At 74.2% G+C, this 453,832-nt stretch carries 437 protein-coding genes, 4 tRNA genes, 14 pseudogenes and 2 riboswitches (2 of these 457 only partly in view); of the genes and pseudogenes, 203 read left to right on the forward strand and 252 right to left on the reverse strand.

The features are described 5' to 3' along the window. From I4I82_RS03120 to I4I82_RS03135, 4 genes are all read right to left on the reverse strand, one after another. On the reverse strand, window positions 1-732 hold the 5' portion of the coding sequence (locus tag I4I82_RS03120) for a hypothetical protein (protein WP_218595191.1). Its footprint begins 162 nt before the window's first position; only the first 732 of its 894 coding nucleotides appear in the window; it begins with the start codon at window positions 730-732; its stop codon lies beyond the left edge, outside the window. Then, a complete protein-coding gene (locus I4I82_RS03125; protein WP_218595192.1) occupies window positions 729-1,376 on the reverse strand; it encodes a hypothetical protein in 648 nt (215 codons plus the stop codon). Before I4I82_RS03125 ends, I4I82_RS03120 begins: the two co-directional genes overlap by 4 nt. After that, window positions 1,373-2,845: a relaxase/mobilization nuclease domain-containing protein gene (locus tag I4I82_RS03130; RefSeq protein ID WP_218595193.1), complete on the reverse strand. Its 1,473-nt coding sequence runs from the start codon at window positions 2,843-2,845 to the stop codon at window positions 1,373-1,375. The genes I4I82_RS03125 and I4I82_RS03130 overlap by 4 nt, the downstream gene beginning before the upstream one ends. Before the next feature lie 505 nt (window positions 2,846-3,350). Continuing rightward, entirely contained in the window at window positions 3,351-3,569 is a 219-nt protein-coding gene (locus I4I82_RS03135) for a hypothetical protein (RefSeq protein WP_218588781.1), read from the reverse strand. A gap of 622 nt (window positions 3,570-4,191) precedes the next feature. On the opposite strand from I4I82_RS03135, the gene I4I82_RS03140 reads away from it, so the two are divergent. After that, complete coding sequence (locus I4I82_RS03140) at window positions 4,192-4,392, forward strand: helix-turn-helix domain-containing protein (RefSeq protein ID WP_218595194.1); 201 nt, start codon at window positions 4,192-4,194, stop codon at window positions 4,390-4,392. Further along, entirely contained in the window at window positions 4,389-5,615 is a 1,227-nt protein-coding gene (locus I4I82_RS03145) for a tyrosine-type recombinase/integrase (protein ID WP_218595195.1), read from the forward strand. The genes I4I82_RS03140 and I4I82_RS03145 overlap by 4 nt, the downstream gene beginning before the upstream one ends. A gap of 350 nt (window positions 5,616-5,965) precedes the next feature. Here the strand turns inward: I4I82_RS03145 and I4I82_RS03150 are convergent, their stop codons facing one another. The 5 genes from I4I82_RS03150 to I4I82_RS03170 form a co-directional block, all read right to left on the reverse strand. Beyond that, window positions 5,966-7,261: a Shedu immune nuclease family protein gene (locus I4I82_RS03150; protein WP_218595196.1), complete on the reverse strand. Its 1,296-nt coding sequence runs from the start codon at window positions 7,259-7,261 to the stop codon at window positions 5,966-5,968. 428 nt (window positions 7,262-7,689) lie between these two features. Further along, a tRNA-Val gene (locus I4I82_RS03155) sits at window positions 7,690-7,761 on the reverse strand. Window positions 7,762-7,783: 22 nt separating this feature from the next. Further along, window positions 7,784-8,194, reverse strand: coding sequence for a TIGR02611 family protein (locus I4I82_RS03160; RefSeq protein ID WP_218588777.1), 411 nt, complete (start codon window positions 8,192-8,194; stop codon window positions 7,784-7,786). Next, the gene (locus I4I82_RS03165; protein ID WP_218588776.1) at window positions 8,191-9,018 is read right to left on the reverse strand and encodes an anti-sigma factor; all 828 of its coding nucleotides are present in this window, start codon (window positions 9,016-9,018) and stop codon (window positions 8,191-8,193) included. Before I4I82_RS03165 ends, I4I82_RS03160 begins: the two co-directional genes overlap by 4 nt. A gap of 20 nt (window positions 9,019-9,038) precedes the next feature. Continuing rightward, the gene (locus I4I82_RS03170) at window positions 9,039-9,695 is read right to left on the reverse strand and encodes an RNA polymerase sigma factor (protein ID WP_218588775.1); all 657 of its coding nucleotides are present in this window, start codon (window positions 9,693-9,695) and stop codon (window positions 9,039-9,041) included. A 230-nt stretch (window positions 9,696-9,925) separates the two neighbouring features. Between I4I82_RS03170 and I4I82_RS03175 the strand changes: the two genes are divergently transcribed. The 4 genes from I4I82_RS03175 (at window position 9,926) to I4I82_RS03190 (ending at window position 10,741) form a co-directional block, all read left to right on the forward strand. After that, entirely contained in the window at window positions 9,926-10,366 is a 441-nt protein-coding gene (locus tag I4I82_RS03175; RefSeq protein WP_218588774.1) for an SsgA family sporulation/cell division regulator, read from the forward strand. Between the two features lie 105 nt (window positions 10,367-10,471). After that, window positions 10,472-10,543 (forward strand) — tRNA-Gly (locus tag I4I82_RS03180). 50 nt (window positions 10,544-10,593) lie between these two features. Then, window positions 10,594-10,665: transfer RNA gene (locus I4I82_RS03185), tRNA-Cys, on the forward strand. A 1-nt stretch (window position 10,666) separates the two neighbouring features. Continuing rightward, window positions 10,667-10,741, forward strand: a tRNA-Val gene (locus tag I4I82_RS03190). Between the two features lie 12 nt (window positions 10,742-10,753). On the opposite strand, the gene I4I82_RS03195 is transcribed toward I4I82_RS03190, so the two are convergent. The 3 genes and pseudogenes from I4I82_RS03195 to I4I82_RS03205 all read right to left on the reverse strand — a co-directional run. Continuing rightward, window positions 10,754-11,965, reverse strand: a complete 1,212-nt coding sequence (locus I4I82_RS03195; RefSeq protein WP_226369847.1) for a site-specific integrase — start codon at window positions 11,963-11,965, stop codon at window positions 10,754-10,756. 11 nt (window positions 11,966-11,976) lie between these two features. Next, on the reverse strand, window positions 11,977-12,198 hold the full coding sequence (locus I4I82_RS03200; RefSeq protein WP_218595197.1) for a helix-turn-helix domain-containing protein: 222 nt from the start codon (window positions 12,196-12,198) through the stop codon (window positions 11,977-11,979). 142 nt (window positions 12,199-12,340) lie between these two features. Next, window positions 12,341-13,201 (reverse strand): annotated as a pseudogene (locus I4I82_RS03205) (flavin-containing monooxygenase); the annotation flags it as partial. A 392-nt stretch (window positions 13,202-13,593) separates the two neighbouring features. Here I4I82_RS03205 and I4I82_RS03210 point away from each other — a divergent pair. Beyond that, window positions 13,594-14,193 (forward strand): TetR/AcrR family transcriptional regulator, encoded by a 600-nt coding sequence (locus I4I82_RS03210; RefSeq protein ID WP_218595198.1) that lies wholly within the window; start codon window positions 13,594-13,596, stop codon window positions 14,191-14,193. 27 nt (window positions 14,194-14,220) lie between these two features. Here the strand turns inward: I4I82_RS03210 and I4I82_RS03215 are convergent, their stop codons facing one another. Genes I4I82_RS03215 through I4I82_RS03225 form a run of 3 tightly spaced genes read right to left on the reverse strand, consistent with a single transcriptional unit; the run spans window position 14,221 to window position 19,615 of the window. After that, complete coding sequence (locus tag I4I82_RS03215) at window positions 14,221-16,002, reverse strand: acyclic terpene utilization AtuA family protein (RefSeq protein ID WP_218595199.1); 1,782 nt, start codon at window positions 16,000-16,002, stop codon at window positions 14,221-14,223. Further along, window positions 15,999-18,008 carry an ATP-binding protein gene (locus I4I82_RS03220; protein WP_226369848.1) on the reverse strand — a complete coding sequence of 670 codons (2,010 nt, stop codon included), beginning with the start codon at window positions 18,006-18,008 and terminating at the stop codon, window positions 15,999-16,001. Before I4I82_RS03220 ends, I4I82_RS03215 begins: the two co-directional genes overlap by 4 nt. Window positions 18,009-18,016: 8 nt before the next feature. Continuing rightward, on the reverse strand, window positions 18,017-19,615 hold the full coding sequence (locus I4I82_RS03225) for an acyl-CoA carboxylase subunit beta (protein ID WP_218595200.1): 1,599 nt from the start codon (window positions 19,613-19,615) through the stop codon (window positions 18,017-18,019). A gap of 255 nt (window positions 19,616-19,870) precedes the next feature. Here I4I82_RS03225 and I4I82_RS03230 point away from each other — a divergent pair, with 255 nt between their 5' ends. After that, window positions 19,871-20,782, forward strand: coding sequence for an alpha/beta hydrolase (locus I4I82_RS03230; RefSeq protein WP_226369849.1), 912 nt, complete (start codon window positions 19,871-19,873; stop codon window positions 20,780-20,782). A gap of 90 nt (window positions 20,783-20,872) precedes the next feature. Here the strand turns inward: I4I82_RS03230 and I4I82_RS03235 are convergent, their stop codons facing one another. From I4I82_RS03235 to I4I82_RS03275, 9 genes and pseudogenes are all read right to left on the reverse strand, one after another. Beyond that, entirely contained in the window at window positions 20,873-21,283 is a 411-nt protein-coding gene (locus tag I4I82_RS03235) for a nuclear transport factor 2 family protein (protein WP_218595201.1), read from the reverse strand. A gap of 81 nt (window positions 21,284-21,364) precedes the next feature. Continuing rightward, complete coding sequence (locus I4I82_RS03240; RefSeq protein WP_218595202.1) at window positions 21,365-22,951, reverse strand: class I adenylate-forming enzyme family protein; 1,587 nt, start codon at window positions 22,949-22,951, stop codon at window positions 21,365-21,367. A 10-nt stretch (window positions 22,952-22,961) separates the two neighbouring features. Further along, window positions 22,962-24,626 carry a flavin-containing monooxygenase gene (locus tag I4I82_RS03245; RefSeq protein ID WP_218595203.1) on the reverse strand — a complete coding sequence of 555 codons (1,665 nt, stop codon included), beginning with the start codon at window positions 24,624-24,626 and terminating at the stop codon, window positions 22,962-22,964. Between the two features lie 854 nt (window positions 24,627-25,480). Next, on the reverse strand, window positions 25,481-25,738 hold the full coding sequence (locus I4I82_RS03250; protein ID WP_226369850.1) for a site-specific integrase: 258 nt from the start codon (window positions 25,736-25,738) through the stop codon (window positions 25,481-25,483). Window positions 25,739-25,768: 30 nt separating this feature from the next. Then, complete coding sequence (locus I4I82_RS03255; RefSeq protein ID WP_225920496.1) at window positions 25,769-26,164, reverse strand: hypothetical protein; 396 nt, start codon at window positions 26,162-26,164, stop codon at window positions 25,769-25,771. A 136-nt stretch (window positions 26,165-26,300) separates the two neighbouring features. Then, a pseudogene (locus tag I4I82_RS34715) lies at window positions 26,301-26,396 on the reverse strand (hypothetical protein); the annotation flags it as partial. 468 nt (window positions 26,397-26,864) lie between these two features. Then, window positions 26,865-27,707, reverse strand: coding sequence for a GAF and ANTAR domain-containing protein (locus tag I4I82_RS03265; RefSeq protein WP_218588773.1), 843 nt, complete (start codon window positions 27,705-27,707; stop codon window positions 26,865-26,867). A 905-nt stretch (window positions 27,708-28,612) separates the two neighbouring features. Then, window positions 28,613-28,887 (reverse strand): annotated as a pseudogene (locus tag I4I82_RS03270) (transposase); the annotation flags it as partial. 317 nt (window positions 28,888-29,204) lie between these two features. Beyond that, a complete protein-coding gene (locus I4I82_RS03275) occupies window positions 29,205-29,480 on the reverse strand; it encodes an LppU/SCO3897 family protein (RefSeq protein ID WP_218588772.1) in 276 nt (91 codons plus the stop codon). A gap of 735 nt (window positions 29,481-30,215) precedes the next feature. On the opposite strand from I4I82_RS03275, the gene I4I82_RS03280 reads away from it, so the two are divergent. The 6 genes from I4I82_RS03280 to I4I82_RS03305 all read left to right on the forward strand — a co-directional run bounded on the left by I4I82_RS03280 (window position 30,216) and on the right by I4I82_RS03305 (window position 37,049). Next, entirely contained in the window at window positions 30,216-33,044 is a 2,829-nt protein-coding gene (locus I4I82_RS03280; RefSeq protein ID WP_218588771.1) for a SpoIIE family protein phosphatase, read from the forward strand. Next, a complete protein-coding gene (locus I4I82_RS03285; RefSeq protein WP_218588770.1) occupies window positions 33,038-35,185 on the forward strand; it encodes a GAF domain-containing SpoIIE family protein phosphatase in 2,148 nt (715 codons plus the stop codon). The genes I4I82_RS03280 and I4I82_RS03285 overlap by 7 nt, the downstream gene beginning before the upstream one ends. Further along, window positions 35,182-35,508: an STAS domain-containing protein gene (locus tag I4I82_RS03290; protein WP_218588769.1), complete on the forward strand. Its 327-nt coding sequence runs from the start codon at window positions 35,182-35,184 to the stop codon at window positions 35,506-35,508. Before I4I82_RS03285 ends, I4I82_RS03290 begins: the two co-directional genes overlap by 4 nt. Beyond that, window positions 35,508-35,900 carry an ATP-binding protein gene (locus I4I82_RS03295; RefSeq protein ID WP_225920907.1) on the forward strand — a complete coding sequence of 131 codons (393 nt, stop codon included), beginning with the start codon at window positions 35,508-35,510 and terminating at the stop codon, window positions 35,898-35,900. The genes I4I82_RS03290 and I4I82_RS03295 overlap by 1 nt, the downstream gene beginning before the upstream one ends. A gap of 142 nt (window positions 35,901-36,042) precedes the next feature. After that, complete coding sequence (locus tag I4I82_RS03300) at window positions 36,043-36,570, forward strand: hypothetical protein (protein ID WP_218588767.1); 528 nt, start codon at window positions 36,043-36,045, stop codon at window positions 36,568-36,570. Further along, the gene (locus tag I4I82_RS03305) at window positions 36,570-37,049 is read left to right on the forward strand and encodes a DUF421 domain-containing protein (RefSeq protein WP_218588766.1); all 480 of its coding nucleotides are present in this window, start codon (window positions 36,570-36,572) and stop codon (window positions 37,047-37,049) included. Before I4I82_RS03300 ends, I4I82_RS03305 begins: the two co-directional genes overlap by 1 nt. A 49-nt stretch (window positions 37,050-37,098) precedes the next feature. Here the strand turns inward: I4I82_RS03305 and I4I82_RS03310 are convergent, their stop codons facing one another. From I4I82_RS03310 to I4I82_RS03325, 4 genes are read right to left on the reverse strand one after another with little or no spacing between them, the layout of a single operon-like run. Continuing rightward, complete coding sequence (locus tag I4I82_RS03310; protein ID WP_226369851.1) at window positions 37,099-37,836, reverse strand: iron ABC transporter ATP-binding protein; 738 nt, start codon at window positions 37,834-37,836, stop codon at window positions 37,099-37,101. Between the two features lie 14 nt (window positions 37,837-37,850). Beyond that, window positions 37,851-38,888 carry an iron chelate uptake ABC transporter family permease subunit gene (locus I4I82_RS03315; RefSeq protein ID WP_218588764.1) on the reverse strand — a complete coding sequence of 346 codons (1,038 nt, stop codon included), beginning with the start codon at window positions 38,886-38,888 and terminating at the stop codon, window positions 37,851-37,853. Further along, entirely contained in the window at window positions 38,881-39,855 is a 975-nt protein-coding gene (locus I4I82_RS03320) for an ABC transporter permease (protein WP_218588763.1), read from the reverse strand. The genes I4I82_RS03315 and I4I82_RS03320 overlap by 8 nt, the downstream gene beginning before the upstream one ends. Window positions 39,856-39,863: 8 nt before the next feature. Further along, on the reverse strand, window positions 39,864-40,856 hold the full coding sequence (locus tag I4I82_RS03325) for a siderophore ABC transporter substrate-binding protein (RefSeq protein WP_218588762.1): 993 nt from the start codon (window positions 40,854-40,856) through the stop codon (window positions 39,864-39,866). 406 nt (window positions 40,857-41,262) lie between these two features. Here I4I82_RS03325 and I4I82_RS03330 point away from each other — a divergent pair, with 406 nt between their 5' ends. Then, entirely contained in the window at window positions 41,263-41,703 is a 441-nt protein-coding gene (locus I4I82_RS03330; protein WP_218588761.1) for a hypothetical protein, read from the forward strand. 15 nt (window positions 41,704-41,718) lie between these two features. Here the strand turns inward: I4I82_RS03330 and I4I82_RS03335 are convergent, their stop codons facing one another. Further along, entirely contained in the window at window positions 41,719-42,255 is a 537-nt protein-coding gene (locus I4I82_RS03335) for a FadR/GntR family transcriptional regulator (protein ID WP_218595204.1), read from the reverse strand. Window positions 42,256-42,890: 635 nt separating this feature from the next. Here I4I82_RS03335 and I4I82_RS03340 point away from each other — a divergent pair. From I4I82_RS03340 to I4I82_RS03350, 3 genes are all read left to right on the forward strand, one after another. Next, window positions 42,891-43,691, forward strand: coding sequence for an alpha/beta fold hydrolase (locus tag I4I82_RS03340; RefSeq protein ID WP_226369852.1), 801 nt, complete (start codon window positions 42,891-42,893; stop codon window positions 43,689-43,691). Further along, window positions 43,688-44,875, forward strand: a complete 1,188-nt coding sequence (locus I4I82_RS03345; protein ID WP_226369853.1) for a PP2C family protein-serine/threonine phosphatase — start codon at window positions 43,688-43,690, stop codon at window positions 44,873-44,875. Before I4I82_RS03340 ends, I4I82_RS03345 begins: the two co-directional genes overlap by 4 nt. Window positions 44,876-45,211: 336 nt before the next feature. Then, entirely contained in the window at window positions 45,212-46,117 is a 906-nt protein-coding gene (locus tag I4I82_RS03350; RefSeq protein ID WP_218595205.1) for an HTD2 family dehydratase, read from the forward strand. A gap of 294 nt (window positions 46,118-46,411) precedes the next feature. On the opposite strand, the gene I4I82_RS03355 is transcribed toward I4I82_RS03350, so the two are convergent. Then, window positions 46,412-46,843 carry a histone-like nucleoid-structuring protein Lsr2 gene (locus I4I82_RS03355; protein WP_218592297.1) on the reverse strand — a complete coding sequence of 144 codons (432 nt, stop codon included), beginning with the start codon at window positions 46,841-46,843 and terminating at the stop codon, window positions 46,412-46,414. A gap of 213 nt (window positions 46,844-47,056) precedes the next feature. Here I4I82_RS03355 and I4I82_RS03360 point away from each other — a divergent pair, with 213 nt between their 5' ends. From I4I82_RS03360 to I4I82_RS03370, 3 genes are all read left to right on the forward strand, one after another. After that, complete coding sequence (locus I4I82_RS03360) at window positions 47,057-47,929, forward strand: halocarboxylic acid dehydrogenase DehI family protein (RefSeq protein WP_218592296.1); 873 nt, start codon at window positions 47,057-47,059, stop codon at window positions 47,927-47,929. Window positions 47,930-48,246: 317 nt separating this feature from the next. Further along, window positions 48,247-49,791 (forward strand): APC family permease, encoded by a 1,545-nt coding sequence (locus I4I82_RS03365; RefSeq protein WP_218592295.1) that lies wholly within the window; start codon window positions 48,247-48,249, stop codon window positions 49,789-49,791. Between the two features lie 106 nt (window positions 49,792-49,897). Further along, the gene (locus tag I4I82_RS03370; RefSeq protein WP_218592294.1) at window positions 49,898-50,266 is read left to right on the forward strand and encodes an STAS domain-containing protein; all 369 of its coding nucleotides are present in this window, start codon (window positions 49,898-49,900) and stop codon (window positions 50,264-50,266) included. A gap of 17 nt (window positions 50,267-50,283) precedes the next feature. On the opposite strand, the gene I4I82_RS03375 is transcribed toward I4I82_RS03370, so the two are convergent. Continuing rightward, window positions 50,284-50,982: an LLM class flavin-dependent oxidoreductase gene (locus tag I4I82_RS03375; protein WP_226369854.1), complete on the reverse strand. Its 699-nt coding sequence runs from the start codon at window positions 50,980-50,982 to the stop codon at window positions 50,284-50,286. A 31-nt stretch (window positions 50,983-51,013) separates the two neighbouring features. After that, window positions 51,014-51,172, reverse strand: a pseudogene (locus tag I4I82_RS34720) (LLM class flavin-dependent oxidoreductase); the annotation flags it as partial. Between the two features lie 102 nt (window positions 51,173-51,274). Between I4I82_RS34720 and I4I82_RS03385 the strand changes: the two are divergent. The 11 genes from I4I82_RS03385 to I4I82_RS03435 all read left to right on the forward strand — a co-directional run bounded on the left by I4I82_RS03385 (window position 51,275) and on the right by I4I82_RS03435 (window position 61,697). After that, window positions 51,275-52,462, forward strand: a complete 1,188-nt coding sequence (locus I4I82_RS03385; RefSeq protein WP_218592293.1) for an NAD(P)/FAD-dependent oxidoreductase — start codon at window positions 51,275-51,277, stop codon at window positions 52,460-52,462. Between the two features lie 11 nt (window positions 52,463-52,473). Beyond that, entirely contained in the window at window positions 52,474-53,412 is a 939-nt protein-coding gene (gene sigJ, locus I4I82_RS03390; protein ID WP_218592292.1) for an RNA polymerase sigma factor SigJ, read from the forward strand. Beyond that, window positions 53,409-53,747: a hypothetical protein gene (locus I4I82_RS03395; RefSeq protein ID WP_218592291.1), complete on the forward strand. Its 339-nt coding sequence runs from the start codon at window positions 53,409-53,411 to the stop codon at window positions 53,745-53,747. The genes sigJ and I4I82_RS03395 overlap by 4 nt, the downstream gene beginning before the upstream one ends. A gap of 79 nt (window positions 53,748-53,826) precedes the next feature. Next, a complete protein-coding gene (locus tag I4I82_RS03400; RefSeq protein WP_218592290.1) occupies window positions 53,827-53,991 on the forward strand; it encodes a hypothetical protein in 165 nt (54 codons plus the stop codon). Between the two features lie 154 nt (window positions 53,992-54,145). Next, the gene (locus I4I82_RS03405) at window positions 54,146-54,637 is read left to right on the forward strand and encodes a sigma-70 family RNA polymerase sigma factor (protein ID WP_218592289.1); all 492 of its coding nucleotides are present in this window, start codon (window positions 54,146-54,148) and stop codon (window positions 54,635-54,637) included. After that, on the forward strand, window positions 54,621-55,796 hold the full coding sequence (locus I4I82_RS03410) for a hypothetical protein (protein WP_218592288.1): 1,176 nt from the start codon (window positions 54,621-54,623) through the stop codon (window positions 55,794-55,796). The genes I4I82_RS03405 and I4I82_RS03410 overlap by 17 nt, the downstream gene beginning before the upstream one ends. Next, entirely contained in the window at window positions 55,793-56,755 is a 963-nt protein-coding gene (locus I4I82_RS03415; protein WP_218592287.1) for an ABC transporter ATP-binding protein, read from the forward strand. Before I4I82_RS03410 ends, I4I82_RS03415 begins: the two co-directional genes overlap by 4 nt. Then, window positions 56,752-57,609, forward strand: coding sequence for an ABC transporter permease (locus tag I4I82_RS03420; protein ID WP_218595206.1), 858 nt, complete (start codon window positions 56,752-56,754; stop codon window positions 57,607-57,609). Before I4I82_RS03415 ends, I4I82_RS03420 begins: the two co-directional genes overlap by 4 nt. A 40-nt stretch (window positions 57,610-57,649) precedes the next feature. After that, on the forward strand, window positions 57,650-58,309 hold the full coding sequence (locus I4I82_RS03425) for an alpha/beta hydrolase (protein WP_218592285.1): 660 nt from the start codon (window positions 57,650-57,652) through the stop codon (window positions 58,307-58,309). A gap of 584 nt (window positions 58,310-58,893) precedes the next feature. Next, complete coding sequence (locus I4I82_RS03430; protein ID WP_218595207.1) at window positions 58,894-60,792, forward strand: S9 family peptidase; 1,899 nt, start codon at window positions 58,894-58,896, stop codon at window positions 60,790-60,792. Continuing rightward, on the forward strand, window positions 60,789-61,697 hold the full coding sequence (locus I4I82_RS03435) for a CPBP family intramembrane glutamic endopeptidase (RefSeq protein ID WP_218590591.1): 909 nt from the start codon (window positions 60,789-60,791) through the stop codon (window positions 61,695-61,697). The genes I4I82_RS03430 and I4I82_RS03435 overlap by 4 nt, the downstream gene beginning before the upstream one ends. Before the next feature lie 18 nt (window positions 61,698-61,715). Here I4I82_RS03435 and I4I82_RS03440 read toward each other — a convergent pair whose 3' ends face one another. The 3 genes from I4I82_RS03440 to I4I82_RS03450 all read right to left on the reverse strand — a co-directional run bounded on the left by I4I82_RS03440 (window position 61,716) and on the right by I4I82_RS03450 (window position 63,034). After that, window positions 61,716-62,099, reverse strand: a complete 384-nt coding sequence (locus I4I82_RS03440; protein ID WP_218590590.1) for a nuclear transport factor 2 family protein — start codon at window positions 62,097-62,099, stop codon at window positions 61,716-61,718. A 4-nt stretch (window positions 62,100-62,103) separates the two neighbouring features. Then, entirely contained in the window at window positions 62,104-62,346 is a 243-nt protein-coding gene (locus I4I82_RS03445) for an SDR family oxidoreductase (RefSeq protein ID WP_218590589.1), read from the reverse strand. A gap of 88 nt (window positions 62,347-62,434) precedes the next feature. Next, window positions 62,435-63,034: a hypothetical protein gene (locus tag I4I82_RS03450; RefSeq protein ID WP_218590588.1), complete on the reverse strand. Its 600-nt coding sequence runs from the start codon at window positions 63,032-63,034 to the stop codon at window positions 62,435-62,437. Window positions 63,035-63,172: 138 nt separating this feature from the next. On the opposite strand from I4I82_RS03450, the gene I4I82_RS03455 reads away from it, so the two are divergent. Then, complete coding sequence (locus tag I4I82_RS03455; protein WP_218590587.1) at window positions 63,173-64,135, forward strand: LysR family transcriptional regulator; 963 nt, start codon at window positions 63,173-63,175, stop codon at window positions 64,133-64,135. Here the strand turns inward: I4I82_RS03455 and I4I82_RS03460 are convergent. Genes I4I82_RS03460 through I4I82_RS03480 form a run of 5 tightly spaced genes read right to left on the reverse strand, consistent with a single transcriptional unit; the run spans window position 64,089 to window position 69,681 of the window. Then, the gene (locus I4I82_RS03460; RefSeq protein WP_218590586.1) at window positions 64,089-64,823 is read right to left on the reverse strand and encodes a MerR family transcriptional regulator; all 735 of its coding nucleotides are present in this window, start codon (window positions 64,821-64,823) and stop codon (window positions 64,089-64,091) included. The genes I4I82_RS03455 and I4I82_RS03460 overlap by 47 nt on opposite strands. Before the next feature lie 41 nt (window positions 64,824-64,864). Beyond that, window positions 64,865-66,298 carry an ABC transporter ATP-binding protein gene (locus I4I82_RS03465; RefSeq protein WP_218590585.1) on the reverse strand — a complete coding sequence of 478 codons (1,434 nt, stop codon included), beginning with the start codon at window positions 66,296-66,298 and terminating at the stop codon, window positions 64,865-64,867. Continuing rightward, the gene (locus tag I4I82_RS03470; protein ID WP_226369855.1) at window positions 66,295-67,179 is read right to left on the reverse strand and encodes an ABC transporter permease; all 885 of its coding nucleotides are present in this window, start codon (window positions 67,177-67,179) and stop codon (window positions 66,295-66,297) included. Before I4I82_RS03470 ends, I4I82_RS03465 begins: the two co-directional genes overlap by 4 nt. Then, entirely contained in the window at window positions 67,176-68,123 is a 948-nt protein-coding gene (locus I4I82_RS03475) for an ABC transporter permease (protein WP_218590584.1), read from the reverse strand. Before I4I82_RS03475 ends, I4I82_RS03470 begins: the two co-directional genes overlap by 4 nt. Next, window positions 68,110-69,681, reverse strand: coding sequence for an ABC transporter substrate-binding protein (locus tag I4I82_RS03480; RefSeq protein WP_218590583.1), 1,572 nt, complete (start codon window positions 69,679-69,681; stop codon window positions 68,110-68,112). The genes I4I82_RS03475 and I4I82_RS03480 overlap by 14 nt, the downstream gene beginning before the upstream one ends. A 210-nt stretch (window positions 69,682-69,891) precedes the next feature. Between I4I82_RS03480 and I4I82_RS03485 the strand changes: the two genes are divergently transcribed. Continuing rightward, window positions 69,892-70,527 carry a TetR/AcrR family transcriptional regulator gene (locus tag I4I82_RS03485; protein ID WP_218590582.1) on the forward strand — a complete coding sequence of 212 codons (636 nt, stop codon included), beginning with the start codon at window positions 69,892-69,894 and terminating at the stop codon, window positions 70,525-70,527. Beyond that, window positions 70,524-72,173, forward strand: a complete 1,650-nt coding sequence (locus tag I4I82_RS03490) for an acyl-CoA dehydrogenase family protein (protein WP_218590581.1) — start codon at window positions 70,524-70,526, stop codon at window positions 72,171-72,173. Before I4I82_RS03485 ends, I4I82_RS03490 begins: the two co-directional genes overlap by 4 nt. A gap of 14 nt (window positions 72,174-72,187) precedes the next feature. On the opposite strand, the gene I4I82_RS03495 is transcribed toward I4I82_RS03490, so the two are convergent. Continuing rightward, on the reverse strand, window positions 72,188-73,417 hold the full coding sequence (locus I4I82_RS03495) for an MFS transporter (protein WP_218590580.1): 1,230 nt from the start codon (window positions 73,415-73,417) through the stop codon (window positions 72,188-72,190). A 179-nt stretch (window positions 73,418-73,596) separates the two neighbouring features. Between I4I82_RS03495 and I4I82_RS03500 the strand changes: the two genes are divergently transcribed. From I4I82_RS03500 to I4I82_RS03515, 4 genes are read left to right on the forward strand one after another with little or no spacing between them, the layout of a single operon-like run. Further along, the gene (locus I4I82_RS03500; protein ID WP_226369856.1) at window positions 73,597-75,132 is read left to right on the forward strand and encodes an ABC transporter substrate-binding protein; all 1,536 of its coding nucleotides are present in this window, start codon (window positions 73,597-73,599) and stop codon (window positions 75,130-75,132) included. 1 nt (window position 75,133) lies between these two features. Further along, window positions 75,134-76,075 carry an ABC transporter permease gene (locus tag I4I82_RS03505; protein WP_218590578.1) on the forward strand — a complete coding sequence of 314 codons (942 nt, stop codon included), beginning with the start codon at window positions 75,134-75,136 and terminating at the stop codon, window positions 76,073-76,075. Window positions 76,076-76,089: 14 nt separating this feature from the next. Beyond that, window positions 76,090-76,899 carry an ABC transporter permease gene (locus I4I82_RS03510; protein ID WP_218590577.1) on the forward strand — a complete coding sequence of 270 codons (810 nt, stop codon included), beginning with the start codon at window positions 76,090-76,092 and terminating at the stop codon, window positions 76,897-76,899. A 37-nt stretch (window positions 76,900-76,936) separates the two neighbouring features. Then, complete coding sequence (locus I4I82_RS03515; protein ID WP_218590576.1) at window positions 76,937-77,746, forward strand: TauD/TfdA family dioxygenase; 810 nt, start codon at window positions 76,937-76,939, stop codon at window positions 77,744-77,746. Between the two features lie 16 nt (window positions 77,747-77,762). Here I4I82_RS03515 and I4I82_RS03520 read toward each other — a convergent pair whose 3' ends face one another. From I4I82_RS03520 to I4I82_RS03540, 5 genes and pseudogenes are all read right to left on the reverse strand, one after another. Continuing rightward, window positions 77,763-79,067, reverse strand: coding sequence for an acyl-CoA dehydrogenase family protein (locus I4I82_RS03520; protein WP_218590575.1), 1,305 nt, complete (start codon window positions 79,065-79,067; stop codon window positions 77,763-77,765). A 102-nt stretch (window positions 79,068-79,169) separates the two neighbouring features. Next, window positions 79,170-79,616, reverse strand: coding sequence for an RrF2 family transcriptional regulator (locus I4I82_RS03525; protein WP_218590574.1), 447 nt, complete (start codon window positions 79,614-79,616; stop codon window positions 79,170-79,172). Between the two features lie 97 nt (window positions 79,617-79,713). Then, window positions 79,714-81,024 carry an acyl-CoA dehydrogenase family protein gene (locus I4I82_RS03530; protein WP_218590573.1) on the reverse strand — a complete coding sequence of 437 codons (1,311 nt, stop codon included), beginning with the start codon at window positions 81,022-81,024 and terminating at the stop codon, window positions 79,714-79,716. A 205-nt stretch (window positions 81,025-81,229) separates the two neighbouring features. Then, window positions 81,230-81,985: pseudogene (locus I4I82_RS03535) on the reverse strand (aspartate aminotransferase family protein); the annotation flags it as partial. Further along, window positions 81,957-82,190 (reverse strand): annotated as a pseudogene (locus I4I82_RS03540) (MFS transporter); the annotation flags it as partial. The pseudogenes I4I82_RS03540 and I4I82_RS03535, both read right to left, overlap by 29 nt. Window positions 82,191-82,255: 65 nt before the next feature. Between I4I82_RS03540 and I4I82_RS03545 the strand changes: the two are divergent. Further along, entirely contained in the window at window positions 82,256-83,284 is a 1,029-nt protein-coding gene (locus I4I82_RS03545) for an LLM class flavin-dependent oxidoreductase (protein ID WP_218595209.1), read from the forward strand. A 15-nt stretch (window positions 83,285-83,299) separates the two neighbouring features. Here I4I82_RS03545 and I4I82_RS03550 read toward each other — a convergent pair whose 3' ends face one another. Then, on the reverse strand, window positions 83,300-83,791 hold the full coding sequence (locus I4I82_RS03550; RefSeq protein ID WP_218595210.1) for a hypothetical protein: 492 nt from the start codon (window positions 83,789-83,791) through the stop codon (window positions 83,300-83,302). Window positions 83,792-83,854: 63 nt separating this feature from the next. Here I4I82_RS03550 and I4I82_RS03555 point away from each other — a divergent pair, with 63 nt between their 5' ends. From I4I82_RS03555 to I4I82_RS03565, 3 genes and pseudogenes are all read left to right on the forward strand, one after another. Then, window positions 83,855-84,427: a hypothetical protein gene (locus I4I82_RS03555; RefSeq protein ID WP_218595211.1), complete on the forward strand. Its 573-nt coding sequence runs from the start codon at window positions 83,855-83,857 to the stop codon at window positions 84,425-84,427. A gap of 899 nt (window positions 84,428-85,326) precedes the next feature. Beyond that, a pseudogene (locus tag I4I82_RS03560) lies at window positions 85,327-85,904 on the forward strand (sugar transferase); the annotation flags it as partial. A gap of 511 nt (window positions 85,905-86,415) precedes the next feature. Continuing rightward, complete coding sequence (locus I4I82_RS03565; RefSeq protein WP_218592755.1) at window positions 86,416-87,066, forward strand: hypothetical protein; 651 nt, start codon at window positions 86,416-86,418, stop codon at window positions 87,064-87,066. Here I4I82_RS03565 and I4I82_RS03570 read toward each other — a convergent pair. Genes I4I82_RS03570 through I4I82_RS03585 form a run of 4 tightly spaced genes read right to left on the reverse strand, consistent with a single transcriptional unit; the run spans window position 87,063 to window position 90,684 of the window. Continuing rightward, the gene (locus tag I4I82_RS03570; protein WP_218592754.1) at window positions 87,063-87,971 is read right to left on the reverse strand and encodes a cation diffusion facilitator family transporter; all 909 of its coding nucleotides are present in this window, start codon (window positions 87,969-87,971) and stop codon (window positions 87,063-87,065) included. The genes I4I82_RS03565 and I4I82_RS03570 overlap by 4 nt on opposite strands. A 33-nt stretch (window positions 87,972-88,004) precedes the next feature. Then, window positions 88,005-88,769 carry a precorrin-6A synthase (deacetylating) gene (cobF, locus tag I4I82_RS03575; protein ID WP_218592753.1) on the reverse strand — a complete coding sequence of 255 codons (765 nt, stop codon included), beginning with the start codon at window positions 88,767-88,769 and terminating at the stop codon, window positions 88,005-88,007. Next, window positions 88,751-89,506, reverse strand: coding sequence for a cobalt-precorrin-6A reductase (locus I4I82_RS03580; RefSeq protein WP_226369857.1), 756 nt, complete (start codon window positions 89,504-89,506; stop codon window positions 88,751-88,753). The genes cobF and I4I82_RS03580 overlap by 19 nt, the downstream gene beginning before the upstream one ends. Window positions 89,507-89,523: 17 nt before the next feature. After that, on the reverse strand, window positions 89,524-90,684 hold the full coding sequence (locus I4I82_RS03585; protein ID WP_218592752.1) for a TDT family transporter: 1,161 nt from the start codon (window positions 90,682-90,684) through the stop codon (window positions 89,524-89,526). A 95-nt stretch (window positions 90,685-90,779) separates the two neighbouring features. Between I4I82_RS03585 and I4I82_RS03590 the strand changes: the two genes are divergently transcribed. After that, window positions 90,780-91,757: a LysR family transcriptional regulator gene (locus tag I4I82_RS03590; RefSeq protein WP_308112761.1), complete on the forward strand. Its 978-nt coding sequence runs from the start codon at window positions 90,780-90,782 to the stop codon at window positions 91,755-91,757. Here the strand turns inward: I4I82_RS03590 and I4I82_RS03595 are convergent. Next, on the reverse strand, window positions 91,703-92,725 hold the full coding sequence (locus I4I82_RS03595) for a GlxA family transcriptional regulator (RefSeq protein ID WP_218592751.1): 1,023 nt from the start codon (window positions 92,723-92,725) through the stop codon (window positions 91,703-91,705). The genes I4I82_RS03590 and I4I82_RS03595 overlap by 55 nt on opposite strands. Before the next feature lie 44 nt (window positions 92,726-92,769). Between I4I82_RS03595 and I4I82_RS03600 the strand changes: the two genes are divergently transcribed. The 4 genes from I4I82_RS03600 (at window position 92,770) to I4I82_RS03615 (ending at window position 96,932) form a co-directional block, all read left to right on the forward strand. Next, window positions 92,770-93,549 carry an NAD(P)H-dependent oxidoreductase gene (locus tag I4I82_RS03600; RefSeq protein WP_218592750.1) on the forward strand — a complete coding sequence of 260 codons (780 nt, stop codon included), beginning with the start codon at window positions 92,770-92,772 and terminating at the stop codon, window positions 93,547-93,549. 38 nt (window positions 93,550-93,587) lie between these two features. After that, a complete protein-coding gene (locus tag I4I82_RS03605; protein WP_218592749.1) occupies window positions 93,588-94,343 on the forward strand; it encodes a DinB family protein in 756 nt (251 codons plus the stop codon). A gap of 41 nt (window positions 94,344-94,384) precedes the next feature. Next, window positions 94,385-95,401, forward strand: coding sequence for an ABC transporter substrate-binding protein (locus tag I4I82_RS03610; protein ID WP_218592748.1), 1,017 nt, complete (start codon window positions 94,385-94,387; stop codon window positions 95,399-95,401). 73 nt (window positions 95,402-95,474) lie between these two features. Continuing rightward, window positions 95,475-96,932, forward strand: a complete 1,458-nt coding sequence (locus I4I82_RS03615) for a hypothetical protein (RefSeq protein WP_218595212.1) — start codon at window positions 95,475-95,477, stop codon at window positions 96,930-96,932. A gap of 13 nt (window positions 96,933-96,945) precedes the next feature. On the opposite strand, the gene I4I82_RS03620 is transcribed toward I4I82_RS03615, so the two are convergent. Next, on the reverse strand, window positions 96,946-97,446 hold the full coding sequence (locus I4I82_RS03620; protein WP_218595213.1) for a quercetin 2,3-dioxygenase: 501 nt from the start codon (window positions 97,444-97,446) through the stop codon (window positions 96,946-96,948). Further along, window positions 97,443-97,985, reverse strand: a complete 543-nt coding sequence (locus tag I4I82_RS03625; RefSeq protein WP_218593880.1) for an SRPBCC family protein — start codon at window positions 97,983-97,985, stop codon at window positions 97,443-97,445. The genes I4I82_RS03620 and I4I82_RS03625 overlap by 4 nt, the downstream gene beginning before the upstream one ends. Window positions 97,986-98,065: 80 nt before the next feature. Here I4I82_RS03625 and I4I82_RS03630 point away from each other — a divergent pair, with 80 nt between their 5' ends. Continuing rightward, window positions 98,066-98,701, forward strand: a complete 636-nt coding sequence (locus tag I4I82_RS03630; protein WP_218593879.1) for a TetR/AcrR family transcriptional regulator — start codon at window positions 98,066-98,068, stop codon at window positions 98,699-98,701. Here I4I82_RS03630 and I4I82_RS03635 read toward each other — a convergent pair. Beyond that, on the reverse strand, window positions 98,686-99,174 hold the full coding sequence (locus tag I4I82_RS03635; protein ID WP_218593878.1) for a MarR family winged helix-turn-helix transcriptional regulator: 489 nt from the start codon (window positions 99,172-99,174) through the stop codon (window positions 98,686-98,688). The genes I4I82_RS03630 and I4I82_RS03635 overlap by 16 nt on opposite strands. A 99-nt stretch (window positions 99,175-99,273) precedes the next feature. On the opposite strand from I4I82_RS03635, the gene I4I82_RS03640 reads away from it, so the two are divergent. The 6 genes from I4I82_RS03640 to I4I82_RS03665 all read left to right on the forward strand — a co-directional run bounded on the left by I4I82_RS03640 (window position 99,274) and on the right by I4I82_RS03665 (window position 106,842). Then, on the forward strand, window positions 99,274-99,675 hold the full coding sequence (locus I4I82_RS03640; protein ID WP_218593877.1) for a DUF5313 family protein: 402 nt from the start codon (window positions 99,274-99,276) through the stop codon (window positions 99,673-99,675). 53 nt (window positions 99,676-99,728) lie between these two features. Then, the gene (locus I4I82_RS03645) at window positions 99,729-101,210 is read left to right on the forward strand and encodes an amidohydrolase (RefSeq protein WP_226369858.1); all 1,482 of its coding nucleotides are present in this window, start codon (window positions 99,729-99,731) and stop codon (window positions 101,208-101,210) included. A 74-nt stretch (window positions 101,211-101,284) separates the two neighbouring features. Beyond that, complete coding sequence (locus I4I82_RS03650; RefSeq protein ID WP_218595214.1) at window positions 101,285-102,250, forward strand: methionyl-tRNA formyltransferase; 966 nt, start codon at window positions 101,285-101,287, stop codon at window positions 102,248-102,250. Continuing rightward, on the forward strand, window positions 102,247-103,947 hold the full coding sequence (locus I4I82_RS03655) for an ABC transporter transmembrane domain-containing protein (protein ID WP_218596415.1): 1,701 nt from the start codon (window positions 102,247-102,249) through the stop codon (window positions 103,945-103,947). Before I4I82_RS03650 ends, I4I82_RS03655 begins: the two co-directional genes overlap by 4 nt. Further along, on the forward strand, window positions 103,944-105,704 hold the full coding sequence (locus I4I82_RS03660; RefSeq protein ID WP_218594793.1) for an ABC transporter ATP-binding protein: 1,761 nt from the start codon (window positions 103,944-103,946) through the stop codon (window positions 105,702-105,704). The genes I4I82_RS03655 and I4I82_RS03660 overlap by 4 nt, the downstream gene beginning before the upstream one ends. A 64-nt stretch (window positions 105,705-105,768) precedes the next feature. Then, window positions 105,769-106,842, forward strand: coding sequence for an iron-siderophore ABC transporter substrate-binding protein (locus I4I82_RS03665; protein ID WP_218595215.1), 1,074 nt, complete (start codon window positions 105,769-105,771; stop codon window positions 106,840-106,842). A gap of 85 nt (window positions 106,843-106,927) precedes the next feature. On the opposite strand, the gene I4I82_RS03670 is transcribed toward I4I82_RS03665, so the two are convergent. From I4I82_RS03670 to I4I82_RS03700, 7 genes are all read right to left on the reverse strand, one after another. Next, on the reverse strand, window positions 106,928-125,179 hold the full coding sequence (locus I4I82_RS03670; RefSeq protein WP_225920499.1) for a non-ribosomal peptide synthetase: 18,252 nt from the start codon (window positions 125,177-125,179) through the stop codon (window positions 106,928-106,930). 78 nt (window positions 125,180-125,257) lie between these two features. Beyond that, window positions 125,258-125,500 carry an MbtH family protein gene (locus I4I82_RS03675; RefSeq protein WP_218593387.1) on the reverse strand — a complete coding sequence of 81 codons (243 nt, stop codon included), beginning with the start codon at window positions 125,498-125,500 and terminating at the stop codon, window positions 125,258-125,260. 31 nt (window positions 125,501-125,531) lie between these two features. Beyond that, window positions 125,532-126,851, reverse strand: a complete 1,320-nt coding sequence (locus tag I4I82_RS03680; protein WP_218593388.1) for a lysine N(6)-hydroxylase/L-ornithine N(5)-oxygenase family protein — start codon at window positions 126,849-126,851, stop codon at window positions 125,532-125,534. A 252-nt stretch (window positions 126,852-127,103) separates the two neighbouring features. Next, window positions 127,104-127,502, reverse strand: coding sequence for a hypothetical protein (locus I4I82_RS03685; RefSeq protein ID WP_218593389.1), 399 nt, complete (start codon window positions 127,500-127,502; stop codon window positions 127,104-127,106). A 162-nt stretch (window positions 127,503-127,664) separates the two neighbouring features. Next, window positions 127,665-129,050 carry an IS256 family transposase gene (locus tag I4I82_RS03690; RefSeq protein WP_218594897.1) on the reverse strand — a complete coding sequence of 462 codons (1,386 nt, stop codon included), beginning with the start codon at window positions 129,048-129,050 and terminating at the stop codon, window positions 127,665-127,667. A gap of 1,153 nt (window positions 129,051-130,203) precedes the next feature. Then, window positions 130,204-131,469 (reverse strand): IS256 family transposase, encoded by a 1,266-nt coding sequence (locus I4I82_RS03695; protein WP_218592822.1) that lies wholly within the window; start codon window positions 131,467-131,469, stop codon window positions 130,204-130,206. 85 nt (window positions 131,470-131,554) lie between these two features. Continuing rightward, window positions 131,555-132,022 (reverse strand): hypothetical protein, encoded by a 468-nt coding sequence (locus I4I82_RS03700; protein WP_218592821.1) that lies wholly within the window; start codon window positions 132,020-132,022, stop codon window positions 131,555-131,557. A gap of 193 nt (window positions 132,023-132,215) precedes the next feature. Here I4I82_RS03700 and I4I82_RS03705 point away from each other — a divergent pair, with 193 nt between their 5' ends. Continuing rightward, window positions 132,216-132,965 (forward strand): HAD-IIA family hydrolase, encoded by a 750-nt coding sequence (locus tag I4I82_RS03705; protein WP_372451493.1) that lies wholly within the window; start codon window positions 132,216-132,218, stop codon window positions 132,963-132,965. 8 nt (window positions 132,966-132,973) lie between these two features. On the opposite strand, the gene I4I82_RS03710 is transcribed toward I4I82_RS03705, so the two are convergent. Further along, window positions 132,974-133,369: an anti-sigma factor antagonist gene (locus I4I82_RS03710; protein ID WP_218592820.1), complete on the reverse strand. Its 396-nt coding sequence runs from the start codon at window positions 133,367-133,369 to the stop codon at window positions 132,974-132,976. Between the two features lie 132 nt (window positions 133,370-133,501). Then, window positions 133,502-133,720: an MDR/zinc-dependent alcohol dehydrogenase-like family protein gene (locus I4I82_RS03715; RefSeq protein ID WP_218592819.1), complete on the reverse strand. Its 219-nt coding sequence runs from the start codon at window positions 133,718-133,720 to the stop codon at window positions 133,502-133,504. A gap of 56 nt (window positions 133,721-133,776) precedes the next feature. Between I4I82_RS03715 and I4I82_RS03720 the strand changes: the two genes are divergently transcribed. Next, window positions 133,777-134,085, forward strand: coding sequence for a hypothetical protein (locus tag I4I82_RS03720; RefSeq protein WP_218592818.1), 309 nt, complete (start codon window positions 133,777-133,779; stop codon window positions 134,083-134,085). Between the two features lie 99 nt (window positions 134,086-134,184). After that, window positions 134,185-136,026, forward strand: coding sequence for an AAA-type ATPase lid domain-containing protein (locus I4I82_RS03725; RefSeq protein ID WP_218592817.1), 1,842 nt, complete (start codon window positions 134,185-134,187; stop codon window positions 136,024-136,026). A gap of 54 nt (window positions 136,027-136,080) precedes the next feature. On the opposite strand, the gene I4I82_RS03730 is transcribed toward I4I82_RS03725, so the two are convergent. Beyond that, window positions 136,081-137,124: an alcohol dehydrogenase catalytic domain-containing protein gene (locus I4I82_RS03730; protein WP_218592816.1), complete on the reverse strand. Its 1,044-nt coding sequence runs from the start codon at window positions 137,122-137,124 to the stop codon at window positions 136,081-136,083. 176 nt (window positions 137,125-137,300) lie between these two features. On the opposite strand from I4I82_RS03730, the gene I4I82_RS03735 reads away from it, so the two are divergent. From I4I82_RS03735 to I4I82_RS03745, 3 genes are all read left to right on the forward strand, one after another. Further along, window positions 137,301-138,029 carry a (Fe-S)-binding protein gene (locus tag I4I82_RS03735; protein WP_218592815.1) on the forward strand — a complete coding sequence of 243 codons (729 nt, stop codon included), beginning with the start codon at window positions 137,301-137,303 and terminating at the stop codon, window positions 138,027-138,029. Between the two features lie 103 nt (window positions 138,030-138,132). Then, complete coding sequence (locus I4I82_RS03740) at window positions 138,133-139,614, forward strand: lactate utilization protein B (protein ID WP_372451494.1); 1,482 nt, start codon at window positions 138,133-138,135, stop codon at window positions 139,612-139,614. 82 nt (window positions 139,615-139,696) lie between these two features. After that, window positions 139,697-140,311 carry a LutC/YkgG family protein gene (locus I4I82_RS03745; RefSeq protein WP_218594790.1) on the forward strand — a complete coding sequence of 205 codons (615 nt, stop codon included), beginning with the start codon at window positions 139,697-139,699 and terminating at the stop codon, window positions 140,309-140,311. A gap of 3 nt (window positions 140,312-140,314) precedes the next feature. Here I4I82_RS03745 and I4I82_RS03750 read toward each other — a convergent pair whose 3' ends face one another. Then, window positions 140,315-141,742, reverse strand: coding sequence for an MFS transporter (locus I4I82_RS03750; protein WP_267461588.1), 1,428 nt, complete (start codon window positions 141,740-141,742; stop codon window positions 140,315-140,317). A 75-nt stretch (window positions 141,743-141,817) separates the two neighbouring features. On the opposite strand from I4I82_RS03750, the gene I4I82_RS03755 reads away from it, so the two are divergent. Continuing rightward, window positions 141,818-142,291, forward strand: a complete 474-nt coding sequence (locus I4I82_RS03755) for a MarR family winged helix-turn-helix transcriptional regulator (RefSeq protein WP_218595216.1) — start codon at window positions 141,818-141,820, stop codon at window positions 142,289-142,291. A 22-nt stretch (window positions 142,292-142,313) separates the two neighbouring features. Here the strand turns inward: I4I82_RS03755 and bluB are convergent, their stop codons facing one another. From bluB to I4I82_RS03780, 5 genes are read right to left on the reverse strand one after another with little or no spacing between them, the layout of a single operon-like run. Beyond that, the gene (gene bluB, locus I4I82_RS03760; protein ID WP_218593711.1) at window positions 142,314-142,949 is read right to left on the reverse strand and encodes a 5,6-dimethylbenzimidazole synthase; all 636 of its coding nucleotides are present in this window, start codon (window positions 142,947-142,949) and stop codon (window positions 142,314-142,316) included. Between the two features lie 11 nt (window positions 142,950-142,960). Next, entirely contained in the window at window positions 142,961-144,136 is a 1,176-nt protein-coding gene (locus tag I4I82_RS03765) for an MFS transporter (protein ID WP_218593718.1), read from the reverse strand. 20 nt (window positions 144,137-144,156) lie between these two features. Next, window positions 144,157-144,918, reverse strand: coding sequence for a GntR family transcriptional regulator (locus I4I82_RS03770; protein WP_218593712.1), 762 nt, complete (start codon window positions 144,916-144,918; stop codon window positions 144,157-144,159). Next, on the reverse strand, window positions 144,915-145,805 hold the full coding sequence (locus I4I82_RS03775; RefSeq protein WP_218593713.1) for an SMP-30/gluconolactonase/LRE family protein: 891 nt from the start codon (window positions 145,803-145,805) through the stop codon (window positions 144,915-144,917). The genes I4I82_RS03770 and I4I82_RS03775 overlap by 4 nt, the downstream gene beginning before the upstream one ends. Before the next feature lie 10 nt (window positions 145,806-145,815). Next, window positions 145,816-146,220, reverse strand: a complete 405-nt coding sequence (locus tag I4I82_RS03780; RefSeq protein WP_218593714.1) for a hypothetical protein — start codon at window positions 146,218-146,220, stop codon at window positions 145,816-145,818. Window positions 146,221-146,275: 55 nt separating this feature from the next. On the opposite strand from I4I82_RS03780, the gene I4I82_RS03785 reads away from it, so the two are divergent. Beyond that, complete coding sequence (locus I4I82_RS03785) at window positions 146,276-146,527, forward strand: type B 50S ribosomal protein L31 (protein ID WP_218593715.1); 252 nt, start codon at window positions 146,276-146,278, stop codon at window positions 146,525-146,527. A gap of 196 nt (window positions 146,528-146,723) precedes the next feature. Here I4I82_RS03785 and I4I82_RS03790 read toward each other — a convergent pair whose 3' ends face one another. Further along, window positions 146,724-147,617, reverse strand: coding sequence for a metallophosphoesterase family protein (locus I4I82_RS03790; protein WP_218593716.1), 894 nt, complete (start codon window positions 147,615-147,617; stop codon window positions 146,724-146,726). Window positions 147,618-147,710: 93 nt separating this feature from the next. On the opposite strand from I4I82_RS03790, the gene I4I82_RS03795 reads away from it, so the two are divergent. After that, window positions 147,711-149,015, forward strand: coding sequence for a cytochrome P450 (locus I4I82_RS03795; RefSeq protein WP_218593717.1), 1,305 nt, complete (start codon window positions 147,711-147,713; stop codon window positions 149,013-149,015). A 224-nt stretch (window positions 149,016-149,239) separates the two neighbouring features. Here I4I82_RS03795 and I4I82_RS03800 read toward each other — a convergent pair whose 3' ends face one another. Continuing rightward, window positions 149,240-149,680, reverse strand: a complete 441-nt coding sequence (locus I4I82_RS03800; RefSeq protein ID WP_226369861.1) for a MarR family winged helix-turn-helix transcriptional regulator — start codon at window positions 149,678-149,680, stop codon at window positions 149,240-149,242. A 77-nt stretch (window positions 149,681-149,757) separates the two neighbouring features. Between I4I82_RS03800 and I4I82_RS03805 the strand changes: the two genes are divergently transcribed. Beyond that, the gene (locus I4I82_RS03805) at window positions 149,758-150,129 is read left to right on the forward strand and encodes a cupin domain-containing protein (RefSeq protein WP_218595217.1); all 372 of its coding nucleotides are present in this window, start codon (window positions 149,758-149,760) and stop codon (window positions 150,127-150,129) included. 7 nt (window positions 150,130-150,136) lie between these two features. Here I4I82_RS03805 and I4I82_RS03810 read toward each other — a convergent pair whose 3' ends face one another. Then, window positions 150,137-151,168 (reverse strand): phosphotransferase family protein, encoded by a 1,032-nt coding sequence (locus I4I82_RS03810; protein ID WP_218594854.1) that lies wholly within the window; start codon window positions 151,166-151,168, stop codon window positions 150,137-150,139. A 94-nt stretch (window positions 151,169-151,262) separates the two neighbouring features. On the opposite strand from I4I82_RS03810, the gene I4I82_RS03815 reads away from it, so the two are divergent. Further along, the gene (locus tag I4I82_RS03815; RefSeq protein ID WP_218595218.1) at window positions 151,263-151,745 is read left to right on the forward strand and encodes an SRPBCC family protein; all 483 of its coding nucleotides are present in this window, start codon (window positions 151,263-151,265) and stop codon (window positions 151,743-151,745) included. A gap of 435 nt (window positions 151,746-152,180) precedes the next feature. Here the strand turns inward: I4I82_RS03815 and I4I82_RS03820 are convergent, their stop codons facing one another. The 3 genes from I4I82_RS03820 to I4I82_RS03830 form a co-directional block, all read right to left on the reverse strand. Beyond that, the gene (locus tag I4I82_RS03820; RefSeq protein WP_218595219.1) at window positions 152,181-152,585 is read right to left on the reverse strand and encodes a DUF3037 domain-containing protein; all 405 of its coding nucleotides are present in this window, start codon (window positions 152,583-152,585) and stop codon (window positions 152,181-152,183) included. Further along, window positions 152,582-153,415 (reverse strand): HipA family kinase, encoded by an 834-nt coding sequence (locus I4I82_RS03825; protein WP_226369862.1) that lies wholly within the window; start codon window positions 153,413-153,415, stop codon window positions 152,582-152,584. Before I4I82_RS03825 ends, I4I82_RS03820 begins: the two co-directional genes overlap by 4 nt. A gap of 88 nt (window positions 153,416-153,503) precedes the next feature. Continuing rightward, window positions 153,504-154,169: a DoxX family protein gene (locus tag I4I82_RS03830; RefSeq protein ID WP_218595220.1), complete on the reverse strand. Its 666-nt coding sequence runs from the start codon at window positions 154,167-154,169 to the stop codon at window positions 153,504-153,506. Between the two features lie 327 nt (window positions 154,170-154,496). Here I4I82_RS03830 and I4I82_RS03835 point away from each other — a divergent pair, with 327 nt between their 5' ends. After that, the gene (locus tag I4I82_RS03835; protein WP_226369863.1) at window positions 154,497-155,708 is read left to right on the forward strand and encodes a threonine synthase; all 1,212 of its coding nucleotides are present in this window, start codon (window positions 154,497-154,499) and stop codon (window positions 155,706-155,708) included. On the opposite strand, the gene I4I82_RS03840 is transcribed toward I4I82_RS03835, so the two are convergent. Further along, window positions 155,705-156,094, reverse strand: a complete 390-nt coding sequence (locus tag I4I82_RS03840; RefSeq protein ID WP_218594349.1) for a hypothetical protein — start codon at window positions 156,092-156,094, stop codon at window positions 155,705-155,707. The two genes, I4I82_RS03835 and I4I82_RS03840, sit on opposite strands and share 4 nt — an antisense overlap. Before the next feature lie 73 nt (window positions 156,095-156,167). Between I4I82_RS03840 and I4I82_RS03845 the strand changes: the two genes are divergently transcribed. The 3 genes from I4I82_RS03845 to I4I82_RS03855 are packed head-to-tail and all read left to right on the forward strand — an operon-like array spanning window position 156,168 to window position 159,402. Continuing rightward, window positions 156,168-156,959, forward strand: coding sequence for an ROK family protein (locus I4I82_RS03845; RefSeq protein WP_218594350.1), 792 nt, complete (start codon window positions 156,168-156,170; stop codon window positions 156,957-156,959). A gap of 51 nt (window positions 156,960-157,010) precedes the next feature. Continuing rightward, window positions 157,011-158,663 carry a glucose-6-phosphate isomerase gene (gene pgi / locus I4I82_RS03850; RefSeq protein ID WP_218595221.1) on the forward strand — a complete coding sequence of 551 codons (1,653 nt, stop codon included), beginning with the start codon at window positions 157,011-157,013 and terminating at the stop codon, window positions 158,661-158,663. Between the two features lie 13 nt (window positions 158,664-158,676). Next, entirely contained in the window at window positions 158,677-159,402 is a 726-nt protein-coding gene (locus tag I4I82_RS03855; RefSeq protein ID WP_218593303.1) for a phosphatase PAP2 family protein, read from the forward strand. Window positions 159,403-159,406: 4 nt separating this feature from the next. Here I4I82_RS03855 and I4I82_RS03860 read toward each other — a convergent pair whose 3' ends face one another. Next, window positions 159,407-159,931: a TetR/AcrR family transcriptional regulator gene (locus tag I4I82_RS03860; RefSeq protein ID WP_218593304.1), complete on the reverse strand. Its 525-nt coding sequence runs from the start codon at window positions 159,929-159,931 to the stop codon at window positions 159,407-159,409. A 46-nt stretch (window positions 159,932-159,977) separates the two neighbouring features. Between I4I82_RS03860 and I4I82_RS03865 the strand changes: the two genes are divergently transcribed. Continuing rightward, entirely contained in the window at window positions 159,978-160,583 is a 606-nt protein-coding gene (locus I4I82_RS03865; RefSeq protein ID WP_218593305.1) for a pyridoxamine 5'-phosphate oxidase family protein, read from the forward strand. A gap of 4 nt (window positions 160,584-160,587) precedes the next feature. Here I4I82_RS03865 and I4I82_RS03870 read toward each other — a convergent pair whose 3' ends face one another. Continuing rightward, window positions 160,588-161,397, reverse strand: a complete 810-nt coding sequence (locus tag I4I82_RS03870; protein WP_218593306.1) for an Fpg/Nei family DNA glycosylase — start codon at window positions 161,395-161,397, stop codon at window positions 160,588-160,590. A gap of 57 nt (window positions 161,398-161,454) precedes the next feature. On the opposite strand from I4I82_RS03870, the gene I4I82_RS03875 reads away from it, so the two are divergent. Further along, window positions 161,455-163,242, forward strand: a complete 1,788-nt coding sequence (locus I4I82_RS03875; protein WP_218593307.1) for an NHL domain-containing thioredoxin family protein — start codon at window positions 161,455-161,457, stop codon at window positions 163,240-163,242. A 5-nt stretch (window positions 163,243-163,247) separates the two neighbouring features. Here I4I82_RS03875 and I4I82_RS34725 read toward each other — a convergent pair whose 3' ends face one another. From I4I82_RS34725 to I4I82_RS03890, 3 genes are all read right to left on the reverse strand, one after another. After that, on the reverse strand, window positions 163,248-164,450 hold the full coding sequence (locus I4I82_RS34725) for a C40 family peptidase (protein WP_308112762.1): 1,203 nt from the start codon (window positions 164,448-164,450) through the stop codon (window positions 163,248-163,250). Between the two features lie 112 nt (window positions 164,451-164,562). Continuing rightward, on the reverse strand, window positions 164,563-165,204 hold the full coding sequence (locus tag I4I82_RS03885; RefSeq protein ID WP_218593309.1) for a response regulator transcription factor: 642 nt from the start codon (window positions 165,202-165,204) through the stop codon (window positions 164,563-164,565). Next, window positions 165,201-166,445 carry a sensor histidine kinase gene (locus I4I82_RS03890; protein WP_225920500.1) on the reverse strand — a complete coding sequence of 415 codons (1,245 nt, stop codon included), beginning with the start codon at window positions 166,443-166,445 and terminating at the stop codon, window positions 165,201-165,203. The genes I4I82_RS03885 and I4I82_RS03890 overlap by 4 nt, the downstream gene beginning before the upstream one ends. Window positions 166,446-166,586: 141 nt before the next feature. Between I4I82_RS03890 and I4I82_RS03895 the strand changes: the two genes are divergently transcribed. After that, window positions 166,587-166,994, forward strand: a complete 408-nt coding sequence (locus I4I82_RS03895; RefSeq protein WP_218595223.1) for a PASTA domain-containing protein — start codon at window positions 166,587-166,589, stop codon at window positions 166,992-166,994. A 49-nt stretch (window positions 166,995-167,043) separates the two neighbouring features. On the opposite strand, the gene I4I82_RS03900 is transcribed toward I4I82_RS03895, so the two are convergent. Genes I4I82_RS03900 through I4I82_RS03910 form a run of 3 tightly spaced genes read right to left on the reverse strand, consistent with a single transcriptional unit; the run spans window position 167,044 to window position 168,381 of the window. Further along, entirely contained in the window at window positions 167,044-167,481 is a 438-nt protein-coding gene (locus tag I4I82_RS03900) for a type II toxin-antitoxin system VapC family toxin (protein ID WP_218593988.1), read from the reverse strand. Beyond that, complete coding sequence (locus tag I4I82_RS03905) at window positions 167,478-167,768, reverse strand: FitA-like ribbon-helix-helix domain-containing protein (protein WP_218593987.1); 291 nt, start codon at window positions 167,766-167,768, stop codon at window positions 167,478-167,480. Before I4I82_RS03905 ends, I4I82_RS03900 begins: the two co-directional genes overlap by 4 nt. 40 nt (window positions 167,769-167,808) lie before the next feature. Beyond that, window positions 167,809-168,381 (reverse strand): hypothetical protein, encoded by a 573-nt coding sequence (locus I4I82_RS03910; RefSeq protein WP_218593986.1) that lies wholly within the window; start codon window positions 168,379-168,381, stop codon window positions 167,809-167,811. Between the two features lie 125 nt (window positions 168,382-168,506). On the opposite strand from I4I82_RS03910, the gene I4I82_RS03915 reads away from it, so the two are divergent. Next, window positions 168,507-169,736, forward strand: coding sequence for an IS256 family transposase (locus I4I82_RS03915; RefSeq protein ID WP_218595224.1), 1,230 nt, complete (start codon window positions 168,507-168,509; stop codon window positions 169,734-169,736). Window positions 169,737-169,765: 29 nt separating this feature from the next. Here I4I82_RS03915 and I4I82_RS03920 read toward each other — a convergent pair whose 3' ends face one another. The 5 genes from I4I82_RS03920 to I4I82_RS03940 form a co-directional block, all read right to left on the reverse strand. Continuing rightward, window positions 169,766-170,386: a hypothetical protein gene (locus I4I82_RS03920; protein WP_218593984.1), complete on the reverse strand. Its 621-nt coding sequence runs from the start codon at window positions 170,384-170,386 to the stop codon at window positions 169,766-169,768. 47 nt (window positions 170,387-170,433) lie between these two features. Next, window positions 170,434-171,525, reverse strand: coding sequence for a hypothetical protein (locus I4I82_RS03925; protein ID WP_218593983.1), 1,092 nt, complete (start codon window positions 171,523-171,525; stop codon window positions 170,434-170,436). Between the two features lie 24 nt (window positions 171,526-171,549). Further along, window positions 171,550-172,335 (reverse strand): enoyl-CoA hydratase/isomerase family protein, encoded by a 786-nt coding sequence (locus tag I4I82_RS03930; protein WP_218593990.1) that lies wholly within the window; start codon window positions 172,333-172,335, stop codon window positions 171,550-171,552. A 33-nt stretch (window positions 172,336-172,368) separates the two neighbouring features. Next, window positions 172,369-173,262, reverse strand: coding sequence for an IS982 family transposase (locus I4I82_RS03935; RefSeq protein WP_218595225.1), 894 nt, complete (start codon window positions 173,260-173,262; stop codon window positions 172,369-172,371). Between the two features lie 62 nt (window positions 173,263-173,324). Next, window positions 173,325-173,933, reverse strand: coding sequence for a DUF1707 SHOCT-like domain-containing protein (locus I4I82_RS03940; protein WP_218595226.1), 609 nt, complete (start codon window positions 173,931-173,933; stop codon window positions 173,325-173,327). Between the two features lie 109 nt (window positions 173,934-174,042). On the opposite strand from I4I82_RS03940, the gene I4I82_RS03945 reads away from it, so the two are divergent. From I4I82_RS03945 to I4I82_RS03955, 3 genes are all read left to right on the forward strand, one after another. Further along, the gene (locus I4I82_RS03945; RefSeq protein ID WP_218595227.1) at window positions 174,043-174,582 is read left to right on the forward strand and encodes a hypothetical protein; all 540 of its coding nucleotides are present in this window, start codon (window positions 174,043-174,045) and stop codon (window positions 174,580-174,582) included. 9 nt (window positions 174,583-174,591) lie between these two features. Continuing rightward, window positions 174,592-175,758 carry a CaiB/BaiF CoA transferase family protein gene (locus tag I4I82_RS03950; RefSeq protein ID WP_218595228.1) on the forward strand — a complete coding sequence of 389 codons (1,167 nt, stop codon included), beginning with the start codon at window positions 174,592-174,594 and terminating at the stop codon, window positions 175,756-175,758. Window positions 175,759-175,837: 79 nt separating this feature from the next. Beyond that, the gene (locus tag I4I82_RS03955; RefSeq protein WP_218594390.1) at window positions 175,838-176,995 is read left to right on the forward strand and encodes an acyl-CoA dehydrogenase family protein; all 1,158 of its coding nucleotides are present in this window, start codon (window positions 175,838-175,840) and stop codon (window positions 176,993-176,995) included. Here I4I82_RS03955 and I4I82_RS34360 read toward each other — a convergent pair. From I4I82_RS34360 to ctaC, 6 genes and pseudogenes are all read right to left on the reverse strand, one after another. Further along, window positions 176,955-177,350 (reverse strand): PfkB family carbohydrate kinase, encoded by a 396-nt coding sequence (locus I4I82_RS34360; protein ID WP_308112861.1) that lies wholly within the window; start codon window positions 177,348-177,350, stop codon window positions 176,955-176,957. The genes I4I82_RS03955 and I4I82_RS34360 overlap by 41 nt on opposite strands. Before the next feature lie 163 nt (window positions 177,351-177,513). Continuing rightward, a pseudogene (locus I4I82_RS34365) lies at window positions 177,514-177,894 on the reverse strand (PfkB family carbohydrate kinase); the annotation flags it as partial. A 30-nt stretch (window positions 177,895-177,924) separates the two neighbouring features. Continuing rightward, window positions 177,925-178,881 carry an ADP-ribosylglycohydrolase family protein gene (locus I4I82_RS03965; RefSeq protein ID WP_226369864.1) on the reverse strand — a complete coding sequence of 319 codons (957 nt, stop codon included), beginning with the start codon at window positions 178,879-178,881 and terminating at the stop codon, window positions 177,925-177,927. After that, window positions 178,878-179,396, reverse strand: a complete 519-nt coding sequence (locus I4I82_RS03970; RefSeq protein ID WP_226369865.1) for a cysteine hydrolase family protein — start codon at window positions 179,394-179,396, stop codon at window positions 178,878-178,880. The genes I4I82_RS03965 and I4I82_RS03970 overlap by 4 nt, the downstream gene beginning before the upstream one ends. A 539-nt stretch (window positions 179,397-179,935) precedes the next feature. After that, window positions 179,936-180,334 (reverse strand): cytochrome c oxidase subunit 4, encoded by a 399-nt coding sequence (locus tag I4I82_RS03975; protein ID WP_218592742.1) that lies wholly within the window; start codon window positions 180,332-180,334, stop codon window positions 179,936-179,938. Window positions 180,335-180,343: 9 nt separating this feature from the next. Further along, the gene (gene ctaC, locus I4I82_RS03980; protein ID WP_218592741.1) at window positions 180,344-181,300 is read right to left on the reverse strand and encodes an aa3-type cytochrome oxidase subunit II; all 957 of its coding nucleotides are present in this window, start codon (window positions 181,298-181,300) and stop codon (window positions 180,344-180,346) included. A 162-nt stretch (window positions 181,301-181,462) separates the two neighbouring features. Here ctaC and asnB point away from each other — a divergent pair, with 162 nt between their 5' ends. Beyond that, on the forward strand, window positions 181,463-183,382 hold the full coding sequence (gene asnB, locus I4I82_RS03985; protein ID WP_218592740.1) for an asparagine synthase (glutamine-hydrolyzing): 1,920 nt from the start codon (window positions 181,463-181,465) through the stop codon (window positions 183,380-183,382). A 66-nt stretch (window positions 183,383-183,448) separates the two neighbouring features. After that, entirely contained in the window at window positions 183,449-183,991 is a 543-nt protein-coding gene (locus I4I82_RS03990) for a dihydrofolate reductase family protein (protein WP_218592739.1), read from the forward strand. Window positions 183,992-183,994: 3 nt separating this feature from the next. Here I4I82_RS03990 and zwf read toward each other — a convergent pair whose 3' ends face one another. The 4 genes from zwf to I4I82_RS04010 form a co-directional block, all read right to left on the reverse strand. Further along, the gene (zwf, locus tag I4I82_RS03995) at window positions 183,995-185,512 is read right to left on the reverse strand and encodes a glucose-6-phosphate dehydrogenase (protein WP_218592738.1); all 1,518 of its coding nucleotides are present in this window, start codon (window positions 185,510-185,512) and stop codon (window positions 183,995-183,997) included. Window positions 185,513-185,558: 46 nt separating this feature from the next. Next, entirely contained in the window at window positions 185,559-186,485 is a 927-nt protein-coding gene (locus I4I82_RS04000) for a carbohydrate kinase family protein (RefSeq protein ID WP_218592744.1), read from the reverse strand. A gap of 128 nt (window positions 186,486-186,613) precedes the next feature. Then, window positions 186,614-186,976 (reverse strand): HesB/IscA family protein, encoded by a 363-nt coding sequence (locus tag I4I82_RS04005; protein WP_172160404.1) that lies wholly within the window; start codon window positions 186,974-186,976, stop codon window positions 186,614-186,616. Between the two features lie 79 nt (window positions 186,977-187,055). Next, window positions 187,056-188,150, reverse strand: coding sequence for a glycerate kinase family protein (locus I4I82_RS04010; RefSeq protein ID WP_218592737.1), 1,095 nt, complete (start codon window positions 188,148-188,150; stop codon window positions 187,056-187,058). A 33-nt stretch (window positions 188,151-188,183) separates the two neighbouring features. Here I4I82_RS04010 and I4I82_RS04015 point away from each other — a divergent pair, with 33 nt between their 5' ends. Next, entirely contained in the window at window positions 188,184-188,813 is a 630-nt protein-coding gene (locus I4I82_RS04015) for a DUF3043 domain-containing protein (RefSeq protein WP_218592736.1), read from the forward strand. A gap of 4 nt (window positions 188,814-188,817) precedes the next feature. Here I4I82_RS04015 and I4I82_RS04020 read toward each other — a convergent pair whose 3' ends face one another. Further along, window positions 188,818-189,015, reverse strand: a complete 198-nt coding sequence (locus I4I82_RS04020) for a hypothetical protein (RefSeq protein ID WP_172160398.1) — start codon at window positions 189,013-189,015, stop codon at window positions 188,818-188,820. A gap of 17 nt (window positions 189,016-189,032) precedes the next feature. On the opposite strand from I4I82_RS04020, the gene I4I82_RS04025 reads away from it, so the two are divergent. From I4I82_RS04025 to I4I82_RS04035, 3 genes are read left to right on the forward strand one after another with little or no spacing between them, the layout of a single operon-like run. Continuing rightward, a complete protein-coding gene (locus I4I82_RS04025) occupies window positions 189,033-189,554 on the forward strand; it encodes a bifunctional adenosylcobinamide kinase/adenosylcobinamide-phosphate guanylyltransferase (protein WP_308112763.1) in 522 nt (173 codons plus the stop codon). A 54-nt stretch (window positions 189,555-189,608) separates the two neighbouring features. Further along, complete coding sequence (locus tag I4I82_RS04030; protein ID WP_218595230.1) at window positions 189,609-190,622, forward strand: nicotinate-nucleotide--dimethylbenzimidazole phosphoribosyltransferase; 1,014 nt, start codon at window positions 189,609-189,611, stop codon at window positions 190,620-190,622. After that, complete coding sequence (locus I4I82_RS04035; RefSeq protein WP_226369866.1) at window positions 190,619-191,347, forward strand: adenosylcobinamide-GDP ribazoletransferase; 729 nt, start codon at window positions 190,619-190,621, stop codon at window positions 191,345-191,347. Before I4I82_RS04030 ends, I4I82_RS04035 begins: the two co-directional genes overlap by 4 nt. An 88-nt stretch (window positions 191,348-191,435) precedes the next feature. Here the strand turns inward: I4I82_RS04035 and I4I82_RS04040 are convergent, their stop codons facing one another. From I4I82_RS04040 to I4I82_RS04050, 3 genes are read right to left on the reverse strand one after another with little or no spacing between them, the layout of a single operon-like run. After that, a complete protein-coding gene (locus I4I82_RS04040) occupies window positions 191,436-192,533 on the reverse strand; it encodes a branched-chain amino acid aminotransferase (RefSeq protein ID WP_218592178.1) in 1,098 nt (365 codons plus the stop codon). A 20-nt stretch (window positions 192,534-192,553) separates the two neighbouring features. Next, window positions 192,554-193,633, reverse strand: a complete 1,080-nt coding sequence (gcvT, locus tag I4I82_RS04045; protein WP_218592177.1) for a glycine cleavage system aminomethyltransferase GcvT — start codon at window positions 193,631-193,633, stop codon at window positions 192,554-192,556. Window positions 193,634-193,643: 10 nt separating this feature from the next. Continuing rightward, the gene (locus I4I82_RS04050) at window positions 193,644-194,906 is read right to left on the reverse strand and encodes an APC family permease (protein ID WP_226369867.1); all 1,263 of its coding nucleotides are present in this window, start codon (window positions 194,904-194,906) and stop codon (window positions 193,644-193,646) included. A gap of 80 nt (window positions 194,907-194,986) precedes the next feature. On the opposite strand from I4I82_RS04050, the gene I4I82_RS04055 reads away from it, so the two are divergent. Continuing rightward, entirely contained in the window at window positions 194,987-196,492 is a 1,506-nt protein-coding gene (locus tag I4I82_RS04055; protein ID WP_218592176.1) for a leucyl aminopeptidase, read from the forward strand. A 132-nt stretch (window positions 196,493-196,624) separates the two neighbouring features. Here the strand turns inward: I4I82_RS04055 and I4I82_RS04060 are convergent, their stop codons facing one another. Beyond that, entirely contained in the window at window positions 196,625-196,966 is a 342-nt protein-coding gene (locus I4I82_RS04060; protein ID WP_218592175.1) for an oxidoreductase, read from the reverse strand. Window positions 196,967-197,117: 151 nt separating this feature from the next. On the opposite strand from I4I82_RS04060, the gene lpdA reads away from it, so the two are divergent. From lpdA to lipB, 6 genes are all read left to right on the forward strand, one after another. After that, window positions 197,118-198,500, forward strand: a complete 1,383-nt coding sequence (gene lpdA / locus I4I82_RS04065; RefSeq protein ID WP_218592174.1) for a dihydrolipoyl dehydrogenase — start codon at window positions 197,118-197,120, stop codon at window positions 198,498-198,500. Window positions 198,501-198,541: 41 nt separating this feature from the next. Then, window positions 198,542-200,455, forward strand: a complete 1,914-nt coding sequence (gene sucB, locus I4I82_RS04070; RefSeq protein ID WP_218592173.1) for a 2-oxoglutarate dehydrogenase, E2 component, dihydrolipoamide succinyltransferase — start codon at window positions 198,542-198,544, stop codon at window positions 200,453-200,455. 80 nt (window positions 200,456-200,535) lie between these two features. Next, window positions 200,536-201,426: a TIGR01777 family oxidoreductase gene (locus I4I82_RS04075; RefSeq protein WP_218592172.1), complete on the forward strand. Its 891-nt coding sequence runs from the start codon at window positions 200,536-200,538 to the stop codon at window positions 201,424-201,426. After that, the gene (locus I4I82_RS04080; RefSeq protein ID WP_218592171.1) at window positions 201,423-202,649 is read left to right on the forward strand and encodes an NAD(P)/FAD-dependent oxidoreductase; all 1,227 of its coding nucleotides are present in this window, start codon (window positions 201,423-201,425) and stop codon (window positions 202,647-202,649) included. Before I4I82_RS04075 ends, I4I82_RS04080 begins: the two co-directional genes overlap by 4 nt. A gap of 111 nt (window positions 202,650-202,760) precedes the next feature. Next, a complete protein-coding gene (locus tag I4I82_RS04085) occupies window positions 202,761-202,919 on the forward strand; it encodes a hypothetical protein (RefSeq protein WP_218595231.1) in 159 nt (52 codons plus the stop codon). A 9-nt stretch (window positions 202,920-202,928) separates the two neighbouring features. After that, on the forward strand, window positions 202,929-203,672 hold the full coding sequence (gene lipB / locus I4I82_RS04090) for a lipoyl(octanoyl) transferase LipB (protein ID WP_218594615.1): 744 nt from the start codon (window positions 202,929-202,931) through the stop codon (window positions 203,670-203,672). A gap of 133 nt (window positions 203,673-203,805) precedes the next feature. Here lipB and I4I82_RS04095 read toward each other — a convergent pair whose 3' ends face one another. After that, on the reverse strand, window positions 203,806-204,003 hold the full coding sequence (locus I4I82_RS04095; RefSeq protein ID WP_218594614.1) for a hypothetical protein: 198 nt from the start codon (window positions 204,001-204,003) through the stop codon (window positions 203,806-203,808). Then, complete coding sequence (locus tag I4I82_RS04100) at window positions 204,003-204,938, reverse strand: LLM class F420-dependent oxidoreductase (protein WP_218594613.1); 936 nt, start codon at window positions 204,936-204,938, stop codon at window positions 204,003-204,005. Before I4I82_RS04100 ends, I4I82_RS04095 begins: the two co-directional genes overlap by 1 nt. A 30-nt stretch (window positions 204,939-204,968) precedes the next feature. On the opposite strand from I4I82_RS04100, the gene I4I82_RS04105 reads away from it, so the two are divergent. Then, window positions 204,969-205,886 (forward strand): oxidoreductase, encoded by a 918-nt coding sequence (locus I4I82_RS04105; protein WP_218594612.1) that lies wholly within the window; start codon window positions 204,969-204,971, stop codon window positions 205,884-205,886. A gap of 10 nt (window positions 205,887-205,896) precedes the next feature. Continuing rightward, the gene (lipA, locus tag I4I82_RS04110) at window positions 205,897-206,901 is read left to right on the forward strand and encodes a lipoyl synthase (RefSeq protein WP_218595232.1); all 1,005 of its coding nucleotides are present in this window, start codon (window positions 205,897-205,899) and stop codon (window positions 206,899-206,901) included. On the opposite strand, the gene I4I82_RS04115 is transcribed toward lipA, so the two are convergent. The 3 genes from I4I82_RS04115 to I4I82_RS04125 all read right to left on the reverse strand — a co-directional run bounded on the left by I4I82_RS04115 (window position 206,902) and on the right by I4I82_RS04125 (window position 210,464). Then, complete coding sequence (locus I4I82_RS04115) at window positions 206,902-208,047, reverse strand: lyase family protein (protein ID WP_226369869.1); 1,146 nt, start codon at window positions 208,045-208,047, stop codon at window positions 206,902-206,904. Window positions 208,048-208,114: 67 nt separating this feature from the next. Then, complete coding sequence (locus tag I4I82_RS04120) at window positions 208,115-209,329, reverse strand: cytochrome P450 family protein (RefSeq protein WP_218594714.1); 1,215 nt, start codon at window positions 209,327-209,329, stop codon at window positions 208,115-208,117. 25 nt (window positions 209,330-209,354) lie between these two features. After that, the gene (locus I4I82_RS04125) at window positions 209,355-210,464 is read right to left on the reverse strand and encodes an NAD(P)/FAD-dependent oxidoreductase (protein WP_218595233.1); all 1,110 of its coding nucleotides are present in this window, start codon (window positions 210,462-210,464) and stop codon (window positions 209,355-209,357) included. A gap of 202 nt (window positions 210,465-210,666) precedes the next feature. Between I4I82_RS04125 and I4I82_RS04130 the strand changes: the two genes are divergently transcribed. From I4I82_RS04130 to I4I82_RS04140, 3 genes are all read left to right on the forward strand, one after another. After that, the gene (locus I4I82_RS04130) at window positions 210,667-210,825 is read left to right on the forward strand and encodes a hypothetical protein (RefSeq protein WP_218595234.1); all 159 of its coding nucleotides are present in this window, start codon (window positions 210,667-210,669) and stop codon (window positions 210,823-210,825) included. Between the two features lie 110 nt (window positions 210,826-210,935). Continuing rightward, a complete protein-coding gene (locus tag I4I82_RS04135) occupies window positions 210,936-211,601 on the forward strand; it encodes a 4'-phosphopantetheinyl transferase family protein (protein ID WP_226369870.1) in 666 nt (221 codons plus the stop codon). Further along, window positions 211,598-212,920, forward strand: a complete 1,323-nt coding sequence (locus I4I82_RS04140) for a DNA polymerase IV (protein WP_226369871.1) — start codon at window positions 211,598-211,600, stop codon at window positions 212,918-212,920. The genes I4I82_RS04135 and I4I82_RS04140 overlap by 4 nt, the downstream gene beginning before the upstream one ends. A 22-nt stretch (window positions 212,921-212,942) precedes the next feature. On the opposite strand, the gene nhaA is transcribed toward I4I82_RS04140, so the two are convergent. Beyond that, a complete protein-coding gene (gene nhaA, locus I4I82_RS04145) occupies window positions 212,943-214,283 on the reverse strand; it encodes a Na+/H+ antiporter NhaA (protein ID WP_218592898.1) in 1,341 nt (446 codons plus the stop codon). 68 nt (window positions 214,284-214,351) lie between these two features. Between nhaA and I4I82_RS04150 the strand changes: the two genes are divergently transcribed. Then, the gene (locus I4I82_RS04150; RefSeq protein WP_226370415.1) at window positions 214,352-214,846 is read left to right on the forward strand and encodes a DsbA family protein; all 495 of its coding nucleotides are present in this window, start codon (window positions 214,352-214,354) and stop codon (window positions 214,844-214,846) included. Here I4I82_RS04150 and cobT read toward each other — a convergent pair whose 3' ends face one another. The 3 genes from cobT to cobN are packed head-to-tail and all read right to left on the reverse strand — an operon-like array spanning window position 214,847 to window position 220,376. Next, entirely contained in the window at window positions 214,847-215,914 is a 1,068-nt protein-coding gene (gene cobT, locus I4I82_RS04155) for a nicotinate-nucleotide--dimethylbenzimidazole phosphoribosyltransferase (protein ID WP_218592900.1), read from the reverse strand. It lies immediately after the preceding gene. Then, complete coding sequence (gene cobI / locus I4I82_RS04160; protein ID WP_218592901.1) at window positions 215,911-216,660, reverse strand: precorrin-2 C(20)-methyltransferase; 750 nt, start codon at window positions 216,658-216,660, stop codon at window positions 215,911-215,913. The genes cobT and cobI overlap by 4 nt, the downstream gene beginning before the upstream one ends. Further along, on the reverse strand, window positions 216,657-220,376 hold the full coding sequence (gene cobN / locus I4I82_RS04165; RefSeq protein WP_218592902.1) for a cobaltochelatase subunit CobN: 3,720 nt from the start codon (window positions 220,374-220,376) through the stop codon (window positions 216,657-216,659). Before cobN ends, cobI begins: the two co-directional genes overlap by 4 nt. Window positions 220,377-220,413: 37 nt before the next feature. After that, a riboswitch (cobalamin riboswitch) is annotated at window positions 220,414-220,586 on the reverse strand. A 127-nt stretch (window positions 220,587-220,713) separates the two neighbouring features. On the opposite strand from cobN, the gene I4I82_RS04170 reads away from it, so the two are divergent. The 3 genes from I4I82_RS04170 to I4I82_RS04180 are packed head-to-tail and all read left to right on the forward strand — an operon-like array spanning window position 220,714 to window position 224,317. Further along, window positions 220,714-221,340, forward strand: a complete 627-nt coding sequence (locus I4I82_RS04170) for a hypothetical protein (protein ID WP_218592903.1) — start codon at window positions 220,714-220,716, stop codon at window positions 221,338-221,340. Then, window positions 221,337-222,614 (forward strand): hypothetical protein, encoded by a 1,278-nt coding sequence (locus I4I82_RS04175; protein ID WP_218595235.1) that lies wholly within the window; start codon window positions 221,337-221,339, stop codon window positions 222,612-222,614. Before I4I82_RS04170 ends, I4I82_RS04175 begins: the two co-directional genes overlap by 4 nt. A gap of 59 nt (window positions 222,615-222,673) precedes the next feature. Continuing rightward, window positions 222,674-224,317, forward strand: a complete 1,644-nt coding sequence (locus tag I4I82_RS04180) for a serine/threonine-protein kinase (RefSeq protein WP_218595236.1) — start codon at window positions 222,674-222,676, stop codon at window positions 224,315-224,317. Here the strand turns inward: I4I82_RS04180 and cobA are convergent. The 15 genes from cobA to I4I82_RS04255 all read right to left on the reverse strand — a co-directional run bounded on the left by cobA (window position 224,292) and on the right by I4I82_RS04255 (window position 240,027). Then, a complete protein-coding gene (cobA, locus tag I4I82_RS04185) occupies window positions 224,292-225,536 on the reverse strand; it encodes a uroporphyrinogen-III C-methyltransferase (protein ID WP_218593739.1) in 1,245 nt (414 codons plus the stop codon). The two genes, I4I82_RS04180 and cobA, sit on opposite strands and share 26 nt — an antisense overlap. Then, window positions 225,536-226,438 carry a sirohydrochlorin chelatase gene (locus I4I82_RS04190; RefSeq protein WP_218593735.1) on the reverse strand — a complete coding sequence of 301 codons (903 nt, stop codon included), beginning with the start codon at window positions 226,436-226,438 and terminating at the stop codon, window positions 225,536-225,538. The genes cobA and I4I82_RS04190 overlap by 1 nt, the downstream gene beginning before the upstream one ends. Continuing rightward, a complete protein-coding gene (locus tag I4I82_RS04195) occupies window positions 226,435-227,010 on the reverse strand; it encodes a precorrin-8X methylmutase (RefSeq protein ID WP_226369872.1) in 576 nt (191 codons plus the stop codon). The genes I4I82_RS04190 and I4I82_RS04195 overlap by 4 nt, the downstream gene beginning before the upstream one ends. Window positions 227,011-227,070: 60 nt before the next feature. Continuing rightward, a riboswitch (cobalamin riboswitch) is annotated at window positions 227,071-227,130 on the reverse strand. An 86-nt stretch (window positions 227,131-227,216) separates the two neighbouring features. Then, a complete protein-coding gene (locus I4I82_RS04200; protein ID WP_218593733.1) occupies window positions 227,217-227,588 on the reverse strand; it encodes a type II toxin-antitoxin system death-on-curing family toxin in 372 nt (123 codons plus the stop codon). Then, window positions 227,585-227,788 (reverse strand): ribbon-helix-helix protein, CopG family, encoded by a 204-nt coding sequence (locus tag I4I82_RS04205; RefSeq protein WP_218593732.1) that lies wholly within the window; start codon window positions 227,786-227,788, stop codon window positions 227,585-227,587. Before I4I82_RS04205 ends, I4I82_RS04200 begins: the two co-directional genes overlap by 4 nt. A gap of 28 nt (window positions 227,789-227,816) precedes the next feature. Beyond that, the gene (cobJ, locus tag I4I82_RS04210) at window positions 227,817-229,496 is read right to left on the reverse strand and encodes a precorrin-3B C(17)-methyltransferase (protein ID WP_226369873.1); all 1,680 of its coding nucleotides are present in this window, start codon (window positions 229,494-229,496) and stop codon (window positions 227,817-227,819) included. Beyond that, entirely contained in the window at window positions 229,493-230,656 is a 1,164-nt protein-coding gene (gene cbiE, locus I4I82_RS04215) for a precorrin-6y C5,15-methyltransferase (decarboxylating) subunit CbiE (protein ID WP_226369874.1), read from the reverse strand. Before cbiE ends, cobJ begins: the two co-directional genes overlap by 4 nt. Window positions 230,657-230,744: 88 nt before the next feature. Continuing rightward, window positions 230,745-231,545, reverse strand: a complete 801-nt coding sequence (cobM, locus tag I4I82_RS04220) for a precorrin-4 C(11)-methyltransferase (protein WP_226369875.1) — start codon at window positions 231,543-231,545, stop codon at window positions 230,745-230,747. 75 nt (window positions 231,546-231,620) lie between these two features. After that, entirely contained in the window at window positions 231,621-231,926 is a 306-nt protein-coding gene (locus tag I4I82_RS04225; RefSeq protein WP_218593867.1) for a patatin-like phospholipase family protein, read from the reverse strand. Further along, the gene (locus tag I4I82_RS04230) at window positions 231,923-233,299 is read right to left on the reverse strand and encodes a WS/DGAT/MGAT family O-acyltransferase (RefSeq protein ID WP_218593866.1); all 1,377 of its coding nucleotides are present in this window, start codon (window positions 233,297-233,299) and stop codon (window positions 231,923-231,925) included. Before I4I82_RS04230 ends, I4I82_RS04225 begins: the two co-directional genes overlap by 4 nt. A gap of 21 nt (window positions 233,300-233,320) precedes the next feature. Continuing rightward, window positions 233,321-234,673 (reverse strand): cobyrinic acid a,c-diamide synthase CobB, encoded by a 1,353-nt coding sequence (locus tag I4I82_RS04235; protein ID WP_218595238.1) that lies wholly within the window; start codon window positions 234,671-234,673, stop codon window positions 233,321-233,323. A 30-nt stretch (window positions 234,674-234,703) separates the two neighbouring features. Then, window positions 234,704-235,675 carry an aldo/keto reductase gene (locus I4I82_RS04240; protein ID WP_218595240.1) on the reverse strand — a complete coding sequence of 324 codons (972 nt, stop codon included), beginning with the start codon at window positions 235,673-235,675 and terminating at the stop codon, window positions 234,704-234,706. Between the two features lie 14 nt (window positions 235,676-235,689). Further along, window positions 235,690-236,304: a cob(I)yrinic acid a,c-diamide adenosyltransferase gene (gene cobO / locus I4I82_RS04245; protein ID WP_218593863.1), complete on the reverse strand. Its 615-nt coding sequence runs from the start codon at window positions 236,302-236,304 to the stop codon at window positions 235,690-235,692. Window positions 236,305-236,377: 73 nt separating this feature from the next. Beyond that, window positions 236,378-238,525 carry a putative cobaltochelatase gene (locus I4I82_RS04250; RefSeq protein ID WP_218595241.1) on the reverse strand — a complete coding sequence of 716 codons (2,148 nt, stop codon included), beginning with the start codon at window positions 238,523-238,525 and terminating at the stop codon, window positions 236,378-236,380. Continuing rightward, entirely contained in the window at window positions 238,522-240,027 is a 1,506-nt protein-coding gene (locus I4I82_RS04255) for a cobyric acid synthase (RefSeq protein WP_218595242.1), read from the reverse strand. The genes I4I82_RS04250 and I4I82_RS04255 overlap by 4 nt, the downstream gene beginning before the upstream one ends. Before the next feature lie 18 nt (window positions 240,028-240,045). Between I4I82_RS04255 and I4I82_RS04260 the strand changes: the two genes are divergently transcribed. Beyond that, window positions 240,046-240,846: an SURF1 family cytochrome oxidase biogenesis protein gene (locus I4I82_RS04260; protein ID WP_218594538.1), complete on the forward strand. Its 801-nt coding sequence runs from the start codon at window positions 240,046-240,048 to the stop codon at window positions 240,844-240,846. A 27-nt stretch (window positions 240,847-240,873) separates the two neighbouring features. Here I4I82_RS04260 and I4I82_RS04265 read toward each other — a convergent pair whose 3' ends face one another. After that, on the reverse strand, window positions 240,874-241,794 hold the full coding sequence (locus I4I82_RS04265; protein WP_218595243.1) for a cobalamin biosynthesis protein: 921 nt from the start codon (window positions 241,792-241,794) through the stop codon (window positions 240,874-240,876). Between the two features lie 57 nt (window positions 241,795-241,851). Between I4I82_RS04265 and I4I82_RS04270 the strand changes: the two genes are divergently transcribed. Continuing rightward, entirely contained in the window at window positions 241,852-242,490 is a 639-nt protein-coding gene (locus I4I82_RS04270; protein WP_218594636.1) for a flavin reductase family protein, read from the forward strand. Here the strand turns inward: I4I82_RS04270 and I4I82_RS04275 are convergent. After that, on the reverse strand, window positions 242,469-242,693 hold the full coding sequence (locus tag I4I82_RS04275) for a hypothetical protein (RefSeq protein ID WP_218594637.1): 225 nt from the start codon (window positions 242,691-242,693) through the stop codon (window positions 242,469-242,471). The genes I4I82_RS04270 and I4I82_RS04275 overlap by 22 nt on opposite strands. A gap of 125 nt (window positions 242,694-242,818) precedes the next feature. Beyond that, window positions 242,819-244,522 carry an AMP-binding protein gene (locus tag I4I82_RS04280; protein WP_218594638.1) on the reverse strand — a complete coding sequence of 568 codons (1,704 nt, stop codon included), beginning with the start codon at window positions 244,520-244,522 and terminating at the stop codon, window positions 242,819-242,821. Window positions 244,523-244,663: 141 nt separating this feature from the next. On the opposite strand from I4I82_RS04280, the gene I4I82_RS04285 reads away from it, so the two are divergent. Both I4I82_RS04285 and I4I82_RS04290 read left to right on the forward strand, forming a co-directional pair. Further along, window positions 244,664-245,092: a hypothetical protein gene (locus tag I4I82_RS04285; RefSeq protein WP_218595244.1), complete on the forward strand. Its 429-nt coding sequence runs from the start codon at window positions 244,664-244,666 to the stop codon at window positions 245,090-245,092. A gap of 153 nt (window positions 245,093-245,245) precedes the next feature. Continuing rightward, window positions 245,246-245,659 (forward strand): SsgA family sporulation/cell division regulator, encoded by a 414-nt coding sequence (locus tag I4I82_RS04290; protein WP_172160312.1) that lies wholly within the window; start codon window positions 245,246-245,248, stop codon window positions 245,657-245,659. Between the two features lie 28 nt (window positions 245,660-245,687). On the opposite strand, the gene I4I82_RS04295 is transcribed toward I4I82_RS04290, so the two are convergent. Continuing rightward, window positions 245,688-246,074, reverse strand: coding sequence for a DUF5313 family protein (locus I4I82_RS04295; RefSeq protein ID WP_225920503.1), 387 nt, complete (start codon window positions 246,072-246,074; stop codon window positions 245,688-245,690). A gap of 62 nt (window positions 246,075-246,136) precedes the next feature. Next, window positions 246,137-246,673: a DUF5709 domain-containing protein gene (locus I4I82_RS04300; protein ID WP_218595245.1), complete on the reverse strand. Its 537-nt coding sequence runs from the start codon at window positions 246,671-246,673 to the stop codon at window positions 246,137-246,139. A gap of 84 nt (window positions 246,674-246,757) precedes the next feature. Here I4I82_RS04300 and I4I82_RS04305 point away from each other — a divergent pair, with 84 nt between their 5' ends. Beyond that, complete coding sequence (locus tag I4I82_RS04305; RefSeq protein WP_218591498.1) at window positions 246,758-247,324, forward strand: TetR/AcrR family transcriptional regulator; 567 nt, start codon at window positions 246,758-246,760, stop codon at window positions 247,322-247,324. A gap of 60 nt (window positions 247,325-247,384) precedes the next feature. Here I4I82_RS04305 and I4I82_RS04310 read toward each other — a convergent pair whose 3' ends face one another. After that, window positions 247,385-248,167 carry a Rossmann-fold NAD(P)-binding domain-containing protein gene (locus I4I82_RS04310; RefSeq protein WP_308112764.1) on the reverse strand — a complete coding sequence of 261 codons (783 nt, stop codon included), beginning with the start codon at window positions 248,165-248,167 and terminating at the stop codon, window positions 247,385-247,387. A 19-nt stretch (window positions 248,168-248,186) separates the two neighbouring features. Beyond that, on the reverse strand, window positions 248,187-248,843 hold the full coding sequence (locus I4I82_RS04315; RefSeq protein WP_218591499.1) for a DUF1990 family protein: 657 nt from the start codon (window positions 248,841-248,843) through the stop codon (window positions 248,187-248,189). Window positions 248,844-248,847: 4 nt separating this feature from the next. Between I4I82_RS04315 and I4I82_RS04320 the strand changes: the two genes are divergently transcribed. Continuing rightward, window positions 248,848-249,687 carry a DUF1990 family protein gene (locus I4I82_RS04320; RefSeq protein WP_218591500.1) on the forward strand — a complete coding sequence of 280 codons (840 nt, stop codon included), beginning with the start codon at window positions 248,848-248,850 and terminating at the stop codon, window positions 249,685-249,687. Window positions 249,688-249,811: 124 nt separating this feature from the next. On the opposite strand, the gene I4I82_RS04325 is transcribed toward I4I82_RS04320, so the two are convergent. The 4 genes from I4I82_RS04325 to I4I82_RS04340 all read right to left on the reverse strand — a co-directional run bounded on the left by I4I82_RS04325 (window position 249,812) and on the right by I4I82_RS04340 (window position 252,370). Continuing rightward, entirely contained in the window at window positions 249,812-250,117 is a 306-nt protein-coding gene (locus tag I4I82_RS04325) for a hypothetical protein (protein WP_218591501.1), read from the reverse strand. A 47-nt stretch (window positions 250,118-250,164) separates the two neighbouring features. Continuing rightward, complete coding sequence (locus I4I82_RS04330; protein WP_218595246.1) at window positions 250,165-251,142, reverse strand: Lrp/AsnC family transcriptional regulator; 978 nt, start codon at window positions 251,140-251,142, stop codon at window positions 250,165-250,167. Window positions 251,143-251,214: 72 nt separating this feature from the next. After that, window positions 251,215-251,703 (reverse strand): SRPBCC family protein, encoded by a 489-nt coding sequence (locus I4I82_RS04335; protein WP_218591503.1) that lies wholly within the window; start codon window positions 251,701-251,703, stop codon window positions 251,215-251,217. A gap of 16 nt (window positions 251,704-251,719) precedes the next feature. Continuing rightward, window positions 251,720-252,370 (reverse strand): HAD family hydrolase, encoded by a 651-nt coding sequence (locus I4I82_RS04340; protein ID WP_218595247.1) that lies wholly within the window; start codon window positions 252,368-252,370, stop codon window positions 251,720-251,722. A gap of 90 nt (window positions 252,371-252,460) precedes the next feature. Between I4I82_RS04340 and I4I82_RS04345 the strand changes: the two genes are divergently transcribed. Both I4I82_RS04345 and I4I82_RS04350 read left to right on the forward strand, forming a co-directional pair. After that, complete coding sequence (locus I4I82_RS04345) at window positions 252,461-253,066, forward strand: superoxide dismutase (RefSeq protein ID WP_218595248.1); 606 nt, start codon at window positions 252,461-252,463, stop codon at window positions 253,064-253,066. Window positions 253,067-253,120: 54 nt separating this feature from the next. Continuing rightward, window positions 253,121-254,017, forward strand: coding sequence for a ribonuclease Z (locus I4I82_RS04350; protein WP_218591506.1), 897 nt, complete (start codon window positions 253,121-253,123; stop codon window positions 254,015-254,017). 25 nt (window positions 254,018-254,042) lie between these two features. Here I4I82_RS04350 and I4I82_RS04355 read toward each other — a convergent pair whose 3' ends face one another. The 3 genes from I4I82_RS04355 to I4I82_RS04365 form a co-directional block, all read right to left on the reverse strand. Continuing rightward, window positions 254,043-254,885 carry an NAD-dependent epimerase/dehydratase family protein gene (locus I4I82_RS04355; RefSeq protein ID WP_218595249.1) on the reverse strand — a complete coding sequence of 281 codons (843 nt, stop codon included), beginning with the start codon at window positions 254,883-254,885 and terminating at the stop codon, window positions 254,043-254,045. Beyond that, on the reverse strand, window positions 254,879-255,166 hold the full coding sequence (locus I4I82_RS04360; RefSeq protein WP_218591508.1) for a hypothetical protein: 288 nt from the start codon (window positions 255,164-255,166) through the stop codon (window positions 254,879-254,881). Before I4I82_RS04360 ends, I4I82_RS04355 begins: the two co-directional genes overlap by 7 nt. A gap of 81 nt (window positions 255,167-255,247) precedes the next feature. Then, window positions 255,248-255,679, reverse strand: coding sequence for a VOC family protein (locus tag I4I82_RS04365; protein WP_218591509.1), 432 nt, complete (start codon window positions 255,677-255,679; stop codon window positions 255,248-255,250). A gap of 7 nt (window positions 255,680-255,686) precedes the next feature. On the opposite strand from I4I82_RS04365, the gene I4I82_RS04370 reads away from it, so the two are divergent. After that, window positions 255,687-256,730: a pyridoxal-phosphate dependent enzyme gene (locus I4I82_RS04370; protein ID WP_218595250.1), complete on the forward strand. Its 1,044-nt coding sequence runs from the start codon at window positions 255,687-255,689 to the stop codon at window positions 256,728-256,730. Window positions 256,731-256,733: 3 nt separating this feature from the next. Here the strand turns inward: I4I82_RS04370 and I4I82_RS04375 are convergent, their stop codons facing one another. The 3 genes from I4I82_RS04375 to ligD all read right to left on the reverse strand — a co-directional run bounded on the left by I4I82_RS04375 (window position 256,734) and on the right by ligD (window position 261,277). Further along, on the reverse strand, window positions 256,734-257,090 hold the full coding sequence (locus I4I82_RS04375; RefSeq protein WP_218591511.1) for a cupin domain-containing protein: 357 nt from the start codon (window positions 257,088-257,090) through the stop codon (window positions 256,734-256,736). A gap of 88 nt (window positions 257,091-257,178) precedes the next feature. Then, window positions 257,179-260,286 carry an AAA family ATPase gene (locus I4I82_RS04380; RefSeq protein ID WP_218595251.1) on the reverse strand — a complete coding sequence of 1,036 codons (3,108 nt, stop codon included), beginning with the start codon at window positions 260,284-260,286 and terminating at the stop codon, window positions 257,179-257,181. 22 nt (window positions 260,287-260,308) lie between these two features. Next, window positions 260,309-261,277, reverse strand: coding sequence for a non-homologous end-joining DNA ligase (ligD, locus tag I4I82_RS04385; protein ID WP_308112765.1), 969 nt, complete (start codon window positions 261,275-261,277; stop codon window positions 260,309-260,311). A gap of 156 nt (window positions 261,278-261,433) precedes the next feature. On the opposite strand from ligD, the gene I4I82_RS04390 reads away from it, so the two are divergent. Then, a complete protein-coding gene (locus I4I82_RS04390; protein ID WP_218595253.1) occupies window positions 261,434-261,964 on the forward strand; it encodes an ATP-binding protein in 531 nt (176 codons plus the stop codon). Here I4I82_RS04390 and I4I82_RS04395 read toward each other — a convergent pair. Continuing rightward, entirely contained in the window at window positions 261,927-263,105 is a 1,179-nt protein-coding gene (locus I4I82_RS04395; protein ID WP_218595254.1) for an LLM class flavin-dependent oxidoreductase, read from the reverse strand. The two genes, I4I82_RS04390 and I4I82_RS04395, sit on opposite strands and share 38 nt — an antisense overlap. 40 nt (window positions 263,106-263,145) lie before the next feature. Continuing rightward, window positions 263,146-264,636 (reverse strand): aldehyde dehydrogenase, encoded by a 1,491-nt coding sequence (locus I4I82_RS04400; protein WP_218593249.1) that lies wholly within the window; start codon window positions 264,634-264,636, stop codon window positions 263,146-263,148. Between the two features lie 244 nt (window positions 264,637-264,880). Here I4I82_RS04400 and I4I82_RS04405 point away from each other — a divergent pair, with 244 nt between their 5' ends. The 3 genes from I4I82_RS04405 to I4I82_RS04415 all read left to right on the forward strand — a co-directional run bounded on the left by I4I82_RS04405 (window position 264,881) and on the right by I4I82_RS04415 (window position 268,098). Beyond that, window positions 264,881-265,864, forward strand: coding sequence for an AraC-like ligand-binding domain-containing protein (locus I4I82_RS04405; protein ID WP_218593250.1), 984 nt, complete (start codon window positions 264,881-264,883; stop codon window positions 265,862-265,864). 64 nt (window positions 265,865-265,928) lie between these two features. Next, on the forward strand, window positions 265,929-267,146 hold the full coding sequence (locus I4I82_RS04410) for a CaiB/BaiF CoA transferase family protein (RefSeq protein ID WP_226369876.1): 1,218 nt from the start codon (window positions 265,929-265,931) through the stop codon (window positions 267,144-267,146). Between the two features lie 10 nt (window positions 267,147-267,156). Further along, complete coding sequence (locus I4I82_RS04415; protein ID WP_218595255.1) at window positions 267,157-268,098, forward strand: hydroxymethylglutaryl-CoA lyase; 942 nt, start codon at window positions 267,157-267,159, stop codon at window positions 268,096-268,098. Here the strand turns inward: I4I82_RS04415 and I4I82_RS04420 are convergent. Beyond that, entirely contained in the window at window positions 268,095-268,607 is a 513-nt protein-coding gene (locus tag I4I82_RS04420; RefSeq protein ID WP_218595256.1) for a flavin reductase family protein, read from the reverse strand. The genes I4I82_RS04415 and I4I82_RS04420 overlap by 4 nt on opposite strands. Before the next feature lie 189 nt (window positions 268,608-268,796). On the opposite strand from I4I82_RS04420, the gene I4I82_RS04425 reads away from it, so the two are divergent. Beyond that, window positions 268,797-270,059, forward strand: coding sequence for a bifunctional 3,4-dihydroxy-2-butanone-4-phosphate synthase/GTP cyclohydrolase II (locus I4I82_RS04425; RefSeq protein WP_218595257.1), 1,263 nt, complete (start codon window positions 268,797-268,799; stop codon window positions 270,057-270,059). Here I4I82_RS04425 and I4I82_RS04430 read toward each other — a convergent pair. Together I4I82_RS04430 and I4I82_RS04435 are read right to left on the reverse strand one after the other, a co-directional pair. Beyond that, on the reverse strand, window positions 270,052-271,212 hold the full coding sequence (locus I4I82_RS04430; protein WP_218595258.1) for a hypothetical protein: 1,161 nt from the start codon (window positions 271,210-271,212) through the stop codon (window positions 270,052-270,054). The two genes, I4I82_RS04425 and I4I82_RS04430, sit on opposite strands and share 8 nt — an antisense overlap. A 49-nt stretch (window positions 271,213-271,261) precedes the next feature. Then, window positions 271,262-271,753 (reverse strand): VOC family protein, encoded by a 492-nt coding sequence (locus tag I4I82_RS04435; protein WP_218595259.1) that lies wholly within the window; start codon window positions 271,751-271,753, stop codon window positions 271,262-271,264. Window positions 271,754-271,764: 11 nt separating this feature from the next. Between I4I82_RS04435 and I4I82_RS34845 the strand changes: the two genes are divergently transcribed. Then, a complete protein-coding gene (locus I4I82_RS34845) occupies window positions 271,765-272,073 on the forward strand; it encodes a hypothetical protein (RefSeq protein ID WP_218596425.1) in 309 nt (102 codons plus the stop codon). Between the two features lie 148 nt (window positions 272,074-272,221). Here I4I82_RS34845 and I4I82_RS04445 read toward each other — a convergent pair whose 3' ends face one another. From I4I82_RS04445 to I4I82_RS34850, 3 genes and pseudogenes are all read right to left on the reverse strand, one after another. Then, entirely contained in the window at window positions 272,222-273,343 is a 1,122-nt protein-coding gene (locus I4I82_RS04445) for a serine aminopeptidase domain-containing protein (protein WP_218595260.1), read from the reverse strand. After that, window positions 273,313-273,570, reverse strand: a complete 258-nt coding sequence (locus I4I82_RS04450) for a hypothetical protein (RefSeq protein WP_225920505.1) — start codon at window positions 273,568-273,570, stop codon at window positions 273,313-273,315. Before I4I82_RS04450 ends, I4I82_RS04445 begins: the two co-directional genes overlap by 31 nt. A gap of 18 nt (window positions 273,571-273,588) precedes the next feature. Continuing rightward, a pseudogene (locus I4I82_RS34850) lies at window positions 273,589-273,939 on the reverse strand (flavin reductase family protein); the annotation flags it as partial. Between the two features lie 216 nt (window positions 273,940-274,155). Between I4I82_RS34850 and I4I82_RS04460 the strand changes: the two are divergent. From I4I82_RS04460 to I4I82_RS04475, 4 genes and pseudogenes are all read left to right on the forward strand, one after another. Continuing rightward, window positions 274,156-274,773, forward strand: coding sequence for a CGNR zinc finger domain-containing protein (locus tag I4I82_RS04460; protein ID WP_218594254.1), 618 nt, complete (start codon window positions 274,156-274,158; stop codon window positions 274,771-274,773). Between the two features lie 13 nt (window positions 274,774-274,786). Further along, window positions 274,787-275,299 carry a putative immunity protein gene (locus I4I82_RS04465; RefSeq protein ID WP_218595261.1) on the forward strand — a complete coding sequence of 171 codons (513 nt, stop codon included), beginning with the start codon at window positions 274,787-274,789 and terminating at the stop codon, window positions 275,297-275,299. Between the two features lie 554 nt (window positions 275,300-275,853). Next, window positions 275,854-276,672 carry a collagen-like domain-containing protein gene (locus tag I4I82_RS04470; protein WP_218594482.1) on the forward strand — a complete coding sequence of 273 codons (819 nt, stop codon included), beginning with the start codon at window positions 275,854-275,856 and terminating at the stop codon, window positions 276,670-276,672. A 24-nt stretch (window positions 276,673-276,696) separates the two neighbouring features. After that, window positions 276,697-277,447 (forward strand): annotated as a pseudogene (locus I4I82_RS04475) (ZIP family metal transporter). Between the two features lie 10 nt (window positions 277,448-277,457). Here the strand turns inward: I4I82_RS04475 and I4I82_RS04480 are convergent. From I4I82_RS04480 to I4I82_RS04490, 3 genes are all read right to left on the reverse strand, one after another. Further along, entirely contained in the window at window positions 277,458-277,679 is a 222-nt protein-coding gene (locus I4I82_RS04480; RefSeq protein WP_218594481.1) for a three-helix bundle dimerization domain-containing protein, read from the reverse strand. Between the two features lie 87 nt (window positions 277,680-277,766). Next, complete coding sequence (locus I4I82_RS04485) at window positions 277,767-278,543, reverse strand: DUF6319 family protein (protein WP_218595262.1); 777 nt, start codon at window positions 278,541-278,543, stop codon at window positions 277,767-277,769. Between the two features lie 58 nt (window positions 278,544-278,601). Further along, a complete protein-coding gene (locus I4I82_RS04490; protein WP_218594479.1) occupies window positions 278,602-279,048 on the reverse strand; it encodes a hypothetical protein in 447 nt (148 codons plus the stop codon). A gap of 123 nt (window positions 279,049-279,171) precedes the next feature. On the opposite strand from I4I82_RS04490, the gene I4I82_RS04495 reads away from it, so the two are divergent. Further along, window positions 279,172-280,635: a protein adenylyltransferase SelO gene (locus I4I82_RS04495; protein WP_218595263.1), complete on the forward strand. Its 1,464-nt coding sequence runs from the start codon at window positions 279,172-279,174 to the stop codon at window positions 280,633-280,635. 18 nt (window positions 280,636-280,653) lie between these two features. Here the strand turns inward: I4I82_RS04495 and I4I82_RS04500 are convergent, their stop codons facing one another. Then, the gene (locus I4I82_RS04500; RefSeq protein ID WP_218595264.1) at window positions 280,654-281,427 is read right to left on the reverse strand and encodes a hemerythrin domain-containing protein; all 774 of its coding nucleotides are present in this window, start codon (window positions 281,425-281,427) and stop codon (window positions 280,654-280,656) included. An 80-nt stretch (window positions 281,428-281,507) separates the two neighbouring features. Between I4I82_RS04500 and I4I82_RS04505 the strand changes: the two genes are divergently transcribed. Next, entirely contained in the window at window positions 281,508-281,972 is a 465-nt protein-coding gene (locus I4I82_RS04505; RefSeq protein WP_218595266.1) for a hypothetical protein, read from the forward strand. 60 nt (window positions 281,973-282,032) lie between these two features. Here I4I82_RS04505 and I4I82_RS04510 read toward each other — a convergent pair whose 3' ends face one another. The 4 genes from I4I82_RS04510 to I4I82_RS34730 are packed head-to-tail and all read right to left on the reverse strand — an operon-like array spanning window position 282,033 to window position 284,481. Beyond that, window positions 282,033-282,914, reverse strand: coding sequence for a manganese catalase (locus I4I82_RS04510; protein ID WP_218589924.1), 882 nt, complete (start codon window positions 282,912-282,914; stop codon window positions 282,033-282,035). After that, entirely contained in the window at window positions 282,862-283,728 is an 867-nt protein-coding gene (locus tag I4I82_RS04515) for a cytochrome c oxidase assembly protein (protein ID WP_218595267.1), read from the reverse strand. The genes I4I82_RS04510 and I4I82_RS04515 overlap by 53 nt, the downstream gene beginning before the upstream one ends. After that, the gene (locus tag I4I82_RS04520) at window positions 283,725-284,201 is read right to left on the reverse strand and encodes a DUF2243 domain-containing protein (RefSeq protein WP_226369877.1); all 477 of its coding nucleotides are present in this window, start codon (window positions 284,199-284,201) and stop codon (window positions 283,725-283,727) included. The genes I4I82_RS04515 and I4I82_RS04520 overlap by 4 nt, the downstream gene beginning before the upstream one ends. A 43-nt stretch (window positions 284,202-284,244) precedes the next feature. Then, window positions 284,245-284,481, reverse strand: a complete 237-nt coding sequence (locus I4I82_RS34730) for a hypothetical protein (RefSeq protein ID WP_308112766.1) — start codon at window positions 284,479-284,481, stop codon at window positions 284,245-284,247. Between the two features lie 86 nt (window positions 284,482-284,567). Here I4I82_RS34730 and I4I82_RS04530 point away from each other — a divergent pair. Beyond that, window positions 284,568-284,928, forward strand: a pseudogene (locus I4I82_RS04530) (hypothetical protein). A 14-nt stretch (window positions 284,929-284,942) separates the two neighbouring features. Beyond that, the gene (gene serA, locus I4I82_RS04535; RefSeq protein ID WP_218589922.1) at window positions 284,943-286,142 is read left to right on the forward strand and encodes a phosphoglycerate dehydrogenase; all 1,200 of its coding nucleotides are present in this window, start codon (window positions 284,943-284,945) and stop codon (window positions 286,140-286,142) included. Here serA and I4I82_RS04540 read toward each other — a convergent pair. Continuing rightward, window positions 286,043-286,819 carry a hypothetical protein gene (locus I4I82_RS04540; protein WP_218595268.1) on the reverse strand — a complete coding sequence of 259 codons (777 nt, stop codon included), beginning with the start codon at window positions 286,817-286,819 and terminating at the stop codon, window positions 286,043-286,045. The genes serA and I4I82_RS04540 overlap by 100 nt on opposite strands. A gap of 71 nt (window positions 286,820-286,890) precedes the next feature. On the opposite strand from I4I82_RS04540, the gene I4I82_RS04545 reads away from it, so the two are divergent. Then, window positions 286,891-287,097 carry a hypothetical protein gene (locus tag I4I82_RS04545; protein WP_218595269.1) on the forward strand — a complete coding sequence of 69 codons (207 nt, stop codon included), beginning with the start codon at window positions 286,891-286,893 and terminating at the stop codon, window positions 287,095-287,097. A gap of 35 nt (window positions 287,098-287,132) precedes the next feature. Here I4I82_RS04545 and I4I82_RS04550 read toward each other — a convergent pair whose 3' ends face one another. Further along, window positions 287,133-287,468, reverse strand: coding sequence for a hypothetical protein (locus tag I4I82_RS04550; protein ID WP_218589919.1), 336 nt, complete (start codon window positions 287,466-287,468; stop codon window positions 287,133-287,135). A 116-nt stretch (window positions 287,469-287,584) separates the two neighbouring features. Continuing rightward, window positions 287,585-288,208, reverse strand: coding sequence for a TetR/AcrR family transcriptional regulator (locus I4I82_RS04555; protein ID WP_218589918.1), 624 nt, complete (start codon window positions 288,206-288,208; stop codon window positions 287,585-287,587). 53 nt (window positions 288,209-288,261) lie between these two features. On the opposite strand from I4I82_RS04555, the gene I4I82_RS04560 reads away from it, so the two are divergent. The 3 genes from I4I82_RS04560 (at window position 288,262) to I4I82_RS04570 (ending at window position 290,179) form a co-directional block, all read left to right on the forward strand. Then, entirely contained in the window at window positions 288,262-288,747 is a 486-nt protein-coding gene (locus I4I82_RS04560) for a cupin domain-containing protein (protein WP_218589917.1), read from the forward strand. A gap of 107 nt (window positions 288,748-288,854) precedes the next feature. Beyond that, on the forward strand, window positions 288,855-289,256 hold the full coding sequence (locus tag I4I82_RS04565) for an STAS domain-containing protein (protein ID WP_218589916.1): 402 nt from the start codon (window positions 288,855-288,857) through the stop codon (window positions 289,254-289,256). Continuing rightward, a complete protein-coding gene (locus tag I4I82_RS04570; RefSeq protein ID WP_218589915.1) occupies window positions 289,253-290,179 on the forward strand; it encodes a MerR family transcriptional regulator in 927 nt (308 codons plus the stop codon). Before I4I82_RS04565 ends, I4I82_RS04570 begins: the two co-directional genes overlap by 4 nt. Window positions 290,180-290,364: 185 nt before the next feature. Here the strand turns inward: I4I82_RS04570 and I4I82_RS04575 are convergent, their stop codons facing one another. Both I4I82_RS04575 and I4I82_RS04580 read right to left on the reverse strand, forming a co-directional pair. Beyond that, on the reverse strand, window positions 290,365-291,258 hold the full coding sequence (locus I4I82_RS04575; RefSeq protein WP_218595225.1) for an IS982 family transposase: 894 nt from the start codon (window positions 291,256-291,258) through the stop codon (window positions 290,365-290,367). A 62-nt stretch (window positions 291,259-291,320) separates the two neighbouring features. Continuing rightward, window positions 291,321-292,067: an ATP-binding protein gene (locus tag I4I82_RS04580; protein ID WP_218595270.1), complete on the reverse strand. Its 747-nt coding sequence runs from the start codon at window positions 292,065-292,067 to the stop codon at window positions 291,321-291,323. A gap of 164 nt (window positions 292,068-292,231) precedes the next feature. Between I4I82_RS04580 and I4I82_RS04585 the strand changes: the two genes are divergently transcribed. Both I4I82_RS04585 and I4I82_RS04590 read left to right on the forward strand, forming a co-directional pair. Then, complete coding sequence (locus tag I4I82_RS04585) at window positions 292,232-292,969, forward strand: GAF and ANTAR domain-containing protein (protein WP_218595271.1); 738 nt, start codon at window positions 292,232-292,234, stop codon at window positions 292,967-292,969. A gap of 79 nt (window positions 292,970-293,048) precedes the next feature. After that, window positions 293,049-294,530 carry a PP2C family protein-serine/threonine phosphatase gene (locus I4I82_RS04590; protein WP_218595272.1) on the forward strand — a complete coding sequence of 494 codons (1,482 nt, stop codon included), beginning with the start codon at window positions 293,049-293,051 and terminating at the stop codon, window positions 294,528-294,530. 87 nt (window positions 294,531-294,617) lie between these two features. Here the strand turns inward: I4I82_RS04590 and I4I82_RS04595 are convergent, their stop codons facing one another. After that, window positions 294,618-295,280: a FadR/GntR family transcriptional regulator gene (locus tag I4I82_RS04595; RefSeq protein ID WP_218589911.1), complete on the reverse strand. Its 663-nt coding sequence runs from the start codon at window positions 295,278-295,280 to the stop codon at window positions 294,618-294,620. 134 nt (window positions 295,281-295,414) lie between these two features. On the opposite strand from I4I82_RS04595, the gene I4I82_RS04600 reads away from it, so the two are divergent. From I4I82_RS04600 to I4I82_RS04620, 5 genes are read left to right on the forward strand one after another with little or no spacing between them, the layout of a single operon-like run. Next, window positions 295,415-296,323, forward strand: a complete 909-nt coding sequence (locus I4I82_RS04600) for a fumarylacetoacetate hydrolase family protein (protein WP_218589910.1) — start codon at window positions 295,415-295,417, stop codon at window positions 296,321-296,323. Then, on the forward strand, window positions 296,320-297,081 hold the full coding sequence (locus I4I82_RS04605) for an alpha/beta fold hydrolase (RefSeq protein ID WP_218589909.1): 762 nt from the start codon (window positions 296,320-296,322) through the stop codon (window positions 297,079-297,081). The genes I4I82_RS04600 and I4I82_RS04605 overlap by 4 nt, the downstream gene beginning before the upstream one ends. Before the next feature lie 31 nt (window positions 297,082-297,112). Next, a complete protein-coding gene (locus I4I82_RS04610; protein WP_218595273.1) occupies window positions 297,113-298,405 on the forward strand; it encodes a metal-dependent hydrolase family protein in 1,293 nt (430 codons plus the stop codon). 8 nt (window positions 298,406-298,413) lie between these two features. Beyond that, window positions 298,414-298,794, forward strand: a complete 381-nt coding sequence (locus I4I82_RS04615; RefSeq protein WP_218589907.1) for a DUF1636 family protein — start codon at window positions 298,414-298,416, stop codon at window positions 298,792-298,794. After that, window positions 298,791-299,030: a hypothetical protein gene (locus I4I82_RS04620; RefSeq protein WP_218595274.1), complete on the forward strand. Its 240-nt coding sequence runs from the start codon at window positions 298,791-298,793 to the stop codon at window positions 299,028-299,030. The genes I4I82_RS04615 and I4I82_RS04620 overlap by 4 nt, the downstream gene beginning before the upstream one ends. Window positions 299,031-299,051: 21 nt before the next feature. On the opposite strand, the gene I4I82_RS04625 is transcribed toward I4I82_RS04620, so the two are convergent. From I4I82_RS04625 to I4I82_RS04640, 4 genes are read right to left on the reverse strand one after another with little or no spacing between them, the layout of a single operon-like run. Beyond that, a complete protein-coding gene (locus I4I82_RS04625; protein WP_218595275.1) occupies window positions 299,052-299,765 on the reverse strand; it encodes an anti-sigma factor in 714 nt (237 codons plus the stop codon). Continuing rightward, window positions 299,746-300,318, reverse strand: a complete 573-nt coding sequence (locus I4I82_RS04630; RefSeq protein WP_218595276.1) for an RNA polymerase sigma factor — start codon at window positions 300,316-300,318, stop codon at window positions 299,746-299,748. The genes I4I82_RS04625 and I4I82_RS04630 overlap by 20 nt, the downstream gene beginning before the upstream one ends. After that, window positions 300,315-300,911: a class F sortase gene (locus tag I4I82_RS04635; protein ID WP_218589904.1), complete on the reverse strand. Its 597-nt coding sequence runs from the start codon at window positions 300,909-300,911 to the stop codon at window positions 300,315-300,317. The genes I4I82_RS04630 and I4I82_RS04635 overlap by 4 nt, the downstream gene beginning before the upstream one ends. A gap of 20 nt (window positions 300,912-300,931) precedes the next feature. Then, window positions 300,932-301,747 (reverse strand): DUF4397 domain-containing protein, encoded by an 816-nt coding sequence (locus I4I82_RS04640; protein ID WP_218589903.1) that lies wholly within the window; start codon window positions 301,745-301,747, stop codon window positions 300,932-300,934. 197 nt (window positions 301,748-301,944) lie between these two features. On the opposite strand from I4I82_RS04640, the gene I4I82_RS04645 reads away from it, so the two are divergent. The 3 genes from I4I82_RS04645 to I4I82_RS04655 are packed head-to-tail and all read left to right on the forward strand — an operon-like array spanning window position 301,945 to window position 305,554. After that, on the forward strand, window positions 301,945-302,466 hold the full coding sequence (locus I4I82_RS04645) for a (2Fe-2S)-binding protein (protein ID WP_218589902.1): 522 nt from the start codon (window positions 301,945-301,947) through the stop codon (window positions 302,464-302,466). Next, a complete protein-coding gene (locus tag I4I82_RS04650; RefSeq protein ID WP_218595277.1) occupies window positions 302,463-303,464 on the forward strand; it encodes an FAD binding domain-containing protein in 1,002 nt (333 codons plus the stop codon). Before I4I82_RS04645 ends, I4I82_RS04650 begins: the two co-directional genes overlap by 4 nt. Continuing rightward, window positions 303,464-305,554: a xanthine dehydrogenase family protein molybdopterin-binding subunit gene (locus I4I82_RS04655; RefSeq protein WP_218595278.1), complete on the forward strand. Its 2,091-nt coding sequence runs from the start codon at window positions 303,464-303,466 to the stop codon at window positions 305,552-305,554. The genes I4I82_RS04650 and I4I82_RS04655 overlap by 1 nt, the downstream gene beginning before the upstream one ends. Window positions 305,555-305,678: 124 nt before the next feature. Here the strand turns inward: I4I82_RS04655 and nrfD are convergent, their stop codons facing one another. From nrfD to fdh, 3 genes are read right to left on the reverse strand one after another with little or no spacing between them, the layout of a single operon-like run. After that, on the reverse strand, window positions 305,679-306,776 hold the full coding sequence (gene nrfD, locus I4I82_RS04660) for an NrfD/PsrC family molybdoenzyme membrane anchor subunit (protein WP_372451413.1): 1,098 nt from the start codon (window positions 306,774-306,776) through the stop codon (window positions 305,679-305,681). After that, complete coding sequence (locus I4I82_RS04665) at window positions 306,773-307,819, reverse strand: 4Fe-4S dicluster domain-containing protein (RefSeq protein ID WP_218595279.1); 1,047 nt, start codon at window positions 307,817-307,819, stop codon at window positions 306,773-306,775. Before I4I82_RS04665 ends, nrfD begins: the two co-directional genes overlap by 4 nt. Beyond that, on the reverse strand, window positions 307,816-311,112 hold the full coding sequence (gene fdh, locus I4I82_RS04670) for a formate dehydrogenase (RefSeq protein WP_218595280.1): 3,297 nt from the start codon (window positions 311,110-311,112) through the stop codon (window positions 307,816-307,818). The genes I4I82_RS04665 and fdh overlap by 4 nt, the downstream gene beginning before the upstream one ends. 121 nt (window positions 311,113-311,233) lie before the next feature. On the opposite strand from fdh, the gene I4I82_RS04675 reads away from it, so the two are divergent. After that, window positions 311,234-311,407: a hypothetical protein gene (locus tag I4I82_RS04675; RefSeq protein ID WP_218594805.1), complete on the forward strand. Its 174-nt coding sequence runs from the start codon at window positions 311,234-311,236 to the stop codon at window positions 311,405-311,407. Between the two features lie 29 nt (window positions 311,408-311,436). Here I4I82_RS04675 and I4I82_RS04680 read toward each other — a convergent pair whose 3' ends face one another. The 4 genes from I4I82_RS04680 to I4I82_RS04695 form a co-directional block, all read right to left on the reverse strand. Continuing rightward, window positions 311,437-311,868 (reverse strand): hypothetical protein, encoded by a 432-nt coding sequence (locus I4I82_RS04680; protein ID WP_218595281.1) that lies wholly within the window; start codon window positions 311,866-311,868, stop codon window positions 311,437-311,439. A 369-nt stretch (window positions 311,869-312,237) separates the two neighbouring features. Beyond that, entirely contained in the window at window positions 312,238-313,101 is an 864-nt protein-coding gene (locus tag I4I82_RS04685) for an alpha/beta fold hydrolase (protein WP_218595282.1), read from the reverse strand. Further along, the gene (locus tag I4I82_RS04690) at window positions 313,098-313,943 is read right to left on the reverse strand and encodes an SDR family NAD(P)-dependent oxidoreductase (protein ID WP_218590266.1); all 846 of its coding nucleotides are present in this window, start codon (window positions 313,941-313,943) and stop codon (window positions 313,098-313,100) included. The genes I4I82_RS04685 and I4I82_RS04690 overlap by 4 nt, the downstream gene beginning before the upstream one ends. Further along, window positions 313,940-315,469, reverse strand: coding sequence for a flavin-containing monooxygenase (locus tag I4I82_RS04695; protein WP_226369878.1), 1,530 nt, complete (start codon window positions 315,467-315,469; stop codon window positions 313,940-313,942). The genes I4I82_RS04690 and I4I82_RS04695 overlap by 4 nt, the downstream gene beginning before the upstream one ends. A gap of 69 nt (window positions 315,470-315,538) precedes the next feature. Here I4I82_RS04695 and I4I82_RS04700 point away from each other — a divergent pair, with 69 nt between their 5' ends. Next, window positions 315,539-316,549 carry an AraC family transcriptional regulator gene (locus I4I82_RS04700; protein WP_218595284.1) on the forward strand — a complete coding sequence of 337 codons (1,011 nt, stop codon included), beginning with the start codon at window positions 315,539-315,541 and terminating at the stop codon, window positions 316,547-316,549. 20 nt (window positions 316,550-316,569) lie between these two features. Here the strand turns inward: I4I82_RS04700 and paaE are convergent, their stop codons facing one another. From paaE to I4I82_RS04735, 7 genes are all read right to left on the reverse strand, one after another. Continuing rightward, on the reverse strand, window positions 316,570-317,679 hold the full coding sequence (paaE, locus tag I4I82_RS04705; protein ID WP_218590269.1) for a 1,2-phenylacetyl-CoA epoxidase subunit PaaE: 1,110 nt from the start codon (window positions 317,677-317,679) through the stop codon (window positions 316,570-316,572). Continuing rightward, entirely contained in the window at window positions 317,679-318,206 is a 528-nt protein-coding gene (gene paaD / locus I4I82_RS04710) for a 1,2-phenylacetyl-CoA epoxidase subunit PaaD (protein ID WP_267461590.1), read from the reverse strand. The genes paaE and paaD overlap by 1 nt, the downstream gene beginning before the upstream one ends. A 20-nt stretch (window positions 318,207-318,226) precedes the next feature. After that, the gene (paaC, locus tag I4I82_RS04715) at window positions 318,227-319,132 is read right to left on the reverse strand and encodes a 1,2-phenylacetyl-CoA epoxidase subunit PaaC (protein ID WP_218595285.1); all 906 of its coding nucleotides are present in this window, start codon (window positions 319,130-319,132) and stop codon (window positions 318,227-318,229) included. Window positions 319,133-319,164: 32 nt separating this feature from the next. Then, on the reverse strand, window positions 319,165-319,530 hold the full coding sequence (paaB, locus tag I4I82_RS04720) for a 1,2-phenylacetyl-CoA epoxidase subunit PaaB (protein WP_225920507.1): 366 nt from the start codon (window positions 319,528-319,530) through the stop codon (window positions 319,165-319,167). Continuing rightward, window positions 319,527-320,486 carry a 1,2-phenylacetyl-CoA epoxidase subunit PaaA gene (gene paaA / locus I4I82_RS04725; RefSeq protein WP_218595286.1) on the reverse strand — a complete coding sequence of 320 codons (960 nt, stop codon included), beginning with the start codon at window positions 320,484-320,486 and terminating at the stop codon, window positions 319,527-319,529. The genes paaB and paaA overlap by 4 nt, the downstream gene beginning before the upstream one ends. Before the next feature lie 88 nt (window positions 320,487-320,574). Beyond that, window positions 320,575-321,219, reverse strand: coding sequence for a TetR/AcrR family transcriptional regulator (locus I4I82_RS04730; RefSeq protein WP_218590272.1), 645 nt, complete (start codon window positions 321,217-321,219; stop codon window positions 320,575-320,577). Continuing rightward, complete coding sequence (locus I4I82_RS04735) at window positions 321,216-322,043, reverse strand: enoyl-CoA hydratase-related protein (protein WP_218595287.1); 828 nt, start codon at window positions 322,041-322,043, stop codon at window positions 321,216-321,218. The genes I4I82_RS04730 and I4I82_RS04735 overlap by 4 nt, the downstream gene beginning before the upstream one ends. A gap of 58 nt (window positions 322,044-322,101) precedes the next feature. Here I4I82_RS04735 and I4I82_RS04740 point away from each other — a divergent pair, with 58 nt between their 5' ends. The 5 genes and pseudogenes from I4I82_RS04740 (at window position 322,102) to I4I82_RS04760 (ending at window position 328,231) form a co-directional block, all read left to right on the forward strand. Next, window positions 322,102-323,337: a thiolase family protein gene (locus I4I82_RS04740; protein ID WP_218595288.1), complete on the forward strand. Its 1,236-nt coding sequence runs from the start codon at window positions 322,102-322,104 to the stop codon at window positions 323,335-323,337. Between the two features lie 31 nt (window positions 323,338-323,368). Next, a complete protein-coding gene (gene paaZ / locus I4I82_RS04745) occupies window positions 323,369-325,399 on the forward strand; it encodes a phenylacetic acid degradation bifunctional protein PaaZ (protein WP_225920508.1) in 2,031 nt (676 codons plus the stop codon). Next, on the forward strand, window positions 325,396-326,721 hold the full coding sequence (gene paaK / locus I4I82_RS04750; RefSeq protein ID WP_218590275.1) for a phenylacetate--CoA ligase PaaK: 1,326 nt from the start codon (window positions 325,396-325,398) through the stop codon (window positions 326,719-326,721). The genes paaZ and paaK overlap by 4 nt, the downstream gene beginning before the upstream one ends. Window positions 326,722-326,799: 78 nt before the next feature. Next, window positions 326,800-327,555 (forward strand): annotated as a pseudogene (locus I4I82_RS34855) (arginase family protein); the annotation flags it as partial. Window positions 327,556-327,859: 304 nt separating this feature from the next. After that, window positions 327,860-328,231: a Rieske (2Fe-2S) protein gene (locus I4I82_RS04760; RefSeq protein WP_218590276.1), complete on the forward strand. Its 372-nt coding sequence runs from the start codon at window positions 327,860-327,862 to the stop codon at window positions 328,229-328,231. Between the two features lie 75 nt (window positions 328,232-328,306). On the opposite strand, the gene I4I82_RS04765 is transcribed toward I4I82_RS04760, so the two are convergent. The 5 genes from I4I82_RS04765 to I4I82_RS04785 form a co-directional block, all read right to left on the reverse strand. Continuing rightward, window positions 328,307-328,609 (reverse strand): YciI family protein, encoded by a 303-nt coding sequence (locus I4I82_RS04765; protein WP_218595289.1) that lies wholly within the window; start codon window positions 328,607-328,609, stop codon window positions 328,307-328,309. 50 nt (window positions 328,610-328,659) lie between these two features. Continuing rightward, window positions 328,660-330,399, reverse strand: a complete 1,740-nt coding sequence (locus I4I82_RS04770; protein WP_218595290.1) for a PEP-utilizing enzyme — start codon at window positions 330,397-330,399, stop codon at window positions 328,660-328,662. Between the two features lie 215 nt (window positions 330,400-330,614). Continuing rightward, entirely contained in the window at window positions 330,615-331,319 is a 705-nt protein-coding gene (locus I4I82_RS04775) for a TetR/AcrR family transcriptional regulator (RefSeq protein ID WP_226369880.1), read from the reverse strand. 71 nt (window positions 331,320-331,390) lie between these two features. Further along, on the reverse strand, window positions 331,391-332,857 hold the full coding sequence (locus I4I82_RS04780) for an aldehyde dehydrogenase family protein (RefSeq protein WP_218595292.1): 1,467 nt from the start codon (window positions 332,855-332,857) through the stop codon (window positions 331,391-331,393). Beyond that, window positions 332,854-334,104 (reverse strand): cytochrome P450, encoded by a 1,251-nt coding sequence (locus I4I82_RS04785; protein WP_218595293.1) that lies wholly within the window; start codon window positions 334,102-334,104, stop codon window positions 332,854-332,856. Before I4I82_RS04785 ends, I4I82_RS04780 begins: the two co-directional genes overlap by 4 nt. 70 nt (window positions 334,105-334,174) lie before the next feature. Here I4I82_RS04785 and I4I82_RS04790 point away from each other — a divergent pair, with 70 nt between their 5' ends. From I4I82_RS04790 to I4I82_RS04810, 5 genes are all read left to right on the forward strand, one after another. Then, window positions 334,175-334,966 carry an SDR family oxidoreductase gene (locus I4I82_RS04790; protein WP_218595294.1) on the forward strand — a complete coding sequence of 264 codons (792 nt, stop codon included), beginning with the start codon at window positions 334,175-334,177 and terminating at the stop codon, window positions 334,964-334,966. A 69-nt stretch (window positions 334,967-335,035) separates the two neighbouring features. After that, the gene (locus I4I82_RS04795; protein WP_218590282.1) at window positions 335,036-336,571 is read left to right on the forward strand and encodes an AMP-binding protein; all 1,536 of its coding nucleotides are present in this window, start codon (window positions 335,036-335,038) and stop codon (window positions 336,569-336,571) included. Then, complete coding sequence (locus I4I82_RS04800) at window positions 336,571-337,200, forward strand: histidine phosphatase family protein (protein ID WP_218595295.1); 630 nt, start codon at window positions 336,571-336,573, stop codon at window positions 337,198-337,200. Before I4I82_RS04795 ends, I4I82_RS04800 begins: the two co-directional genes overlap by 1 nt. A gap of 23 nt (window positions 337,201-337,223) precedes the next feature. Then, a complete protein-coding gene (locus I4I82_RS04805; protein ID WP_218595296.1) occupies window positions 337,224-337,889 on the forward strand; it encodes a MarR family transcriptional regulator in 666 nt (221 codons plus the stop codon). A 23-nt stretch (window positions 337,890-337,912) separates the two neighbouring features. Then, entirely contained in the window at window positions 337,913-339,496 is a 1,584-nt protein-coding gene (locus I4I82_RS04810) for a PEP/pyruvate-binding domain-containing protein (protein ID WP_218595297.1), read from the forward strand. A 32-nt stretch (window positions 339,497-339,528) separates the two neighbouring features. Here I4I82_RS04810 and I4I82_RS04815 read toward each other — a convergent pair whose 3' ends face one another. The 7 genes from I4I82_RS04815 to I4I82_RS04845 form a co-directional block, all read right to left on the reverse strand. Next, window positions 339,529-340,707 (reverse strand): RNA polymerase sigma factor, encoded by a 1,179-nt coding sequence (locus I4I82_RS04815; RefSeq protein ID WP_218595298.1) that lies wholly within the window; start codon window positions 340,705-340,707, stop codon window positions 339,529-339,531. Continuing rightward, window positions 340,704-341,108: a YciI family protein gene (locus I4I82_RS04820; RefSeq protein ID WP_218590477.1), complete on the reverse strand. Its 405-nt coding sequence runs from the start codon at window positions 341,106-341,108 to the stop codon at window positions 340,704-340,706. Before I4I82_RS04820 ends, I4I82_RS04815 begins: the two co-directional genes overlap by 4 nt. Before the next feature lie 341 nt (window positions 341,109-341,449). Beyond that, a complete protein-coding gene (locus I4I82_RS04825; RefSeq protein ID WP_218590476.1) occupies window positions 341,450-341,743 on the reverse strand; it encodes an MmyB family transcriptional regulator in 294 nt (97 codons plus the stop codon). Between the two features lie 108 nt (window positions 341,744-341,851). After that, entirely contained in the window at window positions 341,852-342,778 is a 927-nt protein-coding gene (locus I4I82_RS04830) for an ornithine cyclodeaminase family protein (protein ID WP_225921022.1), read from the reverse strand. A 10-nt stretch (window positions 342,779-342,788) separates the two neighbouring features. Beyond that, complete coding sequence (locus I4I82_RS04835) at window positions 342,789-343,649, reverse strand: fumarylacetoacetate hydrolase family protein (RefSeq protein ID WP_218590475.1); 861 nt, start codon at window positions 343,647-343,649, stop codon at window positions 342,789-342,791. Beyond that, a complete protein-coding gene (gene dapA, locus I4I82_RS04840; protein ID WP_218590474.1) occupies window positions 343,646-344,587 on the reverse strand; it encodes a 4-hydroxy-tetrahydrodipicolinate synthase in 942 nt (313 codons plus the stop codon). Before dapA ends, I4I82_RS04835 begins: the two co-directional genes overlap by 4 nt. Window positions 344,588-344,612: 25 nt before the next feature. Further along, window positions 344,613-345,749 (reverse strand): cupin domain-containing protein, encoded by a 1,137-nt coding sequence (locus tag I4I82_RS04845; RefSeq protein ID WP_225920510.1) that lies wholly within the window; start codon window positions 345,747-345,749, stop codon window positions 344,613-344,615. A gap of 117 nt (window positions 345,750-345,866) precedes the next feature. Between I4I82_RS04845 and I4I82_RS04850 the strand changes: the two genes are divergently transcribed. Then, window positions 345,867-346,784 (forward strand): LysR family transcriptional regulator, encoded by a 918-nt coding sequence (locus tag I4I82_RS04850; protein WP_218595299.1) that lies wholly within the window; start codon window positions 345,867-345,869, stop codon window positions 346,782-346,784. Between the two features lie 30 nt (window positions 346,785-346,814). Here the strand turns inward: I4I82_RS04850 and I4I82_RS04855 are convergent, their stop codons facing one another. Both I4I82_RS04855 and I4I82_RS04860 read right to left on the reverse strand, forming a co-directional pair. Then, window positions 346,815-347,612 carry a cytochrome P450 gene (locus I4I82_RS04855; protein WP_218595300.1) on the reverse strand — a complete coding sequence of 266 codons (798 nt, stop codon included), beginning with the start codon at window positions 347,610-347,612 and terminating at the stop codon, window positions 346,815-346,817. Window positions 347,613-347,811: 199 nt separating this feature from the next. Beyond that, the gene (locus I4I82_RS04860) at window positions 347,812-348,414 is read right to left on the reverse strand and encodes a TetR/AcrR family transcriptional regulator (RefSeq protein ID WP_218595301.1); all 603 of its coding nucleotides are present in this window, start codon (window positions 348,412-348,414) and stop codon (window positions 347,812-347,814) included. A gap of 85 nt (window positions 348,415-348,499) precedes the next feature. Between I4I82_RS04860 and I4I82_RS04865 the strand changes: the two genes are divergently transcribed. Next, window positions 348,500-349,312 (forward strand): crotonase/enoyl-CoA hydratase family protein, encoded by an 813-nt coding sequence (locus I4I82_RS04865; RefSeq protein WP_218590469.1) that lies wholly within the window; start codon window positions 348,500-348,502, stop codon window positions 349,310-349,312. Window positions 349,313-349,962: 650 nt separating this feature from the next. Here I4I82_RS04865 and I4I82_RS04870 read toward each other — a convergent pair. Continuing rightward, window positions 349,963-350,955 carry an LLM class flavin-dependent oxidoreductase gene (locus tag I4I82_RS04870; RefSeq protein ID WP_218595302.1) on the reverse strand — a complete coding sequence of 331 codons (993 nt, stop codon included), beginning with the start codon at window positions 350,953-350,955 and terminating at the stop codon, window positions 349,963-349,965. Window positions 350,956-351,220: 265 nt separating this feature from the next. Between I4I82_RS04870 and I4I82_RS04875 the strand changes: the two genes are divergently transcribed. Together I4I82_RS04875 and I4I82_RS04880 are read left to right on the forward strand one after the other, a co-directional pair. Next, on the forward strand, window positions 351,221-353,173 hold the full coding sequence (locus tag I4I82_RS04875; protein WP_218595303.1) for an acetoacetate--CoA ligase: 1,953 nt from the start codon (window positions 351,221-351,223) through the stop codon (window positions 353,171-353,173). Continuing rightward, the gene (locus tag I4I82_RS04880) at window positions 353,173-353,916 is read left to right on the forward strand and encodes an LLM class flavin-dependent oxidoreductase (protein WP_218595304.1); all 744 of its coding nucleotides are present in this window, start codon (window positions 353,173-353,175) and stop codon (window positions 353,914-353,916) included. The genes I4I82_RS04875 and I4I82_RS04880 overlap by 1 nt, the downstream gene beginning before the upstream one ends. A gap of 4 nt (window positions 353,917-353,920) precedes the next feature. Here I4I82_RS04880 and I4I82_RS04885 read toward each other — a convergent pair whose 3' ends face one another. The 3 genes from I4I82_RS04885 to I4I82_RS04895 form a co-directional block, all read right to left on the reverse strand. Beyond that, the gene (locus I4I82_RS04885; RefSeq protein WP_218592979.1) at window positions 353,921-354,199 is read right to left on the reverse strand and encodes a hypothetical protein; all 279 of its coding nucleotides are present in this window, start codon (window positions 354,197-354,199) and stop codon (window positions 353,921-353,923) included. A gap of 179 nt (window positions 354,200-354,378) precedes the next feature. Next, complete coding sequence (locus I4I82_RS04890) at window positions 354,379-356,079, reverse strand: sigma-54-dependent Fis family transcriptional regulator (RefSeq protein ID WP_218592980.1); 1,701 nt, start codon at window positions 356,077-356,079, stop codon at window positions 354,379-354,381. Window positions 356,080-356,141: 62 nt separating this feature from the next. Then, window positions 356,142-357,311: an LLM class flavin-dependent oxidoreductase gene (locus tag I4I82_RS04895; protein ID WP_218592981.1), complete on the reverse strand. Its 1,170-nt coding sequence runs from the start codon at window positions 357,309-357,311 to the stop codon at window positions 356,142-356,144. 91 nt (window positions 357,312-357,402) lie between these two features. Here I4I82_RS04895 and I4I82_RS04900 point away from each other — a divergent pair, with 91 nt between their 5' ends. The 5 genes from I4I82_RS04900 to katG all read left to right on the forward strand — a co-directional run bounded on the left by I4I82_RS04900 (window position 357,403) and on the right by katG (window position 364,249). Beyond that, complete coding sequence (locus tag I4I82_RS04900; protein ID WP_218592982.1) at window positions 357,403-357,963, forward strand: NUDIX hydrolase; 561 nt, start codon at window positions 357,403-357,405, stop codon at window positions 357,961-357,963. 43 nt (window positions 357,964-358,006) lie between these two features. Then, window positions 358,007-358,699, forward strand: a complete 693-nt coding sequence (locus I4I82_RS04905) for a DUF4230 domain-containing protein (protein WP_218595305.1) — start codon at window positions 358,007-358,009, stop codon at window positions 358,697-358,699. Window positions 358,700-358,766: 67 nt separating this feature from the next. After that, window positions 358,767-360,620 (forward strand): FAD-dependent oxidoreductase, encoded by a 1,854-nt coding sequence (locus tag I4I82_RS04910; protein ID WP_225920513.1) that lies wholly within the window; start codon window positions 358,767-358,769, stop codon window positions 360,618-360,620. 873 nt (window positions 360,621-361,493) lie between these two features. Further along, a complete protein-coding gene (locus tag I4I82_RS04915; RefSeq protein ID WP_218593850.1) occupies window positions 361,494-361,928 on the forward strand; it encodes a Fur family transcriptional regulator in 435 nt (144 codons plus the stop codon). Window positions 361,929-361,990: 62 nt separating this feature from the next. Continuing rightward, entirely contained in the window at window positions 361,991-364,249 is a 2,259-nt protein-coding gene (gene katG, locus I4I82_RS04920; RefSeq protein ID WP_372451516.1) for a catalase/peroxidase HPI, read from the forward strand. 72 nt (window positions 364,250-364,321) lie between these two features. Here the strand turns inward: katG and I4I82_RS04925 are convergent, their stop codons facing one another. Continuing rightward, a complete protein-coding gene (locus tag I4I82_RS04925; RefSeq protein ID WP_218595306.1) occupies window positions 364,322-364,891 on the reverse strand; it encodes a globin domain-containing protein in 570 nt (189 codons plus the stop codon). Between the two features lie 150 nt (window positions 364,892-365,041). Between I4I82_RS04925 and I4I82_RS04930 the strand changes: the two genes are divergently transcribed. The 4 genes from I4I82_RS04930 to I4I82_RS04945 all read left to right on the forward strand — a co-directional run bounded on the left by I4I82_RS04930 (window position 365,042) and on the right by I4I82_RS04945 (window position 369,088). Then, a complete protein-coding gene (locus I4I82_RS04930) occupies window positions 365,042-365,254 on the forward strand; it encodes a hypothetical protein (RefSeq protein ID WP_218593848.1) in 213 nt (70 codons plus the stop codon). A gap of 36 nt (window positions 365,255-365,290) precedes the next feature. Then, complete coding sequence (locus I4I82_RS04935) at window positions 365,291-367,654, forward strand: glycoside hydrolase family 65 protein (protein ID WP_218595307.1); 2,364 nt, start codon at window positions 365,291-365,293, stop codon at window positions 367,652-367,654. 164 nt (window positions 367,655-367,818) lie between these two features. Then, window positions 367,819-368,658: an ABC transporter substrate-binding protein gene (locus I4I82_RS04940; protein ID WP_218595308.1), complete on the forward strand. Its 840-nt coding sequence runs from the start codon at window positions 367,819-367,821 to the stop codon at window positions 368,656-368,658. A 142-nt stretch (window positions 368,659-368,800) separates the two neighbouring features. Beyond that, on the forward strand, window positions 368,801-369,088 hold the full coding sequence (locus I4I82_RS04945; RefSeq protein WP_218595309.1) for a hypothetical protein: 288 nt from the start codon (window positions 368,801-368,803) through the stop codon (window positions 369,086-369,088). Between the two features lie 278 nt (window positions 369,089-369,366). On the opposite strand, the gene I4I82_RS04950 is transcribed toward I4I82_RS04945, so the two are convergent. Together I4I82_RS04950 and I4I82_RS04955 are read right to left on the reverse strand one after the other, a co-directional pair. Beyond that, the gene (locus tag I4I82_RS04950; protein WP_218593975.1) at window positions 369,367-369,582 is read right to left on the reverse strand and encodes a hypothetical protein; all 216 of its coding nucleotides are present in this window, start codon (window positions 369,580-369,582) and stop codon (window positions 369,367-369,369) included. A gap of 84 nt (window positions 369,583-369,666) precedes the next feature. After that, entirely contained in the window at window positions 369,667-370,035 is a 369-nt protein-coding gene (locus I4I82_RS04955) for a VOC family protein (RefSeq protein WP_218593974.1), read from the reverse strand. Window positions 370,036-370,096: 61 nt separating this feature from the next. On the opposite strand from I4I82_RS04955, the gene I4I82_RS04960 reads away from it, so the two are divergent. Both I4I82_RS04960 and I4I82_RS04965 read left to right on the forward strand, forming a co-directional pair. Beyond that, window positions 370,097-370,579, forward strand: coding sequence for a MarR family winged helix-turn-helix transcriptional regulator (locus I4I82_RS04960; protein WP_218593973.1), 483 nt, complete (start codon window positions 370,097-370,099; stop codon window positions 370,577-370,579). A 41-nt stretch (window positions 370,580-370,620) separates the two neighbouring features. Continuing rightward, window positions 370,621-371,628: an alpha/beta fold hydrolase gene (locus I4I82_RS04965; protein WP_218593972.1), complete on the forward strand. Its 1,008-nt coding sequence runs from the start codon at window positions 370,621-370,623 to the stop codon at window positions 371,626-371,628. Window positions 371,629-371,755: 127 nt separating this feature from the next. Here I4I82_RS04965 and uvsE read toward each other — a convergent pair whose 3' ends face one another. Continuing rightward, on the reverse strand, window positions 371,756-372,652 hold the full coding sequence (uvsE, locus tag I4I82_RS04970) for a UV DNA damage repair endonuclease UvsE (protein WP_218593971.1): 897 nt from the start codon (window positions 372,650-372,652) through the stop codon (window positions 371,756-371,758). Window positions 372,653-372,690: 38 nt separating this feature from the next. On the opposite strand from uvsE, the gene I4I82_RS04975 reads away from it, so the two are divergent. Both I4I82_RS04975 and I4I82_RS04980 read left to right on the forward strand, forming a co-directional pair. Then, window positions 372,691-373,224, forward strand: coding sequence for a 2'-5' RNA ligase family protein (locus tag I4I82_RS04975; RefSeq protein ID WP_218595310.1), 534 nt, complete (start codon window positions 372,691-372,693; stop codon window positions 373,222-373,224). A gap of 45 nt (window positions 373,225-373,269) precedes the next feature. Next, complete coding sequence (locus I4I82_RS04980; RefSeq protein ID WP_218595311.1) at window positions 373,270-374,091, forward strand: alpha/beta fold hydrolase; 822 nt, start codon at window positions 373,270-373,272, stop codon at window positions 374,089-374,091. Between the two features lie 12 nt (window positions 374,092-374,103). On the opposite strand, the gene I4I82_RS04985 is transcribed toward I4I82_RS04980, so the two are convergent. Beyond that, complete coding sequence (locus tag I4I82_RS04985) at window positions 374,104-375,234, reverse strand: epoxide hydrolase family protein (protein WP_218593187.1); 1,131 nt, start codon at window positions 375,232-375,234, stop codon at window positions 374,104-374,106. A gap of 62 nt (window positions 375,235-375,296) precedes the next feature. On the opposite strand from I4I82_RS04985, the gene I4I82_RS04990 reads away from it, so the two are divergent. Beyond that, window positions 375,297-376,310: a helix-turn-helix transcriptional regulator gene (locus I4I82_RS04990; protein ID WP_218595312.1), complete on the forward strand. Its 1,014-nt coding sequence runs from the start codon at window positions 375,297-375,299 to the stop codon at window positions 376,308-376,310. Here the strand turns inward: I4I82_RS04990 and I4I82_RS04995 are convergent. Further along, window positions 376,252-376,638 carry a winged helix-turn-helix transcriptional regulator gene (locus I4I82_RS04995; RefSeq protein WP_218595313.1) on the reverse strand — a complete coding sequence of 129 codons (387 nt, stop codon included), beginning with the start codon at window positions 376,636-376,638 and terminating at the stop codon, window positions 376,252-376,254. The genes I4I82_RS04990 and I4I82_RS04995 overlap by 59 nt on opposite strands. An 87-nt stretch (window positions 376,639-376,725) precedes the next feature. Between I4I82_RS04995 and I4I82_RS05000 the strand changes: the two genes are divergently transcribed. Together I4I82_RS05000 and I4I82_RS05005 are read left to right on the forward strand one after the other, a co-directional pair. Continuing rightward, window positions 376,726-379,023, forward strand: a complete 2,298-nt coding sequence (locus I4I82_RS05000; RefSeq protein WP_218595314.1) for an LLM class flavin-dependent oxidoreductase — start codon at window positions 376,726-376,728, stop codon at window positions 379,021-379,023. Continuing rightward, the gene (locus I4I82_RS05005; RefSeq protein ID WP_218595315.1) at window positions 379,020-379,919 is read left to right on the forward strand and encodes an LLM class flavin-dependent oxidoreductase; all 900 of its coding nucleotides are present in this window, start codon (window positions 379,020-379,022) and stop codon (window positions 379,917-379,919) included. The genes I4I82_RS05000 and I4I82_RS05005 overlap by 4 nt, the downstream gene beginning before the upstream one ends. An 18-nt stretch (window positions 379,920-379,937) precedes the next feature. Here the strand turns inward: I4I82_RS05005 and I4I82_RS05010 are convergent, their stop codons facing one another. After that, complete coding sequence (locus tag I4I82_RS05010) at window positions 379,938-380,855, reverse strand: LysR family transcriptional regulator (protein ID WP_218595316.1); 918 nt, start codon at window positions 380,853-380,855, stop codon at window positions 379,938-379,940. 72 nt (window positions 380,856-380,927) lie between these two features. On the opposite strand from I4I82_RS05010, the gene rarD reads away from it, so the two are divergent. Then, a complete protein-coding gene (gene rarD / locus I4I82_RS05015; RefSeq protein WP_218595317.1) occupies window positions 380,928-381,845 on the forward strand; it encodes an EamA family transporter RarD in 918 nt (305 codons plus the stop codon). A 40-nt stretch (window positions 381,846-381,885) separates the two neighbouring features. Here the strand turns inward: rarD and I4I82_RS05020 are convergent, their stop codons facing one another. Both I4I82_RS05020 and I4I82_RS05025 read right to left on the reverse strand, forming a co-directional pair. After that, entirely contained in the window at window positions 381,886-382,482 is a 597-nt protein-coding gene (locus I4I82_RS05020) for a carboxymuconolactone decarboxylase family protein (protein ID WP_218595318.1), read from the reverse strand. 77 nt (window positions 382,483-382,559) lie between these two features. Then, window positions 382,560-383,039: a hypothetical protein gene (locus I4I82_RS05025; protein WP_218594230.1), complete on the reverse strand. Its 480-nt coding sequence runs from the start codon at window positions 383,037-383,039 to the stop codon at window positions 382,560-382,562. A gap of 134 nt (window positions 383,040-383,173) precedes the next feature. Here I4I82_RS05025 and I4I82_RS05030 point away from each other — a divergent pair, with 134 nt between their 5' ends. Both I4I82_RS05030 and I4I82_RS05035 read left to right on the forward strand, forming a co-directional pair. Then, window positions 383,174-384,031 carry a patatin-like phospholipase family protein gene (locus I4I82_RS05030; protein WP_218594229.1) on the forward strand — a complete coding sequence of 286 codons (858 nt, stop codon included), beginning with the start codon at window positions 383,174-383,176 and terminating at the stop codon, window positions 384,029-384,031. Then, window positions 384,028-385,023 carry a 1-acyl-sn-glycerol-3-phosphate acyltransferase gene (locus tag I4I82_RS05035; protein ID WP_218595319.1) on the forward strand — a complete coding sequence of 332 codons (996 nt, stop codon included), beginning with the start codon at window positions 384,028-384,030 and terminating at the stop codon, window positions 385,021-385,023. Before I4I82_RS05030 ends, I4I82_RS05035 begins: the two co-directional genes overlap by 4 nt. 44 nt (window positions 385,024-385,067) lie before the next feature. Here I4I82_RS05035 and I4I82_RS05040 read toward each other — a convergent pair whose 3' ends face one another. After that, a complete protein-coding gene (locus I4I82_RS05040; RefSeq protein ID WP_218594227.1) occupies window positions 385,068-385,508 on the reverse strand; it encodes an MmpS family transport accessory protein in 441 nt (146 codons plus the stop codon). 905 nt (window positions 385,509-386,413) lie between these two features. On the opposite strand from I4I82_RS05040, the gene I4I82_RS05045 reads away from it, so the two are divergent. The 5 genes from I4I82_RS05045 to I4I82_RS34860 all read left to right on the forward strand — a co-directional run bounded on the left by I4I82_RS05045 (window position 386,414) and on the right by I4I82_RS34860 (window position 390,058). Next, window positions 386,414-386,680 (forward strand): metal-sensitive transcriptional regulator, encoded by a 267-nt coding sequence (locus tag I4I82_RS05045; RefSeq protein ID WP_218595320.1) that lies wholly within the window; start codon window positions 386,414-386,416, stop codon window positions 386,678-386,680. 100 nt (window positions 386,681-386,780) lie between these two features. Beyond that, window positions 386,781-387,089, forward strand: a complete 309-nt coding sequence (locus I4I82_RS05050) for a rhodanese-like domain-containing protein (RefSeq protein ID WP_218595321.1) — start codon at window positions 386,781-386,783, stop codon at window positions 387,087-387,089. Window positions 387,090-387,163: 74 nt separating this feature from the next. Next, the gene (locus tag I4I82_RS05055; protein ID WP_226369881.1) at window positions 387,164-387,565 is read left to right on the forward strand and encodes a DUF302 domain-containing protein; all 402 of its coding nucleotides are present in this window, start codon (window positions 387,164-387,166) and stop codon (window positions 387,563-387,565) included. 130 nt (window positions 387,566-387,695) lie between these two features. Then, entirely contained in the window at window positions 387,696-389,132 is a 1,437-nt protein-coding gene (locus tag I4I82_RS05060) for an MBL fold metallo-hydrolase (protein ID WP_218595322.1), read from the forward strand. Window positions 389,133-389,233: 101 nt separating this feature from the next. After that, window positions 389,234-390,058 (forward strand): TSUP family transporter, encoded by an 825-nt coding sequence (locus I4I82_RS34860; RefSeq protein WP_225921037.1) that lies wholly within the window; start codon window positions 389,234-389,236, stop codon window positions 390,056-390,058. On the opposite strand, the gene I4I82_RS05070 is transcribed toward I4I82_RS34860, so the two are convergent. From I4I82_RS05070 to I4I82_RS05080, 3 genes are read right to left on the reverse strand one after another with little or no spacing between them, the layout of a single operon-like run. After that, a complete protein-coding gene (locus tag I4I82_RS05070; RefSeq protein WP_218595324.1) occupies window positions 390,009-390,860 on the reverse strand; it encodes a sulfite exporter TauE/SafE family protein in 852 nt (283 codons plus the stop codon). The genes I4I82_RS34860 and I4I82_RS05070 overlap by 50 nt on opposite strands. After that, the gene (locus tag I4I82_RS05075) at window positions 390,860-391,201 is read right to left on the reverse strand and encodes a rhodanese-like domain-containing protein (protein ID WP_218596430.1); all 342 of its coding nucleotides are present in this window, start codon (window positions 391,199-391,201) and stop codon (window positions 390,860-390,862) included. The genes I4I82_RS05070 and I4I82_RS05075 overlap by 1 nt, the downstream gene beginning before the upstream one ends. After that, window positions 391,201-391,398, reverse strand: coding sequence for a hypothetical protein (locus I4I82_RS05080; protein ID WP_218590868.1), 198 nt, complete (start codon window positions 391,396-391,398; stop codon window positions 391,201-391,203). The genes I4I82_RS05075 and I4I82_RS05080 overlap by 1 nt, the downstream gene beginning before the upstream one ends. A 530-nt stretch (window positions 391,399-391,928) precedes the next feature. On the opposite strand from I4I82_RS05080, the gene I4I82_RS05090 reads away from it, so the two are divergent. Further along, window positions 391,929-392,105: a hypothetical protein gene (locus I4I82_RS05090; RefSeq protein ID WP_218590856.1), complete on the forward strand. Its 177-nt coding sequence runs from the start codon at window positions 391,929-391,931 to the stop codon at window positions 392,103-392,105. A 28-nt stretch (window positions 392,106-392,133) separates the two neighbouring features. Here I4I82_RS05090 and I4I82_RS05095 read toward each other — a convergent pair whose 3' ends face one another. Continuing rightward, the gene (locus I4I82_RS05095; RefSeq protein WP_218595325.1) at window positions 392,134-393,327 is read right to left on the reverse strand and encodes an NAD(P)/FAD-dependent oxidoreductase; all 1,194 of its coding nucleotides are present in this window, start codon (window positions 393,325-393,327) and stop codon (window positions 392,134-392,136) included. Window positions 393,328-393,524: 197 nt separating this feature from the next. On the opposite strand from I4I82_RS05095, the gene I4I82_RS05100 reads away from it, so the two are divergent. From I4I82_RS05100 to I4I82_RS35180, 11 genes and pseudogenes are all read left to right on the forward strand, one after another. Further along, the gene (locus I4I82_RS05100) at window positions 393,525-394,880 is read left to right on the forward strand and encodes an MBL fold metallo-hydrolase (protein WP_218595326.1); all 1,356 of its coding nucleotides are present in this window, start codon (window positions 393,525-393,527) and stop codon (window positions 394,878-394,880) included. A gap of 253 nt (window positions 394,881-395,133) precedes the next feature. Further along, entirely contained in the window at window positions 395,134-396,462 is a 1,329-nt protein-coding gene (locus tag I4I82_RS05105; protein WP_226369882.1) for a hemolysin family protein, read from the forward strand. Beyond that, on the forward strand, window positions 396,455-397,507 hold the full coding sequence (locus tag I4I82_RS05110; RefSeq protein ID WP_218595327.1) for a hemolysin family protein: 1,053 nt from the start codon (window positions 396,455-396,457) through the stop codon (window positions 397,505-397,507). The genes I4I82_RS05105 and I4I82_RS05110 overlap by 8 nt, the downstream gene beginning before the upstream one ends. A 473-nt stretch (window positions 397,508-397,980) precedes the next feature. Then, entirely contained in the window at window positions 397,981-399,498 is a 1,518-nt protein-coding gene (locus I4I82_RS05115; protein ID WP_226369883.1) for a sensor histidine kinase, read from the forward strand. Beyond that, window positions 399,495-400,160: a response regulator transcription factor gene (locus I4I82_RS05120; protein WP_218595328.1), complete on the forward strand. Its 666-nt coding sequence runs from the start codon at window positions 399,495-399,497 to the stop codon at window positions 400,158-400,160. The genes I4I82_RS05115 and I4I82_RS05120 overlap by 4 nt, the downstream gene beginning before the upstream one ends. Window positions 400,161-400,236: 76 nt before the next feature. Further along, window positions 400,237-400,929 (forward strand): hypothetical protein, encoded by a 693-nt coding sequence (locus I4I82_RS05125; protein WP_218595329.1) that lies wholly within the window; start codon window positions 400,237-400,239, stop codon window positions 400,927-400,929. Between the two features lie 166 nt (window positions 400,930-401,095). Continuing rightward, window positions 401,096-402,346, forward strand: a complete 1,251-nt coding sequence (locus I4I82_RS05130; RefSeq protein ID WP_218595330.1) for a 7TM domain-containing protein — start codon at window positions 401,096-401,098, stop codon at window positions 402,344-402,346. Continuing rightward, the gene (locus tag I4I82_RS05135; RefSeq protein WP_218595331.1) at window positions 402,343-403,269 is read left to right on the forward strand and encodes a sugar-transfer associated ATP-grasp domain-containing protein; all 927 of its coding nucleotides are present in this window, start codon (window positions 402,343-402,345) and stop codon (window positions 403,267-403,269) included. Before I4I82_RS05130 ends, I4I82_RS05135 begins: the two co-directional genes overlap by 4 nt. Then, the gene (locus tag I4I82_RS05140) at window positions 403,266-403,616 is read left to right on the forward strand and encodes a hypothetical protein (RefSeq protein ID WP_218595332.1); all 351 of its coding nucleotides are present in this window, start codon (window positions 403,266-403,268) and stop codon (window positions 403,614-403,616) included. Before I4I82_RS05135 ends, I4I82_RS05140 begins: the two co-directional genes overlap by 4 nt. Further along, window positions 403,594-403,905 (forward strand): annotated as a pseudogene (locus tag I4I82_RS34865) (hypothetical protein); the annotation flags it as partial. The gene I4I82_RS05140 and the pseudogene I4I82_RS34865, both read left to right, overlap by 23 nt. Beyond that, complete coding sequence (locus tag I4I82_RS35180) at window positions 403,806-404,516, forward strand: hypothetical protein (RefSeq protein WP_225921042.1); 711 nt, start codon at window positions 403,806-403,808, stop codon at window positions 404,514-404,516. The pseudogene I4I82_RS34865 and the gene I4I82_RS35180, both read left to right, overlap by 100 nt. 27 nt (window positions 404,517-404,543) lie before the next feature. Here the strand turns inward: I4I82_RS35180 and I4I82_RS05160 are convergent, their stop codons facing one another. Continuing rightward, window positions 404,544-404,759, reverse strand: coding sequence for a hypothetical protein (locus tag I4I82_RS05160; protein WP_218591613.1), 216 nt, complete (start codon window positions 404,757-404,759; stop codon window positions 404,544-404,546). A 141-nt stretch (window positions 404,760-404,900) separates the two neighbouring features. On the opposite strand from I4I82_RS05160, the gene I4I82_RS05165 reads away from it, so the two are divergent. After that, window positions 404,901-406,040, forward strand: a complete 1,140-nt coding sequence (locus I4I82_RS05165) for a 7TM domain-containing protein (protein WP_218591614.1) — start codon at window positions 404,901-404,903, stop codon at window positions 406,038-406,040. A 15-nt stretch (window positions 406,041-406,055) separates the two neighbouring features. Here I4I82_RS05165 and I4I82_RS05170 read toward each other — a convergent pair whose 3' ends face one another. From I4I82_RS05170 to I4I82_RS05285, 24 genes and pseudogenes are all read right to left on the reverse strand, one after another. Then, window positions 406,056-406,445: a response regulator gene (locus tag I4I82_RS05170; RefSeq protein WP_226369884.1), complete on the reverse strand. Its 390-nt coding sequence runs from the start codon at window positions 406,443-406,445 to the stop codon at window positions 406,056-406,058. A gap of 106 nt (window positions 406,446-406,551) precedes the next feature. Then, window positions 406,552-406,851 (reverse strand): annotated as a pseudogene (locus tag I4I82_RS05175) (Fe-S oxidoreductase); the annotation flags it as partial. 66 nt (window positions 406,852-406,917) lie between these two features. Further along, a complete protein-coding gene (locus I4I82_RS05180) occupies window positions 406,918-408,684 on the reverse strand; it encodes a flavin-containing monooxygenase (RefSeq protein WP_218615457.1) in 1,767 nt (588 codons plus the stop codon). A gap of 135 nt (window positions 408,685-408,819) precedes the next feature. Further along, window positions 408,820-410,880, reverse strand: a complete 2,061-nt coding sequence (locus tag I4I82_RS05185) for a hydantoinase/oxoprolinase family protein (protein WP_225920517.1) — start codon at window positions 410,878-410,880, stop codon at window positions 408,820-408,822. Continuing rightward, window positions 410,877-413,069, reverse strand: coding sequence for a hydantoinase B/oxoprolinase family protein (locus I4I82_RS05190; RefSeq protein WP_226369885.1), 2,193 nt, complete (start codon window positions 413,067-413,069; stop codon window positions 410,877-410,879). Before I4I82_RS05190 ends, I4I82_RS05185 begins: the two co-directional genes overlap by 4 nt. Window positions 413,070-413,132: 63 nt before the next feature. Continuing rightward, on the reverse strand, window positions 413,133-413,897 hold the full coding sequence (locus I4I82_RS05195; protein WP_218595336.1) for an SDR family NAD(P)-dependent oxidoreductase: 765 nt from the start codon (window positions 413,895-413,897) through the stop codon (window positions 413,133-413,135). A gap of 202 nt (window positions 413,898-414,099) precedes the next feature. Beyond that, on the reverse strand, window positions 414,100-414,966 hold the full coding sequence (locus I4I82_RS05200) for an SDR family NAD(P)-dependent oxidoreductase (protein ID WP_218595337.1): 867 nt from the start codon (window positions 414,964-414,966) through the stop codon (window positions 414,100-414,102). Between the two features lie 52 nt (window positions 414,967-415,018). Further along, a complete protein-coding gene (locus I4I82_RS05205; RefSeq protein WP_218595338.1) occupies window positions 415,019-415,714 on the reverse strand; it encodes an ABC transporter ATP-binding protein in 696 nt (231 codons plus the stop codon). After that, window positions 415,711-417,525, reverse strand: a complete 1,815-nt coding sequence (locus tag I4I82_RS05210) for a branched-chain amino acid ABC transporter ATP-binding protein/permease (RefSeq protein WP_218595339.1) — start codon at window positions 417,523-417,525, stop codon at window positions 415,711-415,713. The genes I4I82_RS05205 and I4I82_RS05210 overlap by 4 nt, the downstream gene beginning before the upstream one ends. A 2-nt stretch (window positions 417,526-417,527) precedes the next feature. Next, window positions 417,528-418,418 (reverse strand): branched-chain amino acid ABC transporter permease, encoded by an 891-nt coding sequence (locus I4I82_RS05215; RefSeq protein ID WP_218595340.1) that lies wholly within the window; start codon window positions 418,416-418,418, stop codon window positions 417,528-417,530. Then, window positions 418,415-419,626 carry an ABC transporter substrate-binding protein gene (locus tag I4I82_RS05220; RefSeq protein WP_218595341.1) on the reverse strand — a complete coding sequence of 404 codons (1,212 nt, stop codon included), beginning with the start codon at window positions 419,624-419,626 and terminating at the stop codon, window positions 418,415-418,417. The genes I4I82_RS05215 and I4I82_RS05220 overlap by 4 nt, the downstream gene beginning before the upstream one ends. Window positions 419,627-419,915: 289 nt before the next feature. Then, window positions 419,916-420,857, reverse strand: a complete 942-nt coding sequence (locus tag I4I82_RS05225; RefSeq protein WP_308112767.1) for a FadR/GntR family transcriptional regulator — start codon at window positions 420,855-420,857, stop codon at window positions 419,916-419,918. Next, window positions 420,854-422,032, reverse strand: a complete 1,179-nt coding sequence (locus I4I82_RS05230; protein ID WP_218595343.1) for a CaiB/BaiF CoA transferase family protein — start codon at window positions 422,030-422,032, stop codon at window positions 420,854-420,856. The genes I4I82_RS05225 and I4I82_RS05230 overlap by 4 nt, the downstream gene beginning before the upstream one ends. A 1-nt stretch (window position 422,033) precedes the next feature. Further along, window positions 422,034-422,837 carry a phytanoyl-CoA dioxygenase family protein gene (locus I4I82_RS05235; protein WP_218595344.1) on the reverse strand — a complete coding sequence of 268 codons (804 nt, stop codon included), beginning with the start codon at window positions 422,835-422,837 and terminating at the stop codon, window positions 422,034-422,036. Window positions 422,838-422,886: 49 nt separating this feature from the next. Further along, window positions 422,887-424,329, reverse strand: a complete 1,443-nt coding sequence (locus tag I4I82_RS05240; protein ID WP_218595345.1) for a CapA family protein — start codon at window positions 424,327-424,329, stop codon at window positions 422,887-422,889. After that, window positions 424,329-425,129: an enoyl-CoA hydratase-related protein gene (locus I4I82_RS05245; protein ID WP_218595346.1), complete on the reverse strand. Its 801-nt coding sequence runs from the start codon at window positions 425,127-425,129 to the stop codon at window positions 424,329-424,331. The genes I4I82_RS05240 and I4I82_RS05245 overlap by 1 nt, the downstream gene beginning before the upstream one ends. A 5-nt stretch (window positions 425,130-425,134) precedes the next feature. Then, window positions 425,135-425,626, reverse strand: a complete 492-nt coding sequence (locus I4I82_RS05250) for a nuclear transport factor 2 family protein (protein ID WP_218595347.1) — start codon at window positions 425,624-425,626, stop codon at window positions 425,135-425,137. Then, the gene (locus I4I82_RS05255) at window positions 425,623-427,605 is read right to left on the reverse strand and encodes an AMP-binding protein (RefSeq protein WP_218595348.1); all 1,983 of its coding nucleotides are present in this window, start codon (window positions 427,603-427,605) and stop codon (window positions 425,623-425,625) included. The genes I4I82_RS05250 and I4I82_RS05255 overlap by 4 nt, the downstream gene beginning before the upstream one ends. 27 nt (window positions 427,606-427,632) lie before the next feature. Next, window positions 427,633-428,808, reverse strand: coding sequence for an acyl-CoA dehydrogenase family protein (locus tag I4I82_RS05260; RefSeq protein WP_218595349.1), 1,176 nt, complete (start codon window positions 428,806-428,808; stop codon window positions 427,633-427,635). Next, window positions 428,805-429,980, reverse strand: a complete 1,176-nt coding sequence (locus I4I82_RS05265) for an acyl-CoA dehydrogenase family protein (RefSeq protein WP_218595350.1) — start codon at window positions 429,978-429,980, stop codon at window positions 428,805-428,807. The genes I4I82_RS05260 and I4I82_RS05265 overlap by 4 nt, the downstream gene beginning before the upstream one ends. Continuing rightward, the gene (locus I4I82_RS05270; RefSeq protein WP_218595351.1) at window positions 429,977-430,645 is read right to left on the reverse strand and encodes an SDR family NAD(P)-dependent oxidoreductase; all 669 of its coding nucleotides are present in this window, start codon (window positions 430,643-430,645) and stop codon (window positions 429,977-429,979) included. Before I4I82_RS05270 ends, I4I82_RS05265 begins: the two co-directional genes overlap by 4 nt. A gap of 146 nt (window positions 430,646-430,791) precedes the next feature. After that, window positions 430,792-431,571: a FadR/GntR family transcriptional regulator gene (locus I4I82_RS05275; protein WP_218595352.1), complete on the reverse strand. Its 780-nt coding sequence runs from the start codon at window positions 431,569-431,571 to the stop codon at window positions 430,792-430,794. A gap of 99 nt (window positions 431,572-431,670) precedes the next feature. Then, window positions 431,671-432,912, reverse strand: a complete 1,242-nt coding sequence (locus I4I82_RS05280; protein WP_218595353.1) for an FAD binding domain-containing protein — start codon at window positions 432,910-432,912, stop codon at window positions 431,671-431,673. A 28-nt stretch (window positions 432,913-432,940) separates the two neighbouring features. Further along, window positions 432,941-433,594: a cysteine hydrolase family protein gene (locus tag I4I82_RS05285; protein WP_225920519.1), complete on the reverse strand. Its 654-nt coding sequence runs from the start codon at window positions 433,592-433,594 to the stop codon at window positions 432,941-432,943. A 74-nt stretch (window positions 433,595-433,668) separates the two neighbouring features. On the opposite strand from I4I82_RS05285, the gene I4I82_RS05290 reads away from it, so the two are divergent. Next, entirely contained in the window at window positions 433,669-434,421 is a 753-nt protein-coding gene (locus I4I82_RS05290) for a GntR family transcriptional regulator (protein WP_218595355.1), read from the forward strand. 8 nt (window positions 434,422-434,429) lie between these two features. Here the strand turns inward: I4I82_RS05290 and I4I82_RS05295 are convergent, their stop codons facing one another. After that, window positions 434,430-434,906: a 2,4'-dihydroxyacetophenone dioxygenase family protein gene (locus I4I82_RS05295; RefSeq protein ID WP_218595356.1), complete on the reverse strand. Its 477-nt coding sequence runs from the start codon at window positions 434,904-434,906 to the stop codon at window positions 434,430-434,432. A 144-nt stretch (window positions 434,907-435,050) separates the two neighbouring features. On the opposite strand from I4I82_RS05295, the gene I4I82_RS05300 reads away from it, so the two are divergent. Beyond that, window positions 435,051-435,764, forward strand: a complete 714-nt coding sequence (locus tag I4I82_RS05300) for a GntR family transcriptional regulator (RefSeq protein WP_218595357.1) — start codon at window positions 435,051-435,053, stop codon at window positions 435,762-435,764. 13 nt (window positions 435,765-435,777) lie between these two features. Here I4I82_RS05300 and I4I82_RS05305 read toward each other — a convergent pair whose 3' ends face one another. Genes I4I82_RS05305 through I4I82_RS05315 form a run of 3 tightly spaced genes read right to left on the reverse strand, consistent with a single transcriptional unit; the run spans window position 435,778 to window position 439,292 of the window. Continuing rightward, window positions 435,778-436,695, reverse strand: a complete 918-nt coding sequence (locus I4I82_RS05305; protein ID WP_218595358.1) for an HpcH/HpaI aldolase/citrate lyase family protein — start codon at window positions 436,693-436,695, stop codon at window positions 435,778-435,780. Window positions 436,696-436,702: 7 nt separating this feature from the next. Further along, a complete protein-coding gene (locus I4I82_RS05310) occupies window positions 436,703-437,923 on the reverse strand; it encodes a CaiB/BaiF CoA transferase family protein (RefSeq protein WP_218595359.1) in 1,221 nt (406 codons plus the stop codon). Beyond that, complete coding sequence (locus I4I82_RS05315) at window positions 437,916-439,292, reverse strand: LLM class flavin-dependent oxidoreductase (protein ID WP_225920522.1); 1,377 nt, start codon at window positions 439,290-439,292, stop codon at window positions 437,916-437,918. Before I4I82_RS05315 ends, I4I82_RS05310 begins: the two co-directional genes overlap by 8 nt. Window positions 439,293-439,399: 107 nt before the next feature. On the opposite strand from I4I82_RS05315, the gene I4I82_RS05320 reads away from it, so the two are divergent. From I4I82_RS05320 to I4I82_RS05345, 6 genes are all read left to right on the forward strand, one after another. Continuing rightward, the gene (locus I4I82_RS05320) at window positions 439,400-440,155 is read left to right on the forward strand and encodes a GntR family transcriptional regulator (protein ID WP_218595360.1); all 756 of its coding nucleotides are present in this window, start codon (window positions 439,400-439,402) and stop codon (window positions 440,153-440,155) included. Continuing rightward, window positions 440,152-440,913 (forward strand): citryl-CoA lyase, encoded by a 762-nt coding sequence (locus I4I82_RS05325; protein ID WP_218595361.1) that lies wholly within the window; start codon window positions 440,152-440,154, stop codon window positions 440,911-440,913. The genes I4I82_RS05320 and I4I82_RS05325 overlap by 4 nt, the downstream gene beginning before the upstream one ends. Beyond that, window positions 440,910-441,689: a 3-oxoacyl-ACP reductase FabG gene (fabG, locus tag I4I82_RS05330; protein ID WP_226369887.1), complete on the forward strand. Its 780-nt coding sequence runs from the start codon at window positions 440,910-440,912 to the stop codon at window positions 441,687-441,689. Before I4I82_RS05325 ends, fabG begins: the two co-directional genes overlap by 4 nt. A gap of 8 nt (window positions 441,690-441,697) precedes the next feature. Then, window positions 441,698-442,336, forward strand: coding sequence for a 3,4-dihydroxy-2-butanone-4-phosphate synthase (locus I4I82_RS05335; RefSeq protein ID WP_218595362.1), 639 nt, complete (start codon window positions 441,698-441,700; stop codon window positions 442,334-442,336). A 73-nt stretch (window positions 442,337-442,409) separates the two neighbouring features. Then, a complete protein-coding gene (locus I4I82_RS05340) occupies window positions 442,410-442,967 on the forward strand; it encodes a flavin reductase family protein (RefSeq protein ID WP_226369888.1) in 558 nt (185 codons plus the stop codon). Next, window positions 442,964-444,247 (forward strand): CoA transferase, encoded by a 1,284-nt coding sequence (locus I4I82_RS05345; protein ID WP_218591619.1) that lies wholly within the window; start codon window positions 442,964-442,966, stop codon window positions 444,245-444,247. Before I4I82_RS05340 ends, I4I82_RS05345 begins: the two co-directional genes overlap by 4 nt. Window positions 444,248-444,339: 92 nt before the next feature. Here I4I82_RS05345 and I4I82_RS05350 read toward each other — a convergent pair whose 3' ends face one another. Continuing rightward, window positions 444,340-444,846: a hypothetical protein gene (locus I4I82_RS05350; RefSeq protein ID WP_372481143.1), complete on the reverse strand. Its 507-nt coding sequence runs from the start codon at window positions 444,844-444,846 to the stop codon at window positions 444,340-444,342. Window positions 444,847-445,059: 213 nt separating this feature from the next. Between I4I82_RS05350 and I4I82_RS05355 the strand changes: the two genes are divergently transcribed. Genes I4I82_RS05355 through I4I82_RS05375 form a run of 5 tightly spaced genes read left to right on the forward strand, consistent with a single transcriptional unit; the run spans window position 445,060 to window position 448,778 of the window. Further along, window positions 445,060-445,797, forward strand: coding sequence for an SDR family NAD(P)-dependent oxidoreductase (locus tag I4I82_RS05355; RefSeq protein WP_226369889.1), 738 nt, complete (start codon window positions 445,060-445,062; stop codon window positions 445,795-445,797). 50 nt (window positions 445,798-445,847) lie between these two features. Next, window positions 445,848-446,678: a helix-turn-helix transcriptional regulator gene (locus I4I82_RS05360; RefSeq protein WP_218595364.1), complete on the forward strand. Its 831-nt coding sequence runs from the start codon at window positions 445,848-445,850 to the stop codon at window positions 446,676-446,678. A 57-nt stretch (window positions 446,679-446,735) separates the two neighbouring features. After that, a complete protein-coding gene (locus I4I82_RS05365; RefSeq protein WP_218595365.1) occupies window positions 446,736-447,236 on the forward strand; it encodes an aldo/keto reductase in 501 nt (166 codons plus the stop codon). Then, on the forward strand, window positions 447,233-447,625 hold the full coding sequence (locus I4I82_RS05370) for a nuclear transport factor 2 family protein (protein ID WP_218591622.1): 393 nt from the start codon (window positions 447,233-447,235) through the stop codon (window positions 447,623-447,625). The genes I4I82_RS05365 and I4I82_RS05370 overlap by 4 nt, the downstream gene beginning before the upstream one ends. Window positions 447,626-447,650: 25 nt before the next feature. Continuing rightward, a complete protein-coding gene (locus I4I82_RS05375; protein WP_218595366.1) occupies window positions 447,651-448,778 on the forward strand; it encodes a DNA alkylation repair protein in 1,128 nt (375 codons plus the stop codon). Window positions 448,779-448,790: 12 nt separating this feature from the next. Here the strand turns inward: I4I82_RS05375 and I4I82_RS05380 are convergent, their stop codons facing one another. Continuing rightward, window positions 448,791-449,276: an Rrf2 family transcriptional regulator gene (locus I4I82_RS05380; protein WP_218595367.1), complete on the reverse strand. Its 486-nt coding sequence runs from the start codon at window positions 449,274-449,276 to the stop codon at window positions 448,791-448,793. Window positions 449,277-449,404: 128 nt separating this feature from the next. Here I4I82_RS05380 and I4I82_RS05385 point away from each other — a divergent pair, with 128 nt between their 5' ends. Further along, window positions 449,405-450,835 (forward strand): MFS transporter, encoded by a 1,431-nt coding sequence (locus I4I82_RS05385; protein WP_218595368.1) that lies wholly within the window; start codon window positions 449,405-449,407, stop codon window positions 450,833-450,835. Window positions 450,836-451,376: 541 nt separating this feature from the next. Here the strand turns inward: I4I82_RS05385 and I4I82_RS05390 are convergent. Beyond that, a complete protein-coding gene (locus I4I82_RS05390) occupies window positions 451,377-451,607 on the reverse strand; it encodes a type II toxin-antitoxin system Phd/YefM family antitoxin (protein ID WP_225920523.1) in 231 nt (76 codons plus the stop codon). 553 nt (window positions 451,608-452,160) lie between these two features. Beyond that, window positions 452,161-453,832, reverse strand: the 3' portion of a protein-coding gene (locus tag I4I82_RS05395) for a CocE/NonD family hydrolase (protein ID WP_218595370.1). It continues 350 nt past the right edge of the window; the window shows 1,672 of its 2,022 coding nt (coding positions 351-2,022); its start codon lies off the right edge, out of view; the stop codon is at window positions 452,161-452,163.

Here is a 453,832-nt window from a genome sequence, read left to right on the forward strand (position 1 = left end):
TGCGCGGGATGCGGCTCGGAACGGCTGCCGCGTCGCCTCCCCGCCGGGGGCCGGCGAGGACGCGGCCCGTTGGGGCGTTCGTGCCGGGGATGCGGACGCTGCATCGAGGTCGACGTCGGCGAACCTCTCGGCGATCGCCCCGTCGACCTCGCTCAACATATCCCGCAGGTTCCGCGCGACCGCCTGGTGCTGCGCGCGTCGTGGATCGAGGTCGGCTACGGCAGCGGCCTCATCTGCGGTGCCCCACCGGTCCTGGCCCAGTCGAAGCGACCGATCGGTCACGCTCCACCCGACGAGCTCATGGGCAGGCCGAGTGAGGATGTGCTCCCGCAACGCTCCGGCCAGGTCGTGGTTCGCCAGCTCGGCGCCGACGGGACCGAGCCCCGGAACGAACCCGACGACCGCCCAGCTGTCGCGGCCGAGGCTGGACAGCGACACGACCATCGCCTCACGCTCCATCTGCCCAGCCAGCAGCCCACGCGCAGCGCGATAGGTGTCATTGTCGAGCGGACGCGGTAACGGTCCGGCCGCTGCGGATGGATCGCCGGTGGCGTTGGCGAGGGCCGCCCGCCCTGCGTGCACGTCGCGCGCCGCCCGTCGCCGACCCGGGCGGTCCCGCGCCACGGCCGCACGCCGGTGCCGGACCAGCCCGTCAGCGATGAACGTGGCGACGTGCGCGAGCTGGTACAGCTCGTAACCGGGAACCGCGAGCAGCGGGTAGTCGGTGGTCATGGCGCCATCCCCGACGTCGGCGGCCGGAGACGCGACACCGACGCCGGAGCCGGCGGCGGAGCCGCCGCACCGGATGCCTTGGGCCACAGCCGCGACGGCGTCGCCCGCAGATCCCGCTTGACCAGCGCCGGGAAGAAGGCGTCCGACGCGATGTCGACGGCACCGCGCAGTACCCGCTCGGAGCCCGGCGGCACGAAGACGTGCCGAGCGAGGTTGTAGGCATCGCGGAACGCGTTGGTACAGCTGTGGAAGGCGCCATGGTCCCGTACCTCGAACGCGACACGACCGAGCTGGACCCGCAGGTACGAGCGATTCGTCTGCTCCCCCTCTCCGACGATGGTCACGCTGGACGCCGGACGGCCGATGGCGTTGACGACGACACCCGGTTCGGGCATCCCTCGCAAGCCCCGGATGCTCCTGCGGTCGGCGTTGACCGGCAGCGCCTTGGCCGCTTCGTGGCTTTCCAGCCAGACGTTGAGGAAGTGCTCCGCCGTCGTCTCCTGATGCAGATACAGCAGGGTCCGGCCGATCCGCACCGCCACGGCCGCCTCGTCCGTGCCCGGATGCTGCACGGTGACGGCCGTGTCCTGGGCTCCGACCAGCCGCACGATCGCCAGTACGGCCTGGTCACTGCCGCGCGTCACGGCCGCGGGCCTGTTGATCGTCGCGTCATCCTCGCCTCGCTCTCCGGCACCACCTGTGTGGCCGAGCCTGGCTCCCGCGGGAATCCGGCGCGTTCCCTCCCGCTCCCCTGCGCCGCTCTCGAGCCGGAGTGGGGATCGCGCCGCGCCAGGTGGCGGGCCTGCAGGCGGGCGCCCGCGACGTCGGCCGCGGCGGCCTGATGCGCGCGGTCCCGTTCGCGTTGCCAGGCCGCGATCTCGTGCAGGAGCCCGGCCACGGCGATCGCCAGGGCCACCGAGCCGGCCGTGTCCTTCCCGCGGAAGCCGCGGGCGGCGAGCAGTCGCCGTGCGAGCATCCTCAGTTCCGCCCCCACGGGGCCGACGTCGGGAACCCGCCCTCCCGGCGCCCGCGAGGCTCGCTCGTACCGTTCTGCGGCATCCGACCAGCCCTGCTTGTGACCTCGGTCGTTCGCGGCGAGCGCGGTCAGCACGTCGCCGGTGGCGTGGACGATGCCGTCGACACCTTCTTGCGGGTCCGGCGTGCCGACGGCCACACGGGCGCGGACGACGACGTCCTCGGCTTCCGCGGACGACGGCCGTTCAGCCGGACCGGGCCGGTCGGGGTTCTGGGCCCATCGGCGGCGCAGCTGCGGCAACGACAAGTCCGGGGCGAGCTTGCTTCCGCTGAAGAAGACCTGCTGGCCCGCCGCCGTGACGTCACCCGCCCTCCCGATCCGGTAGCCCAGCGCGTCACCCGACGGACCTCGCCGCAGCTCCGCCCGATAGCCCATCGCCCGAAGCTCCGCGACGAACTCCTCCGGCCCGACCGCCCGGATCGCCGCCTCGTGCGCGGCGCGGCGCAGCTCCGGTCTCGCCGGACCGCGCCCCTGCCGTGCCGCCTTCTCCGTCTCGCCCCGACCCGGCCGCCGGGCCGCCGTGTCGTCGGCCACGGCGGTGATGGTCAGGCCGAGACGCTGCTCGATGGCCCGGGCGGTCGCACGCAGCTTCGGGTAGTCGTGATGCGGCCAGAACCGACGGCCGGTGTCCTGGCGCACCAGGACGGCCGCGATGTGGATGTGGTCCTCCGCGTGCCGGATCGCCACCCAACGCGGCCCACCCGGATCGCCGCGCTCGGCGATACCCGCACCATCAAGCAGTTCCCGAGCGATGTCCGCCCACTGCCCGTCATCCAGGGTGCGGTCCGACGCGGCGACCCGGGCCGAGCAATGCCACACGTACCCGCGCTTCGACCCGTTCCGCGGCGCGCGGGTCGGCAAGCCCGCCGCGATCGCCGGCGCGTGCAGCGCATCCACCAGCGGGCCGAGCTGCAGGTCGTACTCGGAGGGTCCCGTCCGCTCCGGCTGCCAGCCCGCGTCGAGGCCGTCCCAGCTCGCGATGACCCTAGGTGAACGATGCACCTCGGACGTGCCCGGACCCAGCAGGTAGGCCAGCAAACCGGCCGGCCGCCAGCCGTGAACGACCTTCGTGATCACCGGCCCTGGCGCCCGCCGCGGGCTCCCGCTCGCCGGCCCCCCGTGCCGGCTGCGAGGGCTGCGGCCGTCGCAGCGTCGACCCGGCCCAGAAGCTCACCAGCCAGGTCCGCGGCACTCGTCCTCTGTGCGCCTGACGTGACCTGCTCGATGACGTCCACGGCCCGGCGGACATCGGCGCGGAACCGGACCAGCTCGGCAACGAGCTCCTGCCACGTCACCGGCACCGGGTCCGCCTGGCCCTGCGCGCGCCCCACCGCGAGCTGCCCGACCCAGGCCCCGACCGACAAACCCTCACGCTGCGCGGCCGCGCCAACCGCATCGGCTTCTGCAGGGCTGAGCCGCACCCGCACCTCGTGCCGCCGGGGAGCGTCTGCCGGCGGGCGACGTCGATGTCGCCCTGGCCGAGAATGACTGCCGCTGCTCACCGGGCCGAGGCTGCTCGCCGAGACGGCCGCGGCCGTGCCCCGCGGTTCCCCTGCGTCGCCCACGGCACCGACGTGCTACCTCACTGCAGCGACAGCCTCCGTCGGCACGGCCTGCACGCCGTGCCGGCCGGATCGTCGAGCAGCGACGTCAACAGCACCAACCGTCCGCAGAGCGCGACAGGCCCGGGTGGATCCTGCCGCGGCGGGAGCTGATCCGCCGGCACCGCATGGAAGAGCCGGTCCCGCGCATCACGCAACCAAGTGATCGAGAGCGGATCGATCTCGTCACCCGTGGGCATCGAACGACACCCGTGCTTGCGACGCATGCCGCGTCGATCCAGTCCGCTCCCCCACTTCTGCCACAAACCCTCATCCTTTCCGATGCGCCTCGAAGCCTCGATTGCAACAAGAGGCGGCCTTCGCGCGGGTCAGAACCGAGGATCTGTGGACAGGTCTGCACTGTCGTGTTCGCTGTGGACAGGAACGTCCGGAACCCCCCGGTTCCGGACGTCACACAGCGCATGAGTAGACCGAAGGTCTACTTAGCGCATATCTTGCTCCGCCCGGGGGAACAGCGTCACGAACGACGAGGTCAGGCACCCGGTTCTCTATTGGCTCAGCTTGCGCATTCCACACCCATCGAGGCTCGGGCGAACAGACACGTGTGGGATCGGCAGCGCCCCACGATCATCCACGGCGGAACCAATGACGTGAAGTTGGTCCACCATCTCTTTCAAGGTTCAGCAGCCTGCGGTGACCTGGGGCATGGTCGTCATGGATGTGCAAATAGCGCACCGATGCATCGGCAGCTAGACCTCTGATCAGCAGGGGGGAACGATGCAGACCGCTATGCCTGCCAACCCTCGGTAGCGCGTAGCGACCGATACCTGAGCCGCTACATCGACGGCACAGGAGTCGGCAATGACAATCCAGACCACCTTGCCCCCGAAGTGGTACACGACCGCACAGGTCGCGGAGATGCTCGGCTTCGGCCTGTACAAGACGAAGTCACTCATCGCCAGCGGTGAACTCCGGTCACTCAAGGACGGCAGATACCGCCGGATCCTCCCCGAGTGGGTGGACGAGTACGTGTCGAGACGAGTTCAGGAGCACGAAGCATGACTGGACGGGCCCGCGCCAACGGCGAGGGATCGATCTTCGCCTATCGCAACGGGTTCGCCGCATACTCCTGGGTTCGGACACCGGCAGGCAGGAGACAGAAGAAGTGGGTCTACGGCAAGACCCGGGAGCACGTACACGACAAGTGGATCGTCCTCCAGCAACGCGCCAAGGCCGGTCCGGTCGCGAACCGCGTTCCTACGCTCGGCGAGCACCTGCACTACTGGCTCGACGAGGTCGTGCGTCCCAACCTCGCGCCGTTGACCTACCAGACCTACGAGACGATCGTCCGGCTGTACATCGAACCTGCGCTAGGGACGAAACGGCTCGACCGCCTGCAGCTGCGCGATGTCCAGACCTGGATCAACGGAACCGCTCGGGCGTGCCAGTGCTGCGTCCAGGGCAAGGACGCCCGTCGCCCTCCTGACAAGCAACGTTGCTGCGCCGTCAGTCGCTGCTGTCAGACGACGATCTCCCCAAGAACCCTCTCCGACATTCGCGGCTGTCTTCGGTCCGCGCTCGGCCAAGCCGTGACCGAGGAACTCATCAGCCGCAACGTCGCCGCCGTGGTCAAGCTGCCCAAGGTTCGCAGCCGATCAAACCGACGTCAGGCTTGGACGAGCGACGAGGCACGGCGATTCCTCGAGTCCGCCCGTGCCGATGACGATCCGCTCTACGCGGCCTACGTCCTCATCCTCGTGCTCGGATTGCGAAAGGGCGAGGTGCTCGGGCTCACCTGGGCCACGGTCGACATCGATCGGTGCGCCGTGAAGATTGCTCTCCAACTCCAGCGGGTTAGCCGGCAGCTCCTCCATCGCGAGACGAAGACTGAGGGATCCGATGCCGCGCTCCCCCTCCCCGATATCTGCGTGGCCGCCCTCCGCCTGCGCTGCGGCGCGCAGCAAGGTGCCCGCGCTGCGGCTGGCTCTGCATGGCGGGGGAACGACCTGATCTTCACGACCCGCTTCGGCACGCCGATAGAGCCGCGCAACTTCAACCGTTCCTGGGATGCACGATGCAGAAAGGCCGATGTCCGCAAGATCACCGTGCACGACGGGCGACGCAGTTGTGGCACCTTACTCGCCGACCTCGACGTCCACCCCCGCGTGGCCATGCAAATCCTCCGGCACGCGCAATTCGCGCTGACCATGGAGATTTACACATTGGCCTCGCCACAGGCGACGAAGGAGGCCCTGAAGCGACTCGGCGCCAGCCTCGACCGATAAGAGAGTCCGCAGCGCCTACAGCGAGCATCGTCAGACACCGACTATCGGATCGCCTCACGAGTGCCTGCGGACGACGCCTTGTCGTGTTAGATGTCGAAGCAGAAATGCTGACAGATCATAGTCTTCGCGCCTTGATAAGCGCGGCAACGGCGGAGGCTCGGCACGTTGCGGGTTGCCTATGGAATATCGTCGACGCTCATGGCTCGAGATAGCAAGATCATCCGTGAGGAGCGCGGTCCAATTTGCATCGAGAACCCTTCAAGATCGTCGCCAACGAGAGCTTGGGCGGACGTCCGCTGGTTCTGGGGCGTTGAGGTAAAGAACGCGTTCGTCCCGGATCCAGGGAGACGTCAGCCGTCCTGCTCCTGCTCCGCGAGGTCGACGCTCCACTCTGCTCTTGCCAGCAACTCGTCGAACGTGATGATCTCGGGTTCATAGAGGTTCCGTCTATACAGCTCGAAGGAGCGATGCTTCGCGCGGTGCACACCGCCGCCGGAACCTCGAAGCTGGTCGAGGTGACCGAGGATGAGGAACGACCTGGGTCGGATGAAGTACGAGCTCTCGCCCGTCTCGGCGCCGTCGTCGTCCAGCTCCGGAAGGGCCTCACCGATCTGCTGCGACGCAAGGGCGATCGTCTGCTGGATTTGCGCTACGCCGCCGGAGCACTGAGCCGACGGGGGCCAGCAGCCAGAACGAAAGTCACCGCTGCCACCCGCGAGAAGGCCTGTCTTGTGGTGCTTGATCTCCGCAAAGACCAACGAACGGATACTTCCCGTCGTCCGCAGCAGGCCGTCCACTCTCTTCCCAGCCCTCCCGACGGAGAAGCCGGCGACGACTTTCTCAAGCTTGTCCCTGTCCCACGACGTCAGAAGCTGCCCGGTCAGCCCGATCCCCAGGATCCACGGGTTCGCCTCCAGGAAGCGCTGCCAGACCGCCTCCGGCTTTCCGCCCCCGCGCTCCGACTCGAAGTAATCCTCGTCCTCCATGAGACTTCGGAACTCGGCAACGACCTCCCGGCGGTGAGCGATCGCGACTACGTCATCGGCATTCGGGTCGTCCACGATGGCGCGCCGGAACTCGCCTGGCGAACGGCGGTAGGCGCTGATGACGTTCTCGGGGTCGGTGAAGAACTCCCGCATGATGTCGTCGTCGAGACGAACCTTGCCCTCGTCGCCCTCGACCGGGACGTACTGGAGGCTCTGGATCACCTGGATCAACCGCGCCGACGACTTTCGGTCCAGCTTGAGCAGGCTGTCCATACGTTCGGCGTCACCGTTCGTCGGGACCTTCTGGATCTCGATCTCCCGGACCTGCCCAGCCTGGCGGGCGATCTGGATCTTGATCTGCTTGCGACCACCGGGCGTCGTCGACACGACGGCCTCCGTCCACTCGATCTCTTCCGCGGTGCCGAGGTCCTCGGGCTCGGGCGCCTCGTCGAAGACCTTGGTCACGAAACGAGCCGGCTCGCCGTAGTCCTGTGAGTTGCGCAGGTCGAGACGGAACGACCTGCTGATATAGGTGCGCTCAGGCAGCCGACCGAGGGCGTAGCCGACCTCCGTCGGCGGGGGCGGCGGCGTGTAGACCCAACTCCCGCGCGGCATCTCTTCCCTGTCAGTTCCGTCAGCGCTGACCGCGATAGTGACCATCGAGCTCGATCAGTACCAATAGTGTCTCGCACGGGGGCCCCACCGAGGCGAGCGGGTCACCGAAGGCGACGAGAGTCGACCGATCGGTGTGTTGACACCAGATCGACGTCAACAGGAGCAGACAAGCCGACGACCTGCAGAGACGTTCTCAGCAAAAACGCGGGAACTAGAGGTCCGCGCTGCTCGTGGGTAGCGGCCTCAGCCCAGGTTGCTTGAGCAGGTCTCCGACCGGGAGAGCTCGGAGCCGACCCTCCGACCGCCCGTCGCCGGACATCCGCTGGCCGACAGCGTGCCGATACCCGGCGACGCCGCGCGGATGAGAATTGACGCGGCAGCCAGCAACTTCCCCTGCTGGCGTAGCTGTACTTCGTAGCTGTACGACGGCGAAGGCCCGGTCCGAAGATCTCGAACCGGGCCTCTGACCTGCGTGGGCGATACTGGGATCGAACCAGTGACCTCTTCGGTGTGAACGAAGCGCTCTCCCCCTGAGCTAATCGCCCGAGCCGTCGCAGACTCTACACGTCAGAAGAACGGGCTCTGCAGCCAGGTCCATCCGCCGAGCCCGACCCAGCCGGCCACGAGGTGCAGCGCGCCGAGCAGGTACAGGGTGGTCAGGACGATCAGTCCGGTGGCCGCCAGTACGGTCGCCCGGACGACGACGGACTGGCGGCCCAGCCACCGTGTCCATGCGTCGTACTTGCCGCGGGCGTAGCGCAGGACGCGCTTGGCCCAGGCGAACTCGCTGGCGAGGATCGCGAGGCCGGCGAACACGATGAGCCAGCCGGGCCCCGGGTACGGGATGGCGATGATCCCGAGCACCAGCACGATCGTGCCGACCACACCCACGCCGATGCGGTAGGTCCGGCGCAGCGCCGGGTTCTCGTCGATCCGCTGGCGGAACCCCGCCGCCCCGGTCTTCTGGACGCTGCTCATACCTCGACCTGCCCGCTCGCCACGACGATCGTCGGCGACGAGGGAGCTTCGCGACCGGGCTCGATCGAGATCGCGTACTGCGCGAAGTCCTCCGTCTCGGGCGCCGAGCCTACCGGGCGCGAGCCCTGGTCGGCGGTGGCGACGTCGAAGGTGCCCAGCGGCACGGGCGCCGTATCGGGCTTGATCCCCCACAGCACGTAGGTGTGGTCGTGCGGGTTGGCCTCGAGCCCGAGTGAGTAGACCTGGCGCTCACCGCTGTCGAGCAGGACCGCCGCGACCATGGTGTTGTCGGCCGACTCCAGCATCGCGTGCTTCGTGCCCGGCTCGTCGAGCCGCGCGATGAGCTCGGAGAGCCCCTGGGCCTGGGCGGACTCGGCGTCGCGCTGCTGCTCGAGCTGCGCGGCGCGCACGGCGAGACCTCCCACGGACAGCACGGCGACGACGGCGAGCGACGCCGCGACGAGCTTGCGGCCGCGGCTGCTGAGCCACGACGGGCGTCGACCGGCGCGGCCCTCCTCGTCGAGGCGGTGGCGACGGCCGTCGCCCGGGTACTGCGGGACCGGCACCGGCGCCGGTTCCGGCTTCTCCTCACGCCGGGCCGGCACCGGGCGCTGCTCGGTCTGGGCGACGGCGGACATCAGGCGGTCGCGCAGCCCCGGCGGGGGCTCCGCGGCCGCGACGGTGCCGCCCATCGCGGACAGGACCGACTCGGCGTCCGCCACGGCCGCACGGCACGACGCGCAGTGCGGCAGGTGCAGCAGCACCGCCATCTCCTCGTCGGGCTCCAGGGCGTGCAGCGCCCACCCGACCGCCTGCTGCGTCAACGGGCATTCCTGGGGTGTCGTCATCGCGCGCCGCCGAAGTCGGTCGCGAACTCGCCGAGCAGCGGGCCGAGCACGCTCCGCAACCGCTGCACGCCGGTGAACATGCGCGACTTCACGGTGCCCAGCGGCACGCCGGTGAGAGCCGCGACCTCACGCTGCGTGTAACCGCCGTAGTAGGCGAGCGCCAGCGCCTGGCGCTGCTCGACCGGCAGCCGGCCCAGCGCGTCGCGCACCTGCCCCGCGACGACCTTGCCCAGTGCGGCCTGGTCGGCGCCCGGTCCGGGAGGGGCCGACCACTCGTCGCCGTCCTCGGCCGCGGGCACGGTGCGGCGGCGGATGGAGCTCTCGCGGCGCACGGCGTCGACGGACTTGTGGTGCACCAGGGTCAACAGCCAGGTGCCGAAGGCGCCGCGCTCGGGGTCGAAGCGGCGCGGGTCGCGCCAGAAGGCGAGGAACACCTCCTGCACGACGTCCTCCGCGATCCCGTCATCAGCGCAGATGCGGCGGGCCAGGGAGTACGCCGGACGGCCGTAGCGGTCGTAGAGCGCACCGAGAGCGGTCTGGTCGCCGTCGACGATCCGGGCGACGAGGACCTCGTCGGCCGGATCGTGGGCGCGCGTCGACGCAGCTCTGGGCCGCCTCCCGGCGGGCCCCGGCGCATCGGCGACTTCAGCCACCAGCGGGATCCTCACGTCATCGTCTTCGCTGCGACGCAGCGGTCGGTTCAGATTAGTCTCCACCACCCCGGTCGGCGCAGGATCACCCTCTGCAGAGCGTGACCATTGCCCCGTCGGAGTGAGGGCGTACCGGCATCCGGGCGGTGTGTGTAGCTCGACCCGTCACATCTTGGCGACACGGTCGTTTTTCTTTCTGACGAGCCACGCAGGACCACGAAAGAGGACGCACGATGCGCGACGAGCACACGGTCATCTGCTCACCGGCGGTGTTCGAGCTGATCACCGATGACGCCCCTGCGGTGCGCGTCAAGGTCGATCTGACGTACCACAGCCGCGACCCCTTCGCCGTGCAGGCGTCCTTCCGCACCGGTCACGGTAGCGCGGTGGACTGGGTCTTCGCCCGGGACCTGCTGCACGACGGTCTCATCGCCCCCTCCGGGAACGGTGACGTCCGGGTGCAGCCCGTGCCCCACGACCCGAACCGGGTGCAGCTGGAGCTGTCCTCCCCGTCCGGCCACGCGGTGTTCACCACGTGCGCACAGACGCTGGGCGAGTTCTTGCATCGCACCTACGACGCGGTCGCACCCGGGCACGAGTACTCCTGGCTCGACTTCGAGAGTGCGCTGTCGGAGCTGCTCCAGGACAAGGACACCGACCGCGCTCGGGACTGATCGAGCAGGTCGGAGGGCCTGAGCCGCCGCACAGGGGGTGGGTGTGGAACCCCCTGGCGGGCTAGGCTAAGGTTCTCCACAACGCGGTGGACACACCGCAAGCAGGCGGACGTAGCGCAGTGGTAGCGCATCACCTTGCCAAGGTGAGGGTCGCGGGTTCGAATCCCGTCGTCCGCTCGGAGGGTCCGCTCGGACCTCCAGGTCTAGATCCCTGAGTCACCGGATCTGGCGGTGTGGCCGAGTGGTTTAGGCAAGGGCCTGCAAAGCCCTGTACGCGGGTTCGATTCCCGCCACCGCCTCGGGCGATTAGCTCAGTGGGAGAGCGCTTCCTTGACACGGAAGAGGTCACAAGTTCAATCCTTGTATCGCCCACCACGTAAGGCCTGGTCAGAGCCCCAGCTGGGGATCCTGCCCAGGCCTTCTTGGCGTTCTGGGCGGGGTTGAGTAACTACGTGAGTAACTATCTCGGCGACGGCCCGGGAAGACGCGGTTCATGGCCGTCGCGCCCTCCTCGATGAACGGCCGGAGCTGCTTGCGGTAGACGGACTCGGTCACCTTTGAGCCGCCGGTGTGACCGATCAGCCGGGCGATCTCCTCGATCGGCACTCCCCCGTCCGACAGGAGCGACACGAAGCTGTGGCGCAGTTCTCGCGGCGACCACCGACGGTCGTCCAGACCTGCCGCCACCGCGACGCGCTGGAAATCACGGCGCACGTTCGCCGCGTCCATCGCCGTCCCGGCCTCGGTCGCGAAGACCAGATCGCGGTCGGTCCACCGTTCTCCCGCCGCTGCGCGCGCGATCCGCTGCCGGTCTCGGTGCTCCTCCAACGCCTCGACGCAACGCTCCGGCAACGCGAGGTTCCGCCGCGAACCCCGTGTCTTCGTGTCACCGCCGGCGCGCACCGAACGCCAGACCCGCACGTTCGGCGGAACCGGCGGGACGCCGTCCGGATCGCCTACCAGGTCGACGTGCTCCCACGTCAGCGCCCGCAGCTCCTCGGTGCGGGCACCGGTCAGCAACGACACGACCACGTAGGCGCCCATCGTGGTCGCCGGCGCGGCCTCGAGCAGCGCCTGCGCCTGGTCGAACGTCATCGCCTGCGACGGCCGCCCGCCCAGCCCGGTCGGGGTGCCGCACAGCAGCATCACGTTGCGCTTCACCTTGTCCCGCGCCTGCGCCCGGGTGATCGACCGGGACAGGATCGACTTGATCCGCGACACCGTGCTCGTGCTCAGCTCGCGCGCCTTCTCCGCCAGCCAGCGGTCGACGTCCTCCGCCGACAGCTCACGCAGCTTCCGTCGGCCCAGCGCCGGGACGACGTGACGCAGCGCGAGGTCGCGCAGGGTCTGCACCGTGCTCGGGTCCCGCCCGCCGAGCCCGTGGTCGGGCCAGTCCTGCACCGCCCGTTGCACGGTGTAGCTCTGCGCGGCGATCAGGACGCCGTCGTCGTGGTCGCGGACGAGCTCCTTGAGCCGGTTGCGCGCCTCGGTCCGGGTGCGTCCGCTGGCCTTGCCGACGATGCGCTTGCCGGAGGGCGTGTGACCCCACGGTGATGGTCGCGACCCATCGCTGTCGTGCCTCGTCGTAGTGCAGGCCACCGTCGCCGCGGCTACGCCGCGCCGTCATCGGCTTGCCGCACCAGCAAAGCGACGTACTCGGCGATCGCGGCGGCGGGGATGAGCCCGGGCCGGCCCTGGGTCACCGAGCGCAGCCGGCCCGAGCGGATCAGCTCGTAGATCACCGAACGGCTCAACGACAGCAGCCGCATCGCCTCGGGAACGCGGTACAGCTGCACCGTCTGGTCGCCGCCCTCGTGCTCCTCGTTCCACATCTCTGCCTCCTTCGACCGATCCACGGGAGGCCCACGGTGACGATCCGCGTGACGCGCTCCGTTGCCGCTGCCAGCCCGGCTTGCTCATGTCGACCCAGTCCTGCGGCGTCTCGCGGTTCCCGCGGTACCCGACGCTCGACGGAGTCCGCTGGAACACGATCACCTGCTTCGCCGTCTTCGCGAGCTCCGGCACGACCTGGACGGCGGTGGCGCCGGTACCGATGATCCCGACGCGCTTGTCGGCCAGGCCCGTCATCGGGCGGTCGAAGGCGCCGCCGGTGTAGGCGTAGTCCCACCTGCTCGTGTGGAAGGTGTGCGGGCGGAAACGGTCGATGCCCGGCAGGTTCGGCAGCTTCGGCAGGCTCTGCCGGCCACAGGCCAGAACGAGGTAGTCCGACGTCAGCTCGTCGCCGCGGTCCGTGCGGACGTGCCACCGACCGTCGGCCTTGTTCCATGCGGCACCTGTGATCGCGGTCTGGAACAGGGCGCGGTCGTACAGGCCGTAGGCCTGACCTATGCGCCGGCTGTGCTCCAGCATCTCCGGGGCGTAGGAGTAGCGCGTCCGGGGTGCGTAGTCGAGCTCCTCCAGCAGGGGGAGGTAGACGTGCGCCTCGATGTCGCACATGGCTCCCGGATAGCGGTTCCAGTACCACGTACCGCCGAAGTCACCACCGACCTCGACGACGCGGACGTCCGACACACCTGCTTCACGCAGCCGCGCGCCCTGGAGGAGTCCGCCGAATCCACCGCCGGCCACGATGACGGTCGTGTACTCGCGAAGAGGCTCCCGCCGAACGTCGGGATCGACACACGGGTCCTTGCGGAAGCGAGCGAACCTTCCGCCGGCGCGGGCGTACCGGCGCCGCCCGTCGACGCGGAGGCGGCGGGCGCGCTCCTCCTCGTACCTGCGCTTGAGCTCAGCTGGATCGAAGTCCAGCGTCCCCTCGATCACGTCAGCAGACACGCGCCGCCCCTCCCTCGAACCACCGTCGGGTACGTGCACTCGGCAGCGCCCCCTGTCTGCAGCCAGTGAACCGAGCGCTCCGCCCTGCGCGAAGGGACAGCGGTCGCGGAGGGGCGAGACAAATGTCGTGGGTGCGCCCGCCTTCGCAGGCCGCGCCGAGGATCGCCCGTCCCGCCGGCAGCGCCGTCGATCGGCGGATCAACTAGTATTCGCTGTGCCAGGCGGTCTGGCGTCCTCACCACGGATTCACGAGCTTCATGGATCGATCCGTGGATCAGGACGAGGGTCGCCTGGGGATGATCGAGGCCGTCAGAGGAGGTCGTATGGCTCGCGATCCGGGCGCTCCCGCCCGACGACGCGGCAGCGCGTCAACACGAGCCGCCGCAGCGAAGAGTCCGCTCGCAGCCGCTGCCAGCAGCAGCCCCGCGACGGTGCGCGGCCGCAAGACGCGTGCCGCCCTGGTCAGCGCGGCGCGTGAGGTGTTCGAGGAGCTCGGGTATCGGGATGCCCGTCTGTCCGACATCGCGGCGCGGGCCGGCACGTCCTACGGGGTCTTCTACCACTACTTCGAGTCGAAGGAGTCGATCCTCGACGAGTTGTTCACCGCCGTCACCGGCGAGATGTACAACGCGTCGCAGGCGGCCACGAGCCACGCCACCGATCCGGTCGACAAGATCCGCGCCGCGAACCGTGAGTACCTCGTGGTCGCGGCGCGCAACGCCCGGTTGATCGCCATGATCGAGGAGCTGGCCTACCGCGACCCGCGGTTCCGCGAGCTCAAGCTGCGCATCCGGGAACCGTTCCTCCGCCGGAACGAGGCCGGCATCCGCAGCCTCCAGAAGCGCGGCCTGGCCGACCCGGCGCTCGACGCGCCCACGGCCGCGTCCCTGCTCGGCGGGATGATCGAGAACTTCACCATGCTGTGGTTCGTGCACGGCATCGAGTACGACGAGGACGTCGCAGTGGAGACGCTGTCGAGGCTGTGGGCCCAGGCCATCGGTCTCCGCGTGCAGCCCGCCATCGAGGACTGAGCAGGTCCATCCTGCGCGATCCGGGGTTCATCCGTCGCGGGCGGGCAGCAGCACCGTCGGGATGTCGACGTGCTTGGCGCGCAGGTACTCGCCCAGACCCTTGCCCTGGGAGTCCAGGTGCGGGTTCGCCGCGACGCCCCGACCGAGCAGACCCACGACCGTGACGCCGCACGCGCGCAGCAGCGGAAGCTCCCACAGGCGCAGCTCGCAGCCTTCGGCCTCAGGGATGAGGGTGCGCAGTCGGTCCTCGCCCCACCACGACCGCAACCACGCGTGCGTCGCGTCGTCGCGGGCCCAGACGCCCAGGGTCGCGTTGCCCGCCTTGTCCCCGGAGCGGGACCCGAGCACGGTGCCGAGCGGAGCGCGGGACGTCGGTCCGGAGGGCACCGGAGCACCGGGCGGCGTCGCGTCCGGGGCCGGGGCCGGGTGCGCCGCCACGCTCGTGGCGGCCGGCGTGGTCTCCCAGCTGTCCACCCCGAGCGTGACCCGCTGCGTGAGGCGTTCGGCGGGCAGCAGCGTCGGCCAGAACACGCTGATCTCGGCGCCGGCGCCGGGAGGTCCGGTGAAGTACAGGCCCGGGTAGGTCGCAAGGCCGAGCTCCACGGCATGCCGGGAGAACGACGCCACCCGAGCGCGGTCCGGTCCGACCACGGTGACGGTCAGCAGCGCGACGGCCTCGGCCATGGTGGCCGGGTCGGGCCGGTCGGCCCGCAGCAGGCGGACGGTGACGTCGTCGAACGACTCCTCGCCGCCGGGCACCGCGGCCCAGAGCGCCGCCCGGGCCAGCTCCGCCTTGGCCTCGATCCCGGTGCCCGTGAGGACGAACGTCGTCTCGTTGCGCCAACCGCCGCTCACCAGTGCTCCGACCTTGACCGTCGGCGGTGCGGGCTCGCCACGGGCCCCGGAGATCCGGACCCGGTCCTCGCCCTCCTGTTCGAGGCGAACGGTGTCGAGCCGGGTGACCACGTCGGGGTTGAGGTAGCGCGGCCCGTCGACCTCGTAGAGCAGCTGGGCCGTGACCGTCTCCACGGTGACGGCGCCGCCCGTACCCGGATGCTTGGTGATCACCGCGGATCCGTCGGAGGCGATCTCCGCGATCGGGAACCCGGCCCGGGCCATGTCGGGGACCTCGTGGAAGAAGGAGAAGTTGCCCCCGGTCGCCTGCGCGCCGCACTCGATGACGTGGCCTGCGGCGACAGCACCGGCCAGTGCGTCCCAGTCGTCGCGGGCCCACCCGAAGTGCCACGCCGCGGGCCCCAGGATGACGGCGGCGTCGGTGACCCGCCCGGTGACCACGACGTCCGCGCCCGCGCCGAGGGCCTCGGTTATCCCCCAGCCGCCCAGGTAGGCGCTGACCACCTCGGGCTCGCGTCCCGTCGTGGCGAACGGTCGGCCGGTGTCGAGGTGCGGGGCGGTCCACCCGGCGGCCCGTTCGCGGGCGAACGCCTCGGTGGCGTCGTCGCCGTCGACGACGGCGACCCGCACGGTGCGGCCGAGGCGCTCGGCGACGGCGGCCACCTCGGCCGCGCAGCCGTGGGGGTTCAGTCCACCCGCGTTGGACACCACCTTGATGCCCCGGTCGAGGCAGTCGCCCAGCACGTCGGCCATCTGGCTCACGAAGGTCCGCGCGTACCCGGCGCCGGGGTCGCGGCGGCGCTGCTTGACCAGCAGGCCCATCGTCAGCTCGGCCAACCAGTCGCCGGTCAGGACGTCGATGGGCCCGCCGTCGACCATCTCCCGCGCAGCGGAGAGCCGGTCTCCGAAGAAGCCGGAGCAGTTGGCGACGCGCAGCGCCCGCGGCCCGGTCATGACAGGGTGCCCTCCACCGGCGCGATGGCGACGAGCAGCGTGCCGGCCTGGACGAACCGGCCCACCTCGACGTGGATCTCGTCGACGACGCCGTCGACGGCGGCGACCGCCGGATGCTCCATCTTCATGGCCTCCACCACGACGAGCGTCTGGCCCGCAGCCACGCGCTCCCCCACCGCAACCTGGACGGCGACGACGGTGCCCGGCATCGCACTGACCGGACCGGTCGCCGCGGCACTCCCGGCGCCGGCCTCGGGCAGGCGCGGCCGTGGGTGCCAGCCGGACTGCGCGCGGGGATCGTTGACCCACACGGAGCCGTCGGGGTGCGCGGCGACCGTGCACGGGACGTCCACGCCCTCGTGCCGGACCCGTACGGCGTCCGGCCCGAGCCGGAGCAGCGTGAACTCGTGCCGCACCCCGTCGGTCACGAGGACCATGTCGGTGTCGCCGTGCCCGCTCCCGAGCCGGTAGCCGACGAGCACGGGCTCGCCGCCCACCGGCGCCCATTCCGCCGTGGTCAGCAGGTCGGCGATCAGCGGCCGGAACCCGGGAGGCGCGTGACCACCGACGAGGTCGTCGGCGCGCCGGCGGGCCACGGACACCGCGATCGCAGCGGCCAGGTGCACCACGGGCGGAGTCGCGGGCGAGGGGTCGAGCAGCTGCGGGTGGAGGTCGAGGAAGTCGGTGCGGGTCTCCCCCGCCAGGAAGTCCCGATCGCGCAGCAGGGCGGCGAGGAACTCGCGGTTGGTCGTGATGCCGTGCACCTGGACGGCGTCGAGCGCCGCGGCGAGCTGCCCGGCGGCCTCCGCGCGGGTGTCGCCGCGAGCGATGATCTTGGCGAGCATCGGGTCGTAGAACGCCGAGACCTCACCCGACGCCGCGACACCGTCCTCGTACCGCAGGCCGGGCCGGGGTTGGTGGGCGTACCGGTGCAGGGTGCCGGGGGTGGGCAGGTAGTCCCGCGCCGGGTCCTCGGCGTAGAGCCGCACCTCGATGGCGTGTCCCCGTGGGACGACGTCCGCCTGCTCGATGCCGATGGCCTCGCCCTGCGCCACCCGCAGCTGCAGCGCGACCAGGTCCACGCCGGTGACCTCCTCGGTCACCGGGTGCTCGACCTGCAGTCGCGTGTTCATCTCCAGGAAGTAGAACTCACCGCTGCGGTCGTCGAGGAGGTACTCGACGGTGCCGGCGCCGAGGTAGCCCAGCTCGCGGACGAGGGACACCGACGTCGTCCCCATGCGCTCCCGCAAGTGGGGGCTCACCACCGGTGACGGCGCCTCCTCGAGCACCTTCTGGTGGCGCCGCTGCACCGAGCACTCCCGCTCACCCAGGTGGATCGCGTTGCCGTGGGTGTCCCCGAAGACCTGGATCTCGACGTGCCGCGCCGCGTCGAGGTAGCGCTCGAGGAAGACCGTCGGGTTGCCGAAGGAGCTCCCGGCCTCGCGACGGGCGCCCGCGACGGCGTCGACGAGCCCGTCGGCGGTGCGGACCAGCCGCATCCCCTTGCCGCCTCCACCGGCGACCGCCTTCACCAGCAGTGGGAACCCGACGCCCTCGGCCTCCGCCAGCCACTCCTGCTGGTCGTCGCCGTCCAGCCGGGCGTCGGGCAGGACCGGGACCCCGGCCTTGCGGGCGATCTCCTTCGCCCTGTCCTTGAGCCCCATGTCGCGCATCGACTCCGGCCCGGGCCCGACGAACAGCACCCCGGCGTGCGCGCACGCCTCCGCGAACCCGGCGTTCTCGGACAGGAACCCGTAGCCGGGGTGCAGCGCGTCCGCACCGCTGCGCCGAGCCGCGTCGAGGATCTTCTCGCCGTCCAGGTAGGACTGCGCGCTCGTCGTACCGCCGATGCCCACCGCCGCATCGGCGTCGAGGACGTGCGGAGAACGGGCATCGGGCTCGGAGTAGACGGCCACCGTGCGGATGCCTATGGCACGGGCCGTGCGGATGACCCGTCGGGCGATCTCGCCGCGGTTGGCCACCAGGAGCGTGCTGATCCGGGTCACGGTCGTCCTCACATCCGGAACGGGGCGAAGTTGTCCGCACCGGCGACGGGCGCCGAGTGCGTCGCCGACAGGGCCAGTCCGAGCACCGTGCGCGTGTGGCGGGGGTCGATCACGCCGTCGTCCCACAGGCGGCCGGTGGCGTAGACCGCACCCGACTGGGCTTCGATCATCTCCTCGGTCTCGCGGCGGACCCGGGCGTCGGTCTCCTCGTCGTAGGGCCTGCCCGCTCGCTCCGCTGCCCGCTGCTGGACGATCGACATCACGCCGGCCAGCTGCGTGCCGCCCATGACCGCGATCCGGTGGCTGGGCCAGGTGAAGACGAACCGCGGATCGTAGGCCCGCCCGGACATGGCGTAGTTCCCCGCGCCGTAGGACGCGCCGACCATCAGCGTCAGGTGCGGCACCGCCGAGTTGGACACGGCGTTGATCAGCTTCGCCCCGTCCTTGATGATGCCGCCGCGCTCGGCGGCGCTGCCGACCATGAAGCCCGTGATGTTCTGGACGAACAGCAACGGGGTGCTGCGGGCGTTGGCGAGCTGGATGAAGTGCGCACCCTTGTTGGACTCCTCCGAGAAGAGGATCCCGTTGTTGGCCAGCACCCCGACCGGGAAGCCGGCGATCGACCCCCACCCGCACACCAGCTGCGTGCCGTAGAGCGGCTTGAACTCCGAGAACCGCGAGCCGTCGAGGACGCGCGCCAGGATCTCCCGGACCTCGACCGCCCGCTTCGGGTCCGACGCCGCGCAGCCCAGCAGCCCGTCCGGGTCGTGCACCGGTGGGTCGGCGGGCAGGGACGGGCCGGGACCGGCGCGGCGCCACCGCAGGTCGGCGATGATCTGACGACCGGTGCGGATCGCGTCGCGCTCGTCCTCGGCGAGGTAGTCGGCCAGGCCGGACACGCGCGCGTGCATCTCCGCGCCACCGAGCGACTCGTCGTCGACGTCCTCGCTGATGGCCATCTTCACCAGCGGCGGCCCTCCGAGGTAGACCGTCGCGGCCTCCTTCACCAGCACCGTGTACTCGCTCAGGCCCGGCAGGTACGCGCCTCCGGCGGTCGAGCTGCCGAAGACCAGCGACACCGTGGGGATCCCGGCAGCCGAGAGACGGGTCAGCTCGTGGAAGGTGCGACCGCCGGGGACGAAGATGTCGGCCTGGCTGGGCAGGTCTGCACCCCCGGACTCCACGAGGGAGATCACCGGGAGCCGGTTGCGGTGGGCGATGTCGAGCGCCCGCAACTGCTTGTCGACCGCCGCAGGGTTCAGCGAACCGCCCTTCACCGTGGACTGGTTCGCGATGACCATGCACTCGGTGCCCGAGACCGCGCCGACGCCCGTGATCAACCGGCCGCCCGGTTGACCGTCCGGCTCGTGGGCACCGGCGTAGCTCGACAGCTCCAGGAAGGGCGCGTCCTCGTCCAGCAACAGGTCCACCCGCTCCCGCGCCAGCAGGCGCCCGCGCGAGTGGTGCCGGTCCACAGCCCGCTCGCCGCCTGCCGCGAGCACCTGCCGGGCGAGCTCGGAGAACGGGCGCAACGACTCCAGCATCGCCTGCCGGTCCCGGGCGAACTGGGCCGACTCAGGGTCCAGGGAGGTTCCCAGCACTGCCATGTGTTCAGCCATCCCATCTCGTCCGGGCCTCGCGGCCGGCGGGGCCACTCCTGATGAAACCAACTTTCGACTCATGAATCAACTCTTGAGCGAGGAGATTTTCGCCCTGTGCCGGGTCTTGCCGGCTGTGCAGCCCTGGCGCAGCCTGTGCAGAGGGAGAGAAAATTGACCGGTGAGTCGAGATGGTGTTGTCTGTTACGGCGCCTCCGCACGAGCCTGATCGAGGCGACCCCACTCGACGTCAAGGAGGACGCAGTGCCCAGCACCGAGTCAGACGCCCTGCGCGCGCATTTCCAGTCGATGAGCGACCGGATGGCTGCCGATCCCGGAATGGATCTCCTCGCCCTCCGGGCGATGATGAACGAGCTCGGCGACCGCGGCGCCGAGCCGGAGGACGTCACCTACTCCGAGGTCGACGCAGACGGCGTCCGCGGCCTGTGGTGCACACCTGCCGGCGCCGCTGCGGACCGCGTCGTCCTCTACACCCACGGCGGCGGGTTCGTGGCCAACAGCATCGCGAGCCACCGGAAGCTGGCTGCCCACCTGGCCAGGGCGACGGGGGCCCGCGCCTTCATGCCCGACTACCGGCTCGCCCCCGAGCACCCGTTCCCCGCTGCACTCGACGATGCGCTCGCGGCGTACCGGTACCTGCGCGGACAGGGCATCGAGGCCGGACGCATCGTCACTGCGGGCGACTCCGCGGGAGGCAACCTCGCGGTGTCCCTGGTGGTCAGGCTGCGCGAGCTCGGCGAACCGCTGCCCGCCGGAATCGTCGCCTTCTCCCCCTGGGTCGACATGGAGCACCTCGGCAAGACCCTCGACACCAACGCCGAGACCGATGCACTGGTCCAGCGGCCCGTCGTCGAGATGATGGGGGCGATGTACCTCGGCGAGAGCGGCTCCCCCACCGATCCGCTGGCCAACCCGCTGCACGCCGACCTCACCGGGTTGCCGCCCCTGTTCGTCGCGGCAGGTGGTGCGGAGTGCCTGCTCGACGACTCGCAGCGCCTGGCCGACCGCGCCCGGGACCACGACGTCGAGGTCGAGTTCTCGATCTCCCCCGGGCAGCAGCACGTCTACCCGTTCATGGTCGGCCGCGCCCAGGAGGCCGACGACACGGTGAGCGCCGCCGGGTCGTGGGCGCGCGCCAAGCTCGGACTCTCCTGACGGACGCAACGACGCCGAGAGGCGGGTCTCCGGTGCGGAGACCCGCCTCTCGGCGTCGTCTGCGGTGCGTGACGGTCCGACGAGCCGTCGCTACTGCGCCTGGACCTGCTCGACGTAGGCCAGCACCTGGAACGGGTCCAGGGCCTCCTTGACGCTGAGCACCTTGCCGTCCTTGATCGTCCACATCATCTGGTAGTTGTTGACGTACTCCGCGGAGCCCGGACCGATCCCGTGGGAGTTCGCCTCCACCGCCACCCGGTCGCCTTCGGCGGTCAGGCTCTTCACGGTGAAGGAGAACTCGTCGAACGGCGTGAGGAAGCCGGTCAGCAGCTTGTAGGTCCCCTCCTTGTCGTTGGGGCCGCCGTACTCGAACCGGTCCTTGCGGTTGGGGAGTTCCCACGTCGCGTCCTCGGCGAGGACGTCCATGAGCGCGTCGAACTCCCTCTTGTCGATGTGCGAGCAGGCGCGCCGGACCAGTTCCTTGTTCGCTTCCGCGGACATGATGACTCCTCTTCGGACGGACGCCGCCTGGTGCGGACGTCGGTGATCGCACTCGAACGGGCTCGCGCCCGGCCGGGGGGCTCAGAGCTGCTGATCGCGCAACGCGACCTTCTTGATCTTCCCCGAGGGGGTGAGCGGCAGTGACTCGACGACGACGATCTCGCCCGGCACCTTGTACTCGGCGAGCTGTCGTCGGCACCGCTCGACGAGCGCGTCCACGTCGACGAGCGCACCGGCGGCCGGGACGACGTAGGCCCTGCCCACCTCGCCGAAGACCGGGTGGGGCACACCGATGACGGCACTCATAGCGATGCGGTGGTCGGCGGCCAGGACGTTCTCGATCTCGGCGGGGTAGACGTTGTACCCCCCGCGCACGTACATCTCCTTCTTCCGGCCGCGCAGTGCGATGCGGCCGTCGGGCCGGAGCACCGCCATGTCGCCGGTGGCGAGCCAGCCCCCCGGGACGAAGGTCGCACTCGTCTCGTCAGGACGTTCCCAGTAGCCGGCGGCGACGCAGGCGCCGCTGATCTGCAGCTCCCCCTCCCCTCCGGGCTCGACCACACCGCCCTCGTCGTCGACCACCCGCGCCGCGAAGGGCCCGATGGGGACACCGATCGTGCTGGTGAGGGTGTCCATGTCGTCGTCGGCGGCCGAGATGACGCAGCCGCCCGACGTCTCGGACAGGCCGTAGAGGTTGGCAAGGCGGGCCCCGGCGAAGACGTCGAGGATCCGCTTGCCCAGCTCCGGTTCGACGTTCGATCCGCCGATGACACAGGTCCGCACCGATGACGTGTCCGCCTCGGCGAACTCCGGCAGTCCCAGCATCATCGCGTACATCGTCGGGACTCCGACGAAGAGCGTGACGCGCCGCTCGACGGTCGTCTGCAGTGCTGTTCGAGGGTGGTAGCCGGCGAGGAGGGCCACGCTCCCTCCGGCGATCATCGCTGCGGCGACCGTGCAGGTCATCCCGCCGACGTGGTTCAGGGGCATGTGCCCGATCGCCACGTCATCGGCACGTTGATCCAGGTGGGCGACCTGCGCCTGCGCCGAGGCGAGGATGCTGCGGTGCGTCAGCACCGCACCCTTCGGGTCGCCGGTGGTGCCGGAGGTGTACAGCAGCACGGCGGGATCGTCCGGCTGCACCGAGGCCGACGCGCGCCGGATCACCCCGACATCGGGCTCCTCGATCAGCAGGTCGCTCCAGCTGACGCCTCCCGCGAGCGTCCGCCGGCCGAGGGTGACGAAGTGCCGCACGGTGGGCAGCCGGTCGCGCAGCCCCTCCAGGAACTCCACGAAGTCGAAGTCCCGGTGCTCGTCGACGCACACCAGCACCGTCGTCGCCGACTGGTTGAGCATGTACTCGAACTCGCGCTCCCGGTACGCCACGTTCAGCGTCACCAGGACCGCCCCGATCTTGGCGGCGGCGAACCAGGTGGCGATCCACTCGGGCGAGTTCGGCGCGGCGACGGCGATCCGGTCGCCGGCGCGCACGCCGGCCGCCAGCAACCCCGCCGCGAACTGGTCGCTGCGGCGATGCACGTCGCCGTAGGTCGCATCGGCGGCACCGTCCTCGCCCAGGAGGAACGGCGCGGTGGAACGGCCCCGGCACGCCGCCGCGAGGGCATCAGCGAGGGTCGACGGGCTGTAGCCGGAAGGCTCTGCGGTCATCGGGCGCCTCTCAACCGACCTGGGCGGGCTCGGCGGAGCTCGACAGCACGAACCCGTCGAAGTCCTTCGCGACCACGCCGTCCAGCCACTGCGCGTAGGCGCCGGCCCCACCGAAGTAGAACAACGGGCTGCGGGGCTTGCCGGGGATGTTCGCCCCGAGGTACCAGCTGCCCACCTTCTCGCCCTGCGGGATGAGCGTCATGTGGAGCACCTCGTCGAGGTGCGCCTTCCACGCCGCGGCGGCCTCCGGCGTCGCCTCGATGCGGTCCAGGCCCTGCTCGCCCATCCGCTCGAGCGCCTGCCCGAGGGTCCACACGACCTTCTCCACGACGACCGGGATGTTGGCGTAGGCGCTCTGCGGCCCGCAGATGAAGAGGAGGTTCGGGAAGCCGGGGTTGGAGATCCCGAGGTAGGTCTGCGGCCCCTCGCGCCACTCGTCGGTCAGCCTGCGACCGTCCACACCCGCGATGTCGATCTTCTCCAGGGCGCCGGTCACGGCGTCGAAGCCGGTGGCGAACACCAGGACGTCCACCTGGTGCTCGGCCCCCGACGCGGTGCGCACCCCGCCGGGGACGATCTCGGCGATCGGGTCGGACAGGACGTCGACGAGCGTGACGTCGTCGCGGTTGTAGGTCTCGTAGTAGCCGTGGCCCGCCGGCGGGCGCTTCGCGACGTAGGGGTAGCCCTTCGGGCACAGCAGCTCGGCCGTGACCGGGTCCTTCACGGTCTCGCGAATCTTGCCGCGGATGAACTCGGACGCGGCGTCGTTGGAGCGCTGGTCGATGAGGATGTCGTCGAAGGTCTCGAACACGTAGTGGAAACCTCCGTCGCGCCAGCCCTGCTCGAAGACCTGCTCGCGCTCCTCGTCGGTGACGTCGTCGTAGACCCGACCGGCCGGGCTCATCGGGAAGCCGAAGACGTGCGACTGCGCCTTCTGCCAGATCGCGGGGTAGTCGGCCTTGATCTGCGCGACCTGCTCCTCGCTCAGCGGGTGGTTCTGCGCGGGGACCACGAAGTTGGGCGTCCGCTGGAAGACGGTCAGGTGCGCCGCCTCCTCGGCGATGACGGGGATCGCCTGCACCGCACTGGCCCCTGCACCGATGACCCCGACCCGCTTCCCGGCGAAGTCCACCGGCTCCTTCGGCCAGTTGCCGGTCACGTACACCTCGCCGGCGAACGAGTCGATGCCCGCGAACTGCGGCTTGTGAGGCACGGACAGGTGGCCCAGCCCGGTGATGAAGTACGTGCACCGGAGCGTGTCACCGGTGTCGGTGCGGACGCTCCAGGTATTCGACCGGGCGTCGTAGGACGCCGACTCGACCCGCGTGCTGAACCGGATGTTCTTGCGGAGGTCGAACTTGTCGGCCACGAACCGCTGGTAGTCGAGCACCTCCTGCTGCTTCGGGTAGCGCTCCTTCCACGTCCACTCCTCGAGGAGTTCCGGGAAGGACGAGAAGCAGTAGGACCAGCTCTCGCTGTCGGTTCGCGCGCCCGGGTACCTGTTCCAGTACCACGTCCCACCGACGTCCGTTCCCGCTTCGACGGCGACGGCGGACAACCCGAGCCTGCGCAGCTCGATGAGCATGCGCAGCCCGGAGAACCCCGCTCCGACCACGACGGCGTCGAAGTCGGTCCCGCTGTCGGTCCTGCCGGTGTCCGTCGTCTGCGTTGACATCGGTCTCCTCCTCGGAGTTCGAGGTCGCCCGGCGGGCGCCGCGAAGAACTGGAACGCGTCCTGACCGCGACTCGCCCGCATCGTGGCGGTACTCGACTCGTGGGTCAATGTTCGTGGGCCGTGAAAGGTGATCGAGCGCGTGTGCACCTCTGAAGCACTGGTGACATGGAACACCGAGTCGACTCGTCAGTCAACTCTTGCCCGGAATCTCGTTCTGCGTCTGCTCGTCGACCACGCCGGAGGCGACCCTCGTCGAGACCATGCGCGATCGCGACTCGATCGGCACGACACCGCGCAGACACGGACCGACCACAGGACCCGACAACACACTCCAGGTCGTGGTCCCGACGTGGTCCCCGGGATTCATGACCATGGCTCGCCGAGCACTCAGGCAGGACCGCCTGCCCGACGCCGCGCCGTCACAGCCACGCGCCGACCACGGTTCGACCACGGCGAGCAAAGGCGCCACAGCGTCTGAAGATCAACATCTGGTTGACCGACTGGGTGACTACGGACCTGGATCCGGACGGATTTCCGGGGATGCCGGGGGACGTCGCGGCGCCCTGACCTGCACATACGCCCTTGAGGTGCACTCACACGACCTTCTTGACACGGAAGAGGTCACAAGTTCAATCCTTGTATCGCCCACCACGTAAGGCCTGGTCAGAACCCCATCTGGGGATCCTGCCCAGGCCTTCTTGGCGTTCTGGGCGGGATTGGGTAACTACGTGAGTCACTATCCCGGCGTCGCCCCGGGAACACGCGGTTCGTGGCCGTCGCACCCTCCTCGATGACCGGCCGCAGCTGCTTGCGGTAGACCGACTCGGTCACCTTCGAGCCGCCCGTGTGCCCGATCAACCGGGCGATCTCCTCGACGGCACTCCCCCGTCCGACAGCAGCGACACGAAGCTGTGGCGCAGCTCCCGCGGTGACCACCGACGGTCGTTCAGGCCGGCAGCGACGGCCACGCGCTGGAAGTCACGGCGCACGTCGGCGGCGGGCATCACCGTCCCCGCCTCGGCCGCGAAGACCAAGTCGCGGTCGGTCCACCGCTCTCCCGCCGCAGCTCGGGTGGCCACCTGCCGGTCGCGGTGCTCCTCCAACGCCTCCACGCAACGCGAGTGTCCGCCGCGAACCCCGTGTCAACGCCAGACCCGCACGTTCGGCGGAACCGGTGGGACGCCGTCCAGATCGCCAACCAGGTCGACGTGCTCCCACGTCAGCGCACGCATCTTGCGTCGGCCCAGCGCCGGGACGACGTGACGCAGCGCGAGGTCGCGCAGGGTCTGCACCGTGCTCGGGTCCCGCCCGCCGAGCCCGTGGTCGGGCCAGTCCTGCACCGCCTGCTGCACGGTGTAGCTCTGCGCGGCGATCAGGACGCCGTCGTCGTGGTCGCGGACGAGCTCCTTGAGCCGGTTGCGCGCCTCGGTCCGGGTGCGTCCGCTGGCCTTGCCGACGATGCGCTTGCCGGAGGGCGTGTGACCCCACGGTGATGGTCGCGACCCATCGCTGTCGTGCCTCGTCGTAGTGCAGGCCACCGTCGCCGCGGCTACGCCGCGCCGTCATCGGCTTGCCGCACCAGCAAAGCGACGTACTCGGCGATCGCGGCGGCGGGGATGAGCCGGGCCGGCCCTGGGTCACCGAGCGCAGCCGGCCCGAGCGGATCAGCTCGTAGATCACCGAACGGCTCAACGACAGCAGCCGCATCGCCTCGGGAACGCGGTACAGCTGCACCGTCTGGTCGCCGCCCTCGTGCTCCTCGTTCCGCATCTCTGCCTCCTTCGACCGATCCACGGGAGGCGTTGCCGCGCCGGCCCCGGTCGTCGAACTCGCCCGGTCCGGCGGCGATCGCCGGGGCGCGCAGCGCCCGGATCATCGGGCCCAGCTCGAGGTCGAACTCACCCGGACCGGTCTGCGCCGGCTGCCACCCCGTGTCCCGTCCGCCCCAGCTCGCGATCATCCGCGGCCACACGTGCTCCTGCGCCCGCCCCGGCCCCATCCGGTAGGGGAGACCAGCCCACCGACTCGCCTCCCGAGCACCACCTTGGTGATCATCGGCGGGCCTCGAACTCCGCTGCCGCCATCTCGATGACGGCCTCCTCGCTCGTGGTCCATCTCGAACCCGAGGAACGCCCCCGTTCCGCACTGACCACGCCCCTGAGCCGGCCGGAAGCATCGCTTCCGGCATATCTCGCTCTGCCTTGCTCTGCCCGCCGAGCGGCATCAGCGACTACCGCGTCAGCCGCCGCCGGGAACCTCGCCGGTGCTGGTGAGGTGGTCGGCGACGTCGCGCAGCTTGGTGTTGGTGGCCTGGCTCGCGCGGATCAGCAGCTGGAACGCCACCTCGCTGCTGATCTTGTAGCGTTCCATCAGGATGCCCTTGGCCTGGCCGATCAGGTCGCGCGACTCGAGGCCGCGGCTCAGCCGTTGGTGCTGTTCGGACCCGACGAGGGCGATCGCGGCGTGGCTGGCCAGGAGCAGGGCGATGTGCTCGGACTCGTCGTCGAAGCCGTGCGGGTCGTGGTTGTAGAGGTTGAGCGCGCCGAGGTTCTCGCCCTCGACGTAGAGCTGTACCGACATCATCGACCCGATGCCCAACTCCAGAGCCCGCCCGGTGAACTGCGGCCACCGGTCCTCCGTGCCCATGTCCGACAGCCGCATGGAGCGCTGGTTGTAGATGGTGCTCATGCACGGGCCCTGCCCGGTCTCGTACTGGGCCCGATCCACCCGCTGGGCCAGCTCGTCGGTGCACGCCGTCGTCTCGATCGTCGTACGCCGGGTCACCCGGCTGATGGCGGCGATCTGCGCCCCGGGCACGTTGTCGACCGCCGCTTGCACGATGCCCGCCAAGGTGTCGTCCAGGGTGGGTTCCTGCTGCAGCTCCCGCGCCAGCTCGCTCAGGTGCACCGCGAGGTCGTCCGGGTGCAGGTGCTTGCCGGTGTCGCTGCTGGACGGGCGGCCGCGACCGTCGCTGCCGGATGAACCCGCCCGGTCGTCGGGGCGCCCGGAAGCACTGCTCACATGATGGGTGGTCGTCGTGCTCACCTTCTTCTCCGTGCGGAACCCCGCCGTTGGACTCATACAGCCCATCACAGGTACCGCTGCGCCGGCGAGGCTGGTAGACAGGCGGTGCTTGGTGCTGGTCTTGATGACCCAGGATTGCGATCAAGCGCGACACAGCGAGGCCGTCGTGCGCCACACCACCGATCCCCGGTACCCCCCGGGAGACCATATGCGCCGCATCAGCGTCCAGATCGCCTTTCCGCGTCCCGCCGTGAGGCTGGTGTGCGTCGCTGGTGAGGTGGACATGGCGACTGCACCGGTCCTGCGCGAGGCGTGCACCCGCGACCTCCGCGGTCGGCCGCCGGTGCGCGATCTGGTGGTCGACCTGAGCCGGGTGGGGTTTCCTGGCCTCCGCCGGGCTCCACGTCCTGCTCGAGTGCCACGCGCAGTTCGCCACCGTCGGCCTGGTCGCGCAGCATCCACCGGTCGCCGTGCCGCTGCGGATCACGGGCCTGGACGGGGTGCTCTCCCTGCACGCCTGCCTCGCCGACGCGCTGCGCGTCCTCGATGAGTGAGCAGCGCCTGGAGGTGAGCGCCTCTGGCCATCTGGCGCGGGTGCGGGCGCACCGGGTCGTGCTGTGCGCCGAACTGGACGCGGTCCGCCGGCGGACGGTGCAGATGCGGGAGGACGACCGAGCGCGCCGACAGCGGATGCGCAGCGCCAGGAGCTGGTACCGGAAGCCCGGCTCGCCACCAGCGATCACGGAGCCCGCCCCGTACCGTCGTCCGGAGGGGTAGACGTCCGCCGCGCGCCGTGCACCCCAGGTCCGGCCGTTGAACACACCTTCGGCCGGACCGCCGGACTGCGACTCGCCCTGCCCGGCTGCTGAGCGGGATCACCCTGGCCGACAGCGACGCAGGATCGGCGGATCACCCGGTCGGCATGGGGATTGCGGGCGGTGGTCCACCCGGGCCTTGCAGTAGAGGGCTTCGACCAGGTCCTCGACCTTGCGAGTGGACACGCCGCGCAGATGGGACTCCATCACCACCGCGAACAGGGCCTGCTCGACCGGCGCGCCGCTCGAGCAGCGACGGGGAGACCGAGCCGGTGCGCAGCTTCGGGATCCGCGACGCCGCATCCCGCCGTCGTGGACAGGATGCGGACGCGGTGCCCGTTGCGCTGGGCGGTGCGTTCCGCGGAACGCTCGTGAGGGCCGGCACCGATCGCGTCGGTGAGCTCGGCCACGATCAACGCCTGGATAGGTACGCCGAACGGGCCGGGAGTTACACCACCAGCGGAGACGTGACCTCGGCCGGATGAGTCGCTCGGTGATCGGGACGCTGCCCGAACGGGCAGCCGCCACCGAGACTGATCCACCGACCTGTCGACTCACGACCTCGACGCACTGCGCGCTGTCCAACACCGTCTCAACCACCGCCCACGCAACACTGACGGGTGGCGAACACCCGCCGAACCGTGGGGGCCTGATGGCGCCATGATCCGGTCATCGCCGCGGCGGTTCCCGAATCCAGCTTGAAACCCGCGGTCCTCGGACGGGTCGCACCTTCACACCCTTAGCTGCTGGAACGCAGGCAGAGATCTTTACCCTCGACGGCATAGCCCTCGGTTCCGTTCGGGCAGTTGTCGATGTCATCGACGGTGCTGACCACAGCTCGTCCGCTGTCGCAATCGACCTCAGTGATCCTGGCCGTCGCGCCGCCCTGGTTCGCGACCGAGACGCAGTCGCCGCGCTCGATCCCGCCACCATCGCTGAACAGCAACGCCGCGAGGGCGCCGCCCGCGACCAGGATGCCGGGCAGGATCAAGCGGCTGGGGGACTTGGGATTCAACGTCGATCTCCTTGCAGTGCTGGGGGCTTGCGTGTACGTCGAGCCGCGGTCGATCTCCGTTACCCGGCCCTCGGCACGAGTCAGCCATACCTCGTCATGACGCGGTCACCTCGTCGATGTCGCCGTCGAAGTCGGGTCACACCGTCACCGAAACGCCGTCGTCACAGCGCGGGCGACGGGCCCGGTTCAGACGACGCTCAGCGCCGCACCGGACATACCTCCCCATGTTGCGATGCGCGTCCCGGCGTCCATTCGCCCGGATCGTCGGCGGCCTCGCGCTGCTGGTCGCGGCGTTGGTGGTCCAGCGCCCACCACGTAGGCCTGGTCAGAGCCCAATCGGAGGATTCGGACCAGGTCTTCTTGGCCTTCTGGGCGGCGCTGAGGGCGGAGTTCGCGCGGTAACCACCGCCGGTCGTCCAGACCTGCTGCGGCGGCCACACGCCGGAAGACCGCCGCCGGTTGCCGCACGGAGCCCGGGCTGCTGCTGCTCGACGTCCTGCGCCGCGTGCACCGGGAGGCCGCCGACCGCAGCTCGACCGGTTCGCGATGCGCGACACGCCGACCGGCGACATACTCGTCCCGCGGCTTCAGCCACGTGGCCGCGAGGAGAGTCATGACCCACCGGCTCCGTCGATGCGCAACGCCCGCCCGCGGTGCGCGATCAGTCGCGCCCACGTCCGATGAGCACGTGTTCCACGCGCCCTCCGGACTCCGCCCGTCGTCCCGGGAAGGCCGATGACGACGGCTCCCGGGGCCGAGGACGCCACGGCGGACGCCGGACACCAGGAACAGGTGGCGGGCACGGGCGACGCCGACCGGCCCGTCCTCCTGCTCGTCGATGACGACCCACAGCGACGCAGCCTCGTCGCGAGCCTGCTCGGCCCGCACTGCACCGTCCTCGTCGGGCACGACAGGGCCGACGCGTTGGAGGCGGTCGGGCGGCACACGATCGACGTCCTGGTGCTCGGCTCCACGAGGTCCGGCCTGCTCACCGAGGTCCGCGCGCGGCCCGCGTCGGCAGCGGTGCCGGCGATCCTGCTGACGTGCCGGGCGGAGGACGACGCCGTGCTGCAGGGGCTGCAGTCAGGCCTGGACGACCTGCTCTCCGTGCCCTCGTCCGCCCACGACGTGCTGACCGGTCTGCGATCCGCCCTCGACGCGGCGCGCTCGGACCACCTCGACCGAGCCTGGCGCAGCGCGGTGCTCGCCGCGAACCAGGAGGGCTGCTGCATCGTGGACGGCGCCGGCGGCGCGATCGTCTCGGCCAACGCGGCCGCGACGGATCTGCTCGGCCTGCGGCCCGAGGACGTCCCGTTCGGTCCACCGCACCCCTTCCTCCCGGCGGCCGAGGAGGACCCGGAGGGGTTCGCCCTGGTCGAGTCGGCGTGGACGCGGGCGTCGACCGAGGAACGCGGGCGCGCCGTCGTGCCGCTGCGGCACGTCACGACCCGGGCCCGCGTCTGGGTGTCCGTCTCCTACAGTGAGCTTCCGGTCGGCAGCCGTGGAGGCCGCTCCTACCTCGCGACGCTGCACGACGTGACCGCCGCCCGGCGCGCCGCCGAGCGCGACGCGCTGCTGGCCCGGGCAGCGGCGCTGCCGACCGAACCGGGTCCGCTCGCCGAGCGGCTGCGACGGTTCCTCCCGATCATCGCTCGCGTACTGGGCGGGCGGGTCGAGGTGGAACTGCGCGGTCCGGACGGGCGCAGCGAACCGGTCGCAGCAGCGCCGGGCGCTCGGCAGGTCGGGAACGGGCACGACGGTGACGACCTCGTCGTTCCCCTGGTCGGCACCGACCGGGTGCTCGGGACGCTGCGCGTCGCCGGGCTCGACCTCGCGACCACCTCCGACACCGGCACAGCCGAGGGATCCAGGGCCGAGGTGGACATGGCCGAGCTGCTCGCGCGACGCATCGCCGCCGCGGTGGACGCCGACCGGGTCGCGGAGCGGGCCACCCGGTTGCACGAGGTCACCACAGCGCTCGCCTCGGCAGGAACCCTGCTCGAGACCGCCCGCGCGCTGGTCGACGGGGTGCGGCGGGCGCTGGCGACGAGCAGCGCCGCGGTCTACGCGGTGGCCCCCGACGGCCTGCACCTGCACCTGGTGCACCGTCACGACGGGGATCCCGGTAGGGCGAGCGGGGAGCCGGTCCTGCGGGTCGACGGCCCGGGTGCGGTGGCGCGCGCCGCGGCCGGCCGCGGACCGGTGTGGCCACCGACCTCGACCGGCCCCATCGCCGCGATCCCGCTCACCGTCGGCGAACGCGTCGTCGGGGTGCTGGCCGTGGAGCGCAGCGGATCCGGTCACCTCCTGCCCGACGAACGCGACTTCGCCGCGACGCTGGCGGGCCAGGCCGCCCAGGCCTTCGAGCGCGCGGCGCTGGCGGACCAGCGGTGGCAGCTCGCCCGGGCCCTGCAGCGCGCCCTGCTGCCCACCTCCCTGCCCGCGTTCGCCCACCTCGCCCTGGCCGCGCACTACGAGCCCGCCCAGCAGGAGTTCGAGGCCGGCGGCGACTGGTACGACGTCTTCGCCCTCGGCCCGGCCCGGGTCGCGCTCGTGGTGGGCGACGTGGTCGGGCAGGGCCCCACCGCGGCGGCGGTCATGGGCCAGCTGCGCAGTGTCGTGTCGGCCTACCTGCACGACGGTCACTCCCCCGCCCAGGCGCTGGAGGGCCTGGACCGCGCCGCCCGACGCATACCCGGCGCTCGGGGAAGTACCGCGCTGTGTCTGACCATCGACACGGACAGCGGCGACGTGGCCTGGTCGGCGGCGGGGCACGTACCGCCCCTGATCGCCGGTCCCGACGGCACCCGCTTCGCGCAGGGCGGGCAGGGCGCGCTGCTCGGAGTGTCCGACCGTGCGCCCTACGGCGAAGGTCGAGAGACCGTCGTCCCGGGCACCACGGTCGCCCTCTACACCGACGGCCTCGTCGAACGTCGCGGCCAGGTCGTCGACGACGGGCTGCAGCGGCTCGCTGCCGTGGCCGAACGAGGCCACCAGCGTCCGCCCGGAGAACTGCTCGACGTGCTCCTCGCCGAGGTCCTCGGCTCCGACACCGGCGACGACGTCGCGCTCGTCCTCGCGCGGCTCGTGCCCCGCCCGCTCGAACGGCGCCTCGACGCCGACCCGTTGCTCCTCCCCGGGCTGCGGCACGACGTGCACGCCTGGGCCGTCGCCGCGGGCATGTCCGAGGACGGCGCCGACGACCTCCAGCTGGCTCTGAGCGAGGCAGCCACCAACTGCGTCGAGCACGCCTATGCCGGGGGCGCCGGCGAGATCCGCTGCCGGGTGCACCGCACCGCGGACGGGGCGGTCGAGGCGAGCGTGCAGGACTTCGGCGCCTGGCGGCCGCCGCCGGCCGACCCCGGCTACCGCGGCCGCGGGCTCGCCGTGATCCACACCCTGGCCGAGCACGTCGAGCTCCACCCCACCCCGCAGGGGACCACGATCGTCTTCCGGATCCCCGCGAGCACAGAACCGCTGGCCCAGCGCGCGCCGGGCGGCAGCGCACCCCAGTGGTGGACGCGCCAGGAGCGTCCCGGTCCCGGTACGGTTCCCGGATGCTGACCGACGTCGTCGACCTCGTCGGTCACCTGCCCTTCCCGATCGGCGTCACCGCCGGCCCGGACCACGTGGTGGAGCTGCTCGACCCGACCGCGTACCGGCTGCTCGGGTCCGGTCTCGTCGTCGGCACCACGGCACGGGCGTCCCTGCCCGTGGGCGATGCCGTCCTCGCCGCGCTGGACCGGGCGTACCGCGAGGGCGAGCCGAGCCTGACCGGGGTGGGTCCGGCCGCGGTGACGGTCGGCTGCGTCCCGATCCGCGACCCCGACGGCAGCGTGGCCGGGGTGCTGCTGCACGTCGTCGGGGAGGGGCACGACGGACTGGAGCTGATCGACGCCGCGCGCGCCCGTCGGCGGTCCTCCGCGCTGCAGCAGCTCGCCACCGAGCTCTCCCGGGCTGCCACACCGTCGGCGATCGGCGCGCTGTGCGTCACCGCCGCCGTCGAGGTGCTGCACGCCGACGCGGCGGGCGCGTACGCCTCGGCCGGGCCCGGCCGCCTCGAGGTGCTGCACTCCGTCGGCTGGCCCGAGGCCACCAGACGGCAGTACGAGCACCTGGTCCTGCAGCACGGCCGCCCCCTGTCCGACGCCGTCCTCGACGGCGAGCCCGTGTGGATCGAGGACGCCGAGCAGTGGCGGCTGCGGTACCCGGAGATGGCTCCGGTCGGCACCTCGGGAGGCTTCCAGGCCACCGCCTGCATCCCCTTCCGGGTCGAGGACCGCGACCTCGGTGCCGCGGTGTTCACCTTCGCCCGGCCCCGCGCCTTCACCACCGGCGAGCGCGGGCACCTGCTGGCCGTGGCGGCGCTGTGCGCGCAGGCCCTCGACCGCGCCCGGCTCCTGGTGGCCGAGCAGGCGGCCCGTGCCGCGGCCGAGCAGCAGCGCGACCGGATGACGTTCCTGGCCCGGGCCGGTCGCCTGATGGAGGCCCCGCTGTCGGTGCAGGAGCGCCTGCGGCAGCTCGCCGACCTGGCCGTCCCGACGATCGCCGACTGGTGCGCCGTGCACCTCGTGCGCGACGACCGCGTCGACCGCATCGCCGTCGCCCACGCCGATCCGGCCAAGGTGCGCTTCGTCGACGAGCTGCAGCACCGGTACCCGCCCGATCCCCACGCGCCCGGTGGCGCGATCCAGGTGGCCCGCACCGGCGTGCCCGTGCACCTGCGCGACATCCCCGACGAGATGCTCGTCGCTGCGGCCGTCGACGAGGCGCACCTGGACATCCTGCGGGGCATCGGCATGCGCTCGGCCGTCGTCGTCCCGCTGGTCGTGCGCGACACCCGTCTCGGCGCCCTCACCCTGGTCCACGCGGAGTCCGGCAACCGCTTCGACGAGACCGACCTGGCCTTCGCCCAGCAGCTGGCCGCGACAGCGGCCCTCGCGCTCGACAACGCACGTCTGTTCGAGCAGCAGCAGGCCATCGCGCGCACCCTGCAGTCGGCGCTGCTGCCGCGGAGCCTGCCCGCGATGACCGGGCTGGAGCTCGCGGCCCGCTACGTTCCGCAGGCCGCCCATCCCGGGGCCGTCCAGGTGGGCGGTGACCTCTACGACGTCGTCCCCGGCCGCGACCGCTGCGCGGTGACCGTCGCCGACGTGTGCGGCAAGGGCACCGAGGCCGCGGCGCTCACGGCGCTGATCCGGCACACCGTCCGCGCCGAGGTCGATCACGGTGTGCAGCCCGCCGAGGTGCTCCGTCGGCTCAACGCCGCGATGCTGCGCGAGCCCGGCACGGACCCCGCGCGGTTCGCCACGGTGGTGCACGCGCAGCTCGTCACCGACGTCGGCGGCGCGTCGGTGCGACTCACCAGCGGCGGGCACGAGCCACCGCTGGTGCTGCGCGCCGGCGGGGTCGAGGTGCTCGACGCGCCCGGTACCCTCCTCGGCGTCTACCCCGAAATCGATCTGGTCGAGGTCGACGTGCGGCTCGCCCCCGGCGAGGTGCTGGTGCTGTACACCGACGGCGTGACGGAGGCTCACGGAGTGGACGGTCTGTACGGCCCGGACCGCCTGGCGGCGGTGGTCGCGGAGTGCGCCGGACGCAGCGCGGAGTCGGTCGCCGAGGCCGTCCTCTCCGACGTCGCGGCCTTCCGACACGGCCCGCCGCGCGACGACGTCGTGCTGCTCGTCGTCCGGGCCGCACCGTGACCCAGCACGACGACGGTGACGTGCGACGGGTCGTGCTGCGCGGAGAGCTCGACATCACCACCGTGGACCGGGCCGACGCCGAGGTCACCGAGGCCGAGGCGAGCACCCCGGCGATGCTGCTCCTGGACCTGTCCGAGCTCACCTTCGTCGACTCGTCGGGCGTCCGGCTCGTGCTGCTGGCCGACGACCGGGCCCGGGCCTGCGGACGCCGCCTCGCCGTGCGCCTCGGCGCCGGTCCGGCGCTGCGCGTCTTCCGGGCACTGGGACTGCTGCCCAAGCTCGAGATCATCCCCGAACCAGCACCCGGCTACGACACATCGTGATGCCGGACCTCGCTGCCGCATTGAGCGCATCGATCGACCTGCCGACACACCCCCGCAGCGTCCCGACCGCGCGACACCTGCTCTCAGAGCTGCTGTTGTCCTGGAACGCCGACCGGTTCCGCGACGACGCGAACCTGCTCGTCAGCGAACTCGTCACCAACGTCGTACGGCACGTCGGCAACCGGAGACCACCGATGGTGCTCGAGGTTCATCTCTCCGGCCCCGGCCTCCGCGTGGCGGTTGTCGACTCGTCCAGCGCCCGGGCCGCACTCGTCGATCAGCCCTCGTCGGACGGCGGCTACGGTCTCGCGCTCGTCGACGCACTGTCCGAGCGGTGGGGCACCGAGCCCTACGGTGACGGCAAACGGGTGTGGTTCGAACTGCGGCGATGACCGGCCGATCCCGCGCGGCAGCGCCAGGCGCGTGCATCCTGCGAAGATCGCCGCTCCCGAGCGTGGGCGGAAGCCGAGCTGCCCACGGCGCGTCCGGCCGTTCCGTCCGGTCAACCCGGGCTGCGGCTGGTAGGAGGACTCCATGACCGAGCCTCCGAAGCTCTCCACACTCGCCGACGTCCGTCCCGCGTCGGCCGGCCCGCGCAGCGTGCGTGGCCGCAGCGCGACGATCGCGCTGCTGCTGGTGATCGTCCTCGCCGGAGCGGGCGGGCTGTTCGGCGTCCGCACGACCACCACCACCGCGACCGCCGGCCCTTTCGAGTTGTCGCTCGAGCACGCCTGGATCGCCCGGGCCGGGCTCGACGTCCCCTGGACCGTGAGCGTCCACCGGACCGGTGGCTTCACGGGTCCGGTCACCCTCGCCGTCACCAGCAGCTACTTCGACATCTACGAGAGCCAGGGCCTCGACCCCGAACCCGCCACCCGGACCGCCGACGCCGAGTTCCTCTACTGGACCTTCGACCCCCCGCCCTCCGGCGAGAACCTGACCGTCGACTTCGACGCCTACATCCAGCCCTCCAGCCAGTGGGGCGCCTCCGGCCGACTCCGCCTGATCGAGGACGGCGCATCCGTCGTCCTCGTCGACTTCACCACTGCGCTGGTGCCCTGATGGAGATCATCGTCCGGGCCGTCGTCCTGTTCGGGTTCCTCTGGCTCATCACGCGCGTCGCGGGCCGCGCCACCCTCGGCGAGCTCAGCACCTTCCAGCTCCTGCTCTACGTGACGATGGGCGACCTCGTCCAACAGTCGATCACGCAGCAGGACTACTCGGTCACGTCCGGCGTCCTCGCCGTCAGCGTCTTCGCCCTGCTCACCATCGCCATCTCCTGGGTGAACGCACGTTCTCCCCGGCTACGGCCCCTCACCCACGGCATCCCGGTCATCATCCTGAGGGCCGGGGAACCGCTGCTGGAGCAGATGCGTCGCGAACGGCTCTCCGTCGACGACCTCATGGCCGCCGCCCGCGAGAAGGGCATCCGCCGCCTCACCCAGGTCGACCTCGCCGTCCTGGAGACCGACGGGAAGATCTCCTTCTTCACCGACGAGTCCGACTCCGCAGGCGCACCCGAACGCCCCTCCGTCGGCTGATCCGCCACCGCGCCTCGAGGTCCCGCCCGCGACCGGCGTCGGTGCCGTCTCAGTAGTACACGGCGAGCCGGGCGCGGGGACCGTCGATCACGTCCACCGGGGTGTCGAAGATGTCGGACAGCACGTCGCTGCGCATGATCTCGTCGGGCGTTCCGACCCGCACCACACAGCCGGCCTTGACCGCGCAGATGCGGTCGGCGTAGTGCCCGGCGAAGTTGATGTCGTGCACCACGATCACGACGGTGCGCCCGAGCTCGGTGGCTGCGCGGCGCAGGTGGCCCATCATCTGCACGGAGTGCTGCATGTCGAGGTTGTTGAGGGGCTCGTCGAGCAGGAGGTAGTCGGTGTCCTGGGCGAGCACCATCGCGACGTAGGCCCGCTGCCGCTGTCCCCCGGACAGCTCGTCGAGGTAGCGGTGCTCGAGCTCGCCCAGGCCGAGGAAGTCGATCGAGCGGCTGACGACCTCCTCGTCGTCGACGGTGAGCCGTCCGCCGGAGTGCGGGAAGCGGCCGAACCCCACGAGCTGGCGGACGGTGAGCCGGGTGATGAAGTGGTTCTCCTGGCGCAGGATCGACACCACCTTGGCCAGGTCGGTGGAGTTCGTGCTCGCCACGTCGTAGCCCGCGATCTCGATGGTCCCGGCATCCATCCCGAGGAGCCTGCCGATCATCGTGAGCAGCGTCGACTTGCCTGCGCCGTTCGGGCCGATCAGCGCCGTCACGCCGCCCCGGGGGATCGTCAGGTCGACCGGCCCGATGGAGACGTCCGACCCGTAGTGCTTGGTCACCTCGTGGAGCGTGATCACAGCCGGCCCTTCCGCAGGAGGTGGACGAGGAAGAACGAGCCGCCGACGACCTCGATGATGACGCCCACGGCACCCTGGGCGTAGAACACGTTGCGCAGCAGGAAGTACGCCCCACCGAGGACGACGACGCCGGTGAGCCAGGCGACCGGGAACAGCAGGCGGTGGTCGAAGGTGTCGGCGAGCTGGTAGGCGATCATGGCGACGAGGAAGCCGAAGAACGTCATCGGCCCGACGAGCGCGGTGGACACGGCCATGAGCACGGACACGAGCAGCAGCACGACGATCGTCTCGCGGCGCTGGTGCAGGCCGAGGTTGACAGCGGTCTCGCGGCCCAGCCCCAGGACGTTCAACCGTGCGGAACGGAGCCAGAGCAGCCCGCCGGCCACCACGGCGAGCGGGACCGCGACCGGGAGGTAGTCGGCCTCCGCGTTCGCCACACTGCCGATCAACCGGGCGGTCAGCACGTCGAACTCCGTCGGGGTCAGCAGCCGCTGCAGGAAGGTCGCCAGCGCGCCGAGGCCGCCGCCGAGGATGATCCCGATCAGCAGCATCACGTGCAGGTTCGCGCGCCGCCCGGTCAGCAGGGCGCCGTAGAGCAGGGCGGCGAACCCGACCATCAGCGCGACCTGTGCCAGGAACTGCCCCACGCCCCGGACCACCGTCACCCCGGCGATCCCGAACGCGAACACCGCGCCGGTCTGCACGAGTCGGTACAGCGACTCGAACCCCATGATCGACGGCGTGAGGATGCGGTTGGCCGTCACCGTCTGGAAGGACACCGTGGCGACCGCCTGGCAGAAGGCCACGACGACGATCACGGCGACGCTCGTCGCGCGCAGCTCGGCGATGCGCCAGAACCCCGTGCTCCCGATCGGCATCGGGTTGTCCCAGGCCAGGAGGCCGAATGCCACGAGCAGGGCGAGCCCGGACAGCACCCCGACGACGAGCCGGTAGCGCCGGGCGGCACGGGCGTCGGGGAGCGCCGTGGAACGCCGCGCAGCCCCCGCCCGGGACAGGATCTCGGGCTCAGGCACGTCGACGCCGCCCGAGCAGGAGCGAGATGAACACGACGGCACCCACGATCGCGAGGATCAGCGCGACGGGGATCTCGAACGGCATGACGATGGTCCGGCCGATGAGGTCGCAGGCGGTGACGACGGCGACACCGAGCACGCACACCCACGGAAGGTTCGAGCGCAGGTCGTCACCGCGGAACAGCGACACCACGTTCGGCACGATCAGGCCCAGGAACGGCAGGTTGCCGACCACGACCGTGACGACGCCGGTGGCCACGGCGATCAGACCGGTGCCGATGAGCACGACCCGCCGGTAGTCGAGGCCGACGTTCGTCGCGATGTCGCGGCCGAGCCCGGCGATCGTGAACCGGTCGGCGGCGACGAACACGGCGACCACGGCGACCGCCGCCAGCCAGAGGGGCTCGTACTGGCCGCGCAGCACGGAGGTGAACGAACCCAGGAACCACACCCCCATGCTCTGCAGCATGCCGGTCGACAGCGCGATGTAGGTCGCGACCGCGCCCACGACCGCCGCGAGCATCATGCCCACGATCGGCACGATGATCGACGACCGCAGGGTCACACCCTGCAGGATCAGGAAGAAGACCATCGTGCCGACGAAGGCGGCGACGACGGCACCGGTCATCTTCACCGTCAGGGGCGCCTCGGGGGCCGCGATCATCACCAGGAGCAGGCCGAGGCCGGCCCACTCGGTCGTGCCGGTCGTCGTCGGCTCCACGAACCGGTTCTGTGTCAGCTGCTGCATGACCAGACCGGACATCGCCATCGCGGCGCCCGCGAGCACCAGCGCGACGGTGCGCGGGATGCGGGTGATCGCGAACATCTCGGCCCCGTCCGGAGCCCCGAACACGTCGTAGACGCCGACGAACAGCGACGTGACCACCAACGCCGCCGTGCCGAGCACGCCGATCAGGAGCGGCCAGGTGAACAGACGCTCCCGGGGAGCCCGGGTTCGCGTGTGCACGGCGCCCGTCAGGTGCGCTCGAGGCGGTCGGCCAGCGACTCGAAGAAGGCGGTGTAGGTCTGGATCCCCTCGTTGACGTAGGTGTACTGGGGCATGTACACGATCCTGTCCTGCTGCACCGCGGGGACGTTGCGCAGCGCCTCGGAGTTGGCGATGAGCTGGTCGGCGGGGACGTACTCGGTCTCCAGGTTCGCGCTGATGGCCGCGTCCCGGTCCATCGCGAGGATCACGTCGGGGTTCGACTGCGCGATGGCCTCGACGGAGATGTCGTCGCCCTGGTGGTCGGTGGAGCCGTCGGCCTGCAGGGCGGGCGTCAGCCCGAGCATGTCGAACACCGGGCCCAGCGTGCGGCCGGTTCCGGGGGCGGCATAGTTGATCTCGCCACCGGAGGTGATGATCGCCATCACCCGGTCCGCCGGGTCGTAGGCCGCCTGCACCCGGGCGACGGCGGCGTCGAAGTCGTCGACGATCCGCTGGGCGTCCTCCTCCCGGCCGAACACCTGGCCGAGCGCCTGCACCTGCCGCTTGAGCTCGTCGGCCAGCGGCTCGGTCTCGCGCGGGTCCAGCTCGATGATCGATGCCTCCGGGGCGAGCGTGCGCAGATCCTCGTAGAAGGACGCGAACCGCTGCCCGTTGATGATCAGGTCCGGCTCCACCGCGACGACCGCCTCGAGATCCGGCTCGTTGTGCGAACCGAGGTCCGTGATGGCCGGGTCGGTCTTGTACGGGCTGTCCCCGGCGATCAGGGGCACCGGGGCCGCAGCGAGCGGGACGTCCCACTCGGCGAGGGTCTGGAACAGCCGGTTGTCCGTGGCGATGACGCGCGCCGGCGGGAGCGCGACGGTCTGCACGCCGTGGTTGTCCTCGATCTGCACGGTGCCCGTCGCCGCCGGCACCTCGGACGAGGGGTTCCCGGGCGAGGAACATGCGGCGAGGCCGACCGTCAGGGCGACCGCGGACAAGGCCAGCGCGGTACCTCGGCTGCGCGACGACGTGGTCAAATCAGGACTCCTTCGAGGGGTGCGGTCCGATCGTGACGGAGCAGCGCGGCTGCTGCGTGGCGGCGCTCCGGGGAGTGAGGTTAGCCATGCCTGCTTCAACACTTCAAGCGACGTTCGTCACGAATCTGACGATTGTTGCGTTCCGCCATCCGTCTCCGGCGGCCTCGACCGGACGAGGCCGACCGGGCAGCCCACCGCCCTGCGCGCCGGGGTGAGGGGTGGCGCCGGCTGCTCGGGGCGGACGATCACGGAACGTCGCGCCCTGCCGGTGCAGCGCCCGGGGTGTGGGCGCGGGCTCGCGGTCGCGAGCACACCGACCACCCAGCTCGAGACGACGGGCCCGGGACGAGGCGGTTCGCCACCGACCGCGCTCCGTCAGGGCGACCGGACGGGCTAGCGTGCGGGGATGAGCCTCCTCGAGACCGTGGCCGAGCGCGACGGCTGGCGGTGCTGGGTGTGCGACGAACCGGTCGACCCCGACATGTCGGTGAACGACCCCCGCGGACCCAGCGTCGACAGCCGGACCGCCGACCGGAAGGCGAAGCTCGCCGAACGCCTCGCGCACCGCGGGTGCAACACCCGCAAGGGCGCGGTGAAGGTGGACATCGCCTGGCCGGACCACCTGTACGTGGTCGAGCCCGCGCCGCTGATCACCGTCGCCGGGAGGCTGGAGCGCAAGGGGGGACGCGAGATGGTGGCGCGCTGCCCGACCGAGCGCGACGCCCGGGAGACCGCGGAGTGGCTGGTGGACCGCTTCTCCCGGCTGGCGCCGGGGCTGGCGGTGACCGCCGAGACCACGGCGGGCGGCGGCCAGTTCCTCGTCACCCTGGTCGCCGGCCGCCGCTGACCGGGAGGCGTGTGGCTAGGACTCCGTGAACCGGGCGTAGACCTCGGCCACCTCGCGGCCCGGGTCGGCCAGGTGCGCGGCCATCCGTCGCTCCGCCAGCTTCGCGTCGCCCTCCGCGATGGCGGCCAGCACGCGGCGGTGGGCCCGCTGGGTCGAGGCGAGGGCGACGTCGAGGTCCAGCCGGTCCAGCGGTTCGACCATCGCGATCCGGGTCGCCTCGATCGCGTGGAGCAGCAGCGGCAGGTCGGCCATCTCCGCGATCAGCAGGTGGAACGCCGGGTCCAGCGCCCGGAACGTCCCGATGTCCGTCGCCGTGCCCAGCCCTTGAACGGCCCGGTCCAGGCAGGTGTAGCCCTCGTCGGAGAGGCGCTCCGCCGCGCGGCGGGCGGCGAGCGGTTCGATGCAGGCCCGGAACTCGAGCAGCCCCTGCAGCTCCGGCCACGGGACGAGCGGGGGCACGCGGCCGTCGACGGTGGGGGGCGCCGTGACGATGGAGCCACCGTTGACGCCCCGGCGCACCTCGATCAGACCCTCGTGGTGGAGGCGTCCCACAGCGACTACGCGCGCTGCGTGGCGCGGGCGGGCGGGCCGGGCTGCTCGAGCTGTACAAAGCCCGGATGGGTGTGGTGCGCGGGCCGCGGACCCGCTCGTCCACAAGGCGACGGGGATCGCGCTGAAGCACACCGGTGCGCGCGGCCCCGGCGGCGGAGGCCTTCCTGGAGCAGCCCGGGCGGTGATGCCCCGGGCCGTCGTGCGGGCGGCGAGGGAGGAGCTCGGCTCGCACACACCTCCCGCAGCTCGCACACACCTCCGGCCCTGTGTGCCAGCACCGCAGCCTGTGTGCGAGCCGCCCGCGTTCCGCGGAACGCGACCCGCGCCGCCGATGAAGCCGCCGCCGTTCGCGTCCACGACCGAGCCGGTGATGTGGCCGGCGCCCGCCGCGAGCCCGGCCGGCTTCCGCAGGCGCGCGACACGTTCGGTCTGCTCTCGCGGTGCACGACCACCTCGTCCCCGCGGTCGTGGAGCGCCTCCAGCGCATCGGTGACCGTCGCCCGTCGACCGCGACGATCCTCGAGTCGGTGAAGGGGAAGGTCTGCGCACGATGAGCGACGTGCGGCCGTGACCACGACGGGGCCCTGACCATGGTGGGCCGCCCGCGATCGCGCCGGTGGTGAGAGGCTGACGGGGTGCACACGCGTCACGCCTTCGACGTCCGGCAGTCCGGCCGGGCCGACGGCCCGCTCCTGCTGCTCGCGCACGGCTTCGGCTGCGACCAGCACATGTGGCGCCTCGTCGCGCCGATCCTCGAACGCACGTGCCGGGTGGTGTCGTTCGACTTCATCGGTGCGGGCGGGTCCGACCCGACCCGTTGGGACCCCGACCGCTACTCCACCCTCGACGGGTACGCCGCCGACGTCGCGGAGATCTGCCGCGAGCTCGACCTGCGCGACGTCGTGCTCGTCGGCCACTCGGTCAGCGCCATGATCGGCGTGCTCACCGCCGCCCTCGTCCCCGACCGCATCGGCCGGCTCGTCCTGGTCGCCCCGTCCCCGCGCTACGTCGACGACGCCGACTACCGGGGCGGCTTCAGCCGCGAGGACATCGACGAGCTGCTCGACTCCCTGGCCAGCAACTACCTGGGGTGGTCGGCCACCATGGCCCCGGCCATCATGGGCAACCCCGACCGCCCCGAGCTCGGCCGGGAGCTGACCGACAGCTTCTGCCGGATGGACCCCGACATCGCCCGCGTCTTCGCCCGCACCACGTTCCTGTCCGACAACCGGGTCGACCTGGCCGGCGTCGCGGTGCCGACCCTCGTCCTGCAGAGCACCCACGACGTGATCGCCGCGCCGGAGGTCGGCGCCTACGTGCACGACCGCATCCCCGGCAGCACGCTCGTCCTCCTCGACGCGATCGGCCACTGCCCGCAGCTGTCGGCGCCCGAGCAGACCGCCGCGGCGGTCCTGGACTTCGTGCACGCCCGGTGAGCTCCGCCGCGCCGGTCGACGGGCCCTCCGACGACGACCCGGCGGACCTGTACGACCGGGCCCCGTGCGGGCTGCTCTCCACCCGCATGGACGGCACGATCACCCGGGTCAACGCGACCCTGCTGGACCTGCTGGGGGGCCGCCGCGACGAGCTGGTGGGGCGCCGGTTCGTCGACCTGCTCGGTGTCGGCGACCGGATCTACCACGAGACCCACTTCGCCCCGCTGCTGAGCATGCAGGGCTCGGTGGGCGGGATCGCGGTGGAGCTGCGGGGCCGCAGCGGTCGCGTGCCGGTGCTGCTGAGCTCCGCGGTCACCCACGACGGGGCCGGTCGGCCGACCGGGATCCGCACCGCGGTCTTCGAGGCCGTCGGCCGCCGGGGGTACGAGCGGGAGCTGCTGCGCGCCCGCGAGGCCGCCGACCGCGAGCGCGACAGCGCCCGGCGGCTCGCGCGCGAGCTGCAGCGCTCCCTGTTGCCGCCGACGCTGCCCGTGGTCCCCGGCCTGGAGCTCGCCGCGCACTACCACCCCGGCTCCGACGACGAGGTCGGCGGCGACTTCTACGACGTGTTCCCGCTCGCCGGCGGGGGCTGGGCGTTCTTCCTCGGCGACGTCTGCGGCAAGGGCGCCGTCGCGGCGGCACTCACCTCGCTGACCCGCTACGCCCTGCGCTCGGCCGCGGTGTACGACCCCGACCCCACCACGGTGTTGAACACCCTCAACACCGTCCTGCGCCAGGAGCGCCGGCCCGGCGTCCACGCGCTGTGCACCGCCGTCTTCGGCCGGGTCACCCCTTCCTCCGACGGCGCCCGCGTCGTCATGGGCACGGCCGGGCACCCCGCTCCGCTGGTGCTGTCCGGCGCCGGCGGCGCGCGGTACCTCGACGTCGCCGGCGGGCAGCTCCTGGGCGCCATCGACTCCCCCGCGGTCGCCGTCACGGAGACCGACCTCGCACCCGGCGACACCCTCCTGCTCCACACCGACGGGCTCACCGAGGCCCGGACCGGCCCCGGCCCCGACGACCGCTACGAGGAGGAGCGTCTGCTCGCCCTGGCCGCCGGGCTCGGCCCGGTCTCCGCCGCGGCCGCGGTCACCACCGTCGCGCGGCTGCTCGCAGACCTCGGTGACGGCGTCGAGGACGACGTCGCGCTCCTCGCGCTGCGCGCCTCCCCGGGCCATCCATGAGGCTGGGCTGATAGAGGTCGGGCCACCACCGTCGGTTTGCCCGAGCGGAGGACGACCGTGAAGTACACAGATGGAGTGCACCGGGACCGTCACGCGCCGGGAACCGACGGACCTGCGCGCGATCCCGAGCGGCGGCGTCGTGCACTACGAGCGCGAGATCGTCGCGGAGGGCATGTGGAACGCCGCGCGCCGAGCGGGGGGCGGACGTCCGCGAGTCGCAGGACTGATCCACGCCCACCGCGTCGCACACACGACGGGCACCCCGAGGTGTGCGCATCGTCATCCCACGGATCACCACCGCTACCGCGATGCTGGACCCTCCCCCGAGGAGGAACCGTGCCCGACACCCCGACCACCGGCACCCCGACCACCGGCACCCTGTCCGACCACCTCGCCCACTGGGCCCCGCCCGTGGTCGAGACCTCGCGCCGGGTCGACCCCTGGTCCTCCGCCGCGTTCGCCGCCCTGATCGACGCCGCACCGCCCGCCCTCGACGCAGGCACCCCGCTGCCTCCGATGTGGCACTGGTTCACCCTGCTCGACCACCCCGCCACCGCCGACATCGGCGAGGACGGACACCCCGCGCACGGGCCGTTCCTGCCCCCGATCCCCGGCCGGCGCCGCATGTTCGCCGGAGGACGCCTGCACCACACCGGGGACATCACCCACGGATCCCTGCTGCACACCCGGTCCTCGGTCACCGCCGTCACCACCAAGACCGGCCGCACCGGGGAGATGGCGTTCGTGACCGTGCGCCACGAACTGTCCGCCGACGGCGCACCCGTCGCCGTCGAGGAACAGGACGTCGTCTACCGCTCCGAACCCGACGACACCCCCCGACGCACCACGCCCCGCCCCGCCGGCGGCGAGCCCGAACCGGCCGGGGACTGGCGCCGCGCCCTGACCACCGGGCCCGTGCTGCTGTCCCGGTTCAGCGCCCTGACCTACAACGGGCACCGCATCCACTACGACACCCCCTACGCCACCGGCGTCGAGGGCTACCCCGACCTCGTCGTCCACGGCCCGCTGCTCGCCCTGCTCGCCCTGGAACTGCCCCGCCTGCACTCCCCCGCCGCCCCCGTCGCCGAGTTCGCCTACCGCCTGGTGCGGCCCGCGTTCAGCCCGGCCACGGTCGTCGCGGCCGGCTCGCCCGCCGGCGACGGCGCCGAGATCGCGGTCGCCGCGCAGGGCGCCCTGCCCTCGCTCACCGCCACCGTGCGGCTCGGGGGCGAGCACACGTGAGGGGTCCCGCGCTGCTGTTCTGCCCCGGGGACCGCCCCGACCGGTAGGCCAAGGCCGCCGCGGCCGCGGACGCGGTGGTCCTCGACCTCGAGGACGCCGTGGCCCCGGACGCAAGGACGCGGCCCGCGACGCCGTGCTGCGCGGCCTCGCCGGACTCGACCACGCCGACCTCGATCCCGCCGCCGTCGTCGTCCGCGTCAAGCCGCCGGCACCCCGTGGCACGCCGCCGACGCCGCCGCCGTCGGCCACGCGGCCACGGCCTGGCAGGTGTACGGCGCGCGGCTGCGACAGCGGTCAGGCGTCGACGGTGGCCTTCCTGCGGGTGCGCCGCTTCGGCTTCTCCTCCGCGACGGGCTCCGCCTCGACGACGGGTTCCGGCTCGACGGGAGCGTTCCCGCGGTTCTCGTAAGCGGTGAGGACCGCCGACGACATGCGGCCGCGCTCGGACACCTCGAGGCCGTTCGCCATCGCCCAGGCGCGGATGGCCGCGTTCTCCTCCTTGGACTTCGTCGACGTGCTCGCACGCTGCGGGGTCCGGCGCGCGGTGCCCCCGCCCGCCCGGCGCGCCGCGCCGACGAAGGGGGCGATGACGTCGCGCAGCTCGGAGGCGTGGGCCGCGTTGAGGTCGATCTCGAACTGCCGGCCGTCGATCGCGAACGACACCGTCTCCTCGGCCTCGCTGCCGTCCAGATCGTCGACGAGTGTCTCCACTACCTGCTTCGCCATAACCGCTTCCGTTCGATTGTTCCTGATGGTTCCAGGACGGAGTATGCCCATTTGCGGGAACTTGTCGAATCGTATCGCGGGAATGTGGCGGATCCCATCCACAATCGTGGTCGGCGGTTTCCCGGAACGCGGCGCGGTTCGCACGGGAACCGACGTCCGGGGGCTCGGCGTGGCGCCCCGGATCCGCGACACGGCCGGTGGCACGATCTTCGGATGAGCGCCGGACCGAAGTTCCCGCAGGTGGAGTACGCCGACTCGACCGGCGCCCTGCGCCGCTGCTACGACGACATGCAGTCGGTGCTGGGGGTGCCGTGGGTGATGTTCGCCGCGCGCAGCCTGGCGGTGTTCGGCGGGTTCGTCCCCGCCGCATGGCAGGCCGCCGCGCCCGTCTTCGCCACCGAGCAGGTCGCCCGGGCCGCCGACGAGCTGCGCGGGCTCGCGGTCCTGCCGGGCGCCGCGCCGCCGGACCCGCGGCCGCGGCTGGCGCAGCTCGGTTTCGGCGACGCCGGGGTCGCCGAGGTCCGCACGGCCCTCGACGCCCTCAACCACGGCAACGCCCGGTACCTGCTGCTGATCACGGCCTGGTGCGAGGGCGTCCAGGGGCGGTCGAGCGGGGGCGGCACATCCGGCGCGGCCCTGGCGCCGGCGCGGCCGGCCGCGCCGGCGGCGGGCATGGCACCGCTGCACCTCGTCGACCCCCGCGACGCCGACGAGCGCGTGACCGGGCTGCTCACGCGCGTCACCGACCTGCACCTGCACCACGGCCCGTCCAGCGACTTCCGGGTGCTCGCCCGCTGGCCGGACTTCCTGGAGGTGGCCCTGGACGACGTGCTGGGCCCGGTGGTGCGCACCGCGCCCTACGAGACCACGGCGCTGGCCCTGCTGGACCGGGCGCGGGCCCACGTCCGGAGCTTCCCCGCACCCGCGGGCCTCTCCCCCGGGCAGGCGCTCGCGGTGTGCACCGAGGCCGAGGTCGCGGCGGTCACCGGGCTGCTGTTCCTCTTCCAGCGGTTCATCCTCGACGTCACGATCGACATGGTGCGGTGCGCGCAGGCCCTCGACGGGCCGTCGTCCCCGCTGCGGTAGGGCCGAGCCGACCTCGCACACCGGGTGCGCACCTCGCACACCACCGACGCTGTGCGAGGTCACCACCCGGTGTGCGAGGTGGGCGGCGGCTGAACGAGAAACGGGCGGCGGCGCGCTCCGTCGAATGAGAAAGACCCCACCGGCTCTTCCCGCACGCCGGGAGCGCCCGTTGACCGGGCCGGGTGCCTGGCGGACGGTCGGCGCTGCTCCGCCCCCGTGCGTCCCCGTAGGAGAGCCCATGACCACGCACTTCCCGCGTCCCGCGGACGTCCCGGTGACGCCGGTCGACACCAGTCCCGCGAAGGAGGGCACCACCGATGGCCACTGACGCCTCGTCCGCCGCGACCGGCAGCAGCACACCCCCCGGCTCCGGGGGTTTCCACCGGACGCTGGGCCTGCCCGACGTCATCGCCCAGGGCCTCTCGGTCATCGCCCCGGCGATGTCGGGCGCCTTCCTCACCTACCTGGCCTCCACGAAGGCGGGCGGCGCGACGCCGCTGGCGTACCTGCTCGGCACGCTCGCGATGCTCGCCGTCGGCGGCACCGTGGCGATGTTCGCGCGCTCGCTGTCGTCGGCCGGGTCGATGTACACCTACATCACCCGCGGCGCGAACCGCGGCCTCGGCTTCCTCGGCGGCTGGTGCTACGCGGCGGCGTTCCTCGTGCTCGGCGGTGCCGTCCTGTGCGGCTTCGGGTTCTTCACGGCGAGCTTCGTCGAGCTGCTGACCGGCGCCGACCCGGACTGGTACTGGTTCTCCCTGGTCGGCCTCGTCGTCATCGCGCTGATGAGCATGTTCGACATCCAGGCCTCCACCCGCACCCAGCTCGTCATCCTCGCGCTGACGATGGCGGCGCTGGTCGTGACGGCCGTGGTCGTCATCGGGATCGGGTCGCCGGCGACGAGCGTCATCGACGGGACCACGCCGGTGGAGTCGGCAGGCCGCAGCTTCGACCTGTCGGCGTTCTGGCCGAGCGCGGCCGGCGTGAGCTGGACGGGTGTGCTGTTCGGCCTGTCCTTCGCGATGCTGTCGTTCACCGGCGCCGAGGCGAGCGCGGTGCTGTCGGAGGAGACCCGCGACCCGCGCCGCGCCGTCCCGCGCGCCGTGATCGGCTCGATCGTCGTGGCCGGCCTGTTCTACCTCGTCATCACGTACGCGACGGCGATCGGCTTCGGCGTGCAGCAGGCGACGACGGACTGGCCCGCCTCGGTCGCCGGGCTCGCCGCCGTCGCGCCGAACGAGGCGTTCGCCGCGGTGGTGCTCGCCAGCGCCGCCCTGGCCAGCCTGTTCTGCTCGCTCGGCGTGCACATCGCGGTGTCCCGGGTGCTGTTCGCGATGGGCCGCGAGCGGGTGCTGCCCGCCCGCCTGGGCACCCTGCACCCGCGCTGGGGCACGCCGTGGCGCGCGATCGGCCTCGTGCTCACCGTGTGGGTCGTGCTGGCCGCGCTGTCGCTGCTGCTGACCAGCCGCGAGGGCCAGGTCGCCCTCGCCGGCGGCGTGGACAGCGGCCAGACCGGCGGGATCTTCCTGTTCACCTTCCTCGCCGGCATCGGCACGCCGCTGGTGATGGGCGTGTACCTGCTGCTCGGGATCGCCGGCGTGATGCAGGGCAGGCGCACCGGCCGTCCGGCGTTCCAGGTGGTCGGCGCGCTCGCCGCCCTGGTCGGGGCACTGGCCGTGTTCGGCGGTCTGTACTACTCGTTCGTCCCGTCGGCGCCCGGCGCCGAGATCCCCGTGCAGTACGCGATGGTGCCGTGGGTCTGCCTGGGCGTCGTGGCCGTCGGTGCCGCCGTGGCGACGTGGACCCGCCGCAGCCGGCAGGCGATCTGGCAGGACATGGGGCGGGTGTTCGACGAGGTGTAGCGCGGTGCTCCCGGCTCGGGCGATCCGTCTCGCCGACTCCACCGGGGTGACCTACTCTCGGCTCTCCACAGGTCGGCGGCGGCCTCGTCCACGAGGAGCGGTCACGGTGACGATCAGCAGATCAGGGCCACCCACCGGGTCGGTCTGCGTCAACGCGGTGCACCGGCCCCGCCCCGGCGTGGTCGTGCTGGACCTCACCGGCGAGCTGGACATCGCGACGACTCCGTCGGTCGCCGCCTGCATCGACGAGGCCGCGGCCGACGGGATCGACCACCTCGTGCTGGACGTGGGCGAGGTGACGTTCATGGCCTCGTCGGGCGTGGGCCTGTTCTTCGGGCTGCTCGGCCGCGACGGGATCGGCGCCGTGCACCTGGTCGGCGCGCATCGCAACGACCAGGTCCGCCGCGTCCTGGACGTGTCCGGGCTGCGCCTGCTGTTCCCCGACCACGGGTCCGTCGACGACGCCCTCGCCTGACGGACCCGCGGGACGGGTCAGCGCATGAGGTCGGCCAGCGCGGCCATCTCCGTCTCGGGGTCGACGACGGGCTGGATGACGATCTCGTCGACGCCCGCCCGCTCCATCCCCGCGATCCGGTCGAGGAGCTCTTCGCGCTTCCCGATCAGGCCCAGCTCGTCGACGAGCGAGGGCAGGATCAGCTCCCGGTCGTCGGGATCGATGCGGCCCAGGTAGTTGCGGTAGAGGTGGTCGTGGCGGTCGGACGAGGTGGCGGTGGTGCCGCGCTTGTCGAGCAGCCGCTGCACCGCGGCGGCCTCCTCGGGCTCGAGGGTCTCCCGGAAGCCGGGGCTGTCGGCGGCGAAGGTCAGCAGCGCCATCGCGATGTGGCCCATGGTGTCGCGCGCAAGGTCACCGTGGCGGTCCTCGCCGTCGTCGAGCACCCGCAGCGACGTCATGACGTAGGAGTCGACCTCCTCGGGCTGCCCCGCCTCGCGCGCGGCCTCGCGCCGGCTGGTGTCGAAGGCGGTCCACGCCCCGGGGTCGAGCAAGCCGAACGAGATCACCCCGGCGCCGCGCCTGCCGGCGATCGCGGCCGCCTTGAGCCCGAAGGCGGCGATGACGAACTCCACCGGTGAGGTCGTGTCGACGTACGGCCCGACGTGCAGGAACTTCACCGAGCGGACCCGCTCGCCCTCGCGGTAGTCGGTGGACCGGCCGGCGGTGAGGTCCTGCACGGCCGCGGCCCAGCTTGATCCGGCTGGTGGCCTGGGCGCACAGCGCCAGGGAGACGAAGGGGTCCCCGTTGACCATCGGCGTGTCGTACACCCAGAAGCTGTGGAACCCCAGCTCCTCGGCGCGGACGGCCATCTGCTCGACCCCGGGACGGGCGGTCATCACGATTCCGGTGCGCACGGGTCTCCTCATCGTCGAGTGTGACCGGCGTCATGGTCGCACGCAGGAGGGCCCACCTGTCATGGATCCGCGCGCCGTCCCGTCATGAGGGGGAACGAGCAGACAGGAGCGAACATGCAGCACCGCATCGTGGTCCTGGGCGCCGGGTACGCCGGGGCCTGCGCCGCCGGGTACCTCGCCCGCCGGCTCCACCCCTCCGAGGTCGAGATCACCGTCGTGAACGCCGAGGCCGAGTTCGTCGAGCGGATGCGCCTGCACCAGCTCGCCGCGGGCGGCGACGGGCGCCGCCATCTGCTGGCGGACCTGTTCGGCGGCACCGGCATCCGGCTGCGCGTGGCGCGGGTGGGCGCCGTCGACACCGACCGGCGCGAGGTCACCGTGACCGACGGCGCCGGCACCGACCGCCTCGGCTACGACACCCTGCTGCACGCGCTCGGCAGCACCGTCGCCGACCGCGGCGTCCCGGGGGTGGCCGCGCACGCGTTCGACGTCGCGGGCCGGCCGTCGGCGCTGCGCCTGTGCCGGCGCCTGGACGAGCTGGGCGGGGACGGGACGGTGCTGGTCGTCGGCGGCGGCCTGACCGCGATCGAGGCCGCCACCGAGATCGCGGAGTCCCGGCCCGGGCTCCGGGTCGTGCTCGCCACCCGCGGGCGGGTGGGCGGCTGGTTCGGCCCGACGGCGCGGCGCCACCTGCTGCGGGCGTTCGACCGGCTCGGCGTCGAGCTCCACGAGCACGCCACCGTCGTGGGCGTCGACGCGACGGGTGTCCGGACCGCCGACGGCACCGTGCTGCGCTCCGACGCGACCGTGTGGGCGGCCGGGTTCGCCGTGCCGCCCCTCGCGGCCGACGCCGGAATCGCCGTCGACGAGGACGGCCGGATCGTCGTCGACCGGCAGATGCGGTCGGTCTCGCACCCGCAGGTCTACGCGGCGGGCGACAGCGCCCGCGCGATCGGCGACAACGGGCGGCCGCTGCCGATGTCGTGCGCCACCGCGGGGCTCACCAGGATGCAGGCGACGGCGTCGATCATCGGTGACCTCACCGGCCGCCGGATCCCCGCCTCCCCGCTGGCGTACACCGGCAACTGCGTCAGCCTCGGCCGGGCGGACGCGCTGTTCCAGGTGGTCGACGGCGAGGGGCGGTCGACGTGGTCGCTGCGCGGGGCGGCGGCCGCGCGGATGAAGGCGGGCGTGCTGCGGGCCACGGCGTGGAACCAGGGCCACCCGACGTTCGGGCTGCCCGTGCGCCGCCGGCGCCTGGCGGACGCGATCGACCGTCCCGTCGGGGCGGTGCGGCCCTAGGGTCCTCGTCCGTGGACACGGCCACCGTGGAGCGCTTCGAGGCCAACCGGACGCGGTTGGCCTCGTTGGCGTACCGCCTCCTCGGGTCGGCGGCCGACGCGGAGGACGCGGTGCAGGACGCCTTCCTGCGCTGGCAGGCCGCCGACCGGGCGAGCATCGAGGTGCCCGAGGCGTGGCTGACGACGGTCGTCACCCGTCTCGCGCTCGACCGGCTCCGCTCGGCGACCGCGCGGCACGAGCGGCCGGCCGGTACCTGGCTGCCCGAACCGCTGCTCGACGGCGACCCGATGCTGGGCCCGGCCGACACCGCCGAGCAGCGCGAGTCGGTGACGCTGGCGGTGCTGCGGCTGCTCGAGCGGCTCACGCCGGTTCAGCGCGCGGTCTACGTCCTGCGCGAGGCGTTCTCCCACAGCCACGCCGAGATCGCCCGGATCCTCGACATCAGCGAGTCGGCGAGCCAGCAGCACGCCCTGCGGGCCCGGCGCCACGTCGCCGCCGCGCGCGGGGCCGCCGAGGTCGACCACGCGTCGGCCCGCCGGATCGTGGAGGCGTTCGTCGACGCCGCGGCGTCGGGGCGCACCGAGCGGCTCGTCGCGCTGCTGTCCCACGACGCCACCGCCGTCGGCGACGGCGCCGGCGGGACGGCCACCACGCCGATCGAGATCTCGGTCCCCGAGCGGATCGCCGCCGCGCTGCGCGCCGGCTTCCGGCCGACGCCCGCGAAGCGCAGGCTGGTCGGCGGCACGCCCGCGGTGCACGCCGGCGTCGTCAACGGCTCCCCCGCGGTGGTCGTCGCCGTCGGGGACCGGGTGGTGGGCGTGCTGGTGCTCGGTGTTCGCGACGACCGTATCGCCACCGTCGACGCCATCGCCTCCCCCGCTCGCCTGGTCCGCCTCACCGCGCGGTGGGGCCGGAGCGAGCACCCCGATCCGGTCATCGCGGAGTGGTGAGCGCGCGCACCGCGGCCCCGGTCGCCGCCGCGCTGGCCGCGGTCGCGGTCGCGGCGCGTCGTCGTGGCGGCGCGGGCCCGACGGTGGTTCTCGGTACGGCCGCACTGCTGCGACCTGCTCGACCGCTGCCGCGCCGTCCCGGTCGTCGGCGAACCGTCCCGACGTGGCAGACCGTGCACCTCCTGTCCCACCGCCCCGGCGGGGCGACCGACGTGCTCGTGGTGGCCGTCGACACCGGCACGATCGGCGGCTGCGCCGTGGGGCCGGACGGGCCGACGCCGCTGCGGACCTGGCGGGTCGGGCCCGTCAGCGACGGGACGCGCCCGTTGACCTGACTGCCCCGGCCCGGCGAGGTGCTGCCCGACGTCGGCGACGACCTCGCGGCGGGGCTCGATCAGCCGGGCCGTCGCGCGGATGGTGGTCACGGCGGGCCCCGGGGCGTCGTGGGGGGCGAGCGTCGCCGGCGGCACCTTCGCCACGCAGCTGCCCGCCGGGGTCGCGCCGGACCCGCGCGGCCTGACCGTGCGGGCGCTGGACGCCGTCGGCCGGGTGCTCCACGAGGGTGCGGGGGCGGACTGATCCGGGGCCCGTGTCACATCCGGGGTCGCCGCGGTGCTCTGAGGATGTGGAGTCCGTACGGCACGATGTGCACCCACCACCCGTCGCCCGACGGGCTGGTCAGCCCGACCGGGGGGACGGCCTGGCGGTGTCGGTCCGACGGCGGCGGGGCGCCGTGCGGACCGATCTCGAGGAGGTCTTCCGCGCCGCCTACCCCCGCGTCGTCGCCGTCGCGGCCCGGGTGCTCGGCTCGCGGTACGAGGCCGAGGACGTGGCGCAGGAGGTCTTCCTGTCCTTCGCCCGCACGGCGGTGCCCGCGGGCGAGGCGGCGGGATGGCTGACGGTGGCCGCGGCGCACACGGCGCTCAACCACCTGCGGACCGGGCGGCGCCGCACCGCCCGGGAGTCGGCCGTCGACGGCGGCCGGGACGTCCAGCCCGACGTCGCCGACGCCGTCGTGACCCTCGACGAGCGCCGGCGCGTGCGGGCGGCGCTGGCCCGGCTGCCCAGACGCCAGGCCGTCGCGCTCGTCCTGCGGCACAGCGGCCTGAGCTACGCCGAGGTCGCCGCCGCCCTCGACCTCTCCCCCGGCAGCGTCGGCACGACCGTGCGGCGCGCCGAGACCGCCCTACGCGAGGAGCTGACCCGCCATGCGCCACCCGACTGACGGCACGCTGCGCCGCCTGCTCGACGAGCCCGCCGGGGTCCCCGACGCCGAGCGCGAGCACGCCGCGGGCTGCCCGGTGTGCCTGGCCGCGCTGCGCGAGGCCCGCGCGGACGCCGACCTCGTCGGCGCGGCGCTCGGCCCGGACCTCGTCGGCGTGGACGCCCTCCCGGCGGTCGACGTCGACGCGGCGTGGGCCCGGATCGCGCCCGCGGTCGCCGCAACGCCCCGCGCGCCGTCGGCCGCCGTCCCGGTGCCCCGGCGACGGGTCGCCCTGCGTCGTTCTGCTCTGCGCCGTTCTGCTCTGCGCCGTTCTGCTCTGCGCCGTTCTGCTCTGCGCCGTTCTGCTCTGCGCCGTCCCGCCGTGGCCGTCGCCGCCGTCGCCGCCCTGCTCACCGGGGCGGGAGTCGCCGCCGCCTCGGACTGGCTGCCGATCTTCCGCACCGACCGGGTCGCCGCCGTCACGGTGACGCAGTCGGACCTGGTGGCGCTGCCCGACCTCGACGCCTACGGCGAGCTCGAGCTCACCGCCGGGGCCGACCTGCGCGACGTCGCGGACGCGGACGCCGCGGAGGAGGTCACCGGGCTCGCGGTCCCCGAGGTGCGCGTACTGCCCCGCGGCGTGACGGGCGGGCCGCAGTTCCAGGCGGGCGAGCAGCTCGCCGCCGAGTTCACGTTCTCCGCGGCCGAGGCGGCGCGGACCGCCGCCGCGGCGGGGGCCACGCTGCCGCCGCCCCCGCCGGGCATGGACGGCGCGCGGTTCCGGCTCGTCGCCGGGCCCGGGTACGCCGCGGTCTGGCCGACGGGCAGTGGCCTGCCGGGCCTGGTCGTGGCCCGCGCCGTCGCCCCCACCGGCTACTCGTCGGGCATCCCGTTCGAGACCGCCCGCGACTACCTGCTCTCCCTGCCCGGCCTGCCCCCGGGCGTCGCGGACCAGCTGCGGGGCTTCTCCGGCGACGGCACGACCCTGCCGCTACCGCTGCCGGCCGGGGAGGTGACGAGCACCGCGGCCGACGTCGGCGGGCGGCCCGCGACGGTACTCACGACCCGGGACGGGGCGCTGGCCTGCGTCGTCTGGGTGCGCGACGGCGTCGTGACCGCGGTCGCCGGGTCGCTCGACGCCGGCGAGGTGCTGGCCGTGGCCCGCGAGCTGGGCCCGTGACGGGGACCGTCCCCTCCCCCGCCGCGGCCGGGCTCGTCGACCTCTCGCCGTCGCCCGCGGTGTGGTGCTCGGGCCTGCGCAAGCGGTACGGCCGCCGGACCGCGGTCGACGGCGTGTCCTTCACCGTCGGGCGCGGCGACGTGGTGGGCCTGATCGGCCCGAACGGCGCCGGCAAGACCAGCACCATCAAGATGCTGCTCGGCCTGGTCCGGCCGGACGCGGGCGACGTGCTGCTGCTCGGGCGGCCGGCGCGGGACCCGCGGGCCCGGGCGCGCGTCGGCTACCTGCCCGAGCTCTTCCGCTACCAGCCCTGGCTCACCGCGGCCGAGGTGCTCGCCCTGCACGTGCGGCTCGCGGGGGCCGACGTGCCGGTCGCCGAGCAGCGCGGGTGCCTGGACCTCGTCGGGCTCGGCGACCGCGCGGGCGACCGGGTCGGCGGCTTCTCCAAGGGCATGCAGCAGCGCCTCGGGCTGGCCGTCGCGCTGGTGGCCCGCCCGGAGCTCGTCGTCCTGGACGAGCCGGCGAGCGCGCTGGACCCGCTCGGCCGCGCCGACGTCCGCGACCTGCTGCTCGCCCTCCGGGAGCGCGGCGTCGCGGTCCTGCTCAACTCCCACCTCATCGGCGACGTGGAGCGCGTGTGCGACCGGGTCGTCGTCCTCGACCACGGCCGCGTCGTCGCCGCCGGCACGCTCCCGGAGCTGCTCGGCGGGCGCGAGGTGCGGCTGCGGCTCACCGGCGTGGGCCCGCAGGCCCACGCCCGGCTGGCCGCCGTGGGCCGGCTGACCCGCAGTGCCGACGCCTTCACCGTCGCCCTGCCGGCCGACCCCGGTCCGGCGGTCGTGCCCGACCTCGTGGCCGACCTGGTCGGCCTCGGGGTGCGCGTCCACACCGTCGAGCCGGGCCGGGTCAGCCTGGAGGAGCGGCTGCTCGGCATCCTCCGCGGCGGGGGGCAGCCGTGAACGTCGTCCTCACGATCGCGGCGCTCACGGTCCGCGAGGCCGTGCGGCGCCGGGTGCTGCGCGCGGTGCTCGGGCTGACGATCGCCCTGCTCGTGATCACGGCGCTCGGGTTCCCCGCCCTGAACGCCGCCGAGGCCGAGAGCGGCGGCCTGACGACGGGCGAGGGTCGGCTGGTGGCCGGGATCGTGCTCAACCTCGTACTGTTCGGGCTCAGCCTGATCGCCGCGCTCGGCACCGCCTTCCTCGCCGGGCCGACGGTGTCGGGCGAGATCGAGTCGGGCACGGCGCTGGCGGTGCTGGCGCGACCGGTGCACCGGTCCGCGGTGCTGCTGGGCAAGTGGCTGGGCCTGGCCGTGTTCGGTTGCGGCTTCGTGGTCGTGGCCGGGTCCGCCCAGCTCCTGGTGGTCCTCGCCACCGTCGGCTACCGGCCGCCGCACGCCGCGGCCGGCCTGGCGCTGCTCGCGGGCCAGACGGCCGTGCTGCTCACGCTGGGGGTGCTGCTGTCCACCGTCACCTCGCCGCTGGCGTCGGGGGTCACGGCGGTCGGCCTCTTCGGGGCCACCTGGATCGCGGGGGTCGTCGGCGGGCTGGGTGTCTCGCTGCGCAGCGACGCCGTCACCGCCGTCGGCACGGTGTCCCGGGTGCTGCTGCCGACCGACGGCCTGTGGCGCGGGGCGATGAACGCGTTCCAGGACCCGGTCGCGCTGGCGCAGTTCGGCGGCCCGGCGATCGAGGGCGGCGTCCCCTTCCTCAGCGAGGCCCCGCTCACCGGCGCCTACCTCGCCTGGGTGACCGTCTGGGTCGTCGTGGTCCTCGCGCTCGCGGTGGTGGCGTTCCAGCGCCGCGACCTCTGACCACAGGAGTGGAACCACCCGCAGCGGGGAACGGAGCGGTGTGGACGCGACGCCCCGCCTGATCACGGTCTCCCACCCCCGCGACGCCGAGGGGCTGGTGCTCGTCCTGCACGGCGGCGCGAGCCGGCCCGGCAGCCCCATGGTCAGCCCGACGCAGCTGTCGGTGCTGCGCATGGTGCCCATCGCCCGCCGGATCGCGTGGGCCGGGCGGCGGAGGCTCGCGGTGTACCGCCTGCTGAACTCGGTGCGCGGGTGGGACAGCCGGCACACCCCCGTCGACGACGCCCGCTGGGCGCTGCGGCAGCTCGCCGACCGCTTCCCCGAGCCGGTGCCCACCGGTCTCGTCGGCCACTCCCTCGGTGGCCGCGCCGCGCTGCTGGCCGGCGACGACCCCGCCGTGCGCAGCGTGGTGGCCCTCAACCCGTGGGTGCGCGCCTCCGACACCGTCGACCTGGCGGGCCGCGAGGTGCTGGTCGTGCACGGCTCCGACGACCGGATCGCCGACCCGCGCGAGTCGGCGTCGATGGCCCGGCGCCTGGCGGGCAGCGCGAACGTCAGTTACGTGCAGGTCCGCGGGGGCAGGCACGCGATGCTGCGCCGGTTCCGAACGTTCGACACCCTCGCGGCCGACTTCACCGCCGAGTCCCTGCTGGGGTCCGGTGCGGTGAGCCCGTCCGGGGACGGCTGGCAGCAGGTCTGACGCCCTCTTCCCCCCGCGTGCCGATCATGCTCCCGCGGGCCGCCGGGGGCGCGCGGGGGCGCGGAACGGGCGCGGGAACCGGGAGGGCGCGCGGGACGGCCAGCGGACGCCCACGCCCACGGAAGCGCACCACGACGCCCCCCACGCGACCCCACGTCACACTCCCGATGATCACCCGGCCACCCGCCGGCCGCGCCGCCCTTCCCGCGCGCCGAACAGGCTCCCGCGAGCCGCCGGGGGCTCGCGGGAGCAGGGAACGCGCGCGGCAACCGGGAACGCGCGCGGGACGGCCGCCGTGCACCACCTCGCGCGGAACCGCACCACCACGCCCCCGCGACGACCCCCGGGCCGCACTCCCGACGATCACCACCGACCGGCCGCAGCCCCAGCCCTTGATCGCCGGGTCCGCACCACCACCGCCCCCCGCACGACCCCACGTCACAGTCCCGACGATCAAACCGGCCCCGCCCCCGCCCCCCGCGTCCCACGGGAACACGCGGAGCACGGAAAGCGCCCGGGGCTTGACCGTGCCGCAACGGCACGGTGTTCGGTGGACCCACCACCCGCCCCGCAACGGAGGACCGATGCCCGCGCCCCTGATCGACGTCGAGGACTTCTTCGCCGATCCGCAGTTCGCCCACCCCACGATCTCGCCCGACGGCACCCGGATCGCCTACCTCGCCCCGCACGACGGACGGTTGCAGGTGTGGGTGCGCGGTCTCGACGACGACCACGCCGACGCCGTGCGCGTCACCCGCGACACCCGCCGCGGGATCAGCATGTACCACTGGACCGACGACCCCCGCGTGCTGCTGTACCTGCAGGACGTCGACGGCAACGAGGACTGGCACCTCTACCGCGTCCACCTCGACGACCCCGACGCGCCGCCGGTCGACCTGACGCCGATGGACCCGGGCTCGCGCGTGGTCGGCGTCGAGCCGTACCCGCCCGTGCCGGGGACCGTGCTGGTCGCGATGAACCGGCGGCCGCTGTTCTTCGACCTGTTCCGCGTCGACGTCGCCACCGGCGAGACCGCCGTGCACCTGGAGCAGGACGACCCCACCGGCAGCGTCCTGTTCGACCGCGACGGCGTCCCGGCCTTCCACACCGCGCTGGCCGAGGACGGCACCGTCGAGTTCTCCGCGGTCGACCCGGACGGCGGGCGGCGGCTGCTGCGCCGCACGGGCGGCGCGGAGCACCCGGTGGGGGTGCACCCGCAGCTGGTCACCGCCGACGGGAAGGGCCTGCTGGTCGGCTCGTTCCAGGACGGCGACGACCTGCGGCTGGTCCGCATCGACCACGCGACGGGCGACGAGACCGTGGTCGCGGCCGTCGACGGTCACGACCTCGACATCACGGGCGCGATGGTGCCCGGCGTGCTCCCGCCCGTCGTCTACACCCACCGGGGCACCGGGGAGGTCCTCGCCGCCCGGTTCACCGGCGACCGCCCGCACGTCGAGGTGGTCGACCCCGACTTCGCCGAGGTGCACGCGGCCCTGGCGCGGCTCTCCGACGGCGTGCTGGGCACCCTGACCTCCGACGAGGCGGGCCGGCGGTGGATCGCCACGTTCGTCCACGACCGCGACCCCGGCGCCACCTGGCTCTACGACCGCGACACCGGCGAGTCCCGGTTCCTGTTCCGGTCCCAGCCCCACCGCGACCCGGCCGCACTGGCCCCGATGACGCCGGTCGCCTTCCCCGCCCGCGACGGCCTGCCGCTGCACGCCCAGCTGACGCTGCCGGTCGGGGTCGAGCCGCGGGCCCTCCCGCTGGTCCTGGCGGTGCACGGCGGCCCGTGGTTCCACGACAGCTGGGGCTACAGCCCCGAAGTGCAGTTCCTGGCCAACCGCGGCTACGCGGTGCTGCAGGTCGACTTCCGCGGCTCGCTGGGCCACGGCCGCCGCCACCTCACCGCCGCCATCGGCGAGTTCGCCCGCGCGATGCACGACGACCTCATCGACGCCGTCGACTGGGCGGTCGCGCAGGGGTACGCCGACCCGGACCGCCTCGGCATCTACGGCGGCTCCTACGGCGGGTACGCCGCGCTCGTGGGGGTCACCGTCACGCCCGACCGGTTCGCCGCCGCCGTCGACTACGTCGGTGTCTCCGACCTGGCGAACTTCCTGCGCACCCTGCCGCCGTTCGTCCGGGCCTACAACGTCAACAGCTGGTTCCGCTACGTCGGCGACCCGGAGATCCCCGAGCAGGAGGCCGACATGCTCACGCGGTCGCCGATCACGATGGTCGAGAAGATCCGCACCCCGCTGCTGGTCGCGCAGGGCGCCAACGACGTCCGCGTGGTGCAGGCCGAGTCCGACAACATCGTCGCCTCGCTGCGGGAGCGCGGCGTGCCCGTCGAGTACCTCCTCGCCGAGGACGAGGGACACGGCTTCGCCAACCCGGAGAACCGGATGCGCCTCTACCGGGCGATCGAGCGGCACTTCGCCGAGCACCTCGGCGGACGACGGGCGCCGGACGCGTGAGCGCGGCGGGGGCGACCGCGTCGCCGGAACCCGCCACGGCGCTCGGCCGCTCCCGCCCGTTCGGCGCCCACCTGCGCATGAGCGGGTGGAAGCCCCTCGTGCTGATCGTCGTGCCGACGCTGGTCATGGTGGTCCTGCAGGTCCTGCTCTACCGGCTGGTCGCCGTGGTCGAGGGCGGCGACGACCCGCTCGCCACGACGCTGACGCCGCTGAAGCTCCTCGCGGTCAACGTCAGCATCGCGGTCTCGGGCCTGCTGGCGGTCGCGCTCCTGGCGCGGACGACCGGCGCGCCGTGGCGGAGCCTGATCAGCTGGCCACGCGCGTTCGACGTCCGCCGCCTGCTGCACCACCTCGTCGACGCGGCGCTGCTGGTGGCTGCCGGGATCGGGGTGGTGGCGCTCGTGGCGCCCGGCTCCCCCGGCTGGACGGCCTTCGGGGTCAGCGGGACGACGGTCGCCCTGCTGGCGGTCACCGTGCTGACCACCCCGGCGCAGGCGGCGGGCGAGGAGCTGATGTTCCGCAGCGTCGCGCTGCCCGCCGCCGCCTCCTGGGTGCGCGCGGTCCGCCCGGCCCTGGTCGTCGGCCTCGTGGTCTCCGGCCTGGCCTTCGCCGCGGTGCACGGCTCGCTCGACCCGTGGCTGTCCGGCTACTACGTCCTGATCGGCGTCAGCACGGGGCTGATGGCGGTCCTCAGCGGCGGCATCGAGGCGCCGGTCGCGTTCCACGTCGCCAACAACGTGCTGCTGACGGTCGTCAACGCGCTGATGGCCGACGGCGGCGCCGTCCCGCTCGACCGCTCCGTCGGCGCGGGCGACGCGTCGGTGCTGGTCCTCGCCGCCGTCAACGCCGCCATGGTCGTGCTCGTGTGGTGGCGCGAGCGACGGGCGGCGCGCGCCCGGGACTGACCCGGCCGGGGCCGCGGGTCAGAACACGCCGTTGTCGTTGGCGGAGGTGGCCGGGACGACCTGCAGCACGTCCCAGTGCTCGACGACCCGGCCGTCGTCGTCGAGGCGGAAGATGTCGATGCCGGCGTAGTCGTCGCTGCCGGGCCAGGTCTGGTGGCAGTGCACGGCGACCAGGTCGCCCTCCGCGAGCGCCCGGACGAACCGCACGTGCTTGCCGGGGTGCTCCCGCGCCATGCGCTCGAAGTAGGCGACGAAGGCCTCCTTGCCGTCGGCGACGTGCACGTTGTGCTGGGTGTAGGTGGCGCCGGCGTAGCGCTCGAGGGCCTCGGCGGGCTCGCACCGGTTGAACATCAGGTCGTAGAAGGCGAGGACGGTGTCCTTGTTGCGCGCGGGGTCGCTCATCGGGTCAGTCAACAGGGTGCGGGATCGTGTACGGCGCCGTCATGCCACCGTCGACGGGCAGGGCGACGCCGGTGACGTAGCGGGCCTCGTCGGAGGCGAGCCAGACCACCGCGTTGCTGATGTCGACCGCGTCGACCCACGGGATGGGCAGGGCGTGCATCGCCTTCATCGCTGCGGCGGCGGTGGCGCGGTCGGCGCCGGGCGCACCGCCGGAGAACGGGGCGTGGATGGCCGGGTTCTGGATCATGTCGGTGTCGACGTTGGTGGGGTGCAGAGTTCACCCGGATCCCGTGCGGGGTTCCCGGCCAGGCGCCCCGTGGTGGGGGCGGAGGCGCTCACGGCAGGACCCGGTCGATCTCGGGCGCGAGCAGCTCGGCGGCGCGCGCGGCGGTGATGACGTCGGCCGGGTCGGGCTCGATGATCTCCCGCGACGCCCCGTCCTCGTACACGTGCTCGCCGATCAGGCGGCAGCGCTCGTCGTAGGGCCAGACGAAGGCCAGGGTGCGGCGCAGCAGGAACATCTCGCCGGGGTCCTCCCCCGCGCGGATGTCGGAGAACGCGCTCTCGCCCAGCATCGGCGCCGGGACGAAGGCGTTGAACACGACCTCGCCCGAGAACCCGTGGTCGTTGACCGCGATGTCCTGCTCGGCCACCCACATGACGATCGCGTTCGCGGCCGTCAGGGACTCGTAGAACGCGACGACCTGGTCCATCCCGTCCAGCACGATCGACCGGCCGCCCTCGTGCAGGCGGTACTGCGGGTGCTCGACGGTCATGTCCGGGGCCAGCAGCTCCCGGTAGCGCCCGGCGACCTCCAGCAGCCCGTGGCGGCGGTAGTTCGTGAGGATCGCGCGATGGCGGGGGTTGTCGACGCCCTCCAGCTGCTTCTCCAGCCCGGCGAACATGGTCGTGAACTCGTGCTCGTAGCGGCTCATGCACCCGAGGTTCGTCGGTGCGTGCCGGTGGCGTCCATGACACAGATCGCCGCTGACGTGAACCATCCGTTCATCTCCGCAGCTCCTGGGCCTGCGCCGGGCATGGCGTGCGACACTGCGGCGACGGAGGGAGTCGTCGTGGACCTCAACCTGCACCTCGTGCGCTACCTCGTGGCCGTCGTCGACGAGGGGCACTTCGGACGTGCCGCGGCCCGGCTCTACGTGAGCGCGCCGGCGCTGAGCAAGCAGGTCCGCACCCTGGAGCGCAAGCTCGGCGTCGTCCTGCTCGACCGCAGCGCGCACCCCGTCGTCCCCACCGAGGTCGGGCGCCGCTTCCTCGCCGAGGCGCGGAAGGCCCTGGCCGCCGCCGACCGGGCGGTCGCCGCGGTCGAGGCCCACCGCCGCGAGGCCGCCGGCGTCCTGCGGCTGGGGTTCATGACCGCCGCCACCGGCACCCACACCCGCCGCATCATCGACCGGGTGCAGCGCGAGGTGCCGTCCGCCTCGGTGCAGCTCGTGCAGCTGCCCTGGCCCGACCAGGCGGAGGCGGTCCGCGCCGGCACCGTCGACGCCTCGCTGGTGCGCCCGCCGGTCGTCGACACCGACGGACTGCGGCTCGAGGTGGTCCGCCACGAGCCGCGGGTCGTCGCGCTCCCGGCCGGTCACCGGCTGGCCGCGCGCACGGACGTCACCCTGGACGACCTCGACGGCGAGCCGCACGTCACCGACGACGAGACCGACGAGCGGTGGGTGCGCTGGTGGGCCTGCGACCCGCGGCCCAGCGGCGTGCCCGTGCGGTACGGGCCCGTGGTGCACACCATGGACGAGCTCCTGGAGGTCGTCGCCACCGGCGCGGCGATCGCGATCACCGGCAGCTCGGTGGTCGACAGCCACCGCCACCCCGAGGTGGTGTTCCTCCCGATCACCGACGCGGAACCGTGCCCGATCTCGCTGTGCACCCGCACCGGTGACCGGACCCCGCTCGTCGCGGCGCTGCGCCGGGCCGTCCGCGCGCTGCGGGCCGATGCCGCAGCCGCGCCCGGAAGGCGGGGGTTCACGCCTCCGGCGCCTGCGCCAGCAGCGCCGCCACCCGCCGCATGACATCGACCTGCGCCGGGTTGTACAGCTCCTCCATGGCGGCCGCCGTGACCTCGCCGACGAACCGCGCACCACGGGGGGCGTCGGTGTCGGGCGCCGTCACCTCCGGGTGCTGCGCCCGGATCCGGCGGACGAAGGGCGCCATGCGCTCGGCCAGGTCCTGGCGCAGCGCCTCGTCGGCGCCGGGGTCCAGGTCGTCGAACTCGCCGCCGGTCGGGTCGCCGGTGTCGCTGCGCAGCAGCGCGCCGTAGGCCTCCAGGCGTCGCGGACCCATCACCCGGGTCATCACCGCCACCAGCGACCGGTCGGCCTGCGACAGGTCCGCGGCACCGGCCGCCGGGGCGAGGCCGACGGGCCAGTCGGTGGGTGCGTGGTGGTGCAGGATCAGGCCGAGCTCGACGCGGACGCGCTGCAGCCGATCGATCGTCTCGGCCAGCTCGGCGTCGAGGACGCGCAGGGCCTCGGCGGGGTGCTGGTCGTCATCGCTCATCTCCGCGATCCGCGACAACGAGAAGCCGAGGTCGACCAGCCGCTTGATGCGCAGCAGCCGCAGCAGGTGGGAGACGCCGTACTGCTTGTAGCCGTTGGACCGGCGTTCGGGCTCGGCCAGCAGCCCCACCTCGTGGTAGTGCCGCACCGCCCGCAGGCTCGTGCCCGCCAGGTCGGCGATCTCACGCGTGCTCCAGGCCATGCGACCAGTCCACACCGTGCCGCTGCGGCACGGTCGAGGGATCACCCGACGAGCCGCCCGTCGCGCATCCGGACCACGCGGTCGGCGTAGCTCGCGAGGCGCCGCTCGTCGTGGCTGACGACGAGCATCGCCGTGCCCGCGTCGGCGATGCCGCGCAGCAGGTCCGTGACCGCGGCGGCGGCGGCGACGTCGAGGCTGGCCGTGGGCTCGTCGGCGACCAGCAGGGCGGGGTCGGCGGCCAGCGCCCGCGCGACGGCGACCCGCTGGGCCTGGCCGACCGACAGACTCCCGGGCAGCCGGTCCGGGTCGACGCCGGACAGCCCGACCCGCTCCAGCGCCGCGGCCGCCAGCGCGCGCCGCCGCGCCCGCCCGTGCCGCTCGCCGCGCGCGGACAGCGGCTCGGTGAGCGTGCGCCACAGCGTCCAGCGCCGGTCGAGGCTCGCCACCGGGTCCTGGAACACCGGCATCACGTAGCCGGGGCGCGTGCCGCCGAGCACGGTCGTGCCCGAGTCGGGCTTCTCCATGCCGCCGAGCAGGCGGACCAGCGTCGACTTCCCCGACCCCGACCGCCCCACGACGCCGACGACCTCCCCGGGCCGCACCGCGAGCGTCACGCCGTCCACCGCGACGACCTCGCCGCCCGCGTGCCGGTAGCGGCGGCTGACGTCCTCGACGCGGGCGACCGGCTCCCCCGCCGCGGCCGCGGACGGGGACGCGCGTCGCGCCACGGGGGCCGACGCCGCCACCAGCCGCCGGGTCTCGGCCACCGCCGGCGCCGTCAGCAGGTCCGCCGCCGGGCCGCGCTCGACGGCCCGGCCGCCGTCGAGCACCAGCACCGAGTCGGCGTGCCGCGCCACCAGCGCCAGGTCGTGGCTGATCAGCAGCAGTGCACCGCACCGGCGGCGCACCAGCGCGAGGACGTCGTCGGCGAGGTCGGCGTCGAGCGCGCTGGTCGGCTCGTCGGCGAGGGTGAGCAGGGGGTCGTGGGCGGTGGCCGCGAGCAGCGTCGCCCGCTGCAGCATGCCGCCCGACCACTGGTGCGGGCGCTGCACGGCCCGGGCCGCGGCGTCCGCGATCCCGACGCCGGTGAGCCCGTCGACGACCGCGCCGGCGGGCGGGGTGCGCCGGTGCGCGGTCCACGCCTCGGCGACGTGGTGGCCGACGGCCCGCAGCGGATCGCACGCCGCGAACGGGTCCTGCGGCACGTACCCGGCGACGAGACCGCGCAGCCCGCGCAGCACCCGCTCGGGCGCCCCGAGCACCTCGGTGCCCCCGACGCGCACGCTGCCGGTCGCGCGCGAGCCCGACGGCAGCAGGCCCAGCACCGCCCGCACCAGCGTCGTCTTGCCGCTGCCGGACCGCCCGACCAGCGCCCAGCGCTCGTGCGCGCCGACCCGCAGGTCGAGCCCGTGCAGCGCCCGGTGCCCGTCCGGGTAGTGCACCGTCAGCCCCTCGACGACCAGCGGCGCGCTCACGTGCGCCGGCTCGGGTCGGCGGCGTCGCGCAGGGCATCGCTGATCAGGGCGGCCGCCGTGACCGACAGGACCAGCCCCAGCCCGGGCCCGACCAGCTGCCAGGGCGCGTAGGCGAACGTCGTGCGACCGGTGGCGAGCATGTTGCCCCACTCCGCGGTCGGCGGCTGCGCGCCCAGGCCGAGGAAGGACAGCCCGCCCAGAGCGAGGACGGTCTCCCCCAGTCCCAGCGTCGCCGCCACTGCCACCTGGGTGGCCGCCGCGGGCAGGACGTGCCCGAGCGCCACCCGCAGCCGGCCGACCCCGGCCATCCGCGCGGCAATGACGTCGGGCCGCAGGTCGCTGCCGCGCGCCACGCTGCGGGCCAGCCGGGCGAGCCACGCCCAGCCCGTCACCGACATCGCGAGCACCAGGTTCGCGAACCCGGGCCCGAGCACGGCGACGACGGCCAGGGTGAGCACCAGGGTCGGCAGCCCGAGCAGCACGTCGGTGACGCGGGTCAGCACCGCGTCGACGACCCCGCCGAACGTGCCGGCCACGGTGCCCACGACCAGCCCGATCACCGCGGCGATCGTCATCACCAGCAGCGCCGCGCCGAGCGAGGTGCGCGCCCCGGCGATGCTGCGGGCAAGCAGGTCGCGGCCGGACTCGTCGGTGCCCAGCCAGTGCTCCGCGCCCGGCGGGGCGAGCTGGTCGGCGTAGTCGGGCAGGGCGGGGTCGGGGACGAACAGCGGGCCGGCCAGCGCGACGAGCGCGAGGACCGCCGCGAGGATCAACCCCGCGCGCGCGGCCGGGCGGGCGAGCAGGGCCCGCCACACCGCGCTCGGCGCCACGGCCGGGACGTCCGCGTCACGGGCGGGGGTGACGATGCCGGCGACGGTCACGGCGCCGCCCGCAGCCGCGGGTCGATCAGCGTGCACACCAGGTCGACGACCAGGCTCGTCACCACGTAGACCACGACCGCGACCAGCGTGAACCCGACGACGACGGGCATGTCCCGCGCGTCGATGGCCTCCACGGTGTAGCGCCCGATCCCCGGCCAGGTGAACACGCTCTCGACGACGGGCGCGCCGCCGAGCAGGGCGGCGCTGCCCAGCCCGACCACGGTGAGGAACGGCGGGGCGGCCTGCGGCGCCTGGTGTACGACGAGCCGGCGCAGCCACCCGGCCCCGCGGGCCGCGCTGACCCGCAGGTGCGTGGCCGACTGCGCTTCGAGCAGGCTGGTGCGCAGCACCCTCGACCACGTCGCCGCGGAGGCCAGGGCGAGGGTCAGGGCCGGCAGGAAGACCGTGGCGGGGGTGCCGTCGGCGATGACCCGGCCGAGCCCCGCCCGCACGACGAGCACGTCGAGCACGACCACCCCCAGCACGAACCCGGGCACCACGAGCATCCCCAGCGCCACCACCCGCGTGACGACGTCGGGCCAGCGCCCGGGGGCCGCGGCGGCGGCCGCGCCGAGCAGCAGCGCGATCACGACGGCGAGCGCCAGGGCCGCGCCGGTGAGCAGCAGCGTGGCCGGCAGGCGGGTCACGAACTCCGCCGAGACCTCCCGGCCGGTCCGCCACGACGTCCCGAGGTCACCGGTGACCGCGCCCGCCGCCCACCGTGCGAAGCGCAGCGGCAGCGGGTCGTCCAGGCGCAGTTCGGCCCGGACCGCGGCGATCGCGGGCGGGCTCGGCTCGGTGACCCCGCGGGCCTCGAGCACCCGTCGGGCGGGGTCGCCGGGGGTCACGGCGAGCATCCCGAAGATCAACAGGCCGGCCCCGGCCAGCGTGAGCAGCGCCTGCCCGAGCCTCCCGAGGACGGCCCGCACGTCAGGCGTCTCCACGCGAGGACGGAGCGGTGGTCGCGTGGACCCACAGGTTCGAGATCGGCACCTCGTAGTCCCGCCACGCCGGTCCGGTGACGACCGCCGGGAGCCGGATGCCCAGGTAGCCGAGGTAGCCGTTGTCGGCCACCCGCTGCTGGACCCGCCGCAGCAGGTCGTCGCGGGCGGCGGTGTCGAGCTCGACGGCGACGGCGTCGATCAGGGCGTCCAGCTCCGGGTCGGCGGTGCCGGTGTGGTTGTTGGTGCCCCCGCTGCGCAGGGTCGTGAGCAGCGGGGTGACGTAGTCGCCGCCGAAGGACAGGAACCCGTTGCCGCGCACGGCGGCCTGCCACCCGTCGGGCTGCTCGACGACCGAGGTGATGTCGGGGACCTGCTGGATCTCCATCCCCACCCCGAGCCCGGCCAGCTGCGCCTGCACGGCCAGGGCGAGGCTGTCGGAGTCGGGCTGCTGCGGGTAGGTGAGCACCGTGAAGGTCAACGCGACGCCGTCACGGGTGCGCGGGCCGTCGCCGGTGCGGGTCCAGGCGGCCCGGTCGAGCAGCGCCCCGGCCGCAGCGGTGTCGGTCGTCTGGGTCTTCTCCGCCCACGGCACCGGGTCGGCGTAGAGCCCGGTGGCGGGCGAGTACCGCCCGTTCATCACCTCGTCCGCGAGCTGGTCGTAGTCCACCGCGGCGTAGAGGGCGCGGCGGACCAGCGGGTCGTCGAAGGGCGCCGTGCGCTGGTTGAACTCCAGCACGAACGTCGGCCCGACCGGCTCGCCGGTCACGAAGAACGCGTCGTCGCGGCCCTCAAGGGTCGGCGCCGAGGCCGTGGGCGGGTACAGCGCGATGTCGGCCTCCCCCGCCTGCACCGCCTGGATCCGCGCGGACACCTCCGGGACGAAGCGCACGGTGAGGTCGTCGAGCGCGGGCGGGCCGGCCCAGTGGCCGGGGTCCGGCGAGAGCTGCATCGCGTCGGCATCGAGGGAGTCCACGACGTAAGGCGCGGTGAACAGACCGGCCCCGACGAGCGCCGCGGCGTCGGCCCCGGACTCGCGGTGCCGCTGGTAGGCGGCGACGTCGTAGACGGGCACCATCGACTCGTCGGCCAGCAGCGAGGGCACGTTCGGCGCCGGGCGGGACGTGGTGAGGACGGCCTCGAGAGGGCCGCTCGCGGTGGCGGTCGCGCCGGGCAGCGCGGCGGCGAAGTCGGGGTTCTCGGCCAGCTGGAAGGTCAGCAGGGCGGCCAGCGCGGCACCGTCGAGCGGTGCCCCGTTCCCGAACGCGACGCCCTCGTTCAGCGTGAGCGTCCAGGTCAGCGGCTCGGGGTTGGCCAGGCCGGCCAGCACCCACGGCGTCGGCGCCCCGTCCCGCTCCGGGCGCATGAGCAGCTCGACGTAGCCGAACTCCGGGCCCCAGAAGCCGTTCTCGAGCGGGTCGAGGTCGTCGATCGCGAACCCGGTGGCCAGCGTCAGCGTCGGCGGCGCGTCACCGGCGGGCGCCGGGCCGCCGGTCGTCGCGCAGCCTCCGAGGAGCGCCAGGGCGACCAGCGCCGCGGGCAGGGGGTAGCGGGGGTTCAACGGACGTCGCCTCCAACGCTCGCGTGACGACCTCGTACGGTCGTGGGCCGATTTCGTCGACCCACGACGGCTGGTCATCTGAACAGTCGTTCAGATATTAGTACGACGCGCGGATGAGATCGACACACCAGTGGTCGCCGCGCGGGCGCCCCCGGTTCCGGCAGGTCTGAGCGTTGACCGCTGCTGTGAACCGTGGTTCAGTCTTGAACCGTGGTTCATCCAAGTCCGCGCATCGCCGCCCGCCAGGCCGACGCCCGGCGCCGCATCCTGGAGGCGGCGCGGCTCGTGGTCGCGGAGCACGGCTTCGCCGCGGCACAGGTCGCCGTGGTCGCCTCGGTGGCCGACGTCGCCACCGGCACGATCTACCGGCACTTCCCGTCCAAGGCCTCGCTGTTCTCGGAGGTGCTGCGGGTCGTCTGCGTGCGCGAGCTCGAGGTCGTGCGCGCCGTCACCGGAGAGGCCGGGCGGAGCGCCACCGACCGGATCGGCGACGCCGTGACCACGTTCGTCGACAGGGCGCTGCGCGGCGACGGACTGGCGTACGCGGTCATCGCCGAGCCCATGGACCCCGACGTGGACCAGGTGCGCCTCGAGGCGCGGGCCGGGCTGGCGCAGGCCTTCGCCGGGCTGATCCGGGAGGGCGTCGAATCCGGCGAGCTCCCGGATCAGGACGCCGGGATCCGCGGTGCGGCGATCGTCGGCGCCTTCCTCGAGGGCCTGGTCGCGCCGCTCGCGGGACGGACCTCACGCGCTCCCGACCGGGACGCGATCAGCGGCGAGATCGCCCGCTTCTGCCGGGCGGCGGTCGCGGGTCCACCCCCACCCAGCGGACAGGAACCGGCATGACCCTCACGGACCCCGACACGGACTTCACGACGCAGCGTGAGATCCCCGACAACCTCGTCCCGGACCTCACGGGCGTCAACGCGTTCACCACGGACGCGGTCGCCGCGAGCGTGGTGCGCGCGCACGCCCCGTGGGCGTGGGGGCGCGCGGAGGCGCTCGGCGCGAAGGTGTGGGACCCGCGGGTGCTCAAGGCCGCGCGCGACGCCCAGCGCTTCACCCCCGAGCTCCGCACGCTCGACCGGCTCGGCCACGAGGTCTACGACGTCGACTTCCACCCCGCCTACCACGAGCTGATGGCGCTGGGGTTCGGCTCGGGCACGCACTCGCTGGCCTGGACCGCGACCGAGCCCGGCGGGCACGCGGCCCGGGCGGTGCTGTCCTACCTGTGGAACCAGGTCGACGGGTCGACCGCCTGCCCGGTCGGCATGGCCTACGCCTCGATCCCGGTGCTGCGCGACCAGCCCGAGCTCGCCGCGTTCGCGCGGGCGGTCGAGGCGGAGGGCTACGACGCCGCGGACGTGCCGGTGGAGCAGAAGTCCGCGGCCACGATCGGCTACTTCATGACCGAGAAGCACGGCGGCTCCGACCTCCGGGCGAACGTGACGGTCGCGCGGCCCGTCGGCAGGCGCGGTCCCGGCGAGCGGTACCTGGTCAACGGCCACAAGTGGTTCGCCTCGGTGCCGATGGCCGACGGCTACCTGACCGTCGCGCACACCGAGGGCGGCGTCTCGTGCCTGTTCGTCCCGCGCCGCCTGCCCGACGGGGACCTGAACCGGATCCGGGTCAACCGCCTCAAGGACAAGCTCGGCAACCGGGCCAACGCGTCGTCGGAGATCGAGTACCACGACGCCGAGGCCCTCCTGGTCGGCGAGGAGGGCAGGGGGATCAGCACGATCCTGTCCTCGGCGGAGTACACGCGCCTGGACTTCGCGGTCGGCTCGGCCGGCCTGATGCGGGCGGCGCTGTCGCAGGCGCTGCACCACAACGACCACCGGTCCGCGTTCGGCGCGCCGCTCTCGCAGCTGCCGATCCAGGCGCCCGTGCTCGCCGACCTCGCCCTGGAGTGGGCCGGCGCCGCGCACCTCGGGTTCCGGGTCGCGCGCGCCGAGGACCACCGGGGCGACGTGTCCGAGCGACTGGTCAGCCGCCTCCTGACGCCCGTGGCGAAGTTCTGGAACTGCCGGCGCGTGGCGGGCGTGACGGAGGAGGTGATGCAGTCGATCGGGGGCAACGCCTACATCGAGGAGCACCCGTGCCCCCGCTACTACCGGGAGGCGCCGCTCAACGCGATCTGGGAGGGCACGTCCAACATGATGGTGATGGACGTGGGACGCGTCCTCGCCCGTGAGCCCAAGGCGATCGAACCGGTCCTCGACGAGATCCGGCCCGCCGCGGCCGGGCACCCGCTCGTCGCCGCCGCGCTCGCCGAGATCGAGGAGCTCGTCCTGGCCCCGGAGCAGACCACGCGCTACCTCGTCACGAGGATCGCGCTGGCCGCGCAGGCCGCGCTGCTGCTCGAGCACGCACCCACGGCCGTGGCCGAGGCGTTCGTCGCGTCGCGGCTCGGGACCGGCTGGGGCCCGGGGTACGGCACCCTGCGCGGCGTCGACTTCGAGGCGGTCATCGACTTCGCCCGCCTGTCCTGACCGCGGGCGGACCCTCAGCCGCCCAGCGCCCCCCGCCGCGCCAGCGCACCGATCACGGCCGCGCTGACGAGCGGCACGGCGGCCAGCACCAGCCAGGCGACGACCGGCGGCGCGACCGAGGCGTCGAGCAGCGCCCCGACCGCGGTGCTGCCGACGAGCACGGCGAGCCCGCCGGCGGAGGCGAGGACCCCGAAGTACGCCCCGAGCCGGCGCTCGGCGGCCAGGACCGGCACCAGCGCCTGGGCGACGGGCCCGGCCAGCATCTGCCCCGCGGTGAGCAGCACGACGAACCCGGCCGCGGGCCACACCCCCGCGGGCGCGGCCGGCAGGGCCAGCGCGACCAGCAGGAACGCCGCCGCCATCAGCCCGAAGCCGAGCACGAGCGGCTGCCCGACCGGACGCCGGCGCGCCCACCGGGTGGTCCGCACCTGCCCGACGATCACCATCACCGCGGCCAGCGCGAACAGCCAGCCCAGCGCCGCCTGTCCGCCGGTGCCGCGCTCCAGCTCCACCGGCAGCGCCAGGTAGAGCTGGTTGTAGCAGAGCAGGTAGCCGGAGTAGCCCGCCGCGAAGACGAGGAACCGCCGGTTGCGCAGCACCTCGGACCAGCCGGCGAGCACCGGCTCGTCGCCGTGCGCGGCGGCGCGGTGCGGGAGCCACCGCAGGTGGGCGAGCCCGATCAGGACGAACGCCCCGGCGGCGACGGCGCACGCCAGGCCGAAGTCGACGAGCAGCAGCGCGGCCCCGACGAGCGGCCCGACGACGGTGCCGACCTGGCCGCTGACGGCGAACATCGCGAAGACGTCGGCGCGCGTCGGACCGCCGGGCGGCAGCTCGCCCGCCTCCCGCGCCAGCGCGGACTCGACGGCCGGGGAGAACAGCGCCGCGGCGAACCCGGTGAGCAGCGCGCCGGCCAGTACGCCGGCCAGCGAGTCGGCCGCACCCAGGAGCACGAACCCCACCACCCGCAGCGCGCACCCGACCAGCACCACCGGCTTCGCGCCCCACCTGTCGGCCAGGGTGCCGCCGACCACGAACAGCCCCTGCTGGCTGAACGTCCGCAGGCCGAGCACGAGCCCGACGAGGCCGCCGGCGAGCGCGAGGTCGGTCGCGAGGTGCACGGCGAGGTAGGGAACCACCATGAAGAAGCCCACGTTGAACGCCAGCTGGGTGCCCACGAGCAGGCGCAGGACGCCCGGCAGCGCCCCGAACGCGGTGCGCGCCGGCCGTCGTCGAGGGTCCATCCGCACATGCTCACCCGTCACAATCGCAATCTTGTAGCAGTTACATGCGCATGCGACAGCATCGGACCGGCTGGTGCAGGAGGTGCGTCACAGGCGTTGACACGCCGTCGGAGGTGATCACAGAATCCGGCGAGCGCTGCCGCACCGACGGCCGCACCCGTGAGAGGCGGACATCCGACGTGCCCCATGCACCGACCCGGACCCGGGCCTGCGCACTGGTCCTGCTGGCCTGCCTGCTGACGGCCTGCGGCACCGCCGCGGCCCCGTCCGGCGGGGCCGTCGTGCCCGACGGCGCGGTCACGATCGGCCTGCAGTTCGCGCCGCGGTCGGGCCTCGCGATCGACACCGACGACGCGTTCCTGCTGACCCAGCTCGGCGCCGTGGAGACGCTGGTGTCGGTCGACGCCGAGCGCCGGGCGCAGCCGGGACTGGCGACGGGATGGACCCGGACCGACCCCACGACGTGGCGGTTCACGCTGCGTCCCGATGTCGTCTTCCACGACGGGGCCCCGCTCACCGCCGACGCGGTGGTGGGCGCGCTGGGCTACGTCACCGGCGTCGCGGCCCCACCCCGGGCGGTCGCGAGCGCGGGGATCACCGCCGAGGCCGACGGTGACGCCGTGCTGGTGCGCACCGCGAGCCCCGACCCGGTCCTGCCGCTGCGCCTGAGCGCGCCGGGCACCGCGATCCTGGCGCCGTCGGCCTACGCCGGCGACGGCCCGCCGTCGGTCGTCGGCACCGGCACCGGGCTGCTCACGATCACGGAGGCCGACCCGGCGCAGGGCATCACGCTGGCGCGCTTCGAGCGGTACTGGGGCGAGCGGGCGCAGGTCGCCTCGGTGTCCGCGCGCTTCCTCCCCGACCCCACGGCCCGGGCGCTCGCCTTCCGCGCCGGGGACGTCGACATCGTCATCGGCCTGGACGAGGCGGCCGTGCTGGAGCTGCAGGCCACCCCGGACGTGCAGGTGCAGACGGTGCCGACCGTGCGCACCGCGAGCCTCTACCTCAACCAGTCGACGGCGCCGTTCTCCGACGTGCGCGTGCGGCGGGCCGTCGCGCTCGCCGTCGACCGCACCGCGCTCGGCGAGCAGGCGCTCGCCGACTCCGCGCTCCCGGCGTCGGAGCTCTTCGGTCCGGCGGTGCCGTGGGGCGCGACGGGTCCGGCCCCGGCCGCCGACCCCGCCGCGGCCGCCGCACTGCTGGCCGAGGCCGGCTACGGCCCGGGCAACCCGCTGACGGTCCGGCTGTGGACCTACCCGAACCGCTCCGAGCTCCCGACGCTGGCCACCGCGGTGCAGGCGATGCTGGCCGGCGCCGGGGTCACCGCCGACATCCGGCTCGGCGAGTACGCGGCGCAGGAGCCCGAGCTGCTCGCCGGGCGCTACGACATGATGCTGCTCTCGCGCAACCTGCTCACCGACCTGCCCGACGCAGCCGGCGTGCTGAGCAGCGACTACGGCTGCGCGGGCACCTACAACATCAACCGGTACTGCTCCCCCGCGTTCGACGCGCTGGTGGCCGGCCTGGTCGACGTGCCCGACCCCGCGGCCCGCCAGGACGTCTTCGCCCGGGCGTCGCAGCTGCTCGAGGCCGACGCGGTCGGGGTCCCGCTCGTGCACACCGTCGTCAGCACGGCGAGCCGGGGCGTCACCGGCTTCGCGCCCGACCCGGCCGACCGGGTGTTCGTGACCCCGGAGCTGGCCAGAACGGGCTGACGTGACGGGCACCCTCTGCCGCCGGCTGCTCCCGCTGCCCCTGGTGCTGCTGGGCGTCTCGGCGCTGGTGTTCCTGCTGCCCCGCGCGTCCGGCCTCGACACCACCCGCACGGTGCTGCGCTCGCGCATCGCCGACTCGGTGCCGGACCCGGACACCGCGGCGCGGGTCTCCCGCGAGCTGGGGCTCGACGGCCCGCTGTGGCAGCAGTACCTGCTCTGGCTCGGCTCCGCGCTGCGCGGTGACCTCGGCCTGTCGTTCTCCACCCGCACCGCAGTGGTGCCACAGCTCGGCGCGGCGCTGGGCGTGTCGGTGCCGGTCACGGCCGGCGCACTGCTGCTGGCGGGGCTCGTCGGCGTCCCCGCGGGCGTCGCGGCGGCGCGGCGGCCCGGCGGTGCCGTCGACCGGGCGGTCACCGGGCTGTCGGTGCTCGGTGCGGCCGTCCCGGAGTTCATCCTCGCCCCGCTGCTGGTGCTGGTCTTCGCGGTCGCGCTGCCCCTGCTGCCGGCCGCGGGCTGGGACGGCCCGGGCGCCGCGGTGCTGCCGGTCGTCACGCTGGCGCTGTTCCCCGCGGCGCTCGCCGCGCAGCTCACCCGCGCCGAGACCGCCGACGTGCTGGGCGCGCTGCACATCCGCGCGGCGCGGGCGAAGGGCCTGTCGGAGCGGCGCGTCCTCTGGGTGCACGCCGCGCGCCGGTCGCTGACGTCGGTCACCGCGCTGTCGGGCGTGTTCTTCGCCGGGCTGCTCGGCGGCTCGGTCGTCGTGGAGGTGGTGTTCGCCGTCCCCGGGCTGGGCCGGCTGCTCTACGACGCCGTGCTCGCCCAGGACCTGCCGGTCGTGCAGGGCGGGCTGCTCGTCCTGGTGGCGGTCGCGGTCCTCGCGACGGCCGCCACGGAGCTCGTGCAACTCGCGGTCGACCCCCTCGCCCGCCGGGCCGCGCGGTGAGGCGCGGTCCGGCCGTGGCGCCGGCTGCGCTCGCGGCGACCCTGCTCGTGACGGCCCTGCTCGTGGCGGCCCTGCTCCCGCTCGACGCGGTGGGCAACGACCTCGCGAACCGCTTCGCCCCGCCGTCGGCGGCCCACCCGCTGGGCACCGACCACCTCGGCCGCGACGTCCTGGCCCGGCTCGCCGCGGGCACCCGCCTGTCGGTCGGGTTCACCGTCGTCGCGGTCGGGCTGTGCGCATCGATCGGCACCGCGCTCGGCCTGCTCGCGGGTTACCGCGGCGGGTTCGCGGCGCAGGCGCTGGACCGCGTCGTCGACGTGCTGGTGGCGGTGCCGTCGATCGTGCTGGCGCTGGTGCTCACCACGCTGCTCTCCCCCGGCACGACGACGCTGCTCGTCGCCGTCGTCGCCACCGGGTGGACGCCGTTCGCGCGGCTCGCTCTGGGACTCACCGTGCGGGAGGCGGGCACCGACTACGTCCGCAGCGCGACCGCCCTGGGCGCCGGACCGGCGCGGATCGTGTTCCGGCACGTCCTGCCCAACGCGATCCGCCCGCTCACCGCGCACGCGTTCCTGCGCTTCGCCGCCACGCTGCTCACCATCGCGGGCCTGTCGTTCCTCGGGCTCGGTCCGCAGCCGCCGACCCCGGAGTGGGGCGCGATGCTCGACGAGGCCCGCCCCTACCTGTTCCTGCGGCCAGGTCTCGTCCTCGCGCCGGCCGCGGCGATCGTGGGCGTCGCGCTCGTGGTCACGCTCGCCGGGCGGGCCCTGGAGCGCCGGTGGGCCGAGCCGGGCGCCTTCCGCTCGGGCATCAGTCACACCTAATGTGCACATGCAGTTCACTGGCAACGAGGGAGGCGTCGTGGCGAGCACCGACGGACAGGGCCGCCGCCGCGGCACCGTGCGGCCCGACCTCAAGGAGCTGCTGGCCCCGCTGGGGGTGGTGCCCACACGGGCCGGCGACGCCGACGCGCGCGCCGTGCTGGAGCGCGACGGGGCCGTGGTCCTGTCCGACCGCGGCGACGACCCGGAGGTCCTGGTCACCGCGGCCGCGCAGCTGCTGGGCGGGCGGCTGCGCGAGCTGTTCGGCATCCGCGGCCAGCACGGCGTCGACTCGCCGGTGCTGTCACTGCACAGCGACGGCGCCACCGTCACCGTCGACGTCCACGGCCGCCCGGCCCGCCTGCGCGACCCGGACGAGGACTACCTGCTCATGCTCTGCACCCGGCCCGCGCCGCGCGGGGGCGACTCGGTGCTCGTCGACGGCTATGGGCTCGTCGAGGCGCTGCGGGAGGCCCGCCCGGAGCTGCACGCGTTCCTCACCACGTGCGACGTCGACTTCTTCGGCGGCTGGACCGCCCGGCCGCACTCCGTCCCGCTCACCCCGCTGGTCCGCGGGCTGGTGGAGCACACCCGGCGCGGGCGGCGGGCGGTCCGGGCGAGCGACTACGCGCTGCCCGTGCCCCGCGAGCCGCGCTGGGACGCCCACCTGGCCCACCTCGAGGAGTACGCCGACGTCCTCGCCACCGCCCAGGAGTGCGCCGCGCGGTTCCGGCTCGAGGCCGGGGAGGTGCTCGTGCTCGACAACTACCGCTTCCTGCACGGGCGCGACGCCTTCGCGGGTGAGCGCCGGATGCACGTCATGACGGTGCGGACGACGGACGCGTTCTGACCGCGGCCCCGGCGCCTCAGCCCTGCTCGGCGATCACCCCGTAGCCCTCCATCGAGCGGGAGAACTCCAGCGGTTCGCCGTCCACGAACGTGTCCGGGGAGAAGGACCGGTCGGCCATCACCCCCCACGTCCGACGACGCTGCATCGCGAGGTTCCCCGCGTCGTAGAGGGAGAAGACCGCCGCCTCCCGGTAGAACCTCGCCATCGGGAACTTCCGGTCGAGGGCGTTGACGCCGACCACGCGCATGCAGTCGGTCACGACGTTCTGCATGAGGTCGCCGCAGAACGTCTTGTTCATCCCGCCGAGCGCGTGCCCCTGCCCGTCGAACCGGTCCATGTAGTGGGCGGACTTCCAGCACAGGTAGCGGCCGGCCTCGATCTTCGCGGCGATCTCGGCGAGCAGGTTGCCGACCGCCTGGTGGTGGATGATCGGCTTCGAGCCACCGCCCGTGTAGGTCTTCGCCCACTTCAACGTGAACTCGTAGGCACCACGGGCCAGCCCGACGGCGGCCATGCTCGCGATGGGCGCAGACCAGGTGAAGTTCCGGTTGACCAGCAGGTCCCCATCGCCGTCGGCCAGCAGGTTGCCCTCCGGGACCCGCGCACCGCGGAAGGTCATCGTCACGTTCTGGCACGTGCGGTGCGCCATCTTGTCGATCACCTCGTACTCGATCCCGGCCGTTCCGCGCTCGACGAGGACGGCGCTCAGGCCTCCCTTGCCGCCACGGGAGCGGTCCGTCCGGACGACGCAGAGGCTGACATCGGCGCCCTGCAGGTCCCACCCGCCGGAGTTGCACGGCCAGTGCTTCTCCCCGTTGAGCACGTACTCACCGCTCGCGCGGTCGTGGTCGGCCGTCAGCTGGATGCCCGCCTGCGGGCTGGGATGGTCGAAGTTCGCCGTTCCGCCCCGTTCGCTGACGGCCCAGCCCGCGAGGAAGTCACCGCGGGTGTCGGCAGCGGCCCGCCCGATCCAGGTCTCCCGCTGCTCCTCCGTGCCGAACCAGAGCAGTGGCATGAGCGCGAGCCCGTTCACGAGCAGCACGGTGGGGAACCCCGGGTCGACCGCGCACAGCTCCTCGATCGCGATCAGGAAGTCGACGTTCGAGGCACCGCCCCCGCCGTACCGCTCCGGCAGGAACATGGTGTGCAGACCCAGCGCCGCGGCCTGGCGGTACACCGGCCGCATCGCCAGGAACGCTTCCTGCGGATCGCTCAGCGCGTCCGCCGCCGCCGCGGCGGGCCGCAGGACCTCGCGGGCGAACTCGCGGCTCGCGCGCTTGAGCTCCTTCTGCTCGGCGGTGAGGTCGAAGTCGACGGGCACGGGTGCACCTCCTGCAGCGGGCGCGGGTGGTGGCGCTCCGCGCGTTCGGACCGGCGCACCGCCGGTCCCCGGGAGGCCACTGCGTCGGGGCCGGTCGATCGGTCAGGTGCCGGCGGTGCCGATCATCCCGAGCGCACCCCGCAGACCGTCGTCGTTGGCCGCGATCTCCTCGAGCGTGGCGTCGTCGAGCACCGCGAAGTAGGCGTCCAGGGCCCGCGCGAAGACGCTCCGCGCGCCGCAGACGCCGGCGATGCGGCAGTAGCGGGACGGCCCGAGGCACTCGACGACGGCGAAGTCGCTCTCCATGGCCCGCATCACCTGGCCGACGGTGATCGTCGCCGGGTCCCGCACCAGCTCGACACCACCGCCGCGTCCGCGGGTGGTGTCGACCAGGCCCGCGCCCGCGAGGCGCTGGACGACCTTCTCCAGGTGGTTGCGCGACACGTGGTGCGCGATCGCGATGTCCCCGACGGAGCCTCGTCGCCCGGGAGCGACCCGCAGGTACATCAGGACGCGGAGGGCGTAGTCGGCGTGGCTCGTGTGCTTCATGACCGGCTCGTCTCGATCGGGACCGCCACGAACCGTACCCGCCGGCAGCCCCCGACCCGACCCCGAGTGCGGGGACGGGCCGGGGGCGGGTGCCGGATCAGCCGGCGATGGTGCCGATCGACTCGTGGTGCTTGCCGAACTCCACGTAGTCGTCCTCCATGATCGCCCGCGGGTTGAACATCGGGTCGGCCAGGATGCCGTGCACCCGTCGGCGCTGCATCCCCATGTTGCCGCCGTCGTAGATCGGCAGGACCGACGCCTCCCGCAGGATCTTGCCGAAGCCGTTCTTCTTCTCCAGGCTGTTCACGCCGACGATCTGCATGCACTTGAAGACGCAGTCGAACATCATCTCGGTGACCTGGATCTTGTTCATCGCGCCGACGAGCTCGGCGTGCTGGTCGTGCTTGTCGAGGTAGTCCGCCGCCCGCCAGGAGAAGTAGCGGCCCATCTCGATCTTCGCCGCCACGTCGCCGAGGACGTAGCCGACGTTCTGGAAGCCGATGATCGGCTTGAGGCCGCCCGCGGTGTTGCCCTTGGCGAAGTCCAGCGCCATCTCGTACGCCGCGCGCGCCATGCCGACCGCGGCGATCGCCGCGACCGGACCAGACCAGGCGAAGTTGCGGTTGATGACGAGGTCGCCGTTGCCGACAGCGCCGGGCATGAGGTTCTCGACCGGGATGCGCGCGTCGTCGAAGGTGATCTCGGCGTTGGAGGCGAGCCGGTGGCCCTCCTTGTCGAGGTGCTTGTAGGTGACACCCGGTGTGCCGCGCTCCAGGATGAGCGCCGACAGGCCCTCGGTCCCACCCTTGTCCGAGTCGGTGCGGACGATGAGCGTCCCGGCGTCGACGCCCTGCTCGTCCCAGCCCGCGGACGAGGGCCAGTACTTGCGCCCGTTCACGACGTAGGCGTCGCCGTCGAGGGTGGCCGTGAGTCCGACGCCCGCCGGGCGCGGCAGGTCGATGTCGAAGTTGGCCGTGCCGGAGGGACTGCCGGGCGGCTCGCTCGCCGTCCACCCGCCCAGGTAGGTACCGGACGGGTCGGAGGTCGCGGCGATGAGGAACCGCTCCTTCTGCTCGTCGCTGCCGTACCAGGCGACCGGCATCAGACCCAGCCCGTTGCACAGCACGGTGCATGCGAAGCCGGGGTCGACGACGCAGATCTCCTCCGCCGCGATGACCAGGTCCACGCACGACACCCCGCCACCCCCGTACTCCTTGGGCAGCATGCACATCGCGATCCCGGCCTTGTACGCCTCGATGTACGCGGGCTTGGTCATCTGGAAGCCGACGAGCGGATCCGGCTCCGCGTCGGCGGCCGCCACGACCGGCTTGAGGACGTTCTCGGAGAAGGCACGGACGTCGTACTGCAGCTTCTTCTGCTCGCCCGACATCGTGAAGTCGATGGTCATGAGTACTCCAGTGGCTCGGCGGATCACTGAGAGAGCACGTGCGGACCGGCGGTCGTTCGCAGGCGTCCGTCGGTCGCCACGAACGGTACTAGAAGTGGTATGATAAATGCGTATTTAACAGGTTGCCGATCTGTTGCCGGATGTTCCGATCCGCTCTCCTCCGGCCGCGACGGGACGTGAGGACTTCCGAGGCGATCCGAGCCGCCTACTCCCCCACCACCGCCCCCGGCAGCACCGGCTGCTGCAGCCGGCCGAAGAACTCGGCGGTGAGCCGCTCGCGCAGGCGCGGTGGGGAGAGGGCGAGCAGCGCGTTCACCGGGGCCATCCGAGTGGGCAGGCCCTTTCCTCCCCCTAGCCCGGCGGCGGCGAGCAGGCCGCCGAACTCCTCGGGGGTGAGGGCGTCGGGATCCAGGGCGGCGACCACCTCCGCGATCCCGTCGGCGATCACCACCGGCCCGGCGGCGCGGGCGGCGTCGACCGCGGCGCGCAGGTCGGACAGCAGGGCGTCCTCCTGCCCCGACAGCGCGGCGGTGACCGTGAGGTGCAGGTTCGCCGGTGAGGGGCCGAAGCCGAACTGCGGCTGCAGGTACCAGCCGCGGGCGAGCATCTCGTCGGCGAGGGTGAACACGTCGAGCCCCTCGTCGGCCGTCGTGAGCGCGAGCAGGGTGCTGTCCGGGGCGACCAGCACCCGCAGCCCGTCGGTCGCGTCGACGCCTCCGGCGAGCGCCAGCGCCGAGCGCCGCGCCGCGCGGGCCAGCTCCGCGTAGCCCGCGCGCCCGATGTGGCGCACCACGGCCCACGCCGAGGCGACGGGGCCGCCCGAGCGCGTGGACTGCATCGTCGCGTTGACCATCGTGTAGCCGGGTCAGGCCGCGCTGGCGAAGTACTGCGGGCGGCGCAGCGCGGCGTCGGCGTGCAGCAGGACCGAGGTGCCCTTCGGGCAGTAGGCGTACTTGTGCCGCGCCGGCGCGGTCGCTGATCCGCCCGGCCACCGGGTTGAGCAGCACGTCCCACGCCTTGGGCAGCAGCACCAGCAGCCCGGCCAGCGCGGCGGGCACGACCAGCGACCCGGTGAGGAACGGGAGCAGCAGCAGCCCCGGGACCGTGCCGAACGCCCCGGTGACCAGCGAGCCGGCCGCGTAGCCCGCCCGCACCCCGCCGGGCAGCCCGCCCCGTCGCCGCCGCGCATCCGGCCGTCCTGCACGGCGGGGCCGCGGCTACTGTCGGCGACGTGCCGCCCGCCTCGGTCCCGCTGCGCACGCTGGGCTTCCTGACCATCGGCTCCTTCGACGAGGCCGACCCCCGCGCCGGCCACGAGACCACGCTGCGGGTCATCGAGCTCGGGGAGCAGCTCGGGTTCGACGGGGCCTGGCTGCGCCACCGGCACCTGCAGCACGGCATCTCCTCGCCGGTCGCCGTGATGGCCGCGGCGAGCCAGCGCACGAGCCGCATCGAGCTGGGCACGGCCGTCACGCCGCTGGGCTGGGAGAACCCGCTGCGCCTGGCCGAGGACCTCGCCACCGTCGACGTCCTGTCCGGCGGCCGCGTCAACCCCGGCGTGTCCGTCGGGCCGCCGATGCGCTTCGACGACGTCCGCGACGCCCTCTACCCCGACACCGCCGACGTCGAGGACTTCACCCACGCCCGCGTGCAGCGGCTCGTCGCGCTGCTGCGCGGCGAGCCCGCCAGCACGTTCCGGGGCACCGTCGGCATCGAGGAGTTCTCCGACCGCGTGCAGCCGCACTCCCCCGGCCTGGCCGACCGGGTCTGGTACGGCGCCGCCGGCCGCGGCTCCGCCCGCTGGGCGGGCGGGCAGGGCCTTTCGCTGCTCACCAGCAGCGTGCTCAAGGCGGCCGGCCCCGACGACACGACCGACTTCGCGACGCAGCAGCAGGCGCAGATCCGGGCGTTCCGCGAGGTGCACCCGGCCGGCGCCGACGCCCGCGTCTCCCAGGGCCTCGTCGTCATCCCCACCGACACCGCCACGGCCGAGCAGCGCGCGAAGTACGCGGCCTACGTCGAAGCGCGCACGCCGCGCACCGCCCGTCCGCAGGGCCCGGCGCACCTGCTGTTCGCCCCCGACGTCCTGGGCACCTCCGACGAGATCGCGCAGGCGCTGTGGTCGCACGCCGGGTTCCGCGAGGTGAGCGAGGTCGTGTTCGCCCTGCCGTTCGGCTTCGAGCACGCCGACTACGTGCAGATCCTCACCGACACCGCCACCCGGCTCGGCCCGGCGCTCGGCTGGTCGCCGCGGAGCTGAGGCGCCGTCCACTCATCAGCCCAGCCGCACGTCGTCGGCGTCCACCTCGACGTGCGCCCCCGCCGCGACGATCTCCTCGGCGTCCTGCTCCGGGAACTCCGGGCCCAGCACGAAGTCCGGACCGTGGGCCACGACCGTCCCGGTGAAGCCCACCCGGTCGCCGGCCTCGACGACGATCGGGCTCTCGCCCGCGGTGCCGATCTGCACCCACACCCGGTCACCGCCGCCGGAAACCCAGAACCCCTCGTCGGCGGGCACGCTCTCGACCTCCGCGTCCTGCGCGGACACCTGGCCGCCCACGATGTCGCGGAGGTCGTCGACGTCGGCGAGCTCGACGGCCTCGCCCGCAGCGGGCGCCGGAGACGGGTCGGCGCCGAGGGTGCCGACGAGGCCGACCAGCACCGCCACCGCCGCCACGACGAGGCTCACGACGAACACCCGGTCCCGCCACAACGCCCGCACCGCACCCTCCCCCGCCCGCGCCTGCCGTCCGGGTCCCCCGGTCACGCCCTCCCCAACCCCGCCACCGGCGGTTGACCCGGCAGGCCGCCCGCGGCCACGCTGGCCCGCATGGCCGTACGGGTCGGGTCGCGCGGAGCCCTGCTGCACCTCGTCCTGGGGCTCCCCCTCGTCCTGGCGCTCGCCCTCGCCCTGACCGCCGGCTGCGGCGCCCCGGCGTCGGCGCCCGCCGGCGAGGACGGGCTGCGGCGCATCGCCCAGCGGTTCCTCGAGCCCGGCGCCGACCCGGTGGCGATCGCGCTCGACCTCCGCCCGGCCGACGCCGACTACACCGCGGTGTTCCGGCCCGAGCGCCTGGTCGACGCGCTGCGGCACTACGCCGGCTTCTGGGAGCACCCGGCGGTCCCCGGCCCGGCGCCCGGGCAGACCGAGGCCACGACCGGGTCGGTGACCACCGAGGAGCTGCAGGCGGGCACCGGGGAGGCGGCGCGGTTCCCCGGCGGCTTCCGCACCGCCGCACCCGCACTGGCGCCCGGCCTGCGGATCCACCAGATCACCTTCCACGCGCCCGGACAGGCCGTCGGCGTCGCCGTGGCCGGGTTCGTGGAGGTCGACGGGCAGTGGCGGCTCGTCCCGGCGCCGTGGGAGGTCCTCCTCGTCGAGCAGCCGGGGCACCAGCACTGACCGGGTGCGCGGGCGTCAGAGGGTGCAGCGCGTGTCCTGCGGCGGGAGCGTCCCGTCCACGAGGTAGGCGGCGGCGACGGCGTTCACGCAGGCGTTCGCGCCCGAGAACAGCGCGGTTGCTGCTCGCCCTCGACGGTGAGCACGCCGCCTCCGAGCGTCCGCGCCAGGCTGGTGCCGGCGTCGTACGGCGTGCTCGGGACGCCGCTGATGGAGATCGCCAGGGTGGGCGCCAGACCCTCGATCCGCTCGGGGAAGGGGTAGGCCGGCTGCGGCCCGACGGGCACGACTCGCAGGAGTCGCGGGCCCCCTCGGTCCCGGTACCCGGGTCGGCGAAGGGCGCGAGCTCGTGGATCCGCGCGCGGAACGCCGCGGCCTGCTCCGGGTCCATCCGCCGCTCGTCCAGGCAGCTGATGGCCAGGTTCGCCTCGACCGTGTTGCCCCAGCCGACGGCGAACTCCTCCCCGGTGCGGCGCAGCCCGTCGCCCCGCCCGGCCCGGACCTCGGAGAGCCCGTCGGTGATCCGCGGCCGGTTCTCGCTGGTGCAGGGGCCGGTGACGACGAACCCGACCGCGTCTCAGCCGCTCGTCCCCGAGCACCGCGCGCAGGACCGGAGCGAACACCGTGCCGCCGCGGCGCCGTCCATCCCCGGACCGGGTGATCCGCAACTCATCCGGGCCCGTCCTGTATCCGAGGTCACGCCCGCCGGGTCTGGAGCGTGCCGCAGCGGCACGGCGTCTCCTGGAGACCCCACCCGCCCGGGACCCGACGAGGAACAGGACGACCGCATGGCGCTGACCGACCACACCGCGGTCGGGGGTCTCGACTGCCCGCAGCGGACCGCACCCGGGCAGCCGTGGGCGGACCCGCCCGGCCGCGCGGCCCGCGGCGTCGCCGGGGCGGTCAAGGCGGTCGTCGACGTCACGGGCGCACTGCTGCTGCTCCTGCTCGTGGCGCCGGTGCTGCTCGTCGTGGCGGTCGCGGTGGCCGCCGACGGCGGGCCGGTGCTCTTCCGCCAGACCCGCGTCGGGCGTGGCGGGCGCGAGTTCCGGATGGTGAAGTTCCGCTCGATGACCGTCGACGCCGAGGCGCGCCGCGCCGCGCTGCTCGCCGCGGACGACGGCGCCGGTCCGCTGTTCAAGATGCGCGACGACCCGCGGACCACGCCGGTCGGGGCGCTGCTGCGGCGCTGGTCGCTCGACGAGCTGCCGCAGCTGCTCAACGTCGTCGCCGGCTCGATGTGGGGCCCCGCCCGCCACTGCCGGCCGAGGTCGCGGTCTACACCCCGCGGGAGTGCCGGCGGCTCGCCGTGCGCCCGGGCATGACCGGCCTGTGACAGGTGAGCGGGCGCAGCGACCTCGACTGGGACGAGTCGGTCCGGCTCGACCTGGAGTACGTCGACGCCTGGACCCCGCGGCTGGAGGCGCGGATCGTCCTGCGCACGGCGCGGGCGGTGCTCGGCGGCCGCGGCGCGTACTGACCGCGGCCGCCCGCACGACGGACCGGGAGGGGGCGGTGGACCGGGGCATCCACCGATGGGTCGATCCACGCAGGGGCCGATGGTCGACGCCCCGGGGCCCCGCGCTTCCTAGCGTCGACGCCATGACCACCGCCGCCCCGTCCGCCGACCCGCCCGCCCCTGCCCGCCTGCACGGCCTGGACGCCCTGCGGGCAGCCGCGCTCGGCCTGGGGATCGTCCTGCGCTCCCTCATCCCGCTCGCGCCGGGCGTATACTGGATGGTCACCGACACGCAGACGTCCGCGGCCGTCGGGATCCCGCTGGTGGTGATCCACCTGCGTCCTGGCCGGGGTGAACGCCGCCGTGCGCGACGTCCCGGTGCCGACCGCCCCGCCCGCGGACGCGCCGCCCCTGCTGCTGCTGTTCAGCCCCGGCCAGCTCTGGTTCCTCCTCGTGCTCATGGAGTGCCCGCTCGTCACCGTGGCGGTCCGGGCGGTGGCGGTGCGCCTGGTCGGGCCCGAGCGCGTCGCGGGTGTCCGAGCGCGCCGGTGCGCTGCTCGCCTCGCCCGCCGGCGGCGCGCTGGCGGCGCTGCCCTGCGTCGCCGGACTGCTCGTGCAGGGCCGCGCGGCCGGCGGGATCACCGAGCCGTTCACGGTGCTGCCCGAGCTCGCCCCGCTGGTCACCTACCTCGGCGCGTTCCTCGTCGGCTGGTGCCTGCACAGCCGCGAGGGCGCGCTGGACCGCCTCGCCGCCACCTGGGTCCGGCACCTGGTCGCCGCCGTGCTGCTCACCGTGGCGGTCCTGCTGCTGCCGACCGCGCTCCTGGGAGTGGCGGCGCTCCTCGTCGGCGGGGCCGGATGGACGTGGACCTACGGCCTGGTCGGGCTGTGCAGCCGCCACCTCGCCCGCGAGCGGCCCGTCGTGCGCTACCTGGCCGGCGCCTCGTACCGGATGTACCTGCTGCACCTGCCGCTGCTGGTCGGCGTCGGGATCGTGCTGGCCGACCTGACGTGGCGGGTTCCGGTGAAGCTGCTGGTCACCTGGGCGGTCACCGCGGCCGTGCTCCTGCTGGGCTACGACCTGCTGGTGCGCGACACCGTCCTGGGCCGGTGGCTGGGCGGCCGCCGCCGGCCCCGCGCGCTGCGGCGGCGCGCGCCGGCCGAGCCCGTGACGCAGGGCTAGTGGCAGTGGTCCTCGTGGTCGACGTGGTCGTCCTGCTCGATCTGCAGGGTGCTGTGGTCGAGGCCGAACCGGGTGCGCAGCATCCCCGCGGCGGCGTCGAGCACCGACGCCTCCCCGCAGCGGACGTGGGTGGCCTCGTCGACCACGAGGTGCGCCGACACCGTCGGGCGCCGGTCGTTGATCGACCAGACGTGCAGCTCGTGGACGTCGCGCACGCCGGGGACGCCCAGCAGCGCGGCCTCGACCTCTCCGGTCTCGATGCCGCGCGGCGCCCCCTCGAGCAGGACGTGCCCGACCTCGCGCAGCAGGCCGACGGTGCGCGGCAGGATCAGCGCGACGATGAACAGCGAGGCCGCGGTGTCGGCGTAGGGCCAGCCGGTGAGCAGCAGCACCGCCGCCGCCGCGAGCACGCCGACCGAGCCGAGGGCGTCGCCGAGCACGTGCAGCATCGCGCCGCGCAGGTTCATGTTGCGGCGGTCACCGCCCGAGAGCACGAACAGCGAGACGAGGTTGCCGACGAGCCCCAGCGCGCCGACGACCAGCAGCGGGAGCCCCGGCACCTCGGCCGGGTCGAGCAGGCGCTGGACGCCCTCCACCGCCACCCACACGACGACGGCCACGAGGGTGATGGCGTTGATGCCGGCCACCAGCACCTCGACCCGCCCGAGCCCGAACGTGCGGTGGGCGTCGGCGGGGCGCTGGGCGAGGATCGAGGCGACGAGGGCGGCGGCGAGCGCGCCGGCGTCGGTCAGCAGGTGCCCGAGGTCGGCGAGCAGCGCGAGCGACCCGGCGACGACGGCCCCGACCGCGCCGACCACGGCCGTGACCAACGTGATCGCGAGCGCGACGGCCAGCCGTCGGCGGTCGGTGTCGGCGGAGTGCCCGTGACCGTGCCCGTGACCCATGCCGCCACCGTACCTATGCGCATTCGTGCATGTCTAGTGGGGGGCGGGGAGGCGGCGGCGCAGCAGGTAGGTGTCCATGATCCACCCCTTGCGCTCCCGGTGCTCCGCGAAGAGCCGGACGATGTCGTCGCGCACGGCGTGCAGGTCCCCGTGCGCGAGCACCTCGTCGGGCGTGCCGAGGTAGGCGCCCCAGTAGATGTCGAGGTCGCGGTCGGGCAGCGCGGCGAAGGCGTTGTGGGCGTCGAGCATGACCACGACGTCGTCGATCCCCGCGGGCATGCCCCCGGCGGCGAGGCGGCGGCCCGTCGTGACCAGGAACGGCGAGCCGACCCGGTTGAGGATCAGCCGGTGGCGGGCCGCGAGCACCTGCACGCTGCTGATGCCCGGCACGGACACGACCTCGACCGGGGTGCGCCCGGCGATGCTCTCCAGGATGCGCAGCGTGCCGTCGTAGAGCGCGGGGTCGCCCCACACCAGGAAGGCGCCGGTGCCGCCGTCGGGCAGCTCGGTCTCGATCATGTCGGCGTAGACGGCCTCGCGGCGGCCCTGCCAGTCGACGACGGCGTCGGCGTAGGCGGCCGCGCGCCGGTCGCGGGGCGGGTCGGGGGCCACCACGACCCGGTGCGGCCGCGTGACGTGGCGGGCCAGGAGCTCCGACCGCAGCCCGGCGAGGTCGGACTTCGCCTCGCCCTTGTCGATCGTGAAGAACACGTCGACCCGGTTCATGGCCGTGATCGCGGCCAGGGTGAGGTGCTCGGGATCGCCCGCCCCGATGCCGATCACGTAGACGGTGCGCACCGCGCGACCGTATCCCGGACCCTCGCCAGCGCCCGCTCCACGGTGTCGACCACCTCCACGCCCGGTGGCACGGGCGGCCGGGCCACCACCAGCACCGGCACCCCCTCCGCCCGCGCGGCCTCCAGCTTGGCCGCCGGGCCGCCGCTGTCCTTGGTGACCAGCACGTCGATCGCGTGCCCGCGCAGCAGCGCGCGCTCGTCGTCGACGGTGAACGGGCCGCGGCCCAGCACCACGTGCATCCGCCGGGGCACCGGCGGCTGCGGCGGGTCGACCGAGCGCACGAGGAACCACAGCTCCGACGCGGCGAACGCGGCGAGCCCGCCCCGCCCGGTGGTGAGGAAGACCCGCTCCCCCAGCTCCGGCAGCCGCTGCGCGGCCTGCGCGAGCGAGTCGACGATCGTCCACGCGTCGCCGGGGCCCGGGGTCCACCCGGGGCGGCGCAGCACGACCAGCGGCACCCCGGCCGCCGCGGTGGCCGCGGCGGCGTGGACGCTCATCCGCTGCGCGAACGGGTGCGTGGCGTCGACGACGGCGACGGCCCCGCGTTCCACCAGCCAGGTCGCCAGCGCGTCGGGGCCGCCGAAGCCGCCGATCCGGACCTCCCCCGGCGGGAGCGCGGGCGCGCGCACCCGCCCGGCCAGCGACGACACGACGTGCACATCCGGCTCGCGCACGAGCGCCTGCGCCAGCCGCCGGGCCTCGCCGGTGCCGCCCAGGACGAGCACGGTGCGCTCCACGCGCCCATCCTCGCCGGTCAGGGCCGCACGGGTGCGGGCGGGAGGAACAGGTGCCCGCGGGCGCTCCCCCGCGCCGTGCGGCCGGCGACCACGACCCAGGCGGACACCAGCCCGGCGTAGAGCACGACCGCGAGCGCGGCCAGCGCGGTGGCGCCGGTGTGCAGGGCGAGCGCGCTGGTGCCCGTGACGACCGTGCCGACGGGGAACGTGAACGACCACCAGGTCAGCGAGAACGGCAGGTGGGAGCGCGCGGTGCGCAGCGTGAGCGCGCCGGCGAGGACGATCCACAGCAGCGCGGCCCCGAGCACCGGGATGCCGTAGACGACGCCGAGCGCGACCAGCGCCGACGCGTACGGCCCGGGCACGGCCAGGTGCGCGACGCCGCCGAGCAGGTTCGCGGCGGTGACCGACTGCCCGAGCCAGCCGAGCACGATCCACAGCGCCGGCACCGTCGCCGCCGGACCCACCCCGTGCCGGACGAGCCGCTGCACGATCAGGGTGGTGACGACGAGCGAGGCGAGCAGCGCCGCCCCGAACATCGCGTAGCAGGCCAGCAGCAGCGTGAGCCGGACCTGCCCCGCCGGGGCGTGGGGCACCAGCAGCGCGCCGGTCGCCGCGGAGACCATGGGGGGCACCACCGGCATCAGCCAGCCGCCGAACACCGCGTCCGGGGCGGTGTCGTGCCGGGTGATCACCAGGTAGGGCACGACCACCGCGCTCGCGAGCCCCGCGACGGTGCCCAGCGTCCAGAGCGTCGCGGAGACCGCCACGGCCAGCGGCTCGCCCAGCAGGTCCTTCCCCGGCAGGAGCGCGCCCGCGCCGACCGTCAGCAGCGCCATCGGCGGCGCGCCGTAGGAGTGGACCATCACCGGGTGCCGGGCGTGCCCGCGCGCGGCGTCGCGGTGCAGGAGCCGGTGCGCCGCCGTCGCGACGCAGAGGGCGACGAGCAGGAGCGCGGCGACGACCCACACCAGCAGCGCGGCGAGGTGCAGCCCCGGCACCCGCAGCGGCAGCGTCACCGCTGCGGTGGCGACGATCCCGGTGCCCATGACCGCGGCGAACCAGTTCGGCCCGAGGTGGGCCACGACCTGGCGCGGGTGCGTGAGGTCGCGCAGCAGCCCCGCCCGGTGCAGGAGGTGGACCGGGGTGTCGCGGCGGGGCAGCGTGCTCGTGCTCATGGCCCCGACCCTGCTCCCGCGAGCGGGGCGCCGGTAGCCGCCGCGGAGCGGGGAGTCCACAAGGCGGCCTTGTGAGCGGGCACTACGGTGACCGGGTGGCCCTGTCCCCCCGCGTCCCCGACCTCGGCTCCCTGGAGCTGCTGCTCGCGGTGTCGCGGACCGGCAGCCTGGGCGCGGCCGGGCGCGAGCTCGGGCTGACCCAGCAGGCGGTGTCGGCGCGGGTGCGGACCGTCGAGAAGCTCGTCGGCGTCCCCGTGCTGCACCGGACCGCGCGCGGCAGCACGCTCACCGACGCCGGCGCGCTGATGGTGCACTGGGCCGTGCCGGTGCTCGCCGCGGCCGAGGAGCTCGACTCCGCGATCGGGGCGCTGCGCGGCGAGCGCGATGCGCACCTCGACGTCGCGGCCAGCTTCACGGTCGCGGAGTACCTGCTGCCGGGCTGGCTGGTGCGGCTGCGCGCCCGGGCGCCGGGCGTCGCGGTCGGGCTGGTGGTGCGCAACAGCGACGACGTGGTCCGGCGGGTGCTGGCCGGGCAGTCGCGGCTCGGGTTCGTCGAGGGGCCGGAGGTGCCGCCCGGGCTGTCGGCCGCGACCGTCGCCGTCGACGAACTGGTGCTCGTCGTGCCGCCCGGGCACCCGTGGACGCGGCGGCGCGGCCCGGTCCCCGCGGCCGAGGTCGCCGGCACGCCGCTGGTGACCCGCGAGCCCGGCTCCGGCACGCGCGCCACCCTCGAGGACGCCCTGCGCGCCGCCGCCCCCGACACGCCGCTCGCCGCCCCGGCCCTGGAGCTCGCGGTCACCACCGCCATCCGGCAGGCCGTCCTCGCCGGGGCGGGCCCGGCGGCGCTCTCCGACCTGGCCGTCTCCGACGACGTCGCCGCCGGGCGGCTGGTGCGCGTGCCGATCGCCGGTCCGGTGCTGCGGCGCGAGCTGCGCGCGGTGTGGGCGAGCGGGCCGGTCCCGGCCGGCCCGGCGCGCGACCTGCTGGCCGTGGCGACGGGCGCGGACCGGTCCGCCGATCAGTCCCCGGACCGGCCCCCGGACGCCGGGCGGGCGCGGAAGGTGCGCCGGTAGGCGGTCGGGGACGTCCCGATCCCGGCCTGCAGGTGCAGCCGCATCGACCCGGCGGTGCCGAACCCGGCCCGCTCCGCGACCTCGTCGACGGTCAGGTCGGTCTCCTCCAGCAGCGCGCACGCCCGCTCCACGCGCTGCCGCGCCAGCCACCGGCCCGGCGACGTGCCCGTCTCGTCGCGGAAGCGGCGGGTGAACGTGCGGGGGCTGACGGACTCGCACGCCGCCAGCTCCCGCAGCGTGACCGGGCGGTGCAGGTGCTCCAGCGCCCACGCGCGCGCCCGCCCGGTGGACGACACCGACGGCTCGGCGACCGGGCGCCGGACGTACTGGGCCTGCCCGCCCTCGCGGTGGGGCGGGACGACGGTGCCGCGCGCGACGTCGTTGGCGACGGCGGCGCCGTGGTCGGCGCGGATCATGTGCAGGCACAGGTCGATGCCGGCGGCCTCGCCCGCGGAGGTCAGCATCCGGCCCGCGGCGGTGTAGAGGACGTCGGGGTCGAGGTGGACCCGCGGGTGCAGCGCCCGGAAGAGGTCGGCCGTCCTCCAGTGCGTGGTGGCCGCCAGCCCGTCGAGCAGCCCGGCCGCGGCGAGCACGAACGAGCCGGTGCAGATCGAGGCGATCCGCGCGTCCGGCCGGATCCGGGCCAGCGCCTCCGCGAGGCCGGCAGGCGGCGGGGACGGCGCGTAGTCGAGGTCGGAGGCCGGCACGACGACGGTGTCGGCGGTGTCCAGCACCTCCGGACCGTGGCGCACCAGCACCTCGACGTCGGCGTCGGTGCGCACGGGCCCCGGAACGAGCGTGCAGGTCACGACGTCGTAGAGGGCCCGGCCGGCGGCGTCGCGGGCCTGCCCGAACAGCCGGTGGACGATCCCGAGCTCCATCGCCAGCACGCCGTCGCGGACGAGGACGGCGAGGCGGTGCGGGGCCGGATCATCGTGCATGGCCCGATCCTCGCACGTGTTGTCCATCGAGCCACTCGTCCGGAGCGCTCCCGCGGCGCAGAGTCGGAGACGTGAACGTCCTGTGGGTCATCTCGCACCCGGAACCCCGCTCCCTGACCGCCTCCCTCGCCGCCGACGGCCGCGCCGCCCTGGAGGAGCAGGGACACGTCGTCCGCGTGTCCGACCTCTACGCGATGGGCTGGAACCCGGTCGTCACCGGCGCGGACTACGGCCAGGCGCCCGACGAGCGGCTGCACGTCGGCGCGGCCTCGCAGCGGGCCTACCGCGCGGGCGGGCTGCCGGCCGACGTCGTCGCGGAGCAGGAGAAGCTCCGCTGGGCCGACGCCCTCGTGCTGCAGTTCCCGCTGTGGTGGTTCGGGATGCCGGCGATCCTCAAGGGCTGGGTCGACCGCGTCTTCGTCGAGGGCTTCGCCTACGGCGTCCGCGGCGACGACGGCCGCACCCGCCGCTACGGCGACGGCGTGCTCACCGGCACCCGCGCGCTCGTGGTGACCAGCGCGGGGGGCCCGCCGCCGGTGTTCGGGCCGCGCGGCATCAACGGCCACGTCGACGACCTGCTGTTCCCGCTGCTGCACGGCACCCTGTTCTACGCCGGGGCGCAGGTGCTGCCCCCGCTGCTGCTCGCCGGGGCCGACCGCTTCACCGACGAGGACGCCGCCCGGGCCCGCGAGGAGCTGCGGGAGCGGCTGGCCGGTCTGGCCACCGACGCCCCGCTCGCCTTCCGCCCGCAGCGCGGCGGGGACTACGACGAGCACCTGGTCCTGCTCCCCCACCTCGCGCCCGGCCGCGGGGGGCTCGCGGTGCACCGCGGGGATCACCTGCCGTCGTAGGGCCGGAGGCTGTCGGGGCGGCGTGCCAGGGTGGCCCCATGACCGAGGGTCCCGCACACCACCACGGACTGACCATCGCCGACGTGGCGCTCATCGACGGGCAGGTGCAGGACGTCGTCGTCACGCGGGGCAACCTCTGGCGCGTGCGGATGCGCGGGGTGTGGATCGGCGAGGTGGAGATCGACGGCGACATCGCCGGCCTGCGGGTCAACGGCGTCGACGTCGGTCCGCTGATCGAGGCCGAGCTCGACCGTCGCCACCCGCAGCGCGCGTTCATGCGCCCGGTCGACGCCGCCGGTTTCCGCACGGCCTGGGACGTCCTGGAGTCGCTGTGGGCCGGCACCGTCGAGCGGGCGCGGGCCCTGCCGCCGGACCTGCTCCACGAGCGGGTCGACGGCGAGTGGTCCTTCGTGCAGACGCTGCGCCACCTGCTCTACGCCACCGACATCTGGGTGCGGCGCCCGATCCTCGGCGAGGCCCTGCCGTGGCACCCGCTGAGCCTGCCCTTCGACGGCCTCGCGCAGGACCCCGCCGTGCCGTGCGACCCCGACGCCCGGCCCGGCCTCGACGAGGTGCTGGCCCTGCGCGCCGACCGCCGGGCCAGCGTGCGGGCGGTGCTCGAGGGCCTCACCGAGGAGTCGCTGGCGGGCAGCACCGAGCCCGTCGAGGGCCCGGGGTTTCCCGGGCCGGGCCGCTTCCCGGTCGCGGAGTGCCTGCGCACGGTCCTCACCGAGGAGTGGCAGCACCGCCTCTACGCCGAGCGCGACCTCGACGTACTCGCCGCACGGCTGTGACCGCCCCGACCGCCGCCAGCGGTTGCCGGGTGAGGTGAGGCTTGCTTGACTTCCGGGCCAACCGACCCCCGGAGGTGCCCGTGCTGCTGCTGTCCCCGCCCCGCTCCGCCCTCGACCGACGCCGCTTCCTCACCGGCGCGGCGGGCCTGGCCGCCGTGCTCGGCGCCACGGCCTGCGGCGGGGGCGAGGACCCCGCGCCGGCGAGCGGCGCGACCCGGACGATCGAGGGGGCCTTCGGGCCGGTGGAGGTGCCGGCCGACCCGCAGCGGGTCGTCAGCACCGACTTCTACACGCCGTGGGCGCTGCTCGACGTCGGGTTCACCGTCGTCGGCACGGTGCAGGCGAGCACGGGCGGAGTGCTGCCGGAGTACCAGGCGGCCTACGAGGCGATGAGCCGGATCGGCACGCCCGCGGAGGTCGACTTCGAGGCGCTGGCCGCGCTGCAGCCCGACCTCGTCCTGGGCACGCTCGTCCCGGACCTGCCCGTTGACCTCAACGACCGGCTCAGCGGCGTCGCGCCGACGCTGCTGTTCGAGGCCGCCCGCGAGCCGGGGACCTGGCAGGAGCGGGCGGTGCGCGCGGCCGACGTGGTCGGCCGCGGCCCGGAGGCCGAGGCCCTGCGCGCGGAGTACGAGCAGCAGGCCGCCGACCTCGGCGTCCGCTACGCCGAGGTGCTGGGCCGCACCCGCTTCGCGCTGGTCCGCGGCGGGCCTCAGGGCAACGCGCTCGTCGACCTCCCGGCCTCGTGGAGCGGGGTGGTGCTGGAGGAGGCCGGGGTCCGGTTCGGCTCCGTCGCGGAGGGCAGGCCCGGGGTGTTCGAGCCGCTGTCGTTCGAGGAGCTCGGGCACCTGGAGGACTGCGACGTCGTGCTGCACCTCGTCGACACGACCGGCGAGGTCGACGACAACACGCAGCGCCTGCTGGACCAGCCGACGTTCCAGACGCTGCCCGCGGCGCGGGAGGGCCGGGTGTTCCCGCTGCCCAACTACTACGTCAGCCACTACCGCCAGGCCCAGGCCGTCCTGGACCGGCTCGACACGGTCCTCGCCGGGCTCTGAGTCCACCGGCGGGCCGATCTCGCACACCCGCTGCGCCTGGACAGGCCGCGGGGGCACCGCGACGATGGCCCGGGTGAGCGATGAGGCGCAGGGCGTCGTGTTCCCGGCCGATGCGGCGGGGCGGCGCAGCACCACCGCGGTGGGCCGCGCGGTCCTCGCCGACGCGCTGCGCCCCGCCGACCCGGCCGGCGCGCGGGCCGCGGAGCAGGAGACGGCCTGGCGCACCCGCTACGTCGGGCACTTCCGGCGCCAGGTCGAGGCCGGTCTCGACAGTTCGCAGGCCTGGCTGGAGATGGCCGCGGCGGGGCTGGATTCGGTGGCCGACCGGATGGTCGTCGCGCGCGACGGGGAGGAGACCGGCGCGCGGACGCTGCTGACCGCGCCGCCCGAGCGGCCGCTGGACACCGCCGAGGTCGTCGGCGTGCGCGACCCCGTCGACCGCCTGGTCCTGCCCTATCGCGGCGCGCGGCTCGAGGGCGACGCGCTGCGCGCCCAGCTCGCGCGCTGGCTGGCCGAGGGGGTGCTGGAGCCGTCGGCGGTGGCGGCGGTCGAGACGGTGATCGACCACCCGGAGTGGCTCGCGTTGCCCGGGCGGACCGTCGCCGTGCTCGGCGCCGCGTCGGAGATGGGCCCCGCGTCGACGCTGCTGCGCTGGGGCGCGACCGTCGCCGCCGTCGACCTCCCCCGCCCGGCGCTGTGGGAGCGGCTGGAGCGCACGGCGCGCGAGGGGGCGGGACGCCTGGTCGTGCCGGTCCGCGACGGCGACGTCCTGGTCCGCGCCGCGGGCGCCGACCTGATCACCGACGTGCCCGCCGTCGCGCAGTGGCTGGGGGCGCGGCCGCAGCCGCTCGTGCTGGCCAACTGCCTCTACGCCGACGGCGGCACGCACGTGCGGCTCTCGGCGGCCGCCGACCTGCTCGCGCAGCGCCTGCAGGCCGCGCGGCCCGGCCTCGCGCTCGCCTTCCTCGCCACGCCGACCGACGTGTTCGCGGTGCCGGCCGAGGCCGTCGAGCACTCGGTGCGCGCCTACACCGGGCGCTCGCGCACCACGAAGGTCCTGGGCCGGCCGCTGCGCTGGGCCAGCCGCGGCCGGCTGCTGCACCGCAACTACCGCCCCGGCGCCGACCCCGGGATCTGCGACGCCCTCGTGCCCGCCCAGGGCCCGAACTACGCGCTGGCCAAGCGGATCCAGCGCTGGCGGGCAGCCGTGGCGCGGGCCGCCGGCACCACCGTGTCCTTCCACGTCGCCCCGTCGAGCCGCACCACCTCGGTCGTCCGCAACCGGGCGCTGGCGGCGGCGTTCGCCGGCGCCCACCGCTTCCAGGTGGAGGTCTTCGACCCGGCGACGTCGAACGCGCTCATGGCCGCCCTGCTCGTCCACGACCTGCACGCCCCGCCCGCCGGGCACGACCACCCGTGGCGGCACGAGGCGCACGGGGCGGTGCACGGCGGGCTGTGGCGCGGCCCGTTCGCCCCGCGCAGCGCGCTGGGCCTGGCCGCGGTCCTCGGTTACACGACCGCACGCCAGTAGGGCCGGGCCGGACTCAGGGGGTCGGGATGCCGGGCGGGCCCAGGATCTCGACCCCGAACCCCGCGGCCAGCGCGGCCAACTCGGCCGGGTCGGGGAGGGCGCCGCCTGCGGGAGGGAGGGTGGGCGCCGTCGCCGGTACGCTCGCCGCGCGCAGGAACCGGTCGAAGCCCCCGGGTGCGGTGCCGAGCAGGAACCGGGCCTCGTCCGACACCACCTCGAAGGTGTGGGGCAGTGCGGGCGGGCCGAAGACGAAGGCGCCGGCGGCGGCCTCGACGAGCGTGCCATCGGCCCAGACCGCGAGCTCGCCCTCGAGGACGTACCACCACTCGGCCTCGTCGCGGTGCAGGTGCAGCGGGGAACCGTGCCCCCTGGGCGCGCGGAACTCCGTGATCGAGACGGCCGAGCCAGTGGACGCGGCCGATGCCTTGACCGACGCCAGCGCGTCGAGGAACCAGAGCGACTCCCCCTCGCCGGGTGCGGTCAGGAACGGGGTGACCGGTGCGACGGTGCTCATCGGACCTCCTCCACCCGCTCGGTCCGCACGTCGGCAGAGCCGTCGGTGGATGCGGCGGCGGACTCGGCCGCGGCCCCCAGGCGGGCCAGGGTGCGGTCCATCGCCCCCTGCAGGTCGCCGAAGCGGTTCAGCGGGACGTCGATGACCCGGAAGCCGACCGGGAGCCAGTGGACGTCGTAGGACTCCGTGACGCGGGTGCCACCGTCGACCGCCTCGAGGCGGAAACGCCACTCGGTCGACTCGCGGCCGCCCTCCTCGGTGACGAAGGCGAACTCCCGGCCCCGATCGGCCGCGAGCACCCGTCCGCGGCGCGACCAGCGGATGACCCCCCGCGGCCCGGTGCGGTTGTGCCCGACGAACGTGGCACCCACCGCCGGGCCGGTGGCGCCGCCGGTCCACTCGACGCGCACGCACTCCGGGCTCCACTCGCCCATCCGCGGGAGGTCCGCGACCAGGTCGTACACCACCTCCGGAGACGCCGCGACCGTGGTCTCCCGACTGTCCCGCGTGAGCCAGAACCGTTCCCTGCGGACCGCCATGGGGTCCCCCTCTCTCGATGACCGAAAGCTATGACCTATAGCTAAAGCTGTCAAGCATCAGTTCTGCTAGGGTCCGTTCCATGAGTGTGGCCAGGGACGAGCGGCAGGCGCCGGACCGGCGCGCCCTGCGTCGGCTCCAGACGATCGAGGAGATCCTCGAGCTCGCCGAGGCGGTGATGACGGAGCACGGGGTGAGCGGACTGAGCCTCTCGGAGGTCGCCCGGCGCCTCGGCGTGCAGCCCCCCTCGCTCTACAAGTACTTCCCGTCGCTCGGGGCCGTGTACGAGGAGCTGTTCCTGCGCGGCCAGCAGCGCCACCTCGCGGCCATGCGGGCGGCGATGCAGGGTCGGACCGGGCTCGACGCGCTGCACCGCGGCCTCGACGCCGGCGGGCGCTGGGCGCTGGAGCACCGCGCGCTGGCGCAGCTGCTGTTCTGGCGGCCGGTGCCGAGCTTCGAGCCGTCGCCGGAGGGGCTCGCCGTCAGCGCCGAGATGATCGCGGTGCAGCGCACTGCCCTGCGCGAGGCGGTGTCGTCGGGCGAGCTCGGTGCCGCGGCCGACTCGGACGAGGCGATCCACCTGCTGTCCACGTTGATCGCGGGAGTGATCGGCCAGGCGATGGCCAACGAACCCGGAGTGCCGTGGGGGGCGGGCCGGTTCAGCCCCGTGTTCCCCCGGCTCATGGCACTGTTCGCCGCCGCCTACCCGCCGGGCTGAGCCGCTCCGCCGGGTGCGCGCGCCGCGGCGATCACGCCCGACAGCACGGCGTGCAGGTGCTCCAGGTCGGCCAGCGGCATGCCGAGCCGCTCCACCACCGCCGGCGGGATCTCCTCGGCCTCCGCGCGCAGCGCCCGCCCCTGCGGGGTGAGGGTGACCGCGAGCGTCCGCTCGTCGCCCCGGACCCGGTCGCGGCGCACGTACCCGGCCGCCTCCAGCCGCTTGAGCAGCGGCGACAGCGTGCCCGGGTCGAGCGCGAGCACCGACGCGAGCTCGGTGACCGAGCGCGGGTCGCGCTCCCACAGCGCCAGCATCACCAGGTACTGCGGGTGCGTGAGCCCCATCGGCTCCAGCAGCGGGCGGTACAGCGCGACGACGCCGCGCGCCGCCACGGACAGCGCGAAGCACACCTGCCGGTCGAGCTGCAGCAGGTCCGCCGGGGCCGTCCGTGTCCCGTCGGGTGCACCGTCCATGTCGCCACCGTAGGCGATGCGCCGGTCACACCGGGACCGCGACGCCGGGTCGGCGCGCTATCGTGGACGAATACTTGGTACCCCAATGATTGGCACACGATGACGACGCCCGAGATCGCCCGGCCCGACCCCGCCCACTGGCTCTGGTACGCCTTCGGCGGCGCGCTGCCCGCCCGCAACCGCGGCTGGGTGCTGCACGACCTCACCGCCCGCACCTGGCCGGTCCGCCAGCTCCTGCGCTCGCTCGTGCAGGTCGTGCCGGTCGCCGTCCTGCTCGTGGCGGTGATCCCCGGGGAGCTGTGGGTCCGGCTCGTGGCCGTGCTGGGCGGCATCCTGGTCGGGATGATCTACGCGGTGGCCTACCTGTACGAGGCGACGGAGCACCGCGCCCTCAAGGCCGGCTACCCGCGCGGAGCGCTGGCCGCCGTGCGCGGGCGGGCGCACAGCGGCGAGCGGGCCGAGGCGGCCCAGCGCTACGCGGAGCGGTACCGGACGGCCTGACCTCCGCGCGGCGGCGGCTCGATCCGCCCCGAGGTCAGGCTAGCCTCACCACCGTGCCACCCTCCCCCACGACGCTGCTGCGCTCGGCCCACCTCGACGGCCGGACCGTCGACGTCCTGCTCCGCCACGGGCTCGTGGCCGCGATCGGCGCGGGCCTGGAGGCGCCGGCCGGGGCCGACGTCGTCGACCTCGACGGCCGCTGGCTGGGCCCGGGCATGTGGGACAACCACGTCCACCTCGACGAGCACGCACTCAACCGGACGCGGCTCGACCTGTCCGGCGCGACCTCGGCCGCCGCGGCGGCCGCGCTCGTCGGGGAGCGCCTACGGGCCGGGGCACCGGCGGAGGGTCTGCCGCTCGTCGGCTCCGGCTTCCGCGACGCCCTGTGGGCCGACGCCCCGGGCCGGGCCCTGCTCGACGGCGTCAGTGGGGAGGTCCCCGTCGTTCTCGTGTCGGCCGACCTGCACTGCTGCTGGGTCAACAGCGCCGCCACCCGCCGCTACGGGCACGCGGGCGACGCCGACGGGATCGTGCGCGAGACCGCGGGGCAGGAGCTGCGGATCGTCATCGGGCGGGTGCCCCGGGAGGCGCTGGACCGGCAGGTCGCGGCCGTCGTCGCCGAGGCGGCCGCGCGCGGCACGGTCGGGGTCGTCGACTTCCAGGAGCCCTGGCAGCTCGCCACCTGGAGGGCCCGGCTGGCCGGCGGCGCGGGCGCGCTGCGGGTCGCGGTCTCGGTGTGGCCCTCGCACCTCGACGACGCCGTGGCGCGCGGCCTGCGCACCGGCGACGAGGTCGCGGGCACCGGCGGGCTGCTCACGATGGGACCGCTGAAGATCCTCACCGACGGCTCGCTCAACACCCGCACCGCCTACTGCCACGAGCCCTACGCGTTCCCGCCGGACGCCGCCCACCCGTGCGGGATGCTGCTGGTGCCGCCCGACGAGCTCGAACCCCTGATGCGCCGGGCCACCGCCGCCGGGATCGACGTGGCCGCGCACGCCATCGGCGACCGCGCCAACGGCCTGGTCCTCGACGCCTTCGCCGCGACCGGCGCCCGCGGCCGGATCGAGCACGCGCAGCTGCTGTCCGACGCCGACGTGGGCCGGTTCGCCGCGCTCGGCGTCGTCGCCAGCGTGCAGCCCGAGCACGCGGTGGACGACCGCGACGTCGCCGACCGGCACTGGGCCGGGCGCACGCACCGCGCCTTCGCCTACCGCAGCCTGCTCGACGCCGGGGCGGGCCTCGCGCTGGGCTCCGACGCCCCGGTGGCCCCGCTGGACCCGTGGATCACCCTGGCCGCGGCCGTGCGGCGCTCCGGCGACGACCGGCCGTCGTGGCACCCGGAGCAGGAGATCCCGGTCGACGTGGCGCTGGCCGCGTCGGCGGGACCGGACGGTCCGGTCACCGTCGGGCGTCGCGCCGACCTCGTCGTCACCGACCTCGACCCCCGCACGGCCGACCCGGCCGCGCTCCGCGCGATGCCCGTGGCCGGCACGCTGCTCGGCGGGCACTGGACGCACAGGGACGGGCTCTGAGCGGCGCGCGCGGCCTAGACCTCGCCCGGCGGTAAGCCTAGGCTCCCCTCATCACCGCCTGTACGAGGAGACTCATGCGCGTCGTCGCGTTCGGATACATGACCTGGGGCCGACGGACGATCGAGGCGCTCCTCGACGCCCGTCACGAGGTCGCGCTGATCGTCACGCACCCCGACAGCGACAACGCCTACGAGAAGATCTTCAACGAGTCGGTGGCCGAGCTCGCGGCCGACCACGGGATCCCGCTGCTGGTCCGCGACCGCGCCGACGACGACGAGGTCCGCACCGCGATCGCCGACGCGCGGGCCGACGTCATGGTCGTGTCGAACTGGCGGACCTGGCTCGCGCCCGAGGTCTTCTCCCTGCCCCGGCTCGGCACGCTCAACGTGCACGACGCCCTGCTGCCCGCCTACGCCGGCTTCGCGCCGCTGAACTGGGCGCTGATCAACGACGAGCCCGAGGTCGGCGTCACCGCGCACATGATGAACGCCGAGTTCGACGCCGGCGACGTGGTGCTGCAGCGCTCCACCCCGATCACCGACGACGACACGATCGTCGACCTGTTCGACCGCACGCTCGCGATGTTCGGGCCGATCACCGTCGACGCGCTGGAGCTCATCGCGCAGGGCCGCACCTCCTGGACCCCGCAGGACCGCCGCGCCGCGTCCTACTTCCACCGGCGCACCGAGGAGGAGAACCGGATCGACTGGACCTGGCCGCCGCGCGACGTGTTCAACCTCGTCCGCGCCCAGGTCGACCCCTACCCCAACGCCTACTGCTACCGCGGCGCCGAGCGCGTGCGGATCACCGCCGCGTCGCTCACGCCGGACGCGATCGGCGGCACGCCGGGCCGCATCGTGATCCGCCGCGGCACCGGCGTGGTGATCGTCGCGGGCGCCGACGCGCGGCGCGGGCGCAACCCCGGCGTGCTCGTCGAGCGGGTCCGCACCGACGACGGCCGCGACCTCGACGCGACCGAGTTCTTCACGACCATGGGTGGCTACCTCACCTCGCATCCGCCCTCCCGCCCGACGTGCTGACGGCACCCGCCCCCGAGACCGTCACCGGGCCGCAGGTCCTGCGCGGGGCCATCTCCTCCCAGCGCCGCGACGTCACCCTCGGGTCGCTGCTCGCCTCGTCGCACCAGGCGGGCGAGGCGCTCGTGCCGGTGATCATCGGCGTCGTCGTCGACACCGCGGTGACGTCGGGCTCGATCACCCTGCTGGTCGCCTGGATCGCGGTGCTCGCCGTGACGTTCGCGGTGCTGTCCTACTCCTTCCGCTTCGGCGCCCGCGCGGCCGAGCGCGCCGCCGAGAACTCCGCGCACGACCTGCGGCTGCGCCTGACCCGCCGCGTCCTGCACCCGGGCGGCGGAGCCGACGCCGGGCGGCTGTCGGGCGAGCTCGTCAACACCGCCACCGAGGACGCCAAGCGGGTGGGCGCGGCCAACCTCGTCCTGCCGTTCGGCCTCGCGGCGGTGGTCGCCGTGCTGGTGGCCGCCGTCGTCCTGCTGACGGTGTCGGTGCCGCTGGGCCTGCTGGTGCTGCTCGGGACGCCGCCGCTGCTGCTGCTCACCCACTACGTGAGCCGGCCGCTGGAGCGGCGCAGCGAGGTCGAGCAGGAGCGCGCGGCGCACGCGTCCGGCGTGGCCGCCGACCTCGTCACCGGCCTGCGCGTGCTCAAGGGACTGGGCGCCGAGCGCGCCGCGGTCGACCGCTACCGCACCACCAGCCAGGCCTCGCTGCTCGCCACCCTGCGCACCGCGCGCGCCTTCGCGACGCAGGGCGGGGTCGTGGAGGCCTCGGCCGGGCTGTTCATCGCGCTCGTCGCGCTGGTCGGGGGACGGCTCGCCGCGGAGGGCGCGATCACCGTCGGCGAGCTCGTCGCGACGGTCGGGCTGGCGCTGTTCCTCATGGCGCCGCTGCAGTCCGCGGGCTGGATGACCGTCGAGTTCGCGCAGGCGCGGGCCTCGGCCACGCGGATCGCCGCTGTGCTCAGCTCGCCGCCCGCCGTGCTCCCCGGCACCCGCGCCCCGGCCGAGCCCGTCCGCGGGCACCTGCGCCTGCGCGGCGTGCGGCACGGCGCGCTGCAGGGCCTCGACCTCGACGTCGAGCCCGGCGAGCTGCTCGGCGTCGTCGCCCCCTCCCCCGCCGTGGCCACCGCCCTGCTGGCCTGCCTGGCCCGCGAGGCCGACCCGCAGGCGGGCACCATCGAGCTCGACGGGGTCGCGCTCACCGCCACCGACCCCGCCGCCACCCGCGCAGCCGTCCTCGTCGCCGCCCACGACGCGGTCCTGTTCGCCGGCACGCTGCTGGAGAACGTGACCGCCGCCGGGAGCCCCGGCGACCCGGCCGCCGCGCTGGCCGCCACCGCGGCCGACGAGGTCGCCGACGCGCTGCCCGGCGGTGTGCACGGCACCGTCGGCGAGCAGGGCAGCTCGCTCTCGGGCGGGCAGCGCCAGCGCGTCGCGCTGGCCCGCGCGCTGGCCGCCGACCGCCCGGTGCTCGTGCTGCACGACCCGACGACGGCGGTCGACACCGTCACCGAGTCCCGGATCGCCGACGCCCTGCGCCGGATCCGCCACGGCCGCACCACGGTCGTGGTGACCACCAGCCCCGCGCTGCTCGCGGCCACCGACCGCGTCGTCGTCCTCGACGCCGGTGGCGGGCAGCGCAGCGGCCGCCACGCCGACCTCGTCGGCTCCGACGCCGGCTACCGGGAAGCGGTGCTCTCGTGACGACGCCCGAGCGCGCGCTCCTGCCCCTGGCCACCGGCGCGCAGACCCGCGCCGCGGTCGGGGTCCTCCTGCGGCCCCACCGGCTGCGCGCGGCCGTCGCGGTCACCGTGCTGCTCGCGGGCAGCGCCGTGGGCCTGCTGGTCGCGCCGCTGCTGGGCCGGATCGTCGACGTCGTCGCCTCCGGGGCGGGGGCCGACGCCGTCACGCTGCCCGCGCTGGCGCTCGCCGCGGTCGCGCTCGTCGCGGCGGTGCTCAGCGCCGTCGGCCTCGCGCTCGTCATCGGGCTGGGCGAGCGGCTGCTGGCCCGGCTGCGCGAGCAGTTCGTGGAGCGGGCGCTCGCGCTGCCGCTCGAGGACGTCGAGCAGGCGGGCGGCGGCGACCTCACCGCCCGGGTCACCCGCGACGTCTCCGCGGTCGGCGAGGCCGTCCGCGAGGCGGTCCCGCAGCTCGTCCGGGCCGGCATGACGATCGGGCTGACGCTGCTGGCGATGGGCGTGCTCGACTGGCGGTTCCTGGCGGTCGCGCTGATCGCCGTGCCGATCCAGCTGCACACGGCCCGCTGGTACGTCCGCACCGCCACGCCCGTCTACGCCGAGCAGCGGGTGGCGGTCGGGGCGCAGCAGCAGCAGCTCCTCGACACCGTCGGCGGGGCGTCGACCGTCCGGGCGTTCCTCGTCGCCGAGGACCACACCGGACGGGTCGCGCGCCGCTCGCGGGCCGCCGTCGACATCACCCTGCACGGGATCACGCTGATCACCCGCTTCTACGCGCGCCTCAACCTCGCCGAGTTCGTCGGCCTGTCGGCCGTGCTGGTGACGGGGTTCCTGCTCGTCGGCAACGGGTCGGTCAGCGTCGGCACGGCCACCGCGGCGGCGCTGTACTTCCACAACCTGTTCGGGCCGATCAACGTCGCGCTGGTGACGGTCGACGACGCGCTGTCCGCCGCCGCGAGCCTGGCCCGCATCGTCGGGGTCGCGGAGCTGCCGCCGACGCGGGAGCCCGAGCACGTCGGGACGCCGCTGGACGGCTCGGTGAAGGTCGCCGACGTCGAGTACTCCTACCGGACCGGCCACCCCGTCCTGCACGGCGTCGACCTCGCGATCGGGGCGGCCGAGCGGGTCGCGCTGGTCGGCGCGAGCGGCGCGGGCAAGACCACGCTGGCCAAGCTCGTGGCGGGGGTGCACCGGCCCGGCGGCGGCTCGATCAGCCTGGGCGGGGTGCCGCTCGACGAGCTCGGACCGGAGCGGACGCGGCGCACGGTCGTGCTGGTGACGCAGGAGGTGCACGTCTTCAGCGGCACCCTCGCCGAGGACCTCCTGCTGGCCCGGCCGCACGCCACCCGCGCCGAGCTGCGGCACGCGCTCGCCACCGTCGGCGCCGACGCGTGGGCCGACGCCCTGCCCGACGGCCTCGACACCGCCGTCGGCGAGGGTGCGCACCAGCTCACCGTCACGCAGGCCCAGCAGCTGGCCCTGGCCCGGCTCGTCCTGGCCGACCCGCCCGTCGCGATCCTCGACGAGGCCACCGCGGAGGCCGGCAGCGCGGGCGCCCGGGTGCTGGAGGGGTCCGCCCGCAGTGCGCTCGACGGGCGTACCGGGCTCGTCGTCGCGCACCGGATGACCCAGGCCGCCGCGGCGGACCGCGTGGTCGTGCTCGACGCCGGGCGCGTCGTCGAGAGCGGCACCCACGACGAGCTCGTCGCCGCCGCTGGGCGCTACGCCGACCTGTGGGCCGCCTGGTCGGCCACCCGGGCTTGACGTGCGCCATTTGGATAGGCAACCCTCACCACGAGATCTCCTCCCCTTCGTCCCTGGAGTCCTGATGTCCCCGCTCTCCGTCCCCCCGCTCCCCCGCACCCGGTCACGGGGACGGCGAGTCGCGACGCTCGTCGCGACGGCGGCCCTGCTCGCCGGCGTGGCCGCCTGCGGCGGTGCCCCCGCCGCCCCCGAGGCGGCCGACCCCGCCGCCCCCGCCGAGGGCGCGTACCCGGTGAGCATCGAGCACAAGTACGGCAGCACCGAGATCGCCGCGGCGCCGGAGCGGATCGTGCTCGTCGGTCTCAACGAGCAGGACGCCCTGCTCGCGCTCGGCACCGTGCCCGTCGGCACCAGCAACTTCCTCGACGCCCCCGGCGGCATCTTCCCCTGGGCCGAGGAGGCGCTGGGCGGCGCTCCGCTGCCCACGCTGCTCGACCAGACCGACGGCATCCCCTACGAGCAGGTCGCCGCGCTGACGCCGGACCTCATCATCGGGCTGTACTCGGGCCTGACCCAGGAGGACTACGACACGCTCTCGGGCATCGCGCCGACCGTCGCGCAGCCCGCGGGCCAGGAGGACTACACCATCTCCTGGCAGGACACCACGACCACGCTCGGGAAGATCCTGGGCAAGGAGGACGAGGCGGCGGCGCTCATCGCCGACACCGAGGCCGTCTTCACGCAGGCGCGCGACGCGCACCCCGAGTTCGCCGGCAAGTCCGCGGTGATGGCCACCCTGTACGAGGGCTACTACTTCTACGGTGCCGACGACGTCCGCGGCCGCACGCTCACCTCGCTCGGGTTCACCGTGCCCGCCGACCTCGATCAGTTCATCGGCGCCGACGGCTTCGGCGGCACGGTCCCCGGTGAGCGGATCTCCCTGCTCGACGTCGACGCGCTGGTCTGGCTGGCCGAGGAGACCACCGAGCCCTCGCTGCGCGCCGACGCGCTCTACAGCAGCCTGGGCGTCGTGTCCGAGGGCCGCGAGGTGTTCGTCGCCGACTCCGAGGACGTCTACGACGCGGTGTCGTTCGTGACGCCGCTGAGCATCCCGTTCGTCGTCGAGAACCTCGTGCCGCGCCTGTCCGCGGCCGTCGACGGCGACCCGGCGACGGTGACGACGGCCCCCGCCGCCTGACCCACCCGCTCGACCCGCGCGACGACCCGCGCAACGACCGAGGGCCCGGCCGGATCACTCCGGCCGGGCCCTCGCCCGTCCCCCTTCAGATCCGGCCGGCGATCGCCTCCAGCGCCCGGAACCAGGTGCTCGCCAGGTCCCGCACGGCCGCCTCGGACAGCACCCCGCCCGGCCACGACCAGGTGGCACTCATCCGCGAGCCGTCCCCGTGGTCGTCGGTGACGACCGAGACCGACAGCGCGTGCCCCTCGGGCATGGCGGGGTCCGGCCCGACCTCGGCGGCGTCACCCTCGTCGGCGTAGGACCAGTCCGTCGCCTCGGGCACCGAGAAGCGCCCCAGGTAGTTGAACTCGATCTCCGGCACCGGCAGCGCGGCGAGGACCCCCGCGGTCGGCGCGTGCAGGCGCCGCAGCAGCCCGTGGCCGATGCCGCCGTCCGGCTGGGCGGCGCGCAGCTCCGCGACCCGGGCCACCACCGCGGCGGTCCCGTCACCGGTCGTCAGCACGTCCGCCGCGTCGGCGGTGCCCAGGTCCAGGCGCAGCGGGTGCACGTCGGTGAACCACCCGACGGTGCGGGAGAGGTCCAGCTCCACCCCGCCCATCCCGTGACCGCCGGCGAGCTCCTCGGCCCGGCCGTGCCCCTCGGTGTCGACGACGAGCGCGCCGCCGGTCCCGTCCCCGTCCCCGTGCCGCGCGCGCCAGTCGGCGACGGCGACGGCGAGCGCCGCGAGCAGCACGTCGTCGACGCCCGCCCCGTACGCGGCCGGCACGGCGCCCAGCAGCGGGGTCGTCCGCTCCGGGGGCAGGGTCAGGGTGATCTCGCGGGTCGTCGCGACGGTGTCGACGTCGGCGCGCAGCGGCCGCTCCAGCGGCAGCGGTGCGACCCCGTCGAACAGCCCGGTCCAGTACGGCAGCTCGCCCTCGCGGGCCGCCGCGGCGTCCGCGAGGAACCGCGACCACGTCCGGAACGAGGTGTCCACGGCGTCGAGGACGGGCGGGCGCCCCTCCCGCACGTCGGCCCAGGCGGCGGCGAGGTCGGGCAGCAGGATCCGCCACGACACGCCGTCGACGACGAGGTGGTGGGCCATCAGCAGCAGCCGCCCCGGCTCGGGGCCGGCGTCGAACCAGACCGCCCGCACCACCGCGCCGGCGTCCGGGTCCAGGCCGTCGCGGGCGGCGAGCGCCGAGGCCCGGACCGCCGTGCGCAGTGCGTCGCCGTCGATCCCTGCGGCGTCGACCCGGGTGATCCACGACGCCGCGTCGACGGCGTCGGCCGCCGGCACGTGCAGCGACCAACCGCCCTCGCGGACGAGGGTCGCGCGGAGCAGGTCGTGGCGCTGCGCGAGCGCGCCGAGCACGGCGGTGAGGCCGGGCAGGTCCAGCTCGGCCGGGGTGCGGACCAGTGCCTGCTGGTGGTAGCCCGCGAACGGGCCGCCCAGCTCGCGCAGCCAGTGCATGACCGGTGTGAACGGCACGTCGCCGGTGCCGTCGTCGGCCGCCCCGATGCGGCCGACCGCGTCGGTCGCCACCTCGGCCAGCTCCGCGACGCCGCGGTGCAGGAACACCTGCCGCGGCGTGATCCGCAGCCCGGCGGCGCGGGCCCGCCCGACCAGGGTCATCGCGAGGATGCTGTCGCCGCCCAGGGCGAAGAAGTCGTCGTCGATGCCGACGCGGGGCAGGCCCAGCACGCCCGCGACCACCTCGGCGAGCACCCGCTCGCGCGGCGTGCGCGGCTCCCGGCCGGGGCCGGCGAGCGCGGCGAAGTCCGGCGCGGCCCAGTCCGCGTTCTCCAGGGCGCGGCGGTCGAGCTTGCCGGTGGACAGCAGCGGCAGCGCGTCGAGGACGACGACCGCGGCGGGCACCATGTGCGCGGGCAGCGACCGGCCGACCGCGCGGCGCAGCTCGGGCCCGTCGAGTTCCCGCCCCGCGTCACCGCTGACCACGTAGGCGACCAGCCGCGTCACGCCGCCGTCGGCGCGGGCCAGCACCGCGGCCCCGCCGACGCCGTCGAGCGCGGTCAGCGCCGCCTCGACCTCCCCCGGCTCCACGCGGAACCCGCGGATCTTGATCTGGTCGTCGGCGCGGCCGAGGTAGGTGAGCCGGCCGTGCGCGTCGAACCGGGCGAGGTCGCCGGTGCGGTAGAGCCGCGACCCGGGCGGGCCGAACGGGTCGGCGACGAACCGCTCGGCGGTGAGCGCCGGGCGTCCGAGGTAGCCGCGGGCGAGCCCGGCGCCGCCCAGGTACAGCTCCCCCGCGACCCCGGCCGGGACGGGGGCGAGCCCGTCGTCGAGGACGTGCGCACGGCTGCCGCGCACCGGGCGTCCGACCTGCGGCGCGGCGCTGTCGGCGACGTGCGCGACGAGCGCGTCGACCGTGGCCTCGGTGGGGCCGTAGAGGTTGACCGCGGCGGTGGCGCGCAGCCCGCGCAGGCGCTCCCACAGCGGCCCCGACACCGCCTCCCCGCCGAACCCGACCAGCGCGAGCGGGCAGTCGGTGCCGTCCTCGCCGAACAGGCCGACGTCGGCCATCCGCGCGAGGTAGGACGGGGTGACCTCCAGGAAGTCGAGGCCCTCGCGCCGCACGGCCGTGGTGAGCAGTTCGGGGTCGCGGCGGGTCTCGTCGTCGAGCACGTGCACGGCGTGGCCGTCGAGCAGCCACAGCTGCGGCTGCCAGGACGCGTCGAAGGCGAACGGCCAGGCGTGGCCGACGCGCAGGTGCTCGCGGCCGGTGGCGGCCACCGTCGGGTGGTGCAGCACCGCGCGGTGGCTCGCGAACAGGTTCGCGAGGCCGCGGTGCGGCACCACGACGCCCTTGGGGCGCCCCGTCGAGCCCGAGGTGTAGATGACGTACGCCGGGTGCTCCGGACGCGGCGCGGGCAGGGCGCCGCCGGGGTCCGGGAGCGCGTCGAGGTCCTCCAGCAGCACGACCGGCACGTCGCCGGCGGGCAGGGCGGCGACCGTCTCCGCCGTGGCCAGCAGCAGCACCGGTGCGGCGTCGGCGAGCGTGCCCGCGGTGTGCTCGGACGGGTTGTCCGGGTCGAGCGGCAGGTAGGCCGCACCGGCGCGGTGCACGGCGAGCACGGCCTCCAGCACGCGCGCCGAGCGCGGCAGCGCCAGCGCGACGAGCCGCTCCGGCCCGGCCCCGTGCGCGGCGAGCAGCCGGGCGAGCCGGGCGGTGCGCGCGTCGAGCTCGGCGAACGTCCACGAGATCCCGGGCGAGACCACCGCGGTGGCCCCGGGCGTGCGCGCCGCCTGCGCGGCGAACAGCGCAGGGACGGTGGTCCCGTCGACCTCCGGTGCGGGGCCGCCGTCGGCCCACGGGCCGAGGATCGTCGCGCGCTCGTCCTCGCCGAGGACGTCGATGCGCCCGACGCGGCGCCCGGGGTCGGCGACGACGGCCGCGAGCACCCGGTGCAGCCGCTCGACCAGCGTGACCGCGGTGGCGTGGTCGAACAGGTCGGCGCTGTACTCGAGCGCGCCGCCGATGCCCGCACCCTCGCCACCCGGGCCGTCCTCGACGAAGTCGAAGGACAGGTCGAACTTCGCCGTGCCGGACCCGATCTCCTCCCCGGTGACGTCCAGGCCGGGCAGCGCCGGGGCGCCGCCGTCACCGGCGAGGTAGACGACCATCGTCTGGAACAGCGGGTGCCGGGCGAGGCTCCGCGCGGGGTTGAGCGCCTCGACGAGGCGCTCGAACGGCACGTCCTGGCGGTCGAACGCGGCGAGGTCGGTCTCGCGCACCCGCGCCAGCAGGTCGGTGAACGACGGGTCGCCGGACACGTCGGTGCGCAGCACGGTCGTCGACAGGAAGAAGCCGACGAGGTCCTCCAGGGCCTCCTCGCCGCGCCCGGCGACCGGGCTGCCGATCGGGATGTCGGTGCCGGCGCCCAGGCGGCTCAGCAGCACCGCGACGGCGGCCTGCACGACCATGAACATCGACGTGCCGGTGCGCCGCGCCAGCCCGCGCAGGCCGTCGGCGAGGTCCGCGGGCACGTCCAGCGGCACCGATCCGCCCCGGAAGCTCGACTCGGCCGGGCGCGGCCGGTCGACGGGCAGCGCCAGCTCCTCGGGCAGCCCGGCCAGCGCCCCGCGCCACCAGGCGACCTGGCGCGCGGCGACGCTGTCCGGGTCGGCCTCGTCGCCCAGCAGCGCGCGCTGCCAGAGCGTGTAGTCGGCGTACTGCACGGGCAGCGGCGCCCAGGCCGGGGCGGTGCCGGTGGTGGTGCGCGCGGCGTAGGCGGTGGCGAGGTCGCGGCCCAGCGGGCCGTCGGACCAGTCGTCGGCCGCGATGTGGTGCAGCAGCAGGAGCACGAGGTGCTCGCGCTCCCCCGTGCGCACCACGGTCACCCGCAGCGGCAGCTCGCGGTCCAGCGCGAAGCCGTGCTCGGCCTCCCGGGCCAGCGCCTCCCGCGCCTGCTCGGCGCCGAGGTCGAGCAGCGCGAACGGCACCTCGGGGTCCTCGACGATCCGCTGGAACGCCTCCTCCCCGTCGGTCCCGATCACGGTGTCGGTCCCGATCACCGTGCGCAGGCTCTCGTGGCGGTCGACGACGTCGCCGAACGCGGCCCGCAGCGCGGCCGTGTCGAGGTCACCGGCGATCCGCCACAGGACCGGGATGTTGTAGGTCGCGCTCGGGCCCTCGACCTGGTGCAGCACCCAGAGCCGGCGCTGCGCGAACGAGAGCGGGAGCCGCACGGCGCGCTCCTGCACGACCAGCGGCGGACGGGCGGTGGCACCACCGGCGGCATCGACCAGGGCGGAGCCGACCAGGGCGGCGTCCACCAGGGCCGCGAGCCCGGCCGCGGTCGGCGCGTCGAACACCGATCGCAGCGTCAGCGACACCCCCAGCTCGGCGCGGATCCGCCCCACCAGGCGCATGACGAGCAGCGAGTGCCCGCCCAGGAGGAAGAAGTCGTCGTCGGCGCCGACCCGCTCCAGGTCGAGCACGCCGGCGAGCAGGGCCGCGACGGCGTGCTCGGTCGGCGTCGCCGGGGCCCGCCCACCGCTCTCCACGGCGTCCGGGGCCGGCAGTGCGGCGCGGTCGAGCTTGCCGCTCACGGCGCGCGGGAGGGCGTCGAGCGCGACGAACGCCGAGGGCACCATCGCCTCGGGCAGGACGCCGGCGAGCGCGGCCCGCAGCCCGGCCGGGTCGGCCCCGTCCACATCCCGGCCCACGACGTAGGCGACGAGCCGGGGCCCGGTGGGCCCGTCGTCGCGCACGACGACGGCGGCCTGGTCCACCCCGGGCAGTGCGGTGAGCGCGGCCTCGACCTCGCCGGGCTCGATCCGCATCCCGCGCAGCTTCACCTGGTCGTCGACGCGGCCGAGGAACTCGACGGTGCCGTCGGCGCGGCGGCGCACGCGGTCGCCGGTGCGGTACATCCGCGCGCCGGCGGGCCCCGCGGGGTCGGCGACGAAGCGGCCCGCGGTGAGGCCGGGCCGGCGCAGGTAGCCGCGCGCCAGTCCGGCGCCGGACAGGTACAGCTCGCCGGGCACGCCGACCGGGGTCGGGCGCAGCGCGCCGTCGAGCACGTGCGCGCGGGTGTTGGCGATCGGGGCGGCGTAGGGCGGCGCGCCGTCGGCGGGGCCGTGCCAGCCGTAGGCGTCCACGGCGAACTCCGTGGGCCCGTAGAGGTCGTGCACGACCGTGCCGGGCAGCGCGGTCAGCCGCTCCCACAGCTCCGGCGGCGTGTGCTCGCCGCCGACCGCGACCACGGCGGGCCGGCGGCGGCCCGGCTCGAGGAAGCCGAGCCGGTCGAGCTCGCGCAGGTAGGTCGGGGTGAGGTCGACGAAGTCGATCGCGTGCTCGTCGAGGTGGGCGAGCAGCGCGGGCGGGTCGAGCGCCACCGCCTCGTCGACGACGTGCAGCTCGTGCCCGGCCAGCAGCCACAGCACCGGCTCCCAGGAACCGTCGAAGCTGAACGAGGCCAGGTGCACCGCGCGCAGGAGGTCGCGGCCCAGGCGGGCGGCGGCCGGGCGGATGAGGTCCTCGTGGTGCGAGCCGAACAGGTTGGCCAGGCCCGCGTGGGTGCCGGTGACGCCCTTGGGCGTGCCGGTCGAGCCCGAGGTGTGGATGACGTAGGCGGCGGAGTCCGGGCGCACGGCGATCGGGGGCGGGCTCGCGGGCGGCAGCGGCCGTCCCACGTCGACCCGCTCGGGGCCCACCTCGGGCAGGCGTGCGCCGTGTCCGGCGGTGGTCAGCACCAGCGCCGGGGCGACGTCGTCGAGCACGAGGGCGATGCGCTCGGCCGGGTGGTTCGCGTCCAGCGGCAGGTACGCCGCCCCCGCGGCGAGCACGCCGAGGACCGCGGGCACGACGTGGGCGCGCGGCAGCGCGAGCGCCACGACGTCACCCGGGCCGATGCCGCGCCCGGCGAGCAGGCCCGCGATCGCCCCCACCCGCTCGGCGAGCCCGCCGAAGGTGAGGCGCTCGGAGCCGGTGACCAGCGCGACCCGCTCGGGATGGCGCCGGGCCGCGGCCGCGAACAGCGCGGGCACGGTGTCGTGCCCGACCGCGCGCGGTCGCTGCAGGGCCTCGGCCCGCTCCAGCGCGGCGAGGTCGGCGTCGTACAGGACGGCGACGTCGCGCAGGGGCCGGTCCGGGTCGGCCGCGACGGCGCCCAGCAGCACCCCGAGCCGGCCGGCCAGTGCCTCCGCGGTGGCGCGGTCGACCAGGTCGTCGGCGTACTCGAGGTGCAGGGTGACCGCGCCGGTGGCGGTGTCGTCGACGAAGGTGAAGTCGAGGTCGAACTTGGCGGTGGTGTCGGGCAGCGGGTGGTGGTGCGCGTCGAGCCCGAGCAGCGCGGCGTCGGTGCCGCTGCGGCTCTGGTAGCCCAGCATCACCTGGAACAGCGGGTTGCGGCCGGCCACCCGCGGCGGGTTGACGGCCTCGACGACGCGCTCGAACGGCACGTCCTGGTGCGAGAACGCGGCGAGGTCGACGTCGCGCACCCGGCCCAGGAGCTCGGTGAAGCTCGGGTCGCCGGACAGGTCGGTGCGCAGCACCAGGGTGTTGACGAAGAACCCGACGAGGTCGTCGAGCGCGGAGTCGGTGCGCCCGGCGATCGGGGCGCCCAGCGGGATGTCGTCCCCCGCGCCCAGGCGGTGCAGCAGGGCCGCGACCCCGGCGTGCAGCAGCATGAACATGCTGGTGCCGGTGGCCGAACCGAGCGCGCGCAGCCCCGCGACGGCGGCCGGGTCCAGTGCGGCCTCGACGATGCCGCCGCGCCCGGTCGGGCGCGCCGGGCGGGGCCGGTCCAGCGGGAGCTCCAGCTCGGCGGGCAGTCCGCGCAGCGCCCCGGCCCAGTAGGCGAGCTGGGTGTCGGCGAGCCCGCCGGCGAGCAGGTCGCGGTGCCAGAGCGTGTAGTCGGCGTACTGCACCGGCAGCGGCGCGAACGCCGGGGCGGCGCCCGCGGCGCGCGCCCGGTAGGCGGCGTCGAGGTCGGCCAGGAACGGCCGGTCCGACCACTCGTCGGTGGTGACGTGGTGCAGCACGAGCGCCACGACGTGGTCCTCGTCGGCCAGGCGCCACACCGCGACCCGCAGCGGGATCTCGGTCGACAGGTCGAACGGGCGCGCGACGAGCTCGGCCAGGTCGGCGTCGACCGACTCCCCGCCGGCGACCGCGAACGGCACCTGCGGGTCGGTCAGCACGTGCTGGTGAGGCTCGCCCTCGTGGTCGACGAAGACGGTGCGCAGCGACTCGTGCCGCGCCACGACGTCGTCGACCGCGGCGCGCAGGGCGTCGACGTCGAACGGGCCGCGCAGGCGGTGCACCAGCGGGAACGTGTACGCCGTGCCCGGCCCGGCGATGCCCTCGACGAGCAGCAGCCGGCGCTGCGCGGGCGAGGCCGGCACCCGCTCCGGACGCGGCTGCGCCACCAGCGGCGGCCGCGCCGGGCCGCCCGCCGACGCGCGGACGGCGAGCTGCTCGGGGCTGGGGGCCTCGAACAGGTCGCGGATCGCGAGCTCCGCGCCGAGCGCGGTGCGGGCCCGGCCGATCAGCCGGGTGGCGAGCAGCGAGTGCCCGCCGAGGTCGAAGAAGTCGTCCTGCACGCCGACCGCGGGCAGCCCGAGCACCTCCGCGAACAGCGCGCACAGCACCTCCTCGGTCTCCGTGGCCGGCGGGCGGCTCACGACGAGGCGGGCGGTCGGGTCCGGGTCGGGCAGCGCGGCGACGTCGAGCTTGCCGTTGGCGGTCAGCGGGAGGTCGGGCACCGGGACCAGCGCCGCGGGCACCATGTAGTCGGGCAGCGCCCGCTTGAGCGCCTCGCGCACCGCCACCACCAGCGCCCCGCCGCCGCGGGCCGCCGTCGGGTCGTTGGCGGCGGGAGCGGCGGCGTCGGGCAGGTAGAGGTCGACGGGCGTGCCGGCGCCGCGCAGCAGCACGGCGTCGACGCACCCGGGCTCGGACCAGGTGAGCTCCACCCGGTAGCCCAGCGCCGCGGCGAGGTCGTGCAGGTCCTCCTGCTCGACGGCCGTCCCGGGCGCCGCGGCGTGCCGCGCCCGCGCCGGGGGCTCGCCCGCGGCCAGCGCCGCCGCGGCGGCCACCTCGCCCGCGACGCGCGCGTCGGGGATGCGGGCCACGCGCAGCACGTCGGGCACCTGCTCGCGCAGGTGCGCGGCGAGCGCGTCGAGGTCGCCGACCTGCAGGCCCCACAGCAGGGCCGGGGCGCCGGCCACCGACACCGGGCGGCGGGGCCCGCGGTGCAGCACGGCGTCGTAGCGGTGGCGGGTGAGCTCGTTGTGCGCGCGCCCGCGGCGGGTGCGGATCGACACCGCCGTGCCCGGGACGCGCTCGGCGAGCCGGGTGAAGAACTCCGGGGCGAGCAGCAGCTCCTTCTCCCAGGCGACGGCCCGCTCCACCGCGCGGGACACCGCGGCGGCGTCGGCGCCCTCGGCCGACGGGCGGCCCAGCTCGACGGCGGTGCGGAACGTCGGGAGCAGGCCCAGGTGGCGGACGTCGCCGACGAACAGCGCGCCCCCGGGCGCGAGCAGCTCCAGGGCGCCGGTCAGCACGCGCTCGAGGTAGCCGGCGCCCGGGAAGTACTGGACCACGGAGTTGACGACGATCGTGTCGAAGCCGCCCGGCAGCCCGGACAGGTCGTGCGCGGGCCGCGCGAGCAGCTCCACGTGCCCGAGCCGGTCGGGGTCGGCCGCGACGTCGGTGCGCAGCTTCGCGATCACCGGCGGGGCCAGGTCGGTGGCCCAGTAGGCCTCGCAGTCGGGCGCCAGCTGCCCCATGAGCAGGCCGGTGCCGACGCCGATCTCCAGCACACGCCGCGGCGCGAGCTCCCGGATCCGGTCGACGGTCGCCGCGCGCCACTCCAGCATCTCCTCCTGCGGGATGGGGGTGCCGTCGTAGCTGGAGTCCCAGCCGGCGAAGTCGTCGCGGGTGACCGCCGTCGGGATCGCGGTGTACTCCTCGGAGTACACCGCCTCCCACTCCGCCACCTGCTCGGCCTCCACCGCGGCGCGCGCGGCGTCGTCGAGCGGGACGGGCACGAGGTAGCCGACCAACTTCTTCATGCCGGGGCCCGCGTTCTCGTCGGGCACGGCGACGACGGCCGAGCGGGCCACGCCGGGCTGCGCGTCGACGGCGGCCGCGACCTCGCCCAGCTCCAGGCGGTGGCCGCGGATCTTGACCTGGTCGTCGGTGCGGCCCAGGAAGTCGATGATGCCTCCCGCGCGGCGGCGCACCAGGTCACCGGTGCGGTACATCCGCCCGCCCGGCACGGTCGGGTCGGCGACGAACCGCTCGGCCGTGAGACCGGAGCGGTCGAGGTAGCCCCGGGCCAGGCCGGCCCCGGCGATGTAGAGCTCGCCCGGGACTCCGTCGGGCACGGGCCGCAGCCACGCGTCGAGGACGTGCGCGCGGGTGGCGCGGATCGGGCGGCCCACCGTGGGCGTGGGGCTGTCGTCGGTGCCGCCGCCGAGGGTGTTGATCGTGTACTCGGTGGGGCCGTAGAGGTTGTAGCCGGTGGTGCCGGGGGTGTCGCGCAGCCGGTTCCACACGGCGTCGGACACGGCCTCGCCGCCGAGGAGCACCAGCGGCGGGCGGTGCGCGCCGTCGAGCAGCCCGGCGTCGAACAGGTGGTGGGCGTAGGTCGGCGTCACGTTGACGACGTCGACGGCGTGCGCGTCGCAGTAGGCCACCAGCGCCTCGGCGTCGCGGCGCAGCTCCTCGTCGCAGACGTGCACCTCGTGGCCCTCGACGAGCCAGAGCAGCTCCTCCCACGACATGTCGAAGGCGAAGGAGACGGTGTGCGCGATCCGCAGCCGCCGCCCGCCCTCCGCGGCGACGACCGGGTCGAAGATCTCCCGGCGGTGGTTGAGCTGCATGTTGGTCAGGCCCCGGTAGGGGGTGACGACGCCCTTGGGCCGGCCCGTCGAGCCGGAGGTGTAGATGACGTAGGCGGGGTGGTCCAGGCGCCGCGGGCGCGACGGGGCGAACGCGCCCAGCTCGGCGTGGGACAGCGGGCCCGCGGGCAGCGCGGCGCGCTCGGTCACGACGGCCGGGTCGTCGAGCAGCACGGTCGGCAGGTGCGCGGCCGTGCCGGCCAGGCGCCCGGCGACGGGCACGGTCGAGAGCACGCACAGCGGCTCGGCGTCGTCGAGGGTCGCGACCAGCCGCTCGGCCGGGTGGTCCAGCTCCAGCGGCAGGTACGCGGCGCCGGTGCGCAGCACGGCGAACAGGGCGACGACGGTCTCGGTCGAGCGGGGCAGCGCCAGCGCGACGACCCGCTCGGGGCCCGCGCCGCGCGCCAGCAGCAGCCGGGCGGTGCGGTTCACCGCGGCGTCCAGCTCGGCGTAGGTCAGGCGGCGCTCGCCCGAGACCAGCGCGACCGCGTCGGGGGTGGCGGCGGCCTGTGCGGCGAGCAGGTCCGCGACGGTCTCGCCGCCGGTCGGTTCGAGCGCGACCCCCTCGGCCGGCCGCTCCCCCGGCAGCACCGTGTCGAGCCGCGCGACGGGCACCGACGGGTCGGCCAGCAGCTGCCCGAGGATGAGGGTGAAGCGGGCGAGGTGGGCGTCGGCGGCCGCGGGGCCCACGACGTCGGGGCGGTGCGACACCAGTACCTCGTAGCGCTCCCCCGGCGTGACGACGAGGTTGAGCGGGTAATGCGTGGCGTCCACGTTGGACAGACCGGTGACGCCGAACCGGGCCAGGGCCTCGCGCTGCGCGGTGTCGGCGCCGCGCATGACGAACAGGGTGTCGAACAGCCGCCGGTGCCCGGACCCGCGCTGGATCGGGCCCAGGCCCATGCTCTCGTGCTCGGCGAGCGCGAGGCGCTCGTCCTGCACCCGCGCCAGCAGGTCGAGCACGGGCTCGTCGGGAAGCAGCCGCATCCGCGCGGGCACGGTGTTGAGGAACAGGCCGATGGTGTCCTCGACGCCGGGCACCTCGGCCGGGCGGCCCGCCACCGCCGTGCCGAACACGACGTCGGTGCGCCCCACCGCCGACGCCAGCGTGAGGCCCCACGCGGTGCTGAACACGGTGTTCGCGGTCAGGCCGTGCTCGTGCGACAGCGCGCGCAGCCGCTCCCCCGTCGCGGCCGGCAGCACCGCCTCCACGACACGGGGCCCGCGCGTGACCGGCGTGCCGGCGGGGTCGACGAGCGTGGGCTCGGCCAGCCCCGCCAGCGCCTCGCGCCAGGCCTGCGCGCCCCGCTCGGGGTCGCGGCCCTCCAGCCAGCCCAGGTAGTCGGCGTAGGAGCCGGGCTCGGGGAGCCCGTCGGCCCCGCCGGCGTAGTGCGCCAGCAGGGAGGTCAGGAACAGCCAGGCCGACCAGCCGTCCCACAGCAGCAGGTGGCGGTTGACCACGATCCGGTCGGTGTCGCCCAGGCGCAGCACCAGGATCCGGAACAGGGGCGGGCGGTCGAGCGCGAAGCGGGTCGCGCGGTCGGCGGCGAGCACCTCCTCGACGCGGGCGGCGCGCTCGGCCGCGGGCAGCGCCGACAGGTCGATCTCGGTGACCGGCGGCTCCAGGTGCTCCGCGACGAACTGCACGGGCCCGGGCAGGCCCTCGCCGGTGAACCCGGCCCGGATGCCGTCGTGGGCGGCCAGGACGGCGGCGCACGCGGCGCGCAGGCGGTCGAGGTCGACGCGGTGGTCGAGGTCGACGGCCTCCTGCACGGTGTAGGCGTCGCCGGTGCCGCCGGAGTCGAAGCCGGCGTGGAAGAACAGGCCGTCCTGCAGCGGCGAGAGCGGCCACACGGCGGCCACCGGCACCGGGCTGACGCGCCGGACCTGGGCGAGATCGGCCTCGGGCACGGCGGGCAGGGCCGGGGCCGGCGCGGCTCCGGGCGCGGGCACGGCGGCGTCGCCGAGCAGCGCCGCGATCCCGGCGGGCGTGCGCCCGGTGAACACCTCGCGCGGCCCGACCGGCAGCCCGGCCCGCCGCGCGCGGCTCGACACCGAGATCGAGGAGATGCTGTCGCCGCCCGCGGCGAAGAAGTCGTCGTCGGCGCCGCACCGGTCGAGGCCGAGCACGTCGGCGAAGACCGCGCAGAGCACCCGCTCGGCGGGCGTGCGGGGCTCGCGGCCCTGCGCGGCCGGGAGGGCGGTGGACGTCAGGGCGGCGGCCGGGGCGGGCAGGGCGGCGCGGTCGAGCTTGCCGCTCGGGGTGAGCGGCAGGTCGTCGAGCGCGACGACGGCGGAGGGCACCATCGCGGCGGGGAGCACGGTCTCCAGGTGGGCGCGCAGTGCGGCGGGGTCGGCGGTGGCCGCCTCTGCCGGCACGACGTAGGCCACCAGCGCGGGCGACGGGCCGTCGTGGCGGACGACGACCGCGGCGCGCGCCACGTCGTCGCGCGCCACCAGGGCCGCCTCGATCTCGCCCAGCTCGATGCGGTTGCCGCGGATCTTGACCTGGAAGTCGGTGCGCCCCAGGTACTCCAGCGCGCCGCCGGGCAGGCGGCGCACGAGGTCGCCGGTGCGGTACATGCGCTCGCCCGGCGCGGCGGGGTCGGCCACGAAGCGGCCGGCGGTGAGGCCGGGGCGGCCGTGGTAGCCGCGGGCCAGCTGGACCCCGGACAGGTACAGCTCCCCCGCGACGCGGTCGGGCACCGGCCGCAGGCAGCCGTCGAGCACCTGCAGCCCGGTGTTCCAGACCGCGCGCCCGATGGGCACCGACGCGCCGTCCTCGCCCGCGCAGGCGTGGTGCGTGACGTCGACGGCCGCCTCGGTGGGCCCGTAGAGGTTGTGCAGCGGCACCCCGGTCGCGGCCGTCCAGCGCCGCGCGTCCCCGGCGGGCAGGGCCTCCCCGCTGCTGAACACGCGGCGCAGGCTCGCCGACCACCCCGGCTCCAGGTCGGGCTCGACGGCCAGGAACGCCGCCAGCATCGACGGCACGAAGTGCATCGTGGTGATCCGCGCGTCGCGGACCAGCCCGGCGAGGTAGGCCGGGTCGCGGTGGCCGTCGGGGCGCGCCAGCACGACCGCCGCGCCCTCGCACAGCGCCCAGAAGAACTCCCACACCGACACGTCGAAGGTGGCGGGGGTCTTCTGCAGGACGCGGTCGTCGGCGCGCAGGCCGTACTCGTGCTGCATCCAGGCGAGGCGGTTGACGATCGCGCGGTGGGTGACGACGACGCCCTTGGGACGGCCCGTCGAACCCGAGGTGAAGATCAGGTAGGCGGCCTGGTCGGGACGCGCGCGGCGCACCGGCGCCGTCGGCCCGTAGCCGTCGACCGCCACGCCGGGCACGCCCGCGACACCCGTGCCGTCGGCGGTGACCACGACGGCCGCACCGGCGTCGGCCAGCATCGCCGCCACCCGCTCGGCCGGCTGCTCCGCGTCGACCGGCAGGTAGGCCGCGCCCGCGCCGAGCACGCCCAGCAGCGCCACGACCAGCTCGTTCGACCGGGGCACGGCCACGGCGACGACGGCGTCGGGCCCGGCTCCGCGGGCGGCGAGGCGCCCGGCCAGCGCGCCCGAGCGCGCGAGGAGCGCCGCGTAGGTCAACTCACCGCGCTCGTCGGCCACCGCGACGGCGTCGGGGGTGCGCGCGGCCTGCGCCTCGATGAGGTCGAGCAGGGTCGCGGGCGGCACCTGCCGCTCGTTCCGGTCGGTGTCGGCGGTGCCGAACGGGAGCGCGGCGACGGACGTGTCGAGGCCCGCTGCCATCGCGGTAAGGATCCGCCCGAGCTGCCCGGCGAGCAGCGCGGCGGCCTGCGCCGACACCCGCGCGGGGTCGTGCTTGACGGTCAGGCCCAGCTCGTCGCCGGCGTCGACGATCAGCGCCACCGGGTAGTGCACGGCGTCGAGGACGTCCACGCCCGTGACCTGCAGCCCGGCGGCGGGCGCCTGCGCGCGCGGGTAGTTCTCGATGACGACGAGGGTGTCGAACAGCTCGGGCAGCCCCGCCGCGCGCTGGAGGTCGCCGAGGCCGACCTGCTGGTGGTCCAGCAGCGCCGTGCCCGCGTCCTGCACGCGCGCGAGGACGTCGCCCAGCGCGTCGGCCGGCGCCCAGCGCAGCCGCACGGGCAGCGTGGTGATGAACAGCCCGACCGCGTCCTCGACGCCGTCGACGGCCGCGTCGCGACCCGACACCGTCGACCCGAACACGACGTCCCGCTCGCCGGTGAGCTGTCCGAGCAGCAGGCCCCAGGCCGCGTGCAGGGCGGTGCCCAGCGTCGTCCCGCGGGCGCGGGCGGCACCGACGAGCGCGGCCGTGGTCGCGGCGTCGATCCGGCTGTGGTGCTGGGCGTGGACGCCGGTCGCGGGAGCAGGGACTCCTGCCGGTGCCGGCAGGGCCGGCACCAGGTGCGTCGGGCCGTCGAGTCCGGCCAGCTCGGCGCGCCAGGCGGCCAGCGCGGCGTCGGTGTCGCGGCCGGCGAGCCAGCGGAACCAGTCGCGGTGCCGGGCCCGGGCGGCGGTGTCGTCGACCGGGGCGGCGCCGCCGGCGACGCGGCGCCCGTAGCGCTCGAGCAGGTCGCGCACCAGCACCACGACCGACCAGCCGTCGACGACGACGTGCTGGAACGTCACGACCAGCCGGGCGGTGCCGTCACCGGGCCGCACGAGCGTGGTGCGCAGCAGCGGGGGCCGGGCGAGGTCGAAGCGCTGCGCGCGGTCGGCGGCGAGCAGGGCGTCGAGGTCGGCCCGGTCGTCGAGGTCGACCTCGGCCCACGGCAGCACGGCGGTGGGCGGGACGACCTGCACGACCCGGCCGTCGTCGAGCTGGTGGAACCCGGCCCGCAGCTGCGGGTGGGCGTCGAGGAGGTCCTGGGCGGCGCCGCGCAGGGCGGCGGCGTCGATGCCGGTGCCGGTGCCCGTCTCCAGGTGCAGCACCTCCTGGATGAGGTAGGCGTCCGGGCCGCCGGCGTCGAGCGCGGCGTGGAAGAAGAACCCCTCCTGCAGCGGCGACACGGGCCAGACCTCGCCGGCGGCGGCGAGCGGGTGCCCCTCGGGCAGCGCGACGAGCGCGCCGGGGTCGGCGCCGGCCTCGCCGGTCGCCTCGACCTCCGGCGCGAGGGCGGCGACGGTGCGGTGGGTGAACACCTGCCGCGGGGTGACGGTCAGCCCGGCGGCGCGGGCGCGCACGACGAGGCGGATGGACAGGATGCTGTCGCCGCCGAAGGCGAAGAAGTCGTCGTCGACGCCGATCCCGGGCACGCCCAGGACCTCGGCGAACAGCGCGGTCAGCAGCTCCTCGCGGGCCGTGCGCGGGCGGTGCCCGGTGACCTGCGCACCGAGGTCGGGCGCGGGCAGCGCCGCGCGGTCGATCTTGCCGCTGGTCAGCACCGGCAGTGCGGGCAGCGCGACGACCGCGGGCACCATGTACTCGGGCAGGCTCGCGACGAGGTGCGCCCGCACGCCGGCGACGAGCACGGACACGTCGCGGAACGGCGCCGGGCGGTTCGTGGACGGCCCGGTGCGCCCGGTCGCGGGGCGGAACGCCGGGCCGGGGTCGACGCCGGGGCGCGACAGCACGGCGTCGAACCGGCCGTCGGGGGCGTCCGCGGTCCAGGTGAGGTCGACGCGGTAGCCCAGCTCCGCGCCGAGGGCGTGCAGCCGCTCGGGGTCGACGCCCGGCTCCGGCGCGGGGCCGCCGTCGACCGCGGCCAGCGCCGCGAGGTCGGCGGTGAGCCGCCCGTTGGGCATCCCGGTGACGCGCAGGACGTCGGGCTCGGCGCTCAGGTCCTCGGCCAGCACGTCGAGGCCGGCCCACGGACGCTCGACGGCGGCGGCGGGCTCGCGGGGCGCGTCGGCGCGCAGGACCACGTCGTAGCGGTAGCGGCTGAGCTCGTCGTGGGCGGTCGCGCGCTTGAGCGCCACCTCCGCCGCCGACAGCCGCGGCTCCGCCTCCGCGAGCTCGGAGAAGAAGGCGGGGTCGCACAGCAGCTCGCCCTCCCAGGCGACGGCCGCGTCGAGCGCGCGGTGGTCGGCGCCCCGGCCGCGCGCGGCGGCCACCCCGGCCCGGAACGCGCGCAGCAGCCCGGCGTGCCGGACGTCGCCGACGAACAGGGCGCCGCCGGGGGCCAGCAGCGCGACCGCGGAGCGCAGGACGCCGGCCAGGTACTCCCCCGACGGGAAGTACTGCAGCACCGAGTTGACGACGACCGTGTCGTAGCCGCCGGGGAGTCCGGCGAGGTCGTGGGCGGGGCGGGCGTGCAGGTCGACGCGCCCGGCCAGCTCGGGGTCCGCGGCGACCCGGCGGGTGAGCGACGCGACGGCCTGCTCGGACAGGTCCAGGCCGGTGTAGCGCTCGCAGTGCGGCGCGACCTCGGTGAGGATCAGGCCGCTGCCCACGCCGATCTCCAGGACGCGGCGCGGCGCGAGGTCCCGGATGCGGCTCACGGTCGCGTCGCGCCAGGCGCGCATGTCCTCGCGCGGGATGGCGGTGCCGTCGTAGGTCGAGTTCCAGCCGGCGAAGTCCTCCTCGTCGGCGGCGTAGAGCAGCTCGTGGACCTCCTTCCAGTCCTCGACGCGCCCGTCGTCCCCGGACCGGTCGTCGCCCCCCTCTCTGCCCCCGCCGTCCAGGCGCGGCACGACGTAGGCCACGAGGCGCCGGTCGCCGGGGCGGTCCTCGCGGACGACGACGGTCGCCTGCGCCACCCCCTCGTGGGCGCGCGCCGCCGACTCGATCTCGCCGGGCTCGATCCGGTAGCCGCGGATCTTGACCTGGTCGTCGACGCGGCCCAGGAAGTGCAGGTTCCCGTCGGCGTCGGTGCGGACGAGGTCGCCGGTGCGGTAGAGCCGCCCGCCGGGCGTCCACGGGTCGGCGACGAACCGCTCGGCGGTGAGGCCGGGCCGGCCGAGGTAGCCGCGGGCGAGCCCGGGCCCGCCGAGGTACAGCTCCCCGGGCTCCTCGCCGGTGACGGGCGCCAGCCGGTCGTCGAGGACATGCACCGCGGTCATCGGGTCGGCCACACCGATCGGCACCGACGGGCCGCGCAGCCGGTCGGGGTGGGCCTCGCCCAGCGTCGAGTTGACGGTCGCCTCGGTCGGGCCGTAGGCGTTGAACATCCGCCGGCCGCGGCCCCAGCGCCCCACGAGCTCGGGCGAGACCCGCTCGGTGCCCGCCAGCAGGGTGGCCGGGGGCAGCGTCAGCTCGGCGGGCATCGCTGCGAGCAGTGCGGGCGGCAGGATCATGAACGTGACGCCGTGCCGGTGGGCGTACTCGGTCAGCTCGGGGCCGGGCACGCGGCGCTCGGACGGCACCACGACCAGCCGCCCGCCCGAGAGCAGGCCCAGGCACAGGTCCCAGAACGCGACGTCGAAGCTGGGCGAGGCGAACTGCAGAACCCGGCTGTGCGGGCCGATGCCGAACCGTTCGACCTGCGTCGCCACCAGCTTCGCGACGCCGGTGTGGGACAGCACCACACCCTTGGGCCGCCCGGTCGAGCCCGAGGTGTAGATGACGTAGGCCGCGCCGAGCACGTCGACGTCGGGCTCCGGGACCGACGTCGGTGCCGCCGCCAGCGCGTCGACGACCGCGGGGTCGTCGAGGAGCAGGTGCGGCACGTCGTCCGGGAGCTCCGCCGCGAGCGCGGTCGTGCTGACGATCACGGCGGGCCGGGCGTCTGCGGCCATGTAGGCGATCCGGACGGCCGGGTAGTCGGGGTCCAGCGGCAGGTACGCGGCGCCGGCCTTGAGGACCGCCACCTCCGCGACGATCATGTCGACCGACCGCGGCAGCGTCAGCGCCACCACCCGCTCCGGCCCCGCCCCGAGCGCGGCGAGCACGTGCGCGAGCCGGGACGCGCGCGCGTCGAGCTCGCCGTAGGTGAGCTCGACGTCCTCGAGCACCAGCGCCACCGCGTCCGGTGCGCGCCGGACCTGCTCGGCGAACAGGGCGGGCCAGGTCGCCGCAGAGGTCGGACGTGGTGCGGACATGCGTGTACTCCCGGTGGGGCGGTGCAGGTGGATCGGGTGCGGATGCGGGTGTCGCGGGCGGAGCGTTGGGCGCGGCGCTCAGTCGGTCTGCTGCGCGCCGACCTGCTCGTCCTGCTCCATGGCGGCGACGAGGCTGCGCGGGCGCAGGTCGGTCCAGTGCGTCTCGATGTGGTCGAGGCACTCCTGGCGCGTGGCCGGGCCGAGCTCGACGCTCCAGCCCTCGGGGACCGGCACGAACACGGGCCACAGCGAGTACTGGCCCTCGTCGTTCACCAGGGCGTGGAAGGTGCCGTCCTCGTCGTCGAACGGGTTGGTGGACATGGTGCTCCCTCGAGGTCGTCGGTGCGGGCGCTCAGGCGCCGGTGGCGGAGTGCGCGAGGCGCGCGGGCGTGGTGCCCGTGGCGGGGCGGGCGGCGATCGACGCGGCGATCTCGCCGCTGCGCACCGCGACGTTGGACAGCAGCGTCGAGGACAGCCCGTGCGTGTGCTCCGTGGCGCCCTGCACGTAGATGCCGGCCTGCACGTCGTCGTCGGTGGCGACGCGGTAGTCGCGCCCGATGTCGAGGCGGCCCAGCCCGTCGCGGTGGCAGTGCGGGGCGAGGGCGCCGAGCAGACCGACCGGGTCCGACGGCCGGTAGCCGGTGGCGTAGACGACGAGGTCGGCCGTGAGAACCTCGCGGCTGCGGTCGACGAGCGACTCCACCGCGAGCTCGACGCCGTCGTCGGTCTCCACCACGTCGGCGACGCGGCTGACGTTGCGGAACCGCAGGCGCTCCCGTCCGCTGACCTTCTCGTGGTAGTGCCGGCGGTAGAGCGACTGGATCAGGTCGAGGTCGACCACGGAGTAGTTCGTGTTGCCGTGGTAGCCCAGGATCAGGTCCTTGACCTCGCTCGGGGCCTGGAAGAAGTCGTCGACGGCGCTCGGGTCGAACACGCGGTTGGCGAACGAGCTGTCGTCGGCGGGGCTGTAGCCGTAGCGCGCGAACACCGCGCAGACCTCGGCGTCGGGGAACGAGCGGTGCAGGTGGTCGGCGGCCTCGGCGGCGCTCTGGCCGGCGCCGACCACGATCACGCGCCGGACGTCGGTGGCCGACGCCGTCGCGGTGATGAGGTCGCGGCTGTGCCAGATCCGGCGGCCGCCCGAGACCCCCTCGGGCAGGAACGGCACCAGCCCGGTGGCCAGGACGACGTTGCGCGTGCGCAGCCGCCCGCCGTCGTCGGTGCGGACGTCGACCAGCCCGGGGTCGCCCGCCACCGGCTGGATGCCGACGACGGTGGAGCCGTAGTCGACGCGGTCGGCGAAGCCGGCCGCGGCCCACTCCAGGTAGTCGTGGAACTCCAGCCGCGTCGGGAACGAGGTCCCGTAGTTGATGAAGTCGACGAGCCGGTCGCGGTCGTGCAGGTAGGACAGGAACCCGAAGCGACTGGTCGGGTTGCGCAGCGTGGCGAGGTCCTTGAGGAACGACACCTGCATCGTCGCGTCCTCGATGAGCATGCCGCGGTGCCAGCCGAACCGCTCCTGCCGCTCGACGAAGCGCGCCGACAGGCCCGCCCCCTGCGCGTTGTGCTCGTCCACGGCGATCGCCAGCGCGAGGTTCGACGGTCCGAACCCGATGCCCACGAGATCGTGCACGGTTCCCCGGTGCGCGTCGACCGATCTCTCCTGCGGCATGGAACTGGCCCCTCTCCTGGTCACACGATGTTGAGCTGTGCCGACCCTTATCGAAGGCATGCCTAACTTCAAGTCTTGACGCAGGTGCGTCGACATGCAGACGGACCGCTCCCCGAGGGGTGACGACCCGCGCTGGAGCAGTAACCGCTGGTCACCGCTCCGCTGCGGGATTTCGACCGGACGGGCGAGACGACTGCACCACATGCGAGTGCCCCCGACCACCGGTCGGGGGCACTCGGACAATCGGGACGATCAGCCCAGGATGGGGGCGACACCGGCCGACGTCTCGTACGGGTTGGCGTACGGCAGAGGCTCGCCGCCGCCATCGGTGACGGTGTCGAACACGCCGTCGAGGTCGGTGTCGTCGAACACGAGGTCGGCCAGTCCGTCGGCGTGCTGGGCCACCGCGACGACGTCCGGGGTGAACAGGCCGTCGGACGGGATGTTGTCGAACTGGGCCACGTCGTCGTAGAAGTCGCCGTCGACGTCGGTGAGCACGGCGTCGATCTGGCCGTCGTCGTTGGAGTCGATCAGGGTGGTCTCGGTGTAGCCGTCCCCGTCCACGTCGACGTACTCGAACGCGGTGTCGGTGCCGGAGTACTCCGGGGCGGCAGGCAGGTCGATCATGTCGGGGGCGTAGAACTCGGACATCGGATCCTCCGTGGTGGTGGGGTACGGGGCGGGTGTTCCGCCCTCTTGTCAGGGAGGACTCCGGGGATCCGGCCGGGGTTACAGCGGTTCCGGACTTCTTTCCGCGCAGCCGGCCCGCCCTCGGGCCTGTCAAGATCTCTGTGTAAGTCGATCTAGAAATTGTCAGGACAGGTAGGGGCTGAGGCGTTCGGGGTAGGTCAGGGCGAGGGCGCCGAGGGCCTGTTTCCAGCCCTGGACGACGGCTCCTTCGACGAGTCGGCCAGACGCTCGGCGGGCGTGGGCGGGCAGCCCCTTCTCCTTCTCCCGTGCCCGGGCTCGCTTGTCCTCGATATCGCGGATGGCGAGCCAGAGCAGCTTGATCGCGGCGTCGTCGTTCGGGAAGTGACCACGGTTCTTGATGATCTTCCGGAGCTGGTAGTTCAGCGACTCGATCGCATTCGTCGTGTAGATGATCCGCCGCAACTCCGGTGGGAACGCCAGGAACGGGATGAACCGCTCCCACGCGTTCGTCCAGGTCATCACCGCCGCCGGGTAGCGGCGCCCGAGGTCGGAGGCGGCGAACGCGTCGAGCTCCACGCGGGCGACCTCGTCGGTCGGGGCGGTGTAGATCGGCTTGAGCGCCGCGGCCACCTTCTTGCGGTCGGAGTAGGACACGAACCGCATCGCCGCCCGCAGCAGGTGCACCGTGCAGGTCTGCACGATCGACTGCGGCCAGGTCGCCTCGATCGCCTCCGGGAACCCGGACAGCCCGTCACAGCACACGATGATCACGTCCCGGACGCCGCGGTTGCGCAGCTCGGCGCACACTCCGGCCCAGAACTTCGCACCCTCGGCGGCCTGGACCCAGATGCCCAGGACGTGCTTGACGCCGTCGAGGTCGACGCCGACGGCGATGTGCGCGGCCCGGTTGCGGACCTGGTGCCCGTCCCGAACCTTGATCATGAGGGCGTCGAGGTAGACGATCGGGTAGATCTCCTCCAGCGGGCGGGACTGCCAGAGCTTGACCTCCTCGAGCACCGAGTCGGTGACCTTGGAGATCGTGTCGTGGGACAGCTCGGTGCCCAGCGTGCGGGCCAGGTGGTGGCTGATGTCGCGCACCGTCATCCCGCCCGCGTAGAGCGAGACGATCATCTCGTCGAGGCCGCCGGTGCGCCGTGACCCCTTCGGGACCAGCCGTGGCTCGAAGGTTCCGGCCCGGTCCCGCGGCACGTCGAGCGCCACGTCGCCGACCTCGGTCGCGAGGGTCTTCGGGGTGGACCCGTTGCGGGAGTTCGGGGTCCCGCGCCCGGCCGGGTCGCCACGCTCGTAGCCCAGGTGAGCGGTCTGCTCGGCGGCCAGGCCACGCTCGAGGACCGCTTTGATCATCTCGGGGAGGAAGCCCCCGTCACCGGTCAGCGCGAGCTCACCGGCATCCACCTTGGACATCAGCCCGTCGAGCAGACCGGCATCGACCATCCGGTTCACGGCGTCACGGGCCGTCTCGGGCTCGGCACCGACCGAGGGGGCGGCTCCGAGCGGATGCACATCCTGATCATCGATCACGGACATCTGTGTACTCCTCAACTCAAGAGGATCTTGTTACACAGACCATCTGACAGGCTCCCGCCCTCTCCCCCGCCGCCGGAGCGGGCCCGCGCACCGGTCGGCTCCCGCGCACCAGCTCGACTCCCGCGCGCGTTCCCGGGTCCCACGCACCAGGCCGGGTCCCGCGCACGAGCCGGGTCCCGCACGCCGGGCCGGGTCCGCGCGCGCGGATTCGGTTCCCGCGCGCCCAACACCTTCCCACGAGCCGCCGGGGGTGCGCGGGAGCCGGGAACGCGCGCGGGAGCAGCCGGACCGCGTTCCGCGGAACGCGGACGCACCACACAGGCAGCCGTCCGGCGATCCGGCACGGCCGCGCACAGCAGACTTGACCACAGCAGATCGACGATCACCAGGACCGCACCACCACGGCCCCACGACGGCCCCACGACGGCCCCACGGGCGCGGTCCCGACGATCACCACCCCGACCGACCGCATCCAGACCCCTTGATCGCCGAGACCGCACCGCCACCGCCCTCCGCGCGACCCCGACGTCACGCTCCCGGCGATCACCGAGCGCCTACAGCCGGGCGGCCGGATCACCGGGCCGTCCGATCACCGGGCCGTCCGACCGACGGGCCGTCCGATCACCGGCGGCGCCGCGCCGGGCAGCGGCCGAGCGGCCCGGCTTCTCGCGCACCCCGCAGCTTCCCGCGCGGCCTTCGGGCTCCCGCGCGCCGAACCTGCTCCCGCGAGCCGCCGGGGGCGCGCGGGAGCAGGAAACGCGCGCGGGAACCGGGAACCGCGCGGGAACCGGTATGTACGCGGGGGGCGGGAGGCGGCCCGCGGAACGCGCTCCGCCGCCCTGGCCTCACACACCCGGCTCGCGTTCCGCGGAACGCATATCGCGGGCCCCGCACCTCCACCGCGGCCGGTCGCACCTGCGCACCGTTCAACCACCTGCGCACGTCCCGCCGTGCAGGGACCGCCGACAGGTGCGCAGTTCAGGAAGGCCGTCGCGTTCCGCGGAACGCGATCCCGACGCACCCACACACGACGCGGCCCCACACGACGCGGCCCCACACGACGCGGCCCCACACACCGACGGCCCCCGACCACAGAGGTCGGGGGCCGTCGGGCGGGGGAGTGTCAGAAGAACGGTGTAACCGGTCGTGATGGCTAGCTTCCGTTGCTGGGAACGATACGTCCGGCGAAGGTGATCGCGAAGGCGTTCAGCGCCGGCTTCCACCGCATCGCCCACCGTGCCCGACCCTTCCCGGTCGGGTCGAGCGAGCGGGTAACCAAGTAGAGGCACTTGAGCGCCGCCTGTTCGGTCGGGAAGTGCCCGCGGGCCTTGACCGCGCGCCGGTAGCGGGCGTTGAGCGACTCGATCGCATTCGTGGAGCAGATGACCTTCCGGATCTCGACGTCGTAGTCCAGGAACGGCACGAACTCCGACCACGCTGAGCGCCACAACGCCACGATCGCCGGATACTGCCCACCCCATGTCGCCGCGAACTCGGCGAAGCGCGCCTCGGCGGCCTGTTCAGTCGGCGCGGTGTAGACCGGGCGCAGATCCTTCGCCAGCTGCTCCCAGTAGCGGCGAGAGGCGTAGCGGAAGGTGTTGCGGATCAGGTGCAGCACACAGGCCTGGACCACGGCTTGGGGCCACACGGTGGTGATCGACTCGGGGAGGCCTTTCAACCCGTCGCAGACCACGATGCACGCGTCGGTCACGCCGCGATTCTTGATCTCGGTCAGGACGTGGAGCCAGTACTTCGCACCTTCCCCGCCGTCGCCGGCCCAGATCCCGAGGATGTCACGGTGCCCGTCCACGGTCACCCCGATGACCACGTAGAACGGGCGGTTGGTGACCTGACCATCCCGGACCTTGATGTGGATAGCGTCCACGAACAACACCGGGTAGACCGCGTCCAGCGGGCGCTGCGCCCATTCGCCCATCTCGTCGAGAACCTTGTCGGTGATCCGCGAGATCGTGTCCTTGGAGACCTTGGCGCCGTAGACCTCGTCGAAATGCGCCGCCACCTCGCCGGTCGTGAGCCCCCGCGCGGTCAGCGACAGCACGATCTCGTCGATGCCGTCCAGGCGGCGTTGGCGCTTGCGCACGATGACCGGGTCGAAGCTGGCGTCCCGATCCCGGGGAACCTCGATCTGCACCGGCCCGATCTCGGTGAGCACCGTCTTGATCCGGGCCCCGTTGCGGGAGTTGCCGCTGTCGCGACCGGTCGGGTCGTGGCGGTCATAGCCCAGGTGCTCGGTCATCTCCGCCTCCAAGGCGGTCTCGAGCACCGTCTTGGTCAACCCGGTCAGCAGACCGCCCGGGCCGACGAGCTCCACCCCCTCGGCCCGGGCCGCTTCCACCAACTGCTGGGCGAGCTGCTGCTGATCAATCCGATCCGGCACAGCCCCGATCGTCTCGGTCATTGCTGGTCCTTTCCCCGAGCTGCGCTCGGCGTGTCGGACCAGTTACACCGTTCGTCGGACAGTCCCTCGGGCGGCGGGGCGGACGTCAGGCCCGCGGGTCGAACGGGGCGTCGGCGATCGGCGTCTCGGTCGGCGCCACACCCGCGGAGGTCTCGTAGGGGTTGGCGTAGGGCAGCGGCTCGTCGTTGCCCGGGGTGACGGTGTCGAAGATGCCGTCGAGGTCGGTGTCGTCGATGACGATGTCGGCCAGGCCGTCGCCGCCCGTGGAGACCGCGACCACGTCGGGCGTGAACTGCCCGTCGCCGGGGGTGTTGTCGAACTGGGCGATGTCGTCGTAGAAGTCGCCGTCGACGTCGGTGAGGACGGCGTCGACCTCGCCGTCGGCGTTGGAGTCGATGACGGTGGTCTCGGCGTAGCCGTCGCCGTCGGTGTCGACGTACTCGTGGGAGGAGCCGGTCTCCGTGAAGTCGTCCTGGTCGGTCGGCTCCGGAGCGTCGGTCTCGGTCAGCTCGGGCATGTCGGGGGTCTCGGGTGCGTAGAACTCGCCGGACATCGGATCCTCCAGGGAACCAGGTGGGGTGGGGCGTTCAACAGGAAGGACGTCGCAGGCACCCGATCGGTTACAGGCGCGTCGGAGAAGTTTCGGGGCAGCGGCCCGCCGCGACAAGACCGTTCGGCGCCAGCGGACCACCGGCCGCGGGCCTAGGCTCGGCGCCGTGCCCGAAACCAAGCCGGTTGAGTGCTGGATGACCGATATGGACGGTGTCCTCGTCCACGAGGGCCGCCTCATCCCCGGTGCCGACGCGTTCATCGGCCGCCTCCGCGAGACCGGGCGGCCGTTCCTCGTCCTCACCAACAACTCGATCTTCACGCCGCGCGACCTGCAGTTCCGGCTGCGCAGCAGCGGCATCGACCTGCCGGTGGAGTCGATCTGGACCTCCGCCCTCGCCACCGCCGCCTTCCTCGACGACCAGCGCCCCGGCGGCAGCGCCTACGTCGTCGGCGAGGCCGGGCTGACGACGGCGCTGCACGAGATCGGCTACGTCCTCACCGACAACGCCCCCGACTACGTCGTCCTCGGCGAGACCCGCACCTACAGCTTCGAGGCCATCACCACGGCGATCCGGCTCATCCTCGGCGGTGCGCGGTTCGTCGCCACCAACCCCGACGCCACCGGCCCCTCCGGCGACGGCGTGCTGCCGGCCACGGGCTCGGTGGCCGCCCTGATGTCCCGGGCCACCGGCGTCGAGCCCTACTACATCGGCAAGCCGAACCCGCTGATGATGCGGGCCGCGCTCAACCGCCTGCAGGCGCACTCCGAGACCACCGTGATGGTCGGCGACCGCATGGACACCGACATCGTCGCCGGGCTGGAGGCGGGGATGCGCACGGTGCTGGTGCTGACCGGGATCGTGCAGGCCGAGGAGATCGACCGCTTCCCCTACCGCCCGCACCGGGTGGTGTCCTCGATCGCCGACCTGGTCGACGACGTCTGAGCGGAGCGCTAGGTCCCGGAGAGCGCGTCGGCCAGGTTCGAGTACAGGCGCAGGTGGTTCTCCAGCCCGCTCACCTGGATCGGGCGCAGCACCGGCCGGGTGTCGTCGACGACGATGCGGAACGGCTGCTGCGATCCCGCCGTCGCCCACACCCCCGACAGCGCCTCCACGAGCACCGCGATGCCGGCGGAGCCGAAGAACTCGACGTGGGCGAGGTCGAGGACGAGGTGCCGGCCGTCGAGGTCGGCCACCGCGCGGTCCATCGCCGCGCGCAGGGCGTCGACGGTGGTGTTGTCGATCTCGCCACCGACGGCGAGCACCAGGGCATCCGGCCGGTCGTCGACGTCCAGCCGCAGCGGAGCGGGATCGTCCTGCCGGAGGGGGTGTGTGTCCGGGTCGTGCACACCGCAGAGATTATCGAGCGCCGGCCCGGTGCGCTGGGCGGACCCCGCTCAGCCCGGGTCCGACAGGTCCAGGACGAAGCGGTAGCGCACGTCGTTGCGTGCGAGCCGCTCGAACGCCGTGACCACCTGCGCCTACGGCAGCACCTCGACGTCGGCGACGATCCCGTGGCGGCCGCAGGAGTCGAGCACCCGCTGCGTGCCCGGGCTCCCGGCGCTGCCGGCCGGGGCGAGGCTGCGGCGACCGACCAGCAGGTCCATCGCCTCGACGGTGACCGGGCCGAGGTGCCCGAGCGCGCAGAGCGTGCCGTCGAGGGCGACCGTGCGCAGGTAGGGCGTCAGGTCGTGGGACACCGGGGCGCAGTCGAGCAGCAGATCGGTCGGCCTGTGCGGCCATCGCCGCGGCGTCGGTGGAGTCGACGACGCGGTGCGCGCCGAGGCGGCGGGCGTCGTCGGCCCTGCCCGCCGACGTCGTGGACTCGGGCCGCTGTTCGGGCACGTCCCCGACCACGCCGCCGAGCTCCTCCTGCGGATCACCGCCGCCCAGGCTCGTCGACGAGGTCGACCCGGCCGACCTGTGGGCCGTGCTCATCGCACCGGCGGGCAGCCGGGCGCAGGGCGCGATCGTGCACACCGCGAGCCACGACGACGACCCGGCCGAGCACGAGCGCCGCCGGGCCGCGCCGGCCGCGCCGGTCCGGCGAGCCTTCTGCCGCTGACCGTCACCTGCCGCTGACGTCCTCTGCCGCTGACCGCACCGGTGACCCCCGTCTCATCGGGAGACGTCCGATGCGCGGACGCGCACCTATCCTCGACCGATGGTGTCGCGGTCGGTCGAGGTGGAGGCGGCTCGCCGCTCGTTCCTGGCCGGGGCGGAGCGGCCGCCGGACCCGGGTGTCGTCGGGCCGGCCGTGCTGGCGTCCTGGCAGCGGTCGCTGCGCCACGACGTCGACCCCGACCGGATCGGCGCGCGCTTCCTGGGCCACCACCGCGACGTCCCGCGCGTCGTGGCCTGCGCCGACGAGGTCCTCGACGCCTTCACCGCCGCCCACCCCGACGCCGGCTGCTCGTTCGTGCTGCTCGACCCCGCCGGCGTGGTCCGGGCCCGGCGCGACGCCGACCGCGCGCTGGCCGGGCTGCTCGACGCCCTGCTGCTGGTGCCCGGCTACGGCTACGGCGAGCGCACCGTCGGCACCACGGCGGCCTCGATCGCGCTGCACGACCAGGCCGACACCGCGATCACCGGCGTCGAGCACTTCCACTCGCAGCTCACCTGCCTGGCCGAGGCGGCGGCCGTCGTCACCGACCCGCACACCGGCGGCACGGCGGGCGCGCTGGTCGTCGTGTGCCACCACGCCGACCGCACCGCGCTGCAGCTGCCGCTGGCCCGCATGCTCGCCGACCGCGTCACCGAGCGGGCGGCGGGCGAGCCGCACCGGGCCACCCGCGCGATCCTCGACCGCTTCGCCGCCGAGAACGCCGGCGGCGGCGCGTGGGTGCTCGCCACCGACGGCGACTACGTCGTCACCAACGGCCCGGCGCGCCGGCTCCCCGCGGGCGACCAGCGCGTCCTGAGCGACCTGCTGCTGGCCAGTCTGGTGCTCGCCGACTTCACCACCAAGCACGTCGACCTGCCCTCGGGCCACTGCGCCGAGGTCGGGGTGCGCCCGGTCCACCTCGACGGGGCGTCGGTCGGCTGCGTCCTCACCGGCGCCCCCGCCGGCGAGGGCACGGGAGGACGGCCGCCGGAGAGCGTGCGCCGCCAGGGCAGCCACGTCGCCCCGACCGCGCGCCGCGACTACGCCCGCGACCTCGTCGTCACCCGCCAGGAGCACGCCCAGGCGCGGATCCGGGCCAACCGCGAGCTGCTCTCGCCGTACCTGCGCGCGCGGCAGGAGGTCGTCGCGAGCGTGCGGCAGGGGCGCAACCACCTGCTCATCGGGGAGCCCGGCGTCGGCAAGCGGACGCTGCTCGTCGAGCAGTTCCGGGCGGCGCACCCGTCGGGGCGGGTCGTGGTGGTCGACGGGGAGCGCGGGGACGTCCCCGACCTCACCGGCGTAGCCGACGGCCGTCCGCACCTGCTGCTGCTGCGCGGGATGAACCTGCTGACGCCGGTCGCGGCGCGACGCCTCGACGAGGTGCTGCGCCCGCTCGTCGCCCTGCCGGTGCCGCCGCTGGTGGTCGGCTGCGTCGACACCCCCGCCGTCGACGCCACCCGCCCCTACGGCCTGCTGCTGCGCCACTTCCACGAGATCACGCGCGTGCCGGCGCTGCGCTACCGCGCCGACGAGATCGGCGACATCGCGCTGGCCGTGCTGCGCAGGCTGTCCGGGCGGCGCTCGCTGCGGCTGAGCCTGCAGGTCGTGCGCGTGCTGGAGGGCTACGCGTGGCCGGGCAACATCAGCGAGCTGGAGGACGTGCTGCGCTACGTCGTGGCGCGCAAGCCCGTCGGGGAGATCCAGGCCCGCGACCTGCCGCAGCTGTGCTTCCAGGGCCGGAGCCGGAAGATGTCGATGCTGGAGGCGGCGCAGTGCGACGCCGTGATCCAGGCGCTCTACGAGTGCGGCGGCAACCGGTACAAGGCCGCGGCGATGCTGGGCATCGCCCGGTCCTCGCTCTACCGCAAGATCGACGCGTTCGGCATCAGCTACATCGCCTGACCGCCGTGCGCGGCGACCGTGGCCAGGGCCACGACCGCCGCGCACGAGGGTGGGTCACGGGGTGATGATGACCTTCAGCGCCGAGTTGGCCGCCGCGTTCTTGAACACGTCGTACGCCTCGTCCATCTGGTCGAAGGTGAACGTGTGCGTGCCCATCTTCTCGGCCGGGATCCGCCCGCTGCCGACCATCTTCAGCAGGGTCGGGATGGAGACCGTGTCGACCAGGCCCATCGTCATCGTGATGTTCTGGATCCACATGTCCTGCATCGGCAGCTCCACCGGGGTGCCGTGGACGCCGATGTTGGCGATCGTGCCGCCGGGGCGCACCAGCGACGCCGCCGTCAGCAGCGTCTCCGGGTAGCCGACCGCCTCGATCGAGACGTCGACGCCGAGCCCGTCGGTGAGCGCGATGACGTCGGCGACCGTGCCCGGCCCGACCTCCACCGCGTCGGTGGCGCCGAACTCGAGCGCCTTCTCCAGGCGGAACTTGTTGGAGTCGACCGCGATCACCTTCGACGCGCCCCACAGGCCCGTCGTGAGGATCGCCGAGAGGCCCACGGCGCCCGCGCCGACGACGGCGACGGTGTCACCGGGCCGCACGCCGCCCGCGAGCACGCCGACCTCGTAGCCGGTGGGCAGCGAGTCGGCGAGGAAGATCGCCTGCTCGTTGGTGACCGCGTCGGGCACCAGGTAGAGCGAGGTGTCGGCGTAGGGCACGCGGACCAGCTCGGCCTGCGTGCCGTCGATGAGGTGGCCGAAGATCCAGCCGATGCCGCCGACGGTCTGGCAGTGCGACGGGATGCCGCGCTGGCAGTACTCGCAGCGCCCGCACTTGGTGATCGCGGGGACCAGCACGCGGTCGCCGACGGAGAAGCCCTTGACCGCGTCGCCGATCGCGGTGACGGTGCCGACGGCCTCGTGGCCGAGGATGCGCCCGTCGGTGACGGCCGCGACGTCGCCCTGCAGGATGTGCAGGTCGGTGCCGCAGATCGTCGTGGTGTCCACCCGGACCACCACGTCGGTGGGGTCCTGGACGACGGCGTCCGGGACGTCCTCCCAGGCCTTGTTGCCCGGACCGTGGTAGACGAGTGCCTTCATGCGAACCTCCATGGGTCGAATACGCTGCGTTCCGACCGTAGGGGCGCCCGCACGGGGGCACTGTCGCGTAATCGGACGATCGCGGGCCCGTCCGGCCGGGCCCGGCGCCCGGGTGTCCCGATCCCGGGACACCGCTCGGGCGGGCGCTCATCGGCGCTCCACGGGAGGATAGCGCCGTGCGCATCGCCCTGTTCGTCACGTGCCTGGCCGACGCCGTGTTCCCCGACGTCGGACGCGCCACCGTCACGCTGCTGGAGCGCCTCGGCCACGAGGTGGTGTTCCCGCCGACGCAGACCTGCTGCGGCCAGATGCACGTCAACACGGGGTACCAGCGCGAGGCCGTGCCGCTGGTGCGCCACCACGTCGAGGCGTTCGAGCCCTACGACGTCGTCGTCGCGCCGTCGGGGTCCTGCGTCGGGTCGGTGCGCCACCAGCACGCGATGGTGGCCCGCGGCGCCGGCGACGAGGCGCTCGCCGGACGCGCGACGGCCGTCGCCGCCCGCACGTACGAGCTGTCCGAGCTGCTCGTCGACGTGCTCGGCGTCGAGGACGTCGGCGCCTGGTTCCCGCACCGCGTCACCTACCACCCGACCTGCCACTCGCTGCGGATGCTGCGCGTCGACGACAAGCCGCTGCGGCTGCTGCGCCACGTCCGCGGGATGACGCTGCTGGAGCTGCCCGACGCCGACCAGTGCTGCGGCTTCGGCGGCACGTTCGCGCTGAAGAACGCCGACACGTCCACGGCGATGCTGGCCGACAAGATGCGCAACGTCGTCGCCTCGGGCGCGGAGGTGGCCACGGCGGGCGACAGCTCCTGCCTGATGCACATCGGCGGCGGCCTCTCCCGGCTGCGCACCGGCACCCGGACCCTGCACCTCGCCGAGATCCTGGCGGCGACGGGATGAGCGGCTCCGCCGCCCGTGAGCGGCGATCGTGGCCGGGACCACGATCGCCACTCACGACCGCGCCTGGGCCCACCGCGCCTGCACCCGACCAGGAGCGACGACCGTGAGCACCTTCCTCGGCCTGCCCGCCGCCCGCAGCGACGTCACCGCCCCCCGCGGGGTCGGGCACCTGCGCGGGGAGCAGTCCTTCCCCGACGCCGCCCGCGGCGCCCTGGCCGACTCCCAGCTGCGGCGCAACCTCGGCCACGCCACCGCGACGATCCGCGGCAAGCGCGCGGCCGTCGTCGCCGAGTGCGACGACTGGGAGGAGCTTCGGCTCGCGGGCGAGGCCCTCAAGTCGTCGACGATGGCGCGCCTGGACCAGCACCTCGTGGAGCTGGAGGAGATGGTCACCGCGCGGGGCGGCGTCGTGCACTGGGCGCGCGACGCCCACGAGGCCAACGCGATCGTCACGCGGCTCGTGCGGGAGACGGGCGAGACCGAGGTCGTCAAGGTCAAGTCGATGGCCACGCAGGAGATCGGCCTCAACGACGCGCTCGCCGAGGCCGGCATCACCGCGCAGGAGACCGACCTCGCCGAGCTCATCGTGCAGCTGGGCGGTGACCTCGGCAGCCACATCCTCGTGCCCGCCATCCACCGCAACCGCGCGGAGATCCGCGAGATCTTCCTGCGCGAGATGCCCGGCGTCGACCCCGAGCTGACGGCCGAGCCGCGCCGCCTCGCCGAGGCCGCGCGCCTGTACCTGCGCGAGCGGTTCCTGCGCGCGAAGGTCGCGATCTCGGGCGCCAACTTCGGCGTCGCGGAGTCCGGGACGCTGCTCGTCGTGGAGTCCGAGGGCAACGGCCGGATGTGCCTGACGCTGCCCGAGACGCTGATCACCGTGATGGGCATCGAGAAGGTCGTGCCGACGTGGCAGGACCTCGAGGTGTTCCTGCAGCTGCTCCCCCGCTCCTCGACGGGCGAGCGGATGAACCCCTACACCTCGGCCTGGACGGGCGTCACCCCCGGCGACGGCCCGCAGGCCTTCCACCTGGTGCTGCTCGACAACGGTCGCACCGCCACGCTGGCCGACGAGGTCGGGCGCGCGGCGCTGCACTGCATCAAGTGCTCGGCGTGCCTCAACGTCTGCCCGGTCTACGAGCGCGCGGGCGGGCACGCCTACGGCTCGGTGTACCCCGGCCCGATCGGCGCGGTGCTCTCGCCGCAGCTGACGGGCGTCGAGGACAACGCGTCGCTGCCCTACGCCTCGTCGCTGTGCGGCGCCTGCTTCGACGCCTGCCCGGTGCGGATCGACATCCCGTCGCTGCTGGTGCGCCTGCGCGCGCAGCACGTCGACGCCAATCGTGGCGGCGTCCCGTCGCCGGAGGCCGCCGCGATGGCCGCGGCGTCGTGGGTCATGTCCGACCCGCGCCGGTTCGCCGCCGCCGAGACCGCCTCGCGCCTGGGCCGCCTGCTCGGCCGCTCCACCGGCCGCATCGGCTCCCTGCCCCCGCCCCTGAGCGCGTGGACGGGCAGCCGCGACCTGCCCCGCCCGCCCGCGGAGTCGTTCCGGCAGTGGTGGGCCCGCGAGCGGGGCCAGTCGTGACCGGGCTCGCACACACCTCCCGGGGCCCGCACACAGGGCCGGACCTCTGTGCGACCCCCGCAACCTGTGTGCGGGCGGCCCGGTGAGCGCCCGCGACGAGGTGCTGGGCCGCATCCGCGCCGCCAACAGCGCCGCCGGGCACCCGCTCGCCCGGCCCGTCCCCCGGGAGTACGCCCGCACCGGCACGCACGCGCCGGGCTCGGCCGCGGTGCTGGAGCTGCTGCGCGACCGGCTCGTCGACTACCGCGCCACCGTCGTCGACGCGGACGGGGACGTGCCCGCGGCGATCGCCGGGGCACTGGCCGGGGTCGACGGCACCGTGCTCGTGCCCGCGGGCCTGCCCGACGGCTGGGTCCCCGGTGGCATCGCCGACACCGGGTTCTCCCCCGCCGAGCTCGACGGGGTCGCCGCCGTCGTCACGGGGGCGGCCGCGGTCTGCGCCGTCACCGGCACGATCGCGCTCGACGCGGGCCCCGACCAGGGCCGGCGCGCGCTCACGCTCGTGCCCGACGTGCACGTGTGCGTGGTGCGGGCCGACCAGGTCGTCGAGACGGTCCCCGAGCTGCTCGCCCGGCTCGACCCCGTCCGCCCGACGACGTTCGTCAGCGGCCCGTCGGCCACCAGCGACATCGAGCTGCACCGCGTCGAGGGCGTGCACGGACCGCGCACGCTCATCGTGGTGCTGGACGCCCCCTGACCCCTACCCGACGGTGACGGGCTCCCGCTCCACCACCCGCGCGGGGATGAGAAACGTGACGGCCAGACCGGCGAGCGAGGCCCCGGCGGAGATCAGCAGCGCCACCTGGATCCCGACGGCCGACGGGAACACCGACCCGCCGACGCCGATCGTGAACCCGGCCAGCACCACCCCGGTGACGGCCGCCGACACCGAGGTGCCGACCGAGCGCATCAGCGAGTTGAGGCCGTTTCCCGCTGCCGACAGCTCGCGCGGCACGGCGCCCATGATCAGCGCGGGCATCGCGGCGTAGGAGATGCCGACGCCGCTGCTGATGATCACCGTGGCGAGCAGGACCGCGGGCACCGAGCCCGTGAGGAACGTCGTCGCCAGGTAGCCCGCGGCGATCACGGCGAGCCCGGTCATGAGCGTGGTGCGCGGCCCGCGCGCGGCGGTGGGCCGGGCCGACAGCGGCGACATCACCATCATCATCAGCCCGCCCGGCGCCATCACCAGGCCGGCCTGCAGCATCGACAGGCCCAGCCCGTAGCCGGTCTCCGGCGGTGCCTGCAGCAGCTGCGGGAACACCAGCGACGTCCCGAACATCGCGAACCCGGCCACGACCGACGCCAGGTTGGTGAACAGTACCGGGCGCCGCGCCGAGACCCGCAGGTCGACGAGCGGGTCGCGCACCCGCAGCTGCAGGACGCCCCACAGCACGAGCACGACCACCGACGTCGTGAACGCGCCGATCGTCAGCGGGCTCCCCCAGCCCCACTGCCCGCCCTTGACGACGCCGAGCAGCAGGCCGACCAGCCCGACCGCCAGCCCGAGCGCGCCGAGCACGGCGAACCGCCCCGTGGCCCGCACCTGCGACTCCGGCACGACGACGGCCACCAGCAGCCCGCACAGCGCGCCGAGCACCGCGGAGAGCCAGAACAGCACCTGCCAGCTCGCGTTCTCCGCGACGATCGCCGACACCGGCAGGCCGATCGCGCCGCCGACGCCCAGGGTCGCGCTCATCAGCGCCATCGCCGAGCCCACCCGCTCGGGCGGCAGGACGTCGCGCATCATCGTGATCCCCAGCGGGATGATGCCCATCGCGGCGCCCTGCAGCCCGCGCCCGATGATCGCGGGAACGAGCGCGCTGCCCGCGGCCACCACCACCGAGCCGACGACGAGCGTCGCGAAGCAGCCCAGCATCACCAGGCGCTTGCCGTAGAGGTCGCCCAGGCGGCCCGTCACCGGCATCATCACGGCCGCGACCAGCAGGGTGATCGTGACGACCCACGACGCGTCGGCCGGCGAGGCGTCGAGCAGCCGCGGCAGGGCCGGGACCAGCGGGATCACCAGCGTCTGCATGAACGACGCGATCAGCCCGCCCGAGCACAGGGCGGCGACGACCAGCCGGGGCGAGGCGGCGACCCGACGTGCGACGGCCGGACGTCGGATCACGGAGGTCCCCCTGGTACTCGGTAGCACGGCTAACCTTGTGTACCGTACACACGCCGCGGCCGGGAGGTGCACGTGACGGAGGACCCGATCGACGCCCTGGCGCGCGAGTTCATGCTCGTCGGACGCCACCACCTCTCCCCCGCCCGCATCCCCGGCGCCCTCGACCGCTCGGCCTACGTCGTGCTCAGCCGCCTCGAGGCCGGCGGCCCGCTCACCGCCCGCGGCATCGCGGACGCGCTGAACCTGGAGATCTCCACCGTCACGCGACAGGTCGGGGCCATGCGCCGCGCCGGGCTGGTGGAGCGCACGCCCGACCCCGACGGCGGCGCGGCCCACCTGCTGCGCCCCACCGCCACCGGGCTGCGCCGCCTCGCCGCCGACCGCGCGGCCTACCGCAGCGGGATCGGCACGGTCCTGGCCGGATGGTCCACCCACGACGTCGACGAGCTCAACCGCCTGCTCCGCCGCCTCAACGAGGACATCGAGCAGCGCCAGTCCGGTGTCTGGCCGCGCCCGCCGGCGCCGGACCGCGCCGCCTCACGCTGACCCCGCCTCACGCTGACCCGCCTCACACCGGCCCCGCCCCGAACCGCTCCCGGTGCACCGCCTCGCCGAGCGGGCGCCGGGCGCGCCAGCGGTGGCGCTCCAGGTCCGGCACCTCCTCCAGGTGACTGACCGGCCCGACGCACAGCCACGCCACGGGCCGCACACCCTCGGGCGCGCCGACCAGCTCGCGCAGGAACGGCTCGCGGTAGAACGAGACCCAGCCGACGCCCAGCCCCTCCGCCGTCGCCGCGAGCCACAGGTTCTGCACGGCCAGGAGGGTCGAGAACAGGACGGTGTCGGGCACGGTCGCGGCACCCAGCACGTGCGGACCGCCGCGGTCGGGGTCGCAGGTCACCACGATCCCCGCGGCCGCCCCGAGGATCCCCTGCACGGTGATCGGCCCGAAGGTCGCGGCGCGCTCGGCGTCCAGGCCCGCTGCGAACTCCCGCCGCTGCTCCTCGACGTGCGCGGCGAACCGGGCGCGCACGGTGCGGTCGCGGACGACGACGAAGTCCCAGGGCTGGGTCAGGCCGACGCTCGGGGCGCGGTGCGCGGCGTCGAGCACCCGCCACAGCACGTCCTCCTCCAGCGGGGCGTCGACGAACTCGGTGCGGACGTCGCGGCGGCGGGCGATCACGTCGTACAGGTCGCGGGACACGGCGGTCGACGCTACCGGCGCGGCACGCTCCCCAGCGCGCACCCCGCGGCCACCAGCGCCACCGCCGCCAGCACGACGAACACCGCCGGGTAGCCGCCGAGCACGTCGGCCAGCGCGGCCCCCGCCCACGGCGCCAGCGCCGTCGCCAGCATCACCGGGGCGGACAGGATCCCGCCCAGGCGCCCGTAGTGCGTGGCGCCCCAGCGGTCGCTCACGGCCGTCGCCTGGAAGAGCGTGAGCACCCCGCGGGCCGTGCCGGCCAGCACCGCGACGGCCACGAGCAGCGCCGTCGGCCCGGGCACCACCGCCATCAGCAGGGTCGTGGCCGCCACCGCCAGCAGGATGACGAGCCCGCGCCCGCGCACCGAGAACGAGCGGACGAGCCAGCCGTAGCCCAGCCGCCCCGCGGTCTGCCCGAGCCCGCCCAGGCCCAGCGCCCATGCGGCCTCGCTCGTGCTCAGGCCCCGCTCGACCAGCAGCGGCACCTGGTTGACGATCACCGCGAACGCCGTGAACGACCCCAGCCCGACGGCGAGCACCGCGAGCACGAACGGGCGGCTGCGGGCGATCGCGCCCGGGTCCGCACCCGCCGACGCCTCCTCCGGGTCGGGGCCGGGCCAGGGCCCGCGCAGCCCGAACAGGTGCGCCGGCACGGTCGTCACGGCGAGCACGACGGCCAGGACGAGGTAGGTCCGCCGCCAGTCCGACGCCTCGACGAGCGCGGCCGTGAGCGGCGCGAAGATCGCGCTGGCGAGCCCCGCCAACAGCGTGACGGCCGTGAGCGCGGTGACCCGGCGCGGCCCCCACCAGCGCGTGAGCGCGGCGAACGCGGGCGGGTAGAGCGTGCCGGCCATCGCCAGCCCGGCCAGCGCCCAGGACGCGAAGAACCAGGGCAGCGTCGGGGCGGTCGCGATCCCGAGCAGTGCGGGCACCCCGAGCAGCGAGCCCGTCGTCATGACGACGCGGGGGCCGTGCCGGTCGAGCACCCGCCCGGCCGGGATCCCCGCCAGCGCCGACACGACCAGCCCCGTCGAGAAGGCGGCGGTGACCGTCGAGAGCGGCCAGCCGGTGTCGGCCGTGATCGACGACGCCAGCACGGGGAAGGCGTAGTAGAGGATCCCCCAGCTCACGACCTCGGTGGCGCACAGCACGACGAGCACCCGGCGCAGAGCGGACGGGGAGAGCACGGTCACGGGGTCGGGCACGCTCAGCGCGCGAGGCCCAGGCGGTAGCCGCCGCGCGTGGAGAAGTCGGCGGTGACGGTGAAGCGGTCGCCCCGCACCAGCGTGTGCCGCCACTCCACGGCGTCGGACCCGACGAGCCCGAGCCGCTCGATCGCGAACGCGGCGACGTCCGGGCCGACGGCGAGCAGGTCGCGCTCGGCCTCGCTGGGCACGACCGCGCGGATGTCCTCGCGCCCCGCGGTGAGCGTGATGCCGCAGGCCCGCGCGAGCTCGGCGTAGAGGGCGGTGTGGGTGAAGTCGACGTCGAGCAGGGGCGCGGCGATCGCGTGCGGCAGCCAGACGCGGTCGACGGCGAGCGGCGCGGTGCCGGCCATGCGCAGCCGCTCCAGGAACACCAGCGGCGTCGACTCCTCCAGCCCCAGCCGCGCGGCGATCACCCCGTCGGCCCGCACCTCCAGGGTCCGCACGACGCTGCGCTGGCTCAGCCCGGCCGCCTCGACCGAGGAGAACAGGCTGTACAGCGCGCCGAGCGGCTGGCGGATCTCGGCCGGCTCGGCCAGGCGGGGCGAGCGCCCGCGCCCGGCGACGACCGTGCCCTCGTCGCGCAGGCGGCGCAGCGCCTCCCGCACGGTGTGCCGGCTGACGCCGTACTCGCCGACGAGCACGAGCTCACCGGGGAAGGCGTCGGCGAACTCGCCGGCGTCCAGGCGGCGGCGCAGGTCGGCGAGGAGCTGCGACCACAGCGGGTCGTGGCGGGCGCGGTCGAGGGAACGCGCTCCGGTCACGCGCCCATCCCACCACGCCCGGCGGGTTCCCAGTACGAGGTCGGCAGCCCGCGCGCCCCCGGCCGGGCGACGTGCAGGCGTCCGGAGTCCGGGTGGGCGGCGAGCTCGTCGTCGGACATGCCCTGGCGCGCGGTCGTGATCACCAGCAGGTCGAGGTCGGGCCCGGCGAAGGCGACGCAGGTCGGGTGCGGGGCGTCGAGCTCGACGTGGCCGGCGACCTCGCCGTCGGGGGTGCGGCACTCGACCCGCCCGCCGTCGTAGAGCGCGATCCACAGCCGGCCGTCGGCGTCGACGCACATCCCGTCGGGCGAGCCCTCGACGGTGCACAGCACGCGCCGCTCCCCCACCGCGCCCGTCTCCGGGTCGTAGTCGCGCTGCCAGATCGTCCCGGGGATCGTGTCGATGCTGTAGAGCCGGTCGCCGGCGGGACTCCAGGCCAGGCCGTTCGACAGGTCGAGGTCGGTGTCGAGCGGCACGACGGCGTCGCCCTCGAGGCGGACGAGGACCTCCTCGCCGGTGCGGTCGTCCTGGGCGAGGCTGCCGACGAGGAACCGGCCACCGGGGTCGACGGCGCCGTCGTTGAGGCGGCTGCGCCGCCCGGCGGGCAGCACGCGCGCGACCTCGGTGCGCCGCCCGTCCGGCTCGACGGAGGTGAGCACCTGGCGCTCCGCGACGAGCAGCCCGCCGTCGGCGCGCAGGGCGACCGCGCCGACCGTCGAGTCGAACGCGTGGCGGCCGGTGACGTGCACGGCGTCGCCGTCGATGCGGCCCTCCAGCACGGCGCCCCCGACGATGTCGACCCAGAGCAGCCGCTCGCGCGGTGCGTCCCAGACGGGGCCCTCACCCAGAGTGCAGACCTCGTCGGAGGCCGGAGTCGCGATGGTCACGCGCCCGAGGCTAGCCCGACACGCCCCGGCGGGCAGCGGCGCGGCGGGCCGCGGCGACGAGCTGATCGGGCAGCAGGTGCGGCGGCAGCAGGTGCGGGTCGAGGTCCCCGGCGCGCAGCCACGCCCCGAGCGCCGCGACGTCGGCGGAGGTGCGCAGCGGGCCGACGGCGACGGCGTGCGCGGTCGGGCGGCGCTCGGCGTCGCAGGGCTGGACGACGACCACGGGCGCCACCGGCCGCTCCGCGCACACCGCCCCGCCGAGCAGGCACCCGGCGCTCACCAGCACCCCCTGCTCGCTGCTGCGCACCACCGCCCGCAGCTCGGCGGCGACGGCGTCGCCGACGGTCGCGGGGTCGCCCGTGCCGCAGCGCCCGGCGATGCAGGACAGGGCCGTGTACCCGGAACAAGTGGCCATGGGGCTACGTTGATGCAATCGACAATCGTTGTCAACTAGTGAGAAGAGGTCCGCCGTGCGACCGAACATCCACCCCGCCTACGGTCCCGTCGTCTACCAGGACCAGTCGACCGGTGACCGCTTCCTCACCCGCTCGACCGCCTCCTCCCGCGAGACGACGGTCTGGACCGACGGGAACACCTACCCGCTCGTGACGATCGACGTCACCGCCTACTCCCACCCGTTCTGGACGGGCGGCGCACGCGTCCTCGACGCCGCGGGGCAGGTCGAGAAGTTCAACCGGCGCTACGGGAAGCGCCGCGCCTGACGGTCCACCCGCCCCGATACTGGGCGGGTGCGCCGGAGCCGGGCGGTGGTCGTCACCGACATGCGGGAGCCGCTGGTCGTCGTCCACCGCCGGCTCATCCGTCGCCGCTCGGCGCTGATGGCGCTGTGGATCGCGGGCTGGGTCGCCACCGGATTCGTCTACGAATCCGGGTGGCTGGCCATCGCGATCCTGGTCGTCACCGGGCCGGTGGCGTGGGTGGCGACGTGGTGGTGGTTCCGGGATCCGGGAGGATCGCGGGTGCCGGCAGGACCTGGCGCGGCAGCGGGTCGTCGTGCCCTCGGCGCTCGGCCCGGGCCCGCCACTCCCGGGGGTAGCCCAGGGACACCTCGCGGAACGAAACGCCGTCCTCGACCGTGACGCGCGGGATGTGCAGGTGCCCGTAGACGACGGCCTGCGCGCGGTAGCGCACGTGCCAGTCGGCGGTGGCGGTCGTGCCGCACCACAGCGCGAACTCGGGGTGGCGCAGCACGCGGGTCGGCAGGCGGGTCAGCGGCCAGTGGTTGACCAGCACCGTCGCCACGGCCGGGTCGAGCGCGTCGAGCCGGCGCCGCGACTCCTCCACCCGCGCCGCGCACCACGCCTCCCGGCTCGGGAACGGGTCGGGATGCAGCAGGTGCTCGTCGGTGCAGACGACCCCGGCGGCGTAGGCGATCGCCAGCCCCTCCGCCGACGTCGTGGCGCCCTCGGGCAGGAACGAGTAGTCGAAGAGCAGGAACAGCGGGGCGACGACGACCGGGCCGCCCGGCCCCGTCCACACCGGGAACGGGTCCTCCGGCGTGTCGACGCCCAGCGCGCGGCACTCCGCGACCAGCCGCTCGTAGCGCGCGACCCCGCGCAGCGGCACCGGGTCCTTCGTCCGCGTCCACAGCTCGTGGTTGCCCGGCACCCACACCACCCGCGCGAAGCGGCGGCGCAGCACCGCGAGGGTGCGCACGACGTCGTCGACCTGCTCGGCGACGTCGCCCGCCACGATCAGCCAGTCGTCGGCGGACTCCGGCCGGATGTCCTCGGCGATCGCCCGGTTGTCCGGGTGGCGCACGTGCAGATCGCTGACCGCCCACAGCTTCACGGTGCACTCCTACCACGGGAGCTGGCCGAACCGGGGTTACCGACGGTAGGTTCGGCTTCAGGTTACCGTCGGTAGGTTTTACGGGAGGTCGGCATGGTGGTCCGTCAGGCGATCCGCTGGGGGCTGCGTCACGGCATGATCCGCCGCGCCGTCGAGCAGCGTGTGAAGGCCGGTGACCCGACGGCCCGGCTGATGGTCGACCCGGCCGTGATCGCCGATCCTTATCGCCACTACGACGAGCTGCGCAGCCGCGGGCCGCTCGTCGACAACGGGATCGTCCTCAACACCGCGCGCCACGACGTCGCCACCGCGATCCTGCGCAGCCCCGACTGCGGGGTCGTCGGCGGGCCGAGCGGGCGCGCGCCGGCCGCACTGCGGGCGCTCGTCCGCGCCGGGGGCCGCGGGCCGCTGGGGCCGGTGACGCCGCCGTCGATGCTGTCGGTCGACGCGCCCGACCACACCCGCTACCGCAAGCTCGTCACGCGCGCGTTCAGCGCGAAGGCCGTCGCCGCGCTGCGCAGCCGCACCGAGGAGATCGCGGCGGGCCTGCTCGACGACATGCACGGCCCGCACGCCGACCTGATCGACGACTACGCCGCGCTGCTGCCCGCCACCGTCATCGCCGAGATGCTCGGGGCGCCGGTGGAGATGCGCCGGCAGTTCCTGGAGTGGGGCGCGGGCGGGGCGCTCTCGCTCGACGCCGGGCTGTCGTGGTCGGAGTTCCGGCGCTCGGAGAGCGACCTCACCGCCCTGTCGGACTGGATGCACGGCCACTTCGAGCACATCCGCCGCCATCCCGGCGACAACATCCTCTCCGCGCTGGTGCACGCCCACAGCGCCGAGGGCCGGCTCACCGACGACGAGCTGACCTCCATCGCGATGCTGCTGCTCGCCGCGGGCTTCGAGACCACCGTCAACCTGATCGGCAACGGCACCGCGCTGCTCACCGGGCACCCCGACCAGCTCGCCCGGCTGCGCGAGGACCCGTCGCTGTGGCCCCGCGCCGTCGACGAGGTGCTGCGCCTGGACTCCCCCGTGCAGCGCACCGGCCGCATCGCCCTGCGCGACACCACCGTCGCCGGGGCGCCGCTGCGCGCCGGGCAGGTCGTCGTGATCATGCTCGGCGGAGCCAACCGCGACCCGGCCGTCTTCGACGACCCCGAGCGCTTCGACGTCGGCCGAGCCAACGCCGGCGACCACATCGCCTTCTCCAGCGGCATCCACTACTGCCTGGGCGCCGGGCTCGCGCGGATGGAGGGCGAGGTGGGGCTGCGGGCGCTGTTCGACCGCTTCCCCGACCTCGCCCCGACCGCACCGCCGCACCGCCGGCCCACCCGCGTGCTGCGCGGGTACGACGCGATGCCGGTCCGCCTGACCCCGGCTACCGTCGACGCATGACCTCCCCGGCGGCGCTGGCGGAACCCCCCGCGAGTCGGGGTGTGGTTGCGACCGAGTCGCGCCCTCCCTCAGCGCGAGTTCGCCGCCCACGGCCGGCGAGTTCGCCGGCCGCCCCGGCGAGTTGTCTGCTCGCGCACGTCCACGACCACCACCTGCCCGTACCGCCGCGCACACTCGCCGGGTAGATCGGCGAACTCGCCGCAGGGGTGGGCGGGGACCGACGCTCAGAGCCCCAGCCACCCCGGCACGTCCACCCGCAGTGGCGCGTCCGCCGTCACCGTCCGCAGGTCCCGCTCCAGGTCGTCCACCCGCCCGGGCTCCAACTCTCCCGCCCACCCCGCCCGCAAGCCCTCGAGGATGCGCGCCGATCGGACGAGGCAGTCCTCCCCCCGCTCCGTCCGCCGGACCGTGCGGGCGCGGGCGTCGCGCGGGTCGGCCTCGCGCCGGACGTAGCCCAGCGCCTCCAGCGTCTCGACGTGCTTGGCCGCCGCCTGCTTCGTGACGCCGAGCCGGCGCCCGACCTCGACGGTCGAGCACCCGTCGCCGACGGCCTGCAGTACGAACCCGTGCACCGGCCGCACGTCGGGGTGCCCCTGCCGCGCCAGTTCCGCGTGCAGCCCGTCGATCAGCACCCGGAACCCCTGCAGCAGCAGCAGCGGAAGCACGCCCGGCTCACTTGACACGATGGACAACCCGGTTCACCATTTCGCCAACCATGTTGTCCATCATAGGGAGACCCACCGTGCCCGTCGTCCGCCACGCCGACGCCCGCCGCACCACCACCCCGAACGCCACGATGACCACCCACGCCTCCCCCACCCAGGGCGGCAGCGCGCAGCTCGCCGTCTGGACCGTCGAGATGACGCCCGGCGCCGCCGGCCCGCCCCACACGTTCGACGTCGAGCAGGTCTGGACCGTCCTCGACGGCCGCGTCCGCGCCGACGTCGACGACGAGCACCACGACCTCGGCCCCGGCGACGTGCTCGTGCTGCCGGCCGGGGCCGTGCGGCGGGTGCACGCCGTCGACGCCTTCCGCGCGGTGGTCGCCGCCCCGGCGGGGGCCCGCGCGACGCCCGTCGACGGCGAGCCGGTGCTGCCGCCGTGGATCGCCTGACGCGCGGTCAGCCGCCCAGCGCGTCGAGCGCGGCCGCGGCCTGCGTGCGGATGGCCTGGAGGCGGACCTCGAGGTCGTCGCGGTGGTCGTCGCCCATGACCCCGCCGGCGTAGCGGCTGTACACCCCGGCGCCGATGCAGGCCGAGCGCCAGCGGGCGAAGGCGACGTAGAGGTCGAGGTCGGAGACGTCCCGGCCGGAGCGCTGCGCGTAGCGGGCGACGAGCTCCTCGCGGTCGGCCCAGCCGTCGACCAGGCTCGGGCCCGAGAGCGTCGCCGGGACGTGGTCGCCCGGCCGCCCCCAGGACGCGATGATCCAGCCGAGGTCGGCGAGCGGATCGCCGAGCGTCGCGAGCTCCCAGTCGAAGACGGCGCGGACCGTGCCGTCGGGGCCGACGGCGAGGTTGCCCAGGCGGAAGTCGCCGTGGGCGATCCGCACGTCCGACGGCGGCAGTGCGGCGGCGCGCTCGGCGAGGCGGGCGTGCACGGCGTCGACGACGTCGAGGTCCGGCACCGCCGACGCGTGCACCTGCCGGTGCCAGCGCCGGAGCTGGCGCTCAAGGTAGCTGCCGGGGCGGCGCAGGTCGGCCAGCCCGACCTCGTCCGGGTCGACGGCGTGCAGGGCAGCGAGGACGTCGATCGCGTCGAGACCCGCCGCGTGCCGGGCGTCGGGGGCGAGGCGGTGGCCGGACTCCTCGTCGCCGAGCACGTCGCCCTCGACGAAGCCCATGACGTAGAACTCCGCGCCGATGACGTCGGCGTCCGTACACAGGGCCACGGGCTCGGCCACCGGCACGGGCGTGTCGGCGAGGGCGGTGATGAAGCGCCACTCGCGACCCATGTCGTGCGCCGTGGCCAGGACCATCCCGGTCGGCGGGCGTCGCAGGGCCCACGCCGAGCCCGCCGCATCGGCGATGCGGTAGGTGAGGTTGGAGTGCCCGCCGGAGATGCGCGTGACCGTCAGCGGGCCGTCGGCGCCCCCCGGTACCGCGGTCCGGAACCACTCGGCGAGCGGGGCGGCGGGCACGGCGTCGATCGTCATCGCCCCATCCAAGTGCACCGCTCCCGTTGACGGCCACCGCGGCGCGTGGCTGGATGCTCCTCGCACCGCACATCACCGTCGATGGAGGACACCCATGAGCCAGGACCGCACCCTGCAGGTCAGCGCCACGATCGACGCCCCGCCGGACAAGGCGTTCGCGCTGCTCGCGGACCCGTCCCGGCACCCGGAGCTCGACGGCGCGGGCATGCTGCGCGGTCTGGAGTCGGGCGGACCGGTCACCGCGGTCGGCGACGAGTTCGTCATGCGGATGAACCAGGACGGCATCGGCGACTACACCATGCGCAGCGAGGTCACCGACTACGAGCCCGGCCGGCGCATCGCGTGGGCGCCCTCGATCCACCCGCCCGGCTCGCTCGCGCACCTGATCGGCGAGGTCGACCCGAGCGGCCACACCTACGGCTGGGAGCTCGAGCCCACCTCCGGTGGCGGCACCCGCGTCACGCACACCTACGACTGGAGCGGCGTGACCGACGAGGGCGCGCTGGGCCTGTACCCGCGGGTGACGGAGGAGCAGATGTCGGCGAGCATCGCGAAGCTGGGCGAGGCGACCCGCTGACCGGCGACGTCAGTCGGGGTGGGTGGGGCGGTGATCGCCGGGGATGCGCCGTCAGGGTCCTCGGAGGGACCGTGGTGACGCGGTTCCGGTGATCACCGCCGTCGTGATCGCGCCCCGTCGCACCTCACGGTTGGAGCGACGACCGTGAGGTGCGACCGGCGGCGATCAAGGCCGGTGGGTGCGACGCCCCGCCCCGCGAGTCGGGGTCTCGTTGCGACCGAGTCGCGGCGGACGGGCTCACCCACCCCGACTCGGACGCAACCAGAGCCCGACTCGCGCGCAATCACACCCCGACTCGCGGAGCACCAGCGGCCCGCTCGCCGAGCGTCGGCGGCGCACTCGCCGGGCCTGATCCGCACACTCGCGCTGCGCCTGTGGCCAACTCGCGGAGCACCGGCGGCAAACTCGCCGGGCGCGAACAGCCAACTCGCGGGCTCAGGGGGTCGGGGGGTGGACCAGGAGGGTCAGGAGGCGGGTGAGGTCGGCCGCCGGGTCCTCCGTCAGCCCCGTGTGCACCGGCCCCGCCTGCACCACCGTGCTCTTCGGCGCGGTCAGGCGCCGGAACCGGCGGCCCCGGTCCTCCTCCCCCGCCGGCCCCGCATACCGGGCCGCCTCCGTGTCGACCTCCGCGCACAGCGCCGCCACCGCGTGGAGCGAGCGGGCGATCGCGTCGGCGTCGGCGGCGGGGTCCAGGGCGGCGAGACGGGCGGGGTCGAGGTGCACGGCGGCGCCGAGGTGGTCGAGCGCCCGGCAGTACAGCAGCACCCCGGCGTTGATCGCCTCCCCGCGCTCCACCCGCGGCACGACCCGCAGCACCGCGTACTCGTAAGGGTGCCTCATGCCCCGCCCCGTCGGCGCGTGAGCCAGGCGGGCGGGTTCGCCGCCCGCGTCACCGGCCGGTCGACGCGCGCCGCCACCGCCTCGCGCACCCCGGGCAGCCACGCGTCCCGGGCCTCCACCCGCGACCGCAGCTGCGCCACGTAGGCCTCGGGTCCCGGCCCGCCCTCCAGCCAGCGCGACGGCACCGCACCGGCCGCCCGCGCCAGCAGCGCGTCGGTGACCAGCGGCGCGAGCTCCGCGTCGGCCGCGTCGACGTCGGGCGCCGCACCCAGCAGCACGTGGTCGGCCGCCGCGTAGGGCCGCCGCACCCACGCCTGCGCGCCCGGCCAGTTGTGGTGGAACGTCAGCGACGCCCCGTGGTCGATCAGGTGGGGCCCGCCGTGCCAGAACAACATGTTCGGGTTGCGCCACGAGCGGTCGACGTTGCCGATCAGCGCGTCGAACCACAGGACCCGCCCGGCGAACGCGGGGTCGAGCGCGAACGCGGCGGGGTCGAGGTCGAGCGCGCCGGGCAGGAAGTCGGTGCCGAGGTTGAGCCCCGGGCTCGCCCGCAGCAGCTCCTGGACCTCCTGGTCGGGCTCCGACGCCCCGAGCGCCGGGTCCAGCTCGACCGTGACGAGCTCCGGGACCGGCAGCCCGAGCCCGCGCGCCAGCTCCCCTGCGACGACCTCGGCCACCAGCACCCGCGGCCCCTGCCCCGCGCCGTGGAACTTCACGACGTAGGTGCCGAGGTCGTCGGCCTCCATCAGCCCCGGGAGCGACCCGCCCTCCCGCAGCGGCGTGACGTAGCGCAGCGCGGTGACGTGCCGCAGGGCCGTCGGGTCGTCCACGCGGAGACCGTACCGGGGGCCGGAACGCCGTCCGGGCCCCGCTCCGAGGGAAGCGGGGCCCGGACGGGCGAGGGGCGGAGGCCGGAGGTCAGCGCCCGGTCGGCGCGTCCGTGGGGGCGGCGTGCAGGCGCGCTCCGCGGCGCGGCAGCGGGGCGCCACCGGTGAGACCACCGGGCGGGGTCCACAGGTCGGCCGGGGCGGGCTCGACGCGGCGGACGGCCGGGACCGGGGCGTAGGCGGGCGCCTGCGGGGCGTACGCCGGGCGCTCCGGCGCGTACTGCGGCTCCGGGACCGCCCGGGAGGACTGCGCCCGGGCCAGAGCCTCGCGGTCGGCGCGCTGGCGGTTGGCGATCAGGTGGTCGACGCTGAACCGGCCCGGGCCGCACGCGGCCAGCATGAGGAACCCGGCACCGATGACGCCGACCAGCTCCCAGCCGCCGTCGGCGACGAAGATGCCGTTCTTGGCGTGCACGAAGAACGCGGCGCCGCCCATGATCACGACGTTGCAGGCGCTGACGAACGGGGTGAGCGCGCCCAGGATCAGCAGGGCGCTCCCGGCGAACTCGACCATCGTCACGAACGACGCCGACATGATCGCGAGCGGGATGCTCAGGCTCTCGAAGCCCTCGGTGGTGCGGCCGATGCCATTGATAATCATCTTCTGGTAGCCGTGGGCGAACATCACGACACCCAGGAGGATGCGGGCCACCAGCAGCGCGACGTCGCGGTACGGCGCGGGAAGGGGACGGTTCATAGGGGGAGCCTCCGGAACCCTCGGTGATCAGATTGTCTCGTTCGGTGAGGGACGCTAACCCGATGGAGGTTCCCGGACACAGCCGGTCAGGGCATCGCGCGACGACCATTCGCCCCGGCGCGACGAGCAGTCGGACCAGTGCCACGAGCGGGTGACCGCACCCCCACCGACCGGTCGCCCCACCTCGCGGGCCGCTCGGCGTGATCGGCGACACAGGGTGCACGGACACCCGTCCGCGCGACACTCGAACGAGTGACCAGACGGCCCGGACCAGCACCGATGTGGTCGCCGAGGGTGATATCCACGGCCGTCGGGCAGGCTGGGGACGTGCCCCCGTACTCGACGCTCACGCACCTCGACTGCTCCCGCGACGGCTCCCGCCACGACGCCGACACCGTCCAGGGGACGTCCCCGCTGGGCGCTCCCCTGCTCGCCCGCTACGACCTGCAGCGCACCGCCGACGCCGTCACCCCGGCCGTGATCGCCGGCCGCCGGCCCGACCTGTGGCGCTACCACGAGCTGCTCCCCGTGCGCGACGAGCGGCACGTCGTCACCCTCGGTGAGGGCATGACGCCGCTGCTCGACCTCCCCCGCCACGGCGCCCGCCTCGGCGTCCCCGGGCTGCGCATGAAGGACGAGGGGCTGGTGCCGACCGGCGCGTTCAAGGCCCGGGGCGCGGCCGTCGGCGTCTCCCGCGCGGCCGAGCTCGGCGTCACCGGCATCGCGATGCCCACCAACGGCAACGCCGGCGCGGCCTGGGCCTGCTACGCCGCCCGCGCCGGGATGGACGCGCTCATCGCCATGCCCGTGGACGCCCCGGTGATCACGCGGCGCGAGTGCGTGGTCGCGGGCGCCGAGCTCTACCTCGTCGACGGCCTCATCGGCGACGCCGGGAAGATCGTCGCCGACGCCGTCACGCGCCGCCCCGGCTTCCAGGACACCTCGACGCTGCGCGAGCCCTACCGCCTGGAAGGCAAGAAGACGATGGGCTACGAGATCGTCGAGCAGCTGGGTTGGCGCTGCCCCGACGTCATCCTCTACCCCACCGGCGGCGGTGTCGGGATCATCGCGATCCACAAGGCCCTGCTCGAGATGCGCGAGCTCGGCTGGATCACCGGCGACCTGCCGCGGCTCGTCGCCGTGCAGGCCGCGGGCTGCGCGCCGATCGTCGACGCGTTCCACGCCGGCCTCGACGAGAGCACGCCGCCCGCCGGCCCCCGCACCGTCGCCTTCGGGATCACCGTGCCGAAGGCGCTGGGCGACTTCCTCGTCCTCGACGCCGTGCGCTCCACCGGCGGCACGGCGCTCGCCGTCACCGACGAGGACCTGCTCGCCGCCCAGGGCGCGCTGGCCCGCGACGAGGGCACGTGGATCTGCCCCGAGGGCGCGGCGTGCGTGGCCGCGGTCGGGCAGCTGCGCGAGTCGGGCTGGCTCGACGGCACCGAGGACGTCGTCGTGCTCAACACCGGCAGCGGGCTGATCTACCCCGACACCGTGCCCGTCGACGTCCCCACGCTGCCGAAGGGAGCGCGCGTCTAGGAAGGGAGCGCTTCCCGCCAGGCCTTGCCGGCCTTCCGCCCGTCCCGCACGTCGAACAGCCCGGTCACCGAGTGCGCGGGCACGGCGCCGAGGCTGAGCACGACGGCGAGCGAGTGCGTCGCCTCCAGCAGCGACGGCCGCACCGGCTCCGCGCCGTTGGGCCGGACGAACGTGATCTTGTACGTCGTGCCCTCGACGGTGAGGACGCAGCCGCCGCCGAACCACCACCACGGCCAGCGGACGTCGGCCACCTCGTGGAGCGGGGCGACGAACACCGGTCCGTCGTCGGTGACGAAGGCGAGCCGGCCCTCACCGGCGGCGAGGACTCCGGGGACGTTGCGCAGGCCGCCGGCCATCCACCAGGCGGGCGTGACGAGTGAGGTCATGGCCCCATTCCACCGCGTGCGGGGCGCCGTGGGCAGGGTGCTGGCCACACCTGTGCCTGTAGCGTTCGCACCCATGGACGGGCCACTCACCCTCGCGATCGACGTCGGCGGCTCCGGGCTGAAGGCCACGGTGCTCGACCCCTCCGGCGAGATGACCTCCGAGCGCATCCGCCGCGAGACCCCCTACCCCTGCACGCCGACCGTGCTGCTCGACGAGCTCACGACGCTGGCCGCCACGCAGCCCGCCTACGACCGCGTCTCCGTCGGCTTCCCCGGCGCGATCCGCCGCGGCCGCGTGCGCGAGGTGCCCGCCTTCTCCCGGCGCGGCCCCGGCAAGGACCCCGACCCCGAGCTCGTCGGCCTGTGGCACGGCTTCGAACTGGAGGCGGCGCTGCGCGAGCGGTTCGACCGCCCGGTGCGCGTGGCCAACGACGCCGACGTCCAGGGCTCGGCCGTCGTGTCCGGGCAGGGCCTGGAGCTGGTCATCACCCTCGGCACCGGCGTCGGCTGCGCCATCTTCTTCGACGGCGTCCTGCTGCCGCACATGGAGCTCTCGCACGGGCGCTTCGGCGAGGGGCTCTCCATCGAGGTCGCGTGCGGCGACAACCAGCGCGAGGAGATCGGCAAGCACGCCTGGCGCGCCCGCGTCCTCGACGCGCTGGAGGCCTTCGAGGCGATGGTGCTGCCCGACCACGTCTACATCGGCGGGGGCAACGCCAAGAAGCTCGACGCCGACACCCTCGGCCCGAACCGCACGCTGGTGCCCAACATCTCCGGGCTGCTGGGCGGCATCGCGCTGTGGAACCAGCCCGCCCTCCCGCGCACCGCGGACGCGGGCTCGGCACCCGCGCCGGCCCAGGCCTGATCCCGCAGCCCTGATCCCGCGGGGCGGCCCGCCTGACGGCAGGATGGCGGCGTGGACATCGCCGCTACCCCCGAGTGGGCCGCCCTCACCGAGCACCACGCCGCCGTCTCCGGGCTGCACCTGCGTGAGCTGTTCGACGCCGACCCCGAGCGCGCCGCCGCTCTCACCACGACCGGGGCCGACCTCGTCCTGGACTGGTCGAAGAACCGCGTCACGCGCGACACGCTGCCGCTGCTGACGGCGCTGGCGCGAGCCGCGGGGCTGCCCGAGCGCACCGACGCGATGTTCGCGGGCGAGCACATCAACACCAGCGAGGACCGCGCGGTGCTGCACACCGCCCTGCGCGCACCGCGGGCCACGGCGCTCGCCGTCGACGGGCAGGACGTGGTCGACGACGTGCACGCCGTCCTCGACCGCATGGGCGAGTTCACCGACGCCGTCCGCTCCGGGGCGTGGACCGGGCACACCGGCGAGCGCATCCGGGCCGTCGTCAACATCGGGATCGGCGGTTCCGACCTCGGCCCGGTGATGGCCTACGAGGCGCTGCGCGACTACGCCGACCGGTCGATCGAGATGCGGTTCGTGTCCAACATCGACCCCACCGACGTCGCCGAGGCCACCCGCGACCTCGACCCGGCCAGCACGCTCTTCGTCGTCTCCTCCAAGACGTTCACCACCCTGGAGACGCTGACGAACGCGCGCGTCGCCCGCGCCTGGCTGCTCACCGGGCTGGGCGTCGAGGATCAGCACAGTGACGCCGCCGTCGCCAAGCACTTCGTCGCCGTCTCGACGAACGTGCAGGAGGCCACGGCGTTCGGCATCGACGAGGCCAACATGTTCGGCTTCTGGGACTGGGTGGGCGGGCGCTACTCGCTCGACTCCGCCATCGGCCTGTCGCTGATGATCGCGATCGGCAGGCGCCAGTTCGCCGAGTTCCTCGCCGGCATGCACGCGATGGACCGCCACTTCCGCGACGCCCCGCTCGAGCAGAACCTGCCGGTGATCGCCGGGCTGCTCGGCGTCTGGTACGTCAACTTCTTCGGCGCCGAGACCCACGCCGTGCTCCCCTACAGCCAGTACCTGCACCGGCTGCCCGCCTACCTGCAGCAGCTGACGATGGAGAGCAACGGCAAGTCCGTGCGCGGCGACGGCACCCCGGTCACCACCGCCACCGGCGAGATCTACTGGGGCGAGCCGGGCACCAACGGCCAGCACGCGTTCTACCAGCTGATCCACCAGGGCACGCGGCTCGTGCCGTGCGACTTCATCGGGTTCGCCGAGCCGAACCACGTCCTGCCGGTGGACGACGAGACCGACATGCACGACCTGTTCATGTCCAACCTCTTCGCCCAGACCTCCGCGCTGGCGTTCGGCAAGACCGCCGAGGAGATCGCGGCCGAGGGCACCGCGGCCGAGGTCGTGCCGCACAAGGTCATGCCCGGCAACCGGCCCAGCTCGACGATCCTCGCGCGCAAGCTCACCCCGTCGGTGCTGGGGCAGCTGATCGCGTTCTACGAGCACGTCACGTTCGTCGAGGGGACGATCTGGGGCATCGACTCGTTCGACCAGTGGGGCGTCGAGCTCGGCAAGGTCCTGGCCAAGCAGCTCGGGCCGACGCTGACCGACGCCTCCCCCGACACCTCGGGGCTCGACTCGTCCACCGCGGCCCTCGTGGGCCGCTACCGCGCCTGGCGCGGTCGCTGACCGGAAGGCACCGATGGCCGACCACGACGGGGCGGCGCCCGCCGGGCTCGATCGCCACCTCCCCGAACCCGGCCCGCGGCACGTCCGCACCGCGCTCACCACGGTGCTGCTGCTGCTCGCGGCCGGGGCGGCGATGTGTGCGGCGCTCGACGGGTTCGGCCCGGCGCGGTTCGACGCCCGGCTGCTCGGCGAGGCGGTCGAGACCCGCACCGGCGGGCTGAACACCGCCGCGGTCACGCTGACGACGGTCGGCAACACGTTCGCGATGGCCGTGCTCGCCACGCTCACCGGGATCTGGTGCTGGACGCGCGGACGGCGGTCGGACGCGGTGTTCGTCGTCACCGCGATGGCCGGGGCGGTCCTGCTGTTCCGCGGGGTCAAGGTGCTGGTCGACCGGCCGCGGCCGCCGGCCGTCACGCAGGTGGTCCGGGAGACGAACGAGTCGCTGCCCTCGGGGCACGCCACGATGTCGACGGTCGTGATCGGCTCGCTCGTCGTGCTCGCGTGGGCCGGGCGCAGCGCGCTCGCCCGGACCGCGATGGTGACGGCGGCCGTCCTCTGGATCGGGGCGGTCGGCGCCACCCGCGTCTACCTGGGCGTGCACTGGTTCAGCGATGTCGTCAGCGGCTGGTTGCTCGGCGCGGCCTGGCTGGTCGCGTGCGTGGCGGTCCGGCGGTGGTGGCGCCGGCGCACCGCCGTGGACGCCGCACCGCCCGCCGCCGGAGCCGCGTCGGCGTAGGCCGTCACCGCAGACCCAGCCCGGCGGCGATCTCCCCCGCCCGCCGGACGGGAGCGCCGCCGGGCTCGCGCAGGGCCGTGACCAGGGCGCCGTCGACGAGGAGCAGCACCTGCCGCGCGCGCTCCTCGTCGCCGGTGAGCGGGACCAGGAACGCCACCAGCGCCTCCTTGTGCGCCGCGCCGAGCGCGTGCGTCGCGCTGCCGGGGTCGGCCGCCTCGATGATCGCGTTGATCGCGGGGCAGCCCCGGAAGCCGGGCGCGATGACCTGGTCGGCGAGCTCCTCGAACACCGCGGCGACACCGCCCCCGCGCGACTCCACCGACGCCGCGAACGCCTCCCGCCAGCGCGCCAGTCGTCGCTCCAGCACCGCGACGACCAGGTCGTCCTTGCCGGGGAAGTGCCGGTAGAACGAGGCCCGCCCGACGCCGGACTCCGCGAGCAGCCGCTCCACCCCGACCGCGCGGACCCCCTCGGCGTGGAACAGGCGGTCGGCGGCGTCGAGCAGGCGCTCGCGGGCGGCGGTCGGCATGGACCGACACTAGCGCAAAACGGCACCGATCGGTACCGTTTGGTCCATGAGTCGATTCGCAGAGCTGGCGTTCACCGGTACCGTCCGCGAGGTCCAGGCGGAGCAGGGCAGCGCGACCGCCATGGCGCGGATGCTCGGGCCGGCCGACTCCGGGCCCGACGCCCTCGGCCCGGCGGAGGCGGCGTTCCTCACCGAACGCGACGGCGTCTACCTGGCGACGGTCGGCGACACCGGCTGGCCCTACGTCCAGCACCGCGGCGGCCCGCCCGGCTTCCTGCACGTCCTCGACGAGCACACGCTCGGCTTCGTCGACGTCCGCGGCAACCGCCAGTTCGTCTCGGCCGGCAACCTGCGCCACGACGACCGCGTCGCCGTCTTCGCGATGGACTACGCCGGGCAGCGGCGGCTCAAGCTGCTGGGCCGCGCCGAGGTCGTCGCCCTGGACGCCGACCCGGAGCTGACGGCGCGCCTGTCCGACGTCGCCGCCGACGGCACGCCGGAGCGGGTCGTGCTGATCCACGTGGAGGGCGTGCAGCGCAACTGCCCCCAGCACATCACCCCGCGCTGGTCGGAGGCCGAGCTGGTCGACGCGCTGGCCCCGATGCGCGAGCGGATCGCGGAGCTGGAGGCCGAGGTGGCGCGGCTGCGCTGAAGGGCTAGCGCTGCTCCTCCGCGCACCACCACGTCGACCGGCCGCCGACGGTGCCGTGCAGCATGTGCGAGCCGCAGCGCGGGCAGGCGGCGTCGGCGTTGCGGTACGGGATGACCTCGCCGGTGTGCACGCCGCCGTGCGCGATGGCCGCCTTCAGCGACGACTCGAGGCTGTCGTAGAGCCGATCGAGGTCCTTCGGACGCAGCTCGTCGGCGGGCCTCGCCGGGGAGATCGACGCCTGCCAGAGCGTCTCGTCGGCCAGCAGGTTGCCGACGCCGGCGAGCACGGTCTGGTCGAGCAGCCGGGCCTTGACAGCGGAGTGCCCGCGCCCGATGCGGGTGCGGAAGTCCTCGCGGGTGATCTCCTCGGCGTCCGGGCCCAGCGCCTCGTGGTCCGGGTCCAGGCGGACGCGGCCCAGGCGGCGCTTGTCGAACAGGCGCAGCGAGCCGCCATCGGCGAAGTGCACCGTGAACCGGTCCCACTCGGGCTTGCGGGCGCCCGGGCTCGCAGTTGGGGATTCGGGGTGCTCGGGCCCGGTCGGCCCGACCCTCCCGTCGACGACGATCCGCCCGCCCATCCCGAGGTGGATGCCGAGCTCCGGGCCGACGTCACCGCGCACCGACGTCTCGCACCACATCGTCTTGCCCCGCCGGTGGGTTGCCGTGAGCTCACCGCCGACCAGCGCCGCCGCGATCTGGCCGGGCGGGTGCGGGCGGCACACCCAGTCGTCGTTGTCGTCGATCGAGGCGATCTCGCGGTGCAGGGCGTCGCTCAAGACCGTGCGGGCCAGCTCGACCTCGGGCAGTTCGGGCACGTTCCCATCCTGGCGCGCGGCGGGAACAGTCGCGCGGCGAGGCGGGTTGGGGCCCGTGTGGACCGCACCCGGGTACGCGCGCCGCAGCTGCGCGGGCGGCGCTGGCTGAACACCGGCGGGGTGGACCTCTCGCTCGCCGATCTGCGCGGCAAGATCGTCCTGCTCGACTTCTGGACGTTCTGCTGCGTCAACTGCCTGCACGTCCTCGACGAGCTCCGCGAGCTGGAGGAGCGCTTCGCCGACGTGCTCGTGGTCGTCGGCGTGCACTCGCCGAAGTTCGCGCACGAGGCCGACCCGGCCGCCGTCGAGGCCGCCGTGGAGCGCTACGGCGTCACGCACCCGGTGCTCGACGACCCCGACCTCGCCCTGTGGGACGCCTACGCCGCCCGCGCCTGGCCGACGCTCGTCGTCATCGACCCGGCGGGGTACGTCGTCGCGCAGATGGCGGGCGAGGGGCACGCGCACGGGCTGGCGGTGCTCGTCGAGGAGCTGGTCGCGGCCCACGGCGACGCCCTGCGCCGCGGCGACGGCCCCTACGTCGCCCCGCCCGAGCCGGCGACCGCGCTGCGCTTCCCCGGCAAGGTGGTCGCGCTCGACGGCACGTTCCTCGTCTCGGACACCGCGCACCACCAGCTCGTGGAGCTGGAGCCCGACCTCGTCACCGAGCGGCGGCGGATCGGCACGGGCGAGCGCGGGTTCGTCGACGGGACGAGCCCGCGGTTCTCCGAGCCCCAGGGCCTGCTCCGGCTCCCCGACGGCGACGTGCTGGTGGCCGACGCGGTGAACCACGCGGTCCGCCGGGTCCACCTCGCCGACGGCGCGGTGTCGACGGTGGCCGGCACGGGCGGGCAGCTGCGCAGGCGGGTGGAGGTCGGCGAGGGCGCGGCGGAGCTGTCGACGCCGTGGGACCTCGCGTGGTGGGACGGGCGCGTCGTCGTCGCGATGGCCGGCACGCACCAGCTGTGGGAGCTCGACCCGGCCACCGGCGACGCGCGGGTGCTGGCCGGCACGACCAACGAGGGACTGCGCGACGGCCCGCCGTCCGACGCGTTCTTCGCCCAGCCCTCGGGCCTGGCCGTCGACACCGATGGCGTGCTGTGGGTCGCCGACTCCGAGACCTCCGCGCTGCGGTCGGTCACCGCGCGGCCCCTCGTCGGCGCGGCGGTGAGCACGGCCGTCGGCCTCGGGCTCTTCGACTTCGGCCACCGCGACGGCGACGCCGGGCAGGCGCTGCTGCAGCACCCGCTCGGGGTGGCGGTGCTGCCCGACGGGTCGGTCGTCGTCGCCGACACCTACAACGGTGCGCTGCGCCGCTACGACCCCGCGACCCGCGCGGTCTCCACCCTCGCGCGCGACCTGCGGGAGCCCTCGGACGTGCTGGTCGACGGCGACACCCTCGTGGTCGTGGAGTCGGCCGCGCACCGGCTCGTGCGGGTGCCGGTCCCGGCGAGCAGCCGCGTCGACGGGGCCGCGCACCGCGTGCGGCGCGCCCGCACCGACCTCGCCCCCGGGGCGCTGACGCTGCACGTCGACTTCGTGCCGCCGAACGGGCAGCACCTCGACGCGCGGTTCGGCGACCCGACCTCGCTGAAGGTCGCGGCGTCCCCTCCGGAGCTGCTGCTCTCGGGCGGCGGCACGTCCCCCGGGCTCACCCGCGAGCTCGTCCTCGCCGCCGACGGGGAGGGCGTGCTGCAGGTCGGCGCGGCCGCGGCGGCCTGCGACGACGGCGACGGCGTGTTCGCGGCCTGCCACCGCTACCAGCAGGACTGGGGCATCCCCCTGCGGCTGGTGCCGGACGCGCCGCGGGTGCTCACGCTGCCGCTGCGGAGCACGTCGGCCCCGTAACGGCGTCAGCCGAGGAGGAGCACGGTCCACCGGCCGTCGGTGGTCGGGGCGAGCAGGGCGGGGCCGTCGGTGTCGCCGGCCTCCTCGGCGTCGAGGATGCGGCGCTCGAGGACCTGCAGGTCGTCGGTGACGTCGCTGGTGTCGTCGTCGGTGGCGGTGACCTCCACGGTGTCGCCCACCTGCAGCCCGTCGACGACCTCGACGGGCACCCGCAGCAGCGTCCCGACCCGCCCGACCGACGGCGGCAGGCCGTCGGGGTCGGCGTTGACCGGGCCCAGGGCGACGAGGTGGTCGCGGGTGGCGACGGTGGTGTCGGGGTCCTGCTCCTCCTGGTCCTGCTCCTCCTGGTCCGCCGGCGCCCGCAGCGCCCCGAACGCGGCGACCGGCGGGGCGGCGCGCAGCACGGCGGCTGCGGCGGCGACGTCCACCGGGGCCTCGGCCGGCAGCTCGACCGGGGCCGCCGGGACGTCGACCGGGAGCAGCGCCGCCACCGCCGCCGCCGGCGCGGGTGCGGGCGCCCGGCCCGCGGCAGCGCTGCTCTCCGTCGGCTGCGCGCCCTCCACCTGGTCGCGCAGGCCGTCGGGAAGGGCGGCGGGCGGGGCGTCGAACGACTCCGGCACCGGGACGGGCGCGGGGGCGGGCGCGGGCCGCGGCGGCAGGAGCGCGGGGTCGCCGAGCGCGGCCGGGCGTGTGGCGCCCAGGTACTCGTCGCCGTGGTAGCGGTACCGCGCCACCTGCACCGGCTCGCCCCTGCGGGGCGCGTTGACCATCGTCCCGTCGCCCAGGTAGAGCCCGACGTGGTAGACGCGCTCGGGGACGCCGTAGAAGACGAGGTCACCGGACTGCAGCGGCATCCCGTCCGGCACGCCGGGCCCGGCGTAGTACTGCGTGTGCGCGGTGCGCGGGATCGCGACGCCCGCGACGGCGTAGGCGTGGTGGGTGAGGCCGGAGCAGTCGAAGCCGGTGTCGCCCGCGGCCGGCCCGTCGCCGCCCCACTCGTAGGGCGTGCCGAGCTGGGCGAGCGCCGCCCCGACCGCCGACGCCGCCACCTCGGCGGCGCGGTCGGCCGAGAACGCCGCGGCCTCGGGCGCGGGGTCGGCGACCAGCGGCACCGAGCCCGGCACGATCCCCGCGGGCCCGGCCGCCGGCACCCCGCCGACGATCACGGCCAGCACCAGGGCGCCGAACGCCGCGCGCACGAACGGCACGGGCGGGGCGGGACGGCGGTGGCGTCCTCGGCGGGGTCGTGCGGACCGCGGCGGCATGCCCCGAAGCCTCCCCCGTCACCCCCTTCCGCCACATCACACGGACGGTGACGACTCAGACCCCCAACCAGGTGAGAACGGCCATGACCCGTCGGTGGTCGTCGCCCGAGGGCGGGAGCCCGAGCTTCCCGAAGATCGACGAGATGTGCTTCTCCACGGCCCCCTGCCCGACGACGAGCGCCCGCCCGATCGCAGCGTTGGTGCGCCCCTCGGCCATCAGCCCGAGCACCTCGCGCTCGCGCGGCGACAGCGACTCCAGCGGGTCGCGGCGCCGGCGCCGGGCGAACAGCGCGGACACCACCTCGGGATCGAGGACGGTGCCGCCGTCGACGACGCGGCGCAGGGCGTCGGCCAGGTCGTCGAGCCGGGCGACGCGGTCCTTGAGCAGGTAGCCCACTCCCCCGCCGCCGCCGAGGAGGTCGGCGGCGTAGGACTCCTCGACGTACTGCGACAGCACCAGGATCGCCGTCCCGGGCACGCGCTCCCGCACGGTCAGGGCCGCGCGCAGGCCCTCGTCGGTGAACGTCGGCGGCATCCGGACGTCGACGACGGCGACATCGGGCCGGTGCTCGACCACGGCCGCGACCAGGGCGTCCCCGTCGCCGACCGCGGCCACGACCGTCGCGCCCGCCTCGTCGAGCAGCCGGACCAGGCCCTCCCGCAGGAGCAGCGAGTCCTCGGCCAGCACGACCCTCATCCGACCCCCACCATCGGGATCTCCGCCGTCAGCACCGTGGGCCCGCCGACCGGGCTCACGAGGTCCAGCGCCCCCTCGACGGCGGCGAGCCGGTCGGCCAGCCCGGCCAGACCGTGGCCCTTGCCGGGGTGTGCGCCGCCGCGCCCGTCGTCGCGGACCTGCACCAGCACCCGGTCGCCGTCGACACCCACCGCGACCACGCACTGCGACGCCCCCGCGTGCTTCGCCACGTTCGTGAGCGCCTCGGTGACGACGAAGTACGCCGTGCTCTCGACGGCCTCGGGCATCCGGAGGCCGTCGGGGAGGTCGACGTCGAGCACCACGGGCGTCGGGCAGCGGGCGGCCGCCGCGGCCAGCGCCGGGCCCAGCCCGCGGTCGGCGAGGATCGGCGGCGCGATGCCGCGCGAGAGCGCCCGGAGCTCCGCAAGCGCCTCCCGGCTCTGCACCAGCGCCCCGGCGACGAGCGGCCGGGCGCGCTCGGGGTCGTCGTCGAGGCGGCGGGCGACCGCCTCCAGGTCCATGGTCAGGCGGACGAGCCGCTGCTGCGGGCCGTCGTGCAGGTCGCGCTCGACGCGCCGCAGCGTCTGCGCCTCCGCCTGCACCGCCGAGCGCCGGCTCGACTCCAGCGCCGCCGCCCGCTCCCGCAGCGCCGCCGCCTCGTTCGTCAGCAGGGCGCGGGCGAGCCCGGCCTGCGCGGCGACCAGCCCGCGCAGGACCAGCGGCAGCGTGAGCAGCAGGAGCACGCCGGCCAGCGTCGTGGAGGCGATCTCCGCGACGAGGGAGGAGATGCCGGTGACCAGCCCGAACAGCCCGGAGACGCCGTCGTCGCGCGGGATCGACCAGAGCCACGCCGCCGACGTCACGCCGCCCACCGCGCCGACGCCCCACGCGAGCGCCACCGAGAACGTCACGACGTGCACGGGGAAGGCTACGAGGGCGTGCAGCAGCTCGCGCCAGGACTGGGCATCGGCCAGCCGAGACCACAACCGCCCGAGCCCCCGCCCGCGCGGCTCCCGGTGGTGGTGGGCGGGCAGGGCGATCCCGGCGGTGCGGACGAGCGCGCGCTCGGCGCCGGCGAACCCGCGCGCCGCGGCCAGCACGGCCACCAGCACGGGCAGCCCGACCCATACGACGAGCGTGCCCGCCCCCACCGCCGTGCCCGTGACGACCACGACGAACGCCGCGGTGCCCAGCGGGAACCCCGCGAGGAGGTAGGCGTAGCTGCGTGCGATGCGACCCATGCCCACCACCCTCGCTCCCCCGCGCCGCCCGCCCCAGCCTGCGCCCCTCCCGGCGGAGGGTAGGGCGAACCCCACCCCCGCGGCCATGATCGTGGTCGTGGTGCGGTGTAACGGCACCGGCCGCCACAGCGGTACCGGTGGGTGACCCTCCGATCGCTCCCCGTCCTCCTCGGCGTCCTGCTCGTGGCCGCCGCCTGCGCAGCACCGTCCCCCGCCCCGGCTCCCGCTCCGGCCCCCGCTGCCCCGGCCACGGTCGCCCCGGCGCCCGCACCGACCTCCGCCGCCCCCGTCGCCGCGGAGCCCGCCGCGACGAGCTGGGTGATGCCCGACCTCGTCGGCGCGAACCTGCAGGACGCCCAGAACGCGATCCAGTCCCTGACCGACTTCGCCATCCCCATCACGACCTCCACCGATGCGACCGGCGCAGGACGTCAGCAGGTGCTCGACCGCAACTGGACGGTCTGCGCCCAGAACGTCTCCCCGGGCGAGACCATCACGAGTGGCACGGCCATCGACTTCGCAGCGGTGAAGCTGGAGGAGAGCTGCTGAACCAACCGTGAGTGGAAACCGGTGCTGAGCACCGGTTTCCACTCACGGGTCAGCGCACCGCGAGGCCCAGCTCCGCCGCCGCCCGCACCTGTCGCACGTCGCGGCTGAGCAGGACCACCTCGTCGGCCAGCGCGGGCACCGCGGTGAGTGCGGCCGCGAGGTGCAGGGCGTCGAGAGTGCGCAGGCGGTGCTCGACGACGAGCCGCCGGGCGAGCGGCAGCACCTGTGCCGCGTCGAACCCGAGCATCAGCAGGGGGCCGCCGTCGCCACAGTCTGCGTCGAACCGGTCGAGCAGCGCCGTACCCTCCTCCAGCCGGCGCGCGCGCACGGCCGCCGTGACGGCACTGGCGAACTCGACGCGGGTCAGCTCGCTCGTCACGACCGGGTCGGCACCGTCGAACACCGTCGCGGCGAGCTCGTCGTGGCCGGGCTCGTCCGCCAGGTAGGCGCCGACGACGGCGCTCGTGTCGGCGTACAGCACGATCACGACGCGTCGCGCTCCGCGGCCAGCGCCTCACCGACCGAGGTGCCGGCGCCGCGGGTCGACGCGATGACCCGGTCCCGCGGCTCGGCGCGCGCGGGGGCGGGCGGGGTCACGACCAGACCGGCCTCCCGCGCCCGTTGCCGCAGGACCGTACGGGCGTCGACCGGTGCACCGGTGACGCGTTCCAGCGCCTCGACCACCAGCGCGTTCACCGACCGACCCTCGGCCTGCGCCCGGGCCTTGAGCCGGGCGTGCAGGTCGTCGTCGAGGCGGGTGATGAGCTGGCGCACGGGTCGATGCTATCAGTAAGGAGGCATGTGATAGCAGTTGTCAGGCCAGAGAGGAAGCCACTTCTGCGTCGACCTCCCGGGCGATGTCGAGCTGCCACGGGCCTGCGACGTCCAGCAGCAACTCGTCCCATCCTGGCGCCGCTGTGGCGCGACGCGCCCGACTGTCCTGCGCTACCTGGATCGACAGCATCGCTGCCCGCATCAACACCGGCCAATTGACATGGCGGAACGCCATCGCCGTGGCGACGGGAGTCGCGACCGATGGCGGCAACAAGATCGCTCTAGTCAACGCTTTACCCAGCGACGCTGCCCCGACGATGGAATGAGCGGCGAGGAGCAGTTCGGTGCGCAGTGCCTCCTCACCTGGTTCGAGCACTGCGCTCCCTCGACTGAGCAGCGCACGCCCGTGCACGTGAACACGCCCGATCAACTCGGTACTAAGTCCCGGCAACGTAGTGAGGAGTCCCGACCGAAGGTTCATCCCATGGCGAAAGGTGTCTTGAGCGAATGTCGCGAGCTGTTCCGACGGCAGAGTGAGGAACGACCACCCTGGGAGCGGCAGGCTCATCGGCGTGATGACGTCAGTGGCCAGGTGCTTGGCGAGAAGGGTCAACGCCGGTCACGTCCCCGCTGGTGGTGTAAGTCCCGGCCCGTTCGGCGTGCCTGAGCACGGTGGAGGGGCCACCGCGTGAGTCTCTGCGTGAACCGACCAAGGATCTCGTAGAGAGGTGCCACGCGATGGCCCTGGACCAGTCTGCCCTGCTCGAAGTCCTCGATGCACTCAAGGCCGCCGATGTCGGTGATCGTGTCCGCCAGGCTGCGGAGACGGTGTATCAGGCGTTGATCGAGGCCGAGCTCACCGACGCGATCGGCGCCGGCCGCCACGAGCGTTCCGCGGAACGCAGCAACCAGCGCAACGGGCACCGCACCAGGACGTTGTCGACGACTGCTGGGGATCTGGAGCTGAAGATCCCGAAGCTGCGCACCGGCTCGTTCTTCCCGTCGCTGCTCGAGCGCCGCCGCCGGGTCGATCAGGCCCTGTTCGCGGTCGTGATGGAGGCCTATCTGCACGGCGTGTCCACTCGCAAGGTCGACGACCTGGTCAAAGCCCTCGGCGCCGACACCGGAATCTCCAAGTCCGAGGTGAGCAGGATCTGCGCCGATCTCGACGTCGAGGTCGGCACGTTCCGCGACCGCAGCCTGGCCGAGCAGCAGTTCCCCTACGTCTTCCTCGACGCCACCTACTGCAAGGCCCGGGTCAACCACCGGGTGGTGTCCCAGGCGGTCGTCATCGCCACCGGCGTCCGGGCCGATGGCTGGCGTGAGGTCCTCGGGTTCGCCGTCGGCGACAGCGAGGACGGCGCGTTCTGGACCGCGTTCCTGCGCTCGCTCAAGGCCCGCGGCCTGGGCGGGGTGCAGCTGGTCATCTCCGATGCCCACACCGGGCTCAAGCAGGCCATCTCCGCGGTCCTGCTCGGCGCGGCCTGGCAAAGGTGTCGGGTGCATTTCCTGCGCAACGTCCTCGCTCAGGTCCCCAAAGGCAGCTCGGAGATGGTCGCGGCGGCGATTCGCACGATCTTCGCCCAACCCGACGCCGGGCATGTCCGCGAGCAGCTCGGGGTGATCGCCGGGATGCTCGGCCGGCAATCGGTCAAGGTCGAGACGATGCTGCGTGACGCCACCGAGGACCTCCTCGCGTTCACCTCGTTCCCGGCCGCGCACTGGAAGAAGATCTGGTCGACCAACCCGCTGGAGCGCCTGAACAAGGAGGTCAAACGCCGCACGGACGTGGTCGGGGTGTTCCCCAATCCCGAAGCCCTGCTCCGGCTGGCCGGCGCGGTCCTGGTCGAGGCCCACGACGAATGGCAGGCCACCGACCGCCGCTACCTCTCCGAGGCCACCATGGCCCTACTCACCGCCCCCACAACCCAAGAGGGGCTGGCCACCCCGGAACTGATGACGGCATGATCTGAACCGCAGCGACCCCGCGGACCGAGTTACACCACCCGGCGGGACGTGACCGTCAACGCCTCACCGATGGACGCCACTTGACGGTAGGGAGCGGTCAGTGGGTTGTAGCGATCAGCACGTATAAAACGTCGCTCGCCGTCGATCCAGGACAACCCGAGGAACTCGCCTGTACGGACCTGCTGCAGCCCTGTCCAAAATCGGAGCAGATCGTGTCCGCTGCCGAGACGGTGGGTGTGCGCAGTACTGCCTGGAGCGAAGTGATCGATAGCGAGCCGCTTGCTCTCCTTCTCCCATGTAGCGAACGGTTCAGATTCCTTCAGCCCCTTCAACCTGCTCCGAACCGCTCGATCGATCGTCGAATCGAACCAGGTAGCGCCCATTCCCACCAGCCCGGCAAGAGCGACGGCGGCGACGTCGTCCACACCCCACTGCAACCGCTGCCGCGACTGCCACAAGCCGAACTCTGCACGCAGCTCTGGCGACAACGCAGCATCGAGGTCGATCTCCGTCCACCCACGATCGGCGCGCAACGCGTCGTTCACGACGGTGAGTGCCTCGTAGCGCAGCGGCTCAGCAGGGGCGGGTTCCAGGCCGATCCCGTCGTCACCCGCGAGCAACCGCTCCGTCTCGGCCTCGAGCTCGGCCAACCGCCGGTGCTGCGTGTCGAGGTTGCGCCCGAATCGACTCGTCCACCTCAGACCGCCGCGGGCAAGCGCTCGATGACGACCTGGAGCGCTGCCCCGGCGATCCGGGCGTCGTCGTGCTCGGCCTCGAGCCGTTTCCGCAGCTCCTGGTTCTCGGCTGTCAGCGCGGCGTTGTCCGCTCTCAACCGGCGGATCTGGTCGGCCAAGGCGCTGATCCGGGTGCTCACCTCGTCGAGGCGCACCTGCAGTCCCTCGACGACGCGGCGGGCCTTCTCGTCATCGCCCTCCGCGTCGAGGACCACTAGCCGGGTCACGACATCGAGCTTCACCGCGTCGACGACGACCTTCCCGGCGCTCCATCCCGTTAACCGCGATCCCGCAGCACCTGCTCCGGCGCCGGTGATCGCGCCGAGGCCGGTCAGCAGTGCCGCGCCACCGGCGACGCCGAATCCGCCGGCCGCGATCGAGCCGCCACCGAGCGCGGCGAGACCGGCGGACGTAGCAGCGGCACCGCTCAACCCGATCGCTCCGCCCAGCGCCGCGCCGATCAGCGGTGTGGCCGCTCCCGCCGTACCCACACCCAGGCCGACGCCCACGACCGAGGCTGCGGCCACCCGTCCCCACCGGATCTGCTTGCGCCGCACCGCCCGCAGGACAGCGGTGAACTTGGCGGTGACGGCGTCCAGGTCCCCGGGCTGGAGCCCCGGAAGGTGAGCGGCGATGTCGACGAGCGCGCGGCGGCGACTGCGGACGTTCCAGGCGACCCCGTCCGGCCACGGCTCGAAGGAGTAGAGCTCGATCAGGATCAAGAGGGCGCGGGATCTGCGGGTGATCCTGGCAGCGAGGTCGGGCACGGCGTCCTCGATCGGGGCGCGCTGGCGCGACGGAGCCTGCGCGGCGATCGCGGCACCGGCTGCGCGTGCCCAATCCGGGAGGTCGGCCGAGCGCGACCAGTGTCCCTGCACGGCCGCATCGGCGAACCGGTCGCGCACCACCGTCTTGCGCTGCTGCACCTGCGGCGTGCGCTCGGCGATGACGTCGCGGCCGAGCATTACCTGCTGCAGGAGCGTCAGCACGAGCATCTCGCCAGTGTCGAGCCGGAGCTCGCGGGCGACACCGTCCATCGTCTGGGGGTCGGTCACGGCAGCAGTATCGCGCCAGGCTGCTCAGCCGAAGTCCGGCGCCCGCTTCTCCCGGTGGGCCGCCACACCCTCCCGCACGTCGTCCAGACCGAACCCGTAGAACTCCAGCGCCAGCGACGCGTCGAACGACGGGCCCGCCGCGCGGTACCAGTTGTTCAGCGCCTGCTTCGTGAACTGCACCGCGCTCGGTGAGGCCGCCGCCAGCTTCCGCGCCACCTCCAGCGCGCGGGCGTGCACCTGGTCGTCGTCGACGCAGAGCGACACCAGGCCGATCCGCTCGGCCTCCTCGCCGGTGAGGACGTCGCAGGTCAGGAGGTAGTACTTGGCCTTGGCCATGCCGCACAGCAACGGCCAGTTGATCACAGCGTGGTCGCCGGCCGCGACGCCGAGGCGCGTGTGGCCGTCGACGATCTTCGCGTTCCGCCCGGCGACGGAGATGTCGGCGAGCATGGCCACCGCCAGCCCGGCCCCGACGGCGGGGCCGTGGATCGCCGAGACGACGGGCTTGGAGCAGTTGACGACGTTGTAGACGAGGTCGCGGGCCTCGCGCATGACCCGGGTGCGCACGGCGGTGTCGGCGACGATCGACTCGATGAGGTCGAACGACCCGCCCGCCGAGAACCCCTTGCCGGCACCGCGGACCAGGACGGCGCGGACGGAGTCGTCGCGGTCGATCGCGGTCCAGATGTCGGCGAGCTGGCCGTGGGCGTCGGCGCCGACGGCGTTCAGGTTGGGGCCGTCGAGGACGATCTCCAGGATCGCCTCCTCGGGCCGCTCGACGCGCAGGGCGGGGAAACGGTCGTAGTCCACCCCCGGACCCTAGACGAGTAAGTCCGAATGCGATCAGTGGTCGTAGGCGGTCAGGGAGCGGGTGATCGGTTGGCCGGTGGCCCGGTTGTGCCAGATCGCGGCGGTCAGGGCGAGGAGGCGTTGTCCGATCCGGGCGCCGACCCCGTCGATGGTGCGTCCGCCATGTAGTTCCAGGTCGAGCTGTCCTTTGAGGGTGTCGAAGATCGATTCGACGAGTTGGCGGACGGGTTTGAGCAGATGCTCGGCTGGATGCGGGGTGCGGTTGCGGTAGGACGGTCGCAGTAGTGCAATACCGCGTTCGGCGAGGTAGGTGTCGAGTTCGCGGGACACGTAGCCCTTGTCGGCGATGATGGTGAGTCCGGGCCGGTCGGCGGTCAGAGTGTGGTCGTGGTCCAGTGCGGCAATGAGCACCTGGCGTTCGTCGATCTTGGGGTCGGCCAGGGCCCAGGTGATAGGCAGCCCGGACGGGGTGGCGATCAGGTGCAGGCGCAGTCCCCAGAAGAACCGTGAGTGCGAGGCGCAGTAGCTGTAGCCGGCCCAGCCGGCGAGGTTGGAGCGCTTGACCGTGGGGCGGGAACGGGCGCACTCGACCGGGGTGGAGTCCACGACCCAGACCGGGTCGGCCCATAGATCGGTGTCGGTGGCCAGTACCCGGATCAGCTGTTTGATCAGGGGCAACGCCGCGCGTAGACGCTTGTTGTAGCCCGACTGGCCGGGCAGGTAGGGGAACGCGCCGGGCAGGTGTGTGGGCACGAACCGCAGCCACCGGGCCTCGGACCGCACGCCGAGCAGGACCTGGGCGACGGCGAGGGTGAGCAGTTCGGCGTCGGAGAGTTTCGGTGGTCTCCCGGTGCGGGTGCGGCGCCCGAGATAGTCATCGATCTTGACGTAAAGTGCGGTCAGGAGGGTGTTGAGGTTGGTCGTCACACACTGACCTTCAACACCCTCCGTCCACCTTCGTGGGTGCCACGCCGTTAGGACTTACTCGTCTAGGGTCTGAGCGCCTTGCGCGTCCGGTCCAGCTCGGGCGCGGCGCGCTTCACCTCGACGCCGCCCATCAGCGCCAGACCGGTGATCCGCACGCGCGGGCCGTCGGGGCGCGCGCCGGCGGCGCGGCCGTCGAAACCGCCCATGAAGCCGAAGCCGTCCACCTCGACGTGCAGGTGCTCGGGCACCGTGATCTCGATGCCACCCATGATCGCGACCGCGGTGATGGTGACATCCGGGCCGGCGAACCGCGCGTGCGTGAGGTCGAGCTCGACCCCGCCCATCAGCGCGACGGCCTGGTGGCGCACCGGCACGACCCACTCCCCCGAGCGGTGGCAGCCGCTCAGGACCGCCACCGACACGGACGGCCCGGTGACGCCCTCGGGCACCGCCGCCGGCGCGACGCGCCGTCCGGTGACCTCGAGGGGCAGGTCGCGCGTCAGCGGCACGAGCTCGCCGTAGGTGCGGGCGGCGTAGAGGGTCTCGAGGCGCTCGCCCAGCTCGTCGAGGCTGATGCGCCCCTCGGCCGCGGCGGCGTGGAGCTGTTCGGCGACGCGGTGCCGGTCCTGGTCCGACGCCCGCAGGTGATCGTCCGGCTGAGTTGAGGCCACGTCCGCAGGGTAGGACCGGTCGACGGGCTGCGGCAGCAGGGTTGCGCCGATCGGCCCAGTACCTGCACCCCGGCTCCGGCGGCGGTGGCCCGCGGGGAGGATGCAGGTCGTGCTCCCCACACACCCCGCCCGCCTCCTCGCCGCGGCCGCGCTCCTCGCGCTGGCGGCCTGCGCCGCCCCCACCGAGTCCGCCCCCACCGAGCCCGCGCCCACCGCCTCCCCCGCCCCCGCCGCCGCGCAGGGCGGGGCGCACAGCGGGGGCCACGCCGGCCACTCCACCGCGGACGCCGGCCTGTACGCGGTGCAGAGCGGCCCGCTCGGCGTCGTCGCGACCGACTCCGAGGGCCACCTCCTCTACCGCTCCGACGCCGACTCCGCCGCCCCGTCGACGTCGGCCTGCACCGGCGCGTGCACGCAGACCTGGCTGCCGCTGACCGTCGCCGACGGGGCCGAGCCGGAGCTGCTCGGCGTCGGCGAGGCGCTGGTCGGACGCCTGGACCGGGCCGACGGCGACGACCAGCTCACGCTCGCCGGCTGGCCGCTCTACCGCCACCGCGACGACACCGGCGGCCTCGCCGACGCCGGGCAGAACGGCGCCGACGGCTCCTGGTTCGCGATCACCCCCACGGGGGAGAAGGCGGCGGCGTAGCCTCCGCCCGTGAGCGCACCCCTGGCCGGGTTCACCGTCGTCGCGCTGGAGCAGGCGGTGTCGGCCCCGCTGGCCAGCCGCACGCTCGGCGACCTCGGGGCCCGCGTGATCAAGGTCGAGAACCCCCGCGGCGGCGACTTCGCCCGCCACTACGACGACGTCGTCCGCGGTTCGGCGGCGCACTTCGTCTGGGTCAACCGGGGGAAGGAGTCGGTCACGCTCGACCTCAAGGACCCGCGCGGGCTCGACCTGCTGCACCGCCTGCTCGACCGCGCCGACGCGCTCGTCTCCAACCTCGCCCCCGGCGCCGCCGACCGCCTCGGCGTCGGCCCCGACCAGCTCGCGCAGCGCCACCCGCACCTGGTCGCCGTCGAGATCTCCGGGTACGGGCGGGGTGGGCCGCTGTCGGACAAGCGCGCCTACGACCTGCTGGTACAGGCCGAGTCGGGCGCCTGCTCGATCACCGGCACGGAGGGCGCGCCCGCGAAGGCCGGCCCGCCGTTCGCCGACACCTCCAGCGGCCTCTACGCCGCCATCGCCGTCCTCGCGGGCCTGTTCCGGCGGCAGGCGGGCGGCACCGGCGGCTCCACGCACGTCGCCATGTTCGACGTGATGACCGAGCTCATGGGGTACGCGCTGACGTTCACGCGCCACAGCGGCGTCGAGCAGCAGCCGCGCGGGATGGGCTCCCCCGCGGTCGTCCCGTACGGCGCCTACGCCACCGCCGACGGCCACACGGTCGTCCTCGGCACGACCAACGACGCCGAGTGGCGGCGCCTGGCCCGCGACCTGCTCGCCCGCCCCGACCTCGCCGACGACCCCCGCTACGCCACCGCCGCCGGCCGCGTGGAGCACCGGGACGCGCTCGACGCCCTCGTCGGCGAGTGGTGCGCCCGCACCGACCTCGCCGCGATCCAGTCGGCCGCCGACGCCGCGGCCATCGGCAACTCCCGCTACAACACCACCACCGACGTCCTGGAGCACCCGCACCTGCACGCTCGCGGGCGCTGGGGCGAGGTGGAGACGCCGGGTGGCCCGGTCCCGGCGCTGCTGCCCCCGCTCGGCGAGCGCCTCGACCCGGTCCCCGCGCTGGGCGCGCACACCGACGCGATGCTGCGCGAGCTCGGTGTCGCCGACGCGGAGATCGACGCGCTGCGGGCCGACGGCGTCGTCTGACAGGCCCCCGGGTCGCGCTCTCGCTGCGCCCCCTACCGCCGGGTAGCGTGCGGACCGAACCCCGATCGAGGAGCTGGACGTGGACGCTGCCGACCTGACCGACGTGCTCTCCGCCGTGCGCACCTTCGTCCGCGCGGAGGTCGTGCCGATCGAGGAGCAGATCGACGCGAACGACGAGATCCCCGCGTCGGTCATCGCGGCCTGCAAGGACATGGGCCTCTACGGCTTCGCCATCCCCGAGTCCTACGGCGGCCTCGGCCTCACCATGCACGAGGAGGCGCAGCTCGCCTTCGAGCTGGGCTGGACGACGCCCGCGCTGCGTTCGCTGTTCGGCACCAACAACGGCATCGCCGGGCAGGTGCTGATCAAGGGCGGCACCGAGGAGCAGAAGGCGTCGTGGCTGCCGCGACTGGCGTCGGGCGAGGTCACGGCGTCGTTCGGGCTCACCGAGGCCGACGCGGGCTCCGACCCGTCGACGCTCGCCACCACCGCCCGCCGCGACGGCTCCGACTGGGTCATCAACGGCTCCAAGCGCTACATCACCAACGCGCTCGTCGCCGACGTCGTCATGGTGTTCGCGCGGACCAACCCCGACGCCGTCGGCAACCGCGGCATCTCGACGTTCCTCGTGCCCGCCGGCACGCCCGGTATGACCTTCGGCGCGCGCGACCACAAGATGGGCCAGATGGGCACGTGGACCTCCGACGTCCACCTCGATGACGTCCGCGTTCCCGCCGAGGCGCTCGTCGGCGGTGAGGACGGGCTCGACGTCGGCTTCCAGATCGCGGCGAAGTGCCTCGCGCACGGCCGCGCGCACATCGCGGCGCTCTGCGTCGGCATGGCCGGGCGGCTGGTGCACGAGTCGGTGGAGTTCGCGAAGACCCGCGAGCAGGGCGGCAAGCCGATCGCCTCGTTCCAGCTGATCCAGGGCCTGATCGCCGACTCGGTCACCGACCACTACGCGGGCCGCGCGCTGATCCTCGACGTCGCCCGCGCCTACGACGCCGGCACCGACACCGTCCAGGGCCCCTCGGCCGCCAAGTACTTCTGCTCGGAGATGGTCGGGCGCGTCGCCGACCGGGCCGTGCAGGTGCACGGCGGCGCCGGCTACATCCGCGGGGTCGCGGTCGAGCGCTTCTACCGCGACGCCCGGCTGTTCCGGATCTACGAGGGCACCAGCCAGATCCAGCAGGTGATCATCGCGCGCCAGTCGCTGGGGAAGGCCGCGCGGGCCTAGCCAGGAACGACTGCACCTCGGCCGCGGTCGGGGACGTCGCCGGTCCGCGGCGCGTCACCGACAGGGCCGCGGCCGCGTTGGCCGTGCGTGCCGCCGTCAGCGGGTCGGCGACGTGCAGGAACCCGGTGAGGAACACGCCGGTGTGGGTGTCGCCCGCGCCGGTGGTGTCGACCGGCTCGACCGGGAAGCCGGGGACGGTCACCGGCTCCGCACCCGGGGCGACGGCGACGCAGCCCGCCGCGCCGGCGCGCAGCACGACGCCGCGGCCCGTCCGGGCGGCGAGCGCGGCGGCGTCCCGCGCGGGCGGCCCGGTCGCGCCGAGGATCCCGGCCACCTCCCCCGCGTTGCGCTGCACCAGTCGGCCCGCGCCAGCACCGTGTCCAGCGCCCCGGGCGCGGCCGACGGGGCCAGCGGGTCGGGATCGCCACCACGACCTCCGGCGGCAGCGCCGCCACCCACGCCACCAGTGCGTCGCGCGACGCCGGGTGCAGCAACCCGTAGCCGGAGACCGAGACGATGTCGCCGGGCGCGGGCAGCACGCGCGCGAGGTCGTCGGCGGTGACCCCGACGGCCGCGTCGGGCGAGGTCACGAACGTCCGCTCGCCGGTGGCGTCGACGAGCGTGACGACCAGCCCGGTGTCGACGGCCCGTGGCGCGCCCAGGACGGTGACGCCCTCGGCGGCGAGCGCGGCGCGGACGAGGTCGCCGAACGGGCCGGTGCCGTGCGGCCCCGCGTACACCGCGTCGACGCCCTGGCGCGCCACCGCCGCGAGCACGTTGAACCCGCCGCCGGGCGTCGGGCGCAGCGCCGTGGCCAGGACGCCCCCGCCGGGCGGGGCCAGGGCCGGGACGTCGGCCACGAGGTCGACGACGACGGACCCGACGTGCACGACCCTCACCGCAGCGCCACCCTCACCGCAGCGCCACCCTCACCTCAGCGCCACCAGAGCGGCGGCCAGCGCGTCCAGGTCCAGGTCGTTGACCGCCCGTACGAGGGCCACCGCCTCCGCCGGCACCTCGCCCCCGCACGCCCCGCCGACGGCGCCGGCCATCGCGGCGATCGTGTCGGTGTCGCCGCCCAGCGACGCGGCGGTGCGGCATGCGAGCCACGGGTCGCCATCGGCCGCGGCCAGCACGGCGAACGCGGCTGGCACCGACTCCTGCGTCGCGAGGCTCGTGCCGACCAGGGTCCCGATCAGCTCCGGCGGCACCTGCGCGACGGCCCACGCGATCCGCTCCCCCACGTCGGCCGCCGCGACCCAGCGCCCGCGGGCCGCCGCCCGGCCCGCCGCCTCGACCGCCACCGGCACGGCCTCGGCGAAGCCCGCCCCGTCGATCCCAGCGCTCACCCCCGCCGCGACCGCCGCCGCCCCGGCCAGCGCCACCCCCGTGCCGTGGGTGAGCGCGCTGGCCTCGACGACGCGGTCCACGAGCGCGTCGAGGTCGTCGGACGCGACCGACAGCCCGACCGGCGCGATCCGCATGGCCGCACCGTTGGTGGTGCCGTCGCGGCCCGCCTCCTCGAGCGGCACCCCCTCGGCCAGCGCCGCCAGCGCGCGCCGGGTGGACGGGCCGAGCAGGTCGAGCGAGCCGCGCGCCCGCATCCTGTCCTCCCAGGCGACGAGCCGCCGGGCGAGCTCCGCCGCGTCGACGCGACCGCCCCCCTCGACGACGAGCCGCCCGAGCAGCACCGCCTGCTCGGTGTCGTCGGTGACGGTGCCGGCGGGCAGACCGGCGGCGAGCGGGTGGTCGAGCGACCCGGGGTGGAAGCCGTCGACCAGCGGGCCGTAGCGCTCCACGATCAGCGCGCGCGGCAGCGACTGCGTCGGCATCCCGAGCGCGTCGCCCACCGCCAGCCCCCACAGGGCCGCGGCGGCCCGGTTCACCGCAGCGAGGCGGCGTCGACGACCTCGATCAGCGGCGCGTAGAGGCCCAGGACGTGCAGCGCGGCGCGGTGGCTCTCCTCGTCGACGCCCGCGCACGCGTCGGCCACGACCTGCACCGGCACCCCGGCGTCGGCCGCGGCGACGGCCGTCGAGAGGACGCAGCAGTCGGTGGACACCCCGGCCAGCACGAGCGTCGACCCGCCCACCCGCGCCGCCAGTTCCGGGCCCCACTTGGAGAACGTGGTGGCGTCGACGGTCGAGTCCGCAACGAACGGCGCCGCGAGCCGGTACAGCTCCGCTTCCGGCGAGGCCAGCGCGAACGGCCACTGCGCGTAGTACGCCCGCCAGGCCCCGGCCGGGGCCGCGGGAGCGACGAACCGGGTGAAGGTGACGTCGTCGCCGAGCGCCGCGACCAGCGCCGACACCGGTTCGACGATCGCCGCGAACCCCGGCGTGGCCCACGGGCTGTCCGGGTCGGCGAAGATCCGTTGCATGTCGATCACGGCCAGGTGCACGGCGGACAGTCAACCAGCCCGCGCCCGGGCCGTGGAGCGGGTGTCCGGACGTGCAGCTGGCCGGAAGGTTCGCGGCCCGCCGCGTTCCGCGGAACGCAGATCCAGCCACTCCTGCCGCCGACGGCAACTGCCCGCGCAGCCACCGGTCGCGTTCCGCGGAACGCACCGCCAGCCGAACTGCGCCTCGTCGGCCCCACGCGCACGTCGGGACGTGCGCAGCTGGCCAGAGGGTGCGCAGCCCCGTTCCGCGGAACGCAGATCCAGCCACGCCTGCCGCCGACGGCCACCGCCCGCGCACCACCGGTCGCGTTCCGCGGAGTACGACTCCCACCGTCGGAACACCAGAGATCCACCCACGAGGCCGGCGACGCAGTGCCCCAAATGCGCACTGACCAGCCTCCTGCGCACGTCCTGACGTGCGCAGCTGACCAGGAGGTGCGCAGCCCGCGACCCTCCGCGTTCCGCGGAACGCGACCCGACCCCCGCACACACCGACGGCCCCACCCCCAGGAGGGGCAGGGCCGTCGGCGAGGAACGATCTAGTGCTCGGCGGGACGGATGTGGTACTCGAACACCAGCCCACCCACCGCCATGATCAGCATGATGCCGGCGATGACCAGCGCCCAGACGTAGAAGAACGCCAGCGAGATGCCGACGAGCGCGGCGCAGGCCGCGACCGTGATCGGCCAGTAGCTGCCGGGCGAGAAGAAGCCGACGTCACCCGCGCCGTCGGAGATCTCGGCCTCCGGGTTGTCCTCGGGACGCTCCTCCAGCCGCCGCGAGACGAACCGGAAGTAGGTGCCGACGATCAGCGTGAGGCCGCCGGTGAGGAACAGGCCCGCGACACCGACCGGCTCCTGCGCGAGCACCGCGTACACGATGCCCATCACGAAGACGGCGACGGTGACGATCTCGAAGATGCGCGACTCGACCTTCATGTCCGGACCTCAGTTCCCGGCGGCGACGGTGCCGGACGCGGTGCGCGCGGCGCGGTCGGTGTTGTACGGAACGGTGGTGGTGGCGGCCGGTGCGCAGTCGACGCCGCAGCCCAGCTCGCCCAGCGCCTCGCCCGCGGTGTAGCCCTCGCCGGTGGCCGGGTTGACCTGGCTCCGGAGGTCGAGCCAGCGGTCGAACAGGTCCTGCGGCAGCGCGCGGACCTCGAAGTTCATCTGCGAGTGGTACGTGCCGCAGAGCTCGGCGCAGCGGCCGACGAAGCTGCCCTGGCGGTCGATGCCGTCGATCTGCCAGACGTTGTCCTGGTTGTTCTTCTCCGGCAGCGGGAACACGTCGCGCTTGAAGAGGAACTCGGGGACGAAGAAGCTGTGGATGACGTCGCTCGAGGCCTGCGTGAACTGGATGCGCGACTCGGTCGGCAGCACCAGCAGCGGGATCGTCGAGCTGTCACCGAGCGTGCTCACCGGCTGCCCGTCGGGGCCCTGGGACTCGGGGTAGGTGAACTCCCAGTTCCACTGGAACCCGCGGATGTCGACCGCGAGGTCCGGGTCGGCCGTGTCGGTGTCGACGTAGTTCTGCACGTTGACGGTGAAGCCGAACAGCACCGCCACGATGACCGTCGGGATCACGGTGAACGCGATCTCCACCGGCAGGTTGTACTGCGTCTGCCGCGGCGGGCTGTCGTCGTCGCCCTTCTTCTTGCGGTGGAACGCCACCGCCCAGAACATCGCACCCCAGGTGACGGCACCGACGACGAGCGCGGCGATCGCGGACCAGGTCCACAGCTCGCGCATCGCCTCGGCCTGCGGCGTGACCCCGTTCGGCCACCCGAACCGGAGAGCCTCCTCCACCGTGCACCCGGTGGTCAGCGGTACGACCAGCGCGGCCAGGAGGGCGAGCCTGACCGCCCGTGCCCGGCCGCGGTGCGCCCCGTGCTGTGCTCGGCCCACTGCTCGCCGCCTCCCCTGCTTCTCGCTCGTGCCGACTGCCCGTCGAGGCGATGCACTTTCCGCCTTCGACCGCGCGTAGAGACTAGCCGAGCGGACGCGATCCGCGCCTGTCGGGTGCGTCGCTCGGACCGCGGCGGGCGGCCCTGGGCATACTGACCCGCTGTGTGCGGACTCCTCGGACTCCTGACCGCCGACCGCGACGCCCCGGACAGGGTGGACGCCGTCGGCGGGGCCATGACCTGTGCGCGGCACCGCGGGCCCGACGAGACGGGCACCTGGCACGACGCCGACGTGGCCTTCGGGTTCAACCGGCTGGCGATCATCGACATCGACCACTCGCACCAGCCGCTGCACTACGCGGGCGGCCGGTACACGATCGTCTTCAACGGCGAGGTCTACAACTACCTCGAGCTGCGGGCCGAGCTGGCCGCCGAGTTCGGCGCCGAGTTCGCCACCGACGGCGACACCGAGGCCGTCGTCGCGGCGTACCACCACTGGGGCCCCGACGCCGTGCGCCGCCTGCGCGGGATGTTCGCGTTCCTCATCTGGGACAGCGAGGAGCGCGTGCTGTTCGGCGCCCGCGACCCGTTCGGCATCAAGCCGCTGTTCGTCGCGAGCGGCCCGGCCGGCGTCGCGTTCGGCAGCGAGAAGAAGAGCCTGCTGGAGCTGGGCCCGGTGCTCGGGCTGTCCGGCGCCGGGGGCGTCGCCGCCGACATCGACGTCACCGCGCTGCAGCACTACGTCACGCTGCAGTACGTCCCCGAGCCCGCCACGCTGCACCGCTCGGTACGCCGCGTCGAGTCCGGCAGCCACGTCACGGTCCGTCCCGGCGGGGAGATCGAGCAGGAGCGCTACTTCACCCCGGTCCTCACCGCCGACGGCCCGACCGGCGCCCCGCTGCACCACCGCATCGCCGACGTCCTGCGCGGCTCGGTCGCCAAGCACATGCGCGCCGACGTCACGGTGGGCGCGTTCCTCTCCGGCGGCGTCGACTCCACCGCGATCGCCGTGCTCGCCAAGGAGCACAACCCCGACCTCGTCACGTTCACCACCGGCTTCGAGCGCGAGGGCTTCTCCGAGGTCGACGTGGCCTCGGAGACGGCGGCGGTGATCGGCGTCAAGCACGTCGTCCGCACCGTCTCCCCCGACGAGATGATGGACGTCCTGCCGCTCATCGTCTGGTACCTCGACGACCCGGTGGCCGACCCCGCGCTGGTGCCGCTGTGGTTCATCGCCCGCGAGGCTCGCAACCACGTCAAGGTCGTGCTCTCGGGCGAGGGCGCCGACGAGCTGTTCGGCGGCTACACGATCTACCACGAGCCGATCTCGCTGGCGCCGTTCGAGAAGGTCCCCGGCGTCCTGCGGCGGCTGCTGGGCCGCGCCTCGACCCGCCTGCCCGAGGGCACCCGCGGCAAGGACCTGCTGCGCCGCGGCGCGATCCCGCTGGAGCAGCGCTACTACGGCAACGCCCGGATCTTCCGCGACGACCAGCTCGCCGGCGTGCTGCGCCGCTACGACCCCCGCCGCTCGCACACCGACGTCACGGAGGCGCACTACGCCGCGTCGCGCGACTGGGACCCCGTCGCGCGGATGCAGCACGTCGACCTGTTCACGTGGCTGCGCGGCGACATCCTCGTCAAGGCCGACAAGATGACGATGGCCAACTCCCTCGAGCTGCGGGTGCCGTTCCTCGACCCCGAGGTGTTCGAGATCGCGCGCCACCTGCCGCGCTCGGAGAAGGTCGCGAACGGCACCACGAAGTACGCGCTGCGCCGGGCGATGGAGGGCATCGTCCCCGAGCACGTGATCCACCGGCGCAAGCTCGGGTTCCCGGTGCCGATCCGGCACTGGCTGCGCGACGAGATGTACGACTGGGCGCGCGACATCATCCGCGACTCCCAGGCCGACCACCTCGTCGACCTGGGGGCCGTGCAGCGCCTGCTCGACGCGCACCGCAGCGGCCCCGTCGACCACAGCCGCCGGGTCTGGACGCTGCTCGTGTTCCTGCTCTGGCACGGGATCTTCGTGGAGGACCGGATCCACCCGGTGATCCCGGAGCCGGTGTTCCCGGTCCGCCTCTAGACCGATGAGTCCGGCGAGGCGGCGGCGTCTCCCCTGCGACACGCAGGCAACGGCACGGAGGACACCATGAGCAGGATCATCGCCGGACTCTTCACCTCGGTCGACGGCGTCGTCGAGGACCCGCAGGACTGGCACTTCCCCTACTTCGACGACGAGGTCGGCGCCGTCGTCGGCAGCCTGATGCAGCCGCGGATGCTCCTGGGGCGCATCACCTACGCCGGCTTCGCCGAGCACTTCGCGCCGCTGGCGGGCGAGGAGTTCGCCGACCAGATGGCGGCTCCGCCGAAGTTCGTCGTCTCCTCCACGCTGGAGTCCGCGGAGTGGGGCAACGCCACGGTGCTCGGCGCCGACTGGGCCGACCGGCTCCGCGAGATCACGGCGGGCGACGGGCCCGACCTGGGCATGAGCGGCAGCGTCACCCTGATCCACTCGCTGATTGCCGAGGGTCTGCTCGACGAGCTGCACCTCATCGTGCACCCCGTCGTGGTCGGCGGCGGGCGCCGTCGGCTGTTCCCCGAGGGCACCGAGTCGTTCCCGCTCCCGGTCGCGTCGGTGACCCCGCTGAAGAACGGCTCCGTGCACGTGGTGCACACGCCCGCCACGCGCTGAGGCTCAGGGCTTGAGCTTCTCCCGCCACACCCGCTCGAACGGCAGGCGCCACGCGTGCGGGGTGATCAGCTGGTGGATCGCGTTCGGTCCCCAGCTGCCCTCGCCGTAGTGGCGCACCGGCGGCGGGTCGTTGAGCAGTGGCTGCGACCGCTCCCACAGGCTCTCGATACCCTCGGCCGTGGTGAACAGCGTGTGGTCGCCGCGCATCGCGTCGAGGATCAGGCGCTCGTAGGCCTCCAGCGTGTCGCCGGAGTGCTCGCCCTCCTGCGAGGAGAACTGCATGGAGAGCTTGTCGAGCTTCATGCCCGGGCCGGGCCGCTTGCCGTAGTAGGACAGCGACACCTTCGACTCGTCGGCCAGGTCGAACGTCAGGTGGTCCGGGCCTGCCGAGCCGACGCCGGAGTTGGCCGGGAACATCGTCCGCGGCGCCTCCTTGAACGCGATCGAGATGATCCGCTGCCCCTCGGCCATCTTCTTGCCCGTGCGCAGGTAGAACGGCACGCCGGCCCAGCGCCAGTTGTCGAGCTGGGCGTGCAGGGCGATGAAGGTCTCGGTGTCGGAGTCGCGCGCGACGCCGGGCAGCTCGCGGTAGCCGGTGAACTGCCCGCGCACGACGTGGCCGGGCAGGATCGGCAGCAGCGAGCGGAAGACCTTGTTCTTCTCCTCGCTGATCGGGCGCGGCTCCAGCGCCGTCGGCGGCTCCATCGCCACGAACGCCATCACCTGGAACAGGTGCGTGACGACCATGTCCTTGTACGCGCCGGTCGACTCGTAGAAGTTGGCGCGCTCGTCGAGACCGAGGGTCTCGGGCACGTCGATCTGGACGTGGTCGATGAAGTTGCGGTTCCAGATCGGCTCGAACAGCCCGTTGGCGAAGCGCAGCGCGAGGATGTTCTGCGCCGCCTCCTTGCCCAGGAAGTGGTCGATGCGGAAGATCTGCTCCTCGGCGAACGTCTCGTGCACCTCGTCGTTGAGGGCGACGGCGCTGGCCAGGTCGGTGCCGAACGGCTTCTCCATCACCACGCGCGAGCGCTCGACGAGCTTGGCCTGGTCGAGCATCGTGATGACGTCGAGCGCGGCCTTGGGCGGCACGCTCAGGTAGTGCAGGCGGCGCGAGGTCTCGTCGAGCTGCTCCTCGGCCTCCGCGACGGCCTGCGCGAGCGCCTCGGGACCCGCGGTCACCGGGACGTAGCGCAGGTTGCCGGCGAAGGCGTCCCACTGCTCCGGGGTCGGCTTGTGCGTGCCGAACTCGAAGACGGCCTGGCGGGCGAACGCGCGGAAGTCGTCGTCGCTCATCTCCTCCAGCGACGAGCCGACCACGCGGATCGACGGAGCCAGCGCCGACGCCGCGAGGTGGGTGAGGCCCGGCAGCAGCTTGCGCCGCGCGAGGTCGCCCGTGGCGCCGAACAACACCACGACGTGCGGCGCGATCAGCTCCGAGCCGGGCCCGTAGGGCCTGGAGCCGGTGGCGGGGTACGCGATCGTCTGGGGGCGGTGATCGGACACGCGGTCATCCGGCATGCGGGCATCCTGCCACCCCCGAGGGGGCGGCAGCACGTCCGGCAGGTTACGCGGGGAGCACCGGTTCGATGTCGGCGGCGGCGTCGGGGCCGTAGGCGTCGCGCAGGCGCTCGAGCCCGAGCGCGCGGTCCCACGTCCACTCCTGGCCGCCGTCGTTCTCCAGCACCTGCACCGCGATCAGCGAGCCGAGCTGCGCGGCCCGCTCCAGCGACAGCCCGCCCTCGGTGGCCGCGAGGAAGCCGGCGCGGAAGGCGTCGCCGACGCCGGTGGGGTCGACCTTGCCGGTCTCGGGCACGACGCCGATCTTGAGCTCGCCGACCTCGCGGCCGGAGATCTGGACGCCGTGCTCGCCGAGGGTGGTGATCCGGATGTCGATGCGCTCGGCGACCTGGGCCTCGGTCCAGCCGGTCTTCTGCTGGAGCAGCTCCCACTCGTAGTCGTTCGTCATGAGGTAGCGGGCGCCCTCGACGAGCTGCCGGATGCCGTCGCCGTCCATGCGCGCGACCTGCTGCGAGACGTCCGCGGCGAACGGCTTGCCCGCGTCGCGGCACTCGCCGGTGAGCTGCACCATCGCACCCGGGTCGCTGGCCCCGATGAGGACGAGGTCGACGCGGTCGGTGAACGAGTCGAGGTGGATCTGCCCCGAGCGGGCCATGGCGCCGGTGTAGAACGAGCCGATCTGGCGCATGTCGTCGTCGGTGGTGCAGACGAAGCGCGCGGTGTGCACGTCGTCGCACACCAGGACGGCCGAGCAGTCGACGCCGTGGCTCTCCAACCATTCGCGGTACTCGGCGAAGTCGGCCCCGACGGCGCCCACCAGCAGCGGCGACTGGCCGAGCACGCCCAGCCCGAACGCGATGTTGCCGGCCGAGCCGCCCTTCTTGATGACGAGCTCGTCGACCAGGAAGCTCAGCGACATCCGGTCGAGCTGGTCGACGACCATCTGGTCGGCGAACCGCCCCGGGAAGTGCATGAGGTGGTCGGTGGCGATGGATCCGGTCACGGCGATGGGCACGAGAGGGCACCCTACCTGCCCCGGACGCACGCGACCCGGTCGCGCAGAGCGACCGGGTCCCGGGTGGAGCGGTGTGCGACCGAGTGTCAGTTGAACGAGTCGCCGCAGGCGCAGGAGCCGCCGGCGTTCGGGTTGTCGATCGTGAAACCCTGCTTCTCGATGCTGTCGACGAAGTCGATGACAGCACCCTCGAGGTACGGCGCGCTCATCCGGTCGACCCCGACCTTGAGGCCGTGGTAGTCGCGGAACAGATCGCCGTCCAGCGAGCGGTCGTCGAAGAACAGCTGGTAGCGCAGGCCGGCGCAGCCACCGGGCTGCACGGCGATGCGGAGGTGCATGTCGTCGCGGCCCTCCTGCTCCAGCAGCGTGCGGGCCTTCAGGGCGGCGGCGTCGGTGAGCTCGACGGCGTGAGTCTCGGTCGCCGGTGTGACGGTGTTCTCGACGGTCATGGCTCTCCCAACAACGAACGGTGCGGTGCGCATTCCAGTGTAGGCCCACCGGACGCCGAGATGCGCGCAGTGACGACCCTCACCTGCTCCACTGCCGCGCCACGCGCGCGGCGAGCGCCGACAGGGTGCCGGCGGGGTCGGCCATCGACGCCTCGACGCCGCCCGCGTCCTCGGCCACCGAGTAGGCGGAGTCGACGCCGGCCGCGCCCGCCTCGCGCCGCCCGACCGACACCTGCCCGGCCAGCACCAGGCACGGGATCCCCCGGTCGGCGGCGCCCCGGGCGACGGTGGTGACGAGCTTGCCGCGCAGCGACTGCCAGTCGAAGCTGCCCTCGCCGGTGACGGCCAGGTCGGCCGCGTCGAGCGCGGCGTCGAGCCCGACCAGCTCGCGCACCAGCCCCGCCCCCGACACCCGCCGCGCACCCAGCGCCAGCAGCGCCGCGCCCAGACCGCCCGCGGCGCCGGCGCCCGGCTCGTCGCGGACGTCGCGCGGGAGGAGGTCGGCGAACCGCGCGAGCACGCCGTCGAGCTCGGCGACCGCGGCGTTGTCGGCGCCCTTCTGCGGGCCGAACACCGCGGCGGCGCCGTGCGGGCCGAGCAGGGGGTTGTCGACGTCGGCGGCCGCGACGAGCGCGATCCCGCCCAGGTCCGGCATGCCGGTGAGGCGGGCCGCCCCGGCGGGCGCGCCGTCGGGCACCGGCTCCCCCGCCGCGTCCAGCGCGACGGCGCCGAGCGCGGCGAGCATCCCCGCGCCACCGTCGGTGGTGGCCGAGCCGCCCAGCCCGACGACGACCTCCGTGACGCCCGCGTCGCGCGCGTCGGCGACGAGCTCCCCCACGCCGCGGGTGCTCGCGCGGCGCGCCGTGGCCGGCGTCCGGTCGGTCACGAGGTGCAGCCCGCACGCAGCGGCCGACTCCACGTACGCGACGCCGTCGAGCTCCAGCCAGCGCGCGTCGACGGGGTCACCGAGCGGACCGGTGACCGCCAACTCGTGCCAGGTGCCCCCGCGCGCGGCGTGCAGGACGTCGACGAAGCCCGTGCCGCCGTCGGCGAGCGGGAGCAGCGTCAGCTCGTCGTCGGGCGCGGCCGTGCGCCAGCCCGCCTCGATCGCCCGGGCCGCCGCCGTGGCGCTGAGCGTTCCGCCGAACGAATCCGGAGCCACGACCACCCGCACGACGGCGACACTAGTGGGCCGTAGGCTGGGCCTGTGAGGTTCCTCCGCTCCCAGCCCGCCGACGACGCCACCGACAACGCATCCTCCGGCGCGCCCACGACCGGGCCGGAGACGGTCCGCGTCGGCGGCAAGGGACGCCCCACCCCCAAGCGGCGCGAGGCCGAGACCAAGCGCCGCGGCCCGGCGCCGCCCCCGCCGCGCACCCAGCGAGAGGCCTCGAAGCTGGCGCGGGCCAACCGCCCGGACAAGTCGGTGCGCCGCGCCGAGGCCGCCGAGCGCCGCGAGCGCATGGCCGCTGGCGACGAGAAGTTCCTCATGCCGCGCGACCGCGGGCCGGTCAAGGCGTTCGTCCGCGACGTCGTCGACTCCCGGCCGCACCTCATGGGCCTGTTCATGCCGCTGGCCATCATCGTGGTGCTCTCGCTGCTGGTGCCGATCCCGCAGGTGCAGTCCTACCTGAGCCTGTTCAGCCTCATCGCGCTCACCACGATGATCATCGAGGGCATCTTCCTCGGCGCCACGATCACCAAGAAGGCCCGCACCCGCTTCCCGGACGAGAAGATCAGCGGGCTGGGCACGGGCTGGTACGCCTTCACCCGGGCGTCGCAGCTGCGGCGGCTGCGGATCCCGAAGCCGCGGGTCGAGCGGGGCGCGAACCCGTAGGGGCTCAGCCCTCCTGCAGGCTCATCGGGCCGTAGACCTCGGCGTCGCCGTCGAGGAGCACCACCGCGTCGACGCCCGACGCGCGCAGCTCCTCCCACGTCGAGCCGAACCAGTCCTCGGCCTCCTGCTGGTCGGCGAACTCCTCGTCGGGTCCGTCGATCTCCGCCGCCTGCGCGTCCAGATACCTCCACCGGAATGCCACGGGCCTATCGTGCACCGGTGATCACGCTGGTGCTCGGCGGCACGCGGTCGGGCAAGTCCGGGTACGCGGAGCACCTGCTCCCCGCCGACGCCCCCGTGCGCTACCTCGCCACCGCCGCCCGCCGTCCGGGCGACGCCGAGTGGGACGCCCGCCTCGACGCCCACCGCGCCCGCCGCCCCCCGGCGTGGGAGACGGTGGAGTCGCCCGACGTCCCCGCGCTCGTGCGGGCCGGCGGCGGGCCGCTGCTCGTCGACGACCTCGCCACCTGGCTCACCGGCGTCCTCGACGACACCGGCGCCTGGGACTCCCCCACGGCCCCCCCGGCCGTCGCCGAGCGGGTCGCCGCGCTGGTCGACGCCGTCGCGGCCGCCCCGGGCCGGGTGGTGCTGGTGTCGGCCGAGGTGGGGCTGGGGGTGGTGCCGGCCACCCGCTCGGGCCGGGTGTTCCGCGACGAGCTCGGGGCCCTGAACGCCGCCCTCGCGGCGGTGGCGGACGAGGTGGTCCTGCTGGTGGCAGGGCTGACGCTGCGGCTGAAGTAGCGCCGGACCCACCCCCACCCGCACCCCCCGGGGCCCGACCGCTAGGAAGACGTCGTGGACATCCCCGCGATCACCCCGCCCGACGCCGAGGCACAGCGGGCCGCCGTCGCCCGGCACGCCGAGCTCGCCGTGCCGCTGGGCGGGCTGGGCCGGCTCGCCGAGCTCGGCTGCTGGCTCGCCGCCGCCCAGGGCACCTGTCCGCCGCTCCCGCCCGCACGGGCCCGGGTGCTGGTGGTGGCGGCCGACCACGGCATCGCCGCGGCCGGGGTGTCGCGCTTCTACCCGGGCGCGACGCCCGCGCAGGTGCGGTCGGTGCGCGAGCACACCGCGCCGGTGTCGGTGCTGGCGCCGGTGAGCGGGGCCTCCATCCGGGTGATCGACGTCGGCCTCGACCACGAGTCCACCGACCCGCACCACGTCCGCCGCGGCTCCGGTCGCATCGACGTCGAGGACGCGCTGACCGCCGAGGAGGCCGAGCGGGCGCTGGCGGCGGGACGGGCGGTCGTCGACGAGGAGGTCGACGCCGGGGCGGACCTGCTGATCCCCGCCTCGCTCGGGGTCGGCGCCACCACGGCGGCCTCGACGCTGGTCAGCGCGCTGACCGGCGTGGAGCCGGTGGCGGTGATCGGGCGCGGCAGCGGCATCGACGACCACGCCTGGATGCGCAAGGCCGCCGCCGTCCGCGACGCCCTGCGCCGCGCCCGTCCGCACGTCCGCGACCCGCTCGCGCTGCTGCGCACCGCCGGCGGCGCCGACCTCGCCGCGCTCACCGGGATCCTGGTGCAGGCCGCGGTCCGCCGGACGCCGGTGCTCGTCGACGGGCTCGTCGTGGGCGCGGCCGCGATGGTCGCCGACGAGCTCGCTCCCGGCGCCCGCGAGTGGTGGCAGGTGGCGCAGGGCTCCCCCGAGCCCGCGATGGTGCTGGTCCTGGAGCACCTGAAGCTCCCGCCCGTGCTCGAGCTCGACATGCGCACCGTCGACGGCACGGGGGGCGTGACCGTCCTGCCGCTGCTGCAGATGGCGGCCCGGCTGCTGGCCGAGACCGCCACCGTGACCGACCTGGCGTGAGGGGCCTGGCCCTCGCGCTGAGCTGGCTGACGGTCCTGCCGGTCCGCACCGGCGCCCCCGGCGCGCGCACCGCGGCGGCGGCGATCCGCTGGGCGCCACTGGTCGGCGGGCTGCTCGGCGCCGCGGCGGGCGGGATCGTGCTCGGGCTGACGGCGCTGGGGGTCGTGCCGCTGGTCGCGGGCCTGCTCGCCGTCGGGTTCCTGGCCCTGGCCACCCGCGGCATGCACCTCGACGGTCTGGCCGACACCGCCGACGGCCTGGGCTGCTACGGCCCGCCCGAGCGCGCGCTCGCCGTGATGCGCGATGGCGGGGCGGGTCCGTTCGGCGTCGTCGCGCTCGTCGTCGTGCTCGGGGTGCAGGCCGCGGCGCTGGCGGCCGTGCCCGATCCGCTGCTCGTCGCTCTGGCCACCGCCTCGGGCCGCGCCGGGTTCGGCTGGGTGTGCCGGCGGGGCGTGCCCGCCGCGCGCCCGGGCGGGCTGGGCGCGACGGTGGCCGGCTCGCAGCCGTGGTGGGTTCCGGTGCTGTGGTGGGCGGCGCTGGCCGGGGCCGGGTTCGCGCTCGCGGGCGTCCGCGGGGTGCTGGCGGTGGCGCTGGGCGCGGGGCTGGTGGCCCTGCTGTCGTGGCACACCGCCCGCCGTTTCGGAGGCATGACCGGCGACGTGCTCGGCGCCGCGACCGAACTCGCGACGACCGTCGCGCTCGTCCTGCTCACCGCCGGACGCTGACGCCGAGGGGGCCCAGACGCGATGGGCGCTGACGCGCCCTCGTGAGTGGCGATCGTGGCCCTGGCCACGATCGCCACTCACGGGCGCGTCAGCGCACCAGCGTGCGCATCCAGCTGTGGGTGTCGGGCGCCGTGCCGCGCTGGATCCGGGTGAGCAGGTCGCGCAGCTTCATCGTGACCGGCCCGGGGCTGCCCCCGCCGACAACGACCTCGCCGTCGTTGTGCTTGACCTTCCCGACCGGCGTGATCACCGCCGCCGTGCCGCACGCGAAGACCTCGGTGATCGCGCCGCTCGCGCAGCCGGTGAGCCACTCCTCGGCGGAGATCCTGCGCTCGGTCACCTCGCAGCCGAGCTCCTTGGCCAGCACGAGCAGCGAGTCGCGGGTGATGCCGGGCAGGATCGAGCCGCTGAGCTCGGGCGTGACGACCTCGACCGACTCGCCGGAGCCGAAGACGTAGAACAGGTTCATCCCGCCCATCTCCTCGACCCACCTGTGCTCGGCGGCGTCGAGGTAGGCGACCTGCGCGCACCCGTGCTCGGTGGCCTGGGCCTGCGGCAGGAGCGACGCGGCGTAGTTGCCGCCGCACTTCGCGGTGCCGGTGCCGCCCACCGCGGCGCGGGTGTAGTCGGTGCACAGCCACACGTTCACCGGCTGCACACCGCCCGGGAAGTAGGCGCCCGCGGGCGAGGCGATGAGGACGTAGAGGTACTCCGCCGACGGCCGGACGCCCAGCCCGACCTCGGTGGCCAGCATGAACGGCCGCAGGTACACCGACTCCTCGCCGCCCGCCGGCGGCACCCAGGCCCGGTCGGCGGACAGCAGCTCGCTCAGCGAGGCGAGGAACAGCTCGTCGGGCAGCTCCGCCATCGCCAGCCGCGACGCCGACGCCCGGAAGCGCGCCGCGTTGGCCTCGGGCCGGAACGACGCCACCGAGCCGTCGGGCTGCTGGTAGGCCTTCAGCCCCTCGAAGATCTCCTGCCCGTAGTGCAGCACCATCGACGCCGGGTCGAGCAGCAGCGGGCCGTAGGGCACGACCGACGGCGTGTGCCAGCCCTTCTCGGCGGTCCACGGGATCGTCACCATGTGGTCGGTGAAGTGCCGCCCGAAACCGGGGTCGGCGACGATCGCGGCGCGCCGCTCCTCCGGCACCGGTGACGGGTGGGGGGTGCGGGAGAACTCGGTCATGGCCGAGACGGTAGCAAGACTCAGCGCACGTGTGACGCGACGAACGGCGGCTTGACGACCGCGCACTCCAGCGCCCGCCCGCGCACGTCGACGGCGACGCTGTCGTCGAGTCCGACACCCGACGCGGTGTCGATCAGCGCGAGCGCGATCCCGCACTTCAGGGTGGGTGAGAAGGTGCCGGACGTGGTGACGCCGACGCGCTCGCCGTCGCGCAGGACGTCCATCCCCGCACGGGGTACGCCGCGCCCGGTGGCCCGCAGCCCGCGCAGCCGCCGCACCGGTCCGGCCGCCTTCTCCGCGACCAGCGCGTCCCGGCCGCGGAAGGCCTCCTTGTCCCAGCCGACGGCCCAGCCGCTGCCCGCCTGCACCGGGGAGATGTCGACGGACAGGTCCTGCCCGTGCAGCGGGTAGCCCATCTCGGTGCGCAGCGTGTCGCGGGCGCCGAGCCCGCACGGCCGCGCACCCGCGGCGACGAGGGAGTCCCACACCGCGCCCGCGCCGTCGGCCGGCACGAGCAGCTCGTAGCCGCGCTCGCCTGTGTAGCCGGTGCGGCAGACGCGCACGGCGCCCGCGTCGGTCGTGGCCACGTCGGCGAACGCCATGTAGTCCAGCGCGGGCGCGTCGGGCAGCACGGCGTCGACGCCGGGGCCCTGCACGGCGAGCACCGCGAGGTCGCGGTGCCGGTCGGTGACGGTGACGCCCGTGGGCGCCCCGGCCCGCAGGATCTCGGCCACGGCGGCCGCGTTGGCCGCGTTCGGCACGGCCAGCACCTCCTCGGGCCCGACGAGGTACACGATGACGTCGTCGACGACCCCGCCCTCCTCGGTGCAGCAGAGCGTGTACTGCGCCTGCCCGGGCCCGATCCTGCGCAGGTCCGCGGTGAACACGCGGTTCACCAGGTCGGCCGCGCCGGGGCCGGTGATCGCGAGCTTGCCGAGGTGGCTGACGTCGAACACGCCGACGCCCTCGCGCACCGCGGTGTGCTCGGCGACGGTGCCGTCGGGGTAGGACAACGGCATCGACCACCCCCCGAAGGCGCCGAGGGTCGCGCCGAGGGCGAGGTGGCGGTCGTGCAGCGGGCTGGTGAGGAGGTCGTCCACTCCCGCGACGCTACCGGGAGCGCTCGCCGCCCAGCACCGTGACGAGCATCCAGCCGATGCCCAGCACCACGACCGTCATGAGGACCTGCAGCACGGGCAGCAGCGCGGCGAGGGCGAGGCACAGCACGAAGCCGGTCCAGGACGTCCACATCGGCCAGCGCCGCTCGTCGGGGCGCAGGCGCAGGGCGGCGAGGTTGATCACCGCGTAGTAGACGAGCACCGAGCACGCCGAGAGCGCGATGGCCGCGGCCGGACCGGCGAGCACGGCGATGACGGCGGCGACGGCACCGCCCGCGAGGTCGGCCCGCCACGGGGTGCCGCGGCGCCCGATCACGGCCAGCGCGGCGGGCAGCTCGTCGCGCCGGGCCATCGCCAGGCCCGTGCGGCTGACCCCGACCAGCACCGACAGCAGCGCCGACCCCGCCGCGACGGCCGCGCCGACGCGCACGAGCACGCCCAGCGAGGGCGAGGGCCCTGTGTCGACGAGCGTCACCAGCGGCGTCGTCTCGATGGCGAGCCGGTCGATGCCCAGCCCGATGATCAGCGAGATCCCGACGAGCAGGTAGGTCACCAGCGCGATCGCCAGCGCGACCTCGATGGCGCGGCGCAGCGTGCGCGAGGGGTCGCGGACCTCCTCCCCCAGCGTCGCGATGCGCGCGTACCCGGCGAAGGCGAAGAACAGCAGCCCGGCCGCGGTGAACGCCCCCAGCGGCCCGCCGGCCACCGGTTCGGGGACCTCCTCCGTGGGCACCGCGGCCACGACCGCCGCGTCGTCGCCGGCCCCGAGCAGGCCGCTGACGACGACGAGCGCGAGCACCGCCAACGTGCCGCCCACCAGGGCGTACGCGCTGGTGGCCGTCCAGCGCACGCCGGCGGTGTTCAGCCCCGTGACGACCAGGATGACGACGACGGCGGCCACCACCGGCTGCGACGGCAGCACGTAGCTGCCGAACACCCCCGCCGCCGCGGCGGCCGAGGACGTCTTGCCCGCGAGGAACGCCACCCCCGCGAGCCGGCCGGCACCGGGCGCGAGCCGCTCCCTGCCGTAGACGTAGCCGCCGCCGCTCTCGGGGTGCGCGACGGCGAGGTCGGAGGTGGAGCCCGCGTTGCAGGTGGCGACCACCGCGGCGAGGACGACGGCCACCAGCAGCCACGGACCGGCCGCCGCCGCGGCGGGCCCCCAGACGGCGAAGACGCCCGTGCCGAGCATCGCCGCGAGGCCGAGGACCACCGCGTCGGTGGTCCCCAGGCGTCTCTGCACACTCTCGGGCACCGCGACACGATGTCATCCGCCCCTGCCGACCGGACGACCGCGGCGGTGTCATTAGCATCTCGAAGAGGTCTCACCCGCCCATGATCGAGAGGAACCCCGTGCCCACGGAACTGCAGCTCGGCAGCGGCGACCCCGCCTCCGCCACCGTCGACGCCGTCGTGATCGGCGTGCTCGCCGGCGACGGCACCCCGGTCCTGGCCCCCGGCTCCGCGGAGATCGACTCGGCCTTCGACGGCGGGCTCGCCGAGCTGCTCGCGGTGGCCGGCGCGTCCGGCAAGGCCGAGGAGGTCGTGCGGATCCCGACCCGCGGGACGATCACCGCGCCGCTGCTCGTGGCCGTCGGCCTGGGTCCGGTCGACGACGGCGCGCAGCCCGGCGCCGACGCCGTGCGCCGCGCCTCCGGGGCGGCCGCCCGCTCGCTCGCCGGCACCGGGCACGCCCTGTCGACACTGGGCCGGCTCGACCTCGCCGCGGCCGCCGAGGGCACCCTGCTCGGCGCGTACTCCTTCACCGAGTACCGCAGCAACGGCGGCGGCAAGCCCGCCGTCGGGCGGGTCTACCTGCTCTCGGACGCCGACGACGCCGACGACGCCCTCCGCGTCGCCTCCGCGGTGGCCACGGCCGTCACCACGGCGCGCGACCTCGTCAACACCCCGCCCAACGACCTCTACCCCGCCTCCTTCGCCGACCGGGCCGTGGCGCTGGCCGAGGCGGCGGGCGTCGAGGTCGAGGTGCTCGACGAGACCGCGCTCGCCGAGGGCGGCTTCGGCGGCGTACTCGGCGTCGGCCAGGGTTCCTCGCGCAAGCCGCGCCTCGTGCGCCTGAGCTGGCCGGGCGGGGAGTCGCCGCGCGCGAAGGTCGCGCTCGTCGGCAAGGGCATCACGTTCGACACCGGCGGCATCTCGATCAAGCCCGCCGCGAACATGGACCAGATGACCTCCGACATGGGCGGGGCCGCCGCCGTCATCGCGACGACGGTGCTGGCCGCGCAGCTCGGGCTGCCGGTGGCCGTCACCGCGACCGTGCCGATGGCCGAGAACATGCCGTCCGACACCGCCTACCGGCCCGGCGACGTCCTGCGCATGTACGGCGGCACGACCGTCGAGGTGCTCAACACCGACGCCGAGGGCCGACTGATCCTGGCCGACGCGATCGCGCGCGCCGCCGAGGACGGCCCCGACTATCTCGTGGAGACCTCCACGCTGACCGGCGCGCAGCAGGTCGCGCTCGGGATGCGCACCGCGGGTGTCATGGGCAGCGAGGAGCTGCGCGACCGCGTCGCGGGGCACGCGCAGGCCACGGGCGAGGGCGGCTGGGCGATGCCGCTGCCCGAGCACCTGCGGGCCGACCTCGACTCCCGCGTCGCCGATCTGGCCAACGTCTCCGGCACCCGCTGGGGCGGCATGCTCGTGGCCGGGGTGTTCCTCTCGGAGTTCGTGCCCGAGGGCCTGCAGTGGGCGCACATCGACATCGCCGGCCCCAGCTTCCACTCCGGCGGCCCCTACGGCTACACGGCCAAGGGCGGCACCGGCGTCCCGGTCCGCACGCTGTTCGCCCTGCTCAGCGACATCGCCGAGAACGGCTGACCCCACCCCGCGAGTTCGCCACCCGCGCCCGGCGAGTTCGCCGTCGGGTCCGGCGAGTTCGCCGGAGAACGGACAACTTGCCGTGCGCCCGCGGCAAACTCGCCGGGTAGGATCCGCCAGCTCGCCGGGGTCCTAGAGGGCCTCGCGGCGGGCGCGCTCCCGCCGGATCCGCTCCCGGGCGTCGTGGTCGCGCATGCGCTGCGGGTAGCCCATGAGCTGGGTGTCGTACACCGGCATCCTCAGCGACTTCCCCAGCTTCTTCGCCGCGTCCGGCCCGGACACCCGCCGCCGGGTCCACGCCCCGTCCTTGTCGACCAGCAGCACGGTCGTGCCCGTGACCGCGGTGCGCGGCTCGACGAACGCCTCGACGCCCTCGTGCGCGGCGAACCACTCGCGCAGGTGCGCCTCGTCCTCGCGGCCCCCGGTGCGCGTCGTGCCCGCGCGCCGCCCCCGCAACCTGTCCAGCAGACCCATCCGGCCCACCTCCCGCACCCCCAACGCGCGGGGGTGCCGATTCTCTCCCGGCCCGATCGGACCAGGCCCCACACGGGCGCGCCCGTGATGACAAGATGGGAAGCAGGCGGCGTGACATGCCGCGATACCTGACTTCGATAGGGAGTGTTTCGTGCCCGAGCACAACGCGGACCTGGTGATCCTCGGCGGCGGGTCGGGCGGATACGCCTGCGCGCTGCGCGCTGCGGAGCTGGGGATGTCGGTGGTGCTGATCGAGAAGGACAAGCTGGGCGGGACCTGCCTGCACTACGGCTGCATCCCCACCAAGGCCCTGCTGCACGCGGCCGAGGTCGCCGACTCCGCCCGCGAGGGCGAGCGCATCGGCGTGCGGAGCACCTTCGACGGCATCGACATGGCGGGCGTGAACTCCTACAAGGACGGCGTGATCGCCAAGCTCTACAAGGGACTGCAGGGGCTCGTGAAGTCCCGCAAGATCACCCTGGTGGACGGCACGGGGCGCTTCGAGGGCCCGACCAGCGTGGTCGTGGGTGACGACCGGTACGTCGGCAAGAAGGTCGTGCTGGCCACCGGCAGCTACGCCAAGTCGCTCCCCGGCCTCGACATCGGCGGCCGGATCGTCACCTCCTACGAGGCGATCCACCTCGACGAAGCCCCCAAGCGGGTCGTCGTCCTCGGCGGCGGCGTCATCGGCGTCGAGTTCGCCAGCGTGTTCAAGAGCTTCGGCGCCGACGTCACCATCGTCGAGGCGCTGCCGCACCTGGTACCCAACGAGGACGAGTTCGCGTCCAAGGCCCTGGAGCGCGCGTTCCGCAAGCGCAAGATCACCTTCAAGACCGGTGTGAAGTTCACCGGCGCCAAGCAGACCGACGACGCCGTCACGGTGTCGCTGGAGTCGGGCGAGGAGATCGAGGCCGACCTGCTGCTCGTCGCCATCGGCCGCGGCCCCAACACCGCCAACGCCGGCTACGAGGAAGCGGGCGTCGAGATGGAGCGCGGGTTCGTCCTCACCGACGAGCGGCTGCGCACCAACCTGGAGAACGTCTACGCGCTCGGCGACATCGTCCCCGGCCTGCAGCTCGCGCACCGCGGCTTCGCCCAGGGCATCTTCCTCGCCGAGGACATCGCGGGCCTCAACCCGCCGGTGCTCGACGAGGCCGGCATCCCCCGCGTCACCTACTGCGAGCCCGAGGTGGCGTCGGTCGGCCTCACCGAGCCGCAGGCCAAGGAGAAGTACGGGGAGGTCGAGACGCTCGTCTACGACCTCGCCGGCAACGGCAAGTCGCAGATCCTGCAGACCCAGGGTGCGATCAAGCTGGTCAAGGCGGGCGGCAAGGGCACCGAGGGGCCGGTCGTCGGCATCCACATGGTCGGCGCCCGCGTCGGCGAGCTCATCGGCGAGGCCCAGCTGGTCTACAACTGGGACGCCCAGGCCGAGGACGTCGCCGCCCTGATCCACGCGCACCCCACCCAGAACGAGGCCTTCGGCGAGGCGTTCCTGGCCCTCGCCGGCAAGCCCCTGCACAGCCACTCCTGACCGCTCCCCCGAACCGCGTAGAAGAAGGAGCCCCGAGAGCCATGGCGTTCTCCGTCCAGATGCCCGCGCTCGGTGAGAGCGTCACCGAGGGCACCGTCACCCGCTGGCTCAAGCAGGAGGGTGACCGGGTCGAGGTCGACGAGCCGTTGCTCGAGGTCTCCACCGACAAGGTCGACACCGAGATCCCGTCCCCCGCGGCGGGCGTGCTGCAGCGCATCGTCGCCGGCGAGGACGAGACGGTCGAGGTCGGCGGCGAGCTGGCCGTGATCGGCGACGGCGACGACTCCGGCAGCGACGACTCCGGCAGCGACGACTCCGACGGGCAGTCCTCCTCCGACGACGGCGGCGACACCCCGGCCGAGTCGGCCGTCGAGGCGCCCGCGGAGGAGGAGCCGGTTGACGACGAGCCCGCCTCGCCGCCCAATCAGGCCGAGGAGCCCGCGGAGAAGCCGCAGGCGTCGACGAAGCCGAGCGGCTCGGGCGGCGGCACGGCGATCACCATGCCGGAGCTGGGCGAGAGCGTCACCGAGGGCACGGTCACGCGGTGGCTCAAGGAGGTCGGCGACGAGGTCGCGGTCGACGAGCCGCTGCTCGAGGTCTCCACCGACAAGGTCGACACCGAGATCCCCTCGCCGATCGCCGGCACGCTGCTGGAGATCACGGCGGCCGAGGACGAGACCGTCGAGGTCGGCGGCCAGCTCGCCCTCATCGGCGACGCGTCGGAGGCCCCCGCGGAGGAGCCGGCCGCCGAGCCGGAGCCCGAGGAGCCGAAGAAGGAGCAGCCCGAGCAGGAGCAGCGGGAGGAGCCCGAGCCGGCCGACGCCCCCAAGGCCGAGGCCCCGAAGTCGGGCACCGACGGCGGCACGGCGCAGGTCGAGGAGAAGGCCGAGCGCGAGGAGGTCGCCTCCGAGCTGCCCTCACGCCCCGACTCCGGCAGCAGCTCCGGCGGCGGCTCCAGCAGCAACGGCACCGGCGACGCCCCCACCGGTGCGCCCTACGTCACGCCGCTGGTCCGCAAGCTCGCCGCCGAGCACGACGTCGACCTCTCGACGATCACCGGCTCGGGCGTCGGCGGGCGCATCCGCAAGCAGGACGTCCTGGCCGCCGCCGAGGCCGCCGCACCGGAGCCGGAGCCCGCCGCACCGGCCGCCGCGTCCCCGGCCGCCGCGCCCTCCTCGGGCGGCGCGCCCAATGCCCCGACCACGGTCCCCAAGGCCGCGGCGAACGCGCCGGAGCCGGGCACGACGGTGAAGCTGCCGCGCCTGCGCCAGGTCATCGCGAAGCGGATGAGCGAGTCGCTCGCGGTGTCGGCGCAGCTCACGACCGTGCAGCAGGTCGACGTCACCCGCATCGCCAGGCTGCGGGCGAAGGCGAAGGCGGAGTTCGAACGCCGCGAGGGCGTCAAGCTCACCTACCTGCCGTTCTTCGCGAAGGCCACCGTGGAGGCGCTCAAGGCGTTCCCGCAGGTCAACGCGTCGATCAGCGAGGACGGCAAGGAGGTGACCTACCACGGCGGCGTGCACCTCGCCATCGCGGTCGACACCCCCCGCGGCCTGCTCGTGCCCGTGATCAAGAACGCCGAGGACCTCAACCTCGCCGGTCTCGCGCGCAAGATCGCCGACGTGGCGGCCCGCACGCGCGACAACAAGATCGGCCCGGACGAGCTCTCCGGCGGCACGTTCACCATCACCAACATCGGCAGCGCCGGTGCGCTCTTCGACACACCGATCATCAACCAGCCGCAGGTCGCCATCCTCGGCACGGGCGTGATCACGAAGCAGCCGATGGTGATCACCGGCACCGACGGCGACGACGTCATCGCGGTCCGGTCGGTCTGCTACCTGCCGATGACCTACGACCACCGCCTGGTCGACGGCGCCGACGCCGGACGCTTCGTCTCCGCGATCAAGGCGCGGCTCGAGGAGGGCGCGTTCGAGGCCGACCTGGGTCTGTAGACGGCCGGTCACACCGGGGGCGCGCGATCAGGGGACACCCCGGGTCGCGCGCCCTCGGACGTTCGGCGAGTATTCACCGCGTGCGCGTCGTCATCGCCGGTTCGTCCGGTCTGATCGGAACAGCCCTCGTCTCCCACCTGCGCGAGACCGGCCACGACGTCCTGCGGCTGGTCCGCCGGACGCCGGCCGCTCCCGACGAGCGGGGCTGGGACCCACCCGCGGGGCACGTCGACGACGGCACCTTCGACGGCGTCGACGCCGTGATCAACCTCGGCGGCGTCGGCATCGCCGACCGTCCCTGGACCGGGGCGCGCCGCCAGGAGATCCGCGACAGCCGGATCGTCCCCACCGAGGTCCTCGCCGCCGCGGTGGCCCGGTACGGGGTGCCGGCGTTCCTGTCCGGCTCGGCCACGGGCTTCTACGGCGACACCGGCGGCGTGGCCGTCGACGAGACGGCGCCGCACGGGCGGGGCTTCCTCGCCGAGGTGTGCGCCGACTGGGAGGCCGCCACGGCCGCCGCGCGCGACGCGGGCGCCCGGGTGGTGCCGCTGCGCACCGGCCTCGTGCTCTCCCCCGCCGGCGGGCTGCTGGGGCTGCTGCGGCCGCTGTTCAAGGCCTTCCTGGGCGGGCGGCTGGGCCCGGGCACGCAGTACATGCCCTGGGTCTCCCTCGACGACGAGGTGGGCGGCATCCGGTTCGCGCTGGAGACGCCCTCGATCACCGGCCCGGTCAACCTGGTCGGGCCGACGCCCGCCACCAACGCCGAGGTGACGAAGGCCCTGGCCGCCGCGGTCGGCCGGCCGACGTCGATCCCGGTGCCCGCGGTCGTCATCAAGACCGTGCTGGGCTCGATGGGCGAGGAGATGCTGCTGTTCGGGCAGCGGGTCGTGCCGGCGGCGCTGGAGTCCTCGGGCTACCAGTTCCGCCACCACGCGGTGGGCGAGGCGCTCTCGGCGGCCGTCGGCTCGTGAGCGCCCATGACGTGATCGTGGTGGGCGCCGGCCTCGCGGGGCTGCGCGCCGCGCGGCTGCTCGCGCGCCGCGGGCTCGACGTGCGGGTGCTCGACGCCGCCGACCGCCCCGGCGGGCGGATGGCCACCGACGTCGTCGACGGCTTCCGCTGCGACCGCGGCTTCCAGGTGCTCAACACCTCCTACCCCGCGCTGCGCGCCGCCGCGAACCTCCCGGCGCTCGACCTGCGCGCGTTCGAGCCCGGCGCCGCCGTCCGCGGCGCCGACGGGCGGCTGCACCGGTTCGCCAACCCCGCGCGGCGGCCGTCGCAGGCGTTCGCGACGGCGTTCGACGGGCTGTTCGGCGTCCGCGACAAGGCGAAGCTGGTGGCCTGGACGGCCCGCGTGCTGGGCGCCCCGCCCTCGCGCACCGCCCGCCTGATCGACCGGTCCGCCGCGCAGGACCTCGCCGCGGCCGGGCTGGACGGGCCCGTCGTCGAGCGGTTCCTGCGCCCGTTCCTGTCCGGCGTGCTGGGTGAGACCGCGCTGACGACGTCGGCGGCGTTCGTGCGGCTGGTGTGGCGCAGCTTCGCGCTCGGCACCGTCGCCGTGCCCGCCGAGGGCATGGGCGCGCTGCCGGCGCAGCTCGCCGCCGGCCTGCCCGAGGGCGTGCTGGAGCTGGGGCGGCGGGTCACGACCGTCCGCCCGGGCGTCGTGCACACCGCCGACGGGGAGCGCACGGCGCGGGCCGTGGTCGTCGCCGTCGACCCGGTCACCGCGAGCACCCTGCTCCCCGGCCTCGACGTGGCCCCGATGCACGCTCTGACCACCTACTACCACGTCACCGACGCCCCGCCGGCCGAGCTGCCGCTGCTGCACCTCGACGCCACGCGCGGCCCCGTCGCCAACACCGTGGTGCTCACCCGCGCCGCCCCCGGCTACTCCCCGGACCACCGCGCGCTGATCTCCTCGACGGTCGTCGGCGCCCCGATCCCGGAGCCCGAGGTGCGCCGCGAGCTCGGGCGGCTCTACGGCCGGTCGGCCGCCGCCTGGGCGCACCTGCACACCGCCGAGGTGCGGGCCGCGCTGCCGGCGTTCCGGCCGGGCAACCCGGTGCGGCGTGAGGTCGCGCTGGGCGACGGCTTGTTCGTCGCGGGCGACCACCGCGACACCCCGTCGACGCAGGGCGCGCTGGTCAGCGGCCGCCGGGCCGCGGAGGCGGTGCTGGCCCACCTCGACACCTGATCTTGCCGAAATGAGGTGAGCTCGCTTGACTTTCGAGCGTGTCCCCCGGCACCTCCGCCCCCGCGCCCGCCGCCACCCGCACCGTCACCCATCGCGGAGAACGACGCCCGGGTGGCCGCCCTGGCGGCGGCCGTCGGCGACCCGGGCGCCCTCGAGGTCTCGCTGGTCTCGGTGCTCGGGGCGGTCGTCGAGGTCGGGCAGCACTGGTTCTTCCACGGCCCGATCGCCGCCCGCCTGATGCTCGACGACCTCGAGCGGCGCTACGCGTAGCGTGAGCTCATGGCCCTCCGTGCGAGCTGCCGGCGCAGCACCGACCCCGTCCGCATCGACCGCATCGGCGTCCTCGAGTACGTCGCCGCCTGGGACACCCAGCGAGCGAACGCCGAGGCGCGGCGGGCGGGCACCGGGTCCGACGTGCTGATGCTGCTGGAGCACCACTCGGTCTACACGGCGGGCAAGCGCACCCGGCCCGAGGACCGGCCGACCGACGGCAGCCCCGTCGTCGACGTCGACCGCGGCGGCCGCATCACCTGGCACGGCCCGGGGCAGCTCGTCGGCTACCCGATCATCGGACTGGCCGAGCCGCTGGACGTCGTCGACTTCGTCCGGCGGCTGGAGGAGGCCCTGATCCACGTCGTGCACGACCTCGGCCTCACCGCGGCCGGGCGCATCGACGGGCGCAGCGGCGTCTGGCTGCCCGCCGACGACCGCGGCCCCGAGCGCAAGGTGGCCGCGATCGGCGTCCGGGTCCAGGGCGGGGTCACGCTGCACGGCTTCTCCCTCAACTGCGACCCCGACCTCGCCGAGTTCGACCGGATCGTCCCCTGCGGCATCGCCGACGCCGGCGTCAGCTCGCTGAGCCGCGAACTCGGGCGCCCGGTGCCGATCGACGCCGTGATCGACGACGTCACGGTCGCCGTGCTCGACGCGCTCGACGGTCGGCTGCCGGTGACCGAGCACCCCGTCGACCGCCTCGCCGCACCCGCCGGGCTGGACCTGCGCCTGCACCCCTCCCTGCGGTAGCCCTCCGCGGCGCGCCCGCCCCGGCCGGTCCGGTCGACCGGCCCGAGGCGCTGGTCGACCGGATCGCCGCGCACCCCGACCACGCCTCGGTCCGCCTCGGCGGCGGCGCCGACGTGGCGGGCCGGCTGCGCGGCTAGTCCCGGCTGCGGGGCCGGTCGCGGCCGTGCGCCGACACCAGTACCGCCGCCACCGCGACGCCGACGCCCACCACGACGATCGCCACCAGCGCGAGGCCCGGCAGCTGGAACGCGCCGACCACCGTCGTGAGCACGAGGGCGGCGACGGCCGCGGCCGCGGTGGCGCGGATCAGGGTCGGGTTCCAGCGCAGCATCAGCGCAGCTGCGGCACGACGTCGGAGGCGATCAGGTCGACCTGGTCGAGGTCGGCGAGGTCGAGCAGCTGGCAGTAGACGCGCGTGACGCCCGCCTGCTCGCGCCATGTCCCGAGGCGGTCGACGACCTCCGCGGGCGACCCGGCCAGGCCCTCGGACCGCAGCTCGTCGACGTCGCGGCCCAGCGTGAGCGCGCGGCGGGCGACCTCGGCGTCGTCGCGCCCGACGCAGACGACCTGCGCGACCGAGCGCACCAGCTCCGACGGGTCGCGCCCGACGGCCTCGCACGCCGCGCCGACCCGCTCGAACTGCTCCGCCGCCGCCCCGACGGCGGAGAACGGCACGTTGAACTCGGCGGCGTACCGCGCGGCGAGCTCGGGCGTCCGCTTCTTCCCCCGGCCCCCGATCACGATCGGCGGACGCGGCTGCTGCACCGGCTTGGGGAGCGCCGGCGAGTCGGTGACGGTGTAGTGCGCGCCGTCGAAGGAGTACCGCTCGCCCGGCAGCGTGCCCCACAGGCCCGTGATGATCTCCAACTGCTCGGTGAGGCGGTCGAAGCGCTCCCCCAGCGGCGGGAACGGGATCCCGTAGGCGGCGTGCTCCGCGTCGAACCAGCCCGAGCCGAGCCCGAGCTCGACCCGCCCGCCCGCCATCCGGTCGACCTGCGCCACCGACACGGCGAGCGGGCCGGGCAGCCGGAACGTGGCCGAGGAGACGAGCGTGCCCAGCCGGATGCGGGAGGTCTCGCGGGCGAGGCCGGCGAGCGTCAGCCAGGCATCGGTCGGGCCGGGTTCGCCGGACGCCTCCCCCATGGCCAGGTAGTGGTCGGAGCGGAAGAAGGCGTCGTAGCCGGCCGCCTCGGCCGCCTGGGCGACGCGGAGCAGGTCGTCGTAGTCGGCGCCCTGCTGGGGCTCGGTGAAGATCCGGAAGTCCACGCGCCCGAACCTACTGGCACCATCGCGATCATGCCGTGGACGCTGCGCGATCTGGACGACCAGACCGGCCGCACCGTGCTCGTCACCGGCGCCACGTCCGGGCTCGGGCTCGCCTCCGCCGCCGCGCTGGCCGGGGCGGGGGCCCGGGTGCTGCTGGGTGCGCGCGACCCGGATCGCGGGCGCCGCGCGCTGGAGCGGGTGCCCGGCGGCGAGGTCGTCGCGCTGGACCTGGCCGACCTGGAGTCGGTCCGTCGCGCCGCCGCCGACGTCCGCGCACGCACCGGCGACGCCCTGCACGTGCTGATGAACAACGCCGGCGTGATGGGGCTGCCGCCGGGCATCACCGTCGACGGCTTCGAGACCCAGATCGGCACCAACCACCTCGGGCACGCGGCGCTGACCTGGCTGCTCATGCCGGCGCTGCGCGGGGCGGGCGGCGCCCGGGTGGTGACGCTGTCGAGCCTCGCGCACCGCGGGCCCGGCCTCGACGTCGACGACCTGCACTTCGCCCGTCGCGCCTACACCGGCGCGCGGGCCTACAGCCAGAGCAAGCTCGCCAACCTGCTGTTCGCCCGCGAGCTCGACCGGCGGCTGCGCGCGGCGGGCGAGGACGTGATCTCCGTCGCCGCGCACCCCGGCCTGACCGACACCGCACTGCTCTCGTCGTCGGTGCGGGCGCGCAGCGGAGCGTGGCTCGTGCTGCCGCTGGCCCGGATCGTCAACGTCGTCACCACGCAGCGGGTCGCGCGCGGGATGCTCCCCCAGCTGTACGCGGCGACGTCGCCGCAGATCAGGGGCGGCGACTACGTCGGACCGGGCGGGCTCGGCGAGACGCGCGGCCTCCCCGCCCCGGCGAGGGCGTCCGCGGCGGCGCGCGACGAGGGGCTGGCGGCGCGGCTCTGGGAGGTCACCGCCGCCGAGACGGGCACGGCGCCCGACCCGGCGTAGCCTGGGCGGTGTGACGATCGCACCCGAAGGTCGCAAGCTCCTGCGCCTGGAGGTCCGCAACAGCGAGACCCCCATCGAGCGCAAGCCCGCGTGGATCCGGACGAAGGCGAAGACCGGGCCCCAGTACACCGAGCTCAAGGCGCTGGTGCGCTCCGGTGGCCTGCACACCGTGTGCGAGGAGGCCGGCTGCCCCAACATCTACGAGTGCTGGGAGGACCGCGAGGCCACCTTCCTCATCGGCGGCGAGCAGTGCACCCGGCGCTGCGACTTCTGCCAGATCGACACCGGCCGCCCCGCCGAGCTGGACCGCGACGAGCCCCGCCGCGTCGCCGAGTCCGTGGCCCAGATGGGGCTGCGCTACTCCACCGTCACCGGCGTGGCCCGCGACGACCAGCCCGACGGCGGCGCCTGGCTCTACGCCGAGACCGTCCGGCTCATCCACCAGCTCAACCCCGGCACCGGGGTGGAGCTGCTGATCCCGGACTTCAACTCCATCGACGCCCAGCTCGACGAGGTCTTCGCCGCCCGCCCCGAGGTCCTGGCCCACAACCTCGAGACCGTCCCGCGGATCTTCAAGCGGATCCGCCCCGCGTTCCGCTACGACCGTTCCCTCGAGGTCATCACCAAGGCCCGTGCGGCCGGGCTGGTCACCAAGTCCAACCTCATCCTGGGCATGGGCGAGACCCCCGAGGAGGTCGTGTCCGCGCTGCGCGACCTGCACGAGGCCGGCTGCGAGATCATCACCATCACCCAGTACCTGCGGCCCTCCGCCCGGCACCACCCGGTGGAGCGCTGGGTCAAGCCCGAGGAGTTCGTCGAGCACTCCGAGGCCGCCAAGGAGATGGGCTTCGCCGGGGTCATGGCCGGCCCGCTGGTGCGCTCGTCCTACCGCGCCGGGCGCCTCTACGCCCAGACCAAGGCCGCCCGCGGCGAGGAGCTCTCCCCCGAGCTGGCCCACCTGGCGGCGGAGGGCACCGCGGCGCAGGAGGCCGGCGCGCTGCTGGCCCGCAGCTAGCTAGCGCGCGGCCAGCGCCGCGTCCACCAGCTCCCCGGCCCGGCCAGTCCCGGCGCCGTCGGGCACCGACGCCGCCATGCGATCGGGGTGCACGGTGAGCCCCTCCAGGCTGGTGCGCAGCCGGGAGGCGGCCCCGCCGGTGGCGCGCAGCAGGTCGGCGAGGGTCTCCCACTCGCTGTGCCACGCCCCCGCCGCGCGCTGGTGCTCGCCGTCCATCGCGGCGAGCAGGACGGCGACGAGGCCGGGGGCGCGGCGCGCCGACGCCCGTGCGGTGACGGCGGCGATCGGGTTGCGCTTGTGCGGCATCGACGACGAGTCGCCGGGCGCGGCCTCGCTCACCTCGCCCAGTTCGGTGCCCGCCAGCAGCACGACGTCGGTGGCGGGCTTCGCGCACGCCCCGGCCGCGACGCCCAGCGCCCCGGCCAGCTCGCCGACCCGGGTGCGCTCGGTGTGCCACGGCACGCCCGGGTCGGCCAGGCCCAGCCGCGCGGCCAGGTCGGCGGCGACGGGCAGCGGGAGGCCGTCGAGCGTGCCCGCGGGGCCCCCGAGCTGCGCGGGCAGCCCGCCCAGGACGGCGGCGAGGCGGGTGCGGGCGCGGTCGAGGCCCGCGCACCAGCCCGCGGCCACGAGGCCGAACGTGGTGGGCAGCGCCTGCTGACCCAGCGTGCGGGCCATCGTCGGGGTGTCGCGGTGGACGGCGGCGAGGCGGGCGGCGGCGTCGGCGGCGCCGCGCAGGTCGTCGAGCAGGACCTCCCCGGCCCAGCCGGTGAGCAGCACCGCCGCGGTGTCCATCACGTCCTGGCTGGTGGCGCCCGGGTGCACCGACGGCCCCACGTCGGGGCCGACGGCCGCGCGCAGCGCGCGGACGAGCGGGATCACCGGGTTACCGCCCTCGACGGCGGCGGCGCCGAGCGCGGCCGGGTCGACGTCGAGGTCGACGGCGGCGATCGCGTCGGCGTGCTCGGCCGGGATCACGCCGTGCGCGGCCGCGGCCTGCGCGAGCGCCACCTCCACGGCGACGAGCGCGGCCACCCAGGCGGCGTCGTCGAGGCGGGCGGCGACGCGGTCGCCGCCGAACAGCGGGTCGAACAACGCTCCGCGCGCCACACGCACCTCCCGGTCGACGTGCGAACGGCCCGCTCGCACGTGCTCATTGTGCGAACGGGCCGTTCGGCCGAGGCGGGCGGGTGCTGCCCCGGGAGGTACCGCTGCGTCAGGCCGCCGGGCCGGGCGTCACCGGCATCGTGCGCAGGCCGCGCACCAGCGTGCTGCGCCGGTAGACCAGCTCGGCCGGGTCGACGGCCAGGGCCAGCTCGGGGCGACGGGCCATCAGGCGCCCGATCGCCTCCTGCCCCTCGATCCGGGCGAGCTGCGCGCCCAGGCAGTGGTGCAGGCCGTGACCGAAGGCGACGTGGCCGCCGGCGTCGCGGTCGATCTTCAGCTCGGCGGCGTCGGGCAGGCGCGCGTCGTCGCGGTTGGCCGAGGCCAGCGAGAGCGACACGACGGCCCCGGCCGGGATCGTGACGCCCGAGTACTCGACGTCCTCGGCGGCGAACCGGGCGGGCGCGCTGTGCACCGGGGAGTCCCAGCGCAGGAACTCCTCGACGGCCGACGCGATCAGCTCGGGCCGCTCCGCCAGCAGTCCGCGCTGCTCGGGGTGGGTGAGCAGCGCGAGGACGCCGTTGCCGATGAGGTTCACGGTGGTCTCGTGCCCGGCGATGAGCAGCAGCATCGCCATGGCGACGAGCTCCTCCTGCGACAGCACGTCACCCTCGTCGGCCACCTCGATGAGCCCGCTGATCAGGGCGTCGTCGGGGTTCTCGCGCTTGGCGTCGATGAGCGTCGAGAGGTAGGCGTGCAGCTTCATCGACGCCTCCATCGCCTGGTCCTGGGTCGACTCGTCGACCATGACGTTGGACCAGGAGGCGAAGTCGTCGCGGTCCTCGGCGGGCACGCCGAGCAGCTCGCAGATGACGAACACCGGCAGCAGGAACGCGTAGCGGGCCATGAGGTCGACGGAGCCGTCCTCGGGCAGCTCGTCGAGCAGGCCGTCGGCGAACTCGGCGATGCGCGGGCGCAGCTCCTCCATCCGCCGCACGGTGAAGGCGCGCGAGACGAGCTTGCGCAGCCGGGTGTGCTCCGGCGGGTCCATGAGGATCATCATCGGGATCGGCGTGGCCGGCTGGCCCGCGCGCTGGTCGGCCGGCAGCGTGTAGCGCCAGTCCTTGCTCAGCCGCGGGTCGGTGAGCGCGGCGCGGACGTCGGCGTGGTCGAACATCATCCAGACCGACCCGCCGGGCTGCTTCACCTCGCGCACCGGGATGTCGTCGCGCTGCGCGCCGTAGACCGGGTACGGGTCGTTCCAGAAGGCGCCCTCGAACAGGGCCGGGTCGTCGTGCGTTGCCTGATCATCGTGTGTGGTGGTCACGGTGCTCCCATCGGCGATGTAAGCGTCAGCTTACGTGAAGTCGGGTGGGGGCCAGGGCGGCCGGTGCGGCGGCCCCCCGGACGACGGAGGCGGCCAGGGCCGCGAGCGCGGGGGCGGACTCGATGCCCGATCCGCCCTGCCCCGCGACGAACCAGAAGCCGGGGTGGGCGGGCCAGGCCCCGACGACGGGACGCCGGTCGGGGACGAACGAGCGCAGCCCGGCCCAGCTCGTGCGCACCGAGCGCAGGCCCAGCGCGGTGACGGCCTCGACGCGCTCGAGCGCGAGCGCCACGTCGACGTCGTCGGGGCGGGCGTCGCCGGGCGCGGCGGGCGTCTCGTCGGCGCGGGAGACCAGGAGATCGGACCCGTCGGACTTGAAGTAGAAGCGCTCGGCGGCGTCGATCACCATCGGGCGGGAGAGCCGGGCGGGGTCGGGCACGCGCGCGACCGCGATCGTGCGCCGCAGCGGGGCGAGCCCGACGCGTGGGACGCCCGCCAACGCGGCCACCTCGTCGGACCACGCCCCCGCGGCGTCGACGACCGCGCCCGCGGCGAACACCTCCCGACCCGCGGTGACCCGCCAGCCGTCACCGTCGCGGGTGATCGCGGTGGCCCGCGCGCCCCCGCGGACGGTGCCGCCGCGGGCCCGCAGGCCGCGGACGTAGCCCTGGTGCAGTGCGTCGGTGTCGATGTCGGCCGCGCCCGCCGTCAGCGCGGCGACGCGGACGACGCCCGGCGCGAGGGTCGGGCTGCGGCGCTGCGCCTCGGCGGAGTCGATCGCGACCGGGGCGCCCGGCTCCCCCGCGCGCTCGGCGAGGACCTCGGCCAGCGCCCGCTCTCCCTCGTCGTCGCAGCCGACCCACAGCACGGGCCGGGGGTCCAGCAGCGGCGGCGTGCCGAGCTCGTCGGCCAGCGCGGTGAACCGCGGCCAGCTGTCCTCGATCAGCGCGCGGACGACGTCGGCGCCGTGGCCGGGCACGTAGATCGCGGCGGAGCGGGCGGTGGAGTGGCGCCCCAGCACGTCCTCGGCCTCCAGCAGCAACACCGAGCGGTCGGCCGCCAGCTCGTAGGCCACGGACGCCCCGGCGATGCCGCCCCCGATCACGATCACGTCGGCCACCACCACGTCGGTCACACCGACCACGGTAGGGATATTCGGTGGCGCCGCCGCCCGGGCCGCCGTTACCGTCCTCACATGCGCTACTGAGACGCCGCCGCGCTCGCCGCGGCCCCGCGGCCGGTCGACCCCCTCGGTCCCCGCCGCCGGTCATCCGTTCAGCCCTGTCCACCGGCCGGTCCGGCCGTGCCCGGCCCCGTGCTGCCCTCAGGAGACCCGCATGCGTGAAGCGACCCCGCCCGTCCCGCCCGCCAACCGCGCCGCCCGGCGCGGGAAGCAGACCGAACCCGTGCCCCCGGCCGCCCGCTACCGCGGTCCGGCGGTGCCCGCCCGGCCCGCCCAGGGCCGCCGGATCGCCCCGATACGCCGCTCGGGCTGATCCGGTCACCACCCCGGCGCCGCCGGTCCCGCGTCCACGGGACCGGCGGCGCCCGGCCTCTCCCCCGCCGTCCGCCCCTGGCTGTCGGTGCCCCGATCTAGGATCACTCCGTGGGTACCTGCACGGTGTTGTGGGCCGCGCCGGTGGCTCCGTCCGGTGCGCCCGGGCTCGTCGGGATGCTCGACGCCCACGAGCGCGAGCGGCTCGCCCGCTTCCGCCGCCCCGATGACGCCGCCCGCTACCTCGCCGCCCACGCGCTCACCCGCCGCGCGCTGGGCGCCCACCTCGACGCCGACCCCGCCGCGCTGGTGTTCGACCGCACCTGCCGCTGCGGGGAGCAGCACGGGAAGCCGCGGCTCGCCCCGGCCGACCACCCCGACGCGCCCGGCTTCTCCTTCAGCCACGCCGGCGACGTCGTCGGCCTCGCCGTGCACGACGGCCCGGTCGGCCTCGACGTCGAGCAGGTGCGCCCGCTCGCCGACCTCGCCGGGATGGCCGCGCACGCCTGCGCGCCGGACGAGCGCGTCGCCGACGACGGGCAGTTCTTCCGGCTGTGGACGCGAAAGGAGGCGCTGCTCAAGTCCACCGGTGAAGGCCTGTCCACGCCGATGGCCGACATCTCGATCGCGGGGGACGGCGCGGTGCGGTGGGGCGGACGCGCGGTGTGGCTGCTCGACCTCTCCCCCGCCCCCGGCTACCCGGCCGCGCTCGCCGGCCCCGGCTCCGCCCCGCCCGCCGTCACCGAGGCGGACGGGCGCGCGCTGCTGCGGCCGTGAGCGGCGCCGGACGCTGGGTCCTGCACCTGGACATGGACGCCTTCTTCGCCTCCGCCGAGCAGCTCACGCGCCCGACGCTGGCCGGGCGGCCGGTGCTGGTCGGCGGGCTGGGGCCGCGGGCGGTGGTGGCCGGCGCGAGCTACGAGTCGCGCGTGTTCGGCGTCCGCTCGGCCATGCCGATGGGCCAGGCGCGGCGCCGCTGCCCGCACGCGGTCACGGTGCCGCCGCGGTTCGTGCTCTACCAGTCGCTGTCCGAGCAGGTCATGGGCGTGCTGGCGGAGGCGGCGCCGGTGCTGGAGCCGGTGTCGGTCGACGAGGCCTACCTGGAGCCGCCCGCGCTGGCCGGGGCCGGGGCGGCGGAGGTCGAGCGGTTCGCCGTCGACCTGCGGGCCGCGGTGCGCGCGGCCACCGGGCTGCCCGCATCGGTCGGCGCGGGGTCGGGCAAGCAGCTCGCCAAGATCGCCTCCGAGCTCGCGAAGCCCGACGGGCTGCGGGTCGTCACCCCGGCCGAGCAGGAGGCGGTGCTCGCGCCGCTGCCGGTGCGGGCGCTCTCGGGCGTCGGTCCGGTGGCCGAGACGGGGCTGCACCGCCTGGGCATCCGCACGGTCGGCGCGATCGCCGCGATGGACCTGCGCGAGCTCACCGGGCTGCTCGGCACCGCCGTCGGCACGGAGCTGCACCGCCTGGCCCGCGGCGTCGACGAGCGGCCGGTGGCCCCGCGCGGCGCGGCCAAGCAGATCAGCGCCGAGACCACCTTCGACGCCGACCTCACCGCGATGCGCGCCGTCCACGAGGCCGTCGCGCGGATCACCGGGGCGGCGCACCGCAGGCTGGTCGCGTCGGGGCGGGCGGCGCGGACGGTCACCGTCAAGGTCCGCAGCGCCGACTTCACCACCCACACCCGCTCGGAGACCTCCGCCGTCGCGAGCACCGACCTGGGCGCGCTCACCGCGGTCGCGCAGCGGCTCGCGCGGACCGCGGTGCCCGAGGGCGGCGTCCGGCTGATCGGGGTGTCGCTGGCCGGCCTGGGCGACGACCCGCCGCCCGCGCTGTTCGAGCCGCCGCGCGAGCCCGACCTCGTGCTCGACGCGGAGCCGGAGAGCGCCGCCGCCGAGGAGGAACCCGACCTCGCGCGCCCCTGGCGCCCCGGCGACGACGTGCGCCACGACGAGCACGGCCACGGCTGGGTGCAGGGCGCCGGGCACGGGCGCGTCACCGTGCGGTTCGAGACGCGCACGACCGGCCCCGGCCGCGCGCGCACCTTCCCCGCCGACGACCCGGCGCTCGTCCGCGCCGATCCGCTGGGCAGCCTGGCCTGAGCGGCTCGGACCTCCGGGGATCTCAGTCCGGCGGCCGCCACGGCCGCGGCGGCAGCACGGGCAGGCCACTGGGGGCGCACTGCCCGCCCCGCTCGCCCGCGACGCGGAAGATCGTCCAGCCGATCAGGCCCGCGAGGATCGAGCCGGCCAGGATGCCGATCTTGGCCTGGTTGACCAGCGCCTCGTCGTCCAGGGCGAGGTCGGTGACGAACAGGGCCACGGTGAACCCGATGCCGGCGAGCCCGGCGCCGCCGATCAGCTGGCCCCAGCGCAGCGTGTCCGGGACGCGCCCGATGCCGGTGCGCAGCGCCACCCAGGTGCCCGCGGTGACGCCGATGAGCTTGCCGACCGTGAGCCCGGCGATGATGCCCAGGGTGATCGTCGAGGTCAGCGCCGCGGCGATCGTCTCCCCGCTCAGCAGGACCCCCGCGTTGGCCAGCACGAACAGCGGGACGATGACGTAGCCCGTCCACGGCTGCACGCGCATCTGCAGGCGCTCGTTGGGCGACACCGCCTCGGTGACGGCGGCCTGCGCGGCCATCGCCCGCTGCGCGGTCGGGTCGACCAGGAAGCTGCGGCCCGCCGTCTGCACCCGCTGGATGTCCTCGGGACGCGGCGCGTAGGCGTTGACCAGCAGGCCCATCGCCACCCCGACGACGCTGGGGTGCACGCCCGAGCGCAGCGTCGCCCACCACATCAGCACGCCGATGACGACGTAGAGCGGCGTGCGCCAGATCCGCGCGAACCGCAGGGCGAGCAGCGCGAGGAACAGGGCGCCGGCCAGCAGGAGCGCGACCACGTCGACGTCGTCGGTGTAGAAGATCGCGATGGCCGCGACCGCGCCGATGTCGTCGACGATGGCCAGCGCAAGCAGGAAGACCCGCAGCTGGTCGGGGCAGCGGGGCCCGACCAGCGCCAGCACGCCGATGACCACCGCGGTGTCGGTGGAGATCGCGATGCCCCACGCCCCGGCGCCCGGCCCGTCCGCGTTGAGCAGCAGGAAGATGCCCGCGGGGACGACGAGCCCGCCGATCGCGGCGATCGTGGGCGCGGCCAGCGCGCGGATCCCGCGCAGCTCACCCAGCACCATCTCCCGGGAGATCTCCAGGCCGACGGAGAAGAAGAACAGCACCATGAGGCCGTCGTTGACCCAGTGGCGCAGGTCGAGCGTGAGGTCGGCGCCGCCGACGGTGAACGAGAGCGGGGTGTGCCAGAAGTCCTCGTACCCCCCGACGAGGTTGGCCCACAGCAGGGCGGCGACGGCGGCGACGAGCAGCAGCACCGCCGACCCCGACTCGGTGGCCAGGAAGGAGCGCGCGGCGCGGCTGAGCTCACCGCGCTCGGTCAGGGTCGTCACCGCCACCACTACGATCATGCCATCCGCGGCCCGTCGATCACTGCGAGGCGACCATTCCCACGCTCGACCCGCCCATCGGGCCCTACGACCACCTGCAGGGCATGCTCGGTGCGGAGGTGGACCTCGTCGAGTACGGCGACTTCGAGTGCCCGTACTGCCGGGCCGCCGCGCCCGTCATCGAGGAGGTCCGGCACCGCCTGGGCGACCGCCTCGTCTTCGCGTTCCGGCACTTCCCGCTCGCCGAGCTGCACCCCTACGCGCTGTCGGCCGCGGTCGCTGCCGAGGCCGCGGGACTCGCCGGCCAGTTCTGGCCGATGCACGGGCTGCTCTACGCCGGCGACGAGCCCGCGCTCACCCAGGCCGACCTGCGTGGCTACGCCGAGACGATCGGCGTCGAGCCGGCGTCGGTGTTGTGGCCGGCCACCCGGGCCGTGGAGGACCGGGTGGAGGCCGACTTCAACAGCGGTGTGCGCTCCGGGGTGCTCGGCACCCCGCAGCTGTTCGTGCGCGGGGAGCCCTACCGCGGCCCGATCAGCGTCTCCGCGCTGCTCGAGGCGTTCGAGGGCTGATCACGCCCGTTCAGTGTCGATCATCACGGCGTCGGTCACGCCCGCGTCGCCGAACGTGGCGACGTCGTGCAGCGCCCGCACCGCCGCCCGCAGCAGCGGCAGGGCCAGGACCGCGCCCGTGCCCTCCCCCAGGCGCAGGCCCAGGTCGAGCAGGGGGTCGAGGCCGAGGTGGCCGAGCGCGAGGCGGTGCCCGGGCTCGGCCGAGCGGTGCCCGGCGACGCAGTACGCCACCGCCTCCGGCGCGAGAGCGGCCGCCACGAGCGCCGCGGCGCCCGCGCTGACGCCGTCGAGCAGCACCGGGATCCGCCGGGCCGCAGCGCCCAGCACGAGCCCGGCGATGGCCGCGTGCTCCAGGCCGCCGAACGCGGCGAGGACGCCGAGCGGGTCGGACGGGTCGGGCCGGTGCAGCGCCAGCGCGTCGCGGACGACGCCGGTCTTGCGGGCGAGCGTGGCGTCGTCGATGCCGGTGCCGCGGCCCGTCGCCCGGTCGGGGTCCGCCCCGGTGAACGCACAGATCAGCAGCGCGGCGGCGGTGGTGTTGGCGATGCCCATGTCGCCGGTGAGGACGCACCCGCGCTCGGGCACCGCGGCGATCCCCGCCTCGACCGCGGCGACGACCTGCTCGCGGGTCAGCGCCGGGCCCACCGCGAGGTCGGCGGTGCCGTCGGCCACGCGGCGGTCGAGGACGCCGTCGAGTGCGGGCAGCGGTGCGGCGACGCCCACGTCGAGCACGGTGACCTGCACGTCCGCGGCCCGGGCGAACGCGTTGACCACGGCCCCGCCGCCGGCGAAGTTGGCGACCATCTGCCCGGTGACCTCCTGCGGCCACGGCGTGACGCCCTGCGCGTGGACGCCGTGGTCGCCCGCGCACACCACGACCACGGCCGGGTCGGGCAGCGGGGGCGGGCAGGTGCCGGCGATGCCGGCGAGGCTGACGGCGAGGTCCTCGATCCGCCCGAGCGAGCCGGGCGGCTTGGTCATCCGGTCGAGCCGGTCGGCCGCGGCGGCCCGGGCGGCGGCCGACGGCGGGGTGATGGCGGCGAGGGTGGCGGCGAGCAGGTCGCTCACAGGGCTCCTCCGCGGCCGGTGCGCGCGGGAGGCACGATGAGCGTCGAGAGGTAGGGGCCGGGGGCGTCCGGGTCGAGCTCCGACGCGGGGCGCACGTCCTCCTCGGGCAGGCCGAGCCCCGAGCCGTACACCGCGCCGTCGAGGCGGCCGGTCTCGCGAAGCACCGCGAGGGTCTCGGGCAGCATCCGGCCGAACTTGTAGGCGACGACGGAGTCGCCGCGGTCCAGCGCCTCACGGAAGCGGTCGGCGCCCGCCGTCATCGGGAACAGCGACAGCGCCTCCCGCCCCTCGACGAGCGGGGTGCCGCTGCGCGCGGCGAGGTCCTGCATCGCGGTGATACCGGGGATGAGCTCGACGGACAGGTCGCCGACCAGGTCGCGGACGGTCGCGGCGAGGTAGGTGAAGGTGGAGTAGACGCACGGGTCGCCGATCGTCGCGAACGCCGCGGTTCCGCCGTTCCCGTACTGGTCGCGGTGCTCGGCGAACCAGCGCGCGACCTGCGCCGCGGCGTCGTCCCAGGCCCGCTCGCGGCGGGCCGTGTGCTCGCGGTCGTGCAGCGCGAACACCACCCGCTCGACGCGCCAGGCCTCGGCGTAGAACAGGACGGTCTGCTCGGCGCGGCCGGTCTCACCGGAGTCGGCGACCGGTACGAACACGACGTCGGCCTTGGCCAGGAGGTTCGCGGCCTTCACCGTGACGAGGTCCGGGTCACCGGGGCCGACGCCGACCCCCACGAGCGTGCTCATTCCTGGCCCTCCAGGTCGCCCTCGAGCTCGAGGTAGGTCTGCCGCAGCCGGTCGAGCACGGCGTCGTCGGGCTTGGCCCACATCCCGCGCTCGGCCGCCTCCAGCAGCCGCTCGGTGATGCCGCGCAGCGCCCACGGGTTCGACTTCTCCATGAACGCGCGGTTGGTCCCGTCGAACACGTAGCTCTCGGCGAGCTGGGTGTACATCCAGTCGTCGACGACGCCGGCGGTGGCGTCGTACCCGAACAGGTAGTCGACGGTCGCGGCGAGCTCGAACGCGCCCTTGTAGCCGTGGCGCTGCATCGCCGCGATCCACTTCGGGTTGACCACGCGCGCCCGGAACACCCGCTTGGTCTCCTCGGCCAGGGTGCGGGTGCGCACGGCGTCGGTGACGGCGGAGTCGCCGACGTAGGCCGCGGGCGTGCGGCCGGTGAGCGCGCGGACCGTGGCGACCATGCCGCCGTGGTACTGGAAGTAGTCGTCGGAGTCGACGATGTCGTGCTCGCGGGTGTCCTGGTTCTTCGCGGCGACCGAGATGCGGCGGAAGGACTGCTCCATGTCGGCGCGGGCCTCGCGCCCGTCGAGGCCGCGGCCGTAGGCGTAGCCACCCCAGACCGCGTAGACCTCGGCGAGGTCGGCGTCGCTGCGCCAGTTGCGGGCGTCGATCAGCGGGAGCAGGCCGGCCCCGTAGGCGCCGGGCTTGGATCCGAAGATGCGGGCGGTGGCGCGGCGGCGGTCGCCGTGCTCGGCGACGTCGGTCTCGACGTGCTCGCGCAGGAAGTTGTCGGGCTCGTCGACCTCGGCGACCGCCGCGAAGGCGTCGTCGAGCAGCGTGATGACGTGCGGGAACGCGTCGCGGAAGAAGCCGGAGATGCGGACGGTCACGTCGATGCGCGGCCGCCCCAGCTCCTCGCGCGGCACGATCTCGAAGCCGGTGACGCGCCGCGAGGCCTCGTCCCAGACCGGGCGGGTGCCGATGAGGGCGAGGATCTCGGCGAGGTCGTCGCCCTGGGTGCGCATGGCGCTGGTGCCCCAGACCGTGAGGCCGACGCTGCGCGGGTACTCGCCGGTGTCGGCCAGGTGTCGCGCGATCAGCGAGTCGGCCAGCATCGACCCGATCTCCCACGCGCTGCGCGACGGGATCGCCTTCGGGTCGACGGAGTAGAAGTTGCGGCCGGTCGGCAGGACGTTGACCAGCCCGCGCGTCGGCGAGCCGGACGGCCCGGCCGGGACGTGCCCGCCGTCGAGGGCGTGCAGGACGCCGCCGATCTCGTCGGTGGTGCGGGCCAGGCGCGGCACGACCTCGGTGCAGCCGAACTCCAGCACGGCGACGACGTCGGCCACGGGCTCGCCGAGCAGCTCGGTGACGACCGCGGCGGCGCCGGACCAGCCGCGCTCCTGGAGGGTGATCACGAGCTGTCGGGCGACGGACTCGAGGACGTCGACGAGGTCGGCGCCGGTGCGGGACGGGCCGTCCCCGAGCCGGACCAGCCGCTCCCGTGCGGTGCCCTCTGGCGCTCCCCTTTGCTCTGAGCACCCGGACGCACCACCCGGGTGGTGCGTATCGGTGTCCAGAGCAAAGGGGGCGACCGGCGCCCCCGGCTCGGCCAGGAGGGCCTGCTCGTCCAGCCCCGCCCACGCCGCCAGCGCCGCCCGCAATCCCGGCAGCGCCCGCTTCCCGCCCCACACCTGCGTGGCCCGCAGGATGCTCAGCACCAGGTTGACCTGCGCCTCGTCCGCCGGCACCCCGCCCAGGACGTGCAGCCCGTCGCGGATCTGGACGTCCTTCACCTCGCACAGGTAGCCGTCGATGTGCAACACGAAGTCGTCGAAGTCGTCCTCGCCCGGCGCGGTGTCGACGTGCAGGTCGTGGTGCAGCTGCGCGGCCTGCACGACCTCCCAGATCCGCGCGCGCAGGGCGGGCGTCTTGGCCGGGTCCATCGCCTGGACCGTCGCGTACTCGTCGAGCAGCTGCTCCAGCTTCGCCATCTCGCCGTAGGTGTCGGCGCGGGCCATCGGCGGGACGAGGTGGTCGACGACCACGGCGTGCCCGCGCCGCTTGGCCTGCGTCCCCTCCCCCGGGTCGTTGACGATGAACGGGTAGACCAACGGCAGCTCGCCCAGCACGGCGTCGGGCGCGCACTCCGCCGACAGCCCGAGCCCCTTGCCGGGCAGCCACTCCAGCGTGCCGTGCTTGCCCAGGTGCACCACCGCGTGCGCGCCGAAGGAGTGCTCCAGCCAGCGGTACGCGGCGAGGTAGTGGTGCGAGGGCGGCAGGTCCGGGTCGTGGTAGATCGCGATCGGGTTCTCCCCGAACCCGCGCGGCGGCTGGATCATCAGCACGACGTTGCCGAACGTGAGCGACGCCAGGACGACGTCGGACCCGTCGACGTAGAGCGACCCGGGCGCCTCGCCCCAGTGCTCGCGGATCCCGTCGGTCAGGGCGGCCGGCAGGGCGTCGAACCAGCGGCGGTAGTCCTCCAGCGGCACGCGCGACGGCGCCGCGGCGAGCTGCTCCTCGGTGAGCCACTCGACGTCGTGCCCGCCCGCCGCGATCAGCGTGTGGATCAGCTCGTCGGAGTCCTGGGGGAACTCGCCGATGGTGTAGCCCGCGTCGCGCAGGGCGTTGAGCAGCACGACCGCCGACGCCGGGGTGTCGAGCCCCACCGCGTTGCCGACGCGCGAGTGCTTGGTCGGGTACGACGACAGCACGACCGCGAGCTTCCGCTCGGCCACCGGCGTGCGGCGCATGCAGGCGTGCCGCACGGCGAGCCCGGCCAGGCGGGCGGCGCGCTCGGGGTCGGCGCGGTAGACCGGCAGGTCGTCGCCCGGCTCGGTCTCCTTGAACGAGAACGGCACGGTGATCAGCCGGCCGTCGAACTCGGGGATCGCGACCTGCATCGCGGCGTCCATCGGCGACAGCGCGGCGTCGGAGGCCTCCCAGACCGCGCGCGAGGTCGTGAGCGAGAGCCCCTGCAGGACGGGGACGTCGAGCGCGGCGAGGGCGCCGGGGTCCCACGCGTCCTCCTCACCCCCGGCCGACGCCGACGAGGCGACGGTCCCGCCCGCGGCGAGCACCGTCGTGACGAGCGCGTCGACGCCCGACAGCAGCGCCATCAGCTCGTCGTCGGCCTGGCGCAGCGAGCCGCAGAACACCGGGAGCGCGTTGGCGCCGCGGGCCTCGACCTGCTCGCACAGCGTCTCGACGAACGCCGTGTTCCCCGACAGCGCGTGCGCCCGGTAGAACACGACGCCGACGGTCGGCCGGGCCGGATCCTGCGCGCGGTCGCCGAGCACGCCGAACTCCGGCGTCGGCTCGGGCGCCGCGAACCCCTCACCGGTCAGCAGCACGGTGTCGGAGAGGAAGCGGTGCAGCTCGCGCAGGTTGGCGGTGCCGCCGGCGGCCAGGTAGGCCAGCGCCTCCGAGGCGACGCCCGCGGGCACCGTCGAGGCGGCCATCAGCTCGGCGTCGGGGGCGGCCTCCCCGCCCAGCAGCACGACCGGGCGCCCGGTCGCGACCAGCGCATCGACGCCCTCGGGCCAGGCCCGGCGGCCGCCGAGCAGGCGCAGGACGACGACGTCGACGCCGTCGAGCAGGGCCGGCAGCCCCTCCGGCTCGACGCGGGCGGGGTTGGCGGTGCGGTACACCGCGTCCGACCCGCGGGCGGCGAGCAGTTCGGTGTCGGCGGTGGACAGCAGCAGGACGACGGGCGCCATCGGTGGCTCCTCCTCCGAGGGTCCGCGCCCTCGACTCGGGGTGACGACGACGGCAGCGAGTCTCCTGGCTCCCGGATCGGCACGGAGCGCCCGACCTTCCCGCCTCACGGCAGTGGTCTCGACGGCTGGGCGCCCGCTCCCCGGTGACAGTGGCGGGACCGCGTCGGACTCGCACCGACTTCCTCCACTGCCGTCGCAGGGAACCTGACCACACCCCGGCGGTGGGGGTCAACGAGAAGTGACCCAGCGGGAGGTTTGGCGCAAAGTGCCGTTCGGGAACCACCTGGGAACGGTTCACTCGATGGAGTGTGTCGTCCGCCACACAGAGAGGTGCCCGGTGGAACCCACCGTGATCGTCCTGATCGTCGTCGTCGTGGTGCTCGTCATCGCCCTCGGCGTCGCCGGTGTCCTGCTGTCCCGCCGCCGCCGCTCCGAGCGCCTGCAGGAGCGCTACGGACCGGAGTACGACCGCACCCTCGCCGAGACGGGGGACCCCCGCGAGGCCGAGTCCCGCCTGGTGGAGCGCGAGAAGCGCCACCGCTCCCTCGACGTCCGCGACCTGAGCCACGAGGAGCGCGACCGCTTCGGCGCCTCGTGGGCGGAGATCCAGCGCGGCTTCGTCGACGACCCGGTGCAGTCGCTGCGCCGCGCCGACGGCCTCGTCGTGGAGATCATGCGCACCCGCGGCTACCCGGTGGACGACTTCGAGCGCCGCGCCGAGGACATCTCCGTCGAGCACCCGCAGGTCGTCGCGCACTACCGCGAGGCCCGCGCCGTCCGCGACGCCACCGAGCACGGCGCCGTCGACACCGAGCAGCAGCGCCACGCCGTCACGTCCTACCGGTCGCTGGTGGAGGCCCTGCTCGGACACGACGTGCGACAGGACGCCTCGCAGAGCGACGCCACGCAGAGCGACGCCACGCAGAACGGCCGCCACCACAGCACCGAGGAGCAGACGCGATGACCACTCCCGACCGCCACGACGACCGCCACGCCGAGCGACCCCGCGGCGGGGTCCGCGGGGTCATCGACGACCTGCTGGGCCGCAACGACGACGACGACGTGCGCCACGGTGACCGGCACCCCGACGACCCCGACAACCGCGGCGCCGGTGAGCGCGCGCCCGACGGTTCCGAGGACCTGACCCGACCGGTCCCCGCGGGCCAGGCCCCCGGTGCGACGGCCGGCCAGGCCCCGCCGCCCGGGTACGGACCCAGCGCGGGCACCCCGATCCCCGGGGCGCCGGGAGCCCAGGGAGGGATGAACCAGGGCGGCATGCCTCAGGGTGGGATGTCCCAGGGCGGCGGGATGTCCCAGGGCGGCGGGATGCCCCAGGGCGGAGCGCCGCACGCCGGCGCCCCCGTCCCCCAGGGCCCCGTCCCCCAGGGCGGCGTGCCGCAGGCCGCTCCGCCGCAGGGCGGGATGGCGCAGACCGCGGCGCAGGGCGCCGGTCACCAGACCGCGGGCCGCCAGGGCGGGCTCGCCCCGGAGGGATCCGCGGTGCCCGGCGACCGGTTCGGCGCGCCGCAGGCCCAGGCCGCCCCGACGGCCCCGATGGGCACCGACCCGGACGGGCACGGCGCGACGGCCGCGGACCACGACGAGCACGGCCGCGGCGACGAGCACGGCCGCGCTGACGACCACGGGCGCACTGACGACCACGGGCGTGGTGACGAGCACGGGCGCGGCCCGGGTGCCGGTGCCGTGGCCGCGGGGGCCGGAGCCGCCGCGGCGGCCGGCGTCGCGGGTGCGGCGGTGGCCTCCCACCAGCGGACCGACGACCGCCGCACCGACGACCGCCGCACCGACGACCGCGACGACCGCGGTTCGGCCGACCCCGGCCGCCACGACGCCGACCGGGTGGGCACCGGCCAGGCGGGCACCGGGCAGGGCGGCGTGGGCACGGGCGCCGTCGGCGCGGCCACCGGCGCCACCGCCGGCAGCGCCTCCATGGGCGACGACGCCAGCGGCCGGGAGCGGCTGTTCCCGACCTCGCGCGCGGAGGAGTACGGCGCGCGCTGGGACGCCGTGAAGGGCGCGTTCGTCGACGAGCCGCGCCAGGCCGTCCGCCAGGCCGACGCGCTCGTCGGCGAGGTGCTCGACGAGCTCGAGCGGCTGTTCCGCGAGCAGCGCAGCGGGCTGGAGCACGGCCTCGACACCAACGACACCTCCACCGAGGACCTGCGCCTGGCCCTGCGCCGCTACCGCAGCTTCTTCGACCGGCTGCTGTCGCTGTAGGTCGGCGACCCGTAGTCGTACCGACGTCGGGCCTCCACGGGCGGTTCTAGACTCCGCCCGTGGAGCCCGACCGTCCCGACCTCGGGATCCCCGGCCTCACCGGCGCGCGCGTGCTGGGCCGCGGCGGGTTCGGCACCGTGTTCGCGGCGCGGGAGGCGGAGTTCGGCCGGGACGTCGCCGTCAAGATCCTGCGCGAGCGCCTCGACGACGAGTCCGTGCGCCGCGCGTTCGCCCGCGAGTGCCAGGCGATGGGCGCGCTGTCGGGGCACCCGCACATCGTCACCGTGCACCGCGGCGGCACCACCGCCCACGGCCAGCCCTACATCGTCATGGACCTCATGTCGGGCGGGTCGCTCGCCGAGCGGGTCGAGCGCGCACCGCTGCCCTGGCCCGAGGTGCTCGACGCCGGCGTGCTGCTCGGCGGAGCCCTGGAGACCGCGCACCGACGCGGCATCCTGCACCTGGACCTCAAGCCCGCGAACGTCCTCGTCTCCCGCTACGGCGAGCCCAAGCTCGGCGACTTCGGCATCGCCCGCCTCCCCGGCATCGCCGAGACCACCGGCGGCGTCCGCGTCAGCCCGGCCTACGCCGCGCCGGAGCGCCTCGCGGAGGGCACCAGCACCGTCCGCACCGACCTCTACGGGTTCGGCGCGGCCCTGTTCACACTGCTGACGGGCTCGTCCGCGTTCGGCCGGGACACCCCGGAGGACCTGCTGGTGATGCTCGCCCGGATCGTCCGCGACCCGGTGCCGGACCTGCGGCCCCGCGGCGTCCCGGACGCGCTGTGCCGGGTCGTGGAGCGGCTGATGGCGAAGGCGCCCGAGGAGCGGTTCGCCTCGGCGGCCGACGCCGTCGCGGCCCTGCAGCACGCGCAGCGCGCCACCGGGCAGCCCGTCACGCGGGCGGTCGTCGAAGGGGCGGCGACGGCGGCGCAGGAGTCGGCGGCCCCGACCAGCCTCGCCCTGGAGCCCCCGCCGCCCACGGCCTCCTTCCCCCACCCCGCGCCGCGGCTGCCGCACCCTCGGCAGTACCCGCCGCAGTACGCCGCCGCGTCGCGGCCCCAGCCGCCCGCCTGGCCGCGTCCCGGCGGCCCCACCGGTCCGCCGCCCACCGGCCCGAACCCCCGCCGGCCCGCGCGCCGCCGCCTGCTGCTCGGCCTGGTCGCGGTGCTGGTGGTCGCCGCGCTGGCCGTCGGCGGCGTGCTCCTGGGCCGCGGGTTCGGCGGCGGCACCCCCGTGACGACGACGACCGCCTCCACACCGCAGACGGCGCCGCCCACGACGACAGGGACGACCACCGCCGCGCCGGACACGGCCGTCGCCCTCGCCGCGGGGGTCACCGGCGCCGAGGTCCCCGCCGCCCTCGCGACGATGGACGCCTACGTGAGCTCGATCGACGACGAGCGCTACGCCGACACGTTCGCCCTGTTCAGCCCCGACTCGCGGGTCGTGCAGAACGGGCTGCAGGCGTGGCTCGACCAGCAGCGCCCCCGGGAGATCACCGGCGCCGAGATCACCTCGGTGCGCGCCGGCCAGGACGGCGACGTGCAGGTCGTCATGACCTTCACCAGCCGCCAGGCCGCCGCCGACGGACCGGGCGGCGACCAGGCGTGCACGGAGTGGGAGCAGTCCTACGTGCTGACCGGACCGGAGCGGCTGATCCGCAGCAGCGAGACGTTCACGTCGCGGGCCTGCCCGTCGTGATCCTGCCCGTCGTGATCGCCTCGCCGAGCCCGGCGACGGGCCCGACGACCACCACCGCGGGCGGGCTGATTCCCTCCGCGCGCACGACGTCGGCCACCGTGGCGAGCGTGGCGCGGACCGAGCGCTGGATGCGCATCGTGCCGTCCTGCACGACCGCGACGGGCGTGTCGGCGGGCCGACCGCCGTCGATCAGGGCCGTGGCGAACGCCCCCACCCGCTCGACGGCCATGAGCAGCACGACCGTGCCGCGCAGGCGCCCGAGCGCGGGCCAGTCGACGAGGCTGCGGGGGTCGTCGGGGGCGACGTGCCCGGAGACGACGACGATCTCGTGCGCGACCCCGCGGTGGCTCACCGGCACGTCCGCGACGGCCGGCGCGGCGAACGCGCTGGTCACGCCGGGCACGACGGTGACGGGCACGCCCGCCTCCGCGCACGCGAGCGCCTCCTCGAAGCCGCGGCCGAAGACGTAGGGGTCACCCCCCTTGAGCCGCACGACGAACCGGCCGGCGCGCGCGTGCTCGATGAGCAGGTCGTTGATCGTGGCCTGGTTCATCGCGCGCCCGTAGGGGATCTTCGACGCGTCGACGACCTCGACGTGCGGGGCGAGCGAGTCGAGCAGGTCGCGCGGACCGAGCCGGTCGGTCACGACGACGTCGGCGCGCGCGAGCAGCCGCCGCCCGCGCACGGTGATCAGCTCCGGGTCGCCGGGGCCCCCTCCGACGAGCGCGACGCCCGGCGTCACGGGGTCGGCGGTGTCGTCGACGAGCCCGGTCTGCAGCGCCTCGATGAGCGCGGTCCGCACAGCGGCCGAGCGGCGCGGGCGGCGCCCGGCCAGCACGCCGACGGTGAGCCCGTCGTGCTGCCCGACCGCGGGGGTGACGGCGCTGCCGCCCTCGGCGTCGTCGGCGCGGACGCAGAACGTGCGCGCCGTCTCGGCCTCGGCGGCGACGGCCGCGTTGACCTCGGCGGAGTCGGTGCAGGACACGACGTACCAGGCGCCGTCGAGGTCGCCGGGCGCGTACGGCCGCGCCTCCCACGTCAGCTCGCGTGCGGTCGCCATACCCTCCACGGCCGGGGTCGCCGCGGGCGCGACGACGAGCACGTCGGCCCCCGCGGCGAGCAGCCCGGTGATTCGGCGCTGCGCCACCGTGCCCGCGCCGACGACGACGACGCGGCGACCGGCGAGGTCCAGGCCGACCAGGTAGGGGTCCACGGTGATCACCCGGCGTGCCCGTGGGCGTGGCCGTGCCCGTGGCCGTGTCCCGATCCGTCGGCCGGGTCGTCCGGGTGGTGGTGCGGGGTCTGCGGCGCGCCGAGCTTGTCCTCGAACCCGGGCAGCAGCACGCGGTAGGCACAGGTGTCGCAGTTCATCCGGATGTCGCCGTGCAGGGCCTCGCGGTAGCGCTCGACGACCAGGCCGGCGAGCTCGTCGCAGTCGCCCAGGTAGCCGGCGACGCGGACGTCGACATCGTCGTGCTCGGCGCCGAAGCCCTCCGCCTGCGCGACGACCCGCCGCGGCAGCACCCCGTCGAACAGGAAGTACGGGGCGACGACGACCCGGCGCGCGCCCAGCGCCCGGCAGCGCGCGAGCCCGGTGACGACGTCGGGCTTCGCCAGCGACACGAACGCGGTCTCGACGAACTCGTAGCCGCGCCCCTCCTGCAGCAGCCGGGCCACCTTGCAGACCTCGGCGTTCGCGTCGGGGTCGGTCGCGCCGCGCCCGACCAGCAGCACGGCCGTGCCCTCGGGCTCGGCCACCGCGGCGATCCGCTGGGCGAGGATGTCGAGCAGCACCGGGTGCGGGCCGAGCGGGCGGCCGAAGACGTAGCTGGTGCCGGGTTCGCGGCGCACCTCGCGCTCCAGCGCCGCGGGGATGTCGCCCTTGGCGTGCCCGGCGCCGACCAGCACCATCGGCACGGCGGCGCGGTGGGTGTGGCCGCGGCCGGTGAGCCGCTCCCACGCCTCGTGCACGGTGGGCTGCGACAGCTCGATGAAACCGCCGTCGACGTCGACGTCCTCGGCGGCCAGCAGGCGGCGCAGGCGGTCGGTGAAGGAGACGAACTCCGCCACCCCCGCGGCGTCGACCGTGCCGTGGCCGGCCAGCATCAGGGGGGTGTTCACGACGATCCCTCCGTGTAGAGCAGCGCGTTGACGGCGGCGGCCGCCGCGGCGGCACCACCTCGTTCGGAACGGTTCGAGATCGCGGGCCACCCGGCCGCCCGCAGCGCCGCCTTGGCCGCGACCGACCCGACGAACCCGACGGGCAGCCCGATCACCAGCGGGCTCCGCACCCCGGTGCGCAGCAGCTCCTCGAGCGCGGTGGGGGCGTTGCCGATGGCCCAGACCGCGCCGTCGGGGTGCTGCGCCGCGGCGGCGCGGATGCCGGTGGCCGAGCGCGTGAGCCCCGGCTCGGCGACGGGGGCCAGGTCCAGCGCGACGACCGAGGGCCGCGCGGTGATCCCGACCGCGACCATCCGCACGTCGGTGACCAGCGGCGCTCCCGCCAGCAGTGCCGCGCGGCCGGCGCGCAGCGCGTCCTCGTCGCAGACCAGGTCACCCGCCCAGGACGGGTCGGCGGTGGTGTGCACGACCCGCTCGACGACGGCGCGGGTGAGCGGCGGCAGGTCGGCGGTGTCGAGGCGGGTGCGCAGGATCGCGTAGGACTCGGTCTCGATGGGGTGCACGGTGCGCACGGCTGCTCCTCCCCGGGTGTTCCTCGCCCGGTGCGGCGGTGGTGGTGGCGACGTGCGCGAGGTCTGGCTCCCCCGGAGGGACACAGTGGCGGGACCGCCCCGGAGTCGCACCGGGTTCCCGCGCAGTCGGATCGCGGCGAGCATAACCCGGGGGTGCGGGCCCGGCCGTCGACCGTGAGGGGTCCGACAGGATCGAACGCGGCCGATCAGGTCCAGCTCGCGAGCCGGGCCGCGATCTCGGACAGCTCGACCACCTCCCCCGCCGCCACCGCGACGACGAACTCGACCACCTCGTCATCGGTCGTGATCATGCGGAGGCCGTTGATGTCGAGGAAGGTGTAGGTGGCGAGCCAGGCGAGCCGCCTGTTGCCGTCGACCAGCGCGTGGTTGCCCGCCAGCGAGTGCAGGAGGGCCGCAGCCTTCATGGGGAGGTCGAGGTACGCGTCCTCGCCGAACACCGTGGTCTGCGGGCGCGCAACAGCCGACGCCAGAAGGCCGTGATCGCGAACCGCGACCTCGCCCCCGATGGCGATCTCCGCGATGACGAGCAGGTCGTCCAGTGTCAGGAACTCCGTCATTCGCCGAGGCGACGCAGGGCGTCGGCGTACCGGTGGGCCCCGGCCGTCGCCGAGGCGCGCACCCGGTCACGGTGGGCGTCCATCTCGATGTACTGGCGAACGGCCGCGCGGGCCACCTCCTGCATCGAGCGCCCCTCCCGCTCCGCCTGCGCGCGCAGGGCCTCGGACTCCTCGTCGGTCAGTCGCAGCGTCATGGCCATGGGTGCGATGATACCGATCTGATACCACTCATCGCCAGCGGTAACCCCGCGGCGTCACCATCCGCCCCGCCACCATCCGGGTCGTGCTGGAGCCGACGACGACCGTGGTGAACATGTCGACCTCGGCCGGGTCGAACTCCGCGATCGGCGCGGTCCAGACCCGCTGCGCGGGCCGCCCGGCCTGCCGCACGGCACCCACGGGCGTCGAGGGCGGGCGGTGGGCCCGGAAGACCTCCAGCGCCGCGCCGAGCTGCCAGTGCCGGTCGCGGCTGCGCGGGTTGTAGAAGCAGGTGACGAGGTCGGCCGCGGCCGCCGCGGCCACGCGCTGCTCGATCACCGGGTACGGGGTGTGCAGGTCCGACAGCGAGATGAGGACGTGGTCGTGGCCGAGCGGGGCGCCCAGCAGCGCGGCGGAGGCGAGGGCTGCGGTCACGCCCGGCACGCCCACGACGTCGATGTCGGCGCCCGCGCCCTCCAGCGCCGGGCTCGCCATGGCGTAGATGCCGGCGTCGCCCGACCCGATGAGCGCGACCGCGAGACCCTTGCCCGCGAGCGCGACGGCGTCGGCGGCGCGCTGCTCCTCGTCGCCCAGGCCGCTGGCGCGGACCTCGGTGCCGGGGCGCAGCAGGTGCCGGACCTGGTCGACGTACTGGTCGAGCCCCACCACGACCGACGCCCGCCGCAGCTCGGCGTCGGCGCGCGGGACGCGCAGGTCGGCCGCACCCGGGCCGAGGCCGACGATCGCGAGCCGCCCGCGCGCGCGGACCCGCGCCACGGCCACCGTCACGTTGTCGCCCTTGACCTTCTCGACGACGAGCGCCGCGCCCGGCCCCGCGTGGTGCAGCGCCGCGGCCTCGGCGACGCTGGGCGTGCCGACCTCGGCGCGCACCACCTCGCTGGGGTTGGGCACCGTGACCCGCGCCAGCACCTCGGCCGGGTAGGTGTGCAGCGGGTGCGGGGCGATCGCGGCGAGGATGCCGGCCTCGTCGGCCTTGAGGTCGACCGACGCGACGGCCCGGACGGCGCGCAGGTCGAAGCCCAGCTCGTCCTCCACGCGGCGCAGCGTCTGCGCGACGGCGGCGGGGGTGACGCCGCGCGCGCTGCCGATGCCGACGACCAGCGTCCGGGGCACCAGGACCGTCCACGCCGGGGCGGCGCCGGGGGCCGCGCGGTCGCTGATCGTGATGGTGTGGCGGGGCTCGCCGTGGAGCGGCGGGAGCGGGGGCAGCGGCAGGCCGAGCGGGTTCTCGACGCGGGCGGCTCCGTCGAGCAGCGCGGTGCCGGCCGCGGCGGCGTCGCCGTCGACCTCGGCCTCCAGGAGCGCGGCGAGCTCGTCGATGCCGGTGGAGCCGGCCGCGTCGGACGCCGTCGTGATGACCGGCTCGGCGCCGAGCAGGGCCGCCACGCGGGTCGCGAGGGCGTTGGCCCCGCCCTCGTGCCCGCCGGTGAGCGCGACGGCGAAGCGGCGGGCCTCGTCGACGCAGACCACGCCGGGGTCGGTCCGCTTGTCCGACAGCAGCGGCGCGATCAGCCGGACGGTGGCGCCGGTGGCCAGGCAGAACACGGCGGCGTCGAGGTCGGGCCACAGCGCCGGGAGCTCGTCGAGCGCCCGGACCTCCGCGCCGAGGGCGGGCGCCAGCTCGGCGGCGGCGCGGCGGCCGGCGTCGGTGACGGCGAACAGCGCGATCCCCGTTGTCGGTCGGTTCACAGTTCTCCCCAGAGCAGCAGGATCGGGTTGGTGGCGGCGAGGCGGACGCTGCCGCCGGGCAGGTCGGCCAGCCGCGACGCCGCGAGCTGGACGCCCTCGACGCGGTAGGCGTGCAGGGCGTCGCGGGTCGGGGCGAGGCGGTCGAGCGCGGCGAGGGCGACGACGACGCGCGCGGCCCCGGTGGCCGCCGCGGCCGCGACGACGTCCGGGCCTCCCCCGCCGACGAACACGGCGTCGGGCTGCGGCAGCCCGGCCAGCGCGGCCGGGGCCTGCCCCTCGACCACCCGCACGTCGACGCCGTGCGCGGCGGCGTTCTCGCGGACGCGGGCGGCGTCGTCGGGGCGGTGCTCGACGGCCACGACGGCCGCACCGAGCCGCGCGCACTCGACGCCGACCGAGCCGGAGCCCGCGCCGACGTCCCAGACGAGCGCGCCCGGCGCGGGGGCGAGGCGGGCCAGCGCGAGCGCGCGGACCTCGGACTTGGTGACCATGCCCGCGCGGTGGGCGAAGGCGTCGTCGGGCAGCGCCCAGCCGCCCGGGCGCGGCGGACCGCCGGCGATCCAGGCGGTGCCGGGCACGGCATCGGGGTCACGCAGACAGAGCACGACGTTCGGGTCGCGCCAGACACGGCCGGCGGCCTCGTGCGGGGTCACGGTGGTGACCCGCTCGTCGGGGCCGTCCAGGTCCTCGGCGACGACGAGCGTGCGCTCCCACCCCTGCAGCGCCGCCCCGATCTCCGCGGGCCCGGCGCCGGGGGCGGTGAGCACGGCGGTCGCGGCGCGGGCGCGGCAGACGTTGACGGCGGGCCCGAGCGCGCGGCCGTGCGCGCTGACCACGGCGACGTCGTCCCAGGGCCGCCCGATCCGCGCGAACGCCCGCTGCACCGACGAGCGCGCCGGCAGCACGACCGGCTCGTGCCCGCGGGCGCGCAGCAGCCGGACGATGCCGAAGAACCCGGGGTCGCCGCTGGCGAGGACGACGCCGCGGCGGCCGTCGAGCGCGTCGAGGGCGGCGTCGACCGGCCCCATCGCGACCCGCTCGGCGCCGGCGGGCGCGAGGTGCAGGTAGCGCGCGGCCCCGGCGACGACCTCGGCGTGGGCGAGCGCCGCCGTGGCGTCGGGATGCAGCGGGGAGCCGTCGACGCCGACGACGGTCAGCACGACCCGACCTCGCACAGCGGGTGCCGACCTCGCACACCGTCGGCGGTGTGCGAGGTGCGCAGCGGGTGTGCGAGGTGGCGGGGCTCCGTCACGGGGTGGTGGCGCGGGCGGCCCGCAGCGCGCGCCGGGCCTCGGCGTCGGGCTTGCGGAAGGTGTGGAAGTGGCCCGCGTGGTAGAGGTGGCTGCGGGTGCCCTTCGCGCCGAGCGCCGCGCCCACCAGGAACAGCGTCTGGCGCCAGAGCTTGCGCTCCTTGCACACGCCCACGACTTCGTCGAGGCGGCAGCGGATCGTCAGCTCGTCGGGCCAGGTGGTGCGGTAGGCGACGACGACCGGGGTGTCGTCGGGGTAGCCGCCCTCGTGCAGCTCCTCGACCATCTGCGACGTCCGCGCCGCCGACAGGAAGATCGCCATCGTGGTGCCGTGGCGGGCGAACTCGCGCAGCTTCTCCCGCTCGGGCATTGGCGTCTTGCCGCCCTCGAGCCGGCACAGCACGACCGACTGCGCGACCTCGGGGATCGTCAGCTCCCGCCCCGCCGCCGCGGCCGCCGCGCCGAAGGCCGACACCCCGGGCACGATCTCGACCGACAGCCCCATCTCGACGGCCGCGTCGTACTGCTCCTGCACCGCGCCCCACAGCGACGGGTCGCCCGAGTGCACGCGCGCGACCGCGAGCCCCTCGGCGGCGGCGCGGCGGTAGAGCGCGAGGACGTCGTCGTGCGCGATCTGGGAGGAGTCGACGAGCTCGGCGTCGGCCCGCGCGTGCTCGGTGACGCACTCCTCCATCACCAGCGACGCCGCCCAGACGACCACGTCGGCCTCGGCGATGCGCCGCGCACCGCGCAGCGTGATGAGATCGGCCGCCCCGGGCCCGGCTCCGACGAAGGTCACGCTTCCCTGCTTCACCGCGCTAGTGTCGCCCACCGCGCGGATGATCGGACTGCTCGGGGTGCGGCGCACCGCGCGTCAGGCCGCCGTCGTGCCCGTCTCCGGCAGGGCCGGCGCCACCGCCGACGTCCGCGACGACGGCGGTCGTGCGTGGCTGGCCATCGGCGCGAGCACGTCGACCTCGTCGAGCTCGGGTGCACCGGGCCGGGCCAGCAGGCCCGGCGACGTGCTCGACGCCACCCCGCCGTCGACGTAGCGCCGCCCGCCGATCACCTGGGGCGTGAACCAGCCCGGGATCGAGCACGAGGCCGGCACCGCCTCCCCCACCGTCGACGCGGAACCGAGGATGCCGCCCGCACCGAGCACGGGTCCCGTCCGCGTCACAGCGTCTCCTTCAGCTCCTGGAGCGCCTCCCCCATCGACGCGGCGAGCACGTCGACGTCGGGCATGGCGTCGCGGTCGGCGTTGAGCCCGTAGAAGACGCCGCCGTCGTAGGAGGTGATGCCGATGGAGACCGTCTGGCCCTTGGCCAGCGGCACGACCGGGTACATGTCGCGCATCCGCGCGCCCATCGCGTAGAGCGGGAACTGCGGGCCGGGCACGTTGGTGACGATCACGTTGAACACGCGCGCCGACATCGAGTTCGACAGCCGCGCGCCCAGGCTGTGCAGCGTCGGCGGGGTGAGCCCGACCAGGTTGACCAGCGCGCCCGCGGCCACGGCCTGCCCGCTGCGCTTGTGGGCGAGCATCGCCGCGGTGATCCGCTCCAGCCGGGCGACGGGGTCGGCCTCGCCCACCGGCAGGTCCACGAAGAGCGCCGAGATCTGGTTGCCCAGCTGCGCCCCCGGGGGCCGGACGCTGACCGGCACCATCGCGCGGACCACTCCGCCGGGGCGGACGTCCTCGCCGCGGGTGGCGAGCCAGCGCCGCAGCCCGCCCGCGACGACCGTCAGCACCACGTCGTTGACGGTGCCGCCGTGGACCTTGCGGACGGCCTTGTAGTCGTCGAGCTCCCCCGCCGACGTGCCGTAGCGGCGCTGGCGGCCGATCGCGGCGTTGAGCGGGTGGGTGCGCGCGGCCTTCGTGGTGGACACGGCGGCGAGCACCGCACCCGCCGTCTGCGCGACGGCCCCCGCCGCGGTCTGCACGTCGGCCACGGCCCGGCGGGCGGTGCCCAGCGCGTGCTGCGGGCGGCGGAGCTGGTCGAGCACGGCGTCGACGGCCAGCGACACCGACGACGGCTCGCGCGCAGGCGCCCACCCGTCGGGCTCGGACGGGCGCGGGTCGGGCGTGAGGTCGAGCAGGACGGAGCCGATGTCGATCGAGGACAGGCCGTCGACCATCGCGTGGTGGGTCTTGGTGATGATCGCGAACCCGCCGTCCTCCAGGCCCTCGACGAGGTAGATCTCCCAGAGCGGGCGGTCGCGGTCGAGCGGGCGGCCCTGCAGGCGCCCGACCAGCTCGCGCAGCTGCGCGTCGGTGCCCGGAGCGGGCAGCGCGGAGCGGCGGACGTGGTACTCGAGGTCGAAGTCGGGGTCGTCGACCCACACCGGCAGTCCCAGGCGCGCGGGCACCTCGCGGATCTTCTGCCGGTAGCGCGGTACCGCGGCCAGGCGCTCGCCGATCAGGCGGACGAAGCCCTGCAGGTCGACGTCGGTGCCGGGCTCGAAGGTCATCAGCCCACCCACGTGCATGTGGGTGGTGACGTCCTCCATGAACAGGAAGGACGCGTCCAGCGGAGACAACCGATCCACCACGTCGCCTCCTCGGTGAGTGACCTACTCCACAGTAGCTCCTGGAGGGGCGCTCCGGGAGACGAGACGCGCGACGGCGCGCGGGTGCCCCGCCGGGTGGGTGTGCAGGAACGACGCGTGCACCCCGCCCGCCACGAACCCCTCCGGAGCGGCGTCGCGCCAGGCCCACGCGGGGGCCGAACCGGCGCGGGGCGTGGCGGCGCAGCGGTGGAACTCGTGGCCGGTGACGCGCTCCCCCGCGGCGAACAGGGCGGAGTCGCCGAGCGCCACGGCGTCGCGGTAGCCCAGGGTCAGCCGCGGTGTCATCGCGGCCTGCGCGGGCAGCACCCCGCACATCGGCAGGCCGTCGAGGGACTCGCACAGGTAGAGCAGCCCGGCGCACTCGGCGTGCACCGGCGCGCCCGACGCCGCGAGCTCCCGGACCGCGGCGCGCAGCGGGGCGTTCGCGCTGAGGACGTCGGCGTGCTCCTCGGGGAACCCGCCGGGGACGACGAGCGCGGCGGTGCCGGGCGGCAGACCCGGGTCGCGCAGCGGGTCGACGACGACGACCTCGGCCCCCGCCGCGGCCAGCAGCTCGGCGTGCTCGGCGTAGCCGAACGTGAAGGCCGGGCCGCCGAACACGCCGACCACCGGACGCCCGGGGGTCACCTCGCCGACCTCCTGCCCCGCGTCCCACGCCGGCCCCGAGGGCAGCGGCGCGGCCAGCGCGACCACCGCGTCGAGGTCGACGTGCGCGGCCACCAGCTCCGCCATCGCGTCGACGGCGGCGAGCGCGGCGGCCCCGTGCTCCGCGGCCGTGACCAGCCCGAGGTGGCGCGAGGGCACCTCCAGCGCGTCGCGCCGGGGCAGCGCGCCGAGCACGGGCAGCCCCACCTCGTCGGCCGCGGCCCGCAGGACGTCCTCGTGGCGCGGGCTGCCGACGCGGTTGAGCACCACGCCGGCCACCCGCACGGCCGGGTCGAAGGTCCGGAACCCGTGCAGCAGCGCGGCCAGGCTCCGCGACTGCCCCCGCACGTCGACGACGAGCACCACGGGCGCCCCGAGCAGGCCCGCGACCTGCGCGGTGGACCCGGCCCCGTCGCGCAGCCGGCCGTCGAACAGCCCCATGACGCCCTCGACCACCGCGATCTCCGCGCCCGCGCTGCCGTGGCGGGCCAGGGGCAGGATGCGGTCGGACCCGGCGAGGACGGGGTCGAGGTTGCGGCCGGGCCGACCGGTGGCGAGCGCGTGGTAGCCGGGGTCGATGTAGTCGGGGCCGACCTTGAACGGCGCCACCGCCGTGCCGCGCCGGCGCAGCGCGGCCATGAGCCCGGTGGCGACGGTCGTCTTGCCCGACCCCGACGAGGGCGCCCCGACGACCAGCGCCCTGGCGGTCACGAGAAGGGGCCCGTCACGAGAAGGGGCCCGTCACGCGTGGCCGAGCACCGGGTGCGGGACGTAGGGCGCCTCGAGCGCGGCGATCTCGTCGTCGGTGAGCTCGACGTCGACCGCGGCCACGGCGTCCTCGATGTGGCGCAGCTTCGTCGCCCCGACGATCGGCGCGCTGATCACCGGCTTGTGCAGCATCCACGCCAGCGCCACCTGCGCCATCGGCAGGTCGCGCGCCTTCGCGACCTCGGCCACCGCGCGCACCACGGCGTCGTCGGCCTCGCCGTACATGCGGTCGGCGATCGGGTCGCTCCCGGCGCGGACCGTGGTGTGCTGCTCGGGCAGGCGGGTGAGGCGGCCGCGCGCGAGCGGGCTCCACGGGATGACCCCGACGCCCTGGTCGAGGCACAGCGGGTGCATCTCCCGCTCCTCCTCGCGGTACACGAGGTTGTAGTGGTCCTGCATCGAGACGAACCGCGTCCAGCCGTGGGCGTCGGCGACGTGCTGCGCCTTCGCGAACTGCCAGGCGTACATGCTCGACGCCCCGATGTAGCGGGCCTTCCCGGCGCGCACGACGTCGTGCAGCGCCTCCATCGTCTCCTCGATCGGCGTGTGGGGGTCCCACCGGTGGATCTGGTAGAGGTCGAGGTGGTCGGTGCCCAGGCGGCGCAGCGAGGCGTCGATGCCCGCCATGACGTGCTTGCGCGACAGACCACGGTCGTTGGGGCCCTGGCCCACGGGCATGAAGACCTTGGACGCGAGCACGTAGTCGTCGCGGCGCGCGAACAGCTCGCGCAGCAGCGCGCCGGTGACCTCCTCGCTGGCGCCGTCCGAGTACATGTCGGCCGTGTCGAAGAACGTGATCCCGGCCTCGACCGCGGCGCGCACGAGCGGGCGCGAGGCGTCGAGGTCGAGGACCCACTCGCGCCACTCCGGCGTGCCGAAGCTCATCATCCCGAGGCAGATCCGCGAGACCCGCAGCCCGGTGACGCCCAGCCTGACCTGCTCCATGTCACCAGTCCCCATCACCACTCGATCCCCCGCTGGCCCTTCTGGCCGGCGTCCATCGGATGCTTGACCTTGCCCGTCTGCATCACGAGGTCGGCGGCCGCAACCAGCTCCGGGGCCGCATCCCTCCCGGTGATGATGACGTGCTGGCGCCCCTGCCTCGCGGCCAGCACCTCCACGACCTCCGCGACGTCGACCCAGCCCCACTTCAGCGGGTAGGTGAACTCGTCGAGGACGTAGACCTCGTGGGTCTGCGTCTCGATCCGCCGCCGGATCTCCGCCCAGCCCTCCCGCGCGGCGGCGGCGTGGTCCTCCTCGGTGCCGGGTTTGCGCACCCAGGACCAGCCCTCGCCCATCTTGTGCCACTCCACCGGCCCGCCCTCGCCGGTCTGCTCGTGCACCCGGCCCAGCGCGCGGAACGCGGCCTCCTCGCCGACCTTCCACTTCGCCGACTTCACGAACTGGAACACCCCGATCGACCAGCCCTGCGCCCAGCCGCGCAGCGCCAGCCCGAACGCGGCCGTCGACTTGCCCTTCATCGTGCCCGTGTGCACGACGACGAGCGGCCGGTTGCGGCGCTGGCGGGTGGTGAGCCCGTCGTCGGGCACGGTCTCGACCTGTCCCTGCGGCATGTCATGCCCTCCTTCGTCGGGCCCGTGAGCGGCGATCGTGGCCCTGGCCACGGTTGCCGCTCACGAGCGGCCGTCAGGCCGCCCGGGCGGCGCGGACGACGCCGGTGACGCCGTCGGCCGACAGCGCCCCGATGGTCACGATCTCCCCGCCCGCGGCCGCGGCGACGCGCGCGGCGAGGCCGAGGCGGACCGGTCCGGACTCGCAGTCCACGACCACCGTCGCGACGCCGTCGGCGGCGAGCAGGGCCGCGGCGCGGCACGCGTCGGCCACCGGGTCGCCCACCTGCGCGGCGCCCGGCCTGCCGACCGTCCGCCCGACCGTCGCCCGCCCGTCGGTGAGCAGGACGAGCAGGGCGCGGCGGTGGGGGTCGCGCAGCCGCTCGACGCGCAGGACCTCGCGGGCGCGGAGCAGGCCGTCGGCGAGCGGGGTGCGGCCCCCGGTGCGCATCGACGCCATGCGCGCCTGCGCCGCGGGCACGCTCGACGTCGGCGGCAACACGAGCTCGGCGCCACGGGCGCGGAACGTCACGAGGCCGACCTTGTCGCGGCGCTGGTAGGCGTCGCGCAGCAGCGACAGGACCGCACCGGACACCGCCGACATGCGGGCGCGGGCGGCCATCGAGCCCGAGGCGTCGACGGCGAACAGCACGAGGTTGCCCTCGCGGCCCTCGCGGACGGTGGCGCGCAGGTCGTCGTGGCGCAGGACCAGCGCGGGACCGCTGCGGCCGCGGGCCCGCTGGTGCGGGGCGGCGGCGGTGATCGAGGCGGCCAGGTGGACGTCGGCGGCGCGGCGCGGGACGTCGGCGGCGGCGCGGACCACCCGGCCCGCGTCGGTGCGGGCGCGGCTGCGGCGGCCGGGGGCGCCCTCGCCCAGGCCCGGCACCTCGAGGCGGCGGGCGCGGAAGGTGCCGGTGGGGGCGGGGGCCACGTCACCCTCCCCGTCTTGGCCGAACGGGCCGTTCGCGCGGTCGGGCTGGTCGGACGGCCCGTTCGCCCGGGGGTGGGAGGGAGGCTGCGCGCCGTCGGCGCTGCTGTCGGCGCTGCCGGAGGCCGGGGCGGGGGCCGCGTCCGCCTCCTCCCCCTCCTGGTCGAACGGGCCGTTCGCGTCATCGGGCCGGGTGGACGGGCCGTTCGCGGGGTCGGGGTCGGGGCTTCCGCCACCGCCGTCGCCACCGCCACCCGGGCCGTCGTCGTCGGGGCCCTCGTGCTCCGCCGCCTCGCGCAGCGCGTCGTCGAGGGCGCCGTCGTCCATGCCGGGCTCGTCGAAGGGGTCGCGGCGGCGGCGGTGCGGCAGCGCGAGCCGGGCGGCCACCCGCACGTCCTGCTCGGTGACGGCCCCCGCCCCCCGCCACGCCGCGTGCGCCACGGCGGCGCGGGCGATGACGAGGTCGGCGCGCATCCCGTCGACGTCGAACGCCGCGCAGACCGACGCGATCCGGCGCAGCTCCGCGTCGGGCAGGACGACCGCGCCGACGCGCCCGCGGGCGGCGGCGATCCGCTCGGCCGTCGCGCGCTCGTCGTCGGCGTAGCGGGCGGCGAAGGCGGACGGGTCGGCGTCGAAGCCCATCCGCCGGCGCACGACCTCGACGCGGGTGTCGACGTCGCGCGCGGCGCGCACCTCGACGGCGAGGCCGAAGCGGTCGAGCAGCTGCGGGCGCAGCTCCCCCTCCTCCGGGTTCATGGTGCCGACCAGCAGGAACCGCGCGGCGTGCGAGACCGACACCCCGTCGCGCTCGACGTGCGCGCGGCCCATGGCGGCGGCGTCGAGCAGGAGGTCGACGAGGTGGTCGTGGAGCAGGTTGACCTCGTCGACGTAGAGCACGCCGCGGTGGGCGTCGGCGAGCAGGCCGGGCTGGTACGCGCGGACGCCCTCGCTCAGCGCGCGCTCCAGGTCGAGCGAGCCCACGAGCCGGTCCTCGGTGGCGCCGACAGGCAGCTCCACCAGCCGCGCCGGGCGCGACTCCCCCACCGCGCCCGTGTGCGGACCGTCCGGGCAGCCGGGGTCGGGCGAGGCGGGGTCGCAGCCGAAGCGGCAGCCCGGGACCACCGTCAGCGCCGGGAGCAGCGCGGCCAGCGCGCGCACGGCCGTCGACTTGGCGGTGCCCTTCTCCCCGCGCACCAGCACGCCGCCGACGCCGGGGTGCACGGCGTTGAGCAGCAGGGCCAGGCGGAGGTCGTCGTGGCCGACGACGGCGGAGAACGGGAACTGCACGACAGTCACGAGGGGGACACTGCCAGACCGGTGGTCACGACCGGGAGGTCCCGCGCCGCTCCGTGACTGATCACATGTTCAAGTGAGCCGATGTCGAGGTGCTGCTCGACGAGGTCGCCGAGCAGATCGAGCTGGCGCTCGCGCTCGTCGGCGAAGCAGGTGCCGGACGCCACGACGAACCCCGGACGTCCGACGCGCTCGAGCAGCCGCCGCCGGAACCCGTCGTTCTCCAGCAGGCCGTGCCAGTGCGTGCCCCAGACGCGGTCGGTCTCGGAGCCCTCGTCGCCGACGAGCCCCGGGTCGCCCGAGCGGACCACGCGCCCGTGGTGGATCTCGTAGCCGCTCACGGGCTCGCCCCACGCCGTGCCGTGCGGGGTGGCGAGGTGCTTGTCGACGTCGAACACGATCTCCAGGTCGAGCAGGCCCAGGCCCTCCGCGCCGCCCGACTCGACCCCGTGCGGGTCGGCGATCGTCCGCCCCAGCATCTGGTAGCCGCCGCAGATCCCGAGCACCGGGCGCCCGGCGCGGGCGTGGGCGAGCACGGCGTCGGCGAGGCCGGTGCGGCGCAGCCAGGCGAGGTCGGCGACGGTGGCCTTCGAGCCGGGGAGCACGACGAGATCGGCGCCGGCCAGGCGCGAGGGCTCGGTGACGTACCGCACGGCGACGCCGGGCTCGCACGCCAGCGCCTCGGCGTCGGTGGCGTTGGAGATCCGCGGCAGCCGGACGACGGCCACGTTCAGCCACACGTCGCCGTGCGGCGGGGCGGGGCGGCCCAGGACGCCGTCGGAGACGACCGAGAGGGAGTCCTCGGCGTCGAGCCACAGCCCGTCGGCCCACGGGACGACCCCGAGCGTCGGGCGTCCGGTGAGCGCGCGGAGCTGGTCGAGGCCCGGGGCGAGCAGGCCGGGGTCGCCACGGAACTTGTTGATCACGAACCCGGCGATGCGGGCCTGGTCGGCGGGGTCGAGGACGGCGAGGGTGCCGAAGAGGTGGGCCAGCACGCCGCCGCGGTCGATGTCGCCGACGACGACCACCGGCAGGTCGGCGGCCTGCGCGAGCCCCATGTTGGCGATGTCGGAGGCGCGCAGGTTGATCTCCGCGGGCGAGCCGGCGCCCTCGCAGACCACCACGTCGTACTGGGCGCGCAGGCCCGCCAGGGTGTCGACGACGACGTCGAGCAGCGCCGACTTCCGCTCGTAGTAGGAGCGGGCGCTGACCGTGCCGTCGACGCGGCCGAGCACCACGACCTGCGAGCTGCGGTCGCTGCCCGGCTTGAGCAGCACCGGGTTGAACGCCGTGCTGGGGGCGAGGCCGCACGCGTGGGCCTGCATGGCCTGCGCGCGGCCGATCTCGCCGCCGTCGGGCGTCACGACCGAGTTGTTGCTCATGTTCTGCGCCTTGAACGGCGCCACCCGCACCCCCCGCCGGGCCAGCATCCGGCAGATGCCGGCGACGAGCGCGCTCTTGCCCGCGTCGGAGGTCGTCCCGGCCACCAGCAGTCCTCCGCGCACGCCGACTACCGTAAGGGCGTGCGGTTCCTCCTGCGTCCGGGCTGGCTCGCCCTCATCGCCGTGGTACTCGGCTTCGTGGTGGCCTGCTACACGCTGCTCGCGCCCTGGCAGTTCGGCCGCGAGGCCCAGCGGGAGGCGCAGCAGCAGGCGATCGACGCCGCGAACACCACCCCGCCGGTGCCGCTGGCGCAGCTGGTGGAGCCCGGTGCCGGGGTGACTCCGGACGTCGAGTGGCGCCAGGTCGAGGTCACCGGCACCTACCTGCCCGACGACCAGGGCCTCGTGCGCCTGCGGGTCGTCGCCGGGCGCCCGGCCGTCGAGGTGCTGACACCGTTCCGCACGTCCGACGGGCGGCTGCTGACCGTCGACCGCGGCACGGTCGAGACCTCCAGCGGCGCGGTCACGCCCGACGTCGCCGCCCCGCCCACGGGTGAGGTGACCCTCACCGGCCGCCTGCGCCTGGACCAGACCGATCCCGAGGGCCGCGTGCTCGACGAGGCCGGATTCCGGCAGCTCTACGTCGCCGACTCCCGCCTGCTCGCCTCGGCCACCGGACTCGCCCTGGAACCGGGCTGGCTGCAGCTCGCGGCCGACCAGCCCGGCGTCCTGAGCCCTCTGCCGGTGGCGCCGGTGGCGGGCGGCGCACCGTTCACGAACCTGTCCTACGCGCTGCAGTGGATCACCTTCGGGGTGATCGCCCTGCTGGCCCTGGGCTACTTCATCCGCCTCGAACTGCTGCAGCGGCGGGGCCGGCCCGACCGCTCGGCCCTGCGCCGGGCGCTGTCGGGCGAGGACGACGAGGTGCCCCTCCCCCGCTGACCCGGCCCCGAGTTCGACTGCGCCGGGTCAGCGGGCGGCCAGCACCGCCAGCACCGCCGCCCCCGCACCCACCAGCCGGGAGAGGCGGGCGGCGCGGTGGAGGTCGGCCGGGGCGGGGGCGGGGCCGTCCCCCAGGCGCGGGCGCTCCTCGACCCCGTGGGCGTACACCGTCCGCCCCCCGAGCCCCACGCCCAGCGCCCCGGCGGCGGCCGCCTCCACCGGACCGGCGTTCGGGGAGGGGTGGGCGCCCGCGTCCCGGCGCCACGCGGCGAACGCGGCCGCCGGGGAGCCGCCGACGGCCGGGGCCAGCGCCACGCACAGCGCCGCGCAGAGCCGGGCCGGCAGGAGGTTGGCGACGTCGTCGAGGCGGGCCGAGGCCCAGCCGAACCTCTCGTACCGGGGCGACCGGTAGCCCACCATCGCGTCGAGCGTGTTCACCGCCCGGTACCCCAGCAGCCCCGGCACCCCGGCCACCGCGCCCCAGAAGAGCGGAGCCACCACGGCGTCGGAGGTGTTCTCCGCCAGCGACTCCACGCCCGCCCGCGCCATCCCCGCCGCGTCCAGCGACGCCGGGTCGCGCCCGCACAGCGACGGCAGCCGCCGCCGCGCCGCCGCCAGGTCGTCCTCGGCGAGTTCACCCGCGAGCCCCGCCCCGTGCGCCGCCAGCGAGGAGCCGCCGAGCACCGTCCACGTCGCCAGCGCGGTGAGCGCGACGCCGAGCACCGGGTGCCGCCGCCCCGCCCGCTCCGCGACGACCCCGAGTCCCACGGCGCCGCCGACGAGCACCGCCGTGTGCCCGACGCCCGACGCCCGCCGGTCGGCGTACGTCCGCCGCTCCACCGCCGCCGCGACCACGCCGAAGCCGGCGACCGGGTGGAGGTGGCGGGGGTCGCCGAGCAGGGCGTCGGCCAGCGCCCCGAGGAGCAGCCCGGCTGCGCGCGTTCTCACGCCCGCGAACCTACGTCGGAACGGGCGCGACGATCACCCGCGGGGCAGGATCGGGCCATGCGCACCGATCTCGACCCGGCCGGCCTCGGCGTCCGCGGCTTCTACCGCCTGCTCACCTCCGTGGTCGTGCCCCGCCCGATCGCCTGGGTCAGCACGCGCTCGGCCACGGGCGTCGACAACCTCGCCCCGCACTCGTTCTTCACCGTCTCCTGCGTCGACCCGCCGATGGTCCAGTTCACCAGCGTCGGGGTGAAGGACTCGCTGACCAACGCGCGCGAGACCGGCGAGTTCGTCGTCTGCCTGGCGACGGAGCCGTTGTTCGAGCAGGTCAACGCGACGGGCACCGACTTCCCGGCCGGCGTCAGCGAGTTCGCCCGGGTGGGGCTGACGGCCGAGCCGAGCGAGCTGGTGGCGCCGCCGCGGGTCGCCGAGTCACCGGTGGCGCTGGAGTGCCGCCTCGAGCAGGCGCTGACGCTGGGCGACTCGACGGTCGTGATCGGGCGCGTCGTGCACGCCTCGGTCCGCACCGACGTGTTCGACGGCGACCCCCACGACGGCGGCCTGCCCACCATCGCCGGGCTCGCCCCGCTGGCCCGCCTCGGGCGCGACGAGTGGTCGACCGTCGGCGAGCTGCGCGAGATCACGCGCATCCCCTTCCGGGACTGGCCCGGGCACTACTCCGCGCCGACCGCCTGACCGAGCTGCAGGTCGTAGAGCCGCTCCGCCTCGGCGGCGACGCGGTGCAGGTTGCAGGGCCACTTCGCGCCCGACCCGCTGGAGTGCCGGCACGACGTGCAGCGCCCCAGCCGGTCGGGCACGTGGGCGGCGAGCAGCCGTCGCCACACCTGCGGCATCGCGGCCATCTCGCCGGCCAGGCCGGACTTCTGCGTGGCGTCCACGGGTCCCCCTCGTCGCGTCCGGGAGCCGGACGCCCGCGGCATTTCGCGCCGCGCCCGGTCCCGGTCCAATGGAGTCGTACCCATTCTGGCGGGACCGACGCGCCACGGCCTCCCAAGATCACGTACTAGAGGGTGAACTCTCCGGGCGGGGTGGCGCCGTCCTGGGCGTGCAGCTCGCCCTCGCGGCCCCGCAGCTCCACGCGGCGGATCTTGCCCGAGATCGTCTTGGGCAGGTCGAAGAACTCCAGGCGCCGGATCCGCTTGTAGGGGGCGAGGTTGTCGCGGGCGAACTGCAGGATCGAGCGCGCCGTCTCCTCGGAGGGCTCGTAGCCCGCGGCCAGCACGACGTAGGCCTTCGGGACGGCGAGCCGCACGGAGTCGGGCGACGGCACGATCGCCGCCTCCGCCACCGCCGGGTGCTCGATGAGCACGCTCTCCAGCTCGAAGGGCGAGATCCGGTAGTCCGAGGCCTTGAACACGTCGTCGGCGCGCCCGACGTAGGTGATGTAGCCGTCCTCGTCGCGCGAGCCGACGTCACCGGTGTGGTAGACGCCACCGGCCATCGCCTCGGCGTTGCGCTCGGGGTCGCCGTGGTAGCCGACCATGAGGCCCAGCGGGCGCTGGTCGAGGTCGATGCAGATCTCGCCCTCGGTGACGCCCTTCTCGCCGGTGGCCGGGTCGACCAGGACGATCGGGTAGCCCGGGATCGGGCGGCCCATCGAGCCCGGCTTGACGGTCTGGCCGGGCGGGTTGCCGATCTGCACGGTCGACTCGGTCTGCCCGAAGCCGTCACGGATCCGGACGCCCCACGCCTTCTCGATCTGCTCGATGACCTCGGGGTTGAGCGGCTCCCCCGCGCCGACGACCTTCTGCGGCGGCGTCTTCAGGCCCGAGAGGTCGGCCTGGATGAGCATGCGCCACACCGTCGGCGGGGCGCAGAAGCTGTCGACGCCGCAGCGGTCGAGCACCGCCAGCACCGACGCCGCGTCGAACTTCGCGTAGTTCATGACGAGCACGCACGACTCGGCGATCCACGGCGCGAAGACGTTGCTCCACGCGTGCTTGGCCCAGCCGGGCGAGGAGATGTTGAGGTGGACGTCGCCGGGCTCGAGACCGATCCAGTACATCGTGGACAGGTGCCCGACGGGGTAGCTGGCGTGGGTGTGCTCGACGAGCTTGGGCTTCGCCGTGGTGCCGGAGGTGAAGTACAGCAGCAGCGTGTCCGAGCCCCTGGTCACGCCGTCGGGCGTGAACTCCGCGGGGGCGTCGTCGGCGTCGGCGTAGTCGAGCCAGCCCTCGGGGGCGCCGCGGACGGCGATCTTCGTGTACTCGCCCTCGACGTCGTCGAACTTGCCCGCGTCGGTGCCGCCGACCACGACGTGCCTCGCGCCACCGCGGTCCAGGCGGTCGCGCAGGTCGGACGCCGTGAGCAGCGTCGTCGCCGGGATGACGACCGCGCCGAGCTTCATCGCGGCGAGCATCGTCTCCCACAGCTCGACCTGGTTGCCGAGCATGAGGATGATCCGGTCGCCGCGTGCGACGCCTAGCCCGCGCAGCCAGTTGGCGACCCGGTTGGAGCGCTCGGACAGTTCCCGATAAGTCCAGTGCGCCTCGGACCCGTCGCCCTCGACGATCCACAGCGCCCGCTTCGCGCCGCGCTCGGCGTCGGCCGCGACCGCGTCGATGTGGTCGAGCGCGAAGTTGAACTCGTCGATCTCGGGCCAGGCGAAGTCGCGCAGCGCCGTGTCGTAGTCGAGGCGGTGCTCCTGCAGGAACGCCCGCGCCGCGTAGAAGGCCTCCGCCGATGGGTTCTGGACCGACCCCGTCATCTGTCTCCACCTCGTATGTCGCCGCTCGTGCTCCCGGCGAACCCTAGTGATCCGCCCCGGCACCCGCTGCCCCCTCCTCCCACCCCGACGCGCCGCCCGCCGTGGCGGCCCGGGGCGGCGCGGCCCGGATAGCGTCCGCCGATGACCCTGCGCCGCCTCCTGGTGACGACCGCGACCGCCTGCGTCCTGCTGGCCGGCTGCGGCTCCCCCACCGGCTCCCCCACCGCCGCCGTCGACCCGGCCCCGCCGGCCCCGAGCGGCCCCGCCTCCGCCGGACCGGCGGTCCCGCCGGCCGTCGCCGTTCCCTGGCCCGCCCGCAGCGCCGCGGAGTCGGTCGGCCTGCAGGAGAGCGTCGACGACGGGGCGCAGCCCTGGCTGCTCGACCCCGCCGAGCTGGCCCGCTCCTACGTCGCCGCGGCCTACGGCTGGGACGACGCGACGGTGACGGCCGGGGAGGGCACCATCGACGTGACCGGCCCGGACGGGACCCGCCGCGTGCTGACCGTGGCCCAGCCCGGCCGCGCCGGCGAGGGCGGCATCTGGGTCGTCACCGCTGACGAAGCCGCCTGACCGTCCGGACGGGGGGCCGGGTCGTGACCGACCGCGACGACCTCACTTGTTCGGGTGAACAGCGGCCCGAAGTGATGCGCCGGCGGCACCTGCGGCGATTCTCCTCATGACACCGTCGCAGCAGCGGCGGGCACCCGAACCACAGGGGCGATCATGGACACCGTCGACACGGTCTCGCAGGACATGTTCACCGTTCTCCACGGCCAGCCGGCGCCCGTCGTGACGCGCTGGAGCTACTCCGCGACCGACCCCTTCGCCGTCATCCTCGCCGTCCGGACCAGGGCGGACCGCTGGGTCGAGTGGCTGGTCGCCCGCGACCTGGTCCGCGAGGCGCTCGACGAGGCCGCCGGCGAGGGCGACATCCGCATGAGCCCGCAGGTCGTCCAGGGCTACGACATCGTCGAGATCGAGATCCGCTCCACCGACGGCCGCGCCGTCCTCGAGGTCGACCGCGACCTGCTGCGCCACTTCGTCGAGACCACCGCCGAGCTGGTTGCGTTCGGTGACGAGGGCGGCCGGATGGACCTGGACGTGGAGATCGCCAAGCTCACCGCGGGCGCCGAGTAGTAACCCGCACCCGCCGCAGCAGCCGGCATCAGCGGTACCGCTCCTCGTACCGCCGCGCCGCCGCCTCCCGTTGGGGGGCCGTGCGCCTCTCCCGGACCGCCTCGGCCTGGCCCCGCGCCCAGCCGGCCTTGACCGACCGGTGCTCGGTCGTCAGGTGGACGAACGAGGCCGCGTAGATCATCCCCACCGCCGCCCCGCCGAGCACGGCCACCAGCCGGACCCACAGCTCCCCGGGCACCAGCAGCACCAGCAGCACCCCGATCGGCACCAGCTGCACGATCGAGCGCAGCATCTGCCGCAGCGCCCACGTCCTCGTCGTGACGTCGTGCAGCACCCAGTCGCGGTAGCGCTCCGGGAGTCCCCCGCCCATGGCGTACCAGAGCCACCACAGCGGACCCGGCCGGTGCATCGTCATCCCCCCGCTGTCGTCATGTCACCACTGTCCCCGCGGACCGCGCGCCTGTCACGGCGACCTGCTCACAGGCCCGGCACGGGCCCCGCGTCCGTGCGTCCCGACGCCCCGGCGGCGGCGCCGTCGACCGCCTGGTCGAGGGTGTCGGCGAGGTCCCGGCCCGCGTCCCAGCGGGCGGTCGCGTCGTCGGAGCCGTCGATCTCGGCCTCCACCTCGGGGTCGAGGAGCTCCGGGTCGGCGGCGACGGACGGCTCGCCGTCGACGCGCGTGTCGACGTCGACGTCGTGCACGGCCGCCTCCTCCGCGGACGCGGCACCGCCGTCGATGCCCACGTCGACGGCGTCCATGTCGTCGGCGTCGTCGTTGGTCAGCCGCCCGGCGCGGTCGGCCTGCGCGTCGACGACCTCCTCGGGGAGCTCCGCGGCGATCCGGTCGTCCATGGTCTCGGTGCGGTCGTCGTCGAGGGCGTAGGGGCGGTCCGGGGGCACGTACCCGGCGTCGAGCGGGTCCTCCCCGGGCGGGCCCTCCATCGTCTCGCTGTTCTCGAGCTGCACCGACGCTCCCAGGTCGGGGGCGTCGGACTGGTCGTCGTAGTCGGGCATGCCGGGGCGTACCCCGCGGCGCCGCCCACCACACGCGTGCCCGATGTGGTCTGATCGCCCGATCCCGCCGGAGAGGAAGCGACGATGACCACCGTCCCGCGCCCCCGCGACTCGGCCGCCACCCGCGGTGCCCTGCTGGCCGCCGCGCGCACCCTGTTCGCCGAGCACGGGTACGAGCGGACGACGGTGCGCGGCGTCGCCGAGCGCGCCGGCGTCAACCAGGCGCTGCTGTTCCGCTACTTCGGCAACAAGGAGTCGCTGTTCGCCGAGGCGGTCACCGCGCAGGCGCTCGCGCCGCTGTCCGACGGCCCGCCGGAGACACTGCTGGAGCGCCTGGTCACCGCCGTGTTCGCCGACGCTCCCGACGGTGCGATGTTCCACGCCGTCCTGCGCTCGGGCGGCACGCCGGCCGAGACGGTGCGCACCGAGCTCGGCGCGGCCTACCGCGCGGCGTTCGCGGCGCAGGCCCGCACCGACGACCCCGCCGAGGCCGACCTGCGCGCCACCCTGCTGCTCGCGTGGCTGCTCGGGCTCGGCCAGGTCCGCGCCGAGATCGGCGCGGGCGGCGACCGGCAGGCCGTCGCCCACGTCCTGCGCGCGGCCCGGGTCCTGCTCGACGGACCCACCCCCGATGCTCAGCGTTTTCAGTAAGCGACCGCTTACTCCTCGGGGACGTGATGACCACCATCCGCGGGCCCGAGGAGCTGCTGCTCAGCTGGTGAGGGACTCCGCGCGGGCCCATAGCTCCGCGCGGTCGGCCGCGATCTCCCGCGTCCAGGGCACGTAGTGCTCCGGGCGCGGGCGGCGGTCGTGCCAGAACCGCCCCGTCCCGGCGACGTCGGCGGGCGCGGCCGCGAGCCACACCGCGGTGTCGGCGCCCTGCTCGGCGGTGCGCAGCAGCGGCCCGAGCAGCCGCCCGAACCCGGGCAGCGAGCTCGCCGGGCCCGGGGTGTCGGCCCAGCCCGGGTGCACGGCGTGGGCGTCGACGCGGCCGCGCAGCTCGTGCGCCCACAGCCCGGACAGCACGACCTGCATCCGCTTCGTGCGGGCGTAGGCGGTGGTCCCGTCGTAGGGATCGGGCTCGTCGAACCGCAGGCGCTGGGCGTACATCCCGCCCGAGGCGACCCACAGGACCCGCCCGCCGCGCTCGCCGAGCGGCCCGGCGAGCAGCCGGGTGAGCAGGTGCGGGCCGAGCACGTGCGTGGCCGGTGTCAGCTCGTGGTCCTGCGCGGTGGTCCGGCGCCCGGGCGGCAGCAGCCCGGCGTCGCGCACGACGAGGTGGACCGCCGCCCCGAGCCGCGCCGGACCGGCGACGGTGGCGAGCCCGAGGCCCCCTCCCCCACCGGTGACCAGTGCGGTCCGCCCGGCGAGCGCGCCCGGCCCCGGGTCGGCCTGCGCTCCGGACCACCCCGCGGACCGGGCGAGGTAGCCGAGGCGGGAGTAGCCGGGGGCCACCGTCCGGTCCAGGACGATGTCGAGCGCGGAGATCAGCACCGCCCCGGGTGAGAACCGGTCAGACGCCGGGGCCCGGGTGCGCCGCGACGTCCTCCTCGACGACGCGGGTGAGGATCGTGATGCCGTCGCGCACGGTGCCGCCCACCATGTCGGCGACGGCGCTGCAGGTGCGCGTCCACACCGTCAGCTGGATCTCCTTGGCCAGCGGCAGCCGGTTGTAGAGCAGGTGCGACGCGCGGTCGCCGGCCCGGGCCCAGGACTCGATGACGAAGCGCAGCGCGCCGCCGGGCAGCGGCTCGCAGCGGAACTCGATCTGCCCCGCCTCCAGGTGCCCCCACAGCGTGGCCAGGCGGAACGAGCGCGGCGTCACGTCGATCACGCGGACCGGACCGTTCCACGGCGCCGGGATGCGGACGATGTACTCGTCGCCCAGGCACAGCGGCCCGTCGGAGCCGTCGCGACGCTCGAAGACCGCGGCGTCGGGCACCACGCAGTTCGGGTTGCGGCGCAGCTCGGTCGTCACCGAATCCGCAGTGCGCTCCGCGCCGTCGACCTCGATGGAGTAGCTGCGGTGCATCAGCGGGCCGACGCCGTCGGAGACGAACTGGATGCGGTCGTCGCGTTGGGCGTGCGGGACCGGGTCGGGCAGGTCGCCCGCATCGCCCCCGATCTGGGTGCGGTGCAGGACGGGGCCGCCGGGCAGACGGTGGCGCATCGCGTTGACGATCCCGAGCGGCCAGCGCAGGACGTGGTCGACGAACTGGAGGCGGGAGCCGGGGGCGGGACGACCGAGTAGGAACACGTCGGTACGGGTACCCACTTCCCATGATCATCACCGGAGGCCCGCGCTGAGGGGCCCGGACCTGCCCGCGATCGTCGAGGACCTCGGCCGCCGACGCATCAACTACGACGAGGGCCAGGCCCCGCCGCACGTCACGCACGGGTGGCACCAGGACCGCTGGACCCTCGAGCTCGGCTACGAGCAGCCCGGCGAGCCCGAGCCCGAGGGTCTCGTCCACGACGCCGGGGAGCTGGTGAACGGCTACGAGTTCACCGACCCGGCCGTGCTCCGCGCGGTGTACCGCTACCCCGCCGACGTCGTGGGCCGCGACATGCTGCTGCAGGGCCGCTTCGCGAACTTCCGCTTCCTCATGGGCGTGCGGATCACCTCCGAGCTCGACGAGCTGCGCGAGGGCCCGAACGGTCCGGAGCGGGTCGTCGGGTGGGCGTACCAGACTCTCGACGGGCACCTGGAGCAGGGGAAACTGGTCTACGAGGTGGCGAAGGAGCTGGAGACCGGGCGGGTGGAGTTCCGGATCGACGCGTACTCGCGGCAGTCGGAGATCCGCAATCCGCTCTACCGCGTCGGCTTCGCCGTGTTCGGTCGCCGCACCCAGCTGCGGTTCTACCGGGCGGCGCTGGGCCGGCTGCGCGACCGCCTTCCGAACCTGCCGGACACGGCCGAACCGGGGCCCGACGGCCTGGTCCGCGTGCCCACCGGCGCCCCGCCGGAGCGGGCGTCGTGGGCGGAGATCCACGTGGTGCACCCGGGGGTCTGAGCGTCGGCGGGGCGCTCGGAGTTGCAGGAAAGCCACGTTCCTGCCACCAGAGGGCAGGAAAGTGGCTTTCCTGAACCTCGGGGTGGGGCCGCGCGGTCGGCCGTCCGAGGGCCGGTCGCCGAACTTAGGCGGCCTCGATGTGCACCTTCACCGACCGGCCGTCGACCGAGAGCCACCCGGACTTCTCCGCATAGCCGACCATCTTGTCCCAGCGCGCCGGCCAGTCCTCGGCGGTGGCGGCGATCTGGGCCCGGGAGCGGAGCACTGCCAGGTCGAGCCAGACGGCGCCGTCGGGGGCTACCTCCCCGGTGCCGGTGTCACGCAGCGCGGCCCGCAGCGCCGGGCCGGTCAGGGAGGTCGCGAGGTGCAGGCGGGTGCAGTCGTCGGCGTCGGCGACGACGGCGCCCTGGGCGGTGAGAGTCACGTGCATCGCCCGATAGTGCCCCGGGATCGTCCCCTGCGGCACCCCGCGGGCGGTCAGTCCCAGGACGTGCGCGGGGCGGGCGGGCTGAACAGGCCGCCGTCCTTGAGCGTGCCGACGACGACCGCGGTGTCCAGGGCCGTCACGCGGTCGAGCCAGGGGGCGTCGGTGGTGAGGTCGTGCAGGGCGTCGACGCCGGGCACCGCGACCTCGGCTAGCAGCGGAAGGGCCCCGGTGACGCGGCACGCGCGCAGCACCCACGGTTCGCGGCGCAGCCCGGCCACCACGGCCGGCACGTCCCGCGGCGCCGCCGACGCCCGCACGACGGCGCGCAGGGAGAACCCGATCCGGGCCGGGTCGACGACGACGCGGATGCGCAGGCGGCCGTCGCGGCGCAGCCGGTCGACGCGCCGCGGCACCGCGCTGCGGGACAGCCCGGTGACCTCGGCCAGCTCCTCGTCACCGCGGCGGGCGTCGAACTGCAGGGCGGTGAGCAGCATCCGGTCGCTCGGGCCCAGCTCCTTGGCCCCGCCGAACGGCGCGTCGCCGGGCGGGGGCAGGTGCTCGGACAGGGCGTCGCACTCCTCGGTGGCCAGCAGGCCGGGGCGCCACTCGTCCTCGGTGCGGACGTAGCGCAGGACCGTGTCGACGGTGGCGTCGACGAGGCCGGGCACGCGGGGCAGCTCGTCGCCGACGAGCCGCGCGAGCCGGTCGGGCGGGCAGCGGATCTCCGCGACGCCCCCGGCCGGGCCGGCGAGCAGGTGCGCCCAGCGGGTGTCGCCCCGGCGGGCCAGCGCGAGGGCGGCCACGCGCTCCTGGCCGGGCCCGCACCGCAGGTGCACGACCGTGCCCGCCTCCGGCGCCGGGACGCCGACGACCCGCACGCCGCCCTCACCCAGCAGCGCCGCCCCGTGCCGCGCGACGGTGCCCTCGGGCTCGCCGAGCACCGCGGCGATCCGCTCCCAGGCGGCGCGGCCGTCGACCTGCAGCGCGCCGACGATCCGGCGGTCGAGCGCGCCGAGGGGGCCGGTCACCGCACACCCCTGACTCGCCACCCCCGCCGGGGCGGGGTCCGTCCACGTCACATCGTCCGAACAGGGCCCAACCTACCGGGCGGGGACGCCGAGGTGGCGCAGCAGGTTGGCCGAGAACCGGTCGCCCATCCGCTGCATCGTCTCCTTCATCACGGCGGTGACGGCCGGGGCCGCGAGGCGCGGGAGCGGCAGCTCCACGCTCAGGCCGAGGCTGATCGCGAGCCGGGTGCCGCCACCGGGCTCGTCGGTGAGGACGTACCAGCCCTCCGCGCCCGTGCTCTCGCGCGTGCCGGGCGGCGGGGCGTGGGTGTAGTCGATGCGGTGACCGTCGCCGTCGCCCTCGTCGAACACCATCTGCTCGGTGAACACCGGGCTGATCCCGACGCCGAGCACCGACAGCCCGACGAGGTGCCACCGCCACCGGTCGCCGTCGGTCTCGATCTTCTTCAGCAGCGGGGTCAGCTGCGGCAGCAGCACGGGGTCGCGCAGCACCGCCCAGATCCGGGAGCGGTCGGCGGCCACGACGGCCTCCGACGCGGTGGTCGCGGAGAAGCGGCTCATCGGGGCAGTCTGCTGATCAGGAGCGCGCGGCGCGAGTCGGCCGGCCCGGGCCCGCCTCCACCAGCGCCAGCACGTCGGCCGGGCGGGCGCACACCGCCGCCCCGACCGCACCGGGCCGGTGGTTGTGCCCCCACGCCGCCGCCACCGGCACCGCCCCGGCGTTGACGGCGGTGGTCAGGTCGCTGTCGGTGTCGCCGACGTAGAGCGCCGCGGCGGGCGGCACGCCGAGGCGGCGGCAGGCGAGCTCCAGCCCGTCGGGGTGGGGCTTGCGGCGGGTCACGTCGTCGCCGGCGACGACGGTGTCGAGCAGGTCGTGCAGGCCGGTCGCGCGCAGCAGGATGCCGGTGGCGACGGCGTTCGAGCCGGTGAACACCCCGGTCGGGACGCGTCCGGCGAGCGCGGCCAGCACCTCGTGGACGCCCGGGTAGGGCTCGACGCGCTCCGCCTCGACGGCCAGCGCGGCGTAGAAGGCGTCGACCTCGCCCGGGCCCGCGCCGGTTCCGGTCAGGTCGGTGAGGATCGCCGCCGGTGTGGGTAACCGGAAGAGGCGCTCGACCTCGGCCGGCGGGATCGGCGGGCGGCCGGCGACCGTCGCGAACGCCGCGGCGATGGCGTCGACCGAGTCGAGGAGCGTGCCGTCCATGTCCCACACCACCGCCGCGACCACGGGACGCACGGTATCCCGCCCCCGCTGCGGGGAAATGTTGGCTACAGCAAGATGATGGCACCACCGGAAGATCGAGAGAAGGAGCTGCACGTGGACCGGTACTCGCTGCCCGACCTCCCCTACGATTACGGCGCGCTCGCGCCGCACATCGCGGGCGAGATCATGGAGCTGCACCACTCCAAGCACCACCAGACCTACGTCAACGCGCTCAACGAGACGATCGACAAGCTCGCCGCGGCCCGTGAGGGCGGCGACTTCGGCGCGATCGTCGGCCTGGAGAAGACCCTCGCGTTCAACCTCGGCGGGCACATCAACCACTCGCTGTTCTGGAAGAACCTCTCCCCCGACGGCGGCGGCAAGCCCACGGGCGACCTGGCGAGCGCGATCGACGAGACCTTCGGGTCCTTCGACGCCTTCCAGGCCCAGTTCACCGCCGCCTCGACCACGATCCAGGGGTCGGGCTGGGGCGTGCTCGCCTACGACCCGCTCGGACAGCGCCTGCACATCCTGCAGCTGTGGGACCAGCAGGCGAACGTGCCGGTCGGCGTCGTGCCGATCGTCATGCTCGACATGTGGGAGCACGCCTTCTACCTGCAGTACAAGAACGTGAAGCCGGACTACGTCAAGGCCTGGTGGAACGTCGTCAACTGGGACGACGCCGCCCGGCGCTTCGCCGCGGCCCGCCCCGCCGCCTGACGCCCCGGCGCCGGTCCGGGCCTCCCGCCCGGGCCGGCGCGTAGGGTCGCGGCCGTGTCCGACCGGGAGCTCGTGGTGCTCGGCACCGCGAGCCAGGCCCCGACGCGGCGGCGCAACCACAACGGCTACCTGCTCCGCTGGGACGGCCACGGCCTGCTGTTCGACCCCGGCGAGGGCACCCAGCGCCAGCTGCTGCTGGCCGGCGTCGCGAGCTCGGCGATCACCCGCATCTGCCTGACGCACTTCCACGGCGACCACTGCCTGGGCGTGCCCGGGATCGTGCAGCGGCTCTCGCTCGACCGCGTGGCGCACCCCGTGCACGCGCACTTCCCGGCGTCGGGGCAGGAGTGGTTCGACCGCCTGCGCCACGCCACCCCGTTCCACGACGTCCTCGACGTGCGCGAGCACCCGATCAGCGCCGACGGCCCGGTCGCCGACGAGCCGCACCTCGAGGTGCGCCGCCTCGACCACGGCGTCGAGGCGTACGGCTACCGCCTCGTGGAGCCGGACGGGCGCCGGATGCTGCCCGGCCGCCTCGCCGCCGCCGGCGTCCGCGGTCCCGCCGTCCGCGAGCTGCAGCGCACCGGCTCGCTCGGCGGTGTCACGCTCGACGAGGTCAGCGAGCCGCGGCCGGGGCAGAAGGCCGCGTTCGTCATGGACACCCGCCTGTGCGACGGCGTGCACGCGCTGGCCGAGGGCGTCGACCTGCTGGTGATCGAGTCGACCTTCCTCGACGAGGACGCCGACCTGGCGCAGGCCTACGGCCACCTCACGGCAGGCCAGGCCGGGGAGGTGGCCGCACGGGCCGGCGTGCGCAGGCTCGTGCTCACCCACTTCTCCCAGCGCTACCCCGACCCCGCACGCTTCGGCGAGCAGGCCGCCGCGGTGTTCGGCGGCGAGGTCGTGGTGGCCGAGGACCTCGTGCGGGTCCCGGTGCCGCCGCGCCGGTGAACGGGGCGCCGGACGGGGTGGTGGCTCAGGGGTCGAGCCGCTCCCCCAGCGACACCACGGTGAACGCCCCGCCGACGCGGTGGTGCACGGGGTCGGTCAGGTCGGGCCCGTCGGCGTCACAGAGCAGGTCGGCGTCACAGAGCAGGTCGGCGTCACCGAGCAGGTCGGCCGCGTGCGCCTCGGCGTCGTCGACCGGGTGGTAGCCCAGCGCCGCGCCCTCGTCCAGCGACCACCAGCGGCGCGTGTTCGCCGAGACCCCCCACACCGTGTGGAACCCCCGCGCGGCCAGCGCCGCCTCGACCAGCCGTCCGCCGTCGTCGGGCGAGATCCACGTCGACAGGGCCCGGACGTCGAGCGGGCGCTGCGACCACGAGCCGATGCGCAGGCAGACGACGTGGGTGCCGCTGCGGTCGTGGTAGAGCCGCCCGAGCGCCTCGACCGCCGCCCTGCTCCAGCCGTAGAAGGTGTCCGGGCGGGGCTCCGCGGTCGCGCGCAGCGGCCCGTCGCCGCCGCGGGTGTGGAAGCCGGCGGCGTGGTTGCTCGAGGCCAGCACGACGTGCCCGACCCCGGCGCGGACGGCGGCGTCGAGCACCGCCTGGGTGCCGTCGACGTTGGCCCCGACGATGTCCGCCCAGGGCGCCTCGTCGGGGATCCCGGCCAGGTGGACGACGGCGTCGACGCCCGCGACGGCCGCCGCGACGGCGTCGCGGTCGGTGACCGACCCCGTGACGACCTCCTCGCGCGGCCCGGGATCCGGTACCGGCACGAGGTCCATCAGCCGCAGCACCCGGCCCGGCCGGGCGAGGCGGGGGCGCAGGTCAGTGCCGATGCTCCCCGCGGCGCCGGTGACCAGGACGCGCCTCACCATCCGCCCAGCCTCCTCCGGTTCGCCACCACCCGCTGGTGCACCGGTGCGAGGACGGCCGCGGCGAAGCGGGCCGTGTCGCGCGGCGGTGTCGTGACCGCCACGACGGCCGCACGCGTGAAGCCCTCCGCCTTCTCCCGCACCATCCGCGAGTACTCGCGGCGCGCCTTCGCGCTCGGCGGCCACCCGCCCCGCACCATCCCGACCGTCCTGATCCCGATCACCACCGGTGCCGACACCGCGATCTCCACCGCCTGCACCCAGGGCCGCACCCATCCCGTCATGGGGCCACGGTAGGCGCGCGCGGTGATCACCGGGCAGGATCCTCGCCACGGAGCCGCTGAGGCGTGAGGGACGGAGCCGGCTCAGACCGCGAACACCTGCGCGTCGTCGGCGAACGCCTTGAACTCCAGCGCGTTCCCGGCCGGGTCGAGCAGGAACATCGTCCACTGCTCCCCCGGCTCCCCGGCGAAGCGCAGGTAGGGCTCGATGACGAACGCGGTGCCGGCGTCGCGCAGGCGCTGCGCGAGCTCCTGGAACCGCGGCACGGTCAGCACCAGCCCGAAGTGCGGCACCGGCACGTCGTGCCCGTCGACGGGGTTGTGCACGCGCTCGCTCCGGCCGGGGGCGAGGTGGGTGACGAACTGGTGGCCGTGCAGGTCCCAGTCGACCCAGGTGTCGGAGCTGCGACCCTGGCGCAGTCCGAGGGTGCCGCCGTAGAACGCGCGGGCGGCGTCGAGGTCGTCGACCGGGACGGCCAGGTGGAAGCGCGGGATCGGGGAGTCGAGGACCGTCATGGGGCCCATGCTGGCACCCGGGGTCGAGCCGGCCGTGCTCCCCCGGGAGTTCCACGCGACCCTGCCCGGCTACCGCCCCACCCCGCTGACGCCGCTGCCGGGCGTGGCGGCGGGGCTGGGCGTGGCGCAGGTGTGGGTCAAGGACGAGTCCGAGCGGCTCGGGCTGCCGGCGTTCAAGGTCCTCGGCGCCTCGTGGGCGGTGAACCGGGCGCTGAGCGCGCGGGCCGGGCACCCCGGCCCGGCCCGCTCCCTCGACGAGCTGCGCCGGCGCACCGCCGGGACGGCGACGACGCTGGTCACGGCCACCGACGGCAACCACGGCCGCGCGCTCGCGAGGATGGCGCGCCTGCTCGGGGTGCGGGCGCGCGTGCACCTGCCGGGCGGTCTCGACCCGGCCGTCGCCGACGCCGTCGCGGGCGAGGGAGGCGAGGTCGTCCCCACGGACCTGGTCTACGACGACGTCGGGCGCCACGCCGCGGAGTCGGTGCGCGGCGACGACGTGCTGGTCCAGGACACCTCCTGGCCCGGCTACGAGGACGTCCCCGGCTGGGTCGTCGACGGCTACGGCACGCTGTTCGCCGAGGTCGACGAGCACCTCGGCGCGGCACCGGACCTGGTCGTGGTGCCCACCGGCGTCGGGTCGCTGCTGCAGGCAGCGCTGCAGCACCACCGCTCGCGCCCGCCCGCGGTGCTCGCGGTCGAGCCGGTCGGCGCGGACTGCGTGGGCCGCTCCCTCGCGGCCGGGCGGCCGGTCACCGTCGACACCTCGGCGCCCACGATCATGGCCGGGCTCAACTGCGGCACCGTCTCCGCGACGGCCTGGCCGGTGGTCGCGCAGCGGCTCGACGCCGCGGTGGCGGTCACCGACGACCAGGCGCGGGCCGCCATGAGCGAGCTCCGCGCCGCCGGGGTCCCGCTGGGCCCCTGCGGCGCGGCGGCCCTGGCGGGCCTGCGGGTGCTGGCCGCCGACCCCCGCGCGACCGTGCGCCCCGGCGCGGCGGCGGTCGTGGTGCTGGTGGGGACCGACGGCCCACCCGCCGGCCCCGGCTGACCGTCAGCCCCGGGTGAGGTGCGCGATCACCGTGTCGAACTCCGCGGTCGGCGAGAAGTCCACGTAGGCGCAGTCGGTGAGCGCGAAGGGCGCGTGCCCGGGCGCCCAGTAGAAGGCCTCGCCCGCGGAGTAGGTGCGGTCGCCGCCGGGCACGCGCATGAGCAGGCGCCCCTCCAGCATGTAGCCCCAGTGCGGGCACGAGCAGGTGTCGCCGGGGAGGCCGACGAGCGCCGGGCCGAGGTCGGTGCCCTCGGCGAGGCGGATGAACGAGACGGTCATCTCGCCGACCTGCGTGAGGCGGACCTCGACGTTCTCGTCCTTGATGACGACGGGCACGGTGTCGGGGGTGAGTGTCTGCACGGAGGGCTCCTCGGGTCGGTGGATCGGGTGTGCGGCGGAGCCTGCCGCGGGGGCGTTCCTGGAACGTTCCTGATCATGGGACGCTGGATCAGGGGGCGGCGGCCAGCGCCGCGCAGCGCGCCGCGTCGAGCGGCTGCCCGGCCGCCCCGAACGCGGCGGCCGCCGCCGCGAAGTGCGCCGCCGCGGGCTCCCCCGCGGCGCGCGCCCGGTGCCCGCGGACCTCGTCGAGCGCCGCGTCCCAGCCCGGCAGCCGCATGACGACGCCGGCGAGCCACTCCGCCGACGTCCCGTACTCGGCGGCGCGGTCGAGGTCGCCGCCGCGCGCCGCGGCGATCGCGCCCGGGACGACGAGGGTGATGCGGCAGCCCGGGCAGGTCTCCAGCGGTCCGCGCACGGAGTCCTCGGCGTCGTCGAGGGCGGCCAGCGCGGCGCCGGGGTCGGCCGCCGCGGCGATCCGGGTGCCGTAGATGCGGTCGAGCAGGTGGAACCCGACGTCGGACTCGCGGGCGACGGCGAGCGCCTCGTCGAGCAGGAGGTCGGCGCCGCGGGCGTCGCCCCGGTGCAGGGCGATCTCGGCGCGGCGCTGCAGCGCCAGCGACTCCCCCACCGCCCCGCCGCTCGCCCGGCTCAGCCGGATCGCCTCGCCGAGCGCGGACTCGGCCTCGTCGAGCCGCCCGGACAGCAGCAGCGCCTCCCCGCGCAACGTCACGGCGTAGGCGAGGCCGCGGGCCGCGCCGAGGCGCCCGGCCTCGGCGGCGAACGCGTCGGCGAAGGCGAGGACGTCGGCGTAGGGCCGGGCGCCGTAGAGCAGGCGCTGGTTGATGCACAGGTGCCCGTCGAAGACGCTGGTGGCGAGCTCGGGCAGTGCCGCGGTCTCCAGCAGGTCGGCGACGACGCTCGCGCGCAGCTCACCACGGGCGTGCGCGGCGGCGGCCTGCGCCCAGGAGGCGATGACCAGCGACGGGGCGTCGCCCGACTCCAGCGCGAGGCGTCTGCTCTCGGCGGCCTTCGCGGTGCCCGTGGCCGGGTCGGCGAACCCGAGCACCGCGGCCCCTGCCCAGGCCAGCGCGTGCGCGAGCCGGCCCGCGACGGTGACCGGCTCCAGACCCCGCAGCGTGACCAGCGCGCCGGGCGGGTCGCCGCGCTTGACCTGCGCGAGCGCCTGCTTCGAGCGGATCTCCTGCGCGGCCGGCTCCCCCGCCGCGTCGGCCGCCCGCCCGTAGGCCGCGGGGGCGCGCAGGTCGCCCAGCGCGTCGAGCACCTCCGCGCGCAGGCAGAGCGCGTCGGCGTGGCGCGGCTCGTGCTCCAGCAGGGCGTCGACGTGGCGCAGGGCGTCGCCGAAGGCGCCGAGGCGGTGGGCGCGCTCCGCGGCGGCGAGCAGCCAGGGCACGGCCTCGCCGGGCCGGTCGCCGTCGAGCCAGTGCCGGGCGACGCGCGACGGCTCGGCGCCGGCGCCCGCGAGCCGGCGCGCGGTGTCGCGGTGCATCGCGACCCGGTGGTGCGGGGGCACCTGCTCGGCGAGCGCGCGGCGGACGAGGTCGTGGCGGAACCGGTAGCGCCCGTCGTCGACGACCAGCGCACCGGCCGCGAGCCCCGCGTCCAGCAACGCGAACGCGTCGACCTCGGCCAGCCCGGTGAGGGCCAGCACGCCGCCGGGGTCCAGGTCGCCGCCCGCCACGGCGAGGCGTCGGAGCATCGCGGCGGTGGGCTCGTCGAGGTCGAGGAACCGGGCCGCGACGGTCTCCCACACCGACCGGGGCACCGCGGGCGCGTCCCCGGCCCGGGCCAGCTCGAGCGCGAGGAACGGGTTGCCGTGCGCGGTGTCCACGATCCGGGCCAGCGCGGCCGGGCCCGGGCGCTGCGGCGCCCCGGCGACGACGAGCGCCTCGACGTCGGCCCGCGGCATCGGGCCGAGGTCCACGACCGCGCAGCGCCCCGCCCGCTCCAGCCCCGCGACGCCCCGCACCAGCGCCGACCGCGCGGCGTCGGCGCGGTAGGACAGGACCACGAGCAGCGGCCGCGAGCCGCCGGTCCGGGCGACCTGCACGCAGGTCTCGGCCGTGGCGTCGTCGGCGAGGTGGACGTCGTCGACGACGAGCACGACCCCCGCGGGCGGGGCGGCCGCGGTGAGCAGCCGGTGCACCGCCCCGACGATGCGGTGCCGGTGCAGGGCGGTCTCGGCGGGCAGCCCCGACCCGGCCGACGGGGTCAGCCCGGCGAGCACCGCGCGGGTACCGGCGGGCACGGCGTCGAGCAGGGCGCGGTCGCGTCCCACCAGCTCCTCGACGGCGGCGGCGAGCGGCGCGTAGGGCCCGTCGCCCGCCGCGGCCGTGACGGTGACGACGAGCCGGTCCGCCGCCCCGGCCAACTCGGCGACCTCGCCGCACAGCGCGGACTTCCCGATCCCGCCCGGCCCGCGGACGGCGAGGGCGCCGGTGCCCCGCAGCGCCGCCCCGGCCCGCGCCAGCTCGACCTGCCGCCCGACGAAGGCGGTCGCGGCCGGGCCGAGCCCGGCGACGCACTCCTCGTAGAGCGCCCGGCTGCGCCGCCCCGGGGCCACGCCCAGCTCGGTCTGCAGGGCCGTGCGCAGCCGCCCGTAGCGGCGGATCGCCCCGTGCCGGTCGCCCGCGCGCAGCGCCTCCCGCACCAGCTGCTGGTGGGCGTGCTCGTCGGCGGGCTCGACCTCCACCAGCCGCGCCCACCGCCCGGCGAGCCGCAGCACCTCGACGTACCGGGAGCGCACCTGCTCGCGCGGGCCCTGCACCCACTCCTCGTAGCGGTGGTCCGGCAGCAGCTCGCCGGTGCAGGCGTCGGCCGCGTCCGCGGCGGCCCGGGCGTCGCCGGAGCGGACGGCCCGCCCGGCGAGCAGCAGGAACCGGTCGAGGTCGACCTCGGCGGTCGGGAGCAGCGCGACCCGCCCGCCGGCCAGCACGACGCCGTCCTCCCGGCCCAGCACCTGGCGGGCCTGGTGGGCGGCCTTGCGCAGGTTCGCCGCGCCCGCCTCCGGCGCGAGGTGCGGCCACAGCGCCTCGACCACCTGCTCGCGCTGCAGCCGGCGCCCCTCGGCGAGCGCGAGCAGCGCCACCAGCTCGGCCGCGCGGCGGCCCGGCCACCCGTCGGCGGGCACCTCCCGGTCGCCGACCACCACGCGGAACGCGCCGAGCAGGGCGATGCGCACGGGTCCGGCGTCGCTCACGCCGCCCATCGTGGCGGAGCGGTCACGGCAGGTCGAGCACGATCTCCCCGGGGTCGCGGTCCGGGCGCAGCCCGCGCCAGGCCGCGTGCCGCAGCCGGCCGTCGGTGGTGAGCGTGCGGTAGCGCACCTCCCCCACCAGCCGCGGCTCCACCCAACGCACGCCGCGGACGTGCTCGCGGGGCACCTCCTCGTCGAAGGGGCTGCGCTCGCGCCGCAGCGGCGCCATGCGGGCCATCAGGTCGCGCAGCACGGCCTCGGTGAAGCCGGTGCCGACGTGGCCGAGGTAGCGCAGGCGTCCCGCGCGGTCGCGGGCGCCGAGCAGCAGCGCCCCCATCGTCGACGCCCGGCGCCCCTGCCCGGGGCTCCAGCCGCCGACGAGCACCTCCTGGGTCTGCACCAGCGCCGTCTTGACCCACGCCGGGGAGCGCCGCCCCGGGTCGTAGCGGGCCGCGCGGCGCTTCGCGACGATCCCCTCCAGCCCGTGCTGCCGGGCGACCTCGAGCATCTGCGCACCGCTGACGTCGGGCACCGAGGGTGGCACGCCGACGCCCGGCAGCACGTCCAGCCCGAGGCCCAGCAGCGCCTCGCGCCGCGCGTCGTAGGGCTCGGCCAGCAGGCTCGCGCCGTCGAGGACCAGCACGTCGAACACGTAGAACAGGACCGGGACGCGCTCGCGCAGCTCGGGCGCCGGGCCACGCACGTGCATCCGCTGCTGCAGCAGCCCGAAGTCGGGGCGGCCCTGCGCGTCGAGCGCGACGAGTTCCCCGTCGACCAGCACGGAGCGCCCCGCACCGATCCCGGCGGCGACGATCTCGGGGTAGCCGCCGGTGATGTCGTTGCCGTTGCGGCTGGCGATGCGCACCTCGTCGCCCGCCGCCGCGAGCACGGCGCGCACGCCGTCCCACTTGAACTCGACGGCCCAGCCCGGCCCCGCCGGCGGGCCGCCGGCGGTCGCGAGCATCGGGCTCACCGGCTCCGGCAGCGCGTCCACCCGCCCAGACTGCCCCTCCGGGGGTCCCGCGGGGAACGTTTCCGCCGATCGGGGACCTGATCGCCGGGCCAGGTCGCCGCGGGCCGGTCGTGCGCGGTCGGCGCGGCGCGGGGATACTGCTGCGCGCGGTCCAGCAGAGCGGCCGCGAGGAGAGGCATGACCACCATCCACGAGCCCCGCGCCGTCCGACCCGAGCACCCCGACGACCTCATGACCGTGCTGCCCGCCGAGCCCGGTTCCCTGCGCCCCGTGCGCAGGCTGGTGCGCACGTGGCTGGCCGGGCACGGCTGGCCCGAGGACGACGCCGAGGACGTGGAGCTGGCCGTCAACGAGGCTGCGGCCAACGTCGTCGACCACGCCTACCGGCCGGGCACCGAGGGCACCGTCACGCTGCACGCCTGGATCCGCGACACGGCCGGCGCGCGCCGGGTCGTGGCCACGGTGATCGACCGCGGCCGCTGGGGCGCGCACCAGCCCGCCACCCCGCCCGCCCACACCCGCGGCCACGGCCTGGCCGTCATGAGCGGGTGCATGGAGGAGATGCACATCCAGCGCGGCACCGCCGGCACGACCGTGGTGCTGGTCAGCCGGCCGGTCGGCGCCGCGCCGGTGGTCGGTGCCGCGCCGGTGGTCGGTGCCGCGCCGGAGATCAGTGCCGCAGACCCGCCTGCTTCAGCAGGGGCATGACCTCGTCGCCGAAGTACTTGAGCTCCTCGTTGTAGTCGATGAGCCCGAAGATCATGCCCTCCATGCCGGCGTCGTTGAGGCGGCCGAGCTCCTCGGTGACCTGCTCGGGCGTGCCGACGATCGGGTAGCCGCCCCAGCCGGCGATGAAGCGCTCCTGCATCTCCCTGACGGCGTGGTCGAACGACTGGCTCGCGCCCGACCCGGCGATCTTGATGACGTTGCCCGCCGCACCCCAGTCGCCCTCGTCGACGACCTGCTGGAACGCCCGCTTCGCCTCCTCCTCGGTGTCGCGGCAGACCACGAGGCCGTAGGTCATCGCGTGGATCTCGCGCTGGTACTCCTCGCGCGCCTTCGCCTTGAGCTTCGTCGTGTAGCCCTTGATGTTCTCCAGGGTGTCGAGCGAGGCAAAGTTGAAGTCGACGTTCCGCGCGGAGAACTCGATGCCCGACGGCGAGTTGCCGGCGTTGATCAGCGCGGGCCGCGGGCCCTGGTGCGGCTTCGGGTAGGCCTCGAGCAGCTCCGCGTCGAAGTACGTCGAGTGGATGCCGAAGGTGCCCTGCTCCGTCCAGAGCTTGTTGACGAAGTCGAGCCACTCCTGGCCGTAGGCGTAGCGCTCGTCGTGCTCGCGCTGCTCGGAGCCGAACATCTCCATCTCCGGCGGCACCCAGCCCATGACCATGTTCAGGGCGAACCGGCCGCCGGAGATGCGGTCGACCGTCGTGGCCTGCTTGGCCGCGACGATCGGGTGCATCGTCGGCAGGTGCGAGGTCGCGGCGACGGCGATGCGCTCGGTCGCCTCGGCGACCCCGGCGGCCCAGGTGTAGGTCTCGAAGCAGTTGCCGTTGAAGTTCGTGGACCCGCCGAAGCCCTTCCAGCGGGCCACGGGGACCAGCACGTCGAACCCCAGCCGGTCGGCCCGCTGCGCGATCTCCTTGGTGTGCTCCCAGGTGATCTCGTAGCTGCTGGGCGCGTGGCTCATGATCAGGCCGTAGGAGCAGTTCGTGCCGAACAGCCCCAGCTTCATCTTCTGGTCGCCGAACAGCGGGTTGGTCTCGGTGCGGTCGGCCGCGGGCTGCGTCTCCGCGGGCGGACGGGGGTCGGTGGGCGCGAGGCCGAGGCGCTCGTTGGCGGTGACGGTCATGCGGGTCTCCTGGTCTGCGGGTGAGGGGTCGCGGGGGTGCTCAGCCGAGCTGGAACGGGTCGCGCGTGCCGCCGGTGAGCTCGACGAACACCGACTTGTTCTCCGTGTACTCACCGATGGCGTCGATGCCGTTCTCGCGGCCGATGCCGCTGGCCCCGAACCCGCCGAAGGGCATGTTGGGCGCGATGACGCGGTAGGCGTTGATCCAGATCGTGCCGGCGCGCAGCTTCGCGGCCACCCGGTGCGCGCGGTGCACGTCCTTCGTCCACACCGCCCCGGCCAGGCCGTAGGGCGTGTCGTTGGCGAGCTTGAGCGCCTCGTCCTCGTCGGTGAAGGTGTAGGCGGCCAGGACCGGCCCGAACACCTCCTCGCGGACGATGGTGCTCTCCGGCGTCACGTTCGTGACGACGGTCGGCCGCACGAACAGCCCGCCGCGCTCGGCGTCGGGCTCCCCGCCGCAGGCGAACGTCGCACCCTCGGCGGCGGCGCCCTGCAGGTAGCCCAGCACCTTCTCGTACTGCGGCCGGTTCGCGACCGGGCCCATCTCGGTCCCGGCCTCGTTCGGGTCCCCGAGCTTGATCGAGTTCGCCCGCGCGACGACCTTCTCGATCAGCGCGTCGTGCACGTCGGCGTGCACGATCAGCCGGGAGCCGGCCATGCAGGTCTGGCCGGTCGCGGCGAACACCCCGGCGATCAGCCCGTTCGCGGCGGCGTCGAGGTCGGCGTCGGGGAACACGATCTGGGGGCTCTTGCCGCCCAGCTCCAGGGTGACCCGGTTGAAGTTCGCGACCGCGGCCTGCGCCACCTTCGCCCCGGTGGCCGACGACCCGGTGAACGCGATCTTGTCGACGCCCTGGTGGGAGGCCAGCGCCTCGCCGGTGGAGCGGTCCCAGCCGGTGACGACGTTGAGCACGCCCGCCGGGAGCCCGGCCTCGTGCAGGATCTGCGCGAACGCGACCGTCGAGGCCGGAGCGTGCTCCGAGGGCTTGACGACCATCGTGCAGCCCGCCGCCAGCGCCGGGGCCAGCTTGAAGGTGAGCAGCAGCAGCGGGGAGTTCCACGGGGTGATCGCCCCGACGACGCCGACGGCCTCGCGGGTGGTGAAGCCGAAGTAGTTCGGGTTCACCGGAGGGACGGTGCGGCCCTCGACCTTGTCGGCCAGCCCGGAGAAGTAGTAGTACCAGTTCGGCAGGGCGGTGAGCTGCCCGATCATCTCGCGGTAGAGCTTCCCGGAGTCGTTGACCTCCAGGCGGGCGAGCCGCTCGGCGTTGGCGGCGATCGCGTCGCCGCAGCGGCGCAGGACCGCGGCGCGGGCGAAGCCGGTCATGGCGCCCCACTCGCCCTCGAAGGCGGTGCGGGCCGACGCGACGGCCTCGTCGACGTCGTCGGGCCCGCCGTCGGCGAGCCGGGCCCAGGGCTGTCCGGTGTAGGGGTTCTGGGACTCGAAGGTGCGCCCGGAGCGGGCGTCCACCGACTTCCCGTGTATGAAGAGCTTCAGCTCCTCGAGCGCTGCTGGTGCGGCGGTCGTCATCGACCTCTCCCTCGTCGTCTGCTGGTGGCGGCCGACGCTAGGGACGCCGTGACCTGCTGCGATATCCGTGCGCGGCGGCGCTCGATCCGCTCCGTGCAGAACCGCCGCCGGCGCTGCGCGGAACCGCCGCCCGCGCCGGGCGGCTGCGCGCCGCGGATAGCGGGCTGCACTCAGCGGCTGGCCGTGATCCCCGTCTCGTCCTACGCTCGGAGACGAGGCGGACACGGGGAGGTGTCGCACGGCGATGGAGACCGGACCCCCTGCGCTGCTCACCCGCTTCCCGGTGCTGGGCACCCGGAGCCTGGACGAGGCCCGCGACGCCGTCACCCGCATCTACCTCGAGCACGAGCTGACGGCGCCCACCGACCACCTCGAGATGACGCTCAACGCCGTCACCGACCGGCACTTCACGCTGGGCTACCTCACCTACCGGTCGGCGGCCAAGCTGGTGATGCCGGCGACCGAGGACAACTACCACGTCAACCTCACCGTCGCGGGCCGCACCGACGCCGACCGCACCGACGGCGGGCGCGCCTCCACCCACGGCGGGCGCAGCGGGATCGTGCTCGCGCCCGACCAGCGCAACACCGTGCGCTGGTCGCCCGACGCCGAGCAGCTCATCCTCAAGATCCCGCGCCGCAGCCTGGAGAACCACCTCGGCGACCTGCTCGGGCGGCCGGTGAACGACGTCGTCGACTTCGACTTCGGGCTCGACCTCTCGACCGCGCAGGGCACCACGCTGCTGGCCTCGGTCGAGTTCCTGGCCCGCGAGCTCGACCGCCCCGGCGGCCTGGCCGACCTGCCGCTGGCCCGCGAGCAGTTCGAGGCGTTCGTGATGACGCAGCTGCTGCACGCCGGGCGCCACCAGTACAGCGACGACCTGCGCGCCCCGGCCGAACCCCTGCGCCACGGCCGGCTGCAGCCCGTCCTGGACTACATGGAGCAGCACGCCGACGAGCCGCTGACGCCGCAGGAGCTGGCCCGCGTCGGCTGCATGAGCGTCCGCACGCTGCACGCGTCGTTCCAGCAGGCGCTCGGCGAGTCCCCGATGAGCCACCTGCGCCGGATCCGGCTCGACCACGTGCGCGCGGAGCTGCTGCGCAGCGACCCGTCGGTCACGCTCGTCACCGACGTCGCCGTGCGCTGGGGCTTCCTGCACCAGAGCCGCTTCGCCCAGCAGTACCGCGAGCGGTTCGGCGAGCTGCCGCGCGACACCCTGCGCGGCTAGGTTCGGATACTCGTCGGCCGCCACCGGATAGCGGTCGGCGGCCGGGGTTCCTAGCGTCCTGGGCGTGCCCGAGACCCCCGCCGCCCCCGCCCTCGACGGCATCCGCGTCCTGGAGCTGGGGACGCTGATCGCCGGGCCGTTCTGCGGCCGCCTGCTCGCCGACCACGGCGCCGACGTCGTCAAGGTCGAGGCGCCCGACCGCCCCGACCCGCTGCGCGACTGGGGCCAGGCCGAGGTCGACGGTCACCACTTCTTCTGGACCGTGCACGCCCGCGGCAAGCGCTGCGTCACCCTCGACCTGCGCCGCTCCCGCGGTCAGGAGCTGTTCCTGCGCCTGGTCGAGACGGCCGACGTCGTGGTCGAGAGCTTCCGCCCGGGCACGCTGGAGAAGTGGGGCCTGGGCTACGACGTGCTCAGCGGGCGCAACCCGCGGATCGTGCTCGCGCGCGTGTCGGGCTACGGCCAGACCGGCCCGCACAGCGGCCGTCCCGGGTACGCGTCGGTCGCCGAGGCCGTCAGCGGGATGCGCCACCTCAACGGGTTCCCCGGCGGCCCGCCCCCGCGCACGGCGCTCTCGATCGGCGACTCGCTCGCCGGGATGTTCGCCGCGCAGGGCGTGCTCACCGCGCTGCTCGCCCGGGACCGCCCCGGCGGGCGGGGCCAGGTCGTCGACGTCTCGCTGGCCGAGTCGTGCCTCGCGCTGCTGGAGTCGACGATCCCGGACCACTCGGCCACCGGGCACGTCCGCGGCCCCGGCGGCACGCGCCTCGACGGCCTCGCGCCGTCGAACCTCTACCGCTGCGCCGACGACCGGTGGATGGTCATCGCGGCCAACCAGGACACCGTCTTCGCCCGGCTGTGCACCGCGATGGAGCGCCCCGACCTCGTCGACGACGCGCGCTTCGCCACCCACACCGCGCGCGGGCGCCACCAGGACGAGATCGACGCGATCGTCGCCGCCTGGGCCGCGGAGCGCGACGCCGACGAGCTGACGCGCGTGCTGGAGGCAGCCGGCGTCGTCGTGGGGCCGGTGAACACCGTCGCCGACGTCGTGCGCGACCCGCAGTTCCTCGCCCGGGACATGCTGCTCCCCCACCACGACGAGGCGCTGGGCCGCGACGTGCTGGGCCCCGGGGTGGTCCCCCGGCTGGAGGGCACGCCCGGCTCCGTCCGGTGGGCGGGGCCCGCGCGGCCCGGCACCCACAACACCGAGGTGTTCGGCGGGCTGCTGGGCCTGACCGGCGCCGAGCTCGACGCGCTCGCGGCCGAGCGGATCATCTGAGGAGACGTTCATGAGCACCGACACCCGTTCCGTGGACGTGCGCGAGGTCGTCCTGCGCGACGGCCTGCAGCTCGAGGCCCCGATCCCGCTGGAGGCGAAGCTCGCGATCCTCGACGCCGTGTCCCGCACCGGGGTGTGCCGCGTCGAGGTGACGTCGTTCGTCTCGCCGTCGGCGGTGCCCGCGCTGGCCGACGCCGAGCAGGTCGCCGCCGCGCTGCACCGCTGGCCCGGCCTGCGGTTCTCGGCGCTGGTCGCCGGTCACGGCGGCGCCCGGCGCGCGGTCGCCGCCGGGATCCCCGACCTCGAGTACGTGATCTCCGCGTCCGACGGGCACAGCCTCGCCAACGCCGCCCGCACCACCGACGAGGCCGTGGCCGCCACCCGCGACATCGCCGCGCTGGCGCACGGTGCGGGCGGGATCTGCGAGGCGATCGTCGCCGTGGCCTGGGACTGCCCCTTCGACGGCCGCACGCCCGTCGCGCGCACCGTCGACGTCGCCCGCCGGGCCGTGGACCTCGGCGCCGACCGGCTCTGCCTCGGCGACACGATCGGCACCCTCGTGCCCGCCCGCCTGGTCGAGGTCGTCGAGGCCGTCCGCGACGCCTGCCCCGGCACCGACGTCGGCGTGCACCTGCACGACACCCGCGGCGCGGGGATCGCCTGCGTACTGGCCGCCGTACAGATCGGCGTGACCTCGCTCGACGCCTCCACCGGCGGGCTCGGCGGCTGCCCCTTCGCCCCGGGCGCGAGCGGCAACATCGCGACCGAGGAGGTCGTGCACCTGCTGGAGGGCTCGGGGTTCACCACCGGGCTCGACCTCACCCGCGTGCTGCAGGCCGCCGCCGTCGTCGAGGAGGCGGTGGGGCACGCGCTGCCCAGCCGGCTGCACCGGGCGGGCGGGCCGTCGCGGCCGCGGCCCCGGCCCGTGGCGCAGGGCTCCCGGAGCTCCTAGGCCTCCTCGGGGCCCGCGGCGATGCCGTAGGCCCCGCGGTGGAACAGCAGCGGGAGCCGCGCGGCGTCGGCGCCGAGGTCGTGCACGCGGCCCAGGACGATCGTGTGGTCGCCGCCGTCGTACTCGTCGTCGAGGGTGCAGTCGATCCAGGCGCAGACGCCGTCGAGGACGGGCGCCCCGGACGTCGACGGTGCCCAGGAGACTCCGGCGAACTTGTCGGTGCCCGAGCGCGCGAATGCCGTGCTGAGCTCGCGGTGGTCGTCGGCGAGCACGTTGACGCAGAACCGGCCGATCTCCCGGATCCGCGGCCACGTCGAGGAGGTGCGGGCCGGGGAGAAGCTGACGAGCGGCGGGTCCAGCGACAGCGACGCGAACGACTGGCAGGTGAAGCCGACCGGGCCGTCGGGTCCCGCCGCGGTCACCACGACGATCCCCGAGGCGAAGTGCCCGAGGACCTCCCTCATGCGTCCGGGCTCCACGGCGGCCGGTGCCTCGATCGTCTCGTCCATGCCGGCCGACGCTAGGTGCGCCCCGGGCGCCCGCGCTATCCGCGGATCGCACGGCGATAGCCGTGCACCGACGACCGCGCGCGGCCCCGCGCGGCCCTTCGCTCAACGGATGGAGCGGCGCGATGCGCGGATAGAGGCGGGCCCGCGCGGCTCGTAGCGTCGCCGGGAACGACCCGACGAGGAGCGCCGATGACCACGACCGACCACGGGACGACGATCACCGAGCTGCCGGCCACCGGGGCGGTGCAGCGCGCCGTCGCGGCGCTGGCCGCGGGCCGCATGGTGGTCGTGGTCGACGACGCCGACCGCGAGGACGAGGGCGACCTCGTGCTCGCCGCCGCGACCGCGACGGCCGAGCAGGTGGCGTTCGTCGTGCGGCACACGACCGGGATCGTCTGCGCGCCGATGACCGCCGAGCGGGTCGAGGCGCTGCACCTGCCGCAGATGGTCGCCGACAACACCGACGCCCACGGCACCGCGTTCACCGTCACCGTCGACCACCTCGACAGCGGCACCGGCGTGTCCGCGGCCGACCGCGCCCGCACTCTGCGCGCGCTCGCCGACCCCGCCACCCGGCCCGGCGAGCTGCGCCGGCCCGGGCACGTGTTCCCGCTGCGCGCCCGCGCGGGCGGCGTGCTGGAGCGCGCCGGGCACACCGAGGCCGCCGTCGACCTGATGGTGCTGGCCGGACAGGTGCCCGTCGCCGTCATCGGGGAGATCGTGGCGCCGGACGGGTCGATGGCCCGCGGCGAGGGGCTGCGCGCGTTCGCGGCGGAGCACGACCTGCCGGTGCTCGCCGTCGCCGACCTGGTGCGCCACCGCCGGGCCACCGAGCAGCTCGTGGAGCACGTCGCGACCTCGGCGATGCCGACGGTGTTCGGCGACTTCCGCGCCGTCGCCTACCGCTCCGCGATCGACGGCACCGAGCACCTCGCGATCGTGCTGGGCGACGTGGCCGCGGCGGGCGCGACCGAGCGAGGCGCCCTGATCCGCGTGCACAGCGAGTGCCTCACCGGCGACATCCTGGGCTCGTTGCGCTGCGACTGCGGCGCCCAGCTCGAGCAGGCCCTGCGCGCGATCGCCGACGAGGGCTGCGGCGCGGTCGTCTACCTGCGCGGGCACGAGGGCCGGGGCATCGGGCTGGCGCACAAGATCCGCGCGTACGCGCTGCAGGAGGAGGGCCTCGACACCGTCGACGCCAACACCGCGCAGGGCCTGCCCGTCGACTCCCGCAGCTACGGCACCGGCGCGCAGATCCTCACCGACCTCGGCGTCCGGCGGATCCGGCTGATCACCAACAACCCGGCCAAGTACGGCGGGCTGGGCGGGCACGGCCTGGAGATCGTCGGCCGCGTCGCGCTGCCGGTGACCGAGAACCCGCACAACGTCCGCTACCTGCGCACCAAGCGCGACCGGATGGGCCACCACGGCACCGGACGGCACGTCATCTGACGGCGGCGACCCCGTCGTCGGCCCGCCGGTACGGCAGCGCGCAGGCCGCGGCGAGCACGGCGAGGTGCGAGGCGAGCAGGACGGCGACCCAGGCGCCGCGGGCGCCGGTGCCGGGCTCGTCGAGCCCCACCACCGCGGTGGCCACCGACCACGCGACGACGACCACCACCGGCAGCAGGCCCGCCGTCACCCGGGCCGCGGGGCGCCCGCGCCCGGCCAGCGCGTAGCCGCCCGCCAGGCCGCAGACGACCACGGCGAGCGCACCGCCGCCCAGGCCACCGGCGAGCGCGACCGCCGCCGCGGCACCACCGGCGACCACCCCGATCCCGGCCCGCCCGCGCACCCCCCGGAGCCGGGACGGGCCGCGGCGGTGCGGCGCGCGGGCGAGCAGGGCGCCCACGACGAGCCCCGGGAGCAGGATCCCGGCGAACGTCCCCGCCCACGAGACGCTCGACGTGCCGGGGTCGGCGATCTCCACCATCAGCGAGCGCAGCCCGGCCGCCCACGCGAGCCCGCCGACCGCGCCGGTCACGGCCGCCGCCCGCGCGCCGGGCACGAGCGGACCGCCCGCGGGCCGGTGCGGGACCGCGCACGCCAGGGACAGCACGGCCAGCAGCGCGGCGAACAGCACCGCCACCCACGCCCCCCGGGCGGTCGTGACGGCGAGCGCCGGGGCGATGGCGGGCGCGCCGACGGCCCAGCCGACCGCCCCGGCCACCGGCAGCGCCCCGGCCGCGACCCGCCCCGCGACCGGCCCGCGACCGCCCAGCGCCCAGCCGCCCGCGATCCCGCACAGCGGCAGGGCGATCGCGCCGCCGCCGATCCCGCCGTCGGTGAGCACCGAGACGAGGACGCCGGGGGTCGCGACCACGAACGCGAGCGGGGCGAGCGCGAGCCACCCGCGGTGCGGGTGCCCGGTGCGGCGCAGGTGCCCGGCCCAGCCGACCAGCGCGCCCGCGACGAGGCCGGGCAGCAGGATCCCGCCGACGGTGCCGCCCCACTCCACCGCCGACCCCGGACCCGCGACCTGCACCATCAGCCCGCGCAGCGCCGCGGCCCAGGCGAGCCCGCCGACCGCGCCGACGAGCACCGGGACGGCCGCGGCGCCGCGCGCCGTCGCGGTGGTGGCCTGCCCGTGTGGTGCGCTGCTCATGCCCGGGAACGGTAGGAACGGGCGGCGCCGGTGGCATCCGTGGTGCCACTCATCCCGTCCCCTGATCCGGGTGGGCCCGGGCCGCCTCCCCCCGGGCCGCGGTGCGCACGGCGTCGTGCACCTCGGGGACCGACGTGGAGTCGGTGTGGTGCTCGGTGGTGTAGAAGCGCACCTCGTGGCCGTCGGGGTCGTGCAGCGGCGGCAGGATCCACCCGAACGTCGCGAGGTGGACGCCCGCGTGCTGCTCGCCCAGGGCGGTGAGCCGGCCGGCGAGGGCCCGGATCGCGGTCTCGTCCGGCACGCCGATCGCGAAGAAGTCGAACCCGGCGCTGGACCGGGCGCGTTCGGGGTCGAGGCGCAGCGCGAGGCCCGGGCCGCCCGCGGGATGGGTCATACCGATGCCGGTGCGCACCCCGTCGTCGAACCAGTCCTGCTCCTTCCGGTAGCCCAGACGGGTGGCGTACCAGGCGAGGGAGCGGTCGAGGTCGGACACGGGCAGCTTGAGGTGGTGGACGCCGGCGAGCACCGGGGCCGTGGACACCGGCCGCGCGGCTGTTCGTCGAGCGCGGCTACCCCGGCACCACGCTGACCGACGTCGCCGCGGCGGCCGGCGTCGCGCACGCACGGTGTACGTGCGCTTCGGTGGCAAGGCCGAGCTGCTGGGGCGGGTCGTCGACGAGGCGGTGGTGGGCGACGCCGAACCCGTCGACCTGCTCGGCCGCAGCTGGATGCAGACCGCGCTCACCGCGCCGACGGCCGCCGAGCGGCTGGTCGCGCACGCCGCGGCGGGCCGGCAGATCGTCGAACGGGCCGGGCCGCTGTTCGCGGTGGCGCAGCAGGCCGCGGCCGTCGAGCCGCTGATCGCCGGGTTCTGGGAGCAGGCCCGCGCCCAGACCCGGCACGCCTCGCACGCGTTCTGGACGCGCATGGCGCAGGACGGGCTGCTCCCCGCCTCCTGCGACGTCGACGCGCTCGCCGACACCGCGAGCGTCCTGGTCGCGGCCGAGACCTACCTGCTCACGACCCGCCTGCACGGCTGGACGCCCGCGCAGTACGAGGCGTGGCTGCTGCGGACGACCACCGCGCTGGCCGGGCTCAGCCCCGTCGCCGACCCCCACGCCGCACCCGGGTTGACCCGGCCGGGGTGGCGCTCGAGCAGGCCGCGGTGGAGCTCCTCGGTGGTGGGGCCGCCGGCGAGCAGCTCCTCGAAGTCGAGGATGTAGCGCCGGGTCCGGTCGATCACCGCGGGATCGTCGGGCGGCCCGGCGCGCTCGTGGCCGGCGACCACCGCGGTGGGCGCCAGCTCGTCGAGGACGTCGAGGGCGGCGAGGGCGTCGAGGGCGGCGAGGGCGGCGAGCCAGGCCTCGCGCCCCACCGCGGGGGACTCGGCCAGGTAGATGTGCAGGTCGTCGTAGGCGGCGTCCCCGGCGACGACCAGGCCCGGCGACGGCACGTGCATCGCGGTCGCGGTGTCGGTGTCGGTGTCGGTGTGGCCGAGGTCGAGGTCGAGGTCGAGGTCGACGATCCGCAGCTCCTCGCCCTCCAGCTCGATCACGTCACCGTCGAGCGGCTCGGGCAGGACCAGCCGGCCGGGCACCCGACCGGGAAAGTGACGTGTCCGTCCGATCCTCGCCTGTGTCACACTCGGGGCCGAGTCCACCGGACGAGGCGGAGGACCACGACGTGGATCTGCAGGCGCTGCACGGGCCCTGGGAGGTGGTCCGCGAGGTCGACGTGCCGATGCGGACCCGGGACGGGAAGGTGCGTGCCGGCGAGCGGCACCGGCGTGAGCAGGGCGAGGCCCGCGACCCCGGTCCGGGCGCGCCGCCGCGACGAGCTCGGCGATCTGCGCGCCCATGCTCTGCCCGACCGGCACGAGCGGGCCGGTGGCGTCGACGGCGGCGGTGACGTCGTCGACGTAGCGGCCGAGCGTGTAGGGGCCGGGCTCGTCGGGGCGGCCGGACATGCCGGCGAGGTCGACGGCGACCGCACCCTCCCCGGCGGCGCCGAGCGCGGCGCGCACCGGCTGCCAGATCCCGGCGTCGTCGAGGAAGCCGTGGACGAGGACGAGGGTGGGAGGCCTGCGGCGTGCGGCCTGCGTCAGTCGCGGACGGCACCGGAGGCGGACCACGCCGCGGCGTCGATGGGCGAGAACTCCGTGGGCGGTCGTCGAGGCGCTATGCGGGAGCCGCGCCGGACGTCGACCGGGCCGTCCTCGAGCGGGGTCGTGAACACGTTCTCGACCAGCGTGTACTCGGCGGCGAGGCGGCCGACGGGGTGCAGGGCGGCGATGTCGATGCGGCCGCCCTCGAGGTAGAGGTCGTCGCGGATGTGGAAGCGGCGGACCTCGCCGAACACGACGTGGTCGCCCTGGTCGCCCGTCGGGATGATCCGGTCGGGGGTGCACTCGAAGGAGATCGGCGCGCCCTCGACCCGCGGCGCCGAGACGACCTCGTACGGCGCCTTGCGCAGGCCGACGGCCTCGAACTCGTCGATCTCGGAGTCGAACTCGGCCGCGCTGCGGTGCGCCTGGTGGGCGTGCGGCAGCGAGACGAGGTTGTGCAGAACTCTCCGGTCCCGCGGATGTTCACGAACGTGTCCTTCAGCTCGCCGTCCGAGCGCGGCTGCATCGACAGCGACACCACCGGTGGGACCCGCCCGACGACGGTGAGGAACGAGATCGGAGCGAGGTTCGCGACGCCCGTCGTCGACACGGTGCTGACCCAGCCGATCACCCGCGGCAGGACGCTACCGATGAGGAGCCTGTAGGACGCGGTGGCATCGAGGGTCGAGGCGTCGATGACCATCCAGTCGGGTCCGATCCGTGCGACGGAGCCGGGAGGGCCACGGGGGACGCAATCGTAATCTGTTGAGTTACGTCACACCAAGCCCCTGCGCGCCGTCGACCTCCTCGACGACGACAGGGTCGAGTAAGGTACGGGTATGTCCCTGTCCGCCTCGGCGCGCTACGACGTCGACCTCGCCCCGACCGGGCTCGCGCTGGTGCACGACTTCCTCAACACCCGCGCCGCCGGGCGTCCGCGCCAGGCCGACCTGCTCGCCGACCTCGACACGGCCCGCGCCTGGTTCGACGGCGCGGTCGACCTGTGGGCGGAGCGGACGGGTGCGCCGCGGCCCGAGGTCGAGCCGTTCGGCGCGGGCGACCTGCCGCGCCTCGCCCGGATGCGCGAGCAGCTCACGGTCCTGCTCCGCGCGCGCGACGGCGAGGAGGCCGACGCCGCGGAGGGCCGGGCGCTCACCGGGCGCGTCCGCCTCACCCTCGGCCCCGACGGCGTCCTGGTGGCCGAGCCGCGCGGCGACGGGCGCGAGTGGCTCACCGGCGCGCTGCTCGCCGAGGTGCAGCGCGCGCAGCAGACCGACACGTGGCGACGGCTGAAGGTGTGCCGCAGCCACCTGTGCTCCGGCGCGTTCTACGACCGCTCGCGCAACAACAGCGGGGTGTGGCACGACGTGCGGGTCTGCGGCAACGCGGTCAACCTCCGCGCCTCGCGGGCCCGGCGACGGGCGGCTCCCCGCGACCTGACGGGACCGACGACCTGACAGGGTCGGGCGGGTGGAGCTGAGCACCGACGACCTCCGTGCCGTCACCGCCTTCGCCGCCGCGTGTGCGCAGGAGGTGCTCGGGGTCTTCGAGGCCGACCGCCCCGACGACCCGCGGCCCCGCGCGGCCATCGCCACGGCCTGGGAGTTCGCCCGGGGCGGGCGGCGCGGGAAGGCGCTGCGCGACGCGGCGTGGGCGGCGATGCGGGCGGCTCAGGACAGCTCCACCGACGCCGCGGGTGCCGCTGCGCGCTCGGCGATGGCCGCGGCGGGCGCCGCCTACCTCCATCCCCTGCCGAAGGCGACGCAGGTCAAGCACGTGCTCGGGGCGGCCGCGGACGCGGCGCGGGCGCTCGAACTGGTGGCGGGCGACGACCCCGCCGTCGGGGCGGCCCATGTGGCGGAGGTGGCGGGGTGGGTGGCGCCGGAGGTGGTGGAGGTGCTGCGGCGCTACCCGCCCGCCCCGGCCGGTGGGGGGAGGGTGGGCGCACTGACCCGCCTGCTCGACGCCGCCCTGCGCCCCTGACCGGTGCTCGGCGGCGCGTGCACCTGAACTGCGCATCCTCCGGCTTCGCGCGCACGGCCGGAGGTGCGCGGGTGGCCACGGGTGCGCAGTCGGGCCGCGGGGGCGGATGGTCGGGTGGGGGAGCGGGCACCCACGGGGCGAGCACCGGCGCGTGGACAGTGGCGTGCGGGCCGCCACCGACCGGGCACCTTCGCGTTCCGCGGAACGCGGTCGCCCTGCCCCCATCACCGTCGGCTGCGTTCCGCGGAACGCGGAGGCGGTGCGCTCCTCTGCGTTCCGCGGAACGCGTTCTCCCCGTGGGAGCCAGGCCCGTGAGCGTTCCGCGGAACGCGCTCGTCGGGACGCCGCCCGGCTGTGCGGCCGACCAGCGCATGCGCGGCATCACACCGTTCCCGGGCCGGTACCGGGCGTCACCGCGGGGTCGGGCGGGTACCCGGCGGACGGCGAGCGGGGGCGGTGCCCCCGCGTCGAGGAGCCCGGGCGAGTGCTCCACGGCCGCAGGCCAGCAGGGCCGCGGCGGAGCCGGGCAGTGGACCACGAGAGGCACATCCAGCATGACGCAGCCAGCGGACGTGAACGAGCGCGGCACCGGCAAGCGCGGTGGCAAGAAGAACCAGGCCGGCGACCCGGGCGAGCAGGGCCCGCGCGGTCCGGTCGGGCCCGCCGGCGAGCGCGGCGCCCAGGGCGAGTCGGGGCCCGTCGGGGCCGTCGGTGAGCGGGGAGACAAGGGCGCCACGGGCCCGGTCGGCCCGGCGGGCGAGCGCGGGAACAAGGGAGCCAACGGCCCCGCCGGACCCGCCGGTGAGCCCGGCGACAAGGGCGAGAAGGGCCCGGTCGGCCCGGCAGGCGAGCGCGGGGACAAGGGCACCAAGGGCCCCGCCGGACCCGCCGGTGAGCCCGGCGACAAGGGAGAGAAGGGCCCGATCGGCCCGGCAGGCGAGCGCGGGGACAAGGGCACCAAGGGCCCCGCCGGAACGGTCGGCGAACCCGGGGACAAGGGCGACCAGGGGCCCGTCGGCGCGCGAGGTGCGACGGGTCGGACCGGGCCGCAGGGCCCCCAGGGCGAGCAGGGGCCGGAGGGGCCGGTCGGGCCGCGCGGCGTCGCGGGCGTCCAGGGCCGTCCCGGTCCGGACGGGGTGGTCCTGCTGGCCCAGCCGGTGCCGGCCGACCTCATGCGCAATGTGCTCAAGGCCGCCCTCGACGTCAGCCCGCGGACGCTGCTCGACCCCCGTGCCGGCTTCCGGTACGTCACGACGCTGGCCTCGCGGCTGGTGAAGCTGCAGGGCGGGCTGCTGCTGCGCGCCGTCCTCACCGACGACGAGGACGCGCGCACGGACCCGGCCGGTCGGTCGAACGTGCGCTCCATCGCCTGAGCCCGACCCGGTAGGAGGGGATCTGTGCCGACCTGGCTCGCCGCGGGGCTGTGGGGCCTCGTCGGTGGCGGTGCGCTGGTGCTCGGCGCCGACGTCGCCTGGTTCGTCCGGGTCCCGCGCGTCGTCATCGCCGGGATCATGGCGTTCGGCGCCGGGGTGCTCATCTCGGCGCTCGCGTTCGAGCTGGTCGACGAGGCGGTCCGGCAGGGCGGCGCCCTGCCGACCGTCCTCGGGTTCCTCGCCGGTGCCGTCGTCTACGTGGCCGCGACCGCCGCGCTCGACCGCCGCGGCGCCCGCCACCGCAAGCGCTCCGGCAGGCAGCAGCCCTCGGCGCAGGAGAGCTCGGGCAGCGGGGCGGCGATCGCCGTCGGTGCGCCGCTGGACGGCATCCGGAGTCGGTCGTGCTGGGCGTCGGGATGATCGCGGGCGGTGCGGTGAGCCCGGCGGTGCTGGCGACCGTCGTCATCTCCAACGTGCCGGAGGGGCTCTCGAGCGCCGCCGGCATGAAGCGCGCCGGGCGCAGCGCCCGCTACGTCTTCGGCATGTGGACCGGGATCGCCCTGCTCAGCGGGCTCGCGGCCCTGGTCGGGTACGTCGCGCTCGACGGGTCTCCCCCGCCGTCATCGCGACGATCACCGCGGTGGTCGCGGGGGCCGTGCTCGCGATGGTCGCCGACACGATGATCCCCGAGGCGTTCGAGCGGGCGCGCGTGCTGACCGGCCTCATCACCGCCGTCGGCTTCCTCACCGCTCTGGTCGTGCACCTCGCCGCGTAGGCCGCGACCCTCAACCCGCGTCCCCGGACTCACGCAGGACCTGCCGCGCGAGGCGCTCCACCAGCTCCGGGAGCGCACCCACGGGCACCCCCGCCAGGTCGCGCACCGCGCGCATCACCACCGCACTGACCTCCGTGAGCGGGACTACGGCCCCGAACTCGGCCATGAGGCGCTCGGTGATGTCGGCGACGGGGATCCCGTCGTGGACCGGGTGGATGGGTGTGCCGTTCATGTGGTGCTCCGTGTGCGGTACCGGGCGGCGGACGTCGCCACCCACACCACGGGTGATCCCCGCTCCGGCCCCGGCAAACCTGCCGGCTCAGGCCTCGAACTCGTCGAGCACTCGCTGCGCCGCGTCGAGCTCGGCGCGCAGCTGCTCGACTCGCTCGCGCTGGCGGCGGCGGGCGCCCTCGACCGAGGACTCGACGGCCTCCGCGACGGCGGCGGGCAGCGCCCGGGCGGCCGCGGCGACCGCGGTGGCCGGCACCGCCGTGGACGGCACGACCCTCTTCTTCCCCGCCAGGACTTCGACGCTCCACTCCCCCTCGGCGGTCGCGCTGAGGGTGACGCTCAGCTCGGAGGAGCGGGCGGTGTCGCGACGCGCCCGGGCGGGACGCGCCGGGGCGGCGGGAGCCTCGGCCGCAGCGGGAGCCGGGGCGACCGCAGCGGGAGCCGGGGCGACCGCAGCCGGAGCCGGGGCGACCGCAGCCGGAGCCGGGGCGACCGCAGCCGGAGCCGCAGCGGCCGACGCAGCCCTACGGGCCGCAGTCGAGCGGGACCCGGACGACGCCGCGGCGGACGCCTTCTCCCCCCGCCCGGCCGATTCGGCGCGCTTGCCCGACGCTGCCGCCGCCCGGCTCGGCCGGACACGGGTGAGCTCGTTGGGCGAGCAGAACATCGTGTCGCGGGAGCCGGAGCGCCGGACCTGGATGAACTCGCCCTCGCCCGCCTCCCCGACCGCGACGACCTTCGCCGAGCCGCCCACGGGCACCCCGACGGCGGCCTCGGTGAACCACACCGTGACCGGCCCGCCGGCGGTCGTCTCCCTACGCAGTTCCACCACGTCCGGCTCGGTGAGCGCGTGCGGCACCGTCATCGTTCGTCGTCCCCTCGGTCGGCGAGCCGGATTATGCACGCGCCCACCGACAGGACGGCTACTCCGCCTCGCCCGGGGCGGTGCGCGTGGCGGGCGGCGGCGGGGTCACACCGGTGCGGACCGTCTCGCTGTCCTCGGCGACGGTGCGGCCGTCGAACGGGTCACCCGACCCGGCCGCGGTCCCGTTCCCGCCGGACGCGGACCCCGACCCGGCCTCGGTCCGGATGCCGGGGTCGGTGCCGCCCGTGCCCGACGAGGAGGTCCCCGAGCCGGACGCGGAGGAGGCAGAGGAGGAGGACGAGGACGTCGCCCCCTTCACCTTGTCGACGGCCAGCGACGCACCCTGCCCCGCCAGGTTCTTGCCGCGCTCCGTGAGCTCGGCGGCCTTCGGGCTCTGGGCGGCCTCCTTCGCCCGTCCCATGAGCTTGTCGAGCTGCCGGCGTCCGGCGGGCTGGCCGGCGTAGTAGCCGGCCGCGGCGACCAGTGCGTACCTGAGCAGGGACATCGTGTCCTCCCGTGTGTGCGCGAGCGATGGATGGTGCCGACGTCTACCCCGGAGCGGCCACGGCCACACCCCTCGCACGCCGAGCACCCCCGTCTGCTGGTACCGGCCCGTAGCCTGGACGACGTGACTGCCGCGGCAACCCTCCTCGACCTCGACGACGCGTTCGCTCGCGCCCTCCCCGCCCTCGCGACGCCCTGGGCCGCCGCGCCCTTCCCCGACCCGCAGCTGGTCGTGCTCAACGAGCCGCTCGCGGCGGAGCTCGGCGTCGACCCCGCCGCCCTGCGCACGCCAGCCGGCACCGGCCTGCTCGTCGGGCGGGTCCCCGAGGGCGTCCGCACGGTCGCGCAGGTCTACGCCGGCCACCAGTTCGGCCGCTACCAGCCGCGCCTGGGCGACGGCCGCGCGCTGCTGCTGGGCGAGGTGCGCGACGTCGCCGGGAGCCGTCGCGACCTGCACCTCAAGGGCTCCGGCCGCACCCCGTACGCCCGCAACGGCGACGGCAAGGCGGTGCTCGGCCCGATGCTGCGCGAGTACGTGCTGGGCGAGGCGATGCACGCGCTGGGCATCCCCACGACGCGTGCGCTGTCGGTCGTTACCACCGGGGAGCAGGTCCCGCGCGAGCGGCTGCTGCCCGGGGCCGTGCTGTGCCGGGTCGCGGCGAGCCACCTGCGGGTCGGCACGTTCGCCTACGCCGCGGCCACGGGCGATGCCGCCCTGCTGCGCGACCTCGCCGACCACGCGATCGAGCGCCACCACCCCGGCCTCGTAGGGGCCCCGGACCGGTACCTCGGCCTGCTCCGCGGCGTCGTCGACGCCCAGGCCGACCTCGTGGCCCGGTGGATGCTGGTCGGGTTCGTGCACGGCGTCATGAACACCGACAACACCACGATCTCCGGCGAGACCATCGACTACGGCCCCTGCGCCTTCCTCGACGCCTACGACCCCGCCGCCGTCTTCAGCTCCATCGACCACACCGGCCGCTACGCCTACGGCAACCAGCCCTCGATGGTGCTGTGGAACCTCGCCCGGTTCGCCGAGGCGCTCCTGCCGCTGCTGCAGGCCGGAACCGAGGCCGCCGGCACCGACGCCGGCACCGACGCCGCCGTCGAGATCGCCACCGAGGTGCTGCAGGGGTTCGCCCCGCGCTACCAGGCCGCCTACGACCGCGGGATGGCCGCGAAGCTCGGGCTCGACGCCCCCGACCCCGCGCTGGCCGCCGACCTGCTCGAGCTGCTGCACGCCCAGCGCGTCGACCACACGGGCTTCTTCCGCGCGCTGTCGGCCGGCACGGCGCGCGACCTGTTCACCGACCGCGCCCCCTTCGAGACCTGGGCCGCCCGCCGCGACGCGCTCCTGCCCGACGACCGCGCGGCCGTCGCCACCGCGATGGACGCCGTCAACCCGGTGCACATCCCGCGCAACCACCGCGTCGAGGAGGCCCTCGACGCCGCCACCGCGGGCGACACGGGCCCGCTGCACCGCCTGGTCGACGCCGTGACGCACCCCTTCGACGACCGCCCCGACCTGACCGACCTCGCCGGGCCGCCGGAGGACGCGACGCCCTACATCACGTACTGCGGCACCTGACCCGGGCGCACCCGACCCTCAGCGCGACGTCTCCGGCCGCTCGCCCCTGCGCACCGGGGGCAGCCGCTCCACCGCCCCCGCGGTGACGGCCAGCGCCCGGTCCACGACGGCGACGACGGGCGCCGCCCGGCCGCCGGTGCGCTCGTCGACCCGCTGCAGCAGGTCACGACCGCGGTCGAGCACCGTGAGCGGCAGCGCCGACAGCGGCTGACCGGGCGGGCGCCGGGACACGACCGGGTGCGCGCGCGTCGGCGAGACGCGGCGCACCAGCTCCCACTCCCAGCCCAGGCGCCGCAGCTCCGCGTGCCCGAGGGCATCCTGCAGGCGAGGCAGCAGCACGTCCTCCTCGGTGCGGACATCCTCGTCGAGCACGGCGAACGTCTCGCGCAGGAGCTCGGCGTGGCCGGGGTCGTCGGAGTTCGAGCGGTCGAGCCGCGTCACCAGCTCGTCGACGCGCTGGTGGTCGCGCTCGATGTCGAGGGTGATGTCGTCCCCCTCGGGCAGCACGCGCCGGGCCGCGGGGAACAGCACCGCCTCCTCGGCGAAGGCGTGGGTGAACACCAGGCGGGCGACGGCGCGCAGGGCGACCGCGTGCGCGCGGCCCCCGGCCGCCTCGGTGGCGCGGGCCCTGTCCATCAGCCGGTCGAGCCGGGCGTGGTCGGCGCGCTGGCGGGCCAGGATGCTCGTCGGCCCGCCCATCTCGTCGACGCCCTGCGTCGCGATCGAGCGGGCACCGGGGCGGGGGTCGTCGGGGCGGGCGTCGTCGGGGCGGGCGTCGTCGGGTGCGGTCATGGCGCTTCCGATCGTGTGTGGCGGACGGGGGCGGGTACCTCGGGGCTCGGGCCGGACACCCGGGCCGGAGGAGGGACGACGTGCTGCCACCGCTGCGAGCCGATCACCGGCCGCCCGCCCGCGAGCGGTTCGACCTGCGGTTCGACGTCCCCGTGGCGCGGCGGCTCGCGCGGCTGTCGGTCGATCCCGTGTCCGCCGTGGTGCTCGTCGGCGACGGGATGCTCGACCTGCGGCTGGGCCGCTGGCGGTGGTGCACGCCGCTGCCCAACCTGGCGTCGGTCGAGCTCGTGCGGCCCGCGGCCACCGGACGGCTGCTCGGCGTCCGGACCGGTCTGCGGGACCGGAGCCTGAGCCTGGGGGCGAGCTGGTGCGAGCGGGTGCGGCTGCACTTCCACCGCCCGGTCGCGGGATCGGGGCCGTGGCGGCGGGTGCGCCACCCCGTCGCCGTGCTCGGCGTCGGGGACCCGCACGGGCTGGCCGACCTGCTCCGGCCGTACGTGCGGATCGACCGGTCGGCCCCGGTCGCGGACCGCGCCGCGTCCTGACGCGGCCGCCCGCCGACGAACCGTCCGGCCCCGGACCCTCGGTCCGGGGCCGGGACGCGGTCATTCGCGGTTGAGCATGTCCTGCGCGCGTCCCGCGACCTTCTCCATCGAGTTGGGGAGGTCGGTCGTGCCGTACATGCGCGCGTCCGGACGCGTGGGGGGCGGCATGGGGGCGGTCGTCGTCGGCCCCTCGTGGTAGGTGAACTCGCCCTTCCCGTCGACCGAGGGGCCCTTGGCCCAGCGGCCCTCGGAGGCCTGCTTGCCGTCGCTGAAGTTCAGGTACTGGTAGTTGACGTCGGTGTTCTCCTTGCTCTGCGGGAAGTTGCTCGGCACCGGCAGCAGCTCGGCGCCCTCCTCCTGCAGCTCGGCGGCGGCGGCCAGCCACTGGTTCTGGTGCATGGTGTCGCGCGCGAGCAGGAACGACAGCAGGTCGCGGACACCGTGGTCGTCGGTCATGTGGTAGAGCCGGGCGACCTGGAGGCGGCCCTGCATCTCGGCGTTGGCGTTGGCCTGGAAGTCAGCGAGCAGGTTGCCGCTCGCGGTGATGAAGGTGCCCTGCCACGGGTTGCCGTTGCTGTCGACGGGGCGGGCGCCCGCACCGGCGACGATGGCGTGCTGCACATCCATCCCGCCGACGACCGCGGCCACGGTCGGGTCGTCCTGCACGGCGTCGGAGGTGACGCCCAGCGGCGCCTTCTCCAGCAGCTGGGCGATCATCGTCGCCAGCATCTCGACGTGGCCGATCTCCTCGGACGCGATACCGAAGACGAGGTCGCGGTACTTGCCGGGGATGTGCATGTTCCAGCCCTGGAACATGTACTGCATGGCCACGGTGATCTCGCCGTACTGCCCGCCCAGCACCTCCTGGAGCTTGCGGGCGTAGACGGCGTCAGGCTTGTCCGGCGTCGACTTGTACTGCAGTTCCTGGCGGTGGAAGAACACGGTTTCTCCTGGGGCCGTTCGGATGCGGTCGAGCCGGGTGTGCCCGGCGACGGGGCCCCGAAACGGACGGCGGGCGGACGCGGTACCAGGACGCGAACAGGGCGACGGCGAGCAGGAGCTCGGCCAGGTCGCCGCCGTAGTACATGAGCGGGGCGGCGTCGCGCAGGCCGTGCAGGTCGTGGGCGTGAAGCAGTTTCGCCAGGTGCGCGTGCGCCCCGCCGGCGAGCACGAGCACGACGGCGCGGGTGGTCACCGACGGGCGGCGCGGCGCCGGGTCCGGGCCCGCGACCGCCCACGCGAACAGCACCCCGGACGCCAGGACGTGCAGGGTCACCAGCGCGCGGACGGTGCCGTCGGCGGCCGCGAGGGCGTGCAGCGGGGTCAGGTACAGGACGTGGAGCCCGCCGACGGACAGGACCGCGGCGGTGACCGGGTGGGTGAGCACGTGCAGCGCCCGGCTGCGCAGCACCGCCCGCGCGACGCCCCGGGACGCGACCGGCAGCGCGCCCAGCAGGAGCGTGCCCGGCGCGCCGAGCACCAGCGCGATCGGCGCGAGCATCCCGAGGAGCAGGTGCTGGACCATGTGCAGGTGGGGGTCGTGGTGCCCGGCCGGCTCCAGCAGGGGCGAGACGGCCAGCGCCACCAGCACCAGCCCGACGGCGGTGCTCGCCGTGCGCAGCGGCGGCCACGGCCGCCCGCGGGCCCGGACCAGCGCCGCGTACGCGGCCGCCGGCACCAGCACGAGCAGCGCCGTGAGCAACCATCCCGTCACCGGCGGGCCCGCCGCCGGGGCGACGTGGCCGGCGTGCGTCACCGGCCGCTCCCCCGCACCGGTGTGCCCTCGTGCCGCCCGCGCCGGGCGAGCACCGCGCCGACCAGCAGCAGGAGCACCCCGGAGCCGCTCCAGGCGAGGTCGTAGGGCAGCAGGTCCTCGACGTAGCGGACCTGGTGCACGCGCAGCACCTTGTGGTCGATCACCGCGTCGAAGAGCTGGAAGCCCCCGGCGCCCAGGAACAGCCCGGCCCACGCCGACACCGGGGCCAGCGCACCGCGGCGGCGCAGGTCGGCGAACCCGAACCCCGCGGCGACGAGCACGACGATCTCCGCGGTGTGCAGCAGACCGTCGGACAGCAGCCCGATCTCCGGCGTCGCCCGGTCGTAGAAGTGGTGCCACGCCAGGATCTGGTGGAACACGATCTCGTCGACCGCGGCCATCAGCCCGACGCCGATCGCGGCCGCCACGAGCATCGACCGGCCGCGCTGCACGGGCCCTCCGGGTGCGTCCACGCCGCCGGGCTACCCGGCGGAGGGCGGCGGTGAACAGGTCCGATCAGGCGCTACGACCGTAGAACAGCTCCTGGGTCAGGGTGTTGAGCCGGTCGCCGGGCCGCGCGGAGTAGGCGAGCACCGCGTTGATCCGCGGCCGCCCCCCCGCCACCGGGGTCACGCGATGCAGCGAGTGCCGGCCCCGGTGCGCCCGCCCGCGCGCGCGTCCGGCCTCCGCGGCCAGCGCCTGCCCACGACCGCCGTCGAGCCGGTGGATCGGGTAGCGGTCGAGGTCGACCACCTCGGCGAGGTCCGGGGGCGGGGGTCACCGGTCGAGCATCGCAGGGCCCGGGCTTCGCGCCCACGTCAGCGGATAGCTCCAGGGCCATGACGAGGAGCGCGATCTGGCAGGGACTGGTCGCCGGCGCCGCCGGGGCCGTGGTGATGACGCTGGGCGAGAAGGTCGAGCAGCGGTGGACGCACCGCCCGGACTCGCGGGTGCCGGCCAGCCAACGACCAGGTCCGGGAGAACGCCACCGGCGTCGGCGCGCCGCCGCAGACCTGGCCGCGGCCCGAGCTCGCCGTGGACCTGCTGCACAAGGCGGTGTTCGCCGCGGCCACCGGGATCGTCGCCGACGCGCTGGCCGCCCGGTCCGGCCCGGGACCGGGTCAGCGGCACGCGGCGCAGCACCCGGGACGGGTCGCCGACGCCGGTCCGCTGCCCCGCGACCAGGGGCTGCAGTCCTGAGCTAGGTTCGTCGCGTGAAGGCACTGCTCCTGGAAGGCATCCACCCGGACGCGGCCGAGGCGTTCCGGCGCGCGGGCCACGAGGTCGAGACGCGCAAGGGCTCGCTGAGCGAGGACGAGCTCGTCGACGTGCTGCCGGGGGTGTCGCTGCTCGGGATCCGGTCCAACACCAAGGTCACCGCGCGCGTGCTCGACGCGGGCAAGGACCTGCTGGCCATCGGCTGCTTCTGCATCGGCACCAACCAGGTCGACCTCGCGGGCGCCACCGAGCGCGGCGTCGCGGTCTTCAACGCGCCGTTCTCCAACACGCGCAGCGTCGTCGAGCTGGTGCTGGGCGAGATCATCGCGCTGGCCCGGCGGCTGCCGGAGAAGACCCAGCGGATGCACGAGGGCGTCTGGGACAAGTCGGCGCGCGGCAGCCACGAGGTCCGCGGCCGCACGCTGGGCATCGTCGGCTACGGCAACATCGGCACGCAGCTGTCCAACGTCGCCGAGTCCGTCGGCCTGCGGGTGATCTTCTTCGACACCGCTGACCGCCTCGCCCACGGCAACGCGCGCCGCGTCCGCACACTCGGCGAGCTGCTGGCCGCCTCCGACGTCGTGAGCCTGCACGTCGACGGCAGGCTCGGCAACGCCGGGCTGTTCGGCGCCGAGCAGTTCGCGCAGATGAAGCCGGGCGCGATCTTCATCAATGCCTCGCGCGGCATGGTCGTCGACGACAACGCGCTGCGCGACAACATCCTGTCCGGGCACCTCGCCGGCGCCGCGATCGACGTCTTCCCGTCCGAACCCAAGGCCCAGGGCGACCCCTTCGAGTCGCCGCTGCGCGGCCTCGACAACGTCATCCTCACCCCGCACGTCGGCGGCTCGACGCAGGAGGCGCAGGAGGAGATCGGCTGGTTCGTCTCGGGCAAGCTGCTCGGGTTCGTCGCCGCGGGCAGCACCGAGCTGTCGGTGAACATGCCGCAGGTGGCGGCCCCGCAGCCCGCCGGCTCGTTCCGGATGGGCTACCTGCACACCAGCGTCCCCGGCGTGCTCGCCGGCCTCAACCGGTCGCTCGCCGAGGCGGGCGTCAACGTCGTCGGGCAGTCCCTGTCGACGCGCGGCGAGCAGGGCTACGTCGTCACCGACACCGACGCCGCGCTGCCCGAGTCGGTGCCGGCCGACCTGCTGCGCTCGCCGTACACCGTCTGGCTGCGCTCCTGGCGGCTCTGACCGCCGGTCAGCGGAGCGCCCCGGCCCTCGCGGGAGCCGGTGTAGGCCCACTCCCGCAGCCCGGACAGCAGCCGGACCGGCCGCAGGCCGGGGGCGGTGTGCAGGACCGGGTCGAAGGTCAGCGGTGCCGGGTCGGTGCGGACGGCGTCGAGCCGCAGCGTGCCGACGCGGCGCGCGCCGCCCGCGACGAGCTCGGTCACCGCGCACACCACGGGCCCGCGCCCGACCGCCTCGGCGACCCGCGCGACGTCCGCGCCCTCCCCCGCCGGGCCGTCGGGCGTCTCGAGGCCGGGCCAGACGAGGCGCCCGCCCGCGGTGTAGGGCAGGACCGTGCTCCACGGCCGCCCCCACCAGGAGCGGGCCGGCACCAGCAGCGGGTGCGCCCACCCGCGCCCGGCGACGGAGGCGAGCAGCAGGTCGAACGGGCCGTGGTCGGCCGGGACGCGCAGCGCGATCCCGAGCAGGTCGGGCCACCCGCCGGGCAGCCCGACCGACCGCGACACCCGCACCCGCGCGGGACGCGGCCCGGCTGCGCCCAGTGCGCGCCCGAGCAGACTGTCCGGGTCGAGGTCGATCTCGGCGTCGACCTCGACCCCGGTGGTGTGCACGGCCCGGCCGCGGCGCCACCGCGCCACTCCCCGGAACGCCGTCTCGACGACCGTCCTCCACGGGTTCATGCCCGTCCGGTACCCGCCGCACGCGGCGGGAACCGCGGTTGACGACCCGGGCGACGGGTACCGGTGTGGTCATGGCTCTGTTCCGCAGGACACGCCGGCTCCCGACCGACCGCCGCGGCCGCTTCGGGCTGTGGGGACCCGTCCCGTACTACTCGCGCCGCACCCGGGGCGGATCCCAGGTGTCGGTGGGCGGGTGCGGGTGCTGCCTGCCGATCCCGCTGCTGGTCGCGACCGGGACCGTGGGCGGGGTGCGGGCGCTGTGGCGCCGGCTGCGCTGAGTCCGGTGCGCTGAGTCCGGTGCGCTGAGTCCCGGTCAGCGCTGGGCGTCGAGCTCGGCCTGCTGGACGGCCAGCGGCGCGCCGGCGAGGTCCTCCTCGTTGCACAGCAGCTTGACCTCGTAGTACGGCGACCCGGCGCGGTCGTCGTAGTCGAGGTGGACGGCGATGACGTCGAGCGGCTCCCCCAGCCAGTCCTGTGCCGCCCGCAGCCAGGCCGCCGAGCGCTCCAGGGCCGTGGGCAAGTCGTCGTCGCGGAACTGCACCGGGCGGTAGGGCACCTGCTGCACCTCGTCGCGCGGATGCTGCGGCCGGGGCAGGTCGGTGGCCAGTCCGGCCTCGTCCAGGGTCAGGGCGACGGTCTTCTCACTCACGCGCACAGGGTGGCGCACCCCGGCGGGCCGGGCAAGCCGTCGGCCCCGGGCCGGTCGCCCGGTCGGCGTCGTCGAGGCCGTCCCGCGGCGTCGCACGGTGGCGTCGCACGGCGACGTCACACGGCGTCGGGCAGGAACAGCCGGCGCAGCAGGTCGGCCATCCAGCGCTCGTAGCGCTCGGGCGTCCAGCCCCGCTCGGCCACGGTCTTGCGGTAGACCATCGGCGATCCGACCGACCACAGCACGTCGGTCACGGCGTCGGCGTCGTAGCCCTCGCGCAGCGCGGTCTTCCCGGCCAGGCGCTCGGCGACCATCCGCGAGCCCGCCAGGCGCTGGGCCTGCAGCGACTCCCAGAGCGCGCCGACGTCGGGGTCGGCGGTCGACGCCGCCTCGACCGCGCTGTAGACCGCGGCGACGCGCCGCCCCATGGTCGTGATGTTGCGGGCGTGGAGGGCGAGCATCCGGTGCGGGTCGGGCTCGTCCATCATCTCGACGAACCACGGCCGCTCGCGCACCGGCACGGGCTCGTCGTCGCCGCTCAGGGCGATGTCCACGACCTCCCTGAGGATCGCCGCCTTGCCCCCGGTCGCGGTGAAGACCGTGGGGCGGGCCACCCCGGCGGCCGCGGCGATCTGCTCGATCGACGTCGCCAGGAAGCCCTGCTCCGCGTAGAGCCGTCCGGCCGCGTCGAGGATCGCCTGCCGCGCCCCGCCCCTGGCCATCCTCTTGACCTGCGTCACACCGTCATTATACTGACAGTCTGATTAGACCCTCAGTCTAGTAGGAGGCGACCATGTCCTTCCACCTGCCCGACGGCGCCGGCGACGCCTGGTGGTTCCTCGACACGCGGATGACGGTCAAGGCCGATCGCGCGGCCACGGGCGGGGCGTACACCCTGCTGGAGTTCGCGGCACCCCCCGGCTTCGGGCCGCCGCGGCACGTGCACGGCACGGAGGACGAGGCGTTCCTCGTGCTCACCGGCGCCCTGCACGTCGAGTGCGGCGCCGACGCCTTCGACGTCTCCCCCGGCGGGTTCGTGTTCCTGCCCAGGGCGGTGCCGCACGCGTTCGTCGTGAGCTCCGCCGAGCCGGTGCGCGCCCTGCAGATCACCAGCCCGGGCGGGTTCGAGGACTTCGTGGCGGCGGTCGGCAGCCGGGCGGACGGGCCGGGGCTGCCCCCGCCGTCGGTCCCGGACGTGCCGCGCCTCGCGGCGGCCGCCGCCCGCTTCGGCTCCGAGGTCGTCGGCCCGCCGCCGGGTGTCCCCGCGCCTCGCGGCTGACGGTCCCGGCGCGGCGGCCGGTTCCGTTGCGGGAGCGGTGCAGCAGCGGCGCGCCACAGGCCGAACCGTTAACCTGGTCCCGATCGTCGGAACGCAAGAGGGACGAGATGCACCACCACCACGCGACCGCCACCGGCCTCGCGGTCACGGCCACCCGGCCCGCATCGGGACTCGCGGTCGTGCGGGTCCGCGGCGAGCTCGACCGCGACACCGAGCCGTACTTCACCCGGTGCCTGCAGACGCTGCTCGACGCAGCCACCGAGGTCGTCGTCGTCGACCTCGCGGAGGTCACGTTCCTCGCCGCGCGCGGGGTCGACGCGGTGGTCGAGGGCGCCACGCGGGCCGGCGCCCAGGAGGTGGCGCTGCGGCTGGTCGGGCGCCGCAGCGACGCCGTCGTGCGGGCCTTCTCCGCCGCCGGGGCGCTCGACCTGCTCGATCCCGAGCCCGACGCCGACGACGTGCTGCGCGCGCTCCTGCCGGGCCGCGGGGAGGACGGCGGGTCGCCGTGACGGCGGAGGGTCCCGGCCAGGCGCCGTCCCCGCTCTGGACCGCGGGGGCCGTGGCGCGGCAGATCGGCGTCGCGCCGTCGACGCTGCGGAGCTGGAGCCGCCGCCACGGGCTGAGCGCCACCGGCCACCGCGACGGCACGCACCGCCGCTACACCGAGCAGGACGTCGCCGTGCTGGAGGCGGTGCGCCGCCACGTCGGCGAGGGCGTGCCGGTCGCGGTCGCGGCCGGGATCGCCCGCGGGTCGGCGGCGCAGGCCGCACCCGTGCCCGCGGGGGCGCCCGCCCCGCCGCGGCGCCCGATCACGCAGGCGCTCGTCCGGGGCGCCCTGCGCCTCGACGCCGACGCCGTGCTCGACACCCTCACGGCCGCGCTGGGCGCCGAGGGCGTCTTCGCGGTGTGGGAGCGCTCGTGCGTCCCCGCCCTGCGCAGCGTGGGCCGGCGCGCCGGGGCCGACGAGGCCTGCATCGGCGCCGAGCACCTGCTGTCGTGGTGCGTGACGACGGCGCTGCACCGGCACAGCGCCCGGCACGGGTCCCGCACCGGCCCGTCGGGCGCGTCACCCCGGGTCCTGCTCGCCTGCACCGACGGCGAGCGCCACCACCTCGGCCTCGACGCCCTGCACGCCGCCCTGGCCGAGCGGGGCGTCGCCGCCACGGTGTTCGGCGCGTCGCTGCCCGCCCCCGCCGTCGTGGCCGCCGCGCGGGCCCGGCCCACCGACGTCGTCGTCCTGTGGTCGCAGGCCGCGCGCACCGGGCGCCCCGGCGTGCTGCGGGCGCTGCTCCCGGCGGCCGGGTCGGTCCTCGCCGCCGGACCGGGGTGGGGCGGGTCGCGCCTGCCGGCCGGGACCGCGCACGTGACCAGCCTGGGCGGGGCCGTCGACGCGGTGCTCGCGGCGCACCCCCTGGCGGTGGCGGGCGGCTAGGAGGGTGCTGAAGAACTCCGGCCGTCGCGAGCGTCGTCCAGGTGGTGTCATCGCCAGGCGGGCGGATGCGGCGATACCGCTGTTGTATCGCCGTTTCCGCCCAACGCCGCGAGGGCGCCGCCTGGGCGTCGCGCAGTAGGCCCGAGTTGTTCAGCGCGCTCCTAGACGAGTAAGTCCGAATGCGATCAGTGGTCGTAGGCGGTCAGGGAGCGGGTGATCGGTTGGCCGGTGGCCCGGTTGTGCCAGATCGCGGCGGTCAGGGCGAGGAGGCGTTGTCCGATCCGGGCGCCGACCCCGTCGATGGTGCGTCCGCCATGTAGTTCCAGGTCGAGCTGTCCTTTGAGGGTGTCGAAGATTGATTCGACGAGTTGGCGGACGGGTTTGAGCAGATGCTCGGCTGGATGCGGGGTGCGGTTGCGGTAGGACGGTCGCAGTAGTGCAATACCGCGTTCGGCGAGGTAGGTGTCGAGTTCGCGGGACACGTAGCCCTTGTCGGCGATGATGGTGAGTCCGGGCCGGTCGGCGGTCAGAGTGTGGTCGTGGTCCAGTGCGGCAATGAGCACCTGGCGTTCGTCGATCTTGGGGTCGGCCAGGGCCCAGGTGATAGGCAGCCCGGACGGGGTGGCGATCAGGTGCAGGCGCAGTCCCCAGAAGAACCGTGAGTGCGAGGCGCAGTAGCTGTAGCCGGCCCAGCCGGCGAGGTTGGAGCGCTTGACCGTGGGGCGGGAACGGGCGCACTCGACCGGGGTGGAGTCCACGACCCAGACCGGGTCGGCCCATAGATCGGTGTCGGTGGCCAGTACCCGGATCAGCTGTTTGATCAGGGGCAACGCCGCGCGTAGACGCTTGTTGTAGCCCGACTGGCCGGGCAGGTAGGGGAACGCGCCGGGCAGGTGTGTGGGCACGAACCGCAGCCACCGGGCCTCGGACCGCACGCCGAGCAGGACCTGGGCGACGGCGAGGGTGAGCAGTTCGGCGTCGGAGAGTTTCGGTGGTCTCCCGGTGCGGGTGCGGCGCCCGAGATAGTCATCGATCTTGACGTAAAGTGCGGTCAGGAGGGTGTTGAGGTTGGTCGTCACACACTGACCTTCAACACCCTCCGTCCACCTTCGTGGGTGCCACGCCGTTAGGACTTACTCGTCTAGGCCGTCCGCGCGCCGCTCGGGCGAGCCCACACCACCTTGCCGTCGTCGTGCGGCGTCCACCCCCACCGGTCCGACAGCGCCTGCACCACCTGCAGCCCGCGGCCCCGGGGCGCGCGGACGTCGTGGGCCCGCAGGTCGGGCGGGCGGGGCGAGGAGTCCCGCACCGCCACCTCCAGGACGTCCCCGTCGAGCGTCAGGCGCAGGACCGCGCGGGACCGGGCGTGCTCCAGGGCGTTGGTGAGGAGCTCGTTGGCCACCATCACGACGTCGTCGACGTCCCAGCCGCGACCGCCGTCCGACCACTCCCGGGCGCGGGCGGCCACGACGTGGCGGGCGCGCGCCAGCGACGACGGCCCGTCGTCGACCGTCCACTGCGCCGAGAGCCGGTGCGGACGCTCGCCGCACCGGATCCGGGCCTGCTCGATGGTCGCCGCCAGGACGATCCCGGTGAGCGCGGGCGTCGCGGCCAGGGTCGCGCGCAGCTCCGCGTCCGGGCAGCTCACGACCAGCCGCGCCGCCGGCCACCCACCCCCCGCGTCGACGGCGTCGACCAGGACCAGGACGAGCCCCGTGACGGTGTCGGGGCCGACGCCGCCGAGGCGCCCGAGGTCGGCCACGACGCACCCGTGCTCCTGCAGCAGGACGGCCAGGACGATGCTGAGCTCCCCGTCCCCGTCCGCGGCGACGGTGCCGCGCAGCTCCACCCGCACGCCACCGGGACCGGTATGCGCTACCAGCCGCACGGTGACGTCCCGACAGACCCCTCGACGAACACTCCCGCTCCCGTCCCTCGCACCGGCCCGCTCCCTCGCAGAGGCCCGATGGCCCTCCCGGTACCCGGCATCGGGGTGGTGCAACCCCCGCCGCCGGTCCGGCGTCGACCGCGGCGCAGCGGGTATCCGCCGACGTGCCCCACAACCTGCCCCCGGCCGACGAGCTGTCGTCGCTGCACGCCCGCACGTCGGGCCTGCTGCTGTCGCCGGAGACGGTCGGCACCGCCATCGGCCTCGTCACCTCGGTGGCGGCCGAGACCGTCCCGGGCTGCGCGGGAGCCGGGCTCACCCTCGTCGACGAGGGCGGCGCACCGAGCAGCAGCGGGGCCTCCGACGAGGTGGTCCTGCGCGCCGACGACCTGCAGTACTCCCTCGGCGAGGGGCCCTGCCTGACGGCGTGCGCCGACCGGCTCCTGGTCCGCGTCGACGACCTCGGCGCCGAGCACCGGTGGCCCCGGTGGGCGCGGGACGCGGCCGCACTCGGCCTGCGGTCGGCGATGAGCGCCCCCCTGGTGGCCGGCGACCGGGCGCTGGGCGCCCTCAAGGTCTACTCGGCGGTGCGCGGCGCCTTCGAGGAGCGGTCCGCCCGCGTGCTCGCGCTGCTGGGCGCGCAGGCGGCGATCGTCCTGGCCCACGCCGGGTCGGCGCAGGCGGCGGGCCGACTCAGCGAGGGGCTGCGCTCGGCCCTGCGCAGCCGCGACGTGATCAACACAGCCCGGGGCGTGGTGATGGAACGCCGTGACGTCGACGGCGACCGCGCCCTGGCCGTCCTCATCGCCGCGGGCCGCCACGAGGGCCGGACGCTGCACGACGTCGCCGTCGACCTGGTCCGCCCGGGATCCCGCCGCCGCCGCCCGCCCGACCCGTCGTGAACGGCCGGCGTGAGCGGCGCGTCGTGAGCGGCCCGTCGTGAGCGGCCCGTCGTGAGCGGCCCGTCGTGAGCGGCCCGTCGTGAGCGGGGACGACCGCAGGCGGCGCCCGGGCGCCGAGGAGCAGCGGCGGCTGCTCGCCGTCGGCCTCGCCCGCTCGGACCTCACGGCCGAGCAGCTGTGGCGCCGCTACTTCGCGATCGGCGGCCTCGAGGGGCCGGCCGAGGTGCAGGAGCACCTCGACGGGGGCTCGTCCCTGCCCGCCGCGGAGACCGACCTGCTGGCCCACGCCGTCAACGAGCGGCTCGACGAGCTCTCCGGGCGGCGGGTGCCCTACCGCCTCGCCGTGCGGGAGCCCCCGCCCCGTTCGGGTCCCCTCGCCGCGCTCGTCGAGGCGCTGGAGGGCAGCCACCGCGCGCCGCCCGAGCGGCTGCCGGCCGTCGCGGTGGCCGCCGGGCGGGCCCTGGGCGTCGAGGTGACGCTGTTCCTCGTCGACTACGACCAGGAGGCGCTGGTCCCCGCGGCGGGCGGCCGGGAGCCGCTCGGGATCGACTCCAGCGCCGCCGGGCGCGCGTTCGCCCGCGTGCAGGTGCTGACCTCGGCCTCGCCGGACCGGCCACGGATGTGGTTCCCGCTGCTCGACGGGGTCGAGCGCCTCGGCGTCGTCGAGGTCGCGATGGACGACCCGGCCGACCTCGACGACCCCCACCTGCGCGACCAGTGCCGCTGGCTCAGCGCGCTGCTCGGCCACCTCGCCACCGCGACCACCCGCTACGGCGACGGGCTCGACGCCCTGCGCCGCAGGAGGCGGCGCACGGCGGCCGCGGAGCTGGTGTGGGAGCTGCTGCCGCCGCTCACCGCGGGCACGGAGACCTTCGTGCTGGCCGGGCTGCTCGAACCGGCCTATGCGGTCGGCGGTGACGCGTTCGACTACGCGCTGAGCGAGACCACGGCCCACCTCGCGGTGTTCGACGCCACCGGGCACTCGCTGTTCTCCGGGCTCGTCGCCGGGGCGGCGCTGTCGGCCTACCGCGCCGCCCGCCGCGGCGGCGAGGGCCTCTACCACCAGGCCGCCGCGGTCGACGAGACGGTCGGCGACCTCTTCGGCCGCACCGCACGGCTCGTCACCGGGGTGCTCGCCGAGGTCGACCTGGCGTCCGGGCGCCTGCGCTACGTCACCGCCGGGCACCCGCCGCCGATGCTGATGCGCGACGGGCGGGTCGTCCGGTCGCTCGAGGGCGGTCGCCGCCCGCTGTTCGGGATCGCGGGCGCCGCGGCGTCCGCGCCCGCCGCGCGCACCGGGGAGCTCACCATCGGCGAGGAGGTGCTGCAGCCCGGCGACTGGCTGGTCCTGCACACCGACGGCATCACCGAGGCGCGCGATGCCGCGGGCGAGTTCTTCGGCGAGGAGCGGCTCGTCGAGTTCCTGGAGCGCGAGGCCGCGGCCGACGCCCCGCCGCCGGAGACCGTCCGGCGGCTGGTCCGGGCCGTGCTGCGCCACCAGGACGGGGTGCTCCAGGACGACGCCACCGTCGTGCTGGCGCGGTGGTCGCCGGTTCCCTGACCGTTCGCACCCTGACCGTTCGCACCCTGACCGTTCGCACCCTGACCGTTCGCACCCGCCACGCACGCACCCGCCCCGCCGGGCGGGTCAGTGGCGCCCCAGCAGGTTGTCGGCGACGTTCTCCAGGTGCCGGCGCATCGCCGTGTGGGCGGCGTCGCCGTCGCGGTCGCGCAGCGCTTCGACGATCGTCGTGTGCTCGGCGTGGTAGCAGCGGCGCCGCTCGGGGGTGGAGGTGCGGCGCTTGAGCGTGCCCCACACGGGCAGCGCGCGGGCGGTGTTCATGACGTCGAACATGTTCATCAGCAGGCCGTTGTGCGCGGCCTCGGCGATGGCGCGGTGCAGGCGCGCGTCCCAGGACTCGAAGCCCTCGAAGTCGTCGCTGGCGCCGCCGCGCTCCAGGCAGGCGCCGACGCGGTCGAGGTCGGCGGAGGTGGCGACCCGGGCGGCCAGGGCCGCCACCGGCGGCTCGATGACGAGCCGGACCTGCATGATCTCGGCCGGGCTGGTGTCGGCGGGCGCGTCGCCGGCCGGCGCGTGGGCCACCTCGGTGAGGAAGGTGCCGCGCCCGACGTGGCGCACCACCAGCCCCTCCTCCTCCAGCACGTCGAGCGCGCGGCGGATCGCGCTCCGCGGCGCGGCCAGGCGCTCGACGAGGGCGCGCTCGGTGGGCAGCTTCGCCCCGGGGCCCAGCGACCCGTCCGCCGCCCCGTCCTGGACGAGGGCGCGGAGGGACTGCTCGACGGTCAGCACGCCGACACCGTAGCCCGTCTGACCAATCGACACCAATCAAACCGGTTGCGGACCACCACTCGACAACGGCCGGAGGAGCGGCGTACGGTCACGCGGTCCGCATTGGTATCAAATGGTTCAGATTGGTTCAACTCATGAAGCTGGTGACGTTCTCGACCGGGGACGGCGACCGACCCGGCGTGGTCGACGCCGAGCGGGAGGTGGTGCGCGACCTGTCCACCGTCCTGCCGGCCGGCACGCGCGTGCTCGACCTCGTCGAGGGGTGGGCCGGTTACGCCGACGTCGTGGGCCGCGCGGCCCGTGGGGAGGCCGGCGTGACCGAGCACCCGCTGGACGCGGTCGTGCTGCGGGCGCCCATCCCCGAGCCGCGGCGCAACGTGTTCTGCGTCGGCAAGAACTACCGCGACCACGTCGTGGAGTTCGGCCGCTCCGGCTACGACAGCCCGGACCGCTCCGAGGACATGCCCGAGCACCCCGTGGTGTTCTCCAAGGCCACCACGGCGGTCACCGGCCCGTTCGACGACGTCGACCCGCACCCCGGCGTCACCTCCGAGGTCGACTACGAGGCCGAGCTCGGGGTGATCATCGGCGTCGGCGGGCGCGGCATCACCCGCGAGGACGCCCACCGCCACGTGTGGGGCTACACGATCGTCGACGACGTCACGGCCCGCGACCTGCAGCGCAGCCACAAGCAGTGGCTGATCGGCAAGTCGCTCGACACCCACTGCCCGATGGGCCCCTACGCCGTCACCGCCGACGAGGTCGTCGACGTCACCGCGCTGGTGGTGGAGAGCCGCGTCAACGGCGAGCCGCGGCAGTCGGCACCCGTCAAGGACCTGATCTTCGACATCCCCGAGCTGATCGCCGTGATCTCGGCCGGCATCACGCTGCAGCCCGGTGACGTCATCGCCACCGGCACCCCGGCCGGGGTCGGGATCGGCTTCGACCCGCCGCGGTTCCTGGTGGACGGCGACGTCGTCGAGGTGACGATCACCGGCCTCGGCACCCAGCGCAACCGCATCGCACGACGAGGAGACGCATGAACATCCACGGCACGGACATCGCGGTCGAGGTCGACGGGGAGGGCCCCGCGGTCCTCTTCGTCCACGGTCTCGGCGGCACCTCGAACTTCTACCAGGTCCAGGCCGACGCTCTGGCCGCCGACCACCGCGTGATCCGCGTCGACTCGGCCGGGGCCGGGCGCTCCGGGCTCGCCGACGGGATCAGCATCGAGAGCCACGCCGACGACCTCGCGGCCGTCCTCGACGCGCTGGACGTGGCCTCCGCCGCGGCGGTCGGGCACTCGATGGGCACGCTGGTGGTCCGGGCGCTGGCCGCGCGCCACCCGGGCCGGGTCTCCGCGCTGGCACTGCTCGGGGCCGTCGCCGAGCCCGCCGAGGCGGGGCGGCAGGCCCAGCGCGACCGCGCCGCGGTGCTCCGAGAGAAGGGCACGGCCGCCGTCGCGCCCGGGGTCGTCGCCAACGCCCTGTCCGAGGCCACGCGCCGCGACCGGCCCGAGGTCGCCGCGTTCGTCCGGGAGATGGTGATGCGCCAGGACCCCGAGGGCTACGCCCGCAACTGCGAGGCCCTCGCCGCCGCCACCGACCCCGGCCCGGTCGACCCGGCGCTGCCCCTGCTGCTGGTCACCGGCGACGAGGACAAGGTCGGTCCGCCGGCCGTCTCGCACGACCTCGCCGCGGCCCACGGCGGCGCGACCGTCGAGATCGTGCCCGGGATCGGCCACTGGACGGCTCTTGAGGCCGCCGGGCCCGTCACCGACCACCTGCGCAAGTTCCTGTAGACCCGCCCTCACCGACGAGGAGTCACCCCCGATGAGCACGACCCTGTTCCGCAACGTCTCCATCCTCGACTCCACGGGAGCCGACCCCTACCCCGGTGACGTCCTCGTCGAGGACGACCGGATCGCCGTCGTCGGCACCGTCGACCCCGCCCGGGCCGAGGGCGCCCGCGTGATCGAGGGCCGCGGCCGCACCCTCATGTCCGGGCTGTGCGACGCCCACACCCACTTCTCCTGGAACAACAGCGCCGACCTCGACGGCCTGGGCACGATGCCCGTCGAGGAGCACCTGCTGTTCTGCATCGAGTCGGCGCGCACCTACATCGACTCCGGCTACACGATGTGCCTGGGCGCCGCGTCGGCGAAGGACCGCCTCGACGTCGTCTGCCGCGACGCCATCGACGCCGGGCGCATCCCCGGCCCGCGCTACCTCGCCAACGGCCCGGAGATCGCGGTCACCGGCGGAGCCCTCATCAAGTCGATCACCAAGTTCGCCGACGGCCCCGAGGGCATGCGCAAGGCCGTGCGGGAGCTGATCGAGCTCGGTGTCGACCAGATCAAGCTGTCGATGACCGGTGAGGAGATCACCGGCACCCAGCGCGCCGAGGACACCTACTTCTCCGACGAGGAGGTCGCCGCCGCCGTCACCGAGGCCCACCGGCGCGGCAAGCGGGTCTGCGCGCACGCCCGCAGCGCGGAGAGCGTGCGGATGTGCGTCCGCCACGGCGTCGACATCGTCTACCACGCCTCTTTCGTCGACGAGGAGGGCCTGGACATGCTCGAGGGGGCCAAGGACTGGGTGTTCGTCGCGCCCGGCCTGAACTGGCTCGTCGCCACCCTCTACGAAGCGGAGGCGTTCGGCTTCCCGCAGGAGGCCGCCGAGGCCGTCGGCTACAAGAAGGAGCTGGAGCAGGCGGTCAAGGGGCTGCGCGAGATGCACCGGCGCGGGATCAAGCTGCTGCCCGGCGGCGACTACGGGTTCGCCTGGACCCCGCACGGCACCTACGCCCGCGACCTGGAGCACTTCGTCGAACTGCTCGGCTTCACGCCGATGGAGGCGATCCTGTCGGCCACCGCGCTCGGCGGCGAGATCATGCTGCGGCCCCACGAGCTGGGCAAGGTCCAGCCCGGGTACCTCGCCGACCTGATCCTGGTCGACGGTGACCCGCTCGCCGACATCACGGTGCTGCAGGACCACGACCGGCTGCACTACGTCATGAAGGACGGGCGGTTCCACAAGGAGAGCGCGGCCGACGAGGCGCCGGCGCCCGACCCCGGCAACATGCCGGCGACGGGCACCGAGCAGCTCGTCGTCCAGCGCGCGTAGGCCCCGCGGTGACCCTGCTGGTCTGCCGCACCTGCCCGCGCTACGACACCCGCGCGAGCGGCGAGTTCGGCCGGCGCCTGTTCCGGGCGCTGGCCGGCTCCGGCGTCGCCGTCCGCGGGGTGCCGTGCCTGGGCGGCTGCCCGGAGGACGGCGTGGTCGCCCTCGACGGGCCGGGCAGGGCGCGCGTGCGCTTCACCCGGCTCGGCGAGGGCGACGCCGCCGCCGTCCTCGCCGCCGCGGCGGCGCACGAGGCCTCCCCCACCGGCGCGCCGGCGGAGTGGGAGGTGCCCGAGGAGCTGGCCGACCGGCTCGGGTCGGTGACGCTCAAGCGCTTCCCGCCGGCGAACGGTCCCTTGGGCGGGCCCGTGGCGGGTACGCCCCCGCCATGACGACACCGCGCGAGGACGAGCACGACCAGGACGCCGAGCCCACCATGACCGCGCCGCCGGGAGACCGGCCCGACGGGCTCCCGGACGGGGCGTCGACCGGGGGCCGGGACGACGACGCCGACGTGGTCGACGCCGACGTGGTCGACGCAGATGGGGCCGACGCAGATGGGGCCGACGCAGATGGGGCCGACGCAGATGGGGTCGACACCGACGACGCGCAGGACCCGGGCGCGTAGCCCCCGCCGGACGCGTCCGGCTCAGGTCAGCGCGCCGCGCACCAGGCTGATCCGGGAGTGCCGCTCGTCGCCGTCCCACCGCTCGGCGGAGACGTCGACCGTCGCGAACCGGGCGGTCGGCAGGTCCGCGGGCACGCTGAACTCCCCGCGGTAGCCGTCGCCGTCGCGGGCCAGCGCCCCGAGGGACACCAGCCCCCCGCCGGAGGTGTCCATCAGCCAGGCCTCGAGGTACTCGGTGCCGGGCGGCGGCACGGCGCCCTCGACGCGGACGACCACCACCCGCTGCCCGCGGTCCTCGGCGAGCCCGGCCGTGCCGGAGGCGCCGGGCTCGGCCGCGTCGACCGCCGCCAGCACCGCCTGCGGGCCGGTCCGCGGCGGGGCGGACGCGACCGCCCAGCCCAGGCCCAGCCCCGCCACCAGCGCGACGAGCGCGGCGGCGACGGGCACCGCGGCGCGGCGCAGGAACGGCCGCGACACGGGAGCGGGTGCGGACGCGGCGGCGGCGTCCGGCGTGATGTGCAGCTCGCCGGTGATCGCTGCCCACACGCGGTCGGGCGGCTCGCCGTACTCGCTGCCGTCGGCGGCGCCCGCCACCGCGAGGTCGACGGTGCGGCGCAGCGACTCCACGTGGCCGCGGCACAGCGCGCACCCCTCGAGGTGGCGCTGGACGTCGGGGTCCCGCGCCTCGGCGGGCAGGGCCGCGAGGGTGAGCAGGTCAGGATCGGGGTGCCACACCGTCGACCTCCCACCGTCGTCGCAACCGCTCCAGCCCGCGCCGGAGGTGGCTCTTGACCGTGCCGAGGGGCAGCCCCGTCAGCGTCGCGATCTGCTGGTGCGTCAGGTCGTCGAAGAAGGCCAGTCGCACCACCGTTCGCTGCTGGGGCGGCAACCGGTTCAGCCCGTCGGCCACCACCACCGCCTCCACCACGTGGTCGGGGACCCCGCGCGGGCGTCCGTGGGAGCCGGCGAGGTCCACGCCGGCCCGGGCGGCCCGGTCCATGACCTCGTTGTCGCGATTGCGGGCCGTGAGCCGGTCGGCGACCTGGTGGCGGGCGATGCCCATCAGCCAGGCGCCGGCGCGCCCCCGCTCCGGATCGTAGGTGGCGCGGCTGCGCCAGGCACGGACGAACACCTGCTGGGTGACGTCCTCGGCGTCGTGGTGGCTGCGCAGGCAGCGCAGCGCGAAGCCGTAGACCGACCGCCCGTGGGCGTCCCACAGCGCGCGGAGCGCGACCGGGTCCCCGGCCAGGAAGCTCCTGGCCAGGGCCCGGTCGGGCTCGTCGGTCATGCCGCGCCGTCTCCGGTGGGCGACGCCGTCACGACCACGTTCTCCCGGTACGAGCGGGCCTCGCGGTCGAAGTCGCCGCCGCAGGTCACCAGCGTGAGCACCGGTGCGCCGTCGCGGGCGAAGAGCTCGTCGACGGGCAGCTCCTCCTTGGCGATGCGCCGGACGCGGTCGACGACGTACGCGACGACCGCACCGTCGGCCAGCTCCACCTCCACGGGGTCGCCGGGGATGAGCTCGCTCAGGCGGTGGAACGCGCCCTCGCCCTGCACGCGGTCGTCGACGTGCCCGGAGAGCACGGCGGAGCCCGCCGCGGCGCCCGGCCGGGGCCCGAAGCGGTACCAGCCGACGGTCGACACGTCCTGCGGCACCTCCATCTCGCCCCGGTCGTCCACCCCGACGTCGACCACCTCGACGTCCACGTCGAGGGAAGCCAACCGCACCCGCGACGGGGCCGCGACACGATCACCGGGCTCCGCCGGCGACGTGGACCACGGTGCGGCGGCGGGAGCGGGCGACGGGGCGGTGGCCGCGGCGGGTGCCGCCGCGGGGGCGGACGGCGTGGCCGCGCACCCCGCGAGGGCGAGCAGGGCCACCGCGGCCACCGCGCGCGCGATCAGCGCCGTGCGGCCGCGACGCGGGCGGCGCCCACGGTCACGGCGGCCAGGCCACCGGCACCCAGCAGCAGCAGCCCCACCGGGACGCCGGGCTCGTACGGGGCGCCCGAGGGAGCACCGGACGGCACGCCCGACGGCGCGCTGTGCAGCCCGTCGACGGTGACGACGACGAGGTCGAGGTTGCCGGCCTCCAGCGAGCCGATCGCGTGCACGAACGTCGCGGTGCCCTCGGCGAGGTCGAGGTCGGCCGGGCCGATGACGGGGTCGGTGGTCCCGGCGGCGGCCACGGAGGCCGACACGGTGCCCGCGGGCACCTCCAGCGCCTCCTGGTTGGGGTTGGTCAGGCCGGACACGACCGGCGAGCCGCCGGCGAGCACGTCCACGGCGGGCGCGGCGGCGGTGTGCCGCACGACGAGGCGGGCCTGGCCGGCCGGCACCGAGGACACGTCGTCGGCGAACGGGGTGACGGTCGGGTCGCCGCCCTCGGTCAGGTGCGCCACGAGCGTGACGTTCCCGCCCGCGGGCAGGTCGGCGGTCGCGGAGAGCAGCGGCTCGCCGGAGCCGTCGGCCGCGTCGGCCGGGAAGATCGCGACCTCGCGGCTGCCCGAGGGCAGGTCCACGGGGCCGGCGCTGGTGCCGGGCTGGAAGTCGTCGAGGGCGCGGGCGCCGTCGACGTAGACGTCCACGGGCGTGTCCGGGATGCCGTGGACGACGTAGACCGTGCCGGTGTCCTGGGCGAACGCGGCGGGGGCCACGGCCAGGGTCGTCGCCAGGGCCGCGGCGACGCCGCAGGCGGCGAGGGTGAGTCTGCGCATGGGGTGTCCTCTGGGATGGGCGGTGGGAAGGGTGCATCCGGGACTACCGCCCGGGGGCCGCTCCTGGATGCACCGGCCCGCCGCGGGCTCCGCGCAGCGCCGTCGGCGCACCACGGCGCGCAGCAGCTCCGGGCGAGTAGGCCGGGCTGTGCCGGGTACGCAGCGCGACGACCGACAGACCTCTGGGGGACACCGCTGTGGAGCACACGATCGACCTGATCGTCGACGGGACGCCGCGCCGGCTGACCGTCGACACGAGGACCACCCTGCTCGACGCGCTGCGCGAGCGCATGGGCGTCACGAGTCCCAAGAAGGGCTGCGACCACGGCCAGTGCGGCGCCTGCACCGTCCTGTCGGGCGGGCGGCGCGTCCTGAGCTGCCTGACGCTGGTGATGACGCAGGACGGCGGCGAGGTCGTCACCGCCGACGGGCTGGCGCCGGAGGGCGAGCTGCACCCGGTGGCGCGGGCGTTCGTCGACTGCGACGCGTTCCAGTGCGGCTACTGCACGCCCGGCCAGGTCGTCTCGGCCGTCGGGATGCTCGACGAGCACGCGCGCGGTTGGCCCAGCGCGGCCACCGGCGGCGGCGAGCCCGAGCTCGACCACGACGAGGTGGCGGAGCGGATGAGCGGAAACCTCTGCCGCTGCGGCGCCTACGCGAACATCGTGCCGGCGGTGCAGCAGGCAGCCGGACACCGGGCGGCCGGGGAGGCGCGGTGAAGCCCTTCGCCTACAGCGCCCCCGACGCGGCCGCCGACGCCGTGCTCGCCGTCGCGACCGACCCGTCCGCGGTCTTCCTCGGCGGCGGCACCAACCTCGTGGACCACCTCAAGCTCGGCGTCGTCGAGCCCGGCCTCGTCGTCGACGTCACCGGGCTGACCTCCGACGCCGTCGAGGATCTCGGCGCCGGCGCGCTGCGGATCGGGGCGGCGGTGCCCAACAGCGACCTCGCCGCCGACCCGCGGGTCCGCGAGCGGTTCCCGGTGCTGTCGCAGGCGCTGCTCGCCGGGGCCACCGGCCAGCTGCGCAACATGGCGACCGTCGGCGGCAACCCGCTGCAGCGCACCCGCTGCGTCTACTTCCAGGACGTGACCACGCCGTGCCACAAGCGCAGCCCCGGCAGCGGGTGCTCCGCGATCGGCGGCGCGACCCGCAACCACGCCGTGCTCGGCGCGTCGGACCGCTGCATCGCGACGCACCCGTCGGACATGGCCGTCGCGCTGGCCGCGCTCGACGCCGAGGTGCGCGTGCTCGGCGTCGACGGCGAGAGAACGATCCCCTTCGTCGACCTGCACCGGCTGCCCGGGGGCTCCCCCGAACGCGACACGGTGCTCGGGCACGGCGAGCTGATCACCGCGATCGACGTGCCCGGGCTGCCGATCGCGCGGCGCTCGGCGTACCGCAAGGTCCGCGACCGCGCGTCGTACGCGTTCGCGCTGGTCAGCGTGGCGGCAGCAGTCGAGGTGGTCGACGGCGTGGTCCGCGACGCGCGGATCGCGTTCGGCGGCGTCGCCCACAAGCCGTGGCGCGCCCGCCGCGCCGAGGAGGCGCTGCGCGGCGCGACGGCCGCGGACGACAGCTACCGCGCGGCCGCCGACGCCGAGCTCGCCGATGCCGTCGCGCAGGACGGGATCGACGGCGGCAACGGCTTCAAGATCCCGCTGCTGCGCCGCACCCTCGTCGCGACCCTGCGCGACCTGGCCCGGGAGGACGCCTGATGACCGCCCTGCTCGAACCCCACGAGATCGGCCGCGACCTCCCCCGCCGCGACGGCGCCGCGAAGGTCCGCGGCACCGCCACCTACGCCTACGAGACGCCGGTCGAACGCGCCGCGTTCCTGCACCCCGTGCAGTCGACGATCGCGCGTGGGCGGGTCGTCGCCGTCGACACGACCGCGGCGCAGGCGCTCGACGGCGTCCTCGCGGTACTGACGCCCGCCGACGCCGAGCGCATGGCCTCCACCGACGACGCCGAGCTCGCCGTCCTGCAGTCCGACGCGGTCGGCTACCGCGGGCAGGTCGTCGCGGCGGTCGTCGCCGAGACCTCGGAGATCGCGCGCGAGGCCGCCGACGCGGTGGAGGTGACCTACGACGAGCAGCCGCACGACGCCGAGCTGCGCGTCGACCACCCCGGCCTCTACGCGCCCGAGCAGGTGAACCCGACGTTCCCGACCGACACCGCCGAGGGCGACGTTGCCGCCGCCGTCGCCGCCGCGGAGGTGGTCGTCGAGCAGACGTACACGACCGCGATGCAGCACAACAACCCGCTCGAACCGCACGCCACCGTCGCGCTGTGGGACGGGCGCGACCTCACGCTGTGGGACTCCACGCAGGGCGTGCACCCGGTACGCGCCACCGTCGCGCCGATCTTCGGGCTCGACGAGGAGCGCGTGCGGGTGGTGTGCCCCTACGTCGGCGGCGGCTTCGGGTCCAAGGGCAACGCGCACGTCAACGTGGTGCTGGCGGCGCTGGCCGCCCGCGCGGTGCCCGGCCGCCCGGTGCGGTTCGCGCTGACCCGCCAGCAGATGTTCTCCCTCGCCGGCTACCGCACGCCGACGATCCAGCGGATGACCCTGGCCGCCGACCGCGAGGGGCACCTGTCGGCGATCGCGATCGACGTCGTCGAGCAGACCGCGCGGATCAAGGAGTTCGCGGAGCAGACCGGGGTGCCGACGCGCACGATGTACGCCGCCCCGAACCGCCGCACCACCCACCGCCTCGCTGCGCTCGACGTGCCGGTGCCGTCCTGGATGCGCGCCCCGGGCGAGTGCCCGGGCATGTTCGGGCCCGAGGTGGCGCTCGACGAGCTGGCCGAGCGGATCGGTGTCGATCCGATCGACCTGCGGGTCCGCAACGAGCCCGACGTGGAGCCGGAATCGGGGAAGCCCTTCTCCAGCCGCAACCTCGTCGCGTGCCTGCGCGAGGGCGCGCAGCGGTTCGGCTGGGCCGACCGCGACCCGCGCCCGGGCGTGCGCCGCAGCGGCGACTGGCTGGTCGGGACCGGTGTGGCCGCGTCGACGTACCCGGTGAACCGGATGCCCGCCTCGACCGCGACGGTCCGGTGCGAGGGCGGCCGGTTCGCCGTCGAGATCGGCGCGGCCGACCTCGGCACGGGCACGTGGACGACGCTGCCGCAGATCGCCGCCGACGCGCTCGGCGTGCCCGTCGCGGACGTCGAGGTGCGGATCGGCGACACCGACCTGCCGATGGCCTCGGTCGCGGGCGGGTCGTCGGGGATGACGACGTGGGGCTCGGCCGTCGTCGACGCCGCCCGGACGTTCCGCGAGAAGTTCGGCGATCGCCCCGAGAACGGCGACGAGGCGCAGGGTGAGGTCGGCCCGCCCGACCCCGACCACGCGATGCACGCCTACGGCGCGCAGTTCGCCGAGGCCCACGTGCACGCCGACACCGGCGAGATCCGGGTGCCGCGCCTGCTCGGGGTGTTCGCCGCCGGGCGGATCATCAATCCGCGCACGGCCCGCTCGCAGTTCGTCGGGGGGATGACGATGGGCCTGTCGATGGCGCTGGAGGAGGACGGCCTGCTCGACCCCCGCACCGGCCACGTCGTCAACCACGACCTGGCCGAGTACCACATCGCCGTCAACGCCGACGTCGGCGAGGTGCAGGCGCACTGGATCGACGAGCACGACCCGTTCGTCAACGCGATGGGGTCCAAGGGGATCGGGGAGATCGGCATCGTCGGCACGGCCGCGGCGGTGTCGAACGCGGTGTGGCACGCCACGGGGGTGCGGGTGCGGGACCTGCCGATCACGCTGGACAAGGTCCTGGCGGGCCTGCCGGAGGGATGAGCCGGACGCCGGCCGTCGTGCTCAGCGCTCGTGCACGACCAGCCGGCGGTCCAGCCCGGTGATCGCGAGGACGCGGGGCAGCAGGCTCCCCCCGCCGGAGCCGGTCACGAACGAACCGCCCGGGTCAGCCGTTCTGGCGCTGGGCCTCACCGGCGGCCGCTTCCGCTGCGGCGAGCCGCTCGCGCTGCGGCACCACGACGTACTTCGGGTCCTTCGTCGACGCCACACCCGCCTCGAACACCCCGAACCGCTGCAGCGCGCTGCCCGCCAGCAGGGCGATCCCCGACGCCGCCGCGCCGCCCCGGCTGCGCGGCGCCGCCACCAGCGCGCCGAGCAGCCCGGCGGCCGTCAGCAGCTCCGAGGCCTTCCGCAGCCGCCCCGGCGCGCCCGTCCGCAAGGTCTCCCCGACCAGACCCGCACGGTGCTCCATGCGCCGCCCCGCGGCCAGCTCGGTCGCGGCGCCCGCCACGGCGAACCAGCGGGCCGGGCCCGCCTCCCGGACCGGTGTCGTGAGCATCCCGAACCCGCCGCCCGCCGCGGCGGCGGAGCCGGTGAAGACGAACGGCAGCTCGTCGCGCACCGCGTTCCAGGCGGGCACGGCCGTGTGCGAGAGCAGCACCGCGGTGTACGCGGCGACCGCGGGCGCCGCCGTCGCCGACGCCACCCCGGCCGGGCGCGACACCGCGCGCAGCAGCCGCGCGAGCGGGTGCCCGCGCCGGTGCGCCGGCACCAGCTCCCACACCGCGGCGGCGCCCACGCCGGGCCCGAACAGCGTGAGGATCCAGGTCCCGACGCTCATCGGCGAGGTCGGCTTCGCGACGCGCAGCATGTGGTGGAACCGCTCGGGGCGCCCCAGGTCCGACACCAGGAACCACATGCTGGCCAGCAGCGCCCCGAACGACCCGAGCCAGGACGCCCGGCGCAGGCGGGGGCGGCCGGTGAGGTCGGCCCCGGCCGCGAGCACCGCCGTCGACGCCGCCAGCCCGCCGCTGAACAGGTACGCGGCGATCTTCCACTCCCACACCGGCGACTTGAGCACGGGCCGCCCGTAGTACGAGCGGAACTCCGCGTCCGGGACGACGGTCTGCTCGCCCTTCCCCGACCCACCACCCCGGCGGCGCCGCGGCACGGGCTGCTCCCCCTGGAACAGCTGCGCCTCCTGCCCGATCCCGCTGATGTCGCTGCGCCGCTCGGCGGGCTCCGGGTCCCGGCGGCGCGTCACCGGCGCACCCCCGGCAGCGCCGCGCCGAGGAACGCCCCGACGCCCGCCACCGCGAACGCCACGGCGGCCGCACCGGCCGCGCGCCACATCGCGGGCGCGTCGCGGGTGGGCACGACGGGGTCCGGCGGCAGGCCGTAGACCTCGGGCTCGTCGAGCAGCAGGAAGAACGCGCCGTCGCCGCCCACGCCGTCGTCGGGGTCGCGGCCGTAGAGCCGGGCCTCCTCGACGCCGAGCCCGTGCAGCTGCTCGAGGCGGCGGTCGGCGCGCTCGCGCAGCTCGTCGAGGTCGCCGAACTGGATCGAGTTCGTCGGGCACGCCTTGGCGCACGCGGGCTCCAGGCCGTCGCCGATGCGGTCGTAGCAGAGCGTGCACTTCTGGGCGCGGCCGTCGTCCTCGCGGCGGTCGATGACGCCGTAGGGGCAGGCCGAGACGCAGTAGCCGCAGCCGTTGCAGATGTCCTGCTGCACGACGACCGTGCCGAACTCGGTGCGGAACAGCGAGCCCGTCGGGCACACGTCGAGGCACCCGGCGTGCGTGCAGTGCTTGCAGACGTCCGACGCCATCAGCCAGCGAACGGAACTGCGGACCTCGGCCCCGGTCGCGTCGCCCGGGCGGGAGAAGGACGGCATGCCCAGCTCCTCCGGGTCGTGCGGGAGCGGCGAGGTGCCCAGCTCCGACCCGCCCCGCGGCGCCGCCCCCAGCCGCGGCTCCACCGCGTGGGAGGTCTGCGGCAGCCCGGACGGGCCGGTCGGCAGCAGGTCCAGCGCCGGCTCCTGGTGCCCGATCCCGCGCTCCTGCTCGATGAACGCGACGTGCCGCCACGAGTCGGCGCCGAGCATCCCGGTGTTGTCCATCGACATGCCGAGCAGGTCGAGCCCGTCCTCGGGCACGGCGTTCCACTCCTTGCACGCCACCTCGCAGGCCTTGCACCCGATGCAGACCGAGGTGTCGGTGAAGAACCCGACGCGCGCCGGGTGCTCGGCGTAGCCGGCGTCGCCCGCCACGTCGTGCATCGGGCCGGACAGGCGGTTCCGCTCGGTCATGACGACTCCTCGGGGGACGGCGAGTCGGCGGTGTGCGGAACGCCCAGGGCGGTCGCCACGCGGGTGCCGGTCTCGGTCGTGATGCCCGCGCGGGCGCGCAGGTCGGCGAGCATCGCCACCAGGTCGGCGCCCCGCGGGCGCGGGCCGGGCCGGACGTCGCAGGTGGCGACCTTGCTCTCCTGGATGAAGACGTTGGTGTCGACGACGATCCCGAACAGGTCGTTGACGACGTCGCCGGACACGAGCCCGGAGTGTCCCCAGTGGTAGGGCAGCCAGACCTGGTGGATCACGCGGTCGTCGACGCGCAGGGGCGCCATCCGGTCGGTGACGACGACGCGCGCCTGGACCGCCGCGCGGCTGGTGACGACGTGCGCGGTGCCCAGGTGCGTCAGCCCCCGCACCCGCGCGAGCTCCGGCGACACCTCGACGAACAGCTCCGGCTGCAGCTCCGCCAGGTAGGGCAGCTGCCGGCTCATCCCGCCCGCGGTGTGGTGCTCGGTGAGCCGCGCCGCGGTGAGCACGAACGGGAACACCTCCGAGTGCGCCTCGGGCGGCGACGGGTTCGACGGGTTGTCCGGACGCCCGTAGACCTTGCGCGTCGGGCTGCCCTGCTGGGTGTAGAGGGGGTTGCGCACCGGCGACTCGTGCGGCTCGTAGTGCGTCGGCAGCGGCCCGTCGACGACGCCGTGCGGCGCGTACAGCCAGGCCTTGCCGTCGGCCTGCATGATGAACGCGTCGTCACCGCGCAGGGCCGCCGGGCCGCAGGCGCCCTCGGGCGGCTCGTAGCCGGGCGGGACGTCCTTCGGGAAGTCCGGCACGTCGTCGCCGGTCCACTCGCCGCGCTCGGCGTCCCACCAGACCAGCTTCTTGCGCTCGCTCCACGGCCGCCCCTGCGGGTCGGCGGACGCCCGGTTGTAGAGCAGCCGCCGGTTCGCGGGCCACGTCCAGCCCCACTCGTTCTCGTAGGGGCCCTGCACGTCGTGGGGCTTGCGGCGCGCGGCCTGGTTGACGTCGTCGGCGTACACGCCCGTGTAGATCCAGCAGCCGGCCATCGTCGTCCCGTCGGCCTTGAGATCGGTGTAGGCGTTCACCGCCTCGCCCGTCGTCAGGTCGACGCCGTTGATCCGGCGCAGCACGTCGTCGGCCGAGGGCTCGTCGCCGTCGACCCGGTAGTCCCAGGCCAGCTTCTGCAGCGGCTCGTCGCGCGGGTCCGTCGAGGCCGCCACGCGCTCCCGCAGCCGGCGCCCCAGGTGGTAGGTGAACCACAGCTCGGAGCGCTGGTCGCCCTTCGGCTCGACGGCCTTCTCCCGCCACTGCAGCATCCGCTGGGTCTGGGTGAAGGTCCCCTCCTTCTCCACGTGCGACGCGGCGGGGAGGAAGAACACCTCGGTGCGACACTGCTCGGGGACGATCTCCCCGGTCTCGATCTCCGGCCCGTCCTTCCAGAACGTGGCGCTCTCGATCATGGCGAGGTCGCGGACGACGACCCAGTCGAGGTTCGCCATGCCCAGGCGCTGCAGCTTCCCGTGCACCGAGCCGACCGCGGGGTTCTGGCCGAGCACGAAGTAGCCCGACACCTTCCCGTCGACCATGTCCATGACCGTGCGGAAGGTGCCGTGGTCACCGTTGATCGCCGGCAGCCAGTCGAACCCGAAGTCGTTCTCGGGTGTGGCGTGCTCGCCGAAGTACTCCTTGAGCAGCGAGACGACGTAGGTGTCGGCGTCGTACCAGAACCCCTTCTGGCAGTCGGCCCGCAGGTGCTCGACGTACGCCGCCAGGTCCGGGTGCTGCCCCGCGCTCGGCATCGGCAGGTAGCCGGGCAGCAGGTTGAACAGCGTCGGGATGTCGGTGGAGCCCTGGATGCTCGCGTGCCCGCGCAGCGCGAACACGCCGCCGCCCGGGCGCCCGATGTTGCCCAGCAGCGTCTGCACGATCGAGCCCGCACGGATGTACTGCGCGCCGACGCTGTGCTGGGTCCACCCGACGCTGTAGACGAGCGCGGAGGTGCGGTCGCGCTTCGAGTTGGCCGTCCACGCGTCGCACACCGCGCGGAACAGCTCCGGCGGCGTCCCGCACACCCGCTCGACCATCTCCGGGGTGTAGCGGGCGTAGTGGCGCTTGAGGATCTGGAAGACGCAGCGCGGGTGCTGCAGCGTCGGGTCCTGCACGATCCCGCCGACGTTCTCGACGGCCGGCCCGCCCGAGCCCTCCTGCAGCGCGTCGGTCTCCTCCTTCGCCCGCTCCGGCCCGTCCGGCCCGCCCTCCCCCGCCGCACGCGTGTTCTCGTAGCGCCAGCTCGCGCCGTCGTAGCTCGCGGTCTCGGCGTCGTAGCCGCTGAACAGGCCGTCGAGGTCCTCGGTGTCGGCATAGCGCTCGTCGACGACGAACGACGCGTTGGAGTAGGCCGTGACGTACTCGCGGAAGTCCAGGTCGTTCTGCAGGACGTGGTGGATCACGCCGCCCAGGAACGCGATGTCGGTGCCGGCGCGGATCGGGACGTAGGTGTCGGCCAGCGCGCTGGTCCGCGTGAAGCGCGGGTCGATGTGGAACACGCGGGCGCCGCGCGCCTTCGCCTCCATGACCCACTGGAACCCGACCGGATGGGCCTCGGCCATGTTCGAGCCCATGATCACGATGCAGTCGGAGTTCGCGAGGTCTTCCTGGTAGTCGGTGGCGCCGCCGCGCCCGAAGGATGCCCCCAGACCGGGGACGGTGGCGGAGTGTCAAATACGGGCCTGGTTCTCGATCTGGATGGCCCCGAGCGCGGTGAACAGCTTCTTGATGAGGTAGTTCTCCTCGTTGTCCAGCGTGGCGCCGCCCAGGCTCGCGAAGCCGGTCGTGCGGCGCAGCCGGTTGCCGTGCTCGTCGACGTCCTGCCAGCCGCTCTCCCGGGCGGCGAGGACGCGGTCGGCGATCATGTCCATCGCGGTGTCGAGGTCGAGGTCGGTCCACTCCGTCGCGTACGGGGCGCGGTAGCGGACCTTCTCCTCGCGCTGCGGGCCCGTCACGAGCTGCAGGCTGGCCGACCCCTTGGGGCACAGCCGTCCGCGGGAGATCGGGGAGTCGGGGTCGCCCTCGATCTGCACGACCCGCTCGTCGCGGACGTACACCTTCTGCGCGCACCCCACCGCGCAGAACGGGCAGACGGACTTGGCCACGCGGTCGGCCGTGGCCGTCCGCGGCCGCAGGCCGACGTGCTCCGGCGACTGCGCCGCGGCGCCGCGCCCCAGCCGGTCGGTCCCGGTGAGCTGGCGGTACACCGGCCACGACGCCAGCAGGTCCCGGATCCCCACGCGGCACTCCCCCTCGCGGGTGGCCCCGGCGGCCTCCCGTCGCGGCCCGGCTACCCGGGGTCGGGGGGCCCAAACGCACTGCGGCGCCGTTTCCCCGCATCCGGCCCGGGTAGCCCGGACCGTGCCCGAGGACCCCGATCTGACCCACCTGCGCCGCATGGTCGACGAGGCGCTGGGGGACGTGCGTCGCGACGAGGACGTGGGCCCCGCACTGCGACTCGCCGCCGTCATGGGCAGCCTGCCGCTGCTGCTGCTCTCGCTGGTCGTCGCGCTGCGGCTGCTCAGCGTGCTGTGACCGCTCGGGCGTCCGGGACGGCTTGTGGGTCAGACACCCAGGGGCGCGACGCCGGCGGAGGTCTCGTACGGGTTGGCGTAGGGCAGCGGCTCGTCCCCGCCCGGGGTGGCCACGTCGAAGATCCCGTCGAGGTCGGTGTCGTCGAGGACGAGGTCGGCCAGGCCGTCGGCGTGGTCGGCGATCGCGACGACGTCGGCCACGAACAGCCCGTCGGCCGGGACGTTGTCGAACTGGGCCACGTCGTCGTAGGTGTCGCCGTCGACGTCGGTGAGGACCGCGTCGATCTGGCCGTCGTCGTTGGAGTCGATCAGGGTCGTCTCGGTGTGGCCGTCGCCGTCGAGGTCGACGTACTCGTACGCGATGTCGGTGGCGGAGTACTCCGGGGTCGCGGGAAGCTCGAGCGCGTCGGTGGTGTCGACGTCGGTGGTGTCGATCATCTCGGGGGCGTAGCACTCGGACATCGGATCCTCCGGAACTCGGTGCGGCTGGGGTGTCATGAAGGAGGAGTCCCGGGACCGGGCGAGGGTTACAGCCGGGCTCCCACGACTTTCGGGCGCCCGGGTTCCTGCCCACCGATCAAGGGCGGATGGTCGCCGGTGGATCACTGGTCGCGACCATCTGCCCGTGATGCACGTTCACGGTCGGAGGTGGGTCGCGGTGATCGCGGCCCCGCACCCCGCTCACCCAGCGCTCCCCGACCGCGCCGCGTGATCGCCGAGAGTGCGACTCGGTGGTCGTTGCAGGGACCGTGGCGTCACGGTCCCGGCGATCACGAGCCGGCCGGACCCGGCCTGCGCGTTCCGCGGAACGCGGTTCCGACGAGGAGCGACCTACCCCGCCTCCACCGACTCCCGCGCCCCCGCCAGCACCGTCCCCCGCACCAACCGGGCGAACTCCTCGGCCCGCTCCACCTGCGGCACGTGACCCGTGTCGGCGAAGACGTGGGTGCGGGCGTGCGGGACCAGCGCCCGGGCGGCGCGGAGGTGGTGGGGCGGGAGGATGAGGTCGCGGTCGCCCCACACCACCAGCGTGGGGCGGGGGTGGCGGGCGACCTCCTCGAGCAGCGTCGACCGCCACGCCGCCCGGATGCCGCGGAACGTCCCGAGCTCGCGGGCCGCCTCCAGGAACACCTCGGCCTGGCCGGGCTGCCGGGCCACCTCCATCGCGTGGTCGACGCGCTCGTCGGTGACGAAGGCGGGGTCGAAGAACAGGGCGCGCTCGGTGCGGCGGGCGGCCGTGCGATCGACCCCGTCGAGCAGCCGCCGACCGACCCCGGGCACGGCGAGGATGCGCAGCGCGATCGCCACCTCCTTGCCGAAGCCGGCGCTGTTGACCAGCGTCAGCGTCGCCACCCGCTCCGGCGCGAGCGCGAGGACCTGCAGCGAGACTGCCCCGCCGAGCGAGTTGCCCATGAGGTGCACGGGACGGTGCTCGCCGAGGGCGTCCAGCGTCGCGAGCACGCCGTCGGCCAGCGAGCGCAGCGTCACCGGACCGGGCAGGCGCTGCGAGAACCCGAAGCCGGGCACGTCGAGGCTGATCACGCGGTGGTCGCCGGCCAGCAGCCCGTGCTGGGGCTCCCAGTCCTCCAGGCTCCGGCCGATCCCGTGCAGCAGGACGACCGGCGGGTGCGGGGGGTCGCCGCTCTCGTGCACCCGGACCCGCGCGCCGCGGACGTCGACGAACGCCCCGTTCACGCCCGCGCCCGCTTCGCCAGTACGGCGGTGAGCCTGTCGAGCACCCCGCCGTACGAGCCGGGCAGCACCCGCGCCAGCACGTCGGGGACCTTCGCGCTCGCCGCGATCAGCACGCGCGTCCGCCGGCGCTCGACCCCGTCGAGGATCTCCTCGGCCGCCTTCTCGGACGGGTAGGTCAGCAGCGAGCGGAACGCCTTCTGGCTGCGCTCGACCTCCTCGGCCGACACCCCCGACCCCACCCGCGCGCTCTCCGCGACCCGCGTGCGGATCCCGCCGGGGTGCACCTGCGTGACGCCGGTGCCCAGCGGCGCGAGCTCGTGGCGCAGCACCTCGCTGAACCCGCGGATCGCGAACTTGCTCGACGAGTACGCCGACTGCCCCGCCGGGCCGATCAGCCCGTACAGGCTGGAGACGTTGACGAGGTGCCCGCCGGGCTCCGCGGTCAGCGTGGGCAGCAGTGCGTGGGTGAGCACGACGGGCGCGCGGAAGTTGACGTCCATGACCCACTCGAACTCGTCGAGCGTGAGCTGCGCGAACCGCCCGCCGAGCGCGACCCCGGCGTTGTTGATCAGCAGCCCGATCCGCGGGTGCTCGGCGAGGACCTCCTGCGCCAGAGCCGCGGTCGCCGCGCGGTCGGCGAGGTCGACGACCTTCGTCGACACCGCGATCCCGGGGTGCCGCTCGCGCACCGTGGCGGCGACGGCGTCGAGGCGGTCGGCGTCGCGGTCGACCAGCACGAGGTCGCTGCCGCGCAGACCGAGGCCGTACGCCAGCTGCTCGCCGATGCCGCCGGCGGCGCCGGTCAGGACGGCGGTGCGGCCGGCGAACCGGTAGGGCTTCATCGGGTGCTCTCCTGCAGGGCGCTGTCCTGGACGACGGGACGGGCGGCGGGCGCGGGCGCGAACGCCATGTCCCGGCGCAGGTCGGCCCACGGCGTGGTGAGGGCGTCGAGCACGTAGTTCTGACGCGTGGTCCACGGGTTGCGCGCACCCTGGCGCGGGAAGCGGTCGATGGCGCGCTGCACGTAGCCCGAGCTGAGGTCGAGCAGCGGGCGGCGTCCCTCCCCCGCGGCCTCGCGCGACGGCGTGGCGCTGGCGTACCCGCGGCGCTGCATGTAGCCGAGCAGGCGGGTGACGTAGCGGGAGGACAGGTCGGCACGCAGCGTCCACGACGCGTTGGTGTAGCCGATGCAGTACGCGAGGTTGGGGACGCCGCTGAGCATGACGCCGCGGTAGGTGACCTCCTCGCCGACGTCGACCGGCGTGCCGTCGACGCTCAGCTCGATCCCGCCGAAGGCCAGCAGCGAGAGCCCGGTCGCCGACACCACGACGTCGGCCTCCACGACCTCGCCCGTGGTCATCCGGATGCCCGAGGGCACGAAGCGGTCGATGTGCCCGGTCACGACCGACGCGTCGCCGCGGCGGACCGCGCGGAAGAAGTCGCCGTCCGGGACGACGCAGAGCCGCTGGTCCCAGGGCTGGTAGGTCGGCGTGAAGTGCTCGTCGACGTACGCGGGGTCCTGGAGGAAGCGCAGCGCGATGCTGCGCAGGATCGCCTTCACGCGCTCCGGGCGACGCCGGCTGAGCTGGTAGAACGCCTGCGTCATCGCGACGTTCTTGGCCCGCACCAACGTGTGGGCGAGCCCGGCGGGCAGGACGCGGCGCAGCGTGTCGGCCAGCGCGTCGGTGCCGGGCAACGCCGTCAGGTAGGACGGCGACCGCTGCACCATCGTCACGTGCGCGGCGGTCCCGGCCATCGCCGGGACGAGGGTGACGGCCGTGGCGCCGCTGCCGATCACGGCGACCCGCTTGCCGGTGTGGTCGAGGTCGGCGGGCCAGGACTGCGGGTGGACGAACTCGCCGGTGAAGTCGTCGAGCCCGGCGAACACGGGCTGGTGGCCGTGCGCGTAGTCGTAGTAGCCGGTGCAGACGTAGAGGAAGCCGCAGGTCAGCTCCTGCTCACCGGCGTCGGAGAGCGTGCGGACCGTCCAGCGGGCGTCCGCCGACGACCAGGACGCGCTGACGACGCGGGTGCCGAAGCGGATGTGCCGGTCGATGCCGCCCTCGGCCGCGGTGTCGGTGATGTAGCGCCGGATGCTCTCGCCGTCGGCCATCGACTTCGCGTCGGTCCACGGCCGGAACGGGTAGCTGAGGGTGAACATGTCCGAGTCCGACCGGACGCCCGGGTAGCGGAACAGGTCCCAGGTGCCACCGATGGCGTCGCGCGCCTCGATGATCGCGTAGGTGGTGCCCGGGCGCTCCTGCTGCAGCCGCCACGCGGCGCCGATGCCGGACAGCCCGGCTCCGACGACGAGGACGTCCACGTGCTCCGGCGGGGTCACGGCACTGCTGCTCTGGTCGTCGGTCACGGTGCCAGTGTGCCCGCCCGCGCCGACGGCCACTTGACCCTGGACGACAACCATTTACCCTTGCGCGACATGGGGTCGATGGTGCGCGCCGCGGCCCTGCGGGGTCTGCAGCCGCTCGTCGACGACCTCGGCGGCGACGGCGCCGCGCTGCTCGCCCGCTTCCGCGTGCCCCCGGAGGCCGTCGACGTCGACGACGCCGTGATCCCCTCCCGCACCGCGGGCCGGCTGCTGGAGACCGCCGCCGCCGAGCTCGCCTGCCCCGACCTCGGGCTGCGCCTGGCCGAGCACCAGGGTCCGGAGGTGCTGGGGCCGCTGGCGATCGCCGTCGAGAGCGCCCAGACCATGGGCGACGCGCTGGACTGCGCCTCGCGGTTCCTGTTCGTGCACAGCCCCGCGCTGAGCGTCGAGCAGGTGGCCGATCCCGAGGGCGCGCGCGGCGTCGTCGGCCTGCGCTACGGCAGCCGCGATGCCGAGGCCATCCCGCCGCAGTCGATCGACCTGGGCCTGGGGCTGCTGCACCGCGTCGTGGGGCTGCTGCGCGCCGGGCCGTACGGGCTGCGCGCGGCGCACCTGCCGCACCCGCCGCTCGCGCCCGTGTCGCGCTACACCGCGTTCTTCGGCGCCGACGTCCTGTTCGACCGCCCGCAGGCCGTGCTCCGCGTGCCCGCCGAGCTCGCCGCCACCCCGGTGCGCGGCGGCGACGAGATGCTGCACGGCATCGCCGTCGAGTTCCTGGAGAGCCACTTCCCCGAGCCCGGACGACTGGTCGCGCCGCGCGTGCGGGCGGCGCTGGCGCAGTCGCTGGGCACCTCGCCCGCGCGCGTGGACGCCGTGGCCCGGCTGCTGCGGCTGCACCCGCGGACGCTGCAGCGCTACCTCGCCGCCGAGGACACGACGTTCGCCGCGATCCTCGACGACGTGCGCCGCGACACCGCGCACCGCCTGCTCACCCGCACCGACCTGCCGCTCTCGCAGGTCGCCGCGATGGTCGGGCTCGCCGAGCAGTCGGCGCTCACGCGGGCGGTGCGGCGCTGGTTCGGCGCACCGCCGCGGGAGGTGCGGCGGCGCGCCGGGGCCTGACCTGTCGAGGTCCGGAGCCCTCAGCTGTCGAAGTCGATCGTCACCGCGTCGGAGACCGGCAGGGTCTGGCAGGTCAGCACGAAACCGGCCTCGACCTCGTCGTCCTCCAGGGCGAAGTTGCGGCGCATCGTGACGTCGCCGTCGGTGACCTTCGCCCGGCACGTCCCGCACACCCCGCCCTTGCAGGCGAAGGGCAGGTCGCCGCGGACCTTCTGCGCGGCGTCGAGCACCGACACGTCGCGCGGCAGCGTGAGCGTGGTGGAGCGGCCGTTGAGCACGACCGTGACCTCGCTGCCCTCGCCGTCGACCGCCTCGTCGTCGGCGCGGGTGGGCTCCGGCGGCGGCTCGTCGACGTAGAACAGCTCGCGGTGGATCCGCTTGCGGTCCACGCCCAGCTCGGTGAGCACCGTGACGGCGTCCTCCGTCATGCCGAGCGGGCCGCACAGCCACCAGTGGTCGGTGTCCTCGACGTCGACGAGCGCGCCGAACAGCGTGCGCATCCGCTCGGCGTCGAGGCGGCCGTTGAAGATGTCGGCCTCGGTGGGTTCGCGGGAGAGCACGTTGAGCAGGTGCAGCCGCGGGCCGTAGGCGTTCTTGAGGTCGGCGATCTCCTCGGTGAACATGACGGTGTCGGTGCGGCGGTTGCCGTAGAGCAGGGTGACGTGAATATCGTCGTGGGCGGCGAGCAGCGACGCGGCGATCGACAGCACCGGCGTGATGCCCGACCCGGCCGCGACCAGCCCGTGCCGGGTGCCGGCCTCGAGCTCGGGGGTGAACGCGCCCGCGGGCGGCCCGACCTCGACCTCGTCGCCCGCCTCCAGCCGGTCGACCAGCCACTCGGAGAACAGCCCGCCCGCGACGCGGCGCACCCCGACCCGCGGGGCGGCACCGGCGGGCGCGCAGATCGAGTACGACCGGCGCTCCTCGCCGTCGGCGGTCTCCTGGCGCAGCGTCAGGTACTGGCCGGGGCGGAAGGCGTAGGCCTCGCGGAGGTCGTCGGGGACGTCGAAGGTGACGGCGACGGCGTCGTCGCAGAGGCGCTCGACGGCCGCGACCCGCAGCGGGTGGAAACCGCTGATGCGCGGCGCGGCGACGTCGGTGGTGGCGACCTCGGTGGTGGCGGCCGTCATCAGATCTCCTTCATGTGCTCGAAGGGCTCCCGGCACGACGGGCAGCGGCGCAGCGACGTGCACGCGGTGGGGCCGAAGCGGGAGAGCTCGTCGGTGGCGGGCGCGCCGCACTGCGGGCAGCGCACCGACGACGAGGGCGCACCGAGCGTCAGCGGGACCGGGCCGGTGGCCCGGGCGGCGGCCCGGCCGGGCGGGGCGATGCCCGCCTCGGCGAGCTTGCGCCGGCCCGCGTCGCTGATCCAGTCGGTGCTCCAGGCCGGTGAGAACACCGTCCGGACGTCGACGCGCGCGTACCCGGCGCGGGTGAGCGCGGCGCCGATGTCGTGGCGCATCTCGTCGACGGCGGGGCAGCCCGAGTAGGTCGGGGTGATCGTGACGGTGACCGCGTCGCCGTCGACGTCGACGGAGCGGACGACGCCGAGGTCGTCGAGGGTGAGCATCGGCATCTCGGGGTCGACGACGTCGGCGACGACGGCGCGAGCGCCCCGTGAGTGCGGATCGTGCCCAGGACCACGGTTGCCGCTCACGAGCGGCGCAGCCGCGCCGGTCACCACGTCGCACCCGGGTGCTGCCGCGCCAGGCTCTGCATCTCGGCCAGCACGGGCCCCAGCTGCTCGGTGTGCAGCCCCTGCCGCCCGCTGCGCCCGCCGATGGTGCCGATGAACGGGCGCTCGGGACGGGTCAGCGTGGCGCGCTCGAGGACCTGGTCGAGCACGCCGTCGACCTCCTCGCGCACGGCGGCCGGGTCGACGGCCACCCCGGCGTCGACGAGCCGGCGCTCCTCGTCGGACGTGCGGAACAGCTCGCCGACGTAGGGCCACAGCGCGTCGAGCGCGTCCTGCGCGCGGTGGTGCGACCCGTCCGTGCCGTCGCCCAGGCGCAGCGTCCAGCGGGCGGCGTAGTCGCGGTGGTAGGTCAGCTCCTTGACGCCCTTTGCCGCGACCGCGGCGACGACGGGGTCGGCCGAGTCCTGCAGCCGGTACAGGACCGCGAGCCGCCAGGTCGAGAACAGCAGCAGGCGGACGACGGCGCGGGCGAAGTCGAGGTCGTCGGACAGCTCGGCGAGGCCGACGTTGCGGAACTCGCCGTCGGTGCGCAGGTAGGCCAGCGAGTCCTCGGTGGCGTCGCCGCCGCGCAGGTGCGCGGCGCGGGCGAGCAGCACGCGGGCCTGGCCGAGCAGGTCGAGCGCGGTGTTGGCCAGCGCGACCTCCTCCTCCAGCTCCGGGGCGTTGCTGACCCACTCCGAGAGGCGGTGGCTGTAGACCAGCGCGTCGTCGCCGAGCATGAGGCAGTAGGCGGCGAGGTCGGCCGGGTCGACGCCGTCGGGCACCGGCGACGTGATCTCCGCGCCGGCGTCGGTGACGATGCCGGTGCCGAACGCCCAGCGCGGATCGTCGTGACCGGTGGTCTCCGACAGCGACTGGTACGCGTTCGTCCCGTCCGTGTCGGTCACAGCGTGCTCCTCGACGTCGGTGTGGTGGGCGTTCACAGGTGCGGCACCTCCTCCGGGATCGCGTAGAACGTGGGGTGCCGGTAGACCTTGTCGCCGGCCGGGGCGAAGAACGGGTCCTTCTCCGCCGGGCTCGACGCCGTGATCGCGTCGGCGCGCACGACCCAGATCGACACGCCCTCGTTGCGGCGGGTGTAGACGTCGCGCGCGTTGTGCAGGGCCATCTCGTCGTCGGCGGCGTGCAGCGAGCCGACGTGGACGTGGTTGAGCCCGCGCTTGCCGCGCACGAACACCTCGTAGAGCGGCCAGGCGCGGCGCGAGGGCTTCGCGCCCTGCCCCGTCTCGACGCCCTCGGTCGGCACGGCCCCGTGGCCGCCCTCCGCGGTGAACTCCCCGCTCATGCCCGCACCCCCGCGTGCTTCTCCGCGTACGCCTGCGCCGCCTCGCGCACCCACGCGCCGTTCTCGTGGGCGCGGCGCCGGTGGGCCACCCGCTGGGCGTTGGCCGGGCCGGACCCGGCGATGACGGCCTTGAACTCGTCCCAGTCGGGCTGCCCGTAGTCGTGGGCCCCGCGCTCGTCGTTCCAGACCAGCTCCGGGTCCGGCAGCGTGACGCCGAGCGCCTCGGCCTGCGGCACCGACATGTCGACGAAGCGCTGGCGCAGCTCGTCGTTGGTGTGGCGCTTGATGCCCCACGCCATCGACTGCGCGGAGTTGGGCGAGTCGTCGTCGGGCGGGCCGAACATCATGAGCGAGGGCCACCACCAGCGGTTCACCGACTCCTGCACCATCTCGCGCTGCGCGTCGGTGCCGTTGACCATCGCCAGCAGGAGCTCGAAGCCCTGCCGCTGGTGGAACGACTCCTCCTTGCAGATGCGGATCATGGCGCGCGCGTACGGGCCGTAGGAGCAGCGGCACAGCGGCACCTGGTTGCAGATCGCGGCACCGTCGACGAGCCACCCGATGACGCCGATGTCGGCGTAGCTCAGCGTCGGGTAGTTGAAGATCGACGAGTACTTCTGCTTGCTGTCGATGAGCTTCTCGGTGAGCTCCTCGCGGTCGACGCCGAGCGTCTCGGCCGCGGCGTAGAGGTACATGCCGTGCCCGGCCTCGTCCTGCACCTTGGCCAGCAGGATCGCCTTGCGGCGCAGCGACGGCGCCCGCAGGATCCAGTTGCCCTCCGGCTGCATCCCGATGATCTCGGAGTGCGCGTGCTGGGCGATCTGGCGGATGAGGGTCTTCCGGTAGGCCTCGGGCATCCAGTCCCGCGGCTCGATCCGCTGGTCGGCCTCGATCGTCCGGTCGAAGCCGGCCTCGAGGTCCAGCGCAGGACCGGGGCGGTCCTCGGTCACCGTCATGGGAATCCTCCGTAACCGAATGTTCGTTCGTCTGATGATGGCGCACCTCCGCCCACGACGCAACCGGGCGGACGTGTGACGCGGCGCGTCAGGCGGGCGGGATGATGCCGTCGGAGACGACGCGGACGATGTCGTCGGGCAGCCGTTCGGTGCCCGGGCGCCCCGGGCGGTACCACTCGATGATCGAGTTGACGGTGCCCGACAGCAGCCGCGCGGCCAGCAGCGGGTCGACGCCCGAGCGGACCTCGCCGTCGGCCACGGCCTCGGCCACCAGCGACGCGATCGACGCGTCGAACGCGCGGCGCCGGGCCAGCGCCCAGCGCTCGGTCTCGGTGTTGCCCCGAACGCGCAGCAGCAGCGTGACGTACGGGAGCTCGGAGGTCAGCACCTCGACCTGGCGGCGGATGATGTGCTGCAGCCGCGCCAGCGCCGGGCCGTCCTGCGCCGCGGGCTCCTCGAGGATGCCGAACAGCCCGTCGAGCGCGCGGTGCAGGGCCGCCCGGAGCAGCTCCTCCTTGCCACTGACGTGGTGGTAGAACGACGACTTGGTGATGCCGGCCGCGCGGGAGAGGTCCTCCATGCTGGTGGCGTCGTAGCCGCGGGTGTTGAACTCCGCGACGGCCACCGTGAGCAGCGACGACGCGTCGTAGACGGGCCGCCGGGCGCCCGCCTCCCCGCGGGCGCGACGCGTGCGGACGGCCGGGGCCGGCGGCTCCGCCGGGGCCGCACTCATGCGCCCTCGAAGGACGGTCGTCGCTTCGCCAGGAACGCGTCGACGGCCTCGCGGTGGTCGCGCGTGACGCCGAGCCGGCCCTGCGCGGCGCCCTCCTCGTCGAGCACGCGGTCCAGCGGCGAGACCGCGCCGATCGCGACGGCCCGCTTGATCTCGGCGTAGGCCAGCGTCGGGCCGGCGGCGAGCGTGCGCGCGAGCTCCAGCGCCGCGCCCAGCACCTCCTCGACCGGCACGACGGCCCGGACCAGCCCGGACGCCTGCGCGGCGGCGGCGTCGAAGGACTCGCCGAGCAGCAGGAGCTCGGTGGCGCGGGCGGCGCCGAGGGAGTGCACGAGCGTGGCCGAGAGGCCGGAGTCGGCAGTGAGGCCGATGGCGGCGAAGGCCGTGGCGAAGGTGGCGGAGTCGGCGGTGACGCGCAGGTCGCAGGCGAGCGCGAGGCCCAGGCCCGCGCCCACCGCTCCCCCGTTGAGGGCCGCGACCACGGGCTTGGGCATCGTGGCGAGCAACCGGACGATCGGGTTGTAGTGCTTCTCGACCGTGGCGAACGCGGTGGCCGCGTCGGCCTCCAGCGCCTGCACGTGCTCGCCGAGGTCCTGCCCGACGCAGAACGACCTGCCCGTGCCGGTCAGCACGACGGCCCGGACGGAGCGGTCGGCCGCGACGCCCTCCAGGGCGCTGAGCAGCGCCTCCTTCAGCTCGACGGTGAGCGCGTTGCGCTTGGCCGGCCGGTTGAGCGTCACGATCGCGACGGCGGGGTCCTTCTCGTCGGCGGTGACGAGGACGGCGGCGTCGCCTGCAGCACTGTTGGTCTCCACCCGGGTCATGCTAGCCTCCCCCACAACCGAACGATCGTTCGCTGGATGACCGCTGAGACGAGGCCGGATGACCGAGGTGTTCCTGGTGAGCGGGGCCCGCACCCCGCAGGGCAAGTACGGCGGAGCGCTCGCGGGCGTCCGCCCCGACGACCTCGCCGCGCTGGTCGTGGCCGAGGCGGTGCGCCGCGCCGGGGTGCCCGCCGACGCGGTCGACGAGGTCGTCCTCGGCGCCGCCAACCAGGCCGGCGAGGACAACCGCGACGTCGCGCGCATGGCGCTACTGCTGGCCGGCCTGCCGTCGACGGTGCCCGGCTACACCGTCAACCGCCTGTGCGCGAGCGGCCTGACGGCCGTCACGAACGCGGCGCATGCGATCCGCGCGGGCGAGGCCGACGTCGTCGTGGCCGGCGGCGTCGAGTCGATGACCCGCGCGCCCTGGGTGATGGCCAAGCCGGGCACGCCGTGGGCGAAGCCGGGCGAGGTCGCCGACACCTCGCTGGGCTGGCGCTTCACCAACCCGCGCTTCACCGCGATGGACCGCGCGGCGCCGGAGGTGCACACCGAGACCGAGGGCCCGGTCACGCTGTCGATGGGCGAGACGGCCGAGGAGGTCGCCGCGCTCGACGGCATCACGCGCGCCGAGTGCGACGAGTTCGCCGTGCGCAGCCACGCCCGCGCCACCGCCGCGACCAAGGACGGCCGCTTCGACGACGAGCTCGTGCCCGTCCCCATCCCCCAGCGCAAGGGCGACCCGGTCGTCGTCACCGCCGACGAGGGGCCGCGGCCCGACGCGTCGACGGAGTCGCTCGGGCGCCTGCGCCCGGTGTTCCGCGAGGGCGGCGTCGTCACCGCGGGCAACGCCTCGCCACTGTCGGACGGGGCCGCCGCGCTCGTCGTCGCCAGTGAGCGGGGGGTCCGCGAGCACGGCCTGACGCCGATCGCGCGGATCGTGGTCGGCGCGAGCGTCGGCGTCGCCCCGCACGTCATGGGCCTGGGCCCGGTGCCCGCCACGCGCAAGGCGCTCGATCGCGCGGGCTGGTCGGCCGGCGACCTCGACGCCGTCGAGCTCAACGAGGCCTTCGCCGCCCAGAGCCTCGCCTGCGTGCGGCGCCTCGGGCTCGACCCCGAGACCGTCAACGCCGACGGCGGCGCCATCGCGCTCGGCCACCCGCTGGGCTGCTCCGGCGCCCGCATCACCCTCACCCTCGCCCACCGGCTGCGCCGCGAGGGCGGCCGCCGCGGCCTCGCCTCGCTCTGCGTCGGCGTGGGCCAGGGCGTGGCCCTCCTGATCGAGCGCGTCTGACCTTCCCCGACCGAGAACTGGGAGACACCTCTTGAGCACCCCCACACTCCGCAGCCACGTCATGGGCGACTGGCACACCGCGACCGGCGAGGCACGCCCCCTGCACGACGCCGTCACCGGTGCGGAGATCGCCCGCATCTCCTCCGACGGCCTCGACTTCGCCGGAGCCCTGGAGCACGGCCGCACCGTCGGCGGGCCCGCGCTGCGCGCGCTGACCTTCCACCAGCGTGCCGCGCTGCTCAAGGCGCTGGGCCAGCACCTGCGCGAGCACCGCGAGGAGCTCTACGCGGTGTCGGCGCAGACCGGCGCCACGCTCGGGGACTCCAAGTTCGACATCGACGGCGGCATCGGCGTCCTGCTCGCCTACGCCTCGAAGGCCAAGCGCGAGCTGCCCAACGACACCGTCTACGTCGACGGCGACGTGGAGCCGCTGGGCCGCGGCGGCACGTTCCTCGGCCAGCACGTGTGCACCCCGCTGCACGGCGTCGCGGTGCAGGTCAACGCGTTCAACTTCCCCGTGTGGGGGCCGCTGGAGAAGTTCGCGCCCGCGTTCCTCGCCGGCGTGCCCAGCATCGTCAAGCCCGCGAGCCCGACGGCGTTCCTCACCGCGAGGCTCACCGAGCTGATCGTCGACTCGGGCCTGCTGCCCGAGGGCGCGTGGCAGTTCGTCGCGGGCTCGGTCGGCGACCTGTTCGACCACCTCACCGGCCAGGACCTCGTCTCCTTCACCGGCTCGGCGTCCACGGCGCAGACCCTGCGCACGCACCCCGCGATCGTCCGCCACGCCGTGCGGTTCACCGCGGAGGCCGACTCGCTCAACCTCTCCGCGCTGGGCCCCGACGCCACGCCCGGCACCGAGGAGTTCGACCTGTTCGTGAAGGGCCTCGTCGCCGAGATGACGGTCAAGGCGGGCCAGAAGTGCACCGCGATCCGGCGCGCCTTCGTCCCCGAGGAGCACGTCGACGCCGTGGTCGAGGCGGTGTCGGCGCGCCTGGCGAAGGTGACGGTCGGCAACCCCGCGTCGGCCCGGATGGGCGCTCTCGCGAGCCTGGAGCAGCGCGAGGAGGTGCGCCGCAGCGTCAAGGCGCTGGCCGACGCCGGGCGCATCGTGTTCGGCGACCCCGACCACATCGACGTGGAGGACGGCGACGCCGACCGCGGCGCGTTCCTCTCCCCGATCCTGCTGGTGGGCGACCCGGAGCGCAGCGAGCCCCACGAGGTCGAGGCGTTCGGCCCGGTCTCGACGATCCTCCCGTACTCCTCCACCGCCCAGCTGATCGACTACGCCGCCCGCGGCCAGGGCAGCCTCGCCGGCTCGCTGGTCACGGCCGACACGGCGTGGGCCCGCGAGGTCGTCCTGGGCGTCGCGCCCTGGCACGGCCGGCTGCTGGTGCTCAACTCCCGCGACGCGAAGGAGTCGACGGGCCACGGCTCGCCGATGCCGCAGCTCGTCCACGGCGGCCCCGGGCGCGCCGGTGGCGGCGAGGAGATGGGCGGCATCCGCGGCGTCCTGCACCACATGCAGCGCACCGCGATCCAGGGCGACCCCGACACGATCGCCGCGATCACCGGCCGCTGGGTCACCGGCGCCGAGCGCCGCGAGTCCGACGTGCACCCGTTCCGCAAGCACCTCGAGGAGCTGCGGCCGGGCGACACGCTCGTCGCCGGGCCCCGGACCGTCACGCAGGAGGACGTGGAGCACTTCGCCGAGTTCACCGGCGACACGTTCTACGCCCACATGGACGCCGAGGCCGCCGCGGCCAACCCGCTGTTCGGGGAGCGCGTCGCGCACGGCTACCTCATCGTCTCCCTCGCCGCGGGCCTGTTCGTCGACCCCGACCCGGGCCCCGTGCTCGCCAACTTCGGCGTCGACCACCTGCGCTTCCTGACGCCGGTCAAGTTCGGCGACGCCCTCACGGTCACGCTCACCTGCAAGCAGCTGACCCCGCGCGACTCGGCGGCCTACGGTGAGGTCCGCTGGGACGCCGACGTCACGCGTCAGGACGGCGAGTCGGTGGCCCGCTACGACGTCCTCACCCTCGTCGCGAAGAAGGAGTCATGACCACCACCGCCCGCCGGCTCGGCGACGCCCCCGCCCCCGACACCCTCGACGCGGCCGAGCGGATGTCGGTCGACGAGCTGCGCGCGCTGCAGCTCGGCCGGCTGCAGTGGACGCTGCGCCACGCCTACACGAGCGTGCCGCACTACCGCCGCGCCTTCGACGCCCACGGCGTGCACCCCGACGACTGCCGCGAGCTCGCCGACATCGCGAAGTTCCCGACCACGAGCAAGGCCGACCTGCGCGACAACTACCCGTTCGGCATGTTCGCCGTGCCGCAGTCCGACGTCCGTCGGGTGCACGCGTCGTCGGGCACCACCGGCAAGCCCACGGTCGTCGGCTACACCGAGGGCGACATCGACCGCTGGTCCGACCTCATCGCGCGGTCCCTGCGAGCGGCAGGCGCCCGTCCCGGGCAGAAGGTGCACAACGCCTACGGCTACGGCCTGTTCACCGGCGGCCTCGGCGCGCACTACGGCATCGAGAGGCTGGGCGCCACGGCCATCCCGATCTCGGGCGGCATGACCCCGCGCCAGGTGCAGCTGATCACCGACTTCGAGCCCGACGTCATCATGGTGACGCCGTCCTACCTGCTCACGATCATCGACGAGTTCGAGCGCCAGGGCATCGACCCGGCCTCGTCGTCGCTCAAGGTCGGGGTGTTCGGCGCCGAGCCGTGGACCGAGCAGATGCGCCTGGAGATCGAGGACCGCATGGACCTCCACGCGGTCGACATCTACGGGATCTCGGAGGTGATGGGCCCGGGCGTCTCGCAGGAGTGCGTCGAGACCAAGGACGGGCTGCACGTCTGGGAGGACCACTTCCTCCCCGAGGTCGTCGACCCGCTCGACGCCACGCCGCTCGCCGACGGCGAGGAGGGCGAGCTGCTGTTCACCTCGCTCACCAAGGAGGCGCTGCCGATCATCCGGTACCGCACCCGCGACCTCACCCGGCTGCTGCCCGGCACCGCCCGCCCCTCCATGCGGCGGATGCAGAAGATCACCGGTCGTAGCGACGACATGATCATCCTGCGCGGGGTGAACCTCTTCCCGACGCAGATCGAGGAGATCGTCCTGCGCACGCCGGGCTTCGCCCCGCACTTCCAGCTCGAGCTGACGACGCAGGGCCGGCTCGACGCCCTGTCCGTGCGGGTCGAGGCCCGCCACGACACCCCGCCCGAGCGCCGCGCGGCCGCGGCCGCCGAGCTGGTGAAGGCGGTCAAGGACGGCATCGGCGTCAGCGTCACCTGCGAGGTCGTCGAGCCCGACTCGCTGGAGCGCTCGGTCGGCAAGCTGCAGCGCCTCCGCGATCGCCGCACGAAGTAGGAGTCCCGCGATGCCGACCCCGACCTCGGCCACCAGCCCATCTCCCACCACGTGGCGCACCCGGACACCAAGCGGCGCATGCACGAGCTGATCTGCGTGTCCGGGCTCCTCGACCACCTCACCCGGATCGCGCCGCGCGCCGCGACCGTCGAGGAGATCACCCGGGTCCACACCCCGGAGCACGTCGAGCGGATCGTGCGGGAGAGCGCGCAGCCCAAGGGCGGCGACGCGGGCGACGGCATCTCGCCGTTCGGCAAGGGCGCCTACCGGATCGCGGCGCTCGGCGCGGGCAGCGCGATCGCGATGACCGAGGCCGTCGTCGCCGGCACCGTCGACAACGGCTACGCGCTCGTCAACCCGGCCGGGCACCACGCCCTGCCGGAGACCGGGCTCGGGTTCTGCATCTTCAACAACGTCGCGATCGCGGCGAAGCACGCGCAGGCGGTGCTCGGGATCGAGCGGATCGCGATCGTCGACTGGGACGTGCACCACGGCAACGGCGCCCAGGCGATCTTCGCCGAGGACCCGTCGGTGCTGACGATCTCGCTGCACCAGGACCGCTGCTTCCCGCCGGACTCGGGGCTGGTCGAGGAGCGCGGCACCGGGGCGGGCGAGAACTACAACGTCAACATCCCGATGCCGGTCGGCTGCGGCGACGGCGCGTACCAGTACGCGGCGCGCACGGTGATCGGTCCGGCGCTGGAGGCGTTCGCGCCCGAGCTGGTCATCGTCGCCTCGGGCTTCGACCCCAACGCGATGGACCCGCTGGCCTGCCAGCTCGTCACCACCCGCGGGTTCATCACCCTGACCGAGACCGTCATGGAGGCCGCGGCCCGCTCGGCCGGCGGGCGGCTGGTGCTCGTGCAGGAGGGCGGGTACAGCCCGGTCTACGTGCCGTTCTGCGGTCTGGCCACCATCGGGACCCTCGCCGGGGTGCACTGGTGGACGACGGCCTGCTGCCCGTCGTCGGCGGCATGGGCGGGCACGACCTGGAGCCCCACCAGAAGGAGCTCGTCGACCGCGTGGCCGAGTTCGTCGGCGACATCGCCCGGGCCTGACGCCCCCGGGGGCGTGGTGTGGCCGGCCGGTGCGGGGGGTACGCCCCGGACCAGCCGCCCACCACTCCTCCGGAGGCACCGTGACCGACGCGTCCCTGTCCGACACGTCCATCCCCGACGTCCCGACCCCGCCCGGCACCGTCCGCCGCGTCGGCCGGTGGGCGGTGGGGACGAGCAGGGGCGAGGACTTCGCGGTGTCGCGGCGCTGCCGCCACCAGCTCGCGGACATGAGCAAGGGCACCGTCGACGCCGACGGCTGCCTGGTCTGCCCCTGGCACGCCAGCCGCTACGACGTGCGCACCGGCCGGATGGTCGACGGCCCCCGCGGCTTCTTCTTCTACCGCGGCCCCACCCCCGGCTACAGCGCCCTGGTGCTGAGCTACGCCAAGCACCTGGCCCTGCGCGTGGGGCGCGTGGTGCGGACGGCCGGTCGGATCACGGTGCAGCGCTGACACCCCGGCGGTAGCGCCCCTCCCGCGAGTCGGGCTCCCGCTGCGACCGGGTCGGGGTGGGGCGGCGGCGGGCGCCTACCGCTCGCGCGGCTCCAGCCGGTCGGCCCCGATCGTCACCGGCCAGCTCTGCACCGTCCGCTCCGCCACCACGCCCTGCACGCAGAACGGGTCGGCGTCGGCGAGCTCGTGCACCCGGTCGGCGGAGGGGACGTCGAACACGAGCAGGCCGCCGGCCGGGCCGGGCTCGCCGAGGCGCCCCGCCACCACCAGCTCCCCCGTCCCGACCAAGCCGTCGAGGTACTCGCGGTGGTCGGGACGGTGGGCGGCGACGGCGTCGGGGTCGTCGATGTAGCGGTAGGTGAGGGCGAACAGCGCCACGGATCCTCCTGGGTGGGTCGGAGGTGCAGCATCCCTCACCCGACGCCGGCTCAGACCTCGAGGATCGTGACGGTCGCGCTGGTCCCGTCGACCTCGATCAGGGCGCCGTCCGGGATGCGGCCGGTCGCGTCGGTGGCCGACACCACGCACGGGATGCCCAGCTCGCGGCTGACGATCGCCGCGTGCGAGAAGGGCGCGCCCACGTCGACGACGACGCCCGCGGCCGCCACGAACAGCGGCGTCCACGACGGGTCGGTGATCGGGGCGACAAGGATGTCGCCCGGCTCCAGCGCCGACGGGTCGTTCGGGTCGGTGAGCACCCGGGCGCGGCCGCGGGTGACGCCCGTGCAACCGGAGACGCCCTGGATGGTCTCCCCCACCACGGCGGCGGTGTGGGTGCGGTCGGAACGGCGCTTCCACTCCGACAGCGGCGGGACCTCGCCGACGACGACGAAGGGCGGCTCGTAGTCGAACAGCTCGACGTAGGTCTTCTCGCGCGTGCGGACCTGCTCGGTGAACGATCCCGGGTCGGCGAGGTAGGCGGGCAGCTCGTCGCCGAACAGCATGAAGACCTGCTTGGCGTCGTCAAGGTGGCCGGCCTCGACGCCGCGGCGCCCGAGCTCCAGCGCCGGGAGGCGCAGCTCGTGGACCAGCATCGCCGACGTGGTGCGCGACCGCTCGCGGCCCCGCAGCCACAGCGCCGCGGCCTTGAGCGCGACCTCGAACTGGCCCAGCGCCTCCGCGTCGCCCGCGAGCAGCTCGCGGACGACGGCGGTGGCGGCCTCGCGCTCCTGCACGCGCACCGCGTTCTTGACCTGGGGCGCCTCGTCGTCGCCGATCCCGCGCATCCGGTCGACGGTGTGCAGCGCGAGCTCGGGCCTGAGGCTCCAGGTGTCGGCGCGCAGCTCCCACTCGGCGGGGCCGCGGAAGTCCCAGTCGGCCAGGAAGGCGTCGAGCTCCGCGCGGAAAGCGACGACGGCGGCGTCGTCGCTCGCCGCGATGCGCTCGTAGAGCCCGGGGACGCCCGCGTCGAACAGGGCCGCCACCGCACCGGTGCGGGCGTTGCGACTCAGTGCCCACATGCCGCTGGACGGGCCGGTGGAGTCGACGTCGCCGATGCCGCTGACGAGCGTCAGCCCGAGCTCGGGCTTGCCGACGGCCGCGGCGAGCTGGCCGATCGCGCCGAGGCCGACGCCGGACTTCAGGCTCGACTCGATGTGGTGCTGGAACAGCCGCGTCTGCAGGTCGGCGTAGGAGGTGAGGCGCTCGACGAGCTGCTCGTCGGTGAGCGCCGACAGGTCGGGCCGGGACTCGCGCACGGCGCGCACGTCGGCGCGGTCGGCGTCGTAGGCGCCCAGGTCGTCGGCGAGGAGCACCTCGTTCATGAGCCAGCCACCGGCCTGCTCGGAGAACGCGGGGTCGTCGTCGAAGTCGCGCTTCTCGCTCTCGTAGGACGGAATGCCCGGCATGTCGCCGAAGTACTGCAGGTCGACGGCCTCGGCACCCATCCCGGGCACCCGCACGCCGAACAGGCGCATCAGCGACATGTTGATGTAGAGGTAGCTGCCGAAGGCCGGCAGAACGTTGCGGTCGACCGTCTTGTCGTAGATGTCGTGGTCCCACACCCTGCAGGCCACGAAGGCGGCCTCCCAGCCGGGCTCCAGGTTGGCCTGGAAGCCGATGGAGGCGTTCAGCGGCGAGATCGGGTCGGGGAAGATCTCGCCCACGTTCGCGCGGGAGTAGAGCGGGAAGGTCTTCGAGGTGCGGTCGAAGATCGGCCAGTCGGTCACGGAAGCGGTCTCCCTCGTCACTGGGGCTCGAGTGGCACGGTCGCTCGTGCTCGGGCCGGGGCCTGCAGCCCGGCAGGAAGCTCCCGGGACCGCGTCGGGCGTCGCGGAGCCGGAGCACTCTCCCCGTTCTGCGACGAACGAGTCACATCGTGGCGCGGTGGCGATCGGCTGTCAACCCGTCGGCGGCACCTCGCGGCGCCGATCCGACGGGGAGCTCAGACCGCGGAGCCGGGACCGGTGTGCGGGCCGTCGACCAGCGGCAGGGCGCGGTGCCACACGGCACCGACGACGGCCGCGAGCGCGTGGATCCGCTCGGGCCGGGGCGCCTCGGGGGCGAGGCCGATGTGCACGTACGCGGTCTGCTCGATGGTCGAGCCGAGGACGTCGGCCAGCAGGTCGAAGTCGGTCTCGGCGATCGCGCCCTGCTGGTGCAGCCGTCGCAGCCAGCGCCCGGTGCGCTCGACGTAGCCGGCGCGCTGCTGCAGCCACAGCTGCGTGAAGCCCTCCTCCGCGCTGGACGCCGCGGCCTCGCGCATGACCCGCAGGATGTGCCGGTTGCGCGTGTAGGAGGTGAGGTAGGAGGTGGCGAGCACGACCATCGTGTCGAGGTCGACGCCGCTGCCGACGACGGAGCGCCCGGTCGAGGCCGTGAGCTCGTCGAGGCTGGGCCGCAGCGACTCGAGGAAGATCTCGTTCTTGCTCTCGAAGTGCCGGTAGAAGTTGCCCTGCGAGACCCCGGCGCGGAAGACGATGTCGGAGATCCGCGTGCGGGCGTAGCCGTACTCGGAGAAGCAGCTCAGCGCGGCGTCGAGCAGCTCCTGGCGCGTGCGCAGCCCGCGGACGTTCTTGCCGCGCCGCACCGGCTGCTTCACCGCCGCCACGCCGTCCTCGGCCGCGGGCGACGCATCCTGCTGGGCCACCGGCACCTCCGACGCGGGTTTGTGAACGCCTCTCACCATATCGTGGCGGTGCGCGGTGGCCCTCGCGGCGCTCAGCCCAGCAGCGACGTGATCTCGACGAACTCGTCGATGCCGTAGCGGCCGAGCTCCCGGCCCAGCCCCGAGCGGCCGTAGCCGCCGAACGGCGCGTCGAGGCTGTCGCGGGTGCGCACGCCGTTGACCTTCACCTGCCCGGCGCGGATCCGGGCGCCGACGGCCCGGGCGCGGTCGCGGTCGGCCGACCAGACGCCCGCGGCGAGCCCGTAGTCGGTGCTGTTGGCCAGCTCCACGGCCCCCGCGTCGCCGGAGTCGTAGACCTGCACCGCGAGCACCGGCCCGAACACCTCCTCGTGGGCGAGCGCGAGGTCGGGCGGGACGTCGGTGAAGACCGTGGGGCGGTGGTAGTAGCCGACGTCGAGCCCGTCGGGGGCGTCCGGGCCACCGGTCAGCAGCCGCGCGCCGTCGGTGCAGGCGCGCCGGACGTGCCCGCGCACGCGGTCCCGCTGCGCCGCGCTGACCAGCGGGCCGAGGTCGCTCGTGGCGTCGAACGGGTCGCCCGTCCGGATCTCCCCGACGGCGGCGACCAGCCGCTCGCACACCTCGTCGTGCAGGGCGGCCGGCACGAGGAGGCGGGTGAGCGCGTTGCAGGCCTGGCCGGAGTTGAAGAAGGCCTGCTGCACCGCGCTCGGCACGGCGACGTCGAGCGGGGCGTCGTCGAGCAGGACGTTCGCCGACTTGCCGCCCAGCTCCAGGCAGACGCGCTTGATGCCGGGCGCGGCGAGCTCGGCGACCCGGGCCCCGGCGCCGACGCTGCCGGTGAAGGAGACGACGGCGGTGCGGGGGTCGCGCACCAGCGCCTCCCCGACGACGGGCCCGGTGCCCGACACGACGTCGACGACGCCCGGCGGCAGCCCGGCCGCGACGACGAGCTCGGCGAGGGCGTAGGCGCACAGCGGCGCGACCTCGCTCGGCTTGAGCACCACGGTGCAGCCCGCCACCAGCGCGGGGCCGATCTTCGCCGCGATCTGGTGCAGCGGCATGTTCCACGGCGTGATCGCGACGACGACGCCCGCGGGGGCGCGCAGCACCTCCCCCGCCGACGTCGGCTCGCGCCACGGGTAGCCCTCGGCGAGGTCGGCGGTGGTGCGCAGGACCTGCGCGGGCATCCGCACCTGCGCCGGGACGGCCAGGTGCCAGGGCATCCCGACCTCGGTGGCGACGACGCCGCCGATCTCCTCGGCGGCCGCGTCCAGCGCGTCGGCCAGCGCGCGGACGTGCCCCACCCGCTCCGCGACGCCGGTGGCCGCCCAGGCCGGCCAGGCGGCGTGCGCGGCGTCGACGGCCGCGGTGGCCTCGGCCGCGGTGCCGGCCGGGACGTGGGCGACGACCCGCTCGGTCGCCGGGTCGACGACCGCGACCGGCTCCCCCGTCGAGCGGACCCACCGGCCGCCGATCAGGTGGTCGGTGCGGTCGCGGACGAGGTCGGCGCCCGGGCGCCGGGTGCCGACGCCGGCCGTCACCGGCGGCCCTGCGTCATCCGCACCGGCAGCCGCTTGATGCCGCGGAACCAGTTGGACAGCAGGCGGTCGGGCTCGCCGAGCAGCTCGACGTGGATGTCGCGCGCGATGAGCTGCTCGTAGAAGACGCGGGTCTCCATGCGCGCGAGGTGCGCGCCGAGGCAGAAGTGCGGGCCCGCGCCGAAACCGAGGTGGCGGTTGGGCGTGCGGTCGAGCCGGAACTCCTCGGGCGCCTCGAACTGTCGCTCGTCGCGGTTGGCCGAGGAGAACCAGAGGACGACCTTCTCCCCTGCCCTCACCGTCTGCCCGTGCAGCTCGACGTCGGTGGTGGCGGTGCGGCGCATGTGCACCACCGGCGACATCCAGCGCACCATCTCCTCGATGCCGGTGCGCAGCAGCTCCGGGCCGCCCTCGCGCAGCCGCGGCCACAGGTCCCGCTGCCCGAGCACGGCGACCGAGCCGCTGAGCAGGTTGCGGGTGGTCTCGTTGCCCGCGACCGTCAGCACCATGTAGTAGGGGTTGAGCCAGTCCTGCGTGAGCGGCGCATCCCGGAACCGCGACTGCACCAGCGTGCTGACGATGTCCTCGCGCGGGCAGGCGCGGCGCTCCTCGCTGAGCCCGGCGTAGTAGGCGAACAGCTCCTCGCGCGCCTTCGCCGCCGTCTCGGGCCCGGCGGAGTACTCCGGGTCCTCGCTGCTGGACTCGTTGGTCCAGCGCAGCAGCAGGTCGGCGTCGGCGGTGGGGACGCCGAGCATCGGGGCGAACACCAGCAGCGGCAGCCGCGAGGAGATGACCTTCACGAAGTCGAGCTCGCCGAGCTCCAGGGCCTCGTCGAGCAGCGCGGTGGTGACCTCCTCCACGCGTCCGGCCAGCTTCTCGACGGCGCGGGGCATGAACGTGCTGGTGAGCAGGCGTCGCATCGGTCCGTGGTCGGGGGCGTCCATGTTGTGGATCTGCCGCGGCCCGCTCCCCTCCGCCCGGCGGCTGGGGATCTGGGTGCCCTCGCCGTTGCCGAACCGCGCGGCGTCCTTGGCCACCGCCTCGATGTCGGCGTAGCGGGTGAGCGACCAGAAGCCGGCCTTGTCGCCGGGGCCGGGGTTCCAGAACAGCGGCGCGTCCTCGCGCAGCCGGCGGAACACGTCGCCGTCGCGGTCGTCGGCGAACAGCCGGGCGTCGAGCAGGTCGAACTCGTCCGGCCCGTCGTCGGGCGCACCCGTCTGCACCCCGGGACACGGCCTGGTCGTGGCCATCCTCAGCTCCATCCGACGATTTTGCGACTGACGCTATACATTCTGACGGACGGATGGCAGGGTGCGCAACATGTCCAGCCACCCCACCGGCACCGGGAGCCGGCGCGTCGTCGTCACCGGAGCGGCGTCGGGCATCGGCGCGGCGCTGGCCGCCCGCCTCGTCGCCGCCGGGCACGGGGTGATCGGCGTCGACCGCACCCCCGCCACGATCCCCGACGGCGTCGTCCGCGTCACCTGCGACCTGGCCGACCCGGCGTCGGTGGCCGCGGCGGTCGGGGAGATCGGCGCGGGACCGCTGCACGGCCTCGCCGCCGTGGCGGGCGTCCCGGGCACCGCGGCCCCGGAGACGGTCTACGGCGTCAACCTCCTGGGCCTGCGCCGGCTCACCGAGGCGCTCCTCCCCCGCCTGGCCGACGGCGGCGCGATCGTGCTGCTGTCCTCGATGGCGGGCTACCGCGGCACCGCCACCGAGGAGGAGGCGGCCGCACTGGTCACGCTGCCCGACGACGTGCTCGCCGCCCGCCTGACCGCCCTCGGTCTGGCCGGCCCGGAGGCCTACCAGCTCTCCAAGCAGCTCGTGCAGCGCTACGCACTCCACCTCGCGGCCCGGCTGCACCCTCGCGGCGTCCGCGCCACCAGCGTCAGCCCGGGCCCGGTGCAGACGCCGATCCTCGCCGACTTCCGCGCCACCATGCCCTCGCTCGACGTCGCGGCCGAGCTGGTCGGGCGCCACGCCCGGCCCGAGGAGGTCGCCGCCGTCGTGGAGTTCGCCCTGTCGCCCGAGGCGTCCTGGCTCAACGGCGTCGACCTGCGGCTCGACGGCGGCCTCACCGCCCTGCGCTCCACTACTGCGACTCGCTAGTCACTTCTCGGCTTGTCCTCGCGCTCCCGGCCTCGTACCGTTGGCCCACATCGTCGACTCGGAGGTCGCGTGCACCCCGGCAGCGTCGCCCGAACGGTCCCCGACCGTCCGGCCATCGTCCTCGCGGAGAGCGGGGAGTCCCGCACCTTCGCGGAGCTCGACGACCGCAGTGCGCGGCTCGCCGCACTGCTGCGCTCTCGCGGCGTGCCCCCCGGCGACACCGTCCTGCTGCTGCTGGGCAACGACGTGCGCTGGGGCGAGGTGCCGTGGGCCTGCTGGCGCAGCGGCCTCTACCTCGGCGCGGCCAACCGCCATCTCACCGCCGACGAACTGGTGCCCGTCGTCGAGGAGGCCGCACCGCGCGCGGTCGTCACCTCGGCGGACCTGGCGCCGACGATCCGCGAGGCGGCCGCGCGGGCGGGGCTCGGCGACGACGTCGTGTGGCTGGTCGTGGGCTCGGGCGGGGACGACGACTACGACACCGCCCTCGACGCCACCCCGCGCGACCTCGGCCTCGTCGAGACCCTCGGCGGGCGGCTGCTGTTCAGCTCGGGCACCACCGGGCGGCCCAAGCCGTTCCGGGTGCACCCGCAGGACCGCCACCCCGCCGACGCCCCCGTCCGGTCCGGTGGCCTGATGCGCTCGCTCGGCTTCGACGACACCGGCAACGTGCTGCTCGTCCCGGGCCCCGCCTACCACGCGGGCCCGCTCGGCTTCCTGCAGTCGGTGCACCAGCTCGGCGGCACCGTCGTGCTCATGGAGCGCTTCGACGCCGAGGGCGCGCTCGCCGCGATCGAGCGGTACGGCGTCACGCACAGCCAGTGGGTGCCGACGATGTTCGTGCGGCTGCTGCGCCTGCCCGAGCAGGTGCGCACCCGCTACGACCTGTCGACGCACCGGGTCGCCGTGCACGCCGCCGCGCCCTGCCCGCCGGACGTCAAGCGGGCGGTGCTCGACTGGTGGGGCCCGATCGTCCACGAGTACTACGGCGCGAGCGAGGGCTACGGCCGCACCACGATCGGCCCGCACGAGTGGCTGGCCCATCCCGGGTCGGTCGGGCGGTCGGTGGAGAGCGCGGTGCACGTCGCCGACGCCGAGGGCCGGCCGCTGCCGCCCGGCGAGGTCGGCGCGGTGTGGTTCGCGAAGCCCGGGGCCGCCGACCCCGCCCGCGCCGACGACGGCACCGCCGACCTGGCCGCGACGCCGGGTTGGGGCACGGTGGGCGACCTCGGCCGCCTCGACGACGACGGCTACCTGTACCTCACCGGGCGCCTGGGCCAGACGATCATCACCGGCGGCGTGAACGTCTACCCGCGCGAGATCGAGGACGCCCTCGCACTGCACCCCGCCGTCGACGACGTCGCGGTGCTCGGCGTCCCCGACGCCGAGTTCGGCGAGCAGGTGAAGGCCGTCGTCGTGCCCGCCCCCGGTGCGCGGCCGGGCGACGGGCTCGCCGCGGAGCTGATCGCCCACTGCCGCACGCGCCTCGCCGGCTTCAAGTGCCCGCGCACGGTCGACTTCGTCGACGCCCTGCCCCGCAGCGACGCCGGGAAGATCCTGCTGCAGCCCCTTCGTGACCGTTACCGGCCCGTGGAGACGACCTGATGGAGCTGCTGCTCATCCGCCACGGCCGGCCCCGGCCCGAGGAGTCGGCCACCGGTGCGGGCGTCGACCCGCCCCTGACCGAGCCCGGCCGCGCCGAGGCCGACCTGCTGGGCCGCTACCTCGCCGCCGATCCCGGGCCCGACGTCGTCTACACGAGCCCGATGCGCCGCGCGCGGGAGACGGCCGAGGCGATCACCGCCCGCAGAGTCGTCCCGCTCACCGTCGACGACCGGCTGCGCGAGTTCGACCACGGCGCCACCAGCTACACCCCGCCCGAGCTGAGCACCGCGGGCCCGGAGGCGCGGCGCACGCTGTGGCGGGCGCTGGAGACCGGGGTGTGGGGCGCGCACACGTTCGACCCCGACGAGTTCGAGGCGCGGGTCGCCGCCGCGTTCGCCGACATCATCGACGCCCACGCGTCGTCGGTGGTGGCGGTCGTCTGCCACTCCGGGGTGATCAACTCCTTCCTCGGCACCGTCCTGCGCCGTCCGCGGGGCATGTTCTTCCAGCCCGCGTACACCTCGATCAGCCGCGTCGCCGCCTCCCGCGACGGCCGCCGCCAGCTGCTCACCCTGAACGAGACCAGCCACCTCCAGCTCGCCGCGGTGCACGAGCCGCGGCGGTCCTGACCGTCCTACCGAGAGGCCATCCGGTGCGCACCGACGACGATCCCACCGCCACCCCCACCGCCACCCCCACCGACACCGACCCCCGGCTGCTCGTGATGCACCTGCTGCGCCTGGGCGGCTTCGTCGCGGCCGACCGCGTCGCGCGCGGCACGGGGCTCGACGTCGACGTCGTCACCGGCGTCCTGGAGACCGCCCGCGCCGACGGCCTGGCCACCGAGCGCTCGGGCCGGATCAGCGGCTGGGTGCTCACCCCGGACGGCCGGGCGGCGCACGCGGCCCTGCTCGCCGGGGAGCTGGAGCAGCGCGGGGCGCAGGCCGCCGTGGAGGAGGCGAACACGGCGTTCCTCGCGCTCAACGAGCCGTTCAAGGCGCTGTGCACGCGCTGGCAGATGCGTCCCGACGGCTCGATCAACGACCACGGCGACGCGGCGTACGACGCGGCCGTCGTGGAGGACCTGGGGCCGGTGCACGAGCGGGTCGTCGCCCTCACCGCGCGGCTCGCCGGGGCGCTGCCCCGCTACGACCGCTACCCGCGCGCCTTCACCGCCGCGCGCGAGCGGCTCGTCGCGGGCGACCGCACGGCGTTCGCCGCCCCGCTGTCGGAGAGTTACCACGACGCCTGGATGGAGCTGCACCAGGACCTGCTGAGCACGCTGGGCCGCGAGCGGTCCGCGGCCGACGGGCACTGACGGTGCCGACGACGATGACGACGATGACGACGCTGGAGCTCTACGCGTTCGACCACCCCCACAGCACGCCTCCGCGCGAGCTCGCCGACCTGCTGGGCGGCAAGGGCGCCGGGCTCGCGGAGATGACGTCGGTGCTCGGGCTCCCGGTCCCGCCCGGCTTCACGATCGCGCTGCCCGTGTGCCGGGCCTACCGCGAGGGCGGCTGGCCGGACGGTCTGGACGCCGCGGTCGAGGAGCACTGCGCCGCGCTGGAGTCACGGATCGGGCGGCGCCTGGGCGACCCGGCCGACCCGCTGCTCGTCGCCGTGCGCAGCGGCGCCCCGCGCTCGATGCCGGGGATGCTCGACACCGTCCTCGACCTGGGCCTGAACGACGCGACGGTCGAGGGCCTGGCCGCGGTCTCCGGTGACCCCGCCTTCGCCTGGGACAGCTACCGCCGCTTCCTCACCATGTACGCCACCACCGTCCTCGGCGTCGACGCCGACGTGCTGGGGCACGCCCCCGCGCCGGTGGGCGCCGAGGCGCTGCGGGCGCGCGTCGGGGAGATCCGGGACGTCCTCGCGCGGCTGGGCGTGACCGTGCCGCAGGACCCCCGCGCGCAGCTGCGCGGCGCGGTGGAGGCCGTGTTCCGCAGCTGGGACAGCCCCCGCGCGCAGACCTACCGCGCCCGCGAGGGCATCGACGGCGACGTCGGCACCGCGGTGAACGTCCAGGCGATGGTCTTCGGCAACCTCGACGACGCCTCGGGCACCGGCGTCGTCTTCACCCGCGACCCCTCCACCGGTGCGAACCGCCCCTACGGCGACTTCCTGCCCCGTGCGCAGGGCGAGGACGTCGTCGCCGGCACGGCCCGCACGCTCACCCTCGACGACATGGCCTCGCACCTGCCCGGCGCGCACGCCGACCTCGTCGGGCACCTCGCCCGGCTGGAGCGGCACTACCGCGACATGTGCGACGTCGAGTTCACCGTCGAGCGCGGCACGCTGTGGATCCTGCAGACCCGCGTCGGCAAGCGCGGGGCGGTGGCGGCGGTGCGGCTGGCCGCGCAGATGGTCGACGACCCCGCGATCGCCCTCACCCCCGCCGAGGCCGCGGCCCGCGTCTCCGACGACGAGCGGGAGCGGGCGCGGGCCGAGGTCGTCGCGGCGGCGCGGCAGGGTGCGATCGCCGGTGCGGTCGCGACCGGCCTCGGGGCGTCGCCGGGGCGGGTGAGCGGGGCCGCCGTGCTCGACGCCGACGCCGCCGCCGACTCCGAGGGCGACGTCGTCCTCGTCCGGCCCGAGACCAGTCCCGAGGACGTGCACGGCATGTCGGTGTCGGTCGGCATCCTCACCAGCACCGGCGGGCTCGTCAGCCACGCGGCCGTCGTCGCCCGCGGCTGGGGCATCCCCGCCGTCGTCGGTGCGGCGGACCTGGTGGTCGGGGCGGCGGAGGTGACCACGGCCGACGGTGCGGTCGTCTTCCGCGCGGGCGAGCTCATCACCATCGACGGCACCACCGGCGAGGTGTGGCTGGGCGGCGCCACCGACGGCGGGGCGTCCGATCTGACCGACGACGAGATCGTGGCGCGCGACCTCCCCGAACTGCTGCGGCTCCGCCGCTCGTGAGTGGGAACCAGGGCTATAGCCCTGGTTGCCACTCACGGGTGGCGAAGCCGCATCAACTCCTGACCTATCCGCGCCGCCTGCTTTGCGAGGTGGTGGCGCTCTGCGAGGGTGGTGGCCCCGCGGGCGGCCTCGGCGTAGAGGCGCGCCGCGGCCGGCAGGTCGCCCGCCCGCTCGTGCAGATAGGCCGACGCCGCCGTGTGGCGGGGCAGGGCGGGATCGACCTCGGCCAGCGCCGCCAGCCCGGCCGTCGGACCGTCGGCCTCCCCCACCGCGACGGCCCGGTTGAGCCGCACGACCGGGTTGCCGGTGATCCGCAGCAGCTCGTCGTACCAGCCGACGATCTGGGGCCAGTCGGTCTCCTCGGCGCGCGGGGCGTCGGCGTGCAGGGCGGCGATCGCGGCCTGCGCCTGGAACTCCCCGAGCCGGTCGTGCACCAGCGCCGCCTGCAGGACCGCGACGCCCTCGGTGATCAACGCGGTGTCCCACAGGGAGCGGTCCTGCTCGGCCAGCGGGACCAGGCTGCCGTCCGCCCGCGTGCGCGCCGGCCGCCGCGCGTGGTGCAGCAGCACCAGCGCGAGCAGGCCCGCGGTCTCCTCGTCGTCGGTGTGCGCGGCCACCTGGCGGACCAGCCGGACCGCCTCCGCCGCCAGGTCGACGTCGCCGGTGTAGCCCTCGTTGAACACCAGGTAGAGCACCCGGAGCACGGTGGCGAGGTCGCCCGGCGCGTCGAACCGCACGGCGCGCACCGTCCGCTTGGCCCGGCTGATGCGCTGGGCCATCGTCGCCTCCGGCACGAGGTAGGCCTGGGCGATCTGCTTCGTCGTGAGGCCGCCGACGGCGCGCAGCGTCAGCGCCACCGCCGACGCCGGGGGCAGCGACGGGTGCGCGCACAGGAAGAACAGCGCGAGCGTGTCGTCCGCCGCCGCGGCCGGACCGGGCGGCGGCTCGACCGCCACCCGGTCCTCCCGGTCGCGCCGCGCGGCCTCGGACCGGCGGGCGTCGACGAGCTTGCGCCACGCGACCGTGACCAGCCAACCCTTCGGGTCGTCGGGCGGGCGCTGCGGCCAGGTCAGCGCGGCCTGGACGAGCGCCTCCTGCACGGCGTCCTCGGCCGTCGCGAAGTCGGCGCCGCGGCGGACCAGGATCCCGATGACGCCGGGCGCCACCTCCCGCAGCAGCCGCGCGTCGACGACCCGGCCGGGCCCGGTCACTCGGTGACCGTCGGCGCCGCGCCGAGGAACGGGCGCAGCTCCAGCCACTCGTGGATCGGCTTCCCGCCGGCGCCCGGCGCCGCCGACAGCTCCCCCGCGAGCTCCAGGGCGCGCTCGTGGCTCTCCACGTCGATGATCATCCAGCCCGCGATCAGGTCCTTCGTCTCCGCGAACGGGCCGTCGGTGACCGGCGGGCGTCCCTCGCCGTCGTGCCGGACCCACACGCCCTCGGGCGAGAGCGCCTGGCTGTCGACGAACTCCCCCGTGGTCTCCAGGCGCGCGGCGAACTCGCCCATGTACCGCACGTGGTCCTCGACCTCGGCGGGCGTCCACCGGTTCATCGGCACGTCGTTGACGGCCTCAGGAGCGCCGCGGTAGTGCTTGAGGAGCAGGTACTTCATGGTGGTCTCCTTCTCTGCGGTGCGGCCCCGTCGGCCGCATCCACCCCGGGGACGGGGCCGCCGCGCCGTTCTCGACATCCGCGCCGACATTCTTCCGAAAGGTTCCGCCGCCGCAGGTGATGGCCGGGACATTGCTCGGTTCGGCGGCCAGCCAACCACCCTCCGTTGCGGCGTCTCATCCTGTGGCTGGCCGCGGCACCACCGCCCCGGCCCGGACGCGAGCGGGCCCCACCGATGTCGATCGCGCAGTTCGTGTTGGAGAGCGCGGAGGGGACCCTGCGGGTCCTGAGCGGCTACCAGGACACGGAGCCCCGACGAGGGCGCGGTGCGCCGGCCGAGGGCTACCCGATGCCGGTGCTCGACCCGCTGAGCCTGCCCACCCACCCTCTCCGACGCACTTCGGAGCCGGAACGCCGCGGCGAGGCCGTCCCCGATAGCGTTCTGGCTCCGTAGTGCGGGGGGGGAGCGCTGCCGCCGGGCTCGGCGGTGGAGACGAGCAGGGCCAGGCCGGGCTCCGCGGTGATCGCCGGCTCCTCGTAGGCGAGGACCAGCTCCCCCACCTCGGGGTCGGCGAAGCGCTTGGTGCCCGTGCCGTGGGTGCGCACGTCGTGGGCGCGGCCGCCGTCGCCGATCACCGGTGAGTAGGCGCCGGCCCAGCGCGTTGGTGGCGAGCAGGTCCTGCTGCGGGTCGCGGACGAACGCGACGCCGTCGGTGATCGCGCGCCGCGCCACCAACGTGCCGCTCACGCCCTGACGACCCCGGCGGAGCGCAGCAGCAGCCGGGCCACCGCGAGGTCCGACAGGCCCATTCCCAGGGACTTGAAGACCGTGAGCCGGGGCTGCTCGAGCCGCGCGACCGCGCCGGCGACGACGTCGGCCAGGCGCGTCACGGCGCTCCAGTCGTCGCCGTAGTGCTCCCCCAGCTCCCGCGACGCCCGGCGCGCGTTCCCGATGCTGTCGACGACGACCACGTCGGCGGCCGGGAGGACGTCGGACAGGAGCTCGGCGCTGTCCGGCAGCAGCGCCCCGACGGCGTTGAGGTGCGCGCCGGGTGCCAGGTCGGCCAGCCGCAGGAACGGCTCCCGCGCCCGCGTGACGACGGTGACGATCGGCGAGCCGGCCGTGGCGGCCGACAGGGTGTCCTCGACGGTCACGGCCAGCCCGAGCTCGCGGCGCACTCGCTCCCCGAACGCGGCCCGGCTGTCCCGGCCCGGGCTCCACACCCGGACGCGGCGCAGGTCGCGGACCGCAGCGATGGCCTCGACCTGGCCCAGCGCCTGGCGCCCGCTGCCCAGGACGGTCATTTCGTCGGCGGCGGGATCGCTGAGCAGCCGCGTCGCGAGCGCCGAGATCGCGGCCGTGCGCAGCGACCCGAAGGCGCCCGCCTCGAACGTCGCCAGCACCCGCCCGTCGACGGCGTCGAACGCCGAGGCGAGCGCGGCCGCTCCGGCGGGGGTGTTGACCCAGGTCTTGAACACGACGACGCCCTCGTCGAGGTCGACCGCGCCGAGCGCGTGCGCGCTGCTGCGCTCGGGCCAGGTCGTGAGGGCCTTGTCCATGTTCCACGCGGTGCCCGCCGCCTCGTGGAGCAGCGTGCGCCGCAGCGAGTCGACGACGTCGGCGACGGTCGCCGTCGCCGCGACGTCCTGCTCGGAGAAGGACGGGATCATCGACGGCACGTCAGCTCCCGTCCGTCGCGGGCGCGTCGACGACCGCGTGCCGCAGCACGCCGACGAGGTCGACCTCGACCTCGACCTCGTCGCCGGGCCGCAGGAACCGCGGCGGGTCCTGGCGGAAGCCGACGCCCTGCGGTGTGCCGAGCGCGATCACGTCGCCGGTGCGCAGGCTGGTGAACGTGCTGACGTAGGCGATCAGCGCCGCGGCCGGGAACGTCAGGTGGTCGGTGGTGTCGTGCTGCACGACGTCGCCGTTGAGGCGGGTCGTCACGGTCAGGGCTTTGTCGCCGATCTCGTCGGCGGTGACGACCCACGGGCCCAGTGCCCCGCTGGCCTCCCAGTTCTTCCCCGCAACGGCCTGGCCGGAGTGCAGCTGCCAGTCGCGGACGCTGTTCTCGGCCATGCAGGTCCAGCCGGCGACGTGCTCGAGCGCCGAGGCCTCGGGGATCCGGCGCCCGGGCGTCCCGATCACCAGGGCGGCCTCGCCCTCCCAGTCGAGCTGCCCGCCCTCCGGACCGCGGACGACGGCCTCGCCCGCCCCGACGAACGAGTCGGGGAAGCGGGTGAACAGCGTGGGGTGGTCGGTGGCGGTGCGGGTGGTCGGCGCGCCGTGCGCCGTCTCGGCGGCGTGGGTCGAGAAGTTGAGCCCGGCGCACACGATCTTGGCGGCGTCGGTGACGGGCGGCAGCCAGCGGACGTCGGCGACGGCGAACCGGGGGTCGCCGTCGGCGGTGGCCGCCGCGGCGGGGTCGGCGAGCAGGGTGAGCAGCGACGGCACGCGGGCCGCGAGGTCCACCACCTGCTCCCCGTCGACGACGCCGAACCCCTCGCGGCCGTCGGGACGGGTGAAGCGCGCGAGCCTCACGTCGACGCCCCGAACACGGCGGGCCCGTCGGCGTGCGCGGCGCCCTCGGCCAGCAGCCGCGCCACCCGCGGCACGCCCTCCTCGGAGAGCGGCAGCAGCGGTGGGCGCACGTGGTCGGACGCGAGCCGGCCCCACTGCCGCAGCACCCACTTCGCCGGGGCCGGGTTGGTCTCGACGAACAGCAGGTCGACGAGCGGGTGCAGGCCGAAGTGCAGCTCGCGGGCGGTCTGCAGGTCGCCCGCCTCCCAGGCGTCGTGCAGGCGGGCGACGGCGCGGGGCGCGATGTTCGCGACGGCGCTGACCGCCCCGGCGCCGCCGAGCGCCAGCAGCGGCAGGCCGAGCAGCTCGATGCCCGACCACACGACCAGCTCGGGCCCGCACAGCGCGAGCACGCGGGAGAAGTGCTCGAAGTCCTTGGTCGTCTCCTTGATCCCGACCAGGTTGTCGTGCTCGCGGAACAGCCGGGCGACGGTCTCGGGCGCGATGTCCACCGCGGTGCGCGAGGGCACGTTGTAGATCACGATCGGCAGGTCGGGGAACTCCTGCGCGATCGTGGAGTACCAGCGGTGCAGCGCCTCCTGCGTCGGGCGGGCGTAGTAGGGCGTGATCACCAGGGCGGCGTCGGCGCCGGCGTCGCGCGCGGCCGCGGTCAGCTCCAGGGTCTCGTCGAGCTTCGCCGACCCCGTGCCGGGGACGAACGGCACGGCGTCCGCGGCCTCCTCGGCGACGACGCGCATCGCCTCGATACGCTCGGCGACCGTCTGCGCACCGGGCTCGCCGGTGGACCCGCCGATGGACAGGCCGTGCGAGCCGGACTCGATCTGCCAGCGGACCAGCCCGCGCAGCGAGGTGGTGTCCAGGGCGCCGTCGTCGGCGAACGGGGTGATGAGCGGGGCGATGGAGCCCCGGATGCGGGCGGGATCGCTGCGGAACTTCATCGTCGCCTCTCGGGTGGGGTGGGGGTCAGACGCCGGACTGGCGCGGGCCCAGGTAGCCGGTCTGCCCGGCCTCGGAGCCCAGGGCCAGCACGGGCCCGTCGAGCTCCTCCTGCCAGACCAGGGACTCCATCGCGATCTGCAGGGGGTGGTCCTGCACGGTGAAGGCGCCGAAGCCCTCATGGCCCCAGAAGTGGGCGTGCTCGGACCAGCCCGGGGCCGACAGCAGCAGATCGCCCGCCTTCCACCTGATCTCCCGGCCGTCGACGACGCTCGAGCCGCGGCCGCGGAAGTGGTAGTTGATCGCCACCGAGGTGTGCCGGTGACCGGGCCCGGCCTCCTTGCGCGGGCTGCCCGGCGGCACCGTCATCGCGGTGACGAAGAAGCTCTGCGTGGCGCCGGAGCGCCGCCCGGTGGCCGGGTTGCAGTAGGCCATGATCTGCCGCTTGCCGTCGCCGGGGCGCGAGGACAGGTGCTGCTCGACCTCGCTCCAGGGCCACAGCAGCGGCGGGTTCTCGACGACCTCGATGTCGACGAGGTGCTCGTAGCCGCGCAGCCGCGCCCCCTCGGTGCCGATCGGCACGTCCGGCGACTTCTCCCGCACGTAGGCCCCGCCGTCGACGACCGCCCGCTCCGCCGGCACGACCGACGCCAGGCGCTCCACGTAGTGCACGCCGAGCGCGGCGAGCAGCGGCGAGTTCGAGTAGCTCAGCCGGACCCACGGCTCCGACGACTCGTTGCGGAAGGCGTGGGGCCGCATCGCCGGCACCGTGGCGACGTCCCAGCGGCGCTGCACGTGCCGGGTCCCGGCGACGTCGACGACGCCCTCCCCGCGGACGCCGATCTGCACGAGGCTCGCGTTCTGGCGCACCGGCGCCGTCCGCTCGCCCGGCAGCAGCACCTCCACCGCGACCTGGACGCCCGGCGCCAGCCCCTGGCCCGGACCGGTCGCCTCGGGGTGCACCAGCAGCGCGACCCGGCGGCCGTCCTCCGGGGCCGGGCCCCGCGACAGCCGCTCGATCTCGGCGTCGATCCGCTCCCCCTCGATCTTCACCGGGGCCCAGGGCGCCACCCCGCCGCGGACCGCGCCGCTGGCATCGACCAGGCGGACCTGCCCGGACATCCCGTCGAGCTCCGCGGCGACGTCGACGTCGGTCGTGGTCATCGCTCCTCCTCCGATCCTGCGGGACGGACGTCCGCCCCAGCGTTCCCGTCCGACGCTAAGCAGGGCCGCCCCATAACACCAATGCCAAGTTTCGGATGTACTGATAACGTCCGCGTTATGGACCTGCGCGCACCGCTGCGACGCCTCGAGATCTTCTGCCTGGTCGTCGACGAGGGCGGGGTGACGCGCGCGGCCGAGCGGCTGATGGTCGTGCAGCCCGCGGTGTCGGCGCAGCTGCGCGCGCTGGAGAAGTCGCTCGGCGCGGTGCTGTTCGCGCGCAGCGGCAACACCCTGGCCCTCACCGAGGCCGGCGAGCGCGTCTACGTCTGGGCCAAGGAGGTGCTCGCGGGCTGCGTCCAGGTGCAGCGCGACGTCGACCAGCTGGCGGCGGGCCAGGCCGGCTCGCTCGTCGTCCACGCGAGCATGGCGGTCGGCACCTACCTGCTGCCGCCCGTGCTGACGGCGCTGCGGGCCGACCGCGCGGGCGCCCGGATCACCGTGCACGTCGGCGAGCCCGCGGTGGCCATCCGCGCGGCCGAGATCGGCAGCGCCGACTTCGCCGTGACGACGCTGCTCGACACCGCCACCCCGGAGACGCTGACCGCGACCCGGCTGTGGGAGGAGCCGATCGTGCTCGGCGTCGGGCCGGACGGGCCGGAGGTGGGCGAGAGCGTCAGCCTGGCCGAGATCGCCGCGATGCCGCTCGTCGCCGCCCCGCAGGACGTCGCCTTCGACCGGATGCTCCGCGCGCAGCTGCACCGGGTCGGGGCACCGGAGCTCGACGTCATCATCCGGCTCGGGCACGCCGAGGCGATCAAGCAGGCGGCCGTCGAGAACGGGTGGGCGTGCCTGCTGCCCGCCTACATCATCGCCGACGACCCGCCCGGGCGGATGCGCGGCGTGCCGATCCGCGACGCGCACCTCGTCGAGGGCATCGGGCTCTACCACCGGCCGACCAAGTACTTCTCGCCGCTGCAGCAGGCCGCCCTGGACGCCCTGCGGGCCCGCGCCCTGGAGCGCGCCGCGGCGGGCTGACCTCGCGGCCGGGGCCGGCCCGCCGGCGGGTCAGGCGCGCACGCGGACGGGCAGCGTGCGCAGCGAGGGGAACATCAGCGACGGGGACCGGGCGGACTCCCCCGCGGCCTCGACCGCGGAGAACCGGCGGACGAGGCCGAGCACCGCCTCCTGCAGCTGCACCCGGGCCAGCGGCGCGCCCAGGCAGTGGTGCAGCCCGCCGCCGAAGGAGGTGTGGCGGCCGGCGTTCGGCCGGGCCGGGTCGGGCACGGCGGGGTCGGGGAACACGCTCTCGTCGAGGTTCGCCGACCCGGCCACGCACAGGACGGTGGCCCCGGAGGGCACCACCGTGCCGTCGGAGGCGGTGTGGTCGGCGGTGAGGATCCGCGGGATCGTCTGCACGGGGGCGCGCAGGCGCAGCGTCTCCTCGACCACGCCCGGCACGAGCGCGGTGTCCGCGCGCACCCGGTCGAACAGCCCGGGCACGGTCGTGAACAGCTCGATCGCGTTCGAGATCGACGTCCTCGTCGTCTCGAAGCCCGCGTCGAGGACCGTGTGCAAGAGCGAGAGGACCTCGTCGCGGGACAGGTCGCCCGCCTCCTCAGCGTCGAGCAGGCGGCGCACGAGGTCCGTGGGCTCGGTCGTGCGGCCGAGCAGCCCGTCGAAGTAGTCGAGGTAGAACTGCGCGACCTCGTCGAGGCGCGCGCGCTGCACGTCGGGCAGCGGGAACGGCGAGAAGATCATCAGGAAGTCGGTCTGCGCCTCGAGGACGGCGGCCCAGTCCTCGTCGGGCATGCCGATCAGCAGGCGCAGCACGCCCTTCGGCACGCGGGCGGCGAGGTCGGACATCGGCGTCTCTTCTCGTCGGGCCCGGCAGCGCCGGACGGCATGCGCACGGGCGGCCCGACGGGCCGGCACGGTCCGGGTGCGCGCCCCGCTCGCGGGTCGGCGGTCCTGCGGTCCGTCGTGACGCAGACCACGCTAGGCAGCGGCATCCCATAGCACCAGTACGTGACTTGGCATGAGCCGATCACGCATCCGTGATGCGTCAGGGCAGCCGGGCGGTGACGGCCCCCAGGGCCATCGCGGCGACGCGGTCGGCGAAGCCGTCGGCCGTGGGCGCCCCGCCGGGCGCGAGCGGGCGCACCAGCGTCTCGGTCATGACGCCGACGACCGCGGCGGAGGAGACAGCGACGTCGTGCGCCGCCACTGCGCCCTCGGCCACGGCGACCGCGACGAGATCGGCCAGCACCTCCCGGAACGCCTCCTTCAGCTGGATGCGCAGCTCCTCCACGGCGGTGCCCGCGGGCTCGAACATCAGCGCGTACGCCAGCGGCCCGGCCTGCAGGGACCGCTCGCAGAAGCCGCGCACCGCCACCGCGAGGCGCGCGAGCGCCGGCTCCCCGTCGGCCGCGACGACCTGCCGCATCACGCCGAGCTCGCGCCGGACGACCTGCTGGTAGATCTCCGCGAACAGCTCGGCCTGCGAGGGGAAGTGCGTGTAGAGCGAGCCGACGCCGACCCCCGCGCGCAGGGCGATGAGCGACATCTGGGCCCCGCGGAACCCGCCCGACCGGATCACCTCGACGGCCGCCGCGAGGATCCGCTCGCGCGCCTCGTCACGTCGGCGGGCGGTCGAGGCGCGGGGCACGGCTTGACTGTACCCGAACCGTGAATCAGGATTCACGGAAGTCGGTGCGGCACCGCGGCCGGCCCCGTCGCCCCAGGAGGAACCCGTGATCAGGACCGAGAAGGACGGCGACGTCTGGACCGTCGTGCACAGCCGCTACGACGAGGCGCGCAACGCGATGGACCCCGACAGCGCCGACGCCCTGGTCGAGGCGATGCTGGAGTTCGACCGCGACCCGACCGCGTCGGTCGCCGTGCTCTGGGGCGAGGGCGGCGCGTTCTGCGCGGGCTGGGACCTCAGGTACGCGAGCACCCTGGACGACCGCGACCGGTTCCACGACGAGTTCGTCGCCGAGCTCAACTTCCCGATGGGCGCGAACCCCGCCCCGCGCGGGCCGCTCGGCCCGACGCGCCTGGAGCTGTCGAAGCCGGTGATCGCCGCCGTGGAGGGTCCGGCCGTCGCCGGGGGCATGGAGCTCGCCCTGTGGTGCGACGTCCGCGTGATGGCATCCGACGCCTACTTCGGCGTGTACTGCCGCCGCTGGGGCATCCCGCTGCTCGACGGCGGCTCCGTGCGCCTGCCCCGGCTCGTCGGCCAGGGCCGCGCGATGGAGATCATCCTGACCGGACGGCAGGTGCCGGCCGACGAGTCGCTGCGCATCGGGCTGTGCGAGCAGGTCACCGAGCCGGGCGGCGCCCGGGCCGCGGCCGAGGCGATGGCCCGCGACATCGCCCGGTTCCCCCAGGCGGCCGTGCGCGCCGACCGCCGCTCCGCGATCGAGAGCTACGGCCTGCCCGTCCGCGAGGCCATGCGGCGGGAGTGGGCCAACGGGGTGGAGGCGCACTACGCGGAGGGGGCGTCGGGCGCCGGCCGGTTCGTGGGCGGCCGTGGGAGGCACGGGGACTTCAGCGCGATCTGACCCGCGCCCCCGCGCGCTCCCGGCTGCCGCGCACGTTTCCCGCTCCCGCGCGCCCCCGGGAACGCGCGGGAGCTGGTTCGGCGCGCGGGAACCTGCTCCGCGCGCGGGAATCGGCTCGGCGCGCTGGAGACGTCCGACCCCGCTCGGGGACGCCGGACGAGCCCACGGCGCCGACTGCACGCGCGCGTGAAGGCGACCCGCAACCACGGTCCACGGTTGCTGCGGACCTCTCTCGCGCGCGTTCCCGGTTGCCGCGCGCATTCCCCGCTCGCGCGCGCTCCCGGGGCCGCGCGGGAACAGGTTCGGCGCGCGGCAACCGGTTCGGCGCGCGGGAACCCCGCGCGATGCCGTCGCCCCGGTGACGTCAGACGAGCACCTGCGGCGCCGAGTGCGAGCACGCACCCCCGCTGCGGCCCCAGCCACCGGTCCACGCCTGCCGCCGACGACTCCCGCGCGCGTTCCCGGTTGCCGCGCGCGTTCCCCGCTCCCGCGCGCCCCCGGGGCCCCGCGGGAGCCGGTCCGGCGCGCGGCAACCCATTCCGCGCGCGGGAACCCCCGGCGACGCCGGGCGATCGCCCGCAGGCCCGGAAGCGACCGAGCACCGCCGTCCGGGGACGGCGGTGCTCGGGGCGATCAGTGCGGGGCGGGCCTCAGGAAGCGTCGACCTTCGGCATGATGTCGTTCTTGATGCGCTTCAGGTCGTCCAGCGTCTTGGACACCGGCACGTCCGCGAACGGCGGCCAGATCAACGGCATGTCCAGACCGGCCTCCTTGTAGGCCTTGAGCCGGTCGGTGATCTGCCCCTGCGAACCCACCATCAGGTTCGTCACCTTCCCCGCCGGGGACTGGTCCACGTCCTCATCGGTGATCACCGTCCACAACATCGTGCAGATGTCGAGATCATCCACCGACCGCGAGGTGTCCAGCTCGTCGAGCTCACGCTGGATCTCGGTGCGCCAGCGCCCGATGTCCTCCGGGGAGTCCTGGATCCCGATCCACCCCGACAGGTCGTACTTCGCGATCCGCATCGCCGACCGCTTCGGATCCTTCAACCCGGAGAAGTAGATCGGCGGCCCCGGCTGCTGCACCGGCTTCGCCCCGAACCCACACGACTCGAAGTCGGCGAACTCCCCGTGGTACTCGAACAGCTCGTTGCCCCAGATCCCCTGCATGATCTCGATCGTCTCGCGCACGTGCTTGTGCCGCTTGGGGAAGATGTGCGCCGCACTCGCCGCCGCGAACTCCTCGGGCATCCACCCCGACCCCACACCCACGTTCAACCGACCGTGGGACAGGTGGTCGATCGTGGCCAGCTCCGCGGCCAGCACACCCGGCGACCGGTACGGCGTGTCGATGATGCTCATGCCGATCCGGACCTTGGTCGTCTTCGCGGCCAGCCACGGGATCAGCGGCATCCCCTGCAACCACTCACCCCGCGCCGACACCGGCAGGGCCTTGGGCAGGCCCTCCATCATCCCGAACGAGTACTGCAGCTCCTGACGGTCCGAGGCCTCCGGGACCACGATCCGGTCCAGCGTCCAGACCGAGTCGAAGTCCAGGTCCTCGGCCAGCTCGGTGAGGTCCTCCAACTCCTTCACGGTCACCTTGTCACGGAAGTTGGGCAGGTAGAGAGCGAGCTTCACGGGGTACGGCCTCCTTGCCGGGCACTGTGGACGACGGGCCGGCGCAGATCTCGGACCGGCACGTGTGCGCACGTGTCGGCCCGACACGCACGGTTGGGGATGACCTTAACGGGCCGCGTGACCGCGGTCACGAGAAGATCGTGTCGGGTGCGGGCCGGTCGTCGTCGACACGGTGGTCCCCGTCGCGTCCCCCCTCTAGGTTGGCCCGCAGGAGAACCGTCCGGCGGCCACCGTCGCCGGCGCCCGCACGGTGAAGGCGATGTGCATGACCGACACGATCTGGAGTCCGACGCAGGCCCGCATCGAGGGGTCCGCGCTGCGCGCCTACCTCGACTGGCTGCAGGAGCGCGAGGGGCGGCCGTTCCCCGACCACGACGCCCTCTGGGCCTGGTCGGTCGAGGACGTCGGCCGGTTCTGGGTCTCGCTCGTCGACTACTACGGGGTCGAGTTCTCCGCGCCGCACACCGAGGTGCGCACCGCCGACCCGATGCCGCGCACCCGCTGGTTCACCGGGGCCACGCTGAACTGGGCCGAGCAGGCGCTGCGCCGCGGCGCGGGCGACGCCGTCGCGCTGGTCTGCGTCCAGGAGGGCGGCCTGCCCGCGCGCGAGATCACCTTCGACGAGCTGCGCCGCACGGTCGCGGCCGTGGCCGGGTGGCTGCGGCGCGCGGGCGTGCGCCCCGGGGACCGCGTCGGGGCCTACCTGCCCAACACCGAGCACGCGGTGATCGGCGCGCTCGCCGCGGCCGCGGTCGGCGCGGTGTGGGCGTGCTGCTCCCCCGACTTCGGCGCCGAGGGCACCACCGGCCGCCTCGCCCAGCTCGAGCCCACGGTCCTGATCGCGACCGACGGCTACCACTGGAACGGCAAGGAGGTCGACCGCGCCGACGTCGTGGCGCACCTGCGCGAGAACCTCACGACGCTGCGTCACGTCGTCCACGTCCCCTGCGTGTTCGACCGCCCGCACCCCGAGGGCGCGACGCCGTGGGACGAGGTGGTGGCGACCGAGGCGCCGCTCGAGTTCGAGCAGGTCGAGTTCTCGCACCCGCTGTGGGTGCTGTTCACCTCCGGCACCACCGGCCTGCCCAAGGGCCTGGTCCACGGACACGGCGGCATCACGCTGGAGGGCCTGAAGTGGTCGGGCCTCTACGCCGGGATGCGGCCGGGCGAGCGGCTGTTCGCGTTCACCTCCACCGGGTGGGCGCTGTGGAACATGCAGGTGAACGTGCTCGTGCAGGGCGCCGGCATCGTCCTGTACGAGGGCAGTCCCGGCCACCCGGCCGGCGCGGTCTGGGAGGTCGCGGCGCGCACCGGGGCGCAGGTCGTGCTCGTCGGCGCCGCGGTGATCACGGCGACGGCGGGCACCGGCGTCCGGCCGGTGCAGGAGCACGACCTGAGCCGGCTGCGGCACGTCATGGTCAGCGGCTCGGCCCTGCCCGAGGCGGGCTACCACTGGGTCATGGACAACGTGAGCCCCGACGTGCGCATCGACTCCACGAGCGGCGGCACCGACGTCTCGGGCGCGTTCGTCGGCGCCAACGAGTACACGCCGGTGCGGCCGGGCCGGATCGGCGGGCGGCTCGCGGGCGTCGACTGCGCGGCGTGGGACGAGGACGGGAACCCGGTCGTCGAGTCGGTGGGCGACCTCGTGATCACCCAGCCGATGCCGTCGATGCCGGTCCACCTCTGGAACGACCCCGACGACGCCCGCTACACCGAGTCCTACTTCGACACCTGGCCCGGCGTCTGGCGCCACGGCGACTGGGTCACGATGCACGCCGACGGCAGCGTCTCGGTGCACGGCCGCTCGGACTCCACACTCAACCGGCAGGGCGTGCGCCTGGGCAGCAGCGACTTCTACGACGTGCTGGAGACCCTGCCGGAGATCGCCGAGACCCTCGTCGTCGGCGTCGACCTCCCCGACGACGGCTACTGGCTCGGGCTGTTCGTCGTGCCGACGCCCGGGCAGGACCTCGACGACGCGCTGAAGCAGAAGATCGTCACGACGCTGCGGACGCGCCTGACGCCGCGGCACGTCCCGGACGAGATCGTCGAGGCGCCCGCCGTGCCGCACACCCTGTCGGGCAAGCGGCTCGAGGTGCCGATCAAGAAGCTGCTCAGCGGCCGGCCGCTGGAGAAGGCGGCCAACCTCGCCTCCGTCGACGACCCCGACGCCCTGCGCTGGTACGCGCGCTTCGCCGCCGACCGGCTCGACTGATGCGCCTGGGGGCGACGCTCACCCACCTGTCCGACGCGCCGCCCCACCCGGTCGCGGAGTGGGCGCGGCGCCTGGCGGGTGCGGGGTTCGAGAGCCTGTGGACCCCGCAGATCATCGGGCGCGGCCCGCTGGTGCCGGACCCGTTCGTCACGCTCGCGGCGGCGGCCGCGGCCACCACCGGCGTGGCACTGGGGACGGCCACGCTGCAGGTGCCGCTGCACCACCCCGCCGATCTCGCGCACCGGATCCTCTCGCTGGTGGCCGTGTGCGGCGACCGGCTGTCGGTCGGCGTGAGCCCCGGCTCGACGCGCGACGACTACGCCGCGCTCGACCGCCCCTACCCCGCCCGCTTCCGCACCTTCGACGAGAGCGTGGCCCGGCTGCGGGTCCTGCTCGCCGACGGCCGCGACGAGCACGCGGTCCTCGCCCCCGCGCCGCCGACGGGCGCCCCGCCGGTCCTGCTCGGCTCGTGGGGCGCGAAGGTCGAGCGGGCCGCCCGCGAGTTCGACGGCTGGCTGGCGTCGGCCTACCGCACCACGCCCGACGAGATCGTCGCCGCGCACGCGCGGTACCGGGCGGCGGGGGGCCGGCGGGCGGTCGTGTGCGCCGTGCCGGTGACCGGCGGCCCCGGCCCCACCGGCGAGGTGCTGCACCGCTACGCCGAGGCCGGCTTCGACGAGGCGGTCGTGCTGATCGGACCGGACGGACCCGGTCCCGAGGAGGTCCGGGCCGCCTTCCCGTGAACCGTCAGGCGTCGGTGGAGCGGTGCACGCCGATCAGCCGGTCGACCGCGGTGACCACGGCGAGCGCCTCGGTCACGATCTCCCGCGGCAGCGTGGCGACCTGCCGGCCGACGGCGTCGAGCAGGGAGGCCTGCGCCTTGCCCAGGTCGCCGCGGAACGGGTCGGTGCGCGCGTCGTGCCGGGCGGAGATGCGGAGCATCTGCGCGGTCTCGGCGATCGCCGCACCGTTGGCGCGGGTGTAGGCCGCGCGGCGCTGCGCCGGGGTGAGTTCGGCAGAGGACACGGCAGGGCCTTCCGGTGGACGGCATCGGCCCGGTGGCCGGGCGCCCTTCCCCGGCGCCCGGTCACCGGAGACCCGACCCTACGGCAGATCGAACATCAGTTCGACACCCCCGCCGGGTGACGCGCACCCCACGTCGGTCCGTAGTCGGCCGACAGCGCCGCGCTCAGCGGGCACCCGACTCAGAGCCGGTAGGTGCGGATCTTCGAGTAGAGCGCCGTGCGGGAGATGCCGAGCTCACGGGCGGCGAGGGACTTGTTGCCGTCGTGCGCGCGCAGGACCGACGCGATGACGCCCGCCTCGGCCCGCTCGATCGGGCTCAGCGCACGGCGCTCGGCGGCACCGCGGACCTCGGCGGGCAGGCCGGCGAGGACGATCGTCGGGCCGTCGGCGTCGCGCGCGGCGTCGCGCACCACCCGGGCCAGCTCGGCGAGGTTGCCGGGCCAGTCGTAGCGGCGCAGCGCGGCGTGGGCGTCCGCGGCGAAGGACAGGTCCCGGCCGTGGCGGGCCAGCTCCGACCGGGCGTGGGCGACGACGGCGTCGGGCCTGCCTCGTAGCGGCGCCAGGTGCACCGTGGCCGCAGCCAGCCCGTCGACCAGGCGCATCACCGGCGGTGGGGCCGCGGCGCCGTCGGTGACGGTGGCGGTGGCGGTGAGGCCCAGCGGCGGGCACACGCCGGCCGCGTCGAGGACGGCGCAGACGGCCGCCGCCGCGGCGGCGTCGAGCAGGTCGACGTGGTGCAGCAGCACCGGCGACGGGTCGTCGAGGGCCGCGCGCAGCCGGTCGACCCACGCCGCGGGGTCGAGCACGCAGGTCGCGGCGTCGAGCACGACCGGGTCGGCGTCGAACGCGCCCGTGAGCAGCGTGCGCTTGCCGGTGCCGGGCTCGCCGAGGACGACCACCGGCCCCTGCGCGACCAGCGACCGGGCGCGGCGCGCCGCCGCCTCCCACTCGCTCCCCGGTTCCGCCGCGACCGGGCGCCGGGTGCGGCGCGGTGGCACGGGCGGCGACTCGGGCGACGCCGGACCCTCCGTCACCGTGACGACCGCACCGGCCGGTGCCCCCGCCTCCCGCACGAGCCGGACCCGCGCGGTGAGGTCGGCCGGCAGCGCGATCCGGGCGTCGTCGCCCGCGCCGCGCAGAGCGCGGATCTCGTCCCAGAGGTCGAGGCGGTCGAGCCCGAGGTCGGCGGCCTGCGGGTTGGCGATGATCAGCCCGTCACCGACGACGGCGACGGGCCCGCCGCCGCGGCGCTGCTCCTCCAGGAACGCCGAGAGCAGGTGCCGCTCCCGCGCCGACGCCGCGTCGTAGAGCGCGGCCCGGATCTCCTCGACGAGCTTGCGCACCACGACCGCGAGCAGTGAGTTGGTGTCGGCGGCGCGGCAGGTGACGTTGACCGCACCGACGATCCGGCGGGTCACCGGGTGCCGCACGGGTGCGGCCACGCAGGTGACGTCGTGGAAGCGCTGGACGAAGTGCTCCGACCCCCGGACGACGGCCAGCCCGCCGGTCTCCAGCGCGGTGCCCAGGCCGTTGGTGCCGACGAACTCCTCGTTGAAGCAGAAACCCTCGACGACCGACAGGCCGTCGAGGGTGTTCCGCAGCATCGGCTCGGAGACCCACCGCCACACCACGCTGCCGGACGCGTCCGACAGCGCCAGGCACGAGCTGTCGCCGACCAGCAGGTCGGCCATCCCGGTCATGATCGGGACGGCGACCCGGGCGAAGTGGGTGTCGAGGTCGGTCTCGAGGTAGGGGACGTCGACGTACTCGGGGTCGACGCCGCTGAACCGCGAGCGGCGCCAGGACGTGAGCACCTCCGCGCGCACGTCACGGGGCTCCTCCCCCGCCTGGAAGCGCTCCCAGGTGCGCACGGTCGTCATCGACCCCCCTCTCGGCCCCCCATCCTGACCCACCGCACCGCGCGGGGCCAGGTTCGCCGGGATCAGGCGCGGGCGGCCTTCTCCTGCTCGTACTTCTTCGTCATGTGGTCGACGGCGTCGAGCTGGGTCTGGGCGTGGGCCGTGCGGGTCGCGCTCGCCCGGTCCTTCGCCGCCACGGTGCTCTCGGCCTGGCCCTGGAACTCGGGGAACACGTTCTGCGCGATGAGCTCATAGGAGCGGCGGGTGGCCTCCGGGTTGGCCCACTCGTGGCCCAGCAGCAGGAACGCGCCGAATCCGCCGGACTGGTCCTTCAGCTTCTGGACCTGCGCCTTGGCGTCCTCGACGGTGCCGATCGCGCCGATACCGGCCTCGTTGATGAAGTCGATCATCTCCTTCACGTCGCCGCCCGCGACGGCCATCTGCGGGAACGCCGCGACCTTCTGGAAGTAGTGGAACCAGTGCTCGATGCCGTGCTCGACCTCGCGGTAGGCCTGCTCCTTGGTCTCGGCGATGTGCATCAGCCCGACCAGGCGCCAGCCGGAGCGGTCCGGCACCGGGCGGCCGAAGTGCGCGGCCTGCTCCTCGACGACGTTCCAGTGGTGCGCCAGCGCGTCGAACCCGTCCTGGGTGAGCGTGGCGCCGATCGAGAGCAGGCCCGTGCCGTACTTGCCGGCCAGGCGCGGCCCGGTGGGCGAGGCGACGGCGGCGACGGTGATGTCGAAGCACGGGTCGGTGTAGGGGCGCAGCTGCAGCTGGGCGTCGACGAGGTTGTGGGTGCGGGTCTGCTTCGTGACGGTCTCGCCGGCGAGCAGGCGCGTGATGATGTCGAGGTTGTCCTCCATCAGCTCGCGGGTGTCGGTCGGGTTGAGCCCGATCATCGAGGAGTCCGTCGGGAGCGAGCCGGGGCCACAGCCCAGCATCGAGCGCCCGCGCGTCAGGTGGTCGAGCAGCACCATGCGGTCGGCCACCCACAGCGGGTTGTGGTAGGCGACGGACGTGACGCCGGTGCCCAGCCGGATCTGCCGGGTCCGCTCGGCGGCGGCGGCGATGAAGATCTCGGGCGAGGCGATGATCTCGCTGCCCGCCGAGTGGTGCTCACCGATCCAGGCCTCGTCGTAGCCCAGCCGGTCGAGGTGCTCGACGAGCTCGAGGTCGCGCTGCAGCGCGAGGGTCGGGTTCTGGCCCGGCTTGTGGAAGGGCGCGAGGAAGGTGCCGAAACGCAGACGGCTCACGTGTGCTCCTGCTGGTCGATCGGCGGCCGCGGTCCCGACCGCTCTGTGGCCCCAGCATGACCCGCGTCACGCGCGCCGGACTGTGCGGAAAGTGGACACCTCCGGCCCGTCCGGCGAAGCCGCGTTCCGGGTACCCCCCGGCGTGGACCTCAACTTCTGCATCACGTGCGCCGCTCCCCTGAGGGCCCGCGACGACACCGAGTACGTGTGCGACAACGGCCACCCGTACTGGAACGAGCCGCGCGCGAGCACGTGCGTGGTGCTGCTCGACAGCGACCGCGTGCTGGTCGCCGAGCGCGGCGTCGAGCCCCGCAAGGGGAGCTACATCTTCCCCGGCGGGTTCCTGCATTTCGGGGAGGACCCGCGCGACGGGGCGCGGCGCGAGATCCGCGAGGAGACCGGCCTGACCTGCGGCGAGCTGACGCTGCTCGACGTCCACAACCTGCGCTACCAGGAGAACGAGGCCTCGCTGAGCATCGTGTTCCTGGCGCAGGACTGGGCGGGCGCCCCCGCCGCGGACGACGACGCCGCCGCGCTGGTGTGGCAGCCCCTCGACGTGATCGACGGCGACCGGTTCGCGTGGCCCTTCCCGGGGCTCACCGATCGGATCCGCGGAATCACCGGGGCGGGGGCCGGCGTTGGACACTCCTGACCACCCGCGCCATGACGCCCAGGTCCACGACGAGGGGGAACCCGTGCCGCACCAGGTGCTCGACGCGACCACCACCACCGCTGCGGCCCCGCGCCGGCGCCGTGCGTGGCGCCTCGCCGTGGCCGCCGTCGCGGTCGCGGTCGCCGTGCCCGTCGGGGTGCAGGTGGCGGGCTCGCTGCCCGGCTTCGGCCCGCCGGAGCAGACCGTGATCGACCGCAGCCCGGCCCCGCTGCTCCTCGCCCTGGCCGACCTGTCGGAGTACCACGCGGCCACCGGCACGTTCCAGGCCGTCGTCGACCTCGAGCGCGACACCCCCTGGGTCCCGTCCGTGATCAGCGGCGAGCGCACGACGCTGCTCGCCACCGGCGGCGTCGACGCGGTCGTCGACTTCGGCGGGCTCGGCCCCGACGCCGTGCGCCCGTCGGCCGACCGCCGGTCGGTCACGATCACGCTGCCCCCGCCGCGCCTGGCCCCGGCCACGCTCGACCCGGCGCAGACCCGCGTGCTCGACCGCGACCGCGGCGCCGTCGAGCGGATCGGCGGCGTGTTCGCCGACGACCCGGTGGACGACGCGGCGCTCTACCGGCTCGCCGCGCAGCGCATCGATGACGCCGCCCGCGGCAGCGACCTGCTCGCCCGTGCCGAGACCGGCACCCGCGACATGCTCACGGGCCTGGCCGGGTCGCTGGGCTACGAGCGGGTCGAGGTCGTCTTCGACGCCGTCCCCGCCGATTGACAGGAGAGTTTCTCTACGCAACTCTGGTGCTCGCAGGGCTACCGGACGAGCGTGAGGAGCCGACGGCATGGGTGACGCGCAGGCGCGGAGCACCACGATCCTCGTGGAGGCCGAGGCCTTCGACGACCACGGCGGCTGGACGCTCGACTCCCAGTTCGAGTCCGTGATGGGGTCGCCGTACCTGCTCGCCCACGGACTGGGGCGGCCCGTCGCCGACGCCACGACCGTCGTCGAGGTGCCGGAGGCGGGCGAGTACGGCGTCTGGGTCCGGACGAAGGACTGGATGCCCGAGGGCCACCCCGGCCGCTTCACGCTGTCGGTCGGCGGCACGGCGCTCGGGGCCGAGTTCGGCGCCGACGGCCGCGACTGGGCGTGGGCCTCCGGCGGCACCGTCCGGCTCGACCGCGGCCCGACGACGCTGGCCCTGCACGACCTCACGGGCTTCGACGGGCGGTGCGACGCGGTCTACCTCTGCCGCGACGGGTCCGCCCCGCCCGACGAGCCCACCCGGGAGTGGCGCCGGAACCTGCTCGGGCTGCCGTCCGAGCCGTCCGACGCGGGCGCGTTCGACGTCGTCGTCGTCGGGGGCGGGGTGTCCGGCTGCGCCGCGGCGCTCGCGGCGGCGCGCCTGGGCCGCCGGGTCGCACTCGTCCAGGACCGTCCGGTGCTCGGCGGCAACGCGAGCACCGAGGTCGGCCTCACGCCCCAGGGCCGGTCGAACCCGCTGATCGCCGAGCTCACGACCCGCTCCGACGACGGCGACCTGCTCGCGCGGAAGGTCCTCGAGGCCGAGCCGACCCTGACGCTGTCGCTGGAGCAGCGCGTCGTCGGCCTCGCGATGGACGGCTCGCGGATCGTCTCGGTCGACACCCGCGACGCCCGCACCGGGCACGAGCACCGCTACCGCGCGCCGGTGTTCGTCGACTGCACCGGCACCGCCCTGCTGGGCCTGCTCTCGGGCGCCCGCACCCTGTTCGGCCAGGAGTCCCGCGCCGAGTACGGCGAGCCGCTGGCACCCCGCCGCCGGGTCGAGGCGCACCACGGCCACACCGTCTTCTTCCGCACCCGCCGCGCCGAGGGGCCCGTCCCGTTCCCCGACGTGCCGTGGGCCCGGGCGGTGGCCCGCGACTTCGCGAAGCTCACCGGCCAGCTCGCGCGGCCCGGCGTCGACAACGCGCCGGGGCCGGTGGCCGGCCGGGGGCCGCGGGCCTGGTTCGCGCGAACCGGGAAGAAGGGCGCACCGGGCCGCGCGACCGTCGGCAAGGTCCTGCGCAAGCTGCCGGAGCGAGTGCGCATGCGGCTGAACATGGAGCGGTTCCCGGCCACGCACTTCTGGGAGTACGGGCAGTGGCTCGACCCCTACACCGACGGCGAGCACATCCGCGACCACCTCCTCGCCGCGCTCTACGGCACGTTCTCCAACGTCAGGCGCCGCGAGCCCGACGCCTGCGCCGACCTGGAGCTGGAGTGGGTCGGGTTCGTCGCGGGTCAGGGCGAGTTCCGCCGCTACCTGGGCGACCACGTGCTCACCGAGAACGACATCCGCGACCACACCGCCTTCCCCGACGCCGTCGTGCAGAACTCCGGCGCGTTCTGCCTGCACCACGCCGGGCACCGCCGGTACGACTTCCGCCTGCGCGGCTGGACCTGGGACACCCGCGACGGCAAGCCCTACGACATCCCGTTCCGCTGCCTCTACTCCGCCGACACCACGAACCTGATGATGGCCGGCAAGCACATCAGCGTCACCCACATCGCGGGGTCGTCGACGAAGTTCATGGCCAACGGTGCCCAGCACGGGATCGCCACGGCCGCGGCCGCGCACCTCTGCGTCGCGCACGGCACCACGCCGCGCGGGGTCTACGAGGAGCACCTCGACGAGCTGCGGGCGGTGGTCGCCGGCCTGACCGGGGACGCCTGAGCATGCGTCCTCCGCGAGCCCGCTGTCGTGTGCGGCAGCGCGGTCGGGGTCCTGCCGGTCTGGCGGGGCGGCGGGGCGGCGGGGCGGCGGGGCGGCGGGGCGGCGGGGCGGCGGGGCGGCGGCTCGTGAGCGGCCGTCCCGCGCGCGTTCCCGTCTGCCGCGCGCGTTCCGGGCTCCCGCGCGCCTCCGGGGGCGCGCGGGAGCATGTTCAGCGCGCGAGAGCCCGTTCAGTGCGCGGGAGGGTGGCGGAGGTGATGGCGGCAGCCGCGGCGGGCACCGCGGGGGGCGCGGTTGGGCATGATCGTCGCGAGTGTGACGTCGCGGCCCTCCCGACGACCCTGACGGCGCACTCTCGCCGATCAAGGGCGGTTGGCCCGGCGGCGGCGGAGGCTCGTGAGCGGCCGTCCCGCGCGCGTTCCCGTCTGCCGCGCGCGTTCCGGGCTCCTGCGCGCCTCCGGGGGCGCGCGGGAGCATGTTCAGCGCGCGGGTGGGGTGGGCCGCGTCAGCCCCGGCGCAGGTGCAGGAGCGGGAACGGACGCCCCTCCCCGTCGCGCTCGGGCCGCCCGACCCGGACGAAGCCGTGCCACTCGTGGAAGGCGAGCGCGCCGTCGGACCCCTGCGCGACCGTGAGCGCCGGCGCGGGCAGCGCCGCCGTGCGGACCTGCTCCCCGATCCCGTCGATGTCGGACGGGGTCAGGAAGTCGTGCGTCGCCTCGACCGCGCGGCGCCAGATCCGCAGCAGTGCGGCCGGTCGCCGTCCGCGGCGGTGCGCAGGGTGATGCCGTCGTCCACGGCGGCCAGCGTGCCAGGGACGTCGACCCGATTTCGGGCCCTGGACTTGAACCAGTCAGGTCTTCGTGCTGCAATCACGGCATGCGGAACGAACCGCAGATCGAGGGTCTGCTCCGTGGGGCCGCGCTGAGGATCACCGCCCAGCGCAAGGCCGTGCTGGCCGCCGTGCACGACCACCCGCACTCCGACACCGACACCGTGCTCGCGATGACGCGCGACCGGATCGGTTCGGTGTCGCACCAGGCCGTGTACGACGCCCTGCGCACGCTGACCGACGCCGGCCTCGTCCGGCGCATCCAGCCGGCGGGCTCGCTCGCCCGCTACGAGGCGCGGGTCGGCGACAACCACCACCACCTCGTGTGCCGCTCCTGCGGAGTGGTGCGCGACGTCGACTGCGCCGTCGGCGAGGCGCCCTGCCTCACCGCGTCCGACGACGGCGGCTTCGTCGTCGACGAGGCGGAGGTCGTGTACTGGGGCCTGTGCCCCGACTGCCGGTCCGCTCCCCCGGGCCGCTGAGCACCGCACCCACCACCAGGCCGGCCGAGCCCCACGACCGGCACCCCTGAGGAAGGATCGACGTGTCCGACAGCGAGAACCCCGCCCCCTCCGACCCGAAGCCCCGTGACTCCTCCGTGAGCCCGCAGGGCACCGACGAGACCGCGAGCCGGAGCGAGAGCGAGAACCCGGCCCTGGCCGGCCCCAGCTTCGACGGCGACTCCCGTCCCCGCAGCAACCACGACTGGTGGCCCAACCAGGTCGACCTGGGCGTGCTCAACAAGCCCTCGCGCGACTCGGACCCCCTCGGCGCGGACTTCGACTACAAGCAGGCCGTCTCCCGGCTCGACTTCGACGCCGTCAAGGCCGACATCGTCTCGGTCATGCGCACCTCGCAGGACTGGTGGCCGGCCGACTGGGGCCACTACGGCCCGCTGTTCATCCGCATGTCGTGGCACGCCGCCGGCACCTACCGCCAGGTCGACGGCCGCGGCGGCGCGGGGTCGGGCGAGCAGCGCTTCGCCCCGCTCAACAGCTGGCCCGACAACGGCAACCTCGACAAGGCCCGCCGCCTGCTGCTGCCGGTGAAGCAGAAGTACGGGCGCAGCCTGTCCTGGGCCGACCTGCTGGTGCTCGCCGGCAACGTCGCCCACGAGGACATGGGCTTCGAGACCTTCGGCTTCGCCTTCGGCCGCGAGGACGTGTGGCAGCCCGAGGAGGTCTTCTGGGGCCCGGAGGACACCTGGCTCGGCGACGAGCGCTACAGCGACGACAACGCGCCGCTCGAGCTCGAGGGTGCCCTGGGCGCCGTCACCATGGGTCTCATCTACGTCAACCCGGAGGGCCCGAAGGGCTCGGCGGACGCGCTCGCGTCGGGCCACGACATCCGCGTGACGTTCGCCCGGATGGCGATGAACGAGGAGGAGACCGTCGCCCTGATCGCCGGCGGCCACACCTTCGGCAAGGCGCACGGCAACGGCGACCCGAACCTCGTCGGCCCGGAGCCCGAGGGCTGCCCGGTGCACTCCGGCGGCCTCGGCTGGCGCAACCAGAACGGCACGGGCAAGGGCGCCGACACCGTCACCAGCGGCCTGGAGGGGGCCTGGACCCCGACCCCGACCCAGTGGGACAACAGCTACTGGGACACGCTGTTCGGCTACGAGTGGGAGCTCACCACCAGCCCCGCGGGCGCCAAGCAGTGGAAGCCCAAGGAGCCCGAGGGCCAGGAGCTCGTGCCCGACGCGCACATCGAGGGCAAGAAGAACCCGCCGATGATGTCCACGGCCGACATGGCGCTGATCGTCGACCCGGAGCTGCGCAAGATCTCCGAGCGGTTCCGCGACGACCCCGAGCTGTTCGCCGACGCCTACCGGCGCGCCTGGTTCAAGCTGCTGCACCGCGACATGGGCCCGGTGTCGCGCTACGTCGGCCCGTGGGTGCCGCAGGAGGTCCAGCTCTGGCAGGACCCGCTGCCGCCCGTCGAGCACGAGCTGCTCTCCGAGGCCGACGCCGCCGAGCTCAAGAAGCAGGTCCTGGACTCGGGCCTGACGGTGTCGCAGCTGGTGCACACCGCCTGGTCGTCCGCGGCGTCCTTCCGCACCACCGACAAGCGCGGTGGTGCCAACGGCGCCCGGCTGCGCCTGGAGCCGCAGGCGAGCTGGGCGGTCAACGCCGGCACGCAGGAGGTCATCGCGAAGCTCGACGAGGTGCGGCAGGCGTTCGGCAAGCCCGTCTCGCTCGCCGACACGATCGTGCTGGGCGGTGCCGCCGCCGTCGAGAAGGCCGCGGCCGACGCGGGCGTCCCCGTCACCGTGCCGTTCAGCCCGGGCCGGACCGACGCCTCGCAGGAGCAGACCGACGTCGACACCTTCCAGTACCTCGAGCCCTCCGCCGACGGTTTCCGCAGCTGGATCGCCCCCGACGTCAAGCTCTCGCCCGAGACGCTCCTGGCGGACCGCGCCTACAACCTGGAGCTCACCCCCAAGGAGCTCACGGTGCTGGTCGGCGGCCTGCGCGTGCTGGGCGCCAACACCGGCGGCGTGCAGCACGGCGTGTTCACCGACCGGCCCGGCGTCCTGTCGCAGGACTTCTTCCGCACCCTGCTCGACCTCGGCGTCGAGTGGAGCACCTCGCGCGACGAGGAGGGCGTCTTCGAGGGCCGCGACGCGCAGGGCGCCGTGGTGCGCACCGCCACCGCGGCCGATCTGGTGTTCGGCTCGAACTCCATCCTGCGCGGCATCGCCGAGGTGTACTCCTTCGAGGACACGAAGGAGAAGTTCGTGCAGGACTTCGTGGAGGCCTGGGACAAGGTCATGAACCTGGACCGCTACGACCTGCGCTGACCCCGCAGCACGACGACGCCCCCGTCCGCCGCACCCGCGGTGGGCGGGGGCGTCCGTCCGTCGGAGGCCCGGTCAGACCCGCAGGCGCGACCACAGCGGCGCGGACCGCTGCGCGGGCAGGGCGGGCTCCGGCTCCACCGCCGGCGCCGCGGCGGCGCCGGGCTCCGGGTGGTCCAGCGACTCCGCGCCGGCCGTCATGTGCGCCGCGACCCACTGGTAGAGCGCGATCCACGACGAGCTCAGGGACCCGGTGTACTGCGGGCCCGCGACCTCGCGCACCGCGCGGGTCAGGGCGTGGCCGATGTAGCCGTAGTGCTCGGCCTCGACGCCGTAGCGCGCGCGGTGGTCGGCTCCCAGACGGTGCAGGACGCCCTCGAGCTCCGCGGTGTCGGTCTCGGCGAGGTGCGTGATCGCGGCGAGCAGCGTGTCGGTCATCTTCTGCATCTGGCCCGACATGTCGGGCGGGAACATCGTCCGCAGCTGCGGGGCCATCTCGAAGAGCTCGCGGTAGAACTCCTCGGCCAGGCGCACCGGACGGTCGGCCACGGCGCGGCACGAGGCCCGGACCGCCTCGATCACCGCAGGTGCCGGCCGTCGGGGAGACGTCGTGCCGATGATCGGACCTTCGTCGAGCTGAGACACCCTGCCACCTTCCGGTCCCGTCCGGACCGTGTCCCGTGCACCGGCCCGCACCCTCGTATCGGTCGGGAGGCCCGATCCGTTGCGCTCCGGGCGGAACCGACCGGCACCGCCGAGGCAGCGGGCGGCCCCGCCCTGAGGCATCCTCCGCCCATGACGGAGCGAGAGACCCTGGTCGAGAGGATCGCGACGGCCCTCACCGACGAGGTCCCCGGGCTGCATCCGTGCGTCTCCGACAAGGTCGCCCGCGTCGCCGCACGGGTCGCCATCCAGAACCTCGCGCTGGTCGTGGGAGCGATGCCGGAGGACCTCATGCCCCAGACGCGGCCGAACCTGACGGTGGTGGAGGACCCCGAGACGCCCTGAGCGGCGCCGCACCCGTCACCACGGTAGGAACGTCACATGGGCGACGAGGAGGACATCTACACGGTGGAGCCGTGGGTGGTGCGCGAGCCGCGCCCCCGGCTGGACTCGCTGACCGAGACGGAGACGGTCTTCGCGCTGTCCAACGGCTGCCTGGGCATCCGCGGCACCCTCGACGAGGGCGGGCCCGTGGGTATGCCCGGCACCTACCTCGCCGGGCTGCACGAGCTGCGGACGATGGTCTACACCGAGGCGGGCTACGGCGACCCCGAGGAGACCCAGACGCTGGTCAACACGATCGACGGCACGCTCGTGGCGCTGTCGGTCGACGGCCACCCGCTCGACCTGCGGGCGGGCGAGGTGCTCGCGCACGAGCGCGTGCTGGACATGCGAGCCGGCACGCTGGTGCGCGAGCTGCGGTGGCGCTGCCCGGCGGGGCAGCAGGTCGAGGTGCGCTCGGAGCGGCTCGTGTCGTTCCGGCACCGCGGGGTGGCCGCGATCCGCTACACCGTGCGCGCCGTCGACGGGCCCGCCGAGGTCGCGCTGACCTCCAGCCTCGTCGCCAACGTCCAGCTGCCGCACCTGCCCAGCCACCCGAGCGCGCAGGACCTGCTGCGCCACCCGCTCGACGCGCAGGAGCACCACGCCGACGGGCAGCGGATCACGCTGGTGCACCGCACCTGCCGGTCGGGCTTCGCCGTGGCCGCCGCGGCCGACCACCGGCTGGAGAGCCCCGCGGAGCTGGAGACCCACGTCGACAGCGACCAGGACTGGGCGCGGCTGACGACCACCGCCCGTCTCGAGGCCGGCCAGGAGATCACGCTGGTCAAGCTCCTGGGCTACGCCTGGTCGGCGGACCGGTCGCTCACCGCGGTGCGCGACGAGGTCTCGGCCACCCTGACCACCGCCCGCCACAGCGGCTGGGACGCCCTCGTCGCCGCCCAGCGCGAGTACCTCGACGCGTTCTGGGGCGACGCCGACGTCGAGATCGACGGCGACGACGAGCTGCAGCAGGCCACCCGCTTCGCGCTGTGGCACCTCCTGCAGGCCACCGCCCGCGCGGAGGGCCGCGGCATCGCGGGCAAGGCGCTCACCGGCACCGGCTACGAGGGGCACGTCTTCTGGGACACCGAGACGTTCGTCCTGCAGGCGATGACGGCGCTGCGCCCGGAGATCACCCGTCACGCGCTGGAGTGGCGGCACTCGACGCTCGACCTGGCCCGCGACCGCGCCCGGCAGCTGGACCTGCGCGGCGCCGCGTTCCCGTGGCGCACGATCGACGGCATCGAGTGCTCGGGCTACTGGCCGGCCGGTGCGGCCGCGTTCCACGTCGACGCCGACATCGCCGACGCCGCCATCCGATACGTCGAGTGCACCGGTGACGAGGCGTTCGCGCGGAGCACCGGCATCGACCTGCTCGTGGAGACCGCGCGGCTGTGGGCGTCGCAGGCGCACCAGGGCCGCGACGGCACCTTCCACATCCTCGGCGTGACCGGCCCCGACGAGTACAGCGCTCTGTCCGACGACAACGTCTACACGAACCTCATGGCGCAGCGGAACCTGCTGCACGCCGCGCGCTGGGCCCGCCGGTACCCCGACTGCGCCGCCCGTCTCGCGGTCGACGCCGACGAGATCGACGGCTGGGAGGCCGCGGGCAAGGCCGTCGCGGTGCCCTACGACGCCGACCGGGGCGTGCACCCGCAGGCCGCCGGGTTTACCGACCAGCCCCGCTGGGACTTCGAGGGGACCGACCCGGACCACTACCCCCTGCACTCGCACTTCCCCTACCTGCAGCTCTACCGCAAGCAGGTCGTCAAGCAGGCCGACCTCGTCCTGGCGATGCTGCTGCGCGGCGACGCGTTCACCGACGAGGACAAGGCGCGCAACGTCGCCTACTACGAGGCCGTGACGGTGCGCGACTCGTCGCTGTCGGCGTGCTGCCAGGCCGTACTGTGCGCCGAGGTCGGGCACCTGGACCTGGCCCACTCCTACCTGGCCGAGTCGGCTCTCGCCGACCTGCGCGACGCCTCCCACGACTCCTCGGACGGGCTGCACCTCGCCGCGCTGGCGGGCACCTGGATCGCGGTCGCCGCCGGGTTCGGCGGGATGCGGCAGGTCGACGGCGAGCTGCGGTTCCGCCCCGCCCTGCCCGCCGCGCTGCCCCGCGTCGCGTTCCGGCTGCGCCACCTCGGCCGGCGGCTGCGGGTGACCGTCACCGCTGACCGGGCGCGTTACGAGGTGGTCGACGGCGAGCCGCTCACCGTCCGCCACGAGCAGGAGACGCTGCGGCTGGCGGTGGGCGAGCCGGTGGAACGGCCCACCGTCCCCCGCACCGCCGACGCCGAGCCGCGCCAGCCGGCGCACTGCGCCCCGCGCCGACGGTCCCGGCCACCGGTGGCCTGACGGGCGCCCTCGCCGCCCGCCTCCGCGCGGCGCACGCGGCGGAGGTGGGGGGGTGGCGGAGAGGGCGGCCTGGTCGGAGGGTCACGGGCGCCGGCGCCCCGGCCGGCCCCGCGGAGCCCGGCGCGTTCCCGGTGACGCTGGAGCACGTCCACGGGTCGACCACCGTGACCGCGGCGCCGAGCCGCGTCGCGGCCGTGGGCCTGGGTGACGCCGACGTGCTGCTGGCGCTGGGCGTGGTGCCGGTGCTGGTCCCCGTGTGGACGGGCTCCACCGACGACGGCGTCGGCGAGTGGGCCGAACCGCACCTCGGCGGCACGGCACCGGTCCCGCTGGCCGACGCGACCACCGACTTCGACCTCGAGTCGATCGCGGCGGCGCGGCCGGACCTGATCGTCGCGGTCAACAACGCGATCGAGGAGGACACCTACCGCAAGCTCTCGGCCATCGCACCGACCGTCCTGCACGCCCCGGGGCAGACCGACTGGGCACTGCCGTGGAAGGACGTCACGGCGCGCATCGGCTCGGCGGTCGGGATGCCGGGCCGGGCGGCGGTGGAGATCCGGGAGGTCGAGGAGGTCTTCGCCCGGACCAGGGCGGAGCACCCGCAGTTCGCCGAGCGGACCGCGGCGCTGGTCCGGGTGCTCGACGGCGGGACGCTGCGCGTGTTCAGCCCGGCCTCGGCGCGCGGGCAGCTGCTGACCGAGATGGGCTTCGGCCCGGTCGCCTTTCTCCGCGACGCGTTCGGCGGCGAGCTCTACGTCGACGTCGCCGCGGAGAGCCTCTCGCAGCTGGAGGGCGACCTGCTCGTCGTCGACAACTACGCGAAGGCCGAGGCCGTGCTCGCCGCGGTGCCGACGTTCGCGGCGCTCGGGGTGGTCCGCGCGGGCGGCATGATCGGCCTGGACCCCGTGACGAGCGACGCCGTGTCGATGCCGAACTCGTTGACCATCCCGTTCGTCATCGACGAGCTGCTGGAGCGGATCGGGCAGGTGCGGCTGGGCTGAGGCGGTCGCAGTCGTGCGCCCCGCGTCGACCTGGTCGTAGATCCATCCGACCAGCACCGATCCGGCCAGGGTCGCCAGCCCCCCGACCGTGTTGAGCATCCCGAAGTGCGCGCCCAGGTTGCGCTCGCCGGCGAGCCGGCCGATGACGTCGCGCATCGGCGGCACCATCAGCATTTGCCCGACGTGGAGCAGCGCGACCCATCCGACGAGCCCGGCGAGCGACGATCATCGACCAGAGGTGCTCGGCGAACCCCAGCGCGACGAAAGCGACCACCCGCAGCGCGACGCCCAGCAGCACGATCGGCCGCGCCCCGAACCGGTCCGCCAGGCTCCCGCCGAGGAAGAACAGCCCCTGCTGGCTGAACGTGCGCAGCCCCAGCACGAGCCCGATCGCCCACGCCGCGAGGTGCAGCTCGCGTCGGCCAGGTGAACCGCGAGGAACGGCACGACCAGGTAGAACCCGACGTTGAACAGCACCATCGAGGCGAGGATCAGGCGCACGGGGGGCGGCAGGACCCGCATGATCCTCAGCCGGCCGACCAGGGATCGCTTCACCGGCTCACCCGCACCCGGGCCATCCTAGGTCGCGGGTGGTCCCGGTCCGACGCGCCTGCCGGAGGCACCACGGGCCGTCACGCACCGGTCCCGTGCGCGGCGCACCGGCTGCGACCGGTGCACCGGATGCGGAACCGGTGCGTCAGGGCCCGGTCAGGCCGGCTCGTCCGCCGGGTCGTCGTCGTCCGCCGGCGTCGTGGAGATGCCACGCGGCAGCTCTGTCCGGTCGATCCGGTCCTCCGCCGCCGCCCGCGGCTCGGTCTCCGCCCACTCCTCGCGGTGGCCGCCGGCTCCGCCGGTGCGGCCCTGCACCTCCCGGCCGAGCTCCTCGTCGACGCGGGCCCCGTGCTTGCTGCTCCCTCGCTCCACCGTCGTCTCCTCCGTCCGGTCGTCGGGTTCCTACGGACCGGGCGTACCCCGCCCCGGCCGGTGGAACCCGTTGAGGTGCGCGTCTCAGGCCCGGTCGTGGAGGGTGATCCGGTAGCCGTCGGGGTCGGCGAAGGTGAACGTCCGACCGAAGGGGCCGTCGACCGGTGCGGAGACGATGGTGCGGCCGTCGGCCACGAGGGCGTCGTGGACGGCCTGGACGTCGGTGGCGTGGAGCCAGATCGCGGCCCCGATGCCGGGCTGGGCGACGGAGTCGAGGTCGGTGCCGGGGACGACGTCGCGCAGCGCGAACGCGATCGGCCGCGTGTCGAACACGACGGCGTGCGGGGGCCCGGTCGGTGAACGGACGAGACCGAGGTACTGCTCGTAGAACGCCTGCGAGGCGGCGAGGTCGCGCGCCTGGAGGGAAATGAAGTCGGGACCGGTGACGGGCATCGTGGAACTCCTCTTTTGTGTCAGTTTTCTGACACGTACCACGTTATGTCAGAATGCTGACATGAGTCAAGACGACCCCGGCATCGATCTGGCGACGTCCCTGGGCTACCTCCTGAAGGAGGCGTCGAGCGCGTTGCGCGCCGCCATGGAGGAGGTGCTGCGACCGCTCGGCATGACCGTGACGCACTACTCCTGCCTCGAGCTGCTGGCCCAGCGGCCGGGATCGTCGAACTCCGAGCTCGCGCGGGGCGCGTTCGTGACGCGGCAGTCGATGAACGTGCTGCTCCAGGCCCTGGAGCGCGACGGGTTCGTCGTCCGGCCCGCGGAGGCGCCCGTCGGCAAGGCCCTCCCCACGCGGCTCACCCCGCGCGGCCGACGGCGCCTGGAGAAGGCGTCCGCGGCGGTCCGGTCCGTCGAGGTCCGGATGCTGTCCGGCCTGACCGACGACGAGCGGGCGGCCGCGTCCCGGATCCTGCGGAGCATGGTGCGTTCGCTGCGCGGCGGGGACGGCGCGGAGATGGACCGGACCGTCCCGCCGACCTAGCCTGGTGCGGTCGCAGGTCCCCGGAGACAGGAGCCGACGCCGTGCAGCACGAGGTCTTCGAGTTGGGTGACACCGCACTGCAGAAGGGCGGCGTCCTGCCCGCAGCGCGGCTGGGGTACACGACGCTGGGCGCGCTGAACGAGGCCCGGGACAACGTCGTCGTGTGCCCGACCTGGTTCACCGCGACGCCGTCCGACACCGCGGCCACCATGACGGGCGCCGGGCGCGCGCTCGACCCCGAGCGCTACTTCATCGTCGTCCCCAACCACTTCGGCGCGGGCGTCTCCTCCTCCCCCAGCACCACCCCGCCGCCGTTCGACCGGGGCAGGTTCCCGCACGTCACCACCTACGACAACGTCGCCGCGCAGCACCGCCTGCTCACCGAGCAGCTGGGCGTGGAGCGGATCCGGCTGGTCACCAGCTGGTCGATGGGCGCGTGCCAGACCTACGCCTGGGCCGCGCGGCACCCCGGGATGGTGCGGGCCATCGCGCCGATCTCGGGGTCGGCCCGCACCGCGCACTTCAACAAGGTGTTCCTGGCCGGCAACATCCGAGCCATCACCTCCGACCCCGACTGGAACGACGGCTTCTACACCGACAAGCCCCCGGTCCGGGGCGTGCGGGCGATGGCCGCTCTGTACGCCGGCTGGGGCTTCTCGGAGCCCTTCTACCGGGCGGAGCTGTTCCGTGCGTTCGGCGCGAAGGACGTCGAGGAGTTCATCGACCGGTTCTGGGACCCGTTCTTCCTCAAGTGCGACGCGAACGACCTGCTCGCCCAGATGTGGACCTGGTGGAACAACGACCTCGGCGACCACGCCGACTTCGGCGGGGACCTCGACGCCGCCCTGGGCGCGATCACCGCGCGGACGATCATCCTCAACGCCGAGACCGACTCCTACTTCCCGCCCGTCGACAGCGGGTACGAGGCGAGCCGCATCCCCGGGGCCGAGTCCCGGCCGATCCCGACCGTCTGGGGCCACCTCGCCCCCTTCAACCCGCAGGACCAGGAGTTCATCGACACGGCCCTGCGGGAGCTCCTCGCGAACTGAGGGGACGACGCGTCACGCCTTCCCCGCCACGCCAGGCTCCGGGTGTTGGCCCCGCGGACCAGCGGGTCGCCCTCGACGACCATGCGCTCGGCCAGGTCGACGGCGGCGGCAAGCAGCTCGTCGCGGGTCACCGCTGCACGGCGCCCAGCTCGTCGAGCACCACGCGGGCCTGCAATGCGCTCGCCTCCTTGTTCTTGATCTCCAGCATGACGTCGACGTCGCGGTGGCGCAGCCGGCGGACGAAGCTGCGGAAGTGCTCGACGTCGAGCGTCACGGCGTGCGCACCGGGCCGCCGGGCCGGGTCCTGGGTCGAGTAGTCGACCATCGGCATGCCGTCGACCGGGCGCCAGGTCGCCGCGGCCCGGTCCAACCCCTTCAGCACCGTCTCGCCGTCGTTGCGGATGCTGTGGTGCAGGGTGTCGAACAGCACCGGGACGCCGACCTCGGCGTGCAGGCGCAGGCAGTCGGCCAGGCTCGCGTCGCGCTCGTCGTTCTCGATCACCAGGCGCTCGCGCACCGGCTCCGGCAGCGCGGCGTACCGCCGGGCCCACACCTGCATGCCGCGCTCGGCGTCCCCGTGCCGGCCACCGAGGTGGACCTGCACCTTGTGGCTCGGGTCGAGACCGAGCGCGTCGAGCAGCTCGGCGTGGTAGACCAGCTCGGCCACGCTGCTCGCGTACGTCGACTCCGACGGAGAGTTGAGCACCACGAACTGCCCGGGGTGCAGCGAGATCCGGACGTCGTGGGCGCGGACGTAGGCCCCGATGTCGGCCAGCTCGCCGGCGAACCGGCCGCGCCAGTCGTACCCGCCCGACACCGGGTGCGAGGCGAACGGGACCAGGTCCGAGGTGATGCGGAAGAACAGCAGCCGGTGCTCGGTGTTCCACGCCAGCACCCGGCGCAGGCACGCGAGGTTGGCGGTGATCGTCTCCGTCATCCGCTGCTCGGAGTAGGACGCGAGCCGGAACGTGCCCGAGCTGCGGCACGCGAGGGCCTGGTTGACCGCGGGGTAGCCGACCTTCACCGCCGACACGCTACGACGGCGGGTGGCAGTCTGCCGGGATGGACGACCGGCCCCTGATCCTCACGCTCCGCCTGGACACGGCGTCGCGGGAGCGGTTCGACGCGCTGCGCCGCACGCACTTCCCGCCCGGCCGCAACCACCTCGCCGCGCACGTCACCCTGTTCCACGCGCTGCCGGCCGAGCACGCGGACGCCGTGCGCGCGGACCTCGCGGACGTCGCGGACCTCGCGCCGTTCGCCGTCGAGGTCGCGGGCCTGCGCCCGCTCGGCCGCGGCGTCGCCTACGTGCTGCGCAGCCCCGAGCTCGACGCCCTGCGCGCCGAACTGGCCGACCGCTGGCGCCCGTGGCTGACCCCGCAGGACGCCCAGCGGTTCTCCGCGCACGTCACCGTGCAGAACAAGGTGTCGCCCGCGGCCGCCCGCGCCCTGCTCGACGAGCTCACGGCCGGCTTCGTCCCGGGCACCGCCCGGGCGGAGGGACTGGACCTCTGGCGGTACGCCGGCGGGCCGTGGGAGTTCGACGGCGGGTACGGGTTCCGGCCGCCGGGTGCGGCCGCGGTGACCGGTTCGTGACGGGTGACGGCGGGCAGACCGCCGGCCACCGGGTACTCGCCGCGCATGCCCGCACACCTGAGCTGGGACCGCGCCGGAACCGGTGAACCCCTGCTGCTCCTGCACGGCATCGGCAGCACCCACGACGACTTCGCCGCGCTGCGTCCGCGGCTCGACGCCCGGTACCAGGTGCTCGCGCCCGACCTGCCCGGCCACGGCCGGTCGGCCCCGCTGGACCGGCGCCCCACCGTCGCGGCGATCGCCGACGCGATCGAGGCCGACCTCGACGACATGGGAGCGGGCCCGGTGCACGTGCTGGGCAACTCGCTCGGGGGGCGGGTCGCGCTGGAGCTCGCGGTGCGGGGGCGGGCCCGGTCGGTCGTCGCCCTCTCCCCGTCCGGGGCCAACCTCCCGGTCGAACGCCTCTACCAGGGCACGGCGCTGGCCGTCGCCCGGTCGGTCCTGCGCGCCGTGCGACCGCTCGTCCCGGCGGCCGGACGCTGGGCTGTGGGCAGGTCGGTGCTCCTGGCCGGCCTGCGCACCGCCCCGTGGCGGGCGGGCGAGGCGGAGGTGGCGGGCCTCGACGGCGGGTTCGCCGGTGCGTCCCAGTTCTGGTCGATGCTGTGGTGGGGGGTGCTCACCGACCTGCCCCGGGGGCTGGAGCGCATCGACTGCCCGGTGATCCTCGCGCAGGGCACCCTCGACGTGATCGCCTCCGGGCAGACCCCGCGCTTCCTGTTCGCCGTGCCCGGGGCGCGGTTCGTGCCCCTGTTCGGCGCCGGTCACGCCCCGCAGTCCGACGCCCCCGGCGCGATCCTGCAGCTGGTCCACCGGGCGGTCGCGGCCGCGCTGCCCGCCACCCACCCCGGTGCCGCACCGGACGGGTGACCGGGCAGGGGCTCAGCACAGACCGGCGAAGAAGGCGCGGATGTCGCCGGCGAGGACGTCGGGCACCTCCAGCGCGGCGAAGTGGCCGCCGCGCTCGAACCGGCTCCAGTGCACGACGGCGGAGTTGTCCCGCTCGGCGAACACCCGGATCGTCTGGAAGTCGTCGGCGAAGACGGCGACGCCGGTGGGCGCGGCGTTCACGCGCGGCTCCCCGTCGGCGCGGGCGTTCTCCAGGTAGCTGCGACTCATGCCGGCCGCGGCGTTGGCGAACCAGTTCACGGTGACCTCGGTGAGGATCGCGTCGAGCGGCACGAGCGAGGTGCCGTTGCCGAAGGAGTTGAACAGCTCGCTGTAGGCGAGCAGGGCGACCGGGGAGTCGCTGAGCCCGACCGCGACGGTCTGCGGCCGGCTCGCGTTCATCGTGTTGTAGCCGCCCACCGACTGGAACCACTGCATGTGCTCGAGGCCGGCGTGGTCCTGGGGCTCCAGGCGCTCGAACTCGGTCGGGTCGCCGGAGGGGAACGAGAACAGCTGCAGGACGTGCAGGCCGAGGAAGCCCTCCGGGTTCAGCAGGCCGAGCTCCCTGGCCACCATCGCTCCGTGGTCCGAGCCGTGGACGCCGTAACGGGTGTAGCCCAGGCGCCGCATGAGCTGGGCATAGGCGCGGGCGATCCGGGCGGTGTCCCAGCCGGCCTCGGTGACGGGCTGGGAGAAGCCGTAGCCGGGAGCGTCGGGGACCACGACGTCGAACGCGTCCTCGGCGCGGCCGCCGTGCGCCACCGGGTCGGTGAGCAGGTCGATCAGGTCGAGGTAGTCGACCGACGAGCCGGGGTAGGTGTGGGCCAGCAGGAGCGGCGTCGCGCCGGCGTGCGGCGAGCGCACGTGGACGAAGTGGACGAGCTGCCCGTCGATCTCCGTCGTGAAGTGCGGCACCGCGTTGATGCGCTCCTGCTGCGCCGCCCAGTCGTAGCCGGTGCGCCAGCGCTCGACGGCGTCGCGCAGGTAGCTGTTCGGCGTGCCGTAACTCCAGTCGTCGCCGGGGGCGGGCTGCGGCAGGCGGGTGCGGGCGAGACGGTCCATCAGGTCGTCCAGCTCGGCGGTGGTGGTCTCGATGCGGAAGGGGCGGACCTCGGTGTTCGTCATACGACAGACACTAGGAGGCATATAGGATCATTCAGTTCCTATATGCGCAGGAGGATTCCGCTGTGGCCGACAGTGCAGCACGACTCCTGGCCCTGCTCTCCCTGCTCCAGCTGCGCCCTGACTGGACGGGCACGGAGCTCGCCGACCGTCTCGGCGTGACCAGCCGGACCGTCCGCCACGACGTCGGCCGCCTGCGTGAGCTCGGCTACCCCGTCGACGCCACGCGGGGCGCCGCGGGCGGCTACCGCCTCGGCGCGGGCGGCAAGCTGCCGCCGCTGCTGCTCGACGACGAGGAGGCCGTCGCCGTCGCGGTCGGGCTGCGCGCGGCGACGGGGATCGCCGGGATCGGCGAGTCGAGCGGGCGGGCGCTGGCGAAGCTGCTGCAGGTGCTCCCCCACCGGCTGCGGCCCACGGTGGCGGCGCTGTCGACGGTGCTCGACCGGGCCCCGGAGAACACCGACACCGACGCGCCGGACCCGGAGGTCGACCACGCCGTGCTCACGGCCGTCGCGAAGGCGATCAGCGACACCCACCTCCTGCGCTTCGACCACCGCGGCGAGCTGCGCCTGGTCGAGCCCTACCGCCTGCTGAGCTGGACCCGCCGCTGGTACCTCGTGGGCCGCGACCCGGCGTCGGGCACCTGGGAGACGTTCCGGGCCGACTGGATCGAGCCCCGCATGCCGACGGGCCGCCGCTTCACCCCGCAGCCGCTGGAGGGCGGCGACTACACGGCCTTCGCGATGCACGCGATCGCCGCCACCGGCTGGGAGGTGCACGCCCGGCTGCGCATCGCCGCGCCCGCGGAGGCGGTGCTCGACCGCATCCACGCCGCCGTCGGCGTGGTGGAGTCGGTCTCGGCGACGGAGTCGGTGCTGGTCACCGGCGCCGACAGCCTCGAGACCATCGCCGCCTACATCGGCATGCTCGGCATGGACTTCACCGTCGAGTCCCCGCCCGAGCTGCTCCCCCACCTGCGGCACCTGGCGGAGGTCTACCTGCGGGCCGTGGCGCCGGGCGTCACCCGTGGGCCTGGTCCTCCAGGCTCCACGCCACCAGCGGGTGGATGGCGCGCATGAGCCCGCGGGCGCGCTCGCTCGGGCGGTAGGTGACGAGCACCGGCGTCGTCGGCGTCACGGTGCGGACGACGAGGCGCTGCTCCTCGAGCTCCCGGAGCCGCTGCGCGAGGAGCCGGTCGGAGATCCCGGCGACGTGCGCGCGGTACTCGACGAACCGCCGCGCACCCCGCAGCCCGGCGAGCAGGATGCCCGCCGTCCACTTCCTGCCGACGAGCTCCGCCGCGCTCTGGAAGCTGCGGCACTTCTCCTCGTCGATGTGGTCGTAGGCGTCGTCGTGGTCGGACGCGGTGGTGTCGGCGGCTCGCTGCCCGCCCGCGGAGCTCGGCATGGGACCGAGGGTACGCCGGTCACTTACGAAAGGTGAGTCGCTCACCCCCTGCTTGCCGCTTCCCGAACGTGAGCAGATGCTGGACCCATGACGGCAGGAACGGCGGGCTACGGGCACCGCGTGGAGTTCGGCACCGCACTCGTCCCCGACGCCCGGGACCCGCACGGGCCGGTGCGGCTCGCCCTCCTGTGCGAGGAGCTCGGGTACGACCTCGTCACCGTCGCCGACGACCCGGCGCAGCCCGGCCCCGACGACGCCTGGACCCTCGCGTCCTGGATCGCCGGCACCACCTCGCGGATCAGGATCGCGCCCGACCTGCGCACCGCCTCCCTGCGCGACCCGGCGGTGCTGGCCCGCAGCATGGCGGGCCTCGACCACCTCACCGGTGGACGGGTCGAGCTGCAGCTGGGCCCGGGCGCGCACGACCAGCGGGCCGCCGCCGAGGCGATGGGCGGGCCGGGCCGCACCCGCGACGAGGACGCCGGGGCGGTCGCCGAGGTGATCGACGTCGTGCGGGCGCTCTGGGACGTCGACGAGCGTGGCCTCGCCCGCTACGACGGCCGGCACCACCGCCTCCGGGGCGCACAGCGGGCGGCGCCCGCGCACGACGTCCCGATCGTCGTGGCCGGCACGACGCCGCAGGTCCTGGAGCTGGCCGGGACGCGGGGCGACGGCTGGTCCGCCGGCTACGACGAGCTCGGCACCGAGGGGCTGCGGCTCGCCCACCTCGCCGTCGACGCCGCCGCCCGGGCCGCCGGTCGCGACCCGCGGGAGGTCCGCCGGCAGCTCACGGTCTCCGGCCGGTTCACCGATCGGCGCACCGGGTTCCTCGACGGCTCCCCCGCCGACTGGGTCGAGGACCTGCTGCCGCTCCTCGCCGAGCACGGCGTCGGCACCCTGTTGCTGCGGTCCGACGACCCCGCGACGCTGACGGTGTTCGCCCGGGAGGTCGCCCCCGCGCTGCGCGCCGCCGTCGACCGCGTCACCCCGTTCGGCGCGGCCGGCGTCCGGGTCCGCCGGGCCGCCGCGCTGGCGAAGCGCCGCGGCGGGATCGCCTACGACGACGTCCCCGCCTCGATCGCCGAGGTCGTCGAGCCCGGCGACCACGACTACCACCGGTTCCGCTCCGGCTACCTCCGCGGCGGCGCGCCCGGGATCGTGCTGCGCGCGGCGGACACGCGCCAGGTCGTCGACGCGCTGGCGTTCGCCCGGGCGCACCCGGGCGTCGCGCTGTCGCTGCGCAGCGCCGGCCACGGCATCAGCGGGCGCTCGACCAACGACGGCGGCATCGTCGTCGACGTCTCGCTCATGAACGCCGTCGAGGTCCTCGACGAGGCGACCCGACGCGTCCGGATCGGCCCCGGCGCCCGCTGGACGGACGTCGCCGCGGCGCTCGAGCCCCGCGGGTGGGCGCTGAGCTCGGGCGACTACGGCGGCGTCGGCGTCGGGGGCCTCGCGACGGCGGGCGGGATCGGCTACCTCGCCCGGGCGCACGGGCTGACGATCGACCACCTGCGCGCCGTCGAGATCGTGCTGGCCGACGGGACCGTCGCCCGCGCCGACGCCACCGAGAACCCCGAGCTGTTCTGGGCCGTCCGCGGCGCCGGGGCCAACTTCGGCGTCGTGACCTCCTTCGAGTTCGAGGTCGACGAGGTGGGCGCGGTCGGCCACGCCCGCCTCGTCTCCGTCACCGACGACGTCGCGGGCTTCCTGCGGGAGTGGGGCCGGGTGGTGGAGGACTCGCCGCGCGACCTGACCAGCTTCCTCATCACGGGTCCGGCCCGGGCCGGGCAGCCGTCCGTGGTGCAGACGCTGTCGGTGGTGGACTCCGCCGACCCGGAGACGGTGGTCGCGCGGCTGCAGCCGATCGCCGACATCGGCGCGCTCCACGAGCAGGACGTCCGGATCCTGCCCTACGCCGCGGTGATGGCGAACGCGAGCGACGCCGAGCACCAGGCCCGCGCAGAGCCGGTCTCCCGCAGCGGCCTGCTCGACCACGTCACGCCGGAGTTCGCCGCCGCGGCCGCGGCCGCCCTGCGCAGCGGGTCCCTGCACTGGTTCCAGATCCGCTCGGTGGGCGGTGCGGTGTCCGACGTCGACCCCGACGCGACCGCCTACGCCGGGCGGGAGGCGAACTTCCAGGTCGTCGCCATGGGGTCGAGGCAGGATTCCGTCGACAGCGCCTGGGCCACCCTGCGGCCCTTCTTCCAGGGGCTCTACCTGAGCTTCGACAGCAGCACGGACCCCCGCCGGATCACCGACGCGTTCCCGCCCCGGACCCTCGCGCGGCTGCGGTCGCTCAAGGCCGACCTCGACCCGCACAACCTGTTCCGCGACAACTTCAACATCACCCCCGACCCCGCCGTCGCGAGGAGCGCGTCATGACCGACTACGCACAGGACCTGGTCTTCGGCAGCTTCGTCACCCCGTCGGCCCGGCCCCCGCTGCGACCGGTCGAGCTCGCCGTGCTGTCCGAGCGGGTCGGCCTGGACCTCGTGACGTTCCAGGACCACCCGTACCAGCCGGCGCTGCAGGACGCGTGGACCCTGATGTCCTTCGCCGCCGCCCGCACCGAGCGCATCCGCATCAGCGGGAACGTGCTGAACCTGCCGCTGCGGCAGCCCGCGGTGCTCGCCCGCAGCGCGGCGACGCTCGACCGGCTCAGCGGCGGCCGGGTCGAGATGGGGATCGGCGCCGGCGGCTTCTGGGACGCGATCGCCGGCATGGGCGCGCGGCGCCTGACGCCCGGGCAGTCGATCCAGGCGCTCGAGGAGGCCATCACGATCATGCGCGGGATCTGGGCCGCGGACGAGCGGGGCGGGCTGACCGTCGAGGGCGAGTTCCACCGCACCAGCGGGGCGAAGCGGGGGCCGGCGCCCGCCCACGACATCGGCGTGTGGGTCGGCGCCTACAAGCCCCGCCTGCTGCGGATGGTCGGTCGCGTCGCCGACGGCTGGATCCCGTCGCTGCCCTACCTCCCCGACGGGCCGGCGTCGCTGACGGAGATGAGCAGGCACGTCGACGACGCCGCGCGCGCCGCGGGCCGCGACCCGGCCGCGGTCACCCGATTGCTCAACATCGGCGGCGAGTTCCGGCGCGACAGCGGGGGCCTGCTCGTCGGTCCGCCGGACCAGTGGGCCGAGGAGCTGACCGACATCGCGCTGGTCCACGGCGTCTCGGGCTTCATCATGATGGGCGACGATCCCACCGCGCTGGAGATCTTCGCCCGCGAGGTCGCCCCCCGCGTCCGGGAGCTGGTCGCCGCCGAGCGCGCGGCCTGACGCCCCGGCGCGGGATCCTCAGGCGGCCGGTCGCCGCACCTGCTCCAGCAGCGCGGCCAGGTACGCTCGCAGGGCCGGCGAGACGGGCGCGTCGCGGGTCACGACGAACAGCCGCCGCGCCAGGTCGACCCCCGCGACGTCGCGGACGGCCAGCCGGGGGTCGGCCGCGGGCAGCGCGAGCTTGGGCAGGAGCGTGACGACCCCGGCGCACCGGACGAGCTCGAGCTGGACGTCCGCGTCGTCGGACCGGTGCCGCAGGTCCGGCTCGTAGCCGCCGTGCGCCCGGCAGGTCCCCCGCACCATCGCCTGGTGCCCGGTGCCCTCCCCGCTGGCCGCCCAGACCTCGTCGCGCAGCGCGGCGACCGGGACGGGATCCGCCCCCTGCGCGAGGGCGTGGTTCGCCGGCAGCACGAGCCGGACCGCCTCCCGGTGGAGCGGGGTGTGCACGAGGCCGGCCGGTCGCGGGCGGGGGAAGCCGTCGTACTCGTCGCTGATCACCAGGTCGACCGCGCCCAGCCGGAGCTCGGGGAGCGCGAGCTCGACCTCGAGCTCGGTGATCTCCACGGCGACGCCGGGGTGCTCCTCTGCGAGCGCGACCAGCGCGGGGATGAGCAGCCGTCGCGCCGCGGACTGCACACCCACCGCGCGGACCCTGCCCCGCACCTCGTCGGTGAGCGAGGCGAGATCGGTCTCCGCATCCTCCACGGCGCGCAGCAGGATCGCGGCGTGCCCGGCGAGCACCCGGCCCGCGTCGGTGAGCCGCACCCCGCGCCCGGCCGGCTCCAGCAGGCCGGCCCCTGCCTCCTTCTCCAGCACCGCGAGCTGCTGCGAGACCGCCGACGGGCTGTAGCCCAGTGCCGACGCCACCGCCGTCAGGGTCCGGCGCTCGGCCAGCTCGCGGAGCATCCGCAGGCGGCGCAGATCGGACAGGACCATGCAGAAACCCTAACTGTTCAACTCCAGGATCTGTCGCTGGAACTGAACGGTCTCCTCGGACAGGCTGGTGTCGTGTCCAGCCCGGCCCGCGAGGTCTCCCCCAGCGGCGTGCTCGCGTCCCTGGGGGCGTCGGTCCTCTTCGGCTTCACCTTCCTGCTCCCGCCCCGCCTGCTGCCGCTCGATCCCGGGCAGATCCTCGCCTACCGGATCGTCGTGACGCTGGTCGTCCTCGTGCCGCTGTTCACCGCGCTGCGGGTGTGGCCCGAGGTGCTCGCGATCCTCCGGCGCTGCCGGGACGCCCCGCACCTGGCCGCCGTCCTCGCGGTGGACGCGGCGCTGCTGGGGCTGCAGCTGTGGCTGTTCGGGTGGGCTCCCCAGAGCGGGCACGGCCTCGAACTGTCCCTCGGGTACCTCGTCCTGCCGCTCGTCATGGTGCTCACCGGTGCCGTCGTTTACCGCGAGAGGCTGTCGGCGCTGCGGGTCGCGGCCGTCGGCACCGCCTCCGTCGGCGTGGTCGCCGCCGTCGTCCTCGCCGGCGGCCTGAGCTGGCCGACCCTGCTCGTGGCGCTGGGCCTGCCGCTGTACTTCGTCAGCAGGCGCGCGTTCGGACTCGACAGCACCGGGGCGCAGTTCCTGGAGCTCACGGCGATGCTGCCGTTCTCGGTGGTCGTCATGACCGTGCACCCGTCGTTCGGCACCGTCGCCACCGAGCCGGGTCTGGTCGCCGGCCTCCTGGTGCTCGGGCTGGTGAGCGCGGGCGGGTTCACCCTCTACCTCACCGCGAGCCGGGTGCTGCCGTTCGCCGTGTTCGGGGTGCTGAGCTACGCCGAACCGGTGCTCCTGGTGCTGGTGGCCCTGACCGTGCTCGGCGAGCCGTGGACCTCAAAGGACTCGTTCGTCTACCTGCCGATCTGCGCGGGGCTGTGCGTCCTGGCCGTCGAGGTGCACCGGGAGGGGCGGCGCCGGGCGGACGCCGTCCTCACCGGCTGAGGTATCCGCGCCCGCTCCCGGACCGCCGTCGAGCCGAGGTTCAGCGGTGGTCGGCGACGACCGTGCCGGCACCCCACGGCGCCACCGCGGCGTCGCGGTCGTGGAAGCGCTCGGGGAGGTCGTCGACGACGTCCCAGGTCGCCGACAGCCGTCCGAACCCGACGAAGACCGCGATCTGCACGCCCAGCTCGACGATCTCGGGCTCGCCGAAGTGCGTGCGCAGGAGGTCGAACACGGCGTCGCCCGCGGCGAGGTGGTCGGTGGCGAACAGGTCGGCGTAGCGCAGCGCGGCCTTCTCGGCGCCGGTCAGGTCCGGAGCCTCCTGCGGCTCCTCCAGCGAGCACACCAGGTCCTCCGTGACGCCGTCCGCCGCACCGCTCGCGGTGCGCAGCGCCATGCAGCTGCGGCACTGGTTGTGGAACGCGATGCGCAACCGCACCAGCTCGACCAGCCGGGGCGGGAGCGTCGAGGTCGCGGTGAGGGCGCTGCGGAAGGCCAGGAACGCCGCGGTGACGTCGGGCCGCTGCGCGAGGACGCGCAACAGGCCGAGACCCTGCGGGTCGTCGAGGGCGGGGCCGAGCGCCGCGCGCAGGGCGGGGTCGAAGTGGGCGGGCGGGACGGCGTGCAGACGGGCCACGGAACCTCTCCTCGTCGAATCGCTGTCCCCACGGTGACGGACGCGACGGTCATCGGGCCGAGCAGACGTCGTCGAGGTTATAGCGACGCACACGGACGGCGCCGGTAGGCGACCGCGAAGTCGAGCTCCCACGTCCGTCCGCCGTCGTCGGAGCGCTCCCAGCGGCCGTCGATCGTCGAGGCGTCGGCGCTGATCGCCCCGACGAAGCGCTGGGAGAAGTCGAGCGGGCTGAAGTCGGCCTCGGTGCGCACCAGCGCCCAGACCCCGTCGGCCAGCGTCATGCGGTGCAGCCGGGTGACGCCGCGGGAGTCGAAGTAGTGCTGCAGGTAGCCGTCGCCGTCGGCCGCGATGACGCAGAGACTGTCGGGGATCGGGTCGGGGGCGAGCGAGCGCACCAGCAGGTACGCACCACCCAGCGCCCACTCGACGGTGACGCGTCCGGTCAGGGAGTCCGGGTCGGCCACACCCCACTCCGGCGGGGCCGTCGGCCGCACCTCCCACTCCCCCACCAGGACCTCCAGGGCGGCGAGGGCGGGGCTGCTGTCTGCGGTGGCCATGCCCCTACGACGACCGCGACGCCGCGAACTCACCGGTCGTCGTCTTCCCCTCCCGCGGACGATCTCCTACCGTCGACCCGGGTGGGCGTCGCGGAGACCGGGCCCACCCCCGTGCGAGCGGTACGACGAGAGCGGTGGCGCAGCTGAACCGGAAGGGCCTCACGGCGGTCGTGCTGGGCGGAGGTGGCGTGCTCGGCGCGGTCCAGGTGGGGATGCTGCGGGCGCTGGTCGAGGCCGGTATCCGGCCGGACCTGGTCCTGGGCACCTCGGTCGGGGCGCTCAACGGCGCGGTCCTCGCCGCACTGCCGCCCGGTGAGGTGGCCGACCGGCTCGACGCCATGTGGAGCTCGCCCGACGCGCGGGGGCTGTTCGCCGCGGGGACCGTCGCGCGGCTGCGCGAGTTCGCCCGCAGCGGGGTGGCGGCGCACCCGTCTGCCCCGCTGCGGCGGGCGGTCACCGCCGTGCTGGGTGACCGGCTCATCGAGGACCTGCCGGTGCCCTTCGCCTGCTGCGCCGCCGGCGTCGAGGACGCCGCGGAGCACTGGTTCGACAGCGGCCCGGCCGTGGACGCCGTGCTGGCCTCGGCCGCCGTGCCGGGCCTGCTGCCGCCCGTCGTCGTCGACGGCCGGCACTACCTCGACGGCGGGCTGGTCAACAGCATCCCGCTGGGCGCGGCGGTCGAGCGCGGCGCCACCCGCGTGTTCGTGCTGCAGGTCGGGCGCATCGACCAGCCGCTGCGCCCGCCCCGACGGCCCTGGGAGGTCGCGATGGTCGCGTTCGAGATCGCCCGCCGCCACCGCTACGCCCGCGACCTGGCGGCGGTGCCCGCCGACGTCGAGGTGCACGTGCTGCCGACCGGGGGCGCGCCGCCGCGCTGGGACAGCCGGGCCGCGCTGCGCTACGGCGACGTCGCCGCCTCGCTGGCCCGCACCGACTCCGCCTACCGGGCGTCGACCGGGTACCTGCGCGACCTGACCGGGGAGGACCGGTGACGCTCCCCCCGCGGTGGGTCCGACGGCTGGTGCTCGCGCCCGCGATGGTCGCCCTGACCCTGCTGGTGCTGGCCACGCTGCCCGTGTGGCTCGTGCTCGCCGCCGCCCTGTCCCCGCTCCTGCCGGGCCGGCTGCGGGTGCTGCGGGTGACCTGGGTCGTCGTGGTGGCCCTGGTGCTGGAGAGCACCGTGCTCGGAGCGCTGCTGGGGCTGTGGGTCGCGGCCGGGTTCGGGCTCGCGCTGCGCACGCCGCGTTTCCAGTACCTGCACTACCAGCTGGTGGGCTGGTACCTGCGCGTGCTCTACCGCGAGGCCGCCCGGGTGCTGCGGCTGCGGGTGGAGATCGAGGGCCCCGACCCGGACGAGTACCTCGACCGGCCGCTGGTGGTGTGCTGCCGCCACGCCGGACCCGGCGACTCGTTCCTGCTCGTGCACGCACTGGTGAACTGGTACGCCCGGGAACCGCGCATCGTGCTGGCCGCGGCCCTGCAGTGGGACCCGGCCCTCGACGTCCTGCTCAACCGGCTGCCCAACCGGTTCCTCAGCGCGGGCGGCGGCGAGCACCTGGAGGCGCGGATCGGCGAGCTCGCCACCGGGCTCGACCACGACGACGCCTTCGTCATCTTCCCCGAGGGCGGCAACTTCACCGAGCGCCGCCGCGTCGCCGGGATCGCCCGGCTGCGGGCGCAGGGCCTGGAGGAGATGGCCCGCCGGTCCGAGGCCATGCGGCACGTGCTGCCGCCGCGCCCGGGCGGGCTCACCGCCGCACTCGCCGCGGCACCGGACGCCGACGTCGTGTGGGTAGCCCACGCCGGGCTCGACCACCTCTACACGGTGGCCGACATCTGGCGGGAGCTGCCGCTCGACGCCACGGTCCGGATGCGCTGGTGGCGGGTACCGGCTGCCGACGTCCCCGAGACGCAGGAGGCCCGGATCGACTGGCTCTACGGCTGGTGGGAGCGGATCGACGACTGGGTGGACAGCACCCGCTGACGGCACCGCAGGACCCCGACGGCGACCGGCCGCCCGGGGCTCCGTCAGAGGCGACCGCTGCAGGCGACCGCCGAGAACTCGCTGTCCGTCGCCTCCGCCACGACGATCCCGTCGACGACGATCCGGCAGGAGACCTCGCCGGACGCACCGGCGGCGGCGACCGAGTAGTCGGTGGGCTCGCCGGTCGCCGGGACGGTGTACCGCCAGGGCAGCTCCACGGCGGAGATCTGACCGACCGACTGTCCCCGGCTGTAGGTGATCACACCGGCCGTCCCACTCCCGGTCACCTCGAAGACCACCTCGGCCGCCTCCGGCGTCGCAGCCGGGTCACCGGTCGCGACGGCGCCGGCAGGCTCGCTGTCGGCCGAGGTCCCGAACGCGACCGTCTCCCCGGCCCGCGGTGTTCCCGGCCCGTCGCCCGGACCGCCGAGGGCGGTCAGCGCGATCGGCACGGCGACGGCGACCGCCGCGGCGGCGCCGGCCACCCACAGCCACCTCCGGCGGCGGGCCGCCCGGACGTCGTCCCGCCCGGTCCGGCCCGGCCTGCTCTGCGCACGGCGGGCCGGTCGGTCCCCTGCAGGGGCGCCGGAACGGCCGGACCCCGCGACTCCGTCGCGCACCGGGCCGTCATCGTCGGAGCCCCGGGCGGACCGGCGGGCCGCGCCGCGCCCGGGATCGGGACGGGCAGGCGAGTTCCCTGGTGCCTCGTGGCCGGTCTGCCCCCGGTCGCGCCGCGGCGTCTCCGGGGGCTGCCGGTCGTGCGACCGGGGCAGAGCACCGCGGAGGTCGGCCCCGACCGCCCGGGCGTGCCGGACGGTCGGCCGGTCGTCGCCGTCGGGCGGGCGCCGGTCGCCGGACGCCTCCGGCGCGCGGCGGTGCCCGCCCCGCGGCGCCTGGTCGTCCCGGCCCGCTCCCGGCCGCTCGACACCGTGACGGCGGTCGCGGTCCGTGGACGGTCCGGCCGCGTGTCCGCGGCCCCGGTCCGGCGGGAGGACGCCACGCCGTGGTGCCGAGGGCTGCGCGTCGTCGAGCACCCAGCGACCGGTGGCCGGATCGAACCTCGGTCCTGGCACGACGCTCCCCTCGTTGTCTACCGGCTCAACGATGGGGCCGACCGTCGGTGACGGAGCCATGGGACGGAGCGGCCCAGAACAGGGTCCAGCGGTGGTACGCCCTCGTCCGCCCCCGGAGGGGACGCGGGCGGCGATGCGGCTTTCAGCGGACGACGACGTCGACCCCTGTTGTCATTGCGTGTCCGCGCCGGCCGTCGCTACTGCCCGGGGCGGACAGGACGCGCCACGCGTACCAGGCGGTCCGGAACAAGCCGCGCCACCGCGGCGTCATACCCCCCGGGGTACGCAACCCGCGGCCCGTCGCAAGGAGGCCTACCGTGGATGTGAACGCAGCCAAGTTGACCGATGTACTGGCTCGGCTCAAGCGGGTGCAGGGCCAGCTCGGCGGGATCATCCGCATGATCGAGGAGGGCCGGGACTGCGCTGATGTGGTCACCCAGCTCGCTGCGGCCTCGAAGGCACTCGACAAAGCCGGCTTCAAGATCATCTCGACGGGGTTGCGCCAGTGCATCGCCGAGGACGAGAACGGCTCGCAGCGGGTGAACGAGGCCGAGCTCGAGCGTCTGTTCCTGTCGCTGGCCTGACCGGGACCAACCCCCGCTAGAGGTCGACGCACCGTGCTGCGCCGACGTGTGACTTCCACATACCCCCCCGGGGTATCAAACACTGAAGAAGGAGAGTGCGATGCAGGTCAAGGAGATCGATGTGGACGGATTCGCTGCGGTCCGCGAGGGGGTCGAGGTGCTGGACGTGCGGTCGCCCGAGGAGTTCGCCGCGGGGCACGTGCCCGGCGCGGTCAACGTGCCTCTGCCCGAGATGGGCGCGGCAGCAGTGCGGTACGCCGGTGAGCGGGTGTTCGTGATCTGCCAGTCCGGGGGCCGCAGTGCGGCCGCGGCGCAGATCCTGGACGCCGCCGGCGCGGACGCCACATCGGTCGCCGGCGGCACCGCGGGCTGGATGCAGGGCGGGCGCCGGGTCGAGACCGACACCTGAGCACTCGCCTGCGGGAGACGTCGGAGCTCCCTCAGAGATGTCGTCGAGGAACCGAACAGGAAGGACTCCGCGTCGTGGACATCACACGCACCATCACCGTCTCCCAGCCCTTCACCGACGTCGCGCAGCGGGTTCGCGAGGCTCTGGCCGCTCAGGGTTTCGGAGTGCTGACCGAGATCGACATGACGGCGACGATGAAGGAGAAGCGTGGCGCCGACATCGAGGACTTCCTCGTCCTCGGCGCGTGCAACCCCGAGCTCGCCGAGCGCGCGCTGCACATCGACCGACGGATCGGGGTCCGGCTGCCGTGCAACGTCGTCGTCCGGGCCACCGACCGCACCGGCCGGGTCGCCACGATCGTGGAGCTGATGAACCCGCAGCTCCTCGCGACGGTGACCGACGATCCCGACCTCGCCCCGATCGCTGACGAGGCCGACCGTCGGATGAGCGCAGTCCTGGACGCTCTGCAGCAGTAGGTCGCTCCCGTACCGCGAACCGACCGACCCACCACCCCGGCAGCCCCTTCCACAACCAGGTCGACCGACCTAGGTCAGTGCCAGATCTGTACCCGTCACATACCCTACGGGGTAGGGAATGGAGAGTCCGATGAACGCACCTTCCGACACCCTGAACGAGAGCTCGGCACGGTTCCGGGTCGAGACGATCGAGACCACGAGCCTGGGCGACCGCAGCTACCTCGTCCACGACGGCGAGACCGCGGTCGTGGTGGACCCCCAGCGCGACATCGACCGGATCACCGCACTGCTCACCGAGCGCGGGCTGCGGCCGTCGCACGTCGTCGAGACCCACGTGCACAACGACTACGTCTCCGGCGGACTGGAGCTGGCCCGCACGACCGGCGCGACCTACGTGCTCGCAACGGGCGACGAGCTGCGGTTCCCGTACCAGCCGGTCACCGACGGCGACGTGCTCGAGGCGGGCCGGATGCGGCTGCGGGTGCTGCACACCCCCGGCCACACCCACCACCACGTCAGCTACGTCCTGCAGGACGCCGACGGGCAGACCCATGCCGTGTTCACCGGCGGCTCCATGCTCTACGGCGCCACCGGCCGCACCGACCTGGTGCGCCCCGAGGACACCGAACAGCTCACCCACGCCCAGTACCACTCGGTGCGCCGACTGGCCGCCGAACTGCCCCCCGACACCCCGGTCTACCCCACACACGGGTTCGGCAGCTTCTGCTCGGCCACCCCGACCAGCGGCGACGCCTCCACCGTGGGCGCCCAGGCCGGGACCAACCCCGCGCTGACCCTGGCGGAGCAGGACTACGTCGAGACCCTGATCGCCGGGCTCGGCGCGTTCCCCGCCTACTACGCCCACATGGGCCCGCTCAACCGGGCCGGCGCCGGACCGGTGGACCTGTCGCTGCCCGAGCCGGTCGACCCGGCCGAGCTGCGCGGGCGGATCCAGGCCGGGGAGTGGGTGGTCGACCTGCGCGAGCGCACCGCGTTCGCCGCCGGGCACGTGGCCGGCTCCCTGGGCTTCGAGCTGTCCACCAACTTCCTGACCTACCTGGGCTGGCTCTACCCCTGGGGTGCCCCGCTGACCCTGATCGGTGAGTCGGCCGAGCAGATCACCCAGGCCCGCCGCGAACTCGTCCGGATCGGTATCGACCGCCTCGCCGGGATCGCGCACGGCACGATCGACGAGCTCGCCGACCGACAGCCACTGCGCTCCTACCCGACCAGCGACTTCCCCGGACTCGCCGCCGCCCTGGCCGAGCGGCCGGGCGCCTTCACCGTGCTCGACGCCCGCCGCGACGACGAACGCGCCGCCGGTGGGGTAACCGGTTCGATCCACATCCCGATCCACGAACTCACCGACCGCGCCGACGAAGTCCCCGACGGCGAGACGTGGGTCTACTGCGGCTCCGGCTACCGCGCCTCGATCGCCGCATCCATCCTCGACCGCCCCGGCCGCGACCTGGTCCTGGTCGACGACAGCTACACCCACGCCACCGACGCCGGCCTGCACACCGAGCAGCCCGAACACACCGAGCAGCCTGGGTCCGCCCGCTCCTGAGATGGCGTCGAGCCACCACGTCTCCACCACGAACGAGCCGGGCGGACAGTCGACCCGCACACCCTGCAGACCTGGAGGTGCCCGTCGCCGCGGCGATCCCGATGTCGCTGGTCGTCGTCGCGGTCTCCTCCGCCGCCGCGCTGATCCCACGACCGGGCGCCGGGCAGATCCGCTGGCACATCGCCGGCATCTTCGGCCTGACGGGGCCGGTGCGGCCTTCGCCGGGGCCGCGGTCAGTACCGCCTGCTCGACCCCCGCCTGACCCTCGCCGGCCTCGCCCTGCTGATGATCGCCGCCGGGATCCGCATGCTCACCGCGACCGACACCGTCGGCGGGGACTGTCCCCCCCCCCCCCCCCCGCCCCCCCCGCGGGCGGAGTGAACTGGCGCGGCTGCCTACCCGAGTCCATCGCCGCAGGACTCACCGTCGGCTTCCTCACCGGCCTGTTCGGCGTCGGCGGCGGCTTCCTGATCATCCCCGCCTTCGTCCTGCTCCTAGGCCTACCCATGGGCTCGGCGGCGACCACCTCACTGGCCGTGATCGTGATCAACTCCACCGGCGGATTCGCCGCCCACCTCGGGCGACACCCCGATCGACCCCGCCCTCACCCTCGCCTTCGCCGGCACCGCCGTCCTCGGCCCACTGATCGCCGGCCGCGTCGCCCACCGCATCCCCACCACAAGACTGCAGCACTGGTTCGCCTACCTCGTCTTCGCCGTCGCTGCGTTCGTTCTCGTCCGAGCCGCCATCGCGGGAGCAGCGTGACGCATCGGCAGCAGCTCGACACACCGGTCGCAACGACCCGCTGTCGCCTCGAGTCGTCGTACGGCGTCTACTCACCTCTACCCGCCGGCAACCGTCAGTCGGGTCGCGGCCTCAGAGAAGACCGAGCGCCTCGGCGGCGACGAAACCGCCGACCAGGATGAGCATGATCGCGAAAGCCCTGGTGAGGAGTTGCCCGGAGAGCCGGTCTGCGACTCGCTTGCCCAGGAAGCTGCCGACCACGGCGAGCACCGTGAACGGGACGACGATCCGCCAATCGAGATCCAGCGGGGAGCCCAGCCGCGACGCCATCGACGTCACCGCGTTGAGGGTGATGATCAGCAACGATGTGCCGATGGCCGCGGTCATGGGCATCCGCAGGATGATCACGAGCGCTGGGACCACCAGGAACCCGCCACCGACGCCGAGGAACCCGGTCATGAACCCGACGACGATGCCGCTCAGCACCACCTTGACCGCGGTGACGAGGAACCGGCGGCGGGCCCTCGTCGGCCCGGCTGTGGACCGCGTTGCGGTCGCTACGGTGCCGCCACCGGACGGTTCGCAGGGCGTCGACCCATCGGCCGGCTGTGCCGGCTTCTCGGCCTCGGGTCGACTGTTGATCAACATCGCTGTGGCGGCGAGCACGGTGACCGCGGCGAAGGCCAGGAGCAGTACCTGCTGGTCGACGTTGCGGTTGAGCAGGGTTCCGAGGAAGGCGGAGGGGATGCCGAGAGCCCCGAAGATCAGGCCGGTCCGCCAGTCGATCCCCCCGCCGCGGATGCGGGCGAGGGTGCCGACGAGTGCGGTGATGCCGACGATGATGATGCTGCTGGTGGTCGCGCTCTGGGCGGTGACGCCGAGCGCGTAGACCAGCAGCGGGACGGTCAGTACTCCGCCGCCGCCGCCGAGCGCCCCGATGACCAGGCCCATCACCAGGCCGAGCCCCGCCGCCAGGAACAGCATCAGCCGACCGCGCCCGGTGTGCCGTCGTCGGTGGTGACCGGGAGCCCTGCATCGGCCCAGGCCTTCATCCCGCCGGCCATGTTGCGGACGTCGACACCGGCCGCGGTGAGCGCGGCAGTCGCCTTGCCGGACCGGTTGCCCGAACGACACACCGCGATCACGACCCGGTCGCGCGGAAGGGACTCGGGCCGCAGGTCGCCCAGGGGGATGTGGACGGCGTCGGCGATGTGTCCGATCCGCCATTCCTCGGGTTCGCGGACGTCGAGGAGCAGGGCGCCGGCCGAGGCCAGGTCGTGCGCAGCTGACGGATCGATCTCGGCGATGGGATCGGCGGTGGTCATCAGCGGGTGTCCTTCCAGGAGATGGTGTCGCGGGCCGGCGTGATCAGGGCGAGGTGGGGGCGCTCCGCGGGGGACCGTCCCGGGTGGGGGGCGACCTCGGCAGTGACGGAGACGCGGTCGCCCCGGACCGAGGTGTGCCGCAGCTCGACGAGTTCGCCGTTCGAGCTGCCGACGCGCTCGATCGCGAACAGCGCCACCTCGGGGTGATCCCGAGCAGCGCCTGCTGGGCGTCTCACGCAGCACGAGCAGCGCTCGGCGGACGGTGTGCCGGCTGACCCCGTAGTGGTGCGCCAGTGCCTTCTCGCCGGGGAAGTGACGGTCGAACGCCGTCACCTCCATGCGCCGGCGGAGGTCGGCGAGCAGTTGCAGCCAGAGGGATTCGCCCGCCCGCGACGGAACCACCGGGTCCTCGCTGTCGCTCACCGACACACCTCCACCACATGTCGGAACCGTTGGTTGAATGTACGGTCATTTAGTCCGGCGAGCAAGCGCGCAGTGAGGTGAGGCCGCCGATGCGTTGCTCGAACCCCGATCGGGGTGCTGGAATGGGCGGGTGACCGCAGCGACGTCCTCGACACGACACACGTTCTGCGTGTGCCTGTTGGCGATGGACCAGCTGTCGGTCGACGATCGTCGCTGTCGGGCGGACTCCGAGTCCCGTTGACCCCGCGGTCCTGGAAGCCCAGGACCCGGTCACCTCGCCCGACCACCAGAAGGCTCCAGCCACATGAGCACGATCGACAGCCTGTTCAGGTCCAACGCCGCGGTGCGCAGCCCCCCGGCACCGGTGACGCCTGTCGCGGAGAACGACGGCGGTACAGCGGCCGACGCTCCCTGCCGCGGTGTCCTGGATCGGATCGCCGACGCGGTGCGCGCTGCGCACACTGCGTCGGTACCGTTCTGACCAGCCCTACCGACGACGGATCCGGCGGTCAGGCGACTCCCCGCAGCATTCCCTGCCAGTAGAGCGCGGGGAGTCCGTACCGCTTGAGGTACCACATGTCGCGCCGCTCCTTGATCGTGTTGATCACCGGGATCGACGGCTTCGGCTTCATGGAGTAGTCGAACTCCGCGAGCAGCATCGAGTGTCGTGACGTGGTCAGAGGGCACGACGCGTACCCCTCGTAGCGCGCGGACGGCGCCCTGCCTGCCATGACGTCGACCAGGTTCGCGACCACCACCGGGGCCTGCTTCCGGATCGCGGCACCGGTCTTGGAGTTCGGACTCGATCCGGCGTCGCCCAGCGCGAACACGTCCGGGTACCGGGTGTGCTGCATCGTGTGCTTGTCGATCTCGATGTAGCCGGCCGGACTGGCCGGGTCGGCGAGAGACGTCTTCTCCACCCAGTCCGGCGCCGACTGCGGCGGGACCATGTGCATGACGTCGTATCCGAGCGTGGCCTCGGAGTCGTTGGCGCGATCGGCGATGGTGACCTCTCGAGCGTCCGAGTTGACGCTGATCGCCTCGCTCTGCAGGTGCACCGTGATGCCGTAGCGCTTCGCCACGCCGACCAGGACGTCGGAGAACTCCTTCACCCCGAACATGCCCGGGGTGGGCAGGACGAGGTGGATGTCCATCTTGTCCAGCACGCCCTGCTCGCGCCAGTAGTCGGCGGCGAGGTAGGCGATCTTCTGCGGAGCGCCTGCGCACTTGATCGGCCCGGCCGGCATGGTGAACACCGCCGTGCCGGACCTCGTCTCGCGGATGAACTTCCACGTCGCCGGCGCGAGCTCGTAGAGGTAGTTGCTCGATACTCCGTCGCGACCCAGCGTGTGCCCGAGTCCGGTGATCTTCTCCCAGTCCAGCTGGATGCCCGGACACATGACCAGGTACTCGTAGCCGACGTGTGAGCCGTCGTCGAGGGCGACCTCCTTCGTGTCGGGGTCGACACCGACCGCTGCGCGCTGGATCCACGTCACGCCCTTGGGCATGACCTTCGACTGGGGCTTCGCGCTGGCCTCCACCGGTGCCCGCCCGCCGCCGACGAGCGTCCACAGGGGCTGGTAGTAGTGCGTCGACGCGGGATCGATGACGGCGACATCGGTCTGGCCCTGGCGCCGCAGTCGAGCGGCGACGGTGAGACCGGCGCTGCCTCCACCGACGATGACGATCTTGTGCCGTGCCATGGCCCGACCCCTTCCGGCTGAATGTACGGACATGTGACCGTAGCGACCAACAGTTGGGATAACAAGACGGCTCATCCTCCGGTCGTCCTGCCGACCCGGCGGGTTCTGCCCGTTTGGCCGCGCCTCAGTTGACCGCATCGTGCTGCAGGGCATACCGTCAGCGGCAAGTTGTACGGACATTTGAGCGGAGGGTCCGCATGCTGAACGTCGAAGTGATTGCCACTGAAGAGCTCGGAGACCGGAGCTACCTCGCGCACGATGGCGTCGTCGCGATTGTCGTCGACCCTCAGCGCGACATCGACCGCATCGAAGCCCTGCTCGCCGAGCGCGGCCTCACCCTGGCGCTGGTCGTCGAGACCCACATCCACAACGACTACGTCACCGGTGGGCACCAGCTCGCCGCTCGCACCGGCGCCCGCTACGTGGTCAACGCCGACGACCCCGTCACCTTCGACCGCACGGCGGTCCGCGCGGGCGACGAGCTGACCGCGGGGAACATGACCGTCCGGGTCGTCGCGACCCCCGGACACACGTTCACCCACCTCGCCTACGTCATCAGTGCCGGTGACCCGTCCACCGCACCGGCGGTGTTCACCGGTGGATCGCTGCTCTACGGCAGTGTCGGACGCACGGACCTCGTCGATCCCGCCCATACGGACGAGCTCACCCGGGCCCAGTACCACTCGGCCCGTCATCTCGCCGCGAGCTTGCCGGGAGAGGCTGCGGTGTACCCCACGCACGGCTTCGGCAGCTTCTGCTCCGCCGGCCCCGCGGTCGGCGGACCGAGCGGCACCATCGCCGACGAGCGGGCGCGCAATGACGCTGTGCTGGAAGCCGACGAGGACACCTTCGTCACGCGCCTGGTCGCCGGACTGACCGCGTACCCGGCCTACTACGCCCACATGGCCCCCGCCAACCTCGCCGGACCCGGGCCGATCGACCTCTCTCCACTACCCACGCTCCAGCCCCGCGAGCTCGCAGAACGCATCGCCGCCGGCGAATGGGTCGTGGACCTGCGCGACCGGACCGCCTACGCCGCCGAGCACCTCACCGGCAGCATCGGCATCGGCCTGGGCCCGCAGTTCGCGACGTGGCTCGGCTGGGTCATCCCCTGGAACACCCCGCTCACGCTGATCGGTGAGAACACCGAACAGGTCGCCGACGCGCAGCGCCAACTCGTGCGGATCGGCATCGACCGCCCGGAGGGCCGAGCCACCGGAACCATCGACGCCCTGGCCGACGGCCGACCCACCCGCAGCTACCCCGCCGCCACCTTCGACGACCTTCGCAGCGGCCGCGACGAGGACCGCGTGATCGTCGACGTCCGCCGCGACGACGAGCACGCCGTCGCGCACATCCGCGGCGCGCTGCACATCCCCCTGCCCGAGCTCGCCGACCGGCTCGGCGAGCTGCCCGTCCGGCAGCTGTGGGTGCACTGCCAGAGCGCCTACCGCGCCTCCATCGGCGCCAGCCTGCTCGACCGCGCCGGATTCGACGTCGTCCTCATCGCCGACGAGTTCCCGCACGCCCAGGAGCTCGGCCTCACCGAGTAGGGAGCGCCTCGCTCCTCACCTCACATCGCTCCAGCGGTCGACGTGGCTCTATCGACCTCGCGCGGATCGGGAGCGTCGACCCCTGGACGCGGGGTGCGGGACTGTTCATCGAGCCCGCTACGAGCGGACCCGAGCGACGCAAGTGTCACCATCGCCTACCGGTCATGCGCATCACCACGGACCCGAGCGAGCAGAAGTCCCGCATGTCCGATTTCATGGGGTCCATGAGCCATCCCGGACCGCTGAGCCCGCCGTGGTGATCGAGTGGGTGCTGCTGGTCGTCGCGTTGGTCCTCGTCGCGGCCAATGCGCTGTTCGTCGCGGCCGAGTTCAGCCTGGTCACCGTCGACCGTTCCACCGTGGAGCGTGCGACCCGGGACGGCGACCCCAGGGCCGAGGGCGTGCTGGCGGCACTGCGCTCGCTGTCGACCCAGTTGTCGGGAGCCCAGCTGGGCATCACCGTGACCAGTCTCCTCGTCGGGTTCCTCGCCGAGCCGTCGCTGGCGAGCCTGATCGGGCCCCTCCTGACCGTGGCCGGGCTCCCGGAGGCGACCGCACTCGCCGTCTCGATCACGCTGGCCCTGGTGCTCGCGACGTTCGTGCAGATGGTCTTCGGCGAACTCGTGCCGAAGAACCTCGCCATCGCGCGCCCGCTGCCCGTCGCGAGAGCGGTCGCCGGGCCGCAGCAGGCCTTCTCCCGGGTGGCCGGCCCGCTGCTGGGCTTCCTCAACGGCACCGCCAACCGGATCGTGCGACTGTTCGGGATCGAGCCGCAGGAGGAGCTCCGCTCGGCCCGTGCCCCTCAGGAACTGGAGTCGCTGGTCCGCCGGTCGGCGCAGGAGGGAATGCTGGCCGGACCCACCGCGGAGCTGGTCTCCCGCTCGCTGGCCTTCGGCGAACGCACCGCCGCCGACGTCATGACACCACGCTTCCAAGTGACGTTCCTGGCCACCACCGACACGGCCGACGCCGTGCTCGACGCCGTGGACCGCAGCGGCTACTCCCGGTTCCCGGTGCTGCGCGGTGGCGTCGACAGCGTCGTCGGGACCGTGCACGTCAAGCACGCGCTCGCCGTACCGGAGCGGGAACGGGGCACCCGCACCGTCGCCGACCTGATGGTCGACCCGCTCCCGGTACCGGGCAGTCAGGAGCTCGACCCGCTGCTGCCGCTGCTGCGCGGCCAGGGCCTGCAGATGGCCGTGGTCGTCGACGAGTACGGCGGCACCGCAGGGGTGGTCACCCTGGAGGATCTCATCGAGGAGATCGTCGGGGAGATCGCCGACGAGCACGACCCGCGCGAGGACCGCGCCTTCCGCACGGGGGACGGCGTCTGGACCCTGTCGGGGCTGTTACGGCCCGACGAGGTCGGGGAGCTCACCGAGGTGCATCTGCCCGAGGGACCTGACTTCGACAGCCTCGGTGGTCTCGTCGTCGACCGCCTCGGCCGGGTCCCGCAGACCGGTGACGCGGTCGTCGAGGAGGTCGACGGCCGCCGTGTCCACCTGCGTGTGGAGGCGATGGACGGCTGGCGGGTGGACCGCGTGCGCATGGTCGTGGACGAGGAGGAGCAGGCCGGTGGATGACGGTGCCGCGATACTCGTCGCACTGGTGCTGCTGGCGGCCAACGCGTTCTTCGTCGGAGCGGAGTTCGCCCTGATCTCCGCGCGGCGCACCCAGATCGAGCCCCGCGCGGAACGCGGTTCACGCGCCGCGACGATCACCCTGCGGGCGATGGAGAAGGTCTCGCTGAACATGGCGTGCGCGCAACTCGGCATCACGGCGTGCTCGCTGGGCCTGGGCGCGATCGGCGAACCGGCCGTGGCGCACCTGCTGGAGGTGCCGTTCGCAGCAGTCGGGCTGCCGGAGCCGCTGGTCTACCCGGTCTCGTTCACCATCGCGCTGTCGATCGTGGTGTTCCTGCACATGGTGCTGGGCGAGATGGTGCCCAAGAACATCGCCATCGCCGGGCCCGAGCGCGCCGCGCTCGTACTGGGCCCGCCACTGGCGCTCATCACCTCGGTTCTCAAGCCGGCGATCCTCCTGCTCAACGGGACGTCGAACCTGGTGCTGAAGCTGATGAAGGTGACCCCGCGCGACGAGGTCGCGACCACGTTCACCTCCGACGAGGTGGCCGGCCTGATCGCCGAGTCGCGCCAGCAGGGACTGCTCGACGACGACGAGGAGGACCTGCTGACCGGGGCACTGGAGTTCGAGGAGCTGACCGTGGGCTCCGTGGTCCTCCCCCGCGACGGGCTCGTCGTGATCGACGCCGACGCCACCGGTGTCCAGGTCCAGGAAGCCACGGCGGGCAGCGGGTTCTCCCGGTTCCCGGTGATCGGCCTCGACGGCGATCCGGTCGGGTACCTGCACGTCAAGGACGCCCTGCACCGCCGCGGGGACACGAGGACGGCCGGTGAGCTCGCCCGTCCGTTGCCCGCGCTGCGCCGGGACGACCCGCTGCGGGATGCGCTGACCGTGATGCGCGACGCCGGTGCGCACCTGGCCGCCGTCACCGGCCCCGACGGCGAGCTCGCCGGGGTGGTCGCACTGGAGGACGTGCTGGAGCGGCTGGTCGGGCACATCAGCGACGGGGCCGCCGCACCCGTGGTGCCCCGACGTGGCACGTGAGCCCGGGCCGGTGCCCCTTCCTGGCCTGGATCCGCACCTCGTCGGCCCTGATCGCGGGCGAGGTGGCACTGGCCGGCCTGGTGCGGGGCTGACACTCCGATCTGCTGTGCGACGGGCCGGCGGTGCTGCTGGTGAGCCGCTGACACGGCGGCCGCCCCGGCGGGCGCACCGCCTTGGCCCGGCAGCGCACCGGGTGGACCGCGGTCGCGGCCGGAGCGGTCCTCCTGCATATCGCACCGTCGTGGCCGGGCGTCCTCGCGGGGGTCGCGCTACTGATGAGCGCTGGCGGTGGCAGCCGTGCTCCTTCCACCCGACGGCCGAGACGAGGGCTGCCGCCCGCTGACGGACCCACGGAAGATGAAGAACTCCTCATCGAACGGGCTTCGGGGCCGACTGCCAGGCAGGATGCGGGGACTGTGGTTCACGAGGAGCGGGTGCGGGACACGCGGCCGGCCGGTCACGTCGACTCGCCTGTGCTGACGCACGTCTCGACCCGCGATCTCCACTCCTCCCACGAGATCCCGCGCCGGGCGGCGGCCCGCCGCCGCCGGCTGGTCGTCCCGGCCCGGCTGCGGATCATGGCGTGGCTGGTGCTGCTGCTGCTGGTCGCCCTGGTGACGGTCGTGATCGTGACCCGCAACCTGCTCCTCGCCGAGGCCCAGAGCGACGCGACCGACGCGCTGAACCAGGAGGCCGCCGAGTTCAGGCAGTTCGCCACGGCGGGTGTCGACCAGGAGACCGGGGCGCGGTACGAGAACGGCACCGACCTACTGGAACGCCACATCTCACGCCAGTTCCTCGACGACGACGAGATCGTGCTCGGCGTCACCGCCGACGGCACGATCGTGCCGCAACGGGGCCGGGAGGCGATCGCGCTGGCCGAGCGCGACAACCGCTGGCAACAGATCCTCGAGAGCGCGGCCACCACCGACATCCTCCAGACGCGGGACGGCCGGCTCCGCTGGGTCAAGGTGCCCGTGGTCGACGAGCTGGGCGGGCCGGACGGCACGTTCATCGTCGCCTACGCGATCGACCGCGAGGCCCGCGAGATCGACGACACGATCCGCACGCTGGTGCTGGTCAGCGGGATCGGGCTGTTCGTCGCGGCGGTGGCGTCCTGGGTGGTGTCCGGTCAGATCCTCGAGCCGGTCAACCTCGTGCGGCGAGCGGCGGCGCAGATCAGCCACGACGACCTCACCGAGCGGATCGCGGTCGAGGGCCACGACGACATCGCCGCACTGTCCGACCAGTTCAACGGGATGCTCGATCGGCTCGAGCACGCCTTCCGTGCGCAGCGCCAGTTCCTCGACGACGCCAGTCACGAGCTGCGGACCCCGATCACGATCATCCGAGGGAACCTGGAGTTCGTCGACGACGACGATCCGCAGGAGCGTGCGGAGGTCGTGCGGCTGTGCACCGACGAGCTCGACCGCATGAGCCGGATCGTCGAGGACCTGCTGCTGCTCGCGAAGGCCGAACGCCCCGACTTCGTGATCGCGGACGAGGTGGGGCTGGTCGACCTCACCAGCGACATCCACGCCAAGTTGAGCGTGCTCGGTGACCGGCGCTGGGAACTGGAGTCCATCGCCGAGGGCGAGGGGCTCGTGGACGCGCAACGCGTGACCCAGGGGGTCATCCAGCTCGCGCACAACGCCGTCGTCCACACCCGGCCCGGCGACGTGATCCGGTTCGGTTCCGCGGTGACCGCCTCCGAGGTCTCCTTCTGGATCGACGACACCGGCCCCGGGGTGCGGCCCGAGGACGCCGAAGCCATCTTCCAGCGCTTCTCCCGCGGCTCCACCGGTGGGGCACGGGCCAACCACACGGGTGCCGGACTCGGCCTGACGATCGTCACGGCGATCGCTCAGGCTCACGGCGGACACGTGGAACTTCGGACGGTCCACGGCCACGGCGCGCGATTCTCCCTGCACCTGCCGCAGCCCGTCGGCTACCACGAACGCATCGACGACCGAGAGGACAGCACGGCGTGAACCGCATCCTGATCGCCGAGGACGAGGATCGCATCGCGCGGTTCGTCGACAAGGGCCTGCGCGCCAACGGCTTCCTCACCAGCATGGTCGGGGACGGCCACGCCGCGCTGGACCACGCCCTGTCCGGGCAGTACCAGCTGATGGTCCTCGACATCGGGCTGCCCGGTCGCGACGGCTACGCGGTGCTGCGCGAGCTGCGGGAGGCGCGCATCGCCATGCCGGTGGTGATCCTCACCGCCCGCGACGGGGTGCGGGACACCGTCGCCGGGCTGGAGGGCGGAGCCGACGACTACATGACCAAGCCGTTCCGCTTCGAGGAACTCCTGGCCCGCGTACGGCTGCGGCTACGCAGCGCGCCGGGCAGCGTCGCCGAACCGACCCTGCTCAGCATCGACGGCCTGTCGCTGGACCTGCGCACCCGCCGGGCCCAGACCGACGACCACCGCACCGTCGACCTGAGCGCGCGTGAGTTCGCGCTGCTGGAGCTGCTGCTGCGGCATCCAGGGCAGGTCCTGTCCCGGGAGCAGATGCTCGACCACGTGTGGGGATTCGACTTCGACCCGGGCTCCAACGTCGTCGACGTCTACATCCGCCAGCTGCGCCGCAAGATCGGCGCCGAGAAGATCACGACGGTACGCGGGATGGGGTACCGGTGCGGATGAGCCGACATGAAGGAACCTTCATGCGACCTTCATGCGTGCTTGCGGATGCGACGTCACGCTGGATGGTGTGGAACCGGTGAAGAGCAACACCAGACGACAGCGTGGCGTCCTGGCGACCGTTCTCGCTCTCCCGCTCGTCGCCGGTGCGGCGACGTGGGGCCTGGCGGACGGCTGGTTCGCCGGTGGGACCGCCGTGGTCCAGTCGGCCGACGACACCACCATCGGTGGCGGCACGGTCCCGCAGATCCCCGAGCTGCTCAGCGGCGTGCCGACGGCGACCGGTGCCGTCCCACCCGCGCCCGGGGAACTGTCCTTCGCACCCGGGGTGTCCCCGTCGACCGCCTCGGCCCCTGCGGCACCGGGGGTGGCCGGCATGGGGTCCGCACCCGGTGCCGGCACCCCGTCGACGTCCGGGGCCGGTGGCGCCACCGGCCCCGAGGAGGACGCGGGCGACGGCGGCGGGGTCCCGGACGCCGTTGAGGACGCGGACCTGGGCGGCGACGACTCCGGCGATGCAGACCCGGGTGACGGGGACTCCGGCGACGGGGACTCCGGCGACGGGGACTCCGGCGACGGCGAGGAGGGGTCCGGGGAGTCCGGTGGGTCCGGCGAGGTGGATGCCGAGACCGCGGACGACGACGGCGGATCCGATCAGCGGTCGGCCGCCTCGGACGACAGTGCGTCGGACGACAGTGCGTCGGACGACGGCGGCGACTCCGACGGCGGCGACTCCGACGGCGAGGAGGGGTCCGAGTCCGAGGAGGACTGATCCCGCACCCCCTCGTGCAGACCTGACGAACGCCCGGCCGGGCTCCGGCCGGGCGTTCGGCATCTCCGGGGTGGGTGAGCGTCGTCTCCCCGGATCCGGAGGATCATGAGTGCGCCTTCATCGAAGGCGGGCCCTGCCTTCATCTACCGGCAGCAGTCTTCTCGGTGTGAACCGAATAGTCCGCACCCCCGCCGCCGTCCAGGTACTGCTCGCCGTCGGAGCTCTCCTGGTGCTGGGTCTCAGCGTCCTGTTCACCCCCGATCGTGGGTCGGCCCCCGACCGGGGTACCACGGTCGGCGAGCAGGAACTGGTCCGCATCACCGGCCCGAACGGTCGCACGGTCGAAGCGGTCGCCCGCATCGACACCGGGGCGTCCGCCTCGTCGATCGACACCCGCATCGCCGAGGACCTCGGCTTCGATCTCGACAACGCCGAGACGATCACCGTGGCGTCGTCACTGGGCCGCGAGGAGCGGCCGGTCGTGGACGGTGCCCTGCAGATCGCCGGCCAGCCCAAGAGCGTCCGGTTCTCGGTGACCGACCGCAGCGAGCGGTCCAACCCGGTCCTGCTGGGCCGGGCCGAGCTGACCGACCTGCAGGTGCAGGTCGGTCAGCAGCTGCTGACCACCCCGGGCGCCGACCGGGCACCCTCCACGTTGGCCACCCTGTTGTCCCAGACGCCGGCGCTCGGCCCGCTGCAGTTGCTCGCGCTGTTGCCGCTCGCTGTCCTCGTGGTCGTGCTGCTGCGGGTGTTCGGTGGGGTCCAGACCCTCGGCACGTTCTCCCCGGTACTTCTCGCGATCGGGTACACGCAGGCCGGTCTCGTCGCCGGCGTCGGCCTGACCGTGGTCATCGTGGCGGCCGGATTCGTCGTGCAGCCCCTGCTGCGGCGCTTCCGACTCCCCCGCGTGGCCCGGCTGGCGGTTCTCGTCGGGGTCGTCTCGGTGGTGCTCGTCGCCATCACCCAGTACGCGGGCGGAGGAACCGGGGAGATCTGGGGCACCGCGCTCCCCGTCGTCGTGACGGCGGTGATGGTCGAGCGGCTCTGGGAGACCTGGGACCTCGACGGGTGGCGGGACGCGGCCCGGGACGCCGTCGCCACCACTGCGGTCGCCCTGCTGGTGACCGCGCTCCTCCTGGCCCCGGTCGTGCGGGACCTCGCGACCGTCGCCCCCCTCGCCCTCGCGATCGCCTGCGCGGTGTGGGCCGGGCTCGCCGGAACCTACCGCGGCCTGCGACTCAGCGAGCTGCTCCGCTTCGGCCGGGGCCAGTCCGACGTGATCCCCGTGGCGACCGAGGCAGCCACCGTGCGACTCGGCACCCCTGCCACCCCCGTCCCCACCGATCTGCTCACCGGCCCGCGTGATGTCCCCGCGTCCGCCGACCCCACCCCGACCCGAGAGATGGCCCGACGATGAGCATCCTGACCCCCCTGCGCAGCACCCCGTCCCTGCCCGGCCGTGCGGCCCGCCTGCCGCGCGTGCGCCGCTGGGACCGGATCATGGGCCTCAACGCCCGCAACCAGCTGATCGCCCGCGCGAACCCGCCGCAGGCGGTGCGCCTGGTGAACGACAAGGTCGCCACCAAGCGGGTCCTGACCGCGCATGCGGTACCGGTCGCCGACACCCTGCTCGTGATCGACTCCCGGCGGCGGCTCGCCGGCCTGGACCCCGCCTCCCTCCCGGACTCCTTCGCTCTCAAGCCGAGCCAGAGCCTCGGCGGATCGGGGATCCTGTTGGCCGCGCGGCGCGACGCGTCGGGGGACGGGTGGGAGTCGGCCTCGGGCCGCCCGATCAGCGTGGCCGACGTGCGCGAGCACGTCCGCTGCATCCTCGACGGCGAGTACTCGCCACGGGGCGACGACGTCGCCTTCGTCGAACCGCTGATCCACGCGCATCCGGTGCTCGACGAGATGTCGTTCCGCGGGCTGCCCGACATCCGGGTCATCTGCGTCGACGACCGGCCGCTCACCGCCATGCTGCGGCTGCCCACCTCGGCCAGCGGCGGGCGGGCGAACCTGCACCAGAAGGCCATCGGAGCCTCCGTGGACCTGGCGACCGGCACCGTCGAGCGGGCGTGGATGGACGGGCGGTCGATCGACACCCACCCCGACACGGGCAAGCGGCTCACCGGACGCCGCGTGCCGCACTGGGCGAGGGTGATCGACGCGGCCCGCCGTTGCTCCGCGGCCACCGGCCTGCGCTACCTGGGTGCCGACGTCGTCGTCGACGCCGACCGCGGGCCACTGCTCCTGGAGGTCAACGCCCGGCCCGGTCTGCAGATCCAGAACGTGACCGGACGCGGGCTGCTCGACATCCTGCCGCCGGAGGTCGCGGCATGACCTGGCAACCGGAGCACGGGTGGCCGTGGCTCGCCGGACGCTGGGCCGTCACCGCCGGCGCGGGCGCGCTCCTCGCCGGTGCGGTCTGGTTCGGCGAGCCGGGCCCGGACCGGTCCCTCGCCCTCGATCCGACCAGCGTCCACGAGGTGGAACTCGACCCGCTCGAGCGCGCCGAGCTGGACGGACTCGTCCCGGACACCGGCGTCGCCACCGCGGACGACGACAAGGACGCAGACAAGGACGCAGACAAGGACGACGGCGGGGACGACGGCGGGGACGGGGAAGGGCACGACTCCGACAGCGACGACTCCGAGGACGAGTCCCGTGAGAGCGAGGAGAGCGACTGACCCGATCCCGCGCCGTGCCCGCCGCCGGCACGACAGGAAGACCTGTTCACGCCGCACTCAGGTTCTGTCACCCACTGTCCACACGATTTCTCCGTCCGCCACACAGGCCCATCATCAGGAGCGCCCCGTGAGATCCGTCGCGACCGTCAGCGTGATCGGCACCGGTCACCTCGGTGTCACCCACGCCGCCTGCATGGCCGAGCTGCGGTTCGACGTCATCGGCCTCGACATCGACACCCGCAGGATCGCGGAGCGCGCGGCCGGGCGTCTCCCGCTCGTCGAACCCGGCCTGGCGCCGCTGCGGACGCCACCGTCCTCGCGGGCGTACTGGCCCTCGACGAGCGCATCGCAGGCCGGTTCCTGCGACCCGGCCTCGGGTTCGGCGGCGGTTGCCTGCCCAAGGACATCCGGGCCTTCATCGCCCGCGCCGAGGAGGTCGGCGCGGGGGCCGCGCCGGACTTCCTGCGCGAGATCGATGCGGTCAACCTGCGCTGCCGCGACCGGACGGCCGACCTGGTCCTCGCCGAGCTCGACCGCGCGTCCGGCAGCCGACGCGTCGCCGTGCTCGGGGCGTCGTTCAGACCCGGTTCCGACGACGTGCGCGACCCACCCGCGCTGGACGTGGTCGACGGGCGACGGACGCGGGGACGGCTGCCCGCCGGGGTGTCGGCGACCCGGGCCCCGCTGACGCCGGGCGCCGTGCGCGCCGAGGCTGTTCGCGACGGCGCCGTGGTGACGGTGGTGCGCTCCCCGTGGGAGGCGGTGGTCGACCCGGCGGTGCAGGGCCTCGGCTACCGCTTCACGGCCGACACCGCCCGGAGTGCCTACGGTTGCGACCGACCGGCCGGGCCGGTCGACGTACCGGTACCCCCGGCCCTGCCCGGACTCGCCCGCTGCTGAGCACCGGGCCGCGGGCGAGGCCGGGGGTCAGGGCTGGGCGCAGCCGGCCCGGGGGGAACAGCCGATCTGCACGGTGTGGTCGGTCAGCGGTGTGACCACCGGTTCGCCCACGGTCAGCAGCGCCCCGCCCAGTGCCGTCCCGACCGGCACGGCCAGCACAGCCAGCGGCACGGCCAACCTGGACCACAGCGTCCGGCGCGCGGGGCGCAGCAGGGACGACGGTTCACGCGGGTACCTGTTCATGGTGTCCACGGTGGTTCCCGCGGATGAAGCGACGGTGCGGAGAAGATGAAGCGTCGATCATGTGCCACCGACGGGTGAAGGGTCGTTCATCGAACCCGCATGCCGCCCTCATGAGACGTGCCTAACGTCGGCCCGGTGCTGATGTCGACTCCCCTCCCCCACTGCTCCCGGCCCCTGCCCGCCGCGGTCAGTACCCTGCTGGCCGTCGCCGCTCTCGCCGCCACCGTGCTGATCACCCTGCTGCTCCCCGGCGGGCCGGACGCCGCGGGCCACCGCGCGGAGGTCGGCGAGGAGGAGCTGGTCCGGGTCACCGGCCCGGACGGGTCCGTTGCGGTCGTGCTCGCGCAGATCAGCACCGGGGTGGCCGGGTCGTCGATCGACACCGATCTGGCCGACGAACTGGGCCTGCCGCGCACCGACGCCGATCGCGTCACCGTCACCTCCGCCTACGGCGTGCAGATCCGGGACCGCGTGCCGGCCACGGTCCAGCTCGCCGGGCAGCCGCAGAGCACCAGGCTGGTCGCCGTAGACGTGATGCCCGGGGAACCGGCGCTGACGATCGGGCGGTCCGAGCTGGGCGGTCTGCTGGTACGCCCGGGGATGCGCCTGCTCTCCGAGCCCGGACCGGCGCGGGGGGCGCCCGCGCTGGGATCGCTGCTCACCTCCAGCACCGCCCTCGACGCCGTGCAGGTGCTCGCGCTGATACCCGTCGCGGCGCTGCTCGTGGTACTCCTGCGCACCGTGGTCGGTCTGCGGACGCTCGGGACGTTCTCCCCCGTCCTGCTGTCGCTGGGATACACCCAGTCGGGGCTGGTGGTAGGGCTCGGGCTGACCGCGGTCCTCCTGGTCGCCGGGCTGGTCGCGGTGCCGGTGCTCGCCGCCACCCGGATGCCCCGGATCGCCCGCCTGGCCGTGCTGGTCGGGATCGTGTCGGTCGTGCTGGTCGGGGTCACGCACCTCGCCGGGCCCGGGGTGGGCCCGGGCTGGAGCACCGCGCTGCCTGTCGTCGTCACCGCCGTGGTGGTCGAGCGGCTGTGGGAGGCCGGTGAGCTCGACGGGTGGGGATCTGCCGGAACCGAGGCGCTGCGCACCCTCGCGGTCGCGGTCGCGGTGACGCTGCTGCTGTTCGTCCCGGCCGTCGGCGACGTCGCCTCCGAGCACCCGCTGGCGGTGGCCGCGGCCGCCGTGCTCGCGGCAGCGCTCACCGGCACCTACCGGGGCGCCCGTCTCCTGGACCGGTGGACCCGGGAGAGCCCGCCCGCACTCGGGCGGGTCAGCTGACGATCGGCGCGACCATCACCGCAGTAGGTGCCGATCCACTGGCGCGCAAGGTCCGGCAGACCTCCAGCCGTCGATGCCGGGCAGCATCAGGTCGAGCAGCACGACGTCGACCCGGGTGTCGGCCGGCGTGGCCGGTGCCGACTCCGGGTCGACCGCCTCTACGTCTGCGCAGCCCTCGTCGACCAGCGCCAGACCGAGCGCCTGCCGAATCCGGACGTCGTCCTCGACCAGCAGCGGGCGCGTCGGTCCCGCGTTCGGTACTCGGCTCCGGACCACGGCCCAGCCGCCAACCGGTGTGCCGCGAGACGACGCGGCATCTCCGCGAAACGACCCGGCCGGGACCTGCCCTCGCCCCCGCGCCTGACGCCCACCGCGATCGTAGAGGCCGACGATCGGCGCGGACACCGTCCTACCCGTGCCGTTCGGCGGAGCGCCGCCCGGGGACGGCGGGCGGCACACACCGGCCCGGGCATGGGTCACCTACCGGTCACGGCGTCCTTGACATCACCGTGAACACCAGCATCACACCGATGGGCAACAGCAGCCCGACGCTCTCGATGACCTCCAGCGTCGGCTCCGGCACCCCGGCGAACAACCGGCCCAGCCCGATCGAGGCCCACGCCCCCGACTCGTAGGGCAGGAACCCCAGCACCGGCCACATCCCGATCAGCGGGATCGCGAAGTCCGGCACGAACAACGCCCCGTAGGCCTCCGGATACACCGTGATCAGGATGACGAACGCGTAGAACGTGAACAGGTGCGCCAACCCGGGCACCGACCACTTCAACAGCTTGCGCTGCCCGAACACCTCCACGAACTCACCCTCGTACGGATTCCGATCACATCGACGACCTGTGCCCACGGAGCGGACCAGTGATCAGCGTTCTCCGTCGGCCGGGTTCGCACCGACCTCGGCGCCCTTGATCTGCAGCGCGAGGATCTTCGAGTAGAACCGTGCCATCTGGACGGACCCGGTCATGAACCACAGACCCTCCTGGGCGGTGCGCCGCCACACTGCGGACATCTCCAGGTCCTCGCCGAGGCGGTAGACGGGCGCGCACCGGTCGACGATCTCGTCGCCGACGATCTGCCGCGCGGCGTCCTCCAGCGATCCGTAGCCGGTGGCGAGCACCACCAGGTCCGCGGGAAGCAGCTCGCCGTCGGACAGCAGCACCCCGTCGCCGGTCAGACCGGTGATCGTCCGGCCCTGCCGGACCTCCACACGACCGTCCGCGATGAGCTCGGACGCGCCGATGTTCAGGTAGTAGCCGTCACGGCGGTCGAGGATGTGCTTGCCGTAGTGCCCGGAGCCGTCCGGCCCGAGATCCAGCCCGAACCCGCGCGCGGCCAGGCCGTCGAGCAGGGCGGCGTCGATCTCGGCGGCGGCCTTCGCCACCATCTTCCCCAGCTCCGGGATCCTGCCCCACGGCACCGACCACGCGGCCATGTCGGCCATGTCGGTCGGGACTCCCGACCCGTCCTCGTAGTTCGTCGTGTACAACGCCTCGTACGTCGACAGGTCGATGACGTAGGACGTCGAGCGCTGGACCATGACGACGTCGGCACCCTGCTCGTAGAGGTCCTGCGCCACGTCGTGTCCCGACACTCCGGCTCCGAGGACCACGGCGCGCTTGCCCCGCCACGGGGCGCCACCCTCGAACGCGCCGGCGTGCACGAGAGCCCCGCCGAACTCGTCCGAGCCGGGCAGGTGCGGGGTCCGGGGCTCGCCGTTGAAGCCGGTGGCGATCACCAGGTGCCGCGGTCGGACGGTGCGGTCGGAGCCGTCGCGCCTCCGCATCGTCACGGTCCACCGGCTCTCGACCGGGTCGAAGACGGCCGCGGTCACGGAGCTGCTCGTCCAGACGTCGAGGTCGAGCGCGGTCTCGTAGAACTCGAGGTAGGCGGCGAACTTGTCCTTCGGCGTGTACCGCTGCCAGGTGTCCGGCAGCGGTAGGTAGGGGAGGTGGTCCATGCCCGCGACGTCGTGCAGGAACAGCGAGGGGTACCGCTTGCGCCAGTTGTCGCCGACCCGGTCGTTGCGCTCCACGACGAGTGTGGACACTCCGAGCCGACCCAATCGCGCAGCCAGGCTCAGCCCGGAGTGGCCGGCCCCGACGACCACCACATCGGGATCCGCGTCGAGGAACTCACGCTGCCGGGCGCGCTCCTCCGCCCACCCGGGACGACCACGGCGGGCCCCCCGGGCCTTGCCGATCGGCCGGAGCGCGCCCCGGCGCTCCGGGTGACCCGCCAACTCGTCGAGCTGCGTCAGCAGCGCGCCGGCCACCCACCCCTCGGTGCCGCCGGGAACCAGCCGGACGAACCCCGTGCAGCGCCCCTTCGAGGTGTCGAACGCGAAGAACACCAGGACATGGGTGACGTCGCCGACCTGTTGGTGCACGGCGTCGTGCACGAGGCGCAGTCCGGTGGGCTCGAGCACTCCGAGTTCGGGCCCCGCGAGCGCAGCGACGACCTCCTGCCCGGTGCGGTTGCGGAAGTCCCACGACGTGACCAGCAGGTCGCGCCAGAGCAGCTCCGGCGCCAGGAAGGCGCGGACCCGCTCGACGTCGCCCGTTCCGAGTGCGGCGCCGAATCGTTCGAGCCACGTCTCCGGTGTCTGCTGCTCGGGCACGCTCGATGTCACAGCCCCTACCAGCTCTACGGCCATTGCTCCGGTCCCTTCGAAGTGCGCAGGGAGAACCACCGGCTGCGCGGGGTGCGCTCCGGCGAGTACTGCAGGTCCTCCGGGAGCGGGCCGACGGCCGCACCCCCCGGAGGGTCAGGAGATGACGAGTTCTCCGAACCGGCCCACGCGGACCGTCCGTCCAGGCGGGACGACGGTGGTCGACATCGCCTCGCGGACGATCGCGGGCCCGGCGATCTCGTCGCCGCTCAACAGGTCGGGCCGCTCCACGACGGTCGCGGTGACGTCGTCGCCGTAGATGTGCCGGACGGTCGTCGTGCTCGTCGCCGGGGCTCCGCCTGTCGCCGCCCGGGTGGCGAGGGGCTCGAACGTCAGCTTGTCCGTCCGGACGACCGCCTGCACCCGGAACGTGACCGCCTCGACGGGGAACGTGGTGAACCGGGTGCCGTTGCGGCGCTCGTAGGTGTCGTGGAAGCGGTCGATCATGGTCTGCACCGTCTCCTCGGTCACGGGCCCGTCGGGGATCTCGACGAACGGCGTGTCCCAGCTCTGCCCGTACAGCCTGCCGTCGAACGAGCGGGTCACCGTGACGGCCGACGGGTCCACGCCGACGAGCTGCTCGCGCAGCGTCGCCTCGGTCTCGGCGAGCAACTCCGCCACCCGCTCGACGGCGTCGGCGCCCAGGACGGTGTAGGCGCTGCGGCTCTCCGAGTACACCTGGTCCGAGGTGAGCAGCCCGAGCGCGCTGAAGAGTCCCGGGTGCGGCGGTATGACGACCCGCCGCACCGTGAGGTGGTCGAGCACGGACGGCAGCAGCATGGGACCTGCCGCTCCGTACGCGACGAGGGAGTAGTCGACGGGGTTGACGCCGTGCGCGAGTGCGAGGTTCACGATCCCCTCGGCGATGTTGTGCACGCCCAGCTGCCAGGTGTCGCGGACCCGCCGCGACAGGTCGCCGTCGGTCTCGAGCGAGAGGAACCCCGCCTCCGCGAGGTCGGGGTGCAGCGGCACCTCGCCCCCGAGGAACTTGTCCGCCTCGAGGACACCGCTGAGCAGGCAGGCGTCGGTGATGGTCGGTCGGGTGCCCCCCGCGCCGTAGCAGCACGGTCCGGGCACACCGCCCGCGCTGTCCGGTCCGACGCGGAGCTCACCCAGATCGTTGATCCAGGCGATGCTGCCTCCGCCGGCGCCGAGGGTCGAGATCGACGTCGAGAGCGAGTTGACGGTCAGGTCGTGCTCGAGCTCGTAGGTCGTGTTCAGGTAGGGAGCCCCGCCCGTCACGACGCTCAGGTCGGTCGAGGTTCCCCCGACATCGACGCAGATCAGCTCGCCGTCCCCGATGCTCGCACCGAAGTGCTTGCAGGCTGCCGTTCCCGCGGCAGGGCCCGAGAAGACGATCCGGTGCGGCCGACGCATCGCCGCGTCGGCCGACACGAGGGTCGCCGCCGAGTCGGCGTAGTTGAGCTGGCCGGTGAAGCCGATCTTCTCGAGCCCGGTCGTGAGGTGGTCGTTGTAGGCGACGTAGCTGATCTTCATGATCACGTCGACGACGGTCGTCGACGCCCGTCCGTAGACCCGGGCGAGCGGGGAGGTCTCACTGGAGATGGAGCACGCGACGTCCCCCAGCACCTCGCGGACGATCCGCTGGGCGACCTGTTCGTTCGTCGGGTTGACGAAGGCGTTGAGGAAGCAGATCGCGACGCCCTCCACCTCACACCGTCGCAGGACCTCCAGCTCGGCCCGCAGCTGGTCCTCGTCCAGCGGGACCAGGAGCTGCCCGTCTGCCTGTGTCCGCTCCACGACGCCCCGGCGCAGGTACCGCGGTACCAGCGGCCGCGCGACGTCGGAGAACGACCTGCGCCACGACGGGTCCATCGCGGCCTCGGCCGGCCGCCAGATCCGGGCGTAGTCGAGCAGGTCGCGGTGTCCGGTGGTGGTGAGGAACGCGATCTTCGGGAGCCGTCGGGTGATGATCGCGTTCAGGCCGTGTGTGCTCGCGTGGTTGAGGACCGAGGAGCGGCTCGCATCGGCCCGCTCGGCTCCTTCCAGCACCGAGAGGTACGCCTCGCGGGTGGCGGGTACCTTCCGCGTCTCGATCCTGCCTTCACGAACGGCGATCACGTCGGTGAACGTGCCGCCCACATCGATCCCGATCATCGAGTCGGTCCCCTCACTCTGGTTCGCCACGGTGCTCATCTGCGGACCGTGTCGTCGATCAGCTGGATCCAGCCGAGCCGGTTCCACTCGGTGGACTCCACGCGGGCCAGGCAGTCCTGGCACGTCACGGCCATCAACCAGCCGGATTCGGCCAGGACGGGGTAGCGCTGCAGCTGCGACCCGCCACAGGAGTCACAGCGACCTTCGACATCCTCGCGCTCGACACGCACAGGCGGTGCGACCCGCCCGAACGCCTCGCCGGGAACCTCCGGTGGTCGGCCGGCCCGTTCACGTCGCAGCGCCTCGGTGGCGTCCTCGTCGAGACTCAACCCCTCCGGGTCCCTCGACGGGTCGCCGACGATCACGACGCCGTACTGCCGCGCAGCCCCGTCGATGCTCACGTACTCGTCGCGCACATCGCGCAGGACGGCCTCGGGCGGGCGCTGGTCCGGAGCGCCGAACCCGCCTCCGCCGCTGCTGACCAGCCGGACGATCGTGCCACCGGGGAACGAGAACGGGTCTTCGGCCGCCCAGTGGTAGTAGGTCCCGTCGACATCGACCGCACCGGTGTCCGGATCGAGCATCCCGGCCACCGGCCTGGCCGCGCCGTGCGATCCACCGGCCGCCGATGTCCTCAGGGTGCCCGCGTCGAGGGCCCCTGTCGCGCCGTGTTCGGACGTCCACGCCCACGCCCCGCCCAACGCGCCGTGCCCGCCGCCCTGCACGCCGAACCCCGCGGCCTGCTTGGTCGCCGAGATCACGAACCGGTGCTCGGTCGGCGTCCGCCACAGGGTCTCCATGGTCAGTCCCGTGCCCCCGCGGTGGGTACCGGGCCCCGCCGAGTCGGTCTGGAACTCGCTGCGCAGCAGCAGGACCGGCGAGTTCGCCTCGAACGCCTCGATCTCGGTGCCGAGGAAGTTGGCGAGGTAGCTGTGCTGCGCGCTGTCGGCGTCACCCGCGCGGTTCGCGCCCCATCCCGCCACCGGGTCGGACGAGGTGACCCACGGCGTGCCGTCGGGACGGGTGCCCGACACGGCGTGCGTGTGCGTCGGACGGCCGTCACCGGCCAGCGCCAGGTCGCCGAGCACCGGCTCCAGCGCCCGGCACAGGGCGCTGAAGACCGCTGTCATCGGCTCCCAGTAGAGCATCACCGGCGCCGGCGGCCTCGCGCTGATGATCGAACCGTCCGGGACGACGACGTCGACCTGGCGCATGAACGACGAGGCGAACGGCGTGGTCGGGTCGAGCAGGAACTTCAGGGCGATCGCGACAGCACCCTTGGCGTCGGGCCAGGTCGCATTGAGGCTGGTGAGGCACTGTTGGGAGGTGCCGCTGAGATCGACCTCGGCGCGGGAGCCCCGGACCCGGACCCGGACCGCCACCCGGTACGCCAGATCGGGGTCGGTGCCGTCGCAGTCGATGTGGTCGACGGCGGAGTAGTCGCCATCGGGGACAGCGCCGATGGCGCGGGCGGCCTGTTCGGCTGCCGCATCGCAGCTGTAGCGGATCGAACCGAGGTAGGAATCGACGCCGTAGCGCTCGATCGTCTCGGTGACCAGAGCCTCTCCGAGCTTCAGCGACTGGAAGATGGTCTCGAAGTCCGGCAGCAGCATCCCGCCGAACCGGCCGTTGTCGAGCAGCAGACTGAAGGTCGATCGCACCGGCCGGTCGTCGCGGAACAGCAGGGTCGGCGGCACGACGAGCCCGTTCTCGTACATGTTCCGCTTCATGCCGGAGAACCCACCGGGCACGCTACCCCCGACATCGAGCATGTGCGCCCGGATCGTGAGCACGGTGACCATCTCGCCGTTGTGGAACACCGGCCGCATGAAGGCCACATCGTTGACGTGCGTGCCGTTGCGGAAGGGATCGTTGCCGATGAGCAGGTCACCGGGCTTCAGGTTCTCCGGCCCGAACTCCTCCACGTTGTTCGCGACCGCGTCCCTCATCGACCCGTAGAACAGCGCGAGGGTCTTGGCCACCGTCGGCGTCGCGTACCGCAGCGCGGGCCCCCCGGCCAGTGTGGCGGAGAAGTCGTAGGTGTCGCGCAGGATCGGTGAGAACGCATTCGTCAGCAGCTGGCTGCAGACGTGCTCGATGATGTACTGCAAGCGACTCGACAGGATCGTGGATGTGAAGCGATCACAGTGGTAGCGCTTCTTCAGGTCGCCGTCGGACATCTCTCGTAACGCACCGGGAATGGTCTTCGCTGGAGCTTCTGTGGGCATCTGACACCTCGTCGGGCCTTCTGGTTGGACCTTTTCGGACAAACGGATCGCGTTCCGCCGGGGCTACCGCACCATGCCGTAGCCACCGTTCACGGGCACGAGCTGACCGGTCATGTAGCGCGCCGAGTCGCTGGCGAGGAAGACGACGACGGGAGCGATGTCCAGGTCGGCGTCACCTGGTTCGCCACCCAGCGGGATGCGTCGGCGGACGGACTCCAGGTACTCGGTGCGGTCGGCATCCGACATCTGCGCGAGTCGCTCACGTGCCAGGGGTGTCCACACCACCGGGAGGACCGCGTTGACGCGGATCCCCAGCGGACCCCACTCCATGGCGACCGCTCTGGTCCAGTTGTGCACCGCGGCCTTCGAGGTCGAGTAGGCGGCGCTGCGCAGGCTGGGGTGGATGCCGGAGTCAGAACCGAAGTTGACGATGGCTCCGCCGGTCCCGCGCATCGCGTGGTACGCGGCCTGGTTGGTCAGCATGGTCCCGCGGACGTTCACGTTCATCGTGCGGTCCCAGAGCTCGTCGTCGATCTCGTGGGCGGCCGCGATCAGATCCACCCCGGGGGTGTGGACCAGGACGTCGAGCCCGCCGAGCTCCTCCCCCGCCGTGGCGAACGCCGTGGTCACCGACTCCCTGTCGGTGACGTCGCACCGCACGAAGTGCACCTCTCCGGGGCCCGAGGAGGGGGTGACCTGCTCGTCGTCCGCGGCGGCGACGTCCATCGCCACCACCCGCGCTCCCTCACGCACGAATGCGCGCAGCACGGCCGCACCGATGCCGCGAGAGGCACCGACGACGACGATCCGCTTCCCGATCAGTTGCATGGAACTCCTCCACCTGGCTCGTCTCCACGGCCGGACCACCCGGCCGTGCGCCCCTCCGGGGAGCACCACCCGCCGGGCCGTAGACCTGCGGGACACCCCCCTCCGCGCCCGAACGAGCGGTCGCCCCGGACCCGCCGCCGATCGGGTTGATCCCGATCACGGACGTTCCGAGCCGCGCGGGCGCCAAGCATCGTCGGCCCGCTCAGTCCGTCGACGGCGTGGAGGCGCCGATCTCCGCGAACAGGTGGGCGTAGTTCGGCCCCGCTTCGGTCGGGTCCATCGCCATCAGGTCCCCGTACTTCGGGACGTGGGAGAGCATGCCCCCGTCGACGGCGATGATCTGACCGGTCACGAACCGCGCCTCGTCGGAGGCGAGGAAGACCACGACATCGGCTTGCATCTCCGGGGTGCCGGCGTACGGCGTCAGGAAGTGGCGCACGTACATCTCCCGGAACTCCGCCGTCGTGTTCTCCATGGCCCCCGGCGTGAGCGTCATTCCCGGGGTGACGGCGTTGCACCGGATGCCGCGCTTGCCGAACTGGGTCGCCACCGACCGGGTGAGGGAGTTCAGGCCCGCCTTGGATGCGCCGTACGCCGCCATCACCAGTTCCCCCGACAGGCTCGACGCGCTCGAGGTGTTGACGATCGAGCCACCGCCCCTGGCGAGCATCCGGGGGATCGCGTGCTTGCACCCGAACATGGGCCCGCGGAGGTTGATCCGCATCGTGTGGTCCCACACCTCGGCGTCCATGCTCAGCAGGCCGAGATCCCTGCGGTAGACCTCGCCGGTGTCGGCGGCGTTGTTGTGCAGGACGTCCAGCCCGCCGAACTCACGGACGGCGACCTCCACCATCTCGACGACCTGCGTCTCCTCGCCGACGTCGACCCGGACTGCGATCGCCCGGCCCGCGTCCGACCCCAGCGAGTCGACCACGTCCTGGGCGCCCGCGAGGTTGTAGTCGGCCACCACGACGGAGGCCCCTTCGTGGACCATCGCGCGCACTGTTGCCGCGCCGATCCCGCCGGCACCGCCGGTGACGATGGCGACCTTGCCCTCCAACTTGCCCACTTCTCGTTTCCCTTCTGTTGCTCGTTGTCGGCCCGTCGATCGGTCCATTCGTTCAGGCCGCAGTGACCGACCCGGCGATCGTGCCGGTCTCCAGGTGGTAGGTCCGGGTGGCGAAGTCGCTCACCCACCGCATGTTCTGCTCAGCGAGCAGCACCGCCATACCGGTCGCGCAGAGCTGCCTGATCGCGGTGAAGACGGTCTCCGCCATCGCGGGCGCGAGTCCCGCGGACGGCTCGTCGACCAGGAGGACGGTCGGCCTGCTGACCAGAGCCGTGGAGATGGCGAGCATCTGCCGCTGGCCGCCGCTGAGCAGGCCGGCTCGTGTCGAGCGCCGTTCCCCGAGCACCGCGAACCACGTCCAGACCTCGTCGAGATCGGGGGCCTGCCGGCCGCGGACGCGAGCGAGTCTGGCACCGAGCAGGAGGTTCTCCTCCACCGTGAGGTCCCCGAACACCGGCGCACCCTCGCGGACCAGGCTGACCCCCAGCCGGGCGACGCTGCTCGCGCCCTCCGCGGTCACCTCCCGCCCGGAGACGGTGACCGCGCCGTCGACCGCCCGGTGGACCCGTGCGAGCGAGCGCAACAGCGTCGACTTGCCCGCCCCGTTGTGCCCGAGCACGGCGACGATCTCGTCGGTGTGCACTGCGACGTCGACACCGCGCAGGGCCGGCGCCTGCCCGTAGTAGGAGGTGAGACCTGCACACGCGATGGCGGCCGCCGCCGGCTCGCGGACGCCGTCGGCGCTCACGTCGTCACCCCGATGTGCCGCTGCAGCGCCGCCGGGAGGTTCTCCGACGTCGGATCCGTGCTGCGGGCGGTGACCGTGCCACCCTCCAGGACCGCGACCTCGTCGCAGACATCGAGGACGAAGCGCATGTGGTGCTCGACGAGCAGGACCGCACGCCCGGATCGGGCGACGTCGGTGAGCGCGAGGCCGAGGCGGTGGATCTCCGCATCGTTCAGGCCTGCGGCGGGCTCGTCGAGACAGATGACCTCGGCCCCGCCCGCGAGTGATCGGCAGATCTCCACGATGCGCTTCGTACCCAGCGAGAGTGACTCGGCGGGCGCGTCCAGCACGCCCGCGTCCAGCCGGAGCAGCGCGGCGACCTCGTCGACGGCCGCCCGACGCTGCTCCTCGCGGAGCCCGTACCGGCCGCCGGTGAAGACCGAACGCAGCACACCGTCGGCCCGCTCGCCGGCGAGCAGACCGACCTCGATGTTGCGCCGCACCGACAGCTCGTCGATCACCCGTGGCACCTGGAACGTGCGGCTCACGCCGGTGTGCGCGACCTGGTGGGGCCGCATCCCCGCGACATCGCGGTCGCCGACCTGCACACGGCCCCCGTCGGCCCGGTGGAACCCGGTCAGGATGTTGATCACGGTGGTCTTTCCGGACCCGTTGGGCCCGACGAGCCCGAGGATCCGGCCCGCCCGCAGCTCGATGTCGACGCCGTCCACCGCGACGGTGCCACCGAACGATTTGCACAGGCCGGTCGCCACGAGCAGCGGCTCGCCCCGTACGACTCCGGCACGGGCCTCGGGACGCCCCGCCGTCGGCGCGGGTTCCGCAGGGGTCCCGTCCCGCTCGGTCGTCGGCCCACCACTGATCTCGACGACCGGTCGACGGCGTCGGACCACCTCGCGGAGGGTGTCCAGCCCGGAGGGCAGGGCGAGGACCACGGCCAGCAGCAGCAGGCCGAGACCGAACTCGTTGAACTCGCTGAACGGGCCGACCAGCTGCGTGTACCCGGACAGCAGCATGGTCGCGACCACGACTCCGACCACCGACCGTCTGCCGCCCACGATGACCGCCGCGACCAGCACGAGAGTGAGCGACAACCCGAAGAAGCCGGCTATGACGACCTGGTTGACGTAGGCGAGCAGCCAGCCCGCGAGGCTCGCCGGCACGGCGGACAGCACGTACACCCAGGCCTTGGTGGTGCGCACGTCGACACCGGCCGCCTCGAGAGCCAGAGGGGCGTCGCGCAACGCGCGCAGCCGCGTGCCCCAGGTGGACCGGACGATGTTCCAGACGAAGAGGGTGGCGAGGACCAGCACGACCAGTGCCACCACGTACAGGCCACGGGGGCCGGCATCGACCAGGAACTCGAAGCGGCGCACCCGCAGACCGTTCTCACCACCGGTCACCTGGGGGAAGGACTCCACGACAGCGGGGATGACGAACACGGGGAAGAACGAGATGATCCCCAGGTAGAGCGCGCTCAGCCGGATCCCCGGCAACCCGAGCAGGAGCCCGGCGAGCGCACCGGCGAGCAGCGCCACAGGAAGGGTGACCAACGCGTCGAGTCGGGTGTGGACGTTGAGCCAGCCGACGACGTAGGCGGCTGTGCCGACGATCGCGACGTGTCCGACCATGAACTCGCCCGCCACCTGCATGGTCAGGTAGAGGCCCAGGGCCGCGACCGCATGGGCGACGACGACCTCGAGCTGGAAGAGCGTGTAGGCGGGCGCGCCCAGCGAGATGACGGCCGCCGCGAACACGACGGCCCAGGCCGCCCCGGCGGGCCGGACGACCCGGCGGGCAGTGGCGATCACCATGGTCACACCGTCCTCAGCACGCGACGCCCGAGCAGGCCCGTCGGCCTGAGCAGCAGCACGACGAGCACCAGCGCGAGCACCAGCGGGTCCACGAGGTTCGTCGAGCCGAACACCGGGGTGAACGCGACGACGAGCCCGATCAGCACGCCCCCTGCCATCGCCCCCGCAAAACTGCCGAAACCACCGATCGCCATGGCGGCGAACCCGTAGATGAGCAGGCCGGTGCCGACGAAGGGTGAGGCGAACGAGACCGGTGAGATCAGTACCCCGGCCAGTCCCGCGAGGCCACCCGCCAGGGCGAACGTGCCGAGCACCACGGCACCGAAGGACACCCCGGTCAGCTCGACACCGGTCGGGTCGGAGTGGGCCGCGCGCAGGATCCGACCCGCCTCGGTCCGGCGCATGACCAGCTCGAAGACCAGCGCCACGACGGCGAGCACGACCACCATCACGAGGTAGACCCGCCGTACCGGCACCCCGAACACATCCAGGGGCGGACCGTCGAGGTAGGCGGGCACCGTGCGCTCCTCGGCCCCGAACCCGAACTCGACGAGCGCCTCGACGACGATCATGAACGCGAGCGTGGACACCATCACCGCGAAGTGCTCGTTGGTCCCGCGCCCTCGCAGGGGACGCACCGCGACCCGCTCCGACACCACCCCGAGAGCGGCGACCAGGACGACCGCGCCGATCGCCGTCACCGTCCACGGCAGTGCGAGACCCACCGTCCCGACGTGCGCCAGCACGGCGCCGAGGGTGACGAACGACCCGATCCCGAGGTGGAAATACCCGGTCGCCGAGTAGACGAGGGTGAAGCTCAGGGCCATCAGGGCGTACACGCTGCCCAGGCCGATGCCGCTCTGGAGCGAGACGAAGAACGTCTGCACGCTCACGATCCGGCCGGACCCGTCAACCGCGTGCCCTCATAGGTTCCGTCGACCGGCTCCCCGATGACGTTGAGGGCGTACTGCAGTGCCGGGTCGATCCGCGAGGCGTCGTGTGCGTCCGGGCCGAAACGAGGGCCCTGGCCGACGAAGAACAACCAGGGGATCTCCGCTGCGGCAGGATCGTCGCCGAGGCGCTCCAGCGCGTCGCGCGCCGCGACCTGGTCCATCTCCCCCGCCGACTCGAACGCGTACTTCAGCGCCAGGACCATGTCGCCCCCCACCGAGCTCGCGGTGATGGAGCTCAGGTCGCCGTCCGTCGCCCGGATCGCCTCGATGAAGCGTGTCTGCGCATCGGAGAGCATCCCGTCGGTGCGGGTGGCGGCCATCGCGCCGGTCCAGCGGACCCGCGGCTGGACCTCGGCCGGCACCAGCTCGGCCAACGGGGAGGAACCCCAGCCCAGGGTGCCCACGATCTGCGCGTCGTTCCAGCCGAGGTCGACCAGTCCGGTGGTGAGCACCCCGATGGGCGTGCCCTTGAGGTTCCCGGTCAGCACCTCCGCGCCCGCGGCCCGCAGCAGCTGCAACTGGGTGGTGTAGTCACGACCGCTCGGATCGAGCAGTTCCCGACCGACGACCTGCAGGCCGTACTCGGCGGCCGCCGCCGCCATGCCGGCGTCGACCGCCCGTCCGGTGTCGTCGGCCGGGTTGACGAGGCCGATGCGCGTCGCACCGGTAGCGGCCACCGCCTGCAGGGTCGCGCGGGTGTCGGCGGCCGCGGTGCTGGCGAAGGAGAAGCTGAACGGGTGCTCGGCGACGTCCTCGGTCGTGTCGGCTCCGGTGGATCCGCTGGTCACCGACACGATCTCGGTGGAGTCGACCACTGCGAGCACGGCGGCGTTGAGGCTTCCGGTCGCCTCGGCGACGATCGCGTCGACCGAGGCGGGGTCGGCGAGCACCTCGCGCATCGCGGCGACCGAGCGCTGAGCGTCCGAAGCCGAGTCCCGGATGTCGACCACGACCCTGCGGCCGAGGATGCCGCCGTCCTGGTTGACGATCATGGCTTGGGCCTGCAGGCCGGAGAGCAACGGCGTGCCGACCGGTCCGAGTGCGCCGGTGAGGGGCAGGACTCCCGTGATGCGGAACTCGCCGTTCCGATCGCTTCCGCCGTCGTCGCCGCCACAGGCCGTGAGTACGAGCGCGACGGACAACGCCATGACGGCCGCGGTGCTCTTCCATCTCCGTTGCATGGTCCACCTACCGTTGGTCGTCTGCGTCGTGTCGGTGGGTCGAGATCACTCGCCCTCCCGGCGTCGTCGGCGACGCCGGGGATCCTCCTCGACAGGACGGTGGCCACCCGCGTACCTCCGCGGGCGGGTGGTGCTGATGCTGGGGGCCCGGGGCGGACCTGCTGCTCCGCGTTCCCGGATGACCGTGAGCCGGGCCACTAAGACCTAATCATTGGTATGTTGGCGCGTCAAGAGCCGTTCTGGGTACAGCGTGGTCCTAGAGCAGGTCGAGAACGGTGCGGGAGCCGGCACCACGGATGAGGTAGTCCTCGGACTCCTCGAGGTGGCGCCGCCACAGCTCCCGGGCAGCCTCGTGGTCACCCTGTTCGATGAGGTCGACGAGGCGCACGTGGGTGCGGTGACCGAGACGCTGCGCCCGCTCGGTCTCCGAGCTCTGCGGATCGGCGACGACCTGCTCCTCGCTCCCGGCCTCGACGATGTGGCGCACGAGGTCGGTGAGCAGGGCGACGGTGTGGTTGCCTGCCAGGTGCGCCACGAGCCGGTGGAACCCCATCAGGTCGCGGATGCCCGACACCGCATCGGTGTCGGCGGTCTGTTCCAAGGCCCCACGCAGCGTGGCCACGTCATCGGCGCGGCGGTTGCGGGCCAGCAGCGCGGCGCAGGACGGCTCGAGAACGGCTCGGGCCCGGTACACGTCCGCGAGGCTCGCTCCGCGCGAGGCGAGCACCAGCGCCGCACTGCGGGCGGCGACGCTCCCGTCCGGGCGGTGCACGATCGCGCCGCCCTGCGCTCCCCTGCGGACGGTGAGGAGCCCCTCGGTCTCCAGGACCCGGAAGGCGTCGCGCAGGGTCTGGCGCGCGACCTGGAAGCGCTCCATCAGGACCGCCTCCGGCGGCAGCGCCGTCCCGTCCTCCATGGAGGTGATGATGCGTCGGCGCAGCTGAGTGGCGATGAGATCAGCCGCGCGTTGCGGTCGCACGGGTTGCAGTCCGGTCAGCTGCTCCGCCTTCACGGCGCCCCGGCCGTCCGACCGGGGATCCTGACGACCCGACACCGACACCGTCCCCCCGCCCGACGGCGGGAGCGAGAGCCGGTCGGCCTGCACGTCCCACGTCTGCGCTACGCAGTTTAGGGGTGTCCCACGCAGGTCCGGCCCGGGAGGCCCCGGTCCCGAACCCCGCCGATCGGCACCGGTCACGGCGGCACCGTCCGCCGGCCGCTCCCCAGCTCGGCCACGACCAGTGCCGTGTGCTCACCGAGCAGTGGCGCCGGCCGCAGCGGCCCGGCATCCTCACCGGAGAACTTCACCGCCCGCCCGACGACCTGCACCGCTCCTCCGGACGGGTGCTCCACGGGGAGCACCATGTTCCGGGCCGCGATGTGCGGATCGGCGACGATGTCCGCGGCGGAGTGCACGGGGCCACAGGGGACGTGGTCGGCCAGCGCGCGCACGACCTCCGCGCTCGACCGCTGCCGGCTCCACCCCTCCACGATGCCGTACACCTCCACCGTACGGGCCAGGCGTGCGGCGTTGGTCGCGAAGCGCGGATCGGAGCCGAGCTCCGGTCGTCCCGCGATCCGTGCGAGCGCGGCCCAGTGCCGGTCCGACGGTGCGGCGATCGCCACTGCGCCCGTCGCCGTCCGCACGACGCCGTAGGGGCACAGGAGCGGATGGGAGTTGCCCTGCGGGACAGGGCTGCTCCCGGTGATCGAGTACTGGTGGACGATCCGCTCCGAGAGCGCGAGCACCGCGTCGTAGAGCGCGACGTCCACGTAGCGGCCGACGCCCGAGGCCTCGGCCTCACGCACGGCAGCCAGGATCCCGACCGCGGCCAGCGCCGCCGGGAAGATGTCCCCGACGCCCGGTCCCACCTTCATCGGGTGGGCGGCGTCCTCCCCCGTCACCCCCATCACCCCGCCCATGGCCTGAGCGATGATGTCGAAGGCCGGGCGTTCGGCGTGCGGACTCGCTCCTGTCCGCGGGTCGCCGAACCCTCTGATCGAGGCGTAGACGAGCCCAGGACAGCGCTCGTGCAGCACCTCCCAGGAGAGGCCGAACCGGTCCATCACCCCGACCCGGAAGTTCTCGACCAGCACGTCGGCCGTATCCAGGAGGCGGAGCAGGAGGTCACGACCGGCCGTGGTGCTCAGGTCGGCGACCACACCGCGCTTGTTGCGGTTCACGCTCGCGAAGTACCCGCCGTACGCACCCGGTGGGTCGAGGTGCGGGCCCCACTGCCGGGCCACGTCGCCGTGCGGTGGCTCCACCTTGATGACGTCGGCGTCCATGTCGGCGAGCAGCATGGTGCAGAACGGGCCGGCGAGCACCTGTGTCAGGTCGACCACCCGCAGGCCGGCCAGTGGTCCGGGCACGTCAGGTCGGGATCACGGGGAAGATCTCGTCGTCGAACTCCTCGTCGAGTCGGAGGTCGATCCCCTGGGTGTTGTTGGACGCCGCCCCGTTGTAGAGCGTCTCGGCCGGGAAGAAGGTCACGGCGTACACCCAGCGGGTGGTGTCGGTGATGTTGTCCCGGGCGGAGTGCACGGTGAGGAAGTCGTGCACCGTGACGTCGCCGACCTGCAGGTCGATGGCCGGCGAGATCGGGTAGCGGTCCACGACGTCGGGGTAGAAGTCGACGATGTCGATCCCGTCCTTGCGCAGGCCGAAACGGCCGAGCGGACCTGCGGCGACCGACCCGCTGAGGAAGCGCATGCTGCCGCGCTCCGCCGGGCAGTCGACGAGCGGGATCCACAGGGTCAGGGCACCTCCCCGGTCGAACGGCTGGTGCGGGAGGTCCTGGTGCCACGGAGTACGGGAGCCGCCGTCCTGGGCGGGCCGCTTGGCCATGAAGATGTCGGTGTACCAGCGGAGCGCCCGTCCGCCCGTCAGGCTGGTCGGGATCGAGCCGATCTCCCGGGACTGCGACACCGTCCGCAGCCACGGGTGTTCCCGGGCCGCGCGCGGCCACGCGGAGTAGCGCGAACCGCGGCTGTTGAAGCGGGGGTCCTCGGCGTCGGCTCCCATGTTCTCCTTGGCGATGACCAGGAGCTGGTCGGTGAGCCGTCGCGGGATGACCTGCTCGAGCTTGGCCCAGCCGTGCGTACGGAAGTGGTCGATCTCCTCAGGGGCGAGCGAGCGGATGCCGCTCAGGTCGACCTCTGCGACGTCGTTAGGCATGACGTGTCTCCTCGTGGGTCTCGGTGGTGCGAAGGGGCGGTCGATGGGCTCATGCGAAGCGGATGACCAGCTGGCCGTCCTCGACCGTGGTCTCGGTGCCCAGGGCGGCCGACTCGCCCGCTGCATGCGCCAGCACGCGTTCCTCCACATCGGACCCGCGTTCGGCGAGCAGCGGGAGCTGCTTGCGGAAGCGCGGTGTCGGCGTGGCCGCGTCGTCACTGAACTGGGTTCCTCCCAGTGGCTCGACCGGTTGCACGCGGATCTCGCGCAGCCGGGCCAGGTCGTCGAAGACGCACAGGTGGACCGCCGAGCCTCCGGCCCCCTGCAGCCGCGCACCCAGCGGCCCGCCCTCCGCGAAGGCCTGCCGGGCGCGCCGGGACCGGATGTCGAGGTAGTCCGCGGCCGTGCTGTCCGCGTCCAGCCCGTAGCGCAGCCGTTGGGAGAGGGGGATCTCGCGCACGGCCTCGGTCTGCAGGAACAGCCCGGGCAGGCCGTGCAGGATCGGCTTGTCGCGATAGATCTCCACCCCGCCGAAGGAGGCGCCGTTGTTGAAGAAGACGTCTGCGCCCGCGTCGATGGCCCCGTGGGAGAACGCCGAGACGTACCCGTGCACGCCGTCCTCACCGTGGCTCTGGTCGTGCAGGCCGACGAGCACGATGTCGGCCTGCCTGCGAGCCTCGCGGACGGCCTTGAACAGTCGGTCGAGGTCCTCGGCGCACGGCTCGGTGTGCTGCCCGGGTGCGTCGTCCACCACGAACTTGCGTCCGAGGAACCACACCTGGTCCTCGGTGTCCTGTTCGACGTCGAGGTTGCTCGCGGACCCCACGAGCGGGTGGCTGCGCCAGAACCCCAGCCGCCGGTAGGTCTTGTCCTGCTCCCAGCCCAGCTCGCGGCTCATGGTCCGCAGGTTCTCCAGCTGCGCGCGGGTCACGTGTGCGACCGCGGAGTAGCGCAGGAGGTTGAGCCCGGGGCGCGAGCGGAAGGGGGGTTGCTCGTCGGAGGCCAGTACTCCCATCGGCCAGGGGAACCCCAGGCCCAGTGCACCGCGTGGACCCCAGTCGCATGCGGCGACGAAGGCCACCCGCAAGCCGGCGGGGGTGTCGATGTAGCCGGGCTGCGTCGCCTCGGTCAGGCTGGCGCCGATCCCGGTGAACGGCAGCCCGGCGGCGCGCAGCGCCTGCACGGTGGACAGCACACCCGCATCGCCGAAGTCGGAGACGTGGTTGTTCGCCGCACAGACGGCATCGATGCCCATGAAGCGCAGGTCGTCCAGCATGTCCGGTGTGCCGGCCATGTACGTCGCCGCCCACCCGTGGCCCGCGACGAACGCGGGCGGCGTGTCCGGATCGGGGATGGTGCACTCCAGGTTCGCCAGCGTGACGTCGGCGGCCCGCAACAGGTCCACGGTCTGCAGGAACCGGGGATGGGCGTTGCGTCGGACCGACTGCGCGATGAACGTGTTGCCGGTGAGCGCGATGGTGGTCGTGCCCATCACCGCCTCACGTGACGGGCGAAGTCGGGAGCACGCTTCTCGGCGAAAGCGTGAGCGCCCTCCAGTCCCTCGTCGCTCGTGGCGTAGAGGCTCAGCGCGGCCGAAGCGACGTTGGCGAGCCCCGCCTGGTGTTCGGTGTCGGTGTTGAACGAGTGCTTGAGGAACTTGATCGCGGTCGGGCTCATCCGGGCGATGTCCTCGGCCCAGCGGTGGGCCTCCGCCATCAGGTCGTCCGCGGGCACCACCGCGTTGACCAGGCCCCACCGCTCGGCCGTGGCGGCGTCGTACTGCCTGCACAGGTACCAGATCTCACGCGCCCGCTTCTCGCCGACGATCCGGGCCAGGTACGTGGTCCCGAACCCTGCGTCGAAGGACCCGACCCGTGGGCCGGCCTGACCGAAGCGGGCGGTCTCACTGGCGATGCTGAGGTCGCACAGGACGTGGAACACGTGCCCGCCCCCGATCGCGAGCCCGTTGACCGCGGCGATCACCGGCTTCGGGATGTCCCGGATGAGGCGGTGGAAGTAGTCCACCTCGAACATCCCGCTCGCCGTCGGGCCGTAGTCCCCGGTCTCGGCGCGCTGCTTCACGTCACCGCCGGTGCAGAAGGCCTTCTCGCCCGCGCCGGTCAAGATCACGCTGAGCACCGCGGTGTCGGCCCATGCGAGGCGGAACGCCGCGATCAGCTCGTCGATCGTGCGGCCGCGGAACGCGTTGTACCGGGCCGGTCGGTTGATCGTGACGACCGCGGTCGGGCCGTGCACCTCGTAGACGACGTCCTCGAAGTCGTGGGTGTCCATCGCCATCACCTCGCTGTGTGGGGTCGGGGGGTCGTGGGGTGGGAGGTCGGGTCCGTACCGGTGTCGACGGGGAACGCCGCGTCCGGCGCCACGAACAGGAAGATCACGCTCCGCTCCGCGAGGAGCCAGGTGCCGTCGATGCGGCACCAGCGGTCGCGCACGTCGCCCACCATGACCGGCCCGCTGACGACTGCAGGCGGTGGACCCGGAGCGCTGTAGTACTGCACGACGGAGGTGGCGGTGACCTCCTCGTCGTTCCCGACGACGTGCAGGTTGCCGCTCAGGTGCCGGGAGATCCGCTCGGCGTCGGTGGCGATCTCGTCGTAGGCGGCGCGGATCTGGGTGTGGCCCGTCATGGTCCGGCGGTCGAACGTGAGCCGGGCGTCGGGGGTGAAGAACGCGGTGGCGTCGCGTCCTGCGTGGTGGTCGATGTCGTACCACAGAGCGTGCACGCGGCCGGCGATCTCGGCGGCCAGCCGGGGGTCCGTCGCGCTCATCGGGAGGCACCTGCGCGTGCGTCCGCCGCGACGGCGAGGGCGATCCGCTCGATCGTGCCGGGATCCTCGAGTCCGGACAGGTCGCCCGGGTCCAGGCCAAGGTAGACCGCCCGCACCACCCGCCGCATGAGCTTCCCGGTGCGCGTGTGCGGCAGGTCGGGTACGACGTGCACGGCCACCGGCACCGACGACGGTTCCAGGACGGCCCGCAACGACTCCCCCACGGCGTCGCCCGACACGGTGGCTGCGCCACCGTCCGGCACGACGAACAGGACGACGGCCGAGCCCCTGCTCGGGTCGGGCACCCCGACGGCCGCCGCTTCCACGACCCCGGGGTGCGCCGTGGCCGCCGACTCGATCTCTCCCGGGCCGATCCGCTTGCCCGAGACCTTGATGGTGTCGTCGGACCGCCCGCGGATGTACCAGTACCCGTCGGCGTCGCGCTCGGCCCAGTCGCCGTGCACCCACAGCCCCGGGATCTGCGACCAGTAGGTCTCGATGTAGCGCTCCGGTGCGCCCCAGAACCCCTGGGTCATCCCGACGAACGGCTTCGCGACGGCGAGCTCGCCCACGCGGCCCGTCACCGGGTTCCCGTCCTCGTCGACGACGGCCGCAGCCATGCCGGGGACCGCGGTGTTGAAGCTTCCCGCCCTGATCGGGCGCGACAGGACGCAGCCGAGGATGCCGCCCGCGATCTCGGTGCCGCCGGCGTAGTTGCTGATCGGCAGCCGGTCGCCGCCGACCGCGGAGGAGTACCAGCGGTAGGTCTCGGCGTCCCAGGCCTCTCCGGTCGAGCAGAGGACCTTGAGACTGCTCAGGTCGAAGTCGGGCAGCACCGACGCCGTGGTGGACCGCAGTCGTCGGACGAGGGTGGGAGGCAGCCACAGGTGCGTCGCCCGGGACTCCTCGACCAGCCGCCACACCTGCTCCGGACCCGGGTGGTCCGGGGCGCCGCTGAACACGACCGAGGTTGCGCCCGCGATCAGGTTGGCCAGCAGGAGGCCGGGCCCGACGATCCACCCGAAGTCGCTCCAGTGGATCGACACGCACCCCACGTCGAGATCGGTGAGCTGGGTGAGATCGGCGGCCATCTTGAGCCCGACACCCGCGTGGTAGTGGACCGTGCCCTTCGGCCGGCCGGTCGTCCCGGACGTGTAGATGATCAGTGCGGGGTCGTTCGGGTCCATCGGGAGGATCGACGCGTCGCCACCGGCCCCGTCGGCCATGAAGCGGTCCCAGCCGACGTCCCGCCCCGCGACCTGCTGCCCGGTCGTCTCGACGCCGGCGTGCCCGATCACGACCACCGTCCCGACCGTCGGCGCTCCTGCCACGGCGACGTCGGCGATGTCCTTCATCGGCACCAGGCGACCGCGGCGGTGGAACCCGTCCGCGGTGACGAGCACGGACGCCTCGCTGTCGCGCAGCCGTGTGCGGACCGGCCCGGAGCCGTACCCGGAGAAGAGCGGCACGACGACGGCGCCCACCGCCAGTGCCCCGAGGTAGGCGACAGCGGTCTCCACGCACATCGGCGCGAAGATGGCGACGCGCTCGCCCGGAACGACGCCGCGCGCCCGGAACGACGCGGCAGCTGCACCGACCATGTCGGCCAGCACGCCGAACGCCACCGTGCGGGAGCGGCCGACCTCGTCGTTGCACACCAGTGCGTCCGCGTCGGCCCGGGTGTCGGCCCACTTGGTCAGCGCGCTGTCGACGATGTTCATCCGGCCCCCGACGAACCAGCGCGGCCACTCCGGGCCGTTCGAGAGGTCGACGAACTCGCGGTACGGGACGGACCAGCGGATGTCGAGCTCCGCCATGGTCGCCGACCAGTACCTCTCGGGTTCGGCGATGCTGATCTCGTACAGGTCCTCCGGCGTCCGGGCGCCCATCCGACGGACGACCCGCGCCATGGGCGAGTCGCCGAGGTAGTCCGGGCCGGGTTGCCACACGTACGCCTCGGGGGACTCGACGTCGTTCATCGGATCGGTGTCCTTTCGGGAGGGCGCTCAGGCCGTGGGCAGGCCGAGGACGTGCTTGGCGATGATGTTGCGCTGCACCTCGCTCGATCCGCCGTAGATGGTGCTCGGCCGCGCGCGGTAGTAGGGGCCGAGGATCTCGAGGTTCCGCCCGCCCAGGTCGACCGGTGATGCGACGCCGCCCGCGGGCCCGGCGATCTCGACGACGAGATCGGCGATGCGTTGGAAGGTCTCCGTCGCCCACAGCTTGAGCATCGACACATCGGGCCCCAGCTCGTGGCCGTCCACCAGGCGCCGGACGTAACCCGCGTAGGCCATGCCGAGGTGGGCGACGTCGAGCCGGAGCGCGGCGAAGCGGTCGGCGAACTCCGGGGAGTCGACGACCCCGCGTGCCGCCGCGACGCGGGCGAGGACCTGGAGGCCGGACTCGGGCAGCTGAGGGCTGCCGACGTGGATCCGCTCGAACCCGAGCACCGACTTCGCCACCGACCAGCCGCGGTCCACCTCGCCCACGAGGTTGCCCCGCGGGATCCGGACCTCGTCGAGGAAGACTTCGCAGAGCTCCTCCTCCCCCGCCATGTCACGGATGCGGCGGATGACGACCCCGGGCGAGGCGAGGTCGAGGAGGAAGAAGCTGATCTGCGCCTGCGGCGCTCCGGCTGCCCCGGTGCGCGCGAGCAGGAACATGTGCGTGACGTCGTAGGCCATCGTGGTCCAGATCTTCGTGCCGGACACGACCCACTCGTCGTCGACGAGGTGGGCGGTCGTGCGCAGGCTCGCCAGATCCGATCCCGCCTCCGGTTCGGAGTAGCCCTGGCAGTAGCGGTGCTCGCAGCGCAGGATCGGAGGCAGGAAGCGCTCCTGCTGCTCCGGCGAGCCGTAGCGGATCAGCGCAGGCCCGATCATCCGGATGCCGTGGTCCTGGAACCGGGCGATGCCGTGGCGCTCCTGCTCGTCCAGGAAGATCAAGAGCTTGGCCGGGTCCAGCCCCATCCCGCCGAACCCGGTCGGCCAGCCCGGTGCGATCCACCCCTTCGCCGACATCCGCTCGTACCACGCCCGCTGTTCGTCCCACAGCAGTCTGCGCGAGGGGTAGCGCAGGTGGCCGGGGTAGTGCGCTTCGAAGTCGGTGCGGACCAGGGCCCGGAACTCCTCGTCGTCGAGCGCGGACCAGTCGCGCTCCTGGCCGACACCGAAACCGGTCATCGCCCGTCCTCCGATCCGACCCCGGCGGTCCCCGACGGGGTCAGGTGTCCGTAGCGGCGCGCGTGCGCCGATGCATTGCCCAGCCAGGAGGCCAGAACGAGCGCACGGTTCACGTGGTGCGCCAGCTCGTACTCCTCGGTGAAGCCGATCGCCCCGTGGAGCTGGATCGCGGCCGCACCCACTGCGAGGGCCGCGGCGGAGGTCCTCGCCTTGGCGCTGCTCGCCGCGAGCGTCCTGGCGGCCGGCCCGACGCCGGGCGTCGCGCGGGTCCGCAGGGCGTCGTCGACGGCGAACTCGCTGAGCTGCAGCTGGACCCACATGTCGACGGCCTTGTGCTGGAGCGCCTGGAAGCTGCCGATCTGCCTGCCGAACTGGCGTCGGTCCCGGAGGTAGTCGAGCGTGAGTTCGAGCATCCGTCCCGTGGCGCCGAGCAGCTCGGCGGCGGTGACGACGACACCTGCGTCGACGGCGGCAGCGAGCACGGTCACCACGTCGTCCCCCCGGCTCAGCACCGACTCAGCGGGGAGCAGCAGGTCGTCGAAGTGCAGCGTCGCCGCGCTGGACCCGTCGGCCATCCGGAGCGGCTCGTGCCGGAGGCCGGGAGCGCCGCGGTCGACCTGGGCGAGTACCGGTTCCGCCCCGGCGAGGGCCGCGACGAGGAACACGTCCGCCGCGGCGGTGGGGACCCAGTGAGCACGACCGGAGAGGACCAGATGGTCGCCGGCCGGCCTCGCCGTCACCGGGAGCCGGTCGATCGCGATCGACGAGACGTCCTGGGCGAGCCCGCCGCGCTCGTCCTGCCACGCGGGCGAGACCAGCACGTCGCCGGCCATCGCCCGTTCGAGCAGTTCGCGGGACGCGGGACCCGTCGCACCGGCGAGGCACGCGGGCACGATGACGCCCGAGGCGGCGAAGGGCTCGGCGCGCCCCGCTGCGCCGAGTTCGCGGGCGACCGCTGCCGCCGCGCGTTCGTCGCCCCCGGCGCCGCCGTCGACCTCCGGGACGGTGAGCCCGAGCCATCCCAGCTCGCCGAAGCGCCGCCACAGGTCACGGTCGAGCGCCCCGTCCGCCCTGGCCCGGACCACGTCGCGGGGCACGACCGAACGCACCACGTCGGCGAGGTCCTCGATACCGGAGACGTCGTCGGCAGGCAGTGCCCCGAGGGCGGTCATGCGGGCACCGCGGAGGAAGTCGCACGCCCGGCGCGGAGGCCCAGAGCGGGAGCGAGGACCTGACCGGTCCGCCTGCCCGGACCGCTGCGCAGCAGGTCCACCACCACCTCGCCCAACCAGGCGCTGTGCGCCGCGGCCGGTCGGCCACCCGTCCAGTCCGACGCCGCGACGCAGTCCGATCGCAGCCACGGCACGTCCCGGACGAACGAGGCGGAGTGCGCGAGGACGCCGTCCTCGCGCACCACACCGCCGGCCGCGTCGAGCACGGCCGCGAGGGGCACGAGGTGCACCAGCGTGGTCGCCGATGCCGCTACCGCTGCCGCCGAGGCCGCGCGAGCGGACACGGCGTGCACGTCGACCAAGCGGCCGTCCTCGGACCAGCGGAGGACCGGCCGCCCGTACCGCAGGCCGGCGCCGTTCACGAGGCAGTCGACACGGCCGTGGCGCTCGAGCACACGGTCGATGAGAGCCTCAGCTGCTCCGGCTCCCGTCAGGTCGGTCGTGACCGTCGTGGCCGCGCGCCCGTCCGACGGACCGGCCGCCCCGTGAGGTGCGGGGTCGTACTGGAGCACGACCTCGGCGCCTCGGGCAGCGGCCGCTCGCGCGACGTCCCGCCCCGCACCGGTCGCGGCTCCCGTCACGACGACCACTCGATCGTCGAGCATCGCTGCCACCCGCTTCCGTTCTGTCCTCGACCGATGGTCGAACTCGCCCGTCCGTGCCTGCCTGTGTCCAGGAACGCCGGACCCAACTACCTAATCATTGGTATGTAACCGCCGTCAATGGCCGCAAGCCGCTTCCCGGGGTCGGCTCAGCCCAGGACGTCGAGCACGGTCTTGCTGCCTGCGCCGCGGACGAGGTAGTCCTCCGACCCCTCGACGTGGCGCATCCACAGGTCTTCCGCACCCGAGACGTCCCCGCGCTCGATGAGCTCGATGAGCCGCAGGTGCGTGAGGTGTCCGGCCCGCAGAGCGCGCGCGGTCTCGTGGCTGGAGGGGTCTCCGGCCACCTGGTCCTCGCTGCCCACCTCGATGATCCGGCGGACCAGGTCGGTGAGCAGCGCCACGGTCTGGTTCCCCGCGAGGTGGATCACCAGGCGGTGGAACTCCATGTGCGCGCGGATCGCCGCGACCGGATCTCCGGCGTCGTCTCCGGTGAGGACCGCCGCACGCAGCGCGTCCACGTCCTCCTGCTCCGATCGGCGCGCGAGGATCGCGGCGCACGGCGGTTCGATCATCGCCCGGGCCTGGTAGACGTCCATCAGGGTCACGCCCTGCGCCTCCAGGAACAGCGCCGCGTTGCGCGCCGCGACCGTGCCGTCCGGCCGGTGGACCACAGCTCCGCCCTGCACCCCGCGGCGCACGGTCAGCAGACCCTCCGTCTCGAGCACCCGGAACGCGTCGCGCAAGGACTGCCTGGCGATGCCGTACTGCTCCATCAGGACGGCCTCGGGCGGCAGCCGTTCACCGTCCTGCATCTCGGTCAGGATCCTGCGGCGCAACAGCGCGCTGACGGCGTCGGCGGCGCGCGGGCGGCGGGCGGGACCGAGCCCGGGACGGTTGTGCGCAGTGTCGTCGGAACGCGATGTCATGCCGGGACCCCCCGCGCCACGATCCGGCGCGGGCCTGTCCCTGTCGCGGCTCCGGCGCGCGGCCGACTATAGCCGTGGCTCGTGGGGCGGGTGCTGCCGTTACGGCTGTCGCGACCCGACGGGCGCGTCCTCATCGGATCCCCAGAAGTAGAGGCGCCTGCCCGCCAGCGTGTCCTCTGCCCAACGCTCGTAGTCCTCCGGTGTCATCGCGAGCCAGTCCGGGGTGTGGGTCACCTGCGCCTCACCGATGCGTCGCCCGAGTTCGACCACGTCGTTGCTCGCAGCACGGCGAGCCTCGTCGTAGGCCGTGCCGGCCTGTCCCCACGACGTGGCCGAGCGAGCCGCCCGTTCGAGAGCGACGGCGTCCATGAGCGCCTTGGTGGCGCCGCTGCCGGTGTGCGGGCGGGTGAGCGCTGCCGCGTCGCCGATCACGACGGCGCCTCCTCGTGAGTAGGACGGGATCGTCAGGTCGTAGATCGGCTGGAGGCTGATCTCGTCCCTCGTGCTGAGCCGCACGAGCGCCGCGAGGTCGGGCGGGTAGTGCTCGTCGAGGAGCGCGAGGAAGTCTGCGTACATCGCGTCGTCGATCTCGCCCGGCGCCACGGAACGCGCAGCAGTGAAGTCCTGGCCCGACGGCGGCGGGGCGTAGATGTTCCAGGTGAGCCTGCGGTGTCCTCGGTCCGTGCGTCCGTCGAAGTTCGGGATCAGGTAGAGGTTGCCGTGCCCTCCCGGGAAGGCGATCATCGCGGCGGCGCGGCCGCTGTCGAGCCGGTCCAGTGCAGCGCTGTCCCCCACCCGCTCCTCGTCGTAGTTCCCGCGCCACAGCACGTAGCCCGAGTAGAGGGGAGCTGTGCCGGGGTGCATGTCCGCACGGACGGCAGAGCGGTACCCGTCCGCTCCGACCAGACCGTCGAAGTGCTCCACCCCGGTCACCGTCCGTACCTCGACGCCATCGCCGGCGCTGCTGAACCCGAGCACGGTCGCGCCATCGCGGTAGTCGGTGTCGTCGACGCCGGCGCGCAGGTTGCGGAACAGGACACCCCAGTTGTTCAGGCGCGCCGCTCCCGGTTGGTCCCAGACGATGCGCCCCTGCGCGGTCCCGTCGACGTGATACCACCAGCGGCGCTCCAGAGCGCACGTCGGGTACTCCGGCGGCAGGTAGCCCTCCCGCACCAGCTCGTCGACCAGCGCCGACGGCACCGCGACGCCCGACCCGCGGTCGCGCAGCTCGCCTGCGGACCGTTCGAACACCGTCACCGCGCTTCCGGCTCGGCGCAGTGCGATCGCGGCTGCGCAGCCCGCGATGCTGCCGCCGACCACGGCGGTCCTGAATCCGCTCAACACCACGGGTCCTCCTCGGACGTCGATGTCATCGGTCTGCCGCCCCGGCGCCGAGGAGGTCGTCGAGAGCATCGACGTGGGGGCGCACCTCGGCGTAGGACGGCAGGATGGAAGTGATCGAGAAGTCGTGCAGCTCCGGGCTCCGGCTCGCGCAGAGGTCCTCGAGGACCGTGACGCGGTACCCGAGATCGGACGCGTGGCGGGCGGTGCCCTCCACGACGTGGTTGGTGGCGACCCCGCCGAGCAGCAGGTGGTCCACCCGCCGCGCGAGCAGCAGGGACAGGAGGCGGGTGCCGACGAAGGGATTGACGCAGCCCTTGTCCACGACCGGCTCGTCCGGCAGAGGCGCGACCTCACCGACTATCGCCGCCTCGGCGGAGTCCGCGAGCATCAGCCGACGCTCACGGAAGGCACCGAACGCGGCCGAACCACTGGTGAGACGGGTGTACCCCGCATCGAAGGCGACCCTCGCGTGCAGTACCGGCAGCCTGGCATCCCGGCACCGCGCAAGGGCGGAGGCGGCGTGGGTGAGAACGCCACGCCGCTCCACCTCCGCGGTGAGTGCAGGTCCTCCGACCCTGCCGTCCGCGCGACACAGACCCTCCTGCAGGTCCATCAGGAGCAGGCACGCACCACCCGCCCGCTCCCCCGCGCCACCGTCGTCGATCCGTCCTGCGCTCATGCGCCGTCCACTCCTCGGTCTCTGACTACGTGCATTGCGACGTGCCCGGAAGGGCGATGGTCGATGATGTGGGCGTGACCGCACCCGAGGCCGGACCGCGCTACCCGAGACTCCGGCAACGGACCCTCGCCGATGAGGTCGCCGGCATCCTGCGCCAGATGATCCTGGCCGGAGAGCTCTCCCCGGGCTGGCGGATGACCCAGAACAAGCTCGCGGACCTGCTCCAGGTCAGCATCACGCCGGTCCGCGAAGCGCTGGTCACGCTCACTGCGCAGGGACTGCTGGAGGCGTCCCCCAACCGGTCCTTCACCGTCGCCCGCATCGGCGCCGACGACGTCCGCGACGTCTACTGGCAACTGGCGACCCTGTCGGGTGAGCTCACCCGCCGCGCGTGCCTGCACCGGGACGACGACCTGGTCGCCGAGCTGCACACGGCGGAGGCCGAACACAGCGCCGCCGTCCGCGCCGAGGACCCCGTCGCCACCGACACCGCGAACCTCCGGCTGCACCGCGCCCTGAACCTCGCGGCATCGGCACCGCGTCTGCTGTTCATGCTGCGAACGGCGCTGCGGTTCATCCCGGACGCCCTCTACGGGCAGGTGCCGGGCTGGGGCGCCCGGGCGGTCGAGGCGCACGCCGTCATCGTGACGGCGGTGTCGGCCGGGTACTCCGACGCCGCGGCGCGTGCAGCGTCCGAGCACGTGCGGCAGGCGGGCGAAGTACTCGTGGACGTACTCCAGGCCAGGGGGTTCTGGGATCCGGAGGTCGACGACGACGCGTCGGTCCACGCACTGGTCGCACGGGCAGCGACCACTCGTCCGCTCTGACTCGACGATCAGCGTCGAGCCAGCTCCTCGCGCCAGATCCGGTCCGCCTCCTCCGCCGCACGGCGGTCCTCGTCGGTCTTCGCGTCGAGGATCGTGCCGTCCGCGCCGAAGTTCACGACGTTGCCGGTCAGGTCGAAGTAGGCGATGACGGGCTCGTCACCCAGGACCTCCAGCGTGTGGATCGAGCCGGCCGGCTCGTAGATGAAGGAGCCCGGGCCCGCGGTCCAGTCGTACTCCAGGTAGTGCCAGGTGCCGCTCACGGTGAGACCGGTGACCGCACCGAGGTGCAGATGGCGGTTCGACACCAGGCCGGGCCACATCCGGAACAGCGAGAACACCCGGTTCTGCTCGGGGATCTCCCAGATGCGCTTGACCTCGGCCCGGCCGTTCATGATGGGCGACAGATCACCCATCTCGGACAGGTCGAACCAGTCGATGTCGTCGGCGTTGATGTGCAGGGTCTCGATCTCGGACGCGGCAGTCATAGCTACTCTCCTGTTGTTCTGATGCCAGATATACTAGATCGGCTTGTGGGCGCGAACAAGTCGCCGGCGCTCGCGTAGATGAACGCTGCTCGACCTGATATACGGTGCACGCATTCGTCCACTGAACGGGACCGGGAGGTACGGGTGCCTGTGCCAGCGGGACCGACCGGCGCGCGGCGCCTGCGCCTGGGCACAACCGCCCGCGACCGGGTCGCCGACGTGCTCCGCAACGCCATCGTGCGCGGCGAGCTCGCAGCCGGCACCCGGATCGACCTCGACGAGGCGGCGGCACAGCTCGGAACCTCGAGGACACCGGTGCGCGAGGCGTGCCTCGCGCTGGAGCACGAAGGACTCCTCACGGTCGCCCCACGCAGCGGCGTGACGGTCGTCGGCCTGACGCGTCGCGACGTCGAGGACAACTTCGCGATCATGGCCGTGCTGTCCGGAACCGCCACCGCGTGGGCCGCCGAACGTCGCACGGGCGAGGAGCTGGATCGGGTGCGGGAGCTCGCGGCCGAGGTGCGCCGGCTCGCGGGAGACGGCGGTCCGGATCTGGAGAGCGCCAACTTCCGGTTCCACCGCGCGGTGCACCGCGCGAGCGGTTCCGTGCGGGTGCTGGCCCTGTTGCGCCAGAGCGGGCGCATCGTGCCGTCCGGGTTCTTCTCACTGGTGCCGGAGCAGGTGGAGTGCTCGCTGCGGGAGCACGACGAGATCGTCGACGCGCTCGCCGTCGCCGACCCGGACCGGGCCCGTCGTACCGCGGAGGCGCACCTGCTGAACGCGGGCCGCCTGCTCCTCGCGCGGGTCGGGGCCGCCACGCCGGTGGAGAGCGGCGCGTGCCCGCCCTCGCCGGGCTGACCGCAGGAACCCATCACCGTGCAGCTCGCCGCTCGATGGCGGCGACCCGCTCGAGCACCTCCTGGGCGAGCTTGACGTGCGCCGCGTCCACCAGCTGTCCGTCAACCCCTGTCGCTCCCAGACCGTCCGCCTGCGCCACCGCGTAGGCGTCGAGGTTCCGGCGAGCTCGGGCGACCTCCTCGGTCGTGGGCGCGTACACGCGGTTGGCGACGTCGACCTGCGACGGGTGGATGGCCCATTTCCCGTCGAACCCGAGTGACGCGCTGCACCGTGCGTCCTCCTCGTAGCCGGCGGCGTCCCGGTAGTCCGGGTACGGCGCGTCCAGGGCGAGGACACCTCCCACCCGCGCTGCCGTGAGCACCTGCATGCGCGCGAAGTGCCAGAAGTCCCCGGGGTAGGCATCACGCGGGCGGAAGTTGGTGTCGACCCTCGCCCGCTGGGAGACCGACAGGTCACCGGCCCCGAAGATCAGCGCGTCGAGGCGGTCGCTCGCCGTGGCGATCTCCTCGGCGTGCGCCACGCCGGCGACGTCCTCGATGAGCACCTCCAGGCGTATCCGCTCGGTGAGGCCGAGCGTCTCCTCGAGCTGGGTCAGCAGCACGTCCACCCACCACACGTCGCGGGCTGCCGTCACCTTCGGGACGATGATCGTGTCCAGGCTCTCCCGCGCGCCCGTGACGACCTCGATGACATCGCCGTACGCCCAGCGGGTGCCGACCCCGTTCATGCGGATCGCCCGTGTGGTCGCGCCCCAGTCGAGTTCGGTCAGCGCCCGCACGGCCTTGCCCCGGGCCACCTCACGCTGAGCCGGCGCCACCGCGTCCTCGAGGTCGAGGAACACGAGGTCGGCGCCCGATGCCGCGGCCTTCGCGAACATGCGGTCGTTGGTGGCGGGGGTCGCCAGTTCGGACCGGCGGAGCGGAGCGTCCATCAGCGCGTCAGACGACATCGGCTGCTCGCAACGCCGCCAGCTCGGACTCGGACACGTCCGCGAGCTCGGCGAGGACCTCCGCGGTGTGCGCGCCGAGGGCGGGACCGAGCGTGTCGAGGATGCCGGCGTGGCCGGAGAACCTCGGGACGGGCGTCTGCACGGTCATCTCTCCGAGGTCGGGGTCCGCCATCCGGCGGAACACTGCACGGGCCCGCATCTGGTCGTCCTCCAGCAGGTCCGAGACGTCGTACACCGGCGCGGCCGCGATCTCCTCGCGCTCGAAGACGGCCATGGCATCGGCCAGCGTCCGCCCGGCGACCCACTCGGCCACCACCTGGTCCACCTCGGGTGCCCGGGCCAGCCTGCGCTGGGCATCGGAGAAGTCCGGATCCTCGACGAGGTCGGCGCGGCCGATCGCCCGGAACACCCGCATCGCGACCGTCGGCGCGCTGCCCGACATCGCGAGCCACCGGCCGTCCTTGGTGCGGTAGGTGTTGCGGGGGGCCGAGATGTCCCACCGGTTGCCCGCCCTCGCCGGGACGGCGCCGGTCTGGTCGTAGGTCAGCAACGACTGCTCCAGGAGCCTGGCCAGCGGGTCGATCAGGTTGACGTCGATCAGCTGCCCACCACCGTCGTGCACGTCGCGGTGGTAGAGCGCCACCATGACCGCGTAGGCGGCGTTCAGCGACGCGACGCCGTCGGCGAGCATGAACGGCGGCAGGGTCGGTGGGCCGTCCGCCTCCCCGGTGACGTGCGCGAACCCGCTCATGGCCTCACCGAGGGTGCCGAACCCGGGGCGTTCCGCCTTGGGACCGCTCAGCCCGAAGCCGGTCACGTGCAACATCACCAGCTGCGGGTTGAGCTGCCGCAGGTGCGTGAAGTCCAGGCCCCACCGCCGCAGCGTCTGCGGCCGGGCGTTCGCGACGACCACGTCGCAGCGCATCGCCATGCGCCGCACCAGGGCCTGACCCTCGGCCCGCCGCAGGTCGACCGTCACGGACCGCTTGTTGCGGCTGACGCTCTTCCACATCAGGCCGACGCCGTTGCGCTGTGCACCCCACCCCCGGATCGGGTCACCGCCCTGCGGTTGCTCGATCTTGATCACGTCGGCGCCGAACTCGCCGAGGTAGGTGGCAGCGAGCGGCGCGGCCGCGAGCGAGGCCATGTCGAGCACCCGCACCCCCCGCAGCATGGTGCTGGGCGGCGGTGCCGCGTCCTGCTCAGGCATCGACCCCCACCTCGCTCCGGGCGAAGACGCTGGTCGGGCGGTCCAGCCCGAGGTGCTCCCGCAGGGTCGTCCCCGTGTACTCGTCCCGGAAGACCCCACGCCGGCGCAGCTCCGGAACCACCATCCTGACCACGTCCTCGAAGGCACCGGGGAAGTGGGTGGCCGCCAGCACGAAGCCGTCGCAGGCCTCCGAGCGGAACCACTCCTCCATCTGGTCGGCGACCTGGGCCCCGGTGCCGACGAACCGCGGTCCCTGCAGCAGCGTCGCCCGGTGGTTGGCGAGGGTGCGCAGGGTCAGCTGCTGCGCCCCCACATGGCGTCGCACACCCTGCACGAGTCCGCGGATACCCGACACGGAGTCGATCAGCTCGTCGGTGACCACGTCGTCGAGGGCGTGCCCGGAGAAGTCGTGGTTGGTGACCTCGGACAGCAGTGCCAGCGACGCCGTCGGGTGGACCAGGCGATCGAGGAAGATCTCCTCCTTCTCCCGCGCGATGGCCTCGGTCTCCCCCACGACCGTGTACGCCATGGGCAGCACACGGACGGCCTGCGGGTCACGCCCCTCCTCCGCCACCAGCTGCTTCTGAGCACGGTAGTGCTCCAGGGCGATCTCACGGCTGGGGTCCGCCGTGAAGATCAGGTCGGCCCACCTCGCGGCGAAGGCCATCCCCCGCCCCGACTGGCCGGCCTGGATGATCGGCGGCCTGCCCTGCGGCGGCCGGGGCACCGTGAGCGGTCCCTGCACGTCGAAGTACGCGCCTGCGTGGGCGAGCTCGTGCACCTTCTCGGGGTCGGCGAAGATGCCCGACTCCCGGTCCATGACCAGGGCGTCGTCCTCCCACGAGTCCCACAGCCGCGTGACGACGTCGATGAACTCTTCCGCCCGGTCGTAGCGCGCGTCGTGACCGAGGTGCTGGTCGACGCCGAAGTTGCGCGCCTCCGCGTCGTTGACGGAGGTGACCACGTTCCACGCCGCCCGGCCGCCGCTGAGGTGGTCCAGCGTCGCGAAGCTGCGAGCCACGTGGAACGGGGGGTAGTACGTCGTCGAGTAGGTCGCTCCGAGACCCAGGTGCGACGTGGCCGCGGCCGCCGCTCCGAGCACCGCCATCAGATCGAGCTTGACCGGGCGTGCTCCGTACCGGACCGCCTCGTCCGGGGAACCCCCGTAGATCGAGGGCATGGCCAGGCGGTCGTCGAAGAACATCAGGTCGAACGTCCCCTCCTCGAGGACCCTGGCGATGCGCTGGTAGTAGCGCAGGTCCAGGAAGTCCGGAGCGGCGCTCGGGTACCTCCAGGATCCGGAGTAGACGGACACGTTCGACGCCTGCATGAAGGCGACCAGCGTCATCTGACCGCGATCCCTCGTCATGGGAGCTCCTCTCCACGCTGCGAGGCGTGACGTATCAGGTTGATGCCTGATATATTGAACCTCGAACGCGGCCGGGTCAACCCGTGCCTACGACGACGGAGGTGCGGATGGATCCCCACGGTCAGCGGGCCGGCCCCGCGGAGGGGCTGGAGGGCCCGTGGGTCGTCGGCGCTCCGGACCTCCGGCCGGCGGAGACGACCCGGGGGCGCATCACCCAGCGCCTGCGCGACGAGATTCTGATGGGCGACCGGAGAGCCGGGGACCGCATCGACCTCGACCTCGTCGCGGCGGAGTGCGGCACGAGCCGGACCCCGGTCAGGGAGGCGTGCCTCGCCCTGATGGGCGAAGGACTGGTCCGGGTCACCCCCCGCAGCGGCGTGCACGTGCTCGGCATCGGGCAGCGCGAGATTCTCGACTCGTTCACGCTGATGGCCCGCCTGGCGGGCATCGCGGCGGAGTGGGCGGCAGAGCGCGCCAGCGCCGAGCAGCTCGGCCGCATCGCCGACCTCGAGTCGGCGACCGCTCGCGCGGCCGCCGACGGCGGCGACCTGGCCGAGCAGAACTGGCGGTTCCACGCCGAGATCAACCGCGCCTGCGCGTCCCCCCGTCTCGCGGCTCTGCTCGTCGACGTCGGCCGGATGATCCCCCGCAGCTTCTTCGACCTCTTCCCCGAGCACGTGCCGTGCTCCCTGGCCGAGCACCAGGACATCGTGCGCGCCCTGTTCCGCCGGGACGGCCCGGCCGCTCGCTCGGCCACCGAACGCCACTTCGACGGTGCCGCGGGGCTGCTCCGGTCCCGGCTGACGCCGCACGACGACGCGCCGGGCACCCCGCCCGGCCCGACCCTGGGAGGAACCGCGTGACCACGCAGCACCAACCGGCGACACCGGACACGATCATCGTGGCCGGGCACGACCTCGTCGACGAGCTGATCGGGAAGTGGCGCTTCGCCGACGTCGTCAGCCTGATGCTGACCGGTGGCGCAGCGCCGTCACCCGGGGAGTCGACCATGATCGACGCGATCCTCGTGACGTTCGCCGACCACGGCGTGACGCCCAGCTCGATCGCGGCGCGCCTCACCCTGCTCGGTGCGCCGGAGTCCTTCCAGGCAGCTGTCTCCGCCGGCCTGTGCGGTGCGGGGACGCACTACCTCGGCACGATGGAGGAGACCGCGCGACTGCTGCAGCGGGAGGTCGCCGCCGGGTCGGACGCGACCCCCTCCGAGCGAGCCCGCGCGATCGTCACCGCCGCTCGTCAGGCTCGGACCCCGATCCCGGGCCTCGGTCATCCCGAGCACAAGCAGGGCGACCCACGCACCCCGGCACTCCTCGCACTCGCCGAGCGCGGGGGCCTCCGCGGCGCGCACGTGGACACCCTGATGCAGATCCCGACGGCGCTGCAGGAGGCCGGCGGGCCGTGGCTGCCGGTCAACGCCGCCGGGATCACCGGTGCCATCGTGTCCGACATGGGCCACCCGCCGACCTTCGGTCGGGGCCTGGCGATCATCGCTCGCGCCGCCGGGCTGGTCGGCCAGCTGCTCGACGAGCAACGGGCCCCGTCCGCGCAGGGCCTGTGGGACGCGCTGCGGAAGAACCCCACCTCCGTCGAGGCGGGATCGTGACCGCCACCCGCCCCACCACCGTCTCGTCGGCCGGACCTCTGCTGGCCGGACGCACCGCCGTCGTCACCGGCGCGGCATCGGGGATCGGCCTCGCGATCGCGCGGACGCTGAGCTCGCACGGTGCCGCCGTGGTCGTCGCCGACCTCGACGGGGCCGCAGCCGCCCTCGCCGCCGACGACATCACCGAGTCGGGAGGCACCGCGACGGCGGTCGAGGTGGATGTCACCGACGAGCGCCGCGTGCAGACGATGGTGGACCACGCCGTCGAGACCTACGGCGGTCTGCACGTCCTCGTCAACAACGCCGGCATCACCCGGGACGCCTCACTGCCGAAGATGTCGCTCGACCAGTTCCGCGCCGTCGTCGACGTCCACCTGCAGGGAGCCTGGCTCGGCACACGCGCCGCTGCGGCTGCCATGCGCGAGGGCGGCGGCGGGAGCATCGTGATGATCTCCTCGACCTCGGGGAAGACCGGCGTCTTCGGCCAGACCAACTACAGCGCGGCGAAGGCCGGCATGGTCGGGTTGGCGAAGGCGGCGGCACGGGAGGTCGCCCGGCACGCGATCCGGGTCAACGTCGTGCAGCCGGGGCTGGTGCGCACGCCCATGACCGAGGCACTGACCCCGGAGGTGTGGAGGCAGAAGGTGTCCGAGGTTCCTCTCGGGCGCGCCGGTGAACCAGCGGAGATCGCCGACGCGGTCCTGTTCCTCGCCAGTGACCTGTCCAGCTATGTGACGGGAACCGTCCTCGAGGTCCACGGGGGGCGGTCGATGTGATCGACCTCGTGACGCCGCCGTCGCTCCAGGACGCTCTGCACACGGGCCTTCAGGCGGTCCGCGCCGGGAACCCGGTCATCCTCATCGGCGGCGATCGGCTCCCGGCGGACGTGCTGCTGCCTGCTGCGGCCGCCGATCCGGCAACCATCGCCTGGATCGTCCGGCACACGTCCGGGCTGCTGTGCGCACCGATGCCGCCCGGTCGGGCCCGCGCCCTCCGACTGCCGCCGATGACCGCCGACGGGGAGAGCCATCAGTCGGTTCCTGCTGTGACGGTCGACGCCGCAGCCGGGATCACGACCGGTATCAGCGCTGCCGACCGGACGCGGACCCTCCGCGTCCTCGCCGACCCCGGGGCGGTGCCCGAGGACCTCGTCCGACCTGGGCACGTCATCCCGCTCATCGCGGGCGGCACGGGGTCGGGACGCGCCGAATCGGCGGTGGGTCTGCTGGGCCTGGCCGGGCTGCCCGAGGTCGGCGTGCTCGCCGAGCTCGTCGATGCCCGGGCCGAGCTCCTCGACACTCCTGCCGCCGTGTCTCTGGCCGGCACGCTCGGGCTGCGGGTCATCGACCGACGGGCCCTGACGCCGTCGTGCACCGATCGCTGTCCGACCTGCCGCGCAGCACTCGCGATGCCGCGGTTCTGACCAACTGCCCGTCCGGAGGCCACCGATGTCATCACGACCCGTGTCACCCGATGAGCTCACCCGCGCCCGGACGGTGCGTGCGCACGCCCATCACCAGGTCGATCCCGGCCAGGACGGCCGCGAGTTCCGCAGGGTCCTCGGCAGCTTCTGCTCCGGCATCACGATCCTGACCGCGAGCGTCGACGGCGAACCCGTGGGGATGACGTGCCAGTCCTTCTTCAGCGTCTCCCTCGACCCTCCCCTCGTCTCCTTCTGCGTCAGCCGTTCGTCGACGACCTACCCGGTTCTCCGCGAGGCGGACGGTTTCGTCGTGAACGTGCTCGGCACCGACCAGGAGCTGCTGAGCTCGCACTTCGCGGCTCGCGGGGCGGACCGGTGGACAGGCGTGGACTGGAGTCCGAGCTCCATCACCGGGAGTCCTGTTCTGGCAGACTCCCTGGCAGTTCTGGACTGCGCCGTCGACGCCGAGATCGCGGCGGGCGACCACATCCTCGTGGTGGCCCGGGTGCTCGGCATGCGCGCCCGGGACGACGCCGGACCGCTCCTCTACTACCGCGGTGCCTATCGCCGCCTGCACGACGCTGTGAGACCGACCGGAGCAGCAGCGCTGAGAAGAGGAGGAGCCGAATGACCACCGACGGCCCGGATGATCCCGTCGTCGACCTCCCCCTCGCCGGGATGCGGGTCGTCGAGATCTCGTCCTTCGTCGCCGCCCCTCTCGGCGGGATGACACTCGCGCAGCTCGGCGCCGACGTCATCCGGATCGATCCGCTCGGCGGCGCACCCGACCACCACAGATGGCCCCTCGCACCGTCCGGCACGTCGTTGTACTGGGCGGGCCTCAACAAGGGGAAGAAGTCGGTCTCCGTCGACTTCCGGTCCGCCGAGGGGCGCGAGCTGGTGGCCCGGCTGGTGGCCGGATCCGGGCCCGGCGGAGGGATCGTGCTCACCAACGCGGTCGGACGCGACTGGCTGCGCTACGAGGCGCTCGCCGCCCATCGGCGCGACCTCATCCACGTCCAGATCGAAGGCCACCACGACGGGACACCGGCCGTCGACTACACCGTGAACGCGGCCGTCGGCTTCCCGATGGTCACCGGCCCCGAAGGGCACGCGGATCCGGTGAACCACGTCCTGCCCGCATGGGACATCGCGTGCGGGCTCTACGCAGCCCTGGGAATCCTCGCGGCCGACCGTCGCCGGCGGATCACCGGTGTCGGGCAGCGCATGAGCGTCGCGCTCTACGACGTCGCCCTCGCCGCGGCGGGCAACCTCGGCTTCCTCGCCGAGGCGCAGGTCGGACGGATCGTCCGCAAGCGGTACGGCAACTACCTCTACGGCGGCTTCGCGCGGGACTTCGCCACGAAGGACGGCCGTCGCGTCATGGTCGTAGCCCTGACCGCCCGCCACTGGGCCGACCTGTTGACCGCGACCGACCTCGTCGACGTGATCAGCGCCCTGGAGACGAGCCTGGGTACCGACTTCTCGAACGAGGAGGACCGGTTCGAGTACCGCGAGGTGCTCGCCGGGCTGTTCTCGAGGTGGTTCGCCCGCAACGACCTGGCTGCGGTGGAAGCGGCGCTGCAGGGAACGTCACTGCTGTGGTCCACGTACAGCACGTTCTCGGAGCTCGTCGGTGATGCCGCAGCCGAACCCGGTGCGACGGGGCCGGCCGGGATCGCCGCCAATCCGATGATGCACCTCATCGATCAGCCGGGTGTGGGCCCGCATCTCGCACCCGGGCTGCCGGTGACACTGGCCGGGATGGACCGCAAGCCCGACCGGGCGCCCGTACTGGGCGAAGACACGCTCCCGGTGCTGTCGGGACTGGGGTTGTCCGACGGCGAGCTCGCCGATCTGCTGGAACGTCGTGTCATCAGCGCCGGGCGAGCTCGTGCGGAAGGTCACTGATACGGCTGACACCCGTGCTCCACGGCCAGGCCGCATTCCCCATTCGCCATCCGGCCTGGACCCCCTCATCGCGTACGTCCCCCGCTTCGGAGTCAGGCCACGGGATCGCGCAGGATCGTGCGCAGAGCGTCCTGCGGGGTGTCGCGCGTGAAGCCGTCGAGGTGGATCTCGTGGTGGGCGCCGCTGCGGCGAAGGCCCAGCTCCCGGGCGAAGGACCCCAGTCGTCCGAGCGTGGCGAACTCCTCCGCGAACGGGCCGCGGTGCAGGACCTGCACGACCTCCTGCTCGGCCGTGGTGTGCAGCTCGATGCGGTCCTCGCTGCGGTCCGAGCTGCTGGCTGCGCGAGTGCGCGCCGCCGCCACGTCGTCGGGCGAGGTGTCGTCGGGAACGACGGCGAGAACGCGGTAGAGCAGCGACGGAACGGGGTTGACGGAGTAGAAGTCGGCGATCTCCACCGGGATCGACCCCGCCGGGTACCAGTACCGGATCTCGATGACCGGTTCCTCGCCCCCGTCGACCTGGCGGGCGATGTCGCCGATGAGGGCCTTCTTCCGGTAGAACTCCTCGGTCCCGGGTGAACCGGATCCCTGGATCGACACGTACGTCGCGGCCGGGCTGCGGACGTGCTCGGGTTCATCCGCTGCATGCAGGTGAGGTGTGACGAACATTCTTGTTGCGCCTTCCGCTGGCGAGCTGAGGGTCCGGAGGTCGGTGACGACGGTGCCGTGACTCCGCGGGCCGTCACCGGTGTCCCTGAATGTATCAGGAGCGAGTACATATAGGTGATGCGCAGAAACACGGAGGAACACCCGGTGGGGCAGCTCGACGGCAAGATCGCTCTCGTGACCGGCGGGACCGCCGGGATCGGCCTGGCGACCGTTCGGCGGTTCGCCGCCGAGGGCGCCAAGGTCTACTTCACCGGTCGGCGCCAGGACGCGGTCGACGAGGCCGTGGCGAGCATCGACGGGAACGTGGTCGGGATCGCCGGGGACGTCGCCGACCTCGCGGCCCTGGACCGCGTGTTCGCCGCCATCGCCGATCGCGACGGCACGCTCGACGTCCTGGTCGCGAACGCCGGCAGCGGCACGCTGACCGCCCTCGGGGACATCACCGAGGAGCTGTTCGACTCGACCTTCGGAGCGAACGTGAAGGGCCTGGTCTTCACCGTCCAGAAGGCGCTCCCGCTGCTGTCGGACGGCGCGGCGATCGTGCTGGTCGCCTCGATCTCCGGGATCACGGGTTCGGCCGGCATGAGCCTCTACGCGGCCACCAAGGCCGCCGTCCGCAACTTCGCGCGCTCCTGGGCGGCGGAACTCGCCCCCCGGCGCATCCGGGTCAACACGCTCAGCCCCGGCCAGGTCGCCACCCCCGGGCTGACGAGGCTCGCGAACCAGCTCGGCGACGACGTCGAGCACTTCGGCGACCTGCCGCCGCTCGGTCGGATCGGTGACGCCGCCGAGATCGCCGGCGCCGCCGTGTTCCTGGCAGCGGCCGACACGGCCTACATGACAGGCTCGGACCTGGTCCTCGACGGCGGTGCGACACTCTGACGACGGCCGTACCCGCGGGTACGCACGAGCGCGATCGGGGAGGTGCTGACGTGTCCGAACAGCGGAGGCCTCGGGGCGGCCTCGGCGACTTCCTCAGGGCACACCGTGGGCGGCTCGACCCGCACGACCTCGGGCTCGTCACACACGGCCGCCGACGGGTCGCGGGCCTGCGCCGGGAGGAGGTGGCCGTGCTGGCCGGGGTCAGCAGCGACTACTACACCCGACTCGAACAGGACCGGGAACGGAATCCGTCGGCGTCGGTGCTCGACGCGATCGGGCGCGCGCTGCGGCTGGCACCGGAGGCCCGCGAGCACCTCTACCGGCTCGCAGGTCTCCATCCCCGGCTGGGCCCGGACACCCGGTACGACCAGGTACACCCCGCGTTGCGTCAACTGCTCGACGCCTTCCCCACGTCGGCCGCCTATGTGCTCGGCCCCGCCTTCGACGTTCTCGCCACCAATCCGGTCGCCGCCGCGTTGCTCTCCCCGTTCGACGGTTCCACGAACATGGTCCGGATCCTCTTCGGTCATCCCGAGGCCCGGACGGTGTTCGTCGACTGGCTCGAGGTGACCACGAGGACGGTGCACGCGCTGCGACTGCAGGCCGGGCGGTTCCCGAACGATCCGGGGATCCACGGGCTCGTGGAGGACATGCTCGAGGCCCACCCCGAGTTCCGGTCACTCTGGGAGGACCAGGTGGTCGGCGAGCTCACGCGGGCGTTCAAGGTCTTCGCCCATCCCGCCGCCGGGCGGATGGAACTGACCTACCAGACCTTCGACGTGCACGACGCCCCCGGCCAGCAGCTCCTCGTGGGGACCCCCACCCCGGGCAGCCGCAGCGCACAGGCCCTGGGCTACCTGGTCTCCATGCACGCCGGCTGAGCGCCGGGACGAGCCTGGGTGCGGCACACCCAGGCTCGCCCGGCCTCCCTCATCGGCGTGCGAGCGACCAACCTCGTGCACAACCGGATTGCCGACCGCACGGAGGAACTCGACATGTCGCTCACCGCCTACCGCACCCTCGGCCGCTCGGGCCTGCGCGCCAGTCCCCTCATCCTGGGCGCGATGAACGTCGACGACGGCAGCTGGGGCTCCGACCCCGAGACCCCGCATCTGATCCTGGACCGCTACCCCGACGCCGGCGGCAACTTCGTCGACACCGCCAACACGTACAACGCCGGCCAGTCCGAGGAGACCCTCGGGCAGTACTTCGCCCGCGATCCCGCTCGCCGAGGCCGCATCGTGCTCGCCACACTCTCGACCCCCGCCGACCTCGGCCCGGGCCGGAAGGATCCGCGCCGCGCCGAGGACGTCGCCGAGCTCGACGCCCTCACCGAGGCGCAACTGGACCACCCCCACGACATCACCCAGGCCATGATCGGGTTCCAGCAGGGCGACACCACCATCAACGGCCTCGGCGCGAAGGCCTTCCAGCGATGAGCGCGACGACACGGTTGTCGGAGCGACGGGTCGCCGAGTGGGTCGAGCGGTACGTGCACGCCTGGCGGACCGCGGACCCCGACGACATCGCAGCACTGTTCAGCCCGGACGCCGAGTACCACGAGTGGCCCTACGAGACGTCCCTGATCGGCCGCGACGCCGTCGTCGACGGCTGGCTTTCCCGTCAGCCCTGGCAGGAGGGCGGTTGGTCCTTCGACTGGTCCCTCCTGATGATCACCGGCGACACTGCGGCGATCAAGGGAACCGGCCGCTACACCGAACTCGGCACCTTCGACAACCTCTGGACCGTCACCTTCACCGAGGACGGGCGGTGCCGGATGTTCCGGATGTGGAACAACGAGACCGAGCCGTCCCACCGGATCCGGTAGCGAGCCGAGACAGGAGAACCGTGCCATGCCCTTCGCCGACGACCTCGTCAACGCCTCGACCGCCCTAGCGCTCACCTCGGCGATCGAAGCGACACTGCCGGCGGCAGCCCGCCTCCCGGCGCTGCGGGCCGCCGCTGCTCAGCTCGCCCCCGGGTCACCGCTTCCCCTCCGCGAGCGCAGCGACCTCCTCCGGGACGCGCTACTGGCGGACCTGCCGGGTGACTACGCCGCCTTCGACACCACGGTCCGGTGCGCCGCCGCGTCGACATCCTTCAGCGGCTGGCTCATCTGGCCGGTGACCGGCGCCGTCGTCGCCCGCGCCCTCGCGGAGGGCACGGACGAGGCGTTCGACGCGGCGCTGTCCCTGCTCGCCGACCTGACCGGCCGGCTCACCTCCGAGTTCGCCATCCGCGGCCTGCTGGACCACGACCTGGACCGGGCCGTGGGCCGGATCCTCGAGTGGACGTCCTCCCCCGACGTCCATGTCCGCCGACTGGCCTCCGAAGGCACGCGCCCCTTCCTGCCCTGGGCGGTGCGGGTGCCCACGATCCTGGCCCGCCCGGGCGCCACGGTTCCGATCCTCGACGCGCTGCGAGAGGACGACAGCGAGTACGTGCGCAGGTCGGTCGCCAACCACCTCAACGACCTCAGCCGCCAGGAGCCGGACCTCGCCGTCGAGATCGCCGCACGCTGGCTGGCGACGCCGGGACCGTCGACGGACAGGACGGTGCGCCACGGCCTGCGGACGCTGACCAAGCAGGGACACCCCGGCGCGCTGGGCCTGCTCGGCTACGCACCGGCCGTCGACGTGCACGTCGACGGTCCCCGGCTCGAGGCCACTGCGGTGCCGTTCGGCGGCTCACTCACCTTCAGCGCGACACTCACCAACACCGGCACCGCACCGGCCACGATCCTCGTCGACTACGTCGTGCACCACCGCAAGGCCAACGGCACCCGCACCCCGAAGACGTTCAAGCTCACCACGAGGACGATCGCCCCGGGCGAGACGCTCGAGCTCCGACGCACCCACTCGTTCCGCCCGATCACCACCCGCCGCTACCACCCCGGCGGCCACGCGATCGAGCTCCAGATCAACGGCGCCCGCACTCCGCCGGCCGATTTCGACCTGAGCGAGGACATCCGGGGCGGGTGACGCCACGGCCGATCACCCGGCTCCGGGGCGCGGCGCCGCGCGACCTGCGACCTGCATCTCGCCGGGGAACTCGGCCAGGGTGTCCGCCAGGACGTCCGCGATCGTGGTGCGCTCCAGGGAGCACCGCAGCGCCTCCTCCGCGTCCTGGTAGGCGCGCCCCAGCACCGCCTGGATGCCGTAGCCGACATAGCACTCGGCATCGGGCGATGCCGCGTGCAGGGCGAACACCTGCTCACCGCCGACCGCGAGGTACACGTCCCGGAGCGTGATCGAGTCCGGCTCGCGCGTGAGGACCCAGCCACCCCCGCGCCCCCGGCTGGCGGACACCAGGCCGGCCTCGCGCAGCTCCCCCAGAGCACGGCGGATCACCACCGGGTTGGTGTTGACGCTCGTCGCGATCCGCTGCGACGTGCCGATCTCCTTGTCGGTCCCCCTGCGATCGAAGGCCAACCAGGTCAGCACGTGAACCGCCACGCTCATCCGGCTGTTCGCACTCATCGGTCCCCCTCCGTGCCGGGCAGCCACATGTGGCCATCGTAACAACTTCTCCTACATATTGGAGAATGTAGCCGATCCAGTTACATTCGGCCGGAACCTCCGCCCCTCCCGCTCCCCTGGAGTCGACAATGTCCTCGCAGACCGCGCGCCGGCCCGCGGCACCCACCCCGGTGGTGCCGCGGCGCGGCGCGCTCGCACTGACCGCGGTCCTCGCGACCCAGCTCATGCTGCAGCTCGACGCCCAGGTGGTGACCGTCGCCCTGCCACAGGTCCAGCAGGAACTGGGCTTCACCGCAGCCGGACTGTCCTGGGTGCCCAACGCCTACGCGCTGGCCTTCGGCGGTTTCATGCTGCTCGGCGGCAGGCTCGGTGACATCATGGGCCGGGTCCGGGCGTTCGAGACAGGTACGGCCCTGTTCGCCCTCGCCTCCCTGGCCGCCGGCCTCGCCCAGGACCCCACGACGATGATCATTGCGCGGGTCGTGCAGGGCATCGGTGCCGCGGTCGCGGCTCCCAGCATCCTCGCGCTCATCACCGCCATGGCTCGGGACGAGGCAGCGCGTCGCCACGGCCTGGCCATGTTCACGGCGGCTTCGGCCGTCGGATCGTCCGTCGGACTGATCCTCGGCGGCGCGCTCACCGCATTCGCGTCCTGGCGCTGGGGCCTGCTGATCAACGTACCGATCGGGATCCTCGTCGTCCTCGTGGTGCACCGGCTCGTGCGGGAGACGGCCCGCGCTCGCGGCAGCATCGACGTCGCGGGAGCCGCCACCGCCACCGCGGGCTCGCTCTCGCTCGTCTACGGCTTCATCCACGCCGCCGAGGCGGGTTGGTCCTCCGCCTGGACCATCGTCTCCTTCGCCCTCGCCGTCCTGCTGCTCGCCTCGTTCGTCCTCGTCGAGCGTCGCGTCCGCCGGCCCCTCCTCGATCTGACGCTGCTGCGGCATCGCGGTCGCGCGGCCGCACTGGTGATCATGGGACTCATCGTGGGCGTCCACTTCGCCATGCTCTTCCTGCTGGTGCAGTACTTCCAGCGGGTGCTCGGCATGGGTGCACTCGTCGCCGGCGTGGCCTTCCTCCCCCTCACCTTCTCGGTCCTCGGCCTGACCCAGTTCGTGCCGTCCTTCATCCGACGGGTGGGGTCCGGCAGGCTCCTCGTTCTCGGCAGCCTGCTCGTGGCCGTCAGCTTCGTCTGGTTCGCCGCGCTCGACACCACCAGCACCTACTTCGGCGGGGTCTTCGTCGCACTGCTGCTGCACAGCATCGGCGTCTCGCTGGTCTTCACCCCCGCCACCGTCATGATCATGGAGGACGTCGCGGCCGAGCACACCGGATCCATGTCCGGTTTCCTGCAGATGGTCCAGCAGATCGGCGGCTCACTCGGGATCGCCGTGATCGTCGCGGTCTACGTCGGCGGAAGCCGACCCGGACAGTTCGTCCCCGGGCTCGCCCCGGCCTTCTCCGTCGCCGCAGCCATCGCCGCACTCGCGGTGCTCGCCGCACTGACCACCCTGACGGGCCGCCGACGCACCGCCGTGGTCACCCCGGCCGCGGCGTGACCGCCGGAACCCACCGCCACTCCACCCCAGCAGGAGCACCCCGTCGACACCCTCGCCACCGAGATCCCGCCGAGCCCGGACCACGACCGCTCGGGTGTAGAGCGAGCCGACGACGTACACCACCGCCCCTATCAGCAGCTACGGCAACACGATCAGCCCCGGAGGCCCCACGGATCCCGCCGGACACCGTCGTTTCGTGTCACGCGCCGTTCACGCACTCGGTCTCGGCGCAGCGCCCGCTCATCTGTGCGACGGACCGTCGCTCCTACTGCGGACGGTCGGCGTCCGAGCGAGGTTGCACGGCGAGCACAGTGACTCGACGGCGAGCATCGTCGACTCGGAGGATGATGCGATAGGTACCCTCGCCGGGCACTGTGCCGATCGTCCAGGGGTGGGCGCAGCCGTTCCCAACCCGATGTGGGTCGTCCAGCAGCGGCCCCACAACGAACTCGTACGCGGCGAGTGCCACGCTTTTCAGGGAGATGCTCAGCGAGCTGGCGGCGTGCGCTCGCCGAGATTGTCAAGGCGTAGCGGTCACCGCTCACGCCGAGCTGCGCCGCGCTCGCATCGCCGCTGAGAGAGTGTCCTCGCCCTCGCCGCGCGCAAGCTCAGCGTCAGCTTGGGCCAGCGTCCGCATTGTGGTCGCGTCGGACAAGATCGCAGCCGTCTCCTCCAGCGCGTCCAGGTCGTCGACAGCCACGAGGACGGCCGATGTACGGCCGTGTACCGAGACGATGACGCGCTCGTGCTGACTGCTCACGCGGCCGACCAACTCGCAGCGACCGCATTTCGGGCAGGTTCGGGTCCAGCAGTACGCAGTCGGCCCAGTTCAGACGCGGCTCGGCGGCAGCCAACGTCACGTGTTCGAGCAGGATCTCCCCGTGGCGGGCGGCCGGATCGTCATCGGCGTCGGAGACCAAATCGCGCACGAGGAGCGGATCCGCCGGATCGTCCTCGACCAACAGCACGCGCAAGGGCCGCGCATCCGGCACGGTGGCCGTCTGTCACCGGCGTGGAGGCTCCGTCACGCACCCTCCACTCAGCAACCTGCCCGTACCGTACTGAACCGCGATCGCCCTTCGGGTGGGACATCACCGCGCTCGGCCGACGCGTTTCCTGCCGCCGTCGTCCACACGCCCGTCGCCACTACCGAGGCGGGCTCGGCTCCGCCCGCGGGCGTTCACCGCCCGGCCCCGGCGTCCGGCGGCGGCAGGCTCCCCCACCCGGTCCCGGTCCCGGTCCCGGTCGGCGGGGCACGGTCCGTCCCGCGCAGCTGCGACGGTGCCCCGGGCGCAGGAGCGGCAATCGGCGGGCGACCGCCGCCGTCAGAGGCAGTCACGCGGCAGGCTGCGTTCCCAGGTGCGGGAGAACACCCGGTGGTCGCCCTCGAACGCATCGAGCTCGGCGTAGACCTCGAAGGTCGACGGTGTGCAGCTCAGCACGGTGCGGGACACGGTGCGGGTCTCCCACTCCCCGCGACAGAAGGACACCGACCACACCACGTCGCCGCGGGGCGAGGTGAAGTCCTCCGCGATGGACTCGTAGCGTTCCACCACACGCTGCGCGACGGTCAGGTCGATGTCGTCGTGACGGAGCACACCGCCGTCCTTGACGATCTCCAGGGCCGACCGGTAGCCGATCAGGTCCCGCGTGACGTTCCAGGCCGACTCGCCGGGCTCCAGTTGGGTGGTGGAGATCGGCGCCGCACCCTCGGGGTCCTCGAACGGACGCACCGGGCCGTCGTCGGGCTCGGCGCCCCGCCGCACCGGCAACACCAGTCGGCTGGCCCCGGTCTGCACGGAGAGCTCCGCCGGCTCCGGCGCGGGCCAGGCCAGCGGCCAGTAGGAGCTCGACAACGACAGCCTGATGCGGTGCCCCGGCGGGAACGTCTGGGCGACGCCGTTGAGCTGCAGCCGCACCCGGTAGCGGCGCCCCGGCTCGACGGGTCGGGGGTCGTCCCCGTCGCGGCGGGTGAGGTTGAGCAGCCCGTAGCTGACCCGGGTCGCCCGCCCGTCCGGCGCGACGTCGGAGAGCCGGGCCGCGACCATCGCGACGGGGCGGTCCGCGGCGATGTCGAGCTCCACGACCGGTGCGCCGAGGATCTCGCAGCGCTCGCGCAGCGGGCCGGTGTCGAACACCAGCGATCCGCCGTCCTCCTCACGCTGGTCGTAGGGCAGGTCCGGGGGCGCGTTGTAGGACGCCCACTTGCCGGCGAACTGCCCCACCGACAACGGCGACTGCAGGCCCAGCTCGTGTTCGGCCACATCGTCGCCAGGTTCGCCGATGCGGTGCGGCGCCAGCGGACGGGCGACCGGGGTGACGTGCGGGGAGGGCCAGCCCGGTTCGCCGACCCAGCGCCCCGGCCGCTCCTCGTAGGCGGTCGACGGGGGCACGCTGTCCTGCATCCAGGTCGTCAGCATCGGCCCGTCGTCGGCCCCGTTGTCGTCGTCCCGGAGCCAGCGGTCGAACCAGCGCACCACCTCCTGGAGGTAGCCGATGGCGGGCCCGGGCTGCCCGAGGTGGGGGTACTTGTGCGACCAAGGCCCGATCAGACCCTTGCGCGGGACGTCGAGGTGCTCCAGCGCCCGGAATACCGCGTTGGAGTATCCGTCCGCCCACCCGCTGGAGGCGAAGACGGGCACCTGCACGGCGGAGTAGTCCTCGCAGACCGAGGCGCGACGCCAGTAGTCGTCGCGCCTCTGGTGGGCGAGCCACTTGAGGATCCAGGGCTCGGCGGCGTCGAGGCGTTCGTGCCACATCTCCCGCCAGCGCTCGCCGACGACGGCCGGGTCCGGCGGCAGGGTGGAGTAGGCGAACATGGTGCCGGACTCGGCGAGGTTGTCCGAGAGCAGGCAACCGCCCATGTAGTGCATGTCGTCGGCGTAGCGGTCGTCGGTGAAGGAGGCGATGACCACCGCGCCGAGGCTCGGTGGACGGCGGGCGGCGACCTGCAGGCCGGCGAAGGCCCCCCAGGAGATGCCCATCATCCCGGTCCGG

The sequence above is a fragment of the Pseudonocardia oceani genome, assembly GCF_019263585.2.
Classification (GTDB): Bacteria; Actinomycetota; Actinomycetes; order Mycobacteriales; family Pseudonocardiaceae; genus Pseudonocardia; species Pseudonocardia oceani.

What these genes read in the sequence shown, in the direction of transcription:
- I4I82_RS03135 (WP_218588781.1), bottom strand. Translation starts at nt 3,569, where the DNA reads ATGCCCACGGGTGACGAGATCGATCCGCTCTCGATCACTTGGTTGCGT.
- I4I82_RS03140 (WP_218595194.1), top strand. Translation starts at nt 4,192, where the DNA reads ATGACAATCCAGACCACCTTGCCCCCGAAGTGGTACACGACCGCACAG.
- I4I82_RS03145 (WP_218595195.1), top strand. Translation starts at nt 4,389, where the DNA reads ATGACTGGACGGGCCCGCGCCAACGGCGAGGGATCGATCTTCGCCTAT.
- I4I82_RS03150 (WP_218595196.1), bottom strand. Translation starts at nt 7,261, where the DNA reads ATGGTCACTATCGCGGTCAGCGCTGACGGAACTGACAGGGAAGAGATG.
- I4I82_RS03160 (WP_218588777.1), bottom strand. Translation starts at nt 8,194, where the DNA reads ATGAGCAGCGTCCAGAAGACCGGGGCGGCGGGGTTCCGCCAGCGGATC.
- I4I82_RS03175 (WP_218588774.1), top strand. Translation starts at nt 9,926, where the DNA reads ATGCGCGACGAGCACACGGTCATCTGCTCACCGGCGGTGTTCGAGCTG.
- I4I82_RS03200 (WP_218595197.1), bottom strand. Translation starts at nt 12,198, where the DNA reads ATGTGGAACGAGGAGCACGAGGGCGGCGACCAGACGGTGCAGCTGTAC.
- I4I82_RS03215 (WP_218595199.1), bottom strand. Translation starts at nt 16,002, where the DNA reads ATGACCGGGCCGCGGGCGCTGCGCGTCGCCAACTGCTCCGGCTTCTTC.
- I4I82_RS03225 (WP_218595200.1), bottom strand. Translation starts at nt 19,615, where the DNA reads ATGGCAGTGCTGGGAACCTCCCTGGACCCTGAGTCGGCCCAGTTCGCC.
- I4I82_RS03235 (WP_218595201.1), bottom strand. Translation starts at nt 21,283, where the DNA reads ATGTCCGCGGAAGCGAACAAGGAACTGGTCCGGCGCGCCTGCTCGCAC.
- I4I82_RS03240 (WP_218595202.1), bottom strand. Translation starts at nt 22,951, where the DNA reads ATGACCGCAGAGCCTTCCGGCTACAGCCCGTCGACCCTCGCTGATGCC.
- I4I82_RS03245 (WP_218595203.1), bottom strand. Translation starts at nt 24,626, where the DNA reads ATGTCAACGCAGACGACGGACACCGGCAGGACCGACAGCGGGACCGAC.
- I4I82_RS03265 (WP_218588773.1), bottom strand. Translation starts at nt 27,707, where the DNA reads ATGAGTCCAACGGCGGGGTTCCGCACGGAGAAGAAGGTGAGCACGACG.
- I4I82_RS03280 (WP_218588771.1), top strand. Translation starts at nt 30,216, where the DNA reads ATGACGACGGCTCCCGGGGCCGAGGACGCCACGGCGGACGCCGGACAC.
- I4I82_RS03285 (WP_218588770.1), top strand. Translation starts at nt 33,038, where the DNA reads ATGCTGACCGACGTCGTCGACCTCGTCGGTCACCTGCCCTTCCCGATC.
- I4I82_RS03295 (WP_225920907.1), top strand. Translation starts at nt 35,508, where the DNA reads ATGCCGGACCTCGCTGCCGCATTGAGCGCATCGATCGACCTGCCGACA.
- I4I82_RS03300 (WP_218588767.1), top strand. Translation starts at nt 36,043, where the DNA reads ATGACCGAGCCTCCGAAGCTCTCCACACTCGCCGACGTCCGTCCCGCG.
- I4I82_RS03305 (WP_218588766.1), top strand. Translation starts at nt 36,570, where the DNA reads ATGGAGATCATCGTCCGGGCCGTCGTCCTGTTCGGGTTCCTCTGGCTC.
- I4I82_RS03330 (WP_218588761.1), top strand. Translation starts at nt 41,263, where the DNA reads ATGAGCCTCCTCGAGACCGTGGCCGAGCGCGACGGCTGGCGGTGCTGG.
- I4I82_RS03355 (WP_218592297.1), bottom strand. Translation starts at nt 46,843, where the DNA reads ATGGCGAAGCAGGTAGTGGAGACACTCGTCGACGATCTGGACGGCAGC.
- I4I82_RS03360 (WP_218592296.1), top strand. Translation starts at nt 47,057, where the DNA reads ATGAGCGCCGGACCGAAGTTCCCGCAGGTGGAGTACGCCGACTCGACC.
- I4I82_RS03365 (WP_218592295.1), top strand. Translation starts at nt 48,247, where the DNA reads ATGGCCACTGACGCCTCGTCCGCCGCGACCGGCAGCAGCACACCCCCC.
- I4I82_RS03385 (WP_218592293.1), top strand. Translation starts at nt 51,275, where the DNA reads ATGCAGCACCGCATCGTGGTCCTGGGCGCCGGGTACGCCGGGGCCTGC.
- I4I82_RS03400 (WP_218592290.1), top strand. Translation starts at nt 53,827, where the DNA reads ATGGTGGTCACGGCGGGCCCCGGGGCGTCGTGGGGGGCGAGCGTCGCC.
- I4I82_RS03410 (WP_218592288.1), top strand. Translation starts at nt 54,621, where the DNA reads ATGCGCCACCCGACTGACGGCACGCTGCGCCGCCTGCTCGACGAGCCC.
- I4I82_RS03430 (WP_218595207.1), top strand. Translation starts at nt 58,894, where the DNA reads ATGCCCGCGCCCCTGATCGACGTCGAGGACTTCTTCGCCGATCCGCAG.
- I4I82_RS03440 (WP_218590590.1), bottom strand. Translation starts at nt 62,099, where the DNA reads ATGAGCGACCCCGCGCGCAACAAGGACACCGTCCTCGCCTTCTACGAC.
- I4I82_RS03445 (WP_218590589.1), bottom strand. Translation starts at nt 62,346, where the DNA reads ATGATCCAGAACCCGGCCATCCACGCCCCGTTCTCCGGCGGTGCGCCC.
- I4I82_RS03450 (WP_218590588.1), bottom strand. Translation starts at nt 63,034, where the DNA reads ATGAGCCGCTACGAGCACGAGTTCACGACCATGTTCGCCGGGCTGGAG.
- I4I82_RS03460 (WP_218590586.1), bottom strand. Translation starts at nt 64,823, where the DNA reads ATGGCCTGGAGCACGCGTGAGATCGCCGACCTGGCGGGCACGAGCCTG.
- I4I82_RS03490 (WP_218590581.1), top strand. Translation starts at nt 70,524, where the DNA reads ATGACCCTCACGGACCCCGACACGGACTTCACGACGCAGCGTGAGATC.
- I4I82_RS03495 (WP_218590580.1), bottom strand. Translation starts at nt 73,417, where the DNA reads ATGGACCCTCGACGACGGCCGGCGCGCACCGCGTTCGGGGCGCTGCCG.
- I4I82_RS03525 (WP_218590574.1), bottom strand. Translation starts at nt 79,616, where the DNA reads ATGAAGCACACGAGCCACGCCGACTACGCCCTCCGCGTCCTGATGTAC.
- I4I82_RS03530 (WP_218590573.1), bottom strand. Translation starts at nt 81,024, where the DNA reads ATGACCATCGACTTCACGATGTCGGGCGAGCAGAAGAAGCTGCAGTAC.
- I4I82_RS03555 (WP_218595211.1), top strand. Translation starts at nt 83,855, where the DNA reads ATGGCCGTACGGGTCGGGTCGCGCGGAGCCCTGCTGCACCTCGTCCTG.
- I4I82_RS03570 (WP_218592754.1), bottom strand. Translation starts at nt 87,971, where the DNA reads ATGGGTCACGGGCACGGTCACGGGCACTCCGCCGACACCGACCGCCGA.
- I4I82_RS03585 (WP_218592752.1), bottom strand. Translation starts at nt 90,684, where the DNA reads ATGAGCACGAGCACGCTGCCCCGCCGCGACACCCCGGTCCACCTCCTG.
- I4I82_RS03595 (WP_218592751.1), bottom strand. Translation starts at nt 92,725, where the DNA reads ATGGACAACACGTGCGAGGATCGGGCCATGCACGATGATCCGGCCCCG.
- I4I82_RS03605 (WP_218592749.1), top strand. Translation starts at nt 93,588, where the DNA reads ATGACCGAGGGTCCCGCACACCACCACGGACTGACCATCGCCGACGTG.
- I4I82_RS03620 (WP_218595213.1), bottom strand. Translation starts at nt 97,446, where the DNA reads ATGAGCACCGTCGCACCGGTCACCCCGTTCCTGACCGCACCCGGCGAG.
- I4I82_RS03625 (WP_218593880.1), bottom strand. Translation starts at nt 97,985, where the DNA reads ATGGCGGTCCGCAGGGAACGGTTCTGGCTCACGCGGGACAGTCGGGAG.
- I4I82_RS03630 (WP_218593879.1), top strand. Translation starts at nt 98,066, where the DNA reads ATGAGTGTGGCCAGGGACGAGCGGCAGGCGCCGGACCGGCGCGCCCTG.
- I4I82_RS03635 (WP_218593878.1), bottom strand. Translation starts at nt 99,174, where the DNA reads ATGGACGGTGCACCCGACGGGACACGGACGGCCCCGGCGGACCTGCTG.
- I4I82_RS03640 (WP_218593877.1), top strand. Translation starts at nt 99,274, where the DNA reads ATGACGACGCCCGAGATCGCCCGGCCCGACCCCGCCCACTGGCTCTGG.
- I4I82_RS03650 (WP_218595214.1), top strand. Translation starts at nt 101,285, where the DNA reads ATGCGCGTCGTCGCGTTCGGATACATGACCTGGGGCCGACGGACGATC.
- I4I82_RS03665 (WP_218595215.1), top strand. Translation starts at nt 105,769, where the DNA reads ATGTCCCCGCTCTCCGTCCCCCCGCTCCCCCGCACCCGGTCACGGGGA.
- I4I82_RS03670 (WP_225920499.1), bottom strand. Translation starts at nt 125,179, where the DNA reads ATGTCCGCACCACGTCCGACCTCTGCGGCGACCTGGCCCGCCCTGTTC.
- I4I82_RS03675 (WP_218593387.1), bottom strand. Translation starts at nt 125,500, where the DNA reads ATGTCCACCAACCCGTTCGACGACGAGGACGGCACCTTCCACGCCCTG.
- I4I82_RS03680 (WP_218593388.1), bottom strand. Translation starts at nt 126,851, where the DNA reads ATGCCGCAGGAGAGATCGGTCGACGCGCACCGGGGAACCGTGCACGAT.
- I4I82_RS03685 (WP_218593389.1), bottom strand. Translation starts at nt 127,502, where the DNA reads ATGTCCGAGTTCTACGCCCCCGACATGATCGACCTGCCTGCCGCCCCG.
- I4I82_RS03690 (WP_218594897.1), bottom strand. Translation starts at nt 129,050, where the DNA reads ATGTCCGTGATCGATGATCAGGATGTGCATCCGCTCGGAGCCGCCCCC.
- I4I82_RS03695 (WP_218592822.1), bottom strand. Translation starts at nt 131,469, where the DNA reads ATGACCGAGACGATCGGGGCTGTGCCGGATCGGATTGATCAGCAGCAG.
- I4I82_RS03700 (WP_218592821.1), bottom strand. Translation starts at nt 132,022, where the DNA reads ATGTCCGGCGAGTTCTACGCACCCGAGACCCCCGACATGCCCGAGCTG.
- I4I82_RS03705 (WP_372451493.1), top strand. Translation starts at nt 132,216, where the DNA reads ATGACCGATATGGACGGTGTCCTCGTCCACGAGGGCCGCCTCATCCCC.
- I4I82_RS03725 (WP_218592817.1), top strand. Translation starts at nt 134,185, where the DNA reads ATGGTGTCGCGGTCGGTCGAGGTGGAGGCGGCTCGCCGCTCGTTCCTG.
- I4I82_RS03730 (WP_218592816.1), bottom strand. Translation starts at nt 137,124, where the DNA reads ATGAAGGCACTCGTCTACCACGGTCCGGGCAACAAGGCCTGGGAGGAC.
- I4I82_RS03780 (WP_218593714.1), bottom strand. Translation starts at nt 146,220, where the DNA reads ATGGCCACTTGTTCCGGGTACACGGCCCTGTCCTGCATCGCCGGGCGC.
- I4I82_RS03795 (WP_218593717.1), top strand. Translation starts at nt 147,711, where the DNA reads ATGGTGGTCCGTCAGGCGATCCGCTGGGGGCTGCGTCACGGCATGATC.
- I4I82_RS03810 (WP_218594854.1), bottom strand. Translation starts at nt 151,168, where the DNA reads ATGACGATCGACGCCGTGCCCGCCGCCCCGCTCGCCGAGTGGTTCCGG.
- I4I82_RS03815 (WP_218595218.1), top strand. Translation starts at nt 151,263, where the DNA reads ATGAGCCAGGACCGCACCCTGCAGGTCAGCGCCACGATCGACGCCCCG.
- I4I82_RS03820 (WP_218595219.1), bottom strand. Translation starts at nt 152,585, where the DNA reads ATGAGGCACCCTTACGAGTACGCGGTGCTGCGGGTCGTGCCGCGGGTG.
- I4I82_RS03830 (WP_218595220.1), bottom strand. Translation starts at nt 154,169, where the DNA reads ATGAACCGTCCCCTTCCCGCGCCGTACCGCGACGTCGCGCTGCTGGTG.
- I4I82_RS03840 (WP_218594349.1), bottom strand. Translation starts at nt 156,094, where the DNA reads ATGACCTCACTCGTCACGCCCGCCTGGTGGATGGCCGGCGGCCTGCGC.
- I4I82_RS03845 (WP_218594350.1), top strand. Translation starts at nt 156,168, where the DNA reads ATGGACGGGCCACTCACCCTCGCGATCGACGTCGGCGGCTCCGGGCTG.
- I4I82_RS03855 (WP_218593303.1), top strand. Translation starts at nt 158,677, where the DNA reads ATGGCCGACCACGACGGGGCGGCGCCCGCCGGGCTCGATCGCCACCTC.
- I4I82_RS03860 (WP_218593304.1), bottom strand. Translation starts at nt 159,931, where the DNA reads ATGCCGACCGCCGCCCGCGAGCGCCTGCTCGACGCCGCCGACCGCCTG.
- I4I82_RS03865 (WP_218593305.1), top strand. Translation starts at nt 159,978, where the DNA reads ATGAGTCGATTCGCAGAGCTGGCGTTCACCGGTACCGTCCGCGAGGTC.
- I4I82_RS03885 (WP_218593309.1), bottom strand. Translation starts at nt 165,204, where the DNA reads ATGAGGGTCGTGCTGGCCGAGGACTCGCTGCTCCTGCGGGAGGGCCTG.
- I4I82_RS03890 (WP_225920500.1), bottom strand. Translation starts at nt 166,445, where the DNA reads ATGGGTCGCATCGCACGCAGCTACGCCTACCTCCTCGCGGGGTTCCCG.
- I4I82_RS03915 (WP_218595224.1), top strand. Translation starts at nt 168,507, where the DNA reads ATGGCCCTGGACCAGTCTGCCCTGCTCGAAGTCCTCGATGCACTCAAG.
- I4I82_RS03975 (WP_218592742.1), bottom strand. Translation starts at nt 180,334, where the DNA reads ATGAAGGTCGAGTCGCGCATCTTCGAGATCGTCACCGTCGCCGTCTTC.
- I4I82_RS03990 (WP_218592739.1), top strand. Translation starts at nt 183,449, where the DNA reads ATGAGCAGGATCATCGCCGGACTCTTCACCTCGGTCGACGGCGTCGTC.
- zwf (WP_218592738.1), bottom strand. Translation starts at nt 185,512, where the DNA reads ATGCCGGATGACCGCGTGTCCGATCACCGCCCCCAGACGATCGCGTAC.
- I4I82_RS04000 (WP_218592744.1), bottom strand. Translation starts at nt 186,485, where the DNA reads ATGCACTTCCCGGGGCGGTTCGCCGACCAGATGGTCGTCGACCAGCTC.
- I4I82_RS04005 (WP_172160404.1), bottom strand. Translation starts at nt 186,976, where the DNA reads ATGACCGTCGAGAACACCGTCACACCGGCGACCGAGACTCACGCCGTC.
- I4I82_RS04040 (WP_218592178.1), bottom strand. Translation starts at nt 192,533, where the DNA reads ATGACCGAGTTCTCCCGCACCCCCCACCCGTCACCGGTGCCGGAGGAG.
- I4I82_RS04055 (WP_218592176.1), top strand. Translation starts at nt 194,987, where the DNA reads ATGATCGAGAGGAACCCCGTGCCCACGGAACTGCAGCTCGGCAGCGGC.
- I4I82_RS04060 (WP_218592175.1), bottom strand. Translation starts at nt 196,966, where the DNA reads ATGGGTCTGCTGGACAGGTTGCGGGGGCGGCGCGCGGGCACGACGCGC.
- sucB (WP_218592173.1), top strand. Translation starts at nt 198,542, where the DNA reads ATGGCGTTCTCCGTCCAGATGCCCGCGCTCGGTGAGAGCGTCACCGAG.
- lipB (WP_218594615.1), top strand. Translation starts at nt 202,929, where the DNA reads ATGGCCCTCCGTGCGAGCTGCCGGCGCAGCACCGACCCCGTCCGCATC.
- I4I82_RS04095 (WP_218594614.1), bottom strand. Translation starts at nt 204,003, where the DNA reads ATGCTGCGCTGGAACCCGACCCTGATCCGCGCCACCGCGGCCGCGGCC.
- I4I82_RS04105 (WP_218594612.1), top strand. Translation starts at nt 204,969, where the DNA reads ATGCCGTGGACGCTGCGCGATCTGGACGACCAGACCGGCCGCACCGTG.
- I4I82_RS04130 (WP_218595234.1), top strand. Translation starts at nt 210,667, where the DNA reads ATGCGTGAAGCGACCCCGCCCGTCCCGCCCGCCAACCGCGCCGCCCGG.
- cobI (WP_218592901.1), bottom strand. Translation starts at nt 216,660, where the DNA reads ATGAGCACGCTCGTGGGGGTCGGCGTCGGCCCCGGTGACCCGGACCTC.
- cobN (WP_218592902.1), bottom strand. Translation starts at nt 220,376, where the DNA reads ATGGCGCCCGTCGTCCTGCTGCTGTCCACCGCCGACACCGAACTGCTC.
- I4I82_RS04175 (WP_218595235.1), top strand. Translation starts at nt 221,337, where the DNA reads ATGACCACTCCCGACCGCCACGACGACCGCCACGCCGAGCGACCCCGC.
- I4I82_RS04200 (WP_218593733.1), bottom strand. Translation starts at nt 227,588, where the DNA reads ATGACGGAGTTCCTGACACTGGACGACCTGCTCGTCATCGCGGAGATC.
- I4I82_RS04205 (WP_218593732.1), bottom strand. Translation starts at nt 227,788, where the DNA reads ATGGCCATGACGCTGCGACTGACCGACGAGGAGTCCGAGGCCCTGCGC.
- I4I82_RS04240 (WP_218595240.1), bottom strand. Translation starts at nt 235,675, where the DNA reads ATGGAGCAGGTCAGGCTGGGCGTCACCGGGCTGCGGGTCTCGCGGATC.
- cobO (WP_218593863.1), bottom strand. Translation starts at nt 236,304, where the DNA reads ATGCCGCAGGGACAGGTCGAGACCGTGCCCGACGACGGGCTCACCACC.
- I4I82_RS04270 (WP_218594636.1), top strand. Translation starts at nt 241,852, where the DNA reads ATGCGCACCGATCTCGACCCGGCCGGCCTCGGCGTCCGCGGCTTCTAC.
- I4I82_RS04280 (WP_218594638.1), bottom strand. Translation starts at nt 244,522, where the DNA reads ATGACGGGGTCGGTCCAGAACCCATCGGCGGAGGCCTTCTACGCGGCG.
- I4I82_RS04285 (WP_218595244.1), top strand. Translation starts at nt 244,664, where the DNA reads ATGACCCTGCGCCGCCTCCTGGTGACGACCGCGACCGCCTGCGTCCTG.
- I4I82_RS04290 (WP_172160312.1), top strand. Translation starts at nt 245,246, where the DNA reads ATGGACACCGTCGACACGGTCTCGCAGGACATGTTCACCGTTCTCCAC.
- I4I82_RS04295 (WP_225920503.1), bottom strand. Translation starts at nt 246,074, where the DNA reads ATGACGATGCACCGGCCGGGTCCGCTGTGGTGGCTCTGGTACGCCATG.
- I4I82_RS04300 (WP_218595245.1), bottom strand. Translation starts at nt 246,673, where the DNA reads ATGCCCGACTACGACGACCAGTCCGACGCCCCCGACCTGGGAGCGTCG.
- I4I82_RS04305 (WP_218591498.1), top strand. Translation starts at nt 246,758, where the DNA reads ATGACCACCGTCCCGCGCCCCCGCGACTCGGCCGCCACCCGCGGTGCC.
- I4I82_RS04315 (WP_218591499.1), bottom strand. Translation starts at nt 248,843, where the DNA reads ATGCGCCACCGTCTGCCCGGCGGCCCCGTCCTGCACCGCACCCAGATC.
- I4I82_RS04325 (WP_218591501.1), bottom strand. Translation starts at nt 250,117, where the DNA reads ATGCACGTGACTCTCACCGCCCAGGGCGCCGTCGTCGCCGACGCCGAC.
- I4I82_RS04335 (WP_218591503.1), bottom strand. Translation starts at nt 251,703, where the DNA reads ATGAGCCGCTTCTCCGCGACCACCGCGTCGGAGGCCGTCGTGGCCGCC.
- I4I82_RS04355 (WP_218595249.1), bottom strand. Translation starts at nt 254,885, where the DNA reads ATGGTGAGGCGCGTCCTGGTCACCGGCGCCGCGGGGAGCATCGGCACT.
- I4I82_RS04360 (WP_218591508.1), bottom strand. Translation starts at nt 255,166, where the DNA reads ATGACGGGATGGGTGCGGCCCTGGGTGCAGGCGGTGGAGATCGCGGTG.
- I4I82_RS04365 (WP_218591509.1), bottom strand. Translation starts at nt 255,679, where the DNA reads ATGACGGTCCTCGACTCCCCGATCCCGCGCTTCCACCTGGCCGTCCCG.
- I4I82_RS04370 (WP_218595250.1), top strand. Translation starts at nt 255,687, where the DNA reads ATGCTGGCACCCGGGGTCGAGCCGGCCGTGCTCCCCCGGGAGTTCCAC.
- I4I82_RS04390 (WP_218595253.1), top strand. Translation starts at nt 261,434, where the DNA reads ATGACCACCATCCACGAGCCCCGCGCCGTCCGACCCGAGCACCCCGAC.
- I4I82_RS04395 (WP_218595254.1), bottom strand. Translation starts at nt 263,105, where the DNA reads ATGACCGTCACCGCCAACGAGCGCCTCGGCCTCGCGCCCACCGACCCC.
- I4I82_RS04400 (WP_218593249.1), bottom strand. Translation starts at nt 264,636, where the DNA reads ATGACGACCGCCGCACCAGCAGCGCTCGAGGAGCTGAAGCTCTTCATA.
- I4I82_RS04405 (WP_218593250.1), top strand. Translation starts at nt 264,881, where the DNA reads ATGGAGACCGGACCCCCTGCGCTGCTCACCCGCTTCCCGGTGCTGGGC.
- I4I82_RS04415 (WP_218595255.1), top strand. Translation starts at nt 267,157, where the DNA reads ATGAGCACCGACACCCGTTCCGTGGACGTGCGCGAGGTCGTCCTGCGC.
- I4I82_RS04420 (WP_218595256.1), bottom strand. Translation starts at nt 268,607, where the DNA reads ATGGACGAGACGATCGAGGCACCGGCCGCCGTGGAGCCCGGACGCATG.
- I4I82_RS04425 (WP_218595257.1), top strand. Translation starts at nt 268,797, where the DNA reads ATGACCACGACCGACCACGGGACGACGATCACCGAGCTGCCGGCCACC.
- I4I82_RS04430 (WP_218595258.1), bottom strand. Translation starts at nt 271,212, where the DNA reads ATGAGCAGCGCACCACACGGGCAGGCCACCACCGCGACGGCGCGCGGC.
- I4I82_RS04460 (WP_218594254.1), top strand. Translation starts at nt 274,156, where the DNA reads ATGTCCCTGTCCGCCTCGGCGCGCTACGACGTCGACCTCGCCCCGACC.
- I4I82_RS04470 (WP_218594482.1), top strand. Translation starts at nt 275,854, where the DNA reads ATGACGCAGCCAGCGGACGTGAACGAGCGCGGCACCGGCAAGCGCGGT.
- I4I82_RS04480 (WP_218594481.1), bottom strand. Translation starts at nt 277,679, where the DNA reads ATGAACGGCACACCCATCCACCCGGTCCACGACGGGATCCCCGTCGCC.
- I4I82_RS04485 (WP_218595262.1), bottom strand. Translation starts at nt 278,543, where the DNA reads ATGACGGTGCCGCACGCGCTCACCGAGCCGGACGTGGTGGAACTGCGT.
- I4I82_RS04490 (WP_218594479.1), bottom strand. Translation starts at nt 279,048, where the DNA reads ATGTCCCTGCTCAGGTACGCACTGGTCGCCGCGGCCGGCTACTACGCC.
- I4I82_RS04500 (WP_218595264.1), bottom strand. Translation starts at nt 281,427, where the DNA reads ATGACCGCACCCGACGACGCCCGCCCCGACGACGCCCGCCCCGACGAC.
- I4I82_RS04540 (WP_218595268.1), bottom strand. Translation starts at nt 286,819, where the DNA reads ATGAACCCGTGGAGGACGGTCGTCGAGACGGCGTTCCGGGGAGTGGCG.
- I4I82_RS04545 (WP_218595269.1), top strand. Translation starts at nt 286,891, where the DNA reads ATGGCTCTGTTCCGCAGGACACGCCGGCTCCCGACCGACCGCCGCGGC.
- I4I82_RS04560 (WP_218589917.1), top strand. Translation starts at nt 288,262, where the DNA reads ATGTCCTTCCACCTGCCCGACGGCGCCGGCGACGCCTGGTGGTTCCTC.
- I4I82_RS04565 (WP_218589916.1), top strand. Translation starts at nt 288,855, where the DNA reads ATGCACCACCACCACGCGACCGCCACCGGCCTCGCGGTCACGGCCACC.
- I4I82_RS04600 (WP_218589910.1), top strand. Translation starts at nt 295,415, where the DNA reads ATGAAGCTGGTGACGTTCTCGACCGGGGACGGCGACCGACCCGGCGTG.
- I4I82_RS04605 (WP_218589909.1), top strand. Translation starts at nt 296,320, where the DNA reads ATGAACATCCACGGCACGGACATCGCGGTCGAGGTCGACGGGGAGGGC.
- I4I82_RS04610 (WP_218595273.1), top strand. Translation starts at nt 297,113, where the DNA reads ATGAGCACGACCCTGTTCCGCAACGTCTCCATCCTCGACTCCACGGGA.
- I4I82_RS04620 (WP_218595274.1), top strand. Translation starts at nt 298,791, where the DNA reads ATGACGACACCGCGCGAGGACGAGCACGACCAGGACGCCGAGCCCACC.
- I4I82_RS04630 (WP_218595276.1), bottom strand. Translation starts at nt 300,318, where the DNA reads ATGACCGACGAGCCCGACCGGGCCCTGGCCAGGAGCTTCCTGGCCGGG.
- I4I82_RS04640 (WP_218589903.1), bottom strand. Translation starts at nt 301,747, where the DNA reads ATGCGCAGACTCACCCTCGCCGCCTGCGGCGTCGCCGCGGCCCTGGCG.
- I4I82_RS04655 (WP_218595278.1), top strand. Translation starts at nt 303,464, where the DNA reads ATGACCGCCCTGCTCGAACCCCACGAGATCGGCCGCGACCTCCCCCGC.
- I4I82_RS04665 (WP_218595279.1), bottom strand. Translation starts at nt 307,819, where the DNA reads ATGACCGAGCGGAACCGCCTGTCCGGCCCGATGCACGACGTGGCGGGC.
- I4I82_RS04680 (WP_218595281.1), bottom strand. Translation starts at nt 311,868, where the DNA reads ATGTCCGAGTGCTACGCCCCCGAGATGATCGACACCACCGACGTCGAC.
- I4I82_RS04690 (WP_218590266.1), bottom strand. Translation starts at nt 313,943, where the DNA reads ATGAAGCCCTACCGGTTCGCCGGCCGCACCGCCGTCCTGACCGGCGCC.
- I4I82_RS04700 (WP_218595284.1), top strand. Translation starts at nt 315,539, where the DNA reads ATGGGGTCGATGGTGCGCGCCGCGGCCCTGCGGGGTCTGCAGCCGCTC.
- paaE (WP_218590269.1), bottom strand. Translation starts at nt 317,679, where the DNA reads ATGACGGCCGCCACCACCGAGGTCGCCACCACCGACGTCGCCGCGCCG.
- paaB (WP_225920507.1), bottom strand. Translation starts at nt 319,530, where the DNA reads ATGAGCGGGGAGTTCACCGCGGAGGGCGGCCACGGGGCCGTGCCGACC.
- paaA (WP_218595286.1), bottom strand. Translation starts at nt 320,486, where the DNA reads ATGACGGTGACCGAGGACCGCCCCGGTCCTGCGCTGGACCTCGAGGCC.
- I4I82_RS04730 (WP_218590272.1), bottom strand. Translation starts at nt 321,219, where the DNA reads ATGAGTGCGGCCCCGGCGGAGCCGCCGGCCCCGGCCGTCCGCACGCGT.
- I4I82_RS04735 (WP_218595287.1), bottom strand. Translation starts at nt 322,043, where the DNA reads ATGACCCGGGTGGAGACCAACAGTGCTGCAGGCGACGCCGCCGTCCTC.
- I4I82_RS04740 (WP_218595288.1), top strand. Translation starts at nt 322,102, where the DNA reads ATGACCGAGGTGTTCCTGGTGAGCGGGGCCCGCACCCCGCAGGGCAAG.
- paaK (WP_218590275.1), top strand. Translation starts at nt 325,396, where the DNA reads ATGACCACCACCGCCCGCCGGCTCGGCGACGCCCCCGCCCCCGACACC.
- I4I82_RS04785 (WP_218595293.1), bottom strand. Translation starts at nt 334,104, where the DNA reads ATGGCCACGACCAGGCCGTGTCCCGGGGTGCAGACGGGTGCGCCCGAC.
- I4I82_RS04790 (WP_218595294.1), top strand. Translation starts at nt 334,175, where the DNA reads ATGTCCAGCCACCCCACCGGCACCGGGAGCCGGCGCGTCGTCGTCACC.
- I4I82_RS04800 (WP_218595295.1), top strand. Translation starts at nt 336,571, where the DNA reads ATGGAGCTGCTGCTCATCCGCCACGGCCGGCCCCGGCCCGAGGAGTCG.
- I4I82_RS04810 (WP_218595297.1), top strand. Translation starts at nt 337,913, where the DNA reads ATGACGACGCTGGAGCTCTACGCGTTCGACCACCCCCACAGCACGCCT.
- I4I82_RS04820 (WP_218590477.1), bottom strand. Translation starts at nt 341,108, where the DNA reads ATGAAGTACCTGCTCCTCAAGCACTACCGCGGCGCTCCTGAGGCCGTC.
- I4I82_RS04830 (WP_225921022.1), bottom strand. Translation starts at nt 342,778, where the DNA reads ATGATCCCGTCCTTCTCCGAGCAGGACGTCGCGGCGACGGCGACCGTC.
- dapA (WP_218590474.1), bottom strand. Translation starts at nt 344,587, where the DNA reads ATGAAGTTCCGCAGCGATCCCGCCCGCATCCGGGGCTCCATCGCCCCG.
- I4I82_RS04845 (WP_225920510.1), bottom strand. Translation starts at nt 345,749, where the DNA reads ATGACCACGACCGACGTCGACGTCGCCGCGGAGCTCGACGGGATGTCC.
- I4I82_RS04850 (WP_218595299.1), top strand. Translation starts at nt 345,867, where the DNA reads ATGGACCTGCGCGCACCGCTGCGACGCCTCGAGATCTTCTGCCTGGTC.
- I4I82_RS04855 (WP_218595300.1), bottom strand. Translation starts at nt 347,612, where the DNA reads ATGTCCGACCTCGCCGCCCGCGTGCCGAAGGGCGTGCTGCGCCTGCTG.
- I4I82_RS04875 (WP_218595303.1), top strand. Translation starts at nt 351,221, where the DNA reads ATGACCGACACGATCTGGAGTCCGACGCAGGCCCGCATCGAGGGGTCC.
- I4I82_RS04880 (WP_218595304.1), top strand. Translation starts at nt 353,173, where the DNA reads ATGCGCCTGGGGGCGACGCTCACCCACCTGTCCGACGCGCCGCCCCAC.
- I4I82_RS04890 (WP_218592980.1), bottom strand. Translation starts at nt 356,079, where the DNA reads ATGACGACCGTGCGCACCTGGGAGCGCTTCCAGGCGGGGGAGGAGCCC.
- I4I82_RS04910 (WP_225920513.1), top strand. Translation starts at nt 358,767, where the DNA reads ATGGGTGACGCGCAGGCGCGGAGCACCACGATCCTCGTGGAGGCCGAG.
- I4I82_RS04915 (WP_218593850.1), top strand. Translation starts at nt 361,494, where the DNA reads ATGCGGAACGAACCGCAGATCGAGGGTCTGCTCCGTGGGGCCGCGCTG.
- I4I82_RS04930 (WP_218593848.1), top strand. Translation starts at nt 365,042, where the DNA reads ATGACGGAGCGAGAGACCCTGGTCGAGAGGATCGCGACGGCCCTCACC.
- I4I82_RS04935 (WP_218595307.1), top strand. Translation starts at nt 365,291, where the DNA reads ATGGGCGACGAGGAGGACATCTACACGGTGGAGCCGTGGGTGGTGCGC.
- I4I82_RS04945 (WP_218595309.1), top strand. Translation starts at nt 368,801, where the DNA reads ATGACGTCGCGCATCGGCGGCACCATCAGCATTTGCCCGACGTGGAGC.
- I4I82_RS04955 (WP_218593974.1), bottom strand. Translation starts at nt 370,035, where the DNA reads ATGCCCGTCACCGGTCCCGACTTCATTTCCCTCCAGGCGCGCGACCTC.
- I4I82_RS04960 (WP_218593973.1), top strand. Translation starts at nt 370,097, where the DNA reads ATGAGTCAAGACGACCCCGGCATCGATCTGGCGACGTCCCTGGGCTAC.
- I4I82_RS04975 (WP_218595310.1), top strand. Translation starts at nt 372,691, where the DNA reads ATGGACGACCGGCCCCTGATCCTCACGCTCCGCCTGGACACGGCGTCG.
- I4I82_RS04980 (WP_218595311.1), top strand. Translation starts at nt 373,270, where the DNA reads ATGCCCGCACACCTGAGCTGGGACCGCGCCGGAACCGGTGAACCCCTG.
- I4I82_RS04985 (WP_218593187.1), bottom strand. Translation starts at nt 375,234, where the DNA reads ATGACGAACACCGAGGTCCGCCCCTTCCGCATCGAGACCACCACCGCC.
- I4I82_RS04995 (WP_218595313.1), bottom strand. Translation starts at nt 376,638, where the DNA reads ATGCCGAGCTCCGCGGGCGGGCAGCGAGCCGCCGACACCACCGCGTCC.
- I4I82_RS05000 (WP_218595314.1), top strand. Translation starts at nt 376,726, where the DNA reads ATGACGGCAGGAACGGCGGGCTACGGGCACCGCGTGGAGTTCGGCACC.
- I4I82_RS05005 (WP_218595315.1), top strand. Translation starts at nt 379,020, where the DNA reads ATGACCGACTACGCACAGGACCTGGTCTTCGGCAGCTTCGTCACCCCG.
- I4I82_RS05010 (WP_218595316.1), bottom strand. Translation starts at nt 380,855, where the DNA reads ATGGTCCTGTCCGATCTGCGCCGCCTGCGGATGCTCCGCGAGCTGGCC.
- I4I82_RS05025 (WP_218594230.1), bottom strand. Translation starts at nt 383,039, where the DNA reads ATGGCCACCGCAGACAGCAGCCCCGCCCTCGCCGCCCTGGAGGTCCTG.
- I4I82_RS05050 (WP_218595321.1), top strand. Translation starts at nt 386,781, where the DNA reads ATGCAGGTCAAGGAGATCGATGTGGACGGATTCGCTGCGGTCCGCGAG.
- I4I82_RS05060 (WP_218595322.1), top strand. Translation starts at nt 387,696, where the DNA reads ATGAACGCACCTTCCGACACCCTGAACGAGAGCTCGGCACGGTTCCGG.
- I4I82_RS34860 (WP_225921037.1), top strand. Translation starts at nt 389,234, where the DNA reads ATGTCGCTGGTCGTCGTCGCGGTCTCCTCCGCCGCCGCGCTGATCCCA.
- I4I82_RS05070 (WP_218595324.1), bottom strand. Translation starts at nt 390,860, where the DNA reads ATGCTGTTCCTGGCGGCGGGGCTCGGCCTGGTGATGGGCCTGGTCATC.
- I4I82_RS05075 (WP_218596430.1), bottom strand. Translation starts at nt 391,201, where the DNA reads ATGACCACCGCCGATCCCATCGCCGAGATCGATCCGTCAGCTGCGCAC.
- I4I82_RS05090 (WP_218590856.1), top strand. Translation starts at nt 391,929, where the DNA reads ATGAGCACGATCGACAGCCTGTTCAGGTCCAACGCCGCGGTGCGCAGC.
- I4I82_RS05095 (WP_218595325.1), bottom strand. Translation starts at nt 393,327, where the DNA reads ATGGCACGGCACAAGATCGTCATCGTCGGTGGAGGCAGCGCCGGTCTC.
- I4I82_RS05100 (WP_218595326.1), top strand. Translation starts at nt 393,525, where the DNA reads ATGCTGAACGTCGAAGTGATTGCCACTGAAGAGCTCGGAGACCGGAGC.
- I4I82_RS05135 (WP_218595331.1), top strand. Translation starts at nt 402,343, where the DNA reads ATGAGCATCCTGACCCCCCTGCGCAGCACCCCGTCCCTGCCCGGCCGT.
- I4I82_RS05140 (WP_218595332.1), top strand. Translation starts at nt 403,266, where the DNA reads ATGACCTGGCAACCGGAGCACGGGTGGCCGTGGCTCGCCGGACGCTGG.
- I4I82_RS05160 (WP_218591613.1), bottom strand. Translation starts at nt 404,759, where the DNA reads ATGAACAGGTACCCGCGTGAACCGTCGTCCCTGCTGCGCCCCGCGCGC.
- I4I82_RS05165 (WP_218591614.1), top strand. Translation starts at nt 404,901, where the DNA reads ATGTCGACTCCCCTCCCCCACTGCTCCCGGCCCCTGCCCGCCGCGGTC.
- I4I82_RS05185 (WP_225920517.1), bottom strand. Translation starts at nt 410,880, where the DNA reads ATGAGCACCGTGGCGAACCAGAGTGAGGGGACCGACTCGATGATCGGG.
- I4I82_RS05190 (WP_226369885.1), bottom strand. Translation starts at nt 413,069, where the DNA reads ATGCCCACAGAAGCTCCAGCGAAGACCATTCCCGGTGCGTTACGAGAG.
- I4I82_RS05195 (WP_218595336.1), bottom strand. Translation starts at nt 413,897, where the DNA reads ATGCAACTGATCGGGAAGCGGATCGTCGTCGTCGGTGCCTCTCGCGGC.
- I4I82_RS05210 (WP_218595339.1), bottom strand. Translation starts at nt 417,525, where the DNA reads ATGGTGATCGCCACTGCCCGCCGGGTCGTCCGGCCCGCCGGGGCGGCC.
- I4I82_RS05220 (WP_218595341.1), bottom strand. Translation starts at nt 419,626, where the DNA reads ATGGCGTTGTCCGTCGCGCTCGTACTCACGGCCTGTGGCGGCGACGAC.
- I4I82_RS05235 (WP_218595344.1), bottom strand. Translation starts at nt 422,837, where the DNA reads ATGCCTAACGACGTCGCAGAGGTCGACCTGAGCGGCATCCGCTCGCTC.
- I4I82_RS05240 (WP_218595345.1), bottom strand. Translation starts at nt 424,329, where the DNA reads ATGGGCACGACCACCATCGCGCTCACCGGCAACACGTTCATCGCGCAG.
- I4I82_RS05245 (WP_218595346.1), bottom strand. Translation starts at nt 425,129, where the DNA reads ATGGACACCCACGACTTCGAGGACGTCGTCTACGAGGTGCACGGCCCG.
- I4I82_RS05250 (WP_218595347.1), bottom strand. Translation starts at nt 425,626, where the DNA reads ATGAGCGCGACGGACCCCCGGCTGGCCGCCGAGATCGCCGGCCGCGTG.
- I4I82_RS05255 (WP_218595348.1), bottom strand. Translation starts at nt 427,605, where the DNA reads ATGAACGACGTCGAGTCCCCCGAGGCGTACGTGTGGCAACCCGGCCCG.
- I4I82_RS05260 (WP_218595349.1), bottom strand. Translation starts at nt 428,808, where the DNA reads ATGACCGGTTTCGGTGTCGGCCAGGAGCGCGACTGGTCCGCGCTCGAC.
- I4I82_RS05265 (WP_218595350.1), bottom strand. Translation starts at nt 429,980, where the DNA reads ATGACCGCCCTCGGGGCACTGCCTGCCGACGACGTCTCCGGTATCGAG.
- I4I82_RS05270 (WP_218595351.1), bottom strand. Translation starts at nt 430,645, where the DNA reads ATGCTCGACGATCGAGTGGTCGTCGTGACGGGAGCCGCGACCGGTGCG.
- I4I82_RS05275 (WP_218595352.1), bottom strand. Translation starts at nt 431,571, where the DNA reads ATGACATCGCGTTCCGACGACACTGCGCACAACCGTCCCGGGCTCGGT.
- I4I82_RS05285 (WP_225920519.1), bottom strand. Translation starts at nt 433,594, where the DNA reads ATGAGCGCAGGACGGATCGACGACGGTGGCGCGGGGGAGCGGGCGGGT.
- I4I82_RS05295 (WP_218595356.1), bottom strand. Translation starts at nt 434,906, where the DNA reads ATGACTGCCGCGTCCGAGATCGAGACCCTGCACATCAACGCCGACGAC.
- I4I82_RS05305 (WP_218595358.1), bottom strand. Translation starts at nt 436,695, where the DNA reads ATGGACGCTCCGCTCCGCCGGTCCGAACTGGCGACCCCCGCCACCAAC.
- I4I82_RS05310 (WP_218595359.1), bottom strand. Translation starts at nt 437,923, where the DNA reads ATGCCTGAGCAGGACGCGGCACCGCCGCCCAGCACCATGCTGCGGGGG.
- I4I82_RS05315 (WP_225920522.1), bottom strand. Translation starts at nt 439,292, where the DNA reads ATGACGAGGGATCGCGGTCAGATGACGCTGGTCGCCTTCATGCAGGCG.
- I4I82_RS05320 (WP_218595360.1), top strand. Translation starts at nt 439,400, where the DNA reads ATGGATCCCCACGGTCAGCGGGCCGGCCCCGCGGAGGGGCTGGAGGGC.
- I4I82_RS05345 (WP_218591619.1), top strand. Translation starts at nt 442,964, where the DNA reads ATGACCACCGACGGCCCGGATGATCCCGTCGTCGACCTCCCCCTCGCC.
- I4I82_RS05370 (WP_218591622.1), top strand. Translation starts at nt 447,233, where the DNA reads ATGAGCGCGACGACACGGTTGTCGGAGCGACGGGTCGCCGAGTGGGTC.
- I4I82_RS05375 (WP_218595366.1), top strand. Translation starts at nt 447,651, where the DNA reads ATGCCCTTCGCCGACGACCTCGTCAACGCCTCGACCGCCCTAGCGCTC.
- I4I82_RS05380 (WP_218595367.1), bottom strand. Translation starts at nt 449,276, where the DNA reads ATGAGTGCGAACAGCCGGATGAGCGTGGCGGTTCACGTGCTGACCTGG.
- I4I82_RS05385 (WP_218595368.1), top strand. Translation starts at nt 449,405, where the DNA reads ATGTCCTCGCAGACCGCGCGCCGGCCCGCGGCACCCACCCCGGTGGTG.